This window comes from Bradyrhizobium sp. B117 (assembly GCF_038969555.1).
In the GTDB taxonomy this organism is placed as follows: domain Bacteria; phylum Pseudomonadota; class Alphaproteobacteria; order Rhizobiales; family Xanthobacteraceae; genus Bradyrhizobium.
Window position 1 is genome coordinate 7,618,260 of the sequence record NZ_CP152414.1, and the last position, 458,092, is coordinate 8,076,351.

The 458,092-nt window shown below is 61.8% G+C and carries 399 protein-coding genes, 1 tRNA gene and 14 pseudogenes (2 of these 414 only partly in view); 171 read left to right on the plus strand and 243 right to left on the minus strand.

Annotation, left to right across the window (positions count from 1 at the left end; translation table 11 throughout):
• Positions 1–438, plus strand: the end of a protein-coding gene (nadC, locus tag AAFG16_RS36955; RefSeq protein WP_342733271.1) for a carboxylating nicotinate-nucleotide diphosphorylase. It extends 441 nt beyond the left edge of the window; the window shows 438 of its 879 coding nt (coding positions 442–879); the start codon falls outside the window, past its left edge; its stop codon occupies positions 436–438.
• 126 nt (positions 439–564) lie between these two features.
• Here nadC and AAFG16_RS36960 read toward each other — a convergent pair whose 3' ends face one another.
• From AAFG16_RS36960 to AAFG16_RS36970, 3 genes are all read right to left on the minus strand, one after another.
• Positions 565–2,031, minus strand: a complete 1,467-nt coding sequence (locus AAFG16_RS36960) for a cell wall hydrolase (RefSeq protein WP_342733273.1) — start codon at positions 2,029–2,031, stop codon at positions 565–567.
• Positions 2,032–2,530: 499 nt separating this feature from the next.
• Positions 2,531–5,467, minus strand: a complete 2,937-nt coding sequence (gene ppdK / locus AAFG16_RS36965) for a pyruvate, phosphate dikinase (RefSeq protein ID WP_342733275.1) — start codon at positions 5,465–5,467, stop codon at positions 2,531–2,533.
• Between the two features lie 96 nt (positions 5,468–5,563).
• Complete coding sequence (locus AAFG16_RS36970; protein WP_018648785.1) at positions 5,564–5,719, minus strand: DUF3096 domain-containing protein; 156 nt, start codon at positions 5,717–5,719, stop codon at positions 5,564–5,566.
• Positions 5,720–5,944: 225 nt separating this feature from the next.
• Here AAFG16_RS36970 and AAFG16_RS36975 point away from each other — a divergent pair, with 225 nt between their 5' ends.
• On the plus strand, positions 5,945–6,298 hold the full coding sequence (locus AAFG16_RS36975; protein ID WP_283081263.1) for a DUF1236 domain-containing protein: 354 nt from the start codon (positions 5,945–5,947) through the stop codon (positions 6,296–6,298).
• Positions 6,299–6,644: 346 nt separating this feature from the next.
• Here the strand turns inward: AAFG16_RS36975 and glyS are convergent, their stop codons facing one another.
• From glyS to AAFG16_RS37005, 6 genes are all read right to left on the minus strand, one after another.
• Positions 6,645–8,744 carry a glycine--tRNA ligase subunit beta gene (gene glyS / locus AAFG16_RS36980; RefSeq protein WP_342733284.1) on the minus strand — a complete coding sequence of 700 codons (2,100 nt, stop codon included), beginning with the start codon at positions 8,742–8,744 and terminating at the stop codon, positions 6,645–6,647.
• Positions 8,744–9,682 (minus strand): glycine--tRNA ligase subunit alpha, encoded by a 939-nt coding sequence (locus AAFG16_RS36985; RefSeq protein WP_212435997.1) that lies wholly within the window; start codon positions 9,680–9,682, stop codon positions 8,744–8,746. Before AAFG16_RS36985 ends, glyS begins: the two co-directional genes overlap by 1 nt.
• A gap of 197 nt (positions 9,683–9,879) precedes the next feature.
• Complete coding sequence (locus AAFG16_RS36990; RefSeq protein ID WP_074122886.1) at positions 9,880–10,071, minus strand: hypothetical protein; 192 nt, start codon at positions 10,069–10,071, stop codon at positions 9,880–9,882.
• A 104-nt stretch (positions 10,072–10,175) separates the two neighbouring features.
• Positions 10,176–11,084 carry a S49 family peptidase gene (locus tag AAFG16_RS36995; RefSeq protein WP_283081265.1) on the minus strand — a complete coding sequence of 303 codons (909 nt, stop codon included), beginning with the start codon at positions 11,082–11,084 and terminating at the stop codon, positions 10,176–10,178.
• Positions 11,085–11,298: 214 nt separating this feature from the next.
• A complete protein-coding gene (locus AAFG16_RS37000; protein ID WP_342733291.1) occupies positions 11,299–12,066 on the minus strand; it encodes a methyltransferase in 768 nt (255 codons plus the stop codon).
• Positions 12,059–12,286 carry a DUF2007 domain-containing protein gene (locus tag AAFG16_RS37005; RefSeq protein ID WP_283081267.1) on the minus strand — a complete coding sequence of 76 codons (228 nt, stop codon included), beginning with the start codon at positions 12,284–12,286 and terminating at the stop codon, positions 12,059–12,061. Before AAFG16_RS37005 ends, AAFG16_RS37000 begins: the two co-directional genes overlap by 8 nt.
• A gap of 134 nt (positions 12,287–12,420) precedes the next feature.
• On the opposite strand from AAFG16_RS37005, the gene AAFG16_RS37010 reads away from it, so the two are divergent.
• The 5 genes from AAFG16_RS37010 to AAFG16_RS37030 all read left to right on the plus strand — a co-directional run bounded on the left by AAFG16_RS37010 (position 12,421) and on the right by AAFG16_RS37030 (position 17,296).
• Positions 12,421–13,428, plus strand: a complete 1,008-nt coding sequence (locus AAFG16_RS37010; protein ID WP_342733293.1) for a polyprenyl synthetase family protein — start codon at positions 12,421–12,423, stop codon at positions 13,426–13,428.
• A 540-nt stretch (positions 13,429–13,968) separates the two neighbouring features.
• A complete protein-coding gene (locus AAFG16_RS37015) occupies positions 13,969–14,484 on the plus strand; it encodes a helix-turn-helix domain-containing protein (RefSeq protein WP_283081269.1) in 516 nt (171 codons plus the stop codon).
• Between the two features lies 1 nt (position 14,485).
• Positions 14,486–15,748 carry a beta-ketoacyl-ACP synthase II gene (gene fabF / locus AAFG16_RS37020; protein ID WP_342733295.1) on the plus strand — a complete coding sequence of 421 codons (1,263 nt, stop codon included), beginning with the start codon at positions 14,486–14,488 and terminating at the stop codon, positions 15,746–15,748.
• 44 nt (positions 15,749–15,792) lie between these two features.
• Entirely contained in the window at positions 15,793–16,425 is a 633-nt protein-coding gene (locus AAFG16_RS37025; protein WP_283081271.1) for a LysE family translocator, read from the plus strand.
• Positions 16,418–17,296 (plus strand): alpha/beta hydrolase, encoded by an 879-nt coding sequence (locus AAFG16_RS37030; RefSeq protein WP_342733297.1) that lies wholly within the window; start codon positions 16,418–16,420, stop codon positions 17,294–17,296. The genes AAFG16_RS37025 and AAFG16_RS37030 overlap by 8 nt, the downstream gene beginning before the upstream one ends.
• Before the next feature lie 123 nt (positions 17,297–17,419).
• Here AAFG16_RS37030 and AAFG16_RS37035 read toward each other — a convergent pair whose 3' ends face one another.
• From AAFG16_RS37035 to AAFG16_RS37045, 3 genes are all read right to left on the minus strand, one after another.
• A complete protein-coding gene (locus AAFG16_RS37035) occupies positions 17,420–18,304 on the minus strand; it encodes a 4-(cytidine 5'-diphospho)-2-C-methyl-D-erythritol kinase (protein ID WP_342733299.1) in 885 nt (294 codons plus the stop codon).
• Positions 18,305–18,330: 26 nt separating this feature from the next.
• Positions 18,331–20,127, minus strand: a complete 1,797-nt coding sequence (locus tag AAFG16_RS37040; protein WP_342733301.1) for a tetratricopeptide repeat protein — start codon at positions 20,125–20,127, stop codon at positions 18,331–18,333.
• Between the two features lie 309 nt (positions 20,128–20,436).
• Positions 20,437–22,098: an electron transfer flavoprotein-ubiquinone oxidoreductase gene (locus AAFG16_RS37045; protein WP_342733303.1), complete on the minus strand. Its 1,662-nt coding sequence runs from the start codon at positions 22,096–22,098 to the stop codon at positions 20,437–20,439.
• 135 nt (positions 22,099–22,233) lie between these two features.
• On the opposite strand from AAFG16_RS37045, the gene AAFG16_RS37050 reads away from it, so the two are divergent.
• A complete protein-coding gene (locus AAFG16_RS37050; protein ID WP_342733305.1) occupies positions 22,234–23,040 on the plus strand; it encodes a uracil-DNA glycosylase in 807 nt (268 codons plus the stop codon).
• A gap of 128 nt (positions 23,041–23,168) precedes the next feature.
• Here the strand turns inward: AAFG16_RS37050 and AAFG16_RS37055 are convergent, their stop codons facing one another.
• The 4 genes from AAFG16_RS37055 to AAFG16_RS37070 form a co-directional block, all read right to left on the minus strand.
• Entirely contained in the window at positions 23,169–24,677 is a 1,509-nt protein-coding gene (locus tag AAFG16_RS37055) for a glycosyltransferase family 39 protein (protein WP_342733307.1), read from the minus strand.
• A 205-nt stretch (positions 24,678–24,882) separates the two neighbouring features.
• On the minus strand, positions 24,883–25,758 hold the full coding sequence (locus tag AAFG16_RS37060; protein WP_342733309.1) for a ribonuclease HII: 876 nt from the start codon (positions 25,756–25,758) through the stop codon (positions 24,883–24,885).
• A gap of 74 nt (positions 25,759–25,832) precedes the next feature.
• Positions 25,833–26,288 carry a VOC family protein gene (locus AAFG16_RS37065; RefSeq protein WP_342733311.1) on the minus strand — a complete coding sequence of 152 codons (456 nt, stop codon included), beginning with the start codon at positions 26,286–26,288 and terminating at the stop codon, positions 25,833–25,835.
• A 23-nt stretch (positions 26,289–26,311) separates the two neighbouring features.
• The gene (locus AAFG16_RS37070) at positions 26,312–27,475 is read right to left on the minus strand and encodes a PA0069 family radical SAM protein (protein ID WP_342733313.1); all 1,164 of its coding nucleotides are present in this window, start codon (positions 27,473–27,475) and stop codon (positions 26,312–26,314) included.
• Positions 27,476–27,685: 210 nt separating this feature from the next.
• Between AAFG16_RS37070 and AAFG16_RS37075 the strand changes: the two genes are divergently transcribed.
• On the plus strand, positions 27,686–30,100 hold the full coding sequence (locus AAFG16_RS37075; RefSeq protein ID WP_342741028.1) for a phosphoketolase family protein: 2,415 nt from the start codon (positions 27,686–27,688) through the stop codon (positions 30,098–30,100).
• A 6-nt stretch (positions 30,101–30,106) separates the two neighbouring features.
• Positions 30,107–31,300, plus strand: a complete 1,194-nt coding sequence (locus AAFG16_RS37080) for an acetate/propionate family kinase (RefSeq protein ID WP_342733315.1) — start codon at positions 30,107–30,109, stop codon at positions 31,298–31,300.
• A gap of 337 nt (positions 31,301–31,637) precedes the next feature.
• On the opposite strand, the gene AAFG16_RS37085 is transcribed toward AAFG16_RS37080, so the two are convergent.
• The gene (locus AAFG16_RS37085; protein WP_283087057.1) at positions 31,638–32,393 is read right to left on the minus strand and encodes an RMD1 family protein; all 756 of its coding nucleotides are present in this window, start codon (positions 32,391–32,393) and stop codon (positions 31,638–31,640) included.
• 417 nt (positions 32,394–32,810) lie between these two features.
• On the opposite strand from AAFG16_RS37085, the gene AAFG16_RS37090 reads away from it, so the two are divergent.
• Together AAFG16_RS37090 and AAFG16_RS37095 are read left to right on the plus strand one after the other, a co-directional pair.
• On the plus strand, positions 32,811–33,386 hold the full coding sequence (locus AAFG16_RS37090) for a glycosyl transferase (RefSeq protein WP_342733317.1): 576 nt from the start codon (positions 32,811–32,813) through the stop codon (positions 33,384–33,386).
• A 62-nt stretch (positions 33,387–33,448) separates the two neighbouring features.
• The gene (locus AAFG16_RS37095; protein ID WP_342733319.1) at positions 33,449–34,378 is read left to right on the plus strand and encodes a helix-turn-helix domain-containing GNAT family N-acetyltransferase; all 930 of its coding nucleotides are present in this window, start codon (positions 33,449–33,451) and stop codon (positions 34,376–34,378) included.
• A 200-nt stretch (positions 34,379–34,578) separates the two neighbouring features.
• On the opposite strand, the gene moaB is transcribed toward AAFG16_RS37095, so the two are convergent.
• Both moaB and AAFG16_RS37105 read right to left on the minus strand, forming a co-directional pair.
• On the minus strand, positions 34,579–35,142 hold the full coding sequence (gene moaB, locus AAFG16_RS37100; RefSeq protein WP_342733321.1) for a molybdenum cofactor biosynthesis protein B: 564 nt from the start codon (positions 35,140–35,142) through the stop codon (positions 34,579–34,581).
• Between the two features lie 156 nt (positions 35,143–35,298).
• Positions 35,299–36,240: a neutral zinc metallopeptidase gene (locus AAFG16_RS37105; RefSeq protein ID WP_342733323.1), complete on the minus strand. Its 942-nt coding sequence runs from the start codon at positions 36,238–36,240 to the stop codon at positions 35,299–35,301.
• Positions 36,241–36,646: 406 nt separating this feature from the next.
• On the opposite strand from AAFG16_RS37105, the gene AAFG16_RS37110 reads away from it, so the two are divergent.
• From AAFG16_RS37110 to AAFG16_RS37120, 3 genes are all read left to right on the plus strand, one after another.
• The gene (locus tag AAFG16_RS37110; protein ID WP_342733325.1) at positions 36,647–37,777 is read left to right on the plus strand and encodes a site-specific DNA-methyltransferase; all 1,131 of its coding nucleotides are present in this window, start codon (positions 36,647–36,649) and stop codon (positions 37,775–37,777) included.
• A 181-nt stretch (positions 37,778–37,958) separates the two neighbouring features.
• Complete coding sequence (locus AAFG16_RS37115) at positions 37,959–38,285, plus strand: hypothetical protein (RefSeq protein ID WP_342733327.1); 327 nt, start codon at positions 37,959–37,961, stop codon at positions 38,283–38,285.
• Between the two features lie 115 nt (positions 38,286–38,400).
• The gene (locus tag AAFG16_RS37120) at positions 38,401–39,081 is read left to right on the plus strand and encodes a glutathione S-transferase family protein (protein ID WP_342733329.1); all 681 of its coding nucleotides are present in this window, start codon (positions 38,401–38,403) and stop codon (positions 39,079–39,081) included.
• A gap of 58 nt (positions 39,082–39,139) precedes the next feature.
• On the opposite strand, the gene AAFG16_RS37125 is transcribed toward AAFG16_RS37120, so the two are convergent.
• From AAFG16_RS37125 to AAFG16_RS37140, 4 genes are all read right to left on the minus strand, one after another.
• On the minus strand, positions 39,140–41,149 hold the full coding sequence (locus AAFG16_RS37125) for a methyl-accepting chemotaxis protein (RefSeq protein WP_342733331.1): 2,010 nt from the start codon (positions 41,147–41,149) through the stop codon (positions 39,140–39,142).
• A 325-nt stretch (positions 41,150–41,474) separates the two neighbouring features.
• Entirely contained in the window at positions 41,475–43,484 is a 2,010-nt protein-coding gene (locus tag AAFG16_RS37130) for a methyl-accepting chemotaxis protein (protein WP_342733333.1), read from the minus strand.
• Between the two features lie 276 nt (positions 43,485–43,760).
• Entirely contained in the window at positions 43,761–43,907 is a 147-nt protein-coding gene (locus tag AAFG16_RS37135; RefSeq protein ID WP_342733335.1) for a DUF1127 domain-containing protein, read from the minus strand.
• 74 nt (positions 43,908–43,981) lie between these two features.
• On the minus strand, positions 43,982–44,425 hold the full coding sequence (locus AAFG16_RS37140; protein ID WP_342733337.1) for a nuclear transport factor 2 family protein: 444 nt from the start codon (positions 44,423–44,425) through the stop codon (positions 43,982–43,984).
• Positions 44,426–44,516: 91 nt separating this feature from the next.
• Here AAFG16_RS37140 and AAFG16_RS37145 point away from each other — a divergent pair, with 91 nt between their 5' ends.
• A complete protein-coding gene (locus AAFG16_RS37145) occupies positions 44,517–45,440 on the plus strand; it encodes a LysR family transcriptional regulator (protein WP_342741029.1) in 924 nt (307 codons plus the stop codon).
• Positions 45,441–45,648: 208 nt separating this feature from the next.
• Here the strand turns inward: AAFG16_RS37145 and AAFG16_RS37150 are convergent, their stop codons facing one another.
• Entirely contained in the window at positions 45,649–46,269 is a 621-nt protein-coding gene (locus tag AAFG16_RS37150; RefSeq protein ID WP_342733339.1) for a glutathione S-transferase family protein, read from the minus strand.
• Positions 46,270–46,397: 128 nt separating this feature from the next.
• Between AAFG16_RS37150 and AAFG16_RS37155 the strand changes: the two genes are divergently transcribed.
• The gene (locus AAFG16_RS37155; protein ID WP_342733341.1) at positions 46,398–47,675 is read left to right on the plus strand and encodes a flavin-dependent oxidoreductase; all 1,278 of its coding nucleotides are present in this window, start codon (positions 46,398–46,400) and stop codon (positions 47,673–47,675) included.
• A gap of 209 nt (positions 47,676–47,884) precedes the next feature.
• Here the strand turns inward: AAFG16_RS37155 and AAFG16_RS37160 are convergent, their stop codons facing one another.
• Both AAFG16_RS37160 and mutY read right to left on the minus strand, forming a co-directional pair.
• Positions 47,885–48,307, minus strand: coding sequence for a PaaI family thioesterase (locus AAFG16_RS37160; RefSeq protein WP_342741030.1), 423 nt, complete (start codon positions 48,305–48,307; stop codon positions 47,885–47,887).
• A gap of 70 nt (positions 48,308–48,377) precedes the next feature.
• The gene (mutY, locus tag AAFG16_RS37165; RefSeq protein ID WP_342733343.1) at positions 48,378–49,478 is read right to left on the minus strand and encodes an A/G-specific adenine glycosylase; all 1,101 of its coding nucleotides are present in this window, start codon (positions 49,476–49,478) and stop codon (positions 48,378–48,380) included.
• 199 nt (positions 49,479–49,677) lie between these two features.
• Here mutY and AAFG16_RS37170 point away from each other — a divergent pair, with 199 nt between their 5' ends.
• The 8 genes from AAFG16_RS37170 (at position 49,678) to AAFG16_RS37205 (ending at position 59,406) form a co-directional block, all read left to right on the plus strand.
• Positions 49,678–50,175, plus strand: coding sequence for a DciA family protein (locus tag AAFG16_RS37170; protein WP_342733345.1), 498 nt, complete (start codon positions 49,678–49,680; stop codon positions 50,173–50,175).
• 137 nt (positions 50,176–50,312) lie between these two features.
• On the plus strand, positions 50,313–50,969 hold the full coding sequence (locus AAFG16_RS37175) for a DsbA family protein (RefSeq protein ID WP_283081299.1): 657 nt from the start codon (positions 50,313–50,315) through the stop codon (positions 50,967–50,969).
• A gap of 217 nt (positions 50,970–51,186) precedes the next feature.
• Positions 51,187–54,651, plus strand: coding sequence for a chromosome segregation protein SMC (gene smc / locus AAFG16_RS37180; protein ID WP_342733348.1), 3,465 nt, complete (start codon positions 51,187–51,189; stop codon positions 54,649–54,651).
• Between the two features lie 150 nt (positions 54,652–54,801).
• Positions 54,802–55,782, plus strand: a complete 981-nt coding sequence (locus AAFG16_RS37185) for a small ribosomal subunit Rsm22 family protein (protein ID WP_342733350.1) — start codon at positions 54,802–54,804, stop codon at positions 55,780–55,782.
• Between the two features lie 141 nt (positions 55,783–55,923).
• The gene (locus tag AAFG16_RS37190) at positions 55,924–56,484 is read left to right on the plus strand and encodes a LemA family protein (RefSeq protein ID WP_027558138.1); all 561 of its coding nucleotides are present in this window, start codon (positions 55,924–55,926) and stop codon (positions 56,482–56,484) included.
• Positions 56,485–56,516: 32 nt separating this feature from the next.
• Positions 56,517–57,722, plus strand: a complete 1,206-nt coding sequence (locus tag AAFG16_RS37195) for a M48 family metallopeptidase (protein ID WP_342733352.1) — start codon at positions 56,517–56,519, stop codon at positions 57,720–57,722.
• A 200-nt stretch (positions 57,723–57,922) separates the two neighbouring features.
• On the plus strand, positions 57,923–58,675 hold the full coding sequence (locus tag AAFG16_RS37200; protein ID WP_027558136.1) for a hypothetical protein: 753 nt from the start codon (positions 57,923–57,925) through the stop codon (positions 58,673–58,675).
• 62 nt (positions 58,676–58,737) lie between these two features.
• Positions 58,738–59,406 (plus strand): hypothetical protein, encoded by a 669-nt coding sequence (locus tag AAFG16_RS37205; RefSeq protein ID WP_342733355.1) that lies wholly within the window; start codon positions 58,738–58,740, stop codon positions 59,404–59,406.
• A 26-nt stretch (positions 59,407–59,432) separates the two neighbouring features.
• Here the strand turns inward: AAFG16_RS37205 and AAFG16_RS37210 are convergent, their stop codons facing one another.
• The 5 genes from AAFG16_RS37210 to petA form a co-directional block, all read right to left on the minus strand.
• Positions 59,433–59,972: an adenine phosphoribosyltransferase gene (locus AAFG16_RS37210; protein WP_018323310.1), complete on the minus strand. Its 540-nt coding sequence runs from the start codon at positions 59,970–59,972 to the stop codon at positions 59,433–59,435.
• A 119-nt stretch (positions 59,973–60,091) separates the two neighbouring features.
• On the minus strand, positions 60,092–62,257 hold the full coding sequence (locus AAFG16_RS37215) for an anthranilate synthase component I (protein WP_342733367.1): 2,166 nt from the start codon (positions 62,255–62,257) through the stop codon (positions 60,092–60,094).
• A gap of 392 nt (positions 62,258–62,649) precedes the next feature.
• Positions 62,650–63,324 carry a dienelactone hydrolase family protein gene (locus AAFG16_RS37220; protein WP_095426928.1) on the minus strand — a complete coding sequence of 225 codons (675 nt, stop codon included), beginning with the start codon at positions 63,322–63,324 and terminating at the stop codon, positions 62,650–62,652.
• Positions 63,325–63,536: 212 nt separating this feature from the next.
• Entirely contained in the window at positions 63,537–65,600 is a 2,064-nt protein-coding gene (fbcH, locus tag AAFG16_RS37225) for a cytochrome b/c1 (protein WP_283081306.1), read from the minus strand.
• 62 nt (positions 65,601–65,662) lie between these two features.
• Complete coding sequence (petA, locus tag AAFG16_RS37230) at positions 65,663–66,193, minus strand: ubiquinol-cytochrome c reductase iron-sulfur subunit (RefSeq protein ID WP_342733370.1); 531 nt, start codon at positions 66,191–66,193, stop codon at positions 65,663–65,665.
• A 280-nt stretch (positions 66,194–66,473) separates the two neighbouring features.
• Between petA and AAFG16_RS37235 the strand changes: the two genes are divergently transcribed.
• The 7 genes from AAFG16_RS37235 to AAFG16_RS37265 all read left to right on the plus strand — a co-directional run bounded on the left by AAFG16_RS37235 (position 66,474) and on the right by AAFG16_RS37265 (position 71,436).
• The gene (locus AAFG16_RS37235) at positions 66,474–66,932 is read left to right on the plus strand and encodes a tRNA (cytidine(34)-2'-O)-methyltransferase (RefSeq protein ID WP_342733372.1); all 459 of its coding nucleotides are present in this window, start codon (positions 66,474–66,476) and stop codon (positions 66,930–66,932) included.
• A gap of 19 nt (positions 66,933–66,951) precedes the next feature.
• Complete coding sequence (gene queE, locus AAFG16_RS37240) at positions 66,952–67,584, plus strand: 7-carboxy-7-deazaguanine synthase (RefSeq protein ID WP_283081309.1); 633 nt, start codon at positions 66,952–66,954, stop codon at positions 67,582–67,584.
• Between the two features lie 17 nt (positions 67,585–67,601).
• Positions 67,602–67,967: a 6-carboxytetrahydropterin synthase gene (locus AAFG16_RS37245; RefSeq protein WP_027558127.1), complete on the plus strand. Its 366-nt coding sequence runs from the start codon at positions 67,602–67,604 to the stop codon at positions 67,965–67,967.
• Between the two features lie 129 nt (positions 67,968–68,096).
• Complete coding sequence (gene hemF / locus AAFG16_RS37250) at positions 68,097–68,984, plus strand: oxygen-dependent coproporphyrinogen oxidase (protein ID WP_342733375.1); 888 nt, start codon at positions 68,097–68,099, stop codon at positions 68,982–68,984.
• Positions 68,975–69,721, plus strand: coding sequence for an HAD family hydrolase (locus AAFG16_RS37255; protein ID WP_342733377.1), 747 nt, complete (start codon positions 68,975–68,977; stop codon positions 69,719–69,721). Before hemF ends, AAFG16_RS37255 begins: the two co-directional genes overlap by 10 nt.
• Positions 69,722–70,023: 302 nt before the next feature.
• On the plus strand, positions 70,024–71,079 hold the full coding sequence (locus tag AAFG16_RS37260; RefSeq protein ID WP_342733379.1) for a hypothetical protein: 1,056 nt from the start codon (positions 70,024–70,026) through the stop codon (positions 71,077–71,079).
• A 129-nt stretch (positions 71,080–71,208) separates the two neighbouring features.
• The gene (locus AAFG16_RS37265; protein WP_283081313.1) at positions 71,209–71,436 is read left to right on the plus strand and encodes a DUF2158 domain-containing protein; all 228 of its coding nucleotides are present in this window, start codon (positions 71,209–71,211) and stop codon (positions 71,434–71,436) included.
• A 277-nt stretch (positions 71,437–71,713) separates the two neighbouring features.
• Here the strand turns inward: AAFG16_RS37265 and rnk are convergent, their stop codons facing one another.
• From rnk to AAFG16_RS37290, 5 genes are all read right to left on the minus strand, one after another.
• A complete protein-coding gene (gene rnk / locus AAFG16_RS37270) occupies positions 71,714–72,127 on the minus strand; it encodes a nucleoside diphosphate kinase regulator (protein WP_342733381.1) in 414 nt (137 codons plus the stop codon).
• A 15-nt stretch (positions 72,128–72,142) separates the two neighbouring features.
• On the minus strand, positions 72,143–72,625 hold the full coding sequence (locus AAFG16_RS37275; RefSeq protein ID WP_342733383.1) for a GreA/GreB family elongation factor: 483 nt from the start codon (positions 72,623–72,625) through the stop codon (positions 72,143–72,145).
• A 340-nt stretch (positions 72,626–72,965) separates the two neighbouring features.
• Complete coding sequence (locus tag AAFG16_RS37280) at positions 72,966–74,267, minus strand: glycosyltransferase (RefSeq protein WP_342733385.1); 1,302 nt, start codon at positions 74,265–74,267, stop codon at positions 72,966–72,968.
• Positions 74,268–74,803: 536 nt separating this feature from the next.
• Complete coding sequence (locus AAFG16_RS37285) at positions 74,804–76,807, minus strand: PQQ-dependent dehydrogenase, methanol/ethanol family (protein WP_342733387.1); 2,004 nt, start codon at positions 76,805–76,807, stop codon at positions 74,804–74,806.
• A 469-nt stretch (positions 76,808–77,276) separates the two neighbouring features.
• Positions 77,277–77,606: a PilZ domain-containing protein gene (locus AAFG16_RS37290; RefSeq protein ID WP_342733389.1), complete on the minus strand. Its 330-nt coding sequence runs from the start codon at positions 77,604–77,606 to the stop codon at positions 77,277–77,279.
• A 602-nt stretch (positions 77,607–78,208) separates the two neighbouring features.
• Between AAFG16_RS37290 and AAFG16_RS37295 the strand changes: the two genes are divergently transcribed.
• Positions 78,209–78,412 (plus strand): hypothetical protein, encoded by a 204-nt coding sequence (locus AAFG16_RS37295; protein ID WP_342733391.1) that lies wholly within the window; start codon positions 78,209–78,211, stop codon positions 78,410–78,412.
• Between the two features lie 327 nt (positions 78,413–78,739).
• Here the strand turns inward: AAFG16_RS37295 and AAFG16_RS37300 are convergent, their stop codons facing one another.
• Positions 78,740–79,000 carry a hypothetical protein gene (locus AAFG16_RS37300; protein ID WP_342733393.1) on the minus strand — a complete coding sequence of 87 codons (261 nt, stop codon included), beginning with the start codon at positions 78,998–79,000 and terminating at the stop codon, positions 78,740–78,742.
• Between the two features lie 694 nt (positions 79,001–79,694).
• On the opposite strand from AAFG16_RS37300, the gene AAFG16_RS37305 reads away from it, so the two are divergent.
• Positions 79,695–80,084: a nuclear transport factor 2 family protein gene (locus AAFG16_RS37305; protein ID WP_283081319.1), complete on the plus strand. Its 390-nt coding sequence runs from the start codon at positions 79,695–79,697 to the stop codon at positions 80,082–80,084.
• 85 nt (positions 80,085–80,169) lie between these two features.
• Here the strand turns inward: AAFG16_RS37305 and AAFG16_RS37310 are convergent, their stop codons facing one another.
• Positions 80,170–80,811 (minus strand): glutathione S-transferase family protein, encoded by a 642-nt coding sequence (locus AAFG16_RS37310; RefSeq protein ID WP_342733395.1) that lies wholly within the window; start codon positions 80,809–80,811, stop codon positions 80,170–80,172.
• 69 nt (positions 80,812–80,880) lie between these two features.
• Positions 80,881–81,954, minus strand: coding sequence for a TauD/TfdA family dioxygenase (locus tag AAFG16_RS37315; RefSeq protein WP_342733398.1), 1,074 nt, complete (start codon positions 81,952–81,954; stop codon positions 80,881–80,883).
• Between the two features lie 367 nt (positions 81,955–82,321).
• On the opposite strand from AAFG16_RS37315, the gene AAFG16_RS37320 reads away from it, so the two are divergent.
• From AAFG16_RS37320 to AAFG16_RS37335, 4 genes are all read left to right on the plus strand, one after another.
• Positions 82,322–82,537 carry a dodecin domain-containing protein gene (locus tag AAFG16_RS37320; RefSeq protein ID WP_283081322.1) on the plus strand — a complete coding sequence of 72 codons (216 nt, stop codon included), beginning with the start codon at positions 82,322–82,324 and terminating at the stop codon, positions 82,535–82,537.
• Between the two features lie 169 nt (positions 82,538–82,706).
• Complete coding sequence (locus AAFG16_RS37325) at positions 82,707–83,018, plus strand: hypothetical protein (protein ID WP_283081323.1); 312 nt, start codon at positions 82,707–82,709, stop codon at positions 83,016–83,018.
• A 152-nt stretch (positions 83,019–83,170) separates the two neighbouring features.
• Entirely contained in the window at positions 83,171–83,353 is a 183-nt protein-coding gene (locus AAFG16_RS37330; RefSeq protein ID WP_342733402.1) for a hypothetical protein, read from the plus strand.
• 39 nt (positions 83,354–83,392) lie between these two features.
• Positions 83,393–83,716, plus strand: a complete 324-nt coding sequence (locus AAFG16_RS37335) for a GcrA family cell cycle regulator (protein WP_342733404.1) — start codon at positions 83,393–83,395, stop codon at positions 83,714–83,716.
• Positions 83,717–83,830: 114 nt separating this feature from the next.
• On the opposite strand, the gene AAFG16_RS37340 is transcribed toward AAFG16_RS37335, so the two are convergent.
• Positions 83,831–84,400, minus strand: a complete 570-nt coding sequence (locus AAFG16_RS37340; protein ID WP_342733406.1) for a pyridoxamine 5'-phosphate oxidase family protein — start codon at positions 84,398–84,400, stop codon at positions 83,831–83,833.
• A 97-nt stretch (positions 84,401–84,497) separates the two neighbouring features.
• On the opposite strand from AAFG16_RS37340, the gene AAFG16_RS37345 reads away from it, so the two are divergent.
• Positions 84,498–85,301, plus strand: a complete 804-nt coding sequence (locus AAFG16_RS37345; RefSeq protein WP_342733408.1) for a helix-turn-helix transcriptional regulator — start codon at positions 84,498–84,500, stop codon at positions 85,299–85,301.
• 155 nt (positions 85,302–85,456) lie between these two features.
• On the opposite strand, the gene AAFG16_RS37350 is transcribed toward AAFG16_RS37345, so the two are convergent.
• A complete protein-coding gene (locus AAFG16_RS37350; protein WP_342733410.1) occupies positions 85,457–87,007 on the minus strand; it encodes a winged helix-turn-helix domain-containing tetratricopeptide repeat protein in 1,551 nt (516 codons plus the stop codon).
• 172 nt (positions 87,008–87,179) lie between these two features.
• On the opposite strand from AAFG16_RS37350, the gene AAFG16_RS37355 reads away from it, so the two are divergent.
• Positions 87,180–87,485, plus strand: a complete 306-nt coding sequence (locus tag AAFG16_RS37355) for a DUF1127 domain-containing protein (protein ID WP_342733412.1) — start codon at positions 87,180–87,182, stop codon at positions 87,483–87,485.
• Positions 87,486–87,543: 58 nt separating this feature from the next.
• On the opposite strand, the gene AAFG16_RS37360 is transcribed toward AAFG16_RS37355, so the two are convergent.
• A complete protein-coding gene (locus tag AAFG16_RS37360; protein WP_342733414.1) occupies positions 87,544–88,314 on the minus strand; it encodes a sulfite exporter TauE/SafE family protein in 771 nt (256 codons plus the stop codon).
• Positions 88,315–88,498: 184 nt separating this feature from the next.
• Entirely contained in the window at positions 88,499–89,383 is an 885-nt protein-coding gene (locus tag AAFG16_RS37365; RefSeq protein ID WP_342733416.1) for an outer membrane beta-barrel protein, read from the minus strand.
• A gap of 375 nt (positions 89,384–89,758) precedes the next feature.
• On the opposite strand from AAFG16_RS37365, the gene AAFG16_RS37370 reads away from it, so the two are divergent.
• Positions 89,759–90,658 (plus strand): AraC family transcriptional regulator, encoded by a 900-nt coding sequence (locus tag AAFG16_RS37370; RefSeq protein ID WP_342733418.1) that lies wholly within the window; start codon positions 89,759–89,761, stop codon positions 90,656–90,658.
• A 114-nt stretch (positions 90,659–90,772) separates the two neighbouring features.
• Here the strand turns inward: AAFG16_RS37370 and AAFG16_RS37375 are convergent, their stop codons facing one another.
• Genes AAFG16_RS37375 through AAFG16_RS37390 form a run of 4 tightly spaced genes read right to left on the minus strand, consistent with a single transcriptional unit; the run spans position 90,773 to position 93,579 of the window.
• Complete coding sequence (locus AAFG16_RS37375; RefSeq protein WP_342733420.1) at positions 90,773–92,029, minus strand: CCA tRNA nucleotidyltransferase; 1,257 nt, start codon at positions 92,027–92,029, stop codon at positions 90,773–90,775.
• 10 nt (positions 92,030–92,039) lie between these two features.
• Positions 92,040–92,303 (minus strand): DUF6111 family protein, encoded by a 264-nt coding sequence (locus AAFG16_RS37380; protein WP_283081334.1) that lies wholly within the window; start codon positions 92,301–92,303, stop codon positions 92,040–92,042.
• Positions 92,300–92,971 (minus strand): CoA pyrophosphatase, encoded by a 672-nt coding sequence (locus AAFG16_RS37385; RefSeq protein WP_283081335.1) that lies wholly within the window; start codon positions 92,969–92,971, stop codon positions 92,300–92,302. Before AAFG16_RS37385 ends, AAFG16_RS37380 begins: the two co-directional genes overlap by 4 nt.
• Positions 92,968–93,579 carry a DUF1285 domain-containing protein gene (locus AAFG16_RS37390; RefSeq protein WP_342733423.1) on the minus strand — a complete coding sequence of 204 codons (612 nt, stop codon included), beginning with the start codon at positions 93,577–93,579 and terminating at the stop codon, positions 92,968–92,970. Before AAFG16_RS37390 ends, AAFG16_RS37385 begins: the two co-directional genes overlap by 4 nt.
• A gap of 275 nt (positions 93,580–93,854) precedes the next feature.
• Here AAFG16_RS37390 and AAFG16_RS37395 point away from each other — a divergent pair, with 275 nt between their 5' ends.
• The 6 genes from AAFG16_RS37395 to AAFG16_RS37420 all read left to right on the plus strand — a co-directional run bounded on the left by AAFG16_RS37395 (position 93,855) and on the right by AAFG16_RS37420 (position 104,000).
• Positions 93,855–94,853 (plus strand): MoxR family ATPase, encoded by a 999-nt coding sequence (locus AAFG16_RS37395; protein ID WP_283081336.1) that lies wholly within the window; start codon positions 93,855–93,857, stop codon positions 94,851–94,853.
• Complete coding sequence (locus tag AAFG16_RS37400) at positions 94,853–95,797, plus strand: DUF58 domain-containing protein (protein WP_342733426.1); 945 nt, start codon at positions 94,853–94,855, stop codon at positions 95,795–95,797. Before AAFG16_RS37395 ends, AAFG16_RS37400 begins: the two co-directional genes overlap by 1 nt.
• Positions 95,794–98,607 (plus strand): DUF4159 domain-containing protein, encoded by a 2,814-nt coding sequence (locus AAFG16_RS37405; RefSeq protein ID WP_342733428.1) that lies wholly within the window; start codon positions 95,794–95,796, stop codon positions 98,605–98,607. Before AAFG16_RS37400 ends, AAFG16_RS37405 begins: the two co-directional genes overlap by 4 nt.
• 7 nt (positions 98,608–98,614) lie before the next feature.
• Positions 98,615–100,678 (plus strand): hypothetical protein, encoded by a 2,064-nt coding sequence (locus tag AAFG16_RS37410; protein WP_342733430.1) that lies wholly within the window; start codon positions 98,615–98,617, stop codon positions 100,676–100,678.
• Positions 100,679–101,075: 397 nt separating this feature from the next.
• Entirely contained in the window at positions 101,076–101,480 is a 405-nt protein-coding gene (locus AAFG16_RS37415) for a DUF2946 family protein (protein WP_342733432.1), read from the plus strand.
• 156 nt (positions 101,481–101,636) lie between these two features.
• Positions 101,637–104,000, plus strand: coding sequence for a TonB-dependent receptor (locus AAFG16_RS37420; RefSeq protein ID WP_342733434.1), 2,364 nt, complete (start codon positions 101,637–101,639; stop codon positions 103,998–104,000).
• Positions 104,001–104,210: 210 nt separating this feature from the next.
• On the opposite strand, the gene AAFG16_RS37425 is transcribed toward AAFG16_RS37420, so the two are convergent.
• From AAFG16_RS37425 to AAFG16_RS37450, 6 genes are all read right to left on the minus strand, one after another.
• Positions 104,211–104,564, minus strand: coding sequence for a hypothetical protein (locus AAFG16_RS37425; protein WP_342733436.1), 354 nt, complete (start codon positions 104,562–104,564; stop codon positions 104,211–104,213).
• Between the two features lie 922 nt (positions 104,565–105,486).
• Positions 105,487–106,002, minus strand: a complete 516-nt coding sequence (locus AAFG16_RS37430; RefSeq protein ID WP_342733438.1) for an N-acetyltransferase — start codon at positions 106,000–106,002, stop codon at positions 105,487–105,489.
• 57 nt (positions 106,003–106,059) lie between these two features.
• Complete coding sequence (locus tag AAFG16_RS37435; RefSeq protein ID WP_283081345.1) at positions 106,060–107,184, minus strand: hypothetical protein; 1,125 nt, start codon at positions 107,182–107,184, stop codon at positions 106,060–106,062.
• Positions 107,181–108,446, minus strand: coding sequence for a glycosyltransferase family 2 protein (locus AAFG16_RS37440; protein ID WP_342733440.1), 1,266 nt, complete (start codon positions 108,444–108,446; stop codon positions 107,181–107,183). The genes AAFG16_RS37435 and AAFG16_RS37440 overlap by 4 nt, the downstream gene beginning before the upstream one ends.
• Positions 108,447–108,482: 36 nt before the next feature.
• Positions 108,483–109,547, minus strand: a complete 1,065-nt coding sequence (locus AAFG16_RS37445) for an acyltransferase (protein WP_342733442.1) — start codon at positions 109,545–109,547, stop codon at positions 108,483–108,485.
• 77 nt (positions 109,548–109,624) lie between these two features.
• Positions 109,625–110,116 carry an NUDIX domain-containing protein gene (locus AAFG16_RS37450; protein WP_342733444.1) on the minus strand — a complete coding sequence of 164 codons (492 nt, stop codon included), beginning with the start codon at positions 110,114–110,116 and terminating at the stop codon, positions 109,625–109,627.
• Between the two features lie 122 nt (positions 110,117–110,238).
• Here AAFG16_RS37450 and AAFG16_RS37455 point away from each other — a divergent pair, with 122 nt between their 5' ends.
• Complete coding sequence (locus AAFG16_RS37455; protein ID WP_342733446.1) at positions 110,239–111,120, plus strand: metallophosphoesterase; 882 nt, start codon at positions 110,239–110,241, stop codon at positions 111,118–111,120.
• A gap of 120 nt (positions 111,121–111,240) precedes the next feature.
• Here the strand turns inward: AAFG16_RS37455 and AAFG16_RS37460 are convergent, their stop codons facing one another.
• The 3 genes from AAFG16_RS37460 to AAFG16_RS37470 form a co-directional block, all read right to left on the minus strand.
• The gene (locus AAFG16_RS37460; protein WP_283081350.1) at positions 111,241–111,798 is read right to left on the minus strand and encodes a hypothetical protein; all 558 of its coding nucleotides are present in this window, start codon (positions 111,796–111,798) and stop codon (positions 111,241–111,243) included.
• Between the two features lie 296 nt (positions 111,799–112,094).
• Positions 112,095–112,304, minus strand: a complete 210-nt coding sequence (locus tag AAFG16_RS37465; RefSeq protein WP_018648868.1) for a hypothetical protein — start codon at positions 112,302–112,304, stop codon at positions 112,095–112,097.
• A gap of 30 nt (positions 112,305–112,334) precedes the next feature.
• Positions 112,335–113,969, minus strand: coding sequence for an isocitrate lyase (locus AAFG16_RS37470; protein WP_027564329.1), 1,635 nt, complete (start codon positions 113,967–113,969; stop codon positions 112,335–112,337).
• Positions 113,970–114,200: 231 nt separating this feature from the next.
• On the opposite strand from AAFG16_RS37470, the gene AAFG16_RS37475 reads away from it, so the two are divergent.
• The gene (locus AAFG16_RS37475) at positions 114,201–115,646 is read left to right on the plus strand and encodes a short-chain fatty acyl-CoA regulator family protein (RefSeq protein WP_342733453.1); all 1,446 of its coding nucleotides are present in this window, start codon (positions 114,201–114,203) and stop codon (positions 115,644–115,646) included.
• A 191-nt stretch (positions 115,647–115,837) separates the two neighbouring features.
• On the opposite strand, the gene AAFG16_RS37480 is transcribed toward AAFG16_RS37475, so the two are convergent.
• Positions 115,838–116,131 (minus strand): antibiotic biosynthesis monooxygenase, encoded by a 294-nt coding sequence (locus AAFG16_RS37480; RefSeq protein WP_283081352.1) that lies wholly within the window; start codon positions 116,129–116,131, stop codon positions 115,838–115,840.
• 258 nt (positions 116,132–116,389) lie between these two features.
• Here AAFG16_RS37480 and AAFG16_RS37485 point away from each other — a divergent pair, with 258 nt between their 5' ends.
• Together AAFG16_RS37485 and AAFG16_RS37490 are read left to right on the plus strand one after the other, a co-directional pair.
• Positions 116,390–117,193: a hypothetical protein gene (locus AAFG16_RS37485; RefSeq protein WP_342733456.1), complete on the plus strand. Its 804-nt coding sequence runs from the start codon at positions 116,390–116,392 to the stop codon at positions 117,191–117,193.
• A 163-nt stretch (positions 117,194–117,356) separates the two neighbouring features.
• A complete protein-coding gene (locus AAFG16_RS37490) occupies positions 117,357–117,707 on the plus strand; it encodes a hypothetical protein (RefSeq protein WP_283081354.1) in 351 nt (116 codons plus the stop codon).
• A 181-nt stretch (positions 117,708–117,888) separates the two neighbouring features.
• Here the strand turns inward: AAFG16_RS37490 and AAFG16_RS37495 are convergent, their stop codons facing one another.
• Together AAFG16_RS37495 and htpX are read right to left on the minus strand one after the other, a co-directional pair.
• A complete protein-coding gene (locus AAFG16_RS37495) occupies positions 117,889–118,530 on the minus strand; it encodes a tetratricopeptide repeat protein (protein ID WP_342733458.1) in 642 nt (213 codons plus the stop codon).
• Positions 118,531–118,665: 135 nt separating this feature from the next.
• Positions 118,666–119,625: a zinc metalloprotease HtpX gene (gene htpX, locus AAFG16_RS37500; RefSeq protein WP_342733460.1), complete on the minus strand. Its 960-nt coding sequence runs from the start codon at positions 119,623–119,625 to the stop codon at positions 118,666–118,668.
• A 284-nt stretch (positions 119,626–119,909) separates the two neighbouring features.
• Between htpX and AAFG16_RS37505 the strand changes: the two genes are divergently transcribed.
• The 5 genes from AAFG16_RS37505 (at position 119,910) to AAFG16_RS37525 (ending at position 126,626) form a co-directional block, all read left to right on the plus strand.
• A complete protein-coding gene (locus AAFG16_RS37505; RefSeq protein ID WP_342733462.1) occupies positions 119,910–121,250 on the plus strand; it encodes an HlyD family efflux transporter periplasmic adaptor subunit in 1,341 nt (446 codons plus the stop codon).
• Positions 121,247–123,187, plus strand: a complete 1,941-nt coding sequence (locus AAFG16_RS37510) for a glycosyltransferase (protein ID WP_342733464.1) — start codon at positions 121,247–121,249, stop codon at positions 123,185–123,187. The genes AAFG16_RS37505 and AAFG16_RS37510 overlap by 4 nt, the downstream gene beginning before the upstream one ends.
• Positions 123,188–123,291: 104 nt before the next feature.
• Complete coding sequence (locus AAFG16_RS37515; protein ID WP_342733466.1) at positions 123,292–124,593, plus strand: lytic murein transglycosylase; 1,302 nt, start codon at positions 123,292–123,294, stop codon at positions 124,591–124,593.
• A gap of 239 nt (positions 124,594–124,832) precedes the next feature.
• Positions 124,833–125,336, plus strand: a complete 504-nt coding sequence (locus AAFG16_RS37520) for a DUF1993 domain-containing protein (protein WP_342733468.1) — start codon at positions 124,833–124,835, stop codon at positions 125,334–125,336.
• A gap of 195 nt (positions 125,337–125,531) precedes the next feature.
• The gene (locus tag AAFG16_RS37525) at positions 125,532–126,626 is read left to right on the plus strand and encodes an alkene reductase (RefSeq protein ID WP_342733470.1); all 1,095 of its coding nucleotides are present in this window, start codon (positions 125,532–125,534) and stop codon (positions 126,624–126,626) included.
• Between the two features lie 210 nt (positions 126,627–126,836).
• Here the strand turns inward: AAFG16_RS37525 and AAFG16_RS37530 are convergent, their stop codons facing one another.
• From AAFG16_RS37530 to glpD, 13 genes are all read right to left on the minus strand, one after another.
• Positions 126,837–127,715: an IclR family transcriptional regulator gene (locus AAFG16_RS37530; RefSeq protein ID WP_342733472.1), complete on the minus strand. Its 879-nt coding sequence runs from the start codon at positions 127,713–127,715 to the stop codon at positions 126,837–126,839.
• Between the two features lie 12 nt (positions 127,716–127,727).
• On the minus strand, positions 127,728–128,633 hold the full coding sequence (gene dapA, locus AAFG16_RS37535) for a 4-hydroxy-tetrahydrodipicolinate synthase (RefSeq protein ID WP_342733474.1): 906 nt from the start codon (positions 128,631–128,633) through the stop codon (positions 127,728–127,730).
• A 31-nt stretch (positions 128,634–128,664) separates the two neighbouring features.
• Positions 128,665–130,431: an ABC transporter permease subunit gene (locus AAFG16_RS37540; protein ID WP_342733476.1), complete on the minus strand. Its 1,767-nt coding sequence runs from the start codon at positions 130,429–130,431 to the stop codon at positions 128,665–128,667.
• A gap of 2 nt (positions 130,432–130,433) precedes the next feature.
• Positions 130,434–131,567 (minus strand): ABC transporter ATP-binding protein, encoded by a 1,134-nt coding sequence (locus AAFG16_RS37545; RefSeq protein ID WP_342733478.1) that lies wholly within the window; start codon positions 131,565–131,567, stop codon positions 130,434–130,436.
• The gene (locus AAFG16_RS37550) at positions 131,564–132,649 is read right to left on the minus strand and encodes an ABC transporter substrate-binding protein (protein WP_283081366.1); all 1,086 of its coding nucleotides are present in this window, start codon (positions 132,647–132,649) and stop codon (positions 131,564–131,566) included. The genes AAFG16_RS37545 and AAFG16_RS37550 overlap by 4 nt, the downstream gene beginning before the upstream one ends.
• Positions 132,650–132,662: 13 nt before the next feature.
• The gene (locus AAFG16_RS37555; RefSeq protein ID WP_342733481.1) at positions 132,663–134,129 is read right to left on the minus strand and encodes an FAD-binding oxidoreductase; all 1,467 of its coding nucleotides are present in this window, start codon (positions 134,127–134,129) and stop codon (positions 132,663–132,665) included.
• Between the two features lie 422 nt (positions 134,130–134,551).
• Positions 134,552–136,294 (minus strand): ABC transporter substrate-binding protein, encoded by a 1,743-nt coding sequence (locus tag AAFG16_RS37560; RefSeq protein WP_342741031.1) that lies wholly within the window; start codon positions 136,292–136,294, stop codon positions 134,552–134,554.
• Positions 136,295–136,423: 129 nt separating this feature from the next.
• Positions 136,424–136,753, minus strand: coding sequence for a DUF2160 domain-containing protein (locus AAFG16_RS37565; protein ID WP_027564314.1), 330 nt, complete (start codon positions 136,751–136,753; stop codon positions 136,424–136,426).
• Between the two features lie 10 nt (positions 136,754–136,763).
• Positions 136,764–137,570, minus strand: coding sequence for a carbohydrate ABC transporter permease (locus AAFG16_RS37570; protein WP_342733484.1), 807 nt, complete (start codon positions 137,568–137,570; stop codon positions 136,764–136,766).
• A complete protein-coding gene (locus AAFG16_RS37575; protein WP_283081369.1) occupies positions 137,570–138,544 on the minus strand; it encodes a sugar ABC transporter permease in 975 nt (324 codons plus the stop codon). Before AAFG16_RS37575 ends, AAFG16_RS37570 begins: the two co-directional genes overlap by 1 nt.
• Positions 138,544–139,629, minus strand: coding sequence for an ABC transporter ATP-binding protein (locus tag AAFG16_RS37580; RefSeq protein WP_342733486.1), 1,086 nt, complete (start codon positions 139,627–139,629; stop codon positions 138,544–138,546). Before AAFG16_RS37580 ends, AAFG16_RS37575 begins: the two co-directional genes overlap by 1 nt.
• Before the next feature lie 12 nt (positions 139,630–139,641).
• Positions 139,642–140,718: an ABC transporter ATP-binding protein gene (locus tag AAFG16_RS37585; protein ID WP_342733488.1), complete on the minus strand. Its 1,077-nt coding sequence runs from the start codon at positions 140,716–140,718 to the stop codon at positions 139,642–139,644.
• Positions 140,715–142,265, minus strand: a complete 1,551-nt coding sequence (gene glpD, locus AAFG16_RS37590; protein WP_283081372.1) for a glycerol-3-phosphate dehydrogenase — start codon at positions 142,263–142,265, stop codon at positions 140,715–140,717. The genes AAFG16_RS37585 and glpD overlap by 4 nt, the downstream gene beginning before the upstream one ends.
• 233 nt (positions 142,266–142,498) lie before the next feature.
• On the opposite strand from glpD, the gene AAFG16_RS37595 reads away from it, so the two are divergent.
• Both AAFG16_RS37595 and AAFG16_RS37600 read left to right on the plus strand, forming a co-directional pair.
• A complete protein-coding gene (locus tag AAFG16_RS37595) occupies positions 142,499–142,783 on the plus strand; it encodes a type II toxin-antitoxin system Phd/YefM family antitoxin (RefSeq protein WP_342733490.1) in 285 nt (94 codons plus the stop codon).
• Entirely contained in the window at positions 142,780–143,202 is a 423-nt protein-coding gene (locus AAFG16_RS37600) for a type II toxin-antitoxin system VapC family toxin (protein WP_342733492.1), read from the plus strand. Before AAFG16_RS37595 ends, AAFG16_RS37600 begins: the two co-directional genes overlap by 4 nt.
• 4 nt (positions 143,203–143,206) lie before the next feature.
• On the opposite strand, the gene AAFG16_RS37605 is transcribed toward AAFG16_RS37600, so the two are convergent.
• Both AAFG16_RS37605 and AAFG16_RS37610 read right to left on the minus strand, forming a co-directional pair.
• Positions 143,207–144,052 carry a DeoR/GlpR family DNA-binding transcription regulator gene (locus AAFG16_RS37605; RefSeq protein WP_235539959.1) on the minus strand — a complete coding sequence of 282 codons (846 nt, stop codon included), beginning with the start codon at positions 144,050–144,052 and terminating at the stop codon, positions 143,207–143,209.
• A gap of 88 nt (positions 144,053–144,140) precedes the next feature.
• Entirely contained in the window at positions 144,141–144,827 is a 687-nt protein-coding gene (locus tag AAFG16_RS37610; protein ID WP_283081375.1) for an HAD-IA family hydrolase, read from the minus strand.
• Positions 144,828–144,981: 154 nt separating this feature from the next.
• Between AAFG16_RS37610 and AAFG16_RS37615 the strand changes: the two genes are divergently transcribed.
• Entirely contained in the window at positions 144,982–145,434 is a 453-nt protein-coding gene (locus tag AAFG16_RS37615; protein WP_283081376.1) for a nuclear transport factor 2 family protein, read from the plus strand.
• 225 nt (positions 145,435–145,659) lie between these two features.
• On the opposite strand, the gene AAFG16_RS37620 is transcribed toward AAFG16_RS37615, so the two are convergent.
• The 10 genes from AAFG16_RS37620 to AAFG16_RS37665 all read right to left on the minus strand — a co-directional run bounded on the left by AAFG16_RS37620 (position 145,660) and on the right by AAFG16_RS37665 (position 159,827).
• Positions 145,660–145,851 carry a hypothetical protein gene (locus AAFG16_RS37620; RefSeq protein ID WP_195799755.1) on the minus strand — a complete coding sequence of 64 codons (192 nt, stop codon included), beginning with the start codon at positions 145,849–145,851 and terminating at the stop codon, positions 145,660–145,662.
• Positions 145,852–146,041: 190 nt separating this feature from the next.
• The gene (locus tag AAFG16_RS37625) at positions 146,042–146,452 is read right to left on the minus strand and encodes an acyl-CoA thioesterase (protein WP_283081377.1); all 411 of its coding nucleotides are present in this window, start codon (positions 146,450–146,452) and stop codon (positions 146,042–146,044) included.
• 7 nt (positions 146,453–146,459) lie between these two features.
• A complete protein-coding gene (locus AAFG16_RS37630) occupies positions 146,460–148,556 on the minus strand; it encodes a 3-hydroxyacyl-CoA dehydrogenase NAD-binding domain-containing protein (protein ID WP_342733499.1) in 2,097 nt (698 codons plus the stop codon).
• A 2-nt stretch (positions 148,557–148,558) separates the two neighbouring features.
• Complete coding sequence (locus tag AAFG16_RS37635; RefSeq protein WP_342733501.1) at positions 148,559–149,842, minus strand: acetyl-CoA C-acetyltransferase; 1,284 nt, start codon at positions 149,840–149,842, stop codon at positions 148,559–148,561.
• A complete protein-coding gene (locus AAFG16_RS37640) occupies positions 149,842–152,109 on the minus strand; it encodes an acyl-CoA dehydrogenase (protein ID WP_283081380.1) in 2,268 nt (755 codons plus the stop codon). The genes AAFG16_RS37635 and AAFG16_RS37640 overlap by 1 nt, the downstream gene beginning before the upstream one ends.
• 300 nt (positions 152,110–152,409) lie before the next feature.
• A complete protein-coding gene (locus tag AAFG16_RS37645; protein WP_283081381.1) occupies positions 152,410–153,033 on the minus strand; it encodes a flavin reductase family protein in 624 nt (207 codons plus the stop codon).
• A gap of 172 nt (positions 153,034–153,205) precedes the next feature.
• Positions 153,206–153,805, minus strand: coding sequence for a TetR family transcriptional regulator (locus tag AAFG16_RS37650; RefSeq protein ID WP_283081382.1), 600 nt, complete (start codon positions 153,803–153,805; stop codon positions 153,206–153,208).
• A gap of 35 nt (positions 153,806–153,840) precedes the next feature.
• On the minus strand, positions 153,841–156,978 hold the full coding sequence (locus tag AAFG16_RS37655; RefSeq protein ID WP_342733506.1) for an efflux RND transporter permease subunit: 3,138 nt from the start codon (positions 156,976–156,978) through the stop codon (positions 153,841–153,843).
• A gap of 170 nt (positions 156,979–157,148) precedes the next feature.
• Entirely contained in the window at positions 157,149–158,255 is a 1,107-nt protein-coding gene (locus AAFG16_RS37660; RefSeq protein WP_342733508.1) for an efflux RND transporter periplasmic adaptor subunit, read from the minus strand.
• A 240-nt stretch (positions 158,256–158,495) separates the two neighbouring features.
• Positions 158,496–159,827, minus strand: coding sequence for an MFS transporter (locus AAFG16_RS37665; RefSeq protein ID WP_283081385.1), 1,332 nt, complete (start codon positions 159,825–159,827; stop codon positions 158,496–158,498).
• A gap of 169 nt (positions 159,828–159,996) precedes the next feature.
• Here AAFG16_RS37665 and AAFG16_RS37670 point away from each other — a divergent pair, with 169 nt between their 5' ends.
• Positions 159,997–160,476, plus strand: coding sequence for a DUF2809 domain-containing protein (locus AAFG16_RS37670; RefSeq protein ID WP_342733511.1), 480 nt, complete (start codon positions 159,997–159,999; stop codon positions 160,474–160,476).
• A gap of 37 nt (positions 160,477–160,513) precedes the next feature.
• Here AAFG16_RS37670 and AAFG16_RS37675 read toward each other — a convergent pair whose 3' ends face one another.
• The 3 genes from AAFG16_RS37675 to AAFG16_RS37685 form a co-directional block, all read right to left on the minus strand.
• Complete coding sequence (locus AAFG16_RS37675; protein ID WP_342733513.1) at positions 160,514–161,680, minus strand: crosslink repair DNA glycosylase YcaQ family protein; 1,167 nt, start codon at positions 161,678–161,680, stop codon at positions 160,514–160,516.
• A gap of 103 nt (positions 161,681–161,783) precedes the next feature.
• The gene (locus AAFG16_RS37680; protein ID WP_283081387.1) at positions 161,784–162,038 is read right to left on the minus strand and encodes a hypothetical protein; all 255 of its coding nucleotides are present in this window, start codon (positions 162,036–162,038) and stop codon (positions 161,784–161,786) included.
• 121 nt (positions 162,039–162,159) lie between these two features.
• Entirely contained in the window at positions 162,160–162,405 is a 246-nt protein-coding gene (locus AAFG16_RS37685) for a hypothetical protein (RefSeq protein ID WP_342733515.1), read from the minus strand.
• A 531-nt stretch (positions 162,406–162,936) separates the two neighbouring features.
• Between AAFG16_RS37685 and AAFG16_RS37690 the strand changes: the two genes are divergently transcribed.
• Complete coding sequence (locus AAFG16_RS37690) at positions 162,937–163,578, plus strand: OmpA family protein (RefSeq protein WP_342733517.1); 642 nt, start codon at positions 162,937–162,939, stop codon at positions 163,576–163,578.
• A gap of 53 nt (positions 163,579–163,631) precedes the next feature.
• On the opposite strand, the gene AAFG16_RS37695 is transcribed toward AAFG16_RS37690, so the two are convergent.
• Positions 163,632–165,062, minus strand: a complete 1,431-nt coding sequence (locus AAFG16_RS37695) for a phospholipid carrier-dependent glycosyltransferase (RefSeq protein WP_342733519.1) — start codon at positions 165,060–165,062, stop codon at positions 163,632–163,634.
• Positions 165,063–165,113: 51 nt separating this feature from the next.
• Between AAFG16_RS37695 and AAFG16_RS37700 the strand changes: the two genes are divergently transcribed.
• Together AAFG16_RS37700 and AAFG16_RS37705 are read left to right on the plus strand one after the other, a co-directional pair.
• Positions 165,114–165,815 (plus strand): FecR family protein, encoded by a 702-nt coding sequence (locus AAFG16_RS37700; RefSeq protein WP_342733521.1) that lies wholly within the window; start codon positions 165,114–165,116, stop codon positions 165,813–165,815.
• Positions 165,816–165,817: 2 nt separating this feature from the next.
• Positions 165,818–166,978, plus strand: coding sequence for a hypothetical protein (locus tag AAFG16_RS37705; RefSeq protein WP_342733523.1), 1,161 nt, complete (start codon positions 165,818–165,820; stop codon positions 166,976–166,978).
• Positions 166,979–167,108: 130 nt separating this feature from the next.
• Here the strand turns inward: AAFG16_RS37705 and AAFG16_RS37710 are convergent, their stop codons facing one another.
• The 3 genes from AAFG16_RS37710 to AAFG16_RS37720 form a co-directional block, all read right to left on the minus strand.
• Positions 167,109–167,597 carry a VOC family protein gene (locus tag AAFG16_RS37710; protein WP_342733525.1) on the minus strand — a complete coding sequence of 163 codons (489 nt, stop codon included), beginning with the start codon at positions 167,595–167,597 and terminating at the stop codon, positions 167,109–167,111.
• Between the two features lie 43 nt (positions 167,598–167,640).
• Positions 167,641–168,069 carry a VOC family protein gene (locus AAFG16_RS37715; protein ID WP_342733527.1) on the minus strand — a complete coding sequence of 143 codons (429 nt, stop codon included), beginning with the start codon at positions 168,067–168,069 and terminating at the stop codon, positions 167,641–167,643.
• A gap of 121 nt (positions 168,070–168,190) precedes the next feature.
• Entirely contained in the window at positions 168,191–168,703 is a 513-nt protein-coding gene (locus AAFG16_RS37720; protein ID WP_342733529.1) for a cupin domain-containing protein, read from the minus strand.
• Positions 168,704–168,830: 127 nt separating this feature from the next.
• Between AAFG16_RS37720 and AAFG16_RS37725 the strand changes: the two genes are divergently transcribed.
• Positions 168,831–169,049, plus strand: a complete 219-nt coding sequence (locus AAFG16_RS37725) for a CsbD family protein (protein ID WP_283081395.1) — start codon at positions 168,831–168,833, stop codon at positions 169,047–169,049.
• Positions 169,050–169,219: 170 nt separating this feature from the next.
• Here the strand turns inward: AAFG16_RS37725 and AAFG16_RS37730 are convergent, their stop codons facing one another.
• The 5 genes from AAFG16_RS37730 to ggt form a co-directional block, all read right to left on the minus strand.
• Positions 169,220–169,684 carry an FKBP-type peptidyl-prolyl cis-trans isomerase gene (locus AAFG16_RS37730; protein ID WP_235539987.1) on the minus strand — a complete coding sequence of 155 codons (465 nt, stop codon included), beginning with the start codon at positions 169,682–169,684 and terminating at the stop codon, positions 169,220–169,222.
• A 61-nt stretch (positions 169,685–169,745) separates the two neighbouring features.
• Entirely contained in the window at positions 169,746–172,037 is a 2,292-nt protein-coding gene (locus tag AAFG16_RS37735; RefSeq protein ID WP_342733532.1) for a xanthine dehydrogenase family protein molybdopterin-binding subunit, read from the minus strand.
• A gap of 2 nt (positions 172,038–172,039) precedes the next feature.
• Positions 172,040–173,056, minus strand: a complete 1,017-nt coding sequence (locus AAFG16_RS37740) for a xanthine dehydrogenase family protein subunit M (protein WP_342733534.1) — start codon at positions 173,054–173,056, stop codon at positions 172,040–172,042.
• A 4-nt stretch (positions 173,057–173,060) separates the two neighbouring features.
• On the minus strand, positions 173,061–173,675 hold the full coding sequence (locus AAFG16_RS37745; protein WP_283081398.1) for a (2Fe-2S)-binding protein: 615 nt from the start codon (positions 173,673–173,675) through the stop codon (positions 173,061–173,063).
• A 165-nt stretch (positions 173,676–173,840) separates the two neighbouring features.
• The gene (gene ggt / locus AAFG16_RS37750; RefSeq protein WP_342733536.1) at positions 173,841–175,427 is read right to left on the minus strand and encodes a gamma-glutamyltransferase; all 1,587 of its coding nucleotides are present in this window, start codon (positions 175,425–175,427) and stop codon (positions 173,841–173,843) included.
• A 197-nt stretch (positions 175,428–175,624) separates the two neighbouring features.
• Between ggt and AAFG16_RS37755 the strand changes: the two genes are divergently transcribed.
• Complete coding sequence (locus tag AAFG16_RS37755; RefSeq protein WP_342733538.1) at positions 175,625–176,392, plus strand: rhodanese-related sulfurtransferase; 768 nt, start codon at positions 175,625–175,627, stop codon at positions 176,390–176,392.
• Between the two features lie 37 nt (positions 176,393–176,429).
• Complete coding sequence (locus AAFG16_RS37760; RefSeq protein WP_231164371.1) at positions 176,430–176,600, plus strand: SlyX family protein; 171 nt, start codon at positions 176,430–176,432, stop codon at positions 176,598–176,600.
• Between the two features lie 6 nt (positions 176,601–176,606).
• Here the strand turns inward: AAFG16_RS37760 and AAFG16_RS37765 are convergent, their stop codons facing one another.
• Both AAFG16_RS37765 and AAFG16_RS37770 read right to left on the minus strand, forming a co-directional pair.
• Positions 176,607–178,508, minus strand: coding sequence for a diguanylate cyclase (locus tag AAFG16_RS37765; RefSeq protein WP_342733540.1), 1,902 nt, complete (start codon positions 178,506–178,508; stop codon positions 176,607–176,609).
• Positions 178,509–178,681: 173 nt separating this feature from the next.
• Positions 178,682–178,897, minus strand: a complete 216-nt coding sequence (locus tag AAFG16_RS37770; protein ID WP_283081403.1) for a hypothetical protein — start codon at positions 178,895–178,897, stop codon at positions 178,682–178,684.
• Positions 178,898–179,003: 106 nt separating this feature from the next.
• Here AAFG16_RS37770 and hemE point away from each other — a divergent pair, with 106 nt between their 5' ends.
• Positions 179,004–180,038 carry a uroporphyrinogen decarboxylase gene (gene hemE, locus AAFG16_RS37775; RefSeq protein WP_342733542.1) on the plus strand — a complete coding sequence of 345 codons (1,035 nt, stop codon included), beginning with the start codon at positions 179,004–179,006 and terminating at the stop codon, positions 180,036–180,038.
• Positions 180,039–180,315: 277 nt separating this feature from the next.
• Here the strand turns inward: hemE and hemC are convergent, their stop codons facing one another.
• Both hemC and AAFG16_RS37785 read right to left on the minus strand, forming a co-directional pair.
• On the minus strand, positions 180,316–181,296 hold the full coding sequence (gene hemC, locus AAFG16_RS37780) for a hydroxymethylbilane synthase (protein WP_342733544.1): 981 nt from the start codon (positions 181,294–181,296) through the stop codon (positions 180,316–180,318).
• A 111-nt stretch (positions 181,297–181,407) separates the two neighbouring features.
• Positions 181,408–181,998, minus strand: coding sequence for a helix-turn-helix domain-containing protein (locus AAFG16_RS37785; protein WP_342733546.1), 591 nt, complete (start codon positions 181,996–181,998; stop codon positions 181,408–181,410).
• A gap of 351 nt (positions 181,999–182,349) precedes the next feature.
• Here AAFG16_RS37785 and AAFG16_RS37790 point away from each other — a divergent pair, with 351 nt between their 5' ends.
• Together AAFG16_RS37790 and AAFG16_RS37795 are read left to right on the plus strand one after the other, a co-directional pair.
• Positions 182,350–182,715, plus strand: coding sequence for a nuclear transport factor 2 family protein (locus tag AAFG16_RS37790; RefSeq protein WP_342733548.1), 366 nt, complete (start codon positions 182,350–182,352; stop codon positions 182,713–182,715).
• Between the two features lie 480 nt (positions 182,716–183,195).
• Positions 183,196–185,157: an EAL domain-containing protein gene (locus AAFG16_RS37795; protein ID WP_342733550.1), complete on the plus strand. Its 1,962-nt coding sequence runs from the start codon at positions 183,196–183,198 to the stop codon at positions 185,155–185,157.
• A 112-nt stretch (positions 185,158–185,269) separates the two neighbouring features.
• Here AAFG16_RS37795 and AAFG16_RS37800 read toward each other — a convergent pair whose 3' ends face one another.
• The 4 genes from AAFG16_RS37800 to pgm form a co-directional block, all read right to left on the minus strand.
• The gene (locus AAFG16_RS37800; protein WP_342733552.1) at positions 185,270–186,250 is read right to left on the minus strand and encodes a PDR/VanB family oxidoreductase; all 981 of its coding nucleotides are present in this window, start codon (positions 186,248–186,250) and stop codon (positions 185,270–185,272) included.
• 11 nt (positions 186,251–186,261) lie between these two features.
• Positions 186,262–187,023 carry a GntR family transcriptional regulator gene (locus AAFG16_RS37805; protein ID WP_283081411.1) on the minus strand — a complete coding sequence of 254 codons (762 nt, stop codon included), beginning with the start codon at positions 187,021–187,023 and terminating at the stop codon, positions 186,262–186,264.
• 5 nt (positions 187,024–187,028) lie between these two features.
• Positions 187,029–188,078: an aromatic ring-hydroxylating dioxygenase subunit alpha gene (locus AAFG16_RS37810; protein ID WP_342733554.1), complete on the minus strand. Its 1,050-nt coding sequence runs from the start codon at positions 188,076–188,078 to the stop codon at positions 187,029–187,031.
• A gap of 295 nt (positions 188,079–188,373) precedes the next feature.
• Positions 188,374–190,020: a phosphoglucomutase (alpha-D-glucose-1,6-bisphosphate-dependent) gene (pgm, locus tag AAFG16_RS37815; RefSeq protein WP_342733556.1), complete on the minus strand. Its 1,647-nt coding sequence runs from the start codon at positions 190,018–190,020 to the stop codon at positions 188,374–188,376.
• Between the two features lie 240 nt (positions 190,021–190,260).
• Between pgm and AAFG16_RS37820 the strand changes: the two genes are divergently transcribed.
• The gene (locus AAFG16_RS37820) at positions 190,261–191,379 is read left to right on the plus strand and encodes an alpha/beta hydrolase (RefSeq protein ID WP_342733558.1); all 1,119 of its coding nucleotides are present in this window, start codon (positions 190,261–190,263) and stop codon (positions 191,377–191,379) included.
• Positions 191,380–191,750: 371 nt separating this feature from the next.
• On the plus strand, positions 191,751–192,248 hold the full coding sequence (locus tag AAFG16_RS37825; RefSeq protein WP_342733560.1) for a transglycosylase SLT domain-containing protein: 498 nt from the start codon (positions 191,751–191,753) through the stop codon (positions 192,246–192,248).
• Between the two features lie 119 nt (positions 192,249–192,367).
• On the opposite strand, the gene AAFG16_RS37830 is transcribed toward AAFG16_RS37825, so the two are convergent.
• A complete protein-coding gene (locus AAFG16_RS37830; RefSeq protein WP_342733562.1) occupies positions 192,368–193,183 on the minus strand; it encodes a response regulator transcription factor in 816 nt (271 codons plus the stop codon).
• A gap of 293 nt (positions 193,184–193,476) precedes the next feature.
• Here AAFG16_RS37830 and AAFG16_RS37835 point away from each other — a divergent pair, with 293 nt between their 5' ends.
• Together AAFG16_RS37835 and AAFG16_RS37840 are read left to right on the plus strand one after the other, a co-directional pair.
• A complete protein-coding gene (locus tag AAFG16_RS37835) occupies positions 193,477–194,637 on the plus strand; it encodes an acyltransferase (protein ID WP_342733564.1) in 1,161 nt (386 codons plus the stop codon).
• 88 nt (positions 194,638–194,725) lie between these two features.
• Complete coding sequence (locus tag AAFG16_RS37840; protein WP_342733566.1) at positions 194,726–195,574, plus strand: MBL fold metallo-hydrolase; 849 nt, start codon at positions 194,726–194,728, stop codon at positions 195,572–195,574.
• Positions 195,575–195,586: 12 nt separating this feature from the next.
• Here the strand turns inward: AAFG16_RS37840 and AAFG16_RS37845 are convergent, their stop codons facing one another.
• The gene (locus AAFG16_RS37845) at positions 195,587–196,471 is read right to left on the minus strand and encodes an aldose 1-epimerase family protein (RefSeq protein WP_342741032.1); all 885 of its coding nucleotides are present in this window, start codon (positions 196,469–196,471) and stop codon (positions 195,587–195,589) included.
• 49 nt (positions 196,472–196,520) lie between these two features.
• A complete protein-coding gene (locus AAFG16_RS37850; RefSeq protein WP_342733568.1) occupies positions 196,521–196,934 on the minus strand; it encodes a hypothetical protein in 414 nt (137 codons plus the stop codon).
• Between the two features lie 1,480 nt (positions 196,935–198,414).
• On the opposite strand from AAFG16_RS37850, the gene AAFG16_RS37855 reads away from it, so the two are divergent.
• From AAFG16_RS37855 to AAFG16_RS37870, 4 genes and pseudogenes are all read left to right on the plus strand, one after another.
• On the plus strand, positions 198,415–199,830 hold the full coding sequence (locus AAFG16_RS37855; protein WP_342733570.1) for a site-specific DNA-methyltransferase: 1,416 nt from the start codon (positions 198,415–198,417) through the stop codon (positions 199,828–199,830).
• Positions 199,820–200,242: a DUF5681 domain-containing protein gene (locus tag AAFG16_RS37860; protein ID WP_342733572.1), complete on the plus strand. Its 423-nt coding sequence runs from the start codon at positions 199,820–199,822 to the stop codon at positions 200,240–200,242. Before AAFG16_RS37855 ends, AAFG16_RS37860 begins: the two co-directional genes overlap by 11 nt.
• Positions 200,243–200,334: 92 nt before the next feature.
• Complete coding sequence (locus AAFG16_RS37865) at positions 200,335–200,574, plus strand: hypothetical protein (protein ID WP_342733574.1); 240 nt, start codon at positions 200,335–200,337, stop codon at positions 200,572–200,574.
• Between the two features lie 447 nt (positions 200,575–201,021).
• Positions 201,022–201,627 (plus strand): annotated as a pseudogene (locus AAFG16_RS37870) (ERF family protein); the annotation flags it as partial.
• 233 nt (positions 201,628–201,860) lie between these two features.
• On the opposite strand, the gene AAFG16_RS37875 reads toward AAFG16_RS37870, so the two are convergent.
• The 5 genes from AAFG16_RS37875 to AAFG16_RS37895 all read right to left on the minus strand — a co-directional run bounded on the left by AAFG16_RS37875 (position 201,861) and on the right by AAFG16_RS37895 (position 203,825).
• Positions 201,861–202,244, minus strand: a complete 384-nt coding sequence (locus AAFG16_RS37875; protein WP_342733576.1) for an H-NS family nucleoid-associated regulatory protein — start codon at positions 202,242–202,244, stop codon at positions 201,861–201,863.
• A gap of 252 nt (positions 202,245–202,496) precedes the next feature.
• The gene (locus AAFG16_RS37880) at positions 202,497–202,685 is read right to left on the minus strand and encodes a hypothetical protein (protein WP_342733578.1); all 189 of its coding nucleotides are present in this window, start codon (positions 202,683–202,685) and stop codon (positions 202,497–202,499) included.
• 71 nt (positions 202,686–202,756) lie between these two features.
• On the minus strand, positions 202,757–202,972 hold the full coding sequence (locus AAFG16_RS37885; RefSeq protein ID WP_342733580.1) for a hypothetical protein: 216 nt from the start codon (positions 202,970–202,972) through the stop codon (positions 202,757–202,759).
• A 22-nt stretch (positions 202,973–202,994) separates the two neighbouring features.
• Positions 202,995–203,285 carry a hypothetical protein gene (locus tag AAFG16_RS37890; RefSeq protein ID WP_342733582.1) on the minus strand — a complete coding sequence of 97 codons (291 nt, stop codon included), beginning with the start codon at positions 203,283–203,285 and terminating at the stop codon, positions 202,995–202,997.
• 150 nt (positions 203,286–203,435) lie between these two features.
• Positions 203,436–203,825 (minus strand): hypothetical protein, encoded by a 390-nt coding sequence (locus AAFG16_RS37895; protein ID WP_342733584.1) that lies wholly within the window; start codon positions 203,823–203,825, stop codon positions 203,436–203,438.
• A gap of 276 nt (positions 203,826–204,101) precedes the next feature.
• Between AAFG16_RS37895 and AAFG16_RS37900 the strand changes: the two genes are divergently transcribed.
• The 4 genes from AAFG16_RS37900 to AAFG16_RS37915 all read left to right on the plus strand — a co-directional run bounded on the left by AAFG16_RS37900 (position 204,102) and on the right by AAFG16_RS37915 (position 207,318).
• The gene (locus tag AAFG16_RS37900) at positions 204,102–204,917 is read left to right on the plus strand and encodes a YqaJ viral recombinase family protein (RefSeq protein WP_342741033.1); all 816 of its coding nucleotides are present in this window, start codon (positions 204,102–204,104) and stop codon (positions 204,915–204,917) included.
• Positions 204,904–206,082, plus strand: coding sequence for an ERF family protein (locus tag AAFG16_RS37905; protein WP_342733586.1), 1,179 nt, complete (start codon positions 204,904–204,906; stop codon positions 206,080–206,082). Before AAFG16_RS37900 ends, AAFG16_RS37905 begins: the two co-directional genes overlap by 14 nt.
• Positions 206,082–206,639, plus strand: coding sequence for a hypothetical protein (locus AAFG16_RS37910; RefSeq protein WP_342733588.1), 558 nt, complete (start codon positions 206,082–206,084; stop codon positions 206,637–206,639). The genes AAFG16_RS37905 and AAFG16_RS37910 overlap by 1 nt, the downstream gene beginning before the upstream one ends.
• A gap of 484 nt (positions 206,640–207,123) precedes the next feature.
• Complete coding sequence (locus tag AAFG16_RS37915) at positions 207,124–207,318, plus strand: hypothetical protein (protein WP_342733590.1); 195 nt, start codon at positions 207,124–207,126, stop codon at positions 207,316–207,318.
• Positions 207,319–207,378: 60 nt separating this feature from the next.
• Here the strand turns inward: AAFG16_RS37915 and AAFG16_RS37920 are convergent, their stop codons facing one another.
• Together AAFG16_RS37920 and AAFG16_RS37925 are read right to left on the minus strand one after the other, a co-directional pair.
• Positions 207,379–208,701, minus strand: a complete 1,323-nt coding sequence (locus AAFG16_RS37920) for a UDP-glucose/GDP-mannose dehydrogenase family protein (protein WP_342733592.1) — start codon at positions 208,699–208,701, stop codon at positions 207,379–207,381.
• A gap of 220 nt (positions 208,702–208,921) precedes the next feature.
• A complete protein-coding gene (locus AAFG16_RS37925; protein ID WP_342733594.1) occupies positions 208,922–209,326 on the minus strand; it encodes an Ig-like domain-containing protein in 405 nt (134 codons plus the stop codon).
• 844 nt (positions 209,327–210,170) lie between these two features.
• On the opposite strand from AAFG16_RS37925, the gene AAFG16_RS37930 reads away from it, so the two are divergent.
• The 4 genes from AAFG16_RS37930 (at position 210,171) to AAFG16_RS37945 (ending at position 217,186) form a co-directional block, all read left to right on the plus strand.
• Positions 210,171–211,340, plus strand: coding sequence for a hypothetical protein (locus AAFG16_RS37930; RefSeq protein WP_342733596.1), 1,170 nt, complete (start codon positions 210,171–210,173; stop codon positions 211,338–211,340).
• A gap of 1,069 nt (positions 211,341–212,409) precedes the next feature.
• Complete coding sequence (locus AAFG16_RS37935) at positions 212,410–215,223, plus strand: hypothetical protein (protein WP_342733598.1); 2,814 nt, start codon at positions 212,410–212,412, stop codon at positions 215,221–215,223.
• A 986-nt stretch (positions 215,224–216,209) separates the two neighbouring features.
• On the plus strand, positions 216,210–216,848 hold the full coding sequence (locus tag AAFG16_RS37940; protein ID WP_342733600.1) for a hypothetical protein: 639 nt from the start codon (positions 216,210–216,212) through the stop codon (positions 216,846–216,848).
• Complete coding sequence (locus AAFG16_RS37945; protein ID WP_342733602.1) at positions 216,842–217,186, plus strand: hypothetical protein; 345 nt, start codon at positions 216,842–216,844, stop codon at positions 217,184–217,186. Before AAFG16_RS37940 ends, AAFG16_RS37945 begins: the two co-directional genes overlap by 7 nt.
• Before the next feature lie 865 nt (positions 217,187–218,051).
• Here the strand turns inward: AAFG16_RS37945 and AAFG16_RS37950 are convergent.
• From AAFG16_RS37950 to AAFG16_RS38015, 14 genes and pseudogenes are all read right to left on the minus strand, one after another.
• Positions 218,052–218,309 carry a transposase domain-containing protein gene (locus tag AAFG16_RS37950; protein WP_342733604.1) on the minus strand — a complete coding sequence of 86 codons (258 nt, stop codon included), beginning with the start codon at positions 218,307–218,309 and terminating at the stop codon, positions 218,052–218,054.
• Positions 218,266–218,543, minus strand: a pseudogene (locus AAFG16_RS37955) (IS66 family transposase zinc-finger binding domain-containing protein); the annotation flags it as partial. The gene AAFG16_RS37950 and the pseudogene AAFG16_RS37955, both read right to left, overlap by 44 nt.
• Before the next feature lie 67 nt (positions 218,544–218,610).
• Positions 218,611–219,468: an IS21-like element helper ATPase IstB gene (istB, locus tag AAFG16_RS37960; RefSeq protein ID WP_342733606.1), complete on the minus strand. Its 858-nt coding sequence runs from the start codon at positions 219,466–219,468 to the stop codon at positions 218,611–218,613.
• A pseudogene (gene istA, locus AAFG16_RS37965) lies at positions 219,468–220,454 on the minus strand (IS21 family transposase); the annotation flags it as partial. The gene istB (AAFG16_RS37960) and the pseudogene istA, both read right to left, overlap by 1 nt.
• 25 nt (positions 220,455–220,479) lie before the next feature.
• Positions 220,480–222,108: an IS66 family transposase gene (locus AAFG16_RS37970; RefSeq protein WP_194482923.1), complete on the minus strand. Its 1,629-nt coding sequence runs from the start codon at positions 222,106–222,108 to the stop codon at positions 220,480–220,482.
• A gap of 70 nt (positions 222,109–222,178) precedes the next feature.
• Positions 222,179–222,526, minus strand: a complete 348-nt coding sequence (gene tnpB / locus AAFG16_RS37975; RefSeq protein ID WP_342733608.1) for an IS66 family insertion sequence element accessory protein TnpB — start codon at positions 222,524–222,526, stop codon at positions 222,179–222,181.
• Positions 222,523–222,927 (minus strand): transposase, encoded by a 405-nt coding sequence (locus AAFG16_RS37980; RefSeq protein ID WP_342733610.1) that lies wholly within the window; start codon positions 222,925–222,927, stop codon positions 222,523–222,525. Before AAFG16_RS37980 ends, tnpB (AAFG16_RS37975) begins: the two co-directional genes overlap by 4 nt.
• A 24-nt stretch (positions 222,928–222,951) precedes the next feature.
• Entirely contained in the window at positions 222,952–223,326 is a 375-nt protein-coding gene (locus AAFG16_RS37985; protein WP_342733612.1) for a helix-turn-helix domain-containing protein, read from the minus strand.
• An 83-nt stretch (positions 223,327–223,409) separates the two neighbouring features.
• Positions 223,410–223,786: pseudogene (locus AAFG16_RS37990) on the minus strand (transposase); the annotation flags it as partial.
• Between the two features lie 22 nt (positions 223,787–223,808).
• A complete protein-coding gene (locus AAFG16_RS37995) occupies positions 223,809–224,924 on the minus strand; it encodes a glycosyltransferase family A protein (RefSeq protein ID WP_342733614.1) in 1,116 nt (371 codons plus the stop codon).
• A gap of 1,172 nt (positions 224,925–226,096) precedes the next feature.
• Complete coding sequence (locus tag AAFG16_RS38000; protein WP_342733616.1) at positions 226,097–227,818, minus strand: ABC transporter ATP-binding protein; 1,722 nt, start codon at positions 227,816–227,818, stop codon at positions 226,097–226,099.
• Positions 227,819–227,859: 41 nt separating this feature from the next.
• A complete protein-coding gene (locus AAFG16_RS38005; protein WP_342733618.1) occupies positions 227,860–228,954 on the minus strand; it encodes an NAD-dependent epimerase/dehydratase family protein in 1,095 nt (364 codons plus the stop codon).
• Between the two features lie 529 nt (positions 228,955–229,483).
• The gene (locus AAFG16_RS38010) at positions 229,484–231,766 is read right to left on the minus strand and encodes a glycosyltransferase (protein WP_342733620.1); all 2,283 of its coding nucleotides are present in this window, start codon (positions 231,764–231,766) and stop codon (positions 229,484–229,486) included.
• On the minus strand, positions 231,767–232,405 hold the full coding sequence (locus AAFG16_RS38015; protein ID WP_342733622.1) for a hypothetical protein: 639 nt from the start codon (positions 232,403–232,405) through the stop codon (positions 231,767–231,769).
• 251 nt (positions 232,406–232,656) lie between these two features.
• Here AAFG16_RS38015 and AAFG16_RS38020 point away from each other — a divergent pair, with 251 nt between their 5' ends.
• From AAFG16_RS38020 to AAFG16_RS38030, 3 genes are all read left to right on the plus strand, one after another.
• A complete protein-coding gene (locus AAFG16_RS38020; RefSeq protein ID WP_342733624.1) occupies positions 232,657–233,448 on the plus strand; it encodes a radical SAM protein in 792 nt (263 codons plus the stop codon).
• A gap of 651 nt (positions 233,449–234,099) precedes the next feature.
• Positions 234,100–234,465 carry a hypothetical protein gene (locus AAFG16_RS38025; RefSeq protein WP_342733626.1) on the plus strand — a complete coding sequence of 122 codons (366 nt, stop codon included), beginning with the start codon at positions 234,100–234,102 and terminating at the stop codon, positions 234,463–234,465.
• A gap of 395 nt (positions 234,466–234,860) precedes the next feature.
• Positions 234,861–236,015, plus strand: coding sequence for an acyltransferase (locus AAFG16_RS38030; RefSeq protein WP_342733628.1), 1,155 nt, complete (start codon positions 234,861–234,863; stop codon positions 236,013–236,015).
• 185 nt (positions 236,016–236,200) lie between these two features.
• On the opposite strand, the gene AAFG16_RS38035 is transcribed toward AAFG16_RS38030, so the two are convergent.
• Together AAFG16_RS38035 and AAFG16_RS38040 are read right to left on the minus strand one after the other, a co-directional pair.
• The gene (locus tag AAFG16_RS38035) at positions 236,201–236,377 is read right to left on the minus strand and encodes a hypothetical protein (RefSeq protein WP_342733630.1); all 177 of its coding nucleotides are present in this window, start codon (positions 236,375–236,377) and stop codon (positions 236,201–236,203) included.
• A gap of 398 nt (positions 236,378–236,775) precedes the next feature.
• Positions 236,776–237,789 carry a glycosyltransferase gene (locus AAFG16_RS38040; protein ID WP_342733632.1) on the minus strand — a complete coding sequence of 338 codons (1,014 nt, stop codon included), beginning with the start codon at positions 237,787–237,789 and terminating at the stop codon, positions 236,776–236,778.
• 356 nt (positions 237,790–238,145) lie between these two features.
• Between AAFG16_RS38040 and AAFG16_RS38045 the strand changes: the two genes are divergently transcribed.
• From AAFG16_RS38045 to AAFG16_RS38070, 6 genes are all read left to right on the plus strand, one after another.
• Entirely contained in the window at positions 238,146–238,889 is a 744-nt protein-coding gene (locus tag AAFG16_RS38045; protein WP_342733634.1) for an FkbM family methyltransferase, read from the plus strand.
• 90 nt (positions 238,890–238,979) lie between these two features.
• A complete protein-coding gene (locus AAFG16_RS38050) occupies positions 238,980–240,407 on the plus strand; it encodes a flippase (RefSeq protein ID WP_342733636.1) in 1,428 nt (475 codons plus the stop codon).
• Between the two features lie 393 nt (positions 240,408–240,800).
• Positions 240,801–241,784 (plus strand): NAD-dependent epimerase/dehydratase family protein, encoded by a 984-nt coding sequence (locus AAFG16_RS38055; protein ID WP_342733638.1) that lies wholly within the window; start codon positions 240,801–240,803, stop codon positions 241,782–241,784.
• 63 nt (positions 241,785–241,847) lie between these two features.
• Complete coding sequence (locus AAFG16_RS38060; RefSeq protein ID WP_342733640.1) at positions 241,848–242,660, plus strand: WecB/TagA/CpsF family glycosyltransferase; 813 nt, start codon at positions 241,848–241,850, stop codon at positions 242,658–242,660.
• Positions 242,661–242,687: 27 nt separating this feature from the next.
• Complete coding sequence (locus AAFG16_RS38065) at positions 242,688–243,623, plus strand: glycosyltransferase (protein WP_342733642.1); 936 nt, start codon at positions 242,688–242,690, stop codon at positions 243,621–243,623.
• Between the two features lie 17 nt (positions 243,624–243,640).
• The gene (locus AAFG16_RS38070; protein ID WP_342733644.1) at positions 243,641–245,002 is read left to right on the plus strand and encodes a glycosyltransferase family 4 protein; all 1,362 of its coding nucleotides are present in this window, start codon (positions 243,641–243,643) and stop codon (positions 245,000–245,002) included.
• On the opposite strand, the gene AAFG16_RS38075 is transcribed toward AAFG16_RS38070, so the two are convergent.
• Together AAFG16_RS38075 and AAFG16_RS38080 are read right to left on the minus strand one after the other, a co-directional pair.
• Positions 244,968–245,759 carry an FkbM family methyltransferase gene (locus AAFG16_RS38075; RefSeq protein WP_342733646.1) on the minus strand — a complete coding sequence of 264 codons (792 nt, stop codon included), beginning with the start codon at positions 245,757–245,759 and terminating at the stop codon, positions 244,968–244,970. The genes AAFG16_RS38070 and AAFG16_RS38075 overlap by 35 nt on opposite strands.
• Positions 245,760–245,855: 96 nt before the next feature.
• The gene (locus AAFG16_RS38080; protein ID WP_342733648.1) at positions 245,856–246,773 is read right to left on the minus strand and encodes a hypothetical protein; all 918 of its coding nucleotides are present in this window, start codon (positions 246,771–246,773) and stop codon (positions 245,856–245,858) included.
• Between the two features lie 235 nt (positions 246,774–247,008).
• Here AAFG16_RS38080 and AAFG16_RS38085 point away from each other — a divergent pair, with 235 nt between their 5' ends.
• Positions 247,009–247,884: a glycosyltransferase gene (locus tag AAFG16_RS38085; RefSeq protein WP_342733650.1), complete on the plus strand. Its 876-nt coding sequence runs from the start codon at positions 247,009–247,011 to the stop codon at positions 247,882–247,884.
• Here AAFG16_RS38085 and AAFG16_RS38090 read toward each other — a convergent pair.
• From AAFG16_RS38090 to AAFG16_RS38105, 4 genes are all read right to left on the minus strand, one after another.
• On the minus strand, positions 247,873–249,129 hold the full coding sequence (locus AAFG16_RS38090; protein WP_342733652.1) for an O-antigen ligase family protein: 1,257 nt from the start codon (positions 249,127–249,129) through the stop codon (positions 247,873–247,875). The two genes, AAFG16_RS38085 and AAFG16_RS38090, sit on opposite strands and share 12 nt — an antisense overlap.
• Positions 249,130–249,146: 17 nt before the next feature.
• Positions 249,147–249,884, minus strand: a complete 738-nt coding sequence (locus AAFG16_RS38095) for a hypothetical protein (RefSeq protein ID WP_342733654.1) — start codon at positions 249,882–249,884, stop codon at positions 249,147–249,149.
• A gap of 742 nt (positions 249,885–250,626) precedes the next feature.
• Positions 250,627–251,388: a glycosyltransferase family 25 protein gene (locus AAFG16_RS38100; protein WP_342733656.1), complete on the minus strand. Its 762-nt coding sequence runs from the start codon at positions 251,386–251,388 to the stop codon at positions 250,627–250,629.
• Between the two features lie 26 nt (positions 251,389–251,414).
• Positions 251,415–252,275 carry a glycosyltransferase gene (locus tag AAFG16_RS38105; RefSeq protein WP_342733658.1) on the minus strand — a complete coding sequence of 287 codons (861 nt, stop codon included), beginning with the start codon at positions 252,273–252,275 and terminating at the stop codon, positions 251,415–251,417.
• A 441-nt stretch (positions 252,276–252,716) separates the two neighbouring features.
• On the opposite strand from AAFG16_RS38105, the gene AAFG16_RS38110 reads away from it, so the two are divergent.
• The 5 genes from AAFG16_RS38110 (at position 252,717) to AAFG16_RS38130 (ending at position 259,651) form a co-directional block, all read left to right on the plus strand.
• On the plus strand, positions 252,717–255,047 hold the full coding sequence (locus AAFG16_RS38110) for a polysaccharide biosynthesis tyrosine autokinase (RefSeq protein WP_342733660.1): 2,331 nt from the start codon (positions 252,717–252,719) through the stop codon (positions 255,045–255,047).
• Positions 255,048–255,155: 108 nt separating this feature from the next.
• A complete protein-coding gene (locus AAFG16_RS38115; protein WP_342733661.1) occupies positions 255,156–255,806 on the plus strand; it encodes a hypothetical protein in 651 nt (216 codons plus the stop codon).
• A gap of 606 nt (positions 255,807–256,412) precedes the next feature.
• Complete coding sequence (locus AAFG16_RS38120) at positions 256,413–257,519, plus strand: ABC transporter substrate-binding protein (RefSeq protein ID WP_342733663.1); 1,107 nt, start codon at positions 256,413–256,415, stop codon at positions 257,517–257,519.
• Between the two features lie 48 nt (positions 257,520–257,567).
• A complete protein-coding gene (locus AAFG16_RS38125; protein ID WP_342733665.1) occupies positions 257,568–258,932 on the plus strand; it encodes an O-antigen ligase family protein in 1,365 nt (454 codons plus the stop codon).
• 251 nt (positions 258,933–259,183) lie between these two features.
• Complete coding sequence (locus AAFG16_RS38130; RefSeq protein WP_342733667.1) at positions 259,184–259,651, plus strand: hypothetical protein; 468 nt, start codon at positions 259,184–259,186, stop codon at positions 259,649–259,651.
• Positions 259,652–260,004: 353 nt separating this feature from the next.
• On the opposite strand, the gene AAFG16_RS38135 is transcribed toward AAFG16_RS38130, so the two are convergent.
• The 3 genes from AAFG16_RS38135 to AAFG16_RS38145 all read right to left on the minus strand — a co-directional run bounded on the left by AAFG16_RS38135 (position 260,005) and on the right by AAFG16_RS38145 (position 263,473).
• Positions 260,005–260,298 (minus strand): hypothetical protein, encoded by a 294-nt coding sequence (locus AAFG16_RS38135; RefSeq protein WP_342733669.1) that lies wholly within the window; start codon positions 260,296–260,298, stop codon positions 260,005–260,007.
• A gap of 373 nt (positions 260,299–260,671) precedes the next feature.
• Positions 260,672–261,781 (minus strand): polysaccharide biosynthesis/export family protein, encoded by a 1,110-nt coding sequence (locus AAFG16_RS38140; protein WP_342733671.1) that lies wholly within the window; start codon positions 261,779–261,781, stop codon positions 260,672–260,674.
• Between the two features lie 249 nt (positions 261,782–262,030).
• Positions 262,031–263,473: an undecaprenyl-phosphate glucose phosphotransferase gene (locus AAFG16_RS38145; RefSeq protein WP_342733673.1), complete on the minus strand. Its 1,443-nt coding sequence runs from the start codon at positions 263,471–263,473 to the stop codon at positions 262,031–262,033.
• A gap of 86 nt (positions 263,474–263,559) precedes the next feature.
• Between AAFG16_RS38145 and AAFG16_RS38150 the strand changes: the two genes are divergently transcribed.
• Positions 263,560–264,330, plus strand: a complete 771-nt coding sequence (locus tag AAFG16_RS38150) for a hypothetical protein (RefSeq protein ID WP_342733675.1) — start codon at positions 263,560–263,562, stop codon at positions 264,328–264,330.
• Between the two features lie 475 nt (positions 264,331–264,805).
• Positions 264,806–266,113: a hypothetical protein gene (locus AAFG16_RS38155; protein WP_342733677.1), complete on the plus strand. Its 1,308-nt coding sequence runs from the start codon at positions 264,806–264,808 to the stop codon at positions 266,111–266,113.
• 40 nt (positions 266,114–266,153) lie between these two features.
• On the opposite strand, the gene AAFG16_RS38160 is transcribed toward AAFG16_RS38155, so the two are convergent.
• The gene (locus tag AAFG16_RS38160) at positions 266,154–266,765 is read right to left on the minus strand and encodes a transglutaminase-like cysteine peptidase (RefSeq protein ID WP_342733679.1); all 612 of its coding nucleotides are present in this window, start codon (positions 266,763–266,765) and stop codon (positions 266,154–266,156) included.
• Between the two features lie 179 nt (positions 266,766–266,944).
• On the opposite strand from AAFG16_RS38160, the gene AAFG16_RS38165 reads away from it, so the two are divergent.
• Entirely contained in the window at positions 266,945–267,685 is a 741-nt protein-coding gene (locus tag AAFG16_RS38165) for a metallophosphoesterase family protein (RefSeq protein WP_342733681.1), read from the plus strand.
• A 16-nt stretch (positions 267,686–267,701) separates the two neighbouring features.
• Positions 267,702–268,361 (plus strand): hypothetical protein, encoded by a 660-nt coding sequence (locus AAFG16_RS38170; RefSeq protein ID WP_342733683.1) that lies wholly within the window; start codon positions 267,702–267,704, stop codon positions 268,359–268,361.
• Between the two features lie 446 nt (positions 268,362–268,807).
• On the opposite strand, the gene AAFG16_RS38175 is transcribed toward AAFG16_RS38170, so the two are convergent.
• From AAFG16_RS38175 to rfbC, 3 genes are all read right to left on the minus strand, one after another.
• On the minus strand, positions 268,808–269,227 hold the full coding sequence (locus tag AAFG16_RS38175; protein WP_342733685.1) for a hypothetical protein: 420 nt from the start codon (positions 269,225–269,227) through the stop codon (positions 268,808–268,810).
• A gap of 221 nt (positions 269,228–269,448) precedes the next feature.
• Positions 269,449–270,348, minus strand: coding sequence for a dTDP-4-dehydrorhamnose reductase (gene rfbD / locus AAFG16_RS38180; RefSeq protein ID WP_342733687.1), 900 nt, complete (start codon positions 270,346–270,348; stop codon positions 269,449–269,451).
• Positions 270,348–270,902 (minus strand): dTDP-4-dehydrorhamnose 3,5-epimerase, encoded by a 555-nt coding sequence (gene rfbC, locus AAFG16_RS38185; RefSeq protein ID WP_342733689.1) that lies wholly within the window; start codon positions 270,900–270,902, stop codon positions 270,348–270,350. The genes rfbD and rfbC overlap by 1 nt, the downstream gene beginning before the upstream one ends.
• Positions 270,903–271,007: 105 nt before the next feature.
• Here rfbC and rfbA point away from each other — a divergent pair, with 105 nt between their 5' ends.
• Together rfbA and rfbB are read left to right on the plus strand one after the other, a co-directional pair.
• Positions 271,008–271,883 carry a glucose-1-phosphate thymidylyltransferase RfbA gene (rfbA, locus tag AAFG16_RS38190; RefSeq protein ID WP_342733691.1) on the plus strand — a complete coding sequence of 292 codons (876 nt, stop codon included), beginning with the start codon at positions 271,008–271,010 and terminating at the stop codon, positions 271,881–271,883.
• Between the two features lie 25 nt (positions 271,884–271,908).
• On the plus strand, positions 271,909–272,973 hold the full coding sequence (rfbB, locus tag AAFG16_RS38195) for a dTDP-glucose 4,6-dehydratase (RefSeq protein WP_342733693.1): 1,065 nt from the start codon (positions 271,909–271,911) through the stop codon (positions 272,971–272,973).
• 339 nt (positions 272,974–273,312) lie between these two features.
• Here the strand turns inward: rfbB and AAFG16_RS38200 are convergent, their stop codons facing one another.
• From AAFG16_RS38200 to AAFG16_RS38215, 4 genes are all read right to left on the minus strand, one after another.
• Positions 273,313–273,582 (minus strand): hypothetical protein, encoded by a 270-nt coding sequence (locus AAFG16_RS38200; protein ID WP_342733695.1) that lies wholly within the window; start codon positions 273,580–273,582, stop codon positions 273,313–273,315.
• A gap of 319 nt (positions 273,583–273,901) precedes the next feature.
• Positions 273,902–274,060 carry a hypothetical protein gene (locus AAFG16_RS38205; RefSeq protein WP_342733697.1) on the minus strand — a complete coding sequence of 53 codons (159 nt, stop codon included), beginning with the start codon at positions 274,058–274,060 and terminating at the stop codon, positions 273,902–273,904.
• 157 nt (positions 274,061–274,217) lie between these two features.
• On the minus strand, positions 274,218–274,406 hold the full coding sequence (locus AAFG16_RS38210) for a hypothetical protein (RefSeq protein ID WP_342733699.1): 189 nt from the start codon (positions 274,404–274,406) through the stop codon (positions 274,218–274,220).
• A gap of 232 nt (positions 274,407–274,638) precedes the next feature.
• Entirely contained in the window at positions 274,639–275,025 is a 387-nt protein-coding gene (locus AAFG16_RS38215) for a hypothetical protein (RefSeq protein WP_342733701.1), read from the minus strand.
• Between the two features lie 672 nt (positions 275,026–275,697).
• Here AAFG16_RS38215 and AAFG16_RS38220 point away from each other — a divergent pair.
• The 3 genes from AAFG16_RS38220 to AAFG16_RS38230 all read left to right on the plus strand — a co-directional run bounded on the left by AAFG16_RS38220 (position 275,698) and on the right by AAFG16_RS38230 (position 278,912).
• On the plus strand, positions 275,698–275,871 hold the full coding sequence (locus tag AAFG16_RS38220; RefSeq protein WP_342733703.1) for a hypothetical protein: 174 nt from the start codon (positions 275,698–275,700) through the stop codon (positions 275,869–275,871).
• A 281-nt stretch (positions 275,872–276,152) separates the two neighbouring features.
• Positions 276,153–277,742 carry an EAL domain-containing protein gene (locus tag AAFG16_RS38225; protein ID WP_342733705.1) on the plus strand — a complete coding sequence of 530 codons (1,590 nt, stop codon included), beginning with the start codon at positions 276,153–276,155 and terminating at the stop codon, positions 277,740–277,742.
• Between the two features lie 804 nt (positions 277,743–278,546).
• The gene (locus AAFG16_RS38230) at positions 278,547–278,912 is read left to right on the plus strand and encodes a VanZ family protein (protein ID WP_283081471.1); all 366 of its coding nucleotides are present in this window, start codon (positions 278,547–278,549) and stop codon (positions 278,910–278,912) included.
• A gap of 468 nt (positions 278,913–279,380) precedes the next feature.
• Here AAFG16_RS38230 and AAFG16_RS38235 read toward each other — a convergent pair whose 3' ends face one another.
• The 7 genes and pseudogenes from AAFG16_RS38235 to AAFG16_RS38265 all read right to left on the minus strand — a co-directional run.
• The gene (locus tag AAFG16_RS38235; RefSeq protein ID WP_283081472.1) at positions 279,381–279,734 is read right to left on the minus strand and encodes a hypothetical protein; all 354 of its coding nucleotides are present in this window, start codon (positions 279,732–279,734) and stop codon (positions 279,381–279,383) included.
• A 32-nt stretch (positions 279,735–279,766) separates the two neighbouring features.
• On the minus strand, positions 279,767–280,210 hold the full coding sequence (locus AAFG16_RS38240) for a CHRD domain-containing protein (RefSeq protein WP_283081473.1): 444 nt from the start codon (positions 280,208–280,210) through the stop codon (positions 279,767–279,769).
• Positions 280,211–280,354: 144 nt separating this feature from the next.
• Positions 280,355–280,639 carry a hypothetical protein gene (locus AAFG16_RS38245; protein WP_342733711.1) on the minus strand — a complete coding sequence of 95 codons (285 nt, stop codon included), beginning with the start codon at positions 280,637–280,639 and terminating at the stop codon, positions 280,355–280,357.
• 111 nt (positions 280,640–280,750) lie between these two features.
• Positions 280,751–281,194 (minus strand): hypothetical protein, encoded by a 444-nt coding sequence (locus AAFG16_RS38250; RefSeq protein WP_342733713.1) that lies wholly within the window; start codon positions 281,192–281,194, stop codon positions 280,751–280,753.
• A 148-nt stretch (positions 281,195–281,342) separates the two neighbouring features.
• A complete protein-coding gene (locus AAFG16_RS38255) occupies positions 281,343–281,657 on the minus strand; it encodes a hypothetical protein (RefSeq protein WP_342733715.1) in 315 nt (104 codons plus the stop codon).
• Positions 281,638–281,799 carry a hypothetical protein gene (locus tag AAFG16_RS38260; protein WP_342741109.1) on the minus strand — a complete coding sequence of 54 codons (162 nt, stop codon included), beginning with the start codon at positions 281,797–281,799 and terminating at the stop codon, positions 281,638–281,640. The genes AAFG16_RS38255 and AAFG16_RS38260 overlap by 20 nt, the downstream gene beginning before the upstream one ends.
• A 27-nt stretch (positions 281,800–281,826) precedes the next feature.
• Positions 281,827–282,233, minus strand: a pseudogene (locus AAFG16_RS38265) (response regulator); the annotation flags it as partial.
• On the opposite strand from AAFG16_RS38265, the pseudogene AAFG16_RS38270 reads away from it, so the two are divergent.
• From AAFG16_RS38270 to AAFG16_RS38280, 3 genes and pseudogenes are all read left to right on the plus strand, one after another.
• Positions 282,231–282,512 (plus strand): annotated as a pseudogene (locus tag AAFG16_RS38270) (HD domain-containing phosphohydrolase); the annotation flags it as partial. The pseudogenes AAFG16_RS38265 and AAFG16_RS38270 overlap by 3 nt on opposite strands.
• 187 nt (positions 282,513–282,699) lie before the next feature.
• The gene (locus tag AAFG16_RS38275; protein ID WP_342733717.1) at positions 282,700–283,368 is read left to right on the plus strand and encodes a hypothetical protein; all 669 of its coding nucleotides are present in this window, start codon (positions 282,700–282,702) and stop codon (positions 283,366–283,368) included.
• A 19-nt stretch (positions 283,369–283,387) separates the two neighbouring features.
• Complete coding sequence (locus AAFG16_RS38280) at positions 283,388–285,538, plus strand: adenylate/guanylate cyclase domain-containing protein (protein WP_342733719.1); 2,151 nt, start codon at positions 283,388–283,390, stop codon at positions 285,536–285,538.
• A gap of 140 nt (positions 285,539–285,678) precedes the next feature.
• Here the strand turns inward: AAFG16_RS38280 and AAFG16_RS38285 are convergent, their stop codons facing one another.
• On the minus strand, positions 285,679–286,644 hold the full coding sequence (locus tag AAFG16_RS38285; protein ID WP_342733721.1) for an IS5 family transposase: 966 nt from the start codon (positions 286,642–286,644) through the stop codon (positions 285,679–285,681).
• A gap of 1,198 nt (positions 286,645–287,842) precedes the next feature.
• On the opposite strand from AAFG16_RS38285, the gene AAFG16_RS38290 reads away from it, so the two are divergent.
• Complete coding sequence (locus tag AAFG16_RS38290; protein WP_342733723.1) at positions 287,843–288,052, plus strand: cold-shock protein; 210 nt, start codon at positions 287,843–287,845, stop codon at positions 288,050–288,052.
• 10 nt (positions 288,053–288,062) lie between these two features.
• Here the strand turns inward: AAFG16_RS38290 and AAFG16_RS38295 are convergent, their stop codons facing one another.
• The 6 genes from AAFG16_RS38295 to AAFG16_RS38320 form a co-directional block, all read right to left on the minus strand.
• Positions 288,063–288,272, minus strand: a complete 210-nt coding sequence (locus AAFG16_RS38295; RefSeq protein ID WP_342733725.1) for a hypothetical protein — start codon at positions 288,270–288,272, stop codon at positions 288,063–288,065.
• A gap of 407 nt (positions 288,273–288,679) precedes the next feature.
• A complete protein-coding gene (locus tag AAFG16_RS38300) occupies positions 288,680–288,898 on the minus strand; it encodes a hypothetical protein (protein WP_342733727.1) in 219 nt (72 codons plus the stop codon).
• A 143-nt stretch (positions 288,899–289,041) separates the two neighbouring features.
• The gene (locus tag AAFG16_RS38305) at positions 289,042–290,697 is read right to left on the minus strand and encodes an OFA family MFS transporter (RefSeq protein ID WP_342733729.1); all 1,656 of its coding nucleotides are present in this window, start codon (positions 290,695–290,697) and stop codon (positions 289,042–289,044) included.
• Positions 290,698–291,123: 426 nt separating this feature from the next.
• Entirely contained in the window at positions 291,124–292,725 is a 1,602-nt protein-coding gene (locus AAFG16_RS38310; RefSeq protein WP_342741034.1) for an ABC transporter substrate-binding protein, read from the minus strand.
• Positions 292,726–292,754: 29 nt separating this feature from the next.
• A complete protein-coding gene (locus AAFG16_RS38315; RefSeq protein WP_342733731.1) occupies positions 292,755–293,258 on the minus strand; it encodes a hypothetical protein in 504 nt (167 codons plus the stop codon).
• Between the two features lie 1,002 nt (positions 293,259–294,260).
• Positions 294,261–294,482 carry a hypothetical protein gene (locus AAFG16_RS38320; protein ID WP_342733733.1) on the minus strand — a complete coding sequence of 74 codons (222 nt, stop codon included), beginning with the start codon at positions 294,480–294,482 and terminating at the stop codon, positions 294,261–294,263.
• 856 nt (positions 294,483–295,338) lie between these two features.
• Between AAFG16_RS38320 and AAFG16_RS38325 the strand changes: the two genes are divergently transcribed.
• Positions 295,339–296,043 carry a Crp/Fnr family transcriptional regulator gene (locus tag AAFG16_RS38325; RefSeq protein WP_342733735.1) on the plus strand — a complete coding sequence of 235 codons (705 nt, stop codon included), beginning with the start codon at positions 295,339–295,341 and terminating at the stop codon, positions 296,041–296,043.
• 260 nt (positions 296,044–296,303) lie between these two features.
• Here AAFG16_RS38325 and AAFG16_RS38330 read toward each other — a convergent pair whose 3' ends face one another.
• Both AAFG16_RS38330 and AAFG16_RS38335 read right to left on the minus strand, forming a co-directional pair.
• Positions 296,304–297,050 carry a C13 family peptidase gene (locus AAFG16_RS38330; protein WP_342733737.1) on the minus strand — a complete coding sequence of 249 codons (747 nt, stop codon included), beginning with the start codon at positions 297,048–297,050 and terminating at the stop codon, positions 296,304–296,306.
• 295 nt (positions 297,051–297,345) lie between these two features.
• Positions 297,346–297,501 (minus strand): annotated as a pseudogene (locus AAFG16_RS38335) (GMC oxidoreductase); the annotation flags it as partial.
• A 367-nt stretch (positions 297,502–297,868) separates the two neighbouring features.
• On the opposite strand from AAFG16_RS38335, the gene AAFG16_RS38340 reads away from it, so the two are divergent.
• On the plus strand, positions 297,869–298,144 hold the full coding sequence (locus AAFG16_RS38340; protein ID WP_342733739.1) for a hypothetical protein: 276 nt from the start codon (positions 297,869–297,871) through the stop codon (positions 298,142–298,144).
• A gap of 222 nt (positions 298,145–298,366) precedes the next feature.
• Here the strand turns inward: AAFG16_RS38340 and AAFG16_RS38345 are convergent, their stop codons facing one another.
• Both AAFG16_RS38345 and AAFG16_RS38350 read right to left on the minus strand, forming a co-directional pair.
• Positions 298,367–298,651 carry a hypothetical protein gene (locus tag AAFG16_RS38345; RefSeq protein ID WP_342733741.1) on the minus strand — a complete coding sequence of 95 codons (285 nt, stop codon included), beginning with the start codon at positions 298,649–298,651 and terminating at the stop codon, positions 298,367–298,369.
• Positions 298,652–298,766: 115 nt separating this feature from the next.
• Positions 298,767–298,991 (minus strand): hypothetical protein, encoded by a 225-nt coding sequence (locus AAFG16_RS38350; RefSeq protein ID WP_342733743.1) that lies wholly within the window; start codon positions 298,989–298,991, stop codon positions 298,767–298,769.
• 618 nt (positions 298,992–299,609) lie between these two features.
• On the opposite strand from AAFG16_RS38350, the gene AAFG16_RS38355 reads away from it, so the two are divergent.
• On the plus strand, positions 299,610–299,792 hold the full coding sequence (locus AAFG16_RS38355) for a hypothetical protein (RefSeq protein ID WP_342733745.1): 183 nt from the start codon (positions 299,610–299,612) through the stop codon (positions 299,790–299,792).
• A 103-nt stretch (positions 299,793–299,895) separates the two neighbouring features.
• Here AAFG16_RS38355 and AAFG16_RS38360 read toward each other — a convergent pair whose 3' ends face one another.
• On the minus strand, positions 299,896–300,132 hold the full coding sequence (locus tag AAFG16_RS38360; RefSeq protein WP_342733747.1) for a hypothetical protein: 237 nt from the start codon (positions 300,130–300,132) through the stop codon (positions 299,896–299,898).
• Between the two features lie 227 nt (positions 300,133–300,359).
• On the opposite strand from AAFG16_RS38360, the gene AAFG16_RS38365 reads away from it, so the two are divergent.
• Complete coding sequence (locus AAFG16_RS38365; RefSeq protein WP_342733749.1) at positions 300,360–300,560, plus strand: hypothetical protein; 201 nt, start codon at positions 300,360–300,362, stop codon at positions 300,558–300,560.
• A gap of 126 nt (positions 300,561–300,686) precedes the next feature.
• Here AAFG16_RS38365 and AAFG16_RS38370 read toward each other — a convergent pair whose 3' ends face one another.
• Positions 300,687–301,100: a hypothetical protein gene (locus AAFG16_RS38370; protein WP_342733751.1), complete on the minus strand. Its 414-nt coding sequence runs from the start codon at positions 301,098–301,100 to the stop codon at positions 300,687–300,689.
• A 354-nt stretch (positions 301,101–301,454) separates the two neighbouring features.
• Between AAFG16_RS38370 and AAFG16_RS38375 the strand changes: the two genes are divergently transcribed.
• Entirely contained in the window at positions 301,455–301,844 is a 390-nt protein-coding gene (locus tag AAFG16_RS38375) for a hypothetical protein (RefSeq protein WP_342733753.1), read from the plus strand.
• Positions 301,845–302,210: 366 nt separating this feature from the next.
• Here the strand turns inward: AAFG16_RS38375 and pobA are convergent, their stop codons facing one another.
• Positions 302,211–303,383, minus strand: a complete 1,173-nt coding sequence (pobA, locus tag AAFG16_RS38380) for a 4-hydroxybenzoate 3-monooxygenase (RefSeq protein WP_342733755.1) — start codon at positions 303,381–303,383, stop codon at positions 302,211–302,213.
• A 50-nt stretch (positions 303,384–303,433) separates the two neighbouring features.
• Here pobA and AAFG16_RS38385 point away from each other — a divergent pair, with 50 nt between their 5' ends.
• Both AAFG16_RS38385 and AAFG16_RS38390 read left to right on the plus strand, forming a co-directional pair.
• Complete coding sequence (locus AAFG16_RS38385; RefSeq protein WP_342733757.1) at positions 303,434–304,339, plus strand: helix-turn-helix domain-containing protein; 906 nt, start codon at positions 303,434–303,436, stop codon at positions 304,337–304,339.
• Between the two features lie 352 nt (positions 304,340–304,691).
• Positions 304,692–305,297: an NYN domain-containing protein gene (locus AAFG16_RS38390; RefSeq protein ID WP_342733759.1), complete on the plus strand. Its 606-nt coding sequence runs from the start codon at positions 304,692–304,694 to the stop codon at positions 305,295–305,297.
• Between the two features lie 25 nt (positions 305,298–305,322).
• Here AAFG16_RS38390 and pcaG read toward each other — a convergent pair whose 3' ends face one another.
• The gene (gene pcaG, locus AAFG16_RS38395; RefSeq protein WP_342733761.1) at positions 305,323–305,949 is read right to left on the minus strand and encodes a protocatechuate 3,4-dioxygenase subunit alpha; all 627 of its coding nucleotides are present in this window, start codon (positions 305,947–305,949) and stop codon (positions 305,323–305,325) included.
• Between the two features lie 4 nt (positions 305,950–305,953).
• Positions 305,954–306,742: a protocatechuate 3,4-dioxygenase subunit beta gene (gene pcaH, locus AAFG16_RS38400; protein ID WP_342733763.1), complete on the minus strand. Its 789-nt coding sequence runs from the start codon at positions 306,740–306,742 to the stop codon at positions 305,954–305,956.
• Positions 306,743–306,797: 55 nt separating this feature from the next.
• Here pcaH and AAFG16_RS38405 point away from each other — a divergent pair, with 55 nt between their 5' ends.
• From AAFG16_RS38405 to AAFG16_RS38420, 4 genes are all read left to right on the plus strand, one after another.
• Complete coding sequence (locus tag AAFG16_RS38405) at positions 306,798–307,766, plus strand: LysR family transcriptional regulator (RefSeq protein ID WP_342733765.1); 969 nt, start codon at positions 306,798–306,800, stop codon at positions 307,764–307,766.
• Between the two features lie 153 nt (positions 307,767–307,919).
• Positions 307,920–309,134 carry an Lpg1974 family pore-forming outer membrane protein gene (locus AAFG16_RS38410; RefSeq protein WP_342733767.1) on the plus strand — a complete coding sequence of 405 codons (1,215 nt, stop codon included), beginning with the start codon at positions 307,920–307,922 and terminating at the stop codon, positions 309,132–309,134.
• 107 nt (positions 309,135–309,241) lie between these two features.
• Entirely contained in the window at positions 309,242–310,546 is a 1,305-nt protein-coding gene (gene pncB, locus AAFG16_RS38415) for a nicotinate phosphoribosyltransferase (protein ID WP_283081494.1), read from the plus strand.
• A gap of 252 nt (positions 310,547–310,798) precedes the next feature.
• Positions 310,799–312,106: a GGDEF domain-containing protein gene (locus AAFG16_RS38420; protein WP_342733769.1), complete on the plus strand. Its 1,308-nt coding sequence runs from the start codon at positions 310,799–310,801 to the stop codon at positions 312,104–312,106.
• Positions 312,107–312,112: 6 nt separating this feature from the next.
• Here AAFG16_RS38420 and AAFG16_RS38425 read toward each other — a convergent pair whose 3' ends face one another.
• Complete coding sequence (locus tag AAFG16_RS38425; RefSeq protein WP_342741035.1) at positions 312,113–312,733, minus strand: TetR/AcrR family transcriptional regulator; 621 nt, start codon at positions 312,731–312,733, stop codon at positions 312,113–312,115.
• Positions 312,734–312,784: 51 nt separating this feature from the next.
• On the opposite strand from AAFG16_RS38425, the gene AAFG16_RS38430 reads away from it, so the two are divergent.
• Both AAFG16_RS38430 and AAFG16_RS38435 read left to right on the plus strand, forming a co-directional pair.
• Complete coding sequence (locus tag AAFG16_RS38430; RefSeq protein ID WP_342733771.1) at positions 312,785–313,051, plus strand: hypothetical protein; 267 nt, start codon at positions 312,785–312,787, stop codon at positions 313,049–313,051.
• Between the two features lie 350 nt (positions 313,052–313,401).
• Positions 313,402–316,806 (plus strand): acyl-[ACP]--phospholipid O-acyltransferase, encoded by a 3,405-nt coding sequence (locus tag AAFG16_RS38435; RefSeq protein WP_342733773.1) that lies wholly within the window; start codon positions 313,402–313,404, stop codon positions 316,804–316,806.
• 43 nt (positions 316,807–316,849) lie between these two features.
• Here the strand turns inward: AAFG16_RS38435 and AAFG16_RS38440 are convergent, their stop codons facing one another.
• From AAFG16_RS38440 to tcuA, 5 genes are all read right to left on the minus strand, one after another.
• Positions 316,850–317,422 carry a disulfide bond formation protein B gene (locus AAFG16_RS38440; RefSeq protein ID WP_342733775.1) on the minus strand — a complete coding sequence of 191 codons (573 nt, stop codon included), beginning with the start codon at positions 317,420–317,422 and terminating at the stop codon, positions 316,850–316,852.
• Between the two features lie 10 nt (positions 317,423–317,432).
• Positions 317,433–317,591: a DUF5993 family protein gene (locus AAFG16_RS38445; RefSeq protein WP_342733777.1), complete on the minus strand. Its 159-nt coding sequence runs from the start codon at positions 317,589–317,591 to the stop codon at positions 317,433–317,435.
• A 72-nt stretch (positions 317,592–317,663) separates the two neighbouring features.
• Complete coding sequence (gene tcuB, locus AAFG16_RS38450) at positions 317,664–318,770, minus strand: tricarballylate utilization 4Fe-4S protein TcuB (RefSeq protein WP_342733780.1); 1,107 nt, start codon at positions 318,768–318,770, stop codon at positions 317,664–317,666.
• A gap of 4 nt (positions 318,771–318,774) precedes the next feature.
• Complete coding sequence (locus tag AAFG16_RS38455; protein ID WP_342733782.1) at positions 318,775–319,803, minus strand: esterase; 1,029 nt, start codon at positions 319,801–319,803, stop codon at positions 318,775–318,777.
• A gap of 40 nt (positions 319,804–319,843) precedes the next feature.
• On the minus strand, positions 319,844–321,235 hold the full coding sequence (gene tcuA / locus AAFG16_RS38460) for an FAD-dependent tricarballylate dehydrogenase TcuA (protein ID WP_342733784.1): 1,392 nt from the start codon (positions 321,233–321,235) through the stop codon (positions 319,844–319,846).
• Positions 321,236–321,394: 159 nt separating this feature from the next.
• Here tcuA and AAFG16_RS38465 point away from each other — a divergent pair, with 159 nt between their 5' ends.
• Both AAFG16_RS38465 and AAFG16_RS38470 read left to right on the plus strand, forming a co-directional pair.
• The gene (locus AAFG16_RS38465) at positions 321,395–322,078 is read left to right on the plus strand and encodes a GntR family transcriptional regulator (protein ID WP_342733786.1); all 684 of its coding nucleotides are present in this window, start codon (positions 321,395–321,397) and stop codon (positions 322,076–322,078) included.
• A gap of 187 nt (positions 322,079–322,265) precedes the next feature.
• On the plus strand, positions 322,266–325,052 hold the full coding sequence (locus tag AAFG16_RS38470) for a non-ribosomal peptide synthetase (protein ID WP_342733788.1): 2,787 nt from the start codon (positions 322,266–322,268) through the stop codon (positions 325,050–325,052).
• A 194-nt stretch (positions 325,053–325,246) separates the two neighbouring features.
• Here the strand turns inward: AAFG16_RS38470 and ybaK are convergent, their stop codons facing one another.
• From ybaK to mobB, 8 genes are all read right to left on the minus strand, one after another.
• Positions 325,247–325,720, minus strand: coding sequence for a Cys-tRNA(Pro) deacylase (gene ybaK, locus AAFG16_RS38475; protein ID WP_342733790.1), 474 nt, complete (start codon positions 325,718–325,720; stop codon positions 325,247–325,249).
• A 275-nt stretch (positions 325,721–325,995) separates the two neighbouring features.
• Positions 325,996–328,764: a formate dehydrogenase subunit alpha gene (fdhF, locus tag AAFG16_RS38480; protein ID WP_283081504.1), complete on the minus strand. Its 2,769-nt coding sequence runs from the start codon at positions 328,762–328,764 to the stop codon at positions 325,996–325,998.
• Positions 328,761–330,470 (minus strand): NADH-ubiquinone oxidoreductase-F iron-sulfur binding region domain-containing protein, encoded by a 1,710-nt coding sequence (locus AAFG16_RS38485; RefSeq protein ID WP_342733793.1) that lies wholly within the window; start codon positions 330,468–330,470, stop codon positions 328,761–328,763. The genes fdhF and AAFG16_RS38485 overlap by 4 nt, the downstream gene beginning before the upstream one ends.
• Before the next feature lie 251 nt (positions 330,471–330,721).
• Positions 330,722–330,997, minus strand: a complete 276-nt coding sequence (locus AAFG16_RS38490) for a hypothetical protein (RefSeq protein WP_342733795.1) — start codon at positions 330,995–330,997, stop codon at positions 330,722–330,724.
• A gap of 90 nt (positions 330,998–331,087) precedes the next feature.
• On the minus strand, positions 331,088–332,743 hold the full coding sequence (locus AAFG16_RS38495) for an OFA family MFS transporter (protein ID WP_342733797.1): 1,656 nt from the start codon (positions 332,741–332,743) through the stop codon (positions 331,088–331,090).
• Positions 332,744–333,043: 300 nt separating this feature from the next.
• Positions 333,044–333,307, minus strand: a complete 264-nt coding sequence (locus tag AAFG16_RS38500) for a sulfurtransferase TusA family protein (protein WP_283081508.1) — start codon at positions 333,305–333,307, stop codon at positions 333,044–333,046.
• A 45-nt stretch (positions 333,308–333,352) separates the two neighbouring features.
• Positions 333,353–334,609, minus strand: a complete 1,257-nt coding sequence (gene glp, locus AAFG16_RS38505; protein ID WP_342733799.1) for a gephyrin-like molybdotransferase Glp — start codon at positions 334,607–334,609, stop codon at positions 333,353–333,355.
• A gap of 9 nt (positions 334,610–334,618) precedes the next feature.
• Positions 334,619–335,146, minus strand: coding sequence for a molybdopterin-guanine dinucleotide biosynthesis protein B (gene mobB / locus AAFG16_RS38510; RefSeq protein ID WP_342733801.1), 528 nt, complete (start codon positions 335,144–335,146; stop codon positions 334,619–334,621).
• Positions 335,147–335,352: 206 nt separating this feature from the next.
• Between mobB and fdhD the strand changes: the two genes are divergently transcribed.
• The gene (gene fdhD / locus AAFG16_RS38515) at positions 335,353–336,243 is read left to right on the plus strand and encodes a formate dehydrogenase accessory sulfurtransferase FdhD (protein ID WP_028134660.1); all 891 of its coding nucleotides are present in this window, start codon (positions 335,353–335,355) and stop codon (positions 336,241–336,243) included.
• A complete protein-coding gene (mobA, locus tag AAFG16_RS38520) occupies positions 336,224–336,865 on the plus strand; it encodes a molybdenum cofactor guanylyltransferase MobA (RefSeq protein ID WP_342733805.1) in 642 nt (213 codons plus the stop codon). Before fdhD ends, mobA begins: the two co-directional genes overlap by 20 nt.
• Positions 336,866–336,870: 5 nt before the next feature.
• Here mobA and AAFG16_RS38525 read toward each other — a convergent pair whose 3' ends face one another.
• The 6 genes from AAFG16_RS38525 to AAFG16_RS38550 form a co-directional block, all read right to left on the minus strand.
• Positions 336,871–337,170 (minus strand): hypothetical protein, encoded by a 300-nt coding sequence (locus AAFG16_RS38525; RefSeq protein ID WP_342733807.1) that lies wholly within the window; start codon positions 337,168–337,170, stop codon positions 336,871–336,873.
• A gap of 105 nt (positions 337,171–337,275) precedes the next feature.
• Positions 337,276–337,479 carry a hypothetical protein gene (locus AAFG16_RS38530; protein ID WP_342733809.1) on the minus strand — a complete coding sequence of 68 codons (204 nt, stop codon included), beginning with the start codon at positions 337,477–337,479 and terminating at the stop codon, positions 337,276–337,278.
• A gap of 13 nt (positions 337,480–337,492) precedes the next feature.
• A complete protein-coding gene (locus AAFG16_RS38535; protein WP_342733811.1) occupies positions 337,493–338,623 on the minus strand; it encodes an FAD-dependent monooxygenase in 1,131 nt (376 codons plus the stop codon).
• A 127-nt stretch (positions 338,624–338,750) separates the two neighbouring features.
• Entirely contained in the window at positions 338,751–340,700 is a 1,950-nt protein-coding gene (locus AAFG16_RS38540; RefSeq protein WP_342741036.1) for a molybdopterin biosynthesis protein, read from the minus strand.
• A 13-nt stretch (positions 340,701–340,713) separates the two neighbouring features.
• On the minus strand, positions 340,714–341,820 hold the full coding sequence (locus AAFG16_RS38545) for a molybdopterin-binding protein (RefSeq protein WP_342733813.1): 1,107 nt from the start codon (positions 341,818–341,820) through the stop codon (positions 340,714–340,716).
• A gap of 54 nt (positions 341,821–341,874) precedes the next feature.
• Positions 341,875–342,702: a substrate-binding domain-containing protein gene (locus tag AAFG16_RS38550; RefSeq protein ID WP_342733815.1), complete on the minus strand. Its 828-nt coding sequence runs from the start codon at positions 342,700–342,702 to the stop codon at positions 341,875–341,877.
• A 396-nt stretch (positions 342,703–343,098) separates the two neighbouring features.
• Between AAFG16_RS38550 and AAFG16_RS38555 the strand changes: the two genes are divergently transcribed.
• Both AAFG16_RS38555 and AAFG16_RS38560 read left to right on the plus strand, forming a co-directional pair.
• On the plus strand, positions 343,099–343,992 hold the full coding sequence (locus AAFG16_RS38555; RefSeq protein ID WP_342733817.1) for a helix-turn-helix transcriptional regulator: 894 nt from the start codon (positions 343,099–343,101) through the stop codon (positions 343,990–343,992).
• Between the two features lie 99 nt (positions 343,993–344,091).
• Complete coding sequence (locus AAFG16_RS38560) at positions 344,092–345,306, plus strand: ABC transporter substrate-binding protein (RefSeq protein ID WP_342733819.1); 1,215 nt, start codon at positions 344,092–344,094, stop codon at positions 345,304–345,306.
• 128 nt (positions 345,307–345,434) lie between these two features.
• Here the strand turns inward: AAFG16_RS38560 and AAFG16_RS38565 are convergent, their stop codons facing one another.
• Positions 345,435–346,397 carry a TAXI family TRAP transporter solute-binding subunit gene (locus tag AAFG16_RS38565; RefSeq protein ID WP_342733821.1) on the minus strand — a complete coding sequence of 321 codons (963 nt, stop codon included), beginning with the start codon at positions 346,395–346,397 and terminating at the stop codon, positions 345,435–345,437.
• Positions 346,398–346,503: 106 nt separating this feature from the next.
• On the opposite strand from AAFG16_RS38565, the gene AAFG16_RS38570 reads away from it, so the two are divergent.
• From AAFG16_RS38570 to AAFG16_RS38580, 3 genes are all read left to right on the plus strand, one after another.
• Entirely contained in the window at positions 346,504–347,478 is a 975-nt protein-coding gene (locus AAFG16_RS38570; protein ID WP_342733823.1) for a tripartite tricarboxylate transporter substrate binding protein, read from the plus strand.
• A 340-nt stretch (positions 347,479–347,818) separates the two neighbouring features.
• Positions 347,819–347,894: transfer RNA gene (locus tag AAFG16_RS38575), tRNA-Ile, on the plus strand.
• 1,320 nt (positions 347,895–349,214) lie between these two features.
• Positions 349,215–349,406, plus strand: a complete 192-nt coding sequence (locus tag AAFG16_RS38580; RefSeq protein WP_342733825.1) for a hypothetical protein — start codon at positions 349,215–349,217, stop codon at positions 349,404–349,406.
• A 223-nt stretch (positions 349,407–349,629) separates the two neighbouring features.
• Here AAFG16_RS38580 and AAFG16_RS38585 read toward each other — a convergent pair.
• The 4 genes and pseudogenes from AAFG16_RS38585 to AAFG16_RS38600 all read right to left on the minus strand — a co-directional run.
• A pseudogene (locus tag AAFG16_RS38585) lies at positions 349,630–349,820 on the minus strand (hypothetical protein); the annotation flags it as partial.
• Between the two features lie 97 nt (positions 349,821–349,917).
• Positions 349,918–350,766, minus strand: coding sequence for an IS21-like element helper ATPase IstB (gene istB, locus AAFG16_RS38590; protein WP_342733827.1), 849 nt, complete (start codon positions 350,764–350,766; stop codon positions 349,918–349,920).
• Positions 350,766–351,140 carry a hypothetical protein gene (locus AAFG16_RS38595; RefSeq protein ID WP_342733829.1) on the minus strand — a complete coding sequence of 125 codons (375 nt, stop codon included), beginning with the start codon at positions 351,138–351,140 and terminating at the stop codon, positions 350,766–350,768. Before AAFG16_RS38595 ends, istB (AAFG16_RS38590) begins: the two co-directional genes overlap by 1 nt.
• Complete coding sequence (locus tag AAFG16_RS38600; RefSeq protein ID WP_342733831.1) at positions 351,137–351,640, minus strand: helix-turn-helix domain-containing protein; 504 nt, start codon at positions 351,638–351,640, stop codon at positions 351,137–351,139. The genes AAFG16_RS38595 and AAFG16_RS38600 overlap by 4 nt, the downstream gene beginning before the upstream one ends.
• 1,700 nt (positions 351,641–353,340) lie before the next feature.
• Here AAFG16_RS38600 and AAFG16_RS38605 point away from each other — a divergent pair.
• From AAFG16_RS38605 to AAFG16_RS38645, 9 genes are all read left to right on the plus strand, one after another.
• The gene (locus tag AAFG16_RS38605) at positions 353,341–353,553 is read left to right on the plus strand and encodes a hypothetical protein (protein WP_342733833.1); all 213 of its coding nucleotides are present in this window, start codon (positions 353,341–353,343) and stop codon (positions 353,551–353,553) included.
• A 798-nt stretch (positions 353,554–354,351) separates the two neighbouring features.
• On the plus strand, positions 354,352–354,543 hold the full coding sequence (locus AAFG16_RS38610) for a hypothetical protein (protein WP_342733835.1): 192 nt from the start codon (positions 354,352–354,354) through the stop codon (positions 354,541–354,543).
• 2,059 nt (positions 354,544–356,602) lie between these two features.
• Positions 356,603–356,791 carry a hypothetical protein gene (locus AAFG16_RS38615; protein WP_194389417.1) on the plus strand — a complete coding sequence of 63 codons (189 nt, stop codon included), beginning with the start codon at positions 356,603–356,605 and terminating at the stop codon, positions 356,789–356,791.
• A gap of 99 nt (positions 356,792–356,890) precedes the next feature.
• Positions 356,891–357,148: a hypothetical protein gene (locus AAFG16_RS38620; RefSeq protein WP_342733839.1), complete on the plus strand. Its 258-nt coding sequence runs from the start codon at positions 356,891–356,893 to the stop codon at positions 357,146–357,148.
• A gap of 510 nt (positions 357,149–357,658) precedes the next feature.
• On the plus strand, positions 357,659–358,057 hold the full coding sequence (locus AAFG16_RS38625; protein ID WP_271608649.1) for a transposase: 399 nt from the start codon (positions 357,659–357,661) through the stop codon (positions 358,055–358,057).
• A complete protein-coding gene (tnpB, locus tag AAFG16_RS38630) occupies positions 358,054–358,401 on the plus strand; it encodes an IS66 family insertion sequence element accessory protein TnpB (RefSeq protein WP_271608648.1) in 348 nt (115 codons plus the stop codon). Before AAFG16_RS38625 ends, tnpB (AAFG16_RS38630) begins: the two co-directional genes overlap by 4 nt.
• Before the next feature lie 46 nt (positions 358,402–358,447).
• On the plus strand, positions 358,448–360,100 hold the full coding sequence (locus tag AAFG16_RS38635) for an IS66 family transposase (protein ID WP_342733845.1): 1,653 nt from the start codon (positions 358,448–358,450) through the stop codon (positions 360,098–360,100).
• 361 nt (positions 360,101–360,461) lie between these two features.
• Positions 360,462–360,716 (plus strand): hypothetical protein, encoded by a 255-nt coding sequence (locus AAFG16_RS38640; RefSeq protein ID WP_342733847.1) that lies wholly within the window; start codon positions 360,462–360,464, stop codon positions 360,714–360,716.
• A 197-nt stretch (positions 360,717–360,913) separates the two neighbouring features.
• The gene (locus AAFG16_RS38645; RefSeq protein ID WP_143130674.1) at positions 360,914–361,114 is read left to right on the plus strand and encodes a hypothetical protein; all 201 of its coding nucleotides are present in this window, start codon (positions 360,914–360,916) and stop codon (positions 361,112–361,114) included.
• Positions 361,115–361,820: 706 nt separating this feature from the next.
• On the opposite strand, the gene AAFG16_RS38650 is transcribed toward AAFG16_RS38645, so the two are convergent.
• From AAFG16_RS38650 to AAFG16_RS38670, 5 genes are all read right to left on the minus strand, one after another.
• A complete protein-coding gene (locus AAFG16_RS38650) occupies positions 361,821–363,059 on the minus strand; it encodes a tyrosine-type recombinase/integrase (RefSeq protein ID WP_342733851.1) in 1,239 nt (412 codons plus the stop codon).
• A 588-nt stretch (positions 363,060–363,647) separates the two neighbouring features.
• Positions 363,648–364,286, minus strand: a complete 639-nt coding sequence (locus AAFG16_RS38655; RefSeq protein WP_342733853.1) for a hypothetical protein — start codon at positions 364,284–364,286, stop codon at positions 363,648–363,650.
• Between the two features lie 788 nt (positions 364,287–365,074).
• Complete coding sequence (locus tag AAFG16_RS38660) at positions 365,075–365,467, minus strand: hypothetical protein (RefSeq protein ID WP_342733855.1); 393 nt, start codon at positions 365,465–365,467, stop codon at positions 365,075–365,077.
• 20 nt (positions 365,468–365,487) lie between these two features.
• Positions 365,488–366,768: a HipA domain-containing protein gene (locus AAFG16_RS38665; protein WP_342733857.1), complete on the minus strand. Its 1,281-nt coding sequence runs from the start codon at positions 366,766–366,768 to the stop codon at positions 365,488–365,490.
• Positions 366,758–367,096, minus strand: a complete 339-nt coding sequence (locus AAFG16_RS38670; protein WP_027562245.1) for a helix-turn-helix transcriptional regulator — start codon at positions 367,094–367,096, stop codon at positions 366,758–366,760. The genes AAFG16_RS38665 and AAFG16_RS38670 overlap by 11 nt, the downstream gene beginning before the upstream one ends.
• A 680-nt stretch (positions 367,097–367,776) precedes the next feature.
• Here AAFG16_RS38670 and AAFG16_RS38675 point away from each other — a divergent pair.
• Positions 367,777–368,145, plus strand: coding sequence for a hypothetical protein (locus AAFG16_RS38675; RefSeq protein ID WP_342733863.1), 369 nt, complete (start codon positions 367,777–367,779; stop codon positions 368,143–368,145).
• A 628-nt stretch (positions 368,146–368,773) separates the two neighbouring features.
• Positions 368,774–369,304: a hypothetical protein gene (locus AAFG16_RS38680; RefSeq protein ID WP_342733865.1), complete on the plus strand. Its 531-nt coding sequence runs from the start codon at positions 368,774–368,776 to the stop codon at positions 369,302–369,304.
• 87 nt (positions 369,305–369,391) lie between these two features.
• On the opposite strand, the gene AAFG16_RS38685 is transcribed toward AAFG16_RS38680, so the two are convergent.
• Entirely contained in the window at positions 369,392–370,750 is a 1,359-nt protein-coding gene (locus tag AAFG16_RS38685) for a hypothetical protein (RefSeq protein WP_342733867.1), read from the minus strand.
• Between the two features lie 135 nt (positions 370,751–370,885).
• Here AAFG16_RS38685 and AAFG16_RS38690 point away from each other — a divergent pair, with 135 nt between their 5' ends.
• A complete protein-coding gene (locus tag AAFG16_RS38690; protein WP_342733869.1) occupies positions 370,886–371,386 on the plus strand; it encodes a molybdopterin-dependent oxidoreductase in 501 nt (166 codons plus the stop codon).
• 48 nt (positions 371,387–371,434) lie between these two features.
• Here AAFG16_RS38690 and AAFG16_RS38695 read toward each other — a convergent pair whose 3' ends face one another.
• Genes AAFG16_RS38695 through AAFG16_RS38720 form a run of 6 tightly spaced genes read right to left on the minus strand, consistent with a single transcriptional unit; the run spans position 371,435 to position 377,218 of the window.
• Positions 371,435–372,199, minus strand: coding sequence for a class I SAM-dependent methyltransferase (locus AAFG16_RS38695; RefSeq protein ID WP_342733871.1), 765 nt, complete (start codon positions 372,197–372,199; stop codon positions 371,435–371,437).
• A gap of 32 nt (positions 372,200–372,231) precedes the next feature.
• Positions 372,232–373,083 carry a class I SAM-dependent methyltransferase gene (locus AAFG16_RS38700; RefSeq protein ID WP_342733873.1) on the minus strand — a complete coding sequence of 284 codons (852 nt, stop codon included), beginning with the start codon at positions 373,081–373,083 and terminating at the stop codon, positions 372,232–372,234.
• On the minus strand, positions 373,073–374,635 hold the full coding sequence (locus AAFG16_RS38705; RefSeq protein ID WP_342733875.1) for a hypothetical protein: 1,563 nt from the start codon (positions 374,633–374,635) through the stop codon (positions 373,073–373,075). Before AAFG16_RS38705 ends, AAFG16_RS38700 begins: the two co-directional genes overlap by 11 nt.
• 17 nt (positions 374,636–374,652) lie before the next feature.
• Entirely contained in the window at positions 374,653–375,705 is a 1,053-nt protein-coding gene (locus AAFG16_RS38710; RefSeq protein ID WP_342733877.1) for an NAD(P)-dependent oxidoreductase, read from the minus strand.
• Between the two features lie 46 nt (positions 375,706–375,751).
• A complete protein-coding gene (locus tag AAFG16_RS38715) occupies positions 375,752–376,990 on the minus strand; it encodes a radical SAM protein (protein ID WP_342733879.1) in 1,239 nt (412 codons plus the stop codon).
• 45 nt (positions 376,991–377,035) lie between these two features.
• Entirely contained in the window at positions 377,036–377,218 is a 183-nt protein-coding gene (locus tag AAFG16_RS38720) for a hypothetical protein (protein WP_092217502.1), read from the minus strand.
• Positions 377,219–377,405: 187 nt separating this feature from the next.
• On the opposite strand from AAFG16_RS38720, the gene speD reads away from it, so the two are divergent.
• Positions 377,406–377,846 (plus strand): adenosylmethionine decarboxylase, encoded by a 441-nt coding sequence (gene speD, locus AAFG16_RS38725; RefSeq protein WP_342733883.1) that lies wholly within the window; start codon positions 377,406–377,408, stop codon positions 377,844–377,846.
• A gap of 298 nt (positions 377,847–378,144) precedes the next feature.
• On the opposite strand, the gene AAFG16_RS38730 is transcribed toward speD, so the two are convergent.
• A complete protein-coding gene (locus tag AAFG16_RS38730) occupies positions 378,145–378,363 on the minus strand; it encodes a hypothetical protein (RefSeq protein WP_342733885.1) in 219 nt (72 codons plus the stop codon).
• Between the two features lie 777 nt (positions 378,364–379,140).
• Here AAFG16_RS38730 and AAFG16_RS38735 point away from each other — a divergent pair.
• Positions 379,141–379,971 (plus strand): polysaccharide deacetylase family protein, encoded by an 831-nt coding sequence (locus tag AAFG16_RS38735; RefSeq protein ID WP_342733887.1) that lies wholly within the window; start codon positions 379,141–379,143, stop codon positions 379,969–379,971.
• Between the two features lie 124 nt (positions 379,972–380,095).
• On the opposite strand, the gene AAFG16_RS38740 is transcribed toward AAFG16_RS38735, so the two are convergent.
• The 3 genes from AAFG16_RS38740 to AAFG16_RS38750 all read right to left on the minus strand — a co-directional run bounded on the left by AAFG16_RS38740 (position 380,096) and on the right by AAFG16_RS38750 (position 384,292).
• The gene (locus AAFG16_RS38740) at positions 380,096–382,567 is read right to left on the minus strand and encodes an EAL domain-containing protein (RefSeq protein WP_342733889.1); all 2,472 of its coding nucleotides are present in this window, start codon (positions 382,565–382,567) and stop codon (positions 380,096–380,098) included.
• Positions 382,568–383,075: 508 nt separating this feature from the next.
• Positions 383,076–383,678, minus strand: coding sequence for a hypothetical protein (locus tag AAFG16_RS38745; RefSeq protein ID WP_342733891.1), 603 nt, complete (start codon positions 383,676–383,678; stop codon positions 383,076–383,078).
• 38 nt (positions 383,679–383,716) lie between these two features.
• Positions 383,717–384,292 carry a S1/P1 nuclease gene (locus AAFG16_RS38750; RefSeq protein WP_342733893.1) on the minus strand — a complete coding sequence of 192 codons (576 nt, stop codon included), beginning with the start codon at positions 384,290–384,292 and terminating at the stop codon, positions 383,717–383,719.
• Positions 384,293–384,951: 659 nt separating this feature from the next.
• Between AAFG16_RS38750 and AAFG16_RS38755 the strand changes: the two genes are divergently transcribed.
• The gene (locus tag AAFG16_RS38755) at positions 384,952–385,296 is read left to right on the plus strand and encodes a hypothetical protein (protein ID WP_342741110.1); all 345 of its coding nucleotides are present in this window, start codon (positions 384,952–384,954) and stop codon (positions 385,294–385,296) included.
• Here the strand turns inward: AAFG16_RS38755 and AAFG16_RS38760 are convergent.
• Positions 385,293–385,617: pseudogene (locus AAFG16_RS38760) on the minus strand (IS481 family transposase); the annotation flags it as partial. The gene AAFG16_RS38755 and the pseudogene AAFG16_RS38760 sit on opposite strands and share 4 nt — an antisense overlap.
• A 1,449-nt stretch (positions 385,618–387,066) precedes the next feature.
• Here AAFG16_RS38760 and AAFG16_RS38765 point away from each other — a divergent pair.
• The gene (locus AAFG16_RS38765; protein ID WP_342733895.1) at positions 387,067–387,240 is read left to right on the plus strand and encodes a hypothetical protein; all 174 of its coding nucleotides are present in this window, start codon (positions 387,067–387,069) and stop codon (positions 387,238–387,240) included.
• Between the two features lie 1,440 nt (positions 387,241–388,680).
• Here the strand turns inward: AAFG16_RS38765 and AAFG16_RS38770 are convergent.
• Positions 388,681–389,406 (minus strand): hypothetical protein, encoded by a 726-nt coding sequence (locus AAFG16_RS38770; protein ID WP_027562269.1) that lies wholly within the window; start codon positions 389,404–389,406, stop codon positions 388,681–388,683.
• Positions 389,407–389,995: 589 nt separating this feature from the next.
• Here AAFG16_RS38770 and AAFG16_RS38775 point away from each other — a divergent pair.
• Positions 389,996–391,453 carry a hypothetical protein gene (locus AAFG16_RS38775; protein ID WP_342733899.1) on the plus strand — a complete coding sequence of 486 codons (1,458 nt, stop codon included), beginning with the start codon at positions 389,996–389,998 and terminating at the stop codon, positions 391,451–391,453.
• Between the two features lie 584 nt (positions 391,454–392,037).
• On the opposite strand, the gene AAFG16_RS38780 is transcribed toward AAFG16_RS38775, so the two are convergent.
• The 5 genes and pseudogenes from AAFG16_RS38780 to AAFG16_RS38800 form a co-directional block, all read right to left on the minus strand.
• A complete protein-coding gene (locus tag AAFG16_RS38780; protein WP_342733901.1) occupies positions 392,038–393,831 on the minus strand; it encodes an NEL-type E3 ubiquitin ligase domain-containing protein in 1,794 nt (597 codons plus the stop codon).
• Positions 393,832–394,055: 224 nt separating this feature from the next.
• Positions 394,056–394,298, minus strand: a complete 243-nt coding sequence (locus AAFG16_RS38785) for a hypothetical protein (RefSeq protein WP_342733903.1) — start codon at positions 394,296–394,298, stop codon at positions 394,056–394,058.
• A 532-nt stretch (positions 394,299–394,830) separates the two neighbouring features.
• Entirely contained in the window at positions 394,831–396,723 is a 1,893-nt protein-coding gene (locus AAFG16_RS38790; protein WP_342733905.1) for a methyl-accepting chemotaxis protein, read from the minus strand.
• A 599-nt stretch (positions 396,724–397,322) separates the two neighbouring features.
• Positions 397,323–397,493: pseudogene (locus AAFG16_RS38795) on the minus strand (IS481 family transposase); the annotation flags it as partial.
• Between the two features lie 814 nt (positions 397,494–398,307).
• Entirely contained in the window at positions 398,308–398,517 is a 210-nt protein-coding gene (locus AAFG16_RS38800) for a hypothetical protein (RefSeq protein WP_342733907.1), read from the minus strand.
• Positions 398,518–398,684: 167 nt separating this feature from the next.
• Here AAFG16_RS38800 and AAFG16_RS38805 point away from each other — a divergent pair, with 167 nt between their 5' ends.
• Both AAFG16_RS38805 and AAFG16_RS38810 read left to right on the plus strand, forming a co-directional pair.
• The gene (locus AAFG16_RS38805; protein ID WP_342733909.1) at positions 398,685–399,071 is read left to right on the plus strand and encodes a hypothetical protein; all 387 of its coding nucleotides are present in this window, start codon (positions 398,685–398,687) and stop codon (positions 399,069–399,071) included.
• 593 nt (positions 399,072–399,664) lie between these two features.
• Complete coding sequence (locus AAFG16_RS38810; RefSeq protein WP_342733911.1) at positions 399,665–401,203, plus strand: anti-phage dCTP deaminase; 1,539 nt, start codon at positions 399,665–399,667, stop codon at positions 401,201–401,203.
• Positions 401,204–401,729: 526 nt separating this feature from the next.
• Here the strand turns inward: AAFG16_RS38810 and AAFG16_RS38815 are convergent.
• The 4 genes and pseudogenes from AAFG16_RS38815 to AAFG16_RS38830 form a co-directional block, all read right to left on the minus strand.
• On the minus strand, positions 401,730–402,437 hold the full coding sequence (locus AAFG16_RS38815; RefSeq protein WP_342733913.1) for a toll/interleukin-1 receptor domain-containing protein: 708 nt from the start codon (positions 402,435–402,437) through the stop codon (positions 401,730–401,732).
• Positions 402,438–403,274: 837 nt separating this feature from the next.
• Positions 403,275–403,550, minus strand: a complete 276-nt coding sequence (locus tag AAFG16_RS38820; RefSeq protein WP_342733915.1) for a hypothetical protein — start codon at positions 403,548–403,550, stop codon at positions 403,275–403,277.
• A gap of 107 nt (positions 403,551–403,657) precedes the next feature.
• Positions 403,658–404,445 (minus strand): annotated as a pseudogene (locus AAFG16_RS38825) (inositol monophosphatase family protein).
• A gap of 764 nt (positions 404,446–405,209) precedes the next feature.
• Complete coding sequence (locus AAFG16_RS38830) at positions 405,210–405,566, minus strand: trehalose-6-phosphate synthase (protein WP_342733917.1); 357 nt, start codon at positions 405,564–405,566, stop codon at positions 405,210–405,212.
• A 1,279-nt stretch (positions 405,567–406,845) separates the two neighbouring features.
• Here AAFG16_RS38830 and AAFG16_RS38835 point away from each other — a divergent pair.
• On the plus strand, positions 406,846–408,171 hold the full coding sequence (locus tag AAFG16_RS38835; protein ID WP_342733919.1) for a DUF3422 domain-containing protein: 1,326 nt from the start codon (positions 406,846–406,848) through the stop codon (positions 408,169–408,171).
• A gap of 18 nt (positions 408,172–408,189) precedes the next feature.
• A complete protein-coding gene (locus tag AAFG16_RS38840) occupies positions 408,190–408,519 on the plus strand; it encodes a DUF736 family protein (protein ID WP_342733921.1) in 330 nt (109 codons plus the stop codon).
• Between the two features lie 501 nt (positions 408,520–409,020).
• On the opposite strand, the gene AAFG16_RS38845 is transcribed toward AAFG16_RS38840, so the two are convergent.
• On the minus strand, positions 409,021–409,443 hold the full coding sequence (locus AAFG16_RS38845; RefSeq protein ID WP_342733923.1) for a hypothetical protein: 423 nt from the start codon (positions 409,441–409,443) through the stop codon (positions 409,021–409,023).
• Positions 409,444–410,093: 650 nt separating this feature from the next.
• Between AAFG16_RS38845 and AAFG16_RS38850 the strand changes: the two genes are divergently transcribed.
• The 3 genes and pseudogenes from AAFG16_RS38850 to AAFG16_RS38860 form a co-directional block, all read left to right on the plus strand.
• On the plus strand, positions 410,094–410,837 hold the full coding sequence (locus tag AAFG16_RS38850; protein WP_342733925.1) for an outer membrane beta-barrel protein: 744 nt from the start codon (positions 410,094–410,096) through the stop codon (positions 410,835–410,837).
• A 309-nt stretch (positions 410,838–411,146) separates the two neighbouring features.
• Positions 411,147–411,410, plus strand: a complete 264-nt coding sequence (locus AAFG16_RS38855) for a hypothetical protein (RefSeq protein WP_342733927.1) — start codon at positions 411,147–411,149, stop codon at positions 411,408–411,410.
• Between the two features lie 510 nt (positions 411,411–411,920).
• A pseudogene (locus tag AAFG16_RS38860) lies at positions 411,921–412,268 on the plus strand (IclR family transcriptional regulator C-terminal domain-containing protein); the annotation flags it as partial.
• 176 nt (positions 412,269–412,444) lie between these two features.
• Here the strand turns inward: AAFG16_RS38860 and AAFG16_RS38865 are convergent.
• From AAFG16_RS38865 to AAFG16_RS38900, 8 genes are all read right to left on the minus strand, one after another.
• Positions 412,445–420,241 carry an amino acid adenylation domain-containing protein gene (locus tag AAFG16_RS38865; protein WP_342733929.1) on the minus strand — a complete coding sequence of 2,599 codons (7,797 nt, stop codon included), beginning with the start codon at positions 420,239–420,241 and terminating at the stop codon, positions 412,445–412,447.
• Complete coding sequence (locus AAFG16_RS38870; RefSeq protein WP_342733931.1) at positions 420,187–422,355, minus strand: amino acid adenylation domain-containing protein; 2,169 nt, start codon at positions 422,353–422,355, stop codon at positions 420,187–420,189. The genes AAFG16_RS38865 and AAFG16_RS38870 overlap by 55 nt, the downstream gene beginning before the upstream one ends.
• Before the next feature lie 449 nt (positions 422,356–422,804).
• Entirely contained in the window at positions 422,805–423,191 is a 387-nt protein-coding gene (locus AAFG16_RS38875; RefSeq protein WP_342733933.1) for an ectoine synthase, read from the minus strand.
• Positions 423,192–423,832: 641 nt separating this feature from the next.
• On the minus strand, positions 423,833–427,672 hold the full coding sequence (locus AAFG16_RS38880) for an SAV_2336 N-terminal domain-related protein (protein WP_342733935.1): 3,840 nt from the start codon (positions 427,670–427,672) through the stop codon (positions 423,833–423,835).
• A gap of 1 nt (position 427,673) precedes the next feature.
• Positions 427,674–428,705 (minus strand): MoxR family ATPase, encoded by a 1,032-nt coding sequence (locus tag AAFG16_RS38885; protein WP_342733937.1) that lies wholly within the window; start codon positions 428,703–428,705, stop codon positions 427,674–427,676.
• The gene (locus AAFG16_RS38890; RefSeq protein ID WP_342733939.1) at positions 428,702–429,784 is read right to left on the minus strand and encodes a hypothetical protein; all 1,083 of its coding nucleotides are present in this window, start codon (positions 429,782–429,784) and stop codon (positions 428,702–428,704) included. Before AAFG16_RS38890 ends, AAFG16_RS38885 begins: the two co-directional genes overlap by 4 nt.
• Positions 429,754–430,575, minus strand: coding sequence for a hypothetical protein (locus tag AAFG16_RS38895; protein WP_342733941.1), 822 nt, complete (start codon positions 430,573–430,575; stop codon positions 429,754–429,756). Before AAFG16_RS38895 ends, AAFG16_RS38890 begins: the two co-directional genes overlap by 31 nt.
• A gap of 661 nt (positions 430,576–431,236) precedes the next feature.
• Complete coding sequence (locus AAFG16_RS38900; RefSeq protein WP_167336577.1) at positions 431,237–431,494, minus strand: hypothetical protein; 258 nt, start codon at positions 431,492–431,494, stop codon at positions 431,237–431,239.
• Positions 431,495–431,863: 369 nt separating this feature from the next.
• On the opposite strand from AAFG16_RS38900, the gene AAFG16_RS38905 reads away from it, so the two are divergent.
• Complete coding sequence (locus tag AAFG16_RS38905; protein ID WP_194389448.1) at positions 431,864–432,067, plus strand: hypothetical protein; 204 nt, start codon at positions 431,864–431,866, stop codon at positions 432,065–432,067.
• 147 nt (positions 432,068–432,214) lie between these two features.
• On the opposite strand, the gene AAFG16_RS38910 is transcribed toward AAFG16_RS38905, so the two are convergent.
• Complete coding sequence (locus tag AAFG16_RS38910) at positions 432,215–432,415, minus strand: hypothetical protein (protein ID WP_167381163.1); 201 nt, start codon at positions 432,413–432,415, stop codon at positions 432,215–432,217.
• A gap of 1,125 nt (positions 432,416–433,540) precedes the next feature.
• On the opposite strand from AAFG16_RS38910, the gene AAFG16_RS38915 reads away from it, so the two are divergent.
• Entirely contained in the window at positions 433,541–433,687 is a 147-nt protein-coding gene (locus AAFG16_RS38915) for a hypothetical protein (protein WP_342733947.1), read from the plus strand.
• Positions 433,688–434,052: 365 nt separating this feature from the next.
• Positions 434,053–435,162, plus strand: a complete 1,110-nt coding sequence (locus AAFG16_RS38920; RefSeq protein ID WP_080137402.1) for an IS630 family transposase — start codon at positions 434,053–434,055, stop codon at positions 435,160–435,162.
• Positions 435,163–435,172: 10 nt separating this feature from the next.
• On the opposite strand, the gene panC is transcribed toward AAFG16_RS38920, so the two are convergent.
• From panC to bioB, 7 genes and pseudogenes are all read right to left on the minus strand, one after another.
• Entirely contained in the window at positions 435,173–436,012 is an 840-nt protein-coding gene (gene panC / locus AAFG16_RS38925) for a pantoate--beta-alanine ligase (RefSeq protein WP_342733951.1), read from the minus strand.
• 13 nt (positions 436,013–436,025) lie between these two features.
• Complete coding sequence (gene panB / locus AAFG16_RS38930) at positions 436,026–436,898, minus strand: 3-methyl-2-oxobutanoate hydroxymethyltransferase (protein WP_342733953.1); 873 nt, start codon at positions 436,896–436,898, stop codon at positions 436,026–436,028.
• A 1,285-nt stretch (positions 436,899–438,183) separates the two neighbouring features.
• Positions 438,184–439,449, minus strand: coding sequence for an adenosylmethionine--8-amino-7-oxononanoate transaminase (locus AAFG16_RS38935; protein ID WP_342733955.1), 1,266 nt, complete (start codon positions 439,447–439,449; stop codon positions 438,184–438,186).
• Positions 439,446–440,081, minus strand: a complete 636-nt coding sequence (gene bioD, locus AAFG16_RS38940; protein ID WP_342733957.1) for a dethiobiotin synthase — start codon at positions 440,079–440,081, stop codon at positions 439,446–439,448. The genes AAFG16_RS38935 and bioD overlap by 4 nt, the downstream gene beginning before the upstream one ends.
• Positions 440,081–441,232, minus strand: coding sequence for an 8-amino-7-oxononanoate synthase (locus tag AAFG16_RS38945; protein ID WP_342733959.1), 1,152 nt, complete (start codon positions 441,230–441,232; stop codon positions 440,081–440,083). Before AAFG16_RS38945 ends, bioD begins: the two co-directional genes overlap by 1 nt.
• 76 nt (positions 441,233–441,308) lie before the next feature.
• Positions 441,309–441,661, minus strand: a pseudogene (gene panD / locus AAFG16_RS38950) (aspartate 1-decarboxylase).
• Positions 441,652–442,707, minus strand: a complete 1,056-nt coding sequence (gene bioB / locus AAFG16_RS38955; RefSeq protein WP_342733961.1) for a biotin synthase BioB — start codon at positions 442,705–442,707, stop codon at positions 441,652–441,654. Before bioB ends, panD begins: the two are co-directional and overlap by 10 nt.
• 114 nt (positions 442,708–442,821) lie before the next feature.
• Between bioB and AAFG16_RS38960 the strand changes: the two genes are divergently transcribed.
• The 4 genes from AAFG16_RS38960 to AAFG16_RS38975 all read left to right on the plus strand — a co-directional run bounded on the left by AAFG16_RS38960 (position 442,822) and on the right by AAFG16_RS38975 (position 446,048).
• On the plus strand, positions 442,822–443,457 hold the full coding sequence (locus AAFG16_RS38960; protein ID WP_342733963.1) for a GntR family transcriptional regulator: 636 nt from the start codon (positions 442,822–442,824) through the stop codon (positions 443,455–443,457).
• A 132-nt stretch (positions 443,458–443,589) separates the two neighbouring features.
• A complete protein-coding gene (locus AAFG16_RS38965) occupies positions 443,590–443,907 on the plus strand; it encodes a Dabb family protein (RefSeq protein WP_092220779.1) in 318 nt (105 codons plus the stop codon).
• Positions 443,908–444,060: 153 nt separating this feature from the next.
• Positions 444,061–445,455: an aminodeoxychorismate synthase component I gene (gene pabB, locus AAFG16_RS38970; RefSeq protein WP_342733967.1), complete on the plus strand. Its 1,395-nt coding sequence runs from the start codon at positions 444,061–444,063 to the stop codon at positions 445,453–445,455.
• Positions 445,452–446,048, plus strand: coding sequence for an aminodeoxychorismate/anthranilate synthase component II (locus AAFG16_RS38975; protein WP_283081602.1), 597 nt, complete (start codon positions 445,452–445,454; stop codon positions 446,046–446,048). Before pabB ends, AAFG16_RS38975 begins: the two co-directional genes overlap by 4 nt.
• Before the next feature lie 85 nt (positions 446,049–446,133).
• Here the strand turns inward: AAFG16_RS38975 and AAFG16_RS38980 are convergent, their stop codons facing one another.
• Positions 446,134–446,655, minus strand: a complete 522-nt coding sequence (locus AAFG16_RS38980) for a hypothetical protein (RefSeq protein WP_342733971.1) — start codon at positions 446,653–446,655, stop codon at positions 446,134–446,136.
• Positions 446,656–449,184: 2,529 nt separating this feature from the next.
• Positions 449,185–449,658 (minus strand): MarR family winged helix-turn-helix transcriptional regulator, encoded by a 474-nt coding sequence (locus AAFG16_RS38985; RefSeq protein WP_271608495.1) that lies wholly within the window; start codon positions 449,656–449,658, stop codon positions 449,185–449,187.
• Between the two features lie 97 nt (positions 449,659–449,755).
• Here AAFG16_RS38985 and AAFG16_RS38990 point away from each other — a divergent pair, with 97 nt between their 5' ends.
• The 4 genes from AAFG16_RS38990 to AAFG16_RS39005 all read left to right on the plus strand — a co-directional run bounded on the left by AAFG16_RS38990 (position 449,756) and on the right by AAFG16_RS39005 (position 454,076).
• The gene (locus AAFG16_RS38990; RefSeq protein ID WP_231164280.1) at positions 449,756–450,124 is read left to right on the plus strand and encodes an antibiotic biosynthesis monooxygenase family protein; all 369 of its coding nucleotides are present in this window, start codon (positions 449,756–449,758) and stop codon (positions 450,122–450,124) included.
• A gap of 30 nt (positions 450,125–450,154) precedes the next feature.
• On the plus strand, positions 450,155–450,601 hold the full coding sequence (locus AAFG16_RS38995; protein ID WP_342733978.1) for a hypothetical protein: 447 nt from the start codon (positions 450,155–450,157) through the stop codon (positions 450,599–450,601).
• Between the two features lie 119 nt (positions 450,602–450,720).
• Complete coding sequence (locus AAFG16_RS39000; protein WP_342733980.1) at positions 450,721–453,396, plus strand: PAS domain S-box protein; 2,676 nt, start codon at positions 450,721–450,723, stop codon at positions 453,394–453,396.
• Entirely contained in the window at positions 453,393–454,076 is a 684-nt protein-coding gene (locus AAFG16_RS39005; protein ID WP_342733982.1) for a response regulator transcription factor, read from the plus strand. The genes AAFG16_RS39000 and AAFG16_RS39005 overlap by 4 nt, the downstream gene beginning before the upstream one ends.
• Positions 454,077–454,240: 164 nt before the next feature.
• On the opposite strand, the gene AAFG16_RS39010 is transcribed toward AAFG16_RS39005, so the two are convergent.
• Positions 454,241–454,489: a transposase gene (locus tag AAFG16_RS39010; RefSeq protein ID WP_342733984.1), complete on the minus strand. Its 249-nt coding sequence runs from the start codon at positions 454,487–454,489 to the stop codon at positions 454,241–454,243.
• 154 nt (positions 454,490–454,643) lie between these two features.
• Between AAFG16_RS39010 and AAFG16_RS39015 the strand changes: the two are divergent.
• Positions 454,644–455,827, plus strand: a pseudogene (locus AAFG16_RS39015) (IS5 family transposase); the annotation flags it as partial.
• A 124-nt stretch (positions 455,828–455,951) separates the two neighbouring features.
• On the opposite strand, the gene AAFG16_RS39020 reads toward AAFG16_RS39015, so the two are convergent.
• On the minus strand, positions 455,952–458,092 hold the 3' portion of the coding sequence (locus AAFG16_RS39020; RefSeq protein ID WP_342733986.1) for a hypothetical protein. It continues 115 nt past the right edge of the window; 2,141 of the gene's 2,256 nt are visible here — the last part of the coding sequence; the start codon falls outside the window, past its right edge — the gene reads right to left on this strand; the stop codon is at positions 455,952–455,954.

Consider the following 458,092-nt stretch of genomic DNA (forward strand, 5'->3'; position numbering starts at 1 on the left):
ACGCCGGGATTGCGGGCGCTGGAGAAATACGCGGTGCGCTGCGGCGGCGGCTTCAACCACCGTTTCGGGCTCGATGATGCAATCCTGATCAAGGACAACCACATCGCGGTCGCCGGCGGCCTCCGCCCGGTGCTGGAGCGCGCCCGTGCGCATGCCGGCCATCTCGTCAAGATCGAGATCGAGGTCGATACGCTGGCGCAATTGCGCGAGGTGCTCGATACGGGCCTCGCCGATGCCGTGCTGCTCGACAACATGGATTTTGCAACGCTGCGCGAGGCGGTGCGGATGAACGAGGGGCGCCTCAAGCTGGAGGCATCCGGCGGCGTCACGCTGGACTCGATCGCCGCGATTGCGGCGACCGGCGTCGACTATGCGTCATCCGGCGCCCTGACGCATTCGGCGCCGAACTTCGACTGTGCGCTGGATATCGAGGCGTGATTGAAGCGCTAAAAGCCCTCCACAACGTCATGGCCGGGCTTGTCCCGGCCATCCACGCGTTGCCACATAGCACAGAGAACGTGGATGCCCGGGACGAGCCCGGGCATGACGACCTCTTGTGAATGCCTACCTCCGTTCGCTCACGCCCATCTCGGCGGAGCTCTTGGCTTCCTGCGCGAGCTCGGCGGAGAGCGCGGCGGTCTGCGCCGGGGTGCCCCAGCTCGGCTCCTCGCTTCCGTCGCCCCAGGCGCGCGGGCGGTAGAAGGTGTGCACGCCGGTCTTGTACATCTTCTTCATCTCGGCGACCCAGGACGGGCGCACCCAGTAGGCGTGGTAATGCGTGGACTTACCGACCTCTGGCAGCCAGATCTGGCCGTCGAGCATCGCCTTCGAGATCTTCTTGGCACGCTCCCACATCTCCGGCTCGCGGATCACGTCGGGATTGTTGTCGCAGGCGAAGGTGAACTGGCAGGCGAAGTGGCGATATTTGTTCTGGTAGACCACGCCGCACACCGTATCAGGATATTTGCCGGAGAACACGCGGTTCATCACCACCTGCGCCACCGCCATCTGGCCGCGCACGGCTTCGCCGCGGGATTCGAAGTAGATCGCCTCGGCGAGACATTTTTCCGACTTCGCGCGCGACTTGTCGTCGAGTGCGAGCCGCTCCGCTGGCGATCTGGCGCGCTGGTTGTCGACGTTGACCTCGCCCTTCGGCGCGACGCTCTCGCCGCTTTCGATATCCCTGGCGATCTCTTCGGTCGGCGGCGTCAGCGAGGCCGTCACCTTCATGTCGGGATCGGGCATCACGATCAGCGGCTCGGCGCCAGGCTGCCAGCTTTCGATGCTCTCGAGATTGCCGCCGAGCGAGGAGCTGCCGAAGAACAGGTTCGAGGTCTTGACGCTGAAGGGATCGCGCGGCGGTGCCGCCGGAAGTGTCGCCTGCTTCAATGCCTCCAGCGGCTGCACCGCGAACGAGCGCGCGAGGTCGCTGGCCTTTGGCGGATTGGCATATTGCGGCAGCGGCGGCGCCCGCAGCGCTTCGGCGAGCTCGGGATCGAGCGCGGCTGCGGACTCGGGCGACATTGCTTGCGACATCGCTTGCGGCAAGGAGGCGGTCTTCGCGCCGAACACGGAGCTGTTCGACGTCGCGGGATCTTCCTGCGCGGGCGTCACGGCCGGTGCTGTCGTCTCTGGCGCCTGCGTAGGCACGACGGTTGCGAGACGATCGCCCTTCAGCGAGCGATCGACCTTGGGAAAATCGGCGGCCTGGTAACGCGGCGGCGCCTGCAGCGCCGGATTGCGGCTGATTGCGCCGGTGACGTCGCGACTGTCGAGGCTCGCGAGCCGAACCATCGCGCTCTGCGGCGCCGACGTGCCGATGGGACGGGAGAAACTGTAGGTGGCCAGCTGGATCGAGGACGCCGCGGAAAACACCTGCTTCTGCCAACGCTCGGCGACGCCGGGCTGTCGCGCCAGCAGAGAGGCAATGTCCTGATAGCCGGTCTCTCTCGGCATCAATGCGAAGATGCAGAGACCGATGCCGAAGGACGCGAACCGCGCGCCCTTCGGATGGTTACGCAACACTGACATCGATACGCTCACGCAACGCTTACGCCCGTTCCGATCGAACTCAGTACATCCGTGCAATTCGATCTTTTTCGTAAGTATCTAATTTAGGTTGCCGGGGCGTTAATCGGCGTTGCGCGCGCGGCACACTCAAGCGAACACAGGTGTTTTCACGGGGCGATTGCGTGCGTGGTAAATGCCGCCTCATCTGAAGCGGTAAACAATCGGTCAATGCGAATGGTGAAGGAACTCTTGCACGCGCGTATCATTACGGGACGCGTGATGGGTTCCCGGCATAAGCACGAGATGCTTCTACACAACGGGTGTCATGCCCCGCGAAGGCGGGGCATCCAGTACGCCGCGGCTTCTCGCTTCAATCACTGGCATCACGGAGTACTGGATCGCCCGCCTTCGCGGGCGATGACAGTGAGTGCGTGGTGACTGCTCGCAACAACTCCGCGCAAAATGAAAAAAGGCGGGGTTTGGCCCCCGCCTCTTTCACATCTCGCAATCAGTCTTCCTCTTACGCCTGGCTCGCAATCGCCTTGCCGAGCGCGGCCTGCGCCGCGGCAAGCCGCGCGATCGGCACGCGGTAGGGCGAGCAGGAGACGTAGTCGAGGCCGATATTGTGGCAGAAGGCGACGGAAGCGGGATCGCCGCCGTGCTCGCCGCAGATGCCGACCTTGAGCTTCGCGCGCGTCTTGCGGCCGCGCGCGACGCCGATCTTGACCAGCTCGCCGACACCTTCCTGGTCGAGCGCGACGAAGGGATCGACCGAAAGGATACCCTTCGTCACATAGGGGCCGAGGAAGCTCGCCGCGTCGTCGCGGCTGATGCCGTAGGTCGTCTGCGTGAGATCGTTGGTGCCGAACGAGAAGAACTCGGCGCTCTCGGCGATCTCGGCCGCAAGCAGGCACGCGCGCGGCAGCTCGATCATGGTGCCGACCTGATAGGCGATCTTGGTGTTGTTGTCGCGCATCACCGACTGCGCGGTGGCATCGATCCGCGCCTTGACGAGATCGAGCTCGGCCTTGGTCGCGATCAGCGGCACCATCACCTCGAGGCCGATGGCCTTGCCGGTGCGCTTCTGCGCCTCGACCGCCGCCTCGAAGATCGCACGCGCCTGCATCTCGGCGATCTCAGGATAGGCGATCGCGATGCGGCAGCCGCGGAAGCCGAGCATCGGATTGAACTCCGAGAGCTCGCGCGCGCGGTCGGCGAGGCGCCGCGGGTCGGTGTTCATGGCACGCGCCACTTCCTCGACCTCGGCGTGGGTGTGCGGCAGGAATTCATGGAGGGGAGGATCCAAAAGCCGGATCGTGACGGGCAGGCCCTTCATGATCTCGAACAGCTCGACGAAGTCGGCGCGCTGCATCGGCAGCAGCTTTGCGAGCGCCGCGCGGCGCGACTGCTCGTCCTCGGAAAGGATCATCTCGCGCACGGTGCGGATGCGCGTCTCCTCGAAGAACATGTGCTCGGTGCGGCATAGGCCAATGCCTTCCGCGCCGAACTTGAGCGCGGTGCGCGCATCCTCCGGTGTGTCGGCATTGACGCGCACGCCGATCTTGCGGACCTGGTCGGCCCAGTTCATCAGCGTGCCGAACTCGCCGGACAGCTCCGGCTCGATCATCGGCATGCGGCCGGCGAGCACCTGGCCGAGCGAACCGTCGATGGTGATGACGTCGCCGGTCTTGAAGGTGCGCGAGCCGATGCTCATGGTGCCGCGGCCGTAATCGACGCGGATGGTGCCGCAGCCGGAGACGCAGGGCTTGCCCATGCCGCGCGCGACCACCGCCGCGTGCGAGGTCATGCCGCCGCGCGTGGTCAGGATGCCTTCGGCGGCGTGCATGCCGTGGATGTCTTCCGGGCTGGTCTCGATGCGGACCAGGATCACCTTGCGACCGTCGGCCTGAAGCTTGGCCGCTTCATCCGAGGAGAACACGATCTCGCCGGAGGCCGCGCCCGGCGAAGCCGGCAGGCCGGTCGCGATCACGTCGCGCTTGGCGTTGGGATCGATGGTCGGATGCAGGAGCTGATCGAGCGAGGCCGGATCGATCCGCGTCACCGCTTCCTTCTTGGAGATCAGGCCTTCGTTGGCGAGTTCGACCGCGATGCGCAGCGCCGCCTTCGCGGTGCGTTTGCCGCCGCGGGTCTGGAGCATCCACAGCTTGCCCTGCTCGACCGTGAACTCCATGTCCTGCATGTCGCGGTAGTGCTTCTCGAGCAGCGTGTAGATCCGCGTCAGCTCCTTGAAGGCCTCCGGCATCGCCGATTCCATCGACGCCTTGTCGGAGCCGGACTCCTTGCGCGCTTCCTCGGTGATGTCCTGCGGCGTGCGGATGCCCGCCACCACGTCCTCGCCTTGCGCGTTGATCAGGAACTCGCCGTAGAGCTTGCTCTCGCCGGTCGAGGGATTGCGCGTGAACGCAACGCCGGTCGCCGAGGTCTCGCCCATGTTGCCGAACACCATCGCCTGCACGTTGACCGCGGTGCCCCAGGATTCCGGAATGTCGTGCAGCTTGCGATAGGTCATCGCGCGCGCGTTCATCCAGGATGAGAACACCGCGCCGATCGCGCCCCAGAGCTGGTCGTGCGGATCCTGCGGGAATTCCTTGCCGGTCTCGCGGGCGACGGCGTCCTTGTACTTGCCGACCAGCTCGACCCAGTCCTCGGCCGACAGATCGGTGTCGAGCGTGTAGCCCTGGCTGTCCTTGAAGGTGTCGAGGATCTCCTCGAAGTGATGATGCTCGAAGCCGAGCACCACGTCGGAATACATGGTGATGAAGCGGCGATAGCTGTCATAGGCGAAGCGGCGGTCGCCCGAGAGCTCGGCCAGCGCTTCGACGGTCTCGTCGTTGAGGCCGAGATTGAGCACGGTGTCCATCATGCCCGGCATCGAGGCGCGCGCGCCGGAGCGCACGGAGACGAGCAGCGGGTTCTTGGTGTCGCCAAACACCTTGCCGGTCAACTTGCCGACATAGTCCAGCGCCTTCTCAACCTGCGGCTTCAGCTCCTTCGGGTACGTCTTGCCGTGCTCGTAGAAATAGGTGCAGACCGAGGTCGGGATGGTGAAGCCGGGAGGCACCGGGAGGCCAAGATTGGCCATCTCGGCGAGGTTGGCGCCCTTGCCGCCGAGCAGGTCGCGCATCTCCGAGCGGCCCTCGGCCTTGCCGTCACCGAATGTGAACACCCATTTGCCCGCCTTGGCGGCTGGCGCGGCTTTGGCGGGTGCAGCCTTCTTCGGCGCAACCGGCTTGGTCACAGCCTTTGCAGCAGCTTTAGCGGCAGGCTTTGCAGCCGGCTTGGCTGCAGGCTTGGTCGCCGCTTTTGCAGCCGCCTTGGCGACCGGCTTCGGGGCGCTCTTGGCCAGCGCCTTGCGGGCTGGCGGCGCGGCTTTCGCGGCGGCTGAAGACTTTGATTTCGCTGAAGTTTTATTAGGCTTCGAGGCGGCTTTGGCCATAGCTTGCACACAACCTGCGAGAGGGAGGGGAAATCGCGGGCCTTACACCATTTTGGGCGGGCCCGCGCAAGTCGGACTGTTCCGGAAAGTGAACCCCTAGAGGTGGAGCCACTTCAGGAGCCCAAGCCCGATCGCGCCGTTGACGATGAGGAAGATCGCGACGATCAGGTTGAGCAGCCGCGGCATGATCAGGATGAGCACGCCCGCAATCAACGACAGGATCGGCGAAATGTGGGCGACGGTGATGTGCATGAACTATCTTTCCATGAGGTGAGGCGAATCGCGGGCGGATCATAGCGGCCTTGGTTCGGCGAGTAGAGACGCGCAGGCGGCGAGCCGGTTCCCGCCACTCACGAAAACTGCCCGAAATTGCCCCTGATGCGGCGGGGCTTTTCCCGGAACATTGCGAAGAGGCCCGCATTGGCAAGCGGTTGCGCTACTCGCGCTTCCCGAAGAATCACGTCGAAGGAGTTTTCCATGCGGAACAGGATTCTTGCTCTTGCAGCGCTTGCGGCCGCGATCGGTTCGCCCTTGGCGGCGCAGGCGCAAAGCGGGGCCACAGTCGGACGCGCGCCCGTCGTGGTCGACTCTGGCCCGACCATCGCGGTCGAACAGCGACCGGCCTTCCGCGAATATGTCGTCGAACAACGTGTGCCGGCCTTCCGGATTCCGGATCGCGTGGTGGTCGGAGCCACCTTACCGGAGACCGGCATCACCTATTATGACGTGCCGCAACGTTTCGGCGCCACCACCTATCGCTACACCGTCGTGAACGGCGAGACCGTGCTGGTCGAGCCGCGCTCGCGCCGCATCGTCGAGGTGATGGACTAAAGCATGATCCGGAAAAGTGCGCAGCGGTTTTCCGAAAAGATCATGCGCAAACAACAATCCGAAGCGCGATGACGATTCATCCTGATCTCATCGCGCTTTAGTTCAGCTCTGCTCGAGCTCTACTCGATGTCCGGCGCGTCACTTCAATCAGGCTGGCGCGAAGCAGTGTTAAATCGGACATCAGGCCCTGCCCGGTCCTCCCCCCGCCGGGCGGGGCTTTTTTGTATCCGTCATTCCGGGGCGCGCCACTTGGCGCGAGCCCGGAATCCATACTCACGATCGTGGTTATGGATTCCGGGCTCGTGCTTCGCACGCCCCGGAATGACAGCGTCAATTGTTGCGCGCCTCAATCCTGGATCTTCGAGAAATCCGCGACCGCTCGCGTGGCGCTGCGGATCTCGTTCAGCAGCTTCAGACGGTTCTCGCGCACCTTCGCATCGTCGTCGTTGACACGCACCTTGTCGAAGAACGCATCGACCGGCGGACGCAGCTTGGCCATCGCGCTCATCGCAGCCGCAAAGTCTTCCTTGGCGACGGCGGCGCTTGCCTCAGCCTTCACCTCGCCGATTGCCTTCGCCAGTGCCTTCTCCTCGGCGAGGCTGTAGAGCGAAGCATCCGGCGTACCGTCGAAGCTGCGCTTGTCCTTCTTCTCCTCGATCGAGAGGATGTTGCTGGCGCGCTTGGTGCCGGCGAGCAGGTTCTTGCCGTCGTCGCTGTCGAGGAATTTTCCAAGCGCCTCGACGCGGCGGATGATCATGAGGAGATCATCCTGGCCGCCGAGCGCGAACACGGCATCGACGAGATCGTGCCGCGCGCCCTGCTCGCGAAGCTGGACTTTCAGGCGGTCAGCGAAGAAGGCGAGCAAATCGCTCGGGAGCTTCTGCGCATCCGCAGGCTGCACCGATAAGCCGGCGAGCGCGGACGCCGCCACCTTCATCAGCGACAAGCGCAGCGCATTCTCGGCGATCAACCGGATCACACCGAGCGCCGCACGACGCAGTGCATACGGATCCTTAGATCCCGTCGGCTTTTCGTCAATCGCCCAGAAGCCAACGAGCGTGTCGAGCTTGTCCGCAAGCGCGACGGCAACACTGACCGGGTCGGTCGGCACGCGATCAGTCGGCCCTTGCGGCTTGTAGTGCTCCTCGCAGGCGGCAGCGACGGACGCATCCTCGCCCTGAGCCAGCGCGTAGTACTTGCCCATCAGGCCCTGCACCTCGGGGAATTCGCCGACGACTTCCGTCAGCAAATCGGCCTTGGCGAGATGTGCGGCGCGCGTCGCCTTGGCGACATCGGCGCCGACCAGCGGCGCGATCTCGGCGGCGAGACGCTCGATGCGCTTGATGCGCGCGGCCTGGGTGCCGAGCTTCTCGTGGAACACGATCTGCTCGAACTTCGGCAGGCGATCCTCGAGCTTCGTCTTCAGATCGGTCTCATAGAAAAACTTCGCATCCGACAGGCGCGGACGGATCACGCGCTCATTGCCTGATACGATGACCTTGCCGCCGTCGGTCGCCTCGATATTGGCGGTAAGGACGAACTTGTTGGTCAGCTTGCCCGTCTTGGGATCCTTGACGACAAAGCACTTCTGGTTGTTGCGGATGGTGGCGCGGATCACCTCGTCCGGGATCGCGAGATATTCTTCCTCGAACGATCCCATCATGACGACGGGCCATTCGACGAGGCCCGAGACCTCGTCGAGCAGCACATGGTCCTCGACCAGCTCAAAACCTTGCGCGAAGGTCAGCTCCTTGGCGTCTTCGAAGATGATGTCCTTGCGCGCCTGCGGATCGAGGATGACCTTTGCCGCCTTCAGCTTGGCTTCGTAGTCCTCGAAGCGGCGCACGGAGATCGCGCCGGGGGCCATGAAGCGATGGCCGTAGGTGGTCTGGCCGGTTTCGATGCCGTCGACCTCGAACTTCACGATATCGGGATCTTCGGTCTCGGGCCCGAAGGTCGCGGTGATCGCGTGCAGCGGACGCACCCAGCTCAGCGAGCCCGGCTTGCCGGAGCGCGCGCCCCAGCGCATTGATTTCGGCCAGGGGAAGGTGCGGATGATGACGGGCAGGATTTCCGCGAGCACGTCGATCGCATCGCGGCCGGGCTTCTCGATCAGGCCGATGTAGAAATCGCCCTTGGGATCGCGCTGGATCTTGGCTTCATCCAGCGATTTCAGACCCGTCGCCTTCAAAAAGCCTTGCACCGCCGCATCGGGCGCGCCGACCTTCGGGCCGCGGCGTTCGGTCTTCAGATCAGGCTGGCGCGCGGGGATGCCGTGCACGGTGAGCGCGAGGCGGCGGGGCGTCGCGAACGCTTTCGCGCCCTCATAGACGAGGCCTTCGGCGACGAGCTTGTCGGTGACCATGCGGCGCAGATCGTCGGCCGCCTTGGCCTGCATGCGCGCGGGGATTTCTTCCGAGAACAGTTCAAGCAAAAGTTCGGGCATCAGGCCGCTCCGCCCGCTTCAGTGTGGATCCAGGCCTCGCCGCAGGCTTTTGCCAATTCGCGCACGCGCAAGATGTAGCTCTGCCGCTCCGTCACCGAGATCACGCCGCGTGCGTCCAAGAGGTTGAAGACGTGACTGGCCTTGATGCACTGGTCATAGGCCGGCAGCGCCATCAGATGCTGCTTCCTGTTGCCGCCTTCGCGCCAGCCGGCGTCGAGATACTTTCGGCAGGCCGCTTCCGCCATCTTGAACTGCTCGAACAGCATCGCGGTGTCGGCATATTCGAAGTTGTGCCGGGAATATTCCTGCTCGGCCTGCAGGAAGACGTCGCCATAGGTGACCTTGGCGTCGCCCTCGCGGCCGTTGAAATTGAGATCGTAGACGCGGTCGACGCCCTGCACATACATCGCGAGGCGCTCGAGCCCGTAGGTGAGCTCGCCCGCGACCGGCGCGCATTCGAAGCCGGCGACCTGCTGGAAGTAAGTGAACTGACTGACTTCCATGCCGTCGCACCAGCACTCCCAGCCAAGACCCCAGGCGCCCAGCGTCGGGCTCTCCCAATCGTCCTCGACGAAGCGGATGTCGTGCACGGCGGAATCGATGCCGATCGCGGCGAGCGACTTCAGGTACAGCTCCTGAAGATTCGGCGGCGACGGCTTCATGATCACCTGGAACTGGTAATAGTGCTGCATCCGGTTCGGGTTCTCGCCGTAGCGGCCGTCCTTGGGCCGGCGCGAGGGCTGCACATAGGCCGCGTTCCAGGGTTTTGGCCCGAGCGCGCGCAGGGTCGTCGCCGGATGGAAGGTGCCCGCGCCCATCTCCATGTCGTAGGGCTGCAGGATCACGCAGCCCTGCTCGGCCCAGAATCGCTGGAGCGCGAGGATAAAGCCCTGGAACGAACGTTCCGGGCGCATATGGGCGGGCAATGAGGCGTCCATCGTCAGATCAGGCTCTCGCGGGGGGTTTTGAATCGCGCGGGACCGTATCGACGGCGGGGGTGGGAATCAAGGCAAAGGGGGCCGATTCGGGCCCAGTTCTCCGTCATGGCCGGGCTTGTCCCGGCCATCCACGACCTTTCTCGCGGCACGAAGAACGTGGATGCCCGGGACAAGCCCGGGCATGACGAGTGGCGCGGTTAACCCGGCCGATAAGCTCCGGTCACGGGGTCACGCTTCAGCGTCTGGATATCCCCCATGCGGGCGGTCTCAGCGACGCGCGACAGGCGCATCTCCTCCAGCTCCTGGTTGATCCGGACGGCGGTCTTGTAGGCCCAGCGGACCACGGCAAGCCCGCCCAGGACGCCCGCGAAAGCGACGAACGGCGGCATCTGTCGATCCTTGTCTAGTGCTCAGCCCCCACGCGCATTCTCGCGCAGACCGGGCCGCGCCGCAATTGGCTCGCCCCGGACCAAATGGCGCGGGAGCGCGCCGCCTAGAACCCGAATTTCGCCCAAATCGCGCGCGTCTCGACCGCCGAGATCAGCTCGTCCGGCAGCCCGGCCATTGATTCCATGGCCAAAAGCTGCCCCGCGCCGGGCGCTTTCCGCCCGAACAGGCCGGACAAAAGTCCTGTCGGCTGCGCAATCACGGGGGTGAGAACCTTCTCGCCATAGCGGGCACGAAGAGTTGAGCGGAGATCGCCGATGCCGTCGGCGAGCCCCAGCGCGATCGCACTCTCGCCGGCCCAGTACTCTCCCGTGAAGAGCGTGTCGTCATTGCCGTTCAGCCGTGCGCCGCGGCTGTCCTTCACCAGCGAGATGAAGATCTGGTGGATCTCGCGCTGGATCGCCTTCAGCTTGGCCACATCATCCGGGTTTTCCGGGAGGAACGGATCGAGCATCGCCTTGTGCGCACCGGCGGTGTAGAGCCGCCGCTCGATGCCGAGCCGCCTGATCGCGTCCTGGAAACCGAAGCTGCCGCCGACCACGCCGATCGAGCCGAGGATGGAGGACGGATCGCAAATGATCTCGTCGCCCGCGCAGGCGATCATGTAGCCGCCGGAGGCCGCGACGTCCTCGACGAAGACAAGCACCGGCAGCTTCTTCTCCGCCGCGAGCTGCTTGATGCGCAGGTAGATCTGGCGCGACTGCACCGGCGAGCCGCCGGGCGAATTGATCACCAGCGCCACCGCCTTGGCGTTCCGATACGAAAACGCCCGCTCCAGGATTCGCGCGACCCCGGCGAGCGTCATGCCCGGCCGCAGCGGCGTCACCGCGCCGATCACGCCCGAGAGCCGCACCACCGGCACCACCGCCGTGCCGGGACGGAAGCGCGCCGGCAGATATTCCATGAGCTTGTCGGCCAGGCCGGAACTCTCTCGATCGTTCAATTGTTCGGCCATGCCGTTACCTCTGATTAACCATTTCTTATCACGCGAGTGTCATTGGAAGTGCCTGGAACGTGTTTTGCAGATTTCCCGTTGGGAGGCTGCAATGGGGCAGCGGAGAACACCATGAAAATCTATCTGCTGATGCTGCTGATCGGTGCGCTGTTCATGGCGATCCGCCTGACGTCCCCGCAGGAACAGCAATCGGAATCGCTTCCCCAGTAAGCGATCACGGCTCCGCCAGCGGCAAGGCCGCCCTCCCTTCCAGGATATCGCTCACCTCTTTTTTAGGCACGCGTGACTCATCATTGAGCACGAGGCCCGATAGCAGGCGTGTCGGGGCTCGACCGCCCTTGACCGCGCGCACCAGCACGCGGATCGCGGGCCGCCCCGCCTCGCCGTGAACCGGCAGGATCGCGAGGCTCCCGAAGCCGCGTGACAGCGCTGCCAGGACATCGCCGATTCCATCTGCACGCCAAATGAAGGTGAGCGCGCCATTCGATCGAAGGATGCGCCGTGCTGCATGCACCCAGGCATGCAGCGTCTCGTCGGTCGCGACATGCGCGATCTGACGCGCCTGATCGGGCGAGCCGCGGTGGCGCGCGGGGTCGTTGAAGGGCGGATTCATCAGCACCACGTCGACGCTGTCGGGCACGAGCCCGTGTGCCGCAAAGACCTGCGCGTCAGCCGTGGCGTCGAGCACGATCGTCTCCGCGGCAATCCCGTTCGCCGCCGCATTGGCGCACGCAAGCTCAGCCAGTTCCGGATTGATCTCGATGAGGCCAAGCCTGATCCCCGCGACGCGACGCGCCAGCGCCAGCCCGGCCGTGCCGATGCCGGCGCCGAGATCGACCACGCGGTCGCCTGCGTGGGCTTCGGTCGCCGCCGCAAGCAATATGGCGTCGTGCCCGGCGCGATGGCCGGATCGTTTCTGCTTGAGGCGCAACTGCCCACCGAGAAAGGCGTCCTCAGTGATATCCGTGACGACGTCAATCATCGCCGCGCAGTTCGTGGCTGAGGCCGGCCTCGATCAGGAGCGCCCGCGCCTCCTGCGCGTCGTCCTCATGGACCAGGATCCGCCGCGGCAGGATGCCGAGCGAGCCCTCGATGATGCTCATATTCTGGTCCAGCACCAGATGATGGATATTGGCGCCGTCGAGCAGCGCGCCGATTGCCGACACCAGCACCATGTCGTTGGTCCGAACCAGTTCACGCAAAACGCAGGACTCCTGCCTGAAAGGGGCTAAAAGGGACAAATGTCAATGGTTCCGCGGGCCTTGCCGCATCCGCTGCCAGTTTCTATTGTCTTTCCATCAGAATAGCCCCTTCGGGGCAAATATTGGAGACCGGCGTGGCCGTCATCGTACCTTTCGAAACTCCCGGCGCGTCGATCGAAGAGCTGGTGGCCCTTGTCGCTGGTGACATGGAACGCGTCAACGCCACGATCCTGTCGCGGACCGGTTCCGACGTGACCATGATCCCGGAGGTCGCCAACCACCTCATCTCCTCAGGCGGCAAGCGTCTGCGCCCGATGCTGACGCTCGCCATGGCCAACCTCGCCGGCTACACCGGCGACGGCCATATCAAGCTCGCGGCCAGCGTCGAGTTCATGCACACCGCCACGCTGCTTCACGACGACGTCGTCGACGAGAGCGAGATGCGCCGCGGCAAGCTGTCGGCGCGCATGCTCTGGGGCAACGAGGCCAGCGTGCTGGTCGGCGACTTCCTGCTCGGACAGGCGTTCCGCATGATGGTCGAGGTCGGCTCGCTCCGCGCGCTCGACATCCTCTCCGCGGCCGCCGCCACCATCGCCGAGGGCGAGGTGATGCAGCTTGCCGCCGCCAAGAACACCGCGACCACCGAGGACGAATATCTCGCCGTGATCCGCGGCAAGACCGCCGAGCTGTTTGCTGCGGCCTGCGAGGTCGGCCCCGTGATCGCCAACCGCCCCAAGGCCGAGCAGACCGCCTGCCGCTCGGTCGGCATGAATCTCGGCATTGCCTTCCAGCTCGTCGACGACGTGCTCGATTATGGCGGCAAGAGCGCTAAGCTCGGCAAGAACACCGGCGATGATTTCCGCGAGGGCAAGATCACGCTTCCGGTCGTGCTCGCCTTCCGCCGCGGCAACGACACCGAGCGCGCCTTCTGGATCCGCGCGCTCGAGCGCGGCGAGATCGGCGATAACGATCTCGATCACGCCATCGGGTTGATGAACAAGCACCGCGCGCTCGAGGACACGCTGAGCCGCGCCCAGCACTACGGCGCCATGGCCGTCGACGCGCTGGCGCTGTTCCCGCCCTCGCCGATGAAGAGCGCGCTGGAGCAGGTGGTGGCGTTCTGCCTGGCGCGGTCGCACTGAGCGACTGCCTCTCTTTCCTCGCAATTTGCTCCGTCATCCTGAGGCGCGAGCGGCGCGATGCGAAGCATCGCGCCGGGAGCACCTCAGGGTGACGGCGATAGATTTGTGCGTGATGCCTCCACGCCGTCATTGCGAGCGGAGCGAAGCAATCCAGAATCCCTCGGCGGAAACGGTCTGGATTGCTTCGCTCCGCTCGCAATGACGGAGTTTGGAGCAACAGCACACCCACTCTCGTGTCCCGGACGCGCCGCAGCGTGAAACGCTGCTGCGCTGAGCCGGGACCAACGTAGCACCGAGCGATCAGCAACACGGGCCCGGGTCTGCAGCGCACCGCTGAAGAAGCGCTGCGCTGCGCCCGGGGCACGAGAGGGGTTATCCAGCAACCACCGACATCTCACCATTGGGCCCGTGGCCACATACATCACTCTCCCATCCCACCTCACCGGCGAACTACCTCCAAATTCTCACCGCTCCCTCCACCCGCACGACCGTTGTCCCAGTCACTTGCATTTTGCAAGTCACTACCCTACCTTCCGCCGCATGCAGCCCAAATCCCCTTCCATTCTGGAATGCCCAGTCGGCCGCGCCGTGGAGACGGTCGGCGAGTGGTGGAGCATCCTGATCCTGCGCGATGCATTTCAGGGCGCGACCAAGTTCGACGAATTCCAGCAGGGCCTCGGGATTGCGCCGAACATCCTGTCGCGGCGGCTTGCGCATCTCACCGCGAGCGGCATGTTCGTGCGCCGCCGCTATCATGAGCGGCCGCCGCGCTACGAATATGTGCTGACCGACAAGGCGCGCGACTTCTTCCCCGTGGTCGCCGCGCTGCTCGCCTGGGGCAACAAGCATCTCGCGCCGAAGGGCGAATCCATCCTGCTGGCGAGGCACGCTGGCATCCGTCCGCTCGATCCGGTTGTTGTCGATGCCGCCGACATGCAGCCGATCACGCTCGCCAATACGGTCGCCATTCCCGGGCCCCGCGCCAGCCGCGGCATGCGCGCGCGGCTCGCTTCGCTCAAAGCCATGAACCCGGCCGTCGCGCCGGCCGGAGACTGACATGCGTCGTATCGTCGTGACAGGCATGGGCGCGGTGTCGCCGCTCGGCTGCGGTGTCGAATTGTCGTGGCGCCGGCTGCTTGCCGGCCAAAGCGGGCTGCGCCCGCTGCCCGAATGGGCGCAATCATTACCCGCGCGCATCGCCGGCCTCGTGCTCGACAAGGCCGACGATGCCGAAGGCGGTTTCGATCCGGCAGAGGCCGCTGCGCCCAAAGACCAGCGCAAGATGGACCGCTTCATCCTGTTCGCGCTGCTCGCCACCGCCGAAGCGGTCGCGCAAGCCAAATGGACGCCGCAGGACGCATCTGCACTGGAACGGACCGCGACGATCATCGCCTCCGGCGTCGGCGGCTTTCCGGCGATGGCCGAAGCCGTGCGCATCACCGAGCAGCGCGGCGCGCGCCGGCTGTCGCCGTTCACGATCCCCTCCTTCCTCGCCAATCTCGCCGCCGGCCACGTCTCGATCAAATACGGCTACAAGGGTGCGCTGGGCACGCCGGTCACGGCCTGCGCCGCCGGCGTGCAGGCGATCGGTGATGCCGCGCGCATGATCCGCGCGGGCGAAGCCGATGTCGCGATCTGCGGCGGCGCGGAGGCCTGCATCGACATCGTCAGCCTCGGCGGCTTTGCCGCGGCGCGCGCGCTGTCGAGCTCCTTCAACGACGAGCCCGCACGGGCCTCGCGCCCGTTCGATCGCGACCGCGAAGGTTTTGTCATGGGCGAAGGCGCCGGCATCCTCGTGATCGAGGAGCTCGAGCATGCACTGGCGCGCGGCGCGACGCCGATCGCCGAGATCGTCGGCTATGGTACGACTGCGGACGCCTATCATATGACGTCGGGGCCGCCTGATGGGGACGGTGCCCGCCGTGCCATGGAGATCGCGCTTCGGCAGGCGAAGCTTGCGCCCGCAGATCTGCAGCACCTCAACGCACATGCGACCTCGACGCCAGCCGGCGACGAAAGCGAGCTCGGCGCGATCGGCGCGCTGTTCGGCCGTAACCGCGGCATCGCGGTGAGCGCGACCAAATCGGCGACCGGCCATCTGCTCGGCGCGGCCGGCGGCCTGGAGTCTATTTTCACCATCCTCGCCTTGCGCGACCAGATCGCGCCGCCGACGCTCAATCTCGAAAACCCTGATCCGGGCGCAGAAGGCATCGACATCGTCGCCGGCACCGCGCGGCCGATGCCGATGCAGCATGCCATCTCCAACGGATTTGGCTTTGGCGGGGTGAATGCGAGCGCAATCTTCCGCCGCATGGGCTGAACGAGAGGCCTTGAAATCGCGGCGGCCTGCGCTACGAAAACAGGATGACCGAAACCAATTTCTGGCTGTTCCTGGCCGCTGCCTGTCTAATCGCCGCCATTCCGGGCCCCGGCATTTTCTACGTCGCGGCCCGGACCTTGTCCGAGGGACGCGCAAGCGGCTTCGCCTCGACCGCGGGCACGGCGCTGGGCGGGATGGTCCATGTCGTGGCCGGCAGTCTCGGCATCTCCGCCATCATCCTCGCCAGTGCGGAACTGTTCGCTGCGGTCAAATTCGTCGGCGCGCTCTATCTGGTCTGGCTCGGCATCAAGACGTTTTGCAGCGCCGGCCGCGCGCTGTCGCTCGATCGTGAAGCCGTCGGCGACACGCGCGCGTTCCGCGACGGCGTGCTGGTCGAGACGCTGAATCCGAAGACCGCCGCGTTCTTTCTCGCCTTCATTCCGCAATTCCTCGATCCCGCGGGAGCGAGCCCCACGCTGCAATTCATCATGCTGGGCACGATCTCGGTGACGCTGAACACGCTCGCCGATGTCGTCGTGGTGCTGATGGCCTCCGCGACGCGCGCGCAGCTGATCGGACGGCCGCAGCTGATGCGGCGTCTCACCCAAGGCTCCGGCGTCTTCATCGTGGGCCTCGGCCTCTCGCTTGCGCTGGCGCGGCGGCCGGCAAATGGCTAGCGCGCCGCAAAGCCGTTTCTATGAGTCGCACGGCCTGCGGCTGCATTATGCCGATTGGGGCAACGACGGCGCGCCGCCCCTCATCCTGGTCCATGGTGGCCGCGATCATTGCCGCAGCTGGGACGTCATCGCGCGATCGCTGCAGCCGCATTTTCACGTCATCGCGCCCGATCTGCGCGGCCACGGCGATTCCGACTGGACCCGTGGCGGCAGCTACGCGTTGACGGAGTATGTCTACGATCTCGCGCAGCTCGTTCGGACGATTGCGGCGCCTCAAGTGACTCTCATCGGCCATTCCATGGGCGGCATGGTGAGCCTGATCTTTTCCGGGTCGTTTCCCGAGTTGGTCACAAAGCTCGTCGTGCTCGACGGCGTCACCATGCTGCCGGATTCACCGAAGCCGCCGGTGCATGAGCGCATCGGCAAATGGGTCAGCCAGCTCGACAGGCTGCACGACCGCACGCCGCGCCGGTACGCCACTCTCGCAGACGCCGCCGCGCAGATGGTGCTGCACAACAAGCGGCTGTCGCGCGAGCTCGCGCTGCATCTCGCCACCCACGGCGCGCGGCGGAACGAGGACGGCACCTTTAGCTGGAAGTTCGATCCCTACCAGCGCGCCAGTGCGCCGCACCGGCTCTGGCCGGACGATCACGTCGCGCTGTGGTCGCGCATCGCCTGCCCGACGCTGCTGCTCAATGCCGGCGAAAGCTTTCTGGCGGGGGCCAGGGGAGCGGGCCTGGAACGTTATTTCCCGAATGCGCGCGTTGAGACGATAGCCGGTGCCGGGCACTGGCTGCAGCACGACAAGCCGCAGGAGGTGCTGGGTGAGATCCGGCGTTTCTTGGGATTGGCCGAGGACGGCGCAGGTTAGCCCCGCCGCCGTAGGGTGGGCAAAGGCGCGACAGCGCCGTGCCCACCGATCGAGATTTGGACAGATAGATTGGTGGGCACGCTTCGCTTTGCCCACCCTACGGCACCGTCGCCGGGGAAGTACCTAACTCAACGTCCCCGCATGCACCCACCAGCCGGGATGGTCGCGGCGAATCCGTTCGGCAGCGGCATGCGCGTCGTTTGCCCCGCCATAGATCGCAAAGCACGTCGCACCGGAGCCGGACATGCGGGCAAGCTTGACGCCGGCGGAAGAGCGCAAGGCTTCCAGCACCTTGCCAATCACGGGCTCGATGCGCAGCGCCGGCGCTTCGAGATCGTTGGCGACGGTTTCGAGAACATCGACCCAGTCGGCGATGGAGCCGGCCGCTTCGGGCCAGGCTGGCGCTTCCAGGACGGAGGTGGCGCCGACCAGAAGCTCGCCGTTGCGCAAGCCCAGCGCCTGGAACACGTCCTTGGTGGCGACCGGCACGCGCGGATTGACCATCACGCAGGGCATGCTCGGCAGCGCGAGCGGCAGCAACTGCTCGCCGACGCCGGTCATGTCACAGGCGCGCGACAGCAGGCACACCGGCACGTCGGCGCCGGTCGCCAGCGCGACTTTCTGCAAACGGGGATCGTCGAGCGAGAGATTGTTGAGGCGCGCCAAGAGCCGCAGCGCCGCCGCGGCATCCGCCGAGCCGCCGCCGATACCGGCGGCAACGGGCAGCACCTTGTCGAGCGCGAAGGCGCCGAGCTTCAGGTCCGGCACGGCCTCGGCCAACAGCTTGGCCGCCTTGAACACGAGATTGTCTGATGTCTCGCCGCAAGCCGCAGCGAGCGGCCCGGTGGTGGTGAGCTTCAGCTCGCCGCCCGGCTCCAGCGTCAGCCGGTCGGCGCAGTCGGCAAACGCGACCACGCTTTCGAGATCATGATAGCCGTCAGCACGACGGCCAACCACGCGAAGGCTCAGATTGACCTTCGCGCGCCCTTCTTCAACCAACGCCGGCATCGGCGATACGCCCCCAGTTACTTGGATCAACCGCCCTTGCCGTCGTCCTTCTTCTTTTCCGCCTGCGCGGCCGAAGAGTTCGAATTGTCGTCCACCATCCCGTTTGCGATCTTGGCCTCGATCTTCGGAAGGTCATCCGGCTCTGGCTTGAGATCACGGGCGTGCGACCACTGGAATTTGGCCTCCAGCGTGCGGCCGACGCGCCAATAGGCATCGCCAAGGTGATCGTTGATGGTGGGATCCTCGGGCTTGAGGTCGATCGCGCGCTCGAGGTTCTTCACCGCCTCCTCGTAATTGCCGATGCGGTAATAGGCCCAGCCGAGGGAATCGACGATGTAGCCGTCGTCGGGACGCTGCTCGACGGCGCGCTTGATCATCTTCATGCCGTCGTCGAGGTTCACGCCCTGGTCGATCCAGGAATAGCCGAGATAGTTGAGGACATGCGGCTGGTCGGGCTGGAGCTCGAGCGCCTTCTTCATGTCGGCTTCGGCCTTGCCCCACTGCTTGGAGCGCTCCTCGCAGATGCCGCGATAATAGTACCAGACGCTGTTAACCTTGTCGTTGCCGGCCGGCAGCACGTCGATGCCCTGCGAATAGGTCGCGCCGCAATCGCCGAACTTCTTGCGGCCGCGCTCGATGTTGCCGAGCGCCATGATGGCTTCGAGATCCTTGGAATCCTCAGTAGTGACGCCCTTGAGGATCTTGATCGCTTCGTCGGTGCGGTCGGCGGAATCAAGGTCGATCGCGAGTTGGATCTGCGCGTTGCGCTTGAGCGGCGAGGACGCCGGCACGCGCTCGTAGACCTTGATCGCCATCTGCGGCCGCTTCACCGATTCATAGAGATCGGCGAGCGAGAGCAGCGCCAGCGGATGGCTGGGCTGGAGGTAGAGCGAGAGCTGGAGATAGACCAGCGCCAGATCCTCGCCGCCGCGGCGGGTCAGCGTCGCGCCGATGCCGTAGAGCGCTTCGGCCGCGCCGGCCTGCGCGGAATCGACCAGCGGCGGCAGCTTCTTGCCGGCCTTGGTGTCGCGCAAACCTTCCACGATCAGCGGATGACGGGCGAGCTTCTTGTCGAACGCCTGGTAGACATTGGTCGCCGCAGCCGAATCCTTGTTACGCGACAGCCAGCGCGCATAGGCTTCGGTGACGCGCAGCATGGAATCGTCGAGCTTGTAGGCGCGCTCGAAGCGGGTGCCGGCGTCCTTCTCCTTGCCGGAGAGCTCGAGGATCATGCCGGCGTGGAGATCCTTGAACAGCGGATACCATTCCGGACCGGCGAGCTTGTCGATGGCGGCGACACCGCCCTTGGCATCGCCGGCGCCATAGGCGGCCCAGCCCGACAGCAGCGTCGCGACGAGATCGGTGATCGGACCGCGGATCGACTGGTTGATGTTGCTCTGCGCGGTCGCGTATTTCTTCACCTTGAGATCATGCACGCCGACAACAAGACGCGCGACACGGTTGGTCTTGTCGATGGTGAGGATGCGCTCGGCGAGCTTGACCGCTTCGTCGATGTCGCCGTCGGCGACCGAGGAGATGAAGGCGCGGTCGAGCAGCTCGTTGTTCTTCGGATCGGTGCGCAGGGCCGAGCGGTAGAACGCAGCCGCCGAGGCCGCATCGCGCTCGACGCTGGCATGGCGGGCGGCGAGATAGCTGCCTGCGGTAGTGAGCGACTTCAGATCGTTTCGGGTCGGAAACTGCGCCGCCGTGTCGGACGGATGGTCCGGCGTCTGCGCCAGGACCGCGCCGGGGACCGTCGCGATCGCTGTGCCCATGAGGGCGATGGCGGCAACAGTCCAGCGGTTGAAACGATATGAAAACATCAGGGCTCGCCTTGGGTTGGTAGTGCCTGGGTTTGCAGCAGAAGGCCGTCTCGCATGCGAACGCGGCCGGTGGCATCGGGACCCGGAACCGTCGGGCCGACAATGCCGCTTTTGGCGCTTCACCGCAAGGATTCGGGCATGCGATCCCCCTCCGCACGCCCCAAATCGGCCGACAACGCCCCAAGACGCTGCCAGTATGGCCTTATCGTGGCCGCGGGCCGCCGTGGCAGCCCGGTTCTCACGTGAACGTGCGTCACAATGCCGGGGGCACCTAACCTGGCTCACATCGGCCGTGGCTGCCCCCCTGGATTACATCGCCTCGTAGTTCGGCCCGCCGCCGCCCTCCGGGGGAACCCAGGTGATGTTGCCGTTGGGGTCCTTCACGTCGCAGGTTTTGCAGTGGACGCAGTTCTGGGCGTTGATCTGGAAGCGCGGGCCTGCCCCCTCCTCGATCCACTCATAGACGCCGGCCGGGCAATAGCGGTTCGAGGGGCCGGCGAACACGTCGTGCTCAGACGTCTTCTGGAGGTTCATGTCCGCGACCTTCAGATGGACTGGCTGGTCCTCTTCATGATTGGTGTTGGACAGGAACACCGAGGACAGCTTGTCGAAGGAGATCTTGCCGTCCGGCTTCGGGTAGTTCTTCGGTGCGTGGCTCTTGGCCGGATCCAGCGTGGCGCGATCGGGCTTGGCGTGCGGCAGCGTACCGAACAGCGAGATGCCGAACAGCTGGTTGGTCCACATGTCGAGTGCGCCGAGGGGAACGCCGAGCAAGGTGCCGAACTTCGACCACAGCGGCTTGACGTTGCGGATCCTGAAGAGGTCCTTGCCGACAGCGGACTCGCGCCAGGCGTTCTCGTAGGCGACGACCTCGTCATTGGCGCGGCCTTCGGCAAGCGCGGCCGCGACATGTTCGGCGGCGAGCATGCCGGTGCCCATCGCGTTGTGGACGCCCTTGATGCGGGGAACGTTGACGAAGCCCGCGGCGCAGCCGACCAGCGCACCGCCCGGGAAGGTCAGGCGCGGCACCGACTGGTAGCCGCCTTCGGTGATGGCGCGCGCGCCGTAGGCGAGACGCTTGCCGCCCTCGAACACGTCGCGGATCGAGGGATGGGTCTTGAAGCGCTGGAATTCATCGAACGGCGACAGATACGGATCGTCGTAGTTGAGATGCACGACGAAGCCGACCGCGACGCGGTTGTCGTCGTAGTGGTAGAGGAACGAGCCGCCGCCGGTGGAATTGTTGAGCGGCCAGCCGAACGAGTGCTGGATCAAGCCCTTCTTGTGCTTGGCCGGATCGATCTGCCAGACTTCCTTCAGGCCGATGCCGAACTTCGGCGGTTCGCTCTTGGCGTCCAGTGCGAACTTCGCGATCAACTGCTTCGACAGCGAGCCGCGCGCGCCTTCGGCAAACAGCGTGTACTTGCCGAGCAGCTCCATGCCGCGGGTGTAGGAATCCTTGTGGGTGCCGTCCCTGGCGATGCCCATGTCGCCGGTCGCGATGCCCCGCACCGCGCCCTTGTCGTCATAGAGCACTTCAGTCGCGGCGAAGCCCGGATAGATCTCGACGCCGAGCGCCTCCGCCTTCGGCGCCAGCCAGCGGCAGACATTGCCGAGCGAGCCGATGTAGCAGTGATGATTGTCCATCAGCGAGGGCATCGCGAAGCCCGGGAGCTTGATGCGGTTGTCGCCGAACATCCAGTAGAAGTGGTCGTCCTTGACCTGCGTTTTCAGCGGACAGTCGGGATCCTCACGCCAGTCGGGGATCAGCTTGTCGAGCGAGATCGGATCGATCACCGCACCGGACAGAATGTGCGCGCCGACCTCGGAGCCCTTCTCCACGACGACGATGTTGAGATCGGCGTTGAGCTGCTTCAGCCGGATCGCCGCGGCCAGGCCGGAGGGGCCGGCGCCGACGATGACGACATCGAATTCCATGGATTCGCGCGGGGGAAGTTCTTCGGTGCTCATCTGATCTCAGCCCTTGAGACGGTTCCTTGTCATTTGCGCCCCCTTGTTTCCGATTTTTCCGGGTAGGACAACCACGGAAATGCGTTCCGCTGGGATGCAAGGCGGCCTAAACTGAACTAATAGTCAGACTTTCCGATGATACCCGAACCCGCACCCACCGTCCGCGAGCTCTTAGCCTTCTATCTGGAGGCCGGAGTCGACTGCGCGCTCGCGGAGGAGCCGATCGACCGCCTGGCGGAATTGGACGCCCCGCCTCCGGCCCCGCGCGCGGCACCGCCGATCGAGGCGCCGCGGCCGGTCGCCGCGCCTGCGGTGATGCGCGGCGAGGCCGCACCTGCGCCCGACGTCGCCATCGCGTCCGCGCGCGAGGCCGCGCGCACCGCGCCGACGCTCGAGGCGCTGCGCGAGCTGATGCAAAACTTCGAGGGCTGCGCACTGAAGCACACGGCGACGCGGCTGGTGTTCGCCGACGGCAATCCGCAGGCGCGCATCATGTTCGTCGGCGAGGCGCCGGGCCGTGACGAGGACATCGAGGGACTGCCGTTCGTCGGGCGCAGCGGCAAGCTGCTCGACCTCATGATCGGCGCCATAGGCCTCAACCGCACCACCGCCTACATCGCCAACGTTATTCCCTGGCGGCCGCCCGGCAACCGCACGCCGACGCCGCAGGAGACGCAGATCTGCCTGCCCTTCATCCAGCGCCAGATCGAACTGGTGAATCCCGACGTGCTGGTGACGCTCGGCAATCCCTCGACACAGACGCTGCTGTCGACGCGCGAGGGCATCATGCGCACGCGCGGCCGCTGGTTCGAGTACGAGACCGGCCAGCGCACCATCCGCGCGTTGCCGACGTTCCACCCGGCCTACCTCTTGCGCTCGCCGGCGTACAAACGCCTGGCCTGGCAGGATCTGCGCGCGATCGCGAAGGTGCTGGCGGGGTAGCGAGCTCTTGTAGGGTGGGCAAAGCGAAGCGTGCCCACCAGCTTTATCGTGGCTACGGATAGACTGACGTGGGCACGGCGCTTTGCGCCTTTGCCCACCCTACGATGTCAGCGGCCGGAGCACGCGGGTCAGTTTCCCTTCGGCCGCACGATGGCCCAGCCGATGCGCAGCAATCCCTGTCGACCATTAACCAGCCATTCGAACGCGCGCGGCACCTCCGGCACGATGCCGGGAAAGCGCGCGAGGATTTCCGGCGGCGGGGTGCCGGCCGTGTCGGAGGTGCGCCAGACCACGACGCCGCCGGTCTCGCTGAACTTGGCCTGGCTCATCCACGGCGTCCGCCCGGGCTGAGCGTCGATGAACAGATGCGGCCGGCCGGAATGCAGCGTGATCAGGCTGGCGAGCTGGGTGTCGCCGGCGACCGCGCGCAGGCGATGATTGGTGCGGCGAGCGAAGCTCTCGTCGAAGAAATCAGAGATCGCACGCGCCGGCATCGAGGTCGCGATTTCATTGGTGCCGGTCCAGGGCAGGAACAGCACGGCGAGCACGACGCCGGCGGCCGGCGCGGCGACGGCGGCAGCCCACACCGTCCGCAGCATCCGCGCGCGGCGCATTGCGATGAGGTCGCCGGCCGCGACCACCACGGCAAGCCCGGACATCACCAGCACGACTCCGGCGCCGCCGACGACGGAGTTGAGCCCGAGCAGGCCCGAGATCAGCACCGCGCCGAGTGCCGGCGCCAGCGCAAAGAAGTAAACGAAGTTGCGCCCGAGCGGCTCGACTGGTGGGCGGAAAATGATCGGCGCTTCCTCGCCCTTGGTGACGAACAGGCCGGTGTTGAGGAAGGTCAGCGCCGGGATCGTCGCCGCGCCGAGCACGAGCCCGCCAAGCAGCCAGGCCGCATGGAGCGCGCGGGCGCTGAGCTCCGTGACTTGCGGCAAGGCCGGCATCACAAACGTCTCCGCGCGCATCAGCCAGACCGCATAGGGCAGCGCCAGCACCGCGACGACGATCAGCGCGAACAAGGGATCGAGCGAGCGCAGGGTGCGACGGCCGCCGGCGGTCGAGAGTGCGAAGACGACGATCAGCAGCAGCAGGAAGATCGCGGCAGGCGTGGTCAGCAGCAGCAGGCCGGCCTCGATCGACCAGGCGAACCAGGCATTGCCGCGGCGCTGGCCGATGATCTGCCAGGAATGCAGCAGCAACAGCGCCCAGAGCGGCCGCGCCAGCACCAGCGGGCCGAAATCGAGCGCGGGCGAAGAGAAGGCCAGCACCGTCATGGTCAGGAGCACGGCGAGCACCGCCTGCTGCGAGCCGACCACGGCGCGGGAGAGATGATAGAGCGCGATGAAGGTCGCGATCTCGCAGAGCTGGGCCAGCACGTAGACGCCGAACACGTGGCCGCCGGCGGCGCGATAGGCGATATCGGCGAGCCAGATCGGCAGCGGCGGCCCCAGATCCGTACCGACCTGATATTCGCGGCCGAACGCCAGCAGCGTCGCGAGGCTCCCGGGCGGGCTGCGATAGAACGCCAGCGCCACGAACAGCCACATCAAAGCCTGGAGCAGCACGGCGATCCACACAATCAGCCGCGGCCGGGCGCGAATGAGCTCGATGACCAGGGAGGTAAACCGCATGCAACGTCCGAAAGATGCAGCCAACCCGTCCAGCCGGCCCTATTCGCTCACACCTGTTTTGATAATGGGCGCAGCGCGCTGTGGCAACGACGGTCTGCTCCCTCTCCCCGTTCTTACGGAGTTAGGCGCGAGGGCACACGCACAACACGTCGTCATGCCCGGGCTTGTCCCGGCCATGACGATTCGGAGGCTGCGGGCCAGGCCCCTAGAGATTCGCGGAGATATCGACTTCCACACTCGCTTCCACCTGCACCTCGACCTCGGCCACCGTGAACAGATCCTGCACCGGCTCGACGGTCCAGGGCATGTGCTTGGCACGGGCCGCCGCGACGGGGGCGAAGAAGCTGCGGTGGTGGATGGAGGGGCCAAGGCGATCGAGGGCGTCGAGATGCTCGGGGACGGCATAGCCCTTGTGCTGCTCGAAGCCGTAGCCGGGGCAGTCCTGCGCCAGCGCGCACATCAGGCGGTCGCGCGTCACCTTGGCGATGATCGAGGCGGCTGCGATCGACAGCACGATGCCGTCACCGCCGATCACGGCCTCGCAGTCGCAAGGCGTGTCGAGGCGGTCGCGGCCGTCGACGAAGACGTGGCGGGGCGCTTCCGGCAGCGCCACCACGGCGCGCTTCAAGGCCCACAGCGAGGCGCGCAAAATGTTGTCGCGGTCGATTCGCGACGGCGAGGCGACGGCGACCGAGACCTGTGCGGTGGCGCAGATCTTGTCGAACAGTCTTTCGCGCTCCTCGGCGGTCAGGCGCTTGGAATCGTCGATGCCGCGCGGGATGCGGTCGGGATCGAGAATCACCGCGGCCGCCACCACGGGACCGGCCAGCGGCCCGCGGCCGGCCTCGTCGCAGCCCGCGACCGGCCAGATGCCGCGCTTGATCAGCGCGCGCTCGCGGCGGAAGCTCGGCGGCGCGATCGCGATGATGCCTTTCTTGCCGGGCAGGACCGGCGCGGCCTTGACGGCAGGCGCCTTGACGGCAGAGGTCTTGCCCGCCTTGCCGGGCGCGGCCTTCTTCGCAGCGGCGCTCGGCTTGGGCGCGTCTTTGGCCGGCTTCTTGGCGGACTTGTCCCGAATCATGGCCGGGATCGTGCGCAAGCGATCCGGCGAGCGCAACCGGGAACCCCACGCAATTCCCGTTATTCAGACCCGTCCTACTCCGCCAGATGCACCCGCCGATCCTCGCCGACCTCGATGCCGGGCGCGACGACCACTTCCCAGGGATGGCCGTCGGGATCGGCGAAATAGCCGGAATAGCCGCCGTAATCGGTCTCATGCGCCGCTTTCAGCGGAGCCGCGCCCTTGCCAAGGGCGAAAGCCAGCACGGCATCGACCTCCTCGCGTGTCCGGCAGTTCCAGGCAAGCGTCGTGCCGCGGAAGGTCGATGGCCTCGGATCGTCAGGTAACTTGGCGTCGGCTGCGAGCTGATCCCAGGGATACAGCGCGAGCACCGGACCGCCCGTATCGTAGAATGCGACCGCCTCGCCGGTTGCCTTCAGACGGCGCGCAAAGCCGAGCGCATCGTAAAAGGCGATGCTGGCGCGGATGTCGCTGACGCCCAGCGTGATAACGGTAAGCCGCGGCACCGGCGGAGGGAGATCTTTGCTCATGCGACGCGTCTTCCCTTTCCCGATCAGAACAGGCTGAGCTGCTCGCCGTTCTGCTTCGGCTTGGCAAAGTGATCCGTCGTCAGCTTCGAGCGCCGCTTGTTGAGGCCAAGCCTGTCGCAGGCGATCTCGAAGCGTCGGCCGATGGTCCAGGCCATCGGTCCGGTGCCCTTCATCCGCTCGCCCCATTTCGCATCGTAATCGCGGCCGCCGCGCATGTCGCGGATCAGCGTGAAGACGTGACGATAGCGGTCCGGATAGTTGGCCATCAGCCATTCCCGAAAGAGATCGCGCACCTCCAGCGGCAGCCGCAACAGCACATAGGAGGCCTCCTTGACGCCGGCATGGGCGGCGGCATCGAGGATGCGCTCGATCTCGGAATCGTTCAGCGCGGGGATCACGGGCGCGACCATCACGGTGGTGGGAATGCCGGCGTCCGAGAGCTGCTTCAGCGCCTCCAGCCGCTTCGGCGGCGTCGAGGCCCGCGGCTCCATGGTGCGCGCCAGCTTCGGATCGAGCGAGGTGACCGATATCGCGACCTTGGCAAGGTTGCGCCTCGCCATGCGCGAGAGAATGTCGATGTCGCGCACCACCAGCGCCGATTTGGTGACGATGCCGACGGGATGGCCGGTGCGCTCCAGCACTTCGAGAATGCCGCGCATGATTTTGCGCTCGCGCTCGATCGGCTGATAGGGATCGGTGTTGGTGCCGATCGCGATCATCCGCGGCTCGTAGCCGGGCGCGGCGAGTTCCTTCTCGAGCAGCGCCGGCGCCTCGGGCTTCACGAACAGCTTCGACTCGAAGTCGAGCCCCGGCGACAGGCCGAGATAGGCATGCGTCGGCCGCGCGAAGCAATAGACGCAGCCATGCTCGCAGCCGCGATAGGGATTGATCGAGCGGTCGAAGCCGATGTCGGGTGAATCGTTGCGGGTGATCACCTTGCGCGAGGTGTCGACCGCGACCGAGGTCTTGAACGGCGGCAGATCTTCCAGGCTCTGCCAGCCATCGTCGAAGGCGACGCGGGCCTCGGCCTCATAACGGCCGCTGGCATTGGACTGGGCGCCCCGCCCTCGCCTGCGCGCACGGTCGATGGCGGCGCCAAGCTGGGGAAAATCAGAGTCCGCACCCGCCGGCTCGGAGGGCGCCGTGACCGGCGGGTGCTTGAGAGCATGAGAGGATGCTGGACTCATGCAGCCAAGATAGCACGACATAGGAACAAATCAAGAACACAAACAAAAAACTCGAAAACAACCCCATGCACAGTAGCCGCCCAAACTTCGGGCGCGCGGCTTTGACCTCGCGCAACACGCTTGTCGAGGCGATCCCGTTTGATGCCGCCCAGGGATCGATCGCGCCGGAACAAAGTTGGTGACGATCCCTGGGTGAAGGTCGGCATGAACATGACAAATCAACAACAATCGGCCGCCGCAAGCAGCGACCTCGATCTGCTCGATCGCTATTGGCGCGCCGCGAACTACCTCTCCGTCGGGCAAATCTATCTCTTGGACAACCCGCTGCTGCGAGAGCCCCTGCGGCCCGAGCACATCAAGCCGCGTTTGCTCGGCCATTGGGGCACGACGCCAGGGCTGAACTTCATCTACGCCCATCTCAACCGCGTCATCCGCGCGCTTGATCTCAGCATCATCTATGTCTGCGGGCCCGGGCATGGCGGCCCGGGCATGGTCGCCAACACCTATCTCGAAGGCAGCTACAGCGAGATCTATCCGGATATCGCGCGCGATGCGGAGGGATTGCGAAAACTTTTCAGACAGTTCTCCTTCCCCGGCGGCATTCCGAGCCATGCGGCGCCGGAAACGCCGGGCTCGATCCACGAAGGCGGCGAGCTCGGTTATGCGCTGGTGCACGCCTACGGCGCGGCCTTCGACAATCCCGATCTGATCGTCGCCTGCGTAGTCGGTGACGGCGAGGCCGAGACCGGCCCGCTCGCAGCGTCCTGGCATTCGAACAAGTTCCTGAACCCCGCCCACGACGGCGCGGTGCTGCCGATCCTGCATCTCAACGGCTACAAGATCGCCAACCCGACCGTACTCGGGCGGATGCCCGACAGCGAGATCCGCGATCTCTTCCGCGGGCTCGGCCACGAGCCGCTGTTCGTCGAGGGCGACGACCCCAAATTGATGCACCAGGCCATGGCGGACGCGCTCGACGTCGCGCTCGCCAGCATCCGCTCGATCCAGCAGCGCGCCCGCGACGGTCGCAAGACGATTGAACGGCCGCGCTGGCCGATGATCGTGCTGCGCAGCCCGAAGGGCTGGACCGGGCCGAAGGAGGTCGACGGCAAGAAGGTCGAAGGTTTTTGGCGCGCGCATCAGGTGCCCGTTGCGAGCTGTCGCGAGAACCCGGCGCATCTGAAGATTCTCGAAGAGTGGATGCGCAGCTACGAGCCGGAAAAACTGTTCGACAAGAACGGCGCGCTCATCGCCGAGCTTCAGGCGCTGGCGCCCGAAGGCAACAGGCGCATGGGCGCCAACCCGCACGCCAATGGCGGGCTGCTCAAGAAGGAGCTGAAGCTGCCGGAGTTCCGCAGTTTTGCCGTGGACGTGCCGCAACCCGGTGGCGTCACTGCAGAGGCGACGCGTGAGCTCGGCAAATTCTTGCGGGACGTCGTCCGCCTCAACGCGCAAGAGCGCAATTTCCGCATCATGGGCCCGGACGAAACCGCGTCAAACCGGCTGGACGCGGTGTTCGAAGCCACAGAACGCGTCTGGATGGAGCCGATCGAGCCTTACGATGTGCATCTCGCGCAGGACGGCCGCGTCATGGAAGTCTTGAGCGAGCATCTCTGCCAGGGCTGGCTCGAAGGCTATCTGCTCACCGGCCGCCACGGCTTCTTCTCCTGCTACGAGGCCTTCATCCACATCGTGGATTCCATGTTCAACCAGCACGCCAAATGGCTGAAGGTGACGCGGCATCTGCCATGGCGGCGCCCGATCGCCTCGCTCAATTATCTCCTGACCTCGCATGTCTGGCGTCAGGACCATAACGGCTTCAGCCATCAGGACCCCGGCTTCGTCGACCTCGTCGCCAACAAGAAGGCCGACATCGTCCGCATCTATCTCCCGCCGGATGCCAACACGCTGCTGTGGATCGCCGATCACTGCCTGCGCACTTACAATCGCATCAACGTCATCGTCGCCGGCAAGCAGCCGGCACCGCAATGGCTGTCGATGCAGGAGGCCGCCACACATTGCGATGCCGGCATCGGCATCTGGACCTGGGCCGGCAATGAGGGCGCCGACAGCGAACCCGACGTCGTGATGGCCTGCGCCGGTGACGTGCCGACACTCGAGACGCTTGCCGCCGTCGACCTCCTCCGCAAGGCGCTGCCGGACCTGAAGATCCGCGTCGTCAACGTCGTCGACCTGATGACGCTGCAACCGAGCGAGCAGCATCCGCACGGCCTGTCCGACCGCGACTTCGACAGCCTGTTCACGCGCGACAAGCCTGTGATCTTCGCCTATCACGGCTATCCGTATCTGATCCACCGCCTCACCTATAACCGCACCAACCATGCCGGCATGCATGTGCGCGGCTTTGCCGAGGAGGGCACCACGACGACGCCGTTCGACATGGTCGTGCTCAACGGGCTCGACCGCTATCACCTCGCCATCGAGGCGATCGAACGCGTGCCGGGCCTGGCGACCAAGGCCGCGCAGGTGAAGCAGCAGTTCCGTGACAGACTGATCAAGCATTCGCGTTACGTGCGCGAGCACGGCGAGGACATGCCTGAGGTGCGCGACTGGGTCTGGCCCGACCGCGCCGGCGGCAACACGCCGGCCGAGGCCGGCGATTGACGCCCCATGTCCGATGCGGTTCTCGTTCTCAACTCGGGCTCGTCGAGCATCAAGTTCGGCCTGTTCGATATCTCCGCGGCCGAGCCCACCCTGCTCTGCAACGGCCTGCTCGACGAACACGAGGCAAAGCCCCGGCTCGCCGTGAAGAGCCCTGCGGGCGAAGACCTGTTCGAGACGCACAAGGAGGCGTCTGAGGCGAACAGCGGCGATCTGTTCACCGATGTGCTGGGCTTCGTCGAGGATCGTTTTGGCGGTCATCGCTTACGCGCTGTCGGTCACCGCATCGTTCATGGCGGGCCGGATTATTCAGGCCCGGTCGAATTGACGGATGGTGTCTATGCAAGGCTGGAGGCGTTGACGCCGCTCGCGCCGCTGCATCAGCCACGATGCCTGGAGCCGATCCGCACCATCGCAGCGATCAGGCCCGGCCTCGCGCAGATCGCCTGCTTCGACACCGCCTTCCATCACAGCATGGCGCCGCCGGCGAGCCGCTTTGCCATTCCAAGGCGCTTCGAGGCGCGCGGCATCCGCCGCTACGGCTTCCACGGCCTGTCGTTCGAATATGTCGCCGGCCGCCTCGCGGAAATCGCGCCGGAGCTCGCGACGAGGCGCATCGTCATCGCGCATCTCGGCAATGGCGCGAGCCTCTGCGCATTGCGCGATGGCCGCAGCGTCGATACCACGATGGGGCTGACGCCGCTCGACGGCCTCGTGATGGGCACGCGAAGCGGCACGATCGATCCCGGCCTGCTGCTCTATCTGCAGCAGCACGAGAAGATGTCCGGCGAAGACGTCCAGCACCTGCTCTATCACCAGTCGGGTCTGCTCGGCGTCTCCGGCATCTCGGCCGACATGCGCACGCTGCTCGCGAGCCACGAGGCGGCGGCGCGGGAAGCGGTCGATCTCTTCACGCTTCGTGCGGCGCAGCAGGTCGCAATGATGACGGCCACGCTCGGCGGGCTGGATTGCCTGGTCTTCACCGGCGGCATCGGCGAGCATGCGAGCGATATCCGCAGCGCGATCGGCGAGCGTCTTGCGTGGCTCGGCGTGCGCATCGACGCGGCGGCGAATGACGCGGGCCGCGGGCGGATCAATGCCGGCGCCTCGGCGGTGGATGTCTTCGTCATCCCGACTAACGAAGAACTGACGATCGCACGGCATTGCGTCTCGGTGCTGCAAGCTACCGGGACAGTATCGTAGGGTGGGCAAAGCGACCTGTCCGCCGTAGCTCGAAGAGCGAAGGCGGAAGCGTGCCCACCAATTCTCGGTGGTGGGCACGGCGCGAGCGCGCCTTTGCCCACCCTACGATACTGCGAACGACGGCGAATCCAGCCAAATAGAGCGTGATGAGATGCGTTCTTCCCTTCTCCCCTTGTGGGAGAAGGTGGCGCGAAGCGCCGGATGAGGGGTCTCTATCCGCGGTCACATCTGCGAATGAACATGCGGAGACAGACCCCTCACCCCAGTGAGTTTGTGTCTCCCAGCGGTGCTGCCCTCTCCCACAAGGGGAGAGGGCGCAGTAACGCGCAGCTCGCTGTTAGTGAATACCCGCGAAAATCTGGATGCATCCGATCGCGACCTCGATCAGGATCAGCACGACCACCGCGATTTCGAGGCGGAGTGAGCGCTGGGTGTCGATGATGTCGGTCAATGCATCGGCGGTCTCCGCGACGACCGTGAGCTTGCGCTCGAGCGTGTCGAGACGCTCCTTCAATTCGTACTCATCTTCGAGACGCGCATAGAGCCGGTCGAGCTGCGGTTTTTCCCAGAGCGCGTCGGGCTTTTCAGCGACCGCGACGCGGCCGGCGACACGCTGCTGGACGAGCAGCGCGTTGCCGATGAGCTGCAGGATGCCCCTGCGTCGCCGCGACGTACGGCCTTTCTCGGCAAGCTCCCGCGCAAAAGGCTCGATGACGTCGAAGACCGCAGCGACGCGCCGCTCGTCGCGTGCCAGCGACGTGCTTTTGGCGAGTGCGTCCGCGATCAGCAGCAGCCGTTCGTCGGAAAATTTCGAGAGATTGATCGGGCCGCCCGGCTGGATCGCTTCGGCATTTTCATCCTTGCAGAGCTGGGCCTGCGCGGTCTCCTCCTCATGGGGGCTGAGCTCGCCGATCACGCGGGACTTGAGGCTATCGAGCAGCACCTTCTCCTCCGAAGGGAGGAGCCCGATCAGCACCACGACGCCGTAGCGGAAGATCACGGCGAGGCCGGCATGGACGCGGAAGGCGGCGGGCGTCGAGGAGACGGGTGCGCCGAGCTCGAGCCCGGACGGATTGATGCGTTCGCCGAGCATGACGGCGCGGATCCGCAAGGTCGGCGCGGCGTCCGACTTCGGCGATGCTGGCGTGGTGCCAATGGGAAGTTGATCGGCGGTCACTCGACTATCTCACTCTCGGCACCGGCGGTTGCGGGTTTTCCCGTCGTAGGGTCCATGTCAGACCGCCGATGCAGGCTTGCGGACCGGAGGCGTCCTCACCTCGATCATATCGGCGGAGACAGCCCCGTTTGAAGCTCACGAAGCCGAGATTCGCCGAAACATTCGGCAATATTGTCACCCCGCGCGAGACACATTTGGCTGCGATGGGCGGGCGTGGTTTACCATCACATCCCGGGACGCCGCCAAAAAGTTGCACTCGGTGACGCCGCAGGTTTATGACAAAGTCATAACAAGCTACGCTTCTCCCGAATTGCGGACATCGAAGCTTCAGTCATGCTGAGCGTCATCATCCCGACCGAAGGCGTCGAACAGACGGCGGTCGCAACTCTGGCCGCGCTGGTGCCCGGTGCCGCCGCGGGCGTCATCCGCGAAGTGCTGCTGGTCGACGGCACCCGGAACGGCGTCATCGAGCGCGTTGCCGACGTCGCAGGCTGCCGTTTCATCGGTTTCGAGGGATCCTCGCAAGGCGCGGCGCTCGCCGCCGGCGCGCTTCAGGCCCGTTCGCCCTGGCTGATGTTCCTGCCCGCCGGCGCCGTGCTGGAAACGGGCTGGATCGAGGAGACCACCCAGTTCATCCAGGCCGTCTCCAGCAGCGGACGGGATCGCGCGGCGGTGTTCCGCTATGCCCGCTCGCCCTACGCCGATACCGGTCTGCGCGACGTGCTCCGCGCCGTGGCGCGCAAGCTGGTCGGCCCGCTGGGCGACCAGGGACTTTTGATCGCGCGCGACCATTACGAACGGGTCGGCGGCTATCCGCCCCAGGCTCGCCGTTCCGAGGCGCAGCTGCTCCGCCGGCTCGGCCGCTCGTCCCGGACCATGCTGCGCAGCCGGATCGTCATGGTCGGCTGAGGCACCTGATACTTGCCAAAGTCAAATAATTATTTGACAATGGCAATTATTGAGGTGTCCCGATGTCATTCAACGGTACCGACCACCAGATCGCAGCGGTCCGCGCCTTCAACCGCTTCTACACCCGCAAGCTCGGCGTGCTCGACCAGCACCTGGGACAGAGCCCGTTCTCGCTCAGCGAGGCCCGGGTGCTCTACGAGCTCGCGCATCGCGACGACCTTTCGGCAAAAGAAATCGGCAACGAGCTTGGTCTCGACCCCGGCTATCTCAGCCGCATCGTGCAGAGTTTTGACGAGAAGGGACTGATCACGCGAAAGCCCCTGCCCGCGGATCGCAGGCAATATCAGCTCAGCCTCACCGCCAAGGGCCGCCAGACCTTCGCCCAGCTGAATCTCGGCTCGCAAAACGAGGTTGCCGCCATGCTGGCGCAGCTTTCGGCCGGCGATGCAGCGCGGCTCACGCAGGCCATGGCGACCATCGAGGCCGTGCTGGAGCAACGGCGAAGCCAGCCCGCTTCGTTCATGCTGCGCAGCCATCGCGTCGGCGATATGGGCTGGGTCATCTCCAGCCAAGGCGCCGCCTATGCCGCGGACTACGGCTGGGACATCAGCTATGAGGCGCTGGTCGCCGAGATCTGCGCACAGTTCATCAGGAATTACGACGCCGCGCGCGAACATTGCTGGATGGCGGAGGTCGGCGGCGAGCCGGTCGGCTCGATCTTCCTGGTCAAGGCCACGGACGAGATCGCCAAGCTGCGCCTGTTGCAGGTGGAGAAGAAAGCGCGCGGGCTCGGCGTCGGCCGCGCGCTGGTCGAGCAATGCATCCAGGGCGCCCGCGAGCGCGACTACCGCAGGATGACGCTATGGACGCAAAGCATTCTGGTGGCCGCGCGCGGCATTTATAAGAGCGCCGGCTTCGAGCTGGTCGCGACGAAGCCGCATCATAGCTTCGGGCACGATCTGATTGGTGAGACGTGGGAGCGGGATCTCTAGCTGCGCGAGACGCGGCGCGGACTACGGAGCGATGCGCATTGTTGTGCCCTCTCCCCTTGCGGGAGAGGGCAGCGACGCAAGGAGACACAAGCTCACTGGGGTGAGGGGTATGCCTCCTCGCATTCCGTGCCGATAGATACCCCTCATCCGGCGCTTCGCGCCACCTTCCCCCGCAAGGGGGGAAGGGAAGAAAGAACAGACTACACTGTCGCGCCCTGCGCTTTCGGCCGGCGCAGATGCTCGTCCAGCCGCGGCATGATCTCGACGAAATTGCAGGGGCGTGTGCGGTAGTCGAGCTGGCTTGCGAGGATGCCGTCCCAGCCGTCGCGGCAGGCGCCGGGCGAGCCCGGCAGGCAGAAGATGTAGGTCGCGCCAGCAACGCCCGCGGTGGCGCGGCTCTGGATCGTCGACGTGCCGATCTTGGCGTGGCTCAGCATGTGGAAGGCGATCGAGAAGCCGTCCATGCGCTTCTCGAACAGCGGCTCGATCGCCTCCGGCGTGACGTCGCGCCCGGTAAAGCCGGTGCCGCCGGTGGTGATGACGACGTCGATGCCGGCATCCGCAATCCAGCGACGGATGACCGTGCGGATCGCCTCGACGTCGTCGGTGACGATCTCGCGCGCGGCGAGATGGTGACCGGCTGAGGTCAGGCGGTCGGAGAGCGTCTGGCCCGACTTGTCATCGGCGAGCGCGCGCGTGTCGGAGACGGTGAGCACCGCGATGTTGAGCGGGATGAACTGTTTGGATTCGTCGATCGAGGCCATTGGTACTTCCTCTCGTGTCCCGGACGCGATGCAGCGCGTGAGCGATGCATCGCAGAGCCGGGACCCATGTCAGAGGCTTGGGAGACCGGCGTTGTGGGCCCCGGCTCAGCAGCGCAGCATTACATGCTGCGCCGCGTCCGGGGCACGAGACCGTCGCTACTGCCCGCCGCCGAACGTGTTGCAGGCCTGGACCGTGCCCTGCTGATAGCCGGTCATGAACCACTGCTTGCGTTGCGCGGCCGAGCCATGGGTGAAGGAGTCGGGCACGACGCGGCCCGTCGCCTGGCGCTGCAGCGTGTCGTCGCCGATGGCGCTCGCCGTGGTCAGCGCGGCGTCGATGTCGCCGGGCTCGAGGAAATTCGGACGCTTCTTGGCCTCGCGGTTGACCCAGACGCCGGAGAGACAATCCGCCTGCAACTCCACCTTGACCTGGAGCGCGTTGGCCTCGGCCTTGCTGCCGGCCTGCTGCTGCAGGCGCGTCACGCGCGGGATGATGCCGAGCAGGTTCTGGATGTGATGGCCGGCCTCGTGCGCGATGATGTAGGCGGTGGTGAAGTTGCACGCCGACTTGCCGGAGCAGCCGCGGAAGCGCGTCTCGACCTCGCGGAAGAAGCTGGTGTCGAGGAAGATGGTGCGGTCCGGCGGGCAGTAGAACGGGCCCATCGCCGACTGCGCCATGCCGCAGCGGCCGCCATTGGTGGCGTTGCGGAACAGCACGACCTTCGGACCGGTATAATTCTGGCCGCTGGCCTGGAAGATCTCGCTCCAGCGATCGTCAATCTCGCCGAGGATGCCTGATATCATGCTGCCGACCTCGTCGGTCGGCGCGCCGCGCTTGGCCGAGGTCGACTGCCGATCGGTCTGGTAGCTCGGCACCTGGCCGCCGCCGGAGAGGATCTCGGCGCCGCCGATCAGGACGCGCGGATCGATGCCGAAGGCATAGCCGATCAGGCCGAGCACGATGATGGTACCGATGCCGAGTCCGCCGCCGCCCATCGGCAGGCCGAACCCGCCTCCTCCACCGCCGCCGCCAAAGCCACCACCTTCGTCGCGACGATCCTCGACGTCGTCGCTGCGGCGGAAGTCATCGTAACGCATGGCGGTTGTCCCTCGGGGGTCCATGATTCAGTCTCGTCGGCGCACAGATACGCAAAAGCTCAACGCGCCACACAGGTAAAATTTCCATTGCGTTAATCAATATCCCGGTCGGCAAAAATTGCCTAGTGCGACAGCACGCCCGCACCAGCAATTTTTTCCGGTCCGCGTGCAATTTTTTCCGAGAGAAATTTGCAGTCGCGGCAGCCGCCGCTCCGCAGATGAATGCGAAATATACCGTAAAACACAGCGATTGTGCGCATCACGCGGCATATCGCGGGCGATGCGACGCCTGCTCAGAAAAGCAGCGGGTTAAGTCGTTTTTTACTTTGCCGCTGCAATGTAACGGCCAGTCGGTTGTTTGGTCCCGCGTCGCCGACAGCGTCGCCTGAGTCAGAGTTCTTGAGTCATGGTAGAGTCGCGTCGCGGGGCGTCTGCAAGGGCGCCCCGCACAAATTTTGAGTCCGCCTCGCATCGCATCATCGTCGGCGATTGCGTCGCCGAGATGTCGAAGCTTCAGGCCGGCAGCGTCGATCTGGTGTTCGCAGATCCGCCGTACAACCTGCAGCTCAAGGGCGATCTCAAGCGCCCCGACGAATCCCATGTCGATGCCGTCAACGACGAGTGGGACAAGTTCGATTCGTTTTCCGCCTATGACGATTTCACCCGCGCGTGGCTCTTGGCCGCGCGCCGCGCGATGAAGCCGTCGGCGACGATCTGGGTGATCGGCTCCTATCACAACATCTTCCGCGTCGGCGCGATCATGCAGGACCTCGGCTTCTGGCTCCTGAACGACATCGTCTGGCGCAAGACCAATCCGATGCCGAACTTCCGCGGTCGCCGCTTCACCAACGCGCACGAGACGATGATCTGGGCCGCGCGTGACGAAAAAGCCAAGGGCTACACGTTCAACTACGAAACGCTGAAGGCCGCCAACGAGGACGTACAGGCGCGCTCGGACTGGCTGATCCCGCTCTGCACCGGCGAGGAGCGCCTCAAGGGCGCCGACGGCAAGAAGGTGCACCCAACGCAGAAGCCGGAGGGCCTGCTCGCGCGCGTGCTGCTGTCGTCGTCGAAGCCCGGCGATCTCGTGATCGATCCGTTCAACGGCACCGGCACCACCGGCGCCGTCGCCAAGCGCCTCGGCCGCTCCTATATCGGCTTCGAGCGCGACAAGACCTATGCCAAGGCCGCCGAAGCGCGCATCGCCAAGGTCGAGCCGCTGCCGGAAGAGAGCCTCGCCCCGTTCATGACCGCGCGCGAAGCTCCGCGCGTCGCGTTCTCCGAGCTGATCGAGCGTGGCATGATCATGCCCGGCACCAAACTGTTCGACGCCAAGAAGAAGCTCGGCGCCCTCGTCCGCGCCGACGGCGCCATCATGCTCGGCGACAAGGTCGGCTCGATCCACCGCATCGGCGCCGTGGCGCAAGGGGCGCAGGCCTGCAACGGCTGGACCTTCTGGCACGTCGAGACCAAGAAGGGCCTCAAGCTGATCGACGAGCTGCGTGCGGAGATCCGCGCAGGTATGGCGGCGGAGTAGCTGCTGCCGCACGTCGTGACCTTGTAGGGTGGGCAAAGGCGCAAAGCGCCGTGCCCACGAATCCTTCGCCGTAGATACAGAACGTGGGCACGCTTCGCTTTGCCCACCCTACGGAGGGTTGAACGCGGCCACAGCCGGGACTACATTCTTGCGATCAGCCCCGCCCCGACGGGTGGCCCCCATGCGACGACAGTCCGAGACTTTGCTGCTGGTGCCGCTGCTGCCGATCTTCCTGCTCGGCATGTTTCCGATGTTCCTGATCGCACTGCTCGGCTTCTTCGGCCTCGCGCTGTTCGGCGTGCTCGTGGTCTGCGTCGGGCTCGCCAGCAGCAACGAAGCGCACGACAATTTCAATCACGACGTCATCGTGCACGGCTATGCCCGCGGATCCGAACGCGCGGCGCGCGCGTCCGACATGCATCTCGCCGCCAAGCTCGGGCTGAGGCTGGAAGCGATCGGCGCGGCGATGGTCGTTACGGCGGCGATCGGGCTTTGTTACGCCGGCTGATCTGCGTGGCGCACAGATACCGCCCGGCAAACTCGCCGGTTGCGCGTCCGGCCCCGGGTTTGGCAAGAGAGGGCGCCACGCGTTCGCTCTCGGCAACACACTGGGGAGATGCTCAATGCTCAAATTCTATTTCAACGGATCGCCGAACCCAACCAAGGTCGCGCTCTTCCTCGAGGAGTCCGGACTGCCGTTCGAGCCTGTCGCGGTCGACACCCGCAAGGGCGAGCAGTTCTCGCCGGACTATCTGAAGATCAATCCGAATGCCAAGGTGCCGGCGATCGACGACAACGGCACGATCGTGTTCGATTCCAACGCCATCCTGCTCTATCTCGCCGAGAAAACCGGCAAGTTCCTGCCCGCCAATCGCGCCGAATTGCTGTCATGGCTGATGTTCGTGGCGACCGGCGTCGGCCCGTATTCGGGTCAGGCGGTGCACTTCAAGCATTTCGCGCCGAAGGACCAGAACCACGACTACGCCCATAACCGCTACCAATACGAGACCGACCGCCACTACACGATCCTCGACGGTCACCTCAAAGGCCGCAGCTACATGGTCGGCGATGCGTATTCGATCGTCGACATGGCGCTGTGGGGCTGGGCGCGGATGGTGCCGTTCAAGCTCGGCGACGGCGCCTTTGCGCGCTACCCGAACGTGAAGCGGCTCGTCGACGAGATCTCGGCCCGTCCCGCCGCGGCACGCGCGATCGCGCTGAAGGACAAGTTCACCTTCAAGGCCGAGATGGACGACGAGGCGCGTCGCAACATGTTCAGGCACATGACGACCAAGGTCGCCTGATCGCACGACACAGCTCTTCGAGGCCACGCGCTTGCGCGTGGCCTTTTGCTTCTAAGGTTCAGGCGGCGTGGACGGAGCTCAGGAACTTGGCGACTTCCTGCTTCAGCCGGTTGCTGTCTGAAGACAGCGAGCGTGCCGCCGACAGCACCTGCGATGAGGCCGAGCCGGTCTCGGATGCCCCTCGCTGCACGTCGCCGATATTGGTCGAGACGCGCTGGGTGCCGTGAGCCGCCTGCTGGACGTTGCGGGAAATCTCCTGCGTCGCCGCGCCCTGCTCTTCCACGGCGGCCGCGACCGTCGAGGATATCTCCGACAGCCGCTCGATGGTGCCGCTGATCTCCCTGATCGAGCCTACCGATTCCTCGGTGGCAGCCTGGATGCCCGAGACCTGCTGGGCGATCTCACCGGTTGCCTTCGCGGTCTGCTCGGCGAGTGCCTTGACCTCGGAGGCGACCACGGCAAAGCCGCGACCGGCCTCGCCCGCGCGCGCCGCCTCGATCGTGGCATTGAGCGCGAGGAGATTGGTCTGGCCGGCGATGGTGCTGATCAACTCGACCACGTCGCCGATGCGGGCGGCGGCCTTGGACAGCTCGCCGACGCGCTCGTTGGTCTTGGTCGCCTGCCCCACCGCCTCGCTGGCGATGCGGGCGGATTCCTGCACCTGGCGGGCGATCTCGCTGACCGAGGAGGAGAGCTCTTCCGTCGCCGAGGCGACGGCCTGAACATTGGCCGAGGCCTCCTGGGCGGCGCTGGCGACTTCCGTCGACAGGTCCTGGGCGCGCGAGGCCGTCGTCGTCAGCGTGCCGGCCGAGGCTTCCAGCTCGTTCGATGCCGAGGACACGGTGTCGACGATCTCGCCGACCGCACGTTCGAACTGATTGGCCAGATTTCTCATGTCGGCCTTGCGGCTCTCGGCCTGCCGCGCCTCGACCGCGACCTGCTCGTGGCGCAGGCGCTCGGTCTCGACCATGCTCTCCTTGAACACCTGGATCGCCTTGGCCATGTCTCCGATCTCGTCGCTGTTACCACGGCCGGGGACCTCGACCTTGAGATCACCGCCGGCGAGCAACCCCATCGCCCGGGTCATCGTGGTCAGCGGTCCGACGATGCTGCGCGCGATCAGGAAGGCGACGAGGCCGCCGAACAGGACCGCAAGGCCGCCGGCGACTTCCTGAATCCAGGTCGTGCTGGCAACGACGCCATCGGCGGCCGCGCGCGACTTCTGATAGTCCGCCTTCAGTCCGGTCTCCGCCACCTTGAGCTTGTCGACGCTTTCGGTGATCAGGGGCGCGATCTCGTTGCGGTAGATTTCATCGGCCTGGAGGATTGCGGCGGAGGTCGTCTCGAAGGCCGCCTTGTAGGTCGAAAGCGAGCTCTTGATCGGCCCGAACGCGGCCTTGACCTCGTCCGGCAGACCGGCCCCCTCCAGGGACTTGAGCGCTTGCTGCGCCCGATCGACATTGGTCCTGAAGGTCGCCGGCCCCTTTGCGTCCCGGACCGCGAGGAAGCGCCAGTTCGCGACACGAACCAGCAGGACCTTGGATTCAAGATCGGCGACGGGGGCGACCACGCTGGTATCGCCGGTTGCACGCGCGGCCTCGACCAGCTTGCCGGTGTTGGCGGTCAGTTCGTCGCCACCGGCGAGCAGAACGGCCTTGCCCTTGGTCGTCTCGTTGACGGCGGCGCCCATGCGCTCGCGCAGAGACTTCATCTTCTCGATGTCGGCAAGCAGGCCATTGTAGATCTTGAGCCGCTCCTCGGAGAGCGTCGACTTGGCCGCAGCCTTCAACAGCTCGGCCGTCGCGGCCTCCCGCTCCGCAGCCTCCTTGAAGACCGGCTCGTTGGCGTCATAGATGTAGCGGAGATTGGCGCGCCGCAGCGCCTGGAGGTTGATCGAGATTTCCTGCACGCGCGCCGTGTTGTCCGACAGCGCGGACAGCCGCGTCATCTGGGCCTGAACGGCCCACAGATTCCAAACGGCGACCGCGGCCATCACCAGGCCAAGGACCACGAGAACCGAAAATCCGGCGTAAAGACGCCCCCGAATTCCTAAACGCAAGCTCGGCATCACTGTCCACCCATCAAGGAAGAAAAGAGAAGCAGCCGACGGCCTTCTTACGATTGCAATGGCGATCCATTGCAACCGCGCCCCAGGAATCGTGCTGCACCGCCGCCGCACATTGCGGAACAATTGTTAATTGAGGCTGTATTTTACCGGCGTCGACTACGGAGAAGCCGACGAAGACATCGCTATCGTCTGTTCCGATAAACAAGAGTTGGGCACCGGTGGCGCACAGAATTGTGGACGGATCACGTAGTGCCTCGCTTCGGATCCACGCACACGCGCGTGGATCCTTAGCTCTTGAGACGTCTGCTTTCGATGTCAGCCCCGCTCAGGCGGCGTGGACCGAGCTCAGGAACTTGGCGACCTCCTGCTTCAGCCGGTTGCTGTCTGAAGACAGCGAGCGCGCCGCCGAGAGCACCTGCGAGGAGGCCGAGCCGGTCTCTGACGCGCCGCGCTGCACCTCGCCGATATTGGTCGAGACGCGCTGGGTGCCGTGCGCCGCCTGCTGGACGTTGCGGGAAATTTCGCGCGTCGCCGCGCCCTGCTGTACCACGGCGGCCGCCACCGTCGAGGAGATTTCCGACAGCCGCTCGATGGTGCCGCTGATCTCCCTGATCGAGCCGACCGACTCTTCCGTGGCAGCCTGGATGCCGGAGACCTGCTGGGCGATCTCGTCGGTCGCCTTCGCGGTCTGCTGGGCAAGCGCCTTGACCTCGGAGGCGACCACGGCAAAGCCGCGCCCGGCATCGCCGGCGCGCGCCGCCTCGATGGTGGCGTTCAGCGCAAGGAGATTGGTCTGGCCGGCGATGGTGGTGATCAGCTCGACCACGTCGCCGATGCGGGCGGCGGCCTTGGAGAGCTCGCCGACGCGCGCATTGGTCCGGCTCGCCTGACCGACGGCTTCGGTGGCGATGCGGGCGGATTCCTGAACCTGGCGGGCGATCTCGCTCACCGAGGAGGATAGCTCTTCCGTCGCCGAGGCGACGGCCTGCACGTTGGCCGTGGCCTCCTGCGAGGCGGAGGCCACTTCAGTCGACCGGTTCTGGGCGCGCGAGGCGGTCGCGGTGAGCGTGCCGGCCGAGGCTTCCAGCTCGCTCGATGCCGATGACACGGTGTCCACGATCTCGCCGACCGCCTGCTCGAACTGATCGGCGAGCCGGACCATGTCTTTCTTGCGGCTCTCGGCCTGCCGCGCCTCGACAGCGACCTGCTCGGCGCGAAGGCGCTCGGTTTCGACCATGTTGTCCTTGAACACCTGGATCGCCTTGGCCATGTCGCCGATCTCATCGGCGTTGCCGCGACCGGGAATCTCGACCTCGAGATTGCCGCCGGCCAGCAGCCCCATCGCCCGGGTCATCGAGGTCAGGGGACCGACGAGGCTGCGGGCGGTCAGGAAGGCGACGATCAGGCCGAACAGGATGGCGATGCCGCCCGCAGTCTCCTGCACGGTCGTCGTGCCGCTGATGACGGCTTCGGTCTGGTCGCGGGATTCCTTGTAATCCTTCTTCAGGGTGGTTTCCGCGGCCCTGAGCTTGCCGATGCTGTCGACGATGAGCGGCGCGAGGTTCTTGTGATAGATCTCGTCGGCCTGGAGCATCGCCGCCGACGTGGTCTCGAACGCGGATTTGTAGATTCCGAGCGAGGTCTTCACCGGAGCGAGCGTGGTGCGGAGCTCGCTCGCCTGCGGGCTCTTTTCGAGCGCCGAAAGCCGCTGCATCGCCCGGTCCACATTGGTCCTGAAGTTGGCCGGCCCCTTGGTGTCGCGCAGGGCCAGGAAACGCCAATTTGCGATCTGCACCACGAGCAGCCTGGATTCGAGATCCGCGACCAGCGCCGCGGTGTCCTCGTCGACGGCCGCACGGGCCATGTCGACCAGCTTGCTCGTCTTGACGGTCAGCTCGTCGCCGCTCGGGAGCAGCGTCGCCTTGCCCGTCCGCGCCTCGTTGACGGCGTCGCCGAGATTGTCACGCAGGCTTCGCATCTTGGCGATGTCGGCGATCAGATCGCTGTAGAGCTTCCGCCGCTCCTCGGAGCCCGTCCCCTTCGCGCCGACCTGCAACAGCTCGGTCGCCGCGGTCTCCCGCTCGGCGGCCTCCTTCATCGCGGATTCATTGGCATCGTAGATGTAGCGCAGATTGGCCCGCTGGATCGCCTGGAGATGGGTCGAGATCTCCAGCACCCGCGCCGTGCTGTCCGAGAACGCCGAGGCCTTCGCGACCTGCTCCTGCACCGACCGCAAGTTCCAGATGGCAACCACCGCCATCACGAGACCGACCGCCACCAGGGCCATGAAGCCTGCGTACAGGCGTCCCCTGATCCGCAAACGAAACTTCGGCATTCCCACTGTCCACCCAGATGCATGTGAATTCGAGCGGACCGAACGAATCCGGCAATCGTCACGGCCACCCTGGCAGCCGCACGTCGCGCTTGAGGCGACTCACGCTGCACTGCGACACAATGGGGGACACTCGTTAATTGAACCTTCCAATATTTCGCGCAAACCTGCGGCGAAGCGCGCAACGCCTGCTGATTTTGTAGCCAGCTATGCATGAATCGGCGCGCTCACCATCACGGGTCGCGAAGATGAGGGCGCGCCGATGTCCGCTCTGTCATTTTACTTTCGCCGACCGGGCTTCTCCAGCTCGTACGCAATCTCCGACCGGGTCATGCCGCAGTCCTGAAGCTCCCGTTCGGTCATGGCGGCGAGCTGGTACCGGGCCCGGGAACGCTCCCGCCGAACCCGCATGATGTCCACCAGCATCCGCCATGCGCGCACGACAATCGACGGCTGTGGCGGATGGGACCGGCTGGCGGACGCGACGCGGCTCAGTCCGGTCAGCTCGCGGCCCTCACACCCGTCTGCGGAAAAGGACCCAGCGCCTTCTCGGTCAGGACGGAGTCGCAGTATTCTCGGATCTCCCTGATCTTGCCCTCCTCGAACTGAAACACGAGACAATAATCGTTGTCGTAGCGCACGCCCTCGGGCGTGACGTTGTCGCCCTTGGCTTCCACCACGACGACGTCGCCATCGGCGATGAAGCGGTGCGCCACGGTGCGCGTGCGGTCGCGCAGGCGGGTGCGCACATAGCCGTGCAGATCGTTGAGGATCGCCTCCTTGCCGGTGAAGGTGCGCGACCAGGAATACTGGCCGGTCACGACCCATCTGGCATCGTCGGCAAGGCTTGCGGTGAACAGGGCGCGATCGCGCGCGGCCGGATCGGGATTGGCGGCGGCGGCGAAAATATCCTGCATCAGTTTCTTGTTGGCGCTCGCGCTCATGGCGGCATCTCCTTTGGTAAGAACCACGGAGATCATCGTGCGCCGATCGAAATTCTTCAAATCGATAGCAGATATGATATCTATTCACCTCATGAATTTGAACTCGCTTGACCTCAATCTCCTGACCGCGCTCGACGCGCTGCTGCGCGAGGCCAATGTCAGCCGCGCCGCGATGAGGATGGGCCTGTCGCAGCCGGCGGCGAGCCACGCACTGCAGCGCCTGCGTGACATCTTCGGCGATCCGCTGCTGGTGCGGACCGGCGCGCGGATGGAGCTGACGCCGCGGGCGCAAGCGCTCCGCGCGCCACTGGCGCAGGCGCTCGACCAGGTCCGCGGGCTGTTCCTGCCTGAGGACTTCGATGCTGCGCGCAGCGAGCGGCAATTCCGCCTGATGATGCCGGATCTTGCGGTCGAGCTGTTGATGCCGCCTTTGATGGAGAAGGTGACGCGCCTTGCGCCCAACGTCCGCATCGACGTCGTGCCGTGGCGGGGGCCGGCGATCTTCCACGCCGAATTCGCCCGCACCATTGACCTCGTGATCTCGATCGGCAACGCCTTCAAAGGATTTCACCGTCAGCTGCTCTACACCGACAGCGATGCCCTGGCGGTGCGGCGCGGCCATCCCGTCGGCACCAAGCTGAAGCGACGCGAGACGTTCCTGGCCGCGCGCCATGTCGGCGTGATCATCCGCGGCAATGCCGAGGATCTCATCGACACCTGGCTGCACAGCAAAGGCATCGAGCGGCATATCTCGCTGGTGGTGTCGGGCTATCTCGAAGCGCTGCACGTCGCCGCGCGAACCGACCTCGTCGCCTTCGTGCCGCGACGGCTGATCGCGGCGCTGTCTAAGCAGCTCGGCCTCGTCACGGTGACGCCGCCGCTCGATCCTGGGATCGACCAGCAGTTCATGTTCTATCCGACGCGGGCGCAGATGGACCCGGGCTCGATCTGGCTGCGGCGGCTGATGCTGGAGACGGGACGGGAGCTGGAGCAAGCCAAGCGCAAACTGCCGTAGGGTGGGATGCTCTCTCAACACACTCGGCGTCGTCCCGGACAAGCGCAGCGAAGCGGAGCGCTGATCCGGGACCCATAACCACAGGATGTGGTTTGGCGAAGACTCGTGGTTGTCAGCTCGGGCCGAAACTTCTCCCTGTGGTTATGGGTCCCGGGTCTGCGCTTCGCTTGCCCGGGACGACAGGGGAATATGCGGCCGCGCAGTGCTCCTACGCCTTCTGCGCGTCCATCACCTTGCGGATCGCCGGGCGATCGGACATGCGCTTGAAATGATCGGCGATCTTCGGCGTCGCGTTGATGTCGACGCTGTCGCCTTCGAGCCAGTGCGAGAGCGTATGGAGGTAGGGATCGCAGATCGTGAACTGATCGCCCATCACCCACGGGCCTTTGAACATCTTCTGCTCGATGAGCTTGAAGCAGGCGGCCATGGTCTTCGGCACCATCGCCTTCATGTCCGCAAGCGAGGTCTCCTGCGTCGCCCAGCGCGCGCCACGCATCTTGTGGGCGTGGTTGATATGCACGGTCGAGCAGAGATAGGAGTTGAACGACTGCACTTGCGCGAAGTCGAAGGGATCGTCGAGCGGCGCGAGCTTCGCCTTGGGGAAGGTTTGCGCGATATAGGCCAGCATCGCCGGCGTCTCGGTGAGGACGCCGCGATCGGTCACCAGCGCGGGCACGCGGCCCTTCGGATTGATCGCGAGATAGTCCGGGCTGTTCTGCTGGTTGTCCTTGAAGCTCAGCCGTTCAGCCGTGTAGTCGGCGCCGGCCTCCTCCAGGGTCATATAGGTGGCGAGCGCGCAGGTGCCGGTGGCGTAGTAGAGCTTGAGCATGTCGGACCTCATGGGAAAATTGGAAATTAGCCGCTGCCGGAGCCCAGGTCCATAGCAAGACATCCTCTTCGCAGTTGCCCACCGCGGCCCGCCTGTGCCAAGACGCCGATGATCGGAGGGGCTTTCTCATGACCGTACTCATCGCCGGTGGCGGCATCGGCGGGCTGACGCTGGCGCTCAGCCTGCATCAAATCGGCGTTCCCGTAAAAGTGTTCGAGAGCGTCGCGGAACTGAAGCCGCTCGGCGTCGGCATCAACGTGCTGCCGCATGCGGTGCGCGAGCTGATCGAGCTCGACCTGCTGGACAAGCTGGATGCCAGCGGCGTGCGCACCCGCGAGCTCGCCTATTTCTCCAAGCACGGCAAGCCGATCTGGAGCGAGCCGCGCGGGCTGGAAGCCGGCTACAAATGGCCGCAATTCTCGATCCACCGCGGCACGCTCCAGCAAATCCTGCTCGACACCGCGGTCGAGCGGCTCGGCCGCGAGAACATCCTGACCAGCCACCACCTGACGGGCTGGAGCGAAACGGCGAACGGCGTGCGCGCCGACTTCATCGACCGGGCGACCGGCAAGGCTGCCGGCAGTTACGATGGCGCGATCATGATCGCCGCCGACGGCATCCATTCCGCCGTGCGAGAAAAGCTCTATCCGAAAGAAGGTCCGCCGATCTGGAACGGCCGCATCCTCTGGCGCGGCGTCACGCCGGCAAAGGCCTTCCTCACCGGCCGCACCATGATCATGGCCGGCCACGAGATTCTGAAATTCGTCTGCTATCCCATTTCGAAAGAGCCGGACGTATCAGGCAACCACCTGATCAACTGGGTCGCCGAGCGTCACATGCCGCCGACCTATCAATGGCGACGCGAGGACTATAACCGCGCTGCGCGGCTCGAAGAATTCCTGCCCTGGTTCGAGAGCTGGACATTCGACTGGCTCGACGTGCCCGGCCTCATCAGGAACTGCCCGCACGCCTACGAATATCCCCTGGTGGACCGCGATCCGGTGTCGCAATGGACCTTCGGCAAGGTCACGCTGATGGGCGATGCCGCACACCCGATGTATCCGATCGGCTCGAACGGCGCCTCGCAGGCGATCCTCGACGCCCGCGTCATCACCCGCGAGATCCTGGCCCACGGCCCGACACAGGCCGCGCTGCTCGCCTATGAGGCCGAGCGCAGACCCGCAACCACCGACCTCGTCCTGCTCAACCGCAAGAACGGCCCCGAGCAGGTGATGCAGCTGGTCGAGGAGCGCGCGCCGGACGGTTACAAGGTGGTCACCGACGTGCTGTCGCAAAAGGAGCTGGAAGACATCGCCGCCAACTACAAGCGCGTCGCGGGATTCCAGGTCGAGGCGTTGAACGCGAAGCCGCCGATCGTGAGCAAGGACGCAAGGGCAAGGGCGTGATGTGCTCGCTCAAAGCGAGATGCGCATGAATGTGCCCTCGCCCCTTGTGGGAGAGGGCAACGACGCTCGTAGACGCAGGCTCACTTGGGTGAGGGGTCTGTCCCCGCACACTCATCTCGCTGTTAGAATTCGCGGAGACAACCCCTCATCCGGCGCTTCGCGCCACCTTCTCCCACAAGGGGAGAAGGGAAGTGGAGCGCGCGGCTGGACTATTTGCCCACCACCCTCGCCGCCTCCAACAACCTCTCGCTTGCGCTCGCCGTCGCCAGCACCGTGCCATCCTCCGCCATCAGCTTCGCCTCGACGAACGCAATCGTCTTGCCGAGCTGCGTCACCTTGGCTTCGCCAATGATCGGTCCGGGTTTTGCCGGCGCCAAAAAGTTCACCGTCATGCTGATCGTCGTGGTGTAGAGCCGGCCCTCGCTCATCACCAGCACCGCGGGCCCCATGGTGTCGTCGAGCATGGCCGAGAGCATGCCGCCCTGGATGAAACCGGCCGGATTGCAGAATTCCGGCTTGCCGTCGAAGGCGAGCTTGATCCAGCCCTCCTCGGGCTTTGCGTCGAGCAGGCGCCAGCCGAGCAGCTTCGCGCAGGGTGGTCTTGGAAAGTCGTCGAGCGCGGTCTTGACAATGCGGCTCCTCCGTTGCTTACCGACAGATAAGCTAGCCCTGCTGACACCATGGTGGCAGCAGGACAATCGGCTAGAGATCCAGCGCGTGCACGATCACCTTGCGCATGACATTGGGCAGCGCCTCGCCGGCAAGGGTTGCGATCGGCACCCAGCGCATGCCCTCGGGCGCGCGCGTGCGCGCCTCCGCCTTTGCCGTGTAGACCACCAGCTCCAACGGAAAATGCGTGAAGACGTGGGTAACGACGCCCACCTTGCGCTGCCAGCGCGACAGCCCCTTCAATTCCGGCGCCTGCTGCTTCGCCGTCGCATCCTCTTGCTCTGCGAGCCAGTCCGACCCCGGCACTTCGGTCATGCCGCCGAGCAGGCCCTTTTCGGGCCTCGAGCGGACCAGCAGCTCGTCGCCGCGCGTGACGACAAAGGCCGCGCCACGCCGCAACGTCCCGCTCTTCTTCGGCGCCTTGCGCGGAAACGTTTCTTGCGTTCCCTGCGCACGCGCCGTGCAGTCCTCAGTGAACGGACACAGCGAGCAGGCCGGCTTCTTCGGCGTGCAGATCGAGGCGCCCAGATCCATCAGCGCCTGCGCACTGTCGCCGGCGCGCGTGTCGGCAAGCAATGTCGCCGCCAATTGCTGGATCAGCGGCTTGGCTTGCGGCAGCTCCTCCGCGACCGCGAACAGGCGCGACACCACACGCTCGATATTGCCGTCGACCGGCATGGTGCGGCGGTCGAACGCGATCGCTGCGATCGCGGCCGCGGTGTAGGGCCCAATGCCCGGCAGTGTCCGCAGCCCCTCCTCCGTGTCCGGAAACACACCACCGTGCTCGCGCGTCACCGCGACCGCGCAGGCGTAGAGATTTCGTGCGCGCGAATAATAGCCGAGCCCGGCCCACATCCGCAGCACGTCGTCCTGCGAAGCGCTCCCCAGCGCAGTGACGTCAGGCCAGCGCGCGACGAATTTTTCGAAGTAAGGCCCGACCGCCTTCACGGTGGTCTGCTGCAGCATGATCTCCGACAGCCAGACGCGGTAAGGGTCCGACGCCTCGCCGGGCGCGGCGCGCCAGGGCAGCCGGCGGCGATGGCGATCGTACCATTGGAGCAGCGCGAGCGGGCGCGATGTGGTCTCCGGCAGGGAAGGTTCCGGCTTCGGCTTGCGGACGGATCTGGAGCTCATGCCTCACTGTAACGGCAAATGCACCGGCCTCTCTACGTCATGCCCGCGCACGTCGCGGGCATCCACGTCTTTCTTCTAGGGAAGAACGTGGATGGCCGGACATAGGCGAGCGGAAGCGACGCCGTCCTCCGGACGGCTATGCCCGGCCATGACGAGCCGCGGGCCTGTGGTCCACCCGCCGAAGTGCTATAAAGCGCCCATGTCCAAATCCGGCCCCATCTTCAAACCCGGCCCCATCAGCGCAAAGCCGCTGTCGATCCTGCTCAACGACGTCTTTGCCGAGGCCTATGCCAAGCAGGGCTTTGCGGCGCGCGAGCTGGTGACGCGGTGGGCACAGATAGCGGGGCCGGAGATCGCGGCGCATGCCGAGCCGCTCAAGATGCAATGGCCGCGGCCGGTCGAGGGGCAGCCGCAGGAGCCGGCGACGCTGGTGCTGCGGGTCGAGGGGCCGATGGCGCTGGAGATCCAGCACTCCGCCGACATCATTCTGGAGCGGGTCAACCGCTTCTTCGGCTGGAGCGCGGTCGGCAAGCTGGCCTTCCGCCAGGCCCCCCTGTCGCGGCCCCGCGTCCGGAAGCGCCCGGGTCCGCCGGACCCCAAGAGCGTCGCCAAGGTGGCGGAGAGCCTGGGGGCCATCGAAGATGAAGATTTGAAGACGGCGCTGGCGCGGCTCGGGGCCGCCATCAAGCGAAATTGAGCCTCATTTTGCGGCCAATCTGGACCTGTCCGTGTCCCTCGCCATTGCCTCAAACGACGTTTCAAGCTAGCGACAGGCCGCCCAACGGGAACTTTGATAAGGACCTTGGGGCAGACCATCCAATTCGGGAGCCTACCTTGATCATCACCCGCCGCGCCTTCACCACGATGCTGTCGCTGACCGGGCTCGCCGCGGTCGCCGGGCTCTCGCCGCTGCGGTTCATCAGCGAGGCTATGGCGCAGTCGGCCGCTGATGTGGCGAAGCCGGTGTCGCTGCCCGACATGGCGCTCGGCCCGAAGGACGCCCCCGTCACCATCACCGAATTCGCCTCGATGACATGCCCGCATTGCGCGGCCTTCAACGAGCAGGTGTTCCCCAAGATCAAGTCGGAATACATCGACACCGGCAAGATCCGCTACATCTTCCGCGAGTTCCCGCTCGACATCAAAGCCGCCGCCGGCTCGATGCTGTCGCGCTGCATCGCCAATGGCGACGCGACGAAATACTTCGCGGTCACCGACATGCTGTTCCGCCAGCAGAGCGACTGGGTGATGAAGAACACCACCGAGACCCTGACGCGGATCGGCAAGCAGGCCGGCCTCACCCAGCAGCAGGTCGAAGCCTGCCTGAAGGACCAGGCGCTGCTCGACAAGATCGCCGCCGACCAGAAATATGCCAGCGACATCTTGAAGGTGGATTCGACGCCGACCTTCTTCATCAATGGCGAGAAGATCAAGGGCGAGGCCTCGTTCGAGGAGTTCGCCAAGAAGATCAACCCGCTGCTCAAGAGCTGATTCGCTCGTCAAGATCCTGATTCGCATCTCGAAAGCCGTATCATTCCCGTCATAAATCCCTTGGGAAAAGCGGCTTTCGCCGGTTGCCCTCGCGGCGCACCGCGGCCATTGTCCAGCCGCATGAGGCGCCTCGCGCGACTCGCCCGGATAGCGACATTGCCTTCCATGGTATTGTCCCGGCAGGGGGATTCGCGCCTGCCAACAGAGATGCGTGCTTATGAAAATCACCCGCCTGCGCCTTCACGGCTTCAAGTCCTTCGTTGAGCCCACGGACTTCGTCATCGAGCCCGGCCTGACCGGCGTGGTCGGCCCCAACGGTTGCGGCAAGTCGAATCTCGTCGAAGCGCTGCGCTGGGCGATGGGCGAGACCTCGTACAAGAGCCTACGCGCCGCCGACATGGACGCGGTGATCTTCGCCGGCTCCGGCAACCGTCCGGCGCGCAACCACGCCGAAGTGACGATGACGATCGACAATGCCGATCGCACCGCGCCGGCGGCGATGAACGACAGCCAGCTGCTCGAAATCTCCCGCCGCATCGAGCGCGAGGCCGGCTCGGTCTATCGCATCAACGGCCGCGATGTGCGCGCCCGCGACGTGCAGATCCTGTTTGCGGATGCCGCCACCGGCGCGCGTTCGCCCGCCCTCGTCCACCAGGGCAAGATCGGCGAGATCATTCAGGCCAAGCCCGAGCAGCGCCGCCGCGTGCTGGAAGACGCCGCCGGCGTCGCCGGCCTGCACGCCCGCCGCCACGAAGCCGAGCTGCGGCTGAAGGCCGCCGAAACCAACCTCACCCGCGTCGAGGACGTGATCGGCCAGCTCTCCGGCCAGATGGAAGGCCTGAAGAAGCAGGCGCGCCAGGCCGTGCGCTACCGCGAGGTCGCCGCCAAGGTCCGCAAGGCCGAGGCCACGCTGTTCCATTTGCGCTGGATCGGCGCCCATGCCGACGTCAACGAATCCGGCCAGACCCACGATCTCGCCGTGCGCGAGATGGCCGAGCGCACCCAGCACCAGGCCGAGGCCGCCCGCATCCAGGCGATCCGCGCCGCCGAAATGCCGGCGCTGCGCGATGCCGAAGCGCGCGCCGCAGCCGGCCTGCAGCGCCTGACCAATGCCCGCGAGCTGCTCGACCGCGAAGAGGAGCGCGCCAAGGAGCGCGTCGCCGAGCTCGAGCGCCGCCTTGCGCAGTTCGAAGGCGACATTTCCCGTGCTCAACAACAAACCATGGACGCCGACGTCGCGCTGCAGCGGCTCGACACCGAGGACGCCGAGCTGAAGGAAGAGATCAAGTCGCGCGTCGAGAAGCGTTCCGGTGTCGACGAGCGCGTCGCCGAGGCCGAGGCGGTGCTGACCGAGACCGAGCAGCAATTCGCCGAGCTGACCACCGCGCTCGCCGACCTCACCGCCAAGCGCAATCAACTGGAAGCCAATGTCCGCACCCACCGCGACAAGCTCGCCCGGCTCGACCAGGAGATCGCGAACGTCACCGCGGAAGAGCAGAAGCTCGCGCAGGAGACCGGCGGCTTCGGCGATCTCGACGAGCTGACCGCTCTGGTCGAGACCGCGGAGCAGACGCTGGCAGCTTCCGAAGCTGCGGCGCAGGCGAGCGAAGCCGCGCACGTCGCCGCGCGCCAGACGCTGGAATCCTCGCGCTCGCCGCTGAACGAAGCCGACAAGCGCGTGCAGCGCCTCGAGACCGAGGCGCGCACGATCTCCAAGATCGTCAACGGCGAGACCAAGAATCTGTGGCCGCCGATCATCGACGGCATCACCGTCGACAAGGGTTTTGAAAAGGCGATCGGCGCCGCGCTCGGCGACGATCTCGACGCGCCGGTCGACCCGTCGGCGCCGATGCGCTGGACCAATGCCGGCGTCACCGAGGGCGATCCGGAGCTGCCCGAGGGCGTCGTGTCGCTTGCCAACCACGTTCAAGCGCCGGCCGAGCTGGCCCGCCGCCTCGCGCAGATCGGCGTGGTGCCGCGCGAGCGCGGCGCCGAGCTGGTGTCGCAGCTCAAGACCGGCCAACGGCTGGTCTCGCCCGAGGGCGACGTCTGGCGCTGGGACGGTTTCGTCGCCGCAGCCCACGCCCCGACTGGTGCGGCGCGGCGTCTTGCCGAGCGCGCCCGTCTCGTCGACATCGAGAACGAGCTGGAGCAGGCCCGCATCGACGCGCAGATCAAGCGTCAGGCGCTGGAGAATGCCGAGTCCGAGCTGCAAATGGCCGCGAGCACCGAAGGTGCTTCGCGTGAAGCCTGGCGCGCCGCGCAGCGCGAGCTCAACGCCGCGCGCGAGCGCCACGCCACTGCCGAGCGCGAGATCAGCCGCCACGCCGCCCGCAAGGCGACGCTGTCGGAAGCGCACAGCCGTCTCGCCGCCGACCGCGCCGAGGCCGAGGCCGCGCATGAATACGCCGCCGCCGGCATCTCCGAGCTGCCGTCGAGCGAGGACACCGAGACCCGCCTCGCCGCCGTCCGCAGCGACATCGAGGCCCATCGCCGCATGGCCGCGCAGGTCCGCGCCGAGGCGCAGGCGCTGGCGCGCGAGGCCGAGCTCGCCGACCGTCGCGTGCAGGCGATCCTCGCCGAGCGCACCGAGTGGCAGAACCGCAAGGAGAGCGCGGCCTCCCACATCGACACCATCCAGGCCCGTATTGCCGAGCTCACGATCGAGCGCAGCGAGCTCGAGAACGCGCCCGCCGTGTTCGCCGAGAAGCGCAGCGCGCTGATCACCGAGATCGAATACGCCGAGAACGACCGCCGCATGGCCGCAGACGCGCTCGCGACCGCCGAGACCGCGATGGCCGAGACCGACCGCGTCGCCAAGCTGACGCTCGAAGCGCTCTCCAGCTCGCGCGAGGCCACCGCCCGCGCCGAGGAACGCATGGAAGGCGCGCGGCGCCGGCTCGAGGACATCGAGCGCGAGATCCGCGACATGCTCGAGGTCGAGCCGCAGGCGGTTGCCGGCCTTGCCGAGATCGAGCCCGGCGCGGAGCTGCCGCCGCTGCACGACATCGAGGAAGACCTCGAAAAGATGCGCCGCGACCGCGAGCGCCTCGGCGCAGTCAATTTGCGCGCCGAGGAAGAGCTGCGCGAGGTCGAGACCCAGCACACCGGTCTCGTCACCGAGCGCGACGACCTCGTCGAAGCCATCAAGCGGCTGCGCCAGGGCATCCAGAGCCTCAACAAGGAAGCGCGCGAGCGCCTCCTGACCTCCTTCGAGGTCGTCAACAACCACTTCAAGCGCCTGTTCGTCGAGCTGTTCGGCGGCGGCGAGGCTGCGCTGCATCTGATTGAGAGCGACGACCCGCTGGAAGCCGGTCTCGAGATCATCGCAAAGCCGCCGGGCAAGAAGCCGCAGACGCTGTCGCTGCTGTCGGGTGGCGAGCAGGCGCTGACCGCGATGGCGCTGATCTTCGCGGTGTTCTTGACCAACCCCTCGCCGATCTGCGTGCTGGACGAAGTCGACGCGCCGCTCGACGACCACAACGTCGAACGCTACTGCAACCTCTTGCACGAGATGACCGGCTCGACCGACACGCGCTTCATCATCATCACGCACAATCCGATCACCATGGCGCGGATGAACCGCCTGTTCGGCGTCACTATGGCCGAGCGCGGCGTGTCGCAACTGGTGTCGGTGAGCCTCGCCGAGGCCGTGGACATTCTCGACCAGAACGTGGCGTGACGCTGCGGCCGCGCCACACCCATTGACGTCATCATCCGCCTTGTGCGCAAATTGCGCACTGGAGCGGATGATCCAGTACGCCGCGGCTTCTCGGTTGGCGGCACTGTCTCGGAGTACTGGATGCCCCGCCTTCGCGGGGCATGACTGCGGATGATGATCACCCCCACCCTCCCCGCCGAACTGAAAGCCGCCCTCGACGGCAAGCTGCAGGGCTTCTCCCGGACCGACGCCGCCCAGCGCTCGCAGAAAATCTCCACCTCCTATCGCGCCGGCGGCGGCTCCGGCACGATCAAGTCGGAGGCTGATGCGCTGGCTTACGCGCTGGCGCGCATGCCGGCGACCTACGCGGCCGTGGCCGCGAGCCTGAACGCGCTGACCGAGAGCGCGCCTGACCTCGCCCCGGAGACGCTGCTCGACGTCGGCGCAGGCCCGGGCACTGCGAGCTGGGCCGCTGCGGAGGCGTTTCCATCGCTGCAGGATTTCACCCTGCTCGACGCCAACGCCACCTTGAGCCGGCTCGCGCTCGAACTGGCGCGCGACAGCTCGCGGCTTTCAGAGTGCCGCTATCTGCCGGGCGATGCCGGCGGCAACCTCACTGAAGTCTCGCAAGCCGATCTCGTCATCGCCAGCTACATCATCGGCGAGCTCAATGAAGGCGACCAGCGCAAGCTGACGGAAGCGATGTGGGCCAAGGCGCGCCACGCGCTGGTGGTGATCGAGCCCGGCACGCCCGCCGGCACCGCCCGTATCCTCGCACTGCGCCAGCAGTTGATCGCGGCTGGGGCGTACGTCGTTGCGCCCTGCCCGCACGAAAAACCCTGCCCGCTCACCGCGCCCGACTGGTGCCATTTCAGCCAGCGCCTGCCGCGCTCGCAGGCGCACCGGCAGATCAAGGGCGCCGAAGTGCCGTTCGAAGATGAGCGCTTCATCTACGTCGCCCTGACCCGTACGCCGCCGGCAACGCGTGCGTCACGCGTGCTGGCACCGCCCGATGTCGGCAAGGCCGAGATCGCGGCCAAGCTCTGCACCGAGGGCGGCGTCGACCTCGCGAAGGTGCCCCGCCGCGACAAGGCGGCCTATGCAGGTGCCCGGCGCTGGCGCTGGGGCGATGCTGTTGTTGCCGAAAGTTAACCTCATTCAGGGCTTTGCCCTTGAACTTGAATGGTTCCTGGTTCGACCAAGTCTTACCTTCCCCTGTGCGCCGGGGGCTCTCGTCCTGCGCCAATTTGGTCTACCCTAGCGCCCGCCTCAATTCCCCTTCAGGAGTCCTCCATGTCGACCGGCTGGATCGTTCTCGGCGTCATCGTCGTCCTCGTGTTCCTGGCGTTCAGCGCCTACAACCGCCTGGTGGCGCTGGGCCAGCGGGTCGGCCAGGCCTTTGCCGATATCGACGTGCAGCTCAAGCAGCGTCACGACCTGATCCCGAACCTGGTCGAGACCGTGAAGGGCTATGCCTCGCACGAGCGCGGCACGCTCGACGACGTCATCAAGGCGCGCAATTCGGCGATGTCGGCGCAGGGCCCGGCGCAGGTGTCCGCCGCCGAGAACCAGCTCTCCGGCGCGCTCGGCCGCCTGATCGCGCTGTCGGAGGCCTATCCCGACCTCAAGGCCAACGCCAATTTCCAGCAGCTCGCATCCGAGCTCTCCGACCTCGAGAACAAGATCGCGGCGAGCCGCCGCTTCTTCAACAACGCGGTCCAGGAATACAACACCGGCATCCAGCAGATGCCCGCCGCGCTGTTCGCCGGCATGTTCGGCTTCACCAGGAAGGACTTCTTCGATCTTGGCGCCAGCCGCACCGAGGTCGAGGCCACGCCTCAGGTGAAGTTCTGATTTGAGCCGATAGGCCGGCAGGGCAACGCGTCATGGCCGCGTATGGTCTCTACACGCACATCGCCTCGAACAAGTTTCGTTCGATGCTGCTGCTCGCCGGCCTGTTCGCGCTGGTCTATGTGCTGGTCTACGCCGGCGCGCTGGTTGCCGAGGTTCTCAGCGACAGCAACCGGACCGTCGCCTTCTACCTGAGCCACGCCTTCCATGATCTGATCGTCGCCGCGCCCATTGCGACGGTCGTCACAGTGGCCTGGGTTCTGATCGCCTATTTCTTCCACCAGTCGATGATCGACGCGGTGACTGGCGGCCACGACGTCACCCGGCAGGAGGAGCCGCGGCTCTACAACCTGCTCGAAAACCTCTGCATCTCGCGCGGCATCACCATGCCGAAGCTGAAGATCATGGAAAGCCCGGCGCTGAACGCGTTCGCGACCGGCCTCAACCCGCGGCAATATTCGGTCACCGTCACCACAGGCCTCCTCGATGCGCTGAACGACAAGGAGATCGAGGCGGTGCTGGGCCACGAGCTGACCCACATCAAGAACGGCGACGTGCAGCTGATGGTGGTGGCCGTCATCATCGCCGGCGTGGTCGGCTTCTTCGGCGAATTGTTCTTCCGCCTGTTCACGAATTTCAGCTGGAGCTCCGGCGGCTCGTGGTCGTCGGGCTCCTCCTCGTCATCGCGCTCGTCCTCCTCGTCGAGCGACAGCAAGAGCTCCGGCGGCGGCGCGGTGATCGTCATCATCATCGCGGTCGTGCTGATCGTGGTGGCCTGGCTGATGTCGCAGGTGGTGAAGCTGGCGCTGTCGCGCTCGCGCGAATTTCTCGCCGACGCCGGCTCGGTCGAGCTGACCAAAGACCCCGATGCCATGATCTCGGCGCTGCGCAAGATCGAGGGCCGCGGCGAACTGCCGGGCGCGACCTCGGCGGTCATGGAGCTCTGCGTCGACAATCCGCGCGAGGGCTTTGCCGATTTGTTCGCGACCCACCCTTCCGTGCAGTCCCGGGTCGATGCGCTGGTCAAGTTTGCCGGCGGCCACGATCCCGGCCCTCTGCCCGACCCGACTGAAGCGACGGATCAGCCCGAGGCGCAGGCTGACTCGCAGACCACCCCGCCGCCGCTGTCGCAGGGACCGTGGGGCGATGCAGCTGGTCCGGCCAGTCCGCCGCCGGTCCCCACGCCCAGCCCCTCCGGAACCGCGGCTGGCAATCCCATGGGTCCCTGGGGCCGCCATTGAACTAGGCACCGCATGCGGCTGTTACGCAACGATCAGGAAAAACCCCGCGCATAGCTGCATCAGCGTGCCGAGGATTTGAATTCTCCCTTGTTTCTGCCATGTTCGCGCCCAACAGCAGACTTGGGACGTCTTTTGGGACATCGATTTGGGGCCCGGCCGATTGCGACCTCGCGATCGGGGGCGCGCGTTAGGGGACAGCAATGGCAAAGCCGGCAGTGGTTGTGGTGGGCGCGGACAAGGGCGGGGTCGGCAAGACCACGGTATCGCGCACCCTGCTCGATTATTTCTCGGCCAACAACGTGCCGACGCGTGCCTTCGACACGGAGTCGCCGCGCGGAACCCTGAAGCGCTTCCACCCTGATATCACCGAGATCGTCGACATGACGACGACGGCCGACCAGATGAAGATTTTTGACACGCTCAACGCGGTCAGCCCGTCGGTCACCGTCATCGACGTCCGCGCCGGCCTGCTCTCGCCTGCACTGGCTTCGCTGCGCGACATCGGCTTCCTCGACGCCGCCAAGGCCGGCCAGATCACCTTCGCGGTGTTCCATATCCTCGGCCCCTCGATCGCCTCGCTGGAGGAGATCGCCGAGACCGCCGGCTTCATGACTGGCGCAAAATATTTCCTGGTCAAGAACTTCATCAACGACACCCAGTTCTTCCAGTGGGACCAGGCGACCTATAATTCCTACTTCCACCGCATCAAGGACGCCACCGAGCTGACTATCCCCAAGCTCAACGAGATGGCCTATGAGCAGGTCGAGGTGTCCTCCGTCCCGTTCCTGAAATTCGTCGCCAACAAAGGCATCAGCGACGAGGCCGCGAACTATTCGTTCGTGCTGCGCGGCTATGTCCGGCACTGGCTGGCCAATGTCTGGAGCGAGTTCGACCGGATCCGGCTGACCGACATCGTCGGTTCGAAGCCGGTGACCCGCAACAGCGAAAAATAGTTGCGCAAGCAGGGCTGATACGGCTGGATTGGGCGACAAGATCGCTCAAATAATATGCCGCAATGTCTGCCACGCCCGTCTACATTATCTGCTCGCCCCGCCCGCAGGTCGGCAAGACCCTGCTGGCGCGGCTGCTGAGCGAATTCCTACTGCTCAAGAACGGCAATGTCGCGGCCTTCGACGTCAATCTGAAGGAGCCGTCGCTGCTGGACTACCTGCCGAAGATCACGGAGACCGCCGACGTGATCGACACCTACGGCAAGATGCAGCTGATGGACCGCGTCATCGTCGATGATGGCCTTGCCAAGGTGATCGACCTCGGCTTCCACGCCTTCGACGAGTTCTTCAAGATGACCGAGGAGATCGGCCTGCTCAAGGAAGCGGCGCGCCGCCGTGTCGCGCCCCAGATCCTGTTCATGGCCGACACCGACCGCGTCTCGGCCCGTGCCCACGAGATGCTGCGTCAGCAAATTCCGCGAATGAGCCTGATCACCGTGGACAACGAATATGTCGTGCGCGGCGAGCTGCCCGTCGCGATGGAAGGCGGCCGGTTGTTCCGCCTGCCCGCCCTGCCGGGCTTCCTCAAGACCTATATCGACCGGCTCAACTTCTCCTTCACCGGCTATCTGCGCCAGGAGAAGGACTCCTCAACCGAGCTGCACCAGTGGACCCGGCGGAACTACCTCGCCTTCCGCGAGCTCGAGCTCAACCTGATCCTGCAACGGTCGTAGCCTGGAATTACCCGGGCGATATCTGCTCAGTGCCCCTCGAACGTCATCAGCGTGCGCACCGGCACGTCCATCGCGCGCAGCTTGGCGGCGCCGCCGAGCTCGGGCAGGTCGATGATGAAGCAGGCGGCGACGACGTTGGCGCCGATCTGGCGCAGCAGCTTCACCGCGCCCTCGGCGGTGCCGCCGGTGGCGATGAGGTCGTCGACCAGGATCACGCGCTCACCGGGCTGGATCGCGTCGACATGCATCTCCATCTCGTCGATGCCGTATTCGAGCGAATAGGCGATACGCACGGTGGTGTGCGGCAGCTTGCCTTTTTTCCGGATCGGCACGAAGCCGGCCGAGAGCTGGTGCGCCACCGCGCCGCCGATGATGAAGCCGCGCGCCTCCATGCCGGCGACCTTGTCGATCTTGTTGCCGGCCCAGGGATTGACGAGCTCGTCCACCGCCCGGCGGAAGGCGCGCGCATCCGCGAGCAGGGTCGTGATGTCGCGGAACATGATCCCCGGCTTGGGATAGTCGGGGATGGTCCGGACGCTTGCCTTGATATCGTGGTCAAATGTCATGGTTATCTCGCTCTGGCTTCTCCACCGTCATTGCGAGCGAAGCGAAGCAATCCAGTTCTTCTCCGCGGCAGCAGTCTGGATTGCTTCGTCGCTTCGCTCCTCGCAATGACGGCCCTCACTCAATTCGTCCCGGCATCCAGCCGGAACGCATTCTCGACGATCTTCAAGCCCACCTCGTTGCCGAGCGACATCAGCGATTCCGGGTGGAATTGCACGCCGGCGACCGGGAGGGTCTTGTGCTCCAGCGCCATGGCGACGCCGTCCTCAGTGCTGGCGGTAACGGACAACACCTCCGGCATGCTGTCGCGCTCGACGAACAGCGAGTGATAGCGGCCGATCACGATCTCGTTCGGCAGATTGCGCATCAGCCGCCCGCCGCGCACCTGCACCCGCGAGGGCCGGCCGTGGGCGGGATGGGTGAGCTGGCCGAGCTCGCCGCCGAAATATTCGCCGATCGCCTGCACGCCGAGGCAGACGCCGAACACCGGCAGCTTCTTCTCCAGCGCCGCATCGATCGTCTTCCTGATCCCGAAATCCTCAGGGCGCCCCGGGCCGGGCGACAGCACCAGCAAATCCCACCTCTTCCGCTTGAGCATGTCGAGCGCATGCACATAGCGGACCACGGTGACCTCGGCGCCGACCTGGCGGAAATAATCGGCGAGCATGTGCACAAAACTGTCGTCGTGGTCGATCAGCAGCACCTGCTTGCCCGAGCCGGTCGCATCGGGCGCAAAAGTCGAGAGCGGCTTTGGTGGATCGCCGCGCAGCGCCTGGAACAGCGCGGCAGCCTTGACCTGGCACTCGCGGTCTTCCGCGGCGGGGTCTGAATCGAACAGGCAGGTGGCGCCGACGCGCACTTCGGCCAAACCGTCCTTCATGCGAATGGTGCGGATGGTGAGGCCGGTATTGATGCTGCCGTCGAAATTCACCGCGCCGATGGCGCCGGCATACCAGCGCCGCGGCGAGCGCTCGTGATCCTCGACGAACTGCATCGCCCACAGCTTTGGCGCGCCTGTTACGGTGACGGCCCAGGCATGGGTGAGGAAGGCATCGAGTGCGTCGAAGCCGGGGCGCAGCATGCCCTCGACGTGGTCGACGGTGTGGAAGAGCTTCGAATAGGTCTCGATCTGCCGGCGCGCCAGCACCTTGATGGTGCCGGGGACGCAGACGCGTGCCTTGTCGTTGCGGTCGACGTCGGTGCACATGTTGAGCTCGAACTCGTCCTTCTCCGAGTTCAGCAGCTGGCGGATCTGCTCGGCGTCGCCGATCGCGTCGGTGCCGCGCGCGATCGTGCCCGAGATCGGGCAGGTCTCGACGCGGCGTCCGTCGGAGCGCACGAACATCTCCGGCGACGCCGAGACGAGGAATTCGCCCTCGCCGAGGTTCATCAGCGCGCCATAGGGCGACGGGTTGATGACGCAGAGCCGCTGGAACACTTCGGCCGGCGAGCGCTCGCACGGTTCGGCGAACAGCTGGCCGGGCACGGCCTCGAACAGATCGCCACGGGCGAAGGCCGCGCGCGCGGTCTCGACGGTCGCCTGATATTCGCCGGGCGCGTGATCGGCAAAGCCCTGGCGCGGCGTCTTGAGATATGGGCTCACCGCGGTTTCGCGCGGCAGGCCCTCGGTGGATTTGCCCTTCCAGGCGAAGTCATAACTCAGGACCACGCCGCGGCCGGTAGCGCGGTCGTAGGCCAGCAGGCGATCGGGCACATAGAGCACGATGTCGCGCTGGTCGGCCTCGCGCGGGCGCTTCTGCACGAGGTCCTCGATCTGGAACACGAGGTCGTAGGCGAAGGCGCCGAACAGGCCGAGCAGCCCGTCCTCATTGGCGGAGAAGGCGGCGACGATGTCGCGCACCAGCGACATCACGCTGGCGCGCCGGGTGCGCTGGTCCTCCTCGACCGGCGCATCGCCGCGGATGATGTGACCGGCAAGGCGCGTCGCCGCCTTCTCGGAGACCACCACGCAAGGCTCGCGCAGCACGTCGGCGAGGAAGGCGATCAGCACCTGGCCGCGCTCGTTCAGCGCTTCCAGCTTGAAATTGACGCCTGATGTCTCGAGCTTGAGCGGCGGATCGGAGAAGCCGAGGTCAAAACTCTCGTAACGGCCGGGCACGGTCGTGCCCGAGGATAGCACCACGCCGCGGCGGCGATCGAGCAGGTTGACGAGATCGTCGAGCCGGTTGGCGCCGCCGGTGAACTGCTCGGCCACGCGCGTGATCGCAAGACCGCCGCGGGTCACGTAGTCACTTCGGGCCGGAAGGGCAAAGACTGTCCTGTTCATGTGATCCTCTTGGGGTCCTCTTACGAGACTTGCCGAGGGAACGCCACACAGGACAAACGATAAGGCCGCCGCACTGCGTTGGCGACCTCAGACGATTTGGGAAAGGAAAATCGCACCGGCCACCTCTTTAGGAGGTGCGCCACCAAAGACGGGCTGGGCGGACGGCGGTGCTCATGGGGCGGATACTCACCATGGCCCGGGGGCGGCGTCAAGGGCGGGCTACAGGTTAGAGGCCACACCGCGTCCAAAGCGCGGCCATCTCTGCATCGGTAGCGAACTCGCCTCGATCCGCCTCGCGGAGGCCTTCGAGAACGGCCGCCCGATGCGCCTCAGGGACCTTGAAGACCTCGCGCTCCGAACGCGCATCGGCTTCCGATTTATCCTCCACGCCGCTACCCCAGATGCTTCCGGAAAAACTCCGTCGCCCTGCCCCAGGCGAGCTCGGCGGCTTCGCGGTCGTGAACGGCCTGGCGCTGCTCGTTGACGAAGGCGTGTTCGGCGTCATAGCGGAACAGCTCGAGCGACTTGCCGGCGGCCTTCATGGCTTTCTCGAAGCCGCCCACCAGCTCCGGGGTGCACCAATCGTCCTTGTTGGCGAAATGCGCCTGCAGCGGGATCTTGACGTCGGCGGGCTTGGCGGCCTGCTCCGGCGGGATGCCGTAGAACACGACGCCGGCGGCGAGCTCGGGCACATGCACCGAGCCGATGATGGTGACGGCGCCGCCGAGACAGAAGCCTGTCAAGCCGACCTTGGCGCCGTTGCGCGACAGGTACTGCGCGGCGCCGCGCACGGTCTGCGTGGTGGCGTCCATGAAATCGAGCGAGTTCATCTCCTTGTTGGCAGAATCCGTGTCGTGATACGGCACCACCTTGCCCTTGTAGAGATCGGGCGCCAGCGCATCGAAGCCGGCGAGCGCAAAGCGATCGCACAGGCCCTTGATCTGGTCCGACAGGCCCCACCATTCCTGGATCACGACCACGCCCGGCGCATTGCCGCGCGCGGCATTGGCGAGATAGCCCGAGGCGTCCTTGCCATCCGGGCGCTTGAAGGTGATGGCGGTTCCCATGGTGTCCTCCGGTGAGTTTCTGGGGAGCGGTTGGCGGTCATTGTGGCGGGTGAGGACGTGTGAAGCAATCCACACTCTCGTCATTCCGGGGCGGTGCGCAGCACCGAACCCGGAATCTCGAGATTCCGGGTTCGCGCTATCGCGCGCCCCGGAATGACCGCACAACAAAAAAGCCCCCTTGCGGGGGCTTCTTCATTCTCGTCGCGCGCCGCTCAGTGGGAGTCGGCCCAGACCTTCTTCTTGGTGAAGTACATCAGCAGCGCGAAGATGATCAGGAACACGAACACCTGGAAACCGAGGCGCTTGCGCGCTTCCATATGCGGCTCCGCGGTCCACATCAGGAACGTGGTGACGTCCTTGGAATATTGCGCGACCGTGGTCGGCGAGCCGTCGTCATAGGTCACCTGGCCGTCGCTGAGCGGCTTCGGCATCTTGATGGCGTGGCCCGGGAAGTACCTGTTGTAGTAGGAGCCCTCCGGGATCGTGACGCCCTCCGGCACCTTCTCCTCAAAGCCCTGGAGCACCGCTGCGACGTAGTCCGGGCCCTGCTCCTGGTACTGGGTGAAGAAGTCGAAGATGAACCAGGGGAAGCCGCGGCCATAGGAACGCGCCTTGGTGATCAGCGACAGGTCGGGCGGCGCCGCGCCGCCGTTGGCCGCACGGGCGGCCTGCTCGTTCGGGAACGGCGAGGGGAAGTAGTCGGCTGCCCGGCCTGGGCGCTCGAACATGTCGCCCGCGTCGTTCGGACCATCCTTGATCTTGTAGTCGGAGGCGAAGGCCGCCACCTGGGCCAGGGAATAGCCGGGGCCACCGGGCTCGCCCAGATTGCGGAAGGCGATGAAGGACAGGCCGTGGCAGTTGGCGCAGACCTCCTTGTAGACCTTCAGGCCGCGCTGGAGCGCACCGCGGTCGAACTTGCCGAACGGACCTGAGAACGACCATTTGTTGCCGGGCGGCCTGTCGCTGCCTTCGCTGGCCCGGGCATCACCAAGGCTGCCGAGGAACAGCGCACCGGCGGCGACCAACGCGACCGCGACGGAGGCCACCGCCTTGCTGCCCTTGGCGAGGATCGCTTCCGAGATCGAGTTCGGCACCGGCCGCGGCGTCTCGATGCGCGAGAGCAGCGGCAGCACGATCAGGAAATAGGCAAAATAGCACACCGTCAGGACCCGGCCGGCAACCACGTAGATGCCTTCCGGCGGCTGCGCGCCGAGATAGCCGAGCAGGATGCAGACCGCGACGAAGATCCAGAAGAACTGCTTGGCCAGCGGACGGTACTTCGACGACCGCGTCCTCGCGCTGTCCAGCCAGGGCAGGAAGCACAGGATGATGATCGCCGAGAACATCGCGATGACACCCGCGAGCTTGTTCGGGATCGAGCGCAGGATCGCGTAGAACGGCAGGTAATACCATTCCGGCACGATGTGCGGCGGCGTCACGCCCGGATTCGCCGGGATGTAGTTGTCGGCGTCGCCGAGATAGTTCGGCATGTAGAAGATGAACCAGGCATAGAGCAGCAGGAAGCAGGACACGCCGAACATGTCCTTGATGGTCGCGTGCGGCGTGAACGGCACCGTGTCCTTTTCCGTCTTCGGCTCGACGCCGTCGGGATTGTTCTGTCCGGCGACATGCAGCGCCCAGACGTGCAGCACGACGACGCCCGCGATCAGGAACGGCAAGAGATAGTGCAGCGAGAAGAAGCGGTTCAGCGTCGGGTTGCCGACCGAATAGCCGCCCCACAGCAGCGTCACGATGCTCTCGCCGACATAGGGAATGGCGGAGAACAAATTGGTGATGACGGTGGCGCCCCAGAAGCTCATCTGGCCCCACGGCAGCACGTAGCCCATGAAGCCCGTCGCCATCATCAGGAGGTAGATGATGACGCCGAGGATCCACAGCACCTCGCGCGGCTCCTTGTAGGAGCCGTAATAGAGGCCGCGCAGCATGTGGACATAAACCGCGAAGAAGAACATCGACGCGCCGCAGGCGTGCATGTTGCGCAGCAGCCAGCCGTAATTGACGTCACGGACGATCAGCTCGACCGACTTGAAGGCGAGATCGGCGTGCGGCGTGTAATGCATCGCCAGGATCACGCCGGTGAGGATTTGCATCCCGAGCATGAAGGAGAGGATGGCGCCGAAGGTCCACCAGTAGTTCAGATTGCGCGGGGTGGGATAGACGACGAAGGAAGAGTGCATGAGGCCGAGGATCGGCAGGCGCCGCTCGATCCATTGCAGGGCCGGATTGCTCGGCTGGTAGTCGGATGGTCCGCTCATGATGCGATCCTGAGGAAATATAACGACGAGACGGCGCGAAGCTTCGGACGCAGGTCCGAAGCTCAGCCGATCTGGATTTTGGTGTCGGAAACGAACTGGTACGGCGGCACGGCCAGGTTCGCGGGCGCGGGCCCCTGGCGGATGCGGCCGGACGAGTCGTACTGCGAACCATGGCAGGGGCAGAAGAACCCGTCGTAATTGCCCTCATGGGCGATCGGGATGCAGCCGAGATGGGTGCAGATTCCGATCACGACCAGCCACTGCTCATGGCCGGGCTTGACGCGGGCCTCGTCGGTCTGCGGATCGGGCAGGCTCGCCACGTTGACGGCGCGCGCCTCTTCGATCTGCTTCTTGGTGCGGTGGCTGATGTAGATCGGCTTGCCGCGCCAGAACACCTTGATGTCCTGGCCCTCGGCGACCGGGCTGAGATCGACCTCGATCGGCGCACCGGCGGCGATGGTCGACGCATCGGGATTCATTTGGGAGATGAAGGGCCAGAGCGCGGCTGCGCCCCCTACTGCTGCAGCTGCCCCCGTTGCAACGAATAAGAAATCACGGCGTGTCGGATGGTCCGCCGAAGACGCTGTCGTCACGATTCCAACCCTTTCTTCTTATGCTGCCGGCGGAACCGCTCCGGGAGCCCCCAAGGTCCCCAGAACAGCCTGCCGGCGCCCGCGGCCCCCCGCGGCGGCAGAACTTTCACTTGTCCCCACCAAAACAAGGGCGAAAACAGCAGTCCAGAATCGTTCTATTGGCACCCTTGCCGGGCGAGCGCAAGCCCGCTAACGGCGCGGGAGCGTGCAATGCACGAATTCCCGTGCCAGCGATGTTTTATTGAGACAATTCGGTCCCGGCCCAACCCGACGCCAAGCCATGCAGATAGCGCTTTTCCAACCCGACATCCCTCAGAACACCGGCACGATTCTCAGGCTCTGCGCCTGCTTCGGGCTGGCCGCCCACATCATCGAGCCGGCAGGGTTCCCGATCTCCGACCGGCATTTCCGCCGGGCGGGAATGGATTATCTTGACCATGTCAGCATCGTCAGACACAGCTCCTGGCTGACGTTCGAGGAGTGGCGCGCGGCACAGGGCTACCGCCTGCTGCTGTTCACCACCAAGGGTGCCACCGACTACCGCGATTTCCGTTACCAGACGGCGGACATCCTGCTATTCGGACGCGAGAGCGCCGGGGTCACCGACGCGGTGGTCGAGGCCGCGGACGCGCGGCTGGTGATCCCGATCAATCCGGGCCTGCGGTCGCTCAATGTCGCCATGACCGCGGCGATGGCCGCAGGCGAGGCGCTGCGGCAACTCCGGAACCCGCAAGTTTGAGACCATTGAGGAGAGAAGCGTGAGTTACGCGGTCAAGGAGATCTTCCTGACCCTGCAAGGCGAAGGCGCCCATGCCGGGCGCGCGTCGGTGTTCTGCCGTTTTGCCGGCTGCAACCTCTGGAGCGGCCGCGAGGCTGACCGCACGGACGCCGTGTGCAAGTTCTGTGACACGGATTTCGTCGGCACCGACGGCACGCTCGGCGGCCGTTACGCTTCCGCCGCGGACCTCGCCGACACCATCGCCGCGCAGTGGACCGCGAGCGCGGGCAACCGCTACGTGGTGCTGACCGGCGGCGAGCCGCTGCTCCAGGTCGATGCCGACCTGATCGATGCGCTCCATGCGCGCGGCTTCGAGATCGGCGTCGAGACCAACGGCACGATTGCAGCGCCTGACGGCCTCGACTGGATCTGCGTCAGCCCCAAGGGCGGCAGCGAGCTCGTGCAGACGCGCGGCCATGAGCTGAAGCTGGTCTATCCGCAAGCCCTCGCCGCCCCCGAGACCTTCGAGAGCCTCGCCTTCGAGCGCTTCTCGCTCCAGCCGATGGACGGCCCGGAGGTCACGGAGAACACCGCGCGCGCGATCGACTATTGCCTGCGCCATCCGCAATGGCGGCTGAGCGTGCAGACGCATAAGTCGCTCGGCATCAGATAGGATTGGTTTTCGGACAGATGTGGGAATTGACGAAATCGTTCCGCTTCGAGGCGGCGCATTCACTATCGGGCACGACGTTCGGCGCGGCGAGCGAGGAGATCCATGGCCACTCCTTCCGCGCCGAGGTGACGCTGCGCGGCACGCCCGATCCCAAGACCGGCATGGTGGTCGATCTCGGCCTTGTCCAGCGCGCCATCGAGGACGTCCGGCTGACGCTCGACCACAAGTACCTCAACAAGATCGAGGCGCTGGGCACGCCGACGCTGGAAAACCTCTCGCGCTTCGTCTGGGAGCGGCTGGCGCATATCGGCAAGCTGACCCGCGTCAGCATCCACCGCGACAGTTGCAACGAGAGCTGCACCTATTACGGTCCGCAGGAATAGTCACGATCTCGGTCTCGCAGGGTGGGCAAAGCGGAGCGTGCCCACCAATCAAGACGACGGTGAAAGATGGTGGGCACGGCGCAAGGGCGCCTTTGCCCACCCTACGGCAGGTTTGTTCGGGAATTGAATATGGACGCATCGACAATCGAAGACCGCAAGAGCCGCGCCCGCGCCTGGTTCGAAGCCTTGCGCGATGACATCTGCGCAAGCTTCGAGCGCCTCGAGGACGAGGCGCCGCAAAGCCTCTATCCGGGCGAAGCCGGCCGCTTCGCGCGCACGCCCTGGCAGCGCACCGACCACTCTGGCGCGGCCGGCGGCGGCGGCGTGATGTCGATGTTGCATGGGCGCCTGTTCGAGAAGGTTGGCGTGCATTGCTCGACCGTGCACGGCGAATTCGCGCCCGAGTTTCGCGCGCAGATCCCGGGCGCGGCGGACGACCCGAAATTCTGGGCCTCCGGCATCTCGCTGATCGCGCATATGCGCAATCCGCATGTGCCGGCCGTGCACATGAACACGCGCTTCGTCGTCACCACCAAGGCCTGGTTCGGCGGCGGGGCCGATCTGACGCCCGTGCTGGATCGCCGGCGCACGCAGGACGACGCGGACACGCTCGCCTTCCATGCCGCGATGAAGGAGGCGTGCGACCAGCCGAACGGCGTTGCCGACTACGACAAGTACAAGAAATGGTGCGACGAGTATTTCTACCTGCCGCACCGGAAAGAGGCGCGCGGCATCGGCGGCATCTTCTACGACTGGCACGACAGCGGCGACTGGGACGCCGACCTCGCCTTCACCCAGGATGTCGGCCGCACCTTCCTGAAGATCTACCCTGAGATCGTCAGGCGCAATTTCGCGACGAGCTGGACGGCGGTTGATCGCGAGGAGCAACTGGTCCGGCGCGGCCGCTATGTCGAGTTCAACCTGCTCTACGACCGCGGCACCATCTTCGGGCTCAAGACCGGCGGCAATGTGGACTCCATCCTGTCGTCGCTGCCACCGGAGGTGAAATGGCCATGAGCGCCTTGAGGCCGCTGCCGCGCGCGATGCTGATCGACATGGACGACACCATCCTGTCGGCCTATGGCCGGCCCGAGATCGCCTGGAACACCATCGCCCATGAATTCGCCGCAGAGCTCGCGCCGCTGCCGCCGCGGGAGGTCGCAACCGCGGTGCTGGCCTTCGCGCGAAGCTTCTGGGCCAATGCGGACGCCTCATGGCGGCTCAAGCTTGGCGAGGCGCGGCACATCACCGTCAAGGGCGGCTTCGCCGCGCTCGCCGCCGCCGGCCACCGCACCCTCCCCGACGATCTCGCCATCCGCATCGCCGACCGCTTCACCGCCTATCGCGAGGAGGAGATGTTCGTCTTCCCCGGCGCGCATGAGGCGATCGACCAATTGAAGGCGCTCGGCGTCAAGCTCGCGCTGGTGACCAACGGTGCCGCCGATACCCAGCGCGCCAAGGTCGAGCGCTTCGAGCTCGCGCACCGCTTCCACCACATCCAGATCGAAGGCGAGCACGGTTTCGGCAAGCCCGAGGAGCGTGCCTATCTGCACGCGATGGAAGCGCTCGGCGTCAGCGCGAAGGACACCTGGATGATCGGCGACAATCTGGAATGGGAAGTCGTGACGCCGCAGCGGCTCGGCATCTATGCGATCTGGATCGACGTGCATGGCGACGGCCTGCCCGCAGGCTCGACCGTCAGGCCCGACCGCATCATCCGCTCGCTGACGGAGCTCGTGCCGGACCGGCGGTGATCGGGGCACGAGACCAAAGAAATCGAAAACAACCCCATGCACAGTAGACGGGCGCTGCAAATTCAAAGGCTTACTGATTTTCCGAACAGTCGTTGACACGTCGGGCAAAACAGGGGCATCATGTCACCGTAGCGATGTCTGCGATGGCCAGGCCGGCCCGCATCATCCGCGCTCCCATCGCGCCACCGCCTCCCGACATCCGACAGCTTCCCTGCCCCACTTGAAGTGAATTGCCTCACAGTTCGCAATCCGGGATTGCGGTATTTTTGCGCCATTGGGCGTGGAGTGAGTTGGAGGCGATCATGGAGCAGGAGAAGGACGCAGCGCAGACGCAACCTCCCCCCGCGGGACCGCTGGGTTGGCTCGCCAAGTTCGATCGCGGGTTCACCCTCGTCAAAGGTCTCTCGGTCGTCACGGTGCTGAGCAGCCTGTTTGTCGGATCCTTTCAGTATCTGAGCTCCTATCAGGACAAGGTGAGCGCGCAGGCCAAGGAAAACATGCAAGCCGCGGCGAAAACGTTCGACGAGATCTCAACGAAGTTTTCCCAGGTGCAGGCGCTGCAACAGCAGCTGTTCTCCGACTACGCGACCGCGCTCGACGATCGCGCCGACGCCGACGAGCAGGCTCTTGCCGTCAAAAGCGCCCAGGAGATTCTGAAGGTCTACGAAGATACCCAGCTGGCCCTGTTCGAAACCGGCGAGCTGATGGCGCGGAATGCCCAGATGTACATCGATTGGGCGACGAATTTCAGGCGCGACCCGACCGAACAAACCGAGCCGACCAGCGACCCGCTCGACCAGACCCTGCTTCGCGCTTATGACTTCGATTGCGACCACAACTTGCCGCAATTCTTGCCCGCGAACGGCAGCACGGCCGCCGCCCCGCGCGCGTCTACGGAGAATGCGTGCACGATCGATGCCCGGCATAATTGGGACCCGGCCTATTCCTACGTCGATATCTGTCCCAAGAACCGCGAGAAGGCCGGCTCGAGCGAGTCCGTCACGATTCACTGGTACAGCGCCAAGCACCAGGTGCTGGTGATGCACTATTGTCTGCGCAATCTGCACGAGAGATTGGCGCCGGTGCGCCACTGGGCCTCGCGACCCGAGGTGAAGGCCGCCGCGAGCGAGGGGTCACCGTCGGTCGATCGGGACAATATCCAATTGGCGATCGACCTTCAGGCCAAGCGGCTCAATGCCTTCATGAACCTTGCGACCTTCGACGTGGACGGCATCCGGGAGAGCTATCGTCCGGACAGCTTTGCCTGCCGTATCCCGATCGTGACGTCCGTGGTGGGCCTCTTCAACGATTCCTGCACGCCGATCAAAACAACGCCGATCATCGTCACCAGGCGTTGATATCGCACCGGAATCTCTGGGCGGCCCGACGGCGTTCGCATCACCGACTGAACCCGGCCGTCGGTGATCGCCCTGTCATGACCGCCTGCTAGCCTCACCGCCGAGTCGATCAACTCGAAAGGAAAATCCATGGACTTGAAAGCCGGCGATGTCGTGATGCTGAAATCCGGCGGCCAACCGCTGACCGTCGCGGAAGTGAAAGAAGACGACGTGCTCTGCATCTGGATGGGCATGGAAGGCGACCTGTTCCGCGAGACGCTGCCGCTGGCCACGCTCGTGCAGGTGGAAGAAGACCCCGACGAGGAAGAGGACGACGAAGACGAGGAAGAAGACGACGAGGACGAAGACGAGGAGTAGGCGCACCTAGGACCGCATCCTCGTTAGGCCGGAGTCTTCGGCTCCGTCGCTTCTGATGTCCGCTTCGCTGTCAAGAACGGTGCAATAGCGGACATTGCTGGACGGCAGCCGGTTCGGCGCGACCGTGGGATCGATCACCGAACCGGTTACGTCGGGGGTTGGACCGTCAAGCCGTGAAGAAGGTCGCCAGATAGGCTATGGCGGCCAAAACAAACGTGGCTCCGATGACCGCTAATGCGGCCTGCTTGGTTGAAACATCCCGCATCTCGGGCCTCCTTCAATTGGACACGCCAAGCACCGTCAAGGACCGCTTGTCGTGGCCCGGCGTCTGAAACTCGATCGTTTGGCCAACCGATAGGCCAATCAATGCAGCGCCGACCGGCGTAAGAACCGAAACCCGTTTGAGGGTGATGTCTGCTTCGTGCGGATACACCAACACCACGTCCCGGACCTCACCGGTCCTGTCATCGCAGAACCGGACCTGCGAGCCCATGCGGACCACCCCCCGAAGCTCGGAATGGTCCGCCACTACTCTTGCACGCTCCATCTCCTGTGCAAGGAAATGGGCCACACGCGGGAAGAATGTCGCGCTCGAGCTCGCCAGCGCATTCAGACGCCTGGCCTCATCCTCGATCACCGTGAGGGGCGGCAATGCGATGTCAGGCTTGCTCCTGCCGTTGGTCTTGCTCATCTTGTCTCTCCTTTCCTAAGCAGCCGATGGGCCCGGATCATCGTCATCAAAGCGCTTTTGGCCCTGCATCGGACCGCCAAACAGAACCCTCACAACAACATTCGGATCGGTTCGACTGACGTTCTCGATCCTGACCACATTCGTGCGCCCCGCGGCCGAGAAGGGGATTTCGCTTCCGACCCTCAGCCCCACCAATGCTGCACCCAACGGCGACATCACGGGAATTTGGGTGCGTTCGGACGCATAGTCTTCGGGATACACAAGCTGCTTCGTCTCACGAGGGAGACCCCAGTTGACCCAGAACGTCACCCAGGATCCCATGGTGACAATGCTGTCCAACCGAGCCGCGCGATCAGGGACGATTTCCGCGCGCTGGATCTCACTCAAGAGAAAACGTGCATCCACGTCGCCTTGAGCTGCGCCCAAGCACGCGAGCCGTTCCAAGCAGCGATGCTCGGAAGCCGAAAGCGTGACCTCGGGGATAGAGGGAATGCCCATGACATGCTTCCTTGTTTGGCTTCCCATGAGAAAGCCACTCCAAATCTGGTCTATGAAGGAAGGGGTATCCGGACGGCATCAATTGCCGCCCGGCTAGACTCCTGCTTGGAGCCGTCCGGCGCGCAGGCAACGCCGCGCAATGCGCGGATCGATGTCGAGGGCGTGGATCATGTCATTACCAACATAGGATCTTCCGGCCGAGCCTGCATCGCGACGAAAGCGCGCACGCCTGTTCCGCGCAGGGAGAGCGTCAGCACCCTCCAGCGCTTTTCGAAACGTGCGTGATGAAGGTCTGGTCAATGTCTGCCGCGGGGTCATAAGCCAGTGCACTTCCGGACTGTCAGGCAGATTTGTGAAGTGGCAGCTTCCTCAGTTGCTGTCTCGCCGCACGGCTAGTGGCGGCGATCGCCTCCATCTCGTCGACGAGGCTGGACCGATCGATATCGGCCTTCATGGCTTCGCCGAGAAGAGACGCTGCCATCTTGAAGCGCGGTTCTGCAATCAACCGGTTCACCGCCGCGGCAATGTCCGCTTCGGAGGCGGTCGGCGGCAATTGAAGCCCCGCCCCCTTCGCCTCGATGCGCGCGGCGTTGGCGGCCTGGTCCCGCCCCATCGGCAGAATGAGTTGCGGCAGTCCGTTGATGAGTGAGCGCGTGGTCGTTCCGTGGCCGCCTTGCGATATCACCACGGACACATCCTTCATGACCAGGTCATGGGGAGCGCCCCGGGTCAAATGCACATTCTTCGGAGCCCTGAGATCGGCGACGTCCAGATTGGGACCGGCCGTTGCAAGGGCGTCGATCTCGACTGTCTCCATCGCGTCGATAATGCGCTGAAACGTGTCGCGCTGGCCCTGCGCGCCCGTGCTGCATGCGATCAGCGCGCGAGGACGACCCGATCGAACCGACCATGGCGCTCGCCACGCCTCCGTCTCCAGAGACTTGGACCAGTTCGGGACATCGAGCAGCGGTCCGACGTAGCGAAAATTGCCGGGCAGCGCGTCAGCTTGAAAGTCGAACGCCTGGCTGGTCGCAAGCAAAAGCCGGTCAGCGCGATCGAACAGATCGAAGACATCCGCCAGCGGAGGAAGATCGAGATCAGCACGCGCGCGGTTGAGAGAAGGCAGAAACGCATTGATCGTTTCGGCCTGCCTGGCGTTGGCGGCGTCGACCTCGGCGCGCTCTCCTGGCGTCTTTGGCTGGGTCAATCCGCTGGTGGCGGGCGGCATTCCCGGCAAAGGCCGAAGGCTGACGTGAGGGGACAGCAGAGCGAAAGGCACATCGGCTGCCTCTGCCCCGAGCGCGCCACCAAAGAGCACGTCAAGCACGAGAACTGCATCCGTCGGCGCGCGGCTGATCTCATCCCTTATATCGGCAGCATAGAGCGCGGCCGGATCAAATACGGCCCGGCGTAAGAAGTCCTGTATGTCCGAGACATCGACCGGATCCGCAGCCGTTCCGGTCGGGGCGCGACGCCATGTGACGAATGCAAAGCCGGAGGCCTCGACCTCACGGCGCATCGCCGGATCCGCCATCACCCGGACATGATGACCATTTTGGCGCAGCCGCCGCGCCGCGGTCAGCATCGGACTCAAATTCCCGAGAGTCCCCCACGACGCCAGCAGGAAATCATACGACATCATCGAACCTTCTCCATCACTTGGCCGCGCGCGTGTCCGCGTAGCTGCCGCCAAGAATGAAGAGGCGTGCACTACTGAACGATCTCTCTTCAGATCGAGATGGTTACAGCTGTAAGGAGACGACGGCCGCTTGTGGGCGCAAAGCGGACAGTTGAGGTCATGGACAGGTCGCGCAGTGGCCGTGAGCTATCTTGCGCATCACGCCGTCATCATCAACCGCGATCCAAGATCGTAACTCACCGCACGACGGCTTGGATAAGGGGCCGCCCTAGAAAGCCAGGGCTATCCATATGGCGCAACGGGCACTGAGGCTTCCACGGCGTCATAGCCGGGCTTGTCCCGGCCATCCACGCCTTGCCAGTCGCACAAAGAACGTGGATGCCCGGGACAAGCCCGGGCATGACGACCTCGGGAATGTTCATATGCGATTGCGCGACGACACCCGTTTTTGTCCGGACTACGACGAGGCAAGTTCCGTGGGGCACGATTGTAACCAGACATGACTTTCCGCACGTCTTCCTGCAGCGCCCGTCGGCACATCACCTGCTCTTCAGTCTGATGGAGTCGACAGTTCCCTGGATGAAGGCCTGGAGTTTCGTGATGTCCCCTTCCCTCAGCTTGCCGCTGAAATCAGGCATGCCCTGCTCGCGGAACGGGCCGTGGAAGACGATATTCCTCAGATTGTTGATCGTCTCAGTGCCGACATAACCGAGATTGACGATGTTGCCGCCGCGGCCGACGCCGGGCACACCGTGGCAGGCGACACAGGCCGCCGTGACATAGATCTCCGCGCCTTCCTTGATATCCTTCGGGTCGTACTTCACGCCCTGCAACAGACCTTCGGTCTGGTATTTGACGAACGCCGGCAGCTTCGCGGTGCCGCCGAGCGCGTATGTGTAGATCGTTCCCGGGTTCTGGTACTCGGTCGCACGATGCGTGAGGCCGTAGGAGCCGCCCCAGCCGACCGCGATCGAGATGTATTGCCTGTCATCGACCATGTAGGTTGCGGCGGCCGCTATCGCGCCGGTCCCGGTCGGGATTTCCCACAGCTTGGTGCCTTTTGCCGCGTCGTAGGCGACGAAGCGGCCATCCGCCGTGCCCTGGAAAACCAGGTTGCCGGCGGTGGTCAGCGTGCCGCCGTTCCACGGCGAGGCGTGCTCGACGCGCCAGACTTCCTTTTGATGCACGGGATCCCAGGCGAGCAGACGCCCGAACGGGGCCGACTTCGGAGACGGATTGAAGACGAAGCCGATATTCCCGCCCATGATGGAGCCGAGCTTGCCTGGCGTGGCGGCATTCTGAACGAACGACTTTTCCGGCGTCAGATTGACCGGGATGTGCTGCGCCGGAAGGTAGACGAGACCGGTCTGCGGATTGAACGACATCGGCTGCCAGTTGTGCGCGCCGTCCGGTCCCGGAATGGACTCGTATTGATCTGCGTCGCGCGCAGCCGGCAGCTCAACGGGCCGTCCGTTGGCGTCGTATCCCGTCGCCCAATTCACATCGACGAAGTTCTTCGCCGAGATGAACTTGCCGTTGGTGCGATCGATGACGAAGAAGAAGCCGTTCTTCGGCGCGTGCAGGATCACCTTGCGCGGAACGCCGTCGATCTCGATGTCCGCCAGAATCATCGGCTGGGTCGACGTGTAATCCCAATTGTCGCCGGGCGTCTCCTGGTAGTGCCAGATATACCGGCCGGTGTCGGCGTCGAGTGCGACGATGGAGGCGAGATAAAGATTGTCGCCGCCCGACGGACTACGAAGCTTGCGATTCCAGGGACCGCCGTTGCCGGTGCCGACATAGACCATGTTCAGATCGGGATCGAACGTGATCGAGTCCCATGGCGCGCCACCACCCCCGTTCACCCAATATTTGCCGGCGGGATCCCAGGTCTTTGCCGCGGCTTCCATCGAGGCATCCTCGAATGGCTTGGACGGATCCCCGGGCACAGTGAACCAGCGCCAGAGCTGATTGCCCGTCTCGCTGTCATACGCCGTGACATAGCCGCGCACGCCATACTCGGCGCCGCTCTGGCCGATCACGACCTTGCCCTTGAAGACGCGCGGCGCGCCGGTGATCGTGTAGGAATGCGCGTGATCGATCAGCGTGTCCGTTTCCCAGAGCTTGGCCCCGGTGGCGGCATCGAGCGCGATCAGGCGTCCGTCATAGGCGGCCTCGAAGACCTTGCCCTTGTAGAGGGCGAGACCACGGCTGACGGCGTCGCAGCAGCCCCGATAGGTCTTCGACCGGTCGACGCCTGGATCGAACGACCAGATCTTTATCCCGGTCCGCGCGTCGATGGCGTGGACCACGTTCCAGGGCGCGGACTGATACATGATGCCGTCGACGACCAGGGGCGTTGCCTCGATCCCGCGCGATGAGTCAAGATTGTAGCTCCAGACCAGCCCGAGATTCCCGACGTTGTCGGTGTTGATCTGATTGAGCTTGCTGAACCGCGTTTCGGCGTAGTCGAGGCCGACGGTCGGCCAATCCCAGGATGTCTTCGTGTTTGCCTTGATGAAGTCGCCGTCGACTCTCGCCATATCCGCCTTGATGCTGTCCGGTTTTGCGCTGGTCCCCGTCTGCGTCCATGCACTGGAAGGAAGGGAAAGACTCAAAAGCGCAAAAAAGACACTGATCTCACGGAAGGCAATCTGAATCCTGAACCGGTCGCCCGAGATTTCTTCAGGCCATTGGCACTCTGCGTTGGATCGTTCCATGCCTCACCTTCCTCCGCGCACTTCGAGACCACCATGCGTGCGCATGCACGCGCCCGCTTCCGTTGATATGAAGCAACGAGCCTGGCTCGACGGTGCTACTGAAGCATTTCAGTCCCGAGATTGCCGGTTGCAGTTGTAAGAAAGCGTCCTGCGCCGGACAAAGGCGACCGATATCTGCAAGCAAGCCCATGGCGGCAACACGTTTCAGGTCGCCGAACTCAAGCGATCAAAGCGATTGCGCCAAAGCATGTCAGCACGCAAGGAGGGGGCGCCGATCCAAGCCAGGCCCGTCCTAGCGGCACACGATCTGGCGAACAAGTCGCACCACGTTTGCGGGTTCGCCAGAACCGTTCGCCAATTTCGGCGGGCGACGACGCAGGAGAAAGCAAACGCCGCAAAGCGTCGCCTTTCTCCACACGATGCGGCAGATGAAAATTCCGGAATGGCCTTCGAACGACAGCACAAACTCATTCGCAAATATGTAGTACGGCGTGGAGATACAGGCCCCCAGGGCGTTTATATCGCGCACCACGCATGGGGGCGTCCCACGAATTCCATCAAATGACAGCCGCGCGGCCCGGTTGATCGGTATGCGCTCCATTGCTCGACGTTCGATCATCATGGCGAGATGCTCCGGGTGAGAAGGCTACTTCCCATCGAACGACCGCAGCGATTGCGATCGCGCTCCATGAGTCAGCTTCCCGGTCCCGCCGACGTCCGGAAAACGGCAACATCTGCAACGTTGATTTGTCCGGCCCACATAACAAGCAGTCCTGTTGTCTTATTAAAATTGGATCGAAGTCGATGGTTAACTCGTGCGCTTGACGTCCCGGCAGACGGATGTCTGTGCTTTCGAGGCAGGCGGTCGGCTTCCCCGTAGCGCATGGATGCCGCCTTTGGCGCGCAAATGCACGACCAGCAATCTTGCTCAGTTGGTTGGTCTGATGACCGCCAACCTTCTCGACCAATGGACTGGATCGTGTAAAGGGTCTGCAGCGGTCCCTTGCAGGCATCGCGGAAACGAACGCCAACGCAGCTATGGGTCATAAGCTGCCCCTGGCGGGCTGCTTCACCTCGGTCGGCTCATCTCCTGGAAGGAGACTTTTCGGCTCTCCGAGCGAAGGTCAGCAACGGGCCGGAAGCCGACTATGCAGAGCTAATGTCAAGACCATTCGGTAGCATGACAAGGATCAGGTTTTGCCCTTCCGGTGGATGGCGCGAGATATGACCTTTTCCGTGCGTGTCTTCGACGAGGACGGCGTTCCCTCCGGCGAGGCGCTTTATTTCGCCGTCACTCGTCTCAAACTCTACAACACCATCAAGCCAAATTGCGAGGAGCCGACCGGGCGGCGTGTGGAAACCAGCTTCGCGCATGCCGGCAGGAATATGGACAAAGCGGACGCGGGAGGCTTCGTATTGGGCGGATAGCTCAAGCGGCGCTTCGTTTGGGAACAATGGCGTTAGCGTCCTTGCGATATCAACTTCCCCGAAATGAGATTCGCCGTCAGGCGTAGCGAATATCCGCATGCACTTCATCCCTACCTCCATCGCATCTACCGAAGTTACTAGGAGGGAGCGAGCCCCGAAAGCCATGTCAGCAATGGATCAAAAGCTCCCCTCGACAACTCCATGACGCTATTCCGCTCACCTCTCGGAAGCGGACCGTGCGACGCCAAGAACGGAGGTCAGCCAAGGGCCCCGCAGGCACGTCGGCCTCGTGATCTCCACGGGGTCCCAGAGGGTGGCTGCGACGGGTCATGAGCCGCAATACAGCGCTGACAACGCGCTCTCAAGCTTGGCGACCTGCAAATGCAGTTCGCGCGTGGCGCTGACTAACTCGCTCTTGCCATCAGAAGTCGGGAAAACCATACAACCCGAATGCGGGACGATATACGGGACGAACAACACGCCGGTACCGGGGACCATAATAGCCGCCATATCCGCCGCCGTAATATGCGGGAGCATAGCCGTAGCTTTGATACGCCGGAGCGTACCCGCCGTAATAAGCAGGGCCATATCCGCCGCCATAGTACCCGTACCTCGGCCCGCCATAGTAACCGTAACCGGGGCCGTACGCGTAGGCGCTCGACGCTATGCCACCGATCACCGCGCCAGCAATGAGTCCGCCAGCGAGACCGGGACCCCAGCCTCCCCAACCCCCTCGCCACGCATGGGCTGGCGATGGAGCCAAGGCCGCGACACCGATAGCTGCAGCGGTCGTGAACGCCATGACTGCTTTTTTCATGTCCGGGGCCTCCTCTTGCTGAACTCAGAAACTCACAGGGACGGCAAGGGTTTCGCGAGCACCGTCTGCGGAAAGGCCTTCCGTACAATTTAATCAAAAAGTAAGAACTTATCTACGCACTAGGTGTGCTCCCCAGGCGGGGTTTGCCATGCCGATGGCACGGGCCGGGGTGCATTCGGGGCCACGAACTACGTCGTGCATAAGGCCGGTGCTGGCCAGGGGTTCCGAAGATTAACAGCAAGCGGCGCTAATGACTGGTCAGGGTCAAAAGCGGGCGTCAGCCTATCCGTGGGGCGGCGTCCGGCTTCCCTCAGACAGCAGACGTCGCGACGGCTCTCGTGGTGTTACCTTGGGGCCAAGGGGAGACATTTCGAGGCGACCCATTGCCTGCTATAATTCTGGCTTCATGCGGCACCGTGACCACGAGTAGTCCCATAGGGGTGCTAACCCTTTTAGGAGACAACAATGGACGATTCGAATTCGGTGATCGTCCGCAAGGCCTACGAAGACTTTGCGGTAGGAAACATTCCTTCGGTATTCGCGGCTTTCGAAGCGGGCATCACGTGGCACGTTCCCGGTCATAGTCCGCTATCAGGCGACTATATCGGCCATGACCAGGTTGGAGGCTTCTTTCGACGCACGATGGAGCTTTCGGGAGGCGCATTCAGCATCGATGTGCACAATGTGCTAGCTGAAGACGATCTCGTTGTGGCCTTGGTTACCGTGAAGGCAGAACGAAACGGGCTGTCCGCTTCGTTTCCGGAGATCCACGTCTGGCGGATGAAGAACGGAAAGGCGACCGACTTTCGCGAGTATCAAGGCGATGAGCAGCGGGAGGATCGATTCTGGTCTTGATCGCTCGCGCTTAAGAACTCGCTTCAATATTGATCGACGCCGTAGACGCGGCAAGCGCGGAGCCACAGCCGGATTGAAGCGAGCACTACAATCCCGGCGATCTCGCCGCCCAGGCCTTGGTGGCCTGGCAGCTTTCCATCGCTCGGGCGTAGGCAGGCCGTGCCGTCGTGCGGGCGAGATAGTCCCGCTCGGTTAAACCGGGGACGTAGTTGCCAGTTCGCAGGCCGAGCAGGAGGGCGTAGCTGACCGAGATATCGGCAGCAGTGAATCGGTCACCGGCGAGATAGGGGCAATCCGCGAGGCGGCGGATAACCAACCCCAGCCGGCTCTCGAAGGTCTCGAATGCCCAGCAGGTAACCCGGGCATTTCGCTCGGCTTCGGGCGCCAGTTGGCGACCGACAAGGACGGCGTTCATCGGCCCGGCGAGCCCGGCCTCGCCCAAGTGGAGAAATCGCAGATAGGAAGCGAAGGCGGGATCGTCCGGGGCGACGGTAAGCGAAGCAGAGCCATGGCGGGCGAGCAGGTACTCGAGAATCGCGATCGATTCGACCATGATCGTCTCGCCGTCCCGCAGTGCGGGAATGAAGCCGGCGGGGTTGATCGCAAGGAAATCGCGATCAATCTCGGCTGCCAGCAGGTCGACCGGGCGCAGCCTATAAGCCAACCCCAGTTCCTCGAGCAGCCAGACGACACGGAAGCCACGACCTTCGCCATAGACGGTGAGCATGGTTGAGCGTTCCTGGATTTGGGCTAGACATGGCAGCGCAATAACGGACTTCGCCGGACGCCTCGAACGTCAATCCAATGGAACGTTCAGGCTGGTGCCTTTGGTGATAATGCCACCACGGTTGCCGATCTCGATCGAACCATAGCGCTGCTTGAAGCAATCGGGCAGCGGGCGGTCGCCTTCCATGCTGAGCCAAAGGCGCAACAGATGACGCTTCTGGCTTGCATCGGGCCAATCGCGGAACCCGGTCCGATCGTGCAACAAGGCATGATTGTAGACAAACTGCATGTCACCCGGCTGAAGCCGCATGCCAAAATGCAGCGCGGGGTCATTTGCGAGTGCATCGAACAGATCGAGCGCCTCGACGTGAGCTGGCGTCAGTCTTGGCGCGTCGGGAAAGCGCTGCGCACTATCGATGTACTGGCGCTGATAGAAGCCGGTCAGGAACCCTGCATGCCAATTCAGCACCGGGATTTCGAGATATGGCTTTTCGTTCTCCGGCACCTCGCCGCGCCGGTCCGTCGCGATGGGATCGAACAAGAGGGCGGCGAGGTCGGGACGCCTGTCGAACATCTCGTTGTAGATGGTCGACGTACTGACAAGGAGAGAGTCTCCTCCCTCCATCGCCTCGCGAATGCATAACAGGCCAACAACGTCGGACGAGTCCGTGTGGAATGTTTGTCGTTCCGACGTTTGATAGATGCGGGTATTCGGGTCCCTCGCATCGGCGCCGATGTCACGGACGTGACCGAGAATGTGACCTGCTGCATTCTGCGACCGCGCCGATCCGAGATGCGCGCCTACCCCGCAAAAGATCGTCGCGGCAAACGCCTGGCTGTATTTTGCCACAGGCAAGCCGCGGATGACTTCGAAACCCAGGCCAGCCAGCAGCTTCGTCTTGAGCTGTTCCAGGTGCGCACCGAAGCGGGGAAGCGGAAAGCTCTCCTTGGTGATGTCGGCGATTTTCGTGGTCCGGCCAAGATAGGATTCAGCCGCGCTCTCGAGCTCCGCGATCTCGCTGGCGCCAAGCGATATCAACCATCGATCAGGATTGGCCTCCATCGCGGCGCCGAGCCAGGCCGACGGGATGTCGATCTTCCCCGGAGGGCGATTGATCCCGCTGGGCATCGAGACCACATTCATGTCGTTGGCTCCTGGGAAGATTGGACGTCAAAAAAGACGTCGGACCATCGACCGTAGTGTGCCGACCGCTTGCTGGCAACTTGGCCAGGCCAGATGCACTGCCTCGCGACGCGCACTCTCGTGGAGACACGACATTTTGTCGGCGATTGAACCGGATCGTACTGCGATCCGGGTCGGACTGAAAAGCGACAGCCAATTGGACGTTTTTCCGTCTACCCGCCATCAGCTGACATGATGGCGCTGGTCCGGCAGCTCATTTCGGAGCCCTCCGCCAGATGCAGCTTGTCGCTTTCGAGGCTCCGGGCGCGGTATCGGCCTCGAGAGCCTGATGCTAGATTTCCTGGGTTAGACCGGACAGGAGGACGACATGCCCGATAGCGTCTACAAAGTCATAGAACTGGTCGGTACCAGCAGCGACTCGTGGGAGAAGGCGGCCGCCAATGCGGTCGAGCAAGCTGCAAAATCGCTCCGAGACCTTCGCGTCGCGGAGGTCGTCAAGCTCGATATGCAACTGGATGAGAAGGGAAAAGTTGAGGCCTATCGCGCCAAGCTCAACGTATCGTTCAAATTCGAGGGCACCTGAGCCTGAAGCACCTCGCCCCGCTTGCGGGGCGAGGATGGCTCATTGGAACGAGGCGCGCGCTGCGCGGTCCGCCGAACAGCGCGGTGTGAGCCATTCTCGGAAGTAGGCCCTAGTCTGACAGGGACCGATATGCTTTGATGCGTGGGGGCGTGTAGCGCGTGGTGACCTCATGTACATGGTCATTCGCAAGTACACCAAGGTCCGTTCGGTGGCGGACGCTGCCCGCCGCGCCAAGAGCGGCGTCGGCGAGATCCTGAGGCAATCGCCCGGATTCAGATCTTACCATGTGGTGGATGCGGGCGACGGCGTTGGTATCGCGGTGATGATACTTGAGGACCGCGAAAGCGCCAACGCAGCGAACGCCAAGATACTGGCGTTCGTTCAAGCAAGTCTACCTGACCTCGATCTCGGAGTTCCCGAAATCTTCGCCGGCGAGGTTTTGGTGAACATGGAGCCTGACGGGTCCTCGGGCACAAGGTAGCCACGTCACCAGTTGCGTGGCGGGTGCCTCCGCTGCCGATGCGGCCAACCGGACCCCCGTCGCGTTTGCGGCGATCGCGCCGCCCCTGAGCATCTGCATGTCGTCAACCAGGAACGCGCGACTGCGCGTTCCTTTCGAGGAGTAGCAACAACATGAAGCAACACACCACCGAAGCCCTTTGCACCTCAGCGATCGGCTGGACATCGCTCGTGCTTATGGGCACCGCGATGCCGCCGAGAGATCCCGACGAAGACGACGAGGACGAAGACGAAGACGACGAAGAGGAAGATGACGCTGACGAACCGGCGGTCGTGCGCGAGCCGGACGAAGACTAGACTAGCGCATGTTCGCCGGTTGGCTTTATAATGTCTCCCATGGGCTGGGACGCGAAAGACATAGCGCTTCTCAAGAGGCTCTGGTCCGCAGGACACAGCGCGGCGGAGATTGCGCGCCGTCTCGGGTGCAGTCGTAACGCGGTCTGCGGCATGCTGACCCGTCATGGCCTCAAGCGCGGCCGCAAGCCGCCTACAGCAAGGCCCAAGATAAGGCCGCCCCCGAAGCTGATGTCATCGGCAGCCTGCACCAATCGAGTCGCAAAGAAGGTGTCGCGGAACACAGCCGACAGGCGGCAGCCCAAGGAATTCAGCAAGCAGCAGCTTTACGCCATTCTAGCTGAGGCGGTCAGAAATACTGGCTAGGAGCTGGCCACGACCGTCGTCGCGCTCCCCTTAAGGTGCCCCGGGCCCAGCTACGTCCAAGCGTCCTGCTTGGTCTCTTCGTCCCACTCCCCGCATGGAACGCAACCTCGCCCATCAGCTCGGCGGAGCCATGCTGTCAGGTGCGAAATCCGTCGGCAGGCCGTCGATGCTCTTCATGTTCTTCAGACGCCAGTATTTTCGCAAATTGTCGAGGCCCTGCGCCGTCCAATAGCGCACGAGGCTGCCGCGCTCCTGCTTGTAGTCGAACAGCGGCACGCCCATGCCGCACGAGGTCTGCACGAGGTCGACCGAGAGACGCACGATCTGGCGGGCGCCGGCAACTTCCTCGAACCCAGGAATGAGCTCGGCATATTCCGGCGTGCCGCGCATCAGCGATCGGCCCTGGCCATAGAGCCGCAGGATCATCGGAGGCCCCTCGAAGGCGCAAAACATGATGGTGAGCCGCTTGTCATCCGAGGCCATCAGATGCGCGCGGGTCTCGCTGCCGCTGCCGGTGCAATCGAGATAGGCGACGTCGGTCGCTCCAAGCACCCGGAACGAGGACAGGCCCTTGGGCGAGACGTTGATGCGTCCTTTCGGCGGGGCGCTGGCGACGAAGAAGATTTTTTGCCGCTCGATGAAAGCCCTTTGCTCCGGCTCGATCCCAGCGAATTGCTTGCCCATGCCCGGCCATCCTTTGCGCAGTGAAGAAGTCGAGACGAAAATAGCTCGTCGTAGGTACCGGTTTAAGAACACATGTTATCCTGGTATAAAGACCACCATGAAACGACAAGACCCTATCGCTCCGGCGCTCTCGCTCAGCGCGTTCCTGCGGGCGCTACGGGAGCGCCAGTCTCCGGCGGAATTCGGTCTCGCCACAGGACCACGACGGCGGACGCCGGGCCTGCGGCGCGAGGAGGTCGCCCAGCTCTGCGGATTGAGCGCCACTTGGTACACCTGGATCGAGCAGGGGCGCGATGTGTCGGTCTCCGCCTCGACACTCGCGCGCCTCGCCCGCGGATTGCGCCTGTCGCGCGCCGAACGCAGCTACCTGTTCGAAGTTGCCGGCAAGCGCGATCCCGAGCGACCGGACAGCAGGGATGATCCGCCCGAGGACGTGCTGGCCTGCGTCGATGCGATCGATGGTCCCGCCTACATCCTCGATCGCAGCTGGGGCGCGCGGCGCTGGAACGCGAAAGCCTCCCGCCTGTTCGCGGGCTGGCTCGATGCCGACGGCGAGAAGAACCTGCTGCGCTACATCTTCCTCAGGCCCGAGGCCCGGACTCTCATCCTCGACTGGACCTCGCGCGTGCATCGCGTCGTCGCAGAATTCCGCGCAGCAGTGACGGGCTACTCCGACGATCCGGAGATCCGCCGGCTCGTCGACGAACTGAGAATTGCAAGCTCCGACTTCGCACAATGCTGGGAGACCCAGGGCGTTTTGGCGCGCGAAGGCGGCGAACGTGCGTTCGATCATCCGACCATGGGGCTGCTGCACTATCAGCAGGTGTCGCTGTCGCTCGCGGGCTGGCCCGATTATCGGCTGACGATGCTGCTGGCTGCACCGGCTATGCGCGAGCGGTGACGGATCATCCGAACCCGCCGCTGGTGGAACGAGGAGGTGAAGCGGTCGCTCAATGTCACACGCCGTCCCGCGGGGAATAGCCGCGACGCGTCAGCTCTGGGCCAATCGGTGGCTGTCGCAGCAAGGGCGCTTCGATCACCCCCCGCGACCAAAATTCATTCGGGCAATCCCGCTTTCCGAAGGCCCTCAATCAACAGCTTCGCATGTGACTGCCCGCCCCGCGCGATCCACGTCGATATCGTGAAGGCGGGATCCGTTTCGAGAACACGCGCTGCCGCGTCACGGGCTTCGGTCTTGCGTCCGACATGAGCGAAAGCGGACGCAAGACAGCGGTAGGCCGACGAATAGGACGGGTTTTGACGCTGGGCTTTATTGCCCGCCGCGATGGCCTCGTCAAAGCGGCCAAGCTCGATCAACGCCATTCCTATCCCCGCGAGAATGACGTGTCGCGCCGGATCCAACGGGTTCATGCGCATGGCACGTTCAAAGCTCCGGATCGCCTCCTCGGGCCGGCCCGCAAATCGACAGACATGGCCCTTGCAGCTCAGCGTATGGAATGAATAGGGGTTGAGCGCGACCGCACGATTCGCCATCTCGATTTCATTCTCACTGACGCCATCCACGAATGACGAGATCACGGCAGCCCATGCCAACGTATTGGGGTCGTTGTCATCAACGCTCAGCGCCAAGCGAACAAGTCGAACCGCTTCCTTGCGCTCGAACAGAGGGTCGGCAGCAAAGCCCCAAGCGACTCTGATCAGGTAGCAGTCGGCCGCAAGTGCCGCAGCAAGGCCGAAGCGAGGATCGAGTTGCAAAGCATGACCTGCAAGCGTTATGGCTTCGAGTAGCCCCTCGCGGGTCATCGAGCGGAAGTGCTGGACGGCCCGGAGATAGAGATCATAGGCGGTCAGATTTTCCGATCTCTGCCGCGTTGCCAATACAATCCTCGCTTGAAACAATTTGGGCTGAATGGCCGAAACGACGGCGGCGGTTACCTCATCCTGGAGCGCGAAAACGTCCGTCAGATCACGCTCGAAACTGTCCGCCCAGATGTGCGCGCCCGTCACAGCGTCAACCAATTGGCTCGTGATGCGAACTTTCCCGAGCGCTTTGCGTACGGAGCCCTCAAGGACGTAGTGCACGCCGAGCCTGCGTCCGACTTCTTTGATATCGACAGCCTTCCCTTTGAAGGTGAAGCTCGAATTGCGTGCGATGACGAACAGCGATCTGAATCGTGAGAGCGCCGTGGTGATCTCCTCGACCATTCCGTCCGCGAAATACTCCTGCTCGGGATCGTCACTCATGTTCAGGAACGGCAATACGGCGATAGAAGGCTTGTCCGGGAGCGCGGGAGCGCCCGCGGACGCATCGCCCGCGTCTCGACCGTCGGCTTCTCGCGCCTCACGCACTTGTCCGACGAAACGGAATCCCTTGCGCGGCAACGTCCTGATCAGGCGCTGTTCCTCGCCGGAATCGCGGATTGCGCTTCGGGCGGCATTCAGCCGGGTTGTCAGTGCTGCATCCGAAACGCTGCGCCCATTCCAAATATGATTGATGAGGTCGTCCTTGCTGACGACGCGCTCCCTGTTGCGGATCAGATAGTCGAGCAGATCGAAAACCTGCGGCGTGACGGCAACGACGTCTTCCCCGCGATGCAGCTCGCGCCGGTCGGTGTCGAACACGTACTCCTCAAAGAGATAGCGCAAGATGCGAATCCCGTCGGATGAGAACGCCCATGATCGGGGAACGCCTGGGCTTCGCCGGACCCCGCAAGATTAAGCTAGCGGTGAGGAAAATGTAAGCGGCCGGTCAAGAGTGCCTGCCGATCTTACGGCACTCTCCTGCAGGTGGAAAAACCCTCTCCTGGGAGAGATCGCGATGACCGCAGAGCCCGGCACCACGTGGCTGGAACGGACATCCGTATCGAGCCGGCATGTCTTCAGCTTCATCTGGAGATGTTGGAACGCCCTTCAGGAACGCCGCCAACGGCGAAAATTGACCGCCGCCTTGTCCGACCTGAGCGACGGAGAACTGATGGATATTGGCATGACGCGCGGCGAGATCGACTACGTCGCCTCGCACCGGGATACCGACCCGCGAGGCATCCGGTCCGGCGAATGGCTGCGACAGCTGCCGACGGTGGACGGCCAGATTGGACCTGCCAGCGTCTACGCCAGGTCATAGACGCCCGAGGGCGACTTCCGGCTTGTGCCCGGGTCGACGTCTACCATTCAGGCCGGGGCTACGCGACGAGCTGCCTTGCCGCCGCCGAGATCATCACCAGCCCGCCGGTGATCACGGCGACGTCGAGGATCGCGGCGTGGATGTGCACCGGCATCCGCTCGACGAAGGCCTTTGCCAGGAACGCGCCGGGGATCGCGATGCCGCCGATCAGCAGCGCGAAGGCGAGCACCTGCGCCGTCACGGCGCCGGCGAGGCCGAACACGGCGATCTTGATGAGGCCGGTGCCGAGCGAGATCATCGCGTCGGTCGCGATCACGGCGGCGCCTTCGAGGCCGGCGGCCATCAGGAGCGAGAGCAGGATCACGCCCGAGCCGGACGTGCCGCCGACCAGCACGCCGTAGCCGACCGACCCTGCGGCAAGGCCGGTGTCGCCGATCCTGACCTCGCGGCGGCGAAGCACGCGGCGCAGCGGCACGCTCAGCATCAACATGGCGCCGATCACGATCGCAGCGCCGGCATTGGTGAGGCGCGTATAGCCATAGGCGCCGAGCGCGGTCGTCAGCGCGGCGCAGGCGAGCACGATCAGCGCGCGGCGGCGATCGGCATGGCGGACATAGGCAACAGCGCGGCTCGCATTGGTCAGCATCGCGGAGATCGCGATGATCGGCACCACGGGCTCGGCGCCGACCAGCGGCACCAGCACCAGCGGCATCAGGGCGCCGGTGCCGTAGCCGGCGAGACCACCGATGATCGAAGCAAACAACGCCATCAACGCGACCAGCAAGAGCTGTGGGATCGAGATGTCAGCGAAGCCTGAGACGATGGTCAATTTTTCTCATCGCGGCTGACGCGTGCCGCAGCTTGATCGGCGATGGAAGCGAGTACGGCCTCCTCTAGTGGAAAATCGGCCGCAAGCCAAGCGTCCTCGGCGAGTGTCAACACATGTCCGACTTCACATTTTCTCAAGCAGGCGGCCGCCGGATGGAGCAGAGCGATCGGTCGCTCCGAGTGCGTCAAAACCGGAAGTTCATCCCCATACGAACGATGTCGTAAGCGTTGCTGAACTTGACATTGACGAAGCCATTGCCGGTCGCCGGGCTCTGCACTGTCAGCTTCACGTTCTGGTGGCCGAGGTCGATGTGCAGGTATTCGGCCTTGATCGTGACGTTCGGGAGCACCGCATATTCAAGGCCGCCACCGGCTGTCCAGCCGACCGAGGTCTGTGACGAGGAGCCGGCGAAGCAGGTCGTGAAGCCGGGACAGATAATCTTTGTGACGAATCCGGCGTCGACGGTCCCGCCCAACGGACCAATGATCGAGATGGCAGCCTGTCCCTTCGTTCCACCATAGGCGAGGCCGCCTGTGCCGAAAGCGAGGAAGCGGTCGCTCAACAAGTAGCCGATCCGGCCGCGCAGGGTGCCGAACCAGTCAAGTTGATGGGAAGAGGCGGCCGAGAGAGGAGTGCCGCCGGTCGAGGGTTCCTCGAAAAGCGCGCGGCCTTTCACATTTGCGTATTGCAGATCGGCCTCGAAACCAGTGACCCAACTGCGATCAATCTGCCAGTTGTAGCCGAACTGCCCACCGCCCGTGAAGCCAGACCCGCGCAGAGATTGCCGATAGGCCGGATGGTTCACGGCCGTTTCTTCGGTCGCCTGCAAAGAAGCTATCGCCAGCGTGTCGGTAAACACGGTGCCTGCGCCGATCAGCGGATCTGCAGCAACATCGCCGGTGTAAGCCGCGCTTTTGTCTTGCCAACCGTAGCCGGCATTCACGCCACCGTACCATCCGGTCCAGCTATAGAGAGGGGCCGGCTTGGCCTTCACCGGCAGGTCGGCAGCCGATGCTGACGACAGCATCATGCCTGAAGCGACAACAGCGGCCACGATCAATCTTCTCATGTTTAGAAATTCCCATCAGATCCGTCGTTCGGAAAGACTACCGAGCCGCGCTTGGGTCGTCTTGTCCGCGAAGGTGCTGGGCTTGATCGAAACGGTACGGAGCCAGGATCGCTGGCGAATGTGATTTCGGCGCAACGGTCGGTAGCCGAAGTCTTGATCTATCCGGCACTGAACTTGACCTGAGATGCACGGCGGTCCGCTTTTGCATCACATCGGTGGACAGGGGGATGGATGCCTTTCACGCGGCCTCATGATACCAATGGAACCGGCGCGCGAGGATCATGGACGGATATGCCAAAGGTAGAATTTTCATCGGACCAGCTTCCATCCCACTTGAATGACAAGGCCCGATTCCGCCTGTGGCACGAGATATGGATGGAACAACTCGGCAAGGCCGACATGAAGCACGCCGAGGACAAGCCATTCTATACCGCGTCGAAGAATGTCCTTCTTGGCGAATTGAGCGTCGGCCGGTTTGCCACGACGACGGGACACTACGTGCGCACGCGCAAGCACGTGGCCAATGATCGCGACGACATTTTTGTCGGTTTTTATCGCAGCCCCCAGCCGCAATTATGGACTGTGGGAAACCAGGAGCTTGAGCTGAAGCCGGGAAGCGTCGTCGCCTACAACATCGCCCAACCGGTCTCGAGCTTTACGAACGGCCTCACGGCGTGGAATTTGGCATCCATACCTCGTGCGCAAATTCTGAAACTTGTTCCGCATGCCGATCATCGTTCGGCAATGTTGCTCGACCCAGCGAATCCCGCGGTACGGCATCTCGAGCGCACCATCAATTTTCTCCTCGAAGCCGATGAAGTCCACGAAGACCCGGAGTTGACGCGGCGCGCCAAGGCCATGCTCGGAGACTTGATCGTGTTGGCGCTCGGCGCGCGCGGGGAAGTCGCGGAGATCGCGGCGGAACGCGGCTTGCGCGCCGCGCGGCAGCGCGAACTGATTGCAATCATTGAGAAGCGCTTCGCCGAGCCGTCTCTGTCGATCACGACCATCGCGGATGCTCTTAATCTGTCGCGCCGCTATGTGAGCGATTTGCTGCTCGAAAGCGGCGCCACATTCTCCGAGCGCGTACTTGAATTGCGCTTGCAGAAGGCGCGGGCAATGCTGTCGGACGTTCGCTACGACCACACGAAGGTGAGTGACATCGCCTTTGCCTGCGGCTTCAATGAAGTGACTTACTTCAATCGCCGCTTCCGCGATCACTTCGGCTGCTCACCGACGCAATATCGAATGGGAACGAACCACAGCGATCCATGATTGGGTTTGCAGTCGGGTATCACTGCGCCGGTTTCGCCAAGCTGACAAACAACGCCATCAACCCGACCAGCAATAGCCGAAGGATCGAGATGTCCGCGAAGCCTGAGACGATGGTCACGATGTCCCGTCGCGGCTGACGCGCGCCGCAGCTTGATCGGCGATGGCAGCGAGCGCGGCTTCCTCCAGGGGAAAATCCGCCGCAAGCCAAGCGTCCTCGGCGAGCGTCAGCACATGTCCGAGCGCGGGCCCTTCGGCAAGACCACGCGCGATGAAATCGGCTGCCTTCAGCGGAAATTTCGGCGCGGTCCAGCGCTGCGGCAGCTCGGCGAGCGCACGCCAGCGCGACGAGCCGGTATCGCCGCCGTCCCGCGCCCAGGCCAGGAGCACGCGATCGAGATAGCGCTCCGCGCCGAGCCGGTAGAGCAGCCGCCGCGCATTGGCCTCGTCCTTGTTGGCGAAGCGCCACCAGCGATGCCCCATCGAATCCAGCGCCTTTGCTTCGGCATTGGAGAGCCGCAGGCGCGTGGCGACGCGCTTGGCATCCTCGGTCACGGCAACCGTCAGCGCGGCGAGGCGCCGCGTGCTGCTGGCGGGAAGAGCGAGCTCGCGCTCGAGCGCGATCATCGCCGACAGCGGGCCGGTATAGGCGACGCCGCCGATCAGCGCCTCGGACAAGCCGCCCTCGGTCATCGCCAGCGCGGCGGCGGATGCGCCCGATGCCACCAGCAGCTTCAGCATCTCCATGCGCACGCGCTCGGCCGACAGGCTGGCCAGCCCTGCGCGTCCGCGGATGCAGGCGAGATAGCCGTCGCGGTCGGGCTCGCCGGCGCCGAAGGCGGCGTGGATGCGGAAGAAGCGCAGGATGCGCAAGAAATCCTCGGCGATGCGCTGGTCGGGATCGCCGATGAAGCGCACACGCCGCGCTTTGGTATCGGCGATGCCGCCGACATGGTCGTACACGACACCGCTCGCATCGACCGACAGGCCGTTCATGGTGAAGTCGCGCCGCTCGGCGTCCTTCACCCAGTCGCGGCCGAACGCGACCTTGGCCTTGCGGCCGAAGGTCTCGGTGTCCTCGCGCAGCGTCGTGACCTCGTAAGGGTGCCCGTCGATGACAAGGGTGACGGTGCCGTGGTCGACGCCGGTCGGCACGCTCTTGATGCCGGCGGCCTTGGCGCGGCGGATCACCTCGTCCGGGAGCGCCGTGGTTGCGATGTCGATGTCGCCGGGCACGAGACCGAGCAGCGCGTTGCGCACGGCGCCGCCGACCACGCGCGCCTCCTCGCCATCGGCGTTGAGCAGCTTCAGGACGCGCGCGGTGCCACCTGAGGTCAGCCAGGGCGCTTGCGCAAGTAACGGCTCCTCGCTCATCGGCCCGCTCCTATCGTTCCACGCCCGGCACGAGCTTGCCGTTCTCGATATGGGCGGGCGTGTAGGTCGAATCCGGCGCCGCGCCGGAGAAATGCGCGAGCCCGACCAGGCCCGCGATCACCAGCACCAGTGCCGCCAGGACGAGGCGCGCGACCACCGTGACCGGCCAGGACGATTGCACGAACAGGCCGGAGCGGGTGGCGGCCAGGAACAGCGCATAGACGGCAAAGGGGATGAGGAAGATTCCGATCTCGGTCAGAACCGTCCGGATCATGATGAATAGATCCGCTCATACAGCACACGCAGCATTCCGGCCGTCGCACCCCAGATGTAGCGTTCCGCGAACGGCATCGCGTAATAGAACCGCTCCATGCCGCGGAATTCCTTGCTGTGCACCTGGTGGTTCGCCGGATCCATCAGGAAGGATAGCGGCACCTCGAAGGCGTCATCAACCTCGGAATGGTTGATGGTGAGTTCGAAGCCGGGCCGCACTTTGGCGACCGTCGGCAGGATGCGGAAGCCGAAGGCGGTGCCGTAGAGATCGAGATAACCGATCGGCTCGACGAAGTCCCTGGACAGCCCGACCTCCTCCTCGGCCTCGCGCAGCGCCGCATCGAGCGGTGAGGAATCGATCGCGTCGATCTTGCCGCCGGGAAAGGCGATCTGGCCGGCATGGTCGTTGAGATGGGCCGAGCGCTGCGTCAGCAAAATGGTCGGCTCGGGACGGTCCACCACCGCGATCAGGACCGCTGCGGGGCGCACCGGCTGCTCGCGGGCGATGATCTCCAGCATCTTGTCGGTGCCGGGATCGCCCGAGGCGGGAATGATGTTGGGATCGTAGAGGCCGGGCGGCACGTCGAAGCCGAGCCTTGCCCGCGAGCGGGCGAAGAAATCCGCCGCGCCGATCGCGACGGGCTCACCTCTGGGGATAGGCTTGTTCAAAGCGCGGCCCTCACCTGCTCCGCGTCGGCCATGGCGAAGAACTCGCCGGCCGACTCGACGCCGAACATCGGCTGGCCATCGACCATCCGCTCCTCGCCCATGTCAACCAGATCGTAATAGAGCGCACGGGTGACCTTGGCCCAGAGATCGGCGCGGACATGCAAGTAAGGCGTCAACCCGCCGTCCTTGGCCTGCTCGAAGCGCAGCCGGTGCGCGGCATCGCATGTCACCCAATCTTCGACATTGGTGCGGAAGCTCAGCACGCGATGGTTGTCCTCTCCGCTCTTCAGCATCTCGACCGCCATGAACGGCGCGTCGTCGACACGGATGCCGACCTTCTCCACCGGCGTGACCAGGAAATGCTTGTCGCCCTCGCGCTTGAGGATGGTCGAGAACAGGCGGACCAGCGCGTGACGGCCGATTGGCGTCCCCATGTAGAACCAAGTACCATCGGAAGCGATTCGAATGTCGAGATCGCCGCAAAACGGCGGATTCCACAGATGCACCGGCGGCAGGCCCTTTTTGGCGCCTGCGGCACTAGCAGCACTTTTGGCGGCGGCAGTCAGCCCCTCAAGACCGCGATCGGCGCTCTGCCCTTGGTTCGCCATGGTTTGCCCTGACTTTGTCACTTGGCACGAATGTCGTTTGGCACGATTGGTGCAGGTCTACGTTGTAGTCCGGCGCTCGGTTCCACCCCGGATTAGTCCGGTGTGGAGGTCGCCACTTCGTGATGCGGTACATAACCCGAAGCCGATAAGGTGGGGATAGGTTAATTCAACGAATACATGGCCTTCCTGCAAGTCTAGCATAGGGCCCATGATCCAGCCGACGTGCTGATGTGACGACGCAAGCAAGCCGAATGGCCGGCTGAAGGAGCGAGCGAATGGCGGAGAGTGTCGAGAAACTCGAGGACGGGATCGTCCGTTCGGCCGAGCAGGTGTCGAGCCAGATTCGCGCGGCGAAGGAGGCGATCGGCTCCGTCATCTTCGGCCAGGATCGCGTCGTCGAGAACACGCTGGTGACGATCCTCTCCGGCGGCCATGCGCTCCTGATCGGCGTGCCGGGCCTTGCCAAGACCAAGCTGGTCGAGACGCTCGGCGTCACGCTCGGTCTCGATGCCAAGCGCATCCAGTTCACGCCCGACCTGATGCCGTCGGACATTCTCGGCGCCGAGGTGCTGGACGAGAGCACCGCCGGCAGGCGCGCCTTCCGCTTCATTGCCGGTCCGGTGTTCGCCCAGCTCCTGATGGCCGACGAGATCAACCGCGCGAGCCCCCGCACGCAGTCGGCGCTGCTGCAGGCGATGCAGGAGCAGCACATCACGGTGGCCGGCGCGCGCCACGACCTGCCAAAACCCTTCCACGTGCTCGCGACGCAAAACCCGCTGGAGCAGGAAGGCACCTATCCGCTGCCGGAAGCTCAGCTCGACCGCTTCCTGATGGAGATCGACGTCGACTATCCCGATCGCGACGCCGAGCGCCGCATCCTGTTCGAGACGACAGGCGCGGAAGAGACGCTGGCGAAGGGCTCGATGAGCGCGGATGCGCTGATCACCGCGCAGCGGCTGGTGCGCCGCCTGCCGGTCGGCGATTCCGTGGTGGAGGCGATCCTGTCGCTGGTGCGCTCGGCCCGTCCCGGCGCCGAGAGTGGCGAAGCCGGCAAGTTCATCGCCTGGGGCCCCGGCCCGCGCGCCAGCCAATCCCTGATGCTCGCCGTGCGCGCCCGCGCGCTGATCGACGGCCGTCTCGCGCCTTCGGTCGACGACGTGCTCGACCTCGCCGAGCCCGTGCTGAAGCACCGCATGGCCTTGACGTTCCAGGCGCGCGCCGAAGGACGCACGATTCCGGACGTGATCAGGCAACTCAAGACACGGATCGGTTGATGGCAGCAGAGACGGGGCACACAGCAAAGGAGATCATCGCGATCCGACGTGCCGATGGCGAAAGCCGCACGCTCGCCGCTTCGCTGCCGCGCCTGGTGCTGGAAGCCCGCCGCATCGCCGCCAACGTCATCCACGGCCTGCATGGCCGCCGCCGCGCCGGCTCCGGCGAGAATTTCTGGCAATACCGCCGCTTCGTCTCCGGCGAGCCGGCGCAGAACGTCGACTGGCGGCGTTCGGCGCGTGACGACCATCTCTATGTCCGCGAGCTCGAATGGGAAGCCTCGCACACGGTCTGGATCTGGCCCGACCGCTCGCCCTCGATGGCGTTCGCCTCGAAGACCGCGCGCGAATCCAAGCTCGAGCGCACGCTGATCGTCGCCTTCGCGCTGGCCGAGCTGCTGGTGTCGGGGGGCGAGCGCGTCGGCATTCCCGGCTTGATGGCGCCGACCGCAAGCCGCAGCGTGATCGACAAGATGGCGCAGGCGATGCTGCATGACGATGCCGACCGCCTCAGCCTGCCGCCGTCCTTCGTGCCGGCGGCGCTGGCCGAGATCATCGTGCTGTCGGATTTCTGGTCGCCGATCTCCGAGATCAAGACCACGCTCGCAGGCCTCTCCGGCTCCGGCGCGCATGGCACCATGGTGCAGGTCGTCGATCCCGCCGAGGAGTCGTTCCCCTATTCCGGCCGCATCGAGTTCGTCGAGCCTGAAGGCTTCGGCGTGATCACCGCCGGCCGCGCCGAGAGCTGGGCGCAGGATTACACCGCGCGCCTCGCGCTGCACCGCGACCAGATCCGCGCCGAGACCAGCAAGCTCGACTGGCTGTTCACGACCCATGCGACCGACCGCTCCGCGGCCGAGCTGTTACTGTTCCTGCATGCCGGCATGCAGGTGAGCAAGTCGGGCGTCCGCACCACCACCATCAAGGCAGGGCCGGCCGCATGATGGGACTGCCGCTCGCCTTCACCGAACCGCTGCTCCTGATCGGCCTCGCCAGCCTGCCGGTGCTGTGGTGGCTCCTGCGCGTGATGCCGCCGCGGCCGCGCCGCGTCGAGTTTCCGCCGACGCGCCTGTTGTTCGACATCGCACCGCGCGAAGAGACGCCGTCGCGGACGCCGTGGTGGCTGACCGCGCTGCGGCTCCTGGCTGCGGCGCTCGTCATCTTCGCCGCCGCCGGCCCGATCTGGAATCCGCAGACCGGGCTTGCCGGCAGCAAGGCGCCGCTGATGATCATGTTCGACGACGGCTGGAGCGCGGCCTCGAGCTGGGACATCCGGATCAGGGCCGCCGACGAGCTGATCGCCAATGCCGACAACGACCGCCGCGCCATTGCGCTGGTGCCGCTCTCGGAGCCGAACCGCGACATCACCCTGATGCCGGCGGGCGCGGCGCGCGTCGCGCTGCGCCAGCTCGCGCCAAAGCCCTATTCGATCGACCGCGTCGAAACCCTGACCGCGATCGACCGTTTCCTGAAGGCGACCGGCGACTGCGAGATCGCCTGGCTGTCGGACGGCGTCGACACAGGCCGCGGCGAGGAATTCGTGACGGGCCTCGGCAAGACCATCGGCGATCGCAGCCTGACCATCTTCGAAGGTGGCACCTCCGCCCCGCTGGCGCTGGTCGCGGCCGAGAACGCCGCGGCGAAGATGACGGTGAAGGTGCTGCGCACCGACAGCGGCATTGCGGTCGGCACCGTGCGCGCCCTGGACCAGAAGGCCTCGCCGATCGGCGAAGCGCGCTTCTCGTTCGGCCCGCAGGACAAGGAGACCGACGCCGCGTTCGACCTGCCGGTCGAGCTGCGCAACGACATCACCCGGCTCGAGATCTCGGGCGAGCGCTCCGCCGGCGCGGTGCAGCTGCTCGACAAGCGCTGGCGCCGCCGCGCCATCGGCATCGTCTCGGGCTCGACCAGCGAGACCGCGCAGCCGCTGCTGGCGCCGACCTTCTATCTCACCCGCGCGCTGGCGCCGTTCGCCGACGTGCGTCTCGCCGACAAGGGCTCGCCGCAGCAGGGCATCACGCAGTTCCTCGACCAGAAGCTGCCGATGATCATCCTCGCCGATGTCGGCACCATCGCCCCTGAGCTGCGCGAGCGCCTCAATGCCTGGATCGACGGAGGCGGCGTGCTGGTGCGGTTCGCAGGTCCCCGCTTGGCGCAGGCCGAGGACGATCTCGTGCCGGTCAAGCTGCGCAAGGGCGGCCGCACGCTCGGCGGCAGCCTGACCTGGGAGAAGCCGCAGCATCTCGCCTCCTTCGCCGCCGAAGGCCCGTTCGCCGGCGTCGTCGTGCCGAAGGATGTCACCGTGAGCCGGCAGGTGCTGGCCGAGCCTGACGCCGTGCTCGCCACCAAGAGCTGGGCCTCGCTGGAAGACGGCACGCCGCTCGTCACCGGCGAGCATCGCGGCAAGGGCCTCGTCAGCCTGTTCCACGTCAGCGCCGACATGCGCTGGTCCGATCTGCCGATGTCGGGCACCTTCGTCGAAATGCTGAGGCGCGTCGTCGACATGTCCGGCTACACCACCAAGCCCGGCGCCGGCGTTGCCAGTGAGGCCACCACCGAGACGGTGGCGCCGCTTCACATCCTCGACGGTTTTGGCGCCTTCGGCCCGCCGCCGGCGACCGCGAAGCCGCTGCCGGCTGACTATCGCGACCGCGCCACACCCGATCATCCGCCCGGCTTCTATGGTCCGGCAGAAGGACCGCTCGCCGTGAACACGCTTGCTAGCGCCGACCGCATCGCCGCCCTGAACACCGCGAGCCTGCGCGCCCGGCACGCCACCTACACCAATGCCGAGCCGCGCGACTTGCGCGGCTGGCTGCTGTCGACGGCGCTGGCGCTGTTCCTGATCGACGCCATCATCGTCGCGGTGCTCGGCGGCGGCCTCGCCGCCCTGCTGCGCCGCCGCGCCGCGACCGCAACGATCGTGCTTGGCCTCGTGCTCGCGGGCCTCGCATCGCTCTCGCCGACGCCGTCGCGCGCCGATAGCGCGTCCGACGATTTCGCGATGAAGGCGACTTCGCAGACCCGCCTCGCCTATGTCGTCACCGGCAATGCCGACGTCGACTCCATCGTCAAGGCCGGCATGTCCGGACTGACGCTGTTCCTGGCGCAGCGCACGGCGCTCGAGGCCGGCGATCCCGTCGGCGTCGATCCCGCGCGCGACGAGCTCGCCTTCTTCCCGCTGATCTACTGGCCGATCGTGCCCGGCGCGCCCAAGCCGCCGCAGGACGCCATCAACAAGATCGACGCCTACATGAAGCAGGGCGGCACCGTGCTGTTCGACACCCGCGACGCCATCGAGGCCGCGCCCGGTGACAGCGGCGCATCGCAGACCCCGGCGATGCGGACGCTGCGCGAGATCCTGTCGTCGCTCGACGTCCCCGAGCTCGAGCCGGTGCCGCGCGAGCACGTGCTGACCAAGACCTTCTACCTGCTGCGCGACTTCCCCGGCCGCTTCAGCACCGGCCAGACCTGGGTCGAGACCCTGCCGCGCGAAGAGGATGACGAGAGCGCGCAGCGGCCGGCGCGCGGCGGTGACGGCGTCTCGCCAATCATCATCACCTCGAACGATCTCGCCGGGGCCTGGGCGGTGCGGCCCGACGGCCAGGCCATGCTGCCCGTGGTCGGGGGCGACCCCCGCCAGCGCGAATTCGCCTACCGCGCCGGCGCCAACATCGTCATGTACACCCTGACCGGCAACTACAAGGCCGACCAGGTGCACGCACCGGCCCTGATCGAACGATTGGGGCAATAGGATCGATATGAATTACGGCATCGCCTTCACGCCGCTTGTTCCCACGATCGTGCTGTGGATCGCGCTCGCTGCGATCGTTGTCATCGCGCTTCTGCTGCTGGTGGCGCGTGCGCGCGGCGCGGCCGTGCGCGTCGCGGCGCTGGCGCTGTTCCTGCTGGCGCTCGCCAATCCTTCCTTCACCCGCGAGGACCGCGATCCCCTCACCTCGGTCGCGGCCATCGTCGTCGACAAGAGCCCGAGCCAGAATTTCGGCAACCGCAATCGCGAAGCAGCCCAGGCGCAAGAGGCGCTGGTCGACGGCCTGAAGAAGATCAAGGGACTCGAGGTCCGCGTCGTCGACGCCGGACAGGCCGACGGCGAGACCGACGGCACGCGGCTGTTCGGCGCCCTCGCCTCGGCCCTGTCGGACGTGCCGGTCGACCGTGTCGCCGGTGCGTTCCTGATCACCGATGGCCGCGTCCACGACATTCCGGCCAATGCCGCCGCGCTCGGCTTCCAGGCGCCGGTGCACGCGCTGATCACTGGGCAGAAGGACGAGCGCGACCGTCGCATTGCGATCACGGCGGCGCCCCGCTTCGGCATCGTCGGCCAGAGCCAGACCATCACCTACCGCCTCGACGACCAGGGCGTCTCCGGCGAGCGCGCCAAGGTCACGGTTCGCCGCGACGGCGAAACCATCAACGAGCGCACGCTCTCGAGCGGCCAGACCGCCAGCGTCGACGTCGACATCAAGCATGCCGGCCCGAACATCGTCGAGATCGAGGCATCGCCGCTCGAGAGGGAACTCACGCCGGTGAACAACCGCGCCGTCGTCGCCATCGACGGCGTGCGCGACAAGCTGCGCGTGCTCTTGGTCTCGGGCGAGCCGCATTCCGGCGAGCGCACCTGGCGCAATTTGCTCAAGTCCGACGCCAGCGTCGACCTCGTGCACTTCACAATTCTAAGGCCGCCGGAGAAGCAGGACGGCACGCCGATCAACGAATTGTCGCTGATCGCGTTTCCGACCCGCGAGCTGTTCCAGCAGAAGATCAACGAATTCCAGCTGATCATCTTCGACCGCTACGCCCGCCAGGGCGTGCTGCCGATCGCCTATTTCGACAACATCGCGCGCTATGTGCGCAGCGGCGGCGCGGTGCTGGTCTCAGCCGGTCCGGACTACGCCTCCAACACCAGCATCTGGCGCACGCCGCTGGATTCGGTGCTGCCGGCCGAGCCCGTCGGCGTGACCGAGAAGCCGTTCTATGCGCATCTCTCCGACATCGGCAAACGCCATCCCGTCACGCGCGGGCTGGAAGGCTCGGCCAGCGAGCCGCCGCATTGGAGCCGGTTCTTCCGCACCGTCGACACCCGCAACGCCGTCAACCCGCCTGTCATGACGGGCGTCGACGGCAAGCCGCTGTTGTTCCTGTCGCGCTTCGGCGAGGGCCGCGTCGCGCTGCTGCTCTCCGACCATATCTGGCTGTGGGCGCGCGGCTATGAAGGCGGCGGCCCGCATCTCGATCTGCTCAGGCGGATGTCGCACTGGCTGATGAAGCAGCCCGATCTCGACGAAGAAGCGCTGCGCCTCCAGGTGCAGGGCAAGGATCTCATCGTGGTGCGCCAGACCATGGCGGACAGCGTCCCCCCTGTCAGCGTGACCTCGCCGTCGGGCGTGTCGCGCGACCTGACGCTGAGCGCCGGCGATCCCGGCGAGTGGCGCGCCAGCCTGCCGGCCAATGAGCTCGGCCTGTGGCAGGCGACCGACGGCACGCTGAAGGCGCTGATCAATGTCGGCCCGACCAATCCGAAGGAGTTTTCGGAAGTCACCTCGACCACCGAGACGTTGAAGCCGCTGACGCAAGCGACCGGCGGCAATGCCGTGCGCGTCGTCGACGGCAACAGCGTCGAGCTGCCGCGCATCGTGCCGTCGCGCTCGGCGAGCGTCTTCGCCGGCGACGGCTGGATGGGCGTGCGGATGCGCGACGCCAGCGTCGTGAAGGGTGTCGGCGTGCTGCCGATCTTCGCCGGCCTGATCGGCCTGTTGCTGCTGCTCGGCGCGTTTGCGGCGACCTGGGTCCGCGAGGGGCGGTGATTTCCTAACGTTTGATTGGATCCCGCCTAGCGCCGCGACGCCGGTGCGTTCCCTCCCTCCTTGTGGGGGAGGGCTAGGGAGAGGGGTGGCCCAGCAAATGGTGACGGTTGTTGGCGATGCATCCCGTGTGGGTGCGACGGAAAGAGTCCCCGTGTGGTACCCCTCTCCCTGCCCCTCCCCCGCAAGGGGGGAGGGAACGGAGAGAGCAACGCTGTTGGCCCAACTCGATTCGAGCTCATCTCATCCCGCTTGAGTTGCCCGAACGACACATCGGATCTGCGGCCTGCGTGCGCGGCTCCGCTCACCGTTGACATCCGCTCACCGATCAGGCGATGTTACATTATAACATCGCGACCGCCCGAAATCGTCGGCTCGCGATGCGGGGTGGCGTCTGCAGATGAAGTGGTTCCGGTCGAATATCAGGCACGGCGCCCGGCTCGCGTTGTTCGCGATGCTGGTGCAGCTCGGGCTCACCTTCGGCCACAGCCACTGGTTTGCGCAGGCCGCGCCGCTTGCGGCGACCTCGCTCCGCCAGACCGACAGCGGCAAGGCTGCCGCTTCGAGCGACCGCGCCGCGGTCCAGAAGCAATCGCCTGGAAGCCCCGACCGCGAGCCGCCGGGCGAGGACAATTGCGCGATCTGCGCCGTGGTCGCGATGGCGGGCACCGTCGTGTTCGCGACGCCGCCCCTGTTGCAACTGCCGCAGGCGACCGAGCTGCTCTACCGCACCTTGGACGCCGAATTCATCCATCTGGAATCGGCCCGCACGGCGTTCCAGCCGCGCGCCCCTCCCGCGTCCTGACTTCCAACATCGCTTGATCACGCCCGGGCTCGCCGCGTCACCAGCGCGGACGATCGCTCCGGGAGCCGTTGAAGTCGAATTCCGTCGCGCCGCGACGGCAGGCCGCCTCCGATCAGCACACAATCACACGGACGGCGCCTGACTGGAATCAGGACCATGTCATTTGAATTGCGACCCGCGCAGCGCCTCGGCGGAGCGAGCCTGCTCCTGCTCGGTGCCGCCGCCACCCCGGCGTTGGCTCAGGACAAGCCGGTGGCCACCGAGCTTCCGTCCGTCACCGTGACGGCCCCTAGCCCCATCGTGCGCAGAGCGGTGGTACCGTCCCGCACCCCCGGCCGCGCCACACGGACCGCGCGGGTGCGAAGCCGCGAACGCACGGCCGAAGCCGTGCCGGCGGCGCCGCAAACCGCCGCGCCCCAGCAGGGCGTGCTGCCCATCGTGACCAACCAGTTCGCCACCGTCACCGTGGTGCCGAACGAGGAGATCCGCCGCGAGGGCGGCGGCCAGCTCGGCGATCTCCTGTTCTCGAAGCCAGGCATCACCGGCTCGAGCTTCGCGCCGGGCGCCTCCAGCCGGCCGGTCATCCGGGGGCTCGACGTCAACCGGGTCGGCATCGTCGAGAACGGCACCAATGGAGGCGGCGCCTCCGATCTCGGCGAGGACCACTTCGTCCCGATCGATCCGCTCGCGACCAACCAGGTCGAGGTGGTGCGCGGGCCGGCCGCGCTGCGCTACGGCTCGACCTCGATCGGCGGCGTCGTCAGCGCCACCAACAACCGGATTCCGGATGCGCTGCCCTCCTGCGCTCCTTCGTTCCAGACCTACGGCCTGCCGATCAAGGCGCCGCTCGCGACCGCCGAGACCTCGCCCTGCGTCACCGCCGAGACCCGCACCGCCTTCAGCTCGGTCGATCGCGGCGTCGAAAGCGGCGTGCTGCTGGACACCGGCGGCGGCAATTTTGCCTTCCATGCCGATGCCTACGGGCGCAACACCACGGACTACGGCATTCCGAGCTATCCCTACCTGACCGACCAGACGCGCACCATTACCAACGGCCGCCAGCCTAACTCGGCGACACGGTCGGACGGCGCCTCGATCGGCGGCTCCTACTTCTTCCAGGGCGGCTATATCGGCGCGGCGATCACGCAGAACGACTCGCTCTACTACATCCCCGGTATCGACGGCGCCGACCACAACACGCGGATCGACGGTCACCAGACCAAGATCAACGTCAAGGGCGAGTACCGGCCCGATGCCGCCGCGATCGACACCATCCGCTTCTGGGCTGGCGCCACGGATTATCGACACAACGAGATCGGCCTTGCCGACCCCGCCGATCCCAACACCGACGGTGTGCGGCAGACCTTCACCAACAAGGAGCAGGAGATCCGCACCGAGGTGCAGTTGATGCCGTTCAACGCGCGCTTCGCCGAAGTGACGACGGCGCTGGGCTTCCAGGTCGGTCATCAGGAGCTGACGGCACCGAGCCCCGACAATCCCGGCACGCTGTTCAACGGCCTGTGGGACCCCAACAACAACACCCGCGTTGCTGCTTACGCCTTCAACGAGTTCAAGTTCACGGACGCGACGCGGGCCCAGATCGCCGGCCGCATCGAGCACGTCGAGCTGCACGGCACCACGCCGAATTTCCCGGCCGACTACCTGCCCGACGGCACACCGCAGGTGCCGATCGCGCGCAATCCCTCCTACACGCCGAAGAGCGGCAGCATCGGCCTGTTGCAGGACCTGCCGGGCGGCATGGTCGGCAGCATCACCGCGCAATATGTCGAGCGCGCGCCGAAGCCGGCCGAGTTGTTCTCGCGCGGCGCCCATGACGCGACGGCGACCTTCGACATCGGCAATCCGAACCTAAAGATCGAGACCGCGAAGTCGGTCGAGGTCGGCGTGCGCAAGGCGACGGGGCCGCTCCGCTTCGAAGCGACCGTCTACTACACGCAATTCGACAATTTCATTTTTCGCCGCCTCACCGGCGTGATGTGCGACGACGACTTTGCCTCGTGCGGCACGCCCGGCGCCGAGCTGAACCAGGCGGTGTATTCGCAACGCAATGCCAATTTCCGCGGCGGCGAATTCCAGTCGCAGCTCGATGTCGGCGCGTTCCAGGGCGGCATCTGGGGCATCGAGAACCAGCTCGACGTGGTCCGCGCCACCTTCACCGACGGCACAAACGTGCCACGCATTCCGCCCTTGCGGATGGGCGGCGGTGTGTTCTGGCGCGACGACAACTGGCTGATGCGCGTCAACCTGTTGCACGCCTTCGCGCAGGACAACGTCGCCGCGGTCGCGGAGACGCCGACGCCGGGCTACAACCTGCTGAGGGCCGAGGTGAGCTACAAGACCAAGCTCGCCCCCAACTGGTTCGGCGCGCGCGAGATGATGGCAGGCATCACCGGCAACAATCTCCTCAACCAGAGCATCCGCAACTCGGTGTCCTACACCAAGGACCAGGTGTTGATGCCCGGCATCGGTGTGCGGGCGTTCGCGAACTTCAAGTTCTGAAGCATGATCCGGAAAATCGCGCAGCGGTCTTCCGGATAGATCATGCGCAAACAACAAGCTGAAGCGCGATGATGATTCATCCTGATCTCGCGGACCTTGTCGTCCTTGCGCTTCTTTCGCAAACCTCGTGCGACGTCCGCTCACCGCTCCGGTCGGTCAGCCGCCATTTGGCTTACACGTGAAGATCATTGTCGTGACCGGAGCGCTACGTCACCGAAGAGGCTCGACCTTGGCGGCCATGTCGGGCGCGCGACTCACCCGATAGCTCGCGTTGCTGCATCTGAGCACCCAGACACCATGATCGGGCCGTGAGCGCCTGACGTCCTTGGTCGCGCTGAGCGCCTTGTCGCAGACAAATCCCTGGGAGCGGATTTGCGTCGCGAGCATGCCCTGCACTGTCTCCCCGGCGGTCTGCCCTACTGCTCCACCGGGAGCCAAGCCGGCGATTAGTGCAAGGGCCGAGAGGCATGTCGAAGGACGAGGTTTCATGAGCTTCTCCCACCGCGACATCGAGCGAATTTTGCTCGCGACATCCTCGGCCTGCGTCCAGTCGTTGAACTCCATCATTCTCCGGCAAGAAGAAAACGGGCTTGATATGGATCAACAGATCAAAAATGGCGGATCGCAAACGGAGATATGTCTCCGCTCGGCGGAACATTGCCACATGAGAACAACGAGGTGTCAGCTTCCGTAAAATCCCGGATCGCGTGTCGGTCCCGCCGGTATGATAGCGCTGCACTGTTCGTCTGCTACCTCTGATTGCCGAGTATTCCCGTTCATAGGGATGGCGATAGTCTGCCAGGTCGCCCGGGTCATATGATCAGCCCCGTATCAGGCGCTCCCATTGAGCGAAGCTCGTGGTTCGGGAGGGGTCATCATGCGAATGACGGCGCGAGGCGCGCCGGCAGCATGTTCTGCGCCCGTCGATATTGATCTAAATCAACCTCTTTCACGCGATGCCGTGGCCCTCTTCCCAGGACGTGATTTGATTGCAGGAGAATTCATATGTTCTCAAATGCATCGTACGTCCTCATTCTTGCTGTTGCCGCTCTCGCAATGACGGACACCGCACCTGCGGGAACGGCAGCTCCCGGTCATGCTTCACCGCAGAAAACGATCGGCACGACCAGACCCAAGGTGCCAGCCCTCGATGCCCCTTGGACCGCACGCGGGTTTGTGTTGCGACAGGATCTGTTCGATCGCGCCGCTCCCAACAATCTCAGGTCGGATTGGCCGGCCCCTCCGGCGCAGCCGGGACAGTTTTAGAGATGGAGAGCTAGATCTAAGCGGTCCTTTGCTCGCTTGGATTGCTGGCAAGCCATTCGTTGCTGCCATCTCCGATCGCGTCCACGAACTGAAGGTCGAAACGCTGACTATTCAATCGGCGACATGCTGATCCAGTTCGACAACGGCACAATCTGGCAACGCGACATCTCTCCGTTCCCGCCTCCGCTGGGGCGACGACGATAGAGATCGACCCGCACCGCTAACCCCGCGCCTTGCTCCAGTCCGGCACGACCGTCCCCGACACGCCTTCGAACGCACCTTCAACCAGCTCGTACACCAGGACGCGGGCGGCATCGACCGGGCCCGGCATGATGACGCGGCCCTTGGGGACCTGCTTGAAGCCGACGCGGCTGTAATAGGCCTCGTCGCCGACCAGCAGCACGATGGCGTGGCCCTTCTCCCTCGCATCCTTCAGCGCACGCTCCATCAACTGACGGCCGATGCCGCGGTCGCGGAACGGCGGCTCGACGGTGAGCGGCCCAAGCATCAGCGCCTTGGTCTCGCCGATCAGGATCGGCAATTGCCTGACCGAGCCGACCAGCAGCGTGCCAATGCGCGCAGTGAAGGAGACGTCGAGCAGATGGTCGACATGCTCGCGGATGCGGTAGGCGCTGAGCACGAAGCGGCCGGGGCCGAAGGTGCGCTCGTGCAGACGCTCGATCGCCTGGGCGTCGCCGGCAGCTTCGGGAAGGATGGTGAGCGAGAGATCGGTCATGTCAACCCGGGCAGATAGCACCTGAAAGCGTCAAGGTCCAATAGAGTTGCAGCGGGTTCACGCGCCGGTCGCCGGCACGAGCCGGCCCTGCCCGGCATGCTTTGGCGATTGCATCAATCCTGCAAAGCACACGCTCCACATCGAGAGCAAAGTGACCGGAACCACGTAGTAGGGCGTGAAGATTGGATGGCTCAAGAAGAAGGCGAGGTTGATCAGAAGATTGCCGACGACAAGGAGCGCGACGTGGCGCGCTCCGGCCTCACCTACTCGCAGCAGCCATGCAGTCGATCCGACCCCGAGCAGGATCAACCCGAATTGCAGGTCATGCAGATACTGACTCATGATCTCGAGGTTGAATTCCGGGGCGAGAGCGTCATCGGACCCGTAAGTCGTCGTAAACGGGCTACCGGCATTGATCGCGTTGGCAATCAAGGTAGGCGTCAGGCCGACGACATAAGCGGCGCTGAAAGCCACCCCGCGCAGGAATGTCGGGCCGGTCCGCAAGCGAAGAAACGTGAAGCCCAGGTAAAGGACGTAACCCGCGACCAGGAACAGGTTTGGTAACCTGAAATTCACCGATAGACCAAGCAGGAGACCGACCAGGGCGACCAGCAAGATTTCATGCTTGTCCCTGGTCAGCCACAGCGCAGTCAGATAGCCCGAAGCGGCGCAGATCGCCATCGTCGGAGCCAAGGAATAGCTGGCCTTGGTCGGATTGATCATCATGTAGATCGCGAGAGCGCCAAACACGCCCGCCCCCAGCACTTCCGACGGGGACCGCGCCATGAAAATGCCGAGCAGGGCAAAACCGCACACGATCAGGCCAGCAGCGACATAGAGTGGGACCACTTGATGTCCCTCTTGAAATAGCGAGAGCAGGAATCCGGTGCCGGGCGGATATTGCAGCACATATTTGCCGCTCTTCGCCGGCGGATGACACGGCGCAAGCCGGCCCTCGGGGAAGCCGATCTCTATCAGTTTCCGCGCGAGGAAGCGATCCTCATCGCGCGCTAAGTCCGTGTCAAACCCACCGATACCGTGTAGCTGAAACAGATGCGCCTGGCGCAGATAGCAGATGTCGTCGTAGACGCCGCGGGCTTCGGTCCAATGCGACATCGTGCTGACATTGCTGACGAGGATTGCCAGGCAGACCAGTCCGAGGACGAGTTTGAGTATTTTCATTGCGTTCCGTCGAATCCGCCGAGCGCGACGTTGGCTGAGGAGTGCTTGATTGACATAAGGCCGGCCAGAAAGCCGGTGAAAATGAGCTGCGCGCCGACCGTTATCGCCGTCGTGGAGAGGGCCACCATCCCTAGCAGACCAGACACATCGAGCGATCCAAAATGGACTTCGCCCCACCTCACCACCGCCGTGACCAGGCCGGCTATTCCGGCCAAAAAGATGGCCGCGCCCCCGAAAACCAAGCGTTCAAGCGTAAACGCCTCGATGATGCGGCCATAGCGTGGAGACGGAGGAAGAAGGTTCAAATCCTCCGCGAAGCCACGCGCAATCGTCGCAAAGCAAACGCCCTGAATACCCACGATCAGACAGGTGCACGCGACGAGCATGGTCCGGATCTCGAAGCTGATTCCGGCAATTCGAATCGGGCCCCAGAAGAGCAGGCCGCTCAGCACAGTCCCTGCCGCAACAAGCGACGCACCCGGGTAGAAGAACAGCCATCTCGGCGAATACAGCAACAGAAACCTGAGGTGACGCCAGCCATCGCGCCACGTCCTCAGGTGTGGAGGACGTGATCGGCCATCCTTCGACAGCGTGGTCGGCACTTCCGATATTTTCAGCCCGACGAGCGTGGCACGAACAACCATCTCGCTCGCAAACTCCATTCCGGTGGTGCGCAGGTCCAGTTTCGCAATTGCCCCCCTGGAAAAGCCCCGGATGCCGCAATGAAAATCACGCAGAGGCGTACGGAAAAACAGCCGGCCCAACCAGCTCAAGACGGGGTTTCCGAGATAGCGATGCAGGAAGGGCATAGCGCCGGCTTCGATGCCACCGCGAAACCTGTTTCCCATCACCAGATCGTCACCGGCCCGCAGGCGTTTCAGGAATGCATCGAGGCGTTCGAAATTGTAACTGTCGTCAGCGTCTCCCATCACGATGTAGCGGCCACGGGCTGCCGCGATACCAGCGCGGAGTGCTGCGCCGTAGCCACGCATGGGGACGTCGATCACACGAGCGCCGCCGGCCTCAGCGATATGCTGCGAATTATCCGTGCTGCCATTATCCGCAATCAAAACCTCGCCCGCGATCTGGGCCCGACCAAGAAACGTCTGCGCCTTGGCAATGCAGACTGCCAGCGTTTCCGCCTCGTTGAGGCAAGGCATCAAAATTGTCAGTTCGAGCTCAGGCATGGTCACCGACGGAATGCCCGCGACTTGCCTTACGCTTTTCGAAGCAGGTTCGGCCATATCCATCAATTCAACCAATTTCGCTCGCGTGAATGCAGAAAGACAGACAGACGGTTACTGCGCAACCGCGCGGTTGCGCAAGCCATTCAGACTTCCCAGCCGCCGGCCGAGGTTAATTCCGGGAATTTCGATCAGCCTGTAGCACGCCAGTGCAGGGACGGCTGCCGCGAGAACAGTCAGCACTGACAAGGTCGTCGCCGCTGTCCAGGGGTTCAGGCCCCCAAACCATCCCGCGCCCAGAGCTATCATGGGCCCGACCGTGAGCATGTGCAGCAAGTAGAAGCTATAGGATATCCGACCGTAGAAACGCACCAGAGGCCAATCGAGCGGTTTCATCATGGGTTGATGCGGCCATTGCGAAATCGCCAACACGAGCAAAGCTCCGCCGATGCAGTCCATCAAGATCATCAAACCAGCGTCTTGCTTGAGCATGCCCGCCAGAAGGAACAGCGCTATGCCGAGGACGGGAAGCCAAACTGACATCCTAAGGGAAACGGAGCGGGCGATCTTCGGTCCCTCGAAATGAACGAAAATGCCTGCAACAAAGGCATAAAGCGGCGCCAAATTCGCGCCAATGAGATCGCGATATTGGCCCACGAACGACAGGCCAAACAGAACGGCGGCAACTGCGAGAAGAGGCGTCCTGCCGTGTTTCCTGTATGCTCGGACAGACATGAAGATCAGTGGAGTCGCGGCAATCTCGACCGTCAGTGACCACATCACGCCATTGATGTCGCTCTTGATGAGAAGCATGTTGAGCAAGACGTTGAGTGGCGCAAAGGAAGCCTCAAAGCCAACATAGAATCCAAAACGTTCATGAAGGAACGTGAGCAGACCGACGACCGCTATGGACGCCGGCAAGAGACGAAAGGCTCTGTTCCTCGCGAATGAAACGAAGGTAGTGGAATCGGCCCTGTCCAGGCTTCGGGCGAGAACAAATCCGCTGATGACGAAGAAAACGACGACGCAGCCAAGACCGTTGGCGAAGGCGAAATAGAGTCGCGAAGACCCCGAGGCCGGGTATTGCAGGTACATGCCGCCGCAATGGTAGACGGCGACCAGAACGGCAGCCACACCGCGAAGAGATTCAAGTCTCGGGATGAAGTTGCTTTGCCCCATGCGGCATTCTTCCTAGCACACCAGGCCCGCGAGAAAAGGAGGTTCCTTCCGCCTCATCCCGGCTTTGCATTGAAATCTCACCGCCACGTCGTGATCGGGGGCTTGCCGTCCAGCACTTCCGCAAGCCGCAGCCGCGTGCCGGGCGTGGTCCCCTCGGGCAGTGCCGAGATCGCGAAGAAACCGCATTCGGCGATCTCGCGATTGGGCTCGGGCAGACGCTCCTGCCTGAACTGCCTGACGACATACACCGCGACATGGTCGCGGCGTGAGATGTGGCTGTTGAGGAAGATGCCGTGCAGCACGGCCTCTCCGGTGAGGTCGATGTCCCCCTCCTCCTTGAGTTCGCGCCGCATCGCCTGCTCCATGGTCTCGCCGTAGTCGACGCCGCCGCCGGGCAGATACCAGCCGCTGACATAGCTGTGCCTGACCAGGAACACCCTGTTCTCGGCGTCCAGCACCACGGCGCGGACGCCGAGAGTCATGCCGCGGACGAACAGGAAATAGGTGTGGAAGACGTGCCGCAGCAGTGGCTCGAATTTCCGTCGCATCCGGTCGAGAGGTTCTCCCATCAGGCTTCCTTGATGCTCCGCTTCAGGATTTGCTTGTCAGGCTTTGCTTGTCACAGGCATGGCTTGCGCGCTGCCCGCGACCTTGCCATTACAGCGGACGAATAGCGAGGCAATCGCGCGCCATGGCCCCCTTCACGCTCGCCCACCTGTCCGACCCGCATCTGCCGCCATTGCCGAAGCCGCGGCTGGTCGAACTCGCGGGCAAGCGCGTGCTCGGTTACGTCAACTGGACGCGCAACCGCCACAAATACCAGCGCCGCGAGGTGCTCGACGCCATCGTCGCCGACATGCAGGCGCAGGCCCCCGACCACATCGCGGTGACGGGAGATCTCGTCAACCTCGCGCTGGAAGCGGAGTTCGCGCCGGCGCGCGCCTGGCTCGACGGTGTCGGGCCGCCCGACCGCGTCACCACGATTCCCGGCAATCACGACGCCTATGTCCGCGCCACCTTCCATCGCTTCGGCGAGACCTTTGCGCCCTATCTTGCGGGCGACGATGGCCGCATCGGCTTTCCGAGCGTGCGCCGGCGCGGACCACTCGCGCTGATCAGCCTGTCGACGGCGGTGCCGACTTTGCCGTTGATGGCGACCGGCACGCTCGGCCGCGATCAGCTCGCCGCGCTCGCAGCGGTGCTCGAACAACTCGCGGCCGAGGACATCTTTCGCGTGCTCCTGGTGCATCATCCGCTGAAGTCGGTCGCACGCCAGAAGCGGATGACCGATTCCGCCGAGCTGCTCGCGCTCGTGAGGCGCCACGGCGTCGAGCTGATCCTGCACGGGCACGACCACATTCATTCGACGATGTGGTTCGAGGGGCCCAACGGCAACATTCCCGCGCTCGGCGTGCCCTCGGCCTCCGCGCTCGCGCACGGGCGCTATCCCGCGGCGGCGTATAATCTCTTCACGATCGAGAAGGACAATGCCGGCTGGCGCTGCGAGCAGACGGTGCGGGGTCTCGGGGCTGGGTTTCAGATCCAGCAGCTCAAGCATGCAAGGTTGATCTAGCACTCCGTCATTCCGGGGCATGCGAAGCATGAGCCGGCAATCCATCGGGCGGCAGCGCATGCGGATCAATGGATTCCGGGCTCGCGCTACGCGCGCCCCGGAATGACGGCGGAGGAAAATTCACCAGCTCCGCAGGGCCGCCACGACGGCGAGGCCGAACAGCGCGGCTGCGCCGAGGATGAAGCCGAGCACGAACGGCCAGACGCGCGAGCGGCGCCGCGGCTTCTCCGCGGCCTCGGGCACCGGCTCGGGCGGGACCACCATCGCGCGCTCGCGCTCGATCATGCGGCGGGCGACGTAGTCGGTCACGGCGTCCACGATGACAGCCGTGTCGTGCGATTCGGCGAGCACGATGCGGCCGAAGCGGGTGTCCTGGACGAAGCGGTACTGCCGCTTGTCGCGCCCCATCATGATGTGCGCGACCACGTCGATCCAGAGCCTCGGCGTCTCGCCCTGGCTGATGCCGCGGTCGAACAGGTCGATCTGGTCAGGCACCTGCGCGAACAGCGGGTCGAGCGCGTCGTTGAGGATCTCCAGCCGCGCCACTTCGGCGTCGCGGAGGTCGACGACGACCCCGGTCCGGTCGGCGGCCTCGATCCGTGCGCGCAGCAGCGCATCGCGCAGCCGCACCGGGCGCGGCTGGCTGGGATGGGTCACGCTGGTCTCGGGCTCTGACATTGTCGGCCTCGTCCTGGATTGCTGACGTTAACCTATCAGCAACCATCACGTCCGCAAAGGGTCCATAATTCCAGATACTTACGGTGCCCACAGGCACCTCGCCTGTCCCAAAAACAGACGATCCCACCCAGGCAGAGCCTGGATGGGACCATCCGTCCTTGGACGTCTTCTTAATTCAGCTCGGCGGCCGGGCCTCTAAAGCGCGATGAGATCAGGATGAATCGTCATCGCGCTTTAGGTTGTTGTTTGCGCATGATCTTTCCGGAAAACCGCTACGCACTTTTCCGGATCATGCTTTAGGCCGAAACGCGCGAGGGCTCTTCCACGATCGAGAAGCGGACGCCGGCCTTGTGGCGGCTCTCTTCCGAGACCTCGCGCCAGCAGTCCTCGGCTTCCTTGCGGGTCTTGAAGGGGCCTTTGACCTGGGCCGAACCTTCCACCAGCTTGTGGAAGTTCATCGAGCCGAACTCGCCGCCGATCACCCAGAAATTGCTGCCTGTGGTCATTGTCAGTCTCCTCTCGAAGCGCGTGGTGCGTTAGCCGAACTGGTTCATCGTGTTGTGAGCGCCGCCCGCCTTGAGGGCAGCTTCACCCGCGAAGTATTCCTTGTGGTCGTCGCCGATGTCGGAGCCGGCCATGTTCTGGTGCTTCACGCAGGCGATGCCCTGACGGATCTCGGCGCGCTGGACGTTCTTGACGTAGCCCAGCATGCCCTGCTCGCCGAAATACTCGCGGGCGAGGTTGTCGGTCGAGAGCGCGGCCGTGTGGTAGGTCGGCAGCGTGATCAGGTGGTGGAAGATGCCGGCGCGCTTGGCCGAATCCGCCTGGAAGGTGCGGATGCGCTCGTCGGCTTCCTTCGCCAGCGGCGTGTCGTCGTACTCCGCCTTCATCAGCTCGGCACGATTGTACTTGCTGACGTCCTGGCCCGCTTCCTTCATCGCGTCGTAGACCTGCCAACGGAAGTTGAGGGTCCAGTTGAACGACGGCGAGTTGTTGTAGGCGAGCTTGGCGTTCGGCACGACCTTGCGGATGCGGTCGACCATGCTGGCGATCTGCTCGATATGCGGCTTCTCGGTCTCGATCCAGAGCAGGTCGGCGCCGTTCTGGAGCGAAGTGATGCAATCGAGCACGCAGCGGTCGGCACCGGTGCCGGGCCGGAACTGGTAGAGGTTGGAGGGCAGCCGCTTCGGACGCATCATCTTGCCGTTGCGGTTGATGATGACGTCGCCGTTGCGGGCGTTCTCAGCGGTGATTTCCTCGCAATCGAGGAAGCTGTTGTACTGGTCGCCGATGTCACCGGGCTTATGGCTGACGGCGATCTGCTGCGTCAGGCCGGCGCCGAGCGAGTCGGTGCGGGTCACGACGATGCCGTCTTCGACGCCGAGCTCGAGGAAGGCGTGGCGGCAGGCGCGGATCTTGGCGAGGAAGACGTCATGCGGCACGGTGACCTTGCCGTCCTGGTGGCCGCACTGCTTCTCGTCGGAAACCTGGTTCTCGATCTGGAGCGCGCAGGCGCCCGCCTCGATCATCTTCTTGGCGAGCAGATAGGTCGCTTCAGCGTTGCCGAAGCCGGCATCGATGTCGGCGATGACGGGCACGACATGGGTCTGGAAGTTGTCGATCTTCTCGATCAGCTCCTTCTCGCGGGTCTTGTCGCCTTCCTTGCGCGCCTTGTCGAGCAGGCGGAAGATGTCGTTGAGCTCGCGCGAGTCCGCCTGACGCAGGAAGGTGTAGAGCTCCTCGATCAGCGCCGGCACCGAGGTCTTCTCGTGCATCGACTGGTCGGGCAGCGGGCCGAACTCGGAGCGCAGCGCCGCGATCATCCAGCCGGAGAGATACAGATAGGTGCGATCGGTCTTGCCGCCGAAATGCTTCTTGACCGAGATTAGCTTCTGCTGGGCGATGAAGCCGTGCCAGCAGCCCAGCGACTGGGTGTACTTGGTCGGATCCTTGTCATAGGCCGCCATGTCGGCGCGCATCAGCGCCGCGGTGTAGCGGGCGACGTCGAGGCCGGTCTTGAAGCGGTTCTGCAGGCGCATGCGCGCGACGGCCTCGGCCGTCACCCCGTTCCAGGTCGGCTTGGTCTGAAGCAGCGCCTGGGCTGCCTCGATCTCGCTCTGATAGGACGCCGGACGCTCAAGGGCGCTAATGCCGCGGGGCTGGTAATTCATGTGCCTGATCCTTCTCGATGATGACGGAGCCTTCGGCTTCGCCATCGACATTTTTGACAGTGCATTGCGAAATGCGTGTCATGAGCTAAACGCGAGAAAGGGAAGTTCGTATAGAGGCCTTGTATTTGAATGGTGATGTCATGTAACATCAGAACATGTAATAGATGTTATTTTGTAAACTTTGTAAATTTAGGTCAGCAAGACTGTCGTTCACGCACGGAGATCTGGGAAATGCCCGCCGAATCCGGGAAGAAACTGTTCGTCGGGCCGCGATTCCGGAGGATCCGGCAGCAATTGGGGCTGTCGCAGACCCAGATCGCCGAGGGGCTCGGGATCTCGCCGAGCTACGTCAACCTGATCGAGCGCAACCAGCGCCCGGTGACGGCGCAGATCCTGCTGCGGCTGGCCGAGACCTATGATCTCGATTTGCGCGACCTCGCCACCGCCGACGAGGACCGCTTCTTCGCCGAGCTCAACGAGATCTTCTCCGATCCGTTGTTCCGCCAGATCGACGTGCCCAAGCAGGAGCTGCGCGACCTCGCCGAGCTCTGCCCCGGCGTCACCCATGCGCTGCAGCGGCTCTATGCCGCCTACACCGAGGCGCGCCAGGGCGAGACGCTGGCGGCCGCGCAGATGGCCGACCGCGACGTCGGCACGCGCTTTGAGGCCAATCCGGTCGAGCGCGTGCGCGAGCTGATCGAGGCGAACCGCAACTATTTTCCGGAGCTGGAGCAGGCTGCGGAGACGCTGCGCGACGAATTGAACGTGCCGGCCGAAGAGCTCTATGCCGCGCTCGCCGCGCGCCTGCGTGAAAAGCACTCGATCCAGACCCGCATCATGCCTGTCGACGTGATGCGCGAGACGCTGCGCCGTTTCGACCGCCATCGCCGTCAGCTGCTCATCTCCGAGCTGGTCGACCCGCCCGGCCGTGCGTTCCAGCTCGCCTTCCAGCTCGGCCTAGGCGAATGCGCGCAAGCCCTCGAGACCATCATCGGCCGTGCCGGCCCGCTCGACGACGCGCCGCGACGGCTGTTCCGCATCACCCTCGGCAATTACTTTGCGGCGGCCGTGATGATGCCCTATCCGGCGTTCCTCGCTGCGGCCGAAGCGCTCAACTACGACATCCACGTGCTGGCGCAGCGCTTCAATTCCGGCTTCGAGCAGGTCTGCCACCGGCTCACCACGCTGCAGCGGCCGAACGCACGCGGCATCCCGTTCTTCCTCTTGCGCGTCGACAATGCCGGCAACGTCTCCAAGCGTTTTTCGTCCGGCACGTTCCCGTTCTCGAAGTTCGGCGGCACTTGCCCGCTGTGGAACGTGCACTCGACCTTCGACACGCCGGATCGCCTGCTCAAGCAGGTGATCGAGCTTCCCGACGGCACGCGCTATTTCTCGATCGCGCAGATGGTGCGCCGGCCCGTGGCGCCGCATCCGCTGCCGCAGCCGCGCTTTGCCATCGGCCTCGGCTGCGAGATCCGCCACGCCGCGCGCCTCACTTACGCCGCCGGCCTGGACCTCGAGAAGACCGAGGGCACGCCGATCGGCGTCAATTGCCGCCTCTGCGAGCGCGAGAACTGCGCCCAGCGCGCCGAGCCGCCGATCACGCGCACGCTGATCCTGGACGAGACGACGAGACGGGTGTCGAGTTTCGCGTTCTCGAATGCGCGGGAGTTGTGAGGGCCGGAATCGCGCGGGCACTGCTTCGCGTTTGGCGGAAGGCATCCGCTACACCCACCGCTGTCATCGCCCGCGAAGGCGCGCGATCCAGTACGCCGCAGCGGCTGTGATTGAACCGAGACGCCGCGGAGTACTGGATGCCCCGCCTTCGCGGGGCATGACAGTGGAAAATGAGGCGTGACTGACCCGCCTCACGCCAGCGTATGCACGATCACCGGCCCGGCGGCGGCACTCGCATGACCCGCCAACAGCGGAGCCAGATCCTTCTCGATCCAGGCGATGGCGCGCTTGTTCGCTTCCTCAGCCTGCTCGAACTTGTCGAAGATCGAGATCGCGGTCACCGTATCGTCGCCGGCATAGACGACGTAATAGGCGCGGAAGCCGTCAACGTCGCTGATGATGGGAACGGCGCCGTCCTTGATGCGGCGCGCCAGCTCTTCCGCGCTCCCGCTTTTCGCCTTGGCCTGACGGATGGCGGCATACATGGCATCCTCCCTTCCGGCTGTCTGAATCTTGGTGCTGTTCAACCTACACCCGATAGCCGATTCCGTCATCCTGAGGATGACGGCGATGGGCTAGCGCTCGCGGCGTTGGCCTTGGTTAACCCGGCCCTAACCCATCCTCGCGATCTGCAACCAGCGGTTAAGCACGCCTCAACATCGGCGCCTTAGTCTTGCCCCACTCACTTTTCGCAAACAACGGTGGCCTATCCTGCCGGGCGAAGTGACATCAGGGGGTTCATCATGCGCATTGCGTTGCTGCTGACCGCAACCATTGTCGGCGCGCTTTTCGCCAATCCGTCCCATGCCGGCTCGCTCGATGCCGCTGGCGCAGCTGCGCCGCTGCCGCCGGGCTTCCAGAGCTATCGCGGCTACATGTTCGACCTCACGGAGAATTCCGAGCGCAAGGATGTCGACAAGCTCACCGAGAATGTGAAGCAGCAGATCGACGTCGTCGAAGCATCCGGCCTGTCGCCGCGCGTGCTGCGCTTCTTCCGCACCGTCCCGATCGTCGCGAGCGAGCTCGCCTGTCTCGACGAAGGCGCCGCGACCGCCTGCTACGGCCGCGTCACCCCGGACATCCAGCGCAGCGCACCGCGCACGCTGACGGTGTGGGACCATGACAAGCAGCGCTGGACCAATCCCAATGCCGTCGACCTCGCGGTCGATTCGGGCCTCGGCGTCATCATGCTGCGGCCGGACATGATGCGCTACGAGAAGGAGGCCGTGCTGCTGCACGAGCTGCTGCACGCCTATCACGCCCGGCTGCTGCCGGACGGCTACGCCAACAAGGGCGTGATCCTCTATTATGCGCTGGCCAAGACCAAGGACCTCCTGCCCAAGGAATCCTATGCGATGAAGAATCCCATGGAGTTCTTCGCCGTGACCGGCAGCATCTTCCTGGCGGGAAAAAGCGAATTCCACGACCCGAAGTCGCGCGAGGCGCTCAAGGAGAAGATGCCGGACTATTACAAATATCTGGTCGGCGTGTTCGGCTTCGACCCCGATCCGGCGGCCTCGAGCGGCCCGGTCGCCTCGCTGAAATAAGGCGCCTGCGCCAACCCACTCCAAAAGCCGCGCCAACAGCGTGGCTTTTTTGTTTTGCTAACCGGAAGCTGCGGATGACGCGTGGGGAGGAATTGCCAAGGTGGGGCCCGATCTGCATAGTCCCGCCCGCATCGATACCTGTTTTTCAAGAGGATAGAACAACATGGCGGACGCCGACCTGGATGTCGTGATCCGGCAACTGGCCAGACAGCTGCATACGGGCCTGATGACCCGCGCCAAGGAGCGGCGGGATCGCTACAACGGCCTCGCGGCCAAGGCCAAGGGCAAGGAGACCGGCGAGCGCTTCAAGATGATGGCCAAGGCCACCATGGAGCAGGCCACCGCCGCCGCCAGGCGCCTGCAGATGTCCGCCGACAACGTCGCCGACAGCTACGCAAGGTCGATGCGCCTCGCCGCCAGCACACCGGTTGCGGTGAAGGCGGAGAAGCCGAAGGAAGACAAGCCGGCGAAGAAGGCCAAGGCAAAAAAGGCGAAAGCCAAGAAGGCGAAGTAGGCGCGCTTTCTTCCTTCTCCCCTTGCGGGAGAAGGTGGCGCGAAGCGCCGGATGAGGGGTTCTTTCCGCTCGCAAGACTGTTCGTGAGGATGGAGACCCCTCACCCGGCTTCGCTTGCAGCGAAGCCACCCTCTCCCACAAGGGGAGAGGGTGCAGCGGCGAATGCCGCTTTAGGTAACTCCTACCTTCTTGGCGCCGACACCTGGGCCGGCTCGGCGCTCGCGAGCTCGGCGAGCTTGGCGCGCGCGGCCTCGCGGGTGCGGGCGTCCTTGCCAGCGGGCAGCGCCACCGCGGCCTCGAAATCGGCGCGGGCGTCGTCGGCCTGGCCGCGGGCGAGGAAGGCAAGGCCCCGGTCGAGGCGGGCCTGCGCATCCGACGGGTCGAGGCGGATCGCCGTGTTGTAGCTCAGGATAGCGCGGTCGAGATCGCCGGTCGCAGCGAGCGCCAGGGCGCGCTGGTGATAGGGCGCGGCGAGCTTGGGATCATGCGCGATCGCCTCGTCGTAATCCTCAATGGCGAGCGCGAGGTCGCCGTTCTGCCGGCGCGCCAGCGCGCGGTCGCGATAGAGCGCGGCGCGGTTGGGATTGAGGTGGATGGCCTCGTCGAAATCGGCAATCGCCCGGCGGAAGTCGCCATGGCGCAGCGCGATCCGGCCGCGCCCTTCATAGGCAAAGGCGATCAGCGAGCCGCGCAGCGGCGAGAAGCCGATCACAGCCGAGCAGATGTCGGAATCGTCCTCGTCGCCGCAATTGACGACCATGTGCGTGGACAGCCCGATGAGCACGCAAAGGACGATCAGCAATGGTACGGCAGTTCTGGTCATCTTCGACCGTGACCGGCGGCAGGCCGGCCACGCATCCCCTTTCGAAGGAAATCTCTCGCCTGCGTGTTAACACCGGACAGGGCCATCCTGTGTGCGCCAGGTCACAAAGCCAGACGCAATTCCCGACCGGTTCCATCAGCCCCAGGGGCCACGAGAAGGGCCACGAGAAGGCCCGCGCGAGGACGATTGGCCCCAGGGTCCCTGCGGAGGATAATTCTCGTTGGCGCCGACCGAGGGCGCCGCATGTGCGCCGAGCTGAGCCGCAAGCCGCTGGAGCGCCGCGATGCGGTTCTGCGTCGAGGGATGAGTGGCGAACAGATTGTCCACGCCGTGGCCCGACAGCGGATTGATGATGAACATGTGCGCGGTCGCGGGATTGCGCTCGGCCTCGAAGTTCGGGACCTGATGCGCCGCGCCCTCGATCTTCACCAGCGCCGAGGCCAGCCACATCGGCTGCCCGGCGATGCGCGCGCCGAGATCGTCCGCGGCGTATTCGCGCGTGCGGCTGATCGCCATCTGCACCAGCATCGCGCCGAGCGGCGCCAGGATCATCATCAGGATCGAGCCGACGATGCCGGGGCCGCTGTTGTTGTCGCGGTGGCCGCCGAAGAACATGCCGAACTGCGCCAGCATGGAGATCGCGCCGGCGATGGTGGCGGTGATGGTCATCAGCAGCGTGTCGTGGTTCTTGATATGCGCGAGCTCGTGCGCGATCACGCCGGCGAGCTCCTCGCGGCTGAGCTGGTTCATCAGTCCGACGGTGACGGCGACGGCGGCATTTTCCGGATTGCGGCCGGTCGCGAACGCATTGGGCTGCGGCTCGTCCATCACGAACACACGCGGCATCGGCAATCCGGCGCGGCCGGCAAGCTCGGCGACGAGGCCGACCAGTTCCGGCGCGCTGGTGCGGTCGACCTGATGGGCCCCGTACATCGAGAGCACCATGCGGTCGGAGTTCCAGTAGGTGAAGAGATTGGTCGCAGCCGCGATGACGAGCGCGATCATGGCGCCCGAGGCACCGCCGATCAGATAGCCCACGCCCATGAACAGGGCGGTGAGGCCTGCGAGCAGCATTGCGGTACGAAGATAGTTCATGGCCGTCTCCCAAACCGGCCGCGGGCGGGCCTTCGGCCGGCATCTTCGAAGTATGAATGCGGGCGGCCACCGCAAGGTTCGTGCGTCGCCGGGCCGCAGATTCATGGATGCGCGGTCAGCCTTTCCTGCCTCGCTAAAGCTTGACCGGGATTCGCGCAAAAACGCGCCCGGGAGCTTAGTAACCTGGAAAGTGCAGCTTGGGCTTAATGCACGGTAACCGGGCACGCTGCGCCGGCCTCGCGCATTGACCGGTTCCGTTGGCTCCCGTCAGCAAGGTGACCGTCATGATGGACCGCTCGCGCGCCGCTTCCGTCGACCCCGCACCCTCCCCTCAAGACACGAAGACTGACGCGAAAGGATTGCAGGAGGCGCTGCAAGAACATGTGTTCGCCAATGACGAGGTGGGCCATGGGCCCGAAGCGCAGGCCGCGCCCGAATCCGGGCGGCGCTGGCCGCATCTGCGACGCGGCGCCAAAATCGCGATCGGGCTTGCGATCATCGCCGTGTTCGGCTGGCTGCCGCTGCGCGCGATCTGGGAATACTCGAGCGTCGAGGCTGTGCTGAATTCCCGCCTCGTCACCCTGCGCACGCCGATCGGTGGCCGCGTCGCGGCCGCCCACCGCATCACCGATCGAGCCAGGCTGGACGCCGGAACCGTGGTCCTGCGCGTCGTGAATTCGCGTGGCGATCGCACCCGCCTCGACGATCTCCGGCGGCAGAAATCGCGCCTGGAGAACGAGCGGCCGAGCCTTGCCGCCAAGCTCGCCTCCGCGCAGGCGGCACAGAAGGATCTGGCACGGCAGGCCGCGCAATTCCGCGACGGACGGGTGCTCCAGCTCGAAGCCCGCATCGCCGAGATCCAGACCTCGATCGAAGCGGCCGCGGCGCGGCGCGACGAGGCCAGCGCCGCGGTCGAGCGCGCCTCGTCGCTGGCGAAATCCGGCAATGTCTCGACCGTCGAGCTCGCCCGGCTGACGCGCGAGCTCTCGGTGTCGCAGCAGACCGAGCTCGGCGCGCGCAAGCGGCTGGATGCCGCCAAGGTCGAGCTTGCCGCGGCACAGAACGGCTCGTTCCTCGGCGACAGCTACAACGACCGCCCGAGCTCGGTGCAGCGCGAGGAGGAGATGCGCCAGCGCGCCAGCGACCTCGAGGCCGATCTCGCACGCACCGACACCGAGATTGCCTGGCTCGCCAACGAGATCATCATCGAGGAGGTCCGCTTCGCCGATCTCTCCGAGGCCAACATCACGACGCCTGTTGCAGGCCGCGTCTGGGAGATGATGACCTCGCCCGGCGAGGACGTGCAGGCCGGACAGCCGCTGCTCAAGGTGCTCGATTGCAGCACCGCCGTCATCACCGCCAATGTCACCGAGAACGTCTACAACCGCCTGCAGCTCGGAGACCACGCCACGTTCGAGCCGAACGACGGCGGCGCGCCGATCTCGGGCACGGTGGTCAATCTGACCGGGGCCGCGGGCGCGCCCGCCAATCTCGCGATCAATCCGGACGCGCTGAGCAAGGAGCCTTACCGCGTGACCGTTGCGCTTGCCGATGCCGCCGCCCACGGCTGCACGGTGGGACGCACCGGCCGTGTCGTGTTTGCCGGCCGCGAAGGCGCATCGTGACGATGGCGCTGACGCCCGGCCTGATCGCGCTCGGCGCCTTCATGGCGATCGTGCCGCTGCTGAGGCGCGACAGCACGATGGCCCGCTCGTTCCTGGCCGTGGTGTCGCTGGCGCTGCTGCTTCGTTATCTCCATTGGCGCGTGACTTCGACCCTGCCTCCGCCATGCCTGACGGCAGATGCAATGACCGGCTATCCCTTCATGCTGCTGGAGGCCGCCTCACTGGTTGCGGTTGCGCTGTCGCTGCTGTTCCTCAGCCGCACGCGCGACCGCACCAGGGCGGCCAGGATCGACGGCCGCGCCAGCGATCCGCGCGCGCCGCTGATCGACGTGTTCATCTGCACCTACAACGAGGAGCGATCGATCCTCGAGCGCACGATCATCGGCGCCACCGGCATGGAGTACGGCCATTATCGCGTCTGGGTGCTCGACGACGGAAGGCGGCCCTGGCTGCGGCGGCTCGCCGGCGAGCTCGGCTGCCATTACCTGACGCGGCCCGACAACCGCCACGCCAAGGCCGGCAACATCAACCATGCGCTCAAGCATGTCGGCGCGCTGGCGGAGCCGCCGCAATTCGTGGCCATCCTCGATGCGGATTTCGTACCGCGGCCGGACTTCCTGGCCCGAACCATCTCACTGATGGACGACTCCCCGGTCGGCGTGGTGCAGACGCCGCAGCATTTCATCAATTCCGATCCGATCCAGACCAATCTCGCCGCGACCGACGTCTGGCCCGACGAGCAGCGCTACTTCTTCGACATCCTGATGCCGGCCAAGGACGCCTGGGGCGTCGCCTTCTGCTGCGGCACGTCTTCTCTGATCCGCTACGCCGGGCTGGTGCAGATCGGCGGCTTCCCGACCGACTCCGTCACGGAGGACTATCTCGTCACCCTGCGCCTGAAGGAAATCGGCCTCACCACGGTCTATCTCAACGAACGGCTGACGATCGGGCTGGCACCGGAGGGGCTGAAGGAATACATCACCCAGCGCGTCCGCTGGTGTCTCGGCTTCATGCAGATCGTCCGCGGCCGCAGCGGACCGCTTTCACGAATGTCAAAACTCTCCTTCATCGATCGCCTCTCGCTGGTCGACGCCTTCATGAGCTGGGCCGCGGTTTACACCTCGAAGGTCGCGGGTCTCGTCGTGCCCTGGCTGTTCCTGCTGTTCGGCATCAAGGCGGTGCAGGCCGACCTCACCGAGCTGCTCCGCTTCTTCCTGCCGTTCTACGTCTGGCACGGACTCAGCATGGCCTGGCTGTCGCAGGGACGTTCGCTCGCGATGATGACCGACGTCTCGCAACTGATCGCCGCGCCCGCGGTGCTGAAGGCGGTGGCGGCCGGCCTGCTGAAGCCGCAGGGGCACAAATTCAAGGTCACCGCGAAAGGCGGCGACCGCGACAACAGGTTCGTCGAATGGCCGCTGCTGCGAATTTACGGCACTGCGCTCCTCATCACCCTCGCGGCCATCGCCTACGCTTTCATCCTGCATCTGCGCGGCGAGAACATCGCCTATGGCGGGCTGGCGCTCGCCTGGAGCCTCTACAACGCGTTCATCCTCACCGTGGTCTGCTTCGTCTGCATCGAGCAGCCGCGCAAGCGCAAGGCGGAACGCTTTCACCGCAACGAATCCGTGCTGCTGCGCCAGGACGGCAAGTCGCATCTGGCGCGGCTTGCCGACATTTCCATCACGGGCGCCCGGCTGATCGATCTCGATCCACCGCGTCCCGGCAGCTCGATCGCGTGCCAGATCTATGGCCGCTCGATCGCGGCCATCGTGGTGCGGCGGACGGCGGACGGTTTTGCGGTTCGCTTCGAGGAGGGCATGGACACGCGCGTGCACGCGATCCGGGCGTTCTATGCCGGCGAATATGTGCGTGCCTATCGGGGCGTGCGGGCGCTCCCGGTCGGCAAGGCACTCTTGATGCGACTGTTTGGCTAACTCGCATTCCGCGTCGTGGCGTGGCATGGAAAGGATGGCCTGAGGCCGTCACTTCACCTAGACTTCGGGCGAATCCTCGTCCGTCCTTCCCTGCCGGAACCCTTATGGTCCAGACCCGATTTCTGATCGCGGCCGTCGCGCTCCTCGCATGCTCCGCCACCGCCTCCGCCCAGTTCGCACCGCCCCCCGCAAGGCCTGCGACGCCAAAGGCCGCCGCGTCGTCTCCGCGCGCGGCGTCGTGCCACAACGGGGCGAGCTTCGATCGCTTTCTGGCCGACGTGAAGCAACAGGCGGTCGCCGCCGGCGTGTCGCAGCGGACGATCGCGGAGGCCTCGCCCTACCTCGTCTACGATCAGGGCATCGTCAATCGCGACCGCGGCCAGCGCGTGTTCGGCCAACTCTTCACCGAATTTGCCGGCCGCATGGCCGCGCCCTATCGCATGCAGAACGGCCAGCAGCACATCAAGCAATACGCCGCGGCATTCGCGCGCGCCGAGAAGGAGTATGGCGTGCCGCCGGCGGTGATCGCTGCGTTCTGGGGCCTGGAGAGCGACTTCGGCGCCAACATGGGCAATCTGCCGACGCTGAAATCGCTGGTGTCGCTGGCCTATGACTGCCGCCGCTCGGAGATGTTCGTGAACGAGACCATCGCCGCGCTGAAGATCATCGACCGCGGCGATCTTACGCCCGACGAGATGATCGGCTCCTGGGCCGGCGAGCTCGGGCAGACGCAGTTCCTGCCGGTGCATTACGTCAACTACGCTGTCGACTATGACGGCGACGGACGGCGCGATCTGTTGCGCTCGAGCCCCGACGTGATCGGCTCGACCGCGAACTACATCGCCAACGGCCTGAAGTGGCGGCGCGGCGAGCCGTGGCTGGAGGAGATCAAGGTGCCGCAGAATCTGCCGTGGGAGCAGACTGATCTCACCGTGCAGCAGCCGCGCTCGAAATGGGCGCAGCTTGGCGTCACCTATCCCGACGGACGGCCGCTGCCGAACGACAATCTCGCAGCCTCAGTGCTGCTGCCGATGGGACGCTTTGGCCCGGCCTTCATGGCCTATGCGAATTTCGCGGCCTACACCGAGTGGAACAACTCGCTGATCTATTCGACCACCGCGGGCTATCTCGCCTCGCGCATCGCCGGTGCCGCGCCGATGCGAAAACCCGCCCAGCCAGTCGCGCAGCTGCCGTTCAACGAGCTCAAACAATTGCAGCAGCTGCTGGTCCAGGCCGGCTTCAATGTCGGCAAGGTCGACGGCGTGCTGGGCCAGCAGAGCCGCGCCGCGGTAAAGGCGATGCAGATCAAATACGGCCTGCCGGCGGATTCCTGGCCGACCGCCGAGCTGCTGGCGCGGATGCGCGGCGGCACGGCACAGGCGCAGCCGGCGGGAGTGGTGCGGTAAGCCGACCACTGTCGTGCCCCGCGAAGGCGGGGCATCCAGTACGCCGCGGCCTCTCGGCTCAATCACAGTGGCCGCGGCGTACTGGATCGCCCGCCTTCGCGGGCGATGACACTGACTTTGCGGCCAATAGAATTTTCGCACCGCACAAGCTACTTCCACGATTGTATTATTCCATGAGATTCCCATGTGAGTGACTCAGGTTTTCTCCTGAGATTTCCCACCATCGAAGCGAGCATCACATGTCCTTCTACGACGCCGTCGTCCCCGCCTATCTGCAAATGCTGAACAGCCTCATGGGCCTGCCCACCAAGGCCGAGGCACATTGCGCGGCCAAAAAGATCGATCCGAGCGTGCTGCTCGGCTCCCGCCTCTTCCCGGACATGCTGCCGCTGTCGAAGCAAATCCAGCTCGTCAGCGATTTCGCCACCAAGGGCTGCGCGCGCCTGACCGACAGCGAGGTGCCCTCCAATCCCGACACCGAAAAGACCTTCGAAGAACTGAAGCAGCGGCTGGCGAAAACCATCGCCTATGTGAAGTCGTTCAAGCCCGAGCAGTTCGAGGGCGCCGAGGCCAAGGACGTCACCTTCCCGAGCGGGCCCGATAAGACCACGACCCTGAAGGGCCAGCAGTTCCTGAGCGCGTTCTCGCTGCCGAACTTCTATTTCCACTGCGCGACCGCCCACGGAATCCTGCGTCACAACGGTGTCGAGATCGGCAAGCGCGATTTCATGGGTTTGAACTGATTGGGCCTGACCTGATTTGCGCAATCGCACGGCCGCGGCAGCGGGATTCTGCTGTCGTGGCCTAAATTGCACATGAATTATGCTACGCGCGGCCCCCGCGCGTAGCTCGCCTGCACTTTCCGAATGGCTCCTCCCTTGCGCGGGTTATCGCAATGCACAAGTGTTGCTGACCTCTCACCGCCTGGAAGCAATCCCATGAGTCGTTCGACCAAATTGTTTGAGACCTACAAGCTCGGCCCGATCACGCTGGCCAACCGTTTCGTCATGGCGCCGCTGACGCGCAACCGCGCTGTTCCCGGCACGTTCGTACCCGGCGCGCTCGCCGCCGATTATTACAGCCAGCGCGCCTCCGCGGGCCTGCTGATCACCGAGGCGAGCCAGGTCTCGCAACAGGGCCAGGGCTACCAGGACACTCCCGGCATCTACTCCAAGGAGCAGGTCGCAGGATGGCGCAAGGTCACCGACAAGGTGCATGAGCGCGGCGGCAAGATCTTCATCCAGCTCTGGCATGTCGGCCGCATCTCGCATGTCGATCTTCAGGCGAATGGCGCAGCCCCCGTGGCGCCGAGCGCGATCCGCGCCAAGGGCAAGATCTTCGTGAACGGCGGCTTTGCCGACGTGTCCGAGCCGCGCGCGCTCGAGCTTTCCGAGATTCCCGGCATCATCGACGACTTCAAGCGCGCCACGAAGAATGCGCTCGAGGCCGGCTTCGACGGCGTCGAGATCCACGGCGCCAACGGCTATCTGCTAGAGCAGTTCGCCAAGGACGGCGCCAACAAGCGCACTGATGCTTACGGTGGTTCGATCGAGAACCGCGCGCGGTTGATGCTGGAAGTCTCCAAGGCCGTCGCGACTGAAGCCGGCGCCGATCGCACCGGCATCCGCATCTCGCCGGTGACGCCGGCCAACGACATCTCGGATTCCGACCCGCAGGCCCTGTACGACCATATCGTCGACGGCCTCAGCGCGCTGAAGCTCGTCTATCTCCACGTCGTCGAGGGCGCCACCGGCGGGCCGCGCGACGTCGCCCCCTTCGACTATGCGTCCCTGCGCAAGCGCTTCTCCGGCGCCTACGTCGCCAACAACGGCTACGATTTCGATCTCGCCACCAAGGTGCTGGACGCGAACGCGGCCGACCTCATCGCCTTCGGCAAGCCCTTCATCTCCAACCCCGACCTGGTCGAGCGGTTGAAACAGGGCGCGGCGCTGAACGACTGGGACAAGAACACGTTCTACGGCGGCGGCGCGAAGGGGTATACGGATTACCCGGCGCTGGCGGCAGCGAAGTAGAGCTGCCTCCTCTCCCTCTCCCCGCTTGCGGGGAGAGGGTTGGGGTGAGGGGGAGTCTCCGCAAGGACGGTGACAGTTGGACTCGCGGAGAGTCCCCCTCACCCGTATCGCATCTGCGATGCGATACGGCCTCTCGCCGCACGCGGGGAGAGGCGAAGAAAAGAAAAAGGCCGGGATCGCTCCCGGCCTTTTCTCTTGCCCAGAACCACCTCAGGCCGCGTAGCGGTTGAACTTCGATTTGGAGATCGAGGTCGCGGCGACGTGGACGTGCTGCGCCAGTTCGGCCTCGGCACGCTCCTTGGTCCAGCGCGTCGTCGGCACCGAGATGTTGATCGCGGCGACGGCGCGGCCGTGCTCGTCGATGATGGGGGCGGCGACCGAAATGTCGCCCATCACGGTCTCGTTCATGATGACGGCGTAGCCGCGTTGGGCGGCGACTCGCACGCGCTCCAGCAGCGCCTTTGGGTCGGTCACGGTGAAAGGTGTCAGCGGTTCGAGCGGCGTCCGTTCGAGCAGTGCGAGGCGCTCTTCTTCGGGCAACGCCGACAGGATTGCGGTACCCGACGCCGTGAAGAAGGTCGGCAGCCGGCTGCCGATCACGATGTCGATGTTGATGAGATGCGCGCCCGGAAAGCGCGCCACGAAGACGACCTCGTCTCCATCCAGCTCGTGCAGATTGGTCGTCTCGCCGAGATTGCGGCTGATCTCCAGCAGATAGGGCGAGGCGCGATCGATCAGATCGTTGGCCTTGAGATAGCTGTGCGAGAACTGGAGCACCTTCGAGGTGAGGCCGTAATTGCGCGTGCCCTCGATCCGCTTGAGATAGCCGAGCGTCTCGAGCGTATAGACCAGGCGCTGGGTGGCGCTGCGGTCGAGATCAGCGGCGCGCGCGATGTCGGCCAGCGTCATGTAGCGCTGCGGCCCGTCGAAGGCATGCAGGACCTGGAACGCCTTCTCGGTCGAGCCGACGAACAGGGACGAGCGCTGCTCGTCGGCCTTCCCCGTCGCCTTCGCCGCGGACTTCGTGCTGGCTTTGGCGGCCTTTGCCTTCGCAGGCCGGCCGTCGCCCGCGCGGCTGCTACGCGCCATGCTGCCATCCTCTCATGCGACGCCCTCCGAGATCGCCAGCTGCCGGCCGAGCTCGGCGCGGAGGGATGCGACGAGTGCCGGCGCCGGCTGCAGCAGCGGCGCCAGCATGCGCGGCGCCTCGACGCCGACCATGTCCATCACCGCCTTCATCGGCCCCGGATTGGTCTCGGCAAAGGCCATGTTCATCAGCGGAATCAGGCGGCGATGCAGGCTCAACGCCTCCGCCGTCTTGCCCGCCGTCGCCGTTTCGAAGATCTGGCGCCAGGCGCGCGGCAACAAGCACGCGGTGACGATGATGCCGCCCTTGGCGCCCGCCGCGAGATGCAGCGGGAACAGGCTGTCCTCGCCGCTCAGCACCGCAAAGCTCTCGTCGACTCCGGCCACGACCTGGAGGAAATGGTACATGTCGAGGTTGCAGGCCTTCATGCCGATGATGTTGGGATGCCTGGACAGCTCATGCAGGATCTTGGGCTCGATCGCGATCCGGGTGCGATAGGGAATCTCGTAGATCAGGACCGGCACCGGCGAAGCATCGGCATAACGCAGAAAATAGTCGCGAACGCCGGCCTGAGTCGGGTTGGTATAATATGGCGTAAGAACGAGGAGCCCGTCCACGCCTTCGGCTGCGAATTCACGGCCGGCCTGCAAGGCATCGTGGAAGCCGGTGTCGAGCACGCCGGCGATGACCGGGCCTTTGCCCGCCATCGCCTTCACCGACAGGCCAGCCATCTTGATGCGCTCGGCGCGGGCGAGCGCGCCGTATTCGCCGGTGCCGCCGAGCGGCACCACGCCGTCGATGCCCTGCTTGTTGAGCCAGGCGAACATGGCCGAGACCGCGCCGGCATCGATGGTGTCGTCGGCCTTGACCGGGGTCGGAATGGCCGGGAACAGGCCGCGGAGGCGATTGGCAGTGAGCATGATGTGAACCTCTGGTTGGGATGCGGGACGGCTATCTCGCGGCAGCACGCCGGCGCAGGCGTTCGGCGACGAAGATGAGAAGCCCCATGAAAACGAACAGGCAGGTCGAGACGGCGGCGATCGCGGGCGAGACCTGAAGCGTCACCTCGTCCCAGAACTGCTTCGGCAACGTCGCGTTCAAGCCGCCGGTGGCAAACAGCGCGATGGTGAGCTCGTCGAACGAGGTCGCGAAGGCGAACAGGAACGACGACATCATGCCGGCCCCGAGGATCGGGAAGGTGACGTAGCGCAACGTGGCAAGCGGGCGCGCGCCGAGACTCTGCGCGGCATGGTCGAGCCGCGTGTCGTAATTGCGCAGCACGGCCATCATGGTCATGACCACATAGGGCACCGCGACGACGGTATGGCCGAGAATGAGGCCGAAGGCGCTGCCGACGAGCCCCATGCGCGCGAAGACGTAGAACAGGCCGACCGCGATGATCATGCGCGGCACGACGATCGGCGACAGGATGAAGGCGAGCCACGCCGCCTTGCCGGGAATGTCGCTGCGCACCAGCAGGAACGCGGCCGGCGTGCCGATCAACATGGCAAGCAGCCCAGTGCCGATTCCGACCAGCAACGAGCGCAACAACGCCTGGGTCCAGACCGGCGAATTCAGCACCGTCTCGTACCAATGCAGGGTGAAGCCCTGCGGTGGCCAGTTGAGGCCGCCGGTGCCGAACGACAGCGGGATCATCAGAATGGTCGGCGCGCTGATGACGAGCAGCATGGTCCAGACGAAGGCCCGCAAGCCGAGGCCGGCTTGATCTGGATTGCGGTCGCGACGGCGTGACGGCAGCAGGCGGAGGACTCCGTCCGAGATCGCGCCGAGCAGCGTCAGGAGCGCATCTCCCGCCCTCTGCGCCGGGGCGAACACGCGCGACGGCGCCGCGTTGCGCGGCGCGGATGCGCCGGTCATGGACGACAGGCCGAGCAGCCGGTCATAGGCCGCAAAGACGATGAGGACCACGAGCAGCAGCAGCACCGAGATCGCGCCGGCAAAGCCCCAATTCATGGTCTGCTGGACCTGGTCGATGATGAGCTGCGTGATCATGGTCTCGCGGCGCCCGCCGAGCAGCGCCGGCACGATGAAGAAGCCGATCGCGGTGACGAACACCATGATCCCTGCCGCGGCGACACCCGGCAGCGACAGCGGAAAATAGATCTTCCAGAACGCCATGCCCGGCCGCGCTCCGAGGGTTGCGGCCGCGCGCCGCAAGGTGCGATCGATGTTCTCCATCACGGAGAGCATGGTCAGAACGGCGAGCGGCAGCAGCGCGTTCACCATGCCGACGAGGACGCTGCCGAAATTGTAGAGCAGGCTCGCGGGACTGGAGATGATGCCGAGCGAGATCAGCGTCTTGTTGATGACGCCGTTGCGCCCGAGCAGCACGATCCAGGCGAAGGCGCGGACCAGGAAGCTGGTCCAGAACGACAGCAGCACCCAGAACAGAAGCGTCGTCTTGCGGTCCTTGCCGGCGACCGAGATCAGATAGGCGATCGGGTAGCCCGTCGCGATGCAGACGAGCGTGGTGACCAGCGAGATCTTCAGGGTGATCAGCAGGACATCGACATAAACCGACGAGGCAAAGAGCTGGCGATATTGGGCAAGCGTGAAGCCATTGTCGCCGTAGACGCTGAGCAGCAGCAGCTGGCCGACGGGATAGACCAGGAACAGCACGAGCAGCAGGATGAGCGGCGCGCCCATCGCGGCCCGCGTCCAGGCCAGCCTCCGCGATATCGTGCGCAGGGCGGCCAAGCTCAGATCCCCTTCCCGTCGCGGATGGCGACGGCGTCAGCCGCATTCCATCCGAGCGACAGAAGCTGTCCGATCTCGTAGGGCGCCGCCCCGCTGCGGGTCGGATGCGCTGCGACGAGCTGCGGCAGGCCCGCCGTCTCCGGGGCGATGTAGAGCCGCGTCAGGCTGCCGCTGATCATCACGTCCACGAGCCGGCCGCTGAGCTGGCCGTCGCCCGCCCCGCCGACCACGAGATTCTGCGGACGGACCATGACCTTGATCGGCTCGCCCGCGGCGAAACTGCTGCCATTGCCGACCGCGCGCGATGACCCCGCCTGCTCGGCAAGGACGATGTCGAGCCCGTCGCCGTCGACGCCGCGCACGGTGGCGCTGAGCAGATTGGACTCGCCGAGGAAGTCGGCAACGAACAGCGAGCGCGGCCGGAAGTAGAGATCCTGCGGCGTGCCGAGCTGCTCGATCGCACCCGCATTCATCAGGCAGATGCGATCCGACATGGTCATCGCCTCTTCCTGGTCGTGGGTGACGTAGACGATCGTGGTGCCGAGCTCGCGATGGATGCGCTTGATCTCGAGCTGCATCTGGTCGCGCAGCTTCTTGTCCAGCGCACCGAGCGGCTCGTCCATCAGAATGATCGCGGGGCGATAGACGATGCAGCGTGCCAGGGCGATGCGCTGCTGCTGGCCGCCGGACAGCTCGCGCGGATAGCGCTTTGCCACATGCGGCAGCCGCACCGTCTCCAGCGCCTCGGCGGTGCGCCGGCGCGCCTCCGCGTCGGACACTTTCCGCATCTTGAGCGGAAACGCGATGTTGTCCTCGATCGTCATGTGAGGAAACAACGCGTAGTTCTGAAACACGACGCCGATATCGCGCTCATAGGCCGGGCTATGCGTGACATCGGCGTCGTCGATCAGGATCCGTCCCTCGTCGGGATGGGCGAGGCCCGCGATCAGGCTGAGCAGCGTCGTCTTGCCCGAGCCGGACGGACCGAGCAGCGTGAGGAATTCGCCCCTCGCGACGTCGAGGCTGGTCGGCGCCAGCGCGACGAAGTCACCGTAGCGCTTGCACAACTCGTGAATGCGCAGGCTCGACGAGACCATGGGCCGCTCCGATCCCTTGACGCCTCCCCTGCCGGTCAAGCCAGGATCCAGCTGTTGAAGCGCTCGATGACGGCGGCCTGGTTGTCGTACCAGAACTTCGCGTCGATCTTCAGACCAGCCTTGATGTTGTCAGGATAGGTCGGGCAGTTCTTCGCGACCTCGGGCTTGACGTAGTTGAAGGCCTCCGGCTGCGTCAGGCCGGCCGGGAAATATTCGACGAGCGCCGCTTGCCGCTTCGGATCGGAGGCGAACTTGATGAACTCGCGACAGGCATCGGCGTTCGGCGTGCCGGCGAGGATCGACCAATTGTCGGCACCCCAGATGCCCTGGTTCCAGACGATCTCGACGGGCGCACCGGCCGCCTGCGCGGACTGCGCGCGCGACACCCAGGTCGGAAGCAGGTCGATCTCACCAGAGGTCAGCATCTGCTCGACCTGCGCGCCGCTGGTCCACCACACGGCGACCTGCGACTTGATCTTGTCGAGCGAGGCAAAGGCCTTGTCGAGATTGCAGGGATAGACCTGCGCGGTCGGCGCGCCCGCGCCCATCAGCGCTTCCTCGATCGTGTCGAAGGGATGCTTGCGCACCGAACGGCGTCCGGGGAAATCCGCCACGTTCCAGAAATCGGCCCAGGATTGCGGCGCCTTGCGGCCCTTGAAGGCGTCGGTGCGATAGGCCAGCACGGTGGTGTAGACGTTGGTGGCAACGCCGTAGGGCGATGCGTATTCGGCCGGGATCGACTTGATGACCGGCTCGGCTTCGAGGCCGTGCTTCTCCAGATATTGCTTGGCGCCGGTGGTCAGGATCTGGATCGCGGGCCAGGAGATCTTGGCCATGTCCCAGGTGTAGTTCTTGGTGTCGACCATGGTCTTGATCTGCGCGACCGGCTCGGCGTTGGCCTGCACGCCGACGACCTCGATGCCCGTCGCCTCGGTGAAGGGCCGGTAGTACACGGCGCCGTAGGCCTTGGTGTAGATGCCGCCGTCGTCGCGCACGACGATGCGCTTGCCTGCGGCGCGGGACGGCGACCAGACGGAGGGCGCGGCGAGCGCGACGGCGCCAGCCCCTGCGCCCAGCAGCAGGCGGCGGCGGGAGGTGATGATCTTCGGTGCGTTGGTCATGTCAGTCCCCTCTCTACGATGTTGTATTGGTCGGTGAAGCGGCGGCCGCCTCAGCCGCCGATGGCGGCGGCAGAACGCGGCCGGGATTGAACAGACCAGACGGGTCGAACGCCTGTTTCACCGCCCGCATCAAGGCGAGCTCGACCGGCGGCTTGTAGCGGGTCATCTCGCCGGTCAGCGTGCGCCCGACGCCGTGCTCGGCGCTGAAGGTGCCGCGCAGCGAGCTGGCGACGTCGTTCATGGCGCGGCGGATCCGCTGTGCAGTCTCGTCGCGCTCCGGCAGCGCGTCCCATTCGGCAAAGCTGAAGAAGGGAATGAAATGAATGTTGCCGTCGCCCATATGGCCGACGATGATGAACGGCAGGTCCGGCACGATCGCGCGCACGGCCGCCATCGCCTGGTCGATGAAATCAGGCACGGTCGAGACCGGCACCGCGGTGTCCGACGTCAGGCCGACTCCGGCCTTCTTGTTGGCTTCCGACACGCTGTGACGCACCAGCCACATCGCCTTGCGCTGCGCCTCGCTGGTGGCGACGACGCCGTCGCTGACCAGCCCGGCCTCTAACGCCTGTTCGAGCACCGCCTGCATCGTCGCCGCGAGCGCGGCTGCATCGCCGGTGTCGGAGAGCTCGACGAGAACGTGCCAGGTGTTGATCTCTGCGACCGGGCAGCGCCGGCCCGGCACCTGCTCCAGCACCAGCTCGATCTGCTTCGCGTTCATCAGCTCGAAGGCGGAGAGCCGTGAATTGCAGGCGGCCTGGAACAGGCCGAGCACCTTGAGCGCCGCTTGCGGACTGTCGACCGCGAGCCAGGCGACGGACTCCGCCGTCGGCAGCGGATGCAGTTTCAGTACCGCGCCGGTGATGATGCCGAGCGTCCCCTCCGAGCCGATGAAGAGATGCTTGAGGTCGTAGCCGGTGTTGTTCTTGCGTAGCGCGTAAAGGCCATCCCAGATCGATCCGTCCGGCAGCACGACCTCGAGCCCGAGCACGTTGTCGCGCGTGTTGCCGTAGCGAAGCACGCCGGTGCCGCCAGCATTGGTGCCGATGTTGCCGCCGATCTGGCACGAGCCTTCGGCGCCGAGGCTGACAGGATAGAGCCGGCCGGCGGCAGCCGCGCTCTCCTGGATGGTCGCCAGCACGCAGCCGGCATCGACCACCATGGTGTTGTTGACGAGATCGAGCGAGCGGATCCGGCGCATGCGCGTCAGCGCGACGATGACCGGCGGCTTGCCCTGCCCCGACGGCGTCGCGCCGCCGCAGAGGCTAGTGTTGCCGCCCTGCGGCAGCACCGGCGTTTGGTGCGCGACGCAGAGACGGACGATCGCCGCGACCTGCTCCGTGGTCGAGGGCAGCACGGCACAGAGCGCCGGTGCTTGAAACCGGCCGCGCCAATCCTCGGTCAGGCCCGCGAGGTCCTCCTCGCGAGTCAGCACGGCCGTGTCGCCCAGCAACTGCCTGAACGCCTCGATCAATGCCATCACAGCCTCCCGGAACGGGCCGACGCTGGCCCCGCGCCTTGAAGTAATCGATATACGATTACTTCAATCGCATTATGCTAACTATGAATTCGGCGTGACAGGGAGTCAAGCGGGGGGCGCGCGCGATCGGTTGCCTGCAGGCGGAAACGTGCCTTAGCACCATCGCTGTCATGCCCCGCGAAGGCGCGAAGGCGGGGCATCCAGTACTCCGTGACGTCGGTGATTGAATCGAGAGGCCGCGGCGGACGGGATTCCCCGCCTTCGCGGGGAATGACAGCGAGCGTGCGGATCGCGCGCGCCATAAACTCGTCATTGCGTGCGCAGCGGAGCAATGGCGTGGGGAGGTAGCGTGCGACGCCGCGCCAAAAGAAAAAGGCCGGGATTGCTCCCGGCCTTTCGCATTGGATGACGCTACGCGCTGCTTACTTCACTTCCGCGCGCTTCGGGGGCTGCGCCGGCCACGACTTGATCAGCGTGTCGTAGTCGACGGTCTCGCCCTTCGGCTTCTCGTTGGCGAGCTTGCGCTGCGGAGCAATCGTGCCGTCCTTCTGGGCCTTGGCGAACCAGTACTCGGCCGACTCCTTCTTGTGCAGCTTCGGACCGCAGGCGCCCTGCACGCCGGACTTCTCCAGGCGCTCCATCACGGAGTCCTGGGCCGCAGCGAGAGCGTCCATGGCCTGCTGCGGCGTCTTCGTACCGGACGACGCATCGCCGATATTCTGCCACCAGAGCTGCGCGAGCTTCGGATAGTCAGGCACGTTGTTGCCGGTCGGGGTCCACTGCACGCGCGCGGGCGAACGGTAGAACTCGATCAGGCCGCCGAGCTTCGGCGCACGCTCGGTGAACGATTTGTCCCAGATGTCGGATTCACGGATAAAGGTGAGACCGACATGGCTCTTCTTCAGCGACACCGTCTTCGAGACGATGAACTGCAGGTAGAGCCAGGCCGCCTTGCGGCGGTCAGCCGGAGTCGACTTCAACAGCGTGAGCGAGCCGGCGTCCTGGTAGCCGAGCTTCATGCCTTCCTTCCAGTACGAGCCGTGCGGCGACGGGGCCATGCGCCATTTCGGCGTACCGTCCGCGTTCATCACGGCGATGCCGGGCTTCACCATGTCGGCGGTGAAGGCGGTGTACCAGAACATCTGCTGGGCGATGTTGCCCTGCGCCGGCACCGGACCCGACTCGGAGAAGGTCATGCCCTGCGCCTGCGGCGGGGCATACTTCTTCATCCACTCGAGGTACTTGGTGATCGAGTAGACCGCGGCCGGGCCGTTGGTGTCGCCGCCGCGTTCGACCGACGAGCCGACCGGACGGCAGCCTTCCATGCGGATGCCCCATTCGTCGACCGGCAGGCCGTTCGGGATGCCCTTGTCACCGTTACCGGCCATCGACAGCCAGGCGTCAGTGAAACGCCAGCCGAGCGAGGGATCCTTCTTGCCATAGTCCATATGGCCGTAGACCTTGACGCCGTTGATCTCCTTGATGTCGTTCGTGAAGAACTCGGCGATGTCCTCATAGGCCGACCAGTTCACGGGCACGCCGAGCTCGTAGCCATACTTGGCCTTGAACTTCGCCTTGTAGTCGGGGTTGGTGAACCAGTCGTAGCGGAACCAATAGAGGTTGGCGAACTGCTGGTCGGGCAGCTGATAGAGCTTGCCGTCCGGCGCGGTGCCGAACGACTTGCCGATGAAGTCGTTGACGTCGAGCATCGGGTCGGTGACGTCCTTGCCCTCGCCGGTCATGTAGTCCGACAGCGCGATGGTCTGGCCGTAACGGAAGTGCGTGCCGATCAGGTCGGAGTCGTTGATCCAGCCGTCATAGACGTTCTTGCCCGACTGCATCTGGGTCTGCAGCTTCTCGACGACGTCACCTTCTTGAATGATGTCGTGCTTGAGCTTGATGCCGGTGAGCTCGGAGAACGCCTTGGCGAGCGTCTGCGATTCGTATTCGTGGGTGGTGATGGTCTCGGAGACGACGTTGATCTCCATGCCCTTGAACGGTTCGGCCACCTTCGCGAACCACTCCAGCTCCTTCTTCTGGTCTTCCTTCGACAGCGTCGAGGGCTGGAATTCCGCGATCCACTTCTGGATCGCGGCATCGTCGGCGGCGCGCACCGGCGCCGAGACGGCGAACGACACCGCTACGATCGCGGCGGCGCTGGACATGGTCAGAAAGCTGCTCTTGGTCAATGGACCTTTCCTTCTCCTAAACTGTCGCATGTTGTTCCTCCGTTGCAGCGACAAACTTTTATACAGACCCGGTTGCCCCCGGAGCTGGCCGTCCCTTCGCGAGCGTCAGACCGTGCGGAAAATGAGCACGGCCGTGGCCAGCGAAATTCCACTTGCGAGCCAGAGGCTCGAAATCTCAAAGCCATCCTCGCCGATCGGCAGCGTCGCGATCGCGTCGGTGCCGACGAGGCCGATCCACAAGAGGTGGATGACGGCCGCCGATATCAGCGAGATGAACAGGCGATCGCCGCGCGTGGTCGGGATGCGCAGCACGCCGACGCGCTCGGCTTCGGGATAGACCGCGGCAAGGTAAGTCATGACCGCGAGCGTGCAGGCGAGTGCGGCGAAGAAGATCGCCGTCGGCAGCGTCCAGGCCATCCATGCGATGGATTCCATTGATGCCTCCTCAGACGCGGCCGAGCGCGAAACCGCTCGCGATGTAATTGCGGACAAACCAGATCACGAGCGCGCCCGGAATGATGGTGAGCACACCGGCCGCTGCAAGCAAGCCCCAGTCCATGCCGGCGGCCGACACGGTGCGCGTCATGATCGCGGCGATGGGCTTTGCGTGCACCGAGGTCAGCGTGCGCGCGAGCAGCAGCTCGACCCAGGAGAACATGAAGCAGAAGAAGGCGGCGACGCCGATGCCGCTAGCAATCAGCGGCACCAGGATCTTGATGAAGAAGCGCGAAAAGGAATAGCCGTCGAGGAAGGCGGTCTCGTCGATCTCGCGCGGCACGCCGGAGACGAAGCCCTCGAGTATCCACACCGCGAGCGGAACGTTGAAGATGCAATGCGCGAGCGCCACCGCCCAGGGCGTATCGAACAGGCCGATCGCCGAATAAAGATTGAAGAACGGCAGCGCATAGACCGCGGCCGGCGCCATGCGGTTGGACAGCAGCCAGAAGAACAAATGCTTGTCGCCGAGGAAGCGATAGCGCGAGAAGGCGTAGGCCGCCGGCAGCGCCACCGAGATCGAGATGATGGTGTTGAGGACGACGTATTCCAGCGAATTGATGTAGCCCGAATACCAGCTCTCGTCGGTGAAGATGCGCTTGTAGTGCTGCAAGGTCGGCGTGTGCGGCCACAGCGTCATCGTCGAGACGATCTCGCTGTTGGTCTTGAAGCTCATGTTGATGAGCCAGTAGATCGGCAGCAGCAGGAAGACCAGGAACAGCCCCATGATGAGGCGGCGGCCGGGGATCGAATGCATCAGGCCACTCCTTCCTTTGGCTTGAGCGCGGGCACGGGCTTGAGCGCGGCCGAAGGCTTGGGCTCCAGCGCCGGTTCACTCTCCGCCTGGACCTTTCGTTCGACGCCGGCATTGGTCATGACGGTGTAGAAGATCCAGCACACGATCAGGATGATCAGATTGTAGACCAGCGAGAGCGCGGCGGCCTTGCCGAGGTCGAACTGGCCGAGCGCGATCTTAACCAGCTCGATCGACACGAAGGTGGTGGAGTTGCCGGGCCCGCCGCCGGTGACGACGAAGGGCTCGGTGTAGATCATGAAGCTGTCCATGAAGCGCAGCAGCACCGCGATCAGCAGCACGCGGTTCATCTTCGGCAGCTGGATCGCCCTGAACACGGCCCAGCGCGAGGCGCCATCGATCTGCGCCGCCTGGTAATAGGCATCCGGGATCGACTTCAGACCGGCATAGCAGAGCAGCGCAACGAGGCTGGTCCAGTGCCACACGTCCATCACGATGACAGTGATCCAGGCGTCGACGGCGTTGGACACGTAGTTGTAGTCGATGCCCATCGCATTGAGCGAATAGCCCATCAGACCGATGTCGGGCCGGCCAAAGATCTGCCAGATCGTGCCGACCACGTTCCACGGAATCAGCAGAGGCAGCGCGAGAATGATGAGGCAGGCCGCGACGGTCCAGCCCTGGCGCGGCATCGACAGCGCGACGACGATGCCGAGCGGCACCTCGATCGCGAGGATCACCATCGAGAAGAACAGGTTTCGCCCGAGGGAAGCGAGAAAGCGGCCGCCGAGATCGGTCGAGGGATCGAGCAGCTCCTTGAACCAGCCGACACCGTTCCAGAAGAACTGGTTGTTGCCGAAAGTATCCTGCATCGAATAGTTCACCACCGTCATCAGCGGCAGCACCGCCGAGAAGGCGACCACCAGGAACACCGGCAGCACCAGGAACCAGGCTTTTTGGTTGACGGTCTTGTCCATCAGGCGGCTCCCTCCACCAGAAGGCTGTCGGCATAGACGTGGACATGCGACGGATCGAACTTCAGCCCGGCCGTGCCGTCGGATGACGTGAAGCCCGCCGGCGCGCGCGCGGCGAGCTTGGCGTCGCCAACACGCACGCGCGCAAAGCGGATGCGGCCGAGATCGTCGATGCGTTCGATCTTCGCACCGAGCAGCCCGGGCGCGGGCGCCACGGCCTCGACGAATTCAGGCCGAACGCCGATCTCGATCTTGGCGCCTGCCGGAAGATTGTCGTAAGCGCGGTTGAGCGCGATGACATGGCCGTCGACCCTGGCCTCGCGCCCCCTCACCTCCGCCGGCAGGATGTTCATGCCGGGCGAGCCGATGAAGTAACCGACGAAGGTGTGCGCCGGCTTGTCGAACAGCTCGGCCGGCGTGCCGCTCTGCACCACGCGGCCGTCATGCATGACGACGACGGTGTCGGCGAAGGTCAGCGCCTCGGTCTGGTCATGGGTAACGTAGATCATCGTGAGGTCGAGCTCGCGATGCAGCGCCTTCAGCTTGGAACGAAGCTGCCATTTCAGCTCGGGATCGATCACCGTCAGCGGCTCGTCGAACAGCACGGCAGCGACATCGGAACGGACCAGGCCGCGGCCGAGCGAGATCTTCTGCTTGGCATCGGCGGTGAGGCGCGTGGCCTTCCGGTTCAGATAGGGCTCGAGGTCGAGCAGGCGGCCGATCTCGGCGACGCGCTTGTCGATCTCGGCCTTGGGCACGCCGCGGTTCTTCAGCGGAAACGCCAGGTTCTGCCCGACGGTCATGGTGTCATAGATCACCGGAAACTGGAACACCTGGGCGATGTTGCGCTTCTGCGTCGACAGCGGCGTGATGTCCTTGCCGTCGAACAGGATTTTCCCGCGCGAGGGCGTGATGATGCCGGAGATGACGTTGAGCAGCGTGGTCTTGCCGCAGCCGCTCGGGCCGAGCAGCGCATAGGCGCCGCCCTGCCGCCAGGTCATGGTGACCGGCTTCAGCGCAAAGCTTTCCTGCGGCGCATCATTGCCGCCGTAGGAATGGGCGAGATCGACGAGGTCAATGCGGGCCATGGCGCATCTCCCTCACGAGCTCGGCGCCGCGACCAGACGGTCGGCGGCATCGAACACAAAGACATCATTCGGATCAAGCACCGCGTCGATGGTCTGTCCGGGCTCGAACTCATGCACGCCGTGCAGCACCGCCACCCAGTTCGATCCGTCGCGGGTCAGATGCACGAAACTCTCCGAACCGGTGATCTCGGTCACCGTGACAGTGGCATGGAAGGCATGGCGGTCGGCCTCGCCATTGGCAAGCCCGAGCTGATGGGCGCGGAAGCCGACGCGATAGGCGCCGTCGGCCAGCGAGGAATAGAGGCCCGAGGCCGGCGAGGCCGTGCCGCCGGCATATTGCACAGAGCCGTTCCTCTTCTCGATACCGACCAGATTGAGCGGCGGATCGGAAAAGACCTGCGCGACGCGCAAGGTCTGCGGCCGGCGGTAGACATTGGCGGTCTCGCCCATCTGCAGCGCCTGGCCTTCCCACATGCACACCGTGTTGCCGCCGAGCAGCAGCGCCTCGGTCGGCTCGGTGGTGGCATAGACGAAGATCGCGCCCGAGGCCTCGAAGATGCGCGGCAGCTCGGCGCGCAGCTCCTCGCGCAGCTTGTAGTCGAGATTGGCGAGCGGCTCGTCGAGCAGCACGAGATCGGCGCCCTTCACCAGAGCCCGCGCGATCGCGGTGCGCTGCTGCTGGCCGCCGGAGAGCTGGAGCGGCGTGCGCTTGAGGAACGGCTCGAGCCGCAGCAGCTTTGCCGCCTCCGCCACGCGCTTCTCGATCTCATCGCGCGGCTTGCCCTGCACGCGCAAGGGAGAGGCGATGTTCTCGTAGACCGTCAGCGAGGGGTAGTTGATGAATTGCTGATAGACCATCGCGACGGAACGTTGGCGCACGTCGGCGCCGGTGACGTCCTTGCCGCCAACCAGCACCTTGCCCGTCGTCGGCTTGTCGAGGCCGGCGAGCAGCCGCATGATCGAGGTCTTGCCCGACAGTGTCGGCCCGAGCAGCACGTTGAGCGTGCCGCTCTCGAGCGTCAGCGAGACGTCGCGGATGAGCGCGATGCCGTCGACGGTCCTGGTCACGTGATCGAGTGTCACGCTCATGAGCGTCCTCCTGCTTCCAGCAGTGGACTTTGCTGCACAGCGTGGGTCCTGATCCAGTCGTCAAGCGCGGCGATCTCGTCGGCACTTAGTCGCAGGCCGAGCTTGGAACGGCGCCAGACGATGTCCTCGGCGGTGACCGCCCATTCATTGGCCATGAGATAGCGCACCTCGCGCTCGGTCAGTGTCGCACCGAAGGCCTGGCCGAGATCGGCGGCCGATTTGGCATCGCCGAGCAACTTGATTGCCCTGGTGCCGTAGGCGCGCGCAAGGCGGCGTGCGTGCTCATGGCTGAGGAAGGGATAGCCGCGCTGAAGCTCGGCGACCAGGCCGTCGACATCGGACACATCCATGTCGCCACCGGGCAGCGGCCATTTGCCGGTCCAGCCCTCGCGCGCTTTCGCACTGCGAAGATAGGGCGCGAGCCGCTCCAGCGCCTCTTCGGCGAGGCGGCGATAGGTGGTGATCTTGCCGCCATAGATCGACAGCAGCGGCACACCGCCGGGGGTGTCGAGCTCGAACACGTAATCGCGCGTCGCGGCCTTGGCCTCGTTGGCGCCGTCATCATAGAGCGGCCGCACACCGGAATAGGTCCAGACCACGTCCTCGGGCTTGACGGGTTTCGCCAGATACTCGCTCGCCGCCGCGCAGAGATACTGAATCTCCTCCGGTGTCGCCTTCACCTTGGCGGGGTCGCCGTCATAGTCCCGGTCCGTCGTGCCGATCAGCGTAAAATCGTCCTGATAGGGGATCACGAAGATGATGCGGCCGTCGGCGTTCTGGAACATGTAGGCACGGTCGTGATCGTAGAGCTTCTTGACCACGATATGCGAACCCTGCACCAGGCGCACCTTGGCTTTGGCATTGACGCCGGCGCCGCGGCCGAGAACGTCCTCGACCCAGGGACCGCCAGCATTGACCAGGGCCTTCGCCCGAATCGACGAGCGCACGCCGGTCAGCGTGTTGACCATGCTGACGGTCCAGATGCCGTCGGACTGGTGGATCTCGGTGGCGCGGGTGCGGGTGCGGATCTCGGCCCCCTTGTCGGCGGCATCGCGCGCGTTGAGCACGACGAGGCGGGCGTCATCGACGAAGCAGTCGGAATATTCGAATGCGCGGCTGTAGCGGTTCGGGATCAGCGGCTTGCCGACCTCGTCACGCCTGAGATCGACCGAGCGGGTCGCCGGCAGCAGGTGGCGGCCGCCGATGTGGTCATAGAGGAAGAGGCCGAGGCGCAGCAGCCAAGCCGGACGCAGGCCGGCGTGATGCGGCAAAACGAAACGCAAGGGGCGGATGATGTGAGGCGCGATGCCCCAGAGGATTTCGCGCTCGATCAGCGCCTCGCGGACCAGCCGAAACTCGTAATATTCGAGATAGCGCAGGCCGCCATGCACCAGCTTGGTCGACCAGGACGACGTCCCACTCGCCAGATCGTTCATTTCGCATAGGAAAACCGTGTTGCCGCGGCCCACCGCGTCGCGCGCGATGCCGCAGCCGTTAACACCGCCTCCAATGATGGCGAGGTCGAAAATACGCTCCAACAGACGCATCCCCCGGCGACGCTCGTTCCTTCGAGCGGCTACTTTCGTTTTTGATTAGATCACACCGAAAAACGAAAGCAAGATGAAAGAGAGGCGAAAGGAAGTGAAAGAGGAACTTTTTTAGTGGGCAGATGGACGCGCAAATGAGCAGTACGGACGACAATTGAAGGAGCTGCAGCTCACTTGATATAGGAGGCCCCCAGAAATATAGTCACATTAGTCATAATGGTTTTTCAACTCGCATGGCTGACCATAGCACTGCGCCCGACACGCCTCCGATCAATGACACCTGGACCCTTGCGAATGCCAAGGCACGGCTGTCCGAACTGGTAGACCGCGCCCAAACGGGCCCGCAGGTCATCACCCGTCACGGCAAGCCGAATGCCGTAGTCGTTTCCGCCCAGGAATGGGCGCGCAAGACAGCACGCAAGGGCACTCTGGCCGAATTCCTGCTGGCGTCACCGCTGCGTGGCGCAGACCTTGAGCTCGATCGCGTGCACGATACGCCACGCGACGAAATGCCGTGAACTTGCTGCTCGACACCAACGTACTGTCCGAGGTTCAGCGGCCTGCGCCTTCGCCGAAAGTTTTGGCGTGGCTCGATACGATCGATGAGGATCGCACCTTCATCAGTGTTGCCTCGATCGCCGAGCTTCGCCGCGGCGTGGCGATGCTGGAGGACGGCCGCCGGCGCACAGCGTTAGCCGCCTGGCTTGCCCACGACCTGCCGGCGCGGTTTGCCGACCGAGTCCTGCCGAACGATCATGCCGTGGCCGAGCGCTGGGGCGACCTGATGGCACAGAGCCACAGAACAGGAGTTGCGCTGTCTGTCATGGACGGCTTCTTTGCGGCGACCGCGCTTGCGAACAGCCTCACGCTCGTCACGCGCAACGTGAAGGATTTCGCGGCCTTGGGCGTCCCGCTGCTCAATCCGTGGGACGCCTAATACGCTATCTCAACCGCACCACCGGCGCGGCTTCGGGCGCCGCGTCCTGCGCATCGGCCTGGGTGTCGTCGATATCCGCCCCCTTCGGCATCGCTTCCACCACCTCGATGCCCTTGCTGTGGCAGATGGTGGCGAGGCGCTCGGGGAGCTCCTGGTCGGTGACAAAGGTCTGGATCTGGGTGATGTGGGCGATGCGCACCGGCGCGCTGCGACGCAGCTTTGTCGAATCGGCGACCAGCATGACGCTGCGGGCGTTGGCGATGATGGCCTGCGCCACCTGCACCTCGCGATAATCGAAGTCGAGCAGCGCGCCCTCCTCGTCGATCGCGGATGCGCCGATGATGGCATAGTCGACCTTGAACTGGCCGATCAGCTGCGTCGCGGTCGAGCCGACCACGGCGCCGTCGGCGCGCCGCACCGTACCGCCGGCCACCACCACCTCGATGCGGGGATGGCGGTAGAGCAGCATGGCGACGTTGAGATTGTTGGTGATGACGAGCAGGTCCTCGTGCGAGGTCAGCGCGCTCGCGACCTCCTCCGTCGTGGTGCCGATGTTGATGAACAGCGAGCAGCCGTTCGGGATCAGCGAGGCGGCCGCGGCGCCAATGGCCTTCTTCTCGTCGGCGGCGACGAAGCGGCGCGCCTCATAGGCGAGGTTTTCCACGCCGGAGGCGATGATGGCGCCTCCGTGGATGCGGGTCAGCGATCTCCGTTCGCAGAGATCGTTGAGATCCTTGCGGATGGTCTGCGCCGAGACCTCGAACTTGCGCGCGAGCTCCTCGACCATGACGCGGCCGGAAGCGCGCGCGATGTTGAGGATTTCGGCTTGGCGGTGGGTCAGTCCGGTCACGGCAACGGCCTCAAATCAGGAGGATGCATGGTGCGGCGGTTCGCGGCTTCGGTCAATGCGCGCGCCGATCACGGTTAACGGATGGCCCTCACCACGCCATCGCGGCGGCAAGACGCGCAAGCAGCTGCGGATCGTCGAAGGCACTGGCGGAGGCGACCGCGCCTGATGCAACCAGGTCAGCATGGCTGAGGCTGGTGCGGATGCCGATGGTCGGAATGCCGGCCGCTGTGGCGGATTGCACGCCGGTGCGGGAGTCCTCGAATGCGATCGAAGCCTCCGGCCTCGCCCCGACGAAACGCAGACCTTCCTGATAGGGCAGCGGATGCGGCTTGCCATGCGGCAGCTCGGCGCCGATCACGAGCGCCTTGAAGCGGTGCGTGATGCCGAGGCCTGACAGCAGCAGCTCGGCGTTGAGACGCGGCGCGTTGGTCACGGCGACCATGGGAATGCCAGCGCCATCCGCACGGTCGAGGAGCGCCATCAGGCCCGGCAGCGGCGCGATCTGCCCGGCCACCAGCCTGCGGAAGACCTCCTCCTTCTCATCGAGGATCAAGGCGCGCCGCTCCGGCGCTTCGTGGGGCAGAAAGCGCTCGCCAATTGCGACATTGGCGAAGCCTTGCAGCTCCCTGGAGAAGCGCGCGTGGTCGAAGACATGGCCATGCGGACCGAGCACCTGGTTGAAGGCCTTCAAGTGCAACGGGTCGGTGTCGGCGAGCGTACCGTCGATGTCGAACAGCAACGCCTTGCCCATCGTACCCTGTCTGGCCTCGATCATTTCCGTACTTTCCAAAATGCGCGACGCATCGATGCGTGAGACGTATCAATACGACCTCGATCGCGCAATGACGCATCCACATGACGACAATGCGGCACTCGACAAAGTCGCGCGCGGCTGCAACACTCCATGCAAGACCAAAAAGGAGGAAACGATGACGATCAACCGACGCGATCTGGCTCTCTCGACTCTCGCCGTCTCCGCGCTTGCGCTCACATCACCGGCGCTCGCCGCGTCGGCGGACGAGGAAGCCGTGGCGAAGAAGGTCGAGGCCTTCCGCCTCGCCCAGATCGCGGCCGACCCGAAGGCGCTCGGCGCGCTGTGCTGGGATGATCTCAGCTACAGCCATTCCAACGGCAAGGTCGAGGACAAGGCGACCTTCATCGCCAACGCCACCGACGGCAAATCGAAATTCCTGTCGATCGAATACAAGGACCCCACCATCAAGGTGGTTGGCCCCGCCGCGATCGTCCGCTTTCATTGGCTGGGCGAGCAGGAGATGGCGGCCGATGGGAAAAAAGTGTCGACCAACCTTCACATCCTGATGAACTGGCAGAAGCAGGGCGACGAGTGGAAGCTCTTGTCGCGGGCTGCAACGAAGTTGTGATGATGGTCTTGCCCTCTCCCCTTGTGGGAGAGGGTGGCTCGCCGCGAAGGCGGCGAGACGGGTGAGGGGTATCTCTCTTCACGAACGATCTTGCGGAGAGATACCCCTCATCCGGCGCTTCGCGCCACCTTCTCCCACAAGGGGAGAAGGAAAAAGGCAGCAGCACCAAGGGCTGCAAAAAATTCCGGCCACGCTTCGCGCGCCCCGGAATGACTGGTGCGACGCTTACGCCGCCTCCTTCACATCGCCGTTAACCAGCTTGCGCGCCGCGCGCTCGGCTTCGCGTGCGTTGCGAAAGAGTTGGCCTTCGAGGCGGTTGAATTGGTGGGAGGAGGCGAAGAAGCAGTAGCCTCCCTGGCCGCGGACCACGATACCCGCAGTCTGCGAATTCACTTCGATGATGTAGCTGTCCGGCATGGTCCGTGTAGTCCTCAGTGCGCGCAGACAACGGCATCCAGGCCCAAAGGTTCCTGGGCGTTTGAAGCCGTTTCCACCCCGAATCGACACGCAATTGGGTACGCCGGGACCTCATCCGTTTTATGACTTGCTCTTGGCGAAGCCTTGACGGTTGCTGACGCGACGCCGCGCGGTCATCCGCCGCGCGCGCTTACGTCGCGATCGACGTATCGGTGGAGCGCACCTCCTGAGGTCGGCCATGCTCGTCGATCGAGACATAGGTGAAGTTGCCGTCGGTGACGAGGAACGGATGCTCCTCGCCGCGACGCAGCGCCCACGCTTCGAGATGCACGGTCATCGACGTGCGCCCGACGCGCACGAGATTGGCATAGACCGAGACGAGATCACCGACATAGACGGCTTTGCGAAAATTCATCGCTTCGATCGCGACCGTCACGGTGCGCGACTTCGCGACTTTTGAAGCAAACACGCCGCCGCCGACATCCATCTGGCTGAGCAGCCAGCCGCCGAAGATGTCGCCGTTCGCATTGGTGTCGGCGGGCATCGCTAGCGTGCGGATGCAGAGATCGCCGCGCGGCGCGGTATCGGACTTTTCGCTCATATCGCTCTCACTTGAAACTATCCCAGCCCGGATCGGGCGCGAAGCGTCCGCCGAATCGTTCGGCCAGCGCGCGCAGCGTGGATACAATATTTTCCACGCCGCGCGTGCGCGCATAGTTCAGCGGACCACCGCGGAATGGCGCATAGCCGGTGCCGAAGATCATGGCGCCGTCGACCGTATCAGGGTCATCGACGATGCCTTCGCGAAGCGCCGCGACGCAGACGTTGGACATCGGCAGCACCAGGCGGTCGATCATCTGGTCGGTGACGCGCGGGCCGGTCTCGGGCAGCGGTGCCTTCTCGGCCTTGCCGTTCTTCCAGGTGTAAAAGCCCTTGCCGGTCTTGCGGCCGAGCTCGCCCTTTGCGATCTTCTCGCGCAGCCAGGCCGGCGTTGGCGGCAAGAGGTCGCCGAACTTGGTGCGCAGCATGTCGCCGACATCGAGACAGATGTCGAGGCCGACCTGGTCGGCGAGCTCGATCGGTCCCATCGGCATGCCGAATTGTTCAGCGGCGGCATCGATCAGGCGTTGGTCGATCTTCTCGTCCAGCATCACCATCGCTTCCAGCATGTAGGGCGTCAGTGCCCGGTTGACGAGGAAGCCGGGCGAGCTCTTCACCGGCAGCGGCAGGCGGTCGATCGCGCCGACAAAGGCGAGCGCCTCCTTCAGCACTTGCGCGTCGTTACCGTCATGGCTGACCACTTCGACCAGTTGCAGGCGCGACACTGGATTGAAGAAATGCAGGCCGACCAGCCGCTCCGGCCGGGCCAGCGTCGTTCGCAGATCCTGAAGCGGAATGCTGGACGTGTTGGTCGCCAGGATCGCGCCCGGCTTCATCCTGGGCTCGAGGCCCGCATAGACCTTCTGCTTGAGCTCGAGCTTTTCCGGCACCGCCTCGATGATGAGATCGGCGTTGCGGACGCCCTCGCCGTCCATGTCAGGGATCAGGCGGTCGAGCGCGTCGCGCACCTCGGTGGCTTTTCGGATGATCTTGCCGTAAAGCTCGGCGGCGCGCTTCACCGCCCCCGCGATCGGCTCCGCCTTCATGTCGGCCAGCGAGACGCGCAGCCCCTGCCCCGCACACCAGGCCGCGATATCGCCGCCCATGGCGCCGGCGCCGATGACGTGGACGTGCTTGATGGTGTTGCCGGGGCCGGCCGCTTTCTTCATCTGCTCGCGCAGGAAGAAGACACGGATCAGATTCTGCGCGGTCGGCGTCACCATCAGTTTGGCAAAGGACGCCTGCTCGGCCTTCAGCATCGCGGACTTGCTGCCGCCATGGGTCTCCCAGAGATCGATCAGCGCGTAGGGCGCGGGGTAATGCTCGCGGGACGCGGCCTTCGCCGCCTCCGAGCGCATGCGTTTTGCAAGCAGCCCGCGCACGGGGCCGAAATTGGCCGCGCGTGTCAGCAGGCCCGGACGCGCACGCTTCAGGCGGCCGAACAGCGCGTCCTTCACGGCGCCGCGGACGTGGCGCTCCTGCGTCACGGTGTCAACGAGGCCGAGCGACTTGGCGCGGCGCGCATCGATGGTGCGACCCGTGAGCATCAAGGCCATCGATTGGGTCGGGTTGACCAGCGCGGTAAACCGCGCGGTGCCGCCGAGGCCGGGATGCAGGCCCAGCATCACCTCCGGGAAGCCGAAGCGCGCGCCGTCGATGGCGATGCGCGATTGGCAGGCCAGCGCGACCTCGAGCCCGCCGCCGAGGCAGAAGCCGTGGACGACCGCGACCGTCGGCAGCTTGAGCGCTTCCAGATGATCCACAACGGCATGCGCGGCGCGGATGCGTGTCTCCACCATCTCGGCATCGCTGGCGCCGCGGAATTCGTTGACGTCGGCGCCGGCAATGAAGCCGGACGGTTTTGCCGAGCGGATGACGAGGCCGGCCGGGCGCTCGGTCTCGATCGCCGCGAGCACGGCGTCGAACTCTTCCATCACGTCGGACGAGAGCGTGTTGGCGCTTGTCTCGGCACGGTCGAACAGCAGCCAGGCGACGCCATCGGCATCGCGCGTCAGCTTGAAGTGCTTGTAGCGGCCGTCAGCCGCGGGCTGCGGCCCGAGCTCCAGCACACGGTCGCCGAGCGCGGTCATGATCTTCGAATCCATGGTCACACCGCCTCGATCAACATGGCGCCGCCGAGCCCGCCGCCGATGCATTCGGTGGCGACTCCGCGCCGCGTGCCGAGCCGCTTCATCGCATTGACGAGATACAGCACGATGCGGTTGCCGGAGGTGCCGACGGGATGGCCGAGCGAGATCGCGCCGCCATCGACATTCAGTCGCTCGCGATCGATCTCGCCGGCGGCGCCGTCGAGGCCGAGGATCTCGCGGCAGAATTTGTCGTCGTTCCAGGCGGCGAGACAGCCAAGGACCTGCGTCGCAAACGCCTCGTTCAGCTCCCAGGTCTCGACGTCCTTGATGGTGAGGTCGTTGCGCTGAAGCAGCGGCGTTGCCGACATCACCGGGCCGAGCCCCATGATGCTGGGGTCGAGCGCGGCCCAATGGCTGTCGACGATCGCGGCCTTCGGCGTCAGTCCATGCTTTGCCACCGCCGCGTCGGAAGCCAGGATCACCCAGGACGCGCCATCGGTGATCTGCGACGAGTTGCCGGCGGTGACCTGTCCCCAGGGACGCTCGAACACCGGCCGGAGTTTTGCCAGCGTCTCGGCGGTGGAGTCGGGGCGCACGCCGTCATCGTGGTCGAAGAACTTGCCGTCGCGGGAGAACGCTGTCTCGACCTCGCCCTGCAAATAGCCTTCGGCCTGCGCGTGGGCGAGCCGGCGATGGCTCTCGGCGGCATAGGCATCCGACTGGGCGCGGGTGATGCCGAAGAGATGGCCGACGACCTCGGCGGTCTGGCCCATGTTCAACTCGGTAATGGGGTCGGTCAGCCCGCGCTCGAGGCCGATGATCGGCTTGAGATAGCGCGGGCGCAGCTTGAACGCGGCGGCGAGCTTGACGGCCACGCCCTTGGCAGTGGCAAGGCCGGCGAACCAGCGCACGCCGGAATTGGGCCAGACCAGCGGCGCGTGGCTCAAGGCTTCAGTGCCGCCCGCCAAAATCATGTCGGCATGGCCCTCGCGGATGTAGCGGTAGGCGGTGTCGATCGACTGCATGCCCGAGCCGCAATTGATCTGCACCGTGAAGGCGACCATGTCCTCGCCCATGCCGAGCCGGAGCGCGGCAACGCGGGCCGGGTTCATCTCGTCGGCGATGACGTTGGCGCAGCCGAGGATGACCTGGTCGAAATCGTCAGGCGAAAACGGCTGGCGCGCCAGCAGCGGCCGTCCGCACTGCACGGCGAGATCGACCGGCGTGAACGGCCCCGGCCCGGAACGTGCTTTCAGAAACGGCGTCCGGCTGCCGTCGACGATGAAAACCGGTCGTGCCATCAGCTCGCCGCCCTCTGTTCACCGAGTTCCTGGAAGAACTGATGCACGTCGCCGGATTTCTTGTAAATCGGCGATAGCGCCTCCGGCGCGAAATCGTCGACCTCGATGACTTTTGTGACGGCTTCGTGAGCGGCCGCGAGCTGCTCGCCTTCGGCCTGCGTGATCACGCCTTTGGCGATGGCGTCCTTCCAGTCACGGATATGCGCGGCGCGCATGCGCTTGGCGATCGCATCGGTGCTCGCGACCAGCTTGAACGCGCGCTCCAGCCGGGCAAAGCCGCTGTCGTCGTCGACATGGGCAAGATCCGGCGTGAGGCGCTCGCGCGCGGCCGACGGCTCCAGCACGATGCCAGCGCATTGGTGCACGACGCGGTCGGACGGACCGAGCACGCGGGCACCGAACGGCTGGACCACGAGCTTGAGGAAGCCGGCAACGAAACGGTTGGGCAGATTGGCGAGAATTTCGGCAAGCCGGTTCTCGATCGTCTTGAAGCCCGTCGCCATGCACCATTCCAGTGCAGCAAAATCCTCCTTCTGCCGACCCTCGTCCTGCCACCGCTTGAGCGCGGCCGAGAGCAGGTAAAGCTCGGAGAGGATATCGCCGAAGCGCGCCGACAGCATCTCCTTGCGCTTGAGCGCGCCGCCGAGCGTCAGCAGCGCCATGTCGGCACAGAGCGCGAACGCTGCGGAGTAGCGCGAGAGCTGGCGATAGAACGGCGTGGCATCGCCCGCATCCGGCGCCATCGCGAAGGCGCCAAAGGTCCAGCTCTGGCCAAAGGCACGGAACAGTGTCCGGAAACTATGGCCGACGTGTTTCCAGATCGCGGTGTCGAACGCGGTGAGCCCGCGTTCGCGATCGGTGTCGGCGAGCGCGTTCATCTCGTCGAGCAGATAGGGATGCGCGCGGATCGCGCCCTGCCCGAACACGATGAGATTGCGGGTAAGGATATTGGCGCCCTCGACGGTGATGCCCACAGGCACGGCACGGTGCAGGTTGCCGATATAGTTCTGCGGGCCGTCGATCACGGCCTTGCCGCCATGGATGTCCATGGCGTCATCGACCGCGGTGCGCATCCGCTCGGTCGCGTGAAGCTTCATGATGCCTGAGATGACGGCGGGATGAACGCCGGCGTTCAGCGCCGCGCAGGTCAGCCGGCGCGCCGCGTCGAGCTGATAGGCGGTGGCGACGATGCGCGCGAGCGGCTCCTCGACGCCCTCGAACTTGGAGATGGAGATGCCGAACTGCTCGCGGATGCGTGCGTAGGCGCCGGTGGTGCGCGCGGCATAGGCTGCGCCCGCAGCAGAGAGCGACGGCAGCGAGATGCCGCGGCCGGCGGCGAGCGCCGTCATCAGCATCTTCCAGCCCTGCCCGAGCCGCTCCTTGCCGCCGATGACATAGTCGAGCGGAATGAAGACGTCGCGGCCGCGGTTCGGACCGTTCTGGAACACCTGCATCGAGGGCAGATGGCGATGGCCTATCTCGACGCCGGGGAGATTGGTCGGGATCAGCGCGACGGTGATGCCGAGCTCCTCCTGCTGGCCCACCAGATGGTCGGGATCGTAGGCCTTGAAGGCGAGGCCGAGGAGTGTCGCCACGGGGCCGAGCGTGATGTAGCGCTTGTGCCAGTTGAGGCGGAGGCCTGTGACCTCGCGACCTTCGAAGTTGCCCTTGCAGATGATGCCGGTGTCGATCATCGAGGCGGCATCTGAGCCGGCCTCAGGGCTGGTGAGGCCGAAGCAGGGAATGTCGCGGCCGTCGGCAAGCCGCGGCAGCCAGCGCTCCTGCTGCTCTTTGGTGCCGAAGCGCATCAGGAGCTCGCCGGGGCCGAGCGAGTTCGGCACCATCACGGTGACGGCAGCCGCGATCGAGCGGGTCGAGATCTTGCGAACGACTTCCGAATGCGCATAAGGCGAGAAGCCGAGCCCTCCAAACTCCTTCGGAATGATCATGCCGAAGAATTTCTCGCGCTTGACGAAATGCCAGACGTCCGGCGGCAGGTCGCGCCATTCCCAGAAGATCTTCCACTCGTCGAGCATGGCGCAGAGCTCGTCGACGGGACCGCTGAGGAAGGCCTTCTCCTCGTCGGTGAGCCGCGCCTGCGGCACCTTCAGGAGCTTGGTCCAGTCGGGATTGCCGGTGAAGAGATCGGCGTCCCACCAGACGTCACCGGCCTCCAGCGCCTCGCGCTCGGTGTCGGACATCGCCGGCAGCACGCCGCGCGCCCAGGAGAAGATCGGCTTTGTGATTTTGTCGCGGCGGAAGCTCATGGCGGACCTCATGGATCGGCGCGGGTGTCGGACATTTTAGCGGAAAGTGGCCGGGGTGCGTGAACACTTCGCCTGCAAAAAGACGCGAATTGACGCGGCCGGGCGGCCGCCCCCGGGGACCATAACGGCCGGGGCGTGGAGGCAGTTCCGGGAGGGGGAAGTGAGATGCCTCCACACCGTCATTCCGGGGCGACGCGCAAGCGTCGAGCCCGGAATCCATAACCACAATCGGGAGTATGGATTCCGGGCTCGCGCCTTACGGCGCGCCCCGGAATGACGGTGGAGAGAGCGGAGGCCGGCCTAATCCGGCCGGACCATCTCGAACATGTTTTCCGGCTTGATCTCGAAATAGTCGCCGCGGCGGCCGGCGCGGACGATGGGGCGGGCCGCGGCGGTCTGGTAGACGCCGTCCTTGATCATGGCCTTGTCGATATGGACGGCGACGACCTCGCCGAGCGTCAGCCAGGCGTCGGCCTCCTTGCCGTCGGCGCCCTTGAGGCGGACGATGTCGGAGACCTTGCACTCGAAGGCGACCGGACTCTCGCCGACGCGCGGCACGTTGACGAGCTTACCGGGCACGGCGGTCAGGCCCGCGATCTCGAACTCGTCGACCTCAGGGGCGACATGCGCGGCGGTCGCGTTCATGTGCTTGGCGAGATCCATCGTGGCGAGATTCCAGACGAACTCGCCGGTCTGCTGGATGTTCTCGACCGAGTCCTTCCAGTTGGTGGAGGAGAAGCCGATGATCGGCGGCACGTAAGCGAACGCGTTGAAGAAGCTGTAGGGCGCGAGATTAACGTGGCCCTTGGTGTCGCGCGAGGAGATCCAGCCGATGGGCCGCGGCGCGATGATGGCGTTGAAGGGATCGTGCTTGAGGCCGTGGCCCTTGGAAGGCTCGTAGAAGTGCAGGTCTTTGTCGGTCACGCTGGCTTTCCCCTGATCGTCATTGCGAGCGCAGCGAAGCAATCCAGAATCCCTCCGCGGAGACAGTCTGGATTGCTTCGCTGCGCTCGCAATGACGGAATTTGTTGATCCGTCCTTGCCCGCCATCCTCTGCCGGGCGGCAGATCAACTTATAGGGTAAATTCCAGCCCCGTCAGTGGCGGGGGGACAGACCCGCGATGACGAAATCGATCATCTGGTCGATGGTCGGGCCCGGCTTGGTGGCGCACTGGGCGATCATCTGGGGGTGGAAGAAGCGCATCATCGCGGTGCAGGCGCACAGCGAGGCCAGTGGCAGGTCGGGCGCCTCGAACTCGCCGGACGCCACCCCTTGCGCGATCATCTGGCCGATGACACCGGCAATGCACTCCATATGGGCGACGCAGACGTCCCAGTCCTCCTCCATCGCGATCGCGACCATCTCGTGCAGCTTGTTATCGCCGACATAGCGCTCGGTGTTCATGCGGTGGATGGTGGTGAGCAGCTCGCGGAAGCGCGGCAGCACGGGACCGGGACGGGTCACGATCCGCTGCGCCTCCAGCTCGACCTCGCCCATCAGGCCCCGCGCCACCGACTGGTGGATCGCCTTCTTCGATTCGAAGAAGCGATAGACGTTGGCGGGGCTCATCCTGAGCTCCTTGGCGATGTCCCCGACCGTGGTCTTCTGATAGCCGATCTGGCGGAACAGCCGCTCGGCCACCTCGAGGATACGATCCCGGGTGTCGCCTTCGATATGTTCCGCAACCAGTGTCATTCTGTCAGGACTCGTTCGTCAGTACTTCATCTCACTTATTCAGCTGCTTCAGCAAGCGGAATAGCGGGATGGTCATCGCTCCCATGCTGCGATGCGGTAGGCTGTTCGGCCGAACCGGCCTCGTCCAGGCTCTTCCTGAACCACAGGGCATAGAGGCCCGGCAGGTACAGAAGCGTCAGGAAGGTCGCGACGAACAGGCCTCCCATGATCGTGATCGCCATCGGGCCCCAGAACGCCGAGCGCGACAGCGGGATCATGGCGAGGATGGCGGCGAGCGCCGTCAGCACCACCGGACGGGCGCGGCGGACGGTCGCCTCCACGATCGCCTCGCGCCGGGTCAGACCATGAGAAACGTCGGTCTCGATCTGATCCACCAGGATGACCGCATTGCGCATGATCATGCCGGCGAGCGCGATCAGGCCGAGCAGCGCCACGAAGCCGAACGGAGCGTTGGCGACGTTGAGCCCGAGCGAGGCGCCGACGATGCCGAGCGGCGCGGTCAGGAACACCAGGATCAGGCGCGAGAAGCTCTGCAGCTGGATCATCAGCAGCGTCAGCATCACCATGACCATCACGGGGAAGAGGATGAAGATCGAGGCGTTGCCCTTGGCGGATTCCTCGAACGCGCCGCCCGCTTCGATGCGGTAGGCCGGCTCGAGGTGATCCTTGATCGCCTTCAGCTTCGGCGTGATCTGGTTGGTGATGTCGGGCGCCTGCACGCCGTCGACGACGTCGGAGCGCACGGTGATTGCCATGTCGCGGTTACGCCGCCACATGATCGGCTCCTCGTGGGAGTACTCGATCTTGGCGATCTGCTGCAGCGGCACGGCGACGCCATTGCGCGAGGTGATGGTGAGATCGCCGACACCGCCGAGATCGAGACGTTCGGACGGGATCGCGCGGGCGACCACGCCGACCTTCTCGATGCCGTCGCGCACGGTCGTGACCTGCGAGCCCGAGATCAGCATCGCGAGCGCTTGCGAGACCTCCTGCGGGGTCAGGCCCATGGCGCGGGCGCGATCCTGGTCGACGACGAGCTTCAGGTAAGGCGATTGCTCGTTCCAGTCGAGCTGGACGTCCTTGACGCTCTTGTTCTGCCGCATGACGTCGCGGACCTGGTAGGCGATCTCGCGCACCTTGTTGGCATCGGGGCCGATCACGCGGAACTGGACGGGGAAGCCGACCGGCGGGCCGAAATTGAAGCGATCGACGCGCACGCGTGCCTCGGTCAGCATGCCGTCGGCGACCGCGTTCTCGATCTTGGCCTTGACGCGCTCGCGCGCCTCGACACCCTTGGCGACGATGACGATCTCGGCAAAGGCCTCGTTCGGAAGCTGCGGATTGAGGCCGAGCCAGAAGCGCGGCGAGCCCTGGCCGACATAGGCGGTATAGGTCTCGATGTCCTTGTCGTCCTTCAGCAGCGTCTCGGCCTGCTTCACGGCCTTCTCGGTGACGTTGAAGGCGGTGCCCTCGGGCAGGCGCAGCTGCAGGAACAGCTCGGGCCGCTCCGACAGCGGGAAGAACTGCTGCTGGACATGGCCGAAACCGACGATCGAGGCGACGAAGACGCCGACGGTCGCGACGACCACGGTGATGCGGTGATTGACGCACCATTGCACGATGGCGCGCAGGCCGCGATACATGCGGGTCTCGTAGACCGCGTGCGGGTCGTGATTGTGGTGCGCCTTCATCTCCGGCAGCAGCTTGACGCCGATATAGGGCGTGAAGATCACCGCCACGAACCAGGAGGCGACCAGCGCGATCGCCACGATCCAGAAGATGCTGCCGGCATATTCGCCGACGGCCGAATTGGCAAAGCCGATGGGGAGGAAGCCAGCGGCTGTGACCAGCGTCCCCGTGAGCATCGGAAACGCGGTGGATTCCCAGGCAAAGGACGCCGCGCGCATGCGGTCCCAACCCTGCTCCATCTTCACCACCATCATCTCGACCGCGATGATGGCGTCGTCGACGAGCAGGCCGAGCGCGATGATCAGCGCGCCGAGCGTGATGCGGTGCAGGTCGAGTGACATCGTGTTCATGACGACGAAGACGATGCCGAGCACCAAGGGCACCGACAGCGCGACCACGATGCCGGTGCGCCAGCCGAGTGCCAGGAACGAGACGAACAGCACGATGACGAGCGCCTCCATGAAGGAGTGCACGAACTCGCCGACGGCGTGCTCGACCACCTTGGGCTGGTCGGCAATCAGCTTGACGTCGACGCCCTGCGGCACGGCCTTCATGAACTCGGCGGTTGCCTTCTCGACCTCCTTGCCGAGCTCGAGGATGTTGGCACCCTTGGCGGTGACGACACCGATGCCGATCGCGGCCTTGCCTTCCTGGCGGACGACGAAGCTCGGCGGATCGACATAGCCATGGGTGACGGTGGCGATGTCGCCGAGACGGAACACGCGGCCGTTGCTCTCGACCGGGGTCTCCGCCACAGCCTTTGCGCCGTCGAGCGCGCCGGTGACGCGCAGCGGCACGCGCTGGGACGAGGTCTCGACCGTGCCGGCGGGGGTCACGTTGTTCTGCTTGGCGAGCGAATCGAACAGCGCCTGCGGCGTGATGCCGAGGGTGGCGAGCTTGGCGTGGCTGAACTCGACGAAGATGCGCTCGTCCTGGTTGCCGTAGACGTCGACCTTGGTCACACCAGGCACCTTCAGCAGGCGCTGGCGGAAACCTTCGGAGACCTTCTTGAGCTGGGCATAGTCGGCGCCGTCGCCGGTCAACATGTAGAGGATGGAATCGACGTCGGAGAACTCGTCATTGACGACCGGCCCGAGAATGCCGGACGGCAGCTGACCCTGCACGTCGACCAGCTTCTTGCGCAGCAGATAGAAGAGATAGGGGACGTCCTTCGGCGGCGTGGAGTCACGGAAGGTGACCTGGAGCGCGGTGAAGCCCGGCTTGGAATAGGTCTGCACTTTCTCGAAATAGGGCAGCTCCTGGATCTTCTTCTCGATGGGATCGGCGACCTGGGTCTGCATTTCCTGCGCGGTCGCGCCGGGCCAGAGCACGGAGACGTTGACCACCTTCACCGTGAAGAACGGATCCTCGGCTCGGCCGAGCTTCTGATAGGAGAAGAAGCCGGCGACGCCGAGCACGAGCATCAGGAAGAGGACCAGCGTCGGATGACTGACGGCCCAGGCCGAAAGATTGAAGCGCTTCATCGCTCTCTCCGAAAGACGATCCAGTTGCACAAACGACAGCCGCTCTGTTCAAACCGTCGTCGCGAGGCAGCGAAGCAATCCAGGGGGCTGGGCAGGTTCTGGATCGCTTCGCCGCTTCAGCCCCGGCATTTGCGCTTGGGCCGAAACTCGCCTTGCACGACGTAACTCGCTTAGAAAGAAAGGGACGAGACGACCCGCACCTTCTGGCTCGGATCGAGCTTCTGCACACCGAGCGCGACGATCTTGGCGCCTTCCGGCACACCGCCGGTGATGACGACGTCGTTGCTCTCATAGGACTTCACCGTGACCGGCTGCAGCGTGACCGCGCCGTTGTCGTCGACGACGTAGAACGAGGGCTTGCCGCCTTCGTTGAACAGCGCCGACAGCGGCAGACGCGCGACGCGCTCGGTGGCGGCGTCCGACAGCGTCAGCGTCGCGGTCATGCCGAGCGCGACCTTGTCGTCGGCCTCGGGCAGCGAGAACTTTGCGAGATAGGTGCGCGTGGCGGGATCCGCCGCCGGCGCGATCTCGCGCAGCTTCGCCGTGTATTTCTTGTTCGGCTCGGACCAAAGAGTGACGCTGGCGGCGCCCGATTTGGCACGTCCGACCAGCGTCTCAGGGATCGCGACGACCGCTTCCTTCTCGGCAAAGCGGGCGACACGGATCGAGGCCTGGCCTGCGGCAACCACCTGGCCGGGCTCGATCAGCGTTGCAGTGACGACGCCACGGGCGTCGGCGTTGAGCGTCGCGTAGGAAAGGGAGTTCTTGGTCAGCTCGACCGAGCGGACGGCGCGGTCGAGCCGCGCGCGGGCCTCGTCGGCAGATGCACGGCTCGAATCGAGCTGCGCATCCGTGGTCCAGCCCTTGGCCTTCAGATCCTTGGCGCGCTGCTCGGCGGCGGCGGCCTGGGCCAGCACGCCGGTCGCAGCGGTCTGCTCGGCGACGGCCTGCTCGGCCTGGAGCTTCAGATCGACCTCGTCGAGGGTGGCGAGCGGCTGGCCGATCTCGACGGTCTGTCCGACCTCGACCAGGCGTTTTGCAACTTTACCGGCGACGCGGAAGCCGAGGTCGCTCTCGATCCGGGGCCTGATGGTGCCGACGAAGCTCCGCTCCGGCGTCTCGGCGTCATAATGGGCGGTCGCGACCAGGACCGGCCGGGACGGCTCGGCGTTCTCGGCGACGGTGTCATTGCAGCCGGCCAGCGAGGCGGCCATCAGGGCCAGCGACACACCCGCCAAAAGCCTGGAATAGCTGGACAAAACCGACTGGACGAACATCGGAGGACACTCCCCTATCTCGAATGAGAGGAATGTCGACTAATCACTGATAAAAGTCAATAATCGTCAGTCATCAGGAAAGCGTGATCGTTAAGAGGTGGTAAGGATTGGGATAAGCGCCGCCGCGGAGGTGCTATCGTAGGGTGGGCAAAGCGAAGCGTGCCCACCGCGCCGGCCAACATCAAGAGATGGTGGGCACGGCGCAGAGCGCGCCTTTGCCCACCCTACGAAGTTATGTCCTCACCGCCCCTGACCGGCGAACTCGTGCTTGCTCTCGTGGCCCCCGACGAAGACCAGAATGCCGGCAATCAGCGGGAGCACGGCGAGCACCAGGAGGCCGGTCGAGGTCTGCCCCGTCGCTTCCTTGACCCAGCCGATCAGATAGGGGCCACCAAAGCCTGCGAGGTTGCCGATCGAGTTGATCAGGGCGATGGCGCCGGCCGCGGCCGTGCCGGAAAGCCAGGCGGTCGGCAGGGTCCAGAACACGCCGAAGACGCAGAACACGCCGATCGCGGCGAAGGTCAGCGCCACCATGGTCAGCGTGGGGTCGGTGAGATAGGAGGAGACCCCGAGCGCGATGGCGATCAGGATCATGGGCGCGCCGACATGCATCACGCGCTCGCGCGTGGCGTCCGAGTGCCGCGCCCACAGGATCATCGCGATCGTGCCGAACAGATAGGGGATCGCGGTCACGAAGCCGGTCTGCGCGTTGGTGAGACCGAACGCCTTGACGATCTGCGGCAGCCAGAACTGCATGCCGTAGAGCGCGCCGACGAAGCCGAAATAGATCAGGCTCAGCGTGATCACCTTGGGCGAGGACAGCGCCTCGCCGAGCGTCAGATGTTTTACGGCCTGCTTGGCCGCGATCTCGGCGTCGAGCTTCGCCTTGAGCCAGGCCTTCTGCTCGGCCGAGAGCCAGTCCGCCTTCTCCGGCCTGTCGGTGAGATAGAACCAGGTGACGATGCCCAGCAGCACGGAAGGAATGCCTTCGAGAATAAACAGCCACTGCCAGCCCTTCAGGCCCATCATGCCGTCGAGGCCGAGCAGCAGGCCTGAGATCGGTGCGCCGATCACGGTCGAGATCGGGACGGCGATGGCGAAGGCGGCGAGGAAGCGCGCGCGGTATTCGGCGGGATACCAGTAGGTCAGATAGAGGATGATGCCGGGGAAGAAGCCGGCTTCGGCAACGCCGAGCAGGAAACGCAGGACGTAGAAGCTGGTGACGCCGCTGACCGTCGCCATCAGCGCCGAGATGATGCCCCAGGTCACCATGATGCGGGCGATCCAGCGGCTGGCGCCGAACTTCTCCAGCGCCAGATTGCTCGGCACCTCGAAGATGAAATAACCGATGAAGAAGATGCCGGCGCCCCAGGAGAAGATCAGCGGCGTGAACTTCAACTCGGCGTTCATGGTCAGCGCGGCGAAGCCGAGATTGACGCGGTCGAGATAGGAGAAGAAGTAGGCCAGCACCAGGAACGGAATCAGGCGCCAGGAGATGGCGCGGATCGTCGAGGTCTCGACTTCGCTCTTGGCAGTGCCGGTGGAACCGGCATAGGTCGTGGTCTGGCTCATGGCTTCCCCCCGGGGTTGTTGCTTTTATGGGCTAAAGCCGTTTCGAATCGAAACGGCTTTAGATTCACGTTTTGACGCGTTTTCTTGACGCGAACCGGTATCCACTTCGCTCGAAAACGCTCTGTTCGCGGTTTTGAGCATCGCCGCGAAAGAGTCAATGGAGCAAGCAATGCACGGGGCGCAGCCAAATCATTCTGCTGCGCTGCGACGGACATCGCTGACCCGGGCCGCCCTCGCGCTGGTCGTGATCGCCTGCGGCCTGTCCCTGCGCTGGTACGGCTTTCCGCTCGGCCTGCCCGCCTTCGTCGTGAAGTACGGCGGGTCGCTGCTCTGGGCGACGATGGTGCTTCTGCTGGTCGGGGTTTTGCTGCCGCGACTGTCGCGGGCGCAGATCGCGGCGATTGCGGTGGTGATCGCGGTCGTCATCGAGTTCTCCCGGCTGGTGCATACGCCTTGGCTCGACGGATTCCGGATCACCACCGCCGGAGCGCTGCTGCTCGGCCGCATCTTCTCGCTGTGGAATCTGGTGGCTTATGCAATTGGGATTGCGGTCGGCGTCTGGATCGATCGACTCGCCACGACGCGCGGTCTCGTAGGGTGGGCAAAGCGAAGCGTGCCTACCACAAGCAGATGGTGGGCACGGCGCTAACGCGCCTTTGCCCACCCTACGAGACCGATGCCTGGTCTCACTCCTCCAGCTGAAACCGCTCGAAGCGATCGAGCTCGTCCTCGATCTTCCGCTTGAGCTCCTTGCGCCCCACCGTCTTCTTGCCCTGCCCGACCCAGGTCCATTTCTGCATCAGGAGCTTCTTGGCCTGCCGGTCGGCCTTCAGATCGAGCGCGGCGACGATCTCGTCGCCGACCAGCACCGGCAGGGCGAAATAGCCAAGCTTGCGCTTGGCCTTCGGCACATAGGCTTCGAACAGATGGTTGTAGCCGAAGATCAGATTGGTGCGCTTGCGCTGGATGATCAGGGGATCGAACGGCGAGAGGATGTGGACGAGATCGGGCGATAGCCCCTCGCCACCGTCCTCCAGCACCGAGGGCTGCACCCAATGCTCCTGCTTGCCGGCGCCGTCGATCGCAACGGGCACGAGATCGCCGCGGCGGACGCGCGCGGCGATCAGGCTGGCGACCGCCTTCTTGCGCGGCGCGTCGAGATGGCAGATCGAATCGAGGCTGACGACGCCCTGCGAGCGCAGCGCGCGGTCGAGCAGATAGGCCGTGATCTCCTTCGCGGAGGCCGGCTTCGGCAGCTTGTCCCAGCCGAAATGCCGCGTCATCATATCATAGGTCTTGAGCATGCCCAGGCGTGCGCTGATGGTCGCGACACCGGTGTAGAAAGCAAGCTGGAGCGCCCGCTTCGAAGGTTTTCGGCTCTGCCACAAATGCTCCTTCTCGGTGAGCACGTCGTCCTCGATGTCGCGGATCGTCAGCGGGCCGGCGCGCAGCAGCCGCATCACCTTGCGCGTGTCGGCCAGCTTCACCGAGGCGTACCATTTGTGGCCCTCGCGCTTGTGCTCGCGCATCGCCGGCAGGAAAAAGCGGAAGTCGGCCGACGGCACGTAGGAGAGCGCGTGGGTCCAGTATTCGAACACGCTCCTGTCGACGCTCTGGGCCTGGCGCAGATCGGCGCGGCGATAGGACGGAATGCGGCTGAACAGGATGTGGTGGTGGCTGCGCTCGATGACGTTGATGGTGTCGATCTGGACATAGCCGAGATGAGTGACCGCATCCGCCACCGCCTGTGCGCCGTCGCCGAACGGCGCGCGCTCGTCCAGCCGCTGGGCATGCAGCCAGATCTGCCGGGCCTGTGTCGTGGTGAGCGGGAGGGGTTTCGGCGCGCGTGACATTGCAGGGAGCAATGTAGCGGGATTCGCGCCAAGAGAAAGAAGGGAGCGGACAAGGAAAAGCCGCGCTGCCATCTGCTGACAGCGCGGCCAACCGAGGCGCGCCTTACTTCATCGACATCGCCTTCTGCGACTTCATGTAGTGCATGCAGGCGCTCTTCATCTTGCCATTGCTCATGTCCGTGTTGGCCATGGCCATTTCCTTGTTCGCCGCCATCTTCGCCGGCGTGTCGGGGGTGCTGCCCATCATGGCGGCGGTCTTCATCATGTTGTCCGTGGTGCACGCCATCATCGCGGCGGAGGCGGGGGACAGCGAAAGAGCAAACGCGACAAAGGCTGTGGCCGTGAGCAAGGTCTTCATCAAAAAGTCTCCTCGAGCAAAACGAAACCGGCGTCATGCCGGCCTTCGCAATTACGTATTCTCTCGCGCAGACGTTTCGTGGAGAAGACAATTTTCTTGCTGCGGTGCGATGGCAGAGAGCTCAGCGGCCCTCCTTCCGCGTCCCGGACCGACCGCCGATGCTGCCTGTGGCGACATCGGGCTCACAGGACGCCCTTCCGCGCCCTTCCGCCTGGCAACGGTAGACGCTGCCGGTGAGACGGTCGACCAGCCACATGTTCTCGTCGGTCGGTGCCTCGAGGCCGACATAGCGGGAGGTCAGCCCCGTGATCAGCGTCGACAGCAGGATCGCCACCGCGATCATCGCCGCGCCGATATAGATGGGCATGGAATTCAGGGAGACGGTCCGATCCGGCGGGCCACTGCGATAGAGTTGGGAGTCACGCTGATAGTCAGTTGGCCTCGGCACAGGATGAAACTCGGCTCCCTTCGTATGTAGTGGCTCTCGAAAGGGTGCTAGGCGCGCATCTGGCCGATTTCTTGTCCGCGGGCGGGCCATGCCGCGACGGCTTTGCGACCATCGATGTCCGCAGGCTTCCGCAAAGCCCGTGGCCACCAGGAGCCGGCGGCCAGCTGCAGCCGGCAGGCCTGCCTTCCGCAATGTGAGTTCAATCATACCTGGGCCGCAGCCGCTTGAACCGGCGCCCCGGTGAGCGCGACCACCGCTGTTCGCGCGCTCACGCCTGTGCCCCGAGCGGACGCCAAGCAGGGCGGTTGCGCCCCAAACCGCCGGGAAATGGGCCAGGGTAACCCCAAAAGCCCCTCTGGCCACCGTGACCAGGATCACATCGGGGTCTTTGAACCTGTCCTAGGCTCTGAGCATCAAATCGCTATCAGGCGTCACACCGAGGATACGACAATGACCCGTTTCGATAAGTTTTTTGCACTGAAGGCGATTACCCTGACGGCCGCGCTGTCGATGACGGCCGGCCTGGCCTTCGCCGGCGACAACAATGTCTCCGCCGACCAGATCGTGAATGCGTTGAAGCCGAAGCCGGCGACCCGCGGCCTGTCCGTCGGGCCGCAAACCGATCCGACCGCGCAGGCGAAGGAAGCGACATTCCTGAACACGGTGCGCAACCGCTCGACCCGGTCGCTCTCGATGGGCGAGCGCGAGCAGATCGCCGAGTTGGCTGCGACCAAGCCGAAGATCGATCTGGAGATCCAGTTCGACTACAACTCCGCCGACATCGCCAAGACCTCGGTGTCGTCGGTGCAGGCGCTCGGCAAGGCCCTCTCCGACCCGGCGCTGAAGGGATCGACCTTCGTGGTCGCCGGCCACACCGACGCGATCGGCGGCGAAGAGTACAATCAAGGTCTCTCCGAACGTCGCGCCGACACCATCAAGAAGTACCTGGTGCAGAACTACGGCCTCAACGGCACCGATCTCGTCACCGTCGGCTACGGCAAGACCAAGCTGAAGGACACCGCCAACGGCGCCGACCCGATCAACCGCCGCGTCCAGGTCGTGAACATGGATACCAAGACCGCGTCGAAATAGCCGCGGCGATCAATGAGCCGCCTGCCGCATCAACGGCAGGCGGCTTTCTGCTGTCAGATCCAGCTCTGGAACAGCATCAGGCGGTTGAAATTCTGCATCGTCGTGCCGATGAATGCGGCCGAGATCGGCAGCATCACGGCAAAGCCGATGGCGGCGATGCCGACATAGGCCCATAGCAGCCAGCGCGGCAGCCCCTCTCTTCGCAGCACATGGACCAGCGCGAGCGATGCAATGGTTGCGGCCGGCATATAGTAGTAGATGAAGCCGAGCGTGCGGGGCAGCAGCGCCCAGGCGAGCCAGCAGCCAAAATAGAACGCCGCGATCAGGAACGCATCCCAGCGGCGCGCGACGATGAAGTCGCGCAGCACCATTGCGAGTGCGAGCAGCGCCGGCCACAGCACCAGGGGATTGCCGAGAAAGACGATCGCGGAAACGCTATTCTCCGAAGTCTTGTCGAACAGGAACCACACCGGACGCGCCAGCAGCGGCCAGGACGGCCACGCGCTCATATAGGTGTGACCGGCGATGGCGGTCGTGGTGTTGTCGGCAAAAATTCGGCGCTGCGCCTCGAGCAAATCTGATGGCGAGAAGCCGTAAAGCGGAACAAACGCGGCCAGATACGTGATCGCCGGCAAGACCGCGAAGCAGAGTGCGACGTGACGCCCGCGAAAGTCGGGCCAGAGGTCGGGCCGGTACCAGTCCCCCGGCTTGGCGTCGGCGAACAGCGCGCGCCAGCCCTGCATCAGGCGGATCACCGCGACGATCACGATGCAGACCCCGAGCAGAAACAGGCCGCTCCATTTGCAGGCTGCAGCAAAGCCGAACAGAGCGCCCGCGAGCGCGAACAGCGCATGCGGGCGCTCTCGTCGAAACCCATGCATGAAGGCGGCGATCGCGAGCAGACCGAACCCTAACGCGAAGATGTCGAGCATCGCGATGCGGGCCTGCACGTACAGCATCTGGTTGAACGTCGCGATCAGGGCGGCGGCGATCGCAGGCGCTTGCGCCGAGAACAGCGCAAGCCCGCACAGATAGATCGCGACGATCGCGAGCGCGCCGAACAATGTCGCGAGATAGCGCCAGCCGAACGCGTTGTCGCCGAACGCCGCGATCGAGGCCGCGATCAGCTCCTTGGCCAGCGGCGGGTGCATCGGATTGAGTAGCGGCTGTGACATCGCAGGCGCCAGCATCTGCCGCGCGGCCGGCACGTAATGCACCTCGTCGAAGACGAATTTTTCCGGCGTCGCCAGGCCAATCAGCAGCGCCAGATGCGCGACCAGGAAAATCGCGACAGCAATCACTGCGCTCTGCGACAGCTTCGGAACCGCTGACACTTCGATCGGCTGTTGTGAGGATGTCTTGCGTGGCAAATCTGCTTCACCGGGGAGAAAAATCTGGATGGCCGTTTTCATTGAACGCATTCCGTCGGAACTGTTACTAAGCATAGCGCAGGTCCCGTGCCGCTTGTGATAATTTCGCCACATCAGAAGCGCGCGCGACCCGGTACGATCAGGGACACATCGATCGGTTGCGAAATGAATTTGCGTTTCTCGTTTTTTCCAACACTGCTGACGGCCGTTCTGTGCGCGGCGTCTGGCGCACAGGCGCAGACGCGCGTCGGCGAAGCCGTCGTGATCCAGAACGAGGTGGTGCGCGTCGCCGCGACCACGACGCCGATCAATGTCGGCGACAGCATGCTGCGCGACGAGACCGTGCGTACCGGCGCCGACAGCGCCGCACGCTTCGTCATGGCCGACAGCACCAACCTGTCGCTCGGCCCTAGCGCCACGCTCAAGCTCGACCGCACCGTCTTCAACGACGAGCACAGCTATCGCGATGTCGCGATCCGCATGACCACAGGCGCGTTCCGCTTCGTCACCGGCCATTCCGAGAAGACCGCCTACAAGATCACGACGCCGCTCGCGACCATCGGCGTGCGCGGCACCACGCTCGACATCCTGTCGCAACGTGGCCGCTCCGTCGTCGTGCTTCAGGATGGTGCCGCCAGCGTCTGCACGCTGAGCTTCCAATGCGTGCAGCTCACCCAGCCGGGCGACACCGCGATCATCACCTCGACCGGCGGCAAGGTCAGCATCGCCAAGACCAATACGCCGCCATGGACCTTCGCCGCGACCTGCGCCGCCAATGGCGGGCTGTGCGCGGTCAACCAGTATGCCGACGCCTCGCCGACCATCACGCCCGCCGTCCATGACGACGGCATGCTGTGCGGGCGCTGATGATGGCGAGACTTTTCGGGCGCCTCATCCTCGCCGCTGCAATGACCGCTGCTGCTGCGGTCTCGCTTGTCGCATTCAATGCACGGCCGGCAGCTGCCCAGGCAGCTGAGTGCGAATCGGAGTGCGGCGAGCCGAGGCCCTACCCGTCGCCGGCCTACTCGCCGTCCCCGACGCCAACACCTACATCCACACCGACACCTTCTTCCTCGCCTTCACCGAACCCCTATCCATCGCCCTCGCCAAGCCCATCTCCACCGCCGGGTCCGACCGGCGCGGATTCCAGTGGCAATTCGATCGGCGGGCTCGCAGGCCAGCGCTTCAACCAGATGATCACCAACCGCGTGCTGGGCACGGTGCTGCTCGGCGTCAACGAGCAGGTCAATTGCAGCAATTGCATCAGCGCGTTCGGCTCGGCCGGCTCGTTCTCCGCCGGCATCCACGGCCGCAAGGAGCTCACTAACAACCTGTCGCTTCTCGCCGGCATCGCCTACACGCAATACAACGAGGGCGGTTACAAGATCACCAGCGCGCCGATCGGCGCCTTCGCGCTGCGCTATGACTTCACCGACTGGGGCTCGTCGCGCCCGTTCTTCGACGTCGGCACCATCCTGACGCCGTGGGAGAAGGCGCGCTACACCCGCAGCTACGACACCAGCCTCGGCCCCGTCAGCGTGACGAGCTCGACCAATGCGGCGAACTATGCCGTCTATGGCCGCGCCGGATGGATAAGCCGGGTGTCACCGCGCGACGAGGTCGCTGCCTCCATCGAGGTGTGGCAGCTCTGGCAGCGAGTCTCCGGCTATAGCGACGGCGTAGTCGCGTACAATCCGTTCGACGCCACCATCGCGACCGGCACCGACCGCACCAGCCTCGTCAAGATCGGCGGCCAGTGGACCCATCTGTTCGGCAGCAACATCGAGACCAACATCAACGGCGGCTGGGTGCAGTCGTTCGCCGGCCATAGCGGCATCGTCGCCACTGTCACCGGCAACGGCACGGTGGTGCCGACGATGGGCAACCAGGGCTGGTTCGAATATGGCGGCCGGCTCGGCTTCCGGGTGCAGAAGGGCTGGATCGTGGACCTGTTCGCGAACGGCACGCTGGGTCCGCAGCCGGTCGGCAACACCATCCATGGCGGCGTGGGGCTGCGGATCAATTACTGAGGCGCCGCGACGAGGGCACGGTTTCGTAGGGTGGGCAAAGCGAAGCGTGCCCACCACTTCTCTCAACGGAGACGGATGGTGGGCACGGCGCAAGCGCGCCTTTGCCCACCCTACGGCACCTGTGCTGACGTCACGCCGCCGACTTGCCCTCGAACGCGCGGCGCAAAGCCTCCACGTCCAGCTTCACCATCTTCATCATGGCCTGCATCGCGCGCGCGGCCGCGGCCTTGTCGGAGCTCGACAGGAATTCGAACATCACCTTCGGCACCACCTGCCAGGCCACGCCCCAGCGGTCCCTGAGCCAACCGCACTGCTCTTCCCTGCCGCCATGAGCCAGGAACGCATCCCAGACGCTGTCGACCTGAGCCTGGTCGTCGCAATGGATCATCAGCGAGATCGCGTGGGTGTATTCCATCGTCATGCCGCCGTTGAGCGCGACCAGCGGCTGTCCGGCCACCGTGAACTCGACGACCAGCACCGAGCCCGTCTTGCCGGACGGGCCGTCCGAAACGTTATGCTGAACGTGCGTGATCTCCGAATTCGGCACGAGCGAGGTGTAGAACGTCGCGGCTTCCTCGGCGTCACCGTTGAACCACATGCAGGGCACGAGCTTGGACATCGTGAATGCTCCTCTCGAGATTCTCTGAGTTCGCAGGCTTCGATCAGGCGCTCGCCATCTCGGACTGTGCGGCGAAGGCTGTCATGTCGATCCAGTTCACGCCCCACATATGGCCATCCGGATCCTCGAAGCTGCGGCCGTACATGAAGCTGTACTCGTCCTTCGGGCTGGGATCGGCCACCCCGCCTGCAGCCGCGGCCCTGGCGACGATCTCGTCGACCTCATTCCGGCTGTCGGCGGACAGGCAGAACAGCGCCTGGTTCGAGATTTTCGCATCCGCGATCGGCTTCGGCGTGAACTGGCGGAATTTGTCGTGGGTCGTCAGCATCGCGTAGATGGTCTCGGAAAAGACCATGCAGCTCGCGGTGTCGTCGCTGAATTGCGGGTTCCTGGTCGCGCCGACGGCCTCGTAAAAGGCCGTAGCGCGCTTGAGGTCGGTCACCGGCAGACTGATGAAAATCATCCTGGGCATCGGAAGCTCCTTGGGCGGGGTTCTGCCCAAGGACGGATGGCCCGCCGGCCAGCCGACATCGCTTCCGGAATTTTTTTGCCGCCGCGTTAGAGGTGACCGCACCGCCCCAGGCGGGCGGTCCTCACTTCTTCTCGTTGGGATCCCGGTGCACCGGGTCGATCCACAGCACGGTCTCGGGCTTCTCGACCGGCTCGATGTCGAGGTTGATCGCGACCGCCTCGCCGTCGCTGCGCACCAGCACGCATTCCAGAACTTCGTCCGGGCTGGCGTTGATCTCCTGGTGCGGCACGTAGGGCGGCACGAAAATGAAATCGCCTGGGCCGGCCTCGGCGGTGAATTGCAGCGTCTCGCCCCAGCGCATCCGCGCCTTGCCCTTCACCACGTAGATGACGCTTTCGAGATGGCCGTGGTGATGCGCGCCGGTCTTGGCATCGGGCTTGATGCTGACCGTCCCCGCCCACAATTTCTGCGCGCCGACGCGCGCGAAATTGATCGCGGCCGCGCGGTCCATGCCGGCCGTTGACGGCACGTTGGTGTCGAGCTGGTTGCCGGGAATGACGCGCACGCCGTCATGTTTCCAGCGATCGTCGTGATCGTGGTCATGGTGGGAATGCGAATGATCATGGCCGGTCATGGGACGTGCTCTCTGTTGGTTCCGTGCGCGGCAAACTACCTAAAGCCGCATCAGCAAGCCATACCAAAATCGGAACTCTCGTAGCTGCGGGACGTTGCCCTCACGAGCAAATCGGAAGGAGAGTTTCATGGGTAGCACCACGGACAAGATCAAGGGCACTGCCAACGAGACGATCGGCAAGGCCAAGCAGGGCATCGGGGAAGCCACCGGTTCCGATCGCCTGCAGGGCGAAGGCGCGGTCCAGGAAGTGAAGGGCAAGGGCCAGAAAGCCATGGGCGATGCCAAGGACGCGGCAAAGGACGCGATGGATCGCGCCGCTGCGGCGGCACGTCGCGCGGCGGAATAGCGCGACCAGCGTTGAAAGCAAAAAGACCGGCCGCAAGGCCGGTCTTTTTGTTTGTGCTCGTCTCTATCCGTCATGGCCGGGCTTGACCCGGCCATCCACGTCTTGATCACGCGGCACGAAGATCGTGGATGCCCGGGACGAGCCCGGGCATGACGACGTGGAGACGTCGGTTATTTCACCGCGAGCAATTCCACGTCGAACATCAGCGTCGCGTTCGGCGGGATCACGCCGCCAGCGCCGCGGGCCCCATAGCCGAGCTGCGGCGGGATGATCAGCGTGCGCTTGCCGCCGACCTTCATGGTGGCAACGCCCTCATCCCAGCCGGCGATGACGCGGCCCTTGCCGATCGGGAATTCGAACGGCTCGTTGCGGTCGACGGACGAGTCGAATTTCTTGCCCTTCTGGCCGTTTTCATAGAGCCAGCCGGTGTAATGCATCACGCAGATCTGGCCGGGTTTTGGCGAAGCGCCGGTGCCGACGACGCTGTCGGTGACTTGCAAACCTGAAGCTGTGGTCATGGTCTTTCCTGCGGTCTGGGCCGAGGCCGTGGTGGAAACGAATGTCGACACGCCGCCGATCACAGTGATCGCGAGTGCCGACATGATGGCGAGAAGCGCGCGCTGAAAACGCTGCATAAGACACCTTCCGTGTGAGGCGGAAGGTGTCTAGCGCAAGGCGCGCGGGGTTTCCACCCCTTTAGACCTCGATATTTTCCAGCCGCACCGGCAGCTTGCGGATGCGCTGGCCGGTGGCGTGATAGATCGCGTTGCAGATCGCAGCGTTGGTGCCGACATTGGCGAGCTCGCCGAGGCCCTTCGCGCCCGCGGGATTGATGTGATCGTCCTGCTCGGAGAGCAGGATCACCTCGACGCTTGGTGTGTCCGCATTCACCGGCACGAGATAATCGGCGAGATTGTCGTTGACATAGCGCGCATAGCGCTCGTCGATCTCGGTTGCCTCCAGCAGCGCCGAGGACATGCCCCAGATCAGGCCGCCCATCAGCTGGCTGCGAGCCGTGCGCGGATTCATGATGCGGCCGGCCGCGAAGGCGCCGACCAGACGGGGGCAGCGGATCTCGTGCGTGAAGCGGTTGACACGGACCTCGACGAACTCCGCACCGAAGGCGTAGGCAATCTTGTCCTTCATCTGATGGCCGCCGACGAGCCGCGCGTGCCCGCTGTGCATGGCCTTGAAGGAATCCAGCGGCGCGCCTTCCGGCTTCCACTCGCCATATTCCTCGACGACACCGACACCGAGCGCGTCGAATGCCTTGTCCAGATCGAGCGGACGATCGCTCCTTGCGGCTTGCGTCGTCGGCGTCTGTCCCATGCCGATGGTTTCCTTGGCTCTGTCGGTCAGGCTCGCATTCGGCATCACCGCCTTGAACAGCCGCTGACGGATCTGGTCGCACACCATCATCACCGCCGAGCAGGTGCTGGCGGTCGAGTTCGAGCCGCCGGCCACCGGCGCCGGCGGCAGATCGCTATCGCCGATGAAGACGGCGACCTTCTCCAAGGGCACGCCGAGCCGCTCGGACGCGGTTTGGGCGATGATCGTGTAAGCGCCGGTGCCGATCTCGTGGCCGGCAATCTCCACCCTGGTACGGCCGTCGCGCTGGAGGCGCACGCGCGCGGCCGACGGCGCCATCTGCGTCGGATAGCAGGTGGCGGCGCAGCCATAACCGATCAGCCAGTCGCCCTCCGCCATCGACTTCGGCTCCGGCGATCGCCGCGGCCAGCCGAACGCCTTGCCGGCCTCGTCGAAGCACGCCATCAGCGAGCGCGACGTGTAGGGCTTGCCCTCGATCGGCTCGTTGGTGGTGTCGTTGATCCGGCGAAGCTCGACCGGATCCATGTTGAGTTTGACCGCGAGCTCGTCCATCGCGCTCTCCAGCGCGAACAGATACGGCACCTCCGGCGGCGAGCGCATGAAGCCGGGCGTGTTGCGATCGGCGCGCACGATCGACACCAGGCTGTCAATGTTCGGACAGGCATAGAGCCGCGTCGTGGTCTTGGTGCCGCCGACGCAATAGGGATCGGGACGCGAGGACACCTCGGCGCCCTCGTGCCTGAGCGCGGTCAGCTTGCCGTCGCGGCTGGCGCCAAGCTTGATCTCATGGCGCGTCTCGGCGCGATAGGTCGCGATGGTAAAACCCTGGTCGCGGGTGGCAACGAGCTTGATCGGCCGGTTCAGGCGCTTCGCAATGCTGGCGATGATTGCGGTGCGCGGCGTCATCGAGCCGCGCGAGCCGAAGCCGCCGCCGACATAGGGATTGATCACGCGCACCTTGTCGGCGTCGATGCCGAGCTGCTCGGCGACGCCGTTCTTCAGGCCGTAGACATACTGGCTGCCTTCATAGATGACGAGGTCGTCGCCCATCCAGGCGCAGCTGGTCGTGAACAGCTCCATCGGATTGTGGTGCTGCGTCGGCGTGTCGTAGGACGCGGTGAGCTTGACCTCGGCCGCATCGAACGCCTTGGCGAAGTCGCCGACCTTCGGGTCTTCCTTGAACTGCGAGTTCTGCCCCTTCGCGGCGGCTGTCGTCGTGCCCGGGGAGTCGAAGGTCGCGCTGGGTGCAGCGGCCGTGTAGCTGACCTTGACGCGATTGGCAGCCTCGCGCGCGGCCTCATAGGTGTCCGCGATGACGACAGCGATGATCTGGCCGTCATGCGCGACGTCGGCCGACTTCAACGGCTGGATCGTCGTGCCAGCATAGCCGCCATTGCTGAAGAGTTTCGACTCCTTCAAGTTCGGAGCATTCTCGTGCGTGACGATGTCGATCACGCCGCGGACGCGCCTGGCATCGTCGAGGTCGAAGCCGTCGATGCGGCCTTTGGCAATGGCGCTGGTGACCAGGAAAGCATGGGCCGGATTGTCCAGCGGCATGTCGGACGCATAGGTCGCGCGCCCCGTGACTTTTGCGGCCGCATCATAGCGCGGCACGGGCTGGCCCATATTCGCCTTCGGCTCGGGAGCAGCAGCGGTCATGGTCAGATCTCCATCGTTACGGCCTGCTGGAGCGCACGCGCCACCACGCGCTTGCCGAGCGCGATCTTGAAATTATTGTGCTGGCGCCCTCTGGCGTCGGCAAAAGCGGCATCCGCGACACGCTGCGCCAGCCCATCGTCGAACTTCTGGCCCTTGAGCAGCGCCTCGGCCTCGCGCGCCCGCCAGGGCACGGTCGCGACGCCGCCGAGCGCAATGCGCGCGTCATGGATCGTGCCGCCCTGCACGTCGAGCGCGACGGCCGCCGAGGACAGCGCGAATTCATAGGACTGCCGGTCGCGCGCCTTGAGGTACACCGAACGCGGCCAGCGGCCGGGAATGACAAAGGCCGAGATCAGCTCGCCGGGCTGAAGCGTGGTCTCGATCTCAGGCGTGTTGCCGGGCGCCTTGTGCAACTCCGCGAACGGCATGTTGCGCGTGCCGGATCTGCCGGTGATCTCGACCGTGGCATCCAGCGCGATCAGCGCCTGGGCGAAGTCACCGGGATAGGTGGCGATACAATGGTCGGAGGTGCCGAGCACGGCATGCATGCGGTTGACGCCGTCCATCGCGGCGCAGCCGGAGCCCGGGTTGCGCTTGTTGCAATTCTCGTAGGAGACATCGCGGAAATAGCTGCACCGCGTCCGCTGCATCACGTTGCCGCCGAGCGTTGCCATATTGCGCAACTGGGCACTGGCGGCGAGCTTCAGGGAATCGGCGATGATCGGATAATCGCGCTGGATCCCGTCATGCGCGGCCACATCAGACATCTTCGCGAGCGCGCCGAGCCGCAACTTGTCGCCGCCCAACTCGATCGCCGACCAGCCGCGCGCGAGCGGATTGATGTCGATGATCGCGGCGGGCCGCATCACGTCGAGCTTCATCAGATCGATCAGCGTGGTGCCGCCGGCGAGCGGCTGCGCCATGGCCTGCGTCAGCGGATTGTTGGCGGCCGCGGCGGCGCTGAGCGCCTGCACGGCCATATCGGGGTCGCTCGCCCTCTGATACGAGAAAGGTCGCATGTGCCTAGCCTTTCATGATTTCGGGCGCGGCCTGCTTCACCGCCGCGACGATGTTGGGATAGGCGGCGCAGCGGCAGATGTTGCCGCTCATGTATTCGCGAATGTCGGCTTCGCTTCCGGCATGTCCCTCCTTCACGCAGGCGATCGCCGACATGATCTGCCCCGGCGTGCAGTAGCCGCACTGGAAGGCGTCGTTGTCGACGAAGGCCTGCTGCATCGGATGCAGGTGGTCGTCGGTGGCGAGGCCCTCGATCGTGGTGATCTCCTGCCCTTCGGCGGCGAGCGCGAGCGTCAGGCACGACACCACGCGGCGGTCGTTGATCAGCACGGTGCAGGCGCCGCACTGACCGTGATCGCAGCCCTTCTTGCTGCCGGTGAGCTTGAGATGTTCGCGCAGCGCATCGAGCACCGTGGTGCGAGCGTCGATGCGAAGGCGCTTGTCCTTGCCGTTGACGTGCAGCGTGACATCGACGGGCAGCGCCGGATCCTGTGCGGACGGTGCGCCTGCATCCTGCGCAGCCGCGCGCGCGGTGATCGGAATGAGGGCGCTGCCGGCAGCGCCCGCCATGAAGGCGCGGCGATCGAATCCGGATGATCGGGAACCTGAATTGTCGGGCATTGACGGCCTCCGCCGCTTCAAAACAAAGCAGCGCACGCCTGCACCGCTCACCGCCAACCAACTTGGGGCCATGAGCTCCGTTCCGAATGGGAAAGGGCGGCACAGCCAATGCCGTGCCGCCCTTCGTCAACTTTTTCTGATGTCTTCGCGAGGAACCGCGCGCGATCAATAGCCGAGCGCGCAGCCGTCCTTGCGCGGATCGGAACCGCCGGTGAGCGTTCCCTTCTCCCAATCGATCCAGATCGCTTGCGCTCCGCCGAGCGGGCCGACCACGCTGGTGGTCTTGTGGCCGAGCTTCTTCAGGCCCTCGACGATATCGGCCGGCACGCTGTCCTCGAGCTGGTACTGGCCCTCGTAATGCAGGCCGCGCGGCATGTCGATCGCCTCCTGAACGTCGCAGCCGTAGTCGAGGACGTTGGTCAGCAGATGAGTCTGGCCGGTCGGCTGGTACTGGCCGCCCATCACTGCGAACGACATCGTGGAGCGGCCGCCCTTGGTCAGCAGCCCCGGCATGATCGTGTGCAGCGGGCGCTTGCCGCCTTCGATGCAGTTGGGGTGGCCCGGCTGGATGCGGAAGCCGCCGGCGCGGTTCTGGAACAAGACGCCGGTCTTGTTGGAGACGATGGCCGAACCGAACGAATGCGCGACCGAGTTGATGAACGAGCAGACGTTGCGGTCCTTGTCCACCACGGTGATGTAGATGGTCGAGGGATTCATCGGCGGCGCGACGTTCGGCAGGTCGAGCATGCCGTCCATGCGGATCTTGCTGATATACTCGTCGGCAAAGCCCTTCGCGAGCATCTCGGCGACGTTGATCTTCATGTGCTCGGGAGAGGCGACATGCATCTCGCGGTTCATGTAGGCGATGCGCGCGGCTTCCGCCTCGAGATGGAAGCGCTCGACGCTGACGGGGGCGTATTTGGTCAGGTCGAAGCGCGACAGGATGTTGAGCATCAACAGCGCCGTGACGCCCGGACCGTTCGGCGGGCACTGCCAGACGTCGTGGCCCTTGTACGTGGTGCCGATCGGCGTCGTCGTCTCGGTGGTGTGCGCGGCGAAATCCTCGAGCGTGTGGAGGCCCCCGATCGAACGCAGGGTCTCGACCATGTCTTCGGCGACCTCGCCCTTGTAGAAGGCGTCGCGGCCGTCCCTGGCGATCGCGCGCAGGGTCTTGCCGAGCTCGGCCTGGCGGATGACGTCGCCGGCCACCGGCGGCTTGCCGCCCGGCAGCAGGTAGCGCACGGTGTTGGTGCCGGCCTTGAGCTTCTCGAACTGGTTCTTCCAGTCAAAGGCAATGCGGGGGGCAACGACGTAACCTTCCTCAGCCGCCTTGATCGCGGGCTGGAGCAGGCGGTCGAAGCCGAACTTGCCATGGTCGCGCAGCACGGTCGCGAAGCAGTCGATCACGCCGGGGATCGAGACCGCGTGCGCCGAGGTCAGCGGCACGGAATTGATCTTGCGCTCGAGATACCAGTCGGCGTTGGCCGCCTTCGGGGCACGGCCGGAGCCGTTATAGGCGATGATTTTGCCCTCGCCGCGCGGCTGGATCAGCGCAAAGCAGTCGCCGCCGATACCGGTCGATTGCGGCTCGATCACGCTGAGAATGGCCGAGCCCGCGACCGCCGCGTCCACCGCCGTGCCGCCCTCGCGCAGCACCTCGATCGCAGCCAGCGAGGCCTGCGGATGCGAGGTCGCCACCATCGCGTTGGTGGCGTGGACCGTGGACCTGCCGGGGAAGTGGAAGTTTCTCATCGAATTCTTGCTCTCTTAAGGCGGTTGGCGCGGGTAGCGCCGTATCGGAAAAACCGGGCCTACATGACACATTCCGGCCCATCCGGGCAATCCTGGCATACCACGGAAATGGCAGCCATCCGCTGGGCGTATAGACCTTCTGCCGCCCGCAGCCATGCGGGTTTTCTGGGCGGCGGCCGCCTGCTAAACGAGCCGCCATGATCCACAAGGTCGCCGCCTTCTACCAATTCGCCGCCCTGCCCGATTACCGCGAGCTGCGAGAGCCGCTGCGCGCGTTCTGCACCGGCCTTGCGCTGAAGGGCAGCGTGCTGCTGGCGGAGGAAGGCATCAACGGCACGATTGCCGGCGCGCCCGAGGCGATCGACGCCTTCGTCCATGAACTCGCCCACGGCGCCATGTTCGGCGGCCGGCTGGACGATCTCGAACTGAAATTCTCGACTGCGGACGCAATGCCGTTCGGCCGGCTCAAGGTGCGGCTGAAGAAGGAGATCGTCACGCTTGGCGATGCGGCCGCCGATCCGACCCGGCAGGTCGGCATCTATGTCGATGCGAACGAATGGAACGCGCTGATCGCGGCGCCCGACACGCTGGTGCTCGACACCCGCAATGCGTTCGAGGTGGCGATGGGCACGTTCGAGGGCGCGGTCGATCCCGGCATCAGGAGCTTCGGCCAGTTCAAGGATTTTGCCGCGGAGCAGCTCGATCCCGCAAAGCACCGGCGCATCGCGATGTTCTGCACTGGCGGCATCCGCTGTGAGAAGGCGAGCGCGCATCTGCTCGCGCGCGGCTTTGCCGAGGTCTATCACCTCAAGGGCGGCATCTTGAAATACCTGGAAGAGGTGCCGGAGGCGCAGAGCCGCTGGCGCGGCGAGTGCTTCGTGTTCGACGAGCGCGTCGCGCTCGGCCATGGCTTGAAAGAATTGGGTCTGCGCCAACGGGACAAGGACGTCACACGTGACGAATGAGATCAAAAATCTGGGCGAGCGCATCGACGCGCTGGAGATGCGCATCGCCTATCAGGACGACACCATCGAAACGCTGAACCAGACCATCACTGCGCAGTGGAAGCAGATCGACGCGCTGACGCGGAAGGTCGCAGAGCTCGGCGAGCGGCTTCAGGAGGCCGAAGCCAACGCGCCCGGCCCCGCCAACGAGCGCCCGCCGCATTATTGAGCGATCCTACTCGCCGGCGGCCTTGGGCAGGTTCGCCACCTCGACCGACATCATCAACCGGTCGCGCCCGGCCTCCTTCGCGGCATAGAGCGCCTGATCGGCCGCCTCGACGAGGGTGCCGACGCCGGCGGTGCGCTCCAGCGCCGGACGGCAGGCGGCGCCGCCGACCGAAGCGGTGACGCGACCAGAGCTGCGATTGGCGCTGTGGACGAGGCCCGCCTCGCGAATGGCTTTCCTGATCCGCTCGCCGATGCGGGCGCAGCCAGCGGCATCGGTGTTCGGCAGCAACATGGCGAATTCTTCGCCGCCGTAGCGCGCAGCGAGATCGCCGGGGCGCTTCATCTCGGCGGCGATGAGCTGCGCCACCACGCGCAGGCAGGCGTCCCCGGCGGGATGGCCGTATTCGTCGTTGTAGGCCTTGAAGTGATCGACGTCGATCATCAGCAGCGCGAGGCTGGAGCGGTCGCGATAGGCGCGCGCCCATTCGTCGCCGAGCCGCTCGTCGAAGCGGCGGCGATTGGCGAGCCCGGTGAGGCTGTCCTCGATCGCGAGGGTCTCGAGCCGGGTCTCCAGCTTCTTCTGCTCGGTGATGTCGCGCGATATCGCGACCACGCCGTCGACGCGGCCATTGTCCCTGCGCGTCACCCGCATGGTCGATTCGAGCCAGACCTCGCCTGTCTTGCGGTGCGAGTTGCGATAGGTGACCCGCGCCTCCTCCTTCTCGCCGCGCTTCATGGCATCGACGAGGGCCTGAACCTGCGCCAGGTCGTCCGCATGGATGCCCGCGAGCGCCGGCGTTCCGATCAGCTGGTTGGCGCGCCAGCCGACGACACGGATCGAGGACGGAGAGACGTAGCGCAGCCGCTCGTCGAGCCCGATGCTGGTGACCATGTCGCTGGAGCCTTCGGCGAGCAGACGGAAATGGGCTTCCTTCTCGACCAGGGCGGCGGCCATGCTCTGGCCCCGCTGCAACTGCCGCACCAGCACCGCGCCGATGATCGCGATCAGCATGACCAGCGCGAGCACGTAGAGCATGCGGGAGATCGCCGCCGCGCGCCAGGGCGCCAGCAGCTCGTCCTTGTCGACCGTCGCGAGCAGGACGAGCGGATAGCGCCCGCTGCGCTTGAAGAAGCTGACGCGGTCGGCGCCGTCCAACGGCGATTTGAAATGATAGGCGCCGGCCGGCCGTTGCAGACTGGCGTCGCGGAACAGCGGGGTGTCACCGACACTGCGGCCGACGAACTTTTCGTTGTGCGGGTTGCGCGCGATGATCGTGCCGTCGCCATGCATCAAGGCCACGGAGCTGTTGCGGCCGATCTCGAACTGCTCGTAGAAGTGCGACAGATAGCGCGAGCTGATGGTCGCGAGCACGACGCCACCAAAGCTGCCGTCCGGCTTGTTGAAGCGGCGCGACACGGTCACGACCCATTCGCCGTCGAGCTGGCTCTTCACGGGATGGCCGACAAAGGGCTCACGCTTCGGCGAGAGCTGATGATGGCGGAAGAACGCATCGTCGCTGAGCGTCGAGGAGATCGTGCCGGGCGAAGTCAGCCAGTTGCCTTGGTCGTCGCTGATGGCGAGGCTATGGACGCGCTCCATCGCCTTCTTGCGCGCCTCCAGGAGGCTTCTGAGCTTGGCGATCGTGGCCGGCTCGGTGCCATCCATCTCCAGTCGGCTGACGACGCCGACGACGCCGGAATCCAGGAGATCGAGACTGTCCTCGGCATGCTGGGTCAGCGAGCGCGCGACATTCGCCATCTCGGTCTCGGCGCCCTTGAGCACCGCATCGCGCGCGGCCCATTCGCGCCAGCCGCTGACGCCGAGGATGGTCGCGCAAGTGAGCACGACGAAAGCCGCCGCGCGCAGCGGCAGGCGGCTCCATCCGGCTCTTTGGGCAACGGCGTTCATGCGGCAGAGATCTCCGATCGCCGGGAACCTCTGCCGCTTCTGTTATTGAACTCTGAAACGATTGGCGGAATACGCCGCCATACCCCCGGTTTCCCGTAGTCGTACGGACGCCGGGATCGATGCATCGCTAACAAGACATTAGCGAACCTATCGGAATCCGGCGCCCCTCCCCGCTAGCTGAAGATCGCCTTAACCTTGTCCCAGAGCGAGGGATTGTCGGCGTCCGCGTCGGCCTTCGAAGGCGTCGGCTGGGCGGCGCTGACGGGATCGGATGCCGGGAAGGTATCCTCGAGCCCGGTGTCGAGCTTGGCGTGACGGTCGGCGACGAGCGCCTCGCGCAGATCGTCGGCGTGCTTGTCGTGCGGCGCGGGATTGAATGTCTCAGCCATGATCTCCTCCGTTGGCTGGTCAACGCGGCCCGATTGCGCTGGTTCCCCTGTTCCGTTGGGGGCCGCGGCGGTGTATCAGGGGCGATAACATGCTTCAGGACCATTCGTGACCCAGCCTGCGACGAAACCTTTCATCGACGTCCTCTCCGGCCACCGCCAAGCCATCCCGCCGATGTGGATGATGCGGCAGGCCGGCCGTTACTTGCCGGAATACCGCGAGGTGCGCGCCAAGGCCGGCGGCTTCCTCGATCTCTGCTTCAACCCTGAGCTTGCCGCCGAAGTGACGCTGCAACCGATCCGCAGGTTCGGCTTCGATGCGGCGATCATCTTCTCCGACATCCTCGTCATCCCCTACGCGCTCGGCCGCTCGGTGCGCTTTGAGGTCGGCGAAGGTCCGCGGCTCGAGCCGCTGGATGATCCGGCGAAAGTCGCAACGCTCGCCGCACACGCAGACCTCGGCAAGCTCACGCCGGTGTTCGAGGCGCTCAAGCTCGTGCGCGGCGCGCTCGATGCAAAGACCGCGCTGATCGGCTTCTGCGGCGCGCCGTGGACGGTTGCGACCTACATGGTCGCGGGCCACGGCACGCCCGACCAGGCGCCGGCTCGGATGATGGCCTACCGGCATCCGGAAGCGTTTGCGAAGATCATCGACGTGCTCGTCGAGAGCTCGATCGCATATCTGCTGAAGCAGCTCGAAGCCGGCGCCGACGCGTTGCAGATCTTCGACACCTGGGCCGGCGTGCTGCCGCCGGCCGAGTTCGCGCGCTGGTCGACCGAGCCGACGCGGCGCATCGTCGCGGGCGTGCGCGCAAAGGTGCCGGATGCGAAGATCATCGGCTTTCCCCGCGGCGCTGCTGCGCAATTGCCTGGTTACGTCGAGGCGACCGGCGTCAACGCCGTCAGCATCGATTGGACCGCGGAGCCGGCCTTCATCCGCGAGCGCGTGCAGAGCCGTGTCGCTGTGCAGGGCAATCTCGATCCGCTGGTGCTGATCTCAGGCGGGGCCGCGCTCGACCGCGCCGTCGACAACGTGCTGGCGAACTTTGCGCAAGGGCGGCTGATCTTCAATCTCGGCCACGGCATCCAGCCGGAGACGCCGATCGCCCATGTCGAGCAGATGATCAGGCGGGTGCGGGGGTAAATGGCGGGTGCTTAGGGCGCCGACCCTTCCACATCGTCATAGCCGGGCCTGTCCCAGCCATCCACGCCTAACCACTCGGTACCAAGAACGTGGATGCCCGGGACAAGCCCGGGCATGACGGCCTCTTGTGGGCGGCTCAAACGAGAATCGTGAAAACAACCCCATGCACAGTAGGGAAGCAGTTGGACTTCCTTGCGAATTCCTATAATCCGAAATCCTGCTTGACCCGTCGGGCAAAACAGGTGCATGATGGCATCATCACAGCGCTGCCCCCTCGTCATTGCGGCCGGCTGCGCTCGATGATCTCCGCCGCACCCTTTGCCAAGAGATCGAGACCCACCGCACGGCCGAGCTCACGCGGGCGGTTGGCGGGGCCCGTGTGCGAGGCTTCGATGATGGTGTTGCCGGAGAGGTCGAGCACAGAGGCGGTCAGCGACATCTGATCGCCTGCGATGGTCGAGAAGCCCGCGACCGGCGAATTGCAGTGGCCGTTGAGCACCCACAGCACCTCGCGCTCGGCATCAGCAGAGGCGTGCGCAGCGGGATCGTCGATCGATGACAGAATTTGTCTCGTCTGCCAGTCCTGCGCGGCGCATTCGACCGCGACGATGCCCTGCCCCGCCGCGGGCAGCATCTCCGCCGCGGTGAACTCGTAGGCGATGCGATGCGCAAGACCGACGCGGTCGAGACCCGAGCGCGCCATAATCAGCGCGTCCGCGGGTCCAACGGCACCGCCATCCGGCAGGCGCTGTTTCTCGCCATTGTCGAGCTTTCGCACGCGCGTATCGGCGGCGCCGCGGAAGTGGATCACCTCGACATCGGGAAACAACCGTCGCGCATAGGCTGCGCGCCGGACGGCGTTGGTGCCAATTTTAAAGCCCTTGCCGCGGGACTGGCGCAGTGCGTCCAGCGTCACGCCCTCGCGCACCACCAGCGCATCGGCGGGCGGATCCCGCGACAGCGTGGCGCCGATGACGAGGCCCGGCGTGTCTTCATTGCCCGGCATGTCCTTCAGCGAATGCATCGCGGCCTGGAGTTCCCCTGACAGCACGGCGGCGCGGATCTGCGCCACGAAGGCACCGCCCTTGCCGCCATGCGGCAGCAGCTTGCTGGTCTGGTCGAGATCACCCGTGGTGTCGAACTTGACGATCTCGACATCGAGATCGGGCATGGCGGCGGTCAGGCGGCGCGCAATCTCTTCCGTCTGCGCCAGCGCCATCGCGCTCTTGCGGGTACCGATCCGTAGTCGAATAGCCAAGCCGTTCTCCATCCAGGACGCGTGTCGCGTGCGCGAGCGCGTCATTGCCCATACGACAGGTTCAGGCCGGATGGTAGATGGCTGCTGCGCTCGCGGCGAACATTAGCACAATCATGCGGAGAGACGCAGCGCCTCGACCAGCGATCGGAACGCACGGGCATATTCCGCGCCCGCCCTTGCGATGTCGGCGCGCCCGGCGCAGGCGACCGCGGCCTCCGTCACCGCGCCGAGCAGCAGGCGCGCCAGCGGCTCGACCGGCTGGCGTGCGATCAGGCCGCCCTCCATCGCGGCGGAGAGTGCGCGCGGCATCTTGCCGCCAAAATGCTGCGCGTCGATTTCGCGCCAGCGCTCCCAGCCGAGCACGGCCGGGCCGTCGCGCAAGATGATCTGGCCGGTCGGCCCCTTGGCGGTCGCGGCAAAATAATGCTGGGTGCCGGCCACCATCGCGGCGAGCACGTCCTTCTCGGCGCGCGCGGCACTATCGATCTCGGCGACGAGATCGCGCGAGACCAGGTCGAACACCGCCTCGAACACCGCCTCCTTGGTCCTGAAGTGATGATAGACCGCGCCCTTGGCGATGCCGGCGCCCTCCGCAATCTCGTCCATGGTGGTGGCGGCAAAGCCGTGCGTTCCGAACAGCCGGCGCGCTACCGCCAGGATCGCCTCCGTCGTCGCCGCCCGCCGCTCCGCCTGTTTTGCCATGGGTCTCGTCTATTGCGTGATGGGTTGAAGTCGAAGTGAGTCCGGCGATCAGCGGCGGTCTCTCCGTTCCCTCCCCCCTTGCGGGGGAGGGGCAGGGAGAGGGGTACCACACGGGGATTCCATCGAGGACACGCCCGCCTGAGTGCATCTTCGACAACTGGCGCTCTTTGCTGGGCTACCCCTCTCCCTAGCCCTCCCCCGCAAGGGGGAGGGAACGCACCGTCGCTGGAGCGCCAGCTGCGTCTCTCACTCATCTGGCTGTAATCGAATTCTCCGCGGGTCACCAGTTGACTTTTCGACTGTCGGTCGGTATTTACCGACCATCAGTCGGTTTTAGTCGTGAGGTGTGCCATGCCGAGCCGTGATGTCGTCGAAGCCTTTGCGCAGCGGCTGGAGGATGGAGATTTCGTCGGGGCGATCGAGCAATTCTACACGCCCGATGCCGCCACTTACGAGAACAACGCGGCCCCGACGGTCGGGCGGGACAAGCTGGCAGCGAAGGAGCGCGGCGTGCTGGCCGCTTTCAAGGAGGTCAAGGCCGTCCGCGTCGGGCCGAGCCTGATCCAGGGCGACAATGTCGCCTCGCGCTGGATCTTCAGCTTCACCAATGCCGAAGGCATCACGCGCACGCTGGAAGAGATCGCCTGGCAGACCTGGCGCGGCGATGAGCTGATCGAGGAGCGGTTCTACTACGACCCCAAGCAGCTGGGGCGGTGACGGGCCGCGGCTCTCGTGCATCGGCCCGGATGCAGAGCTCATCGACGGAAGCGAGGACTTCCGCAGCGCATATGCCGTGTCATCAGGAGATTGGGTGCTGGTGCGGCCCGACGGTTACATCGGTGCCTTCGTGGGCTCGCAGCAGACCGATGCGCTCATGCGATTCCTCGACGAACAAGGCGTGGTCTGACTGTAGTGCTAGACACGCCTTCCTGACATCGGTGTCATCGCCGCCCCCGTGCGCAATTGCGCGCTAGGCGGGGCATTACAGTGGAGACCGTGGCGAAGATCGCCCCCTCCGCTACAGCCGTAACGCGGGGGCCGTGCATTTGTATCGATTTGTTATCGATACGCGATCTTTGCCACTTAGAAGTGATCACGCCGGCCGCAGCAAGCGTGGATAATTCATAGTTCGTCAAATCTTTATGGCGAATTCTCCGGATCGAGCCGGACAAAGGGCTCATGCTGCTAGGCTCTGGAATGCGGACTCAAACGACCAGCTATTTCGCGCGGCTGTTTGCCGGCGATCTGTCGGCCTTTGGCGGTCCTGCAACCGACGAAGCCGTGGCCGGCCATATCCGCGCGGAACAAATGTCGCTGGTGCTCGGCTATTCCGTCGGCATCATGCTCGCCAATGCCTGCAACGCCGTCGTGCTGGCGATCGCGCTGTGGCAGTCGCCGGACCGTATCCCTGCCCTGATCTGGGCCGTCGTTGTCGCCGGCGCCGCGATCGCATTCGGCCTGCAATCCCGCGCCGCGCGCCGTATCACGAAACCGCAATTCGTCTCGCGTCGGGCGATCCACCGGCTGGTGCGCAACGCCTTCGTGCTCGGCACCGCCTGGGGCATTGTCCCGGTCGCCTTCTTCGCCAACGCCTCGACCGGCGGCCAGCTCGTCATCACCTGTCTTTGCTCGGGCATGCTCGCCGGCGGCGCGCTGGCCTTCGCCACGATTCCGATCGCGGCCATCGCTTTCACCGCGCCTATCTTCGTCGGGATCGCCATTTGCCTCGGGCGGAACGGCGACCTCGCCTTCCTGCTGATCGCCTTTCTCGTCGTGGTCTATGGCAGCGTGCTGCTGCGCGGCGTGTTCGTGAATTCGTTCGCCTTCGCGCGGCGCGTGATGCGGCAGATCGAGGCCGAGCGCACGGTGCGGCAGGACCCGCTGACCCAGCTGCCCAACCGCGTCGCCTTCAGCGAGACGCTCGATGCCGCGCTGAAGCGCCTCGCTCTGTCCGGCGAGGAGTTCGCGGTGCTGCTGCTCGACCTCGACCGCTTCAAGGAGGTCAACGACCAGTTCGGCCATCCCGCCGGCGACGAATTCCTGGTCCAGGTCGCAAGCCGCTTGCAACGCTGCACACGCGCCGCCGAGCACGTCGCACGCATCGGCGGCGACGAGTTCGCGCTGCTGATGGCCAATCTGGCGCGCCCCGAGGACGCGCTCGAGATCGCCGAGCGCTTCGTCGCCGCCTTCACCGAGCCCTTCCAGATCGAGGGCCGCCAGTTCGTCGGCGCGACCAGCGTCGGCATCGTGCTGGCGCCGCGCGATGGCGGTGCGGCGCTCGACATCATGAAGAATGCCGACACCGCGCTCTACCGCGCCAAGAAGGCCGGCCCCGGTACGGTCTGCTTCTTCGAGGCCAGCGACGACCGCTCATCGCGCGAGCGCAAGGCTCTGCAATCGGACCTCGCAGGCGCCGTCGGGCGAAACGAGCTGTTCCTCGCCTTCCAGCCGTTCCTCGATCTCGATGCGAACCGCATCACCGGCTTCGAGGCGCTGCTGCGCTGGCAGCATCCCTCGCGTGGTCTCGTGCCGCCGAGCGAGTTCATCCCGATCGCCGAGGAGACCGGGCTGATCCACGAGATCGGCGAATGGGTGATCCGCCGCGCCTGCGCGACGCTGGCGGACTGGCCCGAGGACATCCGCGTCGCCGTGAATTTTTCGGCGGCGCAGTTTCACAACACGAGCATTCTCCAGACCATCGTGCAGGCGCTGGCGGATGCCAAGGTCGCCCCGCACCGGCTGGAGATCGAGATCACGGAATCGATGCTGCTGTCGAAATACGGCTCGGCCGCGTCGATCCTGAACGCGCTGCTCGAGCTCGGCATCACCGTGGCGCTGGACGATTTCGGCACCGGCTTCTCCTCGCTCACCTATTTGCGCAAGCTGCCGTTCAGCCGGATCAAGATCGACCAGTCGTTCATCCGCGACGTGCTGGTGCAGCCCGACTGCGCCGCGATCGTGAAATCCGTGGTCTCGCTCGCGCGGGACTTGCGCATCGGCGTGGTCGCGGAGGGCGTCGAGACCGCGGACCAGCTCGAATATCTCAGGCAGATCGGCTGCGACGAGGTCCAGGGCTATCTGATCAGCCGGCCGGTGCCGGCCGACGGGGTGATGGCGCTGCTGGAGACGAAGAAGCTTCGGGCGACGTTTGCGGCGTAGGTATCAAAGCCTCCGCGGCGTCATGGCCGGGCTTGTTCCGGCCATCCACGCCTAACCACACGACACGAAACACGTGGATGCCCGGGACAAGCCCGGGCATGACGGTTTCACCTCAGACCGCATCCGCCCTCAGCAGCGTGTCCACGGTGATGGTGCCCCTCGCCCGCGAAACGCAGGCGCAGATCTTCTGGTTGCTTTGCTTCTGGTGATCGCTGAAGAAGACGTCGCGGTGGTCGATCTCACCGTCGACGGCGACGACGTCGATGGCGCAGAGGCCGCATTCGCCGCGCTTGCAGTCGTACATGACGTCGTGGCCGCTGGCGTTGAGCACGTCGAGCATCGATCGCTCGCGCGGAATCTCAAGCTCGACATCGGTGCCCTTCAGGCGCACGCGGAAAGTTTCGGTCGGCAGCGTGCCGCTGGAGCCGAAGGTCTCGTAGCGGAGATCGGGCAGCGGGTGGCCGGCGCCGATCCAGCCATGGCGCGCGGCATCCAGCATCCGCATCGGGCCGCAGAACAGCGCGAGCGCGCCTTGCGGCAATGACGCGAACAGCGCGTCGAGATCGAGCCGCTTGCCTTCGTCGCTGGCATGCACGACCAGGCGATCGCCGAGCATCGCGGCGAGATCGTCGAGATAGGCGGCCTCGCCGCGCGAGCGCACGGCGTAGTGCAGCGTGACATCGGCCCCGCGCCGCGCCAGTGCCTGCGCGGCGCCGAGGATCGGCGTGATGCCGATGCCGCCGGCGATCAGGCAATAATTTTGTCGCGCCCAGTCGACCGCGAGCAGCGAGGCGGGCTGCGTGATGTCGAGCCGCGCGCCGGGCTGCAGGGACCACATGTAGCGCGACCCGCCGCGGGAATCCTCGGCGCGGCGCACCGCGATCTTGAAGCCCCGCGATGTGGCTTCGCCGACCAGCGAATAGGACCGCGTCTCCGGCAGGCCGTCGATGGTCACGCTGACATTGATGTGGCTGCCGACCGGATAGGCGCTGCCATCAAACTGATCGGGGCGGATCAGAAATTCGCGGATGCCGGGGGCGAGATCGCGCGTCTCAACGAGCGTTGCCGGAAGCCAGGTTTCGATGAAGCGCATGGTGACTGCCCTCAGTCGGTTGCGGTCTTGATCAGCGCGAGCGCCGGCAAGAGGTCGAGATGGGTGCGGTTGCGCAGCGCGAGCCGCAGATTGCGCACCGCGAGCCGAGCGTGCTCGCGCATCACGGCTTCGGCGCGCGCGCCCTCGCGGTTCTCGATGGCGTCGATCACGACGCGGTGGTGCTCCTGTGCGATGATCAGGATCTGCTGCGCTTCGGCCAATGCCGATTGCGCCATCACGAACCCGCTTGGCGAAGCAAACGGCAGCGCCGAGGCGCGGTCGATCTGGCGGATCAGCGGCGGGCTGCGCGACAATTCGGTGAGCAGCGCGTGGAAGCGCGCGTTCAGCGTGACGTAGGACGAAAAGGCTTCGATCGAGATCGGCACCTGGCGCAGCAATTCGTCGATCGCGGCCAGGCATTCCTTCAGCGGCTCGAGCTCGCGCGCGGAAACGCCGCGCTCGGCAGCGAAGCGTGCGGCGAGGCCTTCCAGCGTGCCGCGCAGCTCGATGGAGTCGGAAATGTCGCGCTCCGAAAACGCCTTCACCATGAAGCCGCCGGACGGGATCGCTTCCAGCAGCCCCTCCTCCTCCAGCCGCACCAGCGCCATGCGCACCGGGGTGCGCGAGGCGCCGGTCGTCTCCACCGCCTGAAGCTCGGAGATGCGCTCGCCGGGGCGCAAGGCCCCTGACAGGATCTGGTCGCGCAGCGCGAGCTGCGCCTTCACGGTCTGCGAGACGGAGCGGTCGACCTCGCGCTCGGGAGCTGCCTTCACCTGGCCTACTCCGCGGCCTGAAGGTGCGTCGGCGGATTTTCCTTCGCCACCATCTTGTCGATCAGCTTGCGCGACCACATCGCGCCGGCGTCGATGTTGAGGTTGTAGAAGATGCGATCGGGATTCTCGTCCATCGCGCGCTGCTGCGCCTCGAGGATCAGCTCGTCCTCGCGGAAGATGCCGGAGACGCCTTCGCGGATCTCGGTGGTGATGCGCTGCTCATCGAGACGATAGTTGCGCACGAAGGCCCAGAAGTAGTGACAGGTCTTCTCGGTCTCGGGCGTGATGGTGTTGAGCACGAAACCGTTGACGCCCTGCGAGCGGTCGCCTTCGGGCGCGCCGGTGCCTGTTGGCGCGACACCGACGTCGATCGCGATCGTGCATGGCGCTTCGAAACGGATGATCTGCCAGCGGTCGACGAGGCCGGGCTTGCCGAGTTGTTTGGCCCAGAACGGCGGCGCCTCGATGCCGCGCATCCAGCGCGTCACCGTGACCGTCTTCTCACCATGGGTGACGTCGAACGGCGCTTCCGCCACCGCGTCGTTGCCGATGGAGGAGCCGTGCACGAACGTCTCGTGGGTGAGGTCCATGAGATTGTCGAGCACCAGGCGGTAGTCGCAGTTGACACGGATGGTCTTGCCGTCGCCGGCCCAGGCCGGATCGTGGTTCCAGTGCATGTCGGGGACGAGCGCAGGATCGGCCAGCGCCGGGTCGCCCATCCAGAGCCAGATGTAGCGATGGCGCTCGACCACGGGATAGGCGCGCACGCAGGCCGATGGGTTGATGGTCTCCTGCGAGGGCATGAAGGTGCAGCGGCCCTGCGCGTTGTATTTCAGGCCGTGATAGCCGCAGACGACGGTGTCGCCTTCGAGCCGCCCCTTGGACAGCGGCACCAGGCGGTGCCAGCAGGCATCCTCCAGCGCGGCCACTGAGCCGTCCGCCTTGCGATACATCACGACATGCTTGCCGCAGATCGTCCGCGGCAACAGCGCCGGCTTCACCTCCGCGTCCCAGGCGGCGGCGTACCAGGCGTTCATGGGGAAGGGTTTTGTCATGGGCGCGGCTCCCGAGGCTTATGTATGCGTTATGTATACAATAGCGGGTGCACAGAATCGTTCAAGGCCAAAATTGCTTACCTAATTACCTCAATCGACAACTATGTATACAGATATAGCCTCGAGTCATTCCCCGCGAAGGCGGGGAATCCAGTACTCCGTGGCCAACATTGGATTTCACGCAACTTCCGCCGCGGAGTACTGGATCACCCGCCTTCGCGGGTGATGACACCGGTCGAAACGGCGGGTCCGCCCGTGGAGGGGCGCCACGAGAGCGACCCAGGCCTCGTGCGTCCTACGCCCCGAACACCCTCTTCAGCCCAGCCTGGGCTTCCTCCTGAATCCGCTTCAGGTGCTCGGTGCTCCTAAAGCTCTCGGCGTAGATCTTGTAGACGTCCTCGGTGCCGGACGGCCTTGCGGCGAACCAGCCGAAATCGGTCTCGACCTTGATGCCGCCGAAGGGCTGGCCGTTGCCGGGCGCCTTGCTCAGCGTCGAGCGGACCGGATCGCCGGCGAGGTCCTTCAGGCCGAGCTGCTCGGGCGTCACGGATTTCAGGATGTTCTTCTGCGGCACGGTGGCGGCGACGTCGATGCGCGCATAATGCGGCACCCCTAGCTCGGCGGTGAGGTCGCCGAACAGCTGGCTCGGGTCGCGGCCGGTCTTGGCCATGATCTCCGCGGCGAGCAGGCCGAGGATGACGCCGTCCTTGTCGGTGGTCCACACCGTGCCGTCGCGGCGCAGGAACGAGGCCCCTGCACTCTCCTCGCCGCCGAAGCCGAAGCTGCCGCTGACGAGGCCATCGACGAACCATTTGAAGCCGACCGGCGTCTCCACCAGCTTGCGGCCGAGCTTCTTGGCGACACGGTCGATGATCGAGCTCGACACCACGGTCTTGCCGATCGCGGCATCCTTGCCCCAGTTCGGCCGGTGCGCGAACAGGTAGGAGATCGCGGTCGCGAGATAATGGTTCGGGTTCATCAACCCGCCGCTGCGCGTGACGATGCCGTGACGGTCGGCGTCGGTGTCGTTGGCAAACGCGACATCGAAGCGGTCGCGCATCGCGATCAGGCTCGCCATCGCGTAAGGCGAGGAGCAGTCCATGCGGATCTTGCCGTCCCAGTCCACCGTCATGAAGCGGAAGGTCGGATCGATCGCCTCGTTCACGACCGTCGCCTTCAGGCCGTAGCGCTCGATGATCGGATGCCAGTAATGCACGGCGGCGCCGCCGAGCGGATCGATGCCGATATTGATGCCGGCGGATTTGACGAGATCGAGGTCGACGACATTGCCGAGATCGGCAACGTAAAGCGTGATGAAGTCGTAGGCGTGCACGTTCGCCGACCTCTTCGCCTTGGCGTAGTCGATGCGCTTCACGCCCTTGAGGCCATCGGCGAGATAGGCATTGGCGCGCTTCTCGATCACGGAGGTCGCGTCCGTATCGGCCGGGCCGCCATGCGGCGGATTGTATTTGTAGCCGCCGTCTTCGGGCGGATTGTGCGAGGGCGTGACGACGACGCCGTCGGCAAGGCCCGAGGTGCGGCCCTTGTTGTAAGTGAGGATCGCGTGCGAGATGACGGGCGTCGGCGTATAGCCGCCGTCCTTGTCGATCATGATGTCGACGCCGTTGGCCGCAAACACCTCCACCGCGCTTGCGAGCGCCGGCTCGGCCAGCGCGTGGGTGTCGATGCCGATGAAGAGCGGGCCGGTCAGCCCCTTTTCGTTCCTGTAGTCGCAGATGGCCTGCGTGGTCGCGAGGATATGGCCCTCATTGAAGCTGTTCTTGAACGAGGTGCCGCGATGGCCTGACGTCCCGAACGCCACCCGCTGCGCAGGATCGGCGGCATCGGGCTTGCCGGCGAAATAGGCCGTCACCAGCCGCGGAATGTTGGTGAGCGCGTCCGGCGAGACCAGCTTGCCCGCCGCGGGATTGACATCAGCCACTGAAATATCCTCGTCCTGTCGTCACAGAGATTGCGGGATACCATAGCATCGGCCCGGTGTCCGCCAAACCACAACACACGCGACGGGTGAGGCGTTCCTGAGGCGGGCATCAGCCGTTATTCCTTCATCCGTCATTCCGGGGCGCGCGAAGCGCGAGCCCGGAATGACGGGCGGAGGGCTGCCTGCGCGTCCCCTGGATCATGCTATGGTCCACCCCATCGCGACCGTTCGAATCGTCCCATGGCTGTTTTTCGCAAGGCGCTCCTGCTGATCACCGGCCTCCTCCTGGCCGGCGCGCCGGCGCACGCCGCGGAGTTTTATACGGAAGACCTGCGCATCCCCATGGCCGAGACCGGATCGCAAGGGCTGGAGGCCTTCCTGGTCCGCCCGGCGGGGACGAAGCGCTATCCGCTCGCGCTGCTCAGTCACGGCTCGCCGCGCAGCTTCGACGACCGCGCCACGATGTCGGCGCACAAATATTACGGCATCGCGCTCGAATATGCCCGGCGCGGCTATGCCGCGCTGATCGTGATGCGGCGCGGCTACGGCACCTCGCCCGGCGGGCGCGTCGACAGCGTCGGCGGTTGCGCCAACGCGGCCTATCTGCCGGCGGCGGCGGTCGCGGTGGCGGATTTGCGTGCCGCGATCGATGCGATGGCGCGCAGGAGCGACGTCACGACGTCAGGCATGATCGCGGCCGGTCATTCCGCCGGCGGGCTCGCCACCGTCGCGCTGACCGCGCAGGCGCCGCCCGGCCTCGTCGCCGCGATCAGCTTTGCTGGCGGCCGCGGCTCGCGCGACGACGACGAGGTCTGCAATCCCGATGGGCTGGTGCAGGCTTTTGCCACGTTCGGCAAAACCTCGCGCGTGCCGATGCTGTGGGTTTACGCGACCAACGATTCCTTCTTCGGTCCCGATCTCGCGCGCCGCTTCCATGACGGGTTTCGCGCTGGTGGCGGCAACGCGAAGTTCATCGTGGCGCCGCCTTATGGGGACGACGGCCATTATCTCTATTCGGTCGTGGGCCGCCCGCAATGGACGCCGTATCTCGACGCCTTCCTGCGCGAGCACGGGCTCGGCCATGACATCCTGAGCCTGCCCGATCCGCTGCCGCCGCCGAGCCGGCTCAACGAGGCCGCGCTCGCCGAGTTCGCGCGCTATCTCGCCTCTACGATGCCGCACAAGGCTTTCGCGGTGTCGCCGAATGGCGGTTACGGCTGGCGGGCGGGACGCGCGACCGTCGACGACGCCCAGCGCGACTCCCTCGCCGCCTGCATGAAATGGTCGCCCACCTGCACGCTCTATGCGGTCGATGACCGCCTCGCTCCGGTCACCGATCAGAGCGCCCGCGCGCGATAAGGGACCTTCCCGCCCGAAGCCCGTTTGTTAACTTCGAAGCCCTATGACAGGCCCCATGATGAGGGATCGGGTGCGCTTCAATCTCACCGCGACGTGGAGACACGCTGCCGTCGCCCTGCTTTTGTCGGTTCCGATCTGCGCGCATGCCAAGGACGGCACGCCGGACGAGCCGCGTACGGTGCCGGCGGCGTCGGAGAGCATGACGGAGCTTGGCGCCGGCGAAACGCCGTCATCCCGTGCCGAAATCCGCAAGATCATCGAGCGGGAAACCGCGAAGACCGGCCTGCCCGCCGATATCGCAGAGGCCGTCGTGTTCGTCGAAAGCGGATACAATTCGGCCGTGATCGGCAGCGTCGGGCGAAATCGGCCTCATGCAGGTGCGGCCCGAGACCGCGGCGATGCTCGGGTTCCGCGGCAACACGACGGAGCTCGCAGAGCCGGATATCAACATCCACTACGGCGTGCTTTATCTCGCCCGCGCATGGCGCCTGGCGGGCGGCGATCTCTGCCGCGCCCTGATGAAATATCGGGCAGGTCATGGCGAGGAGACGATGACCGCGCGCTCGCAGGTCTATTGCAACCGCGCCCACAACCGTCTCGTCACGATGAACTCGGCGGCTCTGGAAGCCGGCGCTGTGGCTCTCGATCGGGCTCCGGCGGTGACTGCGCCGGATTCGGCTCCAGCAGCGGCAAAGACAGCAAAGATAGCGCAAGCGCCGAAGGCGCCGACGCGTCCCAAGGACGTCTATGCGCGTTACCGTCAGGGCACGGCCGCTGCCAGCCGCGCCTATTGGGCCGCGCATGAAGCGAGGGTCAGCCTCATCAAGGCGCGGATCGAGGCAAAGTGGAGATGGGTCGCATCGCGCTGACGCGATGCCCCCTGTGTCCTACAGCGCGATGAGATTAGGATGAATCGTCATCGCGCTTTAGGTTGCTGTTTGAGCATGATCTTTTCGGAAAACCGCTGCGCACTTTTCCGGATCATGCTTTAGAGCCGCTCGCTGAGCGCGAGCTTGTAGCCGACGCCGGTGACGGTCGCGATCACGGGCGTGCCGCTGCCGACCAGCTTGCGGCGCAGCCGCGCCACCAGCGCATCGACGGTGCGGATGTCGACCTCGGCCTGGCGGTTGCTGACGACCTCGATCAGATAGTCACGGCTGAGCGGCCTGCCGTCGGCGCCGACCAGCGCGGCGAGCAGGTCGAATTCGGCGCGCGTCAGCGCCACCGGCTTGCCGTCGCTGCCGAGCAGCTCGCGCCGCGTCAGGTCGATGATCCAGTCGCCGAAGGCGATCGAGTTGTGGTTGCGCGCCGCCTTGCGATCGATCGAGCGCCGCCGCAACACGCTGCGCGCGCGCGCGAGGAGGTCGCGCAGATTGATCGGCTTGGTGACATAATGGTCGCCGGCGATCTCGAGGCCGAGGATTCGATCGACGTCGGTGTCGCGGCGGGTGACGAAGATGATGCCCGCGTTGCTGGTCGCCTGGATCTCCTTGGCGAGCTCGAAGCCGTCCCCGTCGGGCAGCTGCACGTCGAGGAAGACGATATCGGTGCGCGCGCGCAGCGCCTGGCGGCACTCCGCGCAGGAGCCGGCCCCGACCACGTCGAAATTATTCTCGCTGAAATAACCGACCAGCATCGTCCGCGTCACCGGATCGTCTTCGACGACGATCAGCCGCTCGCGGCCAGCCGGACGCAATTCCTGAAGTGCGGAATCAGTCACGATCTTGGATGTCCTGTGTGCTTGCGGCCCGGCCTGAAAATTCAAGTCGTCGCGCAGCGCGCCGTCCTGTGAACGTACATTCACAATTGGTTCGAGCCCCCGAATTGCCTGCTGGAATACTAGGCGTGTTGTCGCGCCCAAACAATATTGGTCATGGTCTTGAAGTATTAAGTATGAATTGGCCCACAATTCTCATTCCGCGCACAGTCCCGCTGGCCTGGTTGGCGCGCAGCGGGGTCAGTCAGCTCGAGCGCCGATCGGGTCGTTTCGGCTCCGGATGCAACCCCTGGTTAACGTAAAGACAGCCTTCGGCTTCGGAAAGGCCGGCCGCGCCTCTATTGTCTCCGCTTGCAGGTGCGAAATACGGAGCAGGCGTTATGCAGGGGCAGGCCCGGTTGGCTGCCGGTCGAATCGAACGAGGCGCAACGCCCCTCAATCGTTCTCATACACTCGACTTCCTGCGCGGCCTCGCCATCCTCGGCGTGATCGCGATCCACGTCTCGCAATCATTTCCATCGAACATCCACGCCATCGACTACGCCTTCATGTGCGGCTGGACCGGCGTCAATGTGTTCTACTTCGTCAGCGCGATGACGATGTGCCTGATGTGGACGCAGCGCGCCGGCGAAACGAGCCCGACACGCAAATTCTACATTCGGCGTGCCTTGCGCATCGCGCCGCTGTTCTGGCTCGCGATTCCGGCCTACCTTGCTCTCTACGGCACGGGGCCGCGCGACACCGCGCCCGACGGAATCGGGCCGCTCCAGGTGATCCTGACCGCGACGTTCCTGCACGGCTTCTGGCCCGATAGCGTCAACAGCGTCGTGCCGGGCGACTGGTCGATCGCGGCGGAGATGACGTTCTATCTCGTCTTCCCGCTTCTGATCACCGCGTTCGGATCGCGCCGCCGTCTCTATCTCGCGCTCGCGCTTCTGCTGCACCTCGTCAATGTCTGCCTGTTCAAGCCGTGGGCCCTCGAACTGTTCTCGGCCTATTACGGACCCGGCCGCGACTCCTTCGTCTGGGGCACGCTGCACCTTAGCTTCCTGAACCAGTTGCCGGTCTTCCTGACCGGCTGTGCGCTGTTCTTCTCGCTGCGCGACGGCTTCACCAGATCCGACGCCGCGATCTTCATCGTCTTCGTCGTGCTGTCCTTCTTCGCCAATGGCGCGACCGGCGCGCACGAATTCAACTACCTGATCATCAACCTCGTGCTCGGCGCGATGGTGGCCGGCTGCATCCGTTTCGCGGTGCACTGGTCACCGATCGAGGCGCTCGGTCGCAACTCCTATTCGATGTATCTGTCGCACTTCGCGGTGATCTACGCTCTACACCGGGTTTGGCCGCTCGCGGACGGGCTGGCCTCGCTGCTGATGACTTACGTCGTCACCATCGCGCTCAGCTATCTCCTCGCGCGCGCGACCTGGCATCTGGTCGAGCGGCACACGCAGGACCTGGCGCAGCGTCTGACCTCATCGGCGTCCGCCCGCCCGGCCATCCGCCCTGTCGTCGCCGCCACTGCAACCGGTGTGCGCTGAACGCATTCCCTTCGCGATCTGATGCGGCTTGCCTCGCCGCAGCCTTCCTATCTACTGTGCGCTCCCGGCTTCACATCGGAGTAGGCGCATGGAGGTCATCCTGCTCGGCACCGGCGGCCCGCGCCCGGACCCGCGCCGCATGGCGACGACCACGCTGATCAGGCTCGGCGAGGAGAACATCCTGTTCGACGCCGGCCGCGGCGTGATGGTGCAGCTCAGCAAGGCCGGCGTGCCGCTCGGCGCCATCAACACGGTCTTTCTCACCCATCACCATTTCGACCATATCGGCGATCTCTACGACGTGATGCTCAATTCATGGATGCACGGCCGCAAGGACGAGCTGCGCATCTTCGGGCCGCCGGACACCGAACGGCTCGTCAACACGCTGGTCACGCAGGTCTACGACAAGGACATCGCCTCGCGCGATCAGGGCGAGCCGACCTTCGGCGGCTGGAAACCGGTCGTCGCAACGGACATCGTTCCAGGTCCCGTCCTCGACACCGGCCGCTGGAAGATCAGCGCCGAGCTCGTCTCGCATGGCGATGGCCTCGGCATGTCTCCGGCCTTTCTCGCGCGCTGGATGTGCCTCGGCTACCGCTTCGAGGCGGAGGGCAAGGTCATTGCGATTTCCGGCGACACCGTCCCCTGCCCCGGCCTCGAACGGCTGGCCCAAGGCGCCGACCTGCTCGTCCAGGTCTGCTTTCTCGCGACACCGGAGATCAACAACGAGCACTTCCGACGGCTTGCGAAATACACGATCGCCTGCGGCGACACCGTCGGCAAGGTCGCGGCCAAGGCCGGCGTCAAAAAGCTCGCGCTGACCCATCACCGGCCGCGCACTGACGATGCCATGCTGAACGCGCTGCTCGCGGATGTGCAAAAGGACTATTCGGGTCCGGTCGTGCTTGGCGAGGACCTGACGCGGATCGAGGTCTGAGGGTCATCGATCTCAGGACGATCCGACCTCGATCCGGTACGACAGGCGCTGTTCCGCTCCAGGTGCGATATGCATCAAGCCGGGCTTGTCGCCGAACTCACCGTCGAAGCCTTTGGGGCTGGCATAGCCGCGCCAGGGCTCGATGCAGAGGAACGGCGCGCCTGACGGTTTGGACCAGACGCCAAGCTCGCGAAAGCCGCGCCAGGACATCTTCAGCCACGGCCCGGCGCCCTGGCCGGCGGCATAGCGGACCGAACTGCTCTCGATCCGATCGAAGATGATGGCGTCGTCGACGAACAGGGCTTCGGACAAGGGCAGCACCGTGCCGTTGACCGGGCTCGGCTCCGTCGCCGGGCGCAGCAATCCACCATCGAGACGGCGGACGAAAGATGGCTCTGCCGTCGCGAAGGTCAGCGCATAGCTTTCCTTGGGCACGCCCGCCTGGAGCGGCCAATTGAAGGCGGGATGTCCGCCGAGCGAAGCCGGCAACATCTCCTTGCCGGTATTGACGATCGTGAGCGCCAGCTCGAGGCCGGCGTCGTCGATCGCATAGATGGCCGTGAGGCGGAACGCGAAGGGATAAAGCGCGCGCGTCGCCGCGCTGTCTTCGAGCACCAGCGTGCAACTGGTCTCGTCACGCCCGGCCCAGGCAAAGCGGCTGTCGCGCGCAAAGCCGTGCTGGGTCATCCGGTAGGTCTTGCCCTGGTGCCGCAATTCGTCGCCCGCAAGACGCCCGACGATCGGGAACAGCAGTGGCGCATGGCGCGGCCATTCCGGCCCCGCTTGCCAGATCAATTCGGTGCCGCTGCGATCCTGCAGCGAGCACAACTCGGCGCCGTGGGCTTTGATGGTCGCGGTGAGAGCGCCACTGTGGATCGTGTGCGTGTCGTTGGTCATGACATCCCTGTCGATGCGGTCGAGGTCTGCCGCCATTCAAGGCGCGGCCTCACGTGAGGAGATCATACCGCATTGGAGATTGTTTCGCTCGCCTCGGGAGACGAGCATGCGGGACGTCGCGAGCGCGGACTTGGTTTTCTCGTGACCGCTCAGGCGCAGAAGCTGGCTCGCCGCCGAGCCGACCCTCCGGCAGGAAGCCGACCTTGTCCTCGAGCGAGGCCACGACGCGAAAGCCGAACGCGGCGGCAGGGCTCCAGGGGGAGGAGAGTAGCGGCCAAGCCATCAGCGCTTCGGCCGCAAGGTCATAGTCCTCGACCACCAGCGCGCGGGCGAGCACAGCCGCCGATTCATCGAAAGCCTCAGCGATGGCGGCGATAGCACGCACCTCGGCGTGGGGCAAACAATGTCCAGCCTCGATCGGCCCATTCCCTGGTAACAGGGAATTCTGCAGGGAAACCGTCAATTCCGAGGCTGCGATCGCACGAAAAATGCCAAAGATGCCTTAGAATCTTGGGGTGAGGTTGATGGGCAGCGTCGGACCAGAACAGGGAAATTTGCAGTGGAGAACAGGGAATGTGGCGGTCCGAAGCACGGAAAGCGTGTAAGCGTCCAATCGTCAGCGCCCATACCTGTTCCGCGGCATGCAGACGCGACCTGGTCGCCCTTTTCTAAATTAAAGTTGCGTCCAGTCGCCTCGTCGAACCCCCGCACCCCACCCGACGCATCGCGCGCCGTCGAGCTTGGACAGCACATGAGCCCGCAGCTCTTGCCCTGGCCCTAGCATCCAGCAGCTGTCGCGAATTTGGTCCCATGTATTCGGAATAGTCGCTTGCGAAGCATAGGATGGTGAGCGCTTTGCGAAGTTGATTTCCGATGCGAGAAGCCCTCCGACCAACCGAGGATGTGCTCTCGTTCTCCAAGATGTGGCTGCTTGGTGCGAGTGTCATCGCGCGAGCAGCTCCCACCCCCTGCCAACCTTCCCATGTCCCCACGTTGGCGATCGGTTAGATCGAGAAGCGCAAGCTGGCGACACGTTTTCTGCGAGTTTTACAGCTTCATTGCTCGTTTTGATTGAGATGATTGCTGCGCGAACCGACTGGTGAGCTGTTGGGCATCTGAGGCCGTAACCGCGTGGAGGGCCGTCAAACGGACCGGACCTGAACAGTCCAACTGACTGCATCAGGAAGGGCAAAGGAATTGCGGCCCATTGCAGCGACCGTCAACCGTTCGGTCTCGGAAATCGCAGGAAGGCGATCAGCTCTAAATTGGCACGTTTAGGAAGGGCAGGATCATGTTGCCGATTCCCGGCGCGCACACTTTGAAATCTGAGGATCGTGCCCACATCTGCATGATCATGTCCAATTACCACGGGAGAAGCTTATGCCTCGTCGCGGACGCCCACCGAAATCAAGGGTTGTACATCCGGATCTTGCCGCCCACCTCTGGCTTACGGTTTTGCTTTGGCGCGTGATCGAACGAAAGCGTATCAAAAAAACGCCGTCTGTCCGCCAAGCCTGTCGTGCAATAGCGGCGGCGGGCGGATTTCGTTCTGCCGTCGGCGGAGATGTGCAGGCGTTGGCGCAAGCGAACGTGGGAAGGACGACGCGCTGGCTGCAAGTTCCTAAGGACGCAGATTTGGGCCGGCAAGCAGAACGGCCCATCTTTATAAGCCACACACTAACGGGCGAGCGCACCCTGCAGAATAGATATAGCGAGGCAAACAAAATCGCCCGTTCGGATCGACGGGTTCTGTTAGCCTGGCTGAACCACGGGCGGCAGATGCTTGGGCGACCGATTAAGCGACCGCTTTGGGCGAACCCCTTGCAACAAGTGGAATGGCGGATCGGAGCAAAGGGAAATTTTATTGCGAATTGATTGGTACACCTCGGCCGCGCCTTTGCGTGTAATTGAGCTGCTTCGATCCACCAGTCGGAGCACTCAAAATGACTACACCCGATCAAACGCCTCCCGAACGCCCCGCCGCCAGATCCGCAACAACGAAATCCGCACCGCGCAGCCGCCGCAACGTGGCGACGAATGTCGGTTTGATCGAGATCGAGATTGACTATCGTGCGGTGGGAGATCTCGTTCTCGACTCCCGCAACCCGCGGCAGCATTCCCAGGTTCAGGTGAACCTGATCGCGGATAGCGTCCGCGAATTCGGATTCGTGATGCCGATCGCGGTGGACGATAGCAATCAGGTGGTGATCGGGCACGGCCGCGTGCTCGCAGCCCGACAGCTCGGGATGCCGCGGGTACCCGTCGTGGAGATCAGGCACCTGTCTTCGGCACAGCTGAAGGCGCTTCGGATCGCAGACAACAGGCTGGCTCAGCACGCGCATTGGGACGAGCAGCTGCTGGGCGAAAGCTTTGTGAAGCTGAAAGAACTGGACCTTGATTTCGATCTGTCGATCACGGGCTTCAGCTTGCCTGAGATCGATCTGGCCATGCAGAAGCTTGATGACCGGCTGGCCGTCGACGCCAATTACGAAGCGGATACGACGACCGGAGTTCCGGTCTGCCAGCTCGGCGATGTCTGGCAACTCGGCGATCATCGTATCCATTGTGGCGACGCGACGTCAGAGGCGGCTTTCGATATCCTGATGAGCGGAGAGCGCGCCGATGTCGTGTTCGTTGACCCACCTTACAATGTTCCGATCGGCGGCCACGTCTCCGGAAAAGGAAAGATCCGCCACCGCGAATTTGCCCAAGGCTCCGGCGAACTCAGCCGAGAAGAGTTCGCTCGCCTTCTAACGAGCAGCTGCTCGCTGCTGGCAAAATACAGCGAAGACGGCGCGATCCATTATGTGTGCATGGACTGGCGCCACGCTGATGAGCTGCTTGCGGCCGGTCGTGACGTCTATTCGGAGCTGAAGAATATTGTGGTCTGGGTGAAGAACAACGCCGGAATGGGATCCCTTTACCGCTCCCAGCATGAGCTGGTGTTTGTCTTCAAGTCCGGCACCGAGCGGCACACCAACAATATCGAACTCGGCAGACATGGACGCAACCGCACCAATGTCTGGCATTACGACAGTGCCAGCACTCAGGCACGCAAGGGCAACAATCTGCTCGAGCTGCACCCCACGGCAAAGCCAGTCGAACTCGTGGTGGACGCGCTGCTCGATTGCTCTCACCGCGGTGGGATCGTGCTCGACTCGTTTCTAGGCAGCGGCACGACGCTGCTCGCCGCCGAGCGGACCGGCCGCATCTGTCGCGGGGTCGAACTCGATCCGCTTTATGTCGATACCACGATCCGACGTTGGCAGAACCTGACCGGCCGCGATGCGGTCCGGCTCGCGGACGGCAGGCTCTTCCGCGACATCGAGGCGGAGAGGGAGCAGGGCGATGAGCGGTGACCGAACAAAAACATATGAGGTCGGATACGGAAAGCCGCCGGTCGCGACCCGATTTCAGAAGGGCCAGTCCGGGAATCCGAGCGGGAGACCGAAGAAAATTCCCCAGCTGCTCCACCCCGGCAAGCTCCTGGAAGCGATCGATAACGAAGAAGTCACCGTGACCGACAATGGAAAGCGCAAGCGGATGACGAAGGCCGAAATCCAGTTTCGCCAGTTGTTCGCGAAAGCGATCCGAGGCGATATGCCTGCGGCCCGGCTTATCGCCAGAATGGCGGCGGAATATTTTGCGCCTGAGGCACAGGGCACATTGGGGTACGAAATCATCGGTACGACCGAGGCGGCACAGCGTTTCGGTCGCAACTGGCGACAGCGCGTGGACGAATTGAATGCGGCACTGGAATTTCCCAGATGAACACTCGATACCGAAATCCGCCAACCGGTAGCCGGTCCAAGGAGGGCCAGTCCGGCAATCCAAAGGGACCAGCCAGGCAAACCGGGCCTAAGATGGGGATATCCTATTTGTTCCGGAAGATTGCGAATGAGCAGGTCGCAATCGAACTCGACGGTCGTCAAGTGACGATGACGCGCTGGGAAGCCCTTCTGCGCCAGATCCACACTCTGGCTCTGAACAAGCACGCCAGCGCGGCGCGATTGCTCCATCAGCTGCGAAAGCAATTTCCCGGAAGCGCCGCGCCCGGCGGCAAGATCATCACGGTGTTTAGGGACAACGATTTGAAGCTTTGACAAGGTCGGCGATCGTCGGGTGGCGAGGTCGCTATGGAGGTCACATTTGAATTTTGAGAAATTGCGGCGCGGTGTTCATCGCCAGCGAACCGCGAATCGACATTGAGATTGTCGCAATCGCGCGCGCGTTAGACGCCGATCTGCGCGAGCCCTCCCGGGACCTTTTGTGAGCAAAGATCGTGTTGGTTCGGCGCTGCGAACCGCCCGTCCTGTTTGACATCGAGCCGCTGCGCGCCGGCAAGGTCGTCGATATGATCTCCTCCGATCTGTGGGCAGAGTGCGCGGCGACTTACTTGCGCACCCGCGCCGCTCATGGCGAGCACGAACTCGCCAAAGAGGCTGCTGCCCGAGGATGGATGCCAAGGAAGCGATCGGCCGCGGAATTCGCGCCAAGCGCTCCAAGGCTGGCGCGATCAGCTTCGATCCGGTTGAGATGGGGGGGCATCCATGCACCAAGCCAGTGAACATATCGGGGCGATCGCAGCGGCGCTGGCCAAAGCGCAGGCCGAACTGGCCAACCCGGAGAAGACCCTGACCGCCTTGATCCGCTCGCCGTTTCTGCGCGATGACGATTTTCCGCTACGCCTCGCTAGCGAGCGGGCTAGACATCGTGCTCAAGACTTTAAGCCAGCAGGAGATCGCGACCATCCAGCACCATACCCTCACCACCTTGCTGGCGCACTCTTCCGGCGGGTGGATCTGCTCCGACTGGCCGGTTTGCGCCATCAAGGACGTGGAGGCGCCGCACCGGTTGGGCCCAGCGCTCACTACGCCCGGCGTTATGTCCTGTTCGCCCTGGTCGGGATTGCCGGCGAGGATGATCTGGACGCGCCGGATGCGGGGGCCAGCCTGACGCTCAAGAACACTCTGCCGGACGCCGATGCCCGGATCGTCGAGGCAGCGTATCAGAGGAAGCTTGAGCACGCCACGCGTTCCGCAGCCAGCCTGGCCGACCGAGCGGCAGCAGCGGAACGAAAGCCGCCCCTGGCTGCGGACGCCGAGCCGGCGCTGGAGCCGTCGCTGCCGGACGGAGACTTGCTCGCCCATCCAAAGCCGGACGGACTATGGCGATACCGCGGGATTCTTCACCCATGCGAGGGGCATCCGAGAACGGATGGCCCGTCTCACCCAATCTCAACTAAACACGCGCAAGATTCATCCCGAGGCTCGGGCTCATCTGGAGCATCAGACAGCGCGCTGCTCGTCGGCCCCTCCATCCGCAATCTCCGTCTGCTAAAGCGCGCGCCCAACTCCAGCCAAATCGGATCGCGGTTCGAACGCGCTTTTTAGTTCGCTTGGCTTCGCATTGTCGCTTTGGCTCGTTTTCCCGTCGTTGATCCCTCGCGGATGGTGAAGTCCTCCAATCGTTTGCCGTGTTTCATGGCTTGTTTGAGCCAATTAGGTTGCAACCCGCGGCCAGCCCAAGTTTGATTGGGATCATCAGGATTCCGGAATTTTGGTGCCAATGTATGCCGCTTGCCATTAGCGCTCTTGATAGGTGGGCGAAGAGGCAGATCGAGAGGCCGGCGAGCTTTTGAGATCGCCTCTAATCTCTGATCCATTTCCAGCATCTGCGCCCGCATTTTGGCGAGGAGTGCCAATTGGATCTGCTGATAAAGATTCCAGAGTTCATCCGCTGATAATCGAAAGATCTGCTGTTCTAACGTCATCGACTTCTCCGCTCTGAAAACTCTTTATCGGAGTGCCGATCTGATCAAAGTCAAGTCTCCAAAAGTAAGTTGATCATGCCTCTTTCGAAGTAATCCCGCCTCAGGGTGGTAGAGCCAATCTTGAGATGGGTTGAGGCCGCCCCCCTGGAGCGGCATTTTTCTTCGAATGAGATCGCATATGATCTTCCGTAGGCTAGCCAAACTCGTGCAACCGATTGGAGTACGGACTTGCCTGCGGGAACACTCCCCTGCTTAAGAGCCGCGCGCGTCGGATTCGGCCTCGTGAATGGCCTGCTCCAATTCGGACGCAACGTCTTTTTGGTGCTCGATGATCCTCTGCAACGCCCAGCGAATGAATTTTGACTTGGCCGAATCTCTCAGGCGCTCCCTCTTCGCGATTTGCGCGCGCACGTCCGCGAGACGCTCGAGCATATCCTTCATGGAACGCTCCTTCAGGGAACAACAAGGGCCACAAAATGAACCTGCGATAGCTGCCAGTGAGCTGGTTGCCACTAGACTACGTAGCGAAGTTCGATCGCCCTGACGGTCTCGGCCGACCGCGGATCGCTTTTGACCAGGTCGCGATTGAACTCGGCCTCGCGCCCCTGCCCCGGCTTTACCTGCACCTGTGTGATGTAGGCCGTGAAGGCGATTGCGCCATCGGTCACGCCTTCCAGACCCGCGCGGTAGCTCTCCGCCCTTGCGGGTCGGAAATCGCGACGATCCAATAGGTGCTGCTGATTGTGGCTTTCACGAGGCTCTCCGCTTGACCGCCTGCGACCGTCGCAACAATTCCATGGTGACTTGGTCGGTGAACAGCATTGCCTTGGTGCGCTGCTTGACCACATTAGCGAACTGCTCCTCGACCAGGTCCTGCGCAGCCGCCTCCTCGACGATGCGCCGCAGGCCCGAGGGATCGCTACTGCAGCGCTTCAGCCACCCGCCCTGCTGCCGGTCGGCTTGATCACGCGGCAGGCGCATCCGCTCGGCGACCAGCGGGATGCCACTCTCGACCAGCCAGCGCGCGTCGGAGTCCTCCACGCGCTTGCGCGCCCCTCTGCGCGCGGCCACGGCCTGGGGGCTATAATCATTGCCGAGCCCTTGAGCACAGATCCACTGAGGCTGTTTCGCCAATTCGTACGAACCCGGAAAACCCGATGGGCCGAGATGGCGATCACCCTCGGATCGTGATCAGCTGTCCGCGCGAAGAGCTTTGAGCACTCTGCGCTGCTGGCGGTGAAAGGCTTTCTCATAGCGATCAAGTGCGATGATCCGCTTGGCCTGCCCAGGCGCGCGATCATCCAACAGAGCGGCGAGCATCCGTGAGCGGATCGCTCGGACCTCATTCAATCTCAGCTTAACGCGCGCCAGATTGGTCGGGAAGTCCGGATTCATTTCGTTCGTCAGACCCAGTGCACTGCTCGTCAGCGCCATCAGCCCACAGTCTCGATCCGCTGCAGCGCGTGCCAACCCGTGGCGAAGTGCATTGCGGCTCGAACGAGACTTGCCGCTTTTCGTCTTGGGACCTGTGCTTTTCTTCGCGTTTGCTCGATTGGCTTCGAATTGTCGTTTTGAGGTCATGGAAGGCCTGCTTCTCTATGCAACGGTGGCTCTGCGGCCCAAGACCAGCAATATGCCCTGCAAAAGAGCAAGAATGTTGCTGCAAAAAGGACTGGAATTCACGCCCGATCGGAGCGTTACTTGATTCGAACAGGCGAACAACAACGCCATTCCCCAGTATTTCCGCCCCGCAAGTACGGGGCTTCGGGCAGTGCGGCAAGCCAGGTCGCGCGTCCTGAGTGGGAGATACCGGTGACATCATCAATTCCAGCACAAGATTCAGCCACACCGCGCCAGATCATCAACTTTAATCCAAACGATCGCCGGCATTTCATCGGCGGCTCGGATGCCCGCATCGTCATGGGCAACGACCAGGACGCCCTCCTGCGACTGTGGCGTGAGAAGCGTGGTGAGATCGAGCCAGAAGATCTCTCGGACAACTTGATTGTTCAGCTCGGGACCGTCACGGAGGTCCTCAACCGCGCCTGGTACCAACGCGCGAGCGGCCACTTCGTCAAGGATATTCAAAGACGCGTCCGCCACCCCGTCCACAAATGGATGGCTGCAACCTTGGATGGCGTCGTCGAGCAGACCGGAGCAGTCTTCGAAGCCAAGTTCATGCTGCCTTGGGCTTTCAGCGAGGAGGCAGCCGCCGAGAAACACATGGCGCAGCTGCAACACAATATGTGGGTGACGGCCGCCCGCAATTCGGTGCTCTCGATCATCACCGGCGGAGGCAAATGGGTCGAGATCAAGATCCACGCCGACCCACTATACCAGCACCTCCTCCTCACCGCCGAGAAGAAGTTTTGGCGCTGCGTCCAAAGCGGGGAGCCTCCCATTCTCTTCAACTTCGAAACACCGCGCCCGCGTCTGGAAGCGATCAAGGTCGTTGATATGTCCTCGTCCAATCAATGGGCGGACTTGGCAGCAACCTACCTGCGGACGCGAGAGGCCCATAGCGAGCACGAGGCTGCCAAGGCTGACCTCAAGAAACTGGTTCCGGAGGATGCCAAGGAAGCGACGGGGCGCGGCCTCAAGGCCAAGCGCTCCAAATCCGGTGCCATCACCTTCGAGGCCCTCGTCATGGAGGGCTCCCATGCATCGCTCTAGCGAGCATATCGGGGCCATCGCTGGCGCCCTTGCCCGGGCTCAGGCTGAACTGATGAACCCCGAGAAGACGCTGACGGCCGTCATCCGGTCGCCCTTCCCGCGGGAGGACGACCGGACCTTCCGCTATGCCTCGCTCGCCTCAGGCCTCGACATCGTTCGCAAGACGCTCAGCCAGCAGGAGATTGCCACCATCCAGACCACCCGGATCGACCAGGGCACGGGCCAGATTTACCTGACCACCCTGCTGGCCCATGCCTCTGGAGAATGGATCTCGTCGGACCTGCCGGTCTGCGCCTCCAAGGAGGTTGAGGCGCCGCATCGCATGGGGGCGGCACTGACCTATGCTCGCCGCTATGCGCTGTTTGCATTGGTCGGGATTGCCGGCGAGGACGACCTGGACGCACCGGACGTCATCACAGGGCCCGCGGCCGCTGCCGAGCCAAAAACCGTCCCAGAGCCGCAAGGAAAGCTCTCCAAAAGAGTGCTGAACCGGGCCGCCGTCTTGACGCCTGAACGCTCAACCGAACTTCTGCAGCGGCTACTCGGCGAGCTAACCTGCCAAGAGGGCAGTGACGAGCTACTCATCTGGGCCAAGGCTAGCCTGCTCCTCAAGAACACCCTTTTGGAGGCGGACGCTCGCATCCTCGAAACAGCCTACCAGGAGAAACTCGAACGAACAGTCCTCGGCGACTTAGATGCAGCACAACAGCCCCGCGGCCCGCTAGCCGGCCCATCCGCGGTCCCTCAAGCTTTCGGGGCGACATCCAACGGTGTTGAGGCAGCTGCCTCTAGCTCTCTCCCAGAACATACCGGCCTTGCCTTCCCAAAGGAGCCGCCGCGGCGAAGAAACAAAAACCATCTCGCCTTCGTCCGCAGCCAAGGTTGTCTGGTCTGCCAAAAAGCACCCGCCGACGCTCATCACCTGAAGTTCGCGCAGCCACGAACCTTGGGACGTAAAGTCAGCGATGAGTTTACCGTGCCGCTGTGCCGGTCGCACCATCGATCACTTCATCGGCACGGCGATGAGCGAGCCTGGTGGGCGAACCTGCAGATTGCTCCGTTACCTATTGCCAAGGAGCTTTGGGAGGCGAGCCTTGTCCATGTAGCAGAAGGTGCACAAATCACCTCAGCGCTATCAGGCTCGATCCCGGACGCGCCGCGCTAATGAACGCGCAATTCAACCGGCTTCAGAGGCCCGCGACCACGATGCCGAGCGAGGTCGAGGCGCTGTGTCCGCCTCCTCACCTTCTCCCTGGAGAAAGCATTGATCGCTATCACGCTGTTCAGGCCGCCATCTTCCAGGACATCAATCCTCAAACGGCAATCGAATGGCTGCTGGCTGCCGACATCGCGGAACTGTCCTGGGAGATGCAGCGGTATCGTCTTCTACGCCACAGGCTTCTCGACGCCTATCGTCAGAAAGCAATCCAAACCGCACTTCGTCGCATTGACGTGGTCGGCATCGCGCCTGACTTTCAAGATCTCGCGGAGATCTATACCGTCAAGAACGCTTTGGATTGGCAGCTCGATCCATCCGCTGCCCACGAGATCGAGGCTCGACTCCACTCGCACGGCTTCGATCAACATGCTCTCAACAGCGAGGTCTACGTACAAGCGCGAGACGACTTGTCTCTCTTCGAAACGCTTCTGAACGGAGCTCAGCTGCGACGCCTCCTGTTGCTGAAGGAGATCAACAACATGCGACGTCACCAGCGGGCCTGAAGTCTCGCGTTCGCGATTTCCAAATGCGACAGACCCCGGGGCTCAACGACGAACTCGCCGTGCCGCTCTGCCGGTCCCACCATCAAGCTCCGCTCGGTAATGGCAACGAGAGGTTTGGTGGGCAGCAATTTCGGGCGGAAGTCAGTTCGATTCTGGACTGGCGATTCAAGCGCCTCAGCAAAAGCTGTGCCTCGGAACGTGCCCATGACGCAGAACCATCTACTTCCGCGTAAGGTGGTGGAACTTTGACGCAGCGGCGGAGAAGAGAAATTGTGAGAGCGTAGTCGAGACATAGTCGCTATGCAGAAGCAAACCCATTCAAACAACGCCTCGGGGAACTGTGGAAACGTGCCTCTGTATGATGGAGGAGCGTCAAACTACTTGTTGCATCTCGCTTTTGCCTCTCTGCCGCCGCGTGCATTCCACTTTGCTGTCGAGTGGGCGCAATATTCCAGAGACATACTTCGCGCTTCGGAGGTGAGACATGTCGGATGCAGCAAATCGAACAAGTCTGAGCGTGGAAATGACCACCGAAGACTTTGGTATCGACAAGATTCCGGTCGGCGACCGCGCCTTTGCAGTCGCCTATTTGACCATGGTCGGCGTCGCAATGATCGGCTGGCTATATGTCATCACTCGCGCGGGCCTTGCCGCTATTGGTTGGATCATCTCCGGCTAAAGCATAATCATAAGCTCTCTTCTTCATCGCCTCGGCCTCGTCGGGCGCAAATCGTGAGCGTTAAGCCTCGTTCGGCCGAACGGAACGGCCGACGCTCTCGTAGGTGAAGCCGGCGGCTTCCATCTCTTCCGGGCGATAGATGTTGCGGAGGTCGACGATGATGGGCTGTGCCATGGCGCTCTTCAGGCGGTCGAGGTCGAGCGCGCGAAATTGCACCCATTCGGTGACGATGACGACCGCGTCGGCGCCTTGCGCGCAGGAATAGGCGTCCTCGCAATAGGTGATGCTGGGCAGCTCACCCTTGGCCTGCTCCATGCCGACGGGGTCGAACGCCTTGACGTTCGCGCCCATGTCGATGAGGCCGGTGACCAGCGGGATCGACGGCGCATCGCGCATGTCGTCGGTGTCGGGCTTGAAGGTGAGGCCGAGCACCGCGATGGTCTTGCCACGCAAGGAGCCGCCGAGCGCCTGGCTGACTTTGCGCGCCATCGCGCGCTTGCGGTTCTCGTTGACCGCCAGCACGGACTCGACGATGCGCAGCTGCACGTCATGGTCCTGCGCGATCTTGATCAGCGCCTTGGTGTCCTTGGGGAAGCACGAGCCGCCGAAGCCGGGACCGGCATGCAGGAACTTGGTGCCGATGCGATTGTCCAGGCCAATGCCACGCGCGACCTCCTGGACATTGGCGCCGGCCTTTTCGGACAGGTCCGCGATCTCGTTGATGAAGGTGATCTTGGTCGCCAGGAACGCGTTGGCGGCGTATTTGATCATCTCCGCGGTGCGGCGCGCGGTGAACATCAGCGGCGCCTGGTTTAGCGACAGCGGGCGATAGATGTCGCCCATCACCTTGCGGCCACGCTCGTCGGAGGTGCCGACCACGATGCGGTCGGGGAACTTGAAGTCGCGGATCGCGGCGCCCTCGCGCAGGAATTCGGGGTTGGAGGCGACGACGACGTCGGCGTTCGGATTGGCCTCGCGGATGATGCGCTCGACCTCGTCGCCGGTGCCGACCGGCACGGTCGACTTGGTCACCACGACGGTGAAGCCGGACAGCGCCTGCGCGATCTCCTTCGCGGCGGCGTAGACGTAGGACAGATCGGCGTGGCCGTCGCCGCGGCGCGAGGGCGTGCCGACCGCGATGAACACGGCGTCGGCCTCGGCGACCGGCTTCGACAGATTGGTGGTGAAGTCCAGCCGCTTGGCCTTGACGTTACCCGCGACCAGCTCGTCGAGCCCGGGCTCGTAGATCGGGATGTCACCGCGATGAAGGCTGGCGATCTTCTTCTCGTCCTTGTCGACGCAAGTGACGTCGTGGCCGAAATCCGCAAAGCAGGCCCCGGACACCAATCCCACATAACCCGTGCCGATCATCGCGATTCGCATGAGGAAATGCTCTCGTGGTTAATCAGAGGTTGTTCCGTCAAACATCCTATATACCCGTCCGTGCGCGCAAGTCGGAGCAAGCTGCTGTGCAGTCGGAATTAACCTTACCCCGATGTGCACCAAAGCGACTGGAACTGTGGTACGAGACCGCAAACGATTGAAAAATTTGGGATCAACAGATCGGCCTCGCGGACCAACTTCGTTGGCGGAACGTCCCAGCTTAATTGTCGACAGCACTTACAACGATCGGGGCGCCAGGTCTCGAGATTGTAATTTGGACCGTGGAAGTTCCTTCGGTGTGGCGGTTCTTACCAACGACCACCAGGGTGAACGTGTCCGTGCCCTGGAAGTCGGGCTTAGCGAAATAGCGAAAGCCGGGCCCCACCAAAACCAGCTCGCCACTATTCGGCTTTTGCGCGACCGAGACGCTGTAGATCTGCATCGTGGACCAACGCAGGCCTTGGATGCAATCCGCGCCCGGCGCGATCTTCATCGACCATTCCATGGTGTCGCCGGCAAGCCTATAAGGCTTGATGTCGCGCATGCAATTTGGCGAGGCATTCGCAGCTGGCGCCGGCGCCAACACGGCCAGGGTGCAGAATGCAAAGATGGTGATTCGTAACATAGCTCGGCCTCCGATCGATGTTCTGCGACAAACATAAACGATCGGCCTAACAGCTTCGTAAGGAGAGGGCCTTGGGTCATGCGCGAGGTTAAGCCGGGGCTAACACGGGCGACATCACACGGCGGCGACTGGCTTGACCTGATCCGCCCTGCTAGGATCGCCGTATAAGTCAGAGGCCTTCTAGTAGAGACAGGATAAAAAATTTGCGCGAGCTGACGTGGGGCGGCGCGGCCGCGTTGATAATCGTAGCGAACATGAGTGGGCCATCAGATGCGCATGCGGGTCCAAGCGCCGAGGTTGCCCGGAAATGTATGCATTTCTCCTACGTCGCTTATCCCTACCAGCGGCCCGGCTCGGTCAAGATGAGGGGAGACCGTCAATCCTATTTTAGGGACTGCCTGGCCAAGCAGGGTAGCGTGCCGGAACCGGCTAGTCCTACAAAGGAGAAGTAGATCGGAACAGGCGGCCACCGCCAATAATCGCAGGCCTATTTGCCACCGTCATCCACTTTACCGCTGTTGGCCACGCATTTGTTGAAGTAAGCGGTTTGATCGCGGCCCGATCCTTTGGCACTGCCTGCGGCGGGATTGCCGGGCTCGCGGGGCGGGAATTGCTTGGTGGTGAGAGCCCTGCAGGTGCGGGCTACCTCGGCCGTGATGGCCGACGCGCGCTCGGGGACTGAGGCCCCAGCGAGGCAAATCAATCCGGCCGCGAGGGCGCCGGCCTTGCATCTGAAAAACATTGTTCCTCCTTCGCGCATGTGGCAGAGCCGACAGCGGCAGCCCCCGATATCCTTTTTTGAAAGGATCCGGCAAGCTGCCAATCTATGATCTCCCGGCCATCGTTGCAGATCAAGGAGATCGCAACGGACGCAACCTGGACGGCCATGACTTCGAGGGACCTACGACCAAGCGAGGAGAACAAGGCGGCGTCTGGGTCCGAGGTCCAGTTCGCGCTCGTGATCGCCCGCATGCTAGAGACGGTGAAAAATCACCCCGAGCACCTGCGTCAGGTGGTCTACGACCTCGCCCGCTACAAGCTCCAGGAGCAGTTCACCCACGCCGACGTCAAGGAGATGAGGCGGTCGCAGCAGGCGCTGGAGACCGCCATACGCAGCGTCGAGGAGTTTTCCCAGCAGCTGGTCGACCTGCCGCCGCCGGCTCCGCCCGCCCTCGCGGCCTCGGATCAGGCCGGTCCGTTGCACCATGTCGCGGTTCGGGAGCTTCCGCCGACATCGCCTCGTGCGCGGATCGAGATTGATCGGAGTTCGACCGAGGCCCATCATCCGCTCTGGCCAGTCATCAAGCGGACGACCGCACTGCTGACGGTTGCAGGCCTCGCGGTGCTCGTGGTTCAGCAGAGGCAGCAGCTGGCGTCTCTCGCCCACTACTTTCAGCACCAGGTCCAGGAGCGACAGATTGCCGCTGCGCCGCCCCAGCAAGTGCCGGCAGCCGCCGTGCAGCCGCCCGTGGCTCCGCCGAAGCCGAACCCGCTAAGGCCCACCGATTACGGCGTCTACGCCGTGGTCGACGACAAATCGCTGGCCGAACTGCAACTGCTTCCCGGCCGAGCGCCGGATGTGAGGGTCGCGGTCTCGGCCGCGTTCAAAGCACCCGATCAGGCCGGACTACCCAACGGGCATCCAAAGTTTATCGTGTTCCGCCGGGACGCCGTGACCAACATCCTGGAGCGAGCTGAAGTGCGCGTTATCGCGAAAATCACCCGGGAATTCTCGGCCGAGACGAGCGGCAAGAAACCCGAGGCCGACGATGCCTGGGTGATCCGCAACGCCTCCTATCCGTTCCGGGCCTCTCCAGTCGCCGACACCCCCGAGATGTACGAGCTGCACAGTGAGGACCCCGCCCTGGAGCTGCCGCCCGGACGCTATGCGCTGATCCTTAAGGCTCAGTCCTACTATTTCAGTGTCAACGGCAACATCACCGACCCGCGGCAATGTATCGAGCGGATCGTGACTGCCAATGGCACTTTCTATACTGATTGCAAGAAACCATGACCCCCGCAGATTTTGGGTTACTTAAAACTGAGGCGCTGTAACATCCGTTTCGGGAAAAGGGGAGCTGTGTGTGTACGCGCTTGTCGATCGTTGGGCCCTTCAGCATGAGTTACGCCTGTATTGGCACAGGGAACGCGACCGAATAGCCCGCTTCGACGCGGCGCAGACCTAAAGCACGCAACAATCGCGAAAGCCGGTCGCGGTGCAGCCGCGCAGCAACCCATTCTGTAATGCGATCGCAAGGGAGTGCCAAAGGCCTCTCCGGCGGGCCCCAGCTCCACCAACGGAACGAACTGCCCAAGCGTAGTGCCAGAAGTCACTCCGAAGTGACATCCACTTCAATCGTGGAAGTCCCATTCACGCGCAGCGAAGTTCCGCTAATACTGATCTCGAATGAGTCACAGCATGCTGGTGCGGCGCCGGCGAAATAGCGAAGAGCGGGCCCCTGTATCAACAGCCGGCCCCATTTTGGTGGCTTAACTATCGAGATTTTGTCGATCATTATGGTGGACCAACGCAGTCCCTGAATACACTCGTCTCCTGGTTTTATCTTGATGGACCAACGGACCAGATCCGATTGAAGCTTGAATGGCTGCGGGTGCAGGATGCAGACCCCGCCCGCAGCAGAAGCTGCGGGCATGCTTGCTAAACAAATCGATACGATCGCGACAGCCGAATTGAGCAGACCACCCTGTGTCATACAATCGAAGTAGCAGCTATTCAGGGTAGACAACAATAGTCCCTTTTTCGCCAGAACTTAGCTTTCCCCGGATGCAGGAGCGTCGCGGACCAGCGCTTTGAGCTGCAGCTTTGCCGAGCATGTGCTTGAACCCGGGAAGACACTGGCCGGCGTCTAGGCAGACCTTTGCACTCGGGCCAAGCATAGCCCTGCGCCATCGTGGCAACTAAGGCTAGAGAATTGCGGCAGTCAGACTAGTTCCAGGAGCGGAACTTCATTTCCTAACTTTCGCTTTAGAAATTGCGAAGGACTCGACCGCTAATTTTCGCGCAATCAACACTCCTGTTCTCTACATCGTTCGTCCAACGAAATTAAGCTCGGTGAACGCAAATGGCTTCGACGAAAGTTGTCACTAAGCTCTCCGATGGCTCTACTCAAACTCTCGAATACCTCAACGGCGTACTCATCTCCAAAAGCGTTGCACATCCGAACAACAGCAGAGATGTGTTTCTTTCCAACATCACGGGACAGAGTTACGTCGCCGAGCACGACGTCTATAATTCCGCAGGTGTCCTGACCAACATCACGCGCACCCACGCCAACGGCTCGCTCGACTACAACTACACCCTGGGGTCGGACGGAGCCAAGATCACCGCACAGTACGATGCGGCCGGCAAGATCCTCGCTCGCTCCATCGTTCAGGCCGACGGCTCATCGGACTTGCAGACCTATGCCAATGGCGTGATGGTCAGCGAAACCGTCGTCCACGCCAACAAGAGCAAGGACGTGATGCTTTCCAACATCACGGGACAGAGCTACGTCGCCGAGCACGACGTCTATAATTCAGCAGGTGTCCTCACCAGCATCACACGCACTCACGCCAACGGCTCGCTCGACTTCAACTACACTCTGGGGTCGGACGGCGCCAAGGTCACCGCACAGTACGATGCGGCCGGCCAGATCCTCACTCGTTCCATCGTCCAGGCCGACGGCTCATCGGACTTGCAGACCTATGCCAATGGCCTGATGGTCAGCGAAACCGTCGTCCACGCCAACAAGAGCAAGGACGTGATGCTTTCCAACATCACGGGACAGAGTTACGTCGCCGAGCACGACGTCTATAATTCCGCAGGTGTCCTGACCAACATCACGCACACCCACGCCAACGGCTCGCTCGACTACAACTACACCCTGGGGTCGGACGGCGCCAAGGTCACCGCACAGTATGATGCGGCCGGCCAGATCCTCACTCGTTCCATCGTCCAGGCCGACGGCTCATCGGACTTGCAGACCTATGCCAATGGCGTGATGGTCAGCGAAACCGTCGTCCACGCCAACAAGAGCAAGGACGTGATGCTTTCCAACATCACGGGACAGAGCTACGTCGCCGAGCACGACGTCTACAATTCCGCAGGTGTCCTGACCAACATCACGCGCACCCACGCCAACGGCTCGCTCGACTACAACTACACCCTGGGGTCGGACGGAGCCAAGATCACCGCACAGTACGATGCGGCCGGCAAGATCCTCGCTCGCTCCATCGTTCAGGCCGACGGCTCATCGGACTTGCAGACCTATGCCAATGGCGTGATGGTCAGCGAAACCGTCGTCCACGCCAACAAGAGCAAGGACGTGATGCTTTCCAACATCACGGGACAGAGCTACGTCGCCGAGCACGACGTCTATAATTCAGCAGGTGTCCTCACCAGCATCACACGCACTCACGCCAACGGCTCGCTCGACTTCAACTACACTCTGGGGTCGGACGGCGCCAAGGTCACCGCACAATACGATGCGGCCGGCAAGATCCTCGCTCGCTCCATCGTCCAGGCCGACGGCTCATCGGACTTGCAGACCTATGCCAATGGCGTGATGGTCAGCGAAACCGTCGTCCACGCCAACAAGAGCAAGGACGTGATGCTTTCAAACATCACGGGACAGAGCTACGTCGCCGAGCACGACGTCTATAATTCCGCAGGTGTCCTGACCAACATCACACGCACTCACGCCAACGGCTCGCTCGACTACAACTACACTCTGGGGTCGGTCGGCGCCAAGGTCACCGCACAGTATGATGCGGCCGGCCAGATCCTCACTCGTTCCATCGTCCAGGCCGACGGCTCATCGGACTTGCAGACCTATGCCAATGGCGTGATGGTCAGCGAGACCGTCATCCACGACGACAAGAGCAAGGACGTTTTCCTCTCTAATATCATTGGACAGAACTATGTCGCCGAGCATGACGTCTACGATAGTAACGGGACGCTGACGTTTCGAGATCAGACGGCACTGGACGGCTCGCATATCTTAACACACTACGAAGCCGTTCATGTTGACCAAACCCGCTTCTTTTGTGATGTAAGCGCCTGGAATACCGCCATAAATCCAAATAGCGCGAACTACACGAAGCCGGACGCCATCCAGAATGTGCAGTTCAGGGATGCCACCCTGGGAAACAGCTGGATTCAGTCGGATAATGGCCTTGTCAATCACACGCCTCAGAACGCAGCGCACATGACTTGGAATTTCGACCTTTTGAACCAGGCAAACGTCGGCGGCACGTTCTCCACGCACGGAAGCATTCAACTCGCAACACCGTCGAACTTGACACCGTTAGGCATGGACCGCGACGTCGTATTTACTGATCCGGATGGGGTCCACTACTGGGAGGCCTGGGACGCGAGTTACGACTCTATCCATCAAACCTGGCATGCATCCTATCTTGTCGAGGGCAATCTTCAAGGAACAGGTTGGGGCATAGCAAACGGGGTCGGCGCCGGCATCCGAGCGTCTGGAGCATCGCTTCTTGGTGGTCTCGTCACCGGGGACGAACTCAATAAATTGTCCATCAATCACGCTCTGTCGATTGTGCTCGATGAGGGCCAATTAAAGGCCGGCACAAGTCAGCTCGATCAATTCGTTTTTCCTGCGGTACTAGCGGACTCGGACAGCGTCGCCGCGTACAAGGGAACGATCCCGATGGGTGCTCACTTTGCTCTGCCAGCCAACCTCGATCTCGATCACGCAGGTCTGACCCCGGAAGGACTCGCGCTCGCGAAAGCTTACCAGCAGTATGGCGGCTATGTCGTGGATGCAGCGCCCCATACCACGTCGCTAGCCAATATCGACGGTGCGACAGACACGCAACTTGCCGACTTGCGGCATGATACCTCGTGGATTCGCGATCATCTGGTCATGGTATGATCGGCTCTTAGGCGTGAATTAAATCGGATAGCGCGCCGGCCGGCGCGCCAATCGGTTACGTTTTGGCAAAGTGCCAACATTTTGCGGAAGCTTAACCCTTCCCAACTGCGTTCCGAGCTTACCAGGAGCGGTAGGCACCGCCTGTGAGCCACGTGGAGGCAGTGATGCGCACTGCGCCGTTGTTGATCGTGTCGATAGTTTTCGTGGTGTGCACGCCGGCACTGGCGCAGGGGACCCAGCAGAACGTCTACGGGCCGAAGACTTATACTCCACATTCTAGAACACCGGTTGCCACGCGGCCAAGCAACAATCCATTTCGAAATCCGATCGGCCAAGGCGTGCCCCCGCCGCCTCGGCGAACTCCAGTCTGAACAGCAATCGCACGAGCTCGCCGTGCTGACAAGCGTGGCAACTGGCACATGCTGTTCAAGCAACAGCTGCAAACGCAATTGCTATTTGCGATCCGCAGGCCAGAGCAAAAGGCTCGACTGCACCGTCTGTTTTGAGCGCCGCTAAGATCGTAACAACTGCAAAAAACGAATGCAGTGGCACAGATGCCATTTCTACTGGGGTATCATGCTGCGCGAACACCGCAGGCTAGTAACTTTACCCGACGGTCCAAGGTCGGCGGCGCCTTCTTGCAGCCGCATATGCCTTTGACGATCATTACGGCCCTGAAAGAGCGTGACAATTCTTAGTAGTATCAGTGTTCAGTTTTTTATGCCTCTTTTGAAGTCTAGCGCGCACCCTCCTCATTCCTCGGGGTGTATAGATCGGCAAAGCTCGAATTATCTCGAGAATCTTCTGCTAGGCGCGGAGAACGGATCGCGCATTGGCGAGTTGAGCTGATGCCCTTCGACACACGCCGCGGGGAGCGGGCGTCACCGATCCGGCCCAAGGACATTCAAAGACGAGCAGCGCGAAGAGCCCATTGACCACCAACCTCAGTAATGGCGGGCCGAATAGCGGATCATCCTTTGCCCACAATGAAACCGGCGCGCGTCGATATCCGATGCTCTATCGCGCTGAATTGTCCAGCAAGACACCAAAATGCCAACCACAGCGAAGTCGATAACGCGTCCAGCGCCTTTGCGTCGCCACCTACTCTCAAGGCAGTTCTTGACCGCTACGAAGGCATAGGCCCCGGTTTCGACCTCCTCCGCGTCGGATTGGCAGTCGCGATATTCTATGGCCATGCAAAGTATATCGCTGGGTCCTCGACTGGCCCAGATATGGTTGCTGCCGCCCTTGCTCAGAAGGGGATGGCGATGGATGCAGCAAGGGCCGCCGCCTTCGACACGAGCATCTGGGGTTCATTCAAACGGTCGTACCATCTCGCTCTCGTGCCGATTTTCTTCGCCTTAAGCGGCTTCCTCGTAGCCGGATCAGCGTTTCGGGTCCGCGCACTCAAACAATTCATGGCCTTTCGTATTTTGCGGATCTTTCCCACGCTCACGACCGAAGTGACGCTGTCCGCATTGGTGCTGGGGCCTCTGTTCACCAGCTATTCATTATTGGAATATTGTACCGATCCAAAATTTGTCGGTACTTCGGCAATATCTTCGGCCTCGTCTACATGCTTCTGCCAGGAGTATTCGAAACTAATCCTGTTCCGCGAATGGTGAATGCAAAGCTTTGGACGCTGCCGGCCGAATACTATTGCTATCTCGTCACTGCCCTGCTGATTGTCACCGGCCTGCTCTTCAAGCGACCGTTCTACCTGGGAGCGATAACGGCTTGGACGATCACCGCAGTAGCCACAAGCTTTCTCGGCGATTTCGGCGTGACCCCTAGAAGCATCTACAGCACGCCGGTGGTCGTCTACTACTTTCTCGTCGGCGCGCTGTTCTTCCATCTGCAGGATCGAATCGTCCGCCGCTGGAGCTATTTTTTCGGCGCAAGCGCACCGCTCTTTTTGCGCTCGCGTTCTCCAAGGGTGTCTTCATTGCTCCTTTCTTTGTGACGTATGTAACCATCTTACAGTCGATCTACCCAAGATACCGCTCATCCAAAGCGGAGACTACTCCTACGGCATCTATCTATACGGATTCCCGATCTCACAGGCCTTGATCTCAGCGATGCCGCAGTTCCGGGGGCCCGAGAGCTGGTTCGCCCTGCTTGCGGGCGGACTGACGTTTGCGTTTGCCACAGCGTCTTGGCACGGGATCGAGAGGCCCACCCTGAAGCTGAAACGGTAGGCTGACAAAGCAAAGCCACGGACCGACCAATCGCTGATCGGGTCATGCTCCGCGGCTGTCGGGCTCGACGCCGGTACCGAGTGGAATGATCGAGAAGCGCGCGTAATTTCCTCAGCCGTATGCGGCGACTTCTATCGGCAGGGATGGATCAGGACAAAAGCCAGCCGATCCCACTGCAGAGAGCCGAACCCAGAACATAGAGCCAGCCGAGCATGGCGAGCGAGACCGTCGAGCCGTAGGCGAGCGCGATCAAACGTTCCGGCCAAACTCGGCACTGCGGTTCCACCAATGCGCCAGGTGCGACTTCGTTTGGAGGAGACAATATTGCCATCTGATCTTCCGCCGGGGCTGAAGGAATCCTTGGTTCTCAAGCAAATCCCGGCCCGGCGTCGTCATTATGACCTTCTTCAAAGCGCGATCGACAAATTGCGTGTCAGGAGTGAAATGATCGTGAATGGGTCTGTCGAGCGGAAATTCCGATGCAGGCTGTGGCGTCCATATCGGCGAAATTCAGACATCGCCCCACTGCTTGATCTCGGACGTACTGTCGATGTATCCGTCCGCCCGGTGAGGCCGGGTGAGGACCGCGTAGCGGTCACTCAGGCTGCTTGAATTTCGGTTGCGCCAATTTCAGGGCCGAAATTCGTCGAGCTGTTGGACCGGATGTGCAGCGATGCGCGCCAGGAAGTCGGCGAACCAGGCTTGTGGATCCACGTCGTTCATTCGGCCCTGTACATCATCGCGGCAGCCACAGAACAGCCAAGACTTCCGTCCCAAGGCGATGCCGCGCAGGGCTCGTTCGGCAGCTTTGCTCGACAGGCAGATTCGGCCAGCCGCCAACCTAGTCGGCGAGGGTCGACAGGCTGATCGGCACGCCTTCCTTGGCATAGCGTTCGGCCTGCCGGTTCAGCGGCCGGTGCTGGCCGAACCTCTCGAACAGCACCATCGCCAGCAAGCTGGGGCCGGCCCAACCACGGGCGATGACGTGGAACGGCGCCGGGCCTAGCTGATCTTCTCGCAATCACGGCAGCTGAACTTCTCCCGGACGTGCTGGATCACCTTCCAAGATTTCGGGATCACCTCCAGCGTCTCGGTGATGTCTTCGCCGAGCTTGCATAACCTCGCTCCTGTCAAACGCCATCCGGAACTGCCCCCTTTGCGTCATGAAGAACTGCCCCCACCCTCGGGTTCATGATGTCAGTTGAAGGTTGGCTCCGCCGCTGACGGGACGGAGGGAGGCGGAGCCGACCGGAGGGCCGTCAGCGGCGGGCGCCTTGATGAGGCCGCTCTTTCGCTTGGCGCGGAGCCGATAGCTGTCGCCGCGGATGGTCAGCACGTGGCTGTGGTGCAAGAGCCGGTCGAGGATCGCAGTGGCGACGACCGGATCGGCGAACACGGTGCCCCATTCGGCAACGCTGCGGTTCGACGTGATCAGCATGGCGCCGGTTTCGTAGCGGCGGCTGACCAGCTGGAAGAACAGATGCGCCGCGTCGGGCTCCAGCGGCAGGTAGCCGAGTTCGTCGACGATCAGCAGCTTTGGCTTCGCCAGCGCGAGCAGTTTCTCGTCCAGGCGCCGCTCGCCGTGCGCCTTGGCCATGCCAGCGACCAGGGTCGTCGCCGTGGTGAACTGCACCGTGTAACGGGCCAGGATCGCCTCTCGCCCGAGCGCGATCGACAAGTGCGTCTTACCGACGCCCGGGGGGCCGAGCAGCAGCACGTTCTCGCCGTTGGCGATCCAACGTGACGCGGCCAGGTCGCGGATCTGCTTCGGATCGATCGACGGCTGTGCCTCGAAGTCGAAGCCCGCAAGCTCCTTCACGGCCGGGAAGTGTGCGAGTTTGAGCGCCATCTCGATGCGGCGATGATCCTTGCGCGCGCTCTCGCGCTCGCACAGCAGGATCAGCGTCTCACGCGCCGATAGGTTGGCGCGCGCCGCCTCGTCGAGCAGGTTGTCGAGCTGGTCGCGGATGCCGGAGAGCTGCAATCGCGCCAGCATGGCGTCGAGCCGATCGGTTGGTGCTTCGGTAGCCTTCCTTGTGCGCGCCATCAGAAGCTCCCTCCGATCACTGCTTCGTATTCGGCAAGAGGACGCAACAACGAGGGCAGTGGAGAAGGCGCCGGCACTGTCGATGCCGCGATTGCCGGTCGGCAGACCGCGCCGTTGCGACCGGCAACCCCGTCGAGGTGGGCGGAATCGACGATCCGCAGCCGACGCCCCTCCGATTGCTTGTGGACCGCAACCTCGCGCATGCCGTGGCGGATGCGCACCTCGCCGGCCGCAACCGTCACCGCCACGCGCTCACCGATCAGCCGCCACGGCACCGAGTAGCTGTTCGTGTCGACCTCGACGGCACAATCGTTGCCGACGACGCGGGCCAGTTCACGCAACGATCCAAACGACGGCTGCCCGCCGAGCGGCTTCAACCGGTGCGCCTCGTCACGCGCAAAGCGAGCGATCGGCGCCTCGCCGGTCGTGCCGTGGATGCGCACGTTCGCCACCTCACGCTCCCACTCGGCGAGATGCGCCTCGAATGCCTCCCAGCTCGCGAAGGAATGCCCCGCGATCGCGTTCTTCTTGACGTAGCCGACGCCACTCTCCGTCTTGCCCTTCGTGCGCGCCCGATACGGCGCGCAGGCGCGAGGACGGAAGCCCCAATGCTTCGCGAACGCGATGAGCTTGTCGTTAAACTGAACCGACCGGCTCACCGCGTCGTGGCGCGCCACGAGCGCGCGTGGATTGTCCATCAGCACTTCCACCGGCACGCCGCCGAATGTCGTAAATGCACTCTCAAGCCCGGCGAACCAGTGCTCTTGCTTCTCGGCCCGGAACGCACGGACATGCAGCCGCCGCGAATGCCCGAGCGTCGCCACGAACACGAATGCTTTGATCTTCACCCCGCCGATCTCGACCAGACGCTCGCCAAAGTCGATCTGCAGCTGCCGCCCCGGGGGCGTCTCAAACCGCGTCGTCGCCAGCGCTTCGGCCTTCAGCGCCTGGCGATAGGGCTGCACGGCGCGTTGCAACGTAAGCATCCGGTGAGGACCGCGTAGCGGTCACTCAGGCTGCTTGGTTGACTTGCTTATTTCGGTCGCGCCAATTCCAGGGCAAAAGTTCGTCGAGCCGTTGTACGGGATGTGCAGCGATGCGTGCCAGGACGTCGGCGAGCCAAGCTTGTGGATCCACGTCGTTCATTTTGGCTGTGACGATCAGGCTGTACATCATCGCGGCACGGTCGCCGCCGCGGTCGGAGCCACAGAACAGCCAAGACTTCCGCCCCAGGGCGATGCCGCGCAGGGCTCGCTCGGCGGCGTTGTTCGACAGGCAGATGCGGCCATCGTCGAGGAAGCGGGTAAACGCATCCCAGCGCTTGAGCATGTAGTCCATCGCCTTGGCAACGTCGTTGCGCCGGGAGAGCTTGGCGCGTTGTTCACGCATCCAGACTTTCAGATCGGCCATCAGCGGCGCGCTCAGCTCCTGGCGGACGGCCCGGCGCCGTTCGGGCGTCTCGCCGTTGATGCCTCGCTCGATCTCGAACAAGGCGTCGATCCGACGGACTGCTTCCAGTGCCAGAGGCGAGATCACCGCTGGCTTTTTGCCTTGTACCTTGCGGCGCGCATTCTCCGCCAGATCAGCCATCACGAAGAACGGTCGTCGGGCATGGACCCAACACGCCGCTTCCAGGATCGGACCTACGTTGCGGCTCGGGTCGTAAAGCTTGCCATAGCCGCCATAGGCATCGGCCTGGAAGATGCCGTTGTAGCCGGCCAGATGGGCCTGGGGATGCTCGCCCGCGCGATCGCGCGAGTAATAAAACACTGCTCCCGGCGGGGCCTGCCCGCCAAAAGGCTTGTCGTCGCGTACATAGACCCAGATGCGGCCGGTGTCGGTCTTGCCTTTGGCCAGGACCGGCACCGTCGTGTCATCCCCGTGCAATCGCTCGGCACTCAGCACATGGGCCTCGAGGCGCCGGAACAAGGGCGTCAGCGCAACAGTGCAGCCACCAACCTGGTCGGCGAGGGTCGACAGGCTGATCGGCACGCCTTCCTTGCCATAGCGTTCGGCCTGACGGTTCAGCGGCTGGTGCTGGCCGAACTTCTCGAACAGCACCATCGCCAGTAAGCTGGGGCCGGCCCAACCACGGTCGATGACGTGGAACGGCGCCGGGGACTGGCTGATCTTCTCGCAATCACGGCAGCTGAACTTCTCCCGGACGTGCTGGATCACCTTCCAGGACTTCGGGATCACCTCCAGCGTCTCGGTGATGTCCTCCCCGAGCTTGGACAACCTCGCTCCGCCGCAGCAGGCGCACGCCACAGGTCCCGGCACGAGCACCCGCTCGCGAGGCAGATGGTCCGGGAACGGCTGGCGCGACGGCCTCTTGCGCGTGAACGAGGCCACCTTCGTCGTCTTGGCCGCGGCCATTTCGGCAGCGAGTTCGTCCTCAGTCGCTGAGGCCTCGAGCTCCTCCAGCGTCAGTTCGAGCTGATCCAGCAGCCTTGCGGTACGCTCCGAGCGAGGGCCATAACGATCACGGTTCAGCTTTTCGATCTGCAGCTTCAGGTGAGCGATCAGAGCATGGTCGTCGGACTGCTGGGCGCGAACGCTGGCGAGTTCGGCGCGCGTCGCCAGCAACGCCGCTTGCAGCGCCTCAATGTCTTCCGGCAGCTTCTGGGGACCGTCACCCATGCACCGATGGAATCACAAAAGCGACGATTTGGCGTGCGCTTTTTGCAATCTCACGGGACTATTGCGCAACCTATCCTGCGCTCTGCGGCCGCCAGCTGTGTGGGGGATTGCGCCAGTCGATCGCCTCCAGCAAATAGCCCATCTGAGCTGCGGTCAGCGATACCACGCCATCCACCGTCGCCGGCCAGATGAAGCGGCCACGGTCCAGTCGCTTGGCGTAGAGCGACAGCCCGATCCCGTCGTGCCAAAGGGCTTTGATCAGGGTGCCAGCACGACCACGGAACACAAAGACGTCGCCGGCAAAAGGATCCCGCCCCAGCCCCTCCTGCACCAGCAATGCCAGACCCTGCATGCCTTTGCGCATGTCAGTGTGACCGGTTGCGATCCAGATCCTCGCCCCTGCCGCGATCGGGATCATCGCCGCTCCAGCAGATCCAATACGCGAGACAACGCGGTCATATCAACGCCGGCGTCCACGATCACCCGACAGGCCTTGCCGACGACAATCTCCATGCGTCCGCTCGCTGGCCCCGCTAAAGTTACTGGCGGCGCCGGCGGTTGGTCCGGCATCACCATCGCTGGCACAAACGCTGGCTGAGGTTGTTCAGTATTGCTCGTCCGCATCCCAAACGATCGTCGCCAAGTCAACAGGAGCGAGCGCGAGATGCCGTATCGTCGTGCTGTCGACGAGACCGCGCGCGGGGCCTGCAAACTCTCCAGAACGATCTTGAGTTTCTCATCATCGGTCCAGCGACGGCGACGGCCAGTCTCGACAACCTCGAACCGCTCAATCTGAGCACTGAACTTATTGCTGTCCATAAGGGCTGTTACACAGCACTGGTATTAACCCGACAAGGCGGCCCTCACCGGAGGGAGACGTTGCAACGTTCGCCGGCTGACTGCCACGCCTTGCTCGGCCAACAGGTCCTGGCGCACCACATCCGCATTGCCGCGATGCCGAATGAACCTCTCGCGCAGCCAACCCTCGAGGCCATGGAGTCGTTTTGCCCGCTCAGGCGACTTGAACGGCTTCACCCCGCCCGCCGTCACGTAGTCCTTCACCGTGTGATGGCTGCAGCCCAGCTGCCGCGCAATCCGCTTCAGACCCCACCCGCACGCCCTCAGGCGCAACATCTCCGCCACGTCATCCGGCGTCTTCATCACCTGCCCCCGTGGATCAATCCACGACGAGCCTTCCGTGATTCGTTCCTCGTTCATTCGCTCTCTCCTCGGCTATCCAAGGAGGGGCAATTCCTCGTGACGCCGAGGGGGCAGTTTTCCATGGCGCGCGACATCGCTCCGCCGCAGCAGGCGCACGCCACAGGTCCCGGCACGAGCATTAGCTCGCGAGGCAGATGGTTCGGGAACGGCTGGCGCGGCGGCCTCTTGCCCTCGAACGAGGCCACCTTGTCGTCTTGGCCGCGGCCATTTCGGCAGCAAGTTCGTCCTCAGTCGCTGAGGCCTCGAGCTCCTCCAGCGTCAGTTCGAGCTGATCCAGCGGCCTTGCGGTCCGCTCCGAGCGAGAGCCATAACGATCACGGTTCAGCTTTTTCGATCTGCAGCTTCAGCTGAGCGATCAGCGCTCGGTCGTCAGACTGCGGGGCGTGAACGCTGGCGAGTTCAACGCCGCCCGCAGTGCCTCAATGTCTTCCGGCAGCTTCTCGGGACCGCGACCCATGCGCTGCAACCCAAATGACAGTTCATCTGCGGCTTTGCGGCCGAGTGCCTCTATGAGCTGCTAAGATCAGATCGAGTTTGGCAATGCGCTCCCGCGTTCGCTGCTCACGACGCGTCGGCTTGTAACTAGTGACCCCTTCGTCGGGACACATTTCTTCAAAACGACGTTCATCTCTCGTCGATTTAGGAATCGGCTTTGCGGGAAACATGTATGCGCAGATTCTGCCGGCAAGCGCATAGGCTAACTGCGTTCCCGCAATTAAGTCATGACGCAGAAGCTTGGAGAGCGCGAGAACTGTACGAAAAAAGAGCCTATCAGCGAAAAAATTCAATATCGCAAATTCGGTCGCGCTACCGGTTGCCTTACGCACAAACCAACTCGGTAAGCCCTCATTTATCCTAAGATGGTGTTCAGTTGTAGCGATGAGTGCCCGCGCCATTCGCACTCGATTGCTGGACATATTGCCGGGATAGGATCGATACCCGAGCAAATACCTTTCAACAAATACCAATGGATAGCGGGCCGCCAGTTTAAGTTCGAAGTCATAGTCCTCACATCCGCCGAGTCCTTGCGCCGCCCAAGAGCTGTCATATCCCCCGACCGATAACGCGATTTCTCGTCGCACGAGCAAAGAACTTCCATTACCAACGGGCCTTGCATAGAGATGATGAGCAAATGCGTACCCCGAGCGGCCGATAGCACTTGCGCTCCCGGTTACCATATCTGACGAATCGATTGTTCGAAACATAACGTAGCAAGCAGCTGCGTTGGGAGCCGCATTCAATGCGGCGAGCTGCGCTTCAATCTTGTTTGGATGCCATAAATCGTCGGCATCCAAGAAAGCGACATACCCGCCAGCAGAATTCCTAAGTCCAAAATTCCTTGCTTCTGCAACGCCAGCGTTCGGTATGCTAAAAATCTTAACGCGCGCGTCTGCACGAGCCAACCTTTGAACTATGTCTAGGGTGCGGTCTGTAGAGCCATCGTCAATGACCAAAACTTCAAGGTTAAGATGAGTCTGGGCGAGCGCCGAATGAAGCGTTCGTTCGATAAATTCTTGCGCGTTGTAGGCCGGAATGACAACCGAAACGAGAGAGCTCTCTGCTTCGCGACCATTGACAAAATTGCGTGATGACAAAGAGAACAACCTTAAACGCACAGATTGCGACGAGGCCAATTACTCCGAACACGATTTCACTCGGCAATTGCCAATCCCCACATTAGCAACGTTAGCACTTTGCCACGAAATTGGCCCGGAATGAGGCCAAACTGCCTAGTTGGTTAATTGGGGCATTGTTAGGATGGATGCGCCTGGTCAACGAAAGGCAAACGGCCTGCCGGAAACCTGCGGACCGGCCGAGAGGTCCGCGAGCGGCCCGGCAGCCCGAAACGACGTGCGGTGTAACGCCGAGTGGCCTCAGTCGGCTCCGCGCATCCGATACGCGCGGCATTAAAAGAGCCGAATTTTGACCTCGCCAAGGTACTACACCTCATCGATAATGAGAAAATTCTCGTGAAGGTATATCGGTCCGATCTTTGACGTCGCGCACGGCAGAGATTCAAGCTAGCTCGCGAGGCGTCGTGGAATGTGGAATGCTGCAAGCAGCCTGATTCAATCGCTTGGAGCCTTCATGACTTCATAACTTCGCGATCGGCTGCGCAACGTCGTGGGCATGCAGACGCGACCCGTCCTCGCCGTGCGTCGACGCGGCAAGCTCCGAGGCGGACAGCCGCATCACGCCGTCATTGACTGGCCGCCAGCGGAACGCGCCATGCTCCAGACGTTTCACAGCAGCGCCAGTGGGATCCGTCCCAGGCCAAAATTTTCGGATGGTCCGCTCCCTTCGAACGGAACACAAAATCGTTCCCGTGAAAGGGATAAAGGGATATGACGAAGTTGTTGCTTCGCGCACCAGTGCGGCGAGACCGTCGGCACCTCTGCGGACGTCTACCGGCTTCGTCGCCACGACCTTTCACCCCCGCCCACGCCGCGATCATGTTGCTGCCCTCACAGCCCCCAACACATCGCCGCAGCCATGCCGGGTCAATCAGTCGACCCCGGCTGCCGTGCTGCGATCCACGGCACCACTAATCATGATGGTGATGGTTGTTGGACGCCGCGTCACTGCTTCGCTGCTTCCGCGGCCGCTGCACAGCATGTGGCTCGGTCGCCACCGGCACGAACAGCGGCGACTGCCGCAGCGGCGGACCAAGGCTGTATAGTTCCGGACCGGATCGGTGACGGGGGCTCGTGAATATATGGATATCAAAGCGCCGCGGGCGCGTTTCGCGCGCGACCATGCGGCCGACTTACCGGCTAACACCTACACGATGCCCGCTGATGTGATTGCCATTGCGTCCTACGAGAATGTCGGCGTCGGCCGCGTCCACGGTTTGTCCGTTCTTCAGTCTGACGACGACATCCGCGGATTTTAGCGACTCTGGACGGTGCGTTACGAGCAGAATCGACAGTCCGGGATAAGCCCGTCGCAACCCATCGAGGATTAAGTCTTCGGCAATAGGATCGACAGCATTCAGCGCTTCGTCGAGGATTAAGATCGCGGGCTCTTTGAGGATCGCTCGAGCCAAACCGATCCGCTGACGCTGGCCGCCCGACAGCTGCAGCCCCCGTTCACCGACCATCGCGCTTACCCCATCGGGAAGTTGCCCGATAAAGTCGATGATCCCTGCAAGCCTAAGGGCCTCCTCCACGTCGTTAAGTGGGGCAGAGGGGCGAGCTAGTCGGACGTTATCGAGGATGGATCCCTCCGTCAGATCGACGTCCTGCCCGGCTACGGCGATTTTTTGTAGCCAACTGTTTCTATCTATGTCGGAAAGATTGACTCCATCAACAAGGATAGTTCCACCCGACGGTTCATAGAGCTTGAGGAGCAAATTGACGACCGTTGTCTTTCCGGAGCCGCTCACTCCGACCAATGCAGTCGTCTTTCCCGGCTCCAGTCGAAATGTCACACGCCTCAGAGAAATGCTGTCGGAGTCGCGGTGCACGAAACTCAGGTCCCTCGCTACCAACTCGTGCGCAAAAGTTATCGTCGTCTGAAAGCCATTTGGCTGAAACTGATTTTTCGCTTCCGATATGGAATTCCATACCGCATTTAAAGGGCCAGCGCTACCAAGCAGTGACATGAGGTGTCCCTGCACTTCTCGCGCCTGGGGCTGTACCCGCAGCAAAAGCGCCAGAATCGCCACCGTTGTGGCAGTCGAATTTCCAACATGCTGCGAGAACCAAATGATAGAAGCAATGGCTCCAATTGAGAACAGTTCCAAGAACGGCTTGGAAAGGTTATCGACCGCTGAGAGGTGATTAAACATATGCGCGAGCCGTTTGGACAGCGTCGCGTAGCGCATGATTTCTGCGCTTTCAACTCCGTAAGCGCGAATCGTGCGCATCGCGTGAATAGACGTCACCAATCTCTCGGCGAGTTGTTCATGCACGTCTGTAACTTCACAGCTCAAAGTGCCGAGACGCCTGCGAAAGAATTGCGTTAACGCCGTCATGGCCGAACCGAACGCTAGAACGACGATCGCGACCTTCCATGAGAGAAGAGAAACAACGACCAGGTAGATCGTTAACGCAGACAAGTTTATCAATACGCGCGATAGCTTCTGGACGGCCTCCGACACACGCCAAGCCTCCAGTTGAATCGTATTCGTTAACTCGCCGTATTCCTTTCGGGCGATGTAAGCGTATGGTACGCTCAGGTACTGAGTAAACAGCTCAGTGCGTAAACGGTGATAGACAAAGTTCGCCGCGTGAGACGAAAGTTGCTCGTAGGCCGCGACGATGGTTTGTCTCACTATGACGGCGATCGCAATCACCAGTCCAAGACGATAGGCGCTTCCTGCTGCAATTTTGTTGACGAGGGAAAATAACCCGCCCAAGTATCCATGGACCTCGGCAAAATCCGCGCCGAGGGCGACGCGGTAGAGAAGATAGACGACCAGGCTTATGCTGATGGTTTCAATAAACGACGCCACTAGCCCCAAGGCTGTAAGAGTGAGCAACGTCAAGCGCGAACCCGCCGTGAGCAAGAACAGAGTTCTTAGGGCGCTCATTTTCCATCAGGCCGTTTGTTAACTGATCTAAGCTCAGGCAAATGAAAACTCATCCAAGTCACCGCCGGGCGCGGTTCAGATAACTGTTCTTTCGCGTTCGATCGGCCCTTTTTGCGTTTTATCGTCTGTTTCGCGATCTTCGAATCCGCTTCCTGGCGATTGTTCTTGAACCAGTCGATAGTGAGCAAAATCCCGTCTTCATAGGATATGTGGCATGTCCAATTCGGCAGCACAGAATTCGCTGTCGTCAAGTCGGGGCAGCGATTTGATGGATCCTGGGGCACAGGATCCAGATGCACGATGGGAAGATAGCCGAAGTATTTGCTTACGTACTTTGCGACGTCCAAGACAGAAACTTCGCGATTGTTTCCAATGTTAACCGGGCCGGCATAATGGCAGTCATCACGCCAAAAGTAGCGTTCCAGTCCATCGACGATATCGTCGACGTAGCCCCAGCTTCTCGACTGATGCCCGTCGCCAAAGATAGTCAAGGGCTGATTGGACAGGCCCTGTGCGATGAAGTTCGAGACGGCGCGCCCATCGTCTGCTCGCGTTCGAGGGCCGTAGACGTTGAACAAACGGACTATTCGAATCTCCAAGCCTTTTGTGCGCTTCATTTCAAAGAGCAGTGCCTCGGTGCAACGTTTCGCTTCATCGTAGGAGGAACGTGGCCCCGTACAATCGACGGATCCCCGATAGTTTTCCGGCTGCGGAGATACGAGTGGATCGCCATAGACCTCCGACGTGGACGTGAATGCAAACCGTCCGTGCGGCGCAAGAAGATCCAGCAGCCGCATTGCCCCAAATACGTTTGCAGAGATCGTTCGCCGCGGCTCCTTCATGTACCAGGGAGGTGAAGCCGGCGACGCCAGATGATAAACTTCGTCGAACATATGGTCGGAACGAAAGTTCTCAACGTCACTTTTCACGAAATGAAATCTAGGATCGTTGATATGGGCAATGTTTTTAGTCAGCCCGGTCCAAAGATTATCGACAACTACGCATTTTTCAATTTCGGATCGCCTCATCAATCGATCGCAAAGATGGGAACCAATGAAACCGGCGCCCCCGGCAACTAGAACTCGAACCATTTAAGCCTCAATGATCTATCGTTCCCGGGTCAAATTGAAATCCGCATCAAACTCCAAAAAAATTATGTGTATATTGAGATCAGCAAAACAGACGGTACAATCATACTAAGAACCGGCGCCTCTTAAATGAGCGCAGAAAATTCTGAAATAGTGACGCATTCGGCGATCATCCTACACATAATGCTCTCGGGTTATAGATAGGACGACTGATTCAGTACCTCATCAGATCATCAAAGATTTCGAGCGATCACGTGCCGAAACAGCTGCGTTGCGGGATTCAACTCAACAACGTTAGGAACGGGGTTGCAACGCGAAAAGCGAATTGGTGGCCCTCCTGGATGCGGACGATGTACGGCAATCCGCAAAAGCTGGAGAGTCAACTTATCCACACTGCCGCTGCGGAGGCTTGCTATGTTCTTCATTGGCGCATCGCGCGGAAATCAGGAATCAATAAGTGAATCAAGATACCTAAAACAACTTTGAACGATTGCAAAGCTGATCGCTTCTCGTCGAATGCGGCTGCACTTGCTCAGCTCAACAGGGCGTGCGAGTTCAATGCTAAGGTAAATTGAGCAAACTCCCAATCCCCCCTTACTTCAATTCTCGGAAGAGATAGCGGGTCCGCGCCCCGCTCGACCGACCCATCACGAGTTGTGAATATCGCTTGATACCCGCATTTTGGGGCGAGATATCGAGCGCGCTCGTCATAAGCGCCGTATGGCAAGGCCAAGCTGTTGCAGGGTTTCTGAGTCCACGACTGCAACATCGCTTGTGACTGCACCATCTCTGCCAACAATTCGCTGTTTGATAGGCCGTCGGCAGCCCTGTGGGTCGAAAGATGGCTCCCGAACTCAATGCCTGCCCGCGAAGTCTCCAGGATTTGGATGTCAGTCATTAGCTTGGAAGGAGTGCCGAACTCGCTGTCCCAAGTAGCGCTTTTGCCAACCAAAGCGGTTACAGCAAATACTTGAGCGCCGAAGCGATGACGCGCGAGTACAGGAAAGGCCACATCGAAAAAATCGATCGTTGCATCATCAAACGTAATTAATACTGGACGACCCCTCAGGTGCCCGCCCTGGCAATGTCGAACAATATCGGAAATGGTAACTGTGTAGTATCCGTTCCTTTTGAGCCAAGCCATCTGCGCTGCAAATTGTCGCGGCGATGTTCGAAACCGCTTGAGCTGTTCTGGTCCATCGTCGGCGATGCGGTGATACATCAGCACCGGCACACGATCGACTTCCACTTGATCTCGGACTGAAATTTCTTGATCGCTTTGCGAACATTCGAACGCTGAAGTGCTAAACTCTCTCTGGATCGTGTGAGCGCGCGGACCATGCTCCACCAAAAGAGATTTAGACGAATTGATAAGTTGCTGAACTTTTCGACAATTAGGCGACTCATTCAACACGGTTGCGTTTGTTATTCCGTATCTTGCTGATAGTTTGGTGTATTCGGCGAGGAACGCGAATATCACGGTCCAGAAAACCGACGGCAATGCTCCTCGGCTAAGAAGCGTCAAAGATGCACGCAAAAGTCGTCTCGGCCCGACCAGTCCGGCCGCAATAAAAACTATTTCTCGGGCGGATACGTCGTCGTAAACCGGTATCAAAATTGACGTTACTGGATGGCCAGCCATCCAAGATTTTAAGAGGAGACGGTCGCTTGTGGTACTGATTGAGGTGAACTTCGGACGCGCAACATCGAAGGTGAAGCTCGCAGTAGATCCGACAACACGCGAGCTGGCGGAGTTGTCTGCATCAAGCACGTAGCGCTCCACCTTGCGCCGGACTCGCGTACCGGTTTTCGGTCTGGAGCTTTTCGCTTCGATCAGCAGCATCAATTCGTCGAATTCAGTCTCGATCGTCGGCCAAATCTGCGCGAGATCGGACGGCAAAACTCGAGCGCCCTTCCACAATCCGTCGAAGATAAAACGAGACACCTTCTCAACGTCCGATTTGACATCCAAATTGTCTCGCAGGAGCAGTTGCGCTGCCGACGTTCGGCCGCCAACTTTGACGGCGGCTGCCCACACGATAAACGACATCAATGCAGTCTGTTCAGACCCCAATGCTTCATCCGCGCCGAGCGAATGTGATGCAAAAATTGATGTTGTACTTTCTTTAAAAGCGCAGCCGATCACGTTAGCTGCGTCTGCAACCATCTGTTCGGCATTTTGGCTAAGTGATCCGGCATTCATTCTATAGAACGTCAATGGTTCGTTCACGCCGACAAACTGATGCCCGGCGCGGGAAACCCTTTGCCAGAGATCCCAATCCTCACAAGTCCAAAGCGATTCATTGAACCACCCAACGCTATCGACGGCGGCACGCTTAACCAGGATGCTGTGAATCGGAACTGCGCAATAGCGGGCGAACATTTCGAACGGGTGTTTGCTTAAATCGCTCGGCCACTCCGGCGGTGTGAGACGTCCATCTTCAGTTACACGTTGCCAAGCGCAATAAACGGCCGACGCGGCTGGGTGTTCTTTGAAAGAAGCGCACATTATCTTGAGGTAATTAGGCGAAATCCAGTCATCACTGTCCAAGAAAACAACCAACTCGCCTGAGGAGTGAGCGAGGCCCAGGTTCCGGGCGGACGACACGCCTTTTCCAGCGCCCATTACGCTTGATATTCGTCGATCCGCCTTGGACGTCTCCAGCACGATTTCGAGAGTCTTGTCTGATGATCCATCGTCAATTACCACACATTCCCAGTTATCGTAGGTCTGCTGCACGACGCTTCGCAGTGTGCGAGAAATCGTTCTTGCGGAATTCTTGGCGGGAACGATGATAGTTACGAGGGGGTCCAATTAGTCGCCTTCGGAGTTGATTGACGCGACCTTCCGGCTTTTAGTGGCGCGAATTCCTATGGTTACGGGAAGATGCGGATCTCTGATGAATAATTTATCTGGCGCGAGCTCTTCGGCGGCCAATCCATGAAGGAAAGACACCGCGGTGAACACATTGCCGAAAACTGATACTTCAACGTTCTCTGCGCCAAACACCTCGCTAAACAATCGTAAAGCGGAAGTTTCGGTAAACGCCCAGTACCAAGTCGAATAATCCTGTCCTCTGTCGATAGGGGTAAGACCGGGAACGGTAAGTAGTATCGTACCTTCTACATCGAGGAGCGACCAGAAGGCCCGAACCGCCTCCGGCAAATCATATATGAGTTGTAAAGTCTGAGTTAAAACGATTGCATCAAAGCTTCCGTCCCAATCTGTCCCGAGGTGGCAAAGATCACCTACAATTGTTGCTTTAGGATTATCGGCGCGAAAGTCGACGACGTCTCGTTTTGTCGTGCGGTGAGCGCCATACTTCAACGTGTAGTGATCATCAACGACCTCTAACGTCCTACCGCGAATGTGGGAAGCGTTGTCGTTCAGGAATGCGTCGACGTAGATGCGATCTATGGGCGTGCCTCGGTCGTATCCGAACACGGTGCTCATCGGCACTGTTCTTGCAAAATCGCCAAATCGGACATGTCCGGCTTCTGGCGGAGAGGCGCCCACCAGGGTTCGCATTCCACGAACAATGCGATTCGGCAGAAGACTCCGGATGAACCTCCAACCGCATGCTTGCGTGCAAGTTTTCAGAATATCTTGTATCATGGGCTTGAAATTAGACCCTCTAAGAGCTGCACATCAAGTGTCGGTTTTGTGGATCGCCTGCTCGGCGGCTGGAGAATGAGGAGGATCTTTTGGGTTACAAAGTCATGCAGATCGAGGTTTCAAACCTCTGCTCGCTTACTTGCAGTTATTGTCCGCACCCTTCGCAAGCCCGCCCAAAAGGAAATATGACGTTCGATACCTTCAAAAAATGTATTGAGTTGGTCTGTCGATCGGAAAATCCGCAAATCGGAGGAAAGCAATTTGTTTGGTTGAATCACTTTGGAGAACCCCTTCTCAATCCCGGGCTGTCTGACTTTATCAAGCACGCGGTCGCGAGGAATATAGAGGTATCTTTCTCTTCCAATGGACTAGACTTCGATCGGCAGATGTTCTCGCGTGAACTATGGAGGTCTCTAGCGGACGCAGGTCTTCGATATGTCATCGTTTCAGCCCACGAACGATCTGCGGCCTCGCTTCGAAAACACGTCGGTGACATCATTGAGATTGTTGAAACCTGGCAGCCTAAGCGATCGCAACTGCATGACTGGGCCGGTCAGGTCGATCTAGGTAAGCTCGTCCCACCGATGTCGCTTCCAGTAAAATCGCCTTGCGACTATGAAACAAACGATATGTTTGCTGTCACCTGGGACGGTCGAGTCGCTGCCTGTTGCTACGATATTGAAGGCAAGGTTGGACGGACGATCGAAGATGTGTTGGCGGGTAATTTTACGTTCCAATCGATCTCGTTATGTTCAACTTGCCAACTCGGAAGGGGCGATGCGGATTGGCTATCTGCTCCTTTGGCTCAGCTGCAGAAGACAGATTCAAAATATATCGGGTTATTGTCAAAAATTCGTAGCCGATTCAACCGGTCCAGCTAGGCAATTGAAGAAGATTGCTCCGCAGGTTACGCAGGTTGCCTCGTTATTCTTCAACGATAGAACACCGCCAAGAAGTCTTTGGCGAAACCTTCCGAGCGTTAGATGCCACGGATTGGGCCGCAGCCTGTAGCCTCCTGATTGGCAAAGTTCAAGCAGGGCCGCGGCTCGATCTCTGACATGCTGCCCACCATAGAGCTTCGAACGAAGAGCATGCAGAGTCGAAAAGCGTGCGCAACTCTGCGCCGCCGCATCGATCCTATTTCTTTGCTGCTCCGTAATCTTCGGATCGCCCTGAAAGCTCGACAGGACCCGTACTCGTTCCAGCGAGTACCGAAGGTAGCGCTCGTAATCCTCACGTCCCAAGCTGATTTCTGCTGCTCAAAGCCTTAATGATGGACGCCTTCTTCTTGCGGCCCGTTACGTTGCTCGAGTGCTGCCTGTAAGAGCATAGACGTTGGTTTCATAGAAGACACACCCGATGAGCGGCTCTTAGGCGTGAATTAAATCGGATAGCGCGCCGGCGGCGCGCCAATCGGTTACGTTTTGGCAAAGGACCGTGCCAACTTTTTCGGAAGCTTAAGCCTTCCCAACTGTCGGTTCCGAGCCTACCTGGAACGGTAGGCACCGCCTGTGAGCCACGTGGAGGCACTGATGCGCACTGCACCGTTGTTGATCGTGTCGATAGTTTTTGTTGCGCAGGGGACCCAGCAGAACGTCTACGGACCGAAGACTTATACCACGCATTCCAGAACACGTTGCCACGCGGCCAAGCAACAATCCGTTTCGAAATCCGATCGGCCAAGGCGCGCCCCCTGCCGCCTCGGCGAACTCCAATCTGAACAGCAACCGGACGAACTCGCCGCGCTGACCACGTGCCGTGGCTCGGCAATAATCCGCTTGAGCACTGGGTGTATAGCGCTACTCGCAATTCGCGATCTGCGCAAAACATTCCACGGTGCCATCAGTGGGAACACCAATAAAATCGCAACAACGGCGCTTCTTCAATGCTGCGCCTAGAGCCCGGGCTAGTAGCTTTAACGCTCGGTCGGGCTCTGAAAGATTTTTCCAATTCTAAGTAGTAACAAGGTCTTTTTTTATGCCTCCTTTCTGGAATTTGGGCTTCGCCCAGGTCTCGTGCGCGCCCTCCAAGCTCCTCCTCGTAGACGAGCTGTCTCGCAGCATTTGGATAGAGAACCGATCCAGCATTGCCGAGTTGAGCTCACGGATTCGACACACGTCGATTGGGAGCGTGGGTTTATCTTTGGGCGTCCGAGACGAGCAGCACTCGTTGTTCGCACTTAGTGGCGAGATAGCGGGCCCAATGATCGGCGATGACCCTCGCCCAGGACGAAGTTAGCGCGCTTCGATCTCCGATACTCCGGACACTAAAATTTCCTTGCAAGACAGATACCATGCCACAAAGCGAACACGACAATGCGACCATGGCCCATGCGTCACCGCCGACCTTTAAGTCGGTTCTTGATCGCTACAAAGGTGTAGGCCCCGGCTTCGATCTTCTTCGCGTCGGATTGGCAGTCGCGATATTCTACGGCCATGCGAAGTATATCGCCGGCTCCTCGACTGGCCCCGATATGGTCGCTGCCGCCCTTGCTCAGACGGGGATGGCCATGGATGCAGCACGGGGCGCCGCCTTCGACACGAGCATCTGGGGTTCATTCAAACGGTCATATCATCTTGCGCTCGTGCCGATGTTCTTCGCTTTGAGCGGCTTCCTCGTAGCCGGATCAGCGTTTCGGGTCCGCGCGCTCAAACCGTTCATGGCCTTTCGTATTTTGCGGATCTTTCCCGCGCTCATGACCGAAGTGACGCTGTCCGCATTGGTGCTGGGGCCCCTGCTCACCAGCTATTCGTTATTGGAATATTTTACTGATCCAAAATTCGTTCGGTATTTCGGCAACATCTTCGGCTTCGTCTACATGCTCTTGCCAGGAGTATTCGAAACAAATCCTGTTCCGCGGATGGTGAATGCAAATCTATGGACGTTGCCGGCCGAATTCTATTGCTATCTCGTCACTGCCCTGCTGATTGTCACCGGCCTGTTCTTCAAGCGACAGTTCTACCTCGCAGCGATAGCGACCTTGACGATCACGGCGGTGGCGGCAAGCTTTCTCGGCAATTTCGGCGTGACCGTTAGAAGCCTCTACGGCACGCCCGTGGTCGTCTACTATTTTCTCGTCGGCACGCTGTTCTTCCATCTGCAGGATCGAATCGTCCGCCGCTGGAGCTATTTTTTCGGCGCAAGCGCATTCGCCCTTCTTGCGCTCGCGTTTCCTAAGGGTGTCTTCATTGCTCCGTTCTTTCTGACGTATGCAACGATCTTCATCGGGACAGTCGATCTGCCCAAGATCCCACTCATCCAAAGCGGAGATTACTCCTACGGCGTCTATCTATACGGATTCCCGATCTCACAGGCCTTGATCTCAGCGATGCCGCAGTTCCGGGGGCACGAGAGCTGGTTCGCCCTTCTGGCCGGCGGACTGACGTTTGCGTTTGCCACAGCGTCTTGGCACGGGATTGAGAGGCCCACCCTGAAGCTGAAACGGTAGGCTGACAGAGCAAAGACATCGCGGAGCGACGAAGCGCTGATGGGGTCACGTTCCGTGGCTCTCGGACTCAACGACGGAACCGAGTGGAATGACCGAGAAGGGCAGCGCCGTGTCTTTAACGCCATGCCGCGGCGCTGAACGCATCAGCCCGATTTCTGCAGGGAACCCCATCGGCTGGCGATGGATCAGGACAAAACCCAGCCGATCCCACTGCAGAGAGCCGAACCCAGAACGCAGCCGAGCATGGCGAGCGAGACCGTCGAGCCGTAGGCGAGCGCGATCAAACGTTCGGGCCAAACTCCGCGCAGCGGTTCCACCAATGCGTCAGGCGCGATTTCGTTTGGAGGAGACAACATCGCCATCTGATCTTCCGGCGGAGCTGGAGAAATCGTTCGCTCTCAACCAATCCCAAACTGGCGTCGTCATTATGACCTTCTTCAAAGCGCGATCGACAAATTGCGTGTCAGCGGTGAAATGATCGTGAACTCGCGCCACGATCGTGGCCTCAACGGCGGCTCGATTTCAACCGAAATAGCTCACGTGGATATGCAGTTATAGCGACCGCATGCTCGTGGCTTCGCGTTCCCTCAATGATCTCTTTCTTGCTCACTGGGCGGGCTTGCTTTGGCCAATCTGTTTGAGCGGCGCGACGTTGTTTATGTCGATCGAGCGGCCATATCTGCATCGCGCCGCTTTTCAAAATTATTCCCGCGAGATCAAACGCGCCGCCACGGCAGGCCTCGCGTTGTGCCACAATTCTTCAACGATAGAACACCGCCAGGAAGTCTTTGGCGAACCCTCCAAGCGTTAGATGCCACGGATTAGGACGCAGCCGATAGCCTCCCGATTGGCAAAGTTCCAGCAGCGCCGCTGCTCGATCTCCAACATGCTGCCCACCATAGAGCTTCGAGCGGAGAGCATGCAGACTTGAAAAGCGCGCGTAACTCTGGGCAGCCGTATCGATCTTTTTTCTTTGCTGCTCCGTAACCTTCGGATCGGCCTGGAGGCTCGACAGGACACGCACCCGCTCCAGCGAGTACCGAACGTAGCGCTCGTATTCCTCACGCCCCAAGTTGATTCTGTTGCTCAAGGCCTTGATCATCGACTCCTTCTTTTTGCGGCCCGTCACGTTACTCGAGTGCTGCCTGTAGTGAGCATAGACATTACTTTCATAGAAGACGCACCCGATGACACAGGCAATCAGGAAATAATACTCGTCATGCGCCATCAACGTTTTGGCGTCGACAGACGGATTTCTCCAATGATCACTGAACTGCAACAATTCTTTGCGGAACATCTGAGTGAAGCCGAGGCTCAAGGCCGAAGGACGCATCTGATCAAACGTATAGCTTCCGGCACGAGGGAGCATCTGCCATCTATCTCCCAATTCGCTGCCGTCCTCGCTCAACAGCATCACGTCGTGGCTTGAAAGAAGAACGGCGGGATCTTCGAAGATCTTGCGTTGAGCCTCAAGCTTTCCTGGAAGCCAAACATCGTCCTGATCCGCAAAAGCGATCAAATCACCGGAGCAAAGACTGGCGCATTTCATAAAATTGGCCTTATAGCCAAACTTCTCGTCGTTCTTCCACACACGAACAGGAAACGGGGCCGTTGCGGCAAATTCGCTTATCAGATCTAAGGTGCGATCGGTCGATCCGTCATCGGTGACGATCAATTCGCTCGGCAGGACTGTCTGGGATTTTAGGCTTGCTAATTGCTCGCGAATAAAGCGTTCGCCGTTGTATGTCGCCATCGCGATCGAGATCGTAGTCATGTCAATTCTCATACATGGTCTCGCTGAGACCAAGACGCAGTACAGCCTATTTGGCTCTTCTGACCCAAATCGCTTGAGCAGCCTCAGTCAGAGCAAATTGAAGCCGATAGATTAACGGATATGTGTTTACCAACCATAGCATGGCGCGGACGGGCAAACCAGTTTAAACCGCCGGACTCTGCATGAGTTATCTATTCGCAGCCTTATCCTTGGACGCGAGTCCGCAATCGGTTAACCACGGGCTTCAGCGATGAAGTTTGCATCAGGCGCGGATGGCGCAAATCTTTGCAGGTCCTTATGACTTGCCCTTATTCGAGCGTTAAGCGACTATGCACCTCGTTGATCGGAGCGAATACATGATTGCGAAGCTGCTTACAGCATATAGAGAAGGTGGCTTTTCTGAAGCCTCCTTGCGTTTGCTTTCTTATTGCTACCGAACAATTCGACCGATTCTGCCAAACCACGGTCATTATTGCTACGCCGGGGTCCCCGTCGAGCGTCGCAAATTGGGCGATGAACTGTTCCAGGTCGCACATGCTCACAGGGATGAGCCAGGCTACGAACAAGCGCTTGTTTCAGCTTTGAGGGCCCACGTCCGGACCGGCGACGACATCGTCATAGTTGGCGTTGGGATGGGTGTCACCTGCGTTGTCGCGGCCATGAAGTCGGAGATAGGGCATGTGGAGTGCTTCGAAGGAAACTCGGAAGGCTTGGAAAAGTTGATCCGCGTAGCTCGGCTGAACCAAGTCTCCGACCGGATCAAGGCACATCATGCAGTTGTCGGTAAAGCTATAAGCGTTTACGGAGCGGAAAGCTCCTTAGCCACGGCGGTAATTCGTGCAAATGAGTTGCCTCCATGCGATTTCTTAGAGCTCGATTGTGAAGGCGCGGAGATGTTGATCTTACGAGAAATGACCATTCAGCCACGCGTAATCGCGGTCGAAACGCACGGATTTCTTGGAGCTCCGACTGACGAGGTACGGCGCCTTCTTGAAGCACGAGGATATCAGGTCGAAGATCTCGGCTGGGCCGAGCCGCGGTACTTAGAAGCTTGTGCCAAAAATGATATCAAGGTGCTCGTGGGAGTGCTCGGCATCTGATCGTTTCGGTCAGGTGATTCCCCTTGTGGCCGAGTGCCGCCTCAGAAAATGGCAGTTTTGACTATGGCTCGATCCCGTCTCCGATTGAACGTGTTTCACAATCTTTGGGGCGTAGCCTTACCATTGATTGCTGCTCTGGTTACGGTCCCGCCCTACTTGCGAGCCCTGGGCGAGGAGCGTTACGGTATTCTGTCGCTAATATGGGTTCTCTTCGGCTATTTTGGGCTCTTTGATTTCGGCTTGTCGCGCTCCACAGCAAACAGATTGGCGAAGATCGGAGAAGGTGAACCTGAGCGCCGCGAAATAATTTTCAAGACCTCCTTGCTGATGAATTTAGCTCTAGGATTGATTGGCGCGTTTTCCTTCGCAATTGTGTCACATCTCACACTGACGTTTATCGTCAAGGGATCTGAATCCTTTCACATTGAGATCCTCCATGCGCTTCCGCTGGCTGCCCTACTGTTGCCCATCACCTTGGTGGGCAACACTTTTGTTGGCAGGCTCCAGGCGGAGGAGAGATTCTACGCTTTGAACGGCATCCAGTCTTTTGGCGCGGTGGCGATGCAACTATTGCCACTCGGGTTCATCTATCTAGTTCATATCAGCCTAAGCGTCGCGATGCTTGGATGTCTGGTGGCGCGCTCTCTTTGGGTTTTCGCGCTATTCCTAACAGTGGCTCGTACGAAGCACCCGGGCCGCGCATCGTTTGCCCCCGCAGAGGCGAAGGAATTGATCAAATACGGCGCCTGGCTAACTGTCACAAATGTCGTCGGTCCTATATTGGTTAGTCTTGATCAATTCATGATTGCTTACGTTCTCGGGAGTGGAGCGGTGGCACGGTATTCCATTCCATTCAATTTCGCGCAGAAAGCTACGATATTGCCGGGGGCGGTTACACAGGCATTATTCCCCCGCCTCTCGAGTCTAAGCGGTGCCGAAGCTCAGGAAATGGCTAATCGCTCGCTCGTAGCGGTCGGCGGCATCATGGCTCTGATATGCGCGCCGGCTATTCTGCTCGCCGATTTCGGTCTCTCCCTTTGGATTAGCCCAGAGTTTGCGCACGCCGCCAGCAACGTCGCTCGCACGATTCTATTCGGCATTTGGATCAACGGACTCGCCTATATTCCTTCTTGCCTTCTTCAGGCACAAGGGCGCGTCGACATAACCGCACGCTTTCACGTGATAGAGCTTGTGCCTTTCGTGCTTATTCTTTTTGTCCTGCTTCATTTCTTCGGATTGCAGGGAGCCGCATTCGCGTGGGTCATACGCGTGTCGATCGATGCAGCCTTGCTTTTTGGCGTAACTTCCTTCGGTCGGGCAACGGCACTCGGATTGTTGCCTAGCGGTGCACTCATGGCTGTCGCTTGGCTAGGCGCCCTCTGGGCGCAGCCTACGACCTTGGTCGCGCTCTCATTGGCTTTGACTTGTTCGGTAGTTGCAGTCGGTTCTCTGCTGCTCACAACCCCATATGCAAGGCAGGCGCTGCATCTACTTCTTCCCGGTCGCGCCACTCACTAGACGAATAGGCACCTCTTAGAAGCAGTTTGAAAGATTCGCCCCGCCGTGCCGCGGAGTCGTGGACTACGGCCAATGGGGCTGGAGAACCACGAGTACCGTGCGCGAAGTGCCAGGTGGAGACTGCATTGCTGCGATCGAGTGCTGTTTAGGGTTGACTTCATTTGCGCTTCAATCGCTGCATTGAGCGCAATCGTAGAAGACTTGAAGAGCGCCTCGGAGCTGCAGGGGTAGCCGAGGAGTTAAGATTAATTGGCGGCCACAACGACAACACCCCTCCTATCCGGCGATAAGTCGTATCGGATGTGCCGCATCGGGGTTCCTTATTACCTGGCCCTATTTGATTGCCCTTATAATTGTGCTATGCAGCAAAAGCGAGTTAAGAAAGGTCCAATAATGGTTACAAAATCTGCTCTGGTCTGTGGTGCGGGCGGTTTTATCGGAAGCCATCTAGTCAAACGCCTCAAACGAGAGGGCTTTTGGGTACGCGGCGTAGATTTGAAGTATCCGCTGTTTGCTGAAACCGAAGCGGACGATTTCGCGATCGGCGACCTCCGCGATCAAAGCTTCTGCCGCCAGATCATCGATCGACGCTTCGACGAAGTGTATCAGCTCGCTGCGGACATGGGTGGGGCCGGGTACATCTTTACGGGAGAGCACGACGCCGATGTCATGCATAACTCCGCGACAATCAACCTGAACGTCCTGGACGCCTGCCAGAAGCGAAATGTCGCCGGCCTCTTCTACTCTTCGTCGGCCTGCATGTATCCCGAATACAATCAGAAGGACCCGGACAATCCGAATTGCGCCGAGGATTCGGCGTACCCCGCGGCGCCTGACAGCGAGTATGGCTGGGAGAAGCTCTTTTCCGAGCGGTTGTACCTCGCCTACAATCGCAACTACGCAATGCGAAATCGCGTGGCCCGCTATCACAACATCTTCGGCCCGGAGGGGACCTGGACCGGCGGCAAGGAGAAGGCTCCCGCTGCAGTCTGCCGCAAGGTCGCGCAGGCAGTCAGCGGATCAGAGGTTGAAATTTGGGGCGACGGAACTCAGACCCGCTCGTTCCTCTACATCGACGAATGTCTGGAAGGCACGATCCGCCTCACCAGGTCCGACTTCCAGGGGCCGGTGAATGTCGGATCCGACGAGATGGTGACGATCAATCAGCTCGTCGACATCGTCGCTGACATCGCGGGCAAGAAGCTCGCCAAAAAGCATATTCCCGGGCCCCTGGGCGTGCGCGGCCGCAATTCCGACAACCGCCTGATCCAAAGCAAGCTCGGCTGGAGGCCGTCGGCGTCGCTCCGCGCAGGTCTCGAGAAGACCTATGACTGGGTGGAACGGCAGGTGAGAAACAATCAACGTCCTGCAGGCTGAGCTCAAACGCGGGCCGCGGCATGATTACGATAGCTCGCGCGGAACCTGACGAGAGGGCGACCGTTGTCTGATGCGAATTCCCCCGCGGGGCAAATCGGTCAAACCAGAATATTGGGCGTTCCCATCAGCCTGACCGATCTCTCGCGAGCGTCCCGGCAGATCTCCGGTTGGGCGAGAGCCAAGACGCGCTCGTACGCCGTCTTCGTGCGCGACACTCCCTCTGTTGCCCTCGTCGCCGGAGAGCCGCACCTCTTGGCTCTTCACGAGAAGGCGAGCCTGGTGGTTGCCGATGGGCTGCCATTGGTGTGGACGTGCCGGATTTACGGCCGAGCCAAGGACATCAATCGCGTTCCCGGCGCCGACCTGGTCGATGAGATGTGCAAGCTCTCGCTTGTCACCGGTCAAAGCCACTATTTTTACGGGGGCAGACCGCAGGTAGCCCAACGGATGGCCGAAAAGCTGTCGGAGCGGTATCCCGGGCTCAAGATCGCTGGAATCTGCTGCCCTCCGATGTTGAACGTCGACGCGAATTTCCGCTTCGAAGGACCAAGCCTGCGGGACCTGGAAGCCATCCGCGACAGCGGAGCCGACTTCGTCTGGGTCGGAATCTCGACGCCCAAGCAGGAATACTGGATCGGAAAGGCGACCGAGCTCGTTCCCCAAGGGGTATTCCTCGGGGTCGGCGCCGCTTTCGACTTCCACGCCGGAAGCATACCTCGCGCTCCCAACTGGATGAAAAACAACGGCCTCGAGTGGTTCTATCGATTGTGCAAGGAGCCAAGGCGATTGTGGCGCCGCTATCTGGTCCTTGCGCCGATATTCGTCATCAAATCGACGGCCGAGTTCACCAGGCGCTCGTTCGAGCGAGGTCTGTGACCATGCTTGCGGACAGATAGGTGCTCCTTGCGCTTCAGCATCATCATTCCATGCCTCAATCGGGGACATGAGCTGCAAGCGGCGATCGAATCGTGCTTGAGCCAGAGCAATCCCGATTTTGAAGTCGTCGTCGTCGACGATGGCTCGACGCCGCCGCTTCAAGAACTCTGTAACGCTTTTGCGGACCCTCGGATCAGATATCACCGAAATACGTCAAACCTCGGCGTGTCAGCATCGAGAAACGTCGGGATCGATCTGGCGCAAGGTCAATTTGTCTCATTTCTCGATTCGGATGACATTTACCTGCCAAATCGCCTCGAGAGCCTGGAGCGATGCATCGCCTCCTGCGAGGCTCCACCCGAGATCGTTTTTCATCGCCAAAACCGCCTCATCGGCCCCGATGCGAGCGCGATGGTTTCACCCCGCCGGCTTCCCGCCCCCGGCGAGCGGCTCGACGACTATATTCTGATCCACGGACATTTCGTGCAAACGAACACCGTTATCGTCGACCGGCTCCTGGCCCGGAGAGTGAGATTTGACGAGCGATGCACAAGGCATGAGGACACGAAGTTCGTGATCGAATGCTGGCTTGAGTCGCGGAATTTCGCCGTCGATCCCGACGTTCTCTCGGAGTATCGCGACTATCGTCAAAGTTCGAGACTATCCAAACAGCAGGGTTTCGACCGCCTCCGCCCGATCCTCGATTTCGCGGAGCGCTCGTGCTCAACCCGCTCGTATCTCGGATTTGCAGCTTACTCGGTCGCCGAGAAATCCTTTTTCACCCACCCGATCAGAAACAGCAGGACACTCCTGCAGGCCTATCGGTCCGGTACGCCGCTTGCGAGATGTCTCATCTTCCTCGCCCGCAGCATATTCGGGACGGCCACCGTAGACCAGATCGTCCAACTCATTCGGCGGGGACGGATCCGGCTGCGTTCACAAATCAGCTTGCACACTCGCTAGTTGCTGCGGGAGACCACGTGGACGACATATCCGAGATCGACAGCCGCGCTGTGCATCATCATGGCAACATAGCGGGCGATGGCCAGCTCGCCGGCCAGCCGCATGCTCGCAAAGACTTGCCGAATATCACGCCCGATTCACATTTCGACGTTGCCTACATCGTCAATCACTACCCCAAGGTCAGCCATAGCTTCATCAGACGCGAGATACTGGAACTGGAACGCCTCGGACTGCGGGTTCTCCGCATTTCCGTTCGCGGCTGGGACGCTCCGCTCGTTGACCCCGCCGACGTTAGCGAGGCGGCAAAAACAATCTTCGTCTTGAAGCAAGGAATTGTGCGACTGTTGCTTGCATCCATCGTTCAAGCAATTTCCCATCCTGGACGCTTCTGGGCTGCTACGGTGACGGCTGTGAGGATGATGCGCGGGTCCGACCGGCCAGCCATATGGCACCTTTTCTATCTTGCGGAGGCGTGCTGGATAGCCGGCCAGATCGAAGGGCGCGCTGTTCCTCACTTGCACGCCCACTTTGGGACGAACTCAACCGAAGTGGCGGCCCTCACTTCAATTCTCGCGGGCGTGACATACAGCTTCACCGTCCACGGCCCCGAAGAATTCGACAAGTTACACTCACTGCATCTGGCCAGGAAGATCGAGCGTGCCGCGTTCGTCGTCGCCATTTCGTCCTTTTGTCGAAGCCAGCTGTATCGCGTTACGAACTTTCGCGCCTGGCCGAAGATCCACGTGGTTCATTGCGGGATCGATCAAGAATTCGGCGCGCTCGACGCAGGCGAAGCACCGATATCCAACACGCTCGTGTGCGTCGGTCGCCTCTGCGAACAGAAGGGGCAACTGCTCCTGGTCGAGACCATCGCGGAGCTCGTCAAGGAAGGAATTGGTGTTCGCCTGGTGCTTGTTGGAGACGGCGAGTTCCGAGAGCCTATCGAGCGCCTCATTTCGGAGAACGGCTTTGCCGACCACGTTCGCATCACCGGGTGGGCCACAGCCGCCGAGGTCAAGCAAGAGATCTTGAATGCCCGCGCCCTCATTCTGCCCAGCTTCGCGGAAGGCCTGCCTGTGGTTCTCATGGAGGCCATGGTTCTTGCAAAGCCCGTCTTGAGCACCTTCGTGGCCGGAATTCCCGAGTTGGTTATTGATGGGGGAACAGGATGGCTGTTCCCGGCAGGATCGAAGGCTGAGATGAAGACTGCGATCCGAAAATGTCTGGAAACGTCGCCAGAGACCTTGCTCTCAATGGGCAGGCGTGGCCGAGAACGAGCCCTTGCACGTCACGATCTTCGTATTCAGGGTAAGCTACTCGCTGACCTGTTTCAAACAGTTGCGCCTACGTCACAGACAGCGCGCATTTCACATAGGTGAGATTTTCACCGCGAATGAGGATCTCGAAGTCCCTCTTGGCCATTTCTCTTTGGAAGGTACGACTCGTGCGCTGTCCGGGGAGCATCCAATCGTGCGGTTCGATGTAGACGACGTAGGTGTCGTCGAGCCATTCGACATTGTTCGCGAACAAATCGGCTTCAAATCCCTCGATGTCGATTTTCGCGATAAAGGGGATCCCATTTGGGACCGACCCGAATGCTCCCCGCATTGTGACAACCGGCACCCCTGATGCCGCACGCTCCGTCCGAGCAGCCCACCCAAGCCCGTCATTCTTCACGGAGACAAAACCCTCCGTTGATCCAATCGCGGCGCGTAGCGCGGTAATGTTTTTGTTTTTCTCTACGTTCTTCAGCAAGACTGCGAAGTTACCGGGCTCGGGTTCAACCGCCACGACATGAGCGTTGGGAAATTGCGAGCTGAAGAACACCGTCGCAGCCCCGATATTTGCTCCAGCATCAACGATTACGGGTATCTTTCCACTGCCCAGAATCTCGTTGTATCTGTTGAGAATGGCTCGCCCGGTCGGCCAATTGAAGCCAATGTCATACCCCTTGTCCCGGAACACCTGGCGAACCGCCGCAACGTCGCTTTCTCCGGCTCTCATGTGAAGGCGACCAAACGATTCTAGTGAAACGGACGCGGTGTCGGCGCCAGTGATACGCGGCACATGACGGCCCAAGAAGCGCGGACCAAAAGCCATCAGATCCAGCAGGTTCTCATGCAGTCGCGAACGCATGGCGAAACTCCTCTCAAGAGGTCGAGCGCAGCACTACGAATCATGGAATGCACCATGGCCAACACCGAGGGGCCGAGTTCCCTTAGGAGGTAAGACTCACCGGACCGTGTTGTAGCCCATCCGCTTCTTTGCACCGCGAACCTTATCCCTGACGAACTTTTGCGTTCTTTCGAGGGCAGCAGCGACATGTGCCGCCGCCTGAATCCTAGGTCCGATCTGATCCGGAGGAACATTGCTCGCGAGCGAATAAGCCGCCAGTCGATACTCAGGACTAAACAGGTAAGGTCCTGCAAAATGACAAATGGCCGGCGACACCAGCCCGTCGTATCGCTCAAAGGTGCATCCGCCGCCCAGAGGATTTATCGCGATCTTCCCTTTCAACCCGGTTGGCGTCCGCATAAGGCGTCCTTCGTCGCTATACAAATCATCTACGCCGAGCTTCGCGAGTGCGAGCGCCAAGACGGTTTCCTCACCCGGTCCGGAATTATCGAAGGCCTTAATCCCGTAGTCGCGATAGTCGCGATGGATTTCCCTCGCGCCTTCAAAAATGTCGTTCGACAAGTGACCATTGCGAAAGAAATAGATGCCTCCGTTGAACTTCGGAAACTTCGATCCGCCTATCATTTTCAGGGTCGCCGACAGATCCTCCAAATATTCATCATGGCCATCTGCGGGCGTCCACCGTTCGAGGGCCGGGGTGAATTCGAAACGACGAATCTGCTCAAGCTCCTCCCAAAACGGCCTCGTTACGATGCAATCTGAATCAATGAAAAGCGTCTGCTTGAATGGCGTATATCGGTCTAGATGCACCTTCTGAACGACACCAACGGGCACGTCCGCCAGGGGAGGAATGACGAATTCCGCAGTCGCTTCGAACCTTTGACTATCCGTCACGATCGCAAATGGCAGGTTCGGCATATTTCGTCGAAGCGAAGAAGCCAGAATCTCAGCTTGTCTCAAATATCGCTCATGTCCGATAGCAATCGTGATGACTCCGACGTCGGCCTTGTCCATATACGGCGTTCCCTACTCGAAGATCGTTTCCTGACCTGTCGCAATAAGCTTTAGTTGATCTATGGCCAGGTCGTCCGTGAGAATGGCAAAAGCCAGCCCCGGCACACCCATTGCAAAATATAGCTACTCGCGTTGGAAGAAGTTTGATAGTGAAGCATAATCCTACAACTCTAAAACTCATCTAGGTATTGACAAGCTTTAGGCGAACCTGGATTTCCGAATTCTTTTTAGGCCGATGTCGAAAGTAAGTATATACATACCGACGCATAATCGGCAGAAGCTTCTCGAACGAGCGCTGAATTCAGTGCGCGCGCAAACATTTCGTGACCTCGAAATCATTGTCGTCAACGATGCATCCACGGATTCGACAAGGGACTACCTCGACCAGATCGTCCTCACTGAACCGCGTCTGGTGGTCGTTCATTCCGATGAGCCAGCGGGTGCCGCCGCCGCCCGCAATATCGCATTAAAACGAGCGACGGGAGAACTCGCCACCGGGCTAGACGACGATGATGAATTTAAGCCTGGTCGGGTCGAGGCGCTACTAGCCGAGTGGAGCGAGCTGGCCCCTGCGCACGACCACATCTCTTGCTTGTTCACCGACAGCATCATGAGCGACGGGACGCGCGCGTTTACTACGATCGACCGAAAATCGGAGGTGAGCTATATTGATCTTTTCCGCCACAACTTCATAGGCAACCAAATTTTTTGCCCGACGAAGCGGCTATTGTCCGTTGGAGGGTTCGACGAATCCCTTCCCGCCTGGGAGGATCTCGAATTGTTCATGAGGCTGGTGAAGCGTTACGGAGCAGCCCGTCGCCTAGCAGGTGAAGCCAGCTACATTTGTCATATTGAAGCCAATCGAGCGAGAATCTCCTCGAATAAAGCAAAACACATCCGTGCGTTTGAACAGATCATAGAGAAGGCGTCAGACCAGCCGTCAGAGCGTCACTCCGAGCTATTCCTTCAGTTGTTCTCGTCGTTCTACGGCACCATTCCATCGGTCTCAGATTGGCGCAGAATGCTGGAACTAAAAGCGCCTCCGTATTTGCTGGCGAAGCTCTTGAGAGCAGCGCTGAGAAACAGTCTCAAGAAGCATCTAACAGCGTGAGGCGCTAGCCTTTCCTGAGGGAGATGCCAAAAACGCGCCTTCAGGCTGATCGGCTTGAGAGCTGCTCGCACGCATCCGACTATATCTCAATGCGAGATCTGCGCCGAACATACTCCAGATGTACCAATTATAAGCCAGATAGTAAGGGATGTTATCAGCATAATTCACGACGAGATTCGCAGCCACCAAACAGCAGATCACCCAGCCCTGCTTGGTGTAGTTTTCTCTTCGATGGAGAATCAAAATACCTACGCTCACGTATAACCAAGCGTACGTTAAAAGCCCAATCAGGCCAATTTCATAAATCGCCTGAACGTAGCCGCTATGAGCCTCCGTGGCGCCCAATGGAAAAAATGCCGCTGAATTGTCGTGAAACGAATTGAACCCTTTCCCCATTAGACGATCATTTGCTGAATGCTCGAGCGCTGCGCCCCAAAGCTTTTGCCGCCAAACATATGAGTTGACCACAACCAACCCACGCTCGACCTCATCAAAGGTAACGTTTTGCGTGGCTTCCACGTTTGTGATGCGGTCAGCAATCGGCGGCACCAGTAGCAGCATTGGGATTGCCGGCAGGGCCAAGAGGAGTTTCCGGTTGACGACGATTGCGTAAATCATGGCCACAATGGCCGCTGCACCCCACGCATTTCGAGTCTGAGTGAAAAGCAACAGGGCGAGCTGCAGCACGCTGTATGCCCCTAAGACATACCTTTTCAGCAAGCTCGGGCGCTTCGCGTGCCAATAGTAAAGAATCGCGATGAGGACGCTGAGTATATAGAACGCAAAGATGTTCGGATGACCTAGCGTCCCCTGTATGCGATCTGAAAAACCTTCGGTGGCAACTTGATAGAAGGCCACGGCGGATGGGATGATAGAGGACAGGATAACGCACTTGAAGAGCAAGACGACATCCCGCTCGCTCCTGAGCAACAAGAGGGACGCAGTGAAGATTGCCGGATAAGAAACCATGCTGAGAAAGAAGCGAACAGCACCAAAAGCATCGGTCGCATAAGTCAATGATATGCCGGAAATCGCAAGATACGGTCCCCACACGAGGAATGGAATTTTGGCGCTTGTTTGCGGACGAAGTAGAAGACTAAGAAGCGCTAGGCAGATTGCCGCTACGTTCAAGATCGCTCCAGGAGAAAGCCCCCCTCCTTCGACACGAGACTCAAGTATGAGGCCATCCGCCGGCGTCCTAACCAACAAAAGAAATAAGAGTGAATAGCGCAATATCCGCGTCATCAACTGTCCCTGTGTAACTAGGCCATCTCAAGCACCAGCTTGATGCCCGCTGGCGGTCCGGGCCGTCCGCGAACGATCACAGAGGTTGTCGACGCATCAATGGGCCAACGCACCTTCACCTCATCACCCACTTTCATGTCGAGCGCCGAAAACAGGATTTGGCCTGTCGCCGTCGATCGGATTTCAATGCCAGCGCTGCCTCCCCCGTACCCCTCAACCCTGACTTGATAGAGGGCTTCCGGCACAGGGTTCTGATACCAAGTCCCACTCATCCACTGAAACCATGGCTCTTTCGCTCGCTCATCTCGCAGGCGCAGCGTGGCCCGGTAAACAAGGGGGCTCGAAAGCTCGGAAAACAAGAACAAGCCAGATGTTGTCTCATAGCCGCCTTCACCGCGCCCTGAACTTCCATCCCTTGCCCACGGCCCCCTCATCGACAAGAGATTCATTCGCTCCCACGGTTGTGGGGAGAACTCTTTGCCCTCGGCATCCAGCCATCGTCCGACAGACTTAACTGGGCGTAAGCTGTCTCGGATCTTAGTCAAATCTTCCGCCCAAGACGTGTGCCAGATACCGCCTTTGCTCACGTACTGGGACCACTCGCCTCCAATTTCACCAGCGAAGCCGAACGTTCCCACCGTCTGGTCTATCAGCCTCGCGCCGAAAATCTTCAGAGTTCGCGCGATCGCCCGCGCATTGGGCCATACCAATTGCTCCGGGTCGAAATCCGGCGGCAACAAAAAGAGGGTGCCCATGGGAAATTCTCCCGAATAACGCTGATATCCATTGCGATCTTCCAGCGTCGACGGAAACACAGGGCCGGACCTGAAGACGTTGGCATGAGCCACTACGGCCAACGCGTGAGGTACTACGTCGACACCGACCTCATGAGCGCGCAGCATTCCGCTGGTGGACGGGGTACCTGACGCCCTAGGACCATCCGGACGCTCAGGCGAGCCCCAACCTGTGCCATTAACGCTCGTACAGGTGTATTTGCCGGCTCGCCACGCCGCGCTCTCCGCATCGTACATAAGGCGGTAGAACGAATGTATGGTTCCAGTAGCTTCATCCAGGACTTCGCAATGGCCGTCGGAACCCTTGGCGGGCACCACGCCTTCTGGAAAACGAGGTATCAAGACGTCTCTTGTCCTGAGCTCGTCCGCTACCCAGACGCCGCGTGGATTGTCTCGGCCCCGAATGAGAACCGGACCATCGCTGGCCCCAGCTCGGAACAATCTCGACCCCCACTGAGGGGACTGTTCCAGGTAGGCCCTATTATTTTGAGATGGGATCCTTGCATCCCGAAGTTCTGGATCCAGCGGCCTCGCGTTCCACAGCGACTTGGGACCGAACAGCCGCTGAAAGTTTGCTTCGGACGACCTCATCTCCTTTGCGAGGAAGGACGTCGAGGCCAAGATCGCTGTTCCTGTCAGCAGTGTCCGACGATTGATCCGAAAGTCCGCCATGCATGCCCTTGCGGTAAGCTACTTCCAATTCCTAAGTTGCGCGCTTCCTGAGCAGCCGCTTCAATCTACGGACTGGAACAACAGCTGACCGAATTAATGGCAGTCGGTCCAAAATCGATGTCGTTTGGACATCGGTTCGCGACGGTCTTTGATACCCAAGTTTAGGCCACGCGACGAAATACCGGAACATAGGGTACTCGCGCCCGAAGTGTGTGTAGGCGGCGTCAATACCCCGCGACGCCCCGACGGGATCTCGCTCAAGATGTTCTATCTCCTGGCGCAGGTAGGGCACGATCGCCGAGATTGCCCTCTTGTTGAACGCAACAAAGTGAGTTCCGCGAATCCAGCTGCCCGACGGCACCTGCTGGACCGGCTCCGAGGCACCTTCATCGCATATGAGATCTTCGTGACCTCCGAAAAAGAAATCCCAATCCTTTCGACCCAATGTTTCCAACGCTGACGGTAAAGCGCGCTCAATGTTGCCAATGAAGTCACAGTCATCCTCAAGGATCAAAACGTTCTCAAAACCCTTCGACAGCGCTTCTTCCAGCACAGCCAAATGGCTGTAATAGCAACCCTTCGCTCCGATAGACGGAAATGGATAAGCCTCATCAAATCTAGAGGCATCGTGAAATTTGAGCGGGCCATGGTCCGGTGCTAAGCCGAGACGGGCGAGTTCGGCCCCCATCTCTCGACGTCGATCGTCGCGCGATTTCAGGCTGATAACTCTTACTGCGCTAAAAAAGTTTGCAAGTGCCCGACCTGCCGGCGTCGGTCTCAGTTCGGCATTCATCCGATTTCCAATCTCGAGCGCTCCAGCTATACACCGCCCTTTATAAAATTTCGGACTGTCGCGCGCAACAGTCGCGCGAACACTTGAGGTTTTGCGCGCCAAGCCAGCACACGCTGCCAGTCTGAAAGCGAAGGTACGGTCCCATAAAAGGGAGAAAACAGCTGCAAGAACAGGAGCTGATGCTGCTCGGACCCCTCCTCGAAATTCTTCGAGACGATCCTTTCAAAGGCTTCGCGGCGACTTTCAACCTTCATGGATATGCGCGAAAGGCCCCGTTCAACGTGGTAGATATAACTCGGGTCCGTTGTTCGCTGGGCGACACCATAGCGCTTCAACAGGCGCATGAACAAATCGAGATCCTGCCAAGCGGGCAAGTTTTCGTCGAAGCCCCCTATCTCCACTAACCTGGATGTCGGGCAAAAAACCTGATTGCCGATGAAATTGTGCCTAAATAGATCCCGGTATTCGACTTGCGACCTTCTGTCGGTCGTAACCGCTGAACTACTTCCGTTTGTCACTACGCTGTCTGAAAACAGACACGCGGTTCGCGTAGAGGCAAAGCTACCCCAGGCGTTGACAAATGCTTCAATTCGCCTCGGCCGGAACTCATCGTCATCATCCAAGCCGGTTATGAACTGCCCCCGGGCGGAGCGGATCGCCAAATTTCGAGCCCGCGGCGCTCCCCCAGCCACCCGTTGATTGAACACGACCAACCTCGGTTCAATGTTCATCATACTCCGAAGATATTCATGCGTATCGTCGGACGAAGCGTCGTCAACCACGATAATTTCGATGTCTTGGTGGGTTTGGCTACGAACAGAGGCAATGGCGCGCTCAAGCAGCAGCCGACGGTTCCGAGTGGGAATGTAAACACTTACAAGAGTCATCGTAATTGCATTGCCAGAGATCTGCCGGGCTGTTTGTACACCCGCCTTAGTTACTTCTTGTTCTTTTCGGATTGCACACGCGTTGAATCAACAGACCCGGGCTCACGGCAGGCGCTAAACCCACCCTGAATATTATCGAGATCCCATTTGGGAATCATTGCGCTACATGGGTCGCAGCCAATATGCCACACCTGTTCTGGAATGGCCCGTAACCAAAGAAGGAGGTTTGTGAGATGCCCCTTACGATTTGTCGAGACTTTCATCTAGATTTTTGTTAAGAGCGACAGCGACTTACCGCTCCGCCGAAACAATTTCCAAGGCTCTGAATCAACCACAAATGCGCCCCTCGTAGCCCGGCGCTCATTCGGATAGTTCGAAACAGGTCCGCTGATGCTTCAAACCCGCTCCCATCTCCCTCGCGCGGCCGAATCCGAGCCAGAGATGACTTTCCACGACATCGTCGCTACCCTGAAAACGCTCGTAATTCGACAATATCCAGTAATGCTCATTACCGTGGCCGGCGTTGTTGCACTGAGCGCAATGTATCTGCTCACTGCCCCAAGGCAATACACCAGCACGGCGAATTTGATTATCGATAGTCGTAAGATCAACATGCTTCAGCAGCAATCATCGCCGACGGCGGACGCGCCGATTGAGTCAGCGATGATCGATAGCCAAGTTGAGATCTTGAAATCGGAAACAATCGCCCTTGCAGTCATCAAGGATCTGCGATTGGTTGACGATCCTGAGTTTACAGGGGGGAGCTCAGGATTGATTTCCAACTTGCTCGGGACGGTCACGGGCCTTTTCGCTGGTCCAAGTGCGCCGGCGTCCGACTATTCGCTTACGCGTCAGGCGCTTCAGCGGTTCCAGAGCAAGCTCACAGTCAAGCGGCTCGGCCTGAGCTACGTCATCGAGATCTCTTTCCGGTCCCTGTCGCCGGAACGCGCAGCAAGGATCGCGAACGCCGTTGCCGACGCCTATATCGTGGACACACTCGAATCAAAATATCAGGCCTCTCGTCGCGCCGCCGTCTGGCTACAGGATCGACTGAAAGAATTGAGATCGCAGGCGTCTGCCGCAGAGCGCGCCGTCGCAGACTACAAGGCTCAAAACAACATCGTCGATGCCGGCGGCCGCCTACTTTCTGAGCAGCAACTTGCAGAAATCAACAGTCAGTTGACCGGAGCGCGAGCTCAACGTGCTGAGGCCGAAGCTCGTCTTTCTCGCATCACGAATATCCTCGAGGGGGACGCGAAGGCCGAGGCCGGCGGGAACGGCAGCTCACTGATCGACACACTCGCTACAGTCACTGACACCTTGAACAATCAGGTGATCATTCGACTGCGCCAACAATACCTGGACCTGGCCCAACGAGAAGCCGACTGGCGCAACCGGTACGGCGCCAATCATTTGGCAGTGGTTAACCTCCGCAATCAGATGCGAGAGATCAAACGCTCGATCGGCGACGAATTGAGGCGTACAGCTGAGACATTCAAGAGCGACGCTGAAATCGCCAAGGCACGAGAAGATTCGATAGAGAAGAGCTTGAGCGGAGCCATCGCCGCTTCAAACGGAAACAGCCAAGCCCAAATCGTTTTACGAGAGCTCGAGAGTAATGCTCAAAGCACACGAACGCTCGCTGACAATTTTCTGCAGCTCTATATGGTGTCAGTTCAGCAGCAATCATTTCCGATCACTGAGGCGCGCGTAATCACCCCGGCCTCCATATCGCTCGGCCCCTCATCGCCTAAGACGAACTTGATCTTGCTTGGCGCGCTTGTGGCAGGTTGCATATTAGGCGGCATGATTGGGTTCGCACGCGAGATGCTAGATCGCGTGGTGCGCACGCCCTCGCAGCTAGAGGCGCTTCTCAAAGTGAGCTGCCTTGCGAGCATCCCTGTCGTATCCGAAAAAGAGGCAAGGCAGTTTGCAAGCACTGCCGGTCTCACGCGCTTGCCAAGTCAAGGCCTTAAGCTACTTTGGCCTTCGCGCGATCCTCAACCGGGCAAGTCCGGCGGCCACAACCCTGCAAACGGGCCAAGCGCGTCAAAAGAGATCGATGTTGCCGAGACTGTCTTGACTGCTCCGTTCTCACGGTTCGCCGAGGCGATCAGGTCAATAAAGCTCGCGGCTGATCTGAATTCGCTGGACACGCCCAGCAAAGTGGTCGGAGTGACATCGTCTCTGCCTAACGAAGGGAAATCGACCACCAGCAAGGCGCTCGCCTACGCTTTTGCTAAATCGGGCAGCCGAACTCTTCTTGTCGATGCGGATATCAGAAACCCCTCGATTACGCGCCAAATCCAACCAGACGCTACGGCCGGCCTAGCTGAAATTGTGCTGGGCTCCGCGAGCATTGAGGATGTTCTCGTCTCAGGTATCGAGCCCAACTTGGATTTCATTCCGTCGAATGTTGGCGATCGTTTCTCTAACTCTGCGGACTTGTTGTCTTCATCACAAATGGAAAGGTTGTTCCGCGAACTTCGAAACCAGTACGATCGGATCATTGTTGACCTTTCGCCGCTGGCACCTGTGATCGACGTACGAGGCACCGGCGGGCTTGTGGATTCGTATATTTTGCTTGTCGAATGGGCGAGAACTAAGATTGACGTAGTCGAACGAGCGCTAAGCGAAACGCCGATAGTTCAATCCCGTATGTTGGGGGCTGTATTGAACAAGGTCGATATGTCGGCCATGGGAAGGTACGATGGCCATCGAGGAGACTACTATTACAGTCGGTACTACAAGAGATATGGTTACACTGACTGACCACGAATGAGCCCAACTACGTCTTCACGCGCACGAGCGGCTATTTTGGCTTTTGCTGGATTGTCCTTTGCGTGGGCAATTCTAATTGCGACGAGTGCGGACAACACCTTGACGCTAAACACGATCGCCACTCGGATCATCGCAGGCGAGTCATTTGCCCCGTCCGTGTTGGAGAAGATTGACCTGAGCGGAGTTGATGAGCGAGCTTTTTGTCATGCGCTTGAGCTCCGCAGCGCTTCCATAGTGCGGCTCGCTCTTTACGAAAATGCGGTCGACGCTTCCGACGCCGCTGATGCCGATCGCCGGTTGCGACAACTACGCAATTCGATCGACCTTGCGTTACAATGTGTGCCGGGGGAAGGTTTTCTGTGGTTCATCCGCTATTGGACATCGACGATGGCCGGGGACCTCTCGTCAGCGCGGCTGGACGATCTGGCTTATTCATATACGCTTTCTCCGTTTGAGGGATGGATTGGCGCCAGACGAAACCTCTATGCTCTCGCTGTATACGATCAGCTTCCCGAGGGAGTTCAAGTGAGGATTCGAAGGGAGTTCTCATCTCTTGTGTCGTCGGGCCTGCTACGCGACGCAGCCCGCAGTCTCGAAGGGCCCGGATGGCGATTGCAGAACTTACTTTTGCCAGAGCTTCGAAATTCAAGTCCGATGATGCGCCAACAGTTCTACAATCTGCTTTACGCGAAGGGGATCGATGTTGATATCCCTGGAGCAGTCCAAAAGCGCTTCCCGGGCTGGAGGTGAATCCGATGAGCCATGCAGATCATGCTCGATCGCGACAGGAGGTCGCGGATCGAATTGCACGCGTACGATCATTTTTTATCACTGGGAGCACACTCTGCGCTCTGGCATACATCGCCTTATCGCTAATGCTGAATGATCGTGCGCATTCTCAAGCAGCATTTGGGCAGAGGCGCCTTTCAGTTGAAACGGTGGGAAGCACAAACGGGAAGATCGCAGAAGCAAAGACTTTGCCTGGTCTGGCAACAACAGTTTTACCGTCGACACATCGCGACGCGACTGGCATGCCTTGTCTGTCCGTAGCTCCCACCGTTCGGAAGCAGGCGATCAATAGCAAGATCTACGACCAAATCCTGCTCCTGGACAATCGTTGTGGCATGGAGATTCGTATCCGCGCCTGTTATTATGGTACTAACGATTGTTCGGAAATGGGCGTGGGGGGTTACAAGCGCGTAGAGAAGGTTCTCGGAATATTCCCCTCGGCCTTTTTTCGTTTCAGCTACCAAGAGTACGTTCAGTAGCAACATGGACTTGTAAGCTGCGCTTCAAAAGACGAGCACCGGCTCCCCTTATTGATCACCGCTCCCTCTATTGCTCGAGAGCCACTGAATGCGTCTTCGAAGGAAACACATCCGGCGGCGCAAGCGACGGAATGGCTGGCTTTGGACGCTTCTTCTCTTCAGCACCGCCACCTTGGTTTTGACCGTCGGCTTCTATGGCGCAACGATCCATTCGTCGGTACCTGAGCCTACAGGCGACCGCGCGTCGATTAGATTTCCCGTTTACTCTGTGAAGTGGAATTCCAGCCTCAACGACACTGCGATCGGCCTCGTCTTCGGAATTGAACATGGTTTCTTCGATCGCGCGGGCCTCACCATCTCTGCGATCGACGGTACAAGTGACGAGGATACAGCGGCTGCCGTAGCAAGCAACGATCGCCTGATCGGACAGATTTCCGCGAGCGGGTTTCTGCGCGCAAGATCACTTGGTTCAAAGATCGTAGCCTTCGCGGCTTCTCAGATCGTCAACTCGGTTGAAATCTACTCTCTGCCGGGAAAACCAATCGCGCTTCCGCGCGACCTTACCGGGAAAATCATTGGATATGCCCCCTCGACGGATTGCGGACCGATATTGGAGGCGATCATTAGAAGGCATGCCCTCCCGCGATCCGAGCTAAAGGTCACACAGGAGGAAGACCTTGCTTCCCGTCTCTTGCGCGGCGATGCGGACGTGATCGTGGGCAAGTGGGAAAAAGAAGGGCGTGACTTAAAAGAGGCAGGTATCCGCTTTCGGACCACCAGTCCTGATGCTCTCGGCATCCATGTTCCTGGGTCCGTGTATATCGCATCAGAGAATATGATTGCTACCCATCCGGAGATCGGCGAGCGCTTTCTGAGGGGGCTGTTTGCGGCATGGGACGCCGCATATCAAGACTTCAATGTACTTGTCGGAATTGGGGACCAGAGGGTGCTGCCCGATCGCAATCCGGTGCGCGTTGCAGAAACTATGGAGCAACTGCGTCCCTTCTTAAGGCCCCTGGGTACTCGAATGGGAGAACTTGACTTGGCTCGACTGCGCGATCTGCAGAGCTTATTGCTCAGCCAACGGTTAATGGCCAAATCGCTTGACTTCAACGCAGCCGCAAACTTCACGCTTGTTCAGGAAACCTATCGCGAAAGGCAAAAGCTGTTGGACGAAAGTAGTCGCCGGGATTAATCGGGCTCGAATTGACTGATATTCCGTTACGGGGCATGTCGAGCCTGAATGATAGGTGAAAAGTCCGAGAATCTAGGCGCTATTATCCTTTGCTCCCTCGTGGTGCTGGCGCCACTTCCTTTTGGCTCGACAGTACCTCAGATCGTCGCTGTTGAGGTGCTGCTCCTGAGCTTGGTTTTGACGTTGGCTTCCCTGACTGAGTTCTCCGCCCGGGACGCGAAGTTCGTCGGCGCGTTCGCTCTGGTCGGCTTATGTTGGCTGCTGGTCGTTGCAGCTCAACTCGTGCCAAACGGCGGAGCCTATTTCCATTTGAACACCCCTGTTTGGAGCCACGCGGGACACCTGCTCGGCGTTCAATTGCCGACTCATATTTCGATAGTCCGAGATCAGCCTTGGATCGCTGCCGGCTCGCAAATCGCCTGCGCCGCCTCGCTTTTGGCCGGCTATTTGGTCGGCCGCAACCGTTTCTGGGCACGCGTCTTGTTGCTCGGCTTCGCGAGTTCAGGACTTCTATACGCGATATTTGGAATAGCGATGACCGTGTGGGCACCAAACAACGTGCTCTGGATGGAGAAGGCCGCCTATCGCGGAGTCTTAACCGCTACGTTTGTGAACGCAAATACCGCCGCAATCTATTTCGGCTTGTGCTCAGTCCTTTGGCTTCTCTTGGCAGCGAAGGACCTCGACCAATACGTGAGCTTGCGGGCGGCACTCGTCCAGCCTCCTCGCCGCGCCATAGTCTGCCTGATTTCGTTTCTTATCACTCTCTCGGCCGCGTTTATGACAGGATCTCGCGCCGGATCCGTCTTGACCATCTTGGGGCTCGTAGGGGCGGCAACAACCTATTCCTGGAGACGTTTCGGCAGCCGATCAGCGATGGCAACGAAGATCCTGTTGATGGCGACCGCGGCTGGCGCGACTTTTCTCTGGCTTGGCGGCCGGGTCAGCGACCGGTTCGACGCTGTGGGTTTCATGGATGAGGCTCGACTTAGTACTTACGTCTCCACAATGAACATCATCCGGGACTACCCTTGGCTGGGAACCGGCCTCGGAACTTTTGTTTGGGCGTTTCCTGCCTATAGAAATGGCAGTACGTCGGTCGTCGGCGTGTGGGACCGTGCCCATAACACGATGCTGGAGATCGCTTCCGAGATGGGCCTTCCCTTCTCGTTGGTCGTCATCTTGGCCTGGCTAACCATTTTATTTCATCTTTCGCGGGGAATGGTTACCCGAAAAAGAGACAAGATTTTCCCCGTGTTTGGCTTTTGGGCTAGTTTGTTGGCCGTCCTTCATTCCCAAGTTGATTTTCCCCTGCAAATCCCGGGGTTTTCTATCGTAATCCTGACATTGACCGGCGCCGGACTTGCCCAATCGACCTCTCCGCGTTTGTTGGCTAAAGCCTCGCCGCCCTAGACTTGACTAAAAAAAGGCAATAAGTTGAACTAATTGGACAATAAAGTCGGGTTGGCACAATGGCATTGCATAGTGTTGCTTTCGGTCGATCGCTGTTTTTCGCCTTACTTTTTCTCGCGATATTGTCCTATACGACGAGCGCCTTTGCGGCATGCAGTCCTGGAACTGCTTCGCCACAGAAGGTCAGCGACTTTACAGCTAATCCTTCATCTTTGCTCAGCGGCCCTGCGGGACCCCGGAGCGGCGGAGACGTGACAAGCGACATTCGCGATCTGCTCGTAAGCGATCCCACGACCCTGCCTCTCATTATCGGCTTGCTCAAAGCTGACCCGCCACCGAGTGTTGATCTCCAGCGCGCGATTGGCTCCGGCTTGGGGCTGGCCGCTAACATGTGCATTCGCCCGGATCCCGCATTTGCAGCTGAGATCCAGACGCAGCTTGTGGCGACCAACTCGACGGACGCAAAGCAGCAATACGCGGCCATTACGGGGAACCAGCTCATTGGGACTGTAGGTGGAGGCGGTGGCGGTATTTCAGCCGGCGCAAGCGGCGGTCAGGTCAACCCCCTCGGTAACAATCCGAGTTCATCCGGCGCCTTGCAAACCTTTGTATCGAACAGCGTGACAAATCCTAACAACAACTTCTTCGGCGGCAGTACCGGCAGCGCTGGCTCGATTACCAACAACACGACCACCAGCGTGAGCCCGTCGACTCCGTAGAGAACCGGCAGGCGAAGAAAATTGAGCGCGGGCTGAGTGAAGGAGCCCGCGTGCATGACGGTGTCGGCAATGAGATATGTGATGCGTTAAGCCCGCAAGCGCCTGAGGGGCCAGCATAAGTCGCTTCCGTGCTCTTCTGATATCCGCTTGAATTCGAAGCGTCGCGAACCTGCTTCGGCACAAAAATCCGAGGCTTGGACCCTGCTGAAACAGTCTCCCCCTCAAAATGCCAAGATGAAGGGAACTCCCTTCAAACAAGCTCGAGCCTACCCCCGAAATAAACAATCGCGCCTCAGCCCATTCACCGGCCCAAGTCATCGAAGCTGAAGCTTGATGGCATTAGGTTTGATATCCTAAATTTTTTGGAGGCAGTTGGCGCATTTCTCGGGTGTGAAGGTATCTAGCGACTTACCGATTGCCGCGCAGACCGCATCGACGGTTCGCGCTGCTTTTCTGAGCAGGTGCTCGAGCATGGCAAAGATCTGCTCGCTCGGGTTCAGACCAGGCGAGTGTTTTGGCAGCAAGAAGAACTTGGCGCCGATCGAGCGGATGAGGCCGGCGAACCGCTTTGCTTCTGTGGCTGCCGGGGTTATGCAGCACGACGATATCGCCGGGCCGAAGAACGGGCAGCACAACCCTCTCGACATAGGTGCGAAAGCTCGTCCATCGATCGGGCCCTCGATGAAGCACGGCGCATCGATCCGATCACAGTGCACCCCGGCATCGCCTTCGGCTGGTAGCCACCTATCTGACTAGGTTCAACGCTGCCGCTCTCATCGACCCATTTCATTCAGCCAATGGCGGTGCTGATCGCCACCTAGCCTCGCTGAAACAGAAATTTGGGAATCCCAAATCGGTTCAGACTAACCCATGCCGCTTTAGGGGATTACCCGAAAAGTGTGTAGCGGTTCTCCAAAGAGATCCTGCACAACAACACACACAAGAGCGATGACGATTCATCTGGATCTCATCGCGCTTAATTGTTGCTGCCCCGTTGAGCGACCCGTAATCGGACGACGTTCACAGCCGCGATTGTATCCTTACGATCTGAGCATTGCTGGTCGTGACCAGCGTGTCATTGGCCGTGGCGATGATTAGACGGATGTACTGGAGGAATTTCGCCGAGTCATACGTTGCGGCATTCGCGGCAAAGAGCACATCCTTGTCGCGCATCTCGAATTTGCTGGCCAGGAAGAAGCCAGCCGGGTCTCGAAAATCGACGTTGTACACGACCGGAACGGTAGGTCCGACATACTTTGAACAATCGACGCCAATCCGCTCGGCCAGCTCGCGCGGCTCGCGACGATAGACGAACACCCCCGCCGGCTCCGCTTGGGAGTCAAGTAGACCTCCCGCCTTGCCCATCGCCTGACTGAGAGAGATCTTCCACATGTCGAAGGTGAACTGCCCCTGCTGGCCAGCGGCACCAAAAGCGAGGAACACCTGGGGTTCGCGGTAGACGTAGAGCGTATCTCCCGGATGGACCCAAACGTTGTTGTCGGGTTGATAAACGAGAGCTCCAAAAGGAACGGTTGCCCGCTTACCATTGCGCTCTAGCGTTACCCAGGTTTCGTACCCCTGTCCCTTTGGGCCGCCAGCTCGCGCAATCACATCCAGGACGCGCTCACCGGCAGCGTTCGCCTGCATACGCTGAGGATTGTTGACCTCGCCTAAGACGCTGATCAACGAAGTGTTCTGAGTAATCAGGGCCACCACAACCTGCGGCTCAATCGCGCGGTTGCCAATCGCACGGACGATATCCTGCTGAATTTCACTAGGCGTCCTTCCCGCGGCTTTGACAGCCCCGGCGTATGGCACGGTGATATTGCCAGCCGTATCCACGTTCTGGTTTGGGATCTGAACGAAGTTACCCGGACGAACGCCAGCTTCGGCTGGTATGAACAAGCCGCCAGCGGCCGCCTCGAAGATGGTCACAGAGACGACGTCACCGATGCCGAACTTTATGCTCTGAGGACGCGACTTATCCGGGAAAGATCCTGCCAAGGCGCCCGGACCATATTCCCTTAAGATGTCGATCACCGTAGGCGTAAGCTTCACTAGACCGTAGTCCGGCCCGGAGCGAGTTATCTCACTCTTGATAACATGATCCTCGGGGCCGGAGCTCGGCATGATTGAACATCCGGCCGCACCAAGCATGGCTACCAGCAGCAAAACGAACGAATTAATGCCCCGATTCACAAACAGTCCCCACGATAATCCGAGCCCAACGTGAGAAAAATCCTCAATAGAGTCAATTGGATTGGGGGACCTAGAAAGAGATAAGCAAACGCTGTTGCACTGCAGCTACAGCTTGTCCTCTATATGACTACAAAGACGCCAATTAGCTGCTAAATTTCCGTCGCTGGAGCGCTGCTCAATTTAATAAGCATTCCGCGTCTGCACCAATTCCAAGCAAGTGAGCATCAAAATTTTGAGGTCGAGCATCAAGCTCCAGTTGTTAATGTACCACAGGTCGCAATCGATCCGGCCCTTCATCTGCTCCACCCGAGCTGTCTCGCCGCGGTACCCTCTGACTTGAGCCCAGCCCGTAATGCCCGGCTTTACGTGGTGACGAAAGGCGTATTCCGCGAGCAAGTCTCCGTAATGGTCATCATGCGCAAGTGCGTGAGGACGGGGGCCGACGAGAGACATCTCGCCTCGAAGAACATTTATGAGTTGGGGAATTTCGTCGATGCTCGTCCGCCTGAGAATTCTGCCAACCCGCGTGACACGCGGGTCAAACCTTCGAGCCTGAACAACGGCCGCGCCATCCTCCATAACGGTCATGGTTCTGAACTTGAAAATTGAGAACTGTTTCGCGTTGAAGCCATTGCGACGCTGGCGGAAGAAGACGGGGCCAGAAGAATCCATCTTGATTGCAATCGCACTCAAGATCATCACAGGTGTCAGGAAAATGAGCCCCGTCAGAGCTCCGACGACGTCAACCAAGCGTTTTGAGAGTTGCTCGCCTGTCGAAAGGGGGCCACGCTGAATCTCGATGGACAGCGACTTTCGTAGACGGAAGGACGGGTTCTCGGCCAAAAAACGAATGCGCCTATCCGGGACCAACTGAACGGGAAGAGGTGATATCCGTAGTCGATCACGAACCAATTCCAGCTTCCTCGTATTGGTCCACGGAAACGCCAATACGATTTCATCAACCCCCTTATCGCGGGCTACATTGAGAGCTTCATCCAAGGCGGAGGATTCAGCATCAGTCATTGCAAGGCCACCGTCTTTTCCATCGGCGAAGGCCATACGTGCGATTTCAGTCAGACCAAATCTCTCAAGCAATTCCTCGGCGCCAAGCGCTGCGAGTTCATCCTTCGTACCAAAAACCAGCGCCCGACGGCCCCTCACCTGACCATCAGCCACAACAGCCGCCACCAATCCCTTCGAAAAGCGGCGTGTTACCAAAAGCAAGCCTAATGCCAATATTCCGAAGCAGATGATCGAGCCTCGCGAAAAAATGGCACCGCTCTTCATGAGAAAGGCTAAGAGGGTCAACAGAAGACTGACTAAGATCCACTGCCACAAAATATGACCCGCATCCTTCCGTCGCCGGGAGAACACAACACGAAGATCATAGAATCCGCTAGATTGCCCGATCAAAACGTACAGCAGAGCACTTATAACCCCTGCCCCAAGATGCTGCTGCGGGTTGGTAAATTCGCCATTCGCCAAAATCTGGTACAAGCCCGCACCAACAACACTGGAGAGAATGATCAGTGCGCCGTCTACCGCTGCTAGCAAATGCCGAAGAGCACCGTAAGGTATCTTGACTTGATACGCTGCAGGTCGCGACTGCGAGGACTGTTCCAAGCGATCGATGGCTTCGGTCCGTCCGGCTTCCAGGCGGCGCGAGGCGAGTACCCGCCCGGACGACAGAGCCTCAGGAGGGTTGGGCGATGAAGAGATTCGATTTACCAGAATCGCCTCCTAGAACTAACTATGACGAGCGAGGCCTAATTATAAAGAACACCATTTTATATTGCATTGCAATAAAATTGTGCGGCGCATTTGCGCAAAATTTAACGACCGCTAACTGCCAAAAAAACATCCAGGCCGTCAAGTCTGGATCGGCTCCTCTAGTTCCGCTTCTTGCAATTCTGCTTTTTGCTGGCGCAGTCTCGGCGCTGGCACAGAGTGCAATTCCGTCAGCTGAATGCTCGAAGAGCGTGGCTACATCTCAAACAGGAACTTGCAGCGACCCGGCAGTCGATGTTTTGAGGAGAAATAGCCAAACCTATCCGCTCTCAGGCGGGTGGCAATTAGCAAAGACCCGCGTTTCTGCTGGAGGCCCGGAAACGACGGCGCTAATTCACACGGCGGACACCACCAAATCCGACTTCGCACTCGCCGGCCTGACTTTGCGCTGCAATTCGGATCATTACGATGTCCTCATTATCCTGGTTGAAGCATTGCAAAAGGCAGACCGGCCTAAGGTTGTCGTAGTCGCCGGATCAAACCGAACCGAGCTTGTATCGTCAGCGGTCCAGAACGGCGAAGCTTTGCTCCTACCTGACGCTGTTATCAGTCTGGTAGAGGGAGCCTGGCAGCAAACGACCGCGCTGTCGGTAGAGATTGCATCCTCACCCCCCATTAGTGGCACGATTCCCATTGCGGGGCTCGCTGAGGCGGTTCGACATCTAAAGGCAAGCTGCACTCTCGATCGCTGAACATTCACAATTTTTTAGGTGTCCCGGTGAGAGGGTAGACCGGGGGACTAAAATGGCTGAAGTTTTGTTGGGGCTTTTCTTGACTGGAGCGGTGCTCGCTTGGCGCTTCCGCGTCTGGATTCTAATACCGATCGCACTCCTCGCAACAGTTGCTTCCACCACTGTTGAATTTTGCTCGGGGAATGGCGTCTTTGAGGCGCTCGGTGCAAGCCTTCTCGCGGCGGCAGCGCCTCAGGTCGGCTTCGCGTTTGGGCTAATTGCTAGGCACAGTGTTGCAGCAGTTCGCGCTCCATTGTCTCGACGTCCCAATCAAAAGTCTATCGCAGCGCTCTATCGCCGGCATGACGCCAGGGAGACACGCTAATTAGGGGACGTTGTGAACGCTGGCAGCTCGACGGGTAAGTTTGCGTCTACCGGTCGGTATGCGATAGTGACTAATGACCCTTCTGACGTGGTTAGTTTGCGAAGTACCTCCTTGCAGCTCTCGCTTCGCCTCCTCATCGTGCTCCTGGCTACAGCGGCGGCTTTGGCAATGACCCCTGAGGCTCTTGAGAATTGCGTCCTTTTGGCGGGCGCCGGCCTGTTGTTGATCACCACGAGCATGGCTTATGGAGCAGATCTTACCGCTGCTCTCGAACCATTCCGACGGCTAAGATTTGCGATCGCCTTTCCAGCAATTTGGATGACGTTGCAAATTCTTCCCCTACCCCTCTCAGCGGCGAATCCAATCTGGCGTTTGACATCAAACGCATTTGGAGATTCGCATTTGTGGGGACATATCAGCATTGACCCCAGCCGTACTTTCGCAAGCCTCATGGCGTATCTCGGGGTCTTTTCAATTACAGTTTCTGCTTCATTGATCGCCCGAGACAGGCGCAGAGCGGAAACCGCATTTCTGGCACTTTTCGCGATGACGAGCTTGCTCGTAGCGGTGGTTGCGCTCAGCACATTCACGCCGATCGCCATTCTGCCCTCCCTAGACCATCAGGGATCGACAGCCTTAGTCGCCTGGAGCGGTCTCTCCGTGGTATTAGGCAGCGCCATGGTGGTCATGACACTCGAGCGTCATTTCACAAGGCGAGAGGCGAGTCATCGACCGACGGACTTTTCTCTCGCAGGTCGTCTATTTTTGACAATCCTTGCGATCGCGATTTCGGTAGCGGCCTTGGCAAGTATCGGCTCAACCCGGCACCTCATTCCAACAGCCGCTGCCGTTTACTCGATTTTCTTTGTCGCGATTGCGCGCAGGCTTGGCGCCCGCCCTTGGCCAGCCGTCATCCTGTTTTCGATTTTTGCCCTTCTCCTAGCTGCAATGTCATTTCCCTATGGCGAAGGTCCGTTGCCGTTCGCTTTCGGCCTATCCTCGGAGAATGGCGACGGTGCGCTCACCATAGCAATGCGGGCGTTGACGGATACTCCATGGGTTGGCCACGGAGTTGGGACGTTTACCTCATTGGCCCGAGTTTATGCTGATATTGGTATAAGCGTTCCTGTTCTCCCACCCACTACAGCCGCATTGGTGGCGATTGAATGGGGAATACCGGCTTTGGTGGCCTTGATCCTCGCTTCGATCCAGCTGATCGTATTTCTGTTTCGGGGAGCTATTAGGCGCGGTCGCGATTCCTACTTCCCGTCGGCCTCATCAGCGAGCCTGCTGTGCCTTGGTATAGGGAGCTTTCTTGATATCGGGTTATTGAGCCCGCTTATCTGGGTGGTCGCGGCCGTGCTGGTTGGTATTGGACTCGCGCAGAGCAGCGGGCGCACCAGCAGCCTCGACAGCTGATTCCTAGCAGGTCCGGGGCATCCATGCTTATAGGAACGAGTCAAACACGCCTGGCAGCAACGGTCGCCCACAATCTCGGTTCATGTGGCGATTGGACGCGAACCCAACGATATGGCGCACGAGACCACGGTTTAATCTGAGGGGTCAGATTGTCGAGGACGAAATCGCCACCCTTTGTGCGCACGACCAGCACTAGATGATGTTCCCCCGAACTGGCAACCACTTCGCTCAACAGCAAGGCGCGCGCTGGCCATCCGCGGACCAGCAGTTCATGCCGTTTGCTGACCGCATAGTCGTTGCAGTCCCCACGACCTGGGTTGATCAGCCACTGCTCGGCTGCAAGACCAAGTTCGTTGGGTTCCGGGACGATCCCCGTGTTCACCGATTGATTGACTTCCTTGAGGTCGGCCCAACGCTCTGTCGTCAGCTGAATCGGGCCACCGCGGAAAATTGGCCGCGAACGGCACTCTTCATGGTAGCGGAGGCAGAATTGGGTATATGCTAGCGGCGGCAACGTAGGTGTCTCAAGCTTGATATGCTGAATAGCCGACTGAAGGCCCATCGGCATACCCAAGAGGCCGGCAAATGAAGGCTGGACCAAGTTTGCGATCGCGGCCAATGCTCCCGCGACCATGATTGCGACTTTGCGCATAAGCTGCTCCCCACAACTTTGTTCGAGGGGAAGCTACCTCTAACGACTTGATTTTCTGCGTTGTTCCGTTCTTTAAATAGAATCAAAAGCAACCTAGGCTTTTGTGATTCCGTTTACTGATCCGCGACTCAATGACTGGATTCTCGACCGGAAGACTTGGGAGCGATCAGGTTTGCAAGATGCTGAGATTGTCGCGAGCAAAGACCAAAGCGCGCAGGCCCCGATTGCCGGACGGAATTCGTATCTACGCTATCAGCGACATTCATGGATGCGCTGACCTTCTTCAGCAAATGTTTACCGTGATTGACCGCGATTTGGCCAATCTCGGCTCAATGAGAGCAATCCACGTCTTTCTGGGCGACTACATCGACCGCGGCCCGGAATCTCGTCGGACTATCGATCTTCTAATTGAGCGCGGGCTGAGACATGAATCGGTGTTTCTGAAGGGAAATCACGAGGCATTCCTTCTGGAGGCGCTTCAGGAGCCGCTCCAACTGCAAGCTTGGCGTCGATTTGGTGGACTCCAGACGCTGACTTCCTATGGACTTAGGCCTTCGCTTAGCCCCGATGCTTCTGAGCAAGCAGAGCTCATCAGACAATTGGCCATCGCCATTCCGCCGCATCACATGAGGTTTCTTGGTGGACTTCGTGCGCGCTTCGTATGTGGAGATTTCTTCTTTGTGCATGCAGGTGTGCGGCCTGGAGTGCCCTTGGCAAAGCAAGAAGAACACGACCTTTTGTGGATCCGCGAAGAATTCCTGCAAAGCGACGAAAAATTCGGAAAGTACATCGTGCACGGCCACACGCCAGTTCAACAGCCGGACATTCGCCCCAACCGCGCAAATATCGACACCGGCGCCTACGCAACGGGCAATTTGACGTTGTTGACCGTCCAGGGCGACAGCCTGCTTGCGCTCTGAGCAAAGGCATCTTTCAATGAAATCGGCCGTTGGTTTCCGCGTCGTTCTAATAGTCCTCGCACTGATCCTGGGCTGCTATGGCGTCGCGTCGACAGTCGCGGAACTCGATACGGCGGTCCGGCCGACATTCCCGAATGATCCAAGTAACATCAGCGCGCCGGCAGGCGCAGCGTCCGTCTGGCCAGGAGGCATCCCGCTCTTCAGATCCGATTTGAAGAGCAACCACGCGCTAATTGTTACGCTTCAGGCGATCCAGCATGGCGTGACCCTAACCGGCTCGGCTGAGGGTGATCGCGCAAGATCGCGTGCGGTACGCACGCTCTCAGCGGCGCCCTACGATGCTGAACTTTGGCTCGCTATGGCGCTCCTCGAAGCCCAACGCGACCCCAACGGGCCGGGCGTTATCGAGGCGCTCAAGATGGCCTATTTTACGGGACCAAACGACCTTCGCCTTCTGCCAATGCGTCTCGATACCGCAACCGCAGGTGATGCGCTTATCGATCCCGACCTGGCCGACCTCGCTCAAGGTGACGTGCGGCTCATGCTGACGCGACTGCCGGAGATGAAGTCCTCGCTCGAGCTCAGTTACCGGCGCGCCTCAAAACGGGGCAGGGCTTTTCTGGAGCAAGCGGTGCAGACGATTGACCCGACCTTCCTGGCCACGCTGCGCAAGTAGCTTTTCGACGCGGCCAAGCGACGGACTTGGCTTGCCCAATCCAGTCGGACAGTCTAAGATCACGGCGGTTGGGGGAATATGCCACCATGCGATCTCTTCTTGCACTTCTCGCGCTCTCTTCAAGCCTGACTGTTTACGCTGCGCCGGCTTTCGCTGCCGACTATTCCGTCCCGCCGGTAGCCGTTCGCCGAGTGAGCGCTGCGCCGTATATTGATCGCGGTCCCAATCCTTATTGCGGCCCGCGCTGCGGCTGCCCGATCGTAGTTCACGTTCGACATCGGTCGCTGGAGCGCTTCTATCCTTCCGGATTCGACCCGCGTACCAGGGACGACGACCCGACCTACGCCTATGGCCGGATCCGGACGTATGCCCGCTTTGCTCATCCGGCCTTCCCGGAGCGGGTTCTGCAATATTGAATCCTGGGAGAGCTCAAGTTAACCGCACGACTAGTTGTTGCTCGCCGGCGGCCTGAACTCCGGAAAGCGACTCAATAGCGCGGACTTCAGGAATTTGAAATGGGCTATCGAGGACGCGAGCTCCTTGAGGCGACGCTGCCCATTCTGAATTTCCTTGTCGAAAAGATTCTGGTGGCGGGTGTCGAGCGTCTCCCGTTCAAGGTATTCGTCATCGCCGTTGCCAATGGTCACAGAGGCCCGCGCCAGCACATCCTCGACCCGCTGGTTCAACCCGGTCTGCTCACGCTCGGCTTCGTGTAGAGCCAGCTCAATGGCAACCATGATGGCTTCGATGCGCGACCGATCGGTCTCGGCATCGCGTTCGGGTGCGCGCGCGCGGAATTCCCGTGCTCGCCCGAGGCTATCTCTTAGGAAATGGTGGGTACGGGCTCGCAAGAACAGCTGGAACATCTGTGATTTCCGGTCTGAGGCGCTAGACCGGACGATGGGTCCGGCTTGGTTAATAAAGGCTAAAAGCTTCGCCTCTGTCGCGCGGCTTTCCGGCGTCCACGCCTTCAAGGAGCCTCAATGCGTAGCGTTCCAGCCAGCGCTGCCCCCTCGGCCAGCCACAAAGAACGCTTCGAAACCGCACCCCGCACGGGACTGCGAATCGAAATAACGGGAAAAGCCGACTATGCCGCTGCCGCCACCAGGAGATCGAGTTCATGCTCGAGCGCGCTCCGCCAATCGGGCGTGAGAATCCCGAATTCGCGGCGTAGCCGTTCCAGGCTCAGCCGCGAATTTGCAGGCCGCTTTGCCTTTACGGGAAACTCATGAGAGCGAATTGGAACAATGTCCTCGACTTGAAGCGACCAGCCCCGCGATCTCAGCCCCTCCACAATGGCCGAAGCGAAACCATGGAAGCTCGTTTCCCCCGCGCAAACGACGTTCAGAACGCCTTTTCGCTGCTCGAACGTCGCGTCTAAGCCTGAACGATCCATCGGCACAATGTTCGCTACGACGTCGACGATCGTCTTTGCCGAAGTCGGAGCTCCGATCTGATCCGCGACGATTCTGAGCTCCTTACGCTCTTTCGCCAAACGAGCGATTGTTTTGAGAAAATTGGCGCCGCTGGCCGCATAAACCCATGACGTGCGGACGATCAAATAAGGGCAACCGGCCGCAGCAATGGCGGCATCGCCTGCGAGCTTGCTGGAGCCGTAAACGGAAAGCGGGTTGGGTACGCTATCCTCGCGCCAGGGCTCGCTTCCCGAGCCGTCAAAGACATAATCTGTCGAAAAGTGCACCAGTGGGACGCTTTTTCGCGCAGCCCATCGCGCAATCGCGGCCGGGGCTTCCGCGTTAATTCGGAATGCTAACTCGTGCTCAACTTCGGCGCGGTCGACAGCGGTGAAAGCCGCAGGGTTCACGATGAGGTCCGGTGCAAAGCGATCGAGCTTTTGGGACAGTGCGTCAGGTTGCGCAAAATCGAACTCGGACCGCGGCGGCGCGATGACAGTTGCACGCTGCTGGAGCAGCGGAAGGAGCGTACCACCAACCTGCCCGTTGGTTCCAGTGAGCAGGACGCGCATCACACACGTCCATAAACGGGGAGGTCCGTGACCTCCTCAAGCAGTGGGGCGCCGCCATCCTTGGCCGAGAGCAACGGATTTGTCACTTTCCAATCAATTCCGATGGCCGGATCGTTCCATCGAACCGCTATCTCATCCTTTGGGCTGTAGGGGTTGTCGCACTTGTAGAAGAAATCAGCCGTCTCGGACAGAACGACAAACCCGTGGGCAAACCCGCGAGGGACCCATAATTGGCGACGTTTCTCCTCGCATAACTCAACGGCGACATGCCGCCCGAAATTTGGGCTTCCGACGCGAACGTCGACAGCCACATCGAGCACCCGGCCTCGAAGGACGGTGACGAGCTTTCCCTGTGCGACCGGGTTTTGCAAATGCAGTCCGCGAAGCACGCCACGCTCAGACCGGGACAAATTGTCCTGAACAAACGGCCGTCCAATTCCATGCTCGGCGTACCGGCTTGACTGGTAGGTTTCGAGGAAGAAGCCCCGCTGGTCCCCAAACATTTTAGGCTCGATGATCAGGACTTCTGGCAATTCTGTCGCAATAACATTCATCGGCGGAATTCGCGTCCCGTGCACGAGCATTTACTTTAGCATTGTAGCAAACTTGTGCGGCGCACACTATCTGATACTTTCTGGCTGGTAAATCTGCGAGGGACCATGAAAGGCATCATTCTGGCCGGTGGAACTGGCTCGCGCCTCTATCCGGTAACGACTGTCGTTTCTAAGCAATTGCTACCGGTTTTTGACAAGCCAATGGTTTACTACCCGCTGTCGACGCTGATGCTCGCCGGCATTCGGGAAATTTTGATTATCTCGACCCCTCAGGACAAGCCGCTGTTCCAACGGCTGCTCGGCGATGGCGCCGAACTAGGCTTGAGGTTTTCCTACGCCACACAGGAGATACCTCGCGGCCTCGCCGACGCCTTTATCGTCGGCCGCGATTTTGTCGGCGATGACTGCGTCGCACTGGTCTTGGGTGACAACATTTTCTACGGGCACGGCTTGCCGGAGATGCTGGCAAAAGCATCTGCTCGCAAGAGCGGCGCTACGGTGTTTGGTTACGTCGTTAACACGCCAGAGCAATATGGCGTTATCGAGCTCGACAAATCGGGCCGTGCCCTGTCGATCGAAGAAAAACCCAGTCAACCAAAATCGGATGTGGCGGTCACGGGCCTCTATTTCTACGACAACGATGTTCTCGACATTGCCGCCAATGTGAAACCCTCGGGCCGAGGTGAGATTGAAATAACCGACGTCAACAAGGCGTATCTCGAACGTGGCGATCTGTTCGTGGAGGTTCTTGGTCGCGGGTTTGCTTGGCTCGATACCGGCACACACGCTTCCCTGGTCGAAGCCAGTCACTTCGTACAAATCCTCGAACAGCGCCAAGGGCTTCGCATCGCCTGTCCCGAAGAAATCGCGTTGAGACAAGGGTATATCTCGATCGAGGCCTTCAACGTGCTAGCCGAGAAGACCGCAAAGAGCAGTTACGGCGAATACTTGAAATCTGTGGCACGCTCATTCCGCGCGTGATTGCTTACATCGAGGCAAGAAAGTCATGCGTTTCAATGGATCCACTATCTTCGTCACCGGCGGCGCGGGCTTCATCGGATCGGCCGTCGTCCGCCACTTGTTGCGCGACACGCACGCGCGCGTCGTCAATATTGACAAGCTAACTTACGCGGCCAGTCTCGAATCACTGCCGGGTGCGGAAGGCAACCCGAATTACGCATTCGAAAAGCAGTGCATTTGTGAAGGAAATTCGCTTCGCAAACTATTCGAGAAATATCAGCCTGACGGAGTAATGAACCTCGCGGCAGAAAGCCACGTCGACCGCTCCATCGATGGCCCTGGCGAGTTCATTCAAACGAATATCGTGGGAACCTTTACGTTGCTGCAGGAGGCATTGCGTTACTGGAGAGCTCTCTCGCAAGAGCGCCGTTCGCGCTTTCGTTTTCTCCATATTTCGACCGATGAGGTCTTCGGCACGCTCGGTGACGAAGGACTATTTTCCGAGGAGACCGCGTATGCGCCGAACTCCCCTTACTCCGCGAGCAAGGCATCCTCGGATCATCTGGTTCGCGCATGGCGGGAGACCTACGAGCTTCCCACCTTGGTGACCAACTGCTCCAACAATTACGGTCCCTACCATTTCCCGGAAAAGCTGATCCCTCACATGATCATCAAGGGGCTCGCAGAAGATGCTCTGCCGATCTATGGTGATGGACAGAATGTTCGCGACTGGCTCTACGTCGAGGATCATGCCAAGGCACTTGCGCTCGTATTGGAGCGGGGCGTGGTCGGAGACACGTACAATGTCGGCGGGCGGAACGAGCGCACCAATCTGCAGGTCGTGGAAGGAATTTGCGACCTGTTGGACGAACTTTCGCCTTCCACAAGAGGCTCTCGCCGAAGCTTAATTGCTTTTGTTGCCGATCGTCCAGGACATGATCGCCGCTACGCAATCGATGCTTCAAAGCTCGAGCGCACGCTTGGATGGCGTGCTGACGAAAATTTCGAGAGCGGCTTGGCCAAGACGGTCCGGTGGTTCTATGACAATCGCGATTGGTGGCAGGCAATTCTTGATCGCGGCTACCAACAGAAACGTGTCGGACTAGGTTAGCTGATTGACATTCTTTCTCGACGATTTGCTATCCGCGCGCGGCATTCTAACTAAGCTCAAAGCCAAATAGATTGACGTATAGGATTAGCGAATACTACCTTGCTTGGGGCAGCGGCTCAGCGGTAACAAGTTGAATCTGCCATTAAAGACCGGGCTCGTTGCATCGCCAGGTAGATGTCAGAAAAACGCGGGAATAGGCGGTCCGACGGACCGCAAATTTTCCCCGCAGCATCTAGCCGAGACCAATTCGCCTAGACTAGCTCTCTTCACGACGAGAAACTATCCAGGCAATTCTCCTGCGGCCAATTAGGATAGCAGGCATTCCTCGAAATGCTCCGACTACGATCTAAGCTCTACTCGGTTCTGCACCAACCACGCCTTCCAGGCACCGTCGTGCTTGGCATACAGCTCCTGCCAGCGCTGCTCACCGGCTGCCGGCCACGGGACCTTCCCGTCGCGGAGAACTTGGCCCTCGGATAGGTCGGCAACCGGTTTGCTGTCCAGCCGTTCGAACTCGAAGGTCTCTTCAAGCGTCAGCCCAATCAAAACTCGTCGCCCGCCCGCATCCACGAAATATCGCCGCGGCGCATTGTTCCTCAGATCAGTCATGACGCGCCGCCTCTTCCCAGATCCACGGTCCGCCTAGCGCGCCAAGCCGGCGGCCATAGGTCCACACGAAAACCGGTCCCGCCACAACCGGGACGGCCAAAGCGACGAGCCAGATCATCAATTCAATTCCCGCTCAACAGCGCAAGGATGCAAAATCATCTGCCTGAAATCCATGCGGAACCTAGCCATCACCAAACCGATAGACAACGGCGGCCGCGATTTAACCTAAGTGGACATGGTTACCTTGGTCATCGCGGACGCCGCCCAGTCGCTCCGGGCAGATGTTGCCATCACGGTAGCTGCCTTCCAGTCGTGTCGTCTAAAAAGCGCGCCGCGCGGCCGGCCGGGATGTCGGCGCGCCATAGGGCGCGTAAAGCTGGCGCATGTGCTTGCGCTTGCGCGAACGCCAGGCACGCGCGAGATAGCCAACTCCGAAGCCCGCGAAGAAGATCAAGCCTACGATCAAGACCGGTGTCATTGGGAAGTCTTTCCATTTGCGGAACGTTTCCTTCTCCCAGACACAGCATTCTCACCCTCCAGATTTGTCGATATCGTGATGAGTGCTGCTGATTTCGTTTTCACAGGCGAGAAATATTGGACAGCCATCTGCTTGAGGATCGATCACCCGCATGCAGTCAGCCGACGAGCCACAGGATCAATCTCAGCAGCGATAGCGTGATGAAATAGACCCAGCCGGCCATCGCGATCAGCACAACACTGAAGAATGCGCCTTCGAATGCCCGTTCTTTGATCTTGGTGAGCGGCAATGCCGCCCGGGCTTTTTGAAGCATCTGCGTGTTCGCATTGTTTGTTTGCGCGATCATAAGCTAACGAATTCGACGATCTCGTGACGCGTCCTCATGAGATGAGGCGCAGGAATCCATCAAGGGAGAATTCACGGAGGAGCATGTTGCATGCACGCATCATGACTCGATCGATTGTGAACCAGAGTTGACACGATCGTCACGATTTCGCGCGCGATGATTCGTTTCGTCTCGATCGGCATGATCCTGCAAGGCGTGAGCGCGAGCGGGCAATGAACGTCGCCGAGGCAAGCTAGCGCGGAGCTATCGGCACGAAATCCGCAGCCTGTCCGTCGGTGCCCGACCGCCCGCGGAAGACAAAGAAGCCCTTGTCCGTCGAGACGATATCTCCTGGCTGCAGCGTGTCATCGCTTAGCACACGTTCAGTGGCGATTTTCTCCGGCGGGTCTGGCACGAACGTCCGCAACGGAGCATTTAGCCGCCACTCCCGTCGTGCCTGCTCAGCCCGCGAGCGAGCCTCCCCGATCCGGCGCTTCCAATCTTCACAGGAGATATGGCTATCGGGGGATGCAACGAGATCACTAGCCTCGCTTTCGGCCGCCGAACCGGCCATCGAGACCTCGTCGCCGGCCCGAGCCTGACCACTCCAGGCCTGAATCATCACGACCAACGCAACCATGGCGCCGAAATCCGGTCTCAGAGGGAGCATTGCGATCGTCCGACCATTCAAAGCCCATAGTAGTTCCTCAGTGCGACTGTGTCAGCAGCGACCGATAGAGAACCAGTTGCACAACCTCCGTCATTTAACACCAGCTCGCAGGAATTCGGCCCGAGCTCGAGAACATGGAGCGTATCGCCTGCGGCAGTCGGCCTTGCATCGCCGGTCAGGCGAGGCCCCTCGGCGGCGAACAGAGCAAGGACGGCGAGGCCTGCAAGATCAACTCACGCTTCGAACGCAACGCTCGATGTCGATACCATCTGCGCGACGAGTTCTCGGGCGGCACCGCCATTCCTCCCGGGACGCTACGGCGAATTGCGAACTTGAAACGGGCTCGCACAAACTCACTCTGCGAGAGCCTTATTGAGGCGGGGGCAGTCTAGATCACAGCCACTCGCCCGTAAGCCGCCGTCACTCACGAAAACTCCGTGGTTATACGTGGATCGCGCGCCGATTTCGTCGCGGTAAGGTTGAGAGGTTAGCTTAATTCCCAGTCCTTGTTGCGCGTTTCGTCGGATCGCCTATCCATCTCCGCACCGGGCTCCCCCAAGCCCGGCCCCACCCAAGCAAAGCCGCTGAGCGAACCGCTTGGCGGCTTTGTCGTCGTGTCGACGTGAGAGGATAGTTTCGGTTATGGCGCGCAAGCCCTGGTCATTCAAGGAAGACCGCCGCCTCATGGAATTGGCCAAGTCTTCGACCTCGCTGGAAGAGGCAGCGAAACAGCTCGGGCGATCACCCGACGCAATCAAGCGGATGGCCTTGCGCCTCGGCCTGTCGCTCAAGTCGAAGGCAACCAAGAAAGGCTAGCAGCCCGGCGGAAGGGGAGCTGAGCCGCTTGGCAACCACACCCCGCTCTCCGCGTTTGAGCGAGATCCGGCTGCCCCGGCGCCTACCCCGGCAATTCCACCAGCCATAACGAGCCCGCCTGCGGTGGTTGGGCGGCCCGGAGCAGACCAGCGGGTTACAGGGCGCACCGAGCACGACCTGGAACGGGCGCCCGGCGGTCGTTAGTCGGCCCGCCTTAAACCTTATCTTAGCGCCTCCGGGTTAAGTTCAGATAATCCTCTTTTAACCCTGTCCAGGGCCGGATGCGATCAATACGGCCGAGATTTGCGACGGCGGCGCTCGTGCTTGCGGGCGCGGTGACGCTTGGATTAGGCGGCCACTTCGCCGCTATACAATTCATTCACGATCAGCAGCCGCGCCATCTGGAAGAGCTGATCGAGGTCGTTACGCGCCGCTTAGAGCTCGCGGTCGACTTTGCCGCAGCAAGCCTCGACCAGTTGGCAAGTCGAGGGCTCGCCACCTGCGATCCGGCCGCGTTGCAGGCGATCCGTCTCCACGTTTATCGGCGCTCGGCGGTCAAGGATGTGCGACTGGTCAACGCCGACGGCTCGGTGATCTGCTCGGCCTATTCGGAGACGCTGGAATTCGACAAGGGCTGGGCCGATCGCGGCGACATGCTGGCCTCGCGCGATGCGGGGCTGATGCTGTTTCGCGTCGAGCAATTCGGCGGCGACGCCCTCGGCGTGCTCAGGGACATCGGCAACAACAAGGCGCTGGTCGCCATCCTCGGCATCAACTCCAGCCTGTTCGATATCATGCCGGCGGAATTGCGTGCGCATGGTCAGGTCCTGTTGGCGCTCACGAACGGCGCGCAGCTTGGCGAATTCATGCTTGATGCCGACAAGGCGTTGCCGCATCCGGTCGACTTCGAGAAGCGCTCGGACCGTTACCCGCTGCGCACGACGATCCGCATCGACCGGACAGTTCTGTCGACATGGAACAGCCAGGTCTATTGGCCGGCCATGGCTCTCTCGCTCGCGCTGGGCGCGATCTTCGGCCTGCTGCTGTCGCGGACGCGACGCGTAGAGGGCCCCGTCGCCGATCTCGACCGCGCCTTGGCACGCGGCGAATTCAGGCCCTATTTTCAGCCAGTCTTCGATCTCAAGACCAGGCAGATCAAAGGATGCGAGATCCTGGTGCGTTGGCTGCGCGAGGATGGCTCCGTCGTGCCTCCAATGAATTTCATCCCGCTGGCGGAGTCCAGCGGACGGATCCAAGGCATGACTTGGCAGCTTCTCGGCCGTGCCCTGACCGACCTGCAGCCGCACCTGAAGGCCGACAAGGAATTCAAGCTTTCGCTCAATGTCGTGCCCAAGCACCTCTTGAGCGCGGGTTTCATCGAGACGCTGCGCAGCACCGTCGGTGCGGCCAGGGTCTCCACACGTCAGATTGTGATCGAGGTGACCGAACGCGACGAACTCGATGACCTTGTGCGCGCCGCGGCCGTGGTGAGCGAGTTACGCGAGCATGGCTTCCGCGTTGCCATCGACGACGTCGGCGTCGGCCATAGCGGGCTATCGCGCTTGAAAGGCCTGGGCGCCAACACCATCAAGATCGACAAGTTCTTCGTCGACACCATCGCGGTGGATGCGTCGACCACGGCCATCGTGGAGATGCTGGTCGCGCTCGCGGGCGATCTAAGCATGAGTGTGATCGCGGAAGGGATCGAGACCGAAGAGCAGGTCCGCGCCCTGATCTCCTGCGGCGTCGAAGAGGGCCAGGGCTATCTCGTCTCCGCGCCATTGCCCGTCGAGGAATTCGTCGAGCTTCTTGAGAGACGTAGATTGGCTGGCCTCGAGGGCGGGACACAAACAGCCGCGCTTGTTGCGTAGAAAAGCAGGTCGGCGAGCCGGCTCGAAAGCAGCCGCCTGCAAGGAGCGCCTTCACGTCTGACGAATCCGAGCTGGCACGGCAAATGCTTAGAGGGTGCCATGCTGGCACTGCTCTTCCTATTGGCTATTTTTGCGGCTGGATTTGCCGCGGGTTACGGCATTCGCGAGCTGCGTTCACGGCGGCGCCGACGCAGGTTCAGGCGAATTGCCTTCTGAACGGGCGCGACGCAATTGTTCACGATGTTGACACACGTTCACCCCGACCTTGAGGAGGCATTCTGCGGATGGATCGAAAGTTCCGGTCAGCGCGGGCAAATTCATGTGATCGCGAGTCATCGGAAGTCCGCAAAACTGCCTTATGAATGTTGACCAGCACCGGTATCGGACGGACAAGCTCTCCGATGGTGGTACGTTTGCATGTTTGACATCATATTCTTGGCTGCCATCGTGGCGATTTCGTTCGCGGCTGGTTATGGCACGCGATCCGTGGTCTCGCAGAGACGTCGTACAAAATATCTCAAGCTGAAGCCGTATGTGCGCCCCTCCAAGTCGTCGGAGCCGCCACAGTTCCTGCTCCGTCCTCGCGGCGGAAATGTCGCTCAGATGCCTAGGGTTGCATCAAACGGCCGTCGCAGCGGCTGATCTCGGCGGGGGTTCCGGCCCGGCCCTCGCCGGGCCCGATGAAGATTGCTCTGTTGCTACGAACCGTCAGTCGCGCTCTCGTCGTACCGAGGGGCACCGGCCTCCTTAACGATAGCAAAGGGTTTTCCGGCACCAACTCGCAGGGTTGGGTATGGTGCCGACATGTTTCGCAACCCCCTCGTCACGGCCACTGGCGTCTGCTTTGCCCTGATAACTTACGCCACCTTGGCGAAGTTGGCGGGTCGCCCCGTGCTTGTCGGCCATCACGAAGCCTATTGGATCGTCGTCGTCGAGCGGTTCAGCGCTTATGGACTACTGGGCTTTCTCTTGTCTTTTTTGCTGCCTGGACGCTTCCGCCTGGCTTGCATGCTCGTGCTGTCAGTCGCAATCGGGCTCGAGGTTCTGCAAGCTCTGACGCCCGATCGCGATCCGGCCCTGGTGGACGTGCTGCAGAAAGCAGCTGGCGGAACAGTGGGTGTCCTGTTGGCTCAGACAATTCTTGCCTTCTTGCCGAGACCTCCATCCTAGACACGTTCTGCATACTCTGCTCAAAGCTCGCAGCGGATTGGCAAACTGCGGCTTCTGATCCACAATTCACACCCTGTTGAGAGGATTTCGAACGATGGCCCGCAAACTTCATGTGCTTCTGGGTGGAGCTTTGCTCATTGCCACATCGTCCTCGGCAGTCGCCCAAGGCACCTATCCGAGCGGTGTGCGCAGTGGCTACACTGGCACGACGTCCGGTTCACCCGCCCCGGCCACCAGCGCTACGGGAACGTCCTCCTCTCCGACACCATCGACTCGAAACTTGGGAACCGGCCAAGGGCGTACCGAGGGCGCGATGGGGCTTTCGCCGCAATTGCAGAAAGAGTTGGGAATTGGTCGTCAGCAGTAGGCGTGTTGCGCCTAGCCTATCCGTAAATTGATTGAAGACGCCCACATTTGATCGGCGACGTCAACCAAGCCTGCTGCCCCCTCGCCGAGACGCGCCTCTGATCAGCGGCTCACCGGTTCTTCCGGCGCTTCCTGACCGCGAACCACCGCACGCGCGGTTCCGAGATCGGCCGCTCGGCCGCTATGCGAGCGCAACATGACCTCGAACGACCTCTTGACCCCGCCAAGGTCATGGTCGATCGAAGCGTCGCGCAGCATGGCGCGCGCATCGGTGTGAAAAAGCAGGGCTGCGGCAACGGCCAGAGGGAACACGTGCTTCATGCTGGGTCCGACAATCAATTCCAGCGTGATGCCATTGCGCGAAAGTACGACGAAATGGCGACGCTTCGTTGCCACAGAGCGGCCTTTTAACGATCTTGAGCGTGACCGCTCCGGGCCAAGGCCGTTCGCCTGCACTAAGCCGCTTGAACTGGATTTGGCGGCAGCCTCTATTTCGTCATCTGCCCGCGCAACTCGCCACCCGGATTCGTGGCGGTGTGGATGTTCGCGTACCACTTGCCAGCCAGCAGGTCCGCAGCCTGCGTGTCGGTGAGCGTAGCGCTGCCCTGGATCGGGCTCTGCACCGTCTTGAACGGCAAGGCGATGCCGGCGTTCTTGCCGGCTTCGCCGGGGCCATGGAAATGAGCCCCCATCGCCGGGCCCGTCAGGCCGGCAAAGGTGACCGTGTAGGTGAGAGTTTTCGTCTCGGTATCGTAGGTCGCTTCCGCCTTGCCCGTGCCGGGCGAATTGTTTGGAGGCACCTCATTGCCGCCTTTGAGGTCGGCCTGAAGTTTCACGACCTCCGCGCTGGCCGGCGCTGCGGTCGCAATCGCCGCGCCGAACAGAGCTGTTCCCACCAGCGTCACGCACGCCCGATATGCGGCTGTCCTCATGGCATCCTCCTGCAGGCTGTATGCCCGTGCGGGTTGAAACCCCGAGGACCAGCCGGAAATTCCGGAGCCGAATTTATGCCTGATTCGGAGCAGGGATAGCGGAAATCTCCGTGCGGATCGCAATGGCCCGCCCCTAGCGACGGCTCAAGCCACCCCGCGCCTGCCGAGCAACTCGTGCGGTGTCAGGAGTTCGGCCATCTGCCGATGCGTGGCCTGGAGCGCCTCGATGGCGCCGTCGAGATCGAAATCCGACTCGCGGACGGAGGCGAAGAACTTGGCCGTCAACGCCAGATCCAGTTTGACGCGCGTCGTTCCGTCGCGGCTCTTGCGACGGTCAAGTGACAGGTGAATGGCTCTCAACCTGGCTTCACTGCTGTCGCAATCGCACAGTCTTCCGAGTTCGTTATAGGTCATCCAGATCTGAGGCATGTTCTTCTTCCACCACCGTTATCGGGCTTCAGATTTAGATTTCACGTCTAAAGGCACGGTTTCTTCGGTCCGGCTGCGGCGTCTTTTCGAGGCAACAGCGTCAATGCAGTACTAAGATGCGGGAGACCTGGGAGGCCCAGGGAAGTGGCGCGGCCGGGAACGGCTATCGAGCCCCTTGGGCAATTTGTCATTGAGCTTCACGACGGCACGTCGCGTCTCGGCGGCAGGTTGATCCTCCTGGCAGTAGATCAGCGTCGCCTCGAACATCACGTCAGGCGCTTGCCTGGCCGTTCCCGAGCAGGTCGCCATCGCCCCGCTGCACACGCCGGAGAGCTCGACCTCGACCTCGTCATGCCCGAACACGGTCGGCGGGCCGTCGGCATACCGCTTCGTGGTCAGGAGGGCCGTGAAGCGCTGCTGGTCGACGCGATAGGATCCACCATAGGTGAAGAAGCTGTCGCTGCCCGAGATCCGACCTTCGGCCAGATGTACGACGCCGGTGCCCTGGCCACGTGGGGTCCTGAACCAGGCAGCGTATTTGCCGTCTCTCAGCATGAAAAACATCCGTCGCAATTCCATGGGTATTTGCGACGAACTCTGGGGCGCGACAATGACCGATACGACGAGCATTTCGCCACGGTTAACGCCCCGCAAAGCCAACCCGTCAAATTGCTGCCGGCGCGCAAAGACGCGACGGCCGACGTCAGAACAATTCTATGCCGTCATCCGCGGCCTTGACCGCTTCGAGCCCGCGCGTAGTGGCAATCGACGCCAGCCCGAGCGTTTGCAGGGATTCGCAGTGGACGTCCCGCTCGCGCTCCATCGTGTAGCGCGCGAAGAGACCGTCGAGCATCGCCTGATCCTGCGCCTCCGGCTGCGGCCCTGCGCGCTCGCGGTGGCGAGGCTTCCGGCGACCGCGGGCAATGCCGAGGAGCCCTTCACCGAGCGTGGTCATCAGGCCCTGCGCCGAATTCATCAGCCCCTCGAATTCGGCACCTTCATCGACGAGCCGGCTCATCAGCTTGCCGAGCCGTTCGTTGCCGGCCGACCTCGCGCAGCGCCCTAAGGATCTGCGGCTCGAGCTTGGCGAGCTGGGTCGGATCGCCCTGCACGCGTAGTTGTTTCAGCTCTTGCGCGGAGCGTTCGATACTGTCGAGCACGGGCCGCAGGCGCCCTGCGCCCGCCGAGACCTGATCGGCGGTCGCCTTGAGCTCACCTTGCCCTGGCACAGGCGGCGGGATGATCGCATCGGCCGTCAGCTTCTTCCCGATAACCCTGCGGTCGGAGCGCGGACCGCACGCGCCGCCGATTTGACCGTCTCACGCAACTGCGTGGAGCATTCAAACAGCGCCTGCCGTGTGTCGATCTTCGGCTTGGGCACGATGTCGACCGCGCCGGCCTCGAACGCCTCGAACATCACGTTCGAGCCCTCTTCGGTAAGCGAGGAGCAGATGATCGCCGGGATCGGACGCTGCGCCATGATCTTGCGCAGGAAGATCATGCCATCCATGCGCGGCATCTCGATATCGAGAATGATGACATGGGTCAGCTCCTTCTCGGCGACGAAGGGATCGGAGGCAGTCGCCATCACCTCGCCGCACGTGTGGTCGCAGTCGCCGACGTCTTCGACGCCCTGACGACGCGGCGCCCCTATAAAGAGCCGATGCCGCTGGAGGCGGCGCGCAACTACCTGGTCGAGCATCAAGGCCGTCAGTTCGACCCGGCCTGCGTCGAGGCCTTCCTGTCGCGCTGGGACGAGGTCGTTGAGATCGCCGCCGGGCAGCAGGCGACGCCATATCAGAAGACCGAGGCGACGCTCGTTCCTAATATAGAGTGTGCGGTGGAGAGCAGCCCGGCCATCCCGGCCGCCTGATATTATCCATTCGGCCAACGGCTTGCCGCGGCTCCGTTTTCTCCGGTCGCCGGGTTGAACCTGTTCCTGCTAAAGTGGCACCAATACTAAGAGTGATTCTGGTCACACATGCCTGGGCGCGCCGCTGCTAAGCATCGGACCAGGACGGGGACCGGTAGAGCATCGGTCGAACTGGATGAGCATTCCCATGAAACGCCTGATCGGCGCCGCTATCGGCGCGTTCTGTCTTGCGGTCCCCGCTTTGGCCGAGACGCCGGCCGCGATCGTCGAGGACGTCCAGGGCAAGGTCGACGGCGTCGCGTTCATGGACTATGTGGCGCCGGGCAAGATCATCAAGCTCGGCCCCAAGGCCAGCATCACGCTGAGCTATCTCAAATCCTGCCAACGCGAGACCATCAGCGAAGGCGTCGTCCTGGTCGGCGCCGAGCAGAGCACCGTGCAGCTTGGCGACGTCAAGCGGGAAAAAGTGCCCTGCGATACCAACGCCGCGAAACTGTCGGAGCGCGAGGCGAACCAGAGTGCCGCGACCACCTTCCGCACCATGCGCTCGGACACCAAGGGCGCGCCATCGAAGCTACCGACGCTGTACGGCACAGCGCCGCTGGTGCAGGCCAAGAGCGGCAGCACGCTCGTGATCGAGCGCACCGACGGCAAGGAGCCCACGATCAGCGTGCCGCTCAAGAGCGAGATCATGGTCGGCGGCAAATTTTACGACTTTGCCAAAGCCGGGAAGTCGCTGACCCCCGGCGGCAGCTATCTCGCCATTCTCGGCGCCAAGCGTTATGCCTTCCAGGTCGACGCCAGCGCGACGTCATCACCGACGCCGATCGTCGGCCGCCTGCTGCGGCTCGAATAGGCAGCCTAGCGACGGGGCGATGCGGCGGATCGGCAGACGGGACATCGTTGCGGCGATCCTGATTGCGCTCCTTGCGGGCGCGGTCTTCACGTCCCCGCCGTTCCAGACGCTGCAAGGTCTCTCGCTCGATATCCTCACAGCGTTGCGATGGAAGCTTTTCGGCGATCGTCGCGATCCCGCGACATCGCCTGTCGTCGTCGTAGCCATCGACGGCGAGACCTACGACACCCCGCCGTTCAGGGGATCGCCGACACAAACCTGGACACGCGAGATCGGCCGGGTGCTCGCCAGCATCAGTGACGGCGGCGCCAAGGTGATCGGCTTCGACGTGATCTTCAAGAGCTCGATCGAGCAGTCGGAGATTCCCTTTGGCGACACGTCGTTCGGCAGCCGGATAAGAGGATTTGACCGGGACTACCTGATTGCGCTGCGGCAGCTCTCCGACGGCGGCAAGCTGTTACTCGGCGAAATCCTCAGCAACGACCATCCGGACAGGCCCGACCGCGCGCAGCAACTGGCAGTGAAAGGCAATATCCGCGCCCTAAACGTCCATACCGACACCGATGACGTCATTCGGCGGATGCCGCTGAGCTTTCTGACCGATGGCAAGCCAGCCCCCACGATGGCGGTGGAGCTCGCCGCGCGTGCGCTCGGCGCGAAGCCCGACACAGGAGCTTCTGGCGTGACGGAATTGTCCGGTTACACGATCCCGAGCAGCGTCCCCAACACGTTGACACTCAATTACCGGGGCATGGGCCGCGACGTCCCTGCTTATTCCTTCGCCGACCTGCGCGCCTGCGTCGAGAGAGGCGACCGCGATTTCTTCCGCCGGGCCTTTGACGGCAAGGTCGTGTTAATCGGCAGCATCCTGACCTTCGATGACCGCAAGCTGACCTCGATGCGTCTTACCGGCGGCTATGACGGGATGCCGGGAGCGAGATGCGCCCTGCCCGCACCCGCAAGCACTGCGCAGAAGGCCCGGAGCGACGTCGCCGGTGTGTTCGTGCACGCCGCGGTAGTGCGAAACCTGATCGAGCGCGATGCCGTGACCGAGCTCGGTTTTCCCATGCGCACTATTCTGACGATCGTGTTCGCGGCGATCATCGCCTGCGCCGCCTGCCTGCTTGCACCGGGCGGCGCGCTGATCGTGTGGCTAGCCCTCACCGCCATTTACACCGCCGCGGCCGTCGGCGCGTTTGTGCATGCGATGGCGCTGCCGCTGACCGAGCCCGCGCTCGCAAGCCTTGCCGCGCTCGCGATGATGATCGGCTACCGCTTCGTGCTCGCCGATCGCGACGAGCGTTTCCTGCGCAAGAGCTTTGCCCTTTATCTCGCCCCCGAAATCATCGAGACCATGGTCGCCTCCGGCAAGATGCCGGAGCTCGGCGGCGAGATGCGCAACGTCACCATGTTCTTCTCCGATCTCAGTGGCTTCTCCTCTATCGCCGAAAAGATGACGCCGGACGAGCTGGTGAAGCTGATGAACGAATATCTCTCCGCCATGACCGATATCATCGAGAGCCATGGCGGCTATGTCGACAAATATATCGGCGATTCCATCGTCGCCATGTTCGGCGCCCCGGCCGACGATCCCGCCCATGCGCGCAACGCCGTGCGCGCCGCGCTGAAGTGTCAGGACAAGCTCGCGGAGCTGAACGCCCACAATCCCGCCTTCGCCGGCCACGGTCTGTCGCACCGTATCGGCCTCAACAGCGGCGAAGCCGTGGTCGGCAATATCGGCTCCCACCGCCGCTTCAACTACACCGTGATGAGCGACACCGTGAACGTCGCCTCGCGCTTGGAAGGCGCCAACAAATATTACGGCACCGCGATCATGGCCTCGGAAGCGACGGTCGCGCAGACCGGCGACACTTTTGCATGGCGCGAGCTCGATGCGATCAGGGTCTTGGGGCGCGGCGAAGCGATCAAGGTGTTCGAGCCGCTCGCCGAGAGGAGCACGCAGACTGCCGAGCAGGCGAAGGTCGCTGCGGCGTATGCCGAGGGGCTGACGTGTTGGCGGGCAAGGGAGTTTGCGAAGGCAGCTGACGCGTTCGGCGGCGTCGCGAAGATCGATCCGGCATCGGCGCTGTTCGCGAAACGTGCGAAGGCTCTGAGCGCAGATCCACCGTCGTCGGATTGGACGCCGGTCAACACGCTGGAAGGGAAGTAGCAGCCGCGAGCCGCTCGCTTCCCTTCTCCCCTTGTGGGCCTGTTGCGCTACTGCCTTTTGCGACAGGAGACGTAAAGAGAGAGGCTGTGTTCGGCCCGATTTGGGGGCGAGACGGTAGTTTGGTGCCCTTGGCGGGCGTCTCACGCGGCGATTGCGGCCCAGCGCCTCATGTTGAACGCGATAGAGGCAAGCAGGATTTGTCCGCTTGCCTTGGCGAGACCGACGTAGCGGATGCAGGTGAGCCGCATCCGGCGTTTGAGGGTAGCGAAGGTCGTCTCCACCGTTGCCCGTCGTCGTGCGATGAGGCGGTTGTAGCGCTTGAGCCTCGGCGGCAGCTGCGGGTGATGCCGGTTCGGACGACGTGCGATGCGGGGCTTCTTGCCTTCCGCTTTCAGCCGAGCCCGCCGGGCATGGGTGTCGTAAGCCGCATCGGCCCACACCACGGCTTCATCGCCGCGGATCAGTTCGTCGGCCGGCGTCGTGTCGTTGATGTTGGCGGGCGTGGTCAGGACTGCGCGGATCAGGCCGGATCCCTCGTCGACACCCATGTGAGCCTTGTACCCGAAGGTCGAACCACCCTTGCCCTGTCGCTTGGTGAACCGGGCATCTGGGTCGTTTGACGGACGATCCTCCTTCGGAGGAACTGAGACGGCTTGGATCAAGGTTGCATCCAGCATCGTGCCGCGCTTGAGGATGACACCAGCATTCTCAAGCTGGCGATCCAGCTCGCCAAACAACTTCTCCAGAAGGCCCTGTTCAACGAGCTGGTTCCGGAAGCGGTTCAGAACCGTATGGTCGGGCGTCGCATCCTCAAGGCTCAGGCCGACGAAGCGCTTGAACGACAGCCGTTCGCCCAGCGCCTCCTCGAGCTCGCGCTCCGAAAGACCATAGAGTGACTGCAACAACAGCGCGCGAAACAGCACCAACACTGGGTAACCCGGCTGGCCTGGTCCCTTCTCATCTCGCAAATGGCCGATCAGCTTCTCGAACCGGTACCATTTGACCAAGCCTGCCAGCCGATCCAGAGCCGCATTGGCGCCGGCTCCCTTCGGCGTCAGCGCGTCCACAAAGCTCGGTTGGCCCGTCTGCTTCACCGCCATCATCATTCCCCCAAAAGCCTCGCCTTAGGGAATCACAATTGGCGAATTACGCAACAGGCCCCTTGTGGGAGAGGGTGGCCGCAAGTTTCTTTACTGAAAACAACTAGATAGTAGTTTTGTGTCCCTATAGTGTCCCGAACAGCCCTGCGGCGTGAGCCATCGGGACTGTAGACATCGCGACCAAGCGCACCAATTTCATTGAATACATCTCAACCACCATCTCCAACTCCAAGGTGGAGTTGCGGCAGTTCGATCCTGCCGAAACGAACTCAATTTGTATAATGACGCTTTTGCGGAGGTCTCGGCGTCAACCCGGCTTGGTTTGCCATTGATCGGACCAGAGATCGAAGGCGAGGACTTATCCAAACCCGAACGCGGACCTGATCTGCCGCAGCATCGCCATGGCTCCCTCGGTAAAACGACCGCTGGTTGGGTTATTGGTCTAGCTGCACCGCAATTGGGACCGCAAAACCGCTGCTGCGAAGCCCTTAAACATCGCGCGTCTCCCACAAGAGACCGCCAACCGGGCGATGTTCTTCAGAATACGCTGTCGCAAACGGCGACTAGCGCAGCGATTGTGCCATTCACTAGTGACCGATTTCTTAAGCGCTGCGCGGCGCCAACGTGGCGATCAACCTCGCAATTACGGCCCGCCGAATTTCGATAGGCGTCGGTAGTCGCCCGGAGGTGCGGCCGGGACCGTTAAAAGTTATGCTGCTCGCTTTCAAACGGGCATTGCGATGACGCGGGACAATCCTCCAATCCTTGTTTGCAGGCAATGTAGGCAGCCTATGGATTACCTTGCGATGCTCCCAGAGATCGCGAACTTGCCCGCTGTATATGCCTATCGATGCTTGCCCTGCCGGAGGGTTGATACTGTCACCTTAGGTTTGGGTCCAGCAGCAACTAAATTCCCCGTTCGCGAGATGCTGATTTTCGATACGGCACTCCGGTGACCGACAGGCACTCACTCCAGACGCCCAAGTTTTCGCGCGATGCGGAGCTTTGCTCTGATGTGCGCATAGAGCTTGGATCGCCTGATTGGCGGATGTACCCATCAGGTGGACCCAACGGCCCCGGCTTCGTGCCCGGCCTTTCTGCGTTTAGGGCCACCCGCATCGGGTTTCTTTTCTTCAGCCGTCATTGAACCTTCATAGAAAGCCGATTAGCTTTCGCTCCTTTCTAACGTTTTTGGAGAGCGTAAGTGGCTATGGGTACTGTGAAGTGGTTTAACGCAACAAAGGGCTATGGCTTTATTCAGCCAGACGATGGCGGCAAGGACGTGTTCGTCCACATCTCTGCAGTAGAAAGAGCCGGATACGCCGGCCTCGCGGAGGGCGCGAAGGTCAGCTACGAGGTTGTGGCGGACCGCCGCTCCGGCAAGGCTTCAGCGGAGAACCTACGTATCGGGTGATTGCGGCCGATCAAAACAAATAAGCCCGCCGCGAATGGTGGGCTTTTTTGATGCGTTCACCGCCCTGCTTGGTGGTATCGACATAGACGAAGACGGTTATTGAGCCCTCTTCAGCTTGGGCCGTCGCCGATGCGGCTCTTTTCTCTTTGGATTGAACTCTGTGACGTAGTGTCGGTTCAAACCTCGCCTCACACCAACGCGCGCCATCATCGTCGGCCAAGAATAGCCCCGCGACCATGTGAGCGATATCACAAAGCTAGGCTCGCCGCCAACTACCTCGCATTCGTTCAACTCGCGTCAATCAGGCTATGGCTGCGCCTTAATGAGTCCGCGTCCTTGTTCGTCAGCCGAACAGCCCACAAACCGGTTGTAATCGGAGCGTTCGTGCAGAGGAGCACCCTCAGTACCGTGGCCGCTTCAGCAGCTCAGGTAATCGGGAGATTGCCTTCGCAATCCGCCTCGCCTCATCGCGCGACAGGTAATTCCCTGCATACTGATAGCTCCACGCATGAAGGTCTTCTCGATTGACAACGCAACAGATCGAGAAGCCGTTCGCGTCTTTGATGCGAAAGCAATCCTCCTCCTCTTCCATCACCCGCGGCGCAGGAAATCGCCGAAGATTGTCCATTACATTCGCGAGGTCCCGGGCATGAGGTGACGCTCGGCAACACGAACGCAAGAAAGCCAGGCGGTCGGCGGGGGATAAAAAAGGCTGGCTACGACAATCGGGTCAGTGTCGCCTAGCAGACGCCGCTCCTTGGCTAACTCGCTCATGACCCCACGCATCTTCATGATCTCTTCGGCGATGAACGTGCAGTCTTCATCTCTGTTGATCTGCTCATGCATGATGGCTTCATTCGAAATTTTCTTGAGTCAGTCTCTGAGGGCCGTCTTGCGACACCCCGGCGAAGCGAAGCACCTCGGCGATGGTAGCGGGAAAGGCCGTGCAGCTTTGCCATGGGGGCTGCCGCACGGCCTGGACGCGGTGATCAGAAGATCTTAGCCGCGCTCTGCAGCGTGATCCAGACGCCCCATGCTAGCGGGATGCCGACAAACGCCCAGAAGAGTGCGGCCTTCGCGTCGAGTCCGCCGAGCCCGATCCCAAACGAGCCGGCGGGTCCCGATGCGCTCGCGCTTGGGGCGGCCGCCTGCATTCTCGCGACTTCCATCTCGCGCATGTGCCACTTCGGGTCGACCGGCTTGATCAGGTAGTTGCAGATCAAACCTGCGACCAACATCGCGCACAGAATATACATCGTGGTGTTGTAGAGCTGGTCGGGCTTGACGCCGGCCGCAAGCTGGAATTCGCGGATATAGTTCACCACGACCGGGCCAATAATTCCCGCTGTCGACCATGCCGTCAGCAAACGTCCGTGGATTGCTCCGACGTACTGGGTACCGAACAGGTCGGCAAGATACGCCGGAACGGTCGCAAATCCACCGCCATACATCGACAGGATGATGCCGAAGCCGAGGACAAACAGCAGCTTCGAACCCATCGCCGCGAACGTCGGCGCGAGCGCGTAGAGAACAATACCCAGGATGAAGAACGTGTAATAGGTGTTCTTGCGGCCGATCTTGTCGGACAAGGACGCCCAGAAGAAGCGGCCGCCGATGTTGAACAGCGACAGCAGACCGGTGAAGCCGGCCGCGATACCCGCGATCGTCGCTTTCTGGGCAGCTGTCAGTTGATTGAAGCCGACATCCGGCAACCCGATCAGTTTGCCCGCGAAGATTTCCTGGAGCATCGGCGACGCCATGCCGATCACGCCAATACCCGCCGAAACGTTTAGGCAAAGCACCCACCAGATCAGCCAGAACTGGGGAGTCTTGTGCGCGTCCTTGAGGTGCACGTTATACTGCGAGATCATCGAGTTGGTCTTGGCCGGCGTTGTCCATCCATCCGGACACCAGCCCGCCGGCGGCAAGCGATAGCGAAAGGCTCCGACCAACATGAACACGAAATAGATGGCGCCCATCGCAACGAAAGTCTCCCAGACACCGGCCGAGGTCGGCGTCTTGAAATAGTTCATCAGAAGGTTCGCAAGGGGCGCGCCGATCATCGCGCCGCCACCGAAGCCCATGATGGCCATGCCGGTCGCCATGCCGCGGCGATCGGGAAACCATTTCACGAGCGTCGACACCGGCGAGATGTAGCCGATGCCGAGACCAATACCGCCGATGACGCCCGAGCCCAGCCACAACAGCCAAAGCTGATGCACGTAAACGCCGATCGCCCCAAGAAAGAGGCCGCCGCACCAGCACAAGGCGGAGGCGAACCCGGCCTTACGCGGTCCAACCCGCTCCAACCAGCCACCCCACACCGCTGCGGCAATGCCGAGTAGCACGAAAAACAGCGTGTACATCCAGCCGAGGCTCGCAACCCTCCAGTCACAGGTTGTCGTGAACAATTCCTGGACGAGGGTCATGTCGGGACAGGTCTTCGGTGCCGTCAGCCCAAGCGCGCGCGACAGCGGCAGCCAGAACACACTGAAGCCGTAAGCCATGCCGATGCAAAGATGAAGACACAGTGCCGCCGGCGGGACCAGCCAGCGATTGAAGCCCGCTCGCGCAATCGTGCGTTCTTTGTCGAGAATGCCACCTCCGGCGCGAGGTATGGCTCCAACACTACTGATCGTCGTCATCGATATTGTTCCCCTGTAGATTCCAAGTTCCGGGCGGGTTTGCCGCCCACGATCCCTGCATCCAATTCGCGGCGCGAACTTGATTGCAGTTGGCACGTTCTCGAGATGCGCAGGATCGGCAAGCGCATTACAGCCCCGCAACGGATGTGTCCGGACGTGCAGGCTGCAGACGCCGGGTCCAGCGGGCGCCACGAGGCACGACAGAACTCCGCAATTGCTTGCGGAGAAATCGATCGGCACTAAGATTCGATGTGTGTCGATACGATGGAAAAATTCTTTGCAGCGGCCTGTGGCGTCAGCGTCAGCCAGTTCATGCTCGCCGCCGAACTGATCGCGCGGTTCACAATGCAATATGCTGAAGCTGTCGATTTGCCTCTGTGAGTCGGAGCATCGGACGGGCTGCAGCTTCGTCCGATGCTCCGATACTCATTCAAGCTCGAGCGATCGGTATCGACCGCTTTCGTCAATCGTCGTTCCCCAGATCTTGTGCGACGCCTGGTGTTCGGCGCGGCCGAAATTGAGGGAGGTGCCGAGACCCAGATCGAGATTGTGCGTATTCTCAAGAACGTCGACCAGACTTTCGGTATCGAGCTGCGGGCCCGTTCGTTTGAGTGCCTGGATCAGGACGTTGGCGGCAACGTATCCTTCAAGCGACACGTAGTCCGGCGACTCGCCTGGAAAATATTTGGCGAGCGCGTTTTTGTATTCGAGGACAGCGCTTGAATATCCTCCAACCGCTGGAACCACTTGCGTCACAATGACGCCGCTGGCAAAGCGCGGCCCTAGCAGCATCAGTTCGTCGGCAAGTGCGGTGCTGCCCACGAACGAGACGTTGGTGTAAACCATTCCAGGAAAGACATCTCGCGTCTTCTCGATGAACTTGGCGGCGGCCCGGTAGGTTGCAACCATGACCACGGCCTTGATCACGCCCTTCTGCGCCTTTAGCTGATTGACCGCCTCGTCGACGTCCACCGTATTCCGCTTGTAGTTGAGCCGAAGAATGGAGGCGTCGTTCAGGCCGAGCGAACGAAACGCCTTTGAGACGCCTGCAAATCCGGCGTCGCCATAAGCGTCCTGCTGAGCGAATACGGCGATTTGTCGGGGTTGCAGCCGGCGCAGCTTCGTCAAATAGCGGACGGCAGCGTCGGTCTCCTCCGCATAGCCCGCGCGATAGTTGAACACATAACGATCGGGAGGATCGTTGCGTATGACATTCGCTCCGGTAAACGCGCCGAAGAACAATGTCCGCCGCTCGAGCGCGTACGGGACTGCGACGGCCGCGGTTGGCGTTCCGACATTTCCTATATAGCCGAAGACCTGATCCTTCTCGTAGAGCTGCTTCATGGCTTCGAGAGTGCGCGTCGGCTCGTAACCGTCGTCCGCCGAGGTCAGCCGGAGCATCCGGCCCTCCACGCCGCCGGCGTCGTTGACCTGGTTGAAGGCGGTATCGATCCCGAGCTTCATCTGCCGTCCGAGTTCCTTCGCTGGACCGGAAAACGGTCCCACGATCCCGAACCGGATTTCGTTTGCGGTCACGCCGCGGGAGGTGGAAGCGAGAGCCGCTCGCGGCAGGGGCGCCGTTGGCGCCGTCGAGGCAGCGGCTGGCGTCGGCCCGATCGCGCTGATCAGCGATGGCGACTTTCCGGGAAGCGACTGTTCGAGATCGGCAAGCTGGCGTTCCGCCGTTCTGCAATTGGTCCGACCTGCCGTCAGCGCATTGCGGCCATCTACGACATAACGATCGAGCAGCCGCGAAAGCTCGTCGCGTTCGGCCTCGTTGGACGCGTTTGCCCTGATCACCGTCTGGAACTTGTCGACGATCGACTGAATCCGGGGGCGCGCGACGTCCGGGCAGGCCAGCGCTGAACCAACGATCGGTCCGATGCGGCCAGCTAGGTCGCGCACGATGTTCAAATTATCGCTAGGCGCGGCGCCCGCGGCGGTCGCGAACAGAGCGCCAAGTGCAGCCGCGACCGAACGCAATCGCGAGCTCCGTACAGCCGTGATGTTGGATCCGATATGGGGCATCGTCGGCGCCTCCGTATATGCCATTTCAATCATTGAGCTGTCTCGGCCGAACGGTCTTTTTGCCGCCATTGCATGAATTGCTGGAGCAGCTCCTGGGACTGCTCGGGCGTGACGGCCTGACCCGCGCTCTGCTGTGGCCGCGCGTCTTTCACCGACTGCACGGCCGCTGCAAAGGACGCCGCTATGCTCGACTCCTGGGAGGTCTGAACCCTCGATGCAATGAACAGCGCCGCGACCGCCGAAACGCCAATCGCCGCAGCCCCGAACAACACCTTGCGCCGATTCGGACTGCGCCTCGGCATCGGAGGCACGTCCACGACCTCAGGCTCGAGCGGCCGACGCAGCGATTGGTAGACCGCATTCTCAAGCGCGATGTCGACTGAAGTGGGCCCCTCGGCGTGCGCGCTGTCCGGTCCGGAGAGCAGTTCGTCAAGAGTGGATACCGGCGACCTTGGCATTTCGCGCAATCGGCGGGGTGCATAGTAAAGTGGATCGTGAGGGGTCGTTCGGCCTTGTTCACTCAGGGCACTCATACGCTACTCCTGTGATGCTCTGCTCTTGTGGATTAGTGCTCTCGCTGCGCCGGCAAAAGTTGAAGGCAAAGAGGGCGGCGCACGGCGATTTCCGGCGTCTTCCGAATCCGAACCATCGATCGGGAGAATCTGAACATGACGTCGGACGTCGATCCGACATCGCGGACGCATCTGACCGCGGAATAAGGTTCCAAACTTCACCGCGCCCCACCGATCCCGTCGCCTCAGTTTCGACATCCATTCGCTTGCTTAGCGCATGGAAATGCCGCGCAAATGCCGCGGAACTCACTCGCGTGTGATGGAGTTAGGGCGTGACATTATTAAGTTCGAATCGAGGCGGAACCGAGTTGAGATTTCGTCGGCTGTGGTGGCTATTCGGACTTTCTAGACATACTGGTATCCCGCTCCGAAATCCCGGTTCCATCCCCACCCGTGATCCAATGGATGTGGGACAGGCCAATCGCATATCATCGCCGGAGAAGCTTGGATTTGTCGAACGTAGGATTTATTCGAGGCAAGATGTTATTGATCGCGAATGAAAGAGGTTGCTCGGCTAAGTCTGCTTCCACGGCTTAAGGGTGCGCGGGCGGCGTCCAGCTCGCCACTTGATGTCCGCCTTGGGTCTTGGCCGTGTAAAAACGACTTCAAAGGGCGTCGATCCGGAAGCTAGGAACGGCGCCTGTCTCAGGCCGCAATCGCAACGATCAGTCGCTTGGTCCCGACGATGTTCATGGCTGGCGTCAGATTAGGCCAAGACCGAGAGTGCCATCTCGGCCGCTACTTTGGGAACGGTTTGGTGAGGAAGTGCGTCGCTCCCCTGCGAGCCTTCATCTAGCCGAACGGATGTTCGACGGTCTCGCGGCGCTGACGCATGGCTTCTGGGTTTGCATCAAGACGCTACTGCACGGCTTCGAGCAGATGCTCATGCTCCCATCGTGTAATTCGCCGCTCAGGCCCGATCGTGCATTGTGATTTGAGCGAGCAAGTTGAACAGGCTGTGGCTCAGTAGCGCCGCAGCATTCTGCTGTCTTCTTCATTTGTGTAGCGATACGGCAGCCGCTCCCCGGCTGGGCAGCGATAGGCGTCATGCTCTTGCAAATAGGCAAAGTCCTGCTTGCCGAAGCGCCCCTCTGACTTGGCGCCCGAGGTCAGCGGCTTGGGCAGAGTCACCGTGATGCCGGCCTCGTGGCACGCGAGGATCTCCGGGTTGTTGAAGTAAACCACGATCGGCCACGGCTTCGAGCGTCTCGATCTTTAGAACGGCCTTCGCCTGTTGGGCCATGTTGGCCAGTTGTGCCCGATCTGAGCCGCTGTTCGTGATCTCGTGCGCCACAATCAGATGGTGCTCAGGATCCACGGCGACCTGTACATTGTAGCCGACGACGCCGGCGCCGCGACCGCTCGTCGCCATCGAACGGCTGTCGGGATCGGTCAGCGAGATTTGCTGATCCGGCGGAGCAAGCATCTGCTTCTCGTAGATTGCAAGCTCGCCCCTTTCATCTTAATTTTGTCAGCTTCTCAGTAAGCCTCGTCACCTTCGCCGCCAGCGTCTCGCTCGGCTCTTGTCGGTCGGCCGTGTCAAGTTGGCTTAGATAGCGCGTGACGCTCTCCTCCAGCTGGGCGCGCCGACGTTCGACCCTTCGTGCCCGCGGCCCGCGAGCGCAAGACAATCTGCCTCGCGCCTAATCGGATCGCCGGTGCAAGTCAGGTATTCGAGTGCCGGATCACCACTTAAGCGGCCGCCTGCCGCGGATGATGGGAACCGGTCCGGCTCAGATCGTTCGATGAACCGTTTCGAACCTTCACAAAAGCTTCACAAACACCGAGCGTCACGCGGCGCGCATACGCGTTTTGCAATTGTAGATCGCGGCGTACTTGCAACTATTTCCCGACCATGCTGAAAGCAAAACTTGGCACTCGCCGGTCGCGAGCCTTTGGAGTTGGTGTACAAGGTGAGAGCGTCTGCAAGTGATTAGGATGTTGCTGCGCGCAGCGAACGCACAATTGAGCAAATGTTAAGGTCATTCCGCGCCGATCGGTATGGAGAAGGCGGCGGATGCCTCGCAGCGGGTTACCTGCAGTGACGCGTCCCGGCGGAATAAGCAACCGTCTTCTGGCAGCACTGCCAGCGGCGGAGTTCGACCTTTTGGCGCCTGAGCTGGTGACGGTCGCGCTCGATCACGACGCGGTCCTCGCGCGAGCAGGTGACCAGATCGAGCATGTCTTCTTCCCTCATAGCGGCGCCATTTCGCTGATGTTCGAGATGGCGAACGGGCAGACGGTCGCCACCGCCGCAGTCGGACGCGAGGGGGCGGTAGGCCTTCTTTCCGTGCTAGGGCCGTCACCTTCGGCCGCCACCGCCGTCGTCCGTGCGGCAGGCACCGCGTCGCGGATCCCCGCATCGCGATTTCACGCCGCCTTCAACCGGAGCCCCGCGATCTGGCACGCGGTCCAGATTTACACCAGGGCGATGCTGATGCAATTTCAACTCGGCGCGGCCTGCAATGCGCTGCACCCGGTCGAAGCCCGCATGGCACGCTTGCTGCTCCATTTTCGCGACCACATCGAGCACGACATGCTCCCACTCACGCAGGAGGCGCTGTCGCAAATGCTCGGTGTGCGACGAACGACGGTGACGCTCCTGATGCGCAATCTGCGTGCGACGGGAGGAATCAGATCTGATCGACGCGGCCAAATCGAGATCGATCGATCGCGGCTCGCGGCGATGGCGTGCGAATGTCACAGTACGATGCGTCTCAAAGTGGATGAGATCTTTCTCAAGTAGTACGGCCGACTGCGTGTTCTTGCCCGCGCGGCAACATCCGCGTCCGCGCCGATCGCTGCGCGACCCGCGCTCATAGGTTTAAGCACCGCTGAGTTCGGGCGAATGTATGCGAAGGGTCAACACAATGAGGTAGTCAAACGACTTCTGCTGTTGGCTCGAATGTGAAGTCTAAGCGGGCAGCCAAATAATCTGCTTATCGGGGGTGACCGGAAACGGCGATGCGCCCGCGAGCAATAACCTTTCCGCTCACGGCCGGTTGTTCAGGGGCGCCCCACGAGCAATGGCAGCACGTCTGCACCGCCCGCCATGAGCGGATTCGAGGGCTCGAAACGTTCCCGCAATTCCCGCTTCCGGACGAGTGAGCGCGCATCGAGAAACGCATCCTTCAGGCTGACGGCTTTCCGGAGCGCGACGTTGAAAAAGGCGTCCCCAAAATAGGTCCACTGGGCCTTGTCCTGGCAGCCGAACGACGGATGCTTGTCATCGGCCGCGGTGATGACCAGCACATCGGGAGTCGCTAGGTGCGGGATAAAAACCCCAGAATAACAAGCCGAGATGACCACCACCTTGTGTCGCACACCTGTCTTCGCAAGCATGTCGCGGAGACGAGATGGTGTAAGCGTTTCTGTCAGCCGCCCCGCCTTGATTGCAAGGCCATCAGGAGAGCCATGCGAGGTGAGAATCAAAAAGAGAACATCTTTCTCGGGATCCAAGCGGTTGGCTGCCGTCTGCAACGACTTGGTCAGAGCTTCGATCGTGGCACGTCCCCCTTTCTTGGAATTGTACTCCACGTTGATCGGTCCAGTCTCGAAACGGCCGGCCACGACCTGAGCCGCACCGGTCGCCTCGGATCTAAACACGCCTTGATCCCCATACAGGCCAAAGGACACCACGCCAACCTTTGCAGCGCCCTCAATAGCATGTACCGAAGGAACCAATAGCCAGATGGTCAGAAAAAAAGCGACGAGCGGCGCGCCGAGCCGACTGATCGAGGACCTGGAGGTCATCGCGAACCTCGTTTCTAGATCGCCGCTTCAGAGCTGCGGCTCAACACAAAATAGCGGAGAGCCGGTGGATTTTCATCCTTCGGAATAGAAGTGCAAGGGTTCGGACATGGCCGATGGCGACCTTCGATGCGCCTCAAAAAAGGTCAGCTTGTCAGCGAGGACCAGAAGCCCCGATCCGAGACATTGAGGGCCGAGTCTGACCCGCAGCAGGCGTGCCAACTTACGCAAAGATGTCTGCTTCGGGAGAAACGCTGATATGCCGTTACTGGGCTTTTTTGCAGGTGTCTCACGACGGTCAGCCCGCCGCGCGCGCAGCGATCATCTCGGCGGCCTTTTCCGCGATCATGATGGTGGTGGCGCTGGTGTTCGCTCTGATCAGGCGCGGCATGACGGAGGCGTCGACGATGCGCAGGCGCGATAGCCCGTCCGCTCTCAGTTGCGGATCGACGACGCCGTTCGCGGGGTCGGGGGCCAGGGATAGCGGTCGGTCCAGTCGTTGCCGCCCCGGGTGATGAGGCGCACGCGCTTGCCCTCCCGCATGAGCTTGATGCGGTAGCCATCGTGCTTGATCTCGTGGAGCCAGTTAGTGCCGGTCGGAACTTTGATGCCCTTGACCGGGAGGCGAACTCAGTACGCGATACCATAAGCCGCGATCTATGTACCGGGGCGGGACACATCGCAAGGCACTGGAACGGCCCCGGCCGTGGGCGCGGTTGAGAGTTTGAGGCCGGGGCCGCCAACTTGGCCGCAATGCCAATGAGCCAAGTAGCTCGAAGCCTACGGGACCTGCGCGCCGCTCCTCTGTTCGGTTGAGCACCTTGTCGAGGAAAATCACCATCGAGCCGCGAGCAAAAGGCTACCAGCAGCACGAACAAGGCGAGCCAGAACAGGATGCCGACCGTGCGGCGGGCTCGGTCCTGAACGGATTGTCGGGCTGCGGGCTTCGCGAGCGCTGCGGCGCACAGGACACCGATGATGGTGACGACGAGCAGGCCGAAGGAGGTCATCGCCGCTTGCTGCTAGGCATTCTTCGGATGCCCGATATGGATGAAATGAACCAGCTCGGCGCGCTCGTCGAACTCAAGTCTGTCTAGGGCGCTCTTGGCTGCAAGCACGCCGTTGCGCGCCTCAATGAGGGTTGTGATGTCCCTCGATGTATCTTCGTGCCATGTTTTGCCGGGAGTGCAAAAGCAAATGCTGACCTCGAAAAGCGGCATCCTCCGTTGTCTCCCATCATTGGAATTCGCGCTCCGGGTGTAAGGTCGCGGAATTTACAACATGGACGAGCGGGGGTGAAGTTGCGGCAGAACACCGCCCTAAAGAAGCGTTAATTGAATATCCGCCTGCCGACCGTGGGTTTGAAGAAATTTCTCAAGGGATGGCGGAACCTCGGCGCGGTCGGCGCAGCGCTGTTGCAGTTCCTCGGCGATGTCCTCAGAGGCGTCCCGCGACCATCCCTCGCCCGTGTTGAAGCAGACGAAGCGGACGGGGTTGCTGTATTGCCCTTCCATGAGGTGTCGCAGCAGCGTTTCGCGGTCGGTGTGTTCCTCGTCCGTCTCGGTCCATGCCCGGCCAAGGTGGCCGCCGAAATCATCGAGCACGAGATAGATGTCCCGGTCGGAGCCGGGCACAATCGAGGGGAAGAACGCATAACACCACTCCACCCAGGCGAGACCGATCGATCCAAGTGGGTCGCGCCAGATGCGTCAAGCTCGGCTATTGTTTCGTGGCCTTGCGAAGAAATGGACGCATGACGTCGGTGGTTGTAAAGCCGGTCTCGAACCCGTTTGGCAGCAATGGCAGCTCGTCGGGGCCAACCCTGTTGCAGACCGGGCAGAGCTTGCCCGCGCCGCCGCAGCCGCAGGCTTTCGGCCCTTCCCACGGGCGCTCGGGGTGGTTCTCGCAAACCCAGTGCGTGCCGTCGCAGCGCGCGCAAGTCATGTCGGACCTCCCGTTCAATGCTGTGCCCGGCTCTTCTCTCGATGCGTGGGCACGCACGTGTAGAGCATAGGTCGGAACGGCCCCAAGCCCATCTCCGGGGCTGGTAGGGGACGAGCCGGGGCCGCCCGCGCACGCTAACCCAACGCATGCGCTGGCAGTAATCTCAGCCCGAGATTTCTCTTCGTCTGTACGAAATGGACCGGATTGGAGATTAAATTCGAGGCGACCGGCTTTGAGGACGGCTCCGGTTGATCCGGCAAGGACCCGGAGCCGCCGCCAACCCTTCATGCGAGCCCGCGTGAAGGGCTAACAAGCAACCAAATTTCACCGCCCGTGTGTTGTTCCTGCTGGGCGACGAGAACAGCGCGATGTGATTGAAGCGGCCCCGGCCGCCATGACTGGAGGGACAGGTCTGTCGGTCCGGGGCCGCGCTTGCTGGCTTAGCGGCGAGCCAGTTGAGCAAAAAATGCGACCCGTTGTGCGTCGTTCCTATTTCCGTTCAGACCGCGTTACCTTGTCCCAGTCAGATCCGCTGACGTTAACAAAGATCGGCCATTCTTGAACCACCGCAGGGTGTTCGCGAGACCTACGTCCGAGGGGGTGGGATGGAGAGTTTCCATGACCAAGCAAATTGCCGCCTTTGCTCTCGTTATTGCTGCCGCCGTGACTGCGGCCATGGTTCCTATTCACCGCGCCGTACCTGCGAGAACAATCTCTGTTGCGGCACTAACTGCCGCCGCAGGCAATCTCCCAGTCAGTGAATTCGAGGACCGATCAGTGATTTTTCTCACGGAGCGCTAGGTGAACGATCGGACTGGCGATCACGCTACATCGTGGCTCAGATGACTTGGTCGTCGGGCTTAGCGCACAGCCGCACATAGGTGCCGCTCGCGTGCATTTCGAGCTAGCCCTTCTCAATTGCATACTTGATCCCAGCGCCGAACTCCGGACCGCTCGCCTTGAGCTGGAAGAGGAACGGTGGGTTGATCCTCTCGATGTGAACCGGCAGGATGCTGGCGGGCAGCTCGATCAGTTTGCGCGTGGCGGCTTCGGGCTCGGCGTAGGGCCGCTGCTCGACGTGCGTCGGTCTGATTGGTATCGCAGCTGGGACAGCGGACTTCGAGATAGCCGTAACCAGCATTGAGCGCGTCGCACTTCCGCAGCGAGGGCGCGAAACTGATCCCGCCGCCGACCGAGCCGGACCCGTACATCGAGGAGGCCTACCCGCTGTGGGAGCTGAAACAGCGGAGCACGCAGCGCTGAAGCCACCGGGGAGTAGTCCGGAAAATCCCCGGACGAACTTTTCTCTGGTTGGTGGACAAGGGGCGATCCGCGTTGCTTTTTTGCTTGCTTCAGAGGGGACTTTCGATGTTCACCTCAGGGACGGTAGTGCACCTCATCGGCGATCCCTGCTTGGAGCTGCACCGAGCCAAAGGCAGAGGCTGTTGGTATTTCGAGTTCGACGACCACGGGTTGTCCGCTACCAAGATGATGCTGGTGAAGAGCATCAACGACCTGCCGCTCACGACATGGGTGAATGAGGGCAGGACATTCGCGGGCGAGATGTGAGCGAAGCACAAGCGGTGACGCAGCGCACGCCATAGCCACTCTTTAAAAAACGCTGCCGTCACGGCAGACTTTCTCCCGCGCCGCTCCGCGTACAGCAAGCACCGTTGCCCTGGCCTTCCGGCCCGATCAGTCTCGCGCGAAGCCCGCGAATATCCAGCCGATCAAGGAGCCAAGTGCCAGCACGGCAAGTGGCGGCCCCAACGCGGCGAGCGCGGCCTTCATCCAGTAGTCAACACGCGCCGACCAAAGCTCACCAGATCGCGGCTCCGAGTAGGTCTTGTAGAACTCGTTGGCCTTGGCCTTCAGGACGGCGTCGGGAATGCCGTTGACGACGAACAGTGTGACGCTGTTTGGAAACTCTATCGACTTATGCGCTGCTTTGAAGGAAGCGTTGAACTGATCGAAGAAGTTGTCGAGCTTGAAGAAACCTGACGTAGCGTCCTTCATGACGAATGCCTCGGGTAAGATCAGGGCGCTGTTTGCGACTGCAAAGAATGCGAATGTGCCCGGCACCCACGGGGCCGACAGTGCCAGCCACAACCGAATGAAACCGCGTCTAAAGTTCACGATCAGCGCCCCCAAGATGAGGGGATACTACAGCGAGTTGCGGGGGACGCGATACCGCCAGCGAAGGTCACATCGCGCACCGCCTTTGTGTACCGCCTCGCATATAATTAAACGCGAAATGCGCGATGGCAAATATCCTCCCACCGGGCGGTCGCGCGGTCCCCGCGCGCGCGGCACGCTCAGAAGGACCCGGACGACGATTGCGGAGGGGCGCCACCCTGCGACGGTCGTGCCAGCTTTCACAAGTTCCGCCCCTTGTGGGCAAGGTACCGCGTGTGGTGACTTGCGCGTAAGGTGGCGCACTCAAGGAAGGCTTAGGGGGCAGCAGTGGACATTTTTGCGATGTGGATGGTTGAGGCTCGCCAATTCTCGCTTCATAAAACGACAAACGGGGCGCTCCTAACGGTTTCCGACGGCCGCGAGTTGGACCTCGCCAAGATCGAATGGCTTATGCTCGTCCAAGCGTTAGCAGAGTTCGGAGCCCCGCTGTCCTCTGAGATTGCTGGCTCAAAGCGCGAACGCACCGGACTGCCCCGCAATAACGGAGAGAAATGGACCGCAAAACTCGACCGGCAACTGAAATCAAGGTGGGAGGAAGGTGCGTCCGCTGATGAACTTGCCCGCGAGTTTGAGCGAACGAAAGGCGCCATAACCTCTCGGCTAGTTCTACTGGGATTGATGGTTCACGAGGCGGCATTGAAACTGAAAGATGCCTGACCCCGCGCGAGAAGCAGGTGATTGTCGTTCACCGCGCCACCCTCGAAGATCGCCATAGCGGCAAAGATAAGCGAGCGGCCCGCGCACCTCCTAAGGAACGCCGCGCAGCGCCCCCAGGGCCGGGCCACAAGAACCCGGGCGGGCCGCGCCAGCGCACAGGCAGGCCGCAGGAAGGCCGTAGAGCGCGGCCGGGCGACAGGCTACAAGGGCACCGGGCGGGCCGCTGGGGAGCCCTCTCAAAAGTACACAAACAAGGACACAAGTCGAAACGCCCCTCTGCCATCTACCGAGAAACGCTCCATAATTTTCGATCAAAAAAACCGCCCCTCTCCCACAAGGAAGGGCGCCAGCGTTGGCGCAACAAACCTAAAACGGCAGCCCCACATAATTCTCCGCGAGCAGCCGCTGCGCCGTCTCGGACGAGAGCAGGTAGTCCAGCTCGGTCTGCTGCAACCGGTCCTCGTATTCGAGCCGGTCGGGGAAACGATGCAGCATCATCGTCATCCACCAGGAGAAGCGCTGCGCCTTCCAGATCCGCGCCAGCGCCTTGGCGGAATAACCCGCAAGGCCGGAATCATCACCGCGCTGATAGTGCGCGAGCATGGCGTGATAGAGATAGTAGATGTCGGAGGCGGCGCTGTTCAGCCCCCGCGCGCCGGTCGGCGGCACGATGTGCGCGGCATCTCCGGCGAGGATCAGGCGGCCATAGCTCATCGGCTCGGCGACGAAGCTGCGCAGCGGCGCGATGCTCTTCTCGATCGAGGGCCCCGTGATCAGCCGGCCTGCAACCTCGTCCGGCAGGCGGCGCTTCAGCTCAGCCCAGAACGCATCGTCGCGCCAGTCCTCGACCTTGTCGGTCAGTGGCACCTGGACGTAGTAGCGACTCAATACCTGTGAGCGCAGCGAGCAGAGCGCAAAGCCGCGCTCGTGCTTCACATAGATCAGCTCGGGCGACACCGGCTTCGTGCGCGACAACACGCCAAGCCAACCGAACGGATAGACCTTCTCGTATTCGCGCCGCACGTCCTTCGGGATCGACTTGCGGCTGACGCCGTGGAAGCCGTCGGCGCCGACGATGTAATCGCAATCGACGCGGATGGTCTCTCCGTTCGACCGATAGGTCACGTAGGGGCGGTCGGACGTCAGATCATGCGGCGTGACGTCTTCGGCATTGTGCACGACCTTGCCGCCGTGCCGGTCACGTGCCTCGTAGAGGTCGCGCGTCAGCTCGGTCTGGCCGTAGACCAGCACCGAATTGCCCCCGGAATGCTTGTGCAGGTCGATATGGGACAGCCTGCCGTCATGGGCGATCTCGAAGCCACCGTGGATCTCGCCCTCGCGGTCCATCCGCTCGCCGCACTGCGCCTCTCGCATCAGTTTCGCAAAACCATGTTCGAGCACGCCGGCGCGAATCCGGGCCAGCACGTGGTCGCGGCTGTATTTCTCCAGCACGATCGTGTCGATGCCCTTCAGATGAAGCAGCTGGGACAGCAGCAGCCCGGACGGCCCACCGCCGATGATGCAGACCTGAACTTTCATTTTTGCGTCCTCCCGTCGGCACTTTTTTGCAGATTTAGTCCCGCAAACCGATGGAGGGTTTCGTCTTTGTCTTGTACTATTCGAACATGAGACACGCAGCCCCTGCCCCGGCGATCCGGGTCTACAATTTGTTCGGCGAGTCCGGCGATCTGCCCGACGTCGTGCATTGCGAGACGATCGCGTCCCGCTCGGTGCTGCACGATTGGACGCTCGCGGTGCACCGCCACGCGCGGCTGCACCAGGTGCTGCTGATCGAGCGCGGCGGCGGCGAGGCGACGCTCGACGGGCGGGTGGTGCCACTCAAGCCGATGCAGATCGTCAACGTGCCGGTCGGCCATGTCCACGGCTTCCGCTTCGAGCCCGATACGCAAGGCTGGGTGCTGACCATCGCTGCGGAAATCCTGGACGAGGCGCTGCTCGCCGCGGAAGGCCTGCGCGGCGCGCTGTCACGATCGGCCGTCGTGCGCGGCACGCCGCAGCTCCGCGCCACCATGAAACAGATTTTTGCCGAGCACGCCGCGCGCGATTTCGGCCGCGCCCATGTGCTGCGCGCTCTGTCGTCGGCCATGATCGGGCTGGTGGCACGCGCGCTCACCGGCGAGAGCGGCGGTGCGGGCACGGCGGAAAGCGGACTGTTCCGCCGCTTCGAGGCGCTGCTGGAGCAGCATCATCTGGAACGCTGGAGCGTCGCGGACTACGCCCGCGCGCTGTCGATCACGCCAACCCATCTCAACCGAATCACGCGGGCGGCGACCGGCGACACCGCCTCGCATCTGATCCTCAACCGTCTGATCCGCGAGGCGCGGCGCAACCTAGTCTACACCAATCTGCCGGTCTCGACGATCGCCTACGCGCTCGGCTTCGAGGACCCGGCCTATTTCAGCCGCGTCTATGCCGCGGCCACGGGACTGTCGCCGCGCGCCTTTCGCGCGCAGCTTCATGGCGATGAAGGCTGACACACGGGCGACGGGCCAAGCTGCGCCCACGGTCGGGGGGCCCACCGCGATTGCGTTTGTTGCCGACGCAGGCACTTACCTTCGTATATGGCGTCCTATCCTTTGGATAGGGGCTGTTTACCTCCGTACAATTGAGCCGGGACCGCGCCCGCCTTAGCGTGGCTGCATTCGGCGCCCTGGCGCTGGTGGCATGGATCCTCCCTAACCTTGGCGCAAGGCGGCCACCCCTGTCCGGTCGTCTGCGCCGCCTTTTTCGGCAAGCCATCGACGCCTTCAGAGTTTTCCGGCCGACGCACCGCACCATTTCGGCTGGACCGTCCGGCTTTCGTGCGGAACTGGGGATTTGTGCATAATGTCTTCAATTGGGAAGATCGCGCTCTTTATCGATGGCTCAAATCTATATGCCACCTCCAAGGCGCTCGGCTTCGACATCGATTACAGGCGTCTGCTCGGCGAATTCCAGAGCCGCGGCACGCTGTTGCGCGCCTTCTACTACACGACCGTCATCGAGGATCAGGAGTATTCGTCAATCCGCCCATTGATCGACTGGCTCGACTACAACGGATACACCGTCGTCACCAAGCTCACCAGGGAGTTCGTCGACGCCAACACCGGCCGCCGCAAGGTGAAGGGCAGCATGGATGTCGACCTCGCCGTCAGTGCGATGGAGCTCGCCGAGCACGTCGATCAGATCGTGTTGTTCTCCGGCGATGGAGACTTTCGTTCGCTGGTGGAAGCCCTGCAACGCCGCGGTGTCCGCGTGACGGTCGTCTCCACACTCTCCACCCAGCCGCCCATGGTCGCCGACGATCTGCGCCGACAGGCGGACGTCTTCATTGATCTGGCGGAGCTGAAACCGAAAGTGGGGCGCGATCCAGCCGACCGGCCGCGCGAGCTGCGGCAACCACCGCAATTCCTCACGCGCGGAACGATCCATCGCGGCGACCGGGTGGAGTGATCCTGCGGAGCGATCCGCCGGATCCTCACACGTCGAAGAACACCGTCTCCTCCGGCCCCTGCAAATTGATCGTGAAGGAGTACACGACCTTGCCCGCGCGCTCGCTCCGCGTGGCGATCAACGTCTTCCGGCGCACCGGCGGCTCGACCAGATTGAGCACGGGATCGGCGGCATTGGCGGCCTCTTCATCCGAGAAATAGATGCGCGTGTTGAGGCCGATATTGATGCCGCGCGCGACGATCCAGACATTGACGTGCGGCGCGCATTTGCGCCCCGCCTTGTCAGTGATGGCGCCGGGCTTGATGGTCTCGAAGGTGGCGAGACCGCTCTCGAAGTCGGAGCCGGCCCGGCCCCAGCCGCGAAACGCCTCGTCCAGCGCGCCGGCCGAGCGGTCGGCCGGATGGTTGTAGCGGCCGGCCGCATTGGCCTGCCAGATCTCCAGCAGTACATCGCGCAGCGCCGTGCCGCTACCGTCGAGCACCTTGCCTTCCAGCGTGATGCGCTCGCCTTGCGTGTTCGGCGTCACCAGCACGTTGGAAAAATTCTTCTCGAAGATGTCGAAGCCGGCCATGGCCGGGATCAGGCCGATATGGACGTAGGGCCCGGCGGTCTGCGAAGCGGTTTCCTTGAGATAGTTCAGCGGTTGCGGCATGGACTCAGTTCCCCGCGGTGCGATTTTCAAAATAGGTTGAGCGCTGGCCGCGCAGGACGATGTCGAAGCGGTAGGCCAGCGAGTCGAACGGCGTCGAGGCGTTGAGGTCGAGCGGCGCCACCAGGCGATCCAGCGCGTCCTTGTCCGGGATCGTCGTCAGGATCGGGCAGACCGGGATCAAGGGATCGCCCTCGAAATACATCTGCGTGATCAGCCGCTGCGCAAAGCCGGAGCCAAACACCGAGAAATGGATGTGGGCGGGGCGCCAGCTGTTGACGAAGTTGCGCCAGGGATAGGGACCCGGCTTCACGGTGCGGAAATAGTAATAGCCGGTGTCGTCGGTCAGCGCGCGGCCACAGCCGCCGAAATTGGGATCGATCGGCGCCAGATACGTGTCCTTCTTGTGCCGGTAGCGGCCGCCGGCATTGGCCTGCCAGAACTCGACCAGCGTGTTCGGTACGCCGCGGCCGGTCTCGTCGAGCACACGGCCGTGGACGATGATGCGCTCGCCGACGGGATCGCCGTCCGTGGCGTAGTTGCGGATCAGGTCGTTGTCGAGCGGGCCGAGATCGTTGTGGCCGAACACCGGTCCCGTGATCTCCGAGACCGAGTTCTCCAGTGACAGCAGCGCCTGGCGCGGCGAGCGCAGCACCGAGGATTTGTAGCCGGGTGCATGCGCGGGCGGATGGATCGAGCGGTCGCGCTGGAAAAAGCCGCCATCGCGCGGCGTGAACGGTTCGGGACGGTTGAGGCGAGGATCCTGCAAGGCTGGAATCGGAGCCTGGGCATTCATCGGCGTTGTCTCTCCCTGTGGCGGCCCGGTCGGGCACGCGGCTTATCGGGAGACCATGCGCCGGCCTATTCTCAAGATAAATAGATGGATTATAATATATTGCATGAAAGAAATCGATCATTTGGCCCTCGACGGCCACGCCCTCGAGCTGTTCCTCGCCGTGCTGGAGGAAGGCTCGGTCACGGCGGCGGCGACGCGGCTGGGCCTGACGCAATCGGCGGTCAGTCACAGCCTGAACAAGCTGCGGCGGATCGCGGGCGATCCGCTGTTCGCCAAGTCCGGCCGCGGCATTGTCGCGACCGCCCATGCCCAGGCGCTGGCCGCGAAGGCGCGCGCCCTGATCGACGAGATGCGCAGCTTTGCCGGCGGCGTCAGCTTCACCGCGGCCACCGCACAGCTCTCGTTGACGATCGCCGCCAACGATTTCCAGCGCGACCTGCTGCTGCCGCGCTTCTTCGATCATGTTGCGGCACAAGTGCGAAGCCTGAACCTGCGCGTGATCCCGTCACAATCGCCCTCGCCCGCCATGCTGCGCGAAAACCGCTGCGATCTCCTGATCACGCCGCTGCCGCCGTCGGGCGTCGACATCGTGCAGAAACGCCTGCTGAGCGATCACTACGTCTGCTACTACGATCCAAAGGCGCGCACTGCGCCGTCGGGCCGCGGCGCCTATCTGGCGGCGCGCCACATCACGGTGGTCTATACCGACAATGAGCGGCTAGACTTCGACCGCCGGCTGGCCGCAAGCGGATTCCACCGCGACATCGCGATCTCCGTGCCGAGCTTCTCCGGCGTGCCGTCCTTCCTGCGCGGCTCGCAGATGCTGGCGAGCATGCCGAGCCTGCTCGCTTCTGGCGTGATGCACGGTTTCGCGCAAACACGGATACCGCTTGCCTCGCGCACGCGAACGCTCGCCGAGCTGCCGATGTTCATGGTCTGGCACCAGCGCTACCAGAAAGACCCGGCCCATCGCTGGGTCAGGAATCAGCTCGAGATTGTCGCAACGACGGCAGCCGGCGGCTGATCCAGGAGTCGGCACCGGCTGCGGCCGATTGGCCACACCCCGGCCCGGAAATGTCGCGCCAGGCACGACAGCCGGCCGAGTTCAACCGAACGGTTGATGCGCGATCCGTGATTGCCCGCCACGGTCGCGCCACTGGCAGGACGAGGTGAATCAATGAAGAAAATTCTTGCGCTCATGCTCGGCGCAACCGCAGCGGTGACGGCAACCGGCGCCGCGGCCGGCGAACTCGAAGACGTCAATGCGCGCCTCGAACAACTGGAACGCCAGAACGCCGCCATCCGCAAGGAAAATGCTGCCTTGCGCGAGAACCAGCGGCTGCTCGGAGAGAACAACCGGCTGAAATCACGAGGCACGCACGCCGCGGTCGAAGCAGTCCAAACCTCCGCCCGACCGCAGCAAGAGAACGGCACGTTCCTGGCCGTATCGGCGGCTTCGCGACAGGCCAGGAATCCGTTGCAGTCCTATGCCACGGACTTCCCGGTCAAGGCGCCGCCGCTGGCCGGTCCGGCACAGTTCAGGGCCTGGATCGAAGGCGGCGCGATCTGGAGCGGCGGGGATCCCGTGTTCAGCACCTACAGCGGCAACAATGTCACCGGTGTCTTCGATCTGACGCCCAAAATCGGCTGGGAAGCGGCCGTCGGATTCGACCATCGCTTCGCCGGATCTCCCTGGCACGTCAACGGCCAATTCCGTTACGGCGAAGGCGGCGAGACCAACGGGACGCGAACGATCGATTTCGGCGGTGGCGTGCTAGCGGGAACGCAAACCTTCGGGGCCGGTTACAAGGAAACTCACTGGCTTGCCGATCTTGCGATCGGGCACGACATTGCCGGGCGCGGCCCAGATGCACTTCAGCTCAAGGCAGGTCTTCGCATTGCCGAATTCACCGCCCGGAGCTCGGACTCCAATGTCCAGGCCGGCACGGTCCGCGGCATTTCCGTCACGCAATCGAATTTCGACGATAGGCGCGCGAGCTTCCTGGGCGCTGGACCACTCATCGGTCTGGAAGGCTCGGTCCCATTCGCGGGCAAATGGTCGTTCGACTATAGCGGCGACGTCGCCTTGCTGTTGGGTCGGCAGCAGTCGCAGAACACTGTGAGGAGCTTGTTTGTTAGTAGCCCGCCTCCCACCGTCATCGATCAGATCGCCACGGGCAGCGACCGGCTCTTTGCCGGCGTGCTGAGCGCCGACATCCAGGTCGGCGTGTCCTATTGGCTGACGCAGAACCTGAAGCTGGGCGCAGGCTACCGGCTCGATGCCTTCGTCAACGTCTTCAACCAGGACGGCTCCGCCAATTCCGGCTTCACACCGGACCGCTACACGCATGGCCCGCGCGTCACGCTGACCGGACAGTTCGACGCCATGTAGGGGTAGGCCGGATCGCACGCGGCCACGTTCGGGACTGGTCACGGGCGACGCCCAGCCCCTCGCCAAACCCACTGGTTGCGCGCGGGCGGCCACGCTAGAATTCGGCCATGACAGTGACCGATATTGCGAGCCGAACCTACAATCACAGCTGGCGGCTGGATCCCATCATCCGCAGCCTGCTGGATACCGACTTCTATAAACTCTTGATGTTACAGATGATTCGGGAAGATTACCCGAGTCAGCAGGTGACTTTCTCGGTCATCAACCGATCGCGCCATGTGCGGCTTGCAGAAATCATCGACGAGGGCGAGCTGCGTGCCCAGCTCGACCATGCCCGCACCATCCGCTTCACCAAGAAGGAGCTGATCTGGCTCGCCGGTAACACCTTCTACGGCAAGACCCACATGTTCTCGGCGGATTTCATCCGCTGGCTCGCCGAATTCCGTCTTCCCGAATACGAGCTGCGCAAGGTCGAGGGCCAATACGAGCTGCATTTCCACGGACCCTGGACCCACACCACGATGTGGGAGATTCCGGCGCTCGCCATCCTCAACGAATTGCGCTCGCGTTCGGCAATGAAGGGCCGCGGCCGTTTCGAGCTCGACGTGCTCTATGCCCGCGCCAAGGCCAAGCTGTGGACCAAGGTGGAGCGGTTGCGCAAGCTGGAGAATTTGCGGCTGTCGGACTTCGGCACCCGGCGCCGCCACGGCTTCCTGTGGCAGCGCTGGTGCGTCGAGGCGGTGAAGGAAGGCCTGGGCTCGTCCTTCATCGGTACCTCCAACGTGCTGCTCGCGATGGACAACGATCTCGAAGCCATCGGCACCAATGCGCACGAACTGCCGATGGTTGCAGCCGCGCTCGCCAAGGACGACGAGGAATTGCGCTGGGCGCCCTATCGCATTCTCGACCAGTGGCGCCAGACCTATGGCGGCAATCTGCTAATCGCGCTGCCGGACGCTTTCGGAACGAAAGCATTCCTGCGCGATGCGCCGGAATGGGTCGCCGACTGGACCGGCTTCCGTCCCGACAGCGCGCCGCCGATCCAGGCCGGCGAAGAGATCATCAAATGGTGGGAGAAGAAGGGACGCAACCCCAGGGATAAGCTGCTCGTATTCTCCGACGCCATGGACGTCGGCTCGATCGAGGAGACCTATCACCACTTCTCGGGCCGCGTGCGGCTGTCATTCGGCTGGGGCACCAATCTCACCAACGACTTCGTCGGCTGCACGCCGGATGGCTCGTTCAACCTCGATCCGATCTCGCTGGTCTGCAAGGTGTCGTCGGTCGACGGCCATCCGGCCGTCAAGCTCTCCGATAATCCGGAGAAGGCGACCGGAATGCCCTCCGAGATCGAGCGGTACCTGCGCGTCTTCGGCGACGCCGGCCGCGTGCGCAAGCCGGTGCTGGTCTAGATCCAGCACCGGACCAGACTCTCTCGATCCGGTAAACCGCGCACGACGAATGCGAGGCATCGGCTCGCCGAAGCAGCGCCAGTTCCGGTCTTCCGGCATTTGAAGCGATCTGCGCCCATCCACTTCACAGCGCCTTCACCCTGCAACGCAGTCCCCTGTCGCTTTCAGGTCGAGTTAAGCAACCATCACCTCTACTTTGCGTTGCAGGCGCAACGCTCCGCTGGGGTCGTTGATCGATTTGGGGAACGCAGGGTGTTTCGCAGAACAGCGTCGTCGACGAAGGGAAACAATTTCCTTCGCGTCATCAAGCTCGTCTCGCCTTTCGTGATGGTCGTCGTGCTCCAGGCGGCGATCGCGGGATTCAGTCTCGAAGTGATGTCCTCGGTCCGCGCCTATGTCGCGGGCGAAGCGCTGTGGTCGCGCTCGCAGAAGAACGCCGTCTACTTCCTCAATCTCTATCTGCATTCGGGCAAGGCCAGCCAGTTCGCACATTATCAGGCCTCGCTCGCCGTTCCCATCGGCGACGAGTTCGCGCGCTGGGCGCTCGAGAGCCGTCCGGTCGACGTCGAGGCCGCCCGCATCGGCTTCCTGCAAGGCGGCAACCATCCCGACGACGTCCCGGGATTGATCTGGCTGTTTCGCTATTTCAATGGCGTCAGCTTCCTCCAGGAAGCGATCCGCGAGTGGGCTGCCACCGACCCCATGCTGCTGGAGCTGAGCGTGTTCGGCGAGGTGATCCGGTCCGAACTGGAGAACGGCCCTGTTCAGGACAAGGACCGCCTGCAATTCCTGTCGTCGCGGCTCTCGGACCTCAACGCCCAATTCACGGTGCATGCCAACCGCTTCTCCACCGTCCTCGGCGAAGGCTCCCGCGCCATCAAGGTGACGCTGACCTGCATCAACATCGTCACTGCGGCGATGCTGATCGTGCTCCTGGTCTGGCACACGCGGCGACTGGTGCTGCAACGACAGGCATTCGAGGACGCCTTGCATGCCGAGAAGGAGCGCCTCGCCTTTCAGGCTTCGCACGACTGGTTGACCGGCCTTTCCAACCGCCGCGCCTTCGAGGCGCGCCTGCAAAGCGAGCTGGACAACATCGCGGCGGGTCCGCTGGCATTGATCCTGCTCGACCTCGACCAGTTCAAGAGCGTCAACGACAGCTGCGGCCATCTCGCCGGCGACCGCCTGCTCTGCCAGGTTTCGCGGCTGCTGCAACAGAACCGGCGACCGCATGATCTGGTGGCCCGGCTCGGCGGTGACGAATTTGGTCTGATCCTGCCGCAGTGCTCGCCCTCGAGCGCCGTGGACATCGCCGAACGGCTGCGCCGGTCACTCGAATCGTTCAGCTTCGCCTGGGACGATCGTTGCTTTGCAGTGACGGCGAGCGTCGGCGTCACCTGCATTGCGGATCGCGACACCACGCTCGAAGACGCGATGCGGCGCGCGGACGCCGCCTGCTATCGCGCCAAGGAAAAGGGACGCAACCGGGTCCAGGTCGACACCGAGGGAGCGGACGTCGTCCTCGTCGCCGGCCGGCGGCGCGAGGCTGTCCGCGCCTGACGCGGCTCACCGCGGGCTGGGGATCCCAAGGCCGGCCAGATGCGTGTCCAGGAACTGCTCGACCTGCTGGCGCAGCATCTGCGATGGCACGGCCACCATGCGCTCCTCGAGGCCGAGCGAGATGATGCCATGCACGGCCGAAAACAGCGTGCGCGAGAGCAGCGCGATCTTCACGTCGTCCGCATCCGGTAGCACCCGCACCAGGGGCGGATGCATCAGCGCGAAGGCATCCATCACCATCTGAAGGATGTCGTCCGGATATGGCCGGTCGTCCTCCATCCGGTGCTCGAACAGCGAGCGCAGCAGATTGGCGTGCGCGGCGAAGAAGTCGAGATAGGTTTCGGCCAGCCCATAGAGCTGGCGAACGGGATCCTCGGCCGGAACCCCGCGCAGCTGCAGGGTCAGCGCCTGGACGGTCTCCCGGTTGACAGTCAGGATCACCCCGTCGAAGTCGCCGAACTCGTTATAGACGCTGCCGACCGAGCAGCCGGCAGCCTCCGCGACGTCCCGAACCTTCAACGATCTCAAGCCTTTAGTAGCAATAATGGTGCGGGCGATCTCCAGGATCTGGAGCCGTCGCCGATTTTTTTTCTGACCCCGCAGCGATTCTTCTTGAACATTGTTCATTTTAAAGCTACTCACGTGAACATTGTTCAATTTAACCCGGAGACCTGCAAAATGCAAACCCTCGCTGTTGATATCGCCTCGACCTTCGTCGATGACGCCGCCGCTCTCGTGACCGGCCTTGGCCGCGTCCTGCTGCGGTTCGCCATGGCCCCGATCGATCGCATCGCCAATGCCTGCGACATTGCCGGCGTGCTCGCCGAACGGCGCGCGACCTTCCGGATGTGGCAGGCCAGTCGCACCCGCGCCCGCCACGAAGGCCGCCGGTTTAGCCTGCTCCGCCGCTTCTCGCCCTTTCGCCATCTCGCCCATCTCACCTGAGGCGACGGGTTCGGAGCGGCTAGAATGCAAGGGCCAGTTGCAACAAAGGACTCACCATGTCCCGACATTCGCAGCCCATCCCGCAATCCTCGGCGATGCGGTTCACTTTTCCTCGCCGTCCGGCGCGATATCCCCGACAGGTGCGGCCCTTCCCCCCGAAGTGCGGCCGTGACCAGATATTTGCGAACCTAACGAGATCACTTGGAGACCAACAGGATCGGAGGACCGGGGGGACAGAGCAGGCGGTGACCGTCGTCACACTGCAATGTTTCGTCGCATACCCTTCTGGTCGTGACGTCTCACCAACAGCGTAACAACCGCAGGCTGCCTTTTTCAAAACAGGACTCGTCATGATCAGGGATTTGATGTCGTCACGCCGCTTTGCGCCGCTGTTCTGGGCGCAGTTCTTCTCGGCGCTCAATGACAACGTGCTCAAGAACGCACTCGTCATCATCCTGCTTTACAGTGCCGCGACCGGCCACGGCGATGCCCTGGTGACAGTGGCAGGCGCCGTCTTCATCTTCCCCTATTTCATCCTGTCCGGGCTCGGCGGCCAGCTCGCCGACAAATACGTCAAATCCGTCGTCGCAAGGCGGCTCAAATTCGCCGAGATCTTCGCCGCGGCCTTTGCCGCCGCCGGCTTCTTCCTGCACTCGGTGCCGCTGCTGTTTGCAGCGCTGGCGCTGTTCGGCATCATCGCCGCCCTGTTCGGCCCCGTGAAATATTCCATGCTGCCGGACCAGCTCGAGCTCGGCGAGCTCGCGACCGGCAACGCGCTGGTCGAAGGCGCGACCTTCATGGCCATCCTGCTCGGCACCGTCGCCGGCGGCCAGTTCGTGGCGGGCTCCGCGCATATGGGCTGGGTCGCATCGGCCGTGGTCGTGCTGGCCCTGTTGTCCTGGGCCTTCGCCTCGCGCATTCCCGCGACCACGCCGTCTGCCCCCGATCTGCCCGTCAACGCCAATCCCTGGACCTCGACGCTGAGCCTGCTGAGGACGTTGCACGCCGACCACCGGCTGTGGGACGGCACTGTGATCGTCTCCTGGTTCTGGCTGGTGGGCGCCATCGTGCTGTCGCTGCTGCCGGCCCTGATCAAGGAGGTCGTCGGCGGCACCGAGGGCGTGGTGACGCTGTGCCTTGCGATCTTCGCGATCGGCATCGCCATCGGCTCGCTGTTCGCGGCCAGTCTCAGCCACGTTCGCCCGAATCTTGCGCTGGTGCCGATCGGCGCCATCATCATGGGCTGCGCCGGCCTCGACCTCGCCTGGGCCATCGCCGTGACCACCAAGGGTCAGGACATCACCGCGGCCGGCTTCGCGACCTCGTTCGCCGGCCTGCGCATGCTCGCCGACTTCGTCGCCTTCGCGTTCGGCGGCGGCCTGTTCGTCGTTCCCTCCTTCGCGGCGGTGCAGGCCTGGTCGGCACCAAACGAGCGCGCCCGCATCATTGCCGCCGGCAATGTGCTGCAGGCCGCCTTCATGGTGGTCGGCTCGCTGTTCGTCGCGCTGCTGCAGGCTGCCGGATTGCATGTCGGCTGGATCTTCTTCGGCCTCGGCGTCGCCAGCTTCGGCGCGGTGTGGTTCGTGCTGACCAAGTGGGGCAAGGAAGGCGTTCGCGATTTCGGCGGGCTCTTGTTCCGCGCGCTGTTCCGCACCGAGGTTCGCGGGCTCGAGAACCTGCCGCCTCCCGGCACGCGCATGCTGATCGCGCCGAACCATGTCAGCCTGATCGACGGCCCGCTGCTGCACGCCGTGCTGCCGATCGACGCGAGCTTCGCGGTCGATACCGGCATCTCCAAGGCCTGGTGGGCGAAGCCCTTCCTGCGCGTGGTCAAGCACTACACAATGGACCCGACCAAGCCGCTCGCCGCACGTGACCTGATCAAGCTGGTCGCCACCGGCGAGCCGGTGGTGATCTTCCCGGAGGGACGCATCACCGTCTCCGGCTCGCTGATGAAGGTCTATGACGGCACCGCGATGATCGCCGACAAGGCCGATGCCGTGGTCGTGCCGGTTCGCATCGAAGGCGCGCAGCGCTCCCATCTCAGCTACCTCAACGGCAGCCAGATCAAGCGCTCATGGTTCCCGCGCGTGACGGTCACGATCCTGCCGCCGGTCAAGCTCCCGATTGACGAAACGCTGAAGGGCAAGGCGCGCCGCAACGCCGCGGGCGCCGCGCTCCAGGACGTGATGATCGATGCCCTAGTCAAGAACGCCATGCTCGACCACACCCTGTTCGAGGCGCTCGGCCACGCCTATCGCGACCGCGACACCGGCAAGGTCATCATCGAGGACGCGCTCGGCACCAAGCTGACCTATCGCAAGCTGATCCTCGGCGCGCAGGTGCTGAGCCGCAAGCTCGAGACCGGCACGGTGGCCGGCGAGAATGTCGGCGTGCTGCTGCCGAATTCGGCGGGCGTTGCCGTCGTCTTCATGGGCTTGCAGAGCATCGGCCGCGTCCCGGCGATGCTCAATTTCTCGGCCGGCCCGGTCAACGTCCTCGCCGCGATGAAGGCCGCGCAGGTCAAGACCGTGCTGACCTCGAAAGCCTTCATCGAGAAGGGCAAGCTCGACAAGCTGATGGCCGCGATCTCCGCGGAAGCGCGCGTGGTCTATCTCGAGGACGTCCGCGCCTCGATTGGCACGGCCGACAAGATCAAGGGCCTGCTCGCCGGCACCGCGCCGCGCGTCGCCCGTCAGGCGAACGATCCGGCCGTCGTGTTGTTCACGTCGGGTTCGGAAGGCACGCCCAAGGGCGTGGTGCTGTCCCATCGCAACATCCTCGCCAACGCGGCGCAGGCGCTGGCGCGCGTCGATGCCAACGCCAATGACAAGGTGTTCAACGTGCTGCCGGTGTTCCATTCCTTTGGGCTCACTGGGGGAATGATGATGCCGCTGCTCGCGGGCATTCCGATCTACATGTACCCCTCGCCGCTGCACTACCGCATCGTGCCCGAACTGATCTACCAGACCGGCGCGACGATCCTGTTCGGCACCGACACGTTCCTCACCGGCTATGCGCGCTCGGCGCACGCCTACGACTTCCGCACCCTGCGCCTCGTGATCGCCGGCGCCGAGGCGGTCAAGGACCGCACGCGCCAGGTGTTCATGGAGCGCTACGGCATCCGTATCCTCGAAGGCTATGGCGTCACCGAGACGGCGCCGGTGCTGGCGATGAATACGCCGATGGCCAACCGCCCCGGCACCGTCGGCCGCCTCTCGCCGCTGATGGAAAGCAGGCTCGATCCGGTCCCCGGCATCGAGGAAGGCGGACGTCTCTCGGTGCGCGGACCGAACGTGATGCTGGGTTACTTGCGAGCCGAAAATCCCGGCGTGCTCGAAAAGCTTCCCGAAGGCTGGCACGACACCGGCGACATCGTGTCGATCGACTCCGCCGGCTTCATCACCATCAAGGGCCGCGCCAAGCGCTTTGCCAAGATCGCAGGCGAGATGGTCTCGCTATCGGCGGTCGAAGCCATCGCGACGGCGCTGTGGCCGCAGGCAGCCTCGGTCGCCGTGTCGATCCCCGACCAGCGCAAGGGCGAGCGTATCGTATTGCTGACGACGGAGAAGAACGCCGAGCGCAGCGCGATGCAGGCCCAGGCCAAGACGATCGGCGCGTCCGAGCTGACCGTTCCCGCGACAATCATGGTGGTCGACAAGGTGCCGCTGCTCGGCACCGGCAAGACCGACTATGTCACTGCAACCAACATGGCCCGCGAGCAGGCCTCCGCGCCGGAGCGCGAGGTTGCGTAAGGCTCAGGTCGTCGCACCGGCGGATGGCCGGTGCGACGATCCTTCACTTGAGCAGAAGATAGCGAACCGGGTTATCGTCGCACTGCCCTGCACCGCACTCCAGCACGGTCGACAGGAGATTTGCGGCGACCAACAGGGCGAAGATTGCGAATACCACGTTCGATGCCGGCTCGTTGATGGGCGCGCTCCCGGCGCCATCCCGCTCGCCGGCCACATCCTTCAGGACGAACACAAGCGCGACATAGCAGACGATTCCGACCGCCGCGATCAGCGCCCAGGTATAGAAATGCAAGCCCAGCAGCGCCGAACCGTAGCCGGGATCGCCGGGCGCGAGATGCAGCGACACCTGCCGCATCGAAATGAAGCCGGTGACGAGGCTCGCAACGAGGATCATCGCATAGTGCGACGGACGCTCGCCGAGACGCATGTTGAACAGAAATCCCATGCCGATCGCGATGAACCCGGCCCGTTGCAGCAGGCAGAGCGGACAGGGCAACTCCCCGAGCGCCAGTTGATAGAAGAATGCAACCGTCAGGACCGACGAGATCCCGAGCAGCCCCAGCATATTCAGGATCACGCCGACCGGTCGTTGCTCGCTTATCTCTGTCGTGCCCATCTCGACCCCGTCAGAACGAGAATTTCAGCGGATCGGTCGCGTGGTGGAAGAACCATGCGACGGTAACGACGATGGTTGCGCTCCAGAGCGCATAGCTCAGTCCCACGCGCGAACGCCAGACCGACGCGCAGCCTGCGAGCGCCAGCAGAAAGGGCAGAAACATGTACATGAGCGTGGGCTCCCCAGGCGATTCGCGCATCGCGCGAACCGGCTCAAGAGATACGTCAGCGCCGAACGCCCCTCAAGAGCCGGCTTCGCTGCGCCGCTCCTGCGCATAGCGCACCAACGCCACGAAGCGATAGATGCCGTGCACGAACTTGCCATAGGGCATGGTGACGAACAGCGCGAACACCGTGCCGAGATGCAGCGCCAGCAGCGGCCCCATGGCGGCGGTCTCGCGCAGGACGAGAAGCAGCATGCCGGTGAGGCCGGTCAGGAACAGCATGGCGATGAAGCCGACATCCATGCCGTAGCGGTTCTCGTCGAGCAATGCCGGATCGCGCCGCATCTTGGCCGTGAACAGGCCGATCGGACCGACAATGAGGCCGATGCCCCCGAGCGTGCCGAGCACCACGGGCAGATCCCACAGAGGATACGGCGCCTCGCGGCCGAGCAGATAGTGGTACAGCGTGGCGATCGAGGTCGCGGCAAAGCACAGCAGGAAGCCGTAGAACGTCAGATGGTGATACAGCTTGCGCTTATCGGTCGGCTTGTCGTCCTCGTTGTAGCAACCGACGCCGCCGCCATGGAGATAGCGCAGCTCGCCGGCATCACGGATCGCCTGGAAGATCGAGCCACCGTCGGCGCGGCCGCCGATCGGCGTGCCGATATCACGCCAGAACGCGCGCACGCTCATGACGAGGGCCAGGATCGCGTAGAGGAAGGCGACGCTGAACAGCGCGGCCATCGCGCTATGCGGCATCAGTCTATAGAAGGCGCCGGGACCGGTGTGGACGCCGAACAACACGCTGCGGTCGTTGAGCGCCGCGAAGCCGAGAATGAAGGCCGCCATGCTGAGCGCGGCAATGATGCTGATGACGAGGCCATTGCGCGCGAAGGCGCCGGAGAGCGCCTGCGGCCAGGCATAGGCCGCATAGGATTCGGCGCGCGCAACAGCGAGCGTTTTCGGGACGTTGACGTTGAACTCGTGCGGCGGCGAGAACTGGCAATCGACGTAGCAGGCGCCGCAGGAATGGCAGAGATTGGCGAGGTAGTTGAGGTCGCCGTCGGAGAAAGCGCGGCGCATCTCCATCGCCGGAAACACCGCGCAAAGACCTTCGCAGTAGCGGCAGGAATTGCAGACCGTCATCAGACGGTCGGCCTCGTCCAAAATTCTGGTTCCGTGCATGGCGTTACTTCGTCAAGCCCTTCGCCTCGAGCCATTTCTGGATCAGGCCCGCGACCTCGAGGTTGTTCTTGTCCATCATCACCATGTGCGAATTGCCCTTGATGCCAGCCTGCGGCAGATCGACGATGTCGACGCTGCCGCCGGCCGCCTTGATGGCGTCCGCAAAGGCGATGCCGTTGGCGCGGATTTTTGGCCAACGCGAATCGCGCTCGATATAGTCGCCATAGATGATGAGGGTCGGGACGTTCTTCAGCACATCCGCCTTGGCGAGATCGCCAATGCCGGCCGGCTCGATCGCAATCAGCGCCTTGACCTTGTCGGGCCGAGCTTGCGCAACCTTGAAACCGAAGGTGCCGGCCTGGCTATGGAACAGGAGCACCGAGGGACCGACGCGGTCGATCTCGGCGATATAGGCCGCGATGGTCGCATCATCCGTCGTGGTCCAGCGCGGCACATTCTGCTTGACGAAGTTCTCGTAGCCCTCGACCGGAAACTGGTTTCCCGGCAGCACCTTCCGCTTGGCGGGGTCGGGATCGTAGGAGTTCGGCCCATCGCCGATGCGGAAGCGCTCGAACGGATTGGCCGTGGTGAGGAAGACCGGCTCGCCCTTGAAGATGTCGGGGTATTGCGCCCAACCTGCGCGCCCACGCTCCACCGCATCGGAATTGTAGACCGCCCATCCCTTGCGCAGGAAATAGTTCAGCCAGCCTTCGCGTCCATCGGGCGTGGTCTCGTAGGTGACGCCGGTCAGTCCGCCGCCGTGCCACATCAGCAGCGGATAGGCGCCCTTCTCGTTGGCCGGCAGGAAATATTGCACATACATCTGCTCGACCTGGTAGGTGCCGTTAGGATCGACCTTGGCCGGCACGCCGCCAGGCGCAAACACAACCTCCCTCACCGGCTTGCCGGAGATTTCGACCAGACGCCCGCCGACATGGAACGAGCCCATGTCGCGCAAGGTGATCGGCTCGGCGGCGCGGGCTTGGCCGATCGTGAGCAGCGCCGCGATCGAAGCAATGGCAAGGCGTGACATGGTTGCTCCCTTTAGCTTTTCTTTGTCCTAGTTCTTTGTCCTAGTTCTTGGCGTGGCGCGCCGCTTCCCGTCCTGCGATGCGTCCGAACACGCTGCCGATGGTCATGCCCATGCCGGCCGCATAGCCCTTGCCGAGCACGTTGCCGGCCATGATCTCGCCCGCCGCGAACATATTGGCGGACTGCTTGCCGTCAGCCATCAACATTCGCGCCTCCTTGTTCACACGCGTGCCGAGATAGGTGAAGGTGATGCCGGGCCGCACCGGATAGGCGAGATAAGGCGGCGTTTCGATTCTGCGCGCCCAGTGCGTCTTGGGTGGCGTGATGCCATCGGTCACGCAGTCATCGAGAATGGTGTGATCGAACGTGCCGGGCCGCACCGCGGCGTTGAACTCGCTGATGGTCTTTTCCAGCGCGGCTGGATCGAGCTCGAGCTTGCCTGCGAGCTCGGCAATGGTCTGCCCCGCGATCGGCGGGAACAGCGTCGGCATGAAGCTGGTGACGACGGTCGAATCGAAGATGATGTAGGCGATCTGGTCGGGCTGCGCCGCGACCAGCCGGCCCCAGATCGCGTAGCGCTTCGGCCAGATGTCCTCGCCCTCGTCGTAGAAGCGCTGCGCGTGCTTGTTGACGACGATGCCGAATACGACCGAGTCATGCCTGGTGATGATGCCGCCGTCGAATTTCGGTGCACGGGCGTCGATCGCGACCGCATGACACTGCGTGGGATCGCCGACCTCCTGCACGCCTTTGTCGAGCAGCATCTTCAGGATCGAGCCGCGGTTATAGGGCGTGCCGCGGATCAGGAAATTGTCGGCGGCCTCGCCCCAATATTGCTTCAGCCAGTCGATGTTGGCCTCGAACCCGCCGGCCGCGGCGACCAGCGCCGTCGCGCGGATCTCGGTCTCGCCCTTGACCGACCGCTTGAGGCGCGCGGCGAGGAACATGCCGTCCTCGATCACGAGGTCGGTGACCTCGGCATCGTATTCGACGTCGACGCCGAGACGCTCGGCAGTCAGATACAGCGCGTTGAGCATCGCGCGACCGCCGCCGAGAAAGAAGGAATTGGTGCGGCCGAGGCTCAGCGTGCCGCCGAGCGAGGGCTGCCAGCGCACGCCCTGCTCCACGATCCAGTTTAGGATGTCCTTGGACTCCCGGATCATGTGACGGGCGAGCTCCTCGTCGGTCTGCCCGCCGGTGACGCGCAGCAGATCCTCCCAGAACTCCTCCTCGGTGTAGGGGCCGGTCAGGATTTCGGTCGCCGCGTCATGGGCGCAGCGCATGTTGCGGGTGTGGCGTGTGTTGCCGCCGCGATAGAATTTTGGCGCGCCTTCGAGCACGAGCACCGAGGCGCCGCCGCGGCGCGCCGAAATCGCCGCGCACAGTGCCGCGTTGCCGCCGCCGATCACCAGCACGTCGTATCTGCTGCTCATGCCGTCTGTCCGGTGCGACGAAGTTGGAGACATTCTGCCGCCGGCCGGCGCGGATCAATCGCGCCGGCCATTGCGTACCTTTGTATACAAAGATATACAGAAGCAGCGCAAGCGACATCTCCGCATGGGCAGGATGCGCTTGGCGGCCGACGAGGATGCATGGCCAGACGCCCGGCAAAGACAGGCGGATCAATCGGACGCGGCAGCGGCGTGGCGCTCGGTGAAGCCGTGTTCCGCTCGCTGTGCGAGGCACTGCAGGCCGGCAACTATCGCGCCGGCGATCGGCTGCGCGAGGAAGAGGTCGCCCAGCGGCTCAAGGTCAGCCGCACACCGGTGCGCGAGGCCTTGGGACGGCTCGCGGCGCGCGGCTTCGTCGAGCCCGCCGGCGGCCGCGGGCTGATCGTGCGCAACCTCGACATCTCGGAAGTGCTGGAGCTCTACGCCATGCGCGAGATCATGGAAGGCGCCGCCGCGCGTCTTGCCGCCGCGCACGCCTCGGCGCCCGAGGTCGATGCACTCAGGGATATCGAGCAGGCTTTTGTCGAGGCGTCCGCGACCGACGCCGCCGAGATGGCGAAGCTCAACCGCGGCTTCCACGAAGCGATCTGCCGCGCCGCGCGCAACCGCTATCTCGACAACGCCTCGCGGGAATTACAGGACTGGATCGCTCTGCTCGGCCCAACGACCTTCACCGTATCGGGCCGCCCCTCGACCAGCCACGGCGAGCACCAGGCCATCATCGAGGCCATCGCCGCGCGCGACGGCGACAAGGCCGAGCAGCTCGCCCGCGCGCACATCCGCGAAGCGCTGCGCTGCCGGTTGAAGCTGTTGCAGAAGCAGTAGGCGCTGTCGTCTCGCCCCCCGCACGGATGCGCATCCGCGTCGCCCCGGGCGCTCGCTTGAGGCCCGTTTCCATACCTTGGTACCGGAACCATGCCTTTTGTCGTACTGCATTCGAATGATTTTCCCGCGATAGAGCGCGCTATCCTGTCACGTGCGACATCAAGCGGTCTTGACATGGAGTCACTGCGTGACGACGCGGAGTTCGAAGTTTCATGCTGAGGTGCCGTTGAAGGCTTCAGAAGGCTCTGCCGCTGGTGTTGTCCGCCCTTTCGTCGAGAGCGTTGCCGACGGCATCGAGTGGAAGGCAGTACCGGAACGCCCCCTGGATGATGGCGGCCCAAACACCCCCTTCAAGGCGCTGCCGCACGATTTTCCCGACACGCCAGCGATCGAACATTTGGCCCGCATCGTTGAATGCCATCCTCAAAAGATCTGCGTTGACGACGGAACGCACCAACTCACGTTTGCGCAACTTCATGCCGCAGTGGTCAAGTTAGCCAATCTACTCTCTGAGCTTGTTCCTGCTGGACAAGCGGTGGGCCTGCTGATGCCGAACTGCGTCTGGCAACCTGTTGCAATGCTTGCATGCATGGCGGCAAATCGACCTTGCCTTCCCCTCAACTGCCGCGATCCAGTCAGCCGGAACGTGGACATTTCAACCGACGCAGGCCTCACCGTCGTGATCGGCTGCATGCCGGATGCGCCGCCGAGCTTCGCAGACCTTGCACACCTGCGCTGGATCAATATCGCGAGCTTGACGGATCAGGGACATGGCGCCGCGCCATCGCTTTCAGTCTCGGTCGACGACCCGGCTCTCATCCTATACACCTCCGGAAGCACTGGGCGTCCGAAAGGCATCGTGAACAGCCAACGCAGTCTTCTCCAACGCGTATTGCAGTATGTGAACGCCTCCCATCTGAGCCACGAGGATGTGTTCTTCCCGTTGAGCGGCCCCACCACGATTGCAGGCTGCAGGGAAATGCTGACGTCGCTGCTGATCGGTGCAAGGCTCTACGTTGCGGATCTTGAAGCCGCCGGGCTCCACGGGACGCTGCGCGCGATTGGATCGCAACGTGCCACGGTCATCTATTCCGTTCCCACGCTACTGCGCACCATGATCTCTGCGGGAAAGTACAACGACTTTCAGTCGGTGCGAATCCTCCGAATTGGCGGCGAGAAGATCTTGACGGCCGACATCGAGTTTTTTCGTCGGGCGATGCCGCGCGCCTACGTTCAGATTGGCTACTCTTCAACGGAGACGACCGGCTCTCAGTGTTTCGTTCCAACGCAGTTTGCCGAAGGGACTGTCACGACTCCGGTCGGATATCTGCTGCCCGGAATTTCTTTTGCCGTGGTCGACGACAACGGAGCATCTGTCCCGCAGGGTGAGTGCGGTGAGCTCATGATATCCAGCCGCTTCGTAACGCTTGGGCGATGGGAAAAGGGCGCATTAATTCCGGCTCGCAGCGATCCCAAGGACCCGACGCGTCGGATACATGCGACAGGTGATCTCGTCTTTTTCGATGATCGAGAAGTCATGCACGTTGTCGGCCGCAAAGACCGGCAGATCAAGATCAATGGAAAACGTATCGAGCCGGCGGAACTCGAGGTTGCGGTCCGTCAAATTCCACACGTTGCCGACGCGGTCGTTGTCGTCACGGCTGCGAACGAATTGGTGACCTTTGTCGTCCTCGAACCCAACTCCGGCATTCCATTCCCGGGCGCCATTTGGGAAGTCATCCGTAAGACTGTTCCAGGATCGCTTCACCCGAAGCGACTGCACGAGGTCGCGGACATCCCCCGGCTTGGGAGCGGCAAGATCGACGTGGTCACCCTCCGCGCTCGCGATGCAGCTCTCATAGAGCCCGTATCGCGTTCCCCCGATGAACTGCATCATGCACGATCGGCAGTCGAGCAGGTCTGGAAACGGGTGCTTGGTACGCGGAGCGCGGTGGGCTCGTGGGATGAAGCGGGAGGAGATTCCTTGCAGCTTCTCCGGCTTGTCATGGAATTGGAAGACCTGATTGGCACGCAGCTCGACCTCGGAGCATTTACCTTAGACGCCGACGTAGCCAGGATGGCTGCTGCGGCGGCCGACGCACTCAGCCAGGACGCGGATGTTGATTGTGACCACCCGACCAAGCCACCGTTGTTTCTGGTGCCAGGTTCAATCGGCTTCGGTCCAAGCTTGACCGCCTTCGGAGCCACATTGGACGATGTGGCTCAAGTCACCACCCTCCGATATCCGGCTCTGAGCACTGCCATGGCTGGACAATCAGAGGTCACAGACATGGCGGCGGCCGCCATGGACCAGATCCATCGCATCCAACCCAGTGGCGACGTGAGACTTTTGAGCTATTCGCTGGGAGGCGGAGTTGCTTTCGAGATAGCGCGCCAACTGATAGCCGAGGGCAGGAAAGTAAGATTTTTCGGGGTATTGGACACGAATGTGGGAAATGAACGAAGCGGCTACGTGGAGGGGCTCAGCAGGACTTTGCAGCGTATCCGGACTCACCGAGTTACCATCTACAGGATGATCTGCCGTTCCATTTCCAAGGCATTTGTGCGCGTGGGTAGAGAGCAACTGCTGATGCGCGCACTCGAATTCAAACAATGGTCGTTCGCTCCAGCCACCCACTTCATGCTCAAGCTCGAGGCGGAGGAAGTTCTGCGTATGCGCGCGTTCCGGAGGTGGGTCGGGCAAGCCCATCAGCAACTGCCGATAACCGCCACGCTATTCTCCTGCAGACGCGCCCATGTCTCTGCGCGCATGGGCTGGGATCGTCTCGTCGAGCGACTCGACGTTATTCCCGTCAATGGTGGACACCTGGACCTCGTCGTTGAACCACATCTGTCAATCAATCAGCCACTGATCGAGCGAGCTCTAATCGCAACCTACGGAAAACCAGTGACCGGCAGAAGCGTTCGTGTGAAAGCAACTGGCGATGCTTGTCATGCGAATCAACTCAGTTGAATGACGACGCGGGCGAGCTGCGCCCGACATGATCTGTTCTTCCAAATCAGAAGATCGTTCAAAATGAGGAATGAGCCTGCACAGCGAGCGGCGGAACCGACATCAGAGAGAGAGAGAGAGAGAGAGAGAGAGAGAGAAGGATGACCACGCAGCCATAGCGGCTGCGGTCACCTTACGCTCCCGATCAATCGCCTTCACGCAAGCACATCCGCGACGACCGCTTTCGCGACATCCCGTACATCGGTCGGCTTGAGCCGCACCTGCAATCCGCGCTGGCCGCCATTGAGATAGACCAGATCGTGCGCGAGCGCACTCTGCTCGATCACGGTGCCAACCTGCTTGCGCTGCCCGAACGGGCTGATGCCGCCAACCTTGTAGCCGGTGACGCGCTCGGCCTCCGGCGGCTTCATCATCTGCGCCGACTTGCCGCCCATGGCGGCGGCGAGCTTCTTCATCGAGACTTCCTGGTCGGATGGAACGATCACGCAGACCGGCTTGCCGTCCACCAGCGCCAACAGCGTCTTCAACACGCGCGCGGGGTCCTCCCCGAGCGCGGCCGCGGCCTGCAGCCCGATGCTCTCGGCGTCGGGATCGTAGTCGTAGCTGTGGACGGTGAAGGCGACGCCGGCAGCTGTGAGCCCGCGGGTGGCGGGGGTGACCTTGGACATGGGTCACATTTACCACCGTCATTGCGAGGAACGAAGCGACGAAGCAAGCCAGGATGCCGCCGCCGCGACTGTCTGGATTGCTTCGCTTCGCTCGCAATGACGGTGTGGGCGCAGATAAGCGCCACACCCTCGGTGTCATCGCCCGGCTTGACCGGGCGATCCAGTACTCCGAGCCGGTTATCGCTCAATCGATGGGCCGCGGCGTACTGGATGCCCCGCCTACGCGGGGCATGACAGCGGAGTTTGGCGCGCTATGAACTCCGCCGAGAGAAACCCTACTCCGCCGCGTCGCGCATCTCGGCGCGCTCGGCCCTTGCCGCACAGAATTTGAACTCCGGGATCTTGCCGAACGGATCGAGCGCCGGGTTGGTCAAGAGGTTCGCCGCCGCTTCGGCATAGCAGAACGGCATGAACACCATGTTCTCCGGCACGTCGCGGTCGGAGCGGACCTTGACCTCGACGGCACCGCGGCGGGTCTCCAGGCGAATGAAATCGCCCGGCGCGAGCTTCTTCCTGCGCATGTCCTTTGGCGACATGAACGCCACTGCCTCCGGCTCGATCTGATCGAGCACCTGGGCACGGCGCGTCATCGAGCCGGTGTGCCAGTGCTCCAGCACGCGGCCTGTCGAGAGCACCATCGGATATTCGGCGTCGGGCAATTCATCCGGCGGGATGACCTTGGCCGGCACGATCTTGCCGCGGCCGCTCGCGGTCGGGAAGCCCGTGGTGAAGATGATCTCGTTGCCGGGCTTGTTCGGATCGTCGGCCGGATAGGTGACGGCCCCTTCGCGCACCAGCCGTTCCCAGCTGATGTTCTTGAGCGACGGCATCAGCTCCGCCATCTCGGTATAGACGTCACCGGCGCCCGAATAATTCCACGGCAGGCCCATCCGCTTGCCGATCTCCTGGATGATCCAGAGATCCTGCCGCGCGTCGCCCGGCGGCTTGATCACCTGACGCGCGAGCTGCACGCGGCGATCGGTGTTGGTGAAGGAGCCCTCCTTCTCGGCGAAGGCCGAGGCCGGCAGGATGACGTCGGCGTGGAACGCAGTCTCGGTGACGAAGAGATCCTGCACCACGAGATGATCGAGCATCGCGAGCGCCTGTCGCGCGTGCTGGAGATCGGGATCGGACATCGCGGGGTTCTCGCCCTCGATATACATGCCCGTGATCTCGCCGGCGTGGATCGCGTTCATGATCTCGACCACGGTCAGGCCGCGGACAGGATCGAGATCCTGGCCCCACAGCTTCTCGAACGCGCCGCGCATGTCGTCGCGGCCGACCGGCTGATAGTCCGGCAGGAACATCGGGATCAGGCCCGCGTCGGACGCTCCTTGCACGTTGTTCTGGCCGCGCAGCGGATGCAGGCCGGTGCCGGGACGGCCGACCTGACCGGTGATCAGCGCGAGCGCAATCAGGCAGCGCGCATTGTCGGTACCATGAACGTGCTGGCTGATGCCCATGCCCCAGAAGATGATCGACGATTTTGCCCGCGCATAGGTGCGCGCGGCCTCGCGCAGCGTCTGCGCCGGGATGCCGCAGATCGGCTCCATCTTCTCCGGCGTGAACTCCTTGATCTTCTCCTTGAGGTCCTCGAACCCCTCGGTGTAGCCGGCGATGTACTGGTCGTCGGTCAGGCCCTCGGTGATGATCGTGTTGATCATCGCGTTCAGCATGGCAACGTCGGAGCCGGGCTTGAACTGCAGATGCTTGGTCGCATGGCGCGACAGCGTCTGCCGGCGCGGATCCATCACGAACAGCTTTGCGCCGTTCTGCTTGACGGCGTTCTTGATGAAGGTCGCGGCGACCGGATGGTTCACGGTCGGGTTGGCGCCGATCACCCAGATCACCTCGGCATCCATCGCCGCCGAGAACGGCGCCGACACCGCGCCGGAGCTCAGGCCCTCGAACAGCGCCGCCACCGACGAGGCGTGGCACAGACGCGTGCAATGGTCGACATTGTTCGAGCCAAAGCCGGTGCGCACCAGCTTCTGGAACAGATAGGCCTCTTCGTTCGAGCCCTTGGCCGAGCCGAACCCGGCCAGCGCCTTCACGCCCTTCTCGTCGCGGATCTTGACGAGGCCCTTGGCGGCGATGTCGAGCGCCTCTTCCCAGCTCGCCTCGCGGAAATGCGTGAAGGGATTGGCGGGATCGACCTGGTCGTTGGAATCCTTCTTCGCATTCGGCAGCCGCACCAGCGGCTTGGTCAGGCGATGCGGATGGTGGATGTAGTCGAAGCCGAAGCGGCCCTTCACACAAAGACGGTTGTGATTGGCCGGGCCATCGCGCCCTTCCGCATAGATCACCTTCTCGTCCTTGACCTCATAGGTGACCTGACAGCCGACGCCGCAGAACGGGCAGAGCGAATCCACCTTCCGGTCGGCGTAGGTGACGCGGGTCTGCTTGTCGTCCAGCATCACGGCCGGCATCAGCGCGCCGGTCGGGCAGGCCTGCACGCATTCGCCGCAGGCGACGCAGGTGGACTCGCCCATGGGATCGTCGAAGTCGAACACGATTTTGGAATCGTGATTACGATAAGCCATGCCGATGACGTCGTTGACCTGGACCTCGCGGCAGGCGCGCACGCACAGGCCGCACTGAATGCAGGCATCGAGATTGACGCGCATCGCCGGATGGCTGGCGTCGGTCTCCCAGCGCTCGGCCGCGGGGAAGCGGCTTTCGGTAACGCCCGTGGTCTCGGCCCAGTGCCAGAACTTCGAATCCGGATCGTGGCTGGTCTCGCGCGCCGGCTGGTCGGCGACCAGCAGCTCCATCACCATCTTCTGCGCAGCCGTTGCGCGCGCGGATTCGGTCTTCACCTTCATGCCGACCGACGGCGTGCGCTTGCACGACGCAGCCAGCACGCGCTCGCCCTCGATCTCGACCATGCAGGCGCGGCAATTGCCGTCGGGGCGATAGTCGGGCGCCGGCGAATAGCAGAGATGCGGGATGTCGCGGCCCTGGCGTTTTGCGACCTGCCAGATGGTCTCGCCGGGCTTGGCCTCGACCTGCTTGCCGTCGAGCTCGAACGTAATTTTCGTCATTCGGCCGCTTCCTTGAACTCGTCAGGGAAATACTTGATCACGGAGCTGAGCGGATTCGATGCCGCCTGTCCGAGCCCGCAGATCGAGGCATCGCGCATCGCCTGGCTCAATTCTTCCAGCAGAGCACGGTTCCAGACCGGCTTCTGCATCAGCAGCGCCGCCTTCTGGGTTCCGACGCGGCATGGCGTGCACTGGCCGCAGCTCTCGTCCTCGAAGAACTTCATCAGGTTCAATGCTGCCGCGCGCACGCTGTCCTTCTGCGACAGGATCACGATCGCGGCCGAGCCGATGAAGCAGCCGTATTTTTCCAGCGTGCCGAAATCGAGCGGAATGTCGTCCATCGACGCCGGCAGGATGCCGCCGGAGGCGCCGCCCGGCAGGTACGCATAGAACTGATGGCCGTCGGCCATGCCGCCGCAATATTCGTCGATCAGCTCGCGCACGGTGATGCCCGCGGGCGCGAGCTTCATGCCGGGATTTTTCACGCGGCCCGAGACCGAGAAGCTGCGCAGGCCGTGCCGCTCATGGCGGCCATGGCCCTTCCACCAGTCGGCACCCTTCTGGACGATGTCGCGTACCCACCACAGCGTCTCGATATTGTTGATCAGCGTCGGCAGGCCGAACAGGCCGACCTGGAACGGATAGGGCGGCTTGTGCCTGGGCAGGCCGCGCTTGCCTTCGATGCTTTCCAGCAGCGAGGATTCCTCGCCGCAGATGTAGGCACCGGCGCCGCGGCGCATGTGCAGCGTCGGACCGCCCGGCGGAAGCTTTGCGATCTCGCGCTCCAAAATCTCGCGCGAGGCCGGATATTCGTCGCGCAGATAGATGTAGACGTCGGACGCCTGCACCACATGCGCGCCGATCAGCATGCCCTCGATGAAGCGGTGCGGATCGGTTTCGAGATAATAGCGGTCCTTGAACGTGCCGGGCTCGCCCTCGTCGCCGTTGATCGCCATCAGCCGCGGACCGGGCTCACCCAGCACCGCGCGCCATTTGCGCCCGGTGGGGAAGCCGGCGCCGCCGAGGCCGCGCAGCGAGGCATCGTCGAGCGCATTCAGCAGATCGTCCTTCGACAATTCGCCGGAGCGCACGCGATTGAGCAGCTTGTAGCCGCCGCCGGCGACATAGGCGTCATAGCCGATATAATCAGGCAAATGCGCGTGGGTGTCATCGGCCTTCGCGGCCGCCATCACATTGGCGACGGTCGCTTGATCGACGAAGTTGTGGCCGACCTCAGCCGCCGGCGCGGTATCGCAGCGGCCGACGCAGGGCGCGCGCACGACGCGGATGCCGGGACCCGAGGCATCTTGCAAATCCGCGAGCAACTTTTCGCCGCCGAGCATCGCGCAGGTCAGCGAGTCGCAGACACGGATCGTCAGCGGCGGAACGTTCGGCTCGCCTTCCTTCACCACGTCGAAATGCGCGTAGAAGGTCGCGGTCTCGAACACTTCGGCGAAGGCGAGCTTCATCTCATCGGCGAGCGCAGCAAGATGCGCGGCCGAGATCTGGTGATATTTGTCCTGGATCAGGTGGAGATATTCGATCAGGAGATCGCGCCGCCGCGGGCGACCGCCGAGAAGCTGCTCGATCTCGTGCGCGGCGGTCGGATCGACCTGCCGGCCCTTGGGCGTGGCCTTGGCGCGTCGGCGCCCCTCGCCCGGATGCTCGAATTCCCTGACCTTGTGAACGTCGTCGTTGCTGCTCATGGAAACGTCGCGTTCTCCTCAAAAGCGCGATGACCTCAGGCGGGAATCGCCATCACGATCCGCCCTTTTTTCCAGACCGACCCACGGGAACCGCGTCGCCCCGCGTCCCGCGGATCAGGCCTCATTCCAGGCAACTCTAGCCTCTGGTATACCAGGTGCCAAGTAAATTTAGAACGTCTCTATAGTCATTTAGGGGGCGGACAGCCGCCCTGCCGCGCCCCCTTACGCAAACTGTTCGCGGGAACCTTGCCTCAGGTCTTGTTCATGCACTCTTCGATATAGAACCAGCGATCGTCGCCGATCAGGCCCTTCGACTTCACCTCGCCGCGACAGGCCTTCAGCTTCGGCTTATTGGCGGACCACTTCGCCTTCATGTCCTTCAGCTTCTGCATGGTGAGCTTGATCTTGCCCGGCTTGGCTTCGGTCGTCGCGGCCGGTGCAGCGGGCGCGGTCGCTGTCTGTGCCGACGCGGTGTGAAGGCCCGCGGCCAGCAGCATGGCAGCGAGGCAGATACGGGTGCGAAGCATTGAGGTCCCCCTAAGTCCCATTCCTGGTGATGTCTAAAAGGCGAACGCTGCGGGATGCAGATGAACATCCCGCAGCAGTCTCGACGGCGATCAGAAGATCTTGACCGCGCTTTCCAGCGTCTTCCAGACACCCCAGAGCAGGGGAATGCCGACGAAGGCCCAGAACAGCGCCGCCTTGGCATCAAGTCCGCCAAAGCCGATACCGTAGGAGCCGTGCGGCCCCGCGGCGGCCGCGCTGGCGCTGGCCGCCTGCAGCTTGGCAACGTCGGCCTCCTTCATGTGCCACTTCGCATCGACCGGCTTGACCAGGTAGTTACAGATCAGGCCCGCGATCAGCATCGCGCACAGGATGTACATCGTCGTGTTGTAGAGCTGGTCGCGCGGCACGCCGGCTGCGAGCTGGAACTCGCGGATGTAGTTCACCACGACGGGGCCGATGATGCCGGCGGTGGACCACGCGGTCAGCAGCCGGCCATGGATGGCACCGACGAACTGGGTGCCGAACATGTCGGCGAGATAAGCCGGCACGGTGGCGAAGCCGCCGCCATACATCGACAGGATGATGCCGAAGCCGAGCACGAAGAGGAGCTTCGAGCCCATCGCCGCGAAGGTCGGCGCCAGCGCGTAGAGCACGATCCCGAGGATGAAGAACGTGTAGTAGGTGTTCTTGCGTCCGATCTTGTCCGACAGCGACGCCCAGAAGAAGCGGCCGCCGATGTTGAACAGCGACAGCAATCCGGCAAAGCCCGCGGCGATCGCGGCGATCTGCGCCTTCTGGCCGGCGTCGAGCGCGTTGAAGCCCACATCCGGCAGGCCGATCAGCTTGCCGGCGAAGATCTCCTGCAGCATCGGCGAGGCCATGCCGATCACGCCGATACCCGCCGACACGTTAAGACAGAGCACCCACCAGATCAGCCAGAACTGCGGCGTCTTGTGCGCGTCGTTGAGATGGACGTTGTTCTTCGAGATCATCGCGTTCGCCTTGGTCGGCGGGGTCCAGCCCTCCGGCTGCCAGCCGGGCGGCGGCAGGCGATAGCGGAACGCGCCGATCATCATGAACACGAAGTAGATGACGCCCATCGCGACGAAGGTTTCCCAGACGCCGACGGAGGTCGGGCTCTTGAAATAGTTCATCAGAAGGTTCGCCAGCGGCGCACCGATCATGGCGCCGCCGCCGAAGCCCATGATGGCCATGCCGGTCGCCATGCCGCGGCGGTCCGGAAACCACTTCACCAGCGTCGACACCGGCGAGATGTAGCCGAGGCCGAGACCGACGCCGCCGATCACACCCGACCCCAGCCACAACAGCCAGAGCTGATGGGTGTAGACGCCGATCGCGCCGAGGAAGAGACCGCCGCACCAGCACAGCGCCGAAACGAAACCGGCCTTGCGCGGCCCCACCCGCTCCAGCCAGCCGCCCCAGACCGCCGCCGCGATCCCGAGCAGCACGAAGAACAGCGTGTACATCCACCCCATGCTGGCGACCTTCCAGTCGCAGCTGGTCGTGAACAGCTCCTGCCACAGCGAAATATCCCCGCAGGTCTTCGGCGCGGTCAATCCGATCGCGCGCGACAACGGCAGCCAGAACACCGAGAAGCCATAGGCCATGCCGATACAAAGATGGATGCACAGCGCCGCCGGCGGCACCAGCCAGCGATTGAAGCCGGCGGTCGCGATGGTCCGCTCGCGATCCAGAAAGCCCCCGCCGGCGCCCGATAGTGTTCCGGCGCCCTCGATTGTTGTCATGTAGTCCTCCCCTGCAGTTGCCCTTCTGAGCACCCTGCCGCTGCGATCCTGTTTTCTCAGCCCGTTGCAGCGCAGCCAATTGTCCCTGCTGCTCCGCAAAATCATCCGACGCGCGCCAGGATCGTCGCGCGCATCCGAAAAGTTAACCCCGCGAGCGGGGCGCTATGCCGATACGACGTGCATTGATCCGCGTATCGCAGACAAGACTCAACCTCCGCGCCTGCACGGAGATTGTCAATTGGGGCAGAAGCCGTGATTGATGTCGATAGACAAAAGGTCGGTATCAGCGCGGTAACGTGCTCAAGAACGCAGCGCACCATTGACGTCTGCTATCGGACCATTCGCTTTTTCTATCAAGAACACGATGCGCGCGTCGTTGCGCTCGGTGATCTCCACCGTGTCGCCCGTCTCGCGGATCAGGTTCGGAATGTCAATCACCGACAACGGATCGGTGCAGTGCACTTCGAGCTGATCGCCCGGCTGTAACGGCTTCAGCGCCTTGCGCGTTTTCAAGGCAGGCAGCGGGCATTTCAAGCCGGTGAGATCAAGCGTCGTTCTGGTCATGAGCGCAACATGGCGGGGCGAAGCGTTGGCGTCAACGAAGGGGCGTCAGAGCAGATCCGCATAGGATAGGAAACCCACGCTCTGGCCGGGCTCGACACGAATGACGTCCTCGCCGAGCTCGATGAGGCCGTCGGTGTCGACCAGCGACGACAACAGGCCGGCGCCCTCGCGCGGGAACTTGACTGCCTCCAGCGCGCCATCCTCTCCGCACCGCAAGGTCGCGCGCACATATTCGCGGCGGCCGATCTTCTTCTTGTAGGTGAACGCAGCGCGCACCGGGATCGGCAACAGCGGCTCGGGAAGGCTGCCGGCGAGCGCCAGCACCGTCGGCCGCACCACATGGACGAAGGTGACGAAGCTCGCGACGGGATTGCCGGGTAGACCAATCAGCGGCGTGCCCTCGATGATGCCCATCGCCACGGGCCGTCCGGGCTTGATCGCCATCCGCCACAACACCAGCGAGCCGATGCTCTCCACCGCCGCCTTGACGTGGTCCTCCTCGCCGGTCGAGACGCCACCCGTGGTGAGGATCAAGTCATGGCTGCCTGCAACCTGCTTCAAACCATTCGCGAGCGAAGTGCGCTCGTCGCGCAAGATGCCGAGATCGCTGACCTCGCAGCCGAGCCGGCGCAGCATCGCCATCAGCATGAAACGGTTGGAATCGAACAGCTGCGAGGCGGCGCGCGGCTCGCCGGGCGAGGCCAGTTCGTCGCCGGTCGAGAACACCGCGACGCGGATGCGCCTGATCACGTCGAGCCTGACAAGGCCGAAGGCCGCGGCAAGCGCGACATGCTGCGGCCGCAAGCGCTGGCCGGCGCGCAGCGCGATCTGTCCTTGAGGGATATCCTCGCCCGCAGGACGTACATTGGCGCCGGGCTTCAATCCCGCCGGCAGCACGATCTTGCCCGATGCATCGATGCGGACGTCTTCCTGCATGAAGACGGTTTCGGCGCCCGGCGGCATTGGCGCGCCCGTGAAGATGCGCGCAGTGTGACCCGGCTTGATCGGCGCGTGCGCAGCCCCACCGGCCTGGATGCGGCCATCGAGCGGCATCGCTTGCTCCGCGCTTTGCGGAAGATCGGCATTGCGCACGGCGTAACCGTCAACGGCCGAGTTGCTGAACGGCGGCAGCGGCAGCGGCGCCGCGATATCCCGCGCCAGCACGCGGCCATCCGCATCGACAAGCGCGACCGTTTCCAGATCAGTGATCGCGTTGACACGGGTCGTGATCAGGCCAACGGCCCCGTCGACCGACATCATCGGTCCGCCGAAGGCAAAGCAATCGTCAGACAGTTGCGCCATGGTGCCTCGTCAGCGCGTCGCAGCGCTTTTTGCCACCGCTTCCTCGACCGGCATCGCCGCCCGCAGCATCAGCGCCGCGGCAGCCTCGATATCATCGAGATGGACAGTCGGCAGCCGCGTGTCAATCGCGACATCGGTCGCGATCCCGGCAATGCCGGGATCGTCGGGAAACAGCAGCGGCTTGCCGTTGGCGGCGCGGTGCACCTCGATCTTGCGATGCGGCTCGCGCTTGAAGCCCTCGACCACGACGAGATCGACGGCGGACAGCTTGCTCAATAGTTCCGGCAGTCGCGGCTCGGCCGCTCCCCGCAACTCGTGCATCAGGGCCCAGCGGTTTGACGAGGCCACCAGCACCTCGGCCGCGCCCGCCTCGCGATGCCGCCAGGAATCCTTGCCGGGCACATCGACGTCGAACTGGTGATGCGCGTGCTTGATGACGGAGACACGCAGGCCCTGCGCGTTGAAATGCGGGATCAGCCGCGTCAACAGCGTGGTCTTGCCCGCACCGCTCCAGCCTGCAAGGCCGATGACTTTCATACCGTCCAATCTCCGCCAACGGCTCGCCAGCCGATGGAACCACCGTCCCCTCCCCGTCATTGCGAGCGGAGCGAAGCAATCCAGACTGCTGCCGCGGAAAAGTTCTGGATTGCTTCGCTGCGCTCGCAATGACGAGCGGAGGCATTTGCCCATTCCCCGCCATGCTTATATCGGCTTGACCGGAATGTCATGCTAACGTCACGGCCATGATGAAGATCGACAAAGCCCCGGTGCCCCTGATCGTCCCCAATCCGGACGACCCGCGCCTGACCCAGAGCGTGACCGGGACCGACCAGACCGGCGCCAGGGTCGAGATCAAGGTGCCGATGGAACGGCCGCTGACGCTCTATTTGAACGCCCAGGAGATCGTCACCATGATGACGATCGGCGACTATCCGGAATATCTGGCGCTCGGCTACCTGCTGAACCAGAACATGCTGAAATATAATGACGCCGTCACCGAGGTCGAATACGACGACGACCTCCAGGTGGTCGTGGTGCGCACCGAGCACCACACCAATTTCGAAGCCAAGCTGAAGAAGCGCACGCAGACTTCGGGCTGCGCGCAGGGAACGGCCTTCGGCGATCTGTTGGAGGCCGTCGAGAGCGTCGCGCTGCCAAAGGCCGAGCTGCGTACTTCCTGGCTCTACCAGATGACGCAGACCATCAACACCATGCCCTCGCTGTATCTGGAGGCCGGCGCGATCCATGGCTGCGTGCTGTGCAAGGAGGGCACCCCGCTCTGCTACACCGAGGATGTCGGCCGTCACAACGCCGTCGACAAGATCGCCGGCTGGATGTACCGCCACGGCGTCGATGCCAGCGACAAGATCCTCTACACCACGGGACGCCTCACCTCGGAGATGGTGATCAAGACCGTGCGGATGGGCATTCCGATCCTGGTGTCGCGCTCCGGCTTCACCGCCTGGGGCGTCGATCTCGCACGGCAGGTCGGCCTGACTCTGGTCGGCCGCACCCGCGGCAAGCGCTTCATCGTACTCGCGGGCGAAGAGCGCATCGTCTACGACCAGAACCTCGCTTACGTCGAGGAAGAGTCGGCCAAGCACAAGCGCAAGGGTGAAGGTGGTGACGACTAGCATTCCCGCGACGCAAGGCGTGCTGCTCGCCGGCGGCCTGGCACGGCGCATGGGCGGCGGCGACAAGCCGATGCGCACCATCGGCGGCCGCACCATTCTGGAGCGCGTGATCGCGCGCCTTTCGCCTCAGTGCAGCGGATTGATCCTGAACGCCAACGGCGATCCCACGCGCTTCGCAGCGTTCGGCTTGCAGGTGGTCGCCGACGACGTGCCCGGCTTCCCCGGTCCGCTCGCCGGCATTTTGGCTGCGCTCGACTGGACCGCGGCGAACCGTCCTGGCATCGAGTGGGTGCTCAGCGCCGCCGGCGACTGTCCGTTCCTGCCGCGCGATCTCGTCGCACGCCTGCACGAAGTGCGAACACGGGAGAACGCCCAGCTCGCGGTCGCGGCATCCGGCGATCAGTCGCATCCGGTGATCGGATTGTGGCGCGTCGCCTTGCGCAACGAGCTGCGCCACGCACTGGTCGTCGAGGACCTCCGCAAGATCGACCGCTGGACCGCGCGCTATCCGCTCGCGACGGTGACGTGGCCAGCCGAGCCGCTCGATCCGTTCTTCAATGCCAACACGGTCGAGGACATCGCCGAGGCTGAGCGGCTGGCGGCGCTGGATGACGCGTCGTAGCAGCTTTACGAGTTTGGAAACTCGTTGAGCAGTTGCGCCCAGATGATCGCGAAGGCGATCAGGCCGCAGATAGCTACGAGCGTGGTAAACCGCGGCAGCCAGTTCATCGCAACCAGCAGCCAAACCGGCAGGAAGAACAGCCCAAAGATCATGCCGAGCGGAAACACCGCGAGCCATTGAAAGCCGGTGCCGTCGCCCTGGGGGACATGGGCGATGAAATAGAAGGTGTAGAGCCAGAACAACGTCCCGGCAGCTGCGACGAGCGCGGCGATCTTGCGGAAATTAAGGGGTGTGGGCGCGGTCATGGCTTGGCTCATGCTCCTTGGTCGCGGTGGCGGCCGTTGGCGTTCATAGGACGATCGAACCGTACCGAGGCTGGAAGCGACCACTGATCGGGACATGCCTCCGGATCAGCCATGGTCAACTCTCTTCTGACGGCCGTCTTCGAAGTCGTCGATTTCGTGTTCGATCTCTCGGTCGCGATCGATCGCACGAAGCGACTGAGCGGACAGGCCACGGGCAGCGATCAGATCGTAGACGTCCCGCCTGACCCGAAGCCACTGCCACCTGCCGCCCAGCGCGCGCTCGCCGAGGCCGAGAGCAGGAACGCGCAAGAGAGCACGCCGCTCAAGCCGCCAGCGGCACCGACAAGGCGTCGTAGCCGTAGACCCAGCTCGTATCGGTCCGCTCTCTCAGCCAGATGTTGGCGCGCGAGGTTTCCTGCACCCGTGTCGTGCGTTCCTTGCGCGTCGCCTCGAAGCGGCGGAATGCGTCCGCGACGCCGTCTCGGTCGACACCGTCGAGGCAGCGCGACAGCACGGCAGCATCCTCGATCGCCATCGCCGCACCCTGTGCCATATAAGGCGTCATAGGATGACAGGCATCGCCGAGCAGCGTCACCTTACCGTCAGCCCAGCGCTCCAGCGCGTCGCGGTCCATGATCGCCCATTTGTGCACGTCGGGGCACGCCGCGAGCACTTGTCCGACCTGCGGATGAAAGCCTTCGAATGAGGCGCGCAGATCGCGCACGTCACCCTTGGCAGACCAGGACTCGATGCGGAAGTCCGGCTCGGGCTGGCTGGTGACGAGATAGACCTCGCTGCGATCAGGCTTGACGTAATAGATCACGATGTGGCGGTCTTTGCCCCACCATTTGGTGCAGTCGTCGATTGTCTCGCCGCCGAGCAGCGCCGCTGGATAGGTGGTGCGATAGGCGATGCGGCCGGTGAACCTGACCGGTGCGGTATCGAACAGGATATCGCGTACTGTCGAATGCACGCCGTCGGCGCCGACGACGGCATCGGCAACGGCGCTGGCGCCATCGGCAAAGGTGAGCCGGACGCCCTCACCGGTCTCGTCGAGGCCGACGAGCTTGTGGTTGAGCCTTATAAATTCATCCGGCACCACGCTCGCCAGCGCGGCATGCAAATCGCCGCGATGGGCGAGCAGATAGGGCGCGCCGAACTTCTCCTCCGCGCTCTCGCCAAAGATCATGTCGAATTTGATGTCGCCACTCTTCCAGTCGCGATTATTCCAGGAGCGTGGGTAGAACGACTGGCTGCGCATCCGTTGCTCGAGCCCCAGTGCGCGCAGCACCTTCATCGCGTTGCAGCCGATCTGGATGCCGGCGCCGATGCGGGCAAATTGCGAGGCTTGCTCGTAGACCATGACGTCGACGCCGACGCGCCTGAGCGCCGCGGCTGTCGCGAGCCCGCCCATGCCGGCACCGACGATCGCAACCGAAAGCGGCCTAGCCATCGCGTCCCCCACCCTGCCGCGCGACTTGAGCGCCGCGTCGTCGATCTAGAGCATGATCCGGAAAAGTGTAAAGCGGTTTTCCGACCAGATCATGCTCGAACAAGAATCTAAAGCGCGTTCACGCGCTTTAGGCGGGCCGGAAGCCCGCGTGCTCCAGCGCCGCACGCGCCTCGTCCGAGCCGAGCGCATCGAGAAAAGCCTGCACCGCCGGCCGCTGCTTGCGCGCCGTCACTAGCGAGAAGTCATAATGCTCTTCCGCGAACGGAATGAAACCGAGGCCGACCGCATGGGCGACCGGCGCAATGGTCATGCCCCAGTCGGCGCGATGCTGCGCGACGGCCGCGGCCACGGCGTTGTGCGAGCGCGGCTGGTTCCAGTAGCCTTCGGGACGCGCGCCGCCGAGCAGGCGGTCGATCAGGATGCGCGTGCCGGCGCCCTGGTTGCGGTTGACCATGATGCAGGCAGGGTCAGCGAGCGCAGCAGCGACAGCCTCCTTCGCGCCGAGCCCCTCGAAGCGCTTGTCGCCCTTGCGGAAGACGATGCCCTGCATCCGCCGCCAGCCCGGCACGAGCTCGAGCCCCTCGACGAGATAAGGCGTGTTGTAGGTCTCACTCTTGTCGTCGAACAGATGGATCGGCGCGAGGTCGCATTCGCCGCGCTTCGCCGCCGCGAGCCCACCGAGGCTGCCGACCGCGATCGAGCGGACGGTGAGGCCGGCATGCGCGAGCTGTGCCGTGACGAGATCGAGGCCGGTGCAGTGACTGCCGACAATGACGAGATCGGGCACGCGCACATGCGGCGTGAACAGCGTCACCTCGGCTTCGGTCCCGGCCGGCATCTGGTCGGCCAGCGCATCGATGCGCAGGAAGCCGTCGGCCTGCGCGAAGGACGTGATCGCACCGGAGCCCTTGCCGGATGGATAGGCGATCAGGCCGTCCTTGCCCTCGACCAGCGAGACCATGACGAATTCGGTGCGGCCGAGCTCGGAGGCGATGCGCACCGGCACGGTCGCATTCACCTTGGCATCGGAGCGCGGCGGCAGGCCGGCCATTTTTCGGAGGACCGGCACGATCATGTCGTGGAAAGTGAACATCGCCGAGGTCGGAAAGCCCGGCAGGATCACCACCGGCTTGCCATCGCACACCGCAAGGCACAGCGGCTTGCCCGGCTTGAGCGCCACGCCATGCGCGATGATGCCGGGTGCCCCGAGCCGGCCGATGATGCGATGGGAAAGGTCGCCGGCGCCCTTCGACGTGCCGCCTGAGAGCACCAGCATGTCGGCGTCCGCCAGCGCGCTGCGCATGGCGGCTTCGAGCTTTGCCTCATCGTCGGGAATAGCGCCGAGGAAGATCGCCTCGCCGCCATTCTCGTTGATCGCCGCGGTGACGATCGCACCGTTGGTGTCGTAGATCGCGGCCGACGCCAGCGCTCCGCCGGGCTGCACCAGCTCGTCGCCGGTGGAGATCACGGCAACGCGCGGCTTGCGCGCGACTTTCACCTCGGCGATGCCGCAGGCCGCGAGCATGCCGATCTCGCGCGAGCCGATGATCGTGCCGGCGCGCAGCAGCGCCTCGCCGCGCACGATGTCGGAGCCTGCGTAGGAGACGAATTGGCCAGGAGACGTCGCGCGGCGGATGTCGATCGCATCCGAGCCGGCCGGCTGGGTATACTCGACCATGACGACGGCGTCGGCGCCGCGCGGCAGCGGACCACCGGTCGCGATGGGCGTTGCGGTTCCCACTGCGACTTGCAGCGCCGGCGCGGTGCCGCAATGGATGGTCTCGCCGTTCAGCACAAGGCGAACCGGTGCTCCTTCGCCGGCAGCGGAGAGGTCGGACGAGCGCACGGCAAAGCCGTCGACATTGGAGCGGTCGAACGGCGGCACATCGATCGGTGCCGTGACGTCTTCGGCGAGTGCCGCGCCGAGCGCAGCACCGAGCTTGCGCGTCTCATTCGGAAGCGCACGCGGGAACAGCGCCGCCTCGAAGCGCGCCAGCGCCTCCTCGCGCGAGAGGATCTTGAGGAACTGCTCCTGTTCGAGCGCGCTGCGGTCTGGCGATTGCGGGATCATCGTCATGCCGGAACCCATGTCACTCCCGGATCAGATAAGCATCGATCGGCACGCCCGCCGCAAATCCTTCGTGGCTGCCGGGAATGAGCAGCCATGCATCCGCGCGGGCGATCGCCTGGAGCGGCCACTCGCCGACCGCAATCGGCATCCATGTCTTATGTTCCTCAACCAGCAGCGCGATCTCGGCGATGCCGACGCTGGATGCAATTTTTTGCGCGAGCGGCAAGGTCACCTGCCGGCGCGGCTGGCGCGCCGCCAGACGATCGACCAGCGGAAGCACCAGCGCGAGCCAGCCCACGAGCGCATGATCCGGCGATCCCGGCAGGGCCACTGCGGGAACCTTGCCAAGCCGCGCGACGGCGGCGGTGCGTCCGGGTTGGAGCGCGAGGCCATGGGCAAGCACATCGCCGCGCTGGGCCAGCGCCATGATGGCGGCATCCCGGCGGCCGACCCCGCTACCGCCGATGGTCACCATCACATCGCAGGAGGAGGTATCGAGCACAGCGGCAATCGATGCCTGATCGCGCGCATCGGCCTCGAACGTCGTCACATCGAGTCCCGCTGCGCGCGCGATCCCGGCGATCATATGCGCCGTTGCCGTTGCGCCCGGCACATTGACGATGCGCAGCCGCGGCCGCCGCACGCTGAGCTTTGCCAAGCCCGCGACGCCCGCGACGAGCAAATCGGCTGCACTGACCGAATGTCCCTGTCTCCCGGCAGGCGCGCGATCCGGGATATCGCTGCCGGCGCGCCTGACGCCCTGCCCCGGCACGCCCTCGGCCAGCACCTGGACCAGCGGGCCCGACACCTCGACCGCATCGGCGTCGAGCACGCAGTCGCATCCCCCAGGCACCGCGTCGCCCGCTTCGACCCACGTAGGCGCCGCTAGCAGAGGCAGCGGTGAATAGGCGGATGCGCCGACGAGATCATTGGCGCATAGCGCCCAGCCGTCTGTGGCGGCGAGATCGTGAGACGGATAGGCTCGGAGCAGCGGAGTGCCCGCCGCGATGCAGCCGGCCGCTTCGGTCAGCGGCAATTCCACCGGCGCAAGCGGATCAACACCGCGCAGCAGCGCGGCGAGCGCGACGTCGAGCGATGTGAGCGAGGGCGGCAAGCGCTGGGTCATGCGCCATGATGGACCATGCATCGCCCGGTTTGGCAACCGCTGACGATCCGGACATCAGCCGCCCGACCTGTCCGCATTCGGAAAGAACAGCTGCTGTCCGTCGACCTTGTAGCCGGCGATCGCGGCCTGCCCCTCCGGCGAGGTCAGCCAGTCGACGAAGGTCTGCCCCAGCTCCTTCTTCACGTCGGGAAACTTCTCGGGATTGACCAGCATCACGCCGTACTGGTTGAGCAGCCGCTTGTCGCCTTCGACGACAATGTCGAGATCGCCGCGCTCCTTGAAGGCGATCCAGCTGCCGCGATCGGACAGCACATAGGCATTCGCGGCGCGCGCGGCCTCGAGCGCCGCGTTCATGCCCTGCCTCGCCTCGCGATACCAGGCGCCCTTGGCGCTTGCGATGTCGATGCCGGCGATGATCCAGAGCGCGAGCTCGGCTGCGTGGGTGCCCGAGCGATCGCCGCGCGTCACGAACGGCGCGCCCTTGGCCTCGATCGCCTTCAGCGCGGTCGCGATGTCCTTGCCCTTCACGCCGGCGGGATCGCTCTTCGGCCCGATCAGCAGATAGTCGTTGTACATCACGTCGTAGCGCTTCGATGCAAAACCGTCGGCGACGAATTTCTCCTCTTGCGGTCGCGCATGCATCAGCACCACGTCGGCTTCGCCCCGACGCGCGCCCTCGAGCACCTCGTCGGCGCGCCGCGCGATCACGGTGACGTCGATGCCGGTCTTGTCGCGAAAGATCGGCAGGAGATAGTCGAGCAGGCCGGACTCCTGTGTCGATGCGGTCGTCGCCAGCACGATCGAGCGGTCCTCCGCGGATGACGCCGCAACGGCAAGGCCGCAGAGAAGCGCAAGCAGAGCGGAGAGGCGGCGAACGGCCATGGACGGGTTCCCTCGGATATGACGCGGTCATGATGATGATCGATTGCGCCGCACTCGTGACGCATTGCCATTCCGCGGCCCCGGGTCTCGACAACGACAGATAGAGCCGACATCTGACCACCACCAGCAGCAGACTTCGCCGCACCGGCGCAAACCGTTCAAAGGCGTGACACTCGGGAAAGTTCGGCAACGCTGCGACGCTCATCTCGATCGCGATCGCAACCCTCGCACCATGTGCGTGCAACAGGATCGTTCACCAAAGCAAAAATCGCGCGCGCGGATGTGTTGCAAAGCAACGAGATCATCGTGCATGGTTCCGATGAACACAAATTGAAATGCAGAATTCCACCTGCGTCGAACGTCAAAAAGAAGCAAGAATTTGCATAGGAATGCAGGATGGAATTCCTGACGACCAGCGAAGCCGCCGACTATCTCCGGCTCGGCGAACGCAAGCTCTACGAACTCGTCACCAACGGCGCGATCCCGTGCACCAAGGTGACCGGCAAGTGGCTCTTCCCGCGGCACGAGCTCGACCTCTGGGTGCTGTCGGGCCTCGCGCGTCCCGCCGGCATGCTGATCGCGGAGCCGCCGCCGGTCGTGGGCGGCAGCCAGGACGAGCTGCTGGATTGGAGCCTGCGCGAATCCGGCTCGGGCCTGGGATCGATGAGCGAGGGCAGCGCGCGCGGGCTCGAGCGCTTGCAGCGCGACGAGGTGATGGCGGCCGCGGTGCACTTCCACAGCCTCGACGCCGACGGCAATCTTGCCGCCGACGCCAGTGCGACGGCGCTGCGCGATGCGCCGGACCTGCATGATGCGGTGCTGGTCGCGTTCGTGCGCCGCGAGCAGGGGCTCGTGCTGTCGCCGGGCAACCCGAAGCGGCTGCGCGGCCTCGCCGACGTGCTCGCGCTCGGCGCCAGGATGGCGATGCGGCAACAGGGCACGGGCGCGCAGATGCTGCTCGACGTGCTGTTGAAGCGCGCCGGCGCCTCGACGCGGGATTTGCACCGGATCGAGACGCCGGCCCTGACGGGTCCGGACCTCGCCGAGATCGTGCGCGCGGGACAGGCCGATTGCGGCGTCGCGACGCGGGCGGTGGCGCGCTCGGCCGGGCTCGATTTCGTGCCGCTGGTCTGGGAGAATTTCGATCTTGCGATGCGGCAGCGCAGCTATTTCCGCCCCGCCATGCAGGCTCTGATCCGGTTCCTGAACGAGCGGCGGCTGCGCCAGCGCGCCGAGGAGCTGACCGGCTATGATCCCTCGCCCGCAGGACAGATCCGCTTCGCAGCCTGACATTGACGCCCGCCCCCTAATAGTTGCAAAAGAAACCAATTCAGCCGGGCCATACCCGGGGCAACACCGGCCAACGTGCCGGATCAGGGGAGGACAAGCGTGAACCCAGCGAGATTTGGACTGCCGGTCGCGGCTGCCTTGGTGGCAGCGCTATTGCCGGGTGCCGCAATGGCGCAGGTGTCCGACAACGTCGTCAGGATCGGCGTGCTCACCGACATGAACGGCCCCGCCTCCGCGCCGACCGGCCAGGGCTCGGTGACCGCGGCGCAGATGGCGATCGATGATTTCGGCGGCACCGTGCTCGGCAAGCCGATCAGCATCGTGATCGGCGACCACCAGCTCAAGGCCGACATCGGCGCCGGGATCGCGCGGCGCTGGTACGACGTCGACCAGGTCGATCTGATCGTCGACGTGCCGGTCTCCGCCGTCGGCCTCGCGGTGCAGAACATCGCCAACGAGAAGAAGAAGCTGTTCATCACCCACTCCACCGGCACCGCGGATTTCCACGGCAAGTTCTGCTCGCCTTACGCGATGCAGTGGGTGTTCGACACCCGCGCGCTCGCGGTCGGCACCGCGGATGCGGTGGTGAAGCGCGGCGGCGACAGCTGGTTCTTCATCACCGACGACTACGCCTTCGGTCACTCCCTCGAACGCGATGCTTCCAGCGTCATCACCGCTAATGGTGGCAAGGTGCTGGGCTCGGTGAAGCCGCCGCTGGCAACGCCCGACCTCTCCTCCTTCGTGCTGCAGGCGCAGGCCTCCAAGGCCAAGATCATCGGCATTGCGGCAGGCCCGCCCAACAACATGAACGAGATCAAGACCGGCTCGGAGTTCGGCGTGTTCAAGGGCGGCCAGCAGATGGCGGCGCTGCTGGCGCTGATCACCGACATCCACGGCCTCGGCCTGCAGGCCGCGCAAGGCCTGCTCCTGACGACGTCGTTCTATTGGGACATGGACGACAAGACCCGCGAATGGTCGAAGCGCTACTTCGCCAAGATGAACAAGATGCCGTCGATGTGGCAGGCCGGCGTCTACTCGAGCGTGATCCACTATCTCAACGCCATCAAGGACGCCGGCACCGACGATCCGCTCAAGGTCGCGGCGAAGATGCGCGAGAAGCCGGTCGAGGATTTCTTCGCCCGCAACGGCAAGATCCGCGAGGACAATCTGATGGTGCACGATCTCTGGCTGGTGCAGGTGAAGACGCCGGAGGAGAGCAAGTATCCGTGGGACTATTACAAGATCCTCACGACGATCTCCGGCGAGAAGGCGTTCGGGCCGCCGGACCCGGCGTGCGCGCTGGTGAAGAAGTGATGGTGTAGCGAAACACACAACTCGTCATGCCCGGGCTTGACCCGGGCATCCACGTCTTTCCTCAATCGCGGTGACGCGTGGATGGCCGGGTCAAGCCCGGCCATGACGGTGGCGGGCGTGGCCGCGTCCTATTTCACCACCCCGATCTCGCGAAAGTACTTCATCACGCCTGGATGGATCAGCTCCGCCTTCGGCGCGGCCGCGACCGTGTTTGCGGCCGTGGTCTCGCAGGCCTGCGCGAGCTGCTTGCAGAAGGTGGCCTCGACGCCATGCAGAGTCTTCGCCAGTCGATAGGCGACATCGTCGGGCAGGTCCTCGCGCGTGAGGACGAAACTCCAGGAGCCGAGCGAGGCGATCGGCTCGCTCTGCTTGGGATAGGAGCCGGCCGGCACGGTCATCGGCTTCAGGAACGCATGCTTGGCGCGGATGCGCGTGATCTCCTCCGCGCTCGGCGCAATGAAGCGCGCGCCTGACGCGCTGGATGCCACCGCGGCGAAGCCGGGCCAGCCAATGCCGGCGCCCCAGAGAGCTGCGACGCGGCCGTCCTCGACCATCGCGGGGCCATCGCCAGCGCGGTCGAGATAGATGGCCTTGAAATCCTCATCCTGCTTGAGGCCAAGGCCATCGAGCACGTAGCGCGCCAGGATCGGCAGGCCCGAGCCTTTTGCGCCGAACGCGACGGGCTGGCCGACGAGATCGCGGATGGTCTTGTAGGGACTGTCCGCGCGCACAACGAACATGCCGGGGTTGGAATAAATCGCCGTCAAGATCCTCAGCCGCACCGGCGCGCGGCCGATGCCGGCAAAGGCCTCATAGGCCGGCTCGCCCGCGACCAAAGCGAGATCGAGCTCGCCCTTCTCCAGCAGCGGAATGTTCTCGTTGCTGCCCTTGGTGTTGCGCGGCGTGATGGTGATTTGCGGATCGGCCGCGTTCATCACCTCGGCAAAGGCATTGCCATAAAGCGGGAAGCCGCCGCCGGGCGTCGCGGTGCCGAGGCTGAGTGTCGTGGTCGGAATGGCCTTGCCTCCGGTTTGAGCAGCGGCGGTGGTGAAGGGCAGCACCGCTGCGAGAAGGAGAATTGCGAATCTCATGGTCAGTCCCGGCGGCCTGCGTCAACACCGACTTGCGGCGATGTAGGCAGCGGCCCGTTTTTGTGAAAGCATGCCCCGTAACGACAATAGAACAATGGGAGGCGTCATGTTGCGAATTTTGCGTAACGGTGTTTTCGGGCTTGCAGTCCTGTTTGGTCTTTTCAGCGCCTCCCCTCCCGCCGCAGCCGCCTATCCCGACCGCCCCGTGCACTGGATGATCGGCTTTGCCGCCGGCGGCCCGGTCGACATCGTGGCGCGGATCATGGCGCAGGCGCTGTCGGATCGCCTCGGCCAGCAATTCATCGTCGAGAACCGCGCCGGCTCCGGCGGCAACATCGCAGCTGCGGCTGCGATCAACGCCCCGGCCGACGGCTACACGCTGCTGTTCGTCGCGCCCAACAACGCGATCTCGACCTCACTCTACAAGAAGCTGCCTTACGACTTCCTGCGCGACACCGTGCCGGTGGCGAGCATCATGCAGCTCACCAACATGCTGGTGGTCTCCAACGCGTTTCCGGCGGCGACGGTCCAGGAGTTCATCGACTACTGCAAGGCCAATCCCGGAAAAATCTCCTATGCCTCGTCCGGCAACGGCACCTCGGTGCACATGTCGGCCGAGCTGTTCAAGGCGATGACCAAGTGCGACATGATCCACGTGCCCTATCGCGGCTCGGCGATCGCCTTCCCCGACATCATCTCCAACAAGGTGCAGCTGATCTTCGACAATTTGCCCTCGGCGCTCGAGCAGTCGCGCGGCGGCAATGTCCGCGCGCTCGGCGTGACCTCGCCGCAGCGCTGGCCGACCGTGCCCGACGTGCCAGCGATCGCCGAGACCGTGCCCGGCTTCGAATCGGTCGGCTTCTACGGCATCTCCGCGCCGAAGGGGACGCCGAGCGAGGTGATCGAGATCCTCAACAAGGCCGTCGGCGAAGCGCTGAAGGACCCGAAGGTGATCGCGCGGCTGACCGAGAACGGCGGCATCCCCAAGCCAATGGCGCCGGCCGAGTTCGGCAAGCTGGTCGCAGACGAGACCGAGAAGTGGCGCAAGGTGGTGGAGTTCGCCGGGGTCTCGGTGGACTAGGGGCCTGGCGGCGAGCTTGCAGCTCGCAAGCGAGCCATTGGAGGGGCCGCAAGGCCCCTTCAATCAAAAAAATGAAAACAACCCCATGCACAGTAGAAAACCCGCGCGATTGCAATGGGTTACAAGATCGAGCGAGTAGGCCCGCGAAAAAGCCGTTTGACTCGTTGGGCAAAACAGGCGCATAAGGGCATCATCGCCGATTTCGGTAATTTAGAAATCCCTGACCAGTCTGTGCCGGCGTTCCCGTCCGCGGCGGCCAGCATTGCACCCCCGCCTCCATCCCTGTAAACGAACCGCGCACCGTTGCCGGCCAAGCATTCGCGCTGGCCGTCCCGCGGCGGGGCCTGTAGCTCAATGGTTAGAGCCGGCCGCTCATAACGGTCTGGTTGCAGGTTCGAGTCCTGCCGGGCCCACCAATGAAATCAGCGACTTATCAAGGGCGGTTTCGTTTCATCGGAAGCACCGCGCCAGATATCGCACCAGATACGTGCGCTTTTCGTTCGCTGACTGGGTAGCACTTAGCGATTCTGTCGACGGCATCCGACAAATCGTCGGGATTGTGATGGCCATACGTGTTGACAGCACCTCAGTACATCCCGAGATACCCCGCTGCCTGCCGCGAATCCGCGCCTCGCTGCATGAGCCAAGTCGCTGCGGTCTGTCGCAGCGTAGCACCGATGGATGCTCGTAACTGGACGCCGCGGTAATCGCTCCCTTGTCTCGAGGAGCGCTCGTCCAACGACAACGCAGGCATAAGGGAGGGACTGGGTCCCCCAACATGCCAACTCGAGCACGGATACCTCGGTCCGGTAGCTTTGGCCGACGCGACCCACGTTTCTGGTTTCAGCCTCCTCAAGGTTAGGAAGTCAATGCCATCGTTTGTCGTCCATGCGCGTTCCCAATCTTAGTCTCAACGTCGTGAGGTTGTGGTCGTTCAGCAGGTCGGTCTGACGCAGGCCGAGCAGGCGGCCGCTGTCGACCCCGCGGAGCCGTCGTCATAGGCGCGGAAAAACTCGCCGCGGGCATCTCGTCGTTCGACATCGAAGGAGCGCCGAAGTCAGTTACAAGTGACGAACGTCGTTTTGATGGAAAGCAGACGCTGTCGTTTGATAAGTTAATGAGGGGACTTGTTGGAAGGCAGAGGCTCGAGGGATTGGGATCTTTGGTATTGAGACGACGTTCGACTGCGATCAAACTTTCATCCTATTCGGGATCTAAAGCTGATCAATAGAGAGCAGGTTGTTGATTGGAAGATTCAACCACGCAAGAGCTTCAAAGGCCACTCATGGCTCGGTCCAAGCGGAAGAGTTTCGACTAACTTGGAGCAATGAAGAAAAGCAACTAGGTGGCCTCGTGAGAGCCAGCGGCATCGGACAGCGCCAGTGAACCAAACTGGCCCCGCAGTAGGCACGCAGGCGGCCGGATCTCGGGCGGGAGCATCCGTGCTCCGGTGAGCCGACAACGAATGGCGCACTAGGGTGGAGTGCGCCACAACAATCCGGGCGGAATGTGGATTGCTCCACGGCCAGCACCAACACGATCATGTTGCGTCAGGTGGAGCGCGTGAGAACTGCACCCGCAGACAGCAAGCGTTTCCTCCAATTCGCTGGCGATAGGTTGCCGAATTGTTTTTTTAAGACTTGTTTTCGCGCCAGGTGACTTTATCTCCGCGCCATCTCAGTGACACCCAAGACTACGCGACACAGGCGAAGCTAGCCGGTGTAATAGGCGCGACTGTGTTCTATCGCGTGTTCGCAGGCGTCAGATTTGCTGAAGTGGATGGGCCGCTTTTGTACGTCTATGCGAAGGACGAAAGCATCGCCGCGGAGATCGAAGAGGACTTCGCCTTGGTGATTGCGGATTTGGCTACGGAGATCTTGAAACAGGCGATCGAGGTCGCCGTCGTGCTGCCCAAAGTATTTCAGTAGCAGCACCCCGCTCCCATCGAGGAGCAAAGCATCGCTTCCAGAATCATGCCCATGAAGCATAGCGCGAACTTTTCATTGTGAACGTGGCCAGTCAGCGGGCGCTAGGGTCGGATTGGATCTCGGAACACAATGCCGATTAAGCTCGATGCTGCGACGGCGTTGAGTCGCACTTCCCCAACCTGCGGGCGATGCCTGGAGGTTTATTGATTGTCCCGACCGGCTCTTAGCTGGAATAAAAACGTGCGCCCAAACTCCTCCCCTCTGATGGACGATATCTGGGTAGGCGCCATCGGATCGGTCCCGGGAAGCTGTTGGCAACGCTCAAAGCGCGCTCCTCGTCCGTCTCGAGAGCTATTTTTGGGCGAGCATGACGTCGCCCTCGACCAAGCCACCCAGCGGGACGAAACACCAGCCCCTGCCGAGCCGCCCGTACTCGTCGTGTCAAACGCATCCGGAACTGCCCCCTTTGCGTCATGAAGAACTGCCCCCACCATCAGGTTCATGATGTCGTTTAATGGTTGCTTCCGCCGGTGACGGGACGGAGGGAGGCGGAGCCGACCGGAGGGCCGTCACCGGCGGTTGGCGGCTTGATGAGGCCACTCTTCCGTTTGGCGCGGAGCCGGTAGCTGTCGCCGCGGATCGTCAGCACGTGGCTGTGGTGCAGGAGCCGATCGAGAATCGCGGTGGCGACCACGGGATCGGCAAACACGGTGCCCCATTCGGCAACGCTGCGGTTCGACGTGATTAGCATGGCGCCGGTTTCGTAGCGGCGGCTGACCAGCTGGAAGAATAGATGCGCAGCGTCGGGTTCCAGGGGCAGGTAGCCGAGTTCGTCGACGATCAGTAGTTTTGGCTTTGACAGCGCGAGCAGTTTCTCGTCCAGACGCCGCTCGCCGTGCGCCTTGGCAAGGCCCGCGACCAGCGTCGTTGCCGTGGTGAACTGCACCGTATACCCGGCCAGGATCGCCTCTCGCCCGAGTGCAATCGACAGGTGCCTCTTGCCGACGCCTGGCGGACCGAGCAGCAGCACGTTCTCTCCGTTGGCGATCCAACGTGACGCGGCAAGATCGCGAATCTGCTTTGGGTCGATCGACGGCTGCGCCTCGAAGTCGAAGCCCGCCAGCTCCTTTACGGCCGGGAAGTGCGCGAGCTTTAGCGCCATCTCGATGCGGCGATGATCCTTGCGCGCGATCTCGCGCTCGCACAGTAGGATCAGCGTCTCACGCGCCGACAGGTTCGCGCGCGCCGCCTCGTCGAGCAAGTTGTCGAGCTGATCGCGGATGCCGGAGAGCTGCAATCTCGCCAGCATGGCGTCGAGCGGATCCGTCGTTGCTTCAATTATCTTCTTTGTCCGCGCCATCAGAAGCTCCCCCCGATCACGGCTTCGTATTCGGCAAGAGGACGCAACAACGAGGGCGGTGGAGACGATCCCGGCACCGCCGCCGCGATCTCCGCCCGGCGGACCGCACCATTGCGCCCAGCAACACCATCGAGATGGGCGGAATCGATGATCCGCAGTCGGCGACCTTCCGCTTGCTTGTGGACCGCAACCTGATGCAATCCATGGCGGATCCGAACCTCGCCGGCTGCGACCGTCACCACCACGCGCTCGCCGCTCAGCCGCCAGGGCACCGAGTAACTGTTGGTGTCGATCTCGACGGCGCAATCGTTGCCGACAACGCGGGTCAGTTCGCGCAACGATCCGAACGACGGCTGGCCGCGGAGCGGTTTCAACCGGTGTGCCTCGTCTCGTGCGAAGCGAGCCATCGGCGCCTCGCCGGTCGTGCCGTTCGCTCCCCGAAGTCGATCTGCAGCTGTCGGCCCGGCGGCGTCTCAAACCGCGTCGTCGCCAGCGCCTCCGCCTTCAGCGCCTGGCGATAGGGCTGCACGGCACGTTGCAGCGTACGCCGGCTGACTGTCACGCCTTTCTCGGCCAACAGGTCCTGGCGCACCACGTCGGCATTGCCGCGATGCCGAATGAGCCTCTCGCGCAGCCAACCCTCAAGGCCGTCGAGACGCTTGGGCCGCTCGGGGGACTTGAACGGCTTCACCCCGCCCGCCGCCACGTAGTCCTTCACCGTGTGATGGCTGCAGCCCAGTTGCCGCGCAATCCGCTTCAGACCCCATCCGCACGCCCTCAGGCGCAACATCTCCGCCACCTCATCCGGCGTCTTCATCACTTGCCCCCGTGGATCACTCCACAGCGAGCCTTCAGTGATTCGTTCCTGCTTCATTCACTCTCTCCTCAGCCATCCGAGGAGGGGGCAATTCCTCGTGACGCTGAGGGGGCAGTTTTCCATGGCGCGCGACACTCGTCGATCTCGTTCACGTTCCCGGATGTTCCCCGCCGGATGCGATAACGCTTCCTACTGTCGCATCCTACCACATCGAAGTACCGCCTGGTATCGAACTCTGTCCTTTGCTCGGGCGAAAGCCAAGAACGCAGCAGTCGTAGCGCACGCCCCTGAATCGTCTTCTCGGCCTTAGCTGCTTGATAAAGCCTGCTAACCGCGACGCTTCGATGGGGGGACTTTCCACATTGCAGGTAACACGTTGCACTGGGTGCCGCTCGCTGGCCGGAAAAAAGGCCCCAGCACAACCCGCCGGAGCCGTTGGAGGCCTCGACAGTAATGGAGCCGCCGAGGCATGCTAATGTCTAGGAAGATTCGGCAATCGGGTATGTATAACCGGTGTCTGGATCGCTCTCTCTGAGTGAGCGAGAGGCTTTGCTTTTCCACACCCACCAGAGGCCGTAGCTCGCGCGGGTTCGAGGCCACCATCGATCTATATTTTGCGAGGTACTTACGATGCCGCTTGAATGGGGGCATGCCTCGCACAGTCCGACGCCCCAAGCCCACGCATGCTGACGGTCGGCAGTTCAAGACCACCTTCGGCGGAGATGCGTGAGACGGGCTTGCGCGGCGTCCTAGTCTACTGCCATTGCGGACACCACATTGAGCTGAGCGCTGATCGCTGGGCTGATGACGTCCGGCTGTCAGATCTCGAGCCGCGGTTTGTCTGTCAGGGGTGCGGGGAGCCGACGTTCGGCCCCGACTTCGAGCGCGGCGATGCACGACTTGCAATCGTAGACCACCCGGGCAGTGATCAATTCAGATCGAAGTCACAGGTGCAAACCGATAATAAACCGGATCGCGAAGAATGAGCCAACGGCGACAACAGCCGTCGCACTGATCGCAAACAGGACTCTCCAAGTCTCGTCCAATCGAGCCTCGTACAGAAACGGTGCCCGTGGTGGCCCCAGCATCGGGCCCGGGGGGCATGATGATGCTGGGGCCCCCGGACAGGCTCTTGCCTCCTGGGACAGAGGCCGTCACCCGCGAGACACAAGCACATTTCCGATCAGCTGTTTCTTCGCTTGCCGATTATTCCCGGATGTGTATCCAAATTCCCACAGCTCTGCTGACAAAAGGGAAGGGCCGCAGGCGCCGCTCCTGGTACGACCCCTGCGGCCGGCGCCGCGACGTTCCGCACGATCGGCGCGGCACCCTTGAGGGCTCTAAGATGTCGCTCGGATCGGATCAAGCCGCCTGGCGTTCCTGCGGGCGAACATACCGTTGCCAAATCAATGTCATTCGAAGGATTGCACCTTGGGACCGACCATGGCACGGCTTATTTTCCAGCCCCCAGTGCTCCCGGCTGCCGATCCAATTGCGGGTCGGAGCGTAGGGGCGAATGGCCTGAAAAGTTCCAAAATTCGGAATTGGCGAAATGGATTCGCGACTGGCGGCGTACATGTGTTAGGGAGCTGGCGCATATTCTACTTGTTCTACTTAGATCCTCTTTTACCCGGCAATGTTTTGACAAGTGGCCGCAGCAGGACGACTGCTGCGGCCTTTTGCTGACAGTCGCTCCGGCCGAGCGTTTTTCGTTCAATTGACAACTTTGTGGTTCGTTGCCATTGGAGACAATACCTATGCCTGAAGAAAATTGCCTGATTGTCCGTGCTGCCGGGAGGCAACTGGACCTTTTGCGCGACGAAGCCTTTCGTATCGCGAAAGATGCAAATGTTGGCTGGTGGACAGACCGCGCGCAGGTCGGCACTAAGTTCTGCTTTGAAGACGCAAAGGCAAAAGCGTCATTTGCGGCGGCCTGCAACAATCTCGGTATTCCATACAAAGAAAACTAGTCAACGAAAAACCCGCCGGCCTCGACAGCCAGCGGGTTCTCAATGCCCATGCGTACCGCGGTACTCGTCACCAATCCGCGATGATCTATCGTAAGCCGGTATCGGTTGATGCCTGGTTACCGCTCAACGTCGGTGGGTCATGCGGCGCTGCCAGTCTCGTTTTTTGGGTCCTCCGCCGCGGCAACGCGACACTTTGCCGGTCGACCACGCGGTGAGGGTCTCTGCCACAGTGATTCTGGGGAGACATGCATGTGCGGCGCGTGATGGCCTGAGGATTGAAGCGGTAGCTGGCGAAAGAGCAATGCGAAGCGGTAAGGTTCAAACAATGGGCAACTGCGGGAAGAATTTCCCGCTTGTTCTGCTCGCTTGCCACCGCTGCCTCTGAAAGCGATGGAGGCGAGCGTAAACCGACTGACGCGTCCGACCTAGCCGTTCTCCAATTTCGTCGGCAATGGCTCCATCGCCAAGAAGGGAGATTAATTGCCCTCCTCTTCCGGTGACCAAGATCGGCGCAAGTTGCGGCTTTCCGTCAACGTGGCCTCGTCCGAGCTTATGGGCGCGGAGGCGCGGGCTGACGCGATTTGTCGAGAACTCGATTGGGTTGTTCAACCCGCGTCGGGTGCGGCGATCGACTAGGCTCAGATGCGCGGTTGAACCGCACCATCCAAGCGGCTAGACGGGCATAGCTCTGTCGAAGAGCGGTGCCAAACCCCGCAGGTACATCATCGTCGTCCATGCCACAAGAATAGCTCAGGACAGTTTAGAAGACGTTGCCGAAGGTCCGACGGTAGAGACATCATGAACATGCCACATCGCTGCATTCCGGCCGACAATTTGTGCCGACCGTTCAATCCTTTTGCAGATCTGAATCCTATGATCTGCGTGTTTATGCACCTCGCTTTCGAGCATGTTGCTCAAGCTGCTGTTTCAGCAATTGCTGCAGTGGGCTCCAACAAATTTCGCATAGATCGCGGAGTTCGTCCGGCATGACCTGCCGATCCCCGTCGGCCCAATTGACACTGATATGAGCCCAACCAACATGATTATCCGCTTTCCGTAGGCAACAATCGCAGACGAACGTCGTCTCGGTGCTCATCACCCAACCTCCGGTTCGCTTAGCCGAACAACACAGGCCAGTAGCCTAGGTTCCCGCAGCCGCAAATGGGTTAATGCTCGCATCAGCGGTGCCGCAGACCGCCATGCACATTTGGAGAGCGGGGCTCTTCGTGCTTCCGACCGCCGCTTCAAGCGCCGGACCTAAAATGGCGGCCCCAGCATCAGGCGGGCTGGGGCCGTGGAATGCTCCGGAGGCTGGGGGGCTTGGGCCGGAGCAGTGCGCCAACCCGCGCGATTACGATTGTTCCCCGTAAAAGTTTAGTTTCGCAGTTCGGGCAGACAAAAAAGTGGCCGATTAGCGGATCCGGAGTGTCTCGCACCAACTCCGATCGAAACCATCTCATGGTGATCCGGCAATTCTTAAAGTCCGGGACTTCGAGATGCGCCAGTGGCCGCCAGGCCTCATGACGAGCAACATTATTCAGCATTAAACCGCCAGACAGGCCGGGGAGGCGTTTGGGGGTGTAGGCCGGGCCGCTGTGGGGTCCCGGTGCGCCAAGCAGACGCGAGCCTACCCGCATGGCGAAAAGCACCCCTGTTCACTTTCGCACAGTTCCGTCGCCTATTTTTGCCGCTCGTACATTCGCCAGTGTTACACTCATAATGGCGTCGCGGTAGCCGGCGACTAAGAGCGTGTTTTGAGCAGGTCAACGTAACGCGCGTGCAATGTTACAAAGCGCTTGGCTCCGTCGAGGAGCACTTTGACCTGAGTCGCCGTTGCCCCTTGGCCAACGATAATACCGATCCGACCACTCAGGCGCGGCCCGGCCGAAGCAGCAACAACAATCCTGCGCCCAGTCATCAGCTCTTCTTTGATAACAAATAGGTCTGCGGACTTCGGCAAGTTACGGTTTGTGCTCCGGGGCATGGCTTGTTCACCACCATCTATCGACGTTGAACCCGCGATTGACGGTGCACGCCTCGGTCGCGACCGCAAAGAGGCCGACAGGAGCGATCCCCAACATTAGGCGGTCCGCTACAGTTGTGCCACCGCCCTAGTCGCGGGTAATCGGCGCGTATTGAATATGGGTGTCTTGACGACCCCGGTGCTACCAAGCCGTCCTCGGCATAATCCATGTTATTGATGCCGAACTCGCGATCTGATCCCACTTAAAAGAGAGGCGAATCACATGGGCGAGCAACAAGCCCCCTTTGAGATGAGTTATTGGCTGACGTCCCAGCTGCGAAGATCCGCACCAAGAGCTGCTAGCCGTCGTGCTTGATTTCGTAGGCCCAATCCGGCCCTACCGGTGCGACCTTGGCGACCGTGGCGATGCAGGGTCCAATGAAACTGGGAACGGGGCGTACGCTGAAACTGGATCGCCATCGGTTGAGGCAAGTTCTATTTTTCCAGTCGCGGGAGCCGACCTTCCGGGGCTCTCGCTTCCGTTGTGTCCGGGTTGGCGACGATCCGGACGGCGTTGCCTTCCGAGACAGATGCATTCTATAGTCATTCTCATTCATGGAACTAAGCCGGAGGTTGAACGTTTTGATCGTTTTTATGGCCCTCGGAGGCAAGATGATTTCCGCCGCGCATTGCTTAGAGTTTGCACGTCAGTACAGAGCCCTCTCCCAGAACCCCAACACTTCCCCAGACCGCGCCTTCCTGACGAAGAACATAGCTCGGAGCCTTACCGGGCTGGCGGGTCAATTGGATCGGCTTGATGCGCTGACAAGGGAGGAGCAGCAAAGATGCCCCGCGCCCGGGACTCCTTAGAAGTTAAAGCTGGAACTAAGGTCTTTGTGCGCTACCTACCGCACCATCACCGGCCAAGGCTCTGCCCGTAGGCGTCAGTGGCTGGATTCGGACAACATCGGCGCAGATTCGCAAGGCGCTTGATAGTTCAAAGGTCTAGGTCCGAAATAACTTATGTTCCTGCGATGATCTGCACGCGGACGTACAATCAATACCCATCAGCAGAAGGAACATGCGATGGGATTGAAGCGACGGCGATTCAAGCAGACGGATTCTCTGGAAATGCGACTCGAGCAATTTGCACAGGATATGCGTGAGCGGGCAGATGGAAAGCCTCCCGGCAACGAGCGCAATGCCTTGCTCAAGCGAGCACGCAATGCAGATCAAGCAATCGACATTGAGCGGCAACTTCGTCAGGACCACTAGGAACGCCCAAGAGAGAAGCGGTTTAGCCTGGCTCCTCCTTCGGAAAACTCTTGCCCTCCCTGCTCCCTGGCAAATCGCCGCTTGATTGCCGATCCGGCCATGTTGAGAATCCAGCCCTCCAAGCGCGCCGACGGCCGCACATCGTCACTGGTGGCCGGAAGCCGCGTTGTTTTTGCTAAGCTCAAAAAACGGGAAGTAGGCGACGATCAGGAAAAAAGCGAACGTCTGAAGCTCCTTAGCGCGCAGCTCGGGGTGCCTACAACTGCCTTTCGTCGACGCTTAACTGAGATGCTGCGCAACGCGCGTAGGCCACCGCTTATATCCATTGCCTTTATGCACCATCGCGCTCGCGGGTGAGTCCTTCCAGGCGAGTCGGCATTGGTAAACAGAGACCTGGCGCCCATCTCGAGCGTCGCAAATGACCGATCTCAGCGCCATGACCGATGTGGCAAAGCACGATGACCGCGCGCGGATGGGCCTGCAATGACTTCCTCCTTTCAGAAGCAAGCGCGGAAAGCGCACCGCTTCGGCAACCGGCGCCGCAACAGACCATGTCATTCGGAGTCGCCCAACCCCAGGCCGTCAATCAGCGCTGACGAAGGGCGCGTGCAGATTCTTCTTTAGCTAGAAATTGTGTCCCGAAGTCTGTTCAAGCTGGACGCCTGCTGAGCCCTTTTCTCACTTGCAGCGGCTGATTCGCCTACGCTCATGGAGCCTGGGGGATGCTGCGAGCCGCCCAATACTTGCGCATGTCCTCCGATAACCAGCGCTACTCAACTGCAAATCAGCGTATCCCTCCGCCAAAGGCCGTCTTGTTTGAGGGACGCGAGGGCTGCAGGTCCTAGGGGTAATCCTAGGAGAAGCGCTATGACGATTTCGCGGGCAGAGGTGATCACATCGGTCGAGCGGCGGCGCCGGTGGTCGCAGGATGAGAAGGAACGGCTTGTTGCAGCATCGCTCGAGCCCGGAGCCAGTGTTTCCGAGGTGGCTCGCATGGCCGGCCTTCATGTGAGCCAGCTGTTCAGGTGGCGCAAAGAGCTTTGCAAGCACGGTGAAGCGAGTATAGCGCCGTTCGTGCCGGTCGAGATTGGGCCGTCTGTGCCGCCGCGGGAGGTGGCCGAAGCGCCATTGACGACGGCGGCGCGTCGACGGAAGAGCCAGGGCATCATCGAGATTGATCTTGGTAGCGGGCACCGCATCCGGGTCGATGGCGACGTTGATGGAGACGCGCTACGTCGCGTTCTCGATGCTCTGGTACGCCGATGATCCCGGTTCCGACGGGCGCGCGAGTGTGGCTGGCGACAGGCTACACGGACATGCGCCGAGGCTTTCCGTCGTTGGCACTCCAAGTGCAGGAGGTGCTGCGCAAGGACCCGCTCAGCGGTCATCTGTTCGTGTTCCGCGGTCGCCGAAGCGATCTTGTGAAGGTGATCTGGCACGATGGCCAGGGAGCATGCCTGTTCACCAAAAGACTCGAGAGAGGAAGGTTCATCTGGCCATCGGTTGCGGGCGAAGCGGTGACGATCTCACCGGCGCAGATGAGCTACCTGTTGTCCGGAATCGATTGGCGAAACCCTCAAGAAACGCTGCGACCAACGCGGGTCGGATAGCCGTTTTACGGTTTGAATCTGCAACGTGATCTGATTCAATGGCTTCATGATATCGAAGCCGGACGACCTTCCATTGGACCTCGTGAGTGCCCTGGCGGCGCTGCAGGCCGAGCGTGAGGCGCGGCTGCAAGCCGAGGCGGTAGCTGCCAGTGCGCGGGCGGAGCTGTCGGCCAACGAGGCGCTGATCGTGCACCTTGAGCTGCGGATCGAGAAGCTCAAGCGCGAACTGTACGGGCAGCGCTCCGAGCGCACGGCGCGGCTGATCGAGCAATTGGAATTGGAGCTCGAAGAACTCGTCACCACGGCGAGCGAGGATGAGCTTGCCGCACGTACCGCCGCGGCGAAAACCCAGGCCGTGCGCGCCTTCACACGCAAGCGGCCGGTGCGCAAGCCGTGGCCGGACGACATCGAACGCGAGCGCGTCGTCATCGAGGCCCCGACGAGCTGTGCCTGCTGCGGCGGATCGCGCCTGGCGAAGCTGGGCGAGGATGTGACCGAGACGCTGGAGGGGATCCCGCGCCGGTTCAAGCTGATCGAGACGGTGCGGGAAAAGTTCACCTGCCGCGATTGCGAGAAGATCAGCCAGCCGCCGGCACCGTTCCATGCCACGCCGCGCGGCTTCATCGGTCCGCAATTGCTGGCGACAATCCTGTTCGACAAGTTCGGCATGCATATCCCGCTCAACCGCCAGAGTGTGCGCTTTAGGGCCGAGAGGATCGACCTGCCGTTGTCGACGCTGGCCGACCAGGTCGGCCACGGGACCTTCGCCGTCATGCCGCTGTTCCAACTGATCGAGCGGCATGTGCTGTCGGCCGAGCGCCTTCATGGCGACGACACCACCATCCGCATCCTGGCCAAGGGCAAGTGCACGACCGGGCGGATCTGGACCTATGTGCGCGACGATCGGCCCTACGGTGGGCCTGCGCCGCCGGCGGCGGTCTATTACGCCTCGAGCGACCGACGGGGCGAGCATCCCCAGAAGCATCTGGCCGCCTTCGCCGGGATCCTGCAGGCGGACTGCTACAGCGGCTTCGAGCCGTTGTTCGACCCACAAAGGAAAGCGATACCGATCACGCCGGCATTTTGCCTAGCCCATGCGCGGCGGGGCTTCTTCGAACTGGCTGACATCGAGAAGAATGCCAGAGACGGCCGCAAGGGCAAACCGGTCTCCCCGATCGCGCTGGAGGCTGTCAGGCGCCTCGATGCGTTGTTCGAGATCGAGCGCGCCATCAACGGCCGCAGCGCCGACGAGCGGCGTGCCGCGCGCCAGGAGAGAAGCAAGCCGCTTCTCGACGACATGCACGCCTGGCTACTCCGTGAACGAGAAACCCTCTCGCGCTCCTCCGAGGTCCTGAAGCCCATGAACTACATGCTCAGGCGCTGGGACGATTTTGCCCGCTTCCTCGACGATGGCAGGATCTGCCTTAGCAACAACGCCGCTGAAAGAGCGTTGCGCGGCATCGCCTTGGGGAGGCGCAACTGGACCTTCGCCGGCAGCCTACGTGGCGCTGACCGCGCCGCCATCATGCTGACGATGATCACGACCTGTCGCCTGAACGACGTCGATCCCAAAGCCTGGCTCGCCGACATCCTCGCCCGTATCGCCGATCTTCCCGCATCGCGTCTGCACGAGCTGCTGCCCTGGGAATGGAAGCTCCTGCGTCAGGCCGACAACCCCACCGATCAGCAAGCCGCCTGACCTTCACGCATCGCCATCATAGAACTCGCCGTGCCCGCGCGCATGCGTCAATCAGGCGGTCTTCGTCGTATGCGTACAAATCAGCGGAATGCAATTGCCGAGTACGCGAGCCAGCACGGACACAAAATTGTGGCGTCATACATCGACGCCGGAAAGTGGACTGTCGCTAAGAGGCCGCGACGCACTCAAGAATCTGGTTAGCGATGCACTGGCGGTTCAGCGCAAATTCGAAGCGATCCTGGTTGTTGACGTCAAAGATGGGCCCGCTTTCAGAATCCCGACCAGGCCGCCCACTATGAGTTCCTTTGCAGGCAAGCTGGGGTACGCGTGATGCTACTGCGGCGAACCGTTCGGTGACGATGTGACTTCCATCACCACCATCATCAAACATCTGAAACGGGTGATGGCTGGAGAATATAGCCGCGAACTTTCCGAGAAAATGCCCCGTAAGCGCCAGCAGGCCCAATTAGGATATCGACAGGGCGGCACGTTGATCTACGGCTTCCGTCGTCTGTTGGTCGATGCTGAGCAGAGTGCTCGGCAGGTCCTGCAACGTGGAGAAAGGAAGGCGCTCACCACCGACAAGGTCATGGTCATCCCAGGACCACCGGAATAACTTGAGGTGATTAGGCGACTTTTTTTCGGATGTACGTGCGCCAGAAGCTCTCGATTGCCGTCCCGGCGCCGGAAACCATCCTCAGCTACTTCGGTTCGCTCCGAAGGGCGTATGAGGCCATTGGATAGACTCCGCCGCCGATACCTCCGTTCGGTATGAATGCGCTGCATTGGAGCAAGAAGGAGATAATGGCCGGCTTGCGGAAGCTCTATGCTGAGCACGGGCAGATCACCACCGGTCTCATTGATGGCGCGCCCGACCTGCCGTCCAATAATCTCATTCGCCGTTACTTCGGCTCAAGGACAGCAGCAATGAAACAGGCCGGCTTTCCTGTTTTATCCCGCAGCAAAATTCAGCAGCGTCTGTGGAAGGGCAGGAAAAGACGCCAAGTGCGATGAATTCTATCATGGCGTTCGTTGGACGGAGGTGAGTCTACTACAGGCCCTGCGCCAGCTTGAGGAGCAGAACGGCTACATATCGGCGACGCTGCTCGACCAGAACGGTATTACTCCGAGCGCCTACCATTTTACGAAGCGCTTCGGTACGAATGCAAGGACCTTGGCGGACTTGCCACCCCGGACGGCCTCCGACGTCATGAAGGCCGCCTTGAAGCGGAAGGAGGAAGGCAGGGCGATCATTGGACGTCAGCCCCGACTTCAAGGGCAGCGCGCCCGTCTATGGTATCGCTCAGAAGACATCCTGGTTGGACTGAAGCGGCTAGCGGAGCAAAAGGGCCGGGTTTCAGCCCGACTTATCGATGAGGACTCTGACCTGCCTTCGTGTGGCACAGTGGTTCGTCACTCCGGCTCACTCACGGCCGCCTACGAATTGATCAGCCTGGTGCGTCTTGCGGGAAAGCCAGTGCGGTTTGGCTTGCCGCCGAAGGCGAAGCAGTCGTGGCTGTGCCCTAGGCTTACACGACGAGCTGCGAAGCAGCCCTTTGCTGCGGTTAACCCGGACCTGTGGCTCAAAAAGTTGGTAACAGTGTCGCGAAAACCCCTGAAATCGCTTGAAGCGCGCAAGTTGCCCACTTCGTCGCACACCAATGATAAATTGAGAGTCTGAGGGCCCCTGCCGGGCTCACCAAAAAAGTCCGTAACTCATTCAGGCGCCATTTCGCCGGATCGGAATCACCGCACCAGATACGTGGGCTTTTCGTTCCCCAGCCGGATTTCGACTGGTGATTTTTTCCACGGCATCGGACAAATAATCGGGGTGGTGATGACCATAGGTGTTGAGCAACACCTCTAGCGACATTCCAAGATAGCCAGCTGCCTGCCAAGGGTCCGAACCTCTCTGCATGAGCCAAGTCGCAGCTGTGTGCCGCAAAGTGTGAGGGGAGATTCGCGGGCCGAGGCCTGCGAGCCTGACTGCACTCTTGAATGCAGTCTTGACTGACGTCACAGCCTTCCCATTGTACTCCACGAAATGCTTCGCCTCTGGACTAGCTCGGTGCCAGCGCCGCAGGTGCGCGAGCAAGCGCAAGGGGATCGGCACGGTGGGTTGCCGTTTGTTGGTTTTCGCGCTGCCCTGCTTCAGGCGGTAGTAGCGGCCGTGCTCTAAGTCGACGTAAGAGCGACCAATCGCGGGAATGGGAGATGCAGCTGCGATAGCTCCAGCACGAGTTCCGCTGTAGATCCCCAACAAAATGAACCGTGCAAGATGGCGTAGCGGACGCTTGCTTGTCGGGACCTTCAGGTCGTCGGTCGGCCGACGCGAGCCCTTCTGCATTTCACGATAGCGCCAGCACGTCCAAATCAGTTTGGCCGCATCGCTGCGCGTCAGCCACTGGTCTCGAGGCTGGCCTCGCTCTGGTAGTGAGATCTTCACGATTTCCCGGTGAAATCCTTCGGCTGCATGGTGGCCAATCGCAGCTCGTAGGTCTTCAAGGTCTCGCCGAGCGCCTCCCTTTTTGCCGCGCCACTTGGTGTAGGAGCGACATGCCTCCCCATTGACCTCGCCAAGCATTTTTGCTCCCCACCATTCGTTTAATCGTTCTATTCGTTTCTTGAACTTGCGGATATCGGGGATGGTGTCCTCATTTTCGCAATCAGCGTTGAAACGACAGCGAAGCTTGTCCAGTTGTGCATCCAAATAAATCGAGAGGACATCCGCGATTGCGATATCGTCTATGTGGCGGACGCGTCGCTTGGGGGTATGTTTGGAGCTTATGTAGTCCCTTAGTTTTTCCTCCGCGGCCGCAATCTCATCTGCAGCGCAGCCTGTGCCGACATCCCGGCCGTTGTCTCTGATGATCCAGGTTGCTTGGTGGGTGATCTTTCCCCCCTTGTTTCGGCGGGCGGCCTTAAGCTGAAGTCTGGCGCCCTTGCTTCTTCGCGGCATAGCTCTCGCATCCGTCCGATATGAGCCAGCGTTGTAAATTCCTTGCCGGCAATCTTCTCAATAACCAATCGGTTACGATCGCGCTCGCGACGTAAGCCCGCGACCGTCATTCCTCCCAAAGGAAACGCGATCTTCACGGCATCAGCAAGGCGAAGAGGGGTATCGGGTGTAATTTCAGGTTGCGTTCGATTTGTCATCGACGCCTTATCGAATATTGTAGAGCGGAAGCTTACTCGTGCTGCAACATTCGTCGCGGAGACCTACTCCGTGGGCAAGCTCAGCCCCACCTCTATCGCGCACTCGAGCGTAAAATCGTACAAATAAGTAAAGACGACAACAGCGGTAGGGAATCAGTAAAGCTCACACTCGGGTCTCGGCACGATTCAAGAACGGGCCGTTCCGGATGAAGCGTAGGGTGCTATGGTCGAGGCAATTAGTTATGGATCCAAAGTTACTATCGAGCCGATTCCCACGCAGACCTACCATCGCAGTTTAGGAACGTTTGGACCAAGGAACTCGTTGACGATATGGACGATCAAATGATCCCACCTCGCGGGATGTCAAAAGAGCAGCCGCGGCCTACGCCGGTTATGAAACGCTATCAGCTTTCAACGACTGGATTGGGCGGGGATCATGCCGGGACCCATTCCCGGAACACATCGGTGGGACAGGAAAGCTATAGATGCAGCATTTGACCGGCTCTCCGGGCTCAAGCCCACGGTTGAATCGCAGCGGTCGCCTTATGACGAATGGAAGGCCTTGCAAAATACGGATGCGCCTCGAGCGCATCAACACGTTAAACGAAAAGCTCGCCGATGAAACGGAAAGACGCACTGCTTCGCGCGGTTGGGAGGTCCATGGATCGGATGGCGCAGCACCCGTCCAACTGAAAGTTCTCTTCCAAGGAGCAGGTCGTAAGTGGTTGATTTGTAGGCTTGGCACATGGCGCCTCGAACCTGGGACCCGCTGATGCAGCTCCAGAAGATCGAGCGGCTTGCGCCATCGCTTAAAAATTCTCTTCTCGAAACCTGCGTCCGATTTTCTGGCGCGCGCAAGAAGCTGAGGCATCCTTCGCTTCAGATCCTTGCACATATCGCGCGCGACAGCTGGAATAAACTGCGACAGCAAGTTGGCCGAAGCCCCGGCGATATCCTGCTCAGTTAGATCAGGATGCGCTTCCAAGGCCCTTTCGATCAATTCTTCAAATATCTGTTCAAAAGTCTTCATGATTCAGGCCCCCACAGGCCGGCATCCTAACCGATTTGCAGCTGATAGTGGGATTATCGGGACCGACGACAACGGTCCTCAATTTCGGCAATTCCCCGAACAGCCGACGACAGGATCACAGAACGACTCGGCTATAAGACATGTCGCTGATGGCGCTCAAGAGAGTGATATTGTCATGTCCGAAATCCCGTCTCTGCCCCTGCCGACCTCCCTTCCGCGGGACGAGGCTATGCGATCGTGGGGACAAGCAGCCTCATCCTATGAGCCGGATGTTTGGGAGTTCGAATACCGCGTCCATCCTATCTCGGTCGCATGCCGGAAGCCGAATTGCGAGCCCGTTACGACGGGATTGCCCGGAATCTCCAAACCATTGTCAGTGATGATCGCAACGTCATCCCAATCAATTCATTCCTGAGTTCTTGGTACTGGTATCGCAAGGAACGTCAGACTCGCTAATGCAGGTGCCGAGGCACAGCACCGCCAGGCCCCGCGTCACGATGTCGGAGACTGGCAAAGCGATCACGCGCGCTGGGAATCATAGGCATTCAGCAAATCGAGCCCGAACTCATATTCAATGACGAGCTTCAAGGCATGGTCCTCGTCCCCCCTCGACCTCCATTAACCAGCGGCGTAACCGTTCGCCGTCCGGTTTTTGCGCGCTGCAATGCGCCAGGATCAAAAAGCGGAGCCAGCGCTGTTGGTCGAGCGGATGCGATGAGCCGGTGGATTTGTTCGCCAAATCCGAGAAAGCTTCGAGCGCCTTAGCCGCCTCAGGCGAGACCCACTCTTCAAGGGATTGCCGGGGAGAAGAGAGTTCTACGACGAAGCCGGTCGAAGGCTGCTGGTTTGGCGATCAGGCGTTCGAATTCTTGCAAGAGGCCATTGTATTGCGCGTAAGTAAGCCGGTCGAGCTCTCTTGGAACGATATTTGTAATCGTATACCCGCCTTCGCGGGACCAGAGCGTGAGCCTGGCCGCAGGCAGGCTCTTGTCGCTCTGCCGTTGAAAGACGAGGACATCGTCGCCGCGTGCCATGCGACTAAGGTCCTTCTCGGCGTCTATCCCACGCTCCCATGGCGTTGCTGTAGCGGCAATAAGCGCCTCCCGCAGCTCTGCACGTCTGGTTTCGGGACCAAGGATCGAGAGATCCTGGAAGACTTCGATCGCGTGTTTGTCGCTCATGTGTTTGGTCTCCGATCGAACTAGCTGATCAGGCTCGTTATGGCCTGCGGCGCGCCAATGAAGGCGTAAGGATTCAGGAACTGGCGGCGCCAAAACAAGTTTCGATCCACTTGTCCAAGCGCGGCTTCGTCACAAACAGCCGACCAGCGATCCTTGATGGTCTTGATTTGATGCACGACAATCGCGACGGCATCCGCCTCGTTGAGAAGAAACGATGGCGCGCCTTTCAGGCAGAGCGCAATCTGACTGTGTCGATCCTGGCCCAATATAAGCATCGCTTGCGTCGCCTCGCCGCCCGTGCGGCTTTGCGGGCAAATATCATAGGCAGGTGTGAGCGTCAGATTCGTGCCGTCCCAGAAGGCTGCGTGATTTCGGGCATGGTCATCCGTGTTGCCGCAGAGCACGTTGAAGACAATGCGCGAAAACAACTCCCGTAGCGTCTCCTTGGGTTCCGTAAAACGGTGGCGGATGGTCGTGGCGAGCTGTTCGTAGCTGGCGTAACGGGCCATCATTTCGTCCAGTTCAAGCAATGTTAGGGCGGATACCATGGCCTTGCGGTACCATCCGTCGGTAGCCTTCGCACGATCGAAGCGCTCGATGAGGAGGATGTCCTTGCCCGCCACGCGTTGAAGGTTCACAGGCGCGACGCGAAGCCCGGCCGCCGCGGCCAAGCGCATTGCGATGAATTCCGCCTTCACCACGCTATAGAGGTCGGTTTGCGAAGAAAACTTCGCGATGAATTTCTTATCGTTGGAGGTAATCGTCGCTTTCGGGCGCGCCCCGCCAATGGAGCTACCGTGGAAAAGAGCCCGGTCGAGCTCGGGCGTCAGCGGCGTTCCTTGTTCGACGAGCGCCGCCGCATTCAAGAGCTCATCGAGAGAGGCGCCCTCGCCTTCACGCGCGACATAGGCGGAGGGCGAGGCTTGAAAATCGAGCGCGCCGATGCGATCCGACCCTGTCTCGAGGAGAAAGGTCAGCTCGGCAAGTCTGCCCGCGTCAATCTCCTTCTCACGGGCACCGAACTTGCGATTGAGGATCACGCGCCGGCCCCAGGCGTCGGGAGCGGCGTCGCGAATACAATTCGGCATGTTCAGACCCGCAAGAAGCGGAAGGATTCCGCTCCGCAGCGGCAATTCGGGCTGGTAAAGCGCAATGGCGTCCTTGCGCTCGATATAGCTCCGTCCATAGTTGAACAGGAGCTGTTCGCCACGCGCCGACAGAAGTCCTGCAACAACCGGTTTCGTCTGGCCCGGTAGCCAAGTCCAGACATAGGCCTCAGTGAATTTGGGATCAGAAGTCATCCTTGACCTCTTCACCCCGCCGGGCACGAATGGATTTAGGCAAAAGCGTCATGACTTCGCGATTGCTTTCGATCGCCTGAGACATTGTCGCCTGCTCGACGTCGAACAGCCTGACGCCGACAATCGCGGCGACCTCAAAGACAGCGCCAATTGTGGATCGCGGGTCGCCTGCCTCTATGCGCCGCAGCAGCCCGCGCGAGATCCCTGCCCGCTCCGCGACATTGAGCGTGCTCATCTTCCGTTCGATGCGGGCCTTGCGCAGGAGCTGCCCAAGCAGCACCGCAGCATCGGCGGCATAGGCAGAAATGGGATGATGGATCTTAGCCATGGTTCATAAATAGATCGTCACGCCCCTCGTGGATCATATATAGACCAAAACTGCAAAAGCCAATTGGGTGGTTCATAAAAAGTCCAAATGAGCCCCTTATGGTCCATTAATGGATCATCTAGGTTCCACAGAAAACGGGAAATTATCAAGGAGCTGCCGAGGACCGCCATTCAAGCACAGAGCTCGCCCCGTCCAAGCTTCCCACAGGAGATTTTTCGCATCTAAAGGCGCCACAGATTGCGGCATCGACCTCGCGAACATAGCATGAACGCAAACGATTGAAAAACGTTCATGGCAGACAAATCCGGCGACTTTGAAATTGAGCCTGAGTTCGAATGGGGACCGAGCCGCATGTAGCTTGTCGAACTCGCCTTCTGGCGCCCTTCAACACTGCCCGACGATGAAATGGAATCCTGCTTTCCAGACCGAAATGGAAGATGGAGCAGCAGCCAAACCAAGGCTGCCGTTCTCAGACACGGTGCGAAGGGTCTCGACCTCAATCAGAATTGGGCTCTTGTCGAACAGAATTGGTTCTGTCCCGTTTGCCGGCGCAGCAAAGTCGATACTCTTCCGCCTTTCCAGTCGCGGTATTCTGCTCGCCAATTTGGAAGAGCATCACGATCACCTGCGGGACTATTGTGGGGCGTCGAGGGCGCACGTTGTTCGGGGACCGCTGGACCGTGGATCTTCCGCCAGGATGTGGAGAAATAGCCGATACCGTCGAACACTTGGTATCCAGCTTCCCTCGCGAGCTCGTCTGTTCGGAATGTAATGCCGCGGACGGCAAGGCAAAGCTCATGATGAAAGGCGCCATTCCGGCGTATTTCAGCTTTTCGCCGGCTGAAATTCGCACGTTTATCGAGCCGGTTGCAAACGCGGACCACCGGATCCTCGAGGACCGCGTTGAGAAGGCCTGGCACGCCTGCGCGCCCTCGCTAAATGCTCGTATCGCCTTGATCGATCAAACGTTGAACATGATTCATTCCGGCGCGCTCTACCGGGAAAGAGGCACATCGTCCTTTCAAGCTCGCCATCAACGGTCACGATGAACTGCCGCTCCTCGTACTCCGTTCCGTTGCTGGACCAAGGCTTGACGGTGAGCTCTTCTATGATCGTCCTAGTTTCCAACCAGTCTCTTCTTCGATTTCTCGGTTCAGCGCAGCGAACACGTCTTCGCCTTCATCAACCTGACCGCCGACGAGCTCCCAGCAACCGGGAAGAGGCGACGGCTCATTGTGCGCTTCTGCACGAAAATCCGTCCCAACGAGTCCGGGATTCGCGCGCGTGCGACAATTTGCTTTTTGGACGCCATGTTTCTAATCTAACGTGTAGTAGAAAAAATGCCGGTATGACGAGTCTCAACGATATTTTAGACCGATTTCGGCCAGGCCCGCCGAGCGGGACAATTAAGCTCGGCGTACTGGGGGCACCGGGCACGGGAAAGTCGACTCTCACGGCGCGTCTGTCCGAGGCTCTTGTCGGACGGCGGCTGCCCGTTTCCTTGTAGCCGCCGACGGCATGATGTCGAGCGTGGCATCGCGGCTCCAGGTCTAATACTCAATGTTTCATCGTTCGATCACTTCACGCTCTACAAGTATGTACCAAATAAGGTCCAGAGTGATTGCTACATCCTTGTGGACGAGTGGGGTACCCCGTGTTCCCACCACAGACGGAGACATGATCTACGTCATTCAGCGACCGGCGGCTCTCTTCGACAGTTTCAAGGCTGGTCCCCAACGTTTTCTGCGCGAAGCGGCAACTCGAATAGCAAACTTCGTCACGCTCCCGCTCCAGGCCACGCTCTGTGAGGGCTTCCGAAGGGCGTTGAATCAACAATCGTTCATCCGCGCCGTGTCAGACACCGGAGCGTGTCTCATTGGCGATGCTTGGTCTCACAAGGACCTCACCGCCCAGGGAATTAAGAATGCCTTTCTTGATGCCAATTTGCTGGCAGAGCTCATTATTGCACGTCCGTACGTGGACGCCCGCTTCGAGCAGGAGCTCAAGCTCCAGTGGTCTCAGCGCACCGCATTATATGCGGGAGAAGTCGAGCGAGCACATAGGCTTGCTGGATTCCTGCCTGCAACCCCACCGCAGATCGAAGAGTTGCAGACGATCGCCAGAAATCCCGAACCGAGTTCGAAATTTCTCGGGCTCGAAGCCAAGACCTATTACGAGAAGGACTTCGTCAAAGACCTGACAGCTTGATGCCAACCGCCGCGACGAAGATGTCGCAGCACGTCGTTGAGAAAAAGCATCTTGGCGGAAGGGCCTCTTCCATCCCTGTAATTGGCGCTAGCGCGCAATACGCGGGTGCTCTCCGGGATGGTCGTCGACCCGAAGGTTCATGATAGAGGCCGATGGCGAACACGGATTGGCATCACCAAACTGCACCACGTTCTGGACTGCGACCGATAATTGGAGTGAAAAGTCGAGAGGCTTCGGCGGAGGTGCGCTGGTGATGGGATTGCAGCTTGCATCCACACCTCCAAACGGCTGATTACCCTTCAGATCTCTGAACCAAAGCATCTTCTGAGCGTCCGTCGTACAGGCGCTCGAAAATGTAATGGGGGCCGACGGCAATTGGGCGGTGCTGTGACAACTCAAGCACCCCGAAATCGGATTGTCGACCGGCCCGTTCGCGCGCCCCGCCCATCCCAAATGGGAGGCTGCGTAAGCAGGCGCCTGGTCCGAGATCGTGGTTTCGGTCAGCTTCTTGCCTGCTTGCTGGTCAGCGGGTGTGAAGCCGAAGTCATTTCCCCATGAAAGGCCTACGGGCCGGAGCCTCCGCCACGGGGAGGTATCAGTTGCATTGCTGTCAAAAGCAAAAGTCCCGAAGACCCACCCGGTTGGCGAGCGACTATCCACCGCGGCGACGTCCATCTGCATGAGGCGCACGGTTTGGGGGCCGGCAGCTGTCCGGATCGTCCACTGCGGAGCACCCGACAAGACGTCAGAACCCTGGAAGTCATTCGCAGTAACGTCGCTGAACAAGATCTTGAAGGTCATTGCTCCTTGGGGGAATTGAGCTTTTGCTAGATCGGGCGAAGCGCCGCCCAAGACCTGTCCGATCGTGACGGCACCCGCTGCATTGTAGAAGCCGACCGCATAATTGTGAATGGTCACTCCTGGCTTGAGACCGAGCTCCGGTCCGGTCACAGAACGTTCTGAGGTCAAGCCGCGCATCGGCTCTCGTGCACGCGGTCCAAAATTCATCAGCGGCATGTGAAACCAGGGCCGAACGTTGTTAGCTTCCGGCTTGAAGTCGGCATCGATCATGCCATCAAATGCATAGTCTCGCAGGGCATAGAGGTAAGCATCGGCCCCCGTCACTCCGTCCTTGAAGTCGATATTCGACCACGGTGCGTCGTTCGCCGGGACAGCCGTAGGGTACGATTGGGACAGTTTGAACCACGGACCAGCGTTCGGTACCATCGCTGATGGCGTGACGAAGTCTGGAAAGGCCCCGGTGCATTGCGCAATGAAAGGTGCCGGCTCAGGAGTCGGAACGCCCTTCCCTGTCACCGAGAGGCAAGTCGATCCGGGAGCACAACCGCTTGCGGCATGTCCATGTGTCGGAGCAAGGCATGTGATCGTGATCGCAAAAAGGACGTTGCGAAATATACGACTTCCTAAATGTTGAATAACGCGCATGAGCCTCTTTCCTCTATGACGCACCACTTCATTTCCGATACAATTACAGCGCGAATTCGCCTTTGCAAGCCCGAATTGATTCCCAGTAGGTTTTCGCTCAGAGCTTGGAAGTAGGCCCTGACCTTTAAAGAGAGGATGATCATCGTGTTCTGTACGAAACGTACGGCGCTTCTCCTTTTTCTCTTTGCAGCAAGCGCGCAGGCGCAGACTGCAACGTCATCTGCTTATTTGACGGTAGATGGACAAGTGACGACTCCACTGTCCTTCTCTGAACCCGACTTTCAGGCACTTCCTCACACATCGATCACCGTCACGGATTCGGCCGGGAAAAGTACGACCTATTCAGGAGTTGACCTGGCTGCCCTTTTGAACAAAGCGGGGGTGCCGCTCAAGCAAGACCTGAAAGGTGCCGACGTCGCAAAATATCTCCACGTTCAAGGCGCTGATGGTTTCGTCGCGATTATTTCTCTGCCCGAGTTTGATAACGGCACGTTCCTGGTGGCAGATGCGCAAGATGGCTCCCCATTGCCGAGCGGGACCGGTCCTCTCCAGGTCATTTCACCTCAAGAACGTCGTCGTAGCCGCTGGGTCAAACAACTGAACTTGCTGCAGATCATCAAATCTTCACCGCAATAGCCGCACCAGAGAGAGAGGACTAGTCACTGGCGTCCAATCCGAGGGGCCTCACTCTCTGCGTATGAGCCACACGAACACGGTCGAATAAAGCGGGTCGTCCCGAATACAAACCTTGCTCAGAGACAGTACGTCTAGCCGGTGTTCGTCGGCGGCGCGCCTGATAGATGCTTCGTTGATATATGAGTTATCATGCCCTTCCGCGTGGATAAAACGCGCGCTCCTGACCCAGTCGGCACCGATCATGTAGCCGTCCTCAGCGAGTTGAGCCGCGGCGTTTCCAAGAGCCCATGCGTAGCGTTCTGGGCTTTTGCAAAGCCCAAACAGACCAATTGCCGTAATCAAGTCGTGCTGCGGACCGGGTACGTCACGAAAGGGCGTGCTGAGCACATCATGGATGATGAACTTGTCGATCTTCTCCCGCACGCACGCCAAGTGATGGTGGTCACGCCCGAACCTTGCTAGCACTTGCTGGTAGCAGGGAGGGATGTCGTCCGATAGAATGAAATCGTGAAGCACCTTGAGTGCTTCGGCGCTTTTGTCGCAGCAATCGATGCTCGTTCGGACATTTGCGGGAATAGACCAGAACAAGGTCGTTGGACCGCAACCAAGATCAAGCCAGCACTCGACCTCTTCTACGCCCGCGATGAGCTCGAGAATTTCGTCGGTCCCCTGCCCGTCCCGGAAGGATTCATTGAAATACAGGGATCGGTACTGCGAGAAGTAATCAACATGCTCTTGATCAAGCCTGGTGTGTGACAGCGCGTCCCTCCAGGGAGCGCTGGAGGACTTCACCCGGCTTTCGTCCTCACCCAACCACCCGCCAACATATTGAGTTCGGCTTCGCATCACGTAGCTTCCGCCACGATGAGCAGGCGGGCAGAGTTTTCGCTGACGGGCACCCGCCTGTAATTGCCATATGCTTCAACCATCCGAAACCCAGCGGCTTGCAGCAGGGCGGACATCTGGCAAAGCGAGTAGATCCTTAACTCGACCGTCGAGACAAACTCTTCGGTCAACGCGCCATTTACGAGAGTGTAGAAGAACGTTAGCTCAAGCAGCTGATTTGAACGGAGGCGTTGGGATCGCGATCGCCTGAGGAGGCTACCATCGTCCAGGCCTCTTTCCCACTCTGCGATGAGTTCGTTGTCACCGAGTCCGGCCGCGAAGTATTCAGGCCCATCCTCAGTAGGTTCGCTCGACCGGGCGAACGTCGCGAGATCTAGAACCAGGCAGCCTCGCTTCGACATGTGGCGCTTGAATGATGATAAGGCGTCCAGTGCCTCGGTCTCGCTGCCGAGAAGCTGAAAACACTCGCGCGGACACACGATGAGGTCGAACATGGCGGAAAGCTTGAGAAACCGCATGTCCTCAAGAACAGTCCTTACGTTCTCGATTCCGCCGCGTGCCGCCAAACGCCTTTGCAGCTGCAGAAGCATTTTCGGGTCACGGTCGACCGCAGTGATGCGCTCGACGCGACGCGAAAGTGGGAGCGTCAATCTGCCGCAAGCGCACGGCACCTCGAGGACATTTCCCCCCCGCATTTGCCCCACAGAGGCGATGAACTCGACTTCATCCGGGAAGGAGCCAAATTCACAATCGTAGAATGCACTTCTCTCCCTATAGCCGATTGGAAGGGCGTGATTTCCGCCTATTGGACCCGCGCCTGCTTTACCCAAAGCACCAACGTTAGAGCTCATTGCTCGTCTCACCCAAGCGACTGACGAGATCGGCGGCCGTGATATCGGCTGAAGATAGGTTAGCGAGGTTCTGCCATTCAGCGGCGAGGTTGGCTCTATCGAACAACAGACGCTCTGAGAAGTGATTGCATTTGCAACCAGACGTGTAATTGTAGTTGGCATTGACTATCAAAGGCGAATGGATGGCACCAAACAGATTGTCACCTACACTCAATCCTTCTAGCACGCCCAGGCTTGCCAGATCGTCCAAGTCGACACCGGTGCCTGGGCTGGCAAAGAATCCGTCACCAGCTCTGAACTTCGCGATCGGCTGATGGAGGAAACGAAACGAGCACTCCTTTCTTGCAAGCAGCTTGTCCACATCGTGCGAAGCTACGGCCTCACTTTCGCAGGACCACGACTTCTGTCCGCCTATTCTTCCCCGTCTAGCCCGTCCCGTCCTTATGACAGGCTCGAAGTAGCTCCGAAGGCCTTCGTGAGCGACAAACGTGGCTAACGCAGGAACATCTCGAGCGGAAGCATCGCTGACGGGAAACTCTATACCGAAACGGCTGCGATGGTTCCCTTTGAACACCGCCATCAGGTCCAGCAGGCTCGTTGGCAGCTCCAGCGCGTGATCAGTAAGCACGACCTCACGATAGTCGTATTCTCCGGTTCTCGGATTGCGCCAGCTTGAATTATTGGGGCTCGATGTGCTCCAAATGGAATGATAGATCTGCAAGACATCCTTGTATTCCTCGATCTGCGCGATGAACGCGCGCACAGTCGGCTTGCTGTCGCCGGCAGCAGAGAAGCGCTCCATATTGCGAGCAATCTGTTCACGGATGTGAGAGCTCGAAAAACGGCCGTATGTTCGCCAATGACCGGCAGCCGCTTCCTCGCTTGAAAATATCAATCCTGCAGTGAAGATGAGCCATTGCATGCCGGATGCTGCGACGAGCTCCAGCAGATCGAAGAACCGTGGGAACACAGTTACTTCACCGTCCCCCGATGTCTGTATCACCTTGGCTCCCAGTGCGCGAGCTTGGGAGATGGTGCCGGCTGCTCCATCGAAATAGGAGGTTATCTGCTCTTCCATATACGGGTGCTTGTCGATCGGAACGGCGGACGCATAGCAGCCCGAACACGCCAAATTGCACTGCTTCGGACAAAAAAGATGCAGAGAATCTATGCAGTTCGTCAACGCGCTTCGCACGCGGCTCATCAGTTCCTCTCTGGTCGCGCGCCGGATGCTATCGAGGTGGGACGAGTAGGCCGAATCCGCCGTAAACCAGCCGGGCAAATCCAGATTCACGGACCCGCACTGACCGTCTGGCAATCGCCGCTCGCCGGCAAACCTTTCAATTGAGGTCGCATAGAACGGTATCCGATAGGCCTTGGATATCGCAAAGTCGAGCGTCATCGCATTCTTAGCCATCTCGATTGAATGCGAGGTCTTCGGAAGGTGCCCAGGCAAGACGTTCGTACACCCGAATTCGCTCTGTTTGGAGAGGAAGTAGCGCAGGACCTCCGGATGGATCCTTGAAGGGCTCGTCTCAAATTGCGAGAACATACCGAACTCCACATCGTTTAGGCGATTGGCATTCGCGTTTCTAAGGCATCATGCCGAATGAGCTCTGGATGAACGAGCTCGCCGGCCTTGGCTATCATGCATAGTTCGATCATTCTTGACCGACCGCCGCGCAAGCAGACATCGGCCAACTTGCGGACATATCTGATCACACGCTCGGATGTCGCTTTAGATGCTGTTACCGGTACCGATGCAGGCAGATGATCGATCTTGATGTGCAAGACGCTGTTTATGAGCCGCGCTGGAGCGCGATGGCTTGTTGTGCTCTTAAAGGACGGCAAGTATCCCTTCCCGTAGCCGCAAGTGACGTCCACGATCACCGACCCAGGTTTCATGGTGGACACCATGCGTTCGTCCACCATCGCGGGCGTATCGAAGGTGGAAATCAGGATTGCGCCTATCAGTACGTCAGCCTTCTTGACTTCCTCACGCAGGACACCTCGGCGATTGAGCAGACATCTCACGCGCCTACCGAACTCCTGCTCAATTTGCGCTATCTTGGCGGCGTTGCGTACGAAGATTGTCACCTGAGCGCCCAATGCGATCGCCGTTTGCGCCGCTGCGCGCCCGACATTTCCAGCGCCAATAATGACCACCCTAGGAAAAGGCCCGTTCGGCGCCGCGCCCATCAGCAATCCTCGGCCGCCGAGATGAGACTGTAAATGGTAGGCGGCATAGATCACGGCCATTCGACCGGCAATATCGGAATCGGACACCGAAGCCGGATAGGTGCCCGCGCGTGAAATAAACTCGAAAGCGTACGCGGTGAGCTGCGAGGTCTTTAGCGCCTTCATCAGCGCAGGGTTTCCCTCTGCGTGCATGAATGCGGCCAGATGGGACCCTTTGCGGAAGAATCTATATTCTTCGGGTAGAGGGGCCTTATACTTGAGGACGAGATTAGCTTGCCATGCCTCGAGCGATGTTACGATGCGCGCCCCAGCCTCCGCGTAGGCTTCGTCGGATATTCCAAGCGACGCCGCAGCCTTGGCCTCGACCACAACATCGTATCTATCCTGGACCAAAGTTTTGATTTCGTGTGGCAGCAGGAGCACCCGCCTCTCGCTCGTTCCTCGCTCCTTCAGGAGCCCAATTGACTGCCTAGCCATCGCCGGTCTCAGCCGACCGGCGATGGGCTGCAATCCGCGCGCCGTTTGACCTATTGGCCTGCTTCAGGAAATCTGACGCACCGCACAACAATGGATCGCCGGTGTAGATCTCGGACATAACCGGGCATCTGCCAGCGCAAGCGTGTTTGGCGTTCCCAATGTCGCAGTTGGCGCAACCCTTGAAGTCGTTGAAGGATACAGCCCTGATGTCCTTGAAGGATGTGTCCCAGAGTTCGGCAAAGCTCGCTTCTCGCAACGTCCCTGCCGAGTACTTCTTGGCGGACATGCAGACCGAGCACGGGTAAAGCTCGCCGTCCGATGTAATGTACGCGAGCGAGATGCCACAAAACTCCCGCTGTATGGCGTGCGAGAGCTTATACGAGAAGGACAGAAATTTTTGAACGCAAAGGCCAATGCTCTGCATCTTTTCGATCCGATCGAGGTAGTTTCTAAAGTAGAGAGGCGAGGCACTTTGTGCGACATTGCCATCTGGTGTCAGATGGGGAAAACGCTTTCCTCGCCCGACAGGGCTAAAAGGCGTCACTCCGAAAAACAGATCCTGCTGCGAAGTGAACTCGAAAATCTCCTCCAGTTCAGCGAGATTGGAATTCGTCAAAGTCGTCATCACGGCTGAGCGGATCCCATTCTTCTTGAGAAGTTTCAGCTTTTCGATCGTTTCCTCATAAGTTGACAGATGCCGCATCTTCTTGTGCGATTCGGTCCCGTCCAGGCTCACGCTGACAACGCACTCCTCGCGTGGAATTTCATCAATGACCGATTGAGAGAGGTAGGTGCCGTTGGTAGCAATCGAAATGACGAAGCCGAGATCGTGAGCATATTTGACGATGGACATGAAATCGGGATGAGCAAAAGGCTCACCTCCGCAGAACACGATCGAGAAGACGCCCTTCGCCTTCAGCTGATTAAGTATCGCATAGATTTCGGAAGTGCTCAGCTCGTTTGTTCTTTTCGGACCGGCTTCCACGTAGCAGTGCAGACACGGAAGATTGCAGTACCGCGTGATTTCGAACCACACGATCAGCGGAGCTGACAGACGGAAGCTGTCGCCAATCGGGACCGTATCTAATCTAAAGGGTTCAAACTCTTGCTGCTCCGCCTCTGCGTTGATCAGAGGGGCAGCCTCTTTTGAATAGAAACCAATATCGCCAGTGCCCGCAAACGCGAGTGTGTAGCCGAATGCCTCGATGCGCGACCGCGTTCGTTTGCGCATGAATTTCACTCGCGCTTGCGGAGCTGACAGGGCTGTAAAGCCGTTTTAAATGGCGTTTCCAACGAGGAACGTCGCCGGGGAGATCTTCCCGGTGTCCACGTGCGCCTCGAACTCTGCGCTAGCTGTCAGCTTCCTGCTGCCGGTCGCTTTCGCGAATTCCTCCAATTGCTTCTTTTGCTCAGGTGTGAGTTCAAGAGCCAATGTTTGCGGGGCTGGGCTTTTGGACATCGAAGCTCTCCTTTTGCGCTGCGGGAATTACGTTTCACAAAACCGTCACTACTCTTGATTGTACCTTGTCCACATGATGACTTTACGAAGATCAATGCGATAGTTGTCTTTTAGGAAATTCACAGGATAAAGTTGCGACGCTGGTTATGGCTTGCAACCCCGCCACCGTTTCAGCGAGTCTGCCCTGATGATCCAAGCCCGCCGGTCCCACGGCACTCACCTGCTGATCGATCTGTGGGGAGCACGTCATTTGGAAGACGCCGATCGCATCAGAGAAACGATGATCAACGCCGCGTTGCGGGCTGGAGCAAAACTGCTGCATGTGCATCTGCACAAATTCGAGCCCCACGGGGGTGTCACTGGTGTCGCGCTGCTAGCCGAAAGCCATATCAGTATTCATACCTGGCCAGAAAGCAGTTACGCAGCGCTAGATGTGTTTATGTGCGGCAGCGCCGAGCCCGAGCGAACAATACCGATCATCAAAGCCACGTTCACTCCGCGACAAACGATTGTTCTACAGGCAACCCGAGGCACTGATGGTGGCGGCTCATCGATGATTGAGACTGCAAGCTTTGCACATTGCGACGGTCTGAGAACCGGGCCAACGACCGCGCAGGCCCGAGGTTGAGCACCGCGCGGCCTCCGGGCCGGGCTGGTGGCAGTCGCGGCTTGCGCCCTTGTCGATCGACCGGATCGCCTCCCAAGGGCCAAGCAACACTTCGATCTGACCTGCCTAGAGCGCCATTTTTTCTAGCCTGCCAGGCGTGACAAACGCCGAATGGCCCGTTCGATTTCGGTGCGATCGTGTCGCCGGCGCCTGAACTCATGCCTCGCCCAGCGCTGCTCAGTCTGATAAGCGGTCATAGTTCGGCACGGATAGCGACCGCAGCACCCGCATTGCGCAGCACCTCCCAGACGGATCACGCTCACGGGGCAGCATCCAGGCGCAAGATGGCTTCGCATCTTGCTCGGACGCTTTGATGCTCGGTGTGCATGTGCATCGAGTAGATTTCCTCAAGCCCAAGGAAGACATCTTCAACCGCTCCGGAGCCGCGTGCATTTTCGAGATCCTTTTCGACCCGCGCCAAAATCTTCAACTCTTTGGCGCAAGCTCTGTCCGCCTTCTGTTTTGTTACCGCTTTCACTGTCGTTTTCTCCGTCGATCTTTCTGAGATCGAGATAGTCGTCCGGAACCAGAAATAAGCAACGACAGGCGCTCCCTCGCGCCTTTAGGCTTGCGCCACTGGACATACGCGCGAGGACTCCGGACTTTGGGGAAAAACTATTGCGCCTGCGTACGACCTTCTCTGGACCTCATCGCGACGATAGGAAATGCCATTCGGCCACATGTCAACGTTTAAGTTGTATTGTTTTCATATAACTCGTATTGAGTCATTGGTTATATCGGCACACAAAGGTGCACCGTGTTTGAATCGCGCGATGAAGTGCAGATCAAACCGAAGTCGCAGATGTGGACGGAAAGCGAAGCTGCTCAACTGCTGCGTTGCTCGAAGAGCACGTGAGACATCTGCGGTTCACTCGTCAGCTCGGGTGTTTATCCAGGCCGTTCCGGCCTCTCACAAGCCGATCTGGAAATATACGTCGCGGCAGTGAAGATCATCAGAGTTCGAATACCCAGAACAGCCAAGGGGTACGCCGTCGTACCCGCTGACACGCGGCCGCGCGTGCTGCAGACGCGGGGTGCACTCATCTTACGAAATACGAAGCAGCGATTGTCCGAGCTAAGCCGCCTACCCCCAGCTCGAGCAAGTCAGGCAGCAGGAGGTGTTCGAGCGAAGAACGGACATTCGACGGCCCTTTTGCGCACGACATAGCCTCGATCCGCCGAAATCCCGCGATGCCTATCAGATAGTCTGCTGAACAACACGGGGTCACCACCAATCAAGGTCGCGCCAAGCGCAATGACAAAGTTGCGCCTGCCTAGATTAGCATTTCGCATCGGCTGCGCTGGGCTGGCGTTGCTCGCCGGTACTGCCGTGACAGACGCCTCTAGCTGCAATCGGCGGGATGCGCTCGGCACGGCGCGGGTGCTCGCTGTCGATGCCGCACTCTTCCCGCGGGTGGGGCTGAAGAACTTTCCCGAGACGCTTCCTCTGGCGGACCATGAAGTCGTCCTCACCTTCGATGACGGACCGCGGACGCCCAACACGGACAAGGTGCTGGCTGCGCTCGCACAGGAATGCGCGCGAGCCACGTTCTTTCTGGTCGGCCGATCCTCGGCGGAATTTCCCGAGCTCGTGCGGCGTATGGCCGCCCAGGGCCACACCGTAGCGCACCACAGCTGGTCGCATCCGATGATGTCGAAAATGTCGTTCGAGCAGGCGAAAGAGGACATCGAGCGCGGTATCACCGCCGTCGAAATGGCGCTCAACGGTGTGTCCACCAAAATGCCCTCGACACCGTTCTTCCGGTTCCCCTACTTCGACGCGACACCTGCGACGCTCGATCTCTTGCTGGCGCGCGGAATTGTCGTGTTCGGCGCTGACCTTTGGGCGAGCGATTGGGAGAACATAACTCCAGAGCAGGAGCTCACAATCCTGATCGAGCGGCTCGAGGCCCCTCGTAAGGGCATCATTCTGCTGCATGATGCGCAGACGCGGACGGCGGCCATGCTGCCTGGGTTCCTGCGCTACCTGCATCAGAACGGGTATCGGATCGTGCATCTGGTGCCGGCTGCCGCCAAGAGCGCTGAAGCCCCATTGACGTCTTGGCATCACGCCTTCCCGCAGTGAAGGTGCGCGAGAAGTGTCGGAGATCACCTCCTGGGTTCAGAGACGGCTACGGGCGACCTCGTGGCCTGATCTCGTTCGATTTGCGAAGCCTCAACGTGACGAAGCTGTTCCTGCGGCATGGCGATCACGCCGCCCTGGACGCCCTTGCGCCAAAGCGAAACAAGAGCTGCTCCACTTCGGCGGCCGGCCTGGCACCGCTGAACAAGAATCCTTGCACCTCGTTGCAACCTTCGGCCCGAAGCCAATCGAGCTGCTCCGTGGTCTCCACCCCTTCCGCTGTCGTCGTGATGTTGAGGCTCCGGCCGAGGCCCGAGATCGCCCGCACGATGGCCCCGCAATCGGAGCGTTTCGCCAGATCCTTGACAAAAGAGCGATCAATCTTGATCTTGTCGAAGGGAAAGCTGCGCAAGTAGCTGAGGCTCGAATAGCCCGTTCCAAAGTCATCCAGCGATATTGAGACGCCGAGCTCGCGGAGCTGGTGCAGGATCGCAAGGTTTGCCTCCGTCTCCGCCAAAAATACCGATTCGGTGATTTCAAGCTCGAGCCGCTTCGGGGCCAAGCCGGAATTCGCCAGCGCTGAAATCACCACCTGAACCAGATTGCGGCTACGGAATTGCACCGGCGACAGGTTGACCGCGACCTTGATCTCTAAAGGCCACTTTACCGCCTCTTTACAGGCTTCGCGCAGCACCCATTCTCCGAGGGGCCCGATCAGCCCCATTTCTTCCGCAAGGGGAATGAATTCGGCCGGCGAGATCATGCCCTTCCCTGGGTGCGGCCAGCGCAGAAGCGCTTCAAAACCTGAGATCTTGTCGCTCGCGATCTCGACCAGGGGCTGATAGTATAGCTCGAACTCGCTGCTGGCAAAGGCGCGGCGCAAATCAAGCTCCATCTCGCGCCGTCGCTGCACCTGCTGATCCATCTCCCGCTCGAAAAAGCGATGCGTTCCGCGGCCATCCTCTTTGGCGCGATAGAGCGCGATATCGGCGTTACGCATCAACTCGGCGCTGCTCGCGCCGTCGCCTGGTGACAGCGCGATTCCGACCGAGGCACCGATAATGACCTCGTTATCGTCAATCTCGTATGGCGCACTCAATGTTCTGATCAGGTCGCCCGCGAATTGGCTCACATGCGTCGGCGAGGTATCATCCGTGAGAATGATCGAAAATTCGTCGCCGCCGAGCCGTGCCGCCAGATTGTTGCCGGCCACCCTGGACCGCAACCGGTCGGCCACTTGCTCGAGCAGGCGATCGCCGATGAGGTGGCCGAACGAATCGTTGACGTTCTTGAAGAGGTCGAGGTCGATACACAGCGCCGCGACGCGGTTGCCGACTGCATTAGCGCTTTCGAGTGCCTCTGCGAGCCACCTCTGGTGGAGTGCGCGGTTGGCCAGGTTGGTCAACCCGTCGTGAAGTGCCATATGGGCGATGCGGGCCTCGGCCTTGCGCCGTTCGGTGATGTCGACCACCACAACCAGATAGCCCTCGCGTCCCTCGATCATAAGGCGCCGCCCAAAGGTCAGCGCAGAAATCTCAGTGCCATCAGCCCTGACATGGCGCCAGGGATGTTCAGACTGAGAGATGTCGCCCGCTTCTCGCAGCGCTCGCGTATAGCTGACCCGCTCGTCGTCTGGCCAGATCTCCTGAACTTTCATTCGCAGGAAGGTCTCGCGAGCATAGCCATAGTGCTGCACTGCCGCGTCATTGACCCTCACGAAGTCCATTGTCTCGGCATCTAACGCCCACATCGGCATCGGATTACTGTCGAACAGCAACCTGAACGAGGCATCCCGGCGCTTGAACGACGTAACGTCGGAAATGACCACGGACACGATGTCTCCGAAGGCACTGAGGCGCAAGCGCAGGCTCTGATCACCGTATTCGAGCTCGAACTCGTCACCGAATTCATTCGCGACCGCGGCGCCCAACCGCTCCATCACCTCTTCCGAACAAAGCAGATGGTCTGAATTGCCGAGGCGCTGCCACAACAGGTTGCCCTCTTCCACATCGAGGAGCCTTGCGGCTGCCTGATTGTGGTGCACAACTTGAAAATCAAATGGCCTGCCTGCGGGATCGCGAACGGTTGAGAGCGAGATAACGCCATCGTCGGTCTTGCAAAAGATTGCATCGATCAAATTGTATTCTGTAGCGCGCTCGTTGACATAGACGCCGACCAGCGTACCGGCCCAACGCGATAAGGTCGGCAGCGCCAGCACGTCGTAGGTCCGTACCATGCCGGCTTGCACGCAATGAGCGGTTGCGAGATAGGGATGGTTGTTTGCAATCGAATTCGAGGCCGCCCCGGTGAGGGCTGTCGCGCAGTCTGGACGCAACGCATCAAGCGGAATGTCCCAGCGGGCATCGCCCAACCAGTTCTGCACATAACGGCCAGTGCGCGAAACAGTAAACGCGCCATTGTCACACCTGAGCAGCACAAGATGATCGGCAAGCCGCCCGAGGCTCCCCAGCAGCACATTTTCATAGCGGGGAAGCGTTTCGCCGGGCTCGAGCGCAGCTTGCCACTTGCGCCGCAGGATTGGCATGTCATTGAGCAGCCTGGTATCTGATTCCACGGATTGCCTGTTAGCAGCACTCATCACACGCCCCACTGACCTAAGCTTCCTGCCCGGGGCATAAAATCCAGCTTGGCTTAATTCGCTCTTAAAAGACGAGACGGTCGCGCTCTAGCCCTGCTGATCGATGGCGTTGCCTGGAACATCAGGCCCGATCGCTTTCGCGCCTCACAGCGCAGAAACTCTGCGGCGATAAGGCAGAATTCGACGAAAAGCGTTTGCCAGCGCCACGGTGACGACGAGAACCTTCGTAGCTAACGATTTGAGCGTCACGCATTCTACGAAGGAGCGCCGTCAGTTTCGCCCGAAATTTTTTGCCGGATTGTCCGATTTGTGCGACCACTAATTATGGACGGTCGCAGGCTCAGCAGGTCCACAATGTTGATTGTGCTTGAAAGGCCGTCCCAGGGAGATGCACGATAACTAAGCGCATGTTAAAGAAATGTGACGGTTGCCAGCGCGAGGAGGCCACGGATGAAAAAGAGCGATGTGACGTGCTCGGAATGCGGTGCTGGCTTTCGCCGTCTTGAGCTTACGTCTGAACGCGGCATCCAAGGAAACTACCACTGCCCTGCTTGCGGCACACTGATCGAGGAGCTCGGAGCGGCTCACCTCGTGCTTTATCGCTTGACTGTACAGCCTTCCACCAAAGCGATCCGCAATCAATAACGCGTCTGAGTTGCCCTGGCCTGGTTAAGGAGCCTGAGTTGGTTTCGCTCACTGTTGGTGTCTGACAGTGCGCATCAAATATCAAGCCGCTGCTGGCGACGGATGCGACGGCTGGTTTGGAGCCCGCGCGGGCCGAGGCGAAGAGTTCGGCCTTTTTCTGATTGAACGCGTCTTCGGTCCCGCGGATGCCCTGGAGGCTCGTGATGACGGTACCGAAGACGGCGAGGCCTCCAAGCGTCTGCAAGACAGCGGAGCGGACCTTCGAACGCATCTCGATGATCTTGCCCAGGTCCTCCGGCGGAATGGGAATAAGCCTGCCGTCTTCACCTACCGCGCGATGGATGGGTACCGCATAGACCGGAACGAGAATAATCAGAGTGATCGAGACGACCACATAGAGCGCAATCGAGGTGAGGAGGACATCCACCGGGATGTACAGGCCCAATAACGTCAGCCCTGCGTCCATCGCTCACCATGCCTGTGTTGCGAGCTCATCCGCCGGCATCAATCTGCAAGAACACTATCGAGCAGATGTGCAAGACGTATGCCCGCCTTTTGCAAGCGCTCCCGGATGATGACGTCGCTCTTCGCCAGATACGCCCCATCGATCGTCACGCTGCCCCCGTCTGGTGGATCGCAGGATTTCCCATGGAAGGTGCAATAGCCGGTTTCGGCTGCCTCGCTGATGGCGAATGATTCATTCGCCCAGGCGTGAGGATCGGACGCATTCCACTCGGCGATTTGCTCGTCCGTGATGGCGTCGAGCAGCTTGTCGGCCGCAAGCTTCACATCCGACCCAACCGCGTGCACTACGAGGCAATTATCCCAGGTGGAATGAAGATTTCGGCGCGTGGCCGATTGCGCGATCTTGCCAACGAGCGGCGGGGTTTCGGCTATCGCCGCCTGTTCGTGCTGCTGCGGCGGGAGGGCGAGCCATCGGGGATCTGTAGCGAGACCGAACTTTGGACCACCCAGAACTAGAGTTTTGCGCTCTTTGACCTGCCACTGAATTTTCATCCAGCGGCAGTTAGAGTCTCGGGGTTTTTTGTAGCGAAGATCAAGAGAGTACGGCTTGCCCATCGATACTGGCCTCCGTCCAGCCAGTACGGTGAATCAGAAACCGACTGATTTGGGAATCTCAAATCGATTCAGACTAAACCCATCCCGCTTTAAAGAGCCCCGGGCGCGGGACATCTTACTGCTTCTCCCTTGTCAGCGCATCAAGCCGATCCAATTGACCCGCCAACCCGGTAAGGCTCCGAGCTATGTTCTTCATCAGGAAGGCGCGGTCTGGGGAGGTGTTGGGGTTCTGGGAGAGGGCTCTGTACTGGCGTGCAAACTCTAAGCATTGCGCGGCGGAAATCATCTTGCCTCCGAGGGCCACAAAAAAATAAAAACTTTCAACCTCCGGCTTAGTTCCATGAACGCGAATGACTATAGAATGCATCTGCCTCGGAGGCAACGTTCCCCGTCCGGATCGCCGCGACCCCGGACACAACGGAAGCGGGAGCCCCACTAACGTGCGGAAGGTAGGGCTCCCGCGAGTGGAAAAATAGAAGTTGCCTCAACCGATGGCGATCCAGTTTCAGCGGACGCCCCGCCCTCAGCTTCATTGGACTCTGCATCCCCACGGTCGCCAAGACCGCACCGGTAGGGCCGGATTGGGTCTACGAAATCAATCACGGCAGCTACCGGCTCATGGTGCGAAAGCACGATGACCGCGTGCGGATAGGCCTGCCATGACTTCCTCCTTTCAGAAGCAAGCGTCGGAAAAGCGCACCGCTTCGGCAACGGGCGCCGCAACAGACCATGTCATTCGTTGCCCGCACTCAAATTCAGCAGCGTCTGTGGAAGCGCAGGAAGACGCGGGGTGCGATGAATTCTATCATGGCGTTCGTTGGACGGAGGTGAGTCTACTACAGGCCTTGCGCCAGCTTGAGGAGCAGGACGGCGACATATCGGCGACTCTGTTCGACCAGAACGGTGTTACTCCGAGCGCCTACTATTTTACGAAGCGCTTCGGTTCGCTGACCAATGCAAAGGACCCTGGCGCACTCTCCGCTGGGGGACGATCTCGCATATAGCCGATCGGATAAGCCTTGAACTTCTTCTTCGAGGGCTTGCGCCTTCGACCTCCGGCAATCGCCTGATGCCGTGGCGCTGGAGGCAACGATGCAGAGATGACCGCGTCAGATGCGTGATGGTCGGCTGCAGCGTATAGAGGCAATCGTCGAGTGGCAGCAGCGTGTGCCGCCGGAAAGCGACGATAATCGCCTCCTCCTCGATGGAAAGGACAGTCGACTTAGTTTCCTTGGGGCCTGTCGGCAGATCGGTGACAGTCCCGCGCTGCTTCCACTTCAAAACGTCTTCTGGTTGATTCCGTAGCGCTTCGCGAGGGCTCTCAGGCTCTCCTGACTATTTTGTATTGCTCGACGGACTGCCTCCGTCCTGGTGGCGCAGCCGTATCTGGGACAAAACACCTAGAGCTCGTTCGTCGCGCGCCGAAAGATGCATACGATGATCGCTGAGAACTGGCAGGCGATAGATCGAGGACGCGATTGACGCACGTGAGGTGCTGCCAGGCAAATGCGAAATCCCACTTCAACCACGCCGAAAAGACTACCCCGGCTCCGACCCCAAAAACGTCTTGCTGTACCCTTCCCGGCCACCGCGACGACGCGCTCCGCGATTGCTGTGGGCTGAACCGTGCGCATCGGCAACGGTTCTGCCGGGACGCACTGCAGCTGAAAACCTGAGCCTACCTCGTATTGCTACTCGATTTGCTACGCGCTCTCAGCGCGCGCGATGATTCGCTGCGTTTGTATTCCCACATCTGCCGATTACTCGCATAGTGCGCGTGGTACGCTCATTCTGAGCGCGTCACGTGAGCTATGGAAATCAGTAATGGCTGTGTACTTGGTCACTTGGGATCTAAACAAACATAGGGCGAACTATGCGCAGGCGCGACAGAACCTGATCGATCACATTTCACGCTAGGGTCACACTAAGGACGATGGGCCTCGATTCCGTGTGGTTCATCCAAGCACCATCGACAGCTGAGGCGCTATATGCCGACATCCGAAAATACATGGACAACGCAGCCAGGCATATGGTCACGACCTGGTGAGTGGTCAGCCCAAATCCGAGTTTAGAACGCAAAGCATGAAAATGAGTTCATGGGACGGACTAAGCCCCGGCCAGTTTTTGGCGCGAGTAGGGTTTTCAATCGCTATCACAGCTGCAGTTGCCGTCGGCACATTCATCGCAATCCGCTACATTGTCGGCTTCTATCGATGATCGCAGCTCGCAGTGCTCAAGCACTACGGCCCGCGAGTGCCATGCTCGCTTGGCTCTGCAATCGTCGGTGGCTAGGGCTTTGCTCTCATTTCAGGCGGGGAGCTCAGTCGAGGACCAAAATCAGTGGCGATCAACCCATTGCGGTCACCGAGACCGCGGACGGCACGCAGATCGAATCCGAAGGCACGGGTTACGGTCGCAGTGGATCGCATCCGGAAGATAACCCTCGCCAATATTTTGCGCGTACAATCTTTCGACGGAGGGTGAGTTCGTCACCCATAGGACCGAGTTCATCCACGGCGGCAACGCCATTATTGGCTATTCAAAGACCGGGAAGCTGATGGTGGTTCGAAACAAATAGTCTGGCAAACAGTGTGGACGGTAACCACGTCATTCTCGATGACGTCGACTGAATGGCGCGCGGCCACCGGGCAATCATTGCGCGATCAAGATCGCGAAGCAGAAAAATTCGAACAAATCCCGCGCAAAAGCCGAAGATCTGCAGCTATTCATCCTGACTCGTCATTGAGACTGCGGTTTTCACAGGATGCGCGACTATGCAGTATCTCGACTTGCTCTTTCTGGTCCTGGGTGGTCTCACACTCGGAGGCCTCATCGGCGCGCTGATCAAACCTCTCTTCGGCCGTCGCGAGCGCGGCCCGGCCCGCACCGGCGGACCTCGAAAAAAGCGCGGCCCCTACAAAAAGCGGACTCCTGCAACGCCTATCTAAAGCGATGAAAGGCACCCCGTTTTTAGGTTATTCTATCACGCAGAATCGATATGTTGACCATATGGCGTACGTACCCGCCCGCGTTGCGTACTCATTTTTGTATCGACGAGCCACGAGGGTATTCGCGATATCGATCCCTCGTGTACCGCCTGCACGGGTGGTACCTTGCTATGCGCGGCGTTCCGGCTGTGGGGCGAGCATTTCCAGGCATGGCCATGTGGGCCCGTGCTTGCGTCGCTGTATCGCGAATTCAAGGCGAACCGATCGAACACGATCCAAGGCTATGCTCGCGAGATTGATCCAGCGACTGGCGACGTTCGAGTGCTCATGGTGAACCCGGACGATGGTCGTTTCAGGCGGTAGTCGGAATTCCTGATCAGCAGGAGTACGTCAAAAAAGAGCTTGGATGGCTTGGCCGCACCTGCGGGTGACGTGACCCGCGCCATGGAGTGCACCGAGCTCGGGATCGCGATATTGGACGAGATGCAGTCCGAATGGGCTCGCTTAAAAGCTATCCATCAACAATTTAGTTGTGCATCCAGCACAACACAACTATGATCTCCAACATAAACTTTTTTCCTGCGCCACCTTTCGAGCTACTTCACAATGCATTTCATAGTTTCTGCGGTTGTTTGTGGATTGGGGGAAATTAACGGAGAATGGCCCAACGCGGTGCTTCGTCGTAACGGCGAGTAAACCCAAGGGTAAGCGGCTTCTGGAGTCAAGGCAGCTCTTGAGCGTCTCGGACCGCTCGGATGGCAGGCGCTGCTAGAGGACCACGGGCTCGATCTTTCCGCGGATGATCTCGCACACGAGCTATCGCGACTATTGACCCGCATAGACCGGTCCTTCCCCGGCTTCGAAGATTTCGCCCAAGAAGGCAATCGCGGCGTCGAGCCCGCCCGCCAGAAGTCTCCTATTTCACGCCTTTGCGTCCCCTCGAATCACGAGCTTTCGACATCGCGGACGCCTCACGAAGCTGAAGGGATGCCCCAGCCTCACGGAGATCGAATGGCCATGAGATAGAGATCGATGCGCTTGGCGCCATGGCGCGACCGCCGACCGCGGGCTTCGATCGGATCTTTCCGGTGCATCATACCAATATCGATTGGACATGGACGGAATGGAGCGTCATGCCGTGCAAGAAGTGGGGTACCCTTCCAGACGGCCCTTGGTTCATGGAGAGGCCATGGCTCTTCTTCGATGCGAAGGGAAACTGCATCAACGAACCGCGGAAATCATACTTCGATCTCCGTTCTCGCGCAGGATCGGTAAGTGACGTTGAAGTCCGAAAAATTTGCTCAAACATGTCGCGGATGGAGCAGGTGATCTTAATTGCCGGGCGCTGCGAATGGTGCTGAAGAAGTAGCGATACGGAAGAGGAAGCCGCTGCCCGCGCAAACGCAAGCTTGGTCATATCGGGCCGTAAGGGGCGCCCCCTTAAACCCTGATGACGCCGGTTCGATTGCGCGCATGGTGCAGTAGTTCATTTAACCGCTTCGGCTGAATCCGCTGTCCAAAATGCGTGGTGTCATTCTCATGGAATGCAATGAAGTGCGCGGAGAAGATCTGCTCCCCAGCTCTCAAGTCCTCTGATCCGGCGTCCAATATGTTCGTTATGATCCCTTTGACAGGGTTTTTTGCAGGCATTTCCTCGTAATGGAAAATCATAGAACGGAGGCCGCTTTCGACCGGCTCAACTACGTGAACCCGCTTCCTGATCAAAAAGGCGAAGCCCGAATGCCCGAACTGAATCTTGCTTTTTCCGATGGTACGATCCGATACGGTGTAAGTGTCGTCGGCGTATGAGATCTCCATCGGAAACTTGTCGAACTTGTCGTTGCTCGCGGGCCAATAAGCCTCGTATTTTCCGATCATGTTGTCGAGAAGCTTCTGCGACGTCGGCTCGGCCACGACCGCCTCGAGCAATGCCGAATGCAGCTTCGATTTCGTCGTGACGTAAAAGGCGTTACAGACGGCTTGCACGTAGGCTTGATTGAGTCTTCTGCCGGCAATTCGGTTCTCAAAATTCTCGAGATCGTCCTTGAGAGTCCTAGCGTTATTTTCATTTAGTATCGCCAGGACGCGATTGAGTTCTTCCGTCGATTTTCGCATTCGTTCGATCGCAGTATGCAAACGCTCACGTGTGTAGAGCTCGATATCCATGCCGAATTCCGGGAGAAAAAAATGCAGAAATGATGCGGGAGCGCAAATTGGGTACAAATTTACGGGAATGTCAAATTACTCGAAATTTTCGTACAGCACAACTTTGGGTACGAAACGAAGCAACCCAACTAATTGACCCCTCTAATCGAAATTGACCCGCGCGCGGACCACTTGGCATTCTTGCGACCAGCGGGAGGAGCCACGACCAATGCACGGGGAGCGCCGTAGATGGGGACAAAGATCAAGTAGCCGCTGCAGGCGGATTGGAGAGCGGATCTGCTCTCCATGTGATCCGCAGGAGAGAGCCGACCTGAAGCGCCTGGGCGGCGGGGCCGGATTCGCACCAGGCTTCAATGTCGAACGTTCAGGAGGCATTTCGGTGAAGCAGTTAGCGAAATACGGCCGCTCGGCGGCCTTTTGAAGGGCGCCTCTCTTCGTTTGAAGGTTTTGATCGTCCTTTCGGTCGAACCATAAGCCCGGCGCCCGTTCCGGCACTATCGGCCGCTTAAGTAAGTTGCGTAACAAGAGCTCGTGTAGCGCAGCTCGGCTCTCATTTTGATCTCGCGGTTCGACGAAGGAGTGTCTTGAGATGAAAAAGGCCAGGGAAAACGCCATCGGCAAGGTGACGCTTTCGATGACCTACGAGGAAGCGCGGGACGCCGTCGACAAATACTTGAAGACGAACACGCGCCGGTATCTCGACATCCTCGAGAAAGCGAGCGACGTGGTGGAAACCATCCGCCGCGGCTCCAAAGGCATTCTCATCGCCGACGCGTACACGCGCGCAAAGAAGCAAGGCGGCGAGGAGTTTAAGGACCGCGCGAAGATCATCCACAAACTGATAGAAGGCCGGGCTGCGGACGCCAACTTTCGGATCGACAACATCGCCGACATGGTTGGAATGACGGTCGTAGTCTTCTATCCGGACCAGATCAACGCGTTCATCCAGGTCTTCTCGTCGGAAGCCAAGAAGGAAGGCTTGTTCCTGGACAAGTTCAGCGACGGGAAGATCAGCAAGATTCATAAGGATCGCGGATACCACGCCACCCATCTTCGCATCGGGTACAAATCGGTCGATACGGAAAGATTGAGGGTGGAGATACAGGTCAAGACCATGCTTCACGATGCGTGGGGCGCTAAGACTCACGATCTCACCTACAAGCCCATCGGCGACCTGGACCCGCGACTGAAAGCTCTGATGGAAAGCTTCGGCGAAAGCCTTCAGGCGATCGAGGTGCAAAGCCAGACGCTGCGCGACTCGATTCTATCGAGGGTACAACTGATGCATTCCAAGCGGCGCGATGCGAGGTTGGAGCTGATGTCCAAGCTCACCCGCCATCGCATCAGCTCGCCGGAGGGCAGTGCGGCTTATGATGGGTTGATCGCACGCATCAAGATGGACCATGTCCACCTTTCAACGTGCGCGGCGCGCGATGCGGACTTGGCGGACCTGCTCGCGGCAATCGAGCGCCTCGAAGAGGTCGGCGTCAATGCCAAGGACCGCTTGAAGCTGACGGTTGCGTTGGCATCCTACCGAGACGACGGCATCCTCGACCCGCGGATCGACGACGCGATTGATGCCTGGAAGAAGGAAGAACGCGATGAGGGGGTCGCTGAGCCGATCATGCAGGTATGGATCGAAAGCTCGGCACTGTACCAGACCAATCGGGTCTCGGACGCGATCGCCATCCTGCGACGATTTTTGGCCGAGAATCCGATCGACGAACGGACTGCGGTGTTGGCCAACAACCTGGCTAACTACGTCACCGAAGTTTGCCTGGATCGGCCGAAACTCGACAAGGACGCTGAACAGGAGGTTGCGGCGCTACTTACTGGAATTGAGCCTTTCATCGACAAATTCGAGCGCACTGCGTATTTGAATACGAAGGGCGCCTATCTGGTGGTGTTCGGGGACGACAGCAAGCTCGATGACGGACTCGACCTCATCTGGGAGGCATCGAAGCTGCTGCTGTCATCCGGGGAGGCTGGGCATGGTTACTGCGAGCTCTATCAGGCTCACGGGTGGCGGCGCAAACTGCACCTATGAATACTACCAAGGAAAGATAGGACGACGAGCCATATAGCACCTTCATGTTCGAACCGGAGGGCAAGCCCGTTTGGGCTTGTCTCGATTCACCTCGAATGTGGCGACCTCGACTCTACAAGTCAACGCGCTACCAAGGGGTTAACCCCTGTTTGTTAGAGGTTGTGTGCGGCTAAGCACACATCCTCGATCTGTCTAAACGATACTCTCACGCGCTGGCGAAACCGTGACGACAGTTTGTCCTGCGACAGCGTGACAATCACGTCGGCGCGATGTTGTTCGATCGAATCTAGATCGCTGCGAAGGGATGTCGAGGCATTGCGACCCAGGCTTGCCCCAAGAATTTTCCTTAGGTTTCTCCGGGAAGGATCACACCAATTAAACCACTGATAATATTGGGATATTTGGTTAGCGCCGTGGCTCGAACCTGGGACTCGCTGATTAAGAGCTGAAGATCAGCAGGTCCTTCAACAAGGTAACCGCAAACCAGAGCGATGAAGGCCCTTTGATACCCTTGAGGTATTACCGGGAGAGCAAACCGGGATCATAGCGCCCATAGGCATGACGGCTTAGGGCTATCGCATCGATCAGGGCTCGAGGCCGTGCTCCCGGAGAACCTTGTGCATCAGCTCGCCCTTGATCTCACGTGCAATTTCGCTGAGGATCTGTGCCCCGACCACCCGCCGGGCATCGACATCATCCGTCAGGCCATGCTCCGCGAGCCGCTCGTTCAAGCGCGTCGGAAACTCATCTTCCAGCGCATCGGCAAGCCGGTCCCGCATAGCGGCATGATCATCGGGGGCGATTCGCCTCACCACCGTATCCCAAGGCTCCCAGCTCGTTGCTAGAAAATCCTCGAAACCCGTCGCTTCCTGTTCCCGCACCGACGTCTCAGCCCTGGCAACGTCCTCCGGCGTGACGTCAGAGAGATTCAAGAAGCGCATATCCGGGGCGATGTGGCGCAGTTCCAGCCGATCCCGTAGCTGGGTCTGATAGGCAAGATAGACCTCGATTTCGTCGATATTGGCCTGCGGGTCGGCACGCCGGAGCGAGCTGACCGTCTCGCGTGCGATGTTCTCAAGCGCCCCCAAACGAAACATGACACGGCCATGTTGGAGCAGTTGGTCGAGCCGATTGTCATAGAGCCCATCTTTGACATCAGCGTTCAGGCGTGCGGTCTGCATGCCGTTCCAGGTCAAAGTGATGCGATCCTCGCAGGACGCAGTCGCTCCATTGGCCAGCTCGAAAAACTGCTTGCGCAGTCGCGGCCTCATCGCGGCCTGTAGCAGATTCTCGGCCACCTGGTCGCGGAACGCCTGATGACCATAGTTTACGGTGCCCGCAAGTCTTTCGAGAAACAGAGCGAAGTCCTGCGCACCCGGCTCTGCGACGAACCCCTGCCACGCGTCCACTGCTCCAGGCTGGTCCGCGAGCCAGTCCGCGACAACCTGGTGCAGGGGCCGCGACTGGTGTTCCATCGGTTGTAGCGACATCGACAGGAAGACCTGCGGGCCGGCATAGTCCGCGCCGCGCGTGGCTGTCGCCAAATCGGTCAGCACCGGGGCCGGTATCGGATTAGACCGCAGGTCGATGCTGGACGCGCTGCTGAGCTGCGTCAGCACGGTCGCGGGCAGGCCGGTCAGCTGGTTGTTACTGGCGCCGAGCATTTCAAGGCTGACGGGGAGTGTCTCGGGCAGATTGGTCAGCCGATTTTCGCTGACGTTCAGATATCGAAGTCTTGCCGGAATGTCGGGCAGGCTTGTCAGCTGGTTGTCGCCTGCGTCCAGGTACCGCAGCCTTGCCGGAAGATCGGGCAGGCTCGTCAGCTGATTTTCGCTGACATCCAGGCGGCGGAGCCTGGCTGGAAGCTCGGGCAGACTGGTCAGCTGGTTGTTGCAGGCGGAGAACTCCTCGATCGTTGGCGGAAGGGCGGGCAGATCGGTCAGTTGGTTGCCATCGACAGTCAAGCTGCGGAGCCTGGACGGCAGCGCTGCCGGCAGGCTGGCCAACTCGTTGGCCATGAGGTGGAGGTGCCGGAGCCTGCTCGGAAGGGCGGGCAGACTAGTCAGCCGGTTGTCAGAAGCGTAGAGGTCCCGGAGCCCGCCCGGAAGCTGGGCCGGCAGGCTGCTCAGCTGATTACCGATGACATTGAGGGTTCGGAGCCTGGGCAGGAGTGAGGCTGGCAAGGCGGTCAGGGACAGCGACGATAAATCCAGCTCGTCTCTGACATCACCCTCGTCCCGCCATGCCCTCGTCCGGTTGACCCCCTCTTGCCGATTCTCGTCTTCGCCCTGCCCCTCTTCCGCTGCCCAACTGGCCAGGGCGCGGTCCTGCGACGAGACGAGGTCGGCGTCGGCCGCTCCTGTGGCCCATCGAGTCAAGGCTGACGCCCACTGGGTCAGGCATGAAGGCGAATGCCCGGCGGCCCCCGACGTTGGCTCGGTGCTTTCGGATTCGGAGGGTATGCCAGCGCGAGTCTGGGCCTGTTCTGTATTCATTGAACTTCATGACATGTTTGGTCTCAGCCGATAAGGTGGCTCTTTCGGCTAGATCGAGACGTTCGCATGCTAGGAACCTCAGCTGTCGATAAGCTGACGAGGTCAGGTTATCCGATCGCCTGCGGCCCTACTTTGGCGCCGAGCCCCAAAGGAAGCAGGATCCGTATCATCCTCATCCCGATGACGCTCGCATGATCGATGGCATAGTCAATAAAACGCTGAGCAAGCTTAAAAAGAACGAGACTAACAAAAGGAAAGCTGCCTGGACGGCCAACCATCAACGGAAGTTTAGTGCCGGCTGCAACTAAGAAGAAGGGGAGCATGCGCGAGCCGACAAAGATCGGCGGCACGAGCCTTTGCAAATTGGGTTATCGGCAACTCGGCGGCGAGGACGTCCGCTCCCCGCGATGAATTGCAAGCAAGCTCAGCCGAGGAACTGACGGCGAACCACATGCTGTAGGCTCAGCTGCTGTGGATGCGACGCCTCAAGTATGATCTCGCCTCTGTGGAGCCCTATCGGAAGTCATAAGGAACTGTTCGTGGTATAGTGAGAGCTTGCGGATGACGACGGCGGCCCATTTGTGTCTAGCGGCACTCAAATATCGTCGGCGCGAGAGTCTCCCCGATAAGGATTTACCTCGATGCAGCTGTGTCAATGCAAGGCGGCGAAATACGTGGACACTTTCAGAATCTCGCGCCCATAGCGGGGCCGTCGTGCTTCGCTCGGCGCAATACGGCAACATTGGGTGCGGTTAGCCGACTTTGCCCAGCAAAGGATGCGAGCACGGCGCTGTGGGGAGAATGCCTCTAACAGGAGCCCGGCGAGCGCCGGGCGGTGTTGGAGCGCCTTCGCCGAGCCTTGCATGGCATCTCGACGAGGGATCATGATCGGATCCCGGTGAGAAAATGATCCGCTTCGCTTTTAAGGTGATGGCTGGTTCGGGCAAGCACATTGGCAGACCTCAACACCTGCGACGATGATGCACCTGTGATAAACGCCTTCTGCGCGACCTGCCGGATGTTGCCCGCGACAGTCGTCGACATCGCGGCCGCATGCTGAATATTTTGGGCAATATCTTTCGTGACTGCGCCCTGTTGGTCGGTCGCCGCGGCAATCGCTGTTGCAATTTGTGAGATTCTGCTAATGCTGTTTCCGATGTTTGTGATGGCGCTGGCCGACTCCAGTGTCGCTGCCTGAATGTCAGCAATCTGCTGTCCGATTTCAACGGTCGCGTTCGCCGTCTGAGTTGCTAACGACTTCACCTCGAGCGCCACAACTGCAAAGCCGCGGCCGGCGCCGCCGGCACGCGCGGCCTCGATTGTTGCATTGAGCGCCAGAAGGTTGGTTTGCCTGGCAATCGCTGCAATTAGGTCAACCACCCCACCCACTTTTGTTGCAGCAGCCGATAGCTGCTTCATCCGGCGATCCGTTTCTTCAGCCTGCCGCACGGCTTCGTGGGCGATTTCCGTTGATCGCGCGACCTGCCGGCCGATCTCGGAAGCGGAGGCCATCATCTCTTCCGTTGCCGCAGCAACCAGCTGAACATTGGCTGACGCCTCCTCCGATGCCGACGCAACGTTATCAGAGATCTCCCGAGTGAGCTGTGCCGTCTCTGTCAGCTCCCGAGCGGAAGCCTCCAGTTCGGTCGACGCGGAAGACATCGTATCAATGACGCTGCTAACGGCGCGTTCAAATGTGCCGGCCAGCTCGCCAAGCTCCGCCTTGCGCCGCTCCGCTGCTACACGGTCCTGCTCTTGATTCGCGGCAAGTTCCTCTTGCAATTTTTCCTTCGATCTCACCTTAAACGCTTCCATGGCCTGAGCCATATCGCCGATCTCGTCTGAGCGGCCAAGACCCGGCAGCGTGACATCGAACCGCCCGGCCGCAAGTTGACGCATCGCCTCGCTCATCCGACTCATAAGCCTTGCCAGCTTCTGACCAACAAGCAACGCAACAAAGCCGATCCCGAGAGTGGCAAGCCCAATTGCCCACACCAAAGCCTCTCGGAGGCGCGACGCACGTTCTTCAGCGGAGCTAGCGCGAGCGTCCGCGGCTGCTATCGCTTTCAAAAGAAGGGGACGATTCCGGCCGTAGATTTGGACGAGATCGTCAACTTGGTCGTCCAGCGCCTGCTGCGATACAAGAAACGCAAGAAAGCTCGATCGATAAGAGGCAACAAGCTTCTTCAGCTCACTCTTGGATTCCGGGGCAAGTTCTGAAGCAGCAAGTGCGGCCTCGAATTCGACAACGCGCTTTTCCAGCTCATCGCCATACCTCTCCTCATGACGTAGCATGAAATCCTTTTCATGCCGTCGCATCATCAAGATCAACATCGTCAGGTGCGGCTCATTAAAATGTGCAAGTCGCGCTTCTGCCTGATGCACGGCTTCGCGAAGCTTACCTTGGAGCCCATCATTTTCCGTGAGCCCGAGCACCCGCTGCGCGGAGACGATGTTATTAAAACGAGCCGCATAAAGGTTGATTCCGGCGCGAAGGAACTTCACGTCTCTCAGGGGATCGCCCTCAGACGAGGAAGCGGCCCGCTCCTCGATTTGGCCAAGGTCCGCCAGTGCATTATTGATGCCCTCGGCTTGCCGGGCGACCACGGCTTCGTCGCGCCTGCGCAAAAACTCCAACGCCAGCTGCTGCGATTCAAGAAAGGCCTGAGAAAGAGACGTCAGATGGGCGCGACGATTGGCGCTCTCGCTTACCTCACTCTGCGCCTTCGCGAGATAATTAAGTCCGGCAACGCAAGTCGCGCCAGTGACAAGCACGCTCACGATTCCCAAAAAACCAATTTGAGTGCGTAGGCTCGGTCGAAACCGACGAAGGACCGTTGATCGGAGCCGTTTCGCGATTGTAGGGGCGGTCATCAGACTTCCAATTGAATATGAGATCGTTTCGCGAAACGCCTAGTTTTGATTGGTTACATAAGATTGAACTCGGTTGTCATCCGAATCATACATGCGCGAATAGTCGAGAGAGGGCCACGCACCCTGCAGCGTAGCAGTAGTAACCGGACGCATAAATTCTGCAGTTTGCTACTCATGCCCGCAGGATTCGCGCGCAGAATGGCCCATCACAGTTCCGCGGTGAGAATCGTGCCGCGAGGCCCAACCAAAAAGATTTTTCGAAGACTCTGCCGTTTCGTCTTTCGACTGCGCCCCCGACGGATCGATCGAATATCAGCTTGAAGCCGCGTCGTCCGTTGCCGGAGGGCTCAATCCGCACTTGACCAGTGCGCTGGTCCTTACCTGACTGGAGCTCGCATTCGACCGTCCTGGAATTCCATTAAAGCAGCAGCGATGAAGAGCGTGGGACACTCCGGCGGTTTGAGTCGCCAAGTCGAGTGCGCGATGGTCGGCTTGGTTTCCTTCGGGCCAGTCGAACGATCGGCGACGGTCTCGCGCTGCTTCCACTTCGCAACAGTCTTCTGGTTGATCCCGTAGCGCTTGGCGAGACCTCTCAGGCTCTCTTGACTATTTTGTATTGCTCGACGGACTGCCTCCGTCGTGGTGGCGCAGCCGTGTAAAACCCGTCCCATAGCGCATCCTTCGAATCGTGCGATAAGAATGCACCATCAAAGCTTGGGACTAAACACCTAGTGCGCTGATGCCGAGGATGTTCGACGCGCCAGGGAGCGTCGGTGGTCGCCCCCCCAATCTAAGCGGAAGCGTTCATGCGTACGCCATAGAGAACGTTGTTGATGGCTTCTAGAACGGACGATCCATTCTTTGAATGGCGGCTGCAGAGGAATTTCGCAAGCGACCTTGTCTTCTTGTACTTGTCGTGCCTCCGCCATCCGGCAAGTTCAATGTAGATTCGACAAACGACGCGCATGATTCTGAATGGACCACACGCGCATGCAGATCTCCTCGAATTTGGGCGCACTCAATTTAGAAATTCAGTCGCGCGAAAGCAGATCCCGGAGAATAGGCGCCCGTTCGAGGATCGTCCGATCTTCGCCCGACGGCGGACTGTCGAGGCTATGCCACCACTGCATTGCTCTTAGGGCCTTGGCCGGATCGCGCTTCTTCTCCTCTTTTCCGAGTAGTAGCCTCTCCGATCGTCGCCTATGACATGCGTATGGAGTGGGCGTGTAGGAATTGGCCGGCCTGTAAACCGGATGGTATGTCGGTAGATAGCCGGCCAGGCCTGATTATGTTCAAGGACACGGTTGCCCCGAAGACGAACCACTCTCGTGCCACGCTAGCATCTCGGCGATGACGCCGGTACGACCTTCGTAGATTGTTCGGATGATCACCTGAAAATCTGGCTTCCGCTCCGCCTCGAGGAGAGCAATCCGTGCCTGTAAGTTCATTGGTTCGTCATCCTTGCGAGCCGATCAATACGCGCGGTCAATCCCCGGTCTCGAAGGCCTTCACGAACGTCTCGACCAATTTGGCCACTTCTGTAGCTTCGCCAGGCGTGATCTGGCCCGACGCCACGCCGCTGAGAATTGCGCCCGTTGCTGAGGCGGCTTCGGCGGCATCTATTGCCGGCAAGTCGAAGGCCTTGCGGGGCGCAGGCACTACACGGAATTTCGGATCGAGCGTTAGGGCCGCCATGCCAATCCTTTGAACGGGGAAATTGAAGGCGCCCGAAATCGCCCAAGTGTCAAAAAAGGCTAAATTTCACCAAAGCCGTTCATTACCAGCGCATCCCAAGTAATGTGGGCCGACTTTAGTCATGACAGCGCTGCTAATATCGGCCTCATATTCGCTCGGGGTCAACATTGTCATCGCAAGAACTTTACACGCCGTCGGTTGCTGCAGCCGAGCGGGATCTGATCTTCGTAGTAATCGAGCGTCATCGCGAGCTGTCCGCGCACTATGATGCGGCGGCATCGGTTTCGGCTAAGCTCGAGGATGGTGCCGAATTTGCTGCCGCCGACGAAGTCACCGGCCAAACGAACCTGGCTCTCACGGAGCATGCAAATGTGCTCATCCGTTCGAAGCCAGCCGCGATCGCGGGCGTGATCGCTCTGACCAGATACGTCGCCGGCCTGCGGGAATGGAAGCTGCCCGATGATGATGCGTGGCACCGAGCGTTCTTAGAAGGGCTGGCGGATGCGATAGATGAGATCGGCATGGCGCGGCGGCGTGGGCACATTGGAAATTGAAAAAAAAAGGACATAGAAATGCGATTTTTCATGTTTTTGTTGATCGGCATAATCGGCTTAGCTTCGGTCGAAACCGTCTAGGCTCGCTCCTGCACCGAGCAAGGAGCATTGTGCGTGAGTTGGGCGAAAGCAAACGTTCCTGACGCGGTAAGGCAAAGCGCCGCTATGGGGATATGCCGTGAAGAATTCCTAAATGCAGAGCGCGTTACAAGGCAGGCACAAATACTTCGTCGGAACGGCGCCTCTAATCAATATCCAATTGATACCTGCAATTAGATCAAACCCAGAGGCCGCCTTCAGTTGGCGGCCTCTTTCATTTCAATCCGCTAGCGGTACCCACAAAATCCGCGCACGGGCAACTGCGTCCCGACTTACATCTCATCAAAAGGTGGGGCGGATTTATATCGCAGACCGCCAGACTCCAGAAGCAGCCGCGCCAATCGAGCAGAAAGACGGCGCTTCATACCGCATCTCCGCTGCGGATCGGCTTAGTTGCAATGCTAAAGCTCGCTCGCCCATTTGGCGAGGCGGCATGGTGGCACGCCCGGCTAAGCTTTACCCGCGGTCAGATAAAATTTTTAGGTGTGTATACAATGGTTAAAGCAAAGGTCACGAGCGCGACCAAACCCGCAGCCGTGAACAAGACCGACAACATCGCGGAGATCAAGGACACTCATACCAGCCAGCTCGTTATTGCCCTCTGCGGCCCAATTGGATCACCGATCCCGGACGTCGCCCAGGCGTTCAAGCAATGCCTGGAGAAGAACTTTGGGTACGATTATGCCGAAATCCTGAAACTCAGCCGCCAGATCGAAAAACTCAGCGGACCGGCCCCGTCCGGGAACGCATACGAGCGCGTGAAATACCTGATCGATAAGGGCGACGAACTACGGGGAAGGCACGGCGCCGGCGTACTAGCCGAACTCGCGGTCAGCGAAATCGCCTTCGATCGGCAGAAACACAAAAAGAATAACGAACCCCAAAGGTTCGAACCCCGGCGGGTATGCCACATCGTCGATTCGATCAAAAATCAGCAGGAACTCGACCTGCTCCGCTTAGTCTATCGAGACATGGTCTATGTAGTGGGCGTGTATGCACCTGAATCGCTCAGGACCACGTCGCTTCAGCAAAAGGGTATGAGTCTCAAGCAGATCTACACGCTGATCGATCGCGATTCGGGCGAAGAATTCGCCCACGGTCAGACTGTCAGAGACACCTTCCCGAACGCCGACTTCTTCCTCCGGGTCGACTCGAGCTCGGGGAGCCAGGTAAATGCGCGGGTCGAACGCTTTCTTGACCTCATCCTGGGTGTCAAGGTCATGACGCCTACCTACTCAGAAACGGCAATGTACGCTGCTGCCTCAGCTGCCGGTAATTCGGCCTGCCTCTCCCGTCAGGTCGGTGCGGCGATCACCGACGTGCATGGTAACATAATCGCGACCGGCTGGAATGATGTCCCCAAGTTCGGGGGCGGTCTCTACGCGGCCGATCCCAATGGCGACCAGAAGTCCGACCACGACCTGCGCTGCTGGAACAAGGGCGCAAAATGCTACAATGACGACGAGAAGCACCTGATTGCTGAACTGCTCGTCGACGAGCTGGCCGACGCGAAGGCAATCACGAAGTCAGCCAAGGAAAAGGCGAAAAACGCAATCCTGGCAAATGGAAAGCTGAGAAACCTCATCGAGTTTTCCCGCTCGGTACACGCCGAAATGCATGCCATTATTAACGCCGGGAAGAATGGGGCGGCGTTGGCGGGAAGCAAGCTTTTCGTGACGACGTATCCGTGTCACAGTTGCGCTAGGCATATTGTTGCTGCAGGCATTTCGGAAGTTTATTTCATTGAACCCTATCGAAAGAGTTTGGCAACCAAACTTCATGATGATTCAATCACCGAAGACGAGTCGGACACGAAAAAGGTTCGCGTACTTCCATATGATGGTGTGGCTCCAGCCCGATACTTGAAGCTATTCAGGGTCCCCCGAGACAGCCGCAAGTCCAAAGGCGCCCTCCTGACAATCGATCCCCGGCATTCTCAGCCGCGTTTCGATAAGACCTTAGAAGCACTACCGACGCTTGAGGCAGTCGTTGTAAAGAAGCTAAGAGAGAAAAACTTAATCCATGCGGGATAAGTCCAATGGCCAGCAAAGTGGACGGACAGCTTAGCTTCGACCTAACCCATTCGCCCCCTATCGCACGCGCGACCGGCGAACTTAGCACTACCCGTGTTCTCTCGCTTTGCGCTCATCGTGAACGCAGAGAAGACGCAGAGCGCGCGCGATATTTCTCCGAAATCATCAAACTCGCCGATCACCTCCAGCGCAAAGCCTGAAAACGTCGGAGCGTCATCGAGACACAGCGCGGGGCTCAAAGCCTCCGTGACCAGGTGTTCTGAGAGAGATCAGGTGGGCGGCGGCAGCGATGAGCGCGGCGATGACCGCCGCGGCGGCACTGTTTCGTTAAAATGGTGGAGCGCCGATTCGACGCGGGATGACTCTGAGAATTACCTACTGCAAGGCCGATAGCGCGTTGTGCGATCGGTAGCGCCATATCGGGTGACGAGGACCGGTGCGAGCCGCCGGCATCCCGGCGGCCGGGTGGCTGCCGCACGCCCGGACCGCTTGTGCGGCGTGGGGTCGGCCACCCCGCGCAATAGAGCTAAAGGGCGACCAGTTCGGCGAGCTTGGCTGCGACCTCAGCCATTGATTCTTCCGCAGTGTCGAGGCCGGTTCGCGAGGCGAGCATAGGGCTGACGTCCCGGAGCGCTTCATACGTCGTCTGATGCACGACGGGAACGAGACGCGCACCGGCAAGGAGCACCGAAAGTTCTTTGTCGGCAATGCCTTCTTTTGGGAGGCGGCGCAGCAGCGCAGGGGTCACCAGCACGATCCCAATCCGCGAGTTCGCCAGCCCCCTGTCGATGGCGCGGAGTAATGGCACGCCGAGGCCAACGTCCTTTTCGCTGAACCACACCTTAACACCGCGTGCCTCAAGCAGATCGTGCAATTGTTTGGCTGCCCCCTGCCGGTCGTCCCATGCGTGGCAAAGAAAGACGTCCCGAAGGTCAAGGGTCGCTTGCTTCTCGACGGCCTCGCGGACCGGCGTGAGCTCCCGCACCTCGGTCGGCGTGTACATCACGGTCGAACCGGGTCGCGACCATCGCGCCCTTACGCGGCTGCCAGACCCGCTGCTGCTCCAACTGCCCCCGCTGCTCTCTGACGAGTAGTAGGACGGAGACGAGTAGGACCGGGGTGAGTAAGAGTTGTAGCCGCCGTAACGGCGACCCCAGCTGCCACGACATGCAGGGCAGGCCGCTGCAGCGCTCGCTGAGCGATGGCCCTCTTTTGGTGCTGTGCATCTAGCCATGTGAATTTTTCCTGAAACTGAATGTTGCACTTCTTTGCAATGGAGGCCTGCTCGAGCGCGACCATTTGGCCTTTCATCTGCGCGAGCTCCGCGGCCGTTTGCTTGTCGCCTCCAACAAAGAACGCTGCTGGCCAAAAAATGACTACAGCCGCGGTGGTGGCCAGTGTGTCCTTCGTGCGTTGACTGTCTTGCGCGCCGGACAGCGCCGCGGCTCTTGCCGAGACGGACTGAGCCTCAAGCGCGAGCTGTTGGCAGTTGTAAGATTGATATTGTACCGGTGAAACGTAGGTCGGCGTGATATCCGCTGCAGACGAGGCGCAGCCGGCAAGCGCAACAGCAAGCGCGGCTACGATGAAAATATGCATGGTATCCCCCTAAAAACCCGCCGCATCCAATCTCAACCAGTGCGCGAGATCAATAGGCTTCCACCGAAATGACAAAACATAGAACGTTCTTCGGAAGTCGTGCTGATCGCGCAGGAACGCGGCGGGAGCTGGGTCATCAACGCTGATTATCGTCGCGTTGAGGTGCTAGATCCGCGGTGGCGGAGGCCGCGGGACCGCTGCCACGCGCCCTCGTCGTTCGCCAACATCCCGATCTGACTCACGAGATGGCCCACGGAGTAGGCCCGGCTGGTCAGAAGATTGGTGTAGAACGCCGTCCCGAAGATCATTGTGGCAAACCTCCACCGAAAACTCCGTACGTTTCGGACGAAAACGAAGCCTTTCACGCGGGAAACGAGCGCGCCGAGCACGGAGAGGGCTGAATATCGGCTGTTGTCCTCAAGACGCGGACCTAAGCCCCGCGCCGATTGTCACCAGCTCAGTTGACGCCGACCTAACGATTCAGCTCAGCAGGCGTCACAAGCAATTGCCTGAGAAGAGCGTCCGCCATCAGGTCGCACAGCGCCGCGGTGGCCGGTCCGATCGCGGCGGGGTCCTTGCGGATGCGCTCGATGGTCCAGCCGGCGTAGCGCCGATGTCTTGAGCTCGCGATGCACGCCGCCCAGTCCGGCTCCGCCTGCCGCCGATGGCCCCGCCGGGTGCCCGGACCGGCTCCGGCACTGGCGAACAGCCGGGCCTCCAGCACCGTGTCGGTGACGTCGTCTGGCAACGGCCAGGTCAGCCCCGCCGCCTCGAACCGGCGGACGTCACCTTGGTCATCGGATCCCTAAGGTCAGCAAAGCGGACACGCGTCCCTCCGGAGGGCATGATTGGTGGTTATCCCTTGATCAAGGCGAGCGCTTCGGCATGAAGCCGCGGCGTTGCGGTTGCCAAGATGCGCCCTTCCGATTGAATCGAGAGCGGGCATCCCTCCCAATCGGTGATGCAGCCGCCGGCGCCCTGCACGATCGGAACCAGCGCCATGTAGTCATATGGCTGAAGCCCCGTTTCGAGAACTATGTCGCAGTGTCCCGACGCAAGCAGGCCAAAGATGTAGCAATCGCCGCCGAATCGGCGCATCCGCGCAACTCGCGATAGCCGCTCGAACGGCTCCATCTCGCCTTTGCGGAACATGTCAGGCGATGTGGTGTAGAAGCTCGCGTCGGCGACGCTCTCGCACGCGCTGGTCCGAGCCAATCCATCGCCAAACCGCGCCACGCTGGGCTTCGCCATCCACCGCTCGCCCGTAAAGGGAATGTCCATCAGGCCGCAGAACGGCTGCTGCTGATAGCTCAACGCGCTCAGTGTGCCGAACAAGGGAAAGCCGCTGATAAGCTCTTGGTGCCATCGATCGGGTCGACGATCCAGGTGAACGCTCCGCCGGGCTTGGCTCTGATCTCCTCGCCGATGATGTCATGCTCCGGAAAGCGCGCCTCGATCCTTTCCCTGAGACGCAACTCGACGGCTCGATCGGCGATCGTCACCGGACTGGCATCGGACTTGGCAACGACATCCAGCGGCATGCGGAAATAGGACAGCACGATGGGCCTGACCGAATCCGCGAGCTCGGCGGCGAATGACAGATAGACATCGGCATCGTGTGCCGTGACGGCATTTTGGGCCATTACAACTCCTTCAGGAACAGCGGCCATCGCGGGATCGCGGATGATGGAGCGCATCCGCATGTGTTTTCAGATGCCGTATTTGTGACGCGCCAATATAGGCTCAAGTAATCCGCTCAGGCGGCTCCAGCTCCTGCAAACGTTCTGCGTCTGCCACCAGGATTTTAAGTGTCGTTTCGCGATAGCGGTGGGATCATCGTCGTTGCTAACGGCGGCCTGATACGCAACGCCACTATCTTTGAATTGTTAAGAAGTAAGTATCCATCCTCGAGCTTGTATTGTCCTTCCGGCTGTGTCGCCGGTATCGCCCTTCGCGCCCGACGAGGACCGAACGATAACACTAAGGCTGCGATATTCATGCGGCATTTTGGACACCCTAGATATGTAGTTTGGCTGCGTGGCCGATCATCAAACGTCGCGATACGTGTTCATCACACGCTGCGACATTTCCCCTCCACCTGATCGAGCATGACCGGCGAAGGAGTTCGTGGTGCTGCCCAGGCACCTTTCGGGCAGTGCCCGACTACCCCCATCCCCTGACCAAAAGCTGACGGCCGCGATCAATTCCTCGAATTCGGTAACTTGCGGGGCGCGACGCACCCCAGTCAACTTAGAACAGCGATGCTACAAGCCTCAAACTTGTCAGAGTTTTCCAGCCGCGCAGGCAGTCTTCGTCTTTGCTAAGGTCGTCACCGATCGTGGCGAATGAATCTTGCCGCCGTCAGGTCACGTCAGCAAATGCGAGTTCAAGGCTGAAGCGTTGACCGTCAAAGACAGAGATTCATCCCGTCACGCAACGATGTTACCAAGGTGACACGTGGGGCGCGGTAGAGGGCGGCGAGCACTGCCTGACTCTGAGGCTTCGTTCGTGGCGGGTCGGCACTCCAGCCGTCCGCGCGATGCCGAGCGTTGAGGTCCTCAACAAGAGCTGCGACATCGCTGTGATAGTCATCGTAGCTCTTGATGCAGGATCGTGAGGTGGTCGCGATCTGCAAAAGCGAGATGCTGCGCGGTTCCTCGTTCAGAGGGTGATCGATTTCCAGAACGCATTTGTCGAGACCCTTAGTGTAGTCAAGCCGGTCGACGTCGACGGCAAGGCTCTCACGATTGAGACGCATCGGCATTCGACAGCATATTGTGCAACTCTATCTGTATCTATGCCGATCGGAAGTCCTTGCGATCTTGTCACGCGGCCATTGAGGGAAATCACCACACCATTTTCGTCAGGCGTGAGCTCCAATCGGCACGGACATGGGTAAGGACCTTCTGTCGATTCTCATCGGCCTGAAAGAAGCGAGCATCGCCCCGGCCCACCCAAATCGCCCCACAGTAGCAAGGACCGCCTCAAGCTCGCCTGTTTTGGGTTGATTGATGTTGGTACCGGCGACCCAGTTCGATACGATGACGAGATTCACAAGTTATCCTTGCCGTCTGATCTGCGTTTTGCCCGCCATCGATCAGTTTGCAAAGTTTGGTCGCCGAAGATTTGCGGCCGGACTGCCGATCGGACTCGGCAATTTCGTGTGGCTGGGATTAGATGAAGCGAGCCGCCTCGATGGCGTCCCACGCACGCCCTTGCCCAGTCGCAAGACGAATGCGTCCAGCCTGCGTCCACCGCATCAACGGCTCGTCTAACGAAGCCACTTACCCACGGCCACGAAGTACCGATTCTTCGCAGACAAAACGGCTTTGATTCTTCGGTCAGCGGCAGTCGAGCGATCGGCTTTGGGAGCCGATGATTCTGCTGGAGCAAATGGCGCCTGCTTCGATTATCAACCTTCGCCGCGGGAACGAGAGTTTACGCAACGCAGAGCTAAACGGCTGCCTACCAAATTTGGTATGGGACATAAAGACGCGTTTGGATCGTGCGACCGAAAGTCTGTCACGCTAGAGAGATATCGGTGGGGACGAAACGTCTTGGCAGGCTTCATGCCCGTTCTTGTAAAGCCCCGCACGCGGGGTCTGTTGACCAAATGCGAGCGTCGTCCTCCTGAGGCGAACCTCATAATTTCGGTCTTCACGATGTTCGACCTCGCCAACCCGCGCGTAGAACGTTTGCAGCGCGAGCAGGAGCTTTGGGTCAGGGCCGCGAAGGAGCTTCCGCCCCCTCTCCACCTCGGCATATCCAAGCCACAAGCCGAGGTGCTCATCGGAGGACACGCGGCGGCACCTCAGGGACGGCCAGACTACTATGTCGTAAATCTAGGCATTCGTCGAACCGTGCCGCGCACCACCGCCAAGTTCGCGCACGCAGCGCTACAGCTAAGAGCCGCAATGCCGATATTTCGCCGTGAACACCGGACCATACGTTGATGTTAGCCGCGCAACCGTTCCCCAGCACCGCCATTGCATCCCGCGTCGAGGCTGACGGTTGCCTGCTCACCTCAAGCGAGGCGTCAATACATGGTCGATGAACTGGATCTGCGAACCTTCACGCCACATCCGCAACGCGACGCTGTGCTCCGCGAAGTGCACGCGCGCCCCTTCACGCGCCTTGTTTCGCCATTCAGCGTGATCCACTTCGCTTTTCTTGCACAGGGCGAGGCGGCCACAAGCGATCGCTGCCGTTTTATCGATTTTTGCCTCGAGCGCAATCTTACGCCGCCTGAGCAATCGGCGAAACTTCATCAGATTGTCATCGGTCCCGCCACGCTACGCTGGGAGCAGCATTCGGAATTTACAACATTTACCTGGATCTGGACTAATGCAAATTGTTCTGCCGCAGACCAATTTGACAAAGTTGATGGCACCGTCCGATCGCTGATCCCCGCGTTGCGTCAGACCGGACAGTTGCTGGTCGCGATCAGGCTAGAAGTGGAGCGGGAGGCCTCGCCGACCAGGCGGGCCGAACAGATTTTTGACAAGGACAGCCTGGCCATGGTTGCCACAAAGAGCGGCGCAGGCGTGGCCGCCTCAGACTTCCGCGTAGACGAAAAAGGCTTCACGAAAATCCTCGTCTGCGACCTCGGGTTGACGTCGCACGATCTCGGAGCGCTGGTGCAGCGGCTGCTGGAAATCGAGACCTACCGTCCATTGGCGCTGCTTGGCTTGTCGGCGGCCCTCGAGCTTGCACCATCTGTTGATCGCATTGACCGTCGTCTGGTTGAGGCGCTCGAGAAAATGCAAAGCGGTGAGGGGCTGCAGTTCAACAACCACCTACTTGCCGAGCTGACCGCGCTGGCCGCATCCTTCGAAAGAGGCGCGACCGGCAGTCTGTTTCGATTCGGCGCCAGCAGGGCCTATTACGAGCTGGTCCAATCGCGACTATCCATCATTGAAGGCAACGATGTCTCGGGCTATCCAACCTGGTCGTCGTTTCTGGCACGCCGTATGGCGCCGGCGATGCGAACCTGCGCCACTGTGGAGGATCGTCAGGCCACTCTGTCGGTCAAGCTCGCGCGGGCCGCCGACCTGTTGCGAACCCGGGTCGACGTCGAAATCGAACGACAGAATCGTGACCTGTTGCAGGCTATCAACGAGCGCGCGAGACAGCAACTTCGGCTGCAGTGCACGGTCGAAGGATTGTCGGTCGGGGCGATAGGATATTATGTGGTCAGCCTGTTTAGTTATCTTGCCAAGGGCGCGCATGATGTCGGACTGCGAGTAGAGCCCTCGTTCCTGACCGCAGCCTTCGTGCCGATCGCGGTCGGCGTGATCTGGCTGGTGAGTTACAATGTCCGAAAGCGACACCTCAAGCACAACGACGAGCCCTCGGTTACTTGCGACTAAAGCTCCTTGAGGGAATCGATGCGTCCCGTCCTGCGAAGCTCGCATGGTCGGGGTGCGACGCTGCCGCAAGATCGCGGCCAGCTCCTGCGCAAGGTAATGCAGCCGGCGAGGCATTGTGGATCGGGTCAGTCGCCGTTGCGACGGCTGAGACGGGGCCAGATCAGGCTGAAGCCCTCACCTTCCTCATCCAGTGTGGAGATCGGGGCCGCCTGGTCGAAGCGCTCCAACGAGGGCCGCGATTATCTAGGTCTGAAGCTCGACGATCCGAGCTTCACCGCTCCGATCTTCGCCAACCCCTCGATGGTGATCGACAGGCCGGAGGCGATCGATGGCGAACAAGGGGCCTGACAGCAAAGCAGCAACTTTCTTGGCTAGGGCCAAGAATGATGGCCCAGTCGGCGGGGAAGAAAGTTGTGACGCCGCTGTTGCGCCTTATGCGGTTGAGGCGTCAGCCGTCCTTCGGGCTAGATCAATCCATCGAGGAGGCCGTTGGTGCGCTCGGCCTGCAGAACTGACGTCAAGGAGAACGTGGCAAGTTCGACCGCACCGAGAGGCCGGCAACTGAGTTCGATGGTGACAGGCGCTTTGTCCCTTCCGCAACGGACGGATTTGGGACCGTGATTACACATCGGCCGCGCCGCTCGTTCACATTTATTGTCGCCGTATCCATTGAGATGCGACCGCTTGGTCCATGCCTCTATGATCACAGTGACGAAGCCGGGGCGCAAGCTTGTTGATCGGAGCTTCAACGGCCAGCCCGCTCTCGTTCGAATTCCGACGGTGAGGACCGCGAGCATTGCGGATATCTGGTGCAGTCCCGCCGTCGACGCGACGCCTTCAGTGGCGCAATCATTGCCGGGCAGGTCCAGCTACGGCTATTCCAGTGAAGCGGATGAACGCTGTGATGCTGACGGCAATGGCGCCCACGACGGCAAATATCGTCCGCCAGATTGGTGAAGGCACCGTCATCAGAGGCGATTCCATGTGGCGCCATAGCCCGCTACGGTAGCGGCGCGACGTAGAGAAGGATATCAGGAGCCGAACCCAAGCCCATGGCGCGAGAGCGAGCGCAAGCCGGGCGACACCAAAGCTCAAACCGCCCGCCACAAGGCCCGTCACGATGCCTCCGGGCAAGCCGGCACGGGTATAAAAGCCGAACATGGCGATCATCATGCCAACGAAGACCGGGAGCGCAGAGGCAGCAAGCATGAACACCAGCCAATAGATCAAGCCGATGACAAGGATAATGATTGGTGGTCCGAGGATGAACATGGCGGGTGGGTTCCGTGAGATAGAAGTCTGACGGCTGCGCCTTCCACCACCACGGCGCGCGCGATACTATAGCAGGAAACTCAGCGATCCGATCGTCACAAATCCAGTTGCGGGATTTTTGTCATTAGCGCCGAGCTTGCGCCTAAAGGGCTCGTGCAATCGGCATTTGATCCTTTGTGATCTTAAAGTGGGCGCCTGCCGTTTGAAACCACCTAGCGCAACAGTTTCAGAAAAGTCCCGTGTTCTTCTCCATTTCGGCTGCCAGTCCATCGTGTGTGTTGCTTGTGAGCATCCGGGGTCACAATCGCTACTCACTCCCAAGCCTTGGCTGTCTTCCGTTTGGCGGCGCTTTGGCACGCAACTATTTCCACGCAAACATAAACGTTGCGCATTGGATCTGCCCTCGCATGTCGGGTATGGAGAGACTGTCGGAAGCTCAGATTGTCAAATTTGAGACAACGTCGGCAAGTTGACGCGACAAATACTTCCGAAGACCCCGCTAAGCCTACGAGTTCAATTCGGCACGCGGCTTGCTTATTCGGGAAATCATCACCAATCGTAGTGCGGTGATCTTGGGGACGGACCCGGCGCGCCGGCGTGTCTGGTCTGCTCCGACGATTGTCGTGCGGCGATACTTGAGGAGGCGGGTCGTGAACTGGCAAGTTCCGGGGCAAACTTTGATGCGATGTAGAATCTTTTTTTGTGGTGCGACAACAATTGCGCTCGTCGCAAGCAGCGCAGCGAAGCCGGCGGATCTTGAGCCACAACTTAAACCGCCACAAGCGGTGTGGAACTGGTCTGGAGGCTATATTGGCGGGCATGCCGGCGGTGGGTACGGCCGCACCTCCTTCAGCAATCCATACGGTCCATCAATCTATGGCGGCATCGTCGATACCCCGGCGTTCCTTGCTGGTGGCCAGATCGGTTACAACTGGCAGAACAACAGCTGGGTGTTTGGCATCGAGCTGGATGCCAGCGGTGCTGTCTCCAACGGCACAAGTACATGCCTCGCCTCTTCGGTCTTCGTTGTGAGCGCGAATTGCAAGGCAGGTCCGAGCCTCTTTGCCACCGGGACCGGTCGCGTCGGTTACGCCTTTGGCGCGCTCGGGCACACGCTGGCCTATCTCAAGGCAGGCCTAGCCTGGCAAAACAATCGGGGCGATGTCGTCAACAACTTTGAAGGCGGCTGGCCACAGGGCAGAACGCATTTCGACGATGGTCGGGTCGGTGGCATTATCGGGCTGGGCGTCGAGCAAGCCCTAACGCCCGCATGGTCGGTGAACGTCGAATATGACTATCTGCATTTTGGCGGGCCGAGTGTCGCGACGGCTGCGACAGTGCAGTTTCCTGCCGTTTGCGATTCTGCCGGCGAGCACAACCAGCCTGACCAGTAACTATCACATCGGAAAGATTGGCCTGAACTACCACTTTGGTGCGGACCCAGAGGCCGCACAATGGTCCGATGCGCCGCTGTATGCGAAATCAGCCGGCAGCGTACCACCCATTTTCTACGCGCCCGGCTGGTCCTTCGAAGGCGGCTCGCGGCTCTGGCTGAGCCGGGGACGTTTCCAGTGGGATCACAGCGCAGTTCGGTACGGCTGGCCTGAAGACCCCAGCATACTGGATCGAGGCTCACTTATCATGGACTGGACGGACTTTCCGGGGAGTTATTCGGCCGTGTTGACAGTCCATGGGGAGTTTTCTTGAAAAGCAATCTTGGTATCGGGCAGTTCAACAAAGGAAAAATAAATAATGAAGATTGGATACCCGAGGACGGACTTTCCTACATCAACAACCTTTCCGGCCAGTCAAACGGAAGGTTTGCCTATTACACGGCTGACGTCGGTTACGACTTCCTGCGCAGCAGCGACTACAAGGTCGGGGGATTATGGGCTGGACCTATTACGGCCAGAGTTCGGACTCGACCGGATGCATGCAGGTGGCTAACCCGCTGTATTCGTGTTTGACGTCGGGTGACAGCAGGATCATCGGCGGATGAGGATACTCAATGGTATGCGCCTCGGATCGGCCTGAGCGCCGAAACCATGCTGACCGAGCGTTGGCGTTTGAACGCCGACGTGGCCTACTTGCCCTGGACCGGCTTCAAGGGACGTGACTATCATCTCTTGCGCGACATGACCACCTTTGATGAACAACGCGGAAATGGTGGTGGCGGCGTCCAGATCGAAGGCGTGTTGTCCTACTCGATCACCAAAACATCAGCGTCGGCGTCGGCGGCCGCTATTGGGCCATGTGGACCAAAAAGGACAGCGACTCTTTGTGCAGCAGCAGCGGCTGCGTCGGTGCCCCGCGCATTCTTGCGAAGTACAGTATGGAGCGCTGCGGTGCATTCTTTCAGGCCTCTTACAAGTTCGACTCAAAGAGTTGATCTTGGATGGCTCGAGACTACTTCTCGAGCCATCCAGGCCTGCTCATAAGCATCGACGTCGGCGCCAAACAGGACGCCGACGTCGTGGGTACCCGAGAGGGCGCGCGAGAAGTTATGCCGCTCGCTCGCTTTGACGCGGTACACCGACAATACCATCGTGGATCTCGAAACCCTCCTGAAGCTTCTCGAGGAAACCCGCCGTCGCGGATGGGCCAAAACCAATGAGGAATACGTGAAGGGCGTCGTCGGCTGCGCGGTGCCCATCGTTTCCCCGGACCGGGAACTGATCGCCTGCCTTGGCGTATCGGTGCCCGTAGCACGAGTGAGCTTCACAGAGCTGGATCGCTTCATTCATCCGCTTCAAAGAGCCGCCGCGCTCCTGTCGCAAACCATCCTTCAGACGGACAGTGAAGAGGACACATTCGAGGATACTTGATGATCCTCAGCGCCAGCCTGCTCGGGAGGAGAGAGCTTGATCGGCTGAGAACGTATCTCCATCGATGTGATCGACGACCTCCTCGATCCTCATGTCAGATTGCGCATACTGCCATGTGTAAGCCATCGCTGACACTTTAAAAGGTCGGGGCCTCGGAGAAAGTTCTCTTGGTCTATTCAACAGCCGCGATCAAGGGCTTCTGAAATGGCTCGAGCCAAAACTCGGCGGTTTTCTGGATTGCTCACTATTGTTGCGTGGTTGCCTGGAACCCGTACGGCACGAATAGCCTCAGCGTTCACGACCCGGTCCCAGCCCTGGTTTGGCAAGTCGCTTCTGAGTTGTTTGTCAGGTGGGACCCGATGACTGATGAGAGGCTCGCTCGCATAGAACTGATGTATTTCGATCGCGAGCGACGGAACGCGATACGATCGTAGCGCGCGGTGAAATGTGTCGACCTTTTGATACATCGAAACGTCACTGTGAAGATCGTGATCTGGAGCTAGCGCTCCTATTTGCTGCGCCTTTTCAAGCAACTCAGAGATGGAAGCTTGTTCGCAGTCGCGTTCCAAAATCTCGTGATACGCATCGCGCAAGATTCCACAACGATCCAAAACAAATTCTCGCGCCAAATTCTTTAGTGATCCGTTTGAAGAAGCCGCAGGTAGACTAACATCAATGAACGCCATGAATGACACAACTTCATCACCACTCAGTAACTGCTCGGCAATTGCATAAGCCAGGATCGCACCTGATGAGTATCCAGCAAAGCGGTATGGGCCAAGTGGCTGGATTTGTTTGATCGCAAGGATCACCTCTGCGGCCACCGCCTCAAGAGTCGGTGGACGAACGTCATCGAACGGGGGCCATGGCAGAGCGTAGACCGGGCAGTCTACATCTATTTCCGCTGCCAAACCGAGGACATACGAACAATCCCCAAAACCTGTGGGGACAAAGAAGAGAGGTGGCTGTGATCCGGTCGGTCGAACGGGAATCACCGCCCTGTTACTGGGCTGCACCTGCAAACGAATCTTCGATGCAAGCTGCTTCAGAACAGGGGCTCGGAAGAGGTCGATGGCGCTAAAACTTAGCCCAAGATTTAATGCTCGACTGAGCATCTGCACAGCCAAGAGGGAGTGGCCGCCCAGTTCGAAGAAGTGGTCGTTGCGCCCGATGCGCTCGACACCAAGGAGCTCGGCCCAGATCTGCGCCAGCGCCGTCTCGACCGCGCCTTGCGGCGCCTCATAGGCTGCCAGCGCATAGGCCTGATCGGCCGGCGCCGGCAGCGCGTTCCGATCGAGCTTGCCATTGACCGTGAGCGGAAGCGCCGCCAGCCGCACAAACGCGCTCGGCACCATGTAGTCCGGCAGCCGCGCACTTAAGTGCGCGCGCAAAGCGCCTGCAAGCCCGCCTGCATCGCCCTCGTCCGAGCCGGCCTCGGGCGCGCAGACCACATAGGCGATCAGATGCTTGTCGCCGGTGCCGTTCTGGCGCGCCACCACCACCGCCTCGCGCACCCAGGCGTGTTCGCAAAGCTTTGCGACGATCTCGCCCGGCTCGATGCGATAGCCGCGGATCTTCACCTGATCGTCGTTGCGGCCCAGGAACTCAAGATTGCCGTCCGGCAGGTAGCGTGCCAGGTCGCCGGTCCGGTACAGCCGATCGCCCTCGACAAAGGGACTGGCGATGAACCGCTCGGCTGTCAGCTCGGGGCGGTTCAGGTAGCCCCGTGCCACCCCCGCCCCGCCAATGTAAAGCTCGCCCACCGCGCCGAACGGCACGGGCGCGCCATAGCCATCCAGCAGGTACACCCGCGTGTTGGCGATTGGACGCCCGATCGGGACCACCGAACCATTGAAATCAGCCGGGCAAGTCCAGATCGTCGCGCAGACGGTTGCCTCGGTCGGGCCGTAAGCATTGACAATTGAGGCTGGGGTCAGACTTCGGATGAGTTCCGGCTTTGGTAGCTCTCCAGCAAGAATGAGAACTTGTACGGCCAAATCATCCGGATCCTTGCTGGTCTGGAGCAACGCGGGGGGTAATGTCGCGTGGGTGATGGCTTCGCTTTGGAGATAATCCGATAGCTTGCTACTCGCTTGACGGATCTCTTCCGCAGGCAAGTGCAAAGCGGCTCCGGAGCCAAACGCCATAACAAGCTCCCAAGCGCTTGCATCAAAAGCAATGGATGCGAACTGCACGACGCGGCTGTTGGAAGAAGCGCCAAAGAGGCCGACCTGAGCCGACAGCAGATTGACCAACCCCCGATGCTGGACCATGACCCCCTTTGGGATTCCGGTTGAGCCTGAGGTGTAGATTACATAAGCGAGATGGTCCGATGTGAGGCCAAGCGTGCGCCGGTCAGGGTTTGAAGCCGCCCGTTCGGCCCAGGCGGGTGTGGCCGTCTCCAGATCGATGACTGTCACATCGGTCAGCACCTCGGGGCGGAGTGCTGCGCGACCAACGCCGTCGCACAGCAGCAGCCGCGGCGCGGCATCGTCGACAACCTGATGCAGCCGCTGGCTGGGATAGGCTGGGTCCAGCGGCAGATAGGCACCGCCCGCCTTCAGGATCGCCAAGACACCAACCACCATCGCCGGACTGCGTTCGAGGCAGATCGCAACCGGCTGGTCCGGCTTGACCCCAAGCTCGATCAGGTGATGTGCCAGGCGGTTGGCCCGCGCATTGAGCTCGCCATAGCTCAGCCGCTCATCACCGCAGACCAGCGCCACCGCCTCCGGCGCCTTTTGCACCTGCGCCTCGAACAGCTCATGGACGCACAGGTCCGATGGATAGGCCCTCCCCGTCCGGTTCAGATCCTTCAGCAGATAGGTACGCTCCTCGGCCGGCAGGATGTCGAGGTCGCGTACCGGCGTATCCGGGGCATGCTCGAGCGCCTTTGCCAGTTGCTCGAGCGCGCGCTGCATGTAGCCGCAGATTCGATCCGCCGAGACTGGCTCCGCGACCTGCGCAGTGAGGCCTAGCGCCTCGCCAAAGTCCTCCACCGAAAGGGTCAGGGGATAGTTGGTGCGTTCCTCCCCACCCAGCCATTCCATGCCCGGCAAGACATCATCCGTCCCGGAGCCGGGCACAGCCGGCGCCGTGTTGTGACGGTAGTTCAACAGCGTGCTGAACAGCGGCGCCGACGCCGCAACAGCGCTGCAGCGCTGTGCCAATGCCAGCGAGGCATGCTCATGTGCCAGCAGGTCGGCCAGCCGGGCGTGCGTCATCCGCACGCTCGCCTCGACGGCGGTCCCATCGAGATCAAGTCGCAGCGGCAGGGTGTTGATGAACAGCCCCATGGCGCGGTCGGCGCCAGCGCTGCCCTGCAGCCGGCCTAACAGCACCGTGCCGAACACCACCTGCTCGCGGCCGCTGCTGCGCGCCACCACCTGTCCCCACGCCAGATGGCACAGGCTCGCCAGACTCACCCGCAGCCGACGCGCCTGTTCGCGTAGCTGCGCATGGAGCGCTGGCGGCAGCATCCGATGAGCCTCTCGAACCCCGCCACCGTCGCCGCGCACCTCGCTCAAGCCGAAGGGCGTGGTCGGCTCGTCGATGTCGGCCAGCAGCTCCCGGAAGAACGCTTCATCGGACTTGGCATCACCACGTAGATGCGCCTGTGCCACCAAATTACGGAATGGCTGCGGCGCCGTCAGCTCATGCACACGCTCCTCCAGCTCGGCCCGGACCTCAGCATGCATCACGTCGCGCGTTGTGTGATCCCCGACGAGATGATGCTGCAGCTCCAGCAGCAGCCAGCGCGCGCTACCGGGCTCGCGCGCAATCACAAACCGCAGCAGTGGCGCGCGGTCAAGCTCGATGCGGTGCCGACGTGGATCAAACCGCTCCTTGAGCTGCTCGGCGCCAGTGCCGTGAGCGCCATCCAGCTGAATCTCGATCACCTCCAGTCGCGCCTGCCGCCACACCACCTGGGCAGGCCGCGACAACCCCTCCCAGACAAACGCGGTACGCAGGATGTCATGGCGATCCACCACCCGCTGGAGCGCGGCAAGATAGCGATCGAGCAGCCCACGCTCGGCAAACGCCATCTGCGAGACCAGTAGGTATGGATCGCCCTTTGCCGCTAGCAAATGATGGAACAGGATGCCATCCTGCAGCGGCGACAGGCCGTAAATGTCCTGAATGTTGCAAACCCCGCCGGGTACCGCGGCGATGATCCGGTCGATCTCGCCCTGCGTCAGCTCGATCAGCGGCAACATCTGGGGCGTGATCGCCGCAGTCCGCTCGGTGATCAAGTTGGACGGGACCGCCACCTCGTGATAGCGACCCAGGCTTGCAGCCAGATCCGCCAGCACCGGCTTGACGAACAAGGTGCGCACCTCGATGCGCAGTGACCGCCGCCGTAGACGCTCGATCATCTGCACCGCCGAGAGCGAGTGCCCTCCCAGTTCGAAGAAGTTGTCGTCTCGTCCGACCCGCTCCAGCCCCAGCAGCTCGGCCCAGATCTGGGCCAGAACCGCCTCCATCTCGCCCTGTGGCGGCGCATAGGTCCGGCGCGCATACGCCTCGTCGCGAGGGGCCGGCAGCGCCTTGCGATCGAGCTTGCCGTTCAGCGTCAACGGAAGCGCCGGCAGCCGCACGAACGCACTCGGCACCATGTAGTCCGGCAGCCCCGCACTCAAGTGCGCGCGCAAACCGCCGGCAAGATCAGATTCCTCAGCTTCAGAGGCAACGACATACGCAACGAGACGCTGCTCGCCGCGATCATCCTCGCGCGCCACCACCACCGCCTCGCGCACGCAGGCGTGCTCGCAAAGCTTTGCTACGATCTCGCCCGGTTCGATCCGGAAGCCGCGGATCTTCATCTGATCGTCGTTGCGACCCAGGAACTCAAGATTGCCCTCCGGCAGGTAGCGTGCCAGGTCGCCAGTCCGGTACAGCCGATCGCCCTCGACAAAGGGACTGGGAATGAACCGCTCAGTTGTCAGCTCAGGGCGGTTCAGGTAGCCCCGCGCCACCGCCGCCCCGCCAATGCAGAGCTCGCCCACCGCACCGAACGGGACCAGCCCGCCATGACCATCCAGTAAGTAGACCCGCGTGTTGGCGATTGGACGGCCAATCGGGACGATAGCGTTATCAAACTCAGCCGGGCAGCTCCAGGATGTAACGTCGATCGCGGCCTCAGTCGGACCGTAGAGATTGTGCAGGGCCGTCCAGGGCAATACGTGCCGAACCCTATGCACACTGGCGGCAGGGAGCGCCTCGCCGCTGCATAAAACCCGCCGCAGCGATGTGCAGCGGTCAACACTCTTTGCATCCAAAAATCTAACCAGCATGGATGGCACGAAGTGAACCGTGGTGATGCGCTGGCTGACGATCAAGCCGACCAATGCATCGGGATCTCTGTGCGCGCCGGGCGGCGCCACTACCAGCGTTGCCCCTTCAAGCAAAGTCCAAAAGAACTCCCAGGCCGAGACATCGAAGCTAAATGGCGTCTTCTGCAACACGACGTCTGTTGCCTTCAGATCATAGGCGCTCTGCATCCAGATCAGGCGATTGACGATAGCCCGATGCTCATTCTGTGCCCCTTTGGGCGTGCCCGTGGATCCCGAGGTGTAGATCACATAGGCGAGATTGCGGGAGGTCAGGTTGAGCGCGCGCGGGTCAGGATCCGCTTCCGACAAGCTGGCCCAGGCCGGCGCCGCTGCATCGAGTTCCACCACACTCACATCGGCCGGCACAACCGCGCCGAAGGCGGCATGGCCGGCCACATCGGCCAGCAGCAGCCGCGGCGCCGCATCCTCGAGCACCTGATGCAGCCGCGCCGAGGGATAGGCCGGATCCAGCGGCACATACGCTCCGCCAGCCTTCAGGATCGCCAAAAGCCCGACAACCATCATCGGACTGCGCTCGACGCAGATCGCAACCGGCTGGTCCGGCCTGACCCCGAGAGCGATCAGGTGATGTGCCAAGCGATTGGCCCGCGCGTTGAGCTCGCCATAGCTCAGCCGCTCATCTTCGGAGACCACCGCCACCGCATCCGGCGCCGTGTGCACCTGCGCCTCGAACAGCTCGTGGATGCACCGCTCCGCAGGATATGGCGCCGCCGTCCGGTTCAGGTCGTCCAGCAGATACGTGCGCTCGGCAGCCGACAGCAGCTCAATCCGGCGGACCTCTTGCTGCGCATCGGCAGCCATCGCCCGCAGCAGCGCCAGCAGATAACCACGCTGCCGCTCGATCGTCGCCTGATCAAACAGCGCCGTGGCATAAGCCAGCGCTCCGGCGATCTGCTCGCCATGCTCGCCAAGGCTCAGCTCCAGATCGAACTTGACCTGGTCAAACTCATGCCCGGCAGCTTCGACACTCAGCCCCGGCAGCTCCAATGACGCAACCGCATTGTTCTCCCAGGCCAGCATCACCTGGAATAACGGCGTGTGATCAAGTGCCCGGGGCGGCTGCACGATCTCCACCACCTGCTCGAACGGCAGATCCTGATGCTCCTGCGCAGCCAGTACCGTGCGCCGCGTCCGCTCCAGAAGCTCCGACACGCTTGGCTTGCCCGACAGGTCGAGCCGAAGCGCCAGGGTGTTGACGAAGAAGCCGATCAGCTCTTCGATCTCCCGGTGCCCCCGATTGGCGCTCGGCACGCCAATCACAAGATCGTCCTGTCCCGACAGACGCGACAGCACCGCCGCCCAGGCCGCCAGCACCGTCATGAACAACGTCGTGCCATGCTGCAGGCTCAGCCGCTTCAGCTCCCGCGTCAGATCCGCATCGACGGTAACCGGGACCGTGGCCGCGGCAAACGACTGCTGGCCAGGCCGCGCACGGTCCGTCGGCAAGACAAGACGGGTCGTGCCTGTCAGAGCGCTGCGCCAATACTGCGCCTGCTTCTGCAGCCGTTCCCCCGACAGCCATTGGCGTTGCCAGGCGGCGTAATCCGGATACTGGATCGCAAGCGGCGGCAGGGGATCGTCCTGCCCAGCCTCGAACGCCCGGTAAAGCTGGCTAAGTTCACGCAGCAGCACGCCCATCGACCAGCCGTCCGAGACGATGTGATGCTGGGTCAGGAGGAAGACGTGCTCCTCAGCCGACATCCGCACCAGATGCCCGCGGATCAGCGGACCGCGCGCAAGATTGAACGGCGTGCGTCCCTCTTGATGGCACAGAGCCAAAAGTGCCGCTTCCGCATCCGATCTCTCCCGCAGATCGTGGTCAACTATCGGCAGTCCCGCATCCGGCGGCAGAACCTCAACCCGGGGCTTACCTTGCGTCGCGACAAAGACACTGCGCAGCGCCTCATGGCGCGCAAACAGACGGTCAAGGCTGCGCTGCCAGGCGGTGCGGTCGAGCCCCCCGCGCAGTCGCAGGGTCAGCGGAATGTGATAGTTCGTGCTGCCTTCGTTCAGCTGCGCCAAAAACCATAGCCGCTGCTGCGCAAATGACAGCACAAGCGGCTCATGGCGCGACACGGCTGCAATCGATGGCAGCTGTTGCGGTCCGGAGCGGCTCAACAGCTCGACGACACTTGCCGCCAGGTCAGTCAGCACTGGCCTTGCGAACAGCGTTGACAGCGGTAGTTCAACCCCAACCGCCTGCGACAGCCGGCTCGACATCTGCACAGCCAAGAGGGAGTGGCCACCCAGTTCGAAGAAGTGGTCGTTGCGCCCGATGCGCTCGACACCAAGGAGCTCGGCCCAGATCTGCGCCAGCGCCGTCTTGACCGCGCCTTGCGGCGCCTCATAGGCTGCCAGCGCATAGGCCTGATCGGCCGGCGCCGGCAGCGCGTTCCGATCGAGCTTGCCATTGACCGTGAGCGGAAGCGTCGCCAGCCGCACAAACGCGCTCGGCACCATGTAGTCCGGCAGCCGCGCACTCAAGTGCGCGCGCAAGGCGCCTGCAAGCCCGCCTGCATCGCCCTCGTCCGAGCCGGCTTCGGGCGCGCAGACCACATAGGCGATCAGATGCTTGTCACCGGCGCCGTTCTGGCGCGCCACCACCACCGCCTCGCGCACCCAGGCGTGTTCGCAAAGCTTGCGACGATCTCGCCCGGCTCGATGCGATAGCCGCGGATCTTCACCTGATCGTCGTTGCGGCCCAGGAACTCAAGATTGCCGTCCGGCAGGTAGCGTGCCAGGTCGCCGGTCCGGTACAGCCGATCGCCCTCGACAAAGGGACTGACGATGAACCGCTCGGCTGTCAGCTCGGGGCGGTTCAGGTAGCCCCGTGCCATCCCCGCCCCGCCAATGTAAAGCTCGCCCACCGCACCGAACGGCACGGGCGCGCCATGGCCGTCCAGCAGGTACACCCGCGTGTTGGCAATTGGTCGCCCGATGTGAGGCATCTCGGACCAACATGACGGATCAGCTGCAAGGCGGTGCTCGGAAATGACGCTGATTTCTGTGGACCCATATTGATTGATCAATCTCGCGTTCGGGTGTGCTTCGAAGAACGCCCTAAGCAGTGGAGTGGCTTGCAGTCGTTCGCCGGCTGTATAAAGCTCTCTTAAAGAGGGCAGCTGCACGCGCTGCCTACTGCAGACTTCCGCAAAATGATTCAATGCCACGAACGGGAGGAAAAGCCGCTCGATCGCCTCCCGCTGTACAAATTCCAGCAGGTCGGAGAAGCGCCTCCGGGTCTCTTCCTGCACGAGCACAAGCGCTCCGCCGTCCTTCCAACAGATGAACAACTCCTGACAGGACACATCGAAGTTCAGGGTCGCAAATTGAAGTGTTCGCAGTTTTGACGCGCCGATCCCCGCAAGCGAATTCACGAGTGCGCCGTGGGACATTTCAACGCCCTTGGGGATTCCGGTTGAGCCGGAAGTATAGGTGACATAGGCGAGATGGCGCGATGTGAGGCCAAGCGTGACTGGGTCCGGGTTCGAAGCCGGCCGCTCGCCCCAAGTCGGGGCCGCCATCTCCAGATCGACCACCTTCACATCGGCCACGGCCTCGGCGCCCAATGCGGTTCGACCGGCGACATCGCAAAGCAGCAGTTTCGGTTTTGCATCGTCGACAATTTGCCGCAGCCGCGCTGAGGGATACGCCGGATCTAGCGGCAGATAGGTGCCTCCGGCCTTCAGGATCGCCAAGACACCAACCACCATCGCTAGGCTGCGTTCCAGGCAGATCGCCACCGGCTGGTCCGGCTTGACCCCGAGCTCGATCAGATGATGCGCCAGCCGGTTAGCGCGCGCATTAAGTTCGCCATAGCTCAGTCTCTCCTTCCCATGGACCACCGCCACCGCTTCCGGTGCCTTTTGCACCTGCGCCTCGAACAGCTCATGGATACATCGCTCAAAAGAATAAGGCGCCGCCGTCCGGTTCAAATCCTCGAGTAGATACGCGCGTTCGTCGGCTGGCAGAATGCCGATTCGGCCGACAGACTGCCCCGCATCGTCCATCACGCCGCGTAACAAAGCTTGCAAATGCTGTGTCATGCGGTCAATCTGCTTGGGCGCCAATCGAGCGGCATCAAAATGCCAGCGGAAGCGCCCATCCAGAGCGCGAACCTCAAAGGTCAGCAAATCGCCGCATATGGCTTGGGCAGCCTTATGGTCCGTCGACAGACCGTCGGCGACGGAACAGCTCTCTGTCGTGATAGCAAGGCCGATCGGCCAAGGCTGAGGCGCCCGTAGCGCCTCCACTCCTCGCAATGTCGGGCAGCGCGCGATCAGATCTCGGGAAAAGCTAGCGTGCGCTTTCAGCTGAGCGACTTCGGCCGCTACGGTTTTGCGGACTTCTTCAAAATCATGACCAAGCTCGATGCAAACATCCATCGGCACGACGGAGGCGATCAACATCTCGACGAGTTTGCAGCCAGTTTGCAATCCGTCCCATGCAGGCTTCCATCCCAGCTGAAGCTCTTCCTGCCTCGTGACCCGAGCGAGATAGATTAGCCAAGCCGTTACCAAATATTCCGAGCGGTCTTGTGGGGAAAGTTTAGCCAACGCGCTTGAGCTAAACCACGAACTCGACTGCCATCGGGAAGGCGCCGCAGCCACGGACGATGACACGAAAGGAGGATGCAATCTTCTAAACTGCTCGAGGCGCCGTCGCCAAAACTCCTCCCCGCGCGCCAGCAGCTCATGTGCGCCAGATATGCTCTGCACGTGTTCATCGCTCATTCCGCATCACCAAATATGGTGTCGGCAGTATCGCAGCTGCCACTCAACCGCGTCAGCGTTTCTGGTAAGCGTTCTCATCGAACGACTTCTCCTCTATGGCGCTCTTTAGAGGATTACGCATGTATCGTGCCAACGGTGAAATCGAGTGCGATCACTGCGATCGTCACAGCGGGGCTATGTCAGCTCTCCAACAGCGTCGCCCGACATCGTACAATTGAGCGCGCCATTAATCGGAATAAGCATCCCCCTGCCTGGTCTTCCGGACAAGCCTGGACTCCCAAAGTAATTTGTCGACTCAGCCGAACCGCATCGCCTGCGCCTTTCGCAAAACCGGGACAAAGAGTTTTTCTGAGGTCCGCGCGTGCGGCACGCGGCAGTGCTAGATGGCTCGAGTAAACGTTTCTCGCAATTAGCGACAGTTCATATTGGATGGTGTTTCTTCGCGTCGCTCAATATGTAGAGCCTGCAGGGTCGTCGAGCTTGTGGCGCTCGGTTCCGGTGAGGGGCGGGTTGAAGATGCTAACGAGGATCAAGTCCTTGCCCCGTCCCCCGCGCAGGAAATGCTTGTCATGCTTGTCAAGTACATACATGTCGCCCCGGCGAATGGGAAAGACATTGCCGTCCATGTCCTCGACCTCACCCTCTCCGCCAATGCAGTAGCAGGCTTCGAGATGATTCCGGTATTGCAGAAGGGAAACGGTGTCGGCGCGCACGACGGTGTGGCAGATGCTAAAACCCATGCCGTCCTTATCCGTCAAGAGGCGGTGGCTAGTACCATTGCCCCAATCGACGAAGTGATCGGTTGCTTCAACGTCGTGCAGGCTACGCACAATCATAGTGTTCGATTGCCCCAGATTGAAGTGATTGATCCAAAGGCGGGAGGCGGTTGTTCTGCCCCCGGAACTGCGACCTCCCCTGTCGCGCGGCCGACTGGGATCTCCGTCGAAAAACCCCGCGGCCGGTTGCCGAGAGCACGTGCAGTAATCCTACGGGATTGGCTACACGCAAACGCCCTGCCATTTGCCCCACATCGACTATTAAAACTGTAGGCGCGAGGGTATTTCGCAGCCGACCTGGATCGGCGCGTAATAGCTTGATGTTCCACCTTTCGCGCGGTACCGCCGCTTACCTTTGTATTTCCCAGAATGCAGCTGGAGATGTTGCCGGCGATGAACTGTCTCCACAGATTTGGCAAGTCGTTTCCTTCCTTTGTGACTCTCGCCGCGAATACGCTTCCCCAGCGTCTCAGCTAGGAGAGCAAATGTCATGCCGCGATAGCAGACCGATGAAGGATAAAAGTTGTGACTGTCTCATGCTGGCTAGCGTTGGCTGGGCGTGTAGCCAATCTAACAAACTGGCGAGATATTGGCCGAATACAAACAGGTCCTCGAGCGAGAACCGGTCGAGCAGAGCGGAGCGCCAAGACCCCCAAACCGCTTCAATCCGCGCTTTTAGAAGTTGCAAACTACTCCTGGCGTCACGCTAGGAAAACTCGTTGTGAACGTCGGAAATGTTGGCCAAGCTGCGCCGCCCTGTGGCTGCCCATTGAGCTATTTCTTTTTTTTCGCAATCTTGCGCTTCGGCTTCCGAGCTCTGGTCGCAGATTTAGCAGACTTTGACTCGGAGGGGGCCTTCTTCGCTCGTGCGATCCTGGGCGGGTCTTCTTAGTCACAGGAGCATTTTGAAAGGCGCTCTGCACTCGTCGTCGATCGGCTAACACCTGGACGCGGTGTTGCAGGCTCGCAGCCTCATTCGTCCGGTTAGCGGCGCGGAAATGGTCTGCGGCCCTTCGGAAACACGCCTCTGCGGCTTCGAGATCAGTCAGGCTTTGAGTAAGCTCCCCTCTGAGCGAGAGAGTGTCACCTAGGTGGCTCTCCATGCGCGCAACTTCAAGCGAATCCCATTCGACTTTGGAGTAATAATCCCGAAGGCGCCGATAGTGCTGTATCGCCGCGGAGAGGTTTTTTGCTTGGTTTATCCGGGAGGAGACTTCGACATAGGCAGCGGCGAGCCGGGCTTCTAAATGCATCCATGGGATGTCTCGTTTGCCATCTCTCGACAATAACTTTGCGACGTGTCCAAGCTCGCTCTCCGATTCGGCTGGAGACTGCGGCAAGGCGGCCAGGGCCGCAGTGAGGCGGCGTTCGAGCTGTTGTCGAACATCGAGGGCAACTGACGATCGGCTTTGCTCCTCTTCCGGCGGGTCCAACAGAGACTGAACAAGTGCGCGCACGAACAACGACGCAAGCTGTCTATTGACCGTTAGATCCTGTCGTGGAGCATCGCTCAACACGTATACTGCTAGAAGATGCGCCTGCGGAAATTCCTCCTGCAGCTCGGCGATTTCGTCCATGCCGGACGAAAAGCCGGCGGCGGACAAAGCCGACCGGCCCCTTTCCATTCGCATATCGGCGAGAGTCCCGAAGGCTACATGCGGCGCCCCAGCGTTTGGAATGGAGATATACCGAGACCAGTCGTCGCCGTAGGACACTCTGTGCGCAGCATTGAGAAGTCTCATTAAAGGAGCCAGCGTTTCGCGCTCCTCCCGGGCGAACTCGGTCGCGACCAATAGTCGACTTCGGTCGGACTCGTTTGCTCGATAAGCGGTCCCGACCACGATGATTGCCTGAGGAGGATCGGCACGCGGCATGCGAAATTTGCTTGGAAACAGTGACAAGCTCATCCCGCCATCGGGTCCTTTGAGTTCAAACGAATCGAGCTCGTCCCGCGAGCTCCCAGTCCGACGAAATTCGCGGGCAAGCAGTTCCTTCACTTCGCCGATACTGGTGACAATCCACGTAGATCGGATTGGGCCTTGGGTCGGAATCATTGCGGCTAAAGGTCCGCAAATCGTGAAATCATTCCCGGATAGGCGAATCGAGACCTCGCTACTCAGACGCTTATGCAACCTTTGGGTCAGGGATCGCGTCGTCACGTAGCCGTTCACGGTGGCCGTACGCAAGGCGTCCAGTATCTCCGCCGTAAAGGACCGTGGTGCAACAGCCCGCCGCCCAAATCCCTGGGCAACAATTGTCAGGATGTTTGGGAGCACGGGATGAGGTATCCGCTGCACGAAAGATAGCGGCATGATGGTCTCCCTCCCCAATAGGGGCGCGCCTTCTCCATCGATTATGCACACGATATCGTCAAACGAGCCGTGATTTGCTGACTGAGATACAATCTCCGAGAGCGCAGTATCTTCCGGTTCTGACGAGCCCATCCTCAGAAAGAGCTGCTGCTGGCCGTCGACAACCGTATGTCCAGCAAAATAGATGAAAACTCGGCGATGGTCGCCAGCGCCTTTGGCGTGCTTGGCTAAGCTTTCGACCGCATCCAGCAGTTGAATTCGGTCGGGCTGTTCCAAATAGAGAACCTGCTCGCGCGCGACGCCTATTTCGCCGAGCCACCTCACAAAACTTTGCGCGTCGGCGTGAGCGTCGGCAATCAGCGGCATCCCCGGCACGCCGGGAGCGCCAATGACCAGGGCGAACTGGCTAACGGTGTCGAGGGGTGCAGTTGGAGCTTGCTCACCTTCATCGTCGGCCAGCGGCTCGCCCGCGATTTCCTCCCACACTCCGACCCTCAGCCGCCATTCGCCACTCGAGTTCTGCCGTACGAGTCCGTTTTCAAGCAGCGCTTTCCAAGCGTCATCCTCTGTGTTTTCTGGGTCAAGTGGTAGATGGCGCCCGTATCGGAGCTTATCCAGAACGTCAGCAAGCCGGCGCTCGGAAAACCTGTTTCTAAATTGGTGAGCCCTCGTCTTCAAATCAGCGGCCGTTGCTGGATCGCCAAGCAGAGCCCGGCTCACTCGGGCGAATGCTGATGCGAAATCGGGAATTGAATGTTCACCGCGTTCGTCGAGGTATCTCACGGCGTATCTGCCCACGCGATCCTGGATATTTTCCAGATGCATCGAGACGCGCGCCTCCAACTCGGACGCAGCAGCTTCGGCTTCAGACTTGCGCAGAGACCGCATTAAGATTCTTCGAGCGAGCGCACGGACCTCAAAATAGGTGTGCTCCGGATCGCTGTTCGCCGCCGCTTCCGCGGTGCCGACGATCCCACTCAGCATAACCTGCGCAAGCACATAGGGAGAGGTATCTCGTCCGAGAACTGCTTCTTGGATCAGCCGCGCGACGGGAAGCGTGAAGGGGGTCGTGCACAATAGACGCGCAAGCCTGAGCGCGTCGGGTGACTGCACCGCGAGAGCTGAGATGATCTGCTCGAAATCGGACTCGGAACGGTTGGCCCGGTTCGGCTGCAATGACGTGATGCGCGAGGAATCCAGGAAGATCACCGGATTGCTTCCGCCGAGCCCCATCTGCATCTTGGCAAATCGGTGTACGCTCGCGGGATCCAGGCCTAGCACCGGCACGAAGGGACTGGTCGTTTCGTCAGAGATCGTCCACCAATAACGGCGTACGTCGAGCTGCGCTACCGGAAGCCCCGGCTTCACAGCCGAACAGAGGCCTTGAGGCTCTCCCAAGGGGGAGCGCTTGCGATCACCCTCTGGCAGTAAATAGATGAGAGCGACCGACGATGTGTCCAGCCAATCGCGCAGAAGCCGATCATAACTGCCATTCGTCCAATTCGGCGAAGAACCGTGCGTGGCGAGAAGGACGAGCCTTGCAACTCCGCTGCCGGCGACGAACTTCGTTGAGACGCGGGCGCCAGCCTGTGACACGAGCACGAAATCAGAACCCTCCGCATCCGTCGCGCGCGACCGCTTCTCAAGGTGCCAGAAACGCACATCGTCGAAAGCGCCGCTTTCATGCAGGATCTTGAAAAATTCGCGAAGTGTCTGTCGCCAGATTGGGATCGCCGGATCGTCCTCGAGCACGAGATCGACGGTAAACCAGCGCTGCTCCGACGGCTTGAGGATCGGAAAGGGAAAACCGATGGTCGCGGATGCGTCGACTGTTTGCTCCTCGTCCATTTCTGACCGCTCGGCAGATTTTCTACGGAGCGTGAACGGCCGTAAAGCGCGCGAGAAGTCTAGGCGGTTTGGTAAGGCACGCGCTGAAGGAACGGAGCCGAGCGAGGCCCTGCGCGTCCCCACCCCGCTCGGCGCGTCGGCCCAGACTTGGGCGGGCGCGGCGCTTCGTGGACCGGCGGCGGCTTCGCTGGTCCGCTCGATGACGGCAGCACCACCGAGCGCCGGCTGCGTTTGGACGGCCGGCGTGCGTTGCTGCACGTCTTCCACGTCGAATAACTTGCCACTGACGTGGTGGGCCAGCCAAAAGCAGTCGAGCATATGCTCAGCGGCTAGATCTACACCGCCCGAGCGCAGCCCCCTCAAAAGGTCGGAAAGCTGCATATCAGCTCGCGGTGAGTGAGCGGAGAAGGTTTTGCTTCAGTTGTTCGAGTTCCTCCTTGTCGAAGGATCTTGTACCATCGGCTAGCGAGACCGTCAGGAACATGGCGTTCAACAGCTGGTCCGTTGCGAGATCCTCATTTTTAGCCAGCCGTTCCGCGAATTCCTGGATGAGGTGACGTCTCTTATTCGTGCGATCCTCATCCTCGTACTTGCCCAGCTGTGATTCGACGATGTCAGCCAGTTGTGTCTCGGAGGGCTGGGTAACGTTCAATCTGATGCAGCGGCGCAGAAAAGGAGCAGGAAAATCGCGCTCAGCATTCGAAGTGATGACCACAAAGGGAAATTCGCCGCACACGATCCTTCCGTCGGCGATCGTGACCAGATCTCCAAAGTAGTCTCGCACCCGGACTTCATGCGCATTCGTGCCCCGCTTCCGGGATCGGGCTGTCGTCGGCTTCGGCTTCAGGCGCACGAGCTCGGGGATTTCATAGGTACCCTCTTCAATAACGTTCAGCAAATCGTTGGCGAAATCCAGATCGGACTTGTCGATCTCATCGATGAGGAGAGGCCGCGGCCAGGACTGGCCCATCAGCGCTGTACCCAAGGGGCCAAGGCGGAGGAAGTCCTCCACAGGCGGATCCTTTGTCTTGCTCGCTTGGAGGCGGCCAACCGCATCATACTCGTAGATCCCGCCCTTCACTGTAGATTTCGAGGAGATCGGCCAACGGATGACAGATCCAAGGCGGAGTTCGTAAGCAACTTTCGAAATGAGGGTCGATTTGCCAGTTCCTGGCCTGCCGGTAAGGAGCAGCGGGCGCCTAAGATAGAGGGCAGCATTGACAGCCATCCTCATCGGTTCAGTGGGAATAAAGGGGTCGGCCCTCTTCTTCTCGGAGGCCAAGTCCAGCCCCGCGGGACGCGATAATTGGCTGTTGCGGCCAGAGAACCGCCATGGCGGCGCCGGCGGAAGATCGTAGAGCCTGTCGGTCTGTTCTGCGTCTTTGCCGGTAAATATCTTCCAGTCTTGTGTCATGTGCTCGTTCGCGAAGGAGATGAGAGCTTCAAAAATGGCTTGAAATCAGGATCGTCCCATAGCAAGGCCCCGTGCACCGCCAACTCGTTGCATTCCTGCCGTCCGTTACGAATCCAGCTTGGAAGGTCTTTGAGCTGACCCACACCGGCTAGGGCGTCTAGAAGATATTTCTTCAGTGCGATCGTCCAGTCTCCGCCGCAGGCCGGCTCCTTCTGAAGCCAATAGGCGTAACCAACTCCGCGCAGCACCACGCGTCTTAGAATATCGCGGCGCCCTGTTTCCGCGTGAGGATCGGGCCCGCAAATGAAGCCGGCGTAGCAGAAGCCTTGATCACCAGAAAACATCTGCGGCAGCTTGGTTGCTTCGCTCGGAATCTGTACGAGCTTGATCTTGTCCGGAGAGCATTTCGCCATTGCCTGCTTGTAAGCCAGAACGGCTTGTGGCGGCGGATCTTGATAGGCTCGGTACTTGTCGCGCAGCACTACGACGTAGTGCTCACCTAGTTCGCCCTCGTTGGGCCGCGGTATTTTGTGGAATTCGTGATGAAAGAGGAAAGGCCGCACCACGAATTGGATCTCGCTGATCTGGACTCCTTTCTGAACCATGGAGTCGAGCGCGCTGTTCACGGCAGCGCTCAGCTCATCCCAATCCGCTAGCTGCCGTTGGAAAGGCGGAACATTCAGCCACTTCCCCGCCCGCGTGCATGCAAATGCGGAAAGAAGCGAAGGGTCTGCGCGTTCGTTGCCGTCAATTTCAACGATAAGCAGCTTCTCGTCTGCTTCGGCGGCTAATCTTTCCCTGACCGAGTTTCGCCGGTACGCGAGAGGTGCTGGCAACTCCTCGAGCCACCGTTTCAGAGGCGCGCCCTCGGGATCGAAACTGAGCCTCGTCACGAATTGCAGGAAGGCGTCCGATATGTCCGTAAGGTCCTCGGCATCGAACATTTCCGCGAGTTCGGCGAGCATCTGGACCAGGTCGGGATCACCTTCCACTGGCAGTCTCAAATCTGCAAGGGTCGCCTCATAGGAGTTGCGGATTGCTTGCGAACTCAGATTTGCGCTGGCAAGCAACGCCTGCATCTCCAATACATGGGGCGGATATGACCGTGCGGAGGCTCCGCCGAACCGTCGGCCTGCGATCTTGTCGCCTCGTCATCGGCATCAAGCGTGAACGGCTTCAGCTTGGCTTCATCCAGCTCAGGTAGGAGTGTCTTGAGCACAATACCCGTGTCAGGCCAGGTTTTCTGCCGACCAAGCCAATCCAGCGCGACGTCAGAAAATCCGCCTCTGGAGTACCCGCCTTCCCGTGTGGCGAAAGCTGCGACCTGTCTTGCGTGCCGTTGCCCGCTGACCGAAAGCTGGTCCGGATCAATCACGTCGCTGTACCTTGCGCAGACGTCGACCAGAAAGATCTGCTCGGTGAAACAAGTGTACTCCGGATGGGAGCCGAGCCGGCGGAATCTCCGTGTGGCATTGAAAGTGCGGTCATCGCATCTCGCGGCATCGTAGTCGCTGCAGAGAAGGATCCGATCTCCTGCGCCGGCATATCCATGTCCGCACCAGTATAAGAACAGCCGCGAGTCCGGCGGTATCCCAGCTGGAACGGAGGCCAGTTCATTGAGAATAGCCGCCTTCGTCGGTTCCTCCAAGACTGTTATGCCCTCGGCCCGAAGTCTCTCGATGTCCACTTCGCCCCTATACCCGTCCGACGATGAGGTCCGATTGACGAGAAGGTGAATGTTCTTTGCCTTGGCGCCCATCCCCAAGAGGTGACGAGCAGCAGTCATCGCATTACTAAACGGCGAGGAGATATCGATTCCGCTACGGGAATATTTCTCAATTCCAACGATTACGGCCACAATCTCTCTCATTATTCCTGCCCGGTGATGAAACTTCTGATCCTGGTCCAGACGACTTCGTTGCCAAAGTAGGCGCTGTGAGATTCAGGGAAGGGTTGCCCTGAGGCGACCTCGAAATCGATCGCATTGGGAAAAATTCTCGAGGCGAAGAAACTCAGAAAATCATTTCTGTCGAAGACATTCAGCCATCTCGGAAAGCCTTCGCGCACTCAATCTTGCTCTTAATAGCACAGGGGAACAAATTCCGTCCCAAGCTGCACTCGCTGGCCGTTTTCTCGGCGACCTCTAAGCTCTTCTCGTAATTGCCAAGCCGAACACCAGTGCCGTGCACGAGAAGAATAGATCCTTGCGGCATGATAGGACTCCGCTGATCACCACCTGCACGAGCCTACCGCGCCCCCTGCACGTCTTCAATCGGTGGCGTGCTGTTTGAACGCGGACGGAACGCGCACGCTGAACCTACTGAGCCAGGCTATTCCCTTGCCAGCCCACTCGTCCCGACGACAGGGACAAACGGCCGCTCGCTCGCGCGGCCATTTTGCTTCGATGAGTCGCGTGCGCGTCCCAGAAACACTCTAACTAACATATTGATCTTTAATTTGATTTCGTCGGAAAAATTGGGGCATCCCTGAGTAGAACTAGGGTGCCACCGCGCCCCACGCAGGTCAGCAGATCAGACCGCCGGGGTTCCGGACGCGCACGTCGTTCGCGGCTCCGCGCCTAGCTCGCCGGCTCGTCCGCCCCCTTTCCGAAGGCCAAACGCGAGCGGGAAGGTTTCGGCCGAAAGAGACTCGAGCGCGATCTGCTCTTCGGTGAGGCGTTTTTCGATGAACTGACGCTCCACATCCGACAGGTTCGACTTCAGCAGGCGACGATAGCGGTGGATGTTGTTGCGGTAAGCACGAATGCGGGCGAAGTATTCATCGAGCATCCTGGACGCTCCTGACGTCGTCGCAATGTCTACGAAGAGATATTCAGGCGAGCATGTCGCTGGTTAACGCGCTGCCTGTCGTCGCATCGCGGAAACCGTTCGGCATGGCAGCTCGTAATATCATTCCTAGCATCTCCATTTCGACGATCCGCAGCGTTTTTCGCTCGCCATGCGCCGATTTTCTGCTCCGCTAGTCCCTCAAACAGAGCTGGACGCTTGTAAGACGCAAGGAACGGTTGGCAGGCCGCGGGTGGCGGAGGCTTATCGCCAACAAGCTCGTCCGTCGGTATTCTCTCCCGGCGAGCTGAACATCATCTGCCGATGTGCTATACGGAGCTTCGTTGAGAACAGGTTTGTTTGAGAGTTTCGATGTCTCTTTCGATTGGATTGATTGTGGACGGTTATGTGAAACTAAACAACCGCAGCGCGCTGGAGAACCTTCTGACGCATCGGCGGGAGCTACTGCTGAAGTTGAACCGTGTAACCGGAATTGATCCGACGGAAGCCATCGCTCAGGTCAGTCAAGAAATCACAGTGATCGAAAAGGCACTTGCGGCGCTCGCACGGGAGTAAAACCTCTGCGCGGACGGATACACCTCTGCGAGCTAGCCGGGTCGCCATGCCGCAGGCGACGCGACCGCGACCGAACCTAGAGAACAGGCCAGGATCTTCAGCACTGCGACTTGTAAATTCACCTCAATGACAAGCGAGGTCCTAGATCTATCGCCACATCGTTGGCGCTTTGGAAAGAGCTTCCTGACCTATCTGTCTAAGCAGATCGGGCCGCGTCTCACCTCTAGTGGCGGCCTCCAGGATTTTGGAAGCAACGTAGGCGCGGACACCGGCGTCATACGGTGAGACGTTCTCGCAAACCTCCTCCAGGATCGTGCGCAGGAGCGCGGTCGTGACACCGTCCAGCATTGGGAGATCTCCCTCATCCCATCGAGGAAAATAATGGACATTTGCTGGGCCGCAACGCAAGCACATCAGATCGCGTGAGGCTTTGTGACTGCAGGTGAGCCGATTTTCACGGCGGTGCAAATTGCGGCAGCTCGCTTAATCGGCCTGCTTTTGCTTTTCTCGTCGCCCCTCTCTGGCTTAACTGACAAGCTTGGCGAAGCTCAGAGCCCAACGCGACGCCCTGCGATTACGCAAGGCATGCTGGGACTTCTATTGCGCGCCGGACTGGCTGACCGGCTGCGGCTGGCCAATGTGTTCGGACGGCGCCAGTTCGGTTGCCGATCTCATCAGGTTCAATTGCGGTCAGAGGATTTGCCGCTTATCGCGCCTGCCGCGTCCAACCAAGCCCGAGCGCTTCGCATCTTGCACTGCAGAGGGACGTCGCGATCAATTGTTGGGATGAAGTATATCTTCGCGTCAAAAACCAGTGTCAGCCCTGTCTTGGCGCCGAAATCGCGCCAAGATCTGACGCCACGATCAGTGACCCGTGACTTGCCCCCTAGCCGGTCGGCTCGCGATCGTGAAGCGATTTCATGGTTACGGACGTGTGGCGAATAATTCATCGCACGTATTGGCAGCACACGATTTTGAGCGATCCTCCTTTGGCAATGCCCGCTTACAGGCGGATGATCTCAGTAGCGACTTGCGCTTTGGACATATAAGCCTGTCTTAGCCGAAGGCCCAAGCACGGGCACGCGAACGTCGTGTGAAAATTAATCGGAGGCGCTGCCGTAATGCAGGATTTGAGCGCGGGAGCGGGGCTCGTCGCATTAATCGATATTGCCATTTTGTTACAGTCTCCGCCCAGAGCGATCACATGCAGCCGGAGCGCGGCATATTCCGCGGCCACATTGTAAGCCATTACTGCAACTGAGCATGAGCCATGAGCCAGATGGCGTCGCCGAACGTGCGGTCGCATCAGCGAGCTGGGCGCGAACCCTTTGAAGGGAGTGAGCTAGCAAACCAGCCCGCCGCGGCCTGCATGTGAAAACTCCAATCTGACGGCGAGGCGCCTCGTTCAGCGAAGAGAAGCGACTGGGCTGTTCAGACTTTCTGCTGTGTTTGTCGGAACGGAAAGGGAGCCACATGAATCATCTCGGCAGCAGCCAACGTCGCACAACATCTGTGATGACGGCCGAACAGTACGAGCTGGAGCGCTGCAGCCAGGAAATTGCGCGCCTCAAACAGCTGGTTGTACGACTTTCTGAAATTGCTTTGCGCCACGTCGTATAAAGCGTGCAAAGCAGTCAGAATGGCCCGGAACGTCTGAGCGAGCCGCCAAAGTCATAATACGAAAAGCGAACCCGCGCTTGGCTGCTCTCTGCAGAGTGGAGCGGCTCCGTCTCGCTCCACTTGAGCGGAGAGCCGATCAACCGACGTCAAGTGCTCGAGTGTGGGGCAGTTATTTAGGACGTAAAGGAGCAGTTTCGGATCGCGTTCGAGAGCTCTTTCAGGATGTTTGAGGATTTCAGCGCCAACTGATCGGATTCGACTGCTTCTGAGCGCAGTCGCTTGCGGATCTGGCTACGGGCTAGTCATCTGGAACGCAAGTTCGTCACATTAGTTGATAGCTCGAATCTCTACAGAGGAGAGAGCTTGTGGCGAATGCAGGTGAGCGAGGCCGGCCGATCGCGCCGTTGGTGCTTAGTCCGCCGGAGCGGGCGTACTTGGAGAGACAAGTTCGTCGTCATCGCGTTGCCCGATCGCTATCTGAGCGCTGCCGCGCGATCCTGCGGTGTGCGGATGGCTTGCCAAGCAAGTCTGTGGCTGTCGAACTCGGCCTCCACGAACACACCGTCGGCAAGTGGCGCCGCCGATTTTTGAAGGATCGCTGTGATGGCCTGCTTGACGAGGCCCGCCCGGGCCGCCCTCGAACCATCAACGACGATCAGGTTGCTGAGGTAATTGAGCGGACATTGCGTACAACGCCACCCGACGCGACGCACTGGTCGATCCGCTCAATGGCTGCGGAAACTGGCTTTTCCCACACCACGATCCGCCGAATGTGGACGGCGTTCGGCCTGCAGCCGCACCGCAGCCAGACATTCAAGCTGTCGAGCGACCCGCTGTTCGTCGACAAGGTCCGCGATATCGTCGGCCTTTACCTTTCCCCACCGAACCGAGCCCTTGTCCTCAGTGTCGATGAGAAAAGCCAGATCCAGGCCCTGGATCGCGAGCAGCCGGTCCTGCCGATGATGCCGGGCGTACCGGAACGGCGCACGCACAGCTATGTGCGGCATGGTACGACCTCGCTGTTTGCCGCGCTCGATGTCGCCTCTGGATTCGTCATCGGCAAATGCTACAAGCGCCACCGGGCAGTCGAGTTCTTGAAGTTCCTCAAAGAGATCGACGCTCAAGTCCCTGAAGGGATCGATGTCCATATCGTCATGGACAACTACGCCACTCACAAAACACCCAAGATCAAAGCGTGGCTCGCCCGTCGGCCGCATTATCATGTCCACTTCACGCCGACTTCCGCGTCATGGATCAATCAGGTCGAACGCTGGTTCGCTGAGCTCACCCGAAAGCAGATCCAGCGAGGTGTTCACACCTCCGTCAGGCAGCTCGAGGCCGACATCCGTACCTTCATCGACCTGCACAACAAAAATCCCAAGCCCTTCAAATGGACCAAGTCCGCAGACCAGATTTTGGCTTCCGTCAAACGCTTCTGCCACAAAGCCCAGCAGACCTTATGTGGCGAACTTTAGATTCACGTGACTAGCTCAGAACTACATTGTCGATCAACCGAGTCGAGCCGACGTACGCTGCGACACAGAGCACCGCCGGATAGCGCAGCGGGCTCTCGGCAATCCTGAGAGTCCCAGCGTCGACAAGCTCAAGGTACTGCAATCGATCGATCAATTCCAAATGCTTTGTTGCAAGCGCAATCAGCGTTGCCGCGTCGCGCTCCCCTGAGGCAAACTCTTGCGCTGCGGCGAACAAGCCACGGCTGATCGCAAGGCTCCGACCGCGTTCTTCCGGGCTGAGATAACGGTTTCGACTGCTCATTGCCAGCCCGTCCGGCTCCCGCACAGTTGGCACGGTGACAATCTCGATCGGAAGGTTCAGATCAACCGTCATGCGGCGTATCACAGCGCATTGCTGAAAATCCTTCTGTCCAAAGTACGCGAGGTCCGGCTGCACCATGTTCAATAGTTTGCAGACGACAGTCGCTACACCACGAAAATGTCCGGGCCTGAAACCTCCGCAGAGCGGTTTTGCGAGTTCGCCCGGCTCGACAAAGGTCTCGAACTGAGCCGGATAGATCTCCTCTGCACCTGGCGCGAAGATGATGGAGGCGCCGGCATTACGGCACAAGGCTTCATCGCGCGCGAAGTCGCGAGGGTACCTGCTGAGATCCTCATTTGGGCCGAACTGAGTGGGGTTGACGAAGATGCTAACGACAGTGACGTCGCAGTGTCCACGGCTGGCCGAGATCAGGGACAGGTGGCCATCGTGCAGGTATCCCATTGTCGGAACGAACCCAATGCGCTTACCGGCGTCGCGGACGTCTGCAAGGGCCCGACGCAGCTCAACGAGCTTCGTAATCACTTGCATTTCTTACCTTGCTTCAGATTGAATTGGAGGGCACCCAATTGGCGATGGCATCGCGAAGCTGATCAGGAAGCCGATAGCACTCCTCTGAGCCCGGGAATGCACCTTTGCGAATATCGGCAGCCCAGCGCGACAGCGCCTCCTGGAACAGCTGGAATCCATTTGTATAGGCACGAACGAATTTGGGGCGGTGGCCTTCGGTTAGCCCCAAAACATCATGGAACACGAGCACTTGGCCCGAGCAATCGGGTCCTGCTCCGATTCCGATGGTGGGTATCGTGAGAAATTCGGTCGCTCGCGCCGCGAGCTCGGCAGGGATCCCCTCCAGAACTAAAGCGAAACAGCCGGCTTCCTGCAGACGGTGCGCGTCGTCGAGCAGCCGCAAGGCGGTATCCGTTGTCCTTCCCTGCACCCTGAAGCCACCCATGACGTTGACGCTCTGCGGGGTCAGACCGAGATGTCCCATCACAGGAATTTCGCAATCGACCAAGGCGCGTACCATCTCGACGCGTTTGGCACCACCCTCGAGTTTCACAGCATCGGCGCCACGCTGCAGAAAACCTCCTGCATTGCGAATCGTATCCTCAGAACCGACATGAAAGCTCAGAAAGGGCATGTCGGCCACAAGCAGGGCATGAGGCCTCGTGCGCGCAACAGCCTCCAGGTGATGATTCATCATGGCCACGCTGACGGGCAGCGTGTTGTCGAATCCCAGACAGACGTTTCCAACGCTATCGCCGACCAGGATAATATCGACAATGGGATCCGCGATGCGCGCCGCAACCGCATCGTAGGCGGTGGTCATCACGACACGACGTCCTTCATCCTTCCACTGCTGCAGTGCCGGAATCGTGACACGTTCTAGAGGCTGCTCTGAACTGTGGCTCATATCGAATCCGCTCCCCACACACCGTCGGCGCTTCCTAGAGAAGGCGGGAGAAACCTGTCAATGGCATGGAGGATGGAAATCCCAGTTCTCTAAAACTGGAGAACAGCGCAAAAATAGTGCAATGCTCGCGCAACCATGAGCCAAGACCTTCCTCATCACGATTTCACCACCCGATGGCTCGTCTTCCCCTACAGTTTCAGCGACTATGCCGGCCGGAGCCTCTATCGAGGAGCGGCGCTCGCGACGAGCCACCATCTGCACGCGTTTCTGGGCTGATTGCAGTCTCTCCAAACGGTGACGGCTCGACCGGACCCAGCTGGAGATGCGCGCAGTGGGGACTCCGTTTTGGGGGCCCACCTCCGTGCCTGCCCTAGGGGTACTCGTGAGGCTCCTGCTTCGGCGCCAGCGCGCCGAGCAAAGCAAACGGATGGCAGGCCAGGAACGTCCAAAGCTGACAGGCCGCTGTGAACGCAGCGAGAGTCGCAGTCGAGTAGACGTCGTCGCGAAGGCGCTCAGACCGAGCCAACCTGCCGGCCCTGTAGGCCCTGAAGTCGATTATTTTTGCCGATGCTTCTGTCACTTGATTTCCACGCGCTCTATAGGGCCACTCGAATTCGCAACAAGTCCGACCAGGGCGGTACCGGCACAGCTCGGCCCAGTCCTAAGCCGCTCGCAACCATCGAAGCCATTTCTGATCGGCCTCCCGTCGCGCCTTGAAGCGGTTGACGCATTTCTTGGAGCAGAGGGCCGTTCGCCACCAATAATGGCGGATCAGCCCAAACTTTCCGCCGCATATCGCGCAGCATACGGCTGAATAGTCGAGGGAATTACGGGAGCCAACGTGCATTTCTCGCCTCCTGTCGACATTTACTTGGGAAGCCCCGCTGCCCCTCACGGCAGCACCACGCACGCACCAACGGTGCGGCCGCCCGGCGGTCCGTCTTCCTGGTCTTGCAGCCATCAAAGAGCCTTGACTCTGATGTGCGGCTGCCTTGCGAAGCAGTACTTTCCACAGAATGCCTCGCCGAGAATTTCCTCAAAGATAGTGGATTTCTCTATCGTGATTGAGACAATTCGCCCGGCATTTCAGCTAAATGCTGCGCGTTCATAGCCAGTCCGCAGGATTGCTGCGCCAGTTGGGTCAGGAGCGATTAAAGCAAGTGCTCAAAGCACGATTAGCCTGCTAGCCGTGGGCACAGCATCCTCCTTGCAATTCAAACGGCAGCAATACGGACACGCCGTGCAAGATCCTGGCACTGCAGACGATTGCAAACTTTATGGCACCTCACATCAGCAAGTCCGCAGCGTCCCGGATCGCAGCATAGATTTCATCGAGATCGGCCGCCGTAACGCAGTAAGGAGGCATCACGTAGATCGTGTTACCGAGTGGGCGTAACAGCAGATTCCGCGCTTGGAAGAAAGCCAAAAGCTTCGGCCCGATGTCCGCCAGATAGCCGGCATCGCTCGTGTTGAGTTCGAGCGCTGTGACTGTTCCTGTGCGTCGGACGTTTGCGAACCGTGAATCGGCGCAAAATGGCGCGAGTGCCTGTTCTTGCATCCTGGCCAAGGATGCCACCCGCCTGCGATATTCCTGTTGCTGCCACAGGTCCAGATTGGCCTTGGCAGCGGCGCAGGCCACTGGATTGGCCGTATATGAGCTCGAATGGAAAAACGTACGCGTGCGATCTTCAGAATAATGCGCATCGAAAATATCGGCACGACAGAGTGTGACGGCGAGCGGCAGCGCCCCAGCCGTGAGGCCTTTCGAATAGCAGGCAATATCGGGCGTGACATCGGCCTGCTCACACGCAAACAAGGTACCCGTCCGCCCCCAGCCGGCCATGACCTCGTCCGCAATGAACAGGACGTCGAAGGCTTCGCAGATTCGCTTCATCTCTCTTAGCACCGAGGGAGAATACATCAGCATTCCACCGGCACCCAATATCAGGGGCTCCACGATAAAGGCTGCCGGATGTTCGTTTCGACACGCGTTTTCAAGCGCATCGAGCGCTATTTGCTCACGATCTCTTGCCGGGAACGGAATCGAGGTCACCTCGAACATCAGCGCCCCGTAAGCCGCATTGAAGACGCCTCGGCTACCCACCGACATCGCCCCGATCGTGTCGCCATGGTACGAGTGCTGCATCACCACAATTTGGGTTCGCTGTCTTCCGGTATTGTGCCAGTAGCCGAGCGCCATTTTCAGCGCGACTTCGACGCTGGTTGATCCGCTATCGGAGAAGAACACATGCTCGAGCGCCGGGGGGGTGACCTTCAATAGTTCCGTCGCAACTTGCTCAGCCGGGTCGTGAGTGTATCCGGCGAAGATGACCTGGTTGAGCTTGCCTGCCTGTTCTCGGATCGCGTTCACGATGCATGGATGGCAATGGCCGTGGGTCACGACCCACCAGGAGGAGATTGCATCGATAAGGCGTCGGCCATCTTCGGTGTAGAGATAGGCCCCCTCTCCCCGCAGCACCTTCGTCATGTCCCGCTGTAGAGCGTGCTGCGTGAACGGGTGCCAGACCGGCGACCTCTTGGCTATCGTCATAGGTTCAGGAAATCACTGCCAAGAAAGGAGTCTTTGAAAGCGGCCTGCAGCCTTTCGTCCGTGAGGGGAACAAGCCACGGGAGCCGCCCCAACCAGCGCACTCTTCCGATCTCGCAAATCGCGCTTTCAGTTACGGAGTTTCTTTCGCCAATGAACGCAATTCCAAGGATTCGAATCTGACGCTTCCGCAGAGCCTCTATGGAGAGCAGGGAGTGATTGATTGTGCCCAGTGCCGTCCTGGCGCAAAGCACGACGGGAAGCTGCCAGCGTTCGAAGATGTCAATGTAAAGTGTGCGCGCTGTCAGCGGCACCATGAGTCCGCCGGCGCCCTCAATCACGAGCTGCCGCTCGCCGCTGTCCGGCAGTCCAAGCGTCTCCGTGTCTATGCGAACGCCATCGATCTCCGCGGCATAATGAGGGGAGGCAGGCGTCCGAAGTCGATAGAGCTCCGGGACAATGCGATCGGACGAGAGGCGGCCGAGGCGGCGGACGCACTCGGAGTCGGTCTCCTGTTCGAGCCCAGCCTGGACCGGCTTCCAGTAATTCGCGCCGAGAAGGCCGGCGAGCCCTGCGGAAAATACCGTTTTGCCGACCCCGGTGTCCGTACCAGCCACGATGATCCGCTTATTCATCAAAACGAGCCCCTCGTCACCTCAACAAGCGCATCGAGCATTGCGCGCACGTCAGCTTCACCAACGTTGAGTGTCAACGAAATCCGCAAACGGGCGGTGCCTGGTGGGACGGTTGGCGGCCGAATTCCGCGGATGTCGAAGCCGCGCCCCTGCAGAGCAGAGGCTAGTCGCATTGCACGAGCATTGTCACCCACTATGTACGGCACGATCTGAGAGGTCGACGGCGTGTGCAAACCAAGGGAGGTGATCTGCCGATGCGCGAACGAAACAAGTTCGGCCAGCCGTTGCTGCCGCTCCGGCTCCTCCCGCAGGATGAGGAGTGCCTCTCGAACGGCAACGGCCATCAATGGTGATGGGGCCGTGGCAAAGATAAACGGACGGCAGCGATTGACCATGAAGTTGCGTAGGATGCCGGAGGCTGTAACAAGTGCACCCGCCGCACCGAGCGCTTTGCCGCAAGTATGAACGACGATGAGATTGTCGCGCCTCTCATAAGGGGCCGTGAGCCCTCGTCCCTGAAGCCCGTAAGCTCCTGTGGCATGAGCCTCATCCACGATCAGAAATGCGTCATGGCGATCGGCGATTGCCACCAACTCTTCGAGTGGAGCGAAGTCGCCATCCATACTGTAGAGACTTTCGGCCACAATCCAGACGCGGCCCGCTCCACCTTTGGTTCGCCAATCGCGAATTGCATCTTCGATTGACTGGGGATCATTGTGCGCGTGAATTCGGCAGTCTGCGCGGCCGGCTCGCGCCCCCTCGTGAATACTGGCATGCACGAGCGAGTCGAGAACGAGCAGATCGCCGCGCTGCGGCAGCGTTGTCAGGAGAGCAAAATTTGCGATATAGCCGCCTCCAAAGAAAAGCGCTGCCTCCGCGCCAAAGAACTGAGCCGCCTCCGCTTCGAGCCGTTCATGCTCCTCGCAATTGCCGCGCAGAAGCCGCGACCCGCCGGCTCCAACCGGAGCGCCCGCCTCGAGCGCGGCGACTATCGCCTTTTTGATGCGGGGGGCGCTCCCGAGCGCCAGATAGTCGTTTGATGCGAAATCGATCCCCACGCGCGGCTTGAGGCAGCGCAGCCGTTTATCTTCGTTCAAGGCATCCAACGCTGCGACGTAGGGACTAAGTCTAGCTGCTTGCATTGACCGCATTCATCGCTCCCAGGATCGCATCAAATCACGCAAAAGATCCGTTGACGGTTGAAGAAGGATGGACGGCCCTTGAGGCTCAACTTGCCAGGATGCGATTGTCTTGGTCCACACGCACAATGCGTGGCTTGAATATCTTTGCTTCGGCCTCGTCGAATGAGGCATATGCAACGATAATGATCTTGTCTCCGGGCATTGCGATCGGGCGGCCGCACCGTTCAGGCTTATCGTGCCAGACCTCGGCGGCGCCTCGATCACGTAGGTGGCAAAGCGCGTCCCTGTTTCGACATTGTAAATTTCGACGCGCTCGTTGATCAGCATTCCCGCCGCCTCCAGGAGCGTACGATCTATCGAGATCGAGCCTTCGTAGTGCAAATCAGCTTCGGTTACTGAGGCGCGATGGATTTTACCCTTCATCAAAGCTATCTGCATTGTTCACCTAGGCGGGATGTAGGGGCAACATATTGCGCGCACTGCTTCCCTCCGGCGAGCCCGGACGTGATGCCGAGCCGGGCCAGCAGATCCGCATCACGGTCAACTTTCGGGTTTTTGGTGGTCAAGAGCACGTCGCCGATGAAGATCGAATTTGCTCCGCCCAAGAAGCAAAGCGCCTGCAATTCATCGCTCATGTATTGCCGCCCGGCGGACAAGCGAACCACACTCCTTGGCATCATGATCCGCGCGGTCGCCACCAGGCGGACCAGCGCGATCGGATCGGGAGGCTCCGCGTGGTCTTCCACCGGCACGCCTTCGATCTTGTTCCACACGTTGATCGGCACGCTTTCGGGATGGTTAGGAAGATTGGCGAGCAGCACGAGCATACCTAGGCGGTCCTCGATGTGCTCGCCCATGCCGATAATCCCGCCGCAGCAGATCTTGATGCCGGCATCGCGCACATGCGCCAGCGTATCGATGCGGTCCTGCAGGCTACGGGTCGTGATGATCTTGCTGTAAAACTGGGGTGATGAGTCAACGTTGTGATTGTAGAAGTCAAGGCCAGCCTCGGCGAGGCGCGCGGCTTGGCTCGCTGTCAGCATGCCGAGCGTGACGCACGTTTCCATGCCGAGTCGCTTGACCGCGTTGACCATGTCGCAGACGGAATCGAGATCGCGATCTTTTGGCGTGCGCCAGGCCGCGGCCATGCAGAAGCGCGTCGCGCCCGCATCCTTCGCGCGCCGCGCGCTCGCAACCACATCGGCGCAATGCATCAGACGGGTGGCCTCCAGGCCGGTCTCGTAATGCGCGCTTTGCGAGCAGTAGCCGCAGTCTTCCGGACAGCCGCCGGTCTTGATGCTGAGCAGGCTCGCGGTTTCGACGTGGTTTGGATCGAAGTTCTTGCGATGAGCGCGCTGCGCCTGAAACACCAGGTCGGCAAAAGGCAGGTCGTAGAGCGCCTTCACCCGTTCGACGTTCCAATGATGACGTACCTGCGCCCCTTTGCTTGCTTCCTTCCGGTGGACTTGCGCAGCAGCATCCATAATCCAATCCCGCTCAATTGTAGATAATCGCATGAATTATCTATAGTCATCACTCTCGAAGAGATGCTAATCGAGCTGCCTCGCAAATGCACCGACTATTGCGGTAGATAATCTATGATCACTGCTGACAACATGACGACGGTCGCGCGCATCGCGGACTCAATCGCTGATCGCATTATCAGCGGCGCCTTAGAGCCAGGCGCGCCACTGCGTCAGGATCACGTTGCACGAGAATTCAATTCCAGCCACGTCCCGGTGCGCGAGGCCTTTCGGCAGCTGCAGGCACAACATCTTGTTGTCGCTGTGCCACGCCGCGGTGTTCGGGTTGCCCCGCTCGATACCCATTCAGTGAAGGAGATCGCCGAAATGCGCGCTGCGCTGGAAGTGGTGGCATTGCGCCATTCGGGGCCAAGGCTCACAACAGCTCATTTGGCTCGGATCGAGCTCACCGTGATTGAAGGAGACAGCGCAAAGACGATCGAGGAGTTTGAGATGGCCAACCGCGCCTTTCACCAAGCCTTGGTCGCGCCGTGCGGAATGCCGCGTCTGCTCGCGAGCCTCGATGGACTGCAGCTTGCCAATTCTCGATTGGTGTTCGCGATGGCGCGATCGGTGGGCTGGCGACCGCGCTCCAATCAAGATCACCGCCTGATTCTGCAAGCCCTGCGAACGCGCAATATCGATCAAGCCTGTAACCTGCTGACGCGGCACATTCAATCCATTGAGCGCCTTACCCTTCCGGCGTCCTGAACAAATCTGGCAAGCTTCATTGCGGATCGCAGACGATCGCAAGCGACGATCATGCGGTAAGCGACTGGCCTCATTGCAACGGGTTCTATTTCCAGATAGTTATGCCCCCGCTAGCGACATCTCCGGACGGCCATGATTCGTCACATCGTCTTCTTCAGCGCCAAGGACAAGGCGCATATCGACCAGATCATCGAAGGTCTTTCGCGTCTCACCGCGATACCACATGCGCGCCGGCTTGAGGTTGCCCGCAACCGCAAGACCGATCAGCTCGGCAACGATATTGACATCGTGGTCTATGGGGAGTTTGACAGCGAGACGGAGCTCGCAGCGTACAAAGCGCACAATCTCTACCAGGAGTCGATCAAACGGGTCCGACCGCTCCGCGAGCTGCGGTTCGCGGCCGATTACGATGTATCACTAGATACTCCTTTCGCCTCAACGGCAGGATGATCGAGGTGCCGTGGCAGCAAAAGGTCCACCGCCGGGTTAACTTGGCAATGGCCTCAAGTTTCGTGCCATCGGAGACCGGCGTCGCTCTCATCGGGTGGGGCAACAGATGGAATGGCCCTTTCACGACGTCAGCGGCCAGCGGCCGATAATCCGATGTACGTTCGCGAGTTGCAGTGGGTTGAACCTTTCACAGCGATGCGACGTCTTGGGCATCGCTCGCATCTCACGTTTCTCGATAGCGCAGCAAGGCACGAGCTGCTTGGCCGCTACTCATATGTAACGTGCGACCCGTTCAGCACCTATAGGGTCGCGAACGGCCAAGCCAGATGGAACGGACTGACTCTCGAGGCCGATCCATGGAAGGTCCTTCGCACGCTACTCGCGAAGTACCCGCAAGAGTATCGTCCCGATCTCCCGCCATTCCAGGGAGGAGCGGCAGGCTATCTTGCCTACGACATGAACAGGACATTGGAGCGATTGTTTGCGCCGGCAATTGCCGGTCTGGGTTTGCCCCAATCCATCCTGCATTTCTATGACGTGGTCATCAGCTTCGACCACCGGGATAACAAATGCTGGATCGTCTCGACCGGATGGCCGGAGCAGGATCGCGTGCGACGGAGCGACCGAGCGCGTCGTCGGGCCGATGAGTTTGCAGCATTGCTTGACGGTCCAATGGCGCCACAGAATGGTTATCCCAGCAAAGCAGGCGCTTGGAGCTCGAACTTCAGCCGCGAGGGCTACATTGCGGCGGTACAACGCGTGATCGACTTGATCCGGGCGGGTGACGTGTTCCAGACGAATATTGCGCAGCGCTTCAGCACCCGCCTGCCGACCTCGTTTGATCCGCTCGCCTTCTATTGCCAGCTACGATCATTGAATCCGGCGCCTTTTGCGGCCCTGCTGCGATGGGGAAAGTTGACCATCGCCTCAAGTTCGCCGGAACGATTCCTGAAGCTTAACGAGCAACAAGTCGAGACACGACCCATCAAGGGCACGATCGCACGTTCGCCTGATTTCAATGAAGACCACCGCCGTGCGGCTGTTCTCCTCGCTTCTGAAAAGGATCATGCCGAGAACACGATGATTGTGGACCTTTTGCGAAACGATCTGTCCCGCGTTTGCACGGCGCATTCGGTCGAGGTTCCGGCTCTATGCGATCTCGAGTCCTATGCCTCGGTGCACCATCTCGTGTCGATCGTTACGGGGGCACTTGCCGGAGGGGAAGACGCCGTTAGCCTGCTCCGTGCTTGCTTTCCGGGGGGCTCCATTACGGGAGCGCCAAAGGTGCGGTCGATGGAAATTATTACAGAAATCGAGCGCATAGCGCGGGAGATCTATTGTGGTGCGATCGGCTTCATCGGCTTCAACGGGCACATGGACACGAGTATTGCGATCCGCACTGTCACGATCGACGGCGACATGGCTGTGTTTCATGCGGGCAGCGGTATAACGGGCTTGTCGGAGCCCGAGGCCGAATACGAGGAAACGCTCGCCAAGGCAGAGCGAATCTTTGATGCATTTGGTTCTGAACGAGCTGGCGCATTTTGATTATCATCATCGATAATTACGATTCGTTCGTGTTCAACATTGCCCGCTATTTCCACAAGCTCGGTGAAGCAACGGAAGTGATCCGAAACGACGCTATCAGCATTGGCGAGCTCGTTGGTCTCAAGCCGCGCGCGGTGGTGATATCGCCCGGTCCCTGCACCCCAACTGAGGCAGGAATATCGAGAGCAGTGGTCCGCGAACTTTCAGGACGCGTACCAATTCTCGGCATCTGCCTTGGACATCAGTGTATTGCTAGCGCTTTCGGAGGACGGGTTGCGCGCGCACAACGGCCCATGCACGGTCGGCGCTCATACGTTGCGCATGACGGCCGAGGGTTATTCAAGGGGCTGCCAACCCCGCTTGACGTTGGGCGCTACCATTCTCTTATCGTCGAGTTTGAGCAGTCATGTACGCAGAACCTCATAGTGACAGCGCGTTCAGAGGAAGGCGAGATCATGGCCCTCACGCACCGCTATCATCTCACCTGTGGCGTCCAGTTCCATCCCGAGTCGATCCTTACCTCACAGGGGGACGTCCTGCTTATGAACTTCTTGCGACTCGCAGAGGATTTGCGAAACCACGCGGACGAATGAGAGGCTCGGCCTGCCGATCAAGATGGTGCACCGTTGGTGTCCGCGTCTCTACGAGCACCGCCATATGGTAGGCATTTTGTGGTAATCAGCGCTGTTCCGTGCTCGGCTCCGCAGTCAGCGGCGCGCCTCCGACAGAAACCGGACCTTGCGGTTTTAAGGGCCGGACGTCCCTCTTGGCCGGCTTGGATGTGGTGCGCACTGGTGGCGAAGAAGCAGCAGGAGCAGGAGACGCAACAAGCGCCGGATTCTGCAGCTGCTCGATTCTTTGGGTCAGGGCTGCGATCTGATCCGAGATCCGCTTTAGCTCGGCTTGCTGCGCATCGACGTTGCGATTGAGCTCGGCAATTTCATCGGCTGTCTTCTGCTGCCCCGATTGGATCCCTAAAAGCACGTCCCTATCATCAGGTGACAAGCCAAGCGTGGGAGGCACGACTTCATGTGCCGAGGGCGCCTCGGCAAACGTTTCGATATTCGTCAAAAAATAGACTCCTCCGGCGCAAAGAACGAGCAATACGGCTAGAAGAGCAAAGATCCACCGAAAGCCTTTCAACGGTCTCTGCAGGACCGGCAGCAACTCCGAAGCTTGGGATTGATCCGTCACAGCCACACCCCGCTCTCATCATCTCGATCTGCTTTGGTTGTTCTGGTTGCCGCGAGAGCAGAAGATGGTCAAGAGCTGCCTCGAGCCGCAACCCCCGCTGCATCGTTTTCAGCAATGTTGTCCCCAAAGCCGGGTCTTGATCGCATCAGGGTTTTTGCGAGCAACGCACTGCGCTGCAGGTGGTGAGGTAAATAATGAGGGCCGGTAGAGGGGATTACCCGTGAAGCACATTCATACCTGTGCTCTTGAGAGGGCCGCCTCACCGAAAGGCAATGCGCGTCGGGGATTTGCTAGGTGAGGCTTCCAGCGGGTCCTGCGCCTGATTGTTCGAGGGTCGGTAGTCGTAGCGTCGAAGTTGACCTGGCGCAAAAATGCTGCGCAACCCACGCAACAAACGCGTGATGCGAGCGCAATCATAAGACTAACTATATCGTTCGATGGAGGGGAATTGCGTTGTTAATGGGCAACTGCACGAAGGCCAGCCAGGAGATCAGGTCGGCCGTTCAGAAAGACCGGCACTACATGCGAAAACGACGCGAATCGAGGAAGCGGATCCCTACGGATGCCTGAGCTGATCATCTGCAAGCGCCGGGCCTCCATACGTGGAAAACATACCAGCGCCGCTGTCCAGCTGCGTACCATCTTGCGTGAGGTCTCGCAGGGATCCTAGCGCGACCACAGGTCGGGCCGCGGGATGAAAGCAAATGCGAGCAGGCTCGAGCAACGCGGCGCAAGCCCAGCCGCGGTCAGCGCCAACAGGCTGCCGGACCCAATGTCATGATTGCGCATGAACCGTCCTTCATGGCGCCCCGAAGCAGCACGAGGGGGCGGTTGCCGCCTTCGTCGTGAATAGCCAATCACCGGATTCCCACTCAAATTTGCTGCACTATTCCTGCAGTCTGCGAGGGGAAAAAGCATTTTTTAAGCGCAATCGTGCCACTGTTCGGCGGCTGCCGGCGAGAACGAACGAGTATCAAAATTTGTGGGGTGTTTGCTGGCCATAGGCCGTGGGATGCCCCGTAAGTGCCGCCCCTCCTCCCAGGCCCGCTCTGTGAGTCGTTTCATAATTGCGATATATCGTTTCGAGTAATCCTTGTTGCATGCGCGCTCTCCTAATCCTCCTCACGGCTTTTACGATCATGTTGGCAGCACGTGACCGGCACCAAAATGGCTTCGTGCCACGTCCGACGGCATCCATGCCCCCGGTCGACGTGCCGTAACCCAGGCACCTGCCTTTGTCCGCAAACGACTTGACGCAGTTCATCAATATTGGGCAACCACTCAGACCCATACTTGCGATCTGCACCGCTGTAGGCAGCACATTTTCCCTAGCGTGGGGACAGCCACGTCATTCTGTCATTGCGGAACTGGCGTAGCGGCACTTAAGTCCGGCAGCGCAGGCGCAAGCTCAAGGAGCCGATCGGCACACTTCGTTGGCCGCCATCTCAAACTGGGCGTACGACTATAAATTCAACGCCAGAAGGAAAGGACACCTACCGCTGGCATTTCGTCGACATCGACATCGATCGGCCGACATATGACGACGCTCTTGATTGCAAGGATGAACACGACCAGGGAACTTGCATCCTCGAAGGTCTTCCGGCGGCGATTGCGATCCTCAAAGACAATTCGCGCTCTGAGGAAGAAGGTTGCGCGCGCTGAAGCTTGTTGTCCATCTGGCTGGGGACCTGGAGCAGCGTTGCACGCAATCGAACATAACGGCGATCAAGGAGTTAAACAAACTGCATGTCATCTTGCACGCAAAGCGATACGACGGCACGTCATATACGCGCGCGCCGACATTCCACAGCATATGTGAGGACTCTCTGATCGATCTCCAGGCGTATTCGTGGGGGAGTTAAACTGATGCGCTGGATGCCGATCTGCTGCCGACAGTCGAAGCCCCGCCCTATGATGAAGCACGAGTTGCTGCTTGCGCGAACGATACGCACGCCCTGGGTATAAGAGCCTATCAGCTCCTACCCCAGGAACGCTGGACCACAACGATTCGGGCCACGCCGTAGAGTTCGGCAACGATTATGCCGTAGCCATCAAAGCGGACCTGGATCGCGAGCTGGTAAAGGGAGCCGCGCGGCTTAAGGCTATCCTGGAAGATGCACTCGGCAATTCCCAGACGAACTGCCAACCTTAGGTGGGCCGCAGAACACCTCCCGTTAATTCTCGATAATCATGATTTATCAAGATCAGTGTTGGATGCTTTGTACACTCGAAGTCCGCACGATATCCCGAGGACGGTTCTGCGCGATGAGGTCGTGCGGCTTGAGGGCAATCGGCGCGCGAACCGCGTACCAAGGTTGAAACTCATTAAATCCACCATACACCAGATCGCAGCATCCAGCAGATACTATTGAGGACGCGTCGATCGTTTTACCCGAGGGGCTCCACGCGGCTTGTTTGCTGCATAGACTCGATAGCTGCCCATTCGTAGTCCGTTAGTTCATGGCGCATGGTTCGAAGCCCCAGTTTGGGAGCTTGAATAACGGGCGCCGGGCCAATCACAATGCTTTTGCCATGTCAGGCCGACTTGTCCTCACGACTGCCCTCAAGCTTATCTCGCAAGGCCGTGATCACGCGATGGACAATCCGTATATCCTTGACCGATAACCCTTCTGAAAGATCGTTGATCCAGGGAGCCTGCAACTCCATTGCGGCTTCGAAGGCGCGCTGTCCATTCTTAGTGAGCACGACGAGCTGCGCCCGTCGGTGATGCGGGTTGACCTCAAAAGATACGAGGCCCTCTCTGTGGAGATCATTGATAATCCGCTGCACGTTTTGACGATTGCCGCCGAGGTCACGTGCGAGCCAAGCGACCGGTTGGGGACGTTCGGCGGACACAATGGCGCCAAGCACCTGCCAGCGTGCGCTTGTTAGGCCGAGCGGGGCGACCAGACGGTCGCCGGCCGTCAGAAATAGGCTGTCGAGCCTGAATAGATCGAGAACAAGGTCGGTCAGGGCGTCACCCTCCGGGCTTCGCTTGGCTCTTTTCATTTGTCACCATTGCTTTGTATTGACATCATGATGTCAAAGTGGTATGTGGTCATAATACCAATTAGACATCACATATCAAATAGCAATGGAGGCACTCATGTCGCTGCTACGCCCACTCGACCCTTCCTTCCCGATCGACCGCCAGATCGCTATCGACGCAAATTCGGTCGTCCTGGTGAACCCATTCACGCTCGACAAAGCCGATGAGGCGGCTTTTCTCAAGACCTGGCAGGACGACGCAGCGTTCATGAAGCGACAGCCGGGCTTCATTTCCACTCAGCTGCACAGAGCTCTCGGCGACAGCTCGACCTATCTGAACTACGCCGTCTGGGAATCCACCGCACACTTCCGCGCGGCCTTCACCCATCCTGACTTTCTAGCAAAAATCGCCAGCTATCCGGCCTCCGCGATAGCCTCCCCTCATCTGTTCCAGAAAGTTGCCGTGCCCGGCATCTGCGTGGCCTAGCCCTGCTCTTTTTAGGAAGGGAAGATACTCATGATCAAGTTGATCCATCCTGTCGCTGGCGCCTTGGCTATCGGAACGATCGGCACATTTTGGCTGTCGACGGTACTGAGCGAGCTGTTCGCGTCCCATGCCACAGTTGCAGCGGTTAAGAGCACCATACCGTGGGGTTTCTTGTTGCTGATTCCGGCGCTCGCTGCGACCGGTGGTACAGGTGTCATCTTGGCAAAGGCGCGCCGAGCCGGACTGATCGGGACCAAATTCAAGCGCATGCCATTCATTGCAGGAAACGGCATCCTGATTCTTATCCCGTCTGCGCTCTTCCTTGCGTCCAAGGCTCAGGCGGCTGAATTCGATGCCACGTTCTATGCTGTGCAGGTGATCGAGCTCGTGGCGGGCGCAACAAACATTACACTTCTTGCTCTCAACATGCGGGACGGTCTCAAAATGAAGGGATGGTTGCGCCACAAACCCGCTTGATCACCGGAACCAGAACTGCGCGGACAACTGATCTGACGCCCGGTATTGTCGTGGCTTATCAGTACGCGCCCTAAAATGTTATAGCTCTCCCGCCGGAGAACAGGCCGGATGGTATCAGAATGCGTAGCCCGATCAGCAATTTAGAACGTTCAGCCCTTCAGTTTACCTTCGGCAGCATAACCCTGACCGTGGTAACACTGGCCTGCTTGTACCTTCACGCGCATTTCGCCGCGACGGCGTTCGCGTATTTGTTAGTGATCTTGCTGTTTTCGCTGATGGGCAGCTTCATCGCGTCGTCGGCGCTTTGCATCATAGCCATCGCTGCTCTCGCTTACTACTTTGCGCCGCCGGCGTTCAGCCTGCGTATCGATGACCCCCAAGATCTGCCGGTGGTTGTTGCATTCTTTATTGCCTCGATTGTGGGAGCGCACCTGATCGGAAAGCTCCGCCAGGAAAGAGAGGCTGCGCGTGTCGTTGCGGCCAAGCTTCAGCGGAGTGCGGCCGATTTGGAGGATCGCGAAAAGCGGTGGCGCGCCATCTTCGAGCACAATCCCGCCATGTACTTCATGGTCGATGAAGCCGGCACTATCCTCAACGTCAATTCACTCGGCGCGACACAACTCGGCTATGCTCCTGCTGAACTGGTCGGCCGATCAGTGCTGGACGTATTTCTCGAGGAGGATCGCCCTTTCGTTCGCGAATGCGTTCGGACGTGCCTTGAGGATGTCGGACAAACGCGCACGTGGGACGTCCGGAAAGTCAGAAAGGACGGCTCGGTGTTGTGGGTACGTGAAAACGCCAAAGCCATGCTTTGGGGCGATGAGCAGCCCATTGTCCTTATCGCCTGCGAAGATATCACGGAGCGAAGGCGGACAGAACTTGCCCTGCAGCGGAGCGAAGCACATTTAGCCCAGGCGCAGGAGTTGAGTCACACAGGCAGCTTCAGCTGGAACCCCACTACGGGCGAGGCCTTCTGGTCAAAGGAAACATTTCGCATTTTCCAATTAGATCCTGACAGAGTGCAGCCGGGGCCGCAGCTCGTCGTTGAGCGCACTCATCCAGATGATAGGGCTTCGGTTAAAGAAATTATCGATCGCGCGATGCGAGACCCGAGCGATTTCGAGCACGAATACCGGCTTCTGCTACCGGACGGCTCGGTAAAGCACATCCATGCGCAGGCACGGCCGACGAGAACAGCCTCTGGTGACATCGAGTTTGTTGGGGCAGCTACGGATATCACTGCGGCGAGGCGAGCAGAACAGCAGCTGCGCCGCAGCGAGGCCTATCTGGCCGAGGCCCAGCATCTCAGTCACACGGGCAGCTGGTCCTGGGACGTCTACGGTCTAGATTTCGTGTATCGCTCCGCCGAGGTCGATCGTCTGTTCGGCTTTAGCCCACAAGAGCCGGTATCGATCGAGACCATTCGATCGCGCATCCATCCGGACGACTTGCCGCGGCTGGAGGAGGTGCAGCGCCAGGCGATTGAACACAAGGAGCGGCGGTTCGAATATGATTTTCGTATCCTTCTACCGGATGGCGGGATAAGACGCATACACTCCGTTGCGCACGTGGTGGTTGGCAGCGATGGCAACGTCAGCGAGCTGATCGGAACACATATGGATGTGACCGAGCAATACGCAGCTAGGGAACGCCTGGAAAACACACTTGTCGCGCTGCGCGAAAGTGAACAGCGCTTTCGCGACTACGCCGAAACAGCTTCCGACTGGCTCTGGGAGACCGGGCCGGATCATCAGGTCACTCACTTATCCGAGCACACCAGTGCTGCGGGAATTTTGGCGACAGGATTGATCGGCCTGCTTCGCTGGGACATTGCGTGCGACCTCGAAGAGGAACCCGAGAAGTGGCGGCAGCATCGGGCGACATTGGAGGCCCATCTTCCGTTTCGGGATCTCGTCTACCGCACCGTGAATCGGACAGGTTCTCCGATCTACGTCCGCACGAGCGGCAAGCCTTTTTTCGATGGAAAGGGCAATTTTCTCGGCTACCGTGGCGTCAGCACTGACATCACCGCTACCATTCGCGCCGATCAAGCCGAACAAGAACTACGAAGGGCACAGTCGGAGCTTGCGCATGTGACGCGTGTAACGACATTAGGAGAGCTGACAACCTCCATCGCCCACGAAATAAACCAGCCACTCGCCGCTATTATCAGCAACGCCGATGCGTGCCTCGGTTGGATGGGCCGGGAAGCGCCTAATCTTTCCGCCGCCCGCTCTTCGGTGGAGTGGATCATCGAAGACGCAATCCGGGCAAGCGAGGTGATCCGTCGTATTCGCGCGCTCGCAAAGAAGGGCGAGATTGAGATGGTGCCGCTCGATATCAATGAGGTCGTTAAGGACGTCATTGCGCTGGTAACACGAGAGCTGGTGAGCCACCGAGTGACGTTACGAACCGAGTTGACGGCAGGGCTGCCTAGGATCCTCGGCGATCGGATTCAGCTACAACAGGTGATCATCAATCTCGTGATGAACGGAATCGAAGCCATGGAGGCAGTTACCGACCGGACGTGCGAACTGCTGATTCAATCATCAAAGAACGATGTGGGGCACATCCACCTTGCCGTGACCGATTGCGGCGTCGGCATCACCGAGAACGACGCGGACCGCGTCTTGGATCCTTTCTTCACCACCAAGTCGACTGGCCTTGGAATGGGTCTTTCAATCTGCCGGTCGATTGTGGAAGCTCACGGAGGACGACTGTCGATGGTCCACAAAAGTGGACCGGGCGCGACCTTCCAAGTTGCCCTACCGCCGCATAAGGAGGCAGTCTGGTGACAGGACGATTTGACTCGCCAGGTAAAGTCGGCAATGCCGAGTCCTCGACAAAGGCGACCGTCTTCGTCGTGGAGGATGACATCTCCATGCGTCGCTCGCTTACGAACCTTTTTCAATCGGTAGGGCTAGGCGTCATTGCATTCGGATCGGCGCGCGAAATGCTGCAGAGCCCAATCCCGGACATTATTAGCTGCCTAGTTCTTGATGTCCGGCTGCCAGGCTTGAGCGGCCTTGACTTCCAGACCGAGCTCGCGAGGTTGAACATACATATTCCGATCATTTTCATTACCGGCCATGGCGACATTCCAATGACTGTCAGGGCCATGAAGGAAGGAGCGGTCGATTTTCTCAGCAAACCGTTTCGCGATCAGGAACTGCTTGATGCCGTGGTTGCGGCGACCGAACGCGATCGCAAAAGACGGGAGGCTCAGCAGACGGTCGCGAACCTGCAGTCTTTATTTGAGACCTTAAGCCCGCGCGAGCAGGCGGTGATGAAACTGGTCGCTGCCGGCCTGATGAACAAGCAGGTCGCCGCCGAGCTTGGGCTCGCCGAGATTACGGTCAAGATCTACCGGGGACACGTAATGAAAAAGATGCGTGCACGCTCGCTGGCAGACTTGATCAGAATGACTGAGACGCTGGGAGTTCGCACTAATCATCCTGAACAAACGCAAGTATGATTTTACAAGTTTATCAGTCGAGCCCCCTTTTCGCGCAAGGTGGCTATGCTTGCAGCCGCTATTCCCGCTTCAGGAGGGCTCGTCTTGTCCACGCCTTTTATTTCCGTCGTTGACGACGACGCCTCACTCCGTGCGGCGACAGAGACTTTTTTGAAATCGCGTGGCTACATCGCCCAAATATTTGCCTCGGCCAAACACAGAGGAGCCCGGAGCAGGCTAAAGCGCTTTGAGAAGCCGTACGGTTGATTGCGATTGCTGCGGTTTGGAATAACCGGCTTGGTTCCGCGCTCATCGAGTTCTTCACGCAATTCGGCGCTATCGTAGGCTTTGTCACCGAGCATCCGTTTCGGCCGCTTGACCCTGCGGATCAGGCGTTCTGCGATCAGACAGTCATGCGCTTCGCCTCCAGTCAACAGAATGCGATCAGGCGCCCCTTAGCATCTGCGAGTGCGTGTATCTTCGGTTGCGCCCTCCGCGCGAGCGACCAACAGCCTGCTTCTGCCCCCCCTTTTCCGCCCGCTGCCGAGCGATGCGCTTTGACGTGGGTGGAGTCGATCATCTCGGTGTCCGCTTTACAGCGAGAACGGCCGGCCCGGGATCGCGACCCGCTTCATGATCGGGCTCTTCCTGCTCAAGCACATTTACGAGCTGTCCGATGAGGGGGTGCGAGCGCCGGGTTCACGACCTAGAGTTCTTCCAGCACGCTTTCACGCACGAGCGCTCGGACCTGAGCCATTGGCGCAAGCGGCTCGGCGACAAGCTGGAGCTGCTGCGAACCGAGCGCCTGCGGGTGGCGCACGAGGCCGGCACATTACGCAGCCAGGACCTCAAGCGCGTCACGGTCGATACCACAGTGCAGCCGAAGGCCATCACCATTCCGACCGATGCCGAGCTGCTGCATGCGGGCATCAAGGGCCTCAATCAGTTGGCGAGAAGGCACGGGGTCAGGTCCGGCAATCCTATGCTCGCGTGGCCAAGGCCGCCGCGATGATGGCTTCCCGCTACGCTCGCGCCAAACAGTTCAGGCGGCATCAGCGACAGTTGCGCATCCTGCGTAGCAGGCCCGGCCCAATCATTCGCGACATCCGCCGCAACATCGAGGGCCAGCCGGCAATGGAGGAGGCCTTCGCCCTTTCGCTCGGCTGGGCCGCGCAGATTCGTTCGCAGCAGCAGCGCCAGCGCGGCTGGAAGCTTTATTCCTTCCATGGTCCGGAGGTGGAGTGCATCGGCAAAGCCAAGGCCGCCGCGCCTTACGAGTTCGGCGTGAAGGCCTCCGTCGTCACCAACAATCGCCGCGCTCCCGGCGGAGTGTTCGTGCTGCACGCGAGCGCAATGCCCGACAATCCGTATGATGGGCACCCCCTGCGGGACGTCATCGAGCGTACCGAGACGCTGACCGGCTGTCCGATCGAGCGGGCCTATGTCGACAAGGGGTACCGCGGCCACGATGCGCAGAATCCCCGTCGCGTCTTCATCTCCGGCCAGAAGCGCAGCATCTTCGGTGTCATCAAGCGCGAGCTGCGCCGTCGCTCTGTTATCGAGCCCATCATCGGGCACTGAAGGCCGAAGGCCACCCTCGGCCGCTGCTACCTCAAAGGCCGCGGCGGCGACGCCGCCAATGTCGTCCTCTCAGCCGTCGGCCACAACTTCCAGCCGCATCCTCGCCCGGCTCAGAGAACTCTTGGGCCTCTTCCTCGAGTTGCCAATGGCGAACGCTCGCCTCTCCAACACAGCTCAATCCGGCTCCTTAACTCAGGAGTTGGAGCCTGGAGGCCAAAGTGCGGTTCATTCGGCCACTGGATCCGGATGCGAAGAAGACCGATACCGTACCACAAGCGGCGCTCTATCGAGTCGCTTAACTAGTCTCGTATCGAGTCACCTGCGTGCCCCGCGCTCCGTTTCGGCAAAAGGATACCCTGGATAGCCGCTAAAAGCGGAACCTAACAAGGACTTGCAGAACGCAGGCGTGAGCTTGCCGCGGTGGATCACGACGTCTTCGTGACCCGTTGCAGCTCGAGCGTTCTGCCAGAGGCGATTGTAGCCGCGCTGTTCGTTGGATTTCACGTGGCAAGCGGCGAATTCGGCGTCATCCAATGTCGTTAACTGCCACGCATAGACCGGCCGCTTCGTATGGATGTGCACCCACATCGGATTCACCGTACCATTGCGCAGTGGCGTAGGCTGCAGCTTGAGCTCGAACAGCGTTCCTGGCTCACCCTTCAGCGCGCGCGGTGACTCCAAGGGAGCCAACTCCTCGGCCGCCTGCAACCGTTCGAGGTACTTCTGCGAGGGAAACGCATAGGTCTTCATGCAATCGATCTCGATCGAAGCCTTTTGCGCCTTCGCAGTACGTGCCTGCCCCTTAACCTCCGACAACATCGCCTTGAGGCGGACTATTTTTTTTTGCACTTCGGGCACTTGGATAGGCGTGAGTAGGCCGCGTCGGCGAGGTTCGTCCAGCGCCTTTACACAGGCCTCAATCTCCGCGGATTGGCTCTGCAGCCGCTCAACCACGGTGTCCACGACGTGCTCGGCATCTTCGGGCTTCATGTGGCGCGCTTGCGAAACGGCTCTTTGCTCACTGGGTAGATCGAATTGCAAGAGTTCGTCCAATCGCGCGAGCAGGCGCGTCAGTGTTGCCTTCGATGGCGGGGCCTGCCATATTGCCAAGTGTTCCCTCGCGGACGATGACATCCTCGTATGCGCCTCTTCCGCGCTCGCGAGTTTCTTCGTGCCCAGATCCGAGAGCACAATAACCTTGGTGGTTCGCGCCGTGTCGGCTTCGGGCCTAGGGAGCTGCGGCTCGGGCTGCCCGGCTGCGGAGCTCCCCACACCTCCGGCCTGCCTCCGCTTGCCCTTGCCTTTCCTTCGCGCTGGACTGCCTTCGGCCGCCGGGTCGTTGCCGGCAGTGTCGGCCGGTGACGCAAGGCCAGCCTCCGTTGGCGGTGCAATGATGGCTGGTGTCTTCGGCTGCACTGCTAGCAGGCGCATGACCTCATGGGCCGTGACCCACGATCCTTCCACGATCTGATCCAACAGATCCAACGGAAGCTCGGAACTTGCTCCCTTATTCCTTAGCTCGGCAACCATGTTGGGCAACGCCGACGCAAATTCCGATAGCCGTTCCATGACCCCTTCCAGAACGGCGCAGTGCTCTGCGTCGAGGGCTTGTCCTTTGCTGTTCAGAACAGCGTCGCCCGTTGAGAGGAATGCCGGAACAACATCGCCCATGAAGGTTCCGAGTAGACGTGCCCGACCGTTCTCACCCAAGAGGATTTGCCTGACGGCCGGGTCGAGCGTGCTCGCGTGCGACTCAATCATGACCCGCGCGAGAAGGACTTGCGATTGCAGATGCACGCACCTCGTATTCAGTGCCCAGCCGGTATGCAGCCGTAGTGTCGCCTGTTCGGCCTGTCGCCTTTCGGCCGTTGCACTTGGCAAGCTGGCAGTGGCTGCGCAGACGGACTGCATCCGTTCAGAGCGCAATGCCTTCTTTTCCCACCACTCCGTGCAGGCCAAATAGTGTTTCGCCACACCGGAAGCCGCTCGGATCAGCTGGTCGGGCGGAGCATTGGATTGGCGCATCCGCTCGAGTATCTTTCCCGCATTCTCCCTACTCTTCTCCAAGGCGTAGATAGTCGGTTCGGCCAGCGCGTTGCATTCGTTCCCCGCATCCAGAGTCCGGTCACGAATTCGGCAAGCCTGCTCTTCGGACAGAATGCTGCGCGCCACATCTGGAGACAGGCTCGCGTAGTAGTCCAGAACTGCTGCGCCTGCTTTGACAACCTGATCGATCAGCTCCTGCGCCTCAGACGAGCTCTGAGCGCCCATGGCAGCACTGTGGCAAGCATCAAGTTCCTCAAGCAGGCCATCCATATTTTGTTTCGCTGCCTTGATCCCCTCACCGTTTGAGGAAATGGGGACTGCCACACCCGAACCTGAGGGCAGGCTCGCGAGCGTCGCCATACTATCTTCAGACGCTAAGCGCATCCGCTCCACGACGGAGTTGAAAACGC

What these genes read in the sequence shown, in the direction of transcription:
- AAFG16_RS36960 (WP_342733273.1), bottom strand. Translation starts at nt 2,031, where the DNA reads ATGTCAGTGTTGCGTAACCATCCGAAGGGCGCGCGGTTCGCGTCCTTC.
- ppdK (WP_342733275.1), bottom strand. Translation starts at nt 5,467, where the DNA reads ATGGCCAAAGCCGCCTCGAAGCCTAATAAAACTTCAGCGAAATCAAAG.
- AAFG16_RS36970 (WP_018648785.1), bottom strand. Translation starts at nt 5,719, where the DNA reads ATGCACATCACCGTCGCCCACATTTCGCCGATCCTGTCGTTGATTGCG.
- AAFG16_RS36975 (WP_283081263.1), top strand. Translation starts at nt 5,945, where the DNA reads ATGCGGAACAGGATTCTTGCTCTTGCAGCGCTTGCGGCCGCGATCGGT.
- glyS (WP_342733284.1), bottom strand. Translation starts at nt 8,744, where the DNA reads ATGCCCGAACTTTTGCTTGAACTGTTCTCGGAAGAAATCCCCGCGCGC.
- AAFG16_RS36985 (WP_212435997.1), bottom strand. Translation starts at nt 9,682, where the DNA reads ATGGACGCCTCATTGCCCGCCCATATGCGCCCGGAACGTTCGTTCCAG.
- AAFG16_RS36990 (WP_074122886.1), bottom strand. Translation starts at nt 10,071, where the DNA reads ATGCCGCCGTTCGTCGCTTTCGCGGGCGTCCTGGGCGGGCTTGCCGTG.
- AAFG16_RS36995 (WP_283081265.1), bottom strand. Translation starts at nt 11,084, where the DNA reads ATGGCCGAACAATTGAACGATCGAGAGAGTTCCGGCCTGGCCGACAAG.
- AAFG16_RS37000 (WP_342733291.1), bottom strand. Translation starts at nt 12,066, where the DNA reads ATGATTGACGTCGTCACGGATATCACTGAGGACGCCTTTCTCGGTGGG.
- AAFG16_RS37015 (WP_283081269.1), top strand. Translation starts at nt 13,969, where the DNA reads ATGCAGCCCAAATCCCCTTCCATTCTGGAATGCCCAGTCGGCCGCGCC.
- fabF (WP_342733295.1), top strand. Translation starts at nt 14,486, where the DNA reads ATGCGTCGTATCGTCGTGACAGGCATGGGCGCGGTGTCGCCGCTCGGC.
- AAFG16_RS37025 (WP_283081271.1), top strand. Translation starts at nt 15,793, where the DNA reads ATGACCGAAACCAATTTCTGGCTGTTCCTGGCCGCTGCCTGTCTAATC.
- AAFG16_RS37030 (WP_342733297.1), top strand. Translation starts at nt 16,418, where the DNA reads ATGGCTAGCGCGCCGCAAAGCCGTTTCTATGAGTCGCACGGCCTGCGG.
- AAFG16_RS37035 (WP_342733299.1), bottom strand. Translation starts at nt 18,304, where the DNA reads ATGCCGGCGTTGGTTGAAGAAGGGCGCGCGAAGGTCAATCTGAGCCTT.
- AAFG16_RS37040 (WP_342733301.1), bottom strand. Translation starts at nt 20,127, where the DNA reads ATGTTTTCATATCGTTTCAACCGCTGGACTGTTGCCGCCATCGCCCTC.
- AAFG16_RS37045 (WP_342733303.1), bottom strand. Translation starts at nt 22,098, where the DNA reads ATGAGCACCGAAGAACTTCCCCCGCGCGAATCCATGGAATTCGATGTC.
- AAFG16_RS37050 (WP_342733305.1), top strand. Translation starts at nt 22,234, where the DNA reads ATGATACCCGAACCCGCACCCACCGTCCGCGAGCTCTTAGCCTTCTAT.
- AAFG16_RS37055 (WP_342733307.1), bottom strand. Translation starts at nt 24,677, where the DNA reads ATGCGGTTTACCTCCCTGGTCATCGAGCTCATTCGCGCCCGGCCGCGG.
- AAFG16_RS37060 (WP_342733309.1), bottom strand. Translation starts at nt 25,758, where the DNA reads ATGATTCGGGACAAGTCCGCCAAGAAGCCGGCCAAAGACGCGCCCAAG.
- AAFG16_RS37065 (WP_342733311.1), bottom strand. Translation starts at nt 26,288, where the DNA reads ATGAGCAAAGATCTCCCTCCGCCGGTGCCGCGGCTTACCGTTATCACG.
- AAFG16_RS37070 (WP_342733313.1), bottom strand. Translation starts at nt 27,475, where the DNA reads ATGAGTCCAGCATCCTCTCATGCTCTCAAGCACCCGCCGGTCACGGCG.
- AAFG16_RS37075 (WP_342741028.1), top strand. Translation starts at nt 27,686, where the DNA reads ATGACAAATCAACAACAATCGGCCGCCGCAAGCAGCGACCTCGATCTG.
- AAFG16_RS37080 (WP_342733315.1), top strand. Translation starts at nt 30,107, where the DNA reads ATGTCCGATGCGGTTCTCGTTCTCAACTCGGGCTCGTCGAGCATCAAG.
- AAFG16_RS37085 (WP_283087057.1), bottom strand. Translation starts at nt 32,393, where the DNA reads ATGCTCGGCGAACGCATCAATCCGTCCGGGCTCGAGCTCGGCGCACCC.
- AAFG16_RS37090 (WP_342733317.1), top strand. Translation starts at nt 32,811, where the DNA reads ATGCTGAGCGTCATCATCCCGACCGAAGGCGTCGAACAGACGGCGGTC.
- AAFG16_RS37095 (WP_342733319.1), top strand. Translation starts at nt 33,449, where the DNA reads ATGTCATTCAACGGTACCGACCACCAGATCGCAGCGGTCCGCGCCTTC.
- moaB (WP_342733321.1), bottom strand. Translation starts at nt 35,142, where the DNA reads ATGGCCTCGATCGACGAATCCAAACAGTTCATCCCGCTCAACATCGCG.
- AAFG16_RS37105 (WP_342733323.1), bottom strand. Translation starts at nt 36,240, where the DNA reads ATGCGTTACGATGACTTCCGCCGCAGCGACGACGTCGAGGATCGTCGC.
- AAFG16_RS37110 (WP_342733325.1), top strand. Translation starts at nt 36,647, where the DNA reads ATGGTAGAGTCGCGTCGCGGGGCGTCTGCAAGGGCGCCCCGCACAAAT.
- AAFG16_RS37115 (WP_342733327.1), top strand. Translation starts at nt 37,959, where the DNA reads ATGCGACGACAGTCCGAGACTTTGCTGCTGGTGCCGCTGCTGCCGATC.
- AAFG16_RS37120 (WP_342733329.1), top strand. Translation starts at nt 38,401, where the DNA reads ATGCTCAAATTCTATTTCAACGGATCGCCGAACCCAACCAAGGTCGCG.
- AAFG16_RS37125 (WP_342733331.1), bottom strand. Translation starts at nt 41,149, where the DNA reads ATGCCGAGCTTGCGTTTAGGAATTCGGGGGCGTCTTTACGCCGGATTT.
- AAFG16_RS37130 (WP_342733333.1), bottom strand. Translation starts at nt 43,484, where the DNA reads ATGCCGAAGTTTCGTTTGCGGATCAGGGGACGCCTGTACGCAGGCTTC.
- AAFG16_RS37135 (WP_342733335.1), bottom strand. Translation starts at nt 43,907, where the DNA reads ATGCTGGTGGACATCATGCGGGTTCGGCGGGAGCGTTCCCGGGCCCGG.
- AAFG16_RS37140 (WP_342733337.1), bottom strand. Translation starts at nt 44,425, where the DNA reads ATGAGCGCGAGCGCCAACAAGAAACTGATGCAGGATATTTTCGCCGCC.
- AAFG16_RS37145 (WP_342741029.1), top strand. Translation starts at nt 44,517, where the DNA reads ATGAATTTGAACTCGCTTGACCTCAATCTCCTGACCGCGCTCGACGCG.
- AAFG16_RS37150 (WP_342733339.1), bottom strand. Translation starts at nt 46,269, where the DNA reads ATGCTCAAGCTCTACTACGCCACCGGCACCTGCGCGCTCGCCACCTAT.
- AAFG16_RS37155 (WP_342733341.1), top strand. Translation starts at nt 46,398, where the DNA reads ATGACCGTACTCATCGCCGGTGGCGGCATCGGCGGGCTGACGCTGGCG.
- mutY (WP_342733343.1), bottom strand. Translation starts at nt 49,478, where the DNA reads ATGAGCTCCAGATCCGTCCGCAAGCCGAAGCCGGAACCTTCCCTGCCG.
- AAFG16_RS37170 (WP_342733345.1), top strand. Translation starts at nt 49,678, where the DNA reads ATGTCCAAATCCGGCCCCATCTTCAAACCCGGCCCCATCAGCGCAAAG.
- smc (WP_342733348.1), top strand. Translation starts at nt 51,187, where the DNA reads ATGAAAATCACCCGCCTGCGCCTTCACGGCTTCAAGTCCTTCGTTGAG.
- AAFG16_RS37185 (WP_342733350.1), top strand. Translation starts at nt 54,802, where the DNA reads ATGATGATCACCCCCACCCTCCCCGCCGAACTGAAAGCCGCCCTCGAC.
- AAFG16_RS37190 (WP_027558138.1), top strand. Translation starts at nt 55,924, where the DNA reads ATGTCGACCGGCTGGATCGTTCTCGGCGTCATCGTCGTCCTCGTGTTC.
- AAFG16_RS37195 (WP_342733352.1), top strand. Translation starts at nt 56,517, where the DNA reads ATGGCCGCGTATGGTCTCTACACGCACATCGCCTCGAACAAGTTTCGT.
- AAFG16_RS37200 (WP_027558136.1), top strand. Translation starts at nt 57,923, where the DNA reads ATGGCAAAGCCGGCAGTGGTTGTGGTGGGCGCGGACAAGGGCGGGGTC.
- AAFG16_RS37205 (WP_342733355.1), top strand. Translation starts at nt 58,738, where the DNA reads ATGTCTGCCACGCCCGTCTACATTATCTGCTCGCCCCGCCCGCAGGTC.
- AAFG16_RS37210 (WP_018323310.1), bottom strand. Translation starts at nt 59,972, where the DNA reads ATGACATTTGACCACGATATCAAGGCAAGCGTCCGGACCATCCCCGAC.
- AAFG16_RS37215 (WP_342733367.1), bottom strand. Translation starts at nt 62,257, where the DNA reads ATGAACAGGACAGTCTTTGCCCTTCCGGCCCGAAGTGACTACGTGACC.
- AAFG16_RS37220 (WP_095426928.1), bottom strand. Translation starts at nt 63,324, where the DNA reads ATGGGAACCGCCATCACCTTCAAGCGCCCGGATGGCAAGGACGCCTCG.
- fbcH (WP_283081306.1), bottom strand. Translation starts at nt 65,600, where the DNA reads ATGAGCGGACCATCCGACTACCAGCCGAGCAATCCGGCCCTGCAATGG.
- AAFG16_RS37235 (WP_342733372.1), top strand. Translation starts at nt 66,474, where the DNA reads ATGCAGATAGCGCTTTTCCAACCCGACATCCCTCAGAACACCGGCACG.
- AAFG16_RS37245 (WP_027558127.1), top strand. Translation starts at nt 67,602, where the DNA reads ATGTGGGAATTGACGAAATCGTTCCGCTTCGAGGCGGCGCATTCACTA.
- hemF (WP_342733375.1), top strand. Translation starts at nt 68,097, where the DNA reads ATGGACGCATCGACAATCGAAGACCGCAAGAGCCGCGCCCGCGCCTGG.
- AAFG16_RS37255 (WP_342733377.1), top strand. Translation starts at nt 68,975, where the DNA reads ATGGCCATGAGCGCCTTGAGGCCGCTGCCGCGCGCGATGCTGATCGAC.
- AAFG16_RS37260 (WP_342733379.1), top strand. Translation starts at nt 70,024, where the DNA reads ATGGAGCAGGAGAAGGACGCAGCGCAGACGCAACCTCCCCCCGCGGGA.
- AAFG16_RS37265 (WP_283081313.1), top strand. Translation starts at nt 71,209, where the DNA reads ATGGACTTGAAAGCCGGCGATGTCGTGATGCTGAAATCCGGCGGCCAA.
- rnk (WP_342733381.1), bottom strand. Translation starts at nt 72,127, where the DNA reads ATGAGCAAGACCAACGGCAGGAGCAAGCCTGACATCGCATTGCCGCCC.
- AAFG16_RS37275 (WP_342733383.1), bottom strand. Translation starts at nt 72,625, where the DNA reads ATGGGCATTCCCTCTATCCCCGAGGTCACGCTTTCGGCTTCCGAGCAT.
- AAFG16_RS37280 (WP_342733385.1), bottom strand. Translation starts at nt 74,267, where the DNA reads ATGATGTCGTATGATTTCCTGCTGGCGTCGTGGGGGACTCTCGGGAAT.
- AAFG16_RS37285 (WP_342733387.1), bottom strand. Translation starts at nt 76,807, where the DNA reads ATGGCGAGAGTCGACGGCGACTTCATCAAGGCAAACACGAAGACATCC.
- AAFG16_RS37290 (WP_342733389.1), bottom strand. Translation starts at nt 77,606, where the DNA reads ATGATGATCGAACGTCGAGCAATGGAGCGCATACCGATCAACCGGGCC.
- AAFG16_RS37295 (WP_342733391.1), top strand. Translation starts at nt 78,209, where the DNA reads ATGACCTTTTCCGTGCGTGTCTTCGACGAGGACGGCGTTCCCTCCGGC.
- AAFG16_RS37300 (WP_342733393.1), bottom strand. Translation starts at nt 79,000, where the DNA reads ATGGCCCTGCTTATTACGGCGGGTACGCTCCGGCGTATCAAAGCTACG.
- AAFG16_RS37305 (WP_283081319.1), top strand. Translation starts at nt 79,695, where the DNA reads ATGGACGATTCGAATTCGGTGATCGTCCGCAAGGCCTACGAAGACTTT.
- AAFG16_RS37310 (WP_342733395.1), bottom strand. Translation starts at nt 80,811, where the DNA reads ATGCTCACCGTCTATGGCGAAGGTCGTGGCTTCCGTGTCGTCTGGCTG.
- AAFG16_RS37315 (WP_342733398.1), bottom strand. Translation starts at nt 81,954, where the DNA reads ATGAATGTGGTCTCGATGCCCAGCGGGATCAATCGCCCTCCGGGGAAG.
- AAFG16_RS37320 (WP_283081322.1), top strand. Translation starts at nt 82,322, where the DNA reads ATGCCCGATAGCGTCTACAAAGTCATAGAACTGGTCGGTACCAGCAGC.
- AAFG16_RS37325 (WP_283081323.1), top strand. Translation starts at nt 82,707, where the DNA reads ATGTACATGGTCATTCGCAAGTACACCAAGGTCCGTTCGGTGGCGGAC.
- AAFG16_RS37330 (WP_342733402.1), top strand. Translation starts at nt 83,171, where the DNA reads ATGAAGCAACACACCACCGAAGCCCTTTGCACCTCAGCGATCGGCTGG.
- AAFG16_RS37335 (WP_342733404.1), top strand. Translation starts at nt 83,393, where the DNA reads ATGGGCTGGGACGCGAAAGACATAGCGCTTCTCAAGAGGCTCTGGTCC.
- AAFG16_RS37340 (WP_342733406.1), bottom strand. Translation starts at nt 84,400, where the DNA reads ATGGGCAAGCAATTCGCTGGGATCGAGCCGGAGCAAAGGGCTTTCATC.
- AAFG16_RS37345 (WP_342733408.1), top strand. Translation starts at nt 84,498, where the DNA reads ATGAAACGACAAGACCCTATCGCTCCGGCGCTCTCGCTCAGCGCGTTC.
- AAFG16_RS37355 (WP_342733412.1), top strand. Translation starts at nt 87,180, where the DNA reads ATGACCGCAGAGCCCGGCACCACGTGGCTGGAACGGACATCCGTATCG.
- AAFG16_RS37365 (WP_342733416.1), bottom strand. Translation starts at nt 89,383, where the DNA reads ATGAGAAGATTGATCGTGGCCGCTGTTGTCGCTTCAGGCATGATGCTG.
- AAFG16_RS37370 (WP_342733418.1), top strand. Translation starts at nt 89,759, where the DNA reads ATGGAACAACTCGGCAAGGCCGACATGAAGCACGCCGAGGACAAGCCA.
- AAFG16_RS37375 (WP_342733420.1), bottom strand. Translation starts at nt 92,029, where the DNA reads ATGAGCGAGGAGCCGTTACTTGCGCAAGCGCCCTGGCTGACCTCAGGT.
- AAFG16_RS37380 (WP_283081334.1), bottom strand. Translation starts at nt 92,303, where the DNA reads ATGATCCGGACGGTTCTGACCGAGATCGGAATCTTCCTCATCCCCTTT.
- AAFG16_RS37390 (WP_342733423.1), bottom strand. Translation starts at nt 93,579, where the DNA reads ATGGCGAACCAAGGGCAGAGCGCCGATCGCGGTCTTGAGGGGCTGACT.
- AAFG16_RS37395 (WP_283081336.1), top strand. Translation starts at nt 93,855, where the DNA reads ATGGCGGAGAGTGTCGAGAAACTCGAGGACGGGATCGTCCGTTCGGCC.
- AAFG16_RS37400 (WP_342733426.1), top strand. Translation starts at nt 94,853, where the DNA reads ATGGCAGCAGAGACGGGGCACACAGCAAAGGAGATCATCGCGATCCGA.
- AAFG16_RS37405 (WP_342733428.1), top strand. Translation starts at nt 95,794, where the DNA reads ATGATGGGACTGCCGCTCGCCTTCACCGAACCGCTGCTCCTGATCGGC.
- AAFG16_RS37410 (WP_342733430.1), top strand. Translation starts at nt 98,615, where the DNA reads ATGAATTACGGCATCGCCTTCACGCCGCTTGTTCCCACGATCGTGCTG.
- AAFG16_RS37415 (WP_342733432.1), top strand. Translation starts at nt 101,076, where the DNA reads ATGAAGTGGTTCCGGTCGAATATCAGGCACGGCGCCCGGCTCGCGTTG.
- AAFG16_RS37420 (WP_342733434.1), top strand. Translation starts at nt 101,637, where the DNA reads ATGTCATTTGAATTGCGACCCGCGCAGCGCCTCGGCGGAGCGAGCCTG.
- AAFG16_RS37425 (WP_342733436.1), bottom strand. Translation starts at nt 104,564, where the DNA reads ATGGAGTTCAACGACTGGACGCAGGCCGAGGATGTCGCGAGCAAAATT.
- AAFG16_RS37430 (WP_342733438.1), bottom strand. Translation starts at nt 106,002, where the DNA reads ATGACCGATCTCTCGCTCACCATCCTTCCCGAAGCTGCCGGCGACGCC.
- AAFG16_RS37435 (WP_283081345.1), bottom strand. Translation starts at nt 107,184, where the DNA reads ATGAAAATACTCAAACTCGTCCTCGGACTGGTCTGCCTGGCAATCCTC.
- AAFG16_RS37445 (WP_342733442.1), bottom strand. Translation starts at nt 109,547, where the DNA reads ATGGGGCAAAGCAACTTCATCCCGAGACTTGAATCTCTTCGCGGTGTG.
- AAFG16_RS37450 (WP_342733444.1), bottom strand. Translation starts at nt 110,116, where the DNA reads ATGGGAGAACCTCTCGACCGGATGCGACGGAAATTCGAGCCACTGCTG.
- AAFG16_RS37455 (WP_342733446.1), top strand. Translation starts at nt 110,239, where the DNA reads ATGGCCCCCTTCACGCTCGCCCACCTGTCCGACCCGCATCTGCCGCCA.
- AAFG16_RS37460 (WP_283081350.1), bottom strand. Translation starts at nt 111,798, where the DNA reads ATGTCAGAGCCCGAGACCAGCGTGACCCATCCCAGCCAGCCGCGCCCG.
- AAFG16_RS37465 (WP_018648868.1), bottom strand. Translation starts at nt 112,304, where the DNA reads ATGACCACAGGCAGCAATTTCTGGGTGATCGGCGGCGAGTTCGGCTCG.
- AAFG16_RS37470 (WP_027564329.1), bottom strand. Translation starts at nt 113,969, where the DNA reads ATGAATTACCAGCCCCGCGGCATTAGCGCCCTTGAGCGTCCGGCGTCC.
- AAFG16_RS37475 (WP_342733453.1), top strand. Translation starts at nt 114,201, where the DNA reads ATGCCCGCCGAATCCGGGAAGAAACTGTTCGTCGGGCCGCGATTCCGG.
- AAFG16_RS37480 (WP_283081352.1), bottom strand. Translation starts at nt 116,131, where the DNA reads ATGTATGCCGCCATCCGTCAGGCCAAGGCGAAAAGCGGGAGCGCGGAA.
- AAFG16_RS37485 (WP_342733456.1), top strand. Translation starts at nt 116,390, where the DNA reads ATGCGCATTGCGTTGCTGCTGACCGCAACCATTGTCGGCGCGCTTTTC.
- AAFG16_RS37490 (WP_283081354.1), top strand. Translation starts at nt 117,357, where the DNA reads ATGGCGGACGCCGACCTGGATGTCGTGATCCGGCAACTGGCCAGACAG.
- AAFG16_RS37495 (WP_342733458.1), bottom strand. Translation starts at nt 118,530, where the DNA reads ATGACCAGAACTGCCGTACCATTGCTGATCGTCCTTTGCGTGCTCATC.
- htpX (WP_342733460.1), bottom strand. Translation starts at nt 119,625, where the DNA reads ATGAACTATCTTCGTACCGCAATGCTGCTCGCAGGCCTCACCGCCCTG.
- AAFG16_RS37505 (WP_342733462.1), top strand. Translation starts at nt 119,910, where the DNA reads ATGATGGACCGCTCGCGCGCCGCTTCCGTCGACCCCGCACCCTCCCCT.
- AAFG16_RS37515 (WP_342733466.1), top strand. Translation starts at nt 123,292, where the DNA reads ATGGTCCAGACCCGATTTCTGATCGCGGCCGTCGCGCTCCTCGCATGC.
- AAFG16_RS37520 (WP_342733468.1), top strand. Translation starts at nt 124,833, where the DNA reads ATGTCCTTCTACGACGCCGTCGTCCCCGCCTATCTGCAAATGCTGAAC.
- AAFG16_RS37525 (WP_342733470.1), top strand. Translation starts at nt 125,532, where the DNA reads ATGAGTCGTTCGACCAAATTGTTTGAGACCTACAAGCTCGGCCCGATC.
- AAFG16_RS37530 (WP_342733472.1), bottom strand. Translation starts at nt 127,715, where the DNA reads ATGGCGCGTAGCAGCCGCGCGGGCGACGGCCGGCCTGCGAAGGCAAAG.
- dapA (WP_342733474.1), bottom strand. Translation starts at nt 128,633, where the DNA reads ATGCTCACTGCCAATCGCCTCCGCGGCCTGTTCCCGGCCATTCCGACC.
- AAFG16_RS37550 (WP_283081366.1), bottom strand. Translation starts at nt 132,649, where the DNA reads ATGACCAACGCACCGAAGATCATCACCTCCCGCCGCCGCCTGCTGCTG.
- AAFG16_RS37555 (WP_342733481.1), bottom strand. Translation starts at nt 134,129, where the DNA reads ATGGCATTGATCGAGGCGTTCAGGCAGTTGCTGGGCGACACGGCCGTG.
- AAFG16_RS37560 (WP_342741031.1), bottom strand. Translation starts at nt 136,294, where the DNA reads ATGTCCAGCGCCGCCGCGATCGTAGCGGTGTCGTTCGCCGTCTCGGCG.
- AAFG16_RS37565 (WP_027564314.1), bottom strand. Translation starts at nt 136,753, where the DNA reads ATGGAATCCATCGCATGGATGGCCTGGACGCTGCCGACGGCGATCTTC.
- AAFG16_RS37570 (WP_342733484.1), bottom strand. Translation starts at nt 137,570, where the DNA reads ATGCATTCGATCCCCGGCCGCCGCCTCATCATGGGGCTGTTCCTGGTC.
- AAFG16_RS37575 (WP_283081369.1), bottom strand. Translation starts at nt 138,544, where the DNA reads ATGGACAAGACCGTCAACCAAAAAGCCTGGTTCCTGGTGCTGCCGGTG.
- AAFG16_RS37580 (WP_342733486.1), bottom strand. Translation starts at nt 139,629, where the DNA reads ATGGCCCGCATTGACCTCGTCGATCTCGCCCATTCCTACGGCGGCAAT.
- AAFG16_RS37585 (WP_342733488.1), bottom strand. Translation starts at nt 140,718, where the DNA reads ATGAGCGTGACACTCGATCACGTGACCAGGACCGTCGACGGCATCGCG.
- glpD (WP_283081372.1), bottom strand. Translation starts at nt 142,265, where the DNA reads ATGCGTCTGTTGGAGCGTATTTTCGACCTCGCCATCATTGGAGGCGGT.
- AAFG16_RS37595 (WP_342733490.1), top strand. Translation starts at nt 142,499, where the DNA reads ATGGCTGACCATAGCACTGCGCCCGACACGCCTCCGATCAATGACACC.
- AAFG16_RS37610 (WP_283081375.1), bottom strand. Translation starts at nt 144,827, where the DNA reads ATGATCGAGGCCAGACAGGGTACGATGGGCAAGGCGTTGCTGTTCGAC.
- AAFG16_RS37615 (WP_283081376.1), top strand. Translation starts at nt 144,982, where the DNA reads ATGACGATCAACCGACGCGATCTGGCTCTCTCGACTCTCGCCGTCTCC.
- AAFG16_RS37620 (WP_195799755.1), bottom strand. Translation starts at nt 145,851, where the DNA reads ATGCCGGACAGCTACATCATCGAAGTGAATTCGCAGACTGCGGGTATC.
- AAFG16_RS37625 (WP_283081377.1), bottom strand. Translation starts at nt 146,452, where the DNA reads ATGAGCGAAAAGTCCGATACCGCGCCGCGCGGCGATCTCTGCATCCGC.
- AAFG16_RS37630 (WP_342733499.1), bottom strand. Translation starts at nt 148,556, where the DNA reads ATGGATTCGAAGATCATGACCGCGCTCGGCGACCGTGTGCTGGAGCTC.
- AAFG16_RS37635 (WP_342733501.1), bottom strand. Translation starts at nt 149,842, where the DNA reads ATGGCACGACCGGTTTTCATCGTCGACGGCAGCCGGACGCCGTTTCTG.
- AAFG16_RS37640 (WP_283081380.1), bottom strand. Translation starts at nt 152,109, where the DNA reads ATGAGCTTCCGCCGCGACAAAATCACAAAGCCGATCTTCTCCTGGGCG.
- AAFG16_RS37650 (WP_283081382.1), bottom strand. Translation starts at nt 153,805, where the DNA reads ATGACACTGGTTGCGGAACATATCGAAGGCGACACCCGGGATCGTATC.
- AAFG16_RS37655 (WP_342733506.1), bottom strand. Translation starts at nt 156,978, where the DNA reads ATGAAGCGCTTCAATCTTTCGGCCTGGGCCGTCAGTCATCCGACGCTG.
- AAFG16_RS37660 (WP_342733508.1), bottom strand. Translation starts at nt 158,255, where the DNA reads ATGTTCGTCCAGTCGGTTTTGTCCAGCTATTCCAGGCTTTTGGCGGGT.
- AAFG16_RS37665 (WP_283081385.1), bottom strand. Translation starts at nt 159,827, where the DNA reads ATGAGCCAGACCACGACCTATGCCGGTTCCACCGGCACTGCCAAGAGC.
- AAFG16_RS37670 (WP_342733511.1), top strand. Translation starts at nt 159,997, where the DNA reads ATGCACGGGGCGCAGCCAAATCATTCTGCTGCGCTGCGACGGACATCG.
- AAFG16_RS37675 (WP_342733513.1), bottom strand. Translation starts at nt 161,680, where the DNA reads ATGTCACGCGCGCCGAAACCCCTCCCGCTCACCACGACACAGGCCCGG.
- AAFG16_RS37680 (WP_283081387.1), bottom strand. Translation starts at nt 162,038, where the DNA reads ATGAAGACCTTGCTCACGGCCACAGCCTTTGTCGCGTTTGCTCTTTCG.
- AAFG16_RS37685 (WP_342733515.1), bottom strand. Translation starts at nt 162,405, where the DNA reads ATGCCCATCTATATCGGCGCGGCGATGATCGCGGTGGCGATCCTGCTG.
- AAFG16_RS37690 (WP_342733517.1), top strand. Translation starts at nt 162,937, where the DNA reads ATGACCCGTTTCGATAAGTTTTTTGCACTGAAGGCGATTACCCTGACG.
- AAFG16_RS37695 (WP_342733519.1), bottom strand. Translation starts at nt 165,062, where the DNA reads ATGTGGCGAAATTATCACAAGCGGCACGGGACCTGCGCTATGCTTAGT.
- AAFG16_RS37700 (WP_342733521.1), top strand. Translation starts at nt 165,114, where the DNA reads ATGAATTTGCGTTTCTCGTTTTTTCCAACACTGCTGACGGCCGTTCTG.
- AAFG16_RS37705 (WP_342733523.1), top strand. Translation starts at nt 165,818, where the DNA reads ATGGCGAGACTTTTCGGGCGCCTCATCCTCGCCGCTGCAATGACCGCT.
- AAFG16_RS37710 (WP_342733525.1), bottom strand. Translation starts at nt 167,597, where the DNA reads ATGTCCAAGCTCGTGCCCTGCATGTGGTTCAACGGTGACGCCGAGGAA.
- AAFG16_RS37715 (WP_342733527.1), bottom strand. Translation starts at nt 168,069, where the DNA reads ATGCCCAGGATGATTTTCATCAGTCTGCCGGTGACCGACCTCAAGCGC.
- AAFG16_RS37720 (WP_342733529.1), bottom strand. Translation starts at nt 168,703, where the DNA reads ATGACCGGCCATGATCATTCGCATTCCCACCATGACCACGATCACGAC.
- AAFG16_RS37725 (WP_283081395.1), top strand. Translation starts at nt 168,831, where the DNA reads ATGGGTAGCACCACGGACAAGATCAAGGGCACTGCCAACGAGACGATC.
- AAFG16_RS37730 (WP_235539987.1), bottom strand. Translation starts at nt 169,684, where the DNA reads ATGCAGCGTTTTCAGCGCGCGCTTCTCGCCATCATGTCGGCACTCGCG.
- AAFG16_RS37735 (WP_342733532.1), bottom strand. Translation starts at nt 172,037, where the DNA reads ATGACCGCTGCTGCTCCCGAGCCGAAGGCGAATATGGGCCAGCCCGTG.
- AAFG16_RS37740 (WP_342733534.1), bottom strand. Translation starts at nt 173,056, where the DNA reads ATGCGACCTTTCTCGTATCAGAGGGCGAGCGACCCCGATATGGCCGTG.
- AAFG16_RS37745 (WP_283081398.1), bottom strand. Translation starts at nt 173,675, where the DNA reads ATGCCCGACAATTCAGGTTCCCGATCATCCGGATTCGATCGCCGCGCC.
- ggt (WP_342733536.1), bottom strand. Translation starts at nt 175,427, where the DNA reads ATGAGAAACTTCCACTTCCCCGGCAGGTCCACGGTCCACGCCACCAAC.
- AAFG16_RS37755 (WP_342733538.1), top strand. Translation starts at nt 175,625, where the DNA reads ATGATCCACAAGGTCGCCGCCTTCTACCAATTCGCCGCCCTGCCCGAT.
- AAFG16_RS37760 (WP_231164371.1), top strand. Translation starts at nt 176,430, where the DNA reads ATGCGCATCGCCTATCAGGACGACACCATCGAAACGCTGAACCAGACC.
- AAFG16_RS37765 (WP_342733540.1), bottom strand. Translation starts at nt 178,508, where the DNA reads ATGAACGCCGTTGCCCAAAGAGCCGGATGGAGCCGCCTGCCGCTGCGC.
- AAFG16_RS37770 (WP_283081403.1), bottom strand. Translation starts at nt 178,897, where the DNA reads ATGGCTGAGACATTCAATCCCGCGCCGCACGACAAGCACGCCGACGAT.
- AAFG16_RS37785 (WP_342733546.1), bottom strand. Translation starts at nt 181,998, where the DNA reads ATGGCAAAACAGGCGGAGCGGCGGGCGGCGACGACGGAGGCGATCCTG.
- AAFG16_RS37790 (WP_342733548.1), top strand. Translation starts at nt 182,350, where the DNA reads ATGCCGAGCCGTGATGTCGTCGAAGCCTTTGCGCAGCGGCTGGAGGAT.
- AAFG16_RS37795 (WP_342733550.1), top strand. Translation starts at nt 183,196, where the DNA reads ATGCGGACTCAAACGACCAGCTATTTCGCGCGGCTGTTTGCCGGCGAT.
- AAFG16_RS37800 (WP_342733552.1), bottom strand. Translation starts at nt 186,250, where the DNA reads ATGCGCTTCATCGAAACCTGGCTTCCGGCAACGCTCGTTGAGACGCGC.
- AAFG16_RS37810 (WP_342733554.1), bottom strand. Translation starts at nt 188,078, where the DNA reads ATGACAAAACCCTTCCCCATGAACGCCTGGTACGCCGCCGCCTGGGAC.
- AAFG16_RS37820 (WP_342733558.1), top strand. Translation starts at nt 190,261, where the DNA reads ATGGCTGTTTTTCGCAAGGCGCTCCTGCTGATCACCGGCCTCCTCCTG.
- AAFG16_RS37825 (WP_342733560.1), top strand. Translation starts at nt 191,751, where the DNA reads ATGCAGGTGCGGCCCGAGACCGCGGCGATGCTCGGGTTCCGCGGCAAC.
- AAFG16_RS37835 (WP_342733564.1), top strand. Translation starts at nt 193,477, where the DNA reads ATGCAGGGGCAGGCCCGGTTGGCTGCCGGTCGAATCGAACGAGGCGCA.
- AAFG16_RS37840 (WP_342733566.1), top strand. Translation starts at nt 194,726, where the DNA reads ATGGAGGTCATCCTGCTCGGCACCGGCGGCCCGCGCCCGGACCCGCGC.
- AAFG16_RS37845 (WP_342741032.1), bottom strand. Translation starts at nt 196,471, where the DNA reads ATGACCAACGACACGCACACGATCCACAGTGGCGCTCTCACCGCGACC.
- AAFG16_RS37855 (WP_342733570.1), top strand. Translation starts at nt 198,415, where the DNA reads ATGACTACACCCGATCAAACGCCTCCCGAACGCCCCGCCGCCAGATCC.
- AAFG16_RS37860 (WP_342733572.1), top strand. Translation starts at nt 199,820, where the DNA reads ATGAGCGGTGACCGAACAAAAACATATGAGGTCGGATACGGAAAGCCG.
- AAFG16_RS37865 (WP_342733574.1), top strand. Translation starts at nt 200,335, where the DNA reads ATGGGGATATCCTATTTGTTCCGGAAGATTGCGAATGAGCAGGTCGCA.
- AAFG16_RS37875 (WP_342733576.1), bottom strand. Translation starts at nt 202,244, where the DNA reads ATGACGTTAGAACAGCAGATCTTTCGATTATCAGCGGATGAACTCTGG.
- AAFG16_RS37880 (WP_342733578.1), bottom strand. Translation starts at nt 202,685, where the DNA reads ATGAAGGATATGCTCGAGCGTCTCGCGGACGTGCGCGCGCAAATCGCG.
- AAFG16_RS37895 (WP_342733584.1), bottom strand. Translation starts at nt 203,825, where the DNA reads ATGACCTCAAAACGACAATTCGAAGCCAATCGAGCAAACGCGAAGAAA.
- AAFG16_RS37905 (WP_342733586.1), top strand. Translation starts at nt 204,904, where the DNA reads ATGCATCGCTCTAGCGAGCATATCGGGGCCATCGCTGGCGCCCTTGCC.
- AAFG16_RS37910 (WP_342733588.1), top strand. Translation starts at nt 206,082, where the DNA reads ATGAACGCGCAATTCAACCGGCTTCAGAGGCCCGCGACCACGATGCCG.
- AAFG16_RS37915 (WP_342733590.1), top strand. Translation starts at nt 207,124, where the DNA reads ATGTCGGATGCAGCAAATCGAACAAGTCTGAGCGTGGAAATGACCACC.
- AAFG16_RS37920 (WP_342733592.1), bottom strand. Translation starts at nt 208,701, where the DNA reads ATGCGAATCGCGATGATCGGCACGGGTTATGTGGGATTGGTGTCCGGG.
- AAFG16_RS37925 (WP_342733594.1), bottom strand. Translation starts at nt 209,326, where the DNA reads ATGTTACGAATCACCATCTTTGCATTCTGCACCCTGGCCGTGTTGGCG.
- AAFG16_RS37935 (WP_342733598.1), top strand. Translation starts at nt 212,410, where the DNA reads ATGGCTTCGACGAAAGTTGTCACTAAGCTCTCCGATGGCTCTACTCAA.
- AAFG16_RS37940 (WP_342733600.1), top strand. Translation starts at nt 216,210, where the DNA reads ATGAAACCGGCGCGCGTCGATATCCGATGCTCTATCGCGCTGAATTGT.
- AAFG16_RS37945 (WP_342733602.1), top strand. Translation starts at nt 216,842, where the DNA reads ATGGTGAATGCAAAGCTTTGGACGCTGCCGGCCGAATACTATTGCTAT.
- AAFG16_RS37950 (WP_342733604.1), bottom strand. Translation starts at nt 218,309, where the DNA reads ATGCCAAGGAAGGCGTGCCGATCAGCCTGTCGACCCTCGCCGACTAGG.
- istB (WP_342733606.1), bottom strand. Translation starts at nt 219,468, where the DNA reads ATGGCGCGCACAAGGAAGGCTACCGAAGCACCAACCGATCGGCTCGAC.
- AAFG16_RS37970 (WP_194482923.1), bottom strand. Translation starts at nt 222,108, where the DNA reads ATGGGTGACGGTCCCCAGAAGCTGCCGGAAGACATTGAGGCGCTGCAA.
- tnpB (WP_342733608.1), bottom strand. Translation starts at nt 222,526, where the DNA reads ATGATCCCGATCGCGGCAGGGGCGAGGATCTGGATCGCAACCGGTCAC.
- AAFG16_RS37980 (WP_342733610.1), bottom strand. Translation starts at nt 222,927, where the DNA reads ATGGACAGCAATAAGTTCAGTGCTCAGATTGAGCGGTTCGAGGTTGTC.
- AAFG16_RS37985 (WP_342733612.1), bottom strand. Translation starts at nt 223,326, where the DNA reads ATGAACGAGGAACGAATCACGGAAGGCTCGTCGTGGATTGATCCACGG.
- AAFG16_RS38005 (WP_342733618.1), bottom strand. Translation starts at nt 228,954, where the DNA reads ATGGTTCGAGTTCTAGTTGCCGGGGGCGCCGGTTTCATTGGTTCCCAT.
- AAFG16_RS38015 (WP_342733622.1), bottom strand. Translation starts at nt 232,405, where the DNA reads ATGAGCACCGTGTTCGGATACGACCGAGGCACGCCCATAGATCGCATC.
- AAFG16_RS38025 (WP_342733626.1), top strand. Translation starts at nt 234,100, where the DNA reads ATGCGCACTGCACCGTTGTTGATCGTGTCGATAGTTTTTGTTGCGCAG.
- AAFG16_RS38030 (WP_342733628.1), top strand. Translation starts at nt 234,861, where the DNA reads ATGCCACAAAGCGAACACGACAATGCGACCATGGCCCATGCGTCACCG.
- AAFG16_RS38035 (WP_342733630.1), bottom strand. Translation starts at nt 236,377, where the DNA reads ATGGCGATGTTGTCTCCTCCAAACGAAATCGCGCCTGACGCATTGGTG.
- AAFG16_RS38040 (WP_342733632.1), bottom strand. Translation starts at nt 237,789, where the DNA reads ATGACTACGATCTCGATCGCGATGGCGACATACAACGGCGAACGCTTT.
- AAFG16_RS38045 (WP_342733634.1), top strand. Translation starts at nt 238,146, where the DNA reads ATGATTGCGAAGCTGCTTACAGCATATAGAGAAGGTGGCTTTTCTGAA.
- AAFG16_RS38055 (WP_342733638.1), top strand. Translation starts at nt 240,801, where the DNA reads ATGGTTACAAAATCTGCTCTGGTCTGTGGTGCGGGCGGTTTTATCGGA.
- AAFG16_RS38075 (WP_342733646.1), bottom strand. Translation starts at nt 245,759, where the DNA reads ATGCGTTCGCGACTGCATGAGAACCTGCTGGATCTGATGGCTTTTGGT.
- AAFG16_RS38080 (WP_342733648.1), bottom strand. Translation starts at nt 246,773, where the DNA reads ATGGACAAGGCCGACGTCGGAGTCATCACGATTGCTATCGGACATGAG.
- AAFG16_RS38085 (WP_342733650.1), top strand. Translation starts at nt 247,009, where the DNA reads ATGTCGAAAGTAAGTATATACATACCGACGCATAATCGGCAGAAGCTT.
- AAFG16_RS38090 (WP_342733652.1), bottom strand. Translation starts at nt 249,129, where the DNA reads ATGACGCGGATATTGCGCTATTCACTCTTATTTCTTTTGTTGGTTAGG.
- AAFG16_RS38095 (WP_342733654.1), bottom strand. Translation starts at nt 249,884, where the DNA reads ATGGGCACCCTCTTTTTGTTGCCGCCGGATTTCGACCCGGAGCAATTG.
- AAFG16_RS38100 (WP_342733656.1), bottom strand. Translation starts at nt 251,388, where the DNA reads ATGAATGCCGAACTGAGACCGACGCCGGCAGGTCGGGCACTTGCAAAC.
- AAFG16_RS38105 (WP_342733658.1), bottom strand. Translation starts at nt 252,275, where the DNA reads ATGACTCTTGTAAGTGTTTACATTCCCACTCGGAACCGTCGGCTGCTG.
- AAFG16_RS38110 (WP_342733660.1), top strand. Translation starts at nt 252,717, where the DNA reads ATGACTTTCCACGACATCGTCGCTACCCTGAAAACGCTCGTAATTCGA.
- AAFG16_RS38120 (WP_342733663.1), top strand. Translation starts at nt 256,413, where the DNA reads ATGCGTCTTCGAAGGAAACACATCCGGCGGCGCAAGCGACGGAATGGC.
- AAFG16_RS38125 (WP_342733665.1), top strand. Translation starts at nt 257,568, where the DNA reads ATGATAGGTGAAAAGTCCGAGAATCTAGGCGCTATTATCCTTTGCTCC.
- AAFG16_RS38135 (WP_342733669.1), bottom strand. Translation starts at nt 260,298, where the DNA reads ATGTCGAGAGGGTTGTGCTGCCCGTTCTTCGGCCCGGCGATATCGTCG.
- AAFG16_RS38140 (WP_342733671.1), bottom strand. Translation starts at nt 261,781, where the DNA reads ATGCCGAGCTCCGGCCCCGAGGATCATGTTATCAAGAGTGAGATAACT.
- AAFG16_RS38150 (WP_342733675.1), top strand. Translation starts at nt 263,560, where the DNA reads ATGAAGAGATTCGATTTACCAGAATCGCCTCCTAGAACTAACTATGAC.
- AAFG16_RS38160 (WP_342733679.1), bottom strand. Translation starts at nt 266,765, where the DNA reads ATGCGCAAAGTCGCAATCATGGTCGCGGGAGCATTGGCCGCGATCGCA.
- AAFG16_RS38165 (WP_342733681.1), top strand. Translation starts at nt 266,945, where the DNA reads ATGCTGAGATTGTCGCGAGCAAAGACCAAAGCGCGCAGGCCCCGATTG.
- AAFG16_RS38170 (WP_342733683.1), top strand. Translation starts at nt 267,702, where the DNA reads ATGAAATCGGCCGTTGGTTTCCGCGTCGTTCTAATAGTCCTCGCACTG.
- AAFG16_RS38175 (WP_342733685.1), bottom strand. Translation starts at nt 269,227, where the DNA reads ATGTTCCAGCTGTTCTTGCGAGCCCGTACCCACCATTTCCTAAGAGAT.
- rfbD (WP_342733687.1), bottom strand. Translation starts at nt 270,348, where the DNA reads ATGCGCGTCCTGCTCACTGGAACCAACGGGCAGGTTGGTGGTACGCTC.
- rfbC (WP_342733689.1), bottom strand. Translation starts at nt 270,902, where the DNA reads ATGAATGTTATTGCGACAGAATTGCCAGAAGTCCTGATCATCGAGCCT.
- rfbA (WP_342733691.1), top strand. Translation starts at nt 271,008, where the DNA reads ATGAAAGGCATCATTCTGGCCGGTGGAACTGGCTCGCGCCTCTATCCG.
- rfbB (WP_342733693.1), top strand. Translation starts at nt 271,909, where the DNA reads ATGCGTTTCAATGGATCCACTATCTTCGTCACCGGCGGCGCGGGCTTC.
- AAFG16_RS38200 (WP_342733695.1), bottom strand. Translation starts at nt 273,582, where the DNA reads ATGACTGATCTGAGGAACAATGCGCCGCGGCGATATTTCGTGGATGCG.
- AAFG16_RS38205 (WP_342733697.1), bottom strand. Translation starts at nt 274,060, where the DNA reads ATGACACCGGTCTTGATCGTAGGCTTGATCTTCTTCGCGGGCTTCGGA.
- AAFG16_RS38210 (WP_342733699.1), bottom strand. Translation starts at nt 274,406, where the DNA reads ATGATCGCGCAAACAAACAATGCGAACACGCAGATGCTTCAAAAAGCC.
- AAFG16_RS38215 (WP_342733701.1), bottom strand. Translation starts at nt 275,025, where the DNA reads ATGGTTGCGTTGGTCGTGATGATTCAGGCCTGGAGTGGTCAGGCTCGG.
- AAFG16_RS38220 (WP_342733703.1), top strand. Translation starts at nt 275,698, where the DNA reads ATGGCGCGCAAGCCCTGGTCATTCAAGGAAGACCGCCGCCTCATGGAA.
- AAFG16_RS38225 (WP_342733705.1), top strand. Translation starts at nt 276,153, where the DNA reads ATGCGATCAATACGGCCGAGATTTGCGACGGCGGCGCTCGTGCTTGCG.
- AAFG16_RS38230 (WP_283081471.1), top strand. Translation starts at nt 278,547, where the DNA reads ATGTTTCGCAACCCCCTCGTCACGGCCACTGGCGTCTGCTTTGCCCTG.
- AAFG16_RS38240 (WP_283081473.1), bottom strand. Translation starts at nt 280,210, where the DNA reads ATGAGGACAGCCGCATATCGGGCGTGCGTGACGCTGGTGGGAACAGCT.
- AAFG16_RS38245 (WP_342733711.1), bottom strand. Translation starts at nt 280,639, where the DNA reads ATGCCTCAGATCTGGATGACCTATAACGAACTCGGAAGACTGTGCGAT.
- AAFG16_RS38250 (WP_342733713.1), bottom strand. Translation starts at nt 281,194, where the DNA reads ATGCTGAGAGACGGCAAATACGCTGCCTGGTTCAGGACCCCACGTGGC.
- AAFG16_RS38255 (WP_342733715.1), bottom strand. Translation starts at nt 281,657, where the DNA reads ATGAGCCGGCTCGTCGATGAAGGTGCCGAATTCGAGGGGCTGATGAAT.
- AAFG16_RS38275 (WP_342733717.1), top strand. Translation starts at nt 282,700, where the DNA reads ATGAAACGCCTGATCGGCGCCGCTATCGGCGCGTTCTGTCTTGCGGTC.
- AAFG16_RS38280 (WP_342733719.1), top strand. Translation starts at nt 283,388, where the DNA reads ATGCGGCGGATCGGCAGACGGGACATCGTTGCGGCGATCCTGATTGCG.
- AAFG16_RS38285 (WP_342733721.1), bottom strand. Translation starts at nt 286,644, where the DNA reads ATGATGATGGCGGTGAAGCAGACGGGCCAACCGAGCTTTGTGGACGCG.
- AAFG16_RS38300 (WP_342733727.1), bottom strand. Translation starts at nt 288,898, where the DNA reads ATGCATGAGCAGATCAACAGAGATGAAGACTGCACGTTCATCGCCGAA.
- AAFG16_RS38305 (WP_342733729.1), bottom strand. Translation starts at nt 290,697, where the DNA reads ATGACGACGATCAGTAGTGTTGGAGCCATACCTCGCGCCGGAGGTGGC.
- AAFG16_RS38310 (WP_342741034.1), bottom strand. Translation starts at nt 292,725, where the DNA reads ATGCCCCATATCGGATCCAACATCACGGCTGTACGGAGCTCGCGATTG.
- AAFG16_RS38315 (WP_342733731.1), bottom strand. Translation starts at nt 293,258, where the DNA reads ATGAGTGCCCTGAGTGAACAAGGCCGAACGACCCCTCACGATCCACTT.
- AAFG16_RS38330 (WP_342733737.1), bottom strand. Translation starts at nt 297,050, where the DNA reads ATGACCTCCAGGTCCTCGATCAGTCGGCTCGGCGCGCCGCTCGTCGCT.
- AAFG16_RS38350 (WP_342733743.1), bottom strand. Translation starts at nt 298,991, where the DNA reads ATGACTTGCGCGCGCTGCGACGGCACGCACTGGGTTTGCGAGAACCAC.
- AAFG16_RS38355 (WP_342733745.1), top strand. Translation starts at nt 299,610, where the DNA reads ATGACCAAGCAAATTGCCGCCTTTGCTCTCGTTATTGCTGCCGCCGTG.
- AAFG16_RS38360 (WP_342733747.1), bottom strand. Translation starts at nt 300,132, where the DNA reads ATGCTGGTTACGGCTATCTCGAAGTCCGCTGTCCCAGCTGCGATACCA.
- AAFG16_RS38365 (WP_342733749.1), top strand. Translation starts at nt 300,360, where the DNA reads ATGTTCACCTCAGGGACGGTAGTGCACCTCATCGGCGATCCCTGCTTG.
- pobA (WP_342733755.1), bottom strand. Translation starts at nt 303,383, where the DNA reads ATGAAAGTTCAGGTCTGCATCATCGGCGGTGGGCCGTCCGGGCTGCTG.
- AAFG16_RS38385 (WP_342733757.1), top strand. Translation starts at nt 303,434, where the DNA reads ATGGAGGGTTTCGTCTTTGTCTTGTACTATTCGAACATGAGACACGCA.
- AAFG16_RS38390 (WP_342733759.1), top strand. Translation starts at nt 304,692, where the DNA reads ATGTCTTCAATTGGGAAGATCGCGCTCTTTATCGATGGCTCAAATCTA.
- pcaG (WP_342733761.1), bottom strand. Translation starts at nt 305,949, where the DNA reads ATGCCGCAACCGCTGAACTATCTCAAGGAAACCGCTTCGCAGACCGCC.
- pcaH (WP_342733763.1), bottom strand. Translation starts at nt 306,742, where the DNA reads ATGAATGCCCAGGCTCCGATTCCAGCCTTGCAGGATCCTCGCCTCAAC.
- AAFG16_RS38405 (WP_342733765.1), top strand. Translation starts at nt 306,798, where the DNA reads ATGCGCCGGCCTATTCTCAAGATAAATAGATGGATTATAATATATTGC.
- AAFG16_RS38410 (WP_342733767.1), top strand. Translation starts at nt 307,920, where the DNA reads ATGAAGAAAATTCTTGCGCTCATGCTCGGCGCAACCGCAGCGGTGACG.
- pncB (WP_283081494.1), top strand. Translation starts at nt 309,242, where the DNA reads ATGACAGTGACCGATATTGCGAGCCGAACCTACAATCACAGCTGGCGG.
- AAFG16_RS38425 (WP_342741035.1), bottom strand. Translation starts at nt 312,733, where the DNA reads ATGAACAATGTTCAAGAAGAATCGCTGCGGGGTCAGAAAAAAAATCGG.
- AAFG16_RS38430 (WP_342733771.1), top strand. Translation starts at nt 312,785, where the DNA reads ATGCAAACCCTCGCTGTTGATATCGCCTCGACCTTCGTCGATGACGCC.
- AAFG16_RS38435 (WP_342733773.1), top strand. Translation starts at nt 313,402, where the DNA reads ATGATCAGGGATTTGATGTCGTCACGCCGCTTTGCGCCGCTGTTCTGG.
- AAFG16_RS38440 (WP_342733775.1), bottom strand. Translation starts at nt 317,422, where the DNA reads ATGGGCACGACAGAGATAAGCGAGCAACGACCGGTCGGCGTGATCCTG.
- AAFG16_RS38445 (WP_342733777.1), bottom strand. Translation starts at nt 317,591, where the DNA reads ATGTACATGTTTCTGCCCTTTCTGCTGGCGCTCGCAGGCTGCGCGTCG.
- tcuB (WP_342733780.1), bottom strand. Translation starts at nt 318,770, where the DNA reads ATGCACGGAACCAGAATTTTGGACGAGGCCGACCGTCTGATGACGGTC.
- AAFG16_RS38455 (WP_342733782.1), bottom strand. Translation starts at nt 319,803, where the DNA reads ATGTCACGCCTTGCCATTGCTTCGATCGCGGCGCTGCTCACGATCGGC.
- tcuA (WP_342733784.1), bottom strand. Translation starts at nt 321,235, where the DNA reads ATGAGCAGCAGATACGACGTGCTGGTGATCGGCGGCGGCAACGCGGCA.
- AAFG16_RS38465 (WP_342733786.1), top strand. Translation starts at nt 321,395, where the DNA reads ATGGCCAGACGCCCGGCAAAGACAGGCGGATCAATCGGACGCGGCAGC.
- ybaK (WP_342733790.1), bottom strand. Translation starts at nt 325,720, where the DNA reads ATGTCCAAGGTCACCCCCGCCACCCGCGGGCTCACAGCTGCCGGCGTC.
- fdhF (WP_283081504.1), bottom strand. Translation starts at nt 328,764, where the DNA reads ATGACGAAAATTACGTTCGAGCTCGACGGCAAGCAGGTCGAGGCCAAG.
- AAFG16_RS38485 (WP_342733793.1), bottom strand. Translation starts at nt 330,470, where the DNA reads ATGAGCAGCAACGACGACGTTCACAAGGTCAGGGAATTCGAGCATCCG.
- AAFG16_RS38490 (WP_342733795.1), bottom strand. Translation starts at nt 330,997, where the DNA reads ATGCTTCGCACCCGTATCTGCCTCGCTGCCATGCTGCTGGCCGCGGGC.
- AAFG16_RS38495 (WP_342733797.1), bottom strand. Translation starts at nt 332,743, where the DNA reads ATGACAACAATCGAGGGCGCCGGAACACTATCGGGCGCCGGCGGGGGC.
- AAFG16_RS38500 (WP_283081508.1), bottom strand. Translation starts at nt 333,307, where the DNA reads ATGACCAGAACGACGCTTGATCTCACCGGCTTGAAATGCCCGCTGCCT.
- glp (WP_342733799.1), bottom strand. Translation starts at nt 334,609, where the DNA reads ATGGCGCAACTGTCTGACGATTGCTTTGCCTTCGGCGGACCGATGATG.
- mobB (WP_342733801.1), bottom strand. Translation starts at nt 335,146, where the DNA reads ATGAAAGTCATCGGCCTTGCAGGCTGGAGCGGTGCGGGCAAGACCACG.
- fdhD (WP_028134660.1), top strand. Translation starts at nt 335,353, where the DNA reads ATGATGAAGATCGACAAAGCCCCGGTGCCCCTGATCGTCCCCAATCCG.
- AAFG16_RS38525 (WP_342733807.1), bottom strand. Translation starts at nt 337,170, where the DNA reads ATGACCGCGCCCACACCCCTTAATTTCCGCAAGATCGCCGCGCTCGTC.
- AAFG16_RS38535 (WP_342733811.1), bottom strand. Translation starts at nt 338,623, where the DNA reads ATGGCTAGGCCGCTTTCGGTTGCGATCGTCGGTGCCGGCATGGGCGGG.
- AAFG16_RS38540 (WP_342741036.1), bottom strand. Translation starts at nt 340,700, where the DNA reads ATGACGATGATCCCGCAATCGCCAGACCGCAGCGCGCTCGAACAGGAG.
- AAFG16_RS38545 (WP_342733813.1), bottom strand. Translation starts at nt 341,820, where the DNA reads ATGACCCAGCGCTTGCCGCCCTCGCTCACATCGCTCGACGTCGCGCTC.
- AAFG16_RS38550 (WP_342733815.1), bottom strand. Translation starts at nt 342,702, where the DNA reads ATGGCCGTTCGCCGCCTCTCCGCTCTGCTTGCGCTTCTCTGCGGCCTT.
- AAFG16_RS38555 (WP_342733817.1), top strand. Translation starts at nt 343,099, where the DNA reads ATGGAATTCCTGACGACCAGCGAAGCCGCCGACTATCTCCGGCTCGGC.
- AAFG16_RS38565 (WP_342733821.1), bottom strand. Translation starts at nt 346,397, where the DNA reads ATGAGATTCGCAATTCTCCTTCTCGCAGCGGTGCTGCCCTTCACCACC.
- AAFG16_RS38570 (WP_342733823.1), top strand. Translation starts at nt 346,504, where the DNA reads ATGTTGCGAATTTTGCGTAACGGTGTTTTCGGGCTTGCAGTCCTGTTT.
- istB (WP_342733827.1), bottom strand. Translation starts at nt 350,766, where the DNA reads ATGGCGCGGACAAAGAAGATAATTGAAGCAACGACGGATCCGCTCGAC.
- AAFG16_RS38600 (WP_342733831.1), bottom strand. Translation starts at nt 351,640, where the DNA reads ATGAAGCAGGAACGAATCACTGAAGGCTCGCTGTGGAGTGATCCACGG.
- AAFG16_RS38605 (WP_342733833.1), top strand. Translation starts at nt 353,341, where the DNA reads ATGCCTGAAGAAAATTGCCTGATTGTCCGTGCTGCCGGGAGGCAACTG.
- AAFG16_RS38610 (WP_342733835.1), top strand. Translation starts at nt 354,352, where the DNA reads ATGAACATGCCACATCGCTGCATTCCGGCCGACAATTTGTGCCGACCG.
- AAFG16_RS38615 (WP_194389417.1), top strand. Translation starts at nt 356,603, where the DNA reads ATGGGATTGAAGCGACGGCGATTCAAGCAGACGGATTCTCTGGAAATG.
- AAFG16_RS38620 (WP_342733839.1), top strand. Translation starts at nt 356,891, where the DNA reads ATGTTGAGAATCCAGCCCTCCAAGCGCGCCGACGGCCGCACATCGTCA.
- AAFG16_RS38625 (WP_271608649.1), top strand. Translation starts at nt 357,659, where the DNA reads ATGACGATTTCGCGGGCAGAGGTGATCACATCGGTCGAGCGGCGGCGC.
- tnpB (WP_271608648.1), top strand. Translation starts at nt 358,054, where the DNA reads ATGATCCCGGTTCCGACGGGCGCGCGAGTGTGGCTGGCGACAGGCTAC.
- AAFG16_RS38635 (WP_342733845.1), top strand. Translation starts at nt 358,448, where the DNA reads ATGATATCGAAGCCGGACGACCTTCCATTGGACCTCGTGAGTGCCCTG.
- AAFG16_RS38650 (WP_342733851.1), bottom strand. Translation starts at nt 363,059, where the DNA reads ATGCCGCGAAGAAGCAAGGGCGCCAGACTTCAGCTTAAGGCCGCCCGC.
- AAFG16_RS38655 (WP_342733853.1), bottom strand. Translation starts at nt 364,286, where the DNA reads ATGAAGACTTTTGAACAGATATTTGAAGAATTGATCGAAAGGGCCTTG.
- AAFG16_RS38660 (WP_342733855.1), bottom strand. Translation starts at nt 365,467, where the DNA reads ATGAGCGACAAACACGCGATCGAAGTCTTCCAGGATCTCTCGATCCTT.
- AAFG16_RS38665 (WP_342733857.1), bottom strand. Translation starts at nt 366,768, where the DNA reads ATGACTTCTGATCCCAAATTCACTGAGGCCTATGTCTGGACTTGGCTA.
- AAFG16_RS38670 (WP_027562245.1), bottom strand. Translation starts at nt 367,096, where the DNA reads ATGGCTAAGATCCATCATCCCATTTCTGCCTATGCCGCCGATGCTGCG.
- AAFG16_RS38680 (WP_342733865.1), top strand. Translation starts at nt 368,774, where the DNA reads ATGATCTACGTCATTCAGCGACCGGCGGCTCTCTTCGACAGTTTCAAG.
- AAFG16_RS38685 (WP_342733867.1), bottom strand. Translation starts at nt 370,750, where the DNA reads ATGCGCGTTATTCAACATTTAGGAAGTCGTATATTTCGCAACGTCCTT.
- AAFG16_RS38690 (WP_342733869.1), top strand. Translation starts at nt 370,886, where the DNA reads ATGATCATCGTGTTCTGTACGAAACGTACGGCGCTTCTCCTTTTTCTC.
- AAFG16_RS38700 (WP_342733873.1), bottom strand. Translation starts at nt 373,083, where the DNA reads ATGAGCTCTAACGTTGGTGCTTTGGGTAAAGCAGGCGCGGGTCCAATA.
- AAFG16_RS38705 (WP_342733875.1), bottom strand. Translation starts at nt 374,635, where the DNA reads ATGTTCTCGCAATTTGAGACGAGCCCTTCAAGGATCCATCCGGAGGTC.
- AAFG16_RS38715 (WP_342733879.1), bottom strand. Translation starts at nt 376,990, where the DNA reads ATGCGCAAACGAACGCGGTCGCGCATCGAGGCATTCGGCTACACACTC.
- AAFG16_RS38720 (WP_092217502.1), bottom strand. Translation starts at nt 377,218, where the DNA reads ATGTCCAAAAGCCCAGCCCCGCAAACATTGGCTCTTGAACTCACACCT.
- speD (WP_342733883.1), top strand. Translation starts at nt 377,406, where the DNA reads ATGATCCAAGCCCGCCGGTCCCACGGCACTCACCTGCTGATCGATCTG.
- AAFG16_RS38735 (WP_342733887.1), top strand. Translation starts at nt 379,141, where the DNA reads ATGACAAAGTTGCGCCTGCCTAGATTAGCATTTCGCATCGGCTGCGCT.
- AAFG16_RS38740 (WP_342733889.1), bottom strand. Translation starts at nt 382,567, where the DNA reads ATGAGTGCTGCTAACAGGCAATCCGTGGAATCAGATACCAGGCTGCTC.
- AAFG16_RS38745 (WP_342733891.1), bottom strand. Translation starts at nt 383,678, where the DNA reads ATGGACGCAGGGCTGACGTTATTGGGCCTGTACATCCCGGTGGATGTC.
- AAFG16_RS38750 (WP_342733893.1), bottom strand. Translation starts at nt 384,292, where the DNA reads ATGGGCAAGCCGTACTCTCTTGATCTTCGCTACAAAAAACCCCGAGAC.
- AAFG16_RS38755 (WP_342741110.1), top strand. Translation starts at nt 384,952, where the DNA reads ATGACTTCCTCCTTTCAGAAGCAAGCGTCGGAAAAGCGCACCGCTTCG.
- AAFG16_RS38765 (WP_342733895.1), top strand. Translation starts at nt 387,067, where the DNA reads ATGCAGTATCTCGACTTGCTCTTTCTGGTCCTGGGTGGTCTCACACTC.
- AAFG16_RS38770 (WP_027562269.1), bottom strand. Translation starts at nt 389,406, where the DNA reads ATGGATATCGAGCTCTACACACGTGAGCGTTTGCATACTGCGATCGAA.
- AAFG16_RS38775 (WP_342733899.1), top strand. Translation starts at nt 389,996, where the DNA reads ATGAAAAAGGCCAGGGAAAACGCCATCGGCAAGGTGACGCTTTCGATG.
- AAFG16_RS38800 (WP_342733907.1), bottom strand. Translation starts at nt 398,517, where the DNA reads ATGGCGGCCCTAACGCTCGATCCGAAATTCCGTGTAGTGCCTGCGCCC.
- AAFG16_RS38810 (WP_342733911.1), top strand. Translation starts at nt 399,665, where the DNA reads ATGGTTAAAGCAAAGGTCACGAGCGCGACCAAACCCGCAGCCGTGAAC.
- AAFG16_RS38815 (WP_342733913.1), bottom strand. Translation starts at nt 402,437, where the DNA reads ATGGCTAGATGCACAGCACCAAAAGAGGGCCATCGCTCAGCGAGCGCT.
- AAFG16_RS38830 (WP_342733917.1), bottom strand. Translation starts at nt 405,566, where the DNA reads ATGCCGATGCGTCTCAATCGTGAGAGCCTTGCCGTCGACGTCGACCGG.
- AAFG16_RS38835 (WP_342733919.1), top strand. Translation starts at nt 406,846, where the DNA reads ATGGTCGATGAACTGGATCTGCGAACCTTCACGCCACATCCGCAACGC.
- AAFG16_RS38840 (WP_342733921.1), top strand. Translation starts at nt 408,190, where the DNA reads ATGCGTCCCGTCCTGCGAAGCTCGCATGGTCGGGGTGCGACGCTGCCG.
- AAFG16_RS38845 (WP_342733923.1), bottom strand. Translation starts at nt 409,443, where the DNA reads ATGTTCATCCTCGGACCACCAATCATTATCCTTGTCATCGGCTTGATC.
- AAFG16_RS38870 (WP_342733931.1), bottom strand. Translation starts at nt 422,355, where the DNA reads ATGAGCGATGAACACGTGCAGAGCATATCTGGCGCACATGAGCTGCTG.
- AAFG16_RS38875 (WP_342733933.1), bottom strand. Translation starts at nt 423,191, where the DNA reads ATGATTGTGCGTAGCCTGCACGACGTTGAAGCAACCGATCACTTCGTC.
- AAFG16_RS38880 (WP_342733935.1), bottom strand. Translation starts at nt 427,672, where the DNA reads ATGCAGCTTTCCGACCTTTTGAGGGGGCTGCGCTCGGGCGGTGTAGAT.
- AAFG16_RS38885 (WP_342733937.1), bottom strand. Translation starts at nt 428,705, where the DNA reads ATGACACAAGACTGGAAGATATTTACCGGCAAAGACGCAGAACAGACC.
- AAFG16_RS38890 (WP_342733939.1), bottom strand. Translation starts at nt 429,784, where the DNA reads ATGCAGGCGTTGCTTGCCAGCGCAAATCTGAGTTCGCAAGCAATCCGC.
- AAFG16_RS38895 (WP_342733941.1), bottom strand. Translation starts at nt 430,575, where the DNA reads ATGAGAGAGATTGTGGCCGTAATCGTTGGAATTGAGAAATATTCCCGT.
- AAFG16_RS38900 (WP_167336577.1), bottom strand. Translation starts at nt 431,494, where the DNA reads ATGCTCGATGAATACTTCGCCCGCATTCGTGCTTACCGCAACAACATC.
- AAFG16_RS38905 (WP_194389448.1), top strand. Translation starts at nt 431,864, where the DNA reads ATGTCTCTTTCGATTGGATTGATTGTGGACGGTTATGTGAAACTAAAC.
- AAFG16_RS38910 (WP_167381163.1), bottom strand. Translation starts at nt 432,415, where the DNA reads ATGCTGGACGGTGTCACGACCGCGCTCCTGCGCACGATCCTGGAGGAG.
- AAFG16_RS38915 (WP_342733947.1), top strand. Translation starts at nt 433,541, where the DNA reads ATGAATCATCTCGGCAGCAGCCAACGTCGCACAACATCTGTGATGACG.
- panC (WP_342733951.1), bottom strand. Translation starts at nt 436,012, where the DNA reads ATGCAAGTGATTACGAAGCTCGTTGAGCTGCGTCGGGCCCTTGCAGAC.
- panB (WP_342733953.1), bottom strand. Translation starts at nt 436,898, where the DNA reads ATGAGCCACAGTTCAGAGCAGCCTCTAGAACGTGTCACGATTCCGGCA.
- AAFG16_RS38935 (WP_342733955.1), bottom strand. Translation starts at nt 439,449, where the DNA reads ATGACGATAGCCAAGAGGTCGCCGGTCTGGCACCCGTTCACGCAGCAC.
- bioD (WP_342733957.1), bottom strand. Translation starts at nt 440,081, where the DNA reads ATGAATAAGCGGATCATCGTGGCTGGTACGGACACCGGGGTCGGCAAA.
- AAFG16_RS38945 (WP_342733959.1), bottom strand. Translation starts at nt 441,232, where the DNA reads ATGCGGTCAATGCAAGCAGCTAGACTTAGTCCCTACGTCGCAGCGTTG.
- bioB (WP_342733961.1), bottom strand. Translation starts at nt 442,707, where the DNA reads ATGGATGCTGCTGCGCAAGTCCACCGGAAGGAAGCAAGCAAAGGGGCG.
- AAFG16_RS38960 (WP_342733963.1), top strand. Translation starts at nt 442,822, where the DNA reads ATGATCACTGCTGACAACATGACGACGGTCGCGCGCATCGCGGACTCA.
- AAFG16_RS38965 (WP_092220779.1), top strand. Translation starts at nt 443,590, where the DNA reads ATGATTCGTCACATCGTCTTCTTCAGCGCCAAGGACAAGGCGCATATC.
- pabB (WP_342733967.1), top strand. Translation starts at nt 444,061, where the DNA reads ATGTACGTTCGCGAGTTGCAGTGGGTTGAACCTTTCACAGCGATGCGA.
- AAFG16_RS38985 (WP_271608495.1), bottom strand. Translation starts at nt 449,658, where the DNA reads ATGAAAAGAGCCAAGCGAAGCCCGGAGGGTGACGCCCTGACCGACCTT.
- AAFG16_RS38990 (WP_231164280.1), top strand. Translation starts at nt 449,756, where the DNA reads ATGTCGCTGCTACGCCCACTCGACCCTTCCTTCCCGATCGACCGCCAG.
- AAFG16_RS38995 (WP_342733978.1), top strand. Translation starts at nt 450,155, where the DNA reads ATGATCAAGTTGATCCATCCTGTCGCTGGCGCCTTGGCTATCGGAACG.
- AAFG16_RS39000 (WP_342733980.1), top strand. Translation starts at nt 450,721, where the DNA reads ATGCGTAGCCCGATCAGCAATTTAGAACGTTCAGCCCTTCAGTTTACC.